Below are 449638 nucleotides of genomic sequence, written 5' to 3'. Positions count from 1 at the left end.
CCCTGAAGCCCGAGCGGGACGGAAGCGGCATACCGGTCCCGCGAGGTGGGCACGTGCTGTCGGATACCACGGCCGCGCGTCCCAGCCCGGGCACCGGCGGCCCGGTGTCCCGGGTGACGGCCGTCCTGCTGGCCGCCGCCACGATCAGCCTCGGCCCGTCGGCCGCGCAGGCCACCCCGGACGGGCCCCCGACGGGCCAGGTGCGCCACGAGCCGACCGGCACCGCGCAGCCTTACCCCATGGACGCGTCGGGAGGAGGGAGGACGACGACGTCGGTCTCCACCGCGAACCCGCCTCTCAGCGCGGATTCGGAGGCCGCCGGAGCAGACGCGGAGGCGGCCGGACCAGACGCGGAGGCCGCCGTACCAGACGCGGAGGAGGGCGTGCCAGACGTGGCGGCGGTGCCCGTCCCGGGGTGGACCCCGACCCCGGAGCCGTCCAGGACCAACGGCGGCTCGGGCGCGGGCTCCGCCAGCGTGGACCTTGTCACGACGTCTCCGGCGCGCACCGCTGCCGCTCCCGGCCCGGGCCGGGAGCAGGTGGTGGTCCACCGGGGCGACTCGCTCTGGTCGATCGCCGCCCGCCATCTGGGGGTGCACGCCACCGACGCCGACGTCGCCGAGGCGTGGCCACGCTGGTACGACACCAACCGCGAGGTGGTCGGGGACGACCCGGACCACCTGCTCCCCGGCCAGGTCCTGGTCGTTCCGGCAGGGGCCGGTCGATGAGCGCCGCGGCCGCCCGGTCCGCCGCCGCCGCCAGGACGCAGGCGCCCAGGGTGCTGCGGGTACTGCCGGCGCCGTCCATCGAGCCCGCCGCGGACGGACAGGACTGGGACAGCCCTCCGGAACCGGCCTCCGCGCCCCGCTACGTGCAGGGCTGCCTGGCCGTGGACCTGCGCCATCAGCACGACGACAGCTTCTTCGGTCCCCAGGCGACCTCGACCCCGGACCTGCCCGAGGCGGGTCAGTGGGCCGGGCGGATGATCAGGGCGGTGCTGGAGGCCTACGAGGGCAGCCGCTCCCCCGACCAGCTGAGCAGATGGGTTGTGCCGGAGATCCGGGAGCGGGCCCAGCGGCGGGGGCTGCTAGCGCGACGGCGCGGCCGACGCACCGGTCGGCCTCCGGTCGTCCGCACCCTGCGGACGAGCTTTCCGGCGGACGGCGTCTGCGAGGTGGCGGCGGTCGTGCAGGCCGACGGCAGGGTCCGCGCGCTGGCGATGCGGATGAGCGGTGTCGACGGCCGGTGGCTGATCACCGCCTGGGAACTGGGCTGATCAGCCGCACCCACCCCCACCGGCTGGTCAGCGGGCGCGCTGGGCCCGACGACGCTGGGCGCGGTTGCTCCCGCCCTGATCGGCGTCCCCGGCCGCGGCCGGCTGCGCCGGCGCGCCATCGGGGTGGCTGCCGTCGGGACGCACCCGCCGGGCCTCGGCCGACCCGTCCTCGGTCGGAGCGACGAAGGTCAGCTGCTCCTGCGGCCGGGGTGCCACGGGCTCGGTGGGCTTGACCTCGGCGTGGAAGAGGAAGCGGACGGCCTCCTCCTTGATCGCCTCCATCATCGCCTGGAAGAGCTGGTACCCCTCGCGCTGGTACTCCACCAGGGGCTCGCGCTGAGCCATAGCCCGCAGACCGATTCCCTCCTTGAGGTAGTCCATCTCGTAGAGGTGCTCGCGCCACTTGCGGTCCAGCACCTGCAGCAGGACCCGCCGCTCGACATCACGCATCAGCTCGGGTCCGACCGCGTCCTCGCGCTGGTCGTAGGCGTGCTGCGCGTCCGAGGTGAGCTGCTCGACCAGCAGGTCGGCGCTCACGGCGTTGCGTCCGCCGGCGGCCGCGACGACCTCGTCCACGGTGATCTGGACCGGGTAGAGCCGCCCGAGGTCCTCCCACAGGGACTCGAGGTCGATGCCGTCGGCCAGACCCAGACCGGCCGCGGAGCGCACGTAGTCGGCGACGACGTCGTTGACGAAGTGACGCACCTGCTCGTGCAGGTCCTGCCCCTCCAGCACGCTGCGGCGCTCGGCGTAGATGACCTCGCGCTGCCGGTTGAGGACGTCGTCGTACTTCAGGACGTTCTTGCGGGTCTCGAAGTGCTGGGCCTCGACCTGCGACTGGGCGCTGGCGATGGAGCGGGAGACCAGCTTGGACTCGATGGGGACGTCGTCGGACACCCCCGTGCTGGACATGACGCGGTCGACCATGCCCGCGTTGAACATGCGCATGAGGTCGTCCTGCAGGGACAGGTAGAACCGGCTCTCACCGGGGTCGCCCTGGCGTCCCGCACGGCCGCGCAGCTGGTTGTCGATCCGCCGGGACTCGTGCCGCTCGGTGCCGAGCACGTACAGGCCGCCGAGGTCGGTCACCTCATCGTGCTCGCTGGCGACGGCGGCCTCGGCCTCGGCGAGGGTCTTGTCCCACGCCGCCTCGTACTCCTCGGGCGTCTCGTGCGGGTCCAGCCCCCGCGCAGACAGCGCGGACACGGCCCGGAACTCGGGGTTGCCGCCCAGCATGATGTCCGTGCCTCGGCCGGCCATGTTGGTGGACACGGTCACCGCCGCCTTGCGCCCGGCCTCGGCGACGATGGAGGCCTCCCGCTCGTGATGCTTGGCGTTCAGCACCTCGTGCCGCACCCCCTGGCGGCGCAGCTGCTCGGAGAGGTACTCCGACTTGGCGACCGAGGTCGTGCCGACGAGGACCGGCTGGCCACGGCGGTGCCGCTCCACGATGTCGTCGACGACGGCCTTGAACTTGGCCTCCTCGGTCCGGTAGACCAGGTCGGGCTGGTCCTTGCGGATCATCGGGCGGTTGGTGGGGATGGACAGGACCCCCACCTTGTAGATCGAGTGCAGCTCGGCCGCCTCGGTCTGGGCGGTGCCCGTCATGCCCGAGATCTTGTCGTACATCCGGAAGTAGTTCTGCAGCGTCACCGTGGCCAGTGTCTGGTTCTCGTTCTTGATGTCCACCCCCTCCTTGGCCTCGATCGCCTGGTGCATCCCCTCGTTGTAGCGGCGGCCGGGAAGGATGCGGCCGGTGTGCTCGTCGACGATCATGACCTGGCCGTCCATGACGACGTAGTCCTTGTCGCGCGAGAACAGCTCCTTGGCCTTGATCGCGTTGTTCAGGTAGCCGATCAACGGCGTGTTGGCCGACTCGTAGAGGTTGTCGATGCCCAGGTAGTCCTCGACCTTGGCGATCCCCTGCTCCAGGACGCCGACGGTCTTCTTCTTCTCATCGACCTCGTAGTCGCCCCAGGCCTCGATCCCGCGCATCTGGTCACCGGCCTCGCCCCGCTCGAGCCGGCCGACGAGCTTGGAGAACTCCGTGTACCACTTGGTCGCGGCGTCGGCCGGACCGGAGATGATGAGCGGGGTCCTCGCCTCGTCGATGAGGATCGAGTCGACCTCGTCGACGATCGCGTAGTGGTGCTCGCGCTGCACCAGGTCGGCCAGCGACCACGCCATGTTGTCGCGCAGGTAGTCGAAGCCGAACTCGTTGTTGGTGCCGTAGGTGATGTCCATCGCGTACTGCTCCCGGCGTTGCGCCGGGGTCATCGAGGACAGGATGCAGCCGGTCTCCAGGCCGAGGGCACGGTGGACGCGGCCCATCAGCTCGGACTGGTACTGCGCCAGGTAGTCGTTGGTCGTGATGACGTGCACGCCCTTGCCGGTCAGGGCGTTGAGGTAGCAGGGCAGAGTCGCCACCAGCGTCTTGCCCTCACCGGTGCGCATCTCGGCGACGTTGCCCTGGTGCAGGGCGGCCCCACCCATGATCTGCACGTCGAAGTGCCGCTTGCCGATGGTGCGCTTGGACGCCTCCCGGACGGCGGCGAACGCCTCGGGCAGTAGCCGGTCCAGGGACTCCCCGTCGGCCAGCCGCGCCTTGAACTTGTCGGTCTCCTCGCGCAGCTCGGCGTCGGTCAGTCCCTCGAAGTCCTCCTCGAGCGCGTTGACCTGCTTGGCGATGGTCTCCAGCCGGCGCAACGCGGTCTTCTCACCGGCGCGCAGCATCTTCTCGAACAGTTTCGGCACCTCCCTAGGCTAACCGCCCGGACAGCGGACGGGGTGCAGGGAACCGTGGTCCCCTGCACCCCGTGCGAGATGCCTACCGTTCAGCGGTCAGGCTCAGCGCCCTCCGGGCTTGCCCGGCTTGCCGGGTTTGCCGGGCCTGTCCTTGTCGAGCCCATTGCCCTTGCCCGGCTTGGCCACCTCGACCGTGACGCTGGTCGTCGTCGAGTTGCCGGCCGCGTCGGTCGCCTCGTAGGTCAGGGTGTAGGTCGCCCCGAGCACCGCCTGGACGCGGAACTTGTGGTCGTCCACCACCTTGATCTTGCCGCCGTCGGCCTCGGCACCAACCAGGGAGACCGTGGGCTCCTGACCGGAGTCGTCGGTCGCCATCACCACGGTGGTGAGGTTGCGCCACTTGTTGTTGGGCGGCCAGACGTGCGGCGGCTCGACGACCACCTCGAGCTCGGGCGCCACCGTGTCGGGGTCCTCGACCGTGAGGTCCAGGCCGACGATCACCGGGTCGTGGTCGCTCGAGCGGTAGGGGTTCTTCTCGAAGAACTCTGACTGCGGCGCCTTCTTGAAGTCCAGGTCGTAATCGAGGACATCCGGCTCGTCGGCATTGATCGCCCAGGTGGTGGCGTCGACGACATGCCCCGCCAGGGCCTCGTTGGCCAGGGCGTAGTCGAGGTAGCCGAGCATCCCGTCGAAGACGTAGGTGTAGGCGTACTCGCCCTCCTCCTGCAGCAGCAGGTCGGTGTACCCGGCCTCCCGCAGCACGTCGATCGGGTCCTCCTTGTCGTAGGAGTTCAGGTCGCCGATGATCAGCACGTTCTCGGTACCAGTCATCGTCGGGTCGCCCGCGGCCCACTCGGCGAGCGCTTCGGCGGCCGCCGTGCGGACACCGTTGCAGTTGCCCTGCCCGTCCGGGTCGGTGGGGTCACCGTCGGCCTCGCAGCTGGAACCCTTGGACTTGAGGTGGTTGTTGATGACCGTGACCGAACCACCGGTCGCCAGGTCCTCGAAGGTCTGCGCCAGCGCGGGGCGGTTGTACTCGTCCGCGAACCGCTCGTCGACGCCCGAGTGCAACAGGGCGAAGTTGCCCACCGGCGCGACCTCGCCGACCTGGTAGATGAACGCTGTCGTGATCTCGTCGGACCCGACGACACCTGTCTCGACCTCTGCCCACCGGGTCTCACCGGCCCCCTCGTTCAGGGCCTCGACCAGGGTGGTGAGCGCAACACCGTTGTTCTCGATCTCGATGAGCCCGACGACGTCGGTGTCGAGCTCGTTGATGGCGGCCACGATCTTGGCCTCCTGACGCTCGAACTCCTCGGGCGTGTCAGCACCGCGGCTGCCGAGCGTCGTGAAGTAGTTGAGCACGTTGAACGCGGCCACCGTCGTGGTGCCACCGAGCTCGGGGGCGTCCGGGCGGGGGTTGGTGACCGTGTGGTCGGCAGGTGCCGTCGGCTGCACCCTCCACTGGCTGAAGCGGTAGTCCAGCACTCCGGTCACATCGGTCACGACGTCACCGCCGCGGAAACGGTTCGCCAGGGTGAAGGCCTCACCGTTCGGGTGACGCAGGACCGTCGGGTTCTGTACGTTCAGGCCGTCGTCGAGCGTGATCCGGTGCGTCGTGTTGTGCTCGGCGAGAGCGACTGCGTCCGACGAGCCCGGCTCGAACACCGCAGTCGGCTGGAACTGGCGGAGGGACGCTTCACCGACACCGAGCACCATCTCACCGAAACGGTCGTAGTTGAAGTACTCGAGGATGAAGAGGTCATCGGGATAGGTGACCAGCATGCTCTCGTAGGCCTCATGGTCGTCGGTCGGTAGAGACACTTCGACCGGGTCGGGGATCTCGCCGTCGGACGAGCACACCTCAGTGGTGACTCCGGTGAGCTGGGTCTGGCCCCGGAACTCCCCCGCCGTACCGTGGAGGGCCACCACGTCTCCGACAACGACGTCCGCGCCACCCGGAGCGTGGACGAAGATGCCGTCAGAGGTCGCCCGGTCGCGATCACCGGAGTCCTGGACGAAGAAGCCGTCGAAGGCGTCGAGGTACTCCCCGACGACCGTCCCGCGGACGGTCACGTTCTGGCCGGCCAGCGGCGTTGCCTCACCGGAGCCCTGCACCTCGCCGATCGGGGTCGAGATCACCTCGCAGACGTCGACCGGATCACCCGGGCCACCCGGGCCACCAGCGCCGCACGACGTGGTGTGCGCACCCAGCCCGTCGAAGGTGTCCGTGTCGAAGCCGTCCCACTCCAGGACGGGGTCGAAGACATCGCCAGGATTGGTGTCGCCGGCGCACACGTCCGCCTTGCGGCGCAGCGTGTTGTCGGCGGTGGACACCAGACCGTCGCCCCACTGGGATCCCGGGTCGACGCCGACCTGACCGATCGCGTCGACGACCACTCCCGCCCTCGCCAGGGTGAGGGCGTCGTCGCCATTGAACAGGCCGGCACCGCTCGTCAGATCTGCCTGAGCCAGAATCGCGGGATCTGCGCTGCTGTGTGCCAGTACGTACACGTCCCCGGGCGCGAGGGCGCCCTGCAGAGCAAACGTCAGTCCAGCGTCAACGCTGCCGTTGCTGAACTGTTGGACGGCGTAGTCCGCCAGGTCGATCGTGGCAGAGGTGCCGTTGTAGATCTCCAGGGCCTTGTTGAAGCTCGACCCTTCGACGTACTCGCTGATGATGAGGTCGTCCAGGGTCGTCGGGTCGTCGTCCGCGGTGGCTGCTGCGGGAACCAGGAGGCTGGCCAGGAGCGCCGTCGCTCCGGTCGCCGCCACGGCCCGCCGTCGACGGGGGAGTTGCGTCATCGCAGGGTCCTTCGTGTCTCAGGGGGTGGGCTGGGTGCTAGGGGGGTGCACCGTCTCGGACCCTAGGACGGTTCGGCGCCGAGCGGGTGTCGAAACGACGACCTCGAGGAGGACGGTCGGTCACGATTGGGCAAAGTCGACCCGGTCAGGTCGAGCCAGCCCGCCATCCGCGTCAGCTCCTCCTCCAGGGCCCGCCCGGCGGCGACCGGGTCCACCCCCGGCTCCCAGTGGACCGAACGGACGAGGAGGCGTCCGCTGGCCCGGTCGGCCTTGAGGTCGACCCGACCCACGAGCTGCTCGTCGAGCAGGAAGGGCAGCACGTAGTAGCCGTGCACCCGCAGGTGCGCCGGCACGTAGATCTCCAGCCGGTAGCGCATCCCCCACAGCGCCTCCGTGCGCTCCCGCTGCCAGACCAGGGAGTCGAACGGGCTCAGCAACGCGGCCCCGGGGACGCGGCGCGGCGCGCGCGCCGACGGGTCACGCCATACCGCCTGGTCCCAGCCGCGCACCTGCACCCGCTCGACCAGGCCCCGGCCCTCCAGGAGCGCGAGCCCGGCGTCCACCCGCGGCCCCCGCAGCCGGACGTAGTCGGCCAGGCAGCGCCGGCTGCCGAGCCCGTGGGCCCGCAGGGACAGGTGCAGCAGCTCGGCGAACGCCTCCTGGGGGTCCTGCTCGGCCAGCTCGTCGCGGCGTCGCACGAGGTCCGGTCCGAGCACGTCGACCGGGTCGGCGTACCGGCGCTCGAACGAGGAGGTCCGCCCGGCGGAGGTGATGCGTCCGGACCAGAACAGCAGCTCCAGGGCCTTCTTCACGGCCGACCAGTTCCACCCCCAGCCCTCCCCCGTGCGGGCGGCGCCGTGCGGCAGGTGCGCCTCGACCTCTCGCGAGGTCAGCGGACCCTGCTCCCGCACCGTCTCCAGGACGGCCTCGACCAGACCGGGGTGGCTCGCGGCGATCGAGCGGCTCCAGGCGCGCTCCTCCGCCTCGGCCATCCGGAAGGCCAGCAGCGGCCACGTGGGCAGCGGCACGAGCGAGGCCTCGTGCGCCCAGTACTCCACCAGCCGGGGAGGGCGGCTCCCCGGCCCGCCGTCACGGGCCCGGTCGAGCAGACCCCGGTCGTAGGGCCCGAGCCGCGAGAAGAACGGCAGGTACTGGCTGCGCACCAGCACGTTGACGCTGTCGATCTGGACGAGCCCCACCCGGTCGACCACCCGCTGCACGTGCCGCATCGTCGTCCGTGCCGGCCGGGGGTCGGCGAAGCCCTGCGCCGCCAGCGCGGTGCGGCGCGCCTGTTCGCGGCTGATCGTGGGGACCCGGCTCATCCCGCCCACTGTGCCAGAACCGGCGGACAGACCCGTCGGGTCCGGGAGCGACGTCGAGGACGGCCGCGGGACCCGACGGACACCCGGTGCGGGGCCCGCCACCGGTGGTGGCGGGCTCCGCAGGGTTGCAGGCCCGGCCTGCGGACGTGTCGGTCAGGACGCCACGGCGTCGGCCTCGGGGGCCAGCTCCTCGTCGGGGTCCTCGTGGTCGGAGGGTGCGGTCCCGTTCAGGTCGAGCCGCAGCACGCCGTAGGACCAGCCGCGACGGCGGTAGACCACGCTCGGCTGGTCGGAGTCGACGTCGTGGTAGAGGAAGAAGTCGTGCCCGATGAGCTCCATGTGGGACAGCGCCTGCCCGACGGTCATCGGCGTGGAGGGGTGGACCTTCTCGCGGACCTCGATGGGGCTGTTGCCCTGCGTCTGCAGGTCCTCGTCGAGCGCGTCCTCGGTGCTCTGGGCGTGCGACCGCTCGTCCGTCGACCCGGCGAGGGGGCCGGTGGGCAGCCCGTAGGTCGCCTCGGCCACGGAGGGGAGCCGGTGCTTGCCGGTGTGGCTGATGCGGCGCTTGTCGTTCATGCGACGCAGCCGCTCGGTCAGCTTGGACAGGGCCAGGTCGACGGCGGCGTACTCATCGTCGGCCGCCGCCTCGGCGCGGACGACCTGCCGGTTGACGAGGCAGGTGATCTCGCAGCGTTCGGACTCCTTGGCCTGTCGCGGGTTGGCCTCGTGGGTCAGGACGACCTCGGTGCGGCGCACGCGGGGGGCCAGCTGGGGGATCTTGTCGAGCTTCTCCTCGAGGTGACGGCGGAAACGTTCGGAGACGTCTCTCTTGCGACCGGTCACGGTGAGTTCCATGAGTCCTCCATGCAGAAAGTGGGTGGTGCTGTGCGTTCTGGCGTCGTCTGTGGCGCCCTGAGTCCAGCGGCCTCACCCCCTTGCCCGTGCGAGGAGTGCTTCCATGGACCCACACTAGTCCCGACCCGACGGTTCGGACAGTGGACCCCTCACCGTCGACGACGGAGCCCGCGGCGGGCGCCGGTGCGTGGCGGCGAGGGTGACCGCGACCACGGGACCGGCACCCGCCGTGACCAGCGCCCGGGCACACTCGACCAGGGTCGCGCCGGTCGTCACCACGTCGTCGACGACGATGCAGGGAGCCCCTTCCACCCGGGCCACGGCCGTGGGCCGGACCACCACCGCGCCGGCCAGGTTGCGCCGCCGCTGCCCGGCGTCCAGCCCCGCCTGGTCCGCCACCCGCCGGCCCAGGCGGAGACCGTCGACGACCGGCAGCACGGACCGTCGGCCCCGCAGTGCCGTCCGCGCCAGCGCCTCCACGCGGTGCTCCCCCCGTGCCCGCGTGCTGGCCCGCGCGGACGGCGCCGGCAGGACGGGGACGGGGCCTCCGCCCCCCAGGGCCGCGAGGTGCTCGGGTGAGCCGTCGAGCGCCGCTGCCAGCACGGCCCGCAGCGGCACGGCCAGGGCTGGGGTGAGGTCGGCCCGGCCTCCGTCCTTCCAGCCCACCACGGCGGAGCGGGCCAGGTCGCGGTATGCCGTGCCCGTCCACGTGGGAGGAAAGCCCGGCGGGCACGGGGTCGGCGTCCACCGTCGCGGTCCTCCGTCGGCCAGCGCGTCCGCGCAGGCCGGGCACCACCGCGTGCCCGCCTCGCCGCAGCCGCCGCACGCCGCGGGCGCGGCGAGCTCCAGGAGGTCGAGCAGGTCCTGCCCGGGGCGCCACGGCATACCTCCAGCATGTCCCGCCCCACGACGGGACCGGGGCGTGCGTCCACACCCCCGGTCCGCCGACCCGGTCAGGTGCCGGGGATGATCAGCTCGTCGCCGTTGCGGGCGCCGAACCAGCCCGAGGCGCCCTCGCGGGTGTGCATGCGTCCGTCCTCGGTCCGCACGACCGGGACGAAGCTGACGCCGGTGGGAACGGCCTGCACGTCCACCAGGCCCGCCTGCTCCCCCAGCTCGTCCAGCCACCCGCCCAGCGGCACGCTGTAGGCACCGATCCGCTGGTCCTGGTTGCGCCGGGCGGCCACGACGATCTCCGTGGTGGAGCCCCAGCGGGCCGAGTCGACCTCCACGAGGGTGGGGGCGGCCAGCCAGGGCTCGGCCAGGGCGGTGGCCCGCCCCTGGGAGTCGCGCACGATCCCGGACACGACCACGCGCTCCCTGGCGGAGCCGCGCTCGGCCTGCACCACGAGGAGGGCCCGGGTCCCCTCGGGCGAGATCCGCAGGGTGTCCACCCGTTCTCCGTCGGCCAGCCAGGGGACGTCGACCGGACGGGCCAGGTTGGAGACGTCGGCCCCCTCCAGGACCCACCCCGGGGGGTCTGCGACCCGCGGGCGGTCCCGGCGACCCACAGGTCGCCGTGGGGGTCGAAGCTGGGGTCGGTGAGGGCGTCGCCGATGCCCGGGTGCACCTCGCTCTGCCCTCCCCGCCACCGCCACAGCTCGGAGCGGTCGTTGGAGACGGCCGCCAGCTCGCGCAGGTCCGCCGAGGCGGCCACCCCCGTCCAGGACATCCCGACCGGGGGCAGGTCGACGTCGGGGGCACTGGCCGCGGGGACGTTGCGCAGGTCGTAGCGGGTCGGGTCGACGAGGTTGAGCTCCTCACCGATCCGCAGGAGCGCCACGTCCGTGTCCCGCATCACCTCCTCGTAGCCCAGGTCGCTGCCGAGGTTGACGGCTCCGTCCTCCAGGAGGGAGCGGCCACCCACCTGCAGGTCGACCGCGCTGACCCCCCGCAGGCCGAGCAGCGCGTGTCCCAGCTGGGCGCGCAGGTCGGTGGCCCGCTCCGGGTCGTCGGACAGGCCGGAGCCCTGCAGGTTGACGGTGGCCATCTGCGTCGTGGGGTCCACCGGCACCGCCCCCACGGCCAGACGCAGGTCGGGTCCGCCGCCGGAGCGCACGGCGCCCTCGAGGTGCGCGGGGACCGGAGCCAGCTGCGTGCGGGCCAGGGAGGTGGTCAGGCCGTCGCCGAGCGCGAGCCAGCGCACGTCCGGGACGAAGAGGTCCAGGTGCGGGTTGAGGTAGTAGACGGTCGAGGGACGGAACGCGCGGTCGAGGTCGGCGGCCGAGAGCCACAGCCCGAACCCCTCCGGGAAGTCGCTGATGCGCCACTCGCCGTCGACCCGCTGCAGCTCGAAGGTCCGGCTGACCGGGGTCGTGGGCTGCTCCACGAGCCTGCCCTGGTCGTCGATCCGGCCGCGGACAGGGGTGGTGACCGTGACCTGTCCCGGCACCTCCTCGGTGATCGTGGGACCGCCCTCCAGGACCAGGACGTCCCGCGTCGGCACCCACTCCCCGGCGAGCGTGGAGGTGAGGTACTCCCGGGCCACGTCGTCGTCGTCGGCGAAGCCGACGTTGGCCCGCAGGAACCCCTGGACGATCTCGGCGGGGCTGGCTCCGGGCTGCGGAGAGGGCAGGAAGCGCTGGACGTCCTGGCGGGGCTGGACCTCCACCGACAGCCCCGGCTGGGGCACCGGGTCGGTCGGCAGCGCCGAGGCGCAGCCGCCGAGGGCGAGCGCGGCGACGAGCGCGGCGGCAGCACGACGGCCAGTCCTCACGACTCCTCCTCCGGGCGGGCCGCGAGGGCCAGCACGACGGTGGGCACCCGGGCGTCGAGGGCGGCCTCCCCGGGGCCGGGCACGGGCGGAGGCGCCTCCGCCACGACGTAGCGGTCCTGCCGCGGCAGGACGAGGCGGAAGCAGGCTCCACGGCCCGGCTCGCTGCCCACCTGCAGCCAGCCGCCGTGCACGCGGGCGTCCTCCTGGGCGATGGCCAGCCCGAGCCCGGTCCCGCCGGTCGTCCGGTCCCGGGAGGGGTCGGCCCGCCAGAAGCGGTCGAAGACGTGGGCCGCCTGCTGCTCGCTGAGCCCGATCCCGTGGTCGCGCACGCTCACCGTGACCACGTGGTCGGTCGCGGCCACCGTGACGTCGACCGGTCGCCCCTCACCGTGCTCGACCGCGTTGGACAGCAGGTTGCGCAGCACCCGCGCGATCCGGCGGCCGTCCATGCGGACCAGGACCGGTGCGGTGGCCGCGTGGACGCGCACCGGGGTGCCCAGCCGCTCGGCGAGCGTGGCCACCCCGTCGACCGCGGCCCCGACGAGGCCGACCATGTCCTCGTCGTGCCGCTCCAGGATCGTCGCACCCGAGTCGTAGCGACTGATCTCGAGCAGCTCGTTGAGCAGGTCCTCGAAGCGGTCGAGCTCCTGCTGCAGCAGCTCGGCCGACCGGGCCACCGGCTCGGGGAAGTCGTCCCGGGACATGTGCAGCATCTCGCCTGCCATCCGGATCGTGGTCAGCGGCGTGCGCACTCGTGGGAGACGTCGGAGACGAAGCGCTGCTGCAGCTGGGACAACGAGCGCAGCTCGCGGATCTGCAGCTGGATCGAGTCCGCCATGGTGTTGAACGACGTGGCCAGCAGGGCCAGCTCGTCCGCGCCGCGGACCGGCAGCCGCTCGCCCAGCCGGCCCTCGGCCAGCTGCTGGGCCACCACGGCCGCCTCCTCGACCGGTCCGGTCACCAGCCGGGTGGCCAGCCAGCCGACGGCCGCCACCAGCAGCGACAGGGCCAGCCCGCCGGCGTAGAAGAGCTGGCGCAGCAGGTCGAGGGTCTCCTGCTCGCGCACGAGCGGGTAGACGAGGAACAGGTCGTACTCCCCCGCCCTCGGCAGGCTGACCCGCGAGCCGACGACCACCGAGGTCACCTGTTCGCTGGCCCCCGCGAGGTTCATCGGCACGACCACCACCTGCTGGTTGGTGGGGTCAGCGGCGAGCGCCGTCTGCAGGGCCTCCGGCAGGTCCTCGGCGTTGACGCCCACCCCGGTGGTGGGGACGACGGCGCCCCGGGAGTTGTCCAGCCCCGGCATCAGCAGCACCCGCCGGCCCTCGTCGGGGCTGTTGCCGGCCATCGACTGGACCTGGTCGTCGGCGGTCTGGGTGAGCCCGGAGTCGTCCTGCCGGTCGGTGGAGTCGAAGGCCTCCTGCGCCAGGGCCACCTGCTGGGAGGCGTCCCGCTCGGCACCGGCCACCGCCTGGGCCACCAGCCCCTGCGCCACCTGCTGGTACAGGACGGTGCCCAGGAGCGCGGAGAGGAAGACACCGACCAGGACGGTGGTCGTGATGACCCGGGCGCGCAGGGAACGGCCCCACCACGCCGACCACCAGGGGTCCGCCGGCCCGTCCGCAGCCTGCGACCGGTCCCGGGCCGGCCGGCGCAAGGCCTGGGGAGGCGTGCTTCCGCTGTCCCCACCGTTCGCGCCGCGTCCGCCGTCCGGTCCGCCCCCACCGCCGTCCGGTCCGCCGCCACCGCTGCCGGGGCGACCCTCCGCGGAGGGACGGTCACCGGTGCCCCCGGCCCCGCTCCCTGCTGACCCACCGGGCGCCGAGGAGCCCGCCGACGTCGTGGCGTCGGCGTGCCCGACCCTCAGGTCAGGGATGTCCGGCCTTGTACCCGACACCACGGACGGTCACCACGATCTGGGGATTCTCCGGATCCTTCTCGATCTTCGAGCGCAGGCGCTGCACGTGCACGTTGACCAGCCGGGTGTCCCCGGCGTGGCGGTAGCCCCACACCTGCTCCAGCAGCGACTCCCGGTCGAAGACCTGGGTGGGCTTGCTGGCCAGCGCGGCCAGCAGGTCGAACTCCAGCGGGGTCAGCGGGATGGTCTCCCCGCCCCGGGTCACCTCGTGGCCGGCGACGTCGATGACGACGTCGCCCACGACCAGGCGGCCGTCGTCCCCGGTGTCCACCCGCCGCAGCCGGGCCCGGATGCGGGCGAGCAGCTCCTGGGGCTTGAACGGCTTGACGACGTAGTCGTCGGCCCCCGCCTCCAGCCCCGCCACCACGTCCTTGGTGTCGGTGCGGGCCGTGAGCATGACGATCGGCACCCCGGACTCCAGCCGCAGCTGCCGGGCCACCTCGATGCCGTCCTGGGTGGGCAGCATGACGTCCAGCAGGACCAGGTCGGGGCGCAGCTCGCGGAACATCGCCACGGCGCGGCCCCCGTCGCCGCACGTGGCGACGTCGTAGCCCTCCTTGCGCAGGACGATGCCGAGCATCTCGGCGAGGGCCTGGTCGTCGTCGACGACGAGAACGCTGGCGGTCACGTGGGTCCCCTGCTCAGTAGCGGTAGTGGTCGGACTTGTACGGGCCGGCGACGTCCACCCCGAGGTAGGACGCCTGCTCCTTGGTCAGCTCGGTCAGGTCGGCCCCCACCGACTCCAGGTGGAACCGGGCCACCTCCTCGTCCAGCGCCTTGGGCAGCGTGTGCACACCGAGGGGGTAGTCCTCGGGCCGGACGAAGAGCTCCAGCTGCGCCAGCACCTGGTTGGCGAAGCTGGTCGACATCACGAAGCTGGGGTGCCCGGTCGCGTTGCCGAGGTTCAGCAGGCGGCCCTCGGACAGCACGATGACGGAGCGCTCCGGGCGCTCCGTCCCGTCGACCTCCTCCGCCGGGAGGGTCCACTCGTGCACCTGGGGCTTGATCTCGGTGCGCTGGACCCCCGGGATCCGCGCCACCCCGGCCATGTCGATCTCGTTGTCGAAGTGGCCGATGTTGCCCACGACCGCCTTGTCCTTCATCGACCGCACGTGGTCGGCGGTGACGACGTCGCGGCATCCGGTGGCCGTGACGACGAAGTCCGCCAGGCCCACGACCTCCTCCAGCCGGGCCACCTGGTAGCCCTCCATCGTGGCCTGCAGCGCGCAGATCGGGTCGATCTCGGTGACGATCACCCGGGCTCCCTGGCCGCGCAGCGCCTCGGCGCAGCCCTTGCCGACGTCGCCGAAGCCGCAGACGACCGCGACCTTGACCTTGCCGCCGATGAGGACGTCGGTGGCCCGGTTGATGCCGTCGACGAGGCTGTGCCGGACGCCGTAGACGTTGTCGAACTTGGACTTGGTCACCGAGTCGTTGACGTTGATCGCGGGGAAGAGCAGCTCGCCGGCCTCGTGCAGCTGGTAGAGCCGGTGGACCCCGGTCGTGGTCTCCTCGGTGACGCCCCGGACCCCCTCGGCCACCCGGGTCCACCGCTGCGGGTCCTCGGCCAGGCCGGCGCGCACGGTCTCGAGGATGACCCGCCACTCCTCGGGGTCCTCCTCCTCGGCCGTGGGCACCGCCCCGCGGGCCTCCCACTCCCTGCCCTTGTGGACGAGCAGCGTCGCGTCACCGCCGTCGTCCAGGATCATGTTGGGCCCCTGGCCGTCCGGCCAGAGCATGATCTGGGTGGTGCACCACCAGTACTCCTCCAGCGTCTCGCCCTTCCAGGCGAAGACCGGGACCCCCTGCGGGTCCTCCGGGGTGCCGTCCCGGCCCACGACGACGGCCGCGGCCGCCTCGTCCTGGGTGGAGAAGATGTTGCACGAGGCCCAGCGCACCTCGGCGCCGAGCTCCACCAGGGTCTCGATGAGCACCGCCGTCTGCACCGTCATGTGGAGCGAGCCGGCGATCCGGGCGCCGGCCAGGGGCGCCTGCCCCTCGTAGCGGCGGCGCAGCGCGGTCAGGCCCGGCATCTCGTGCTCGGCCAGGCGGATCTGGTGGCGGCCCGCGGGGGCCAGGGACAGGTCCCGGACGCGGTGCTGCAGGGACGTCGTCGTGCTCGGCATGGAGGCCATGCTACGGGTCGGTACCGACAGGTCCCTGATCCCCGGCGCCGCTACGCGTCCACGTCCTCCCCCAGCGGGTCGTAGTCGGCCGTGACGTCCTCGTAGGGCGCGACCTCCAGCCCCAGCAGCGCGTTCTCGAGCACCTCGGCCAGGGCCGGGTGGATCCAGTACTGCCCGCGGGCCAGCTGGAGGGCGGTCAGCGGCCCCGTGGGTCCGCCGAGGCTGAGGGCCTGGATGACCGGCTGGATGAGGCTGCTGGCGTGCGGGCCCATGGCGTGCGCCCCGAGCAGGTGTCCCGTGCGACGGTCGGCGACCAGCTTGAACAGGCTGGTCGTGTCCTCCATCGCCCAGCCGTAGGCGGTGTCGCCGTACGCCTGGGTCTTGCACGTCACGGCATACCCCTGCTCCCGTGCCTGCGCCTCGGTGAGGCCCACCGTGGCCACCTGGGGGTTGCTGAACACCCCGGCCGGCACGAAGCGGTGGTCGAAGGACCACAGGTCCTGCGGGTGGACCAGGTTGTGGGCGACGACGCGGGCCTCGTGGTTGGCCACGTGCTTGAGCTGGTAGGGCGAGCTGACGTCGCCGAGCGCCCAGATCCCCGGGGCCGTCGTGCGACCGTGCTGGTCCACCTGCACCCGTCCGTCCGGCCGCACCTGCACCCCCGCGACGTCCAGCCCCATGTCGTCGCTGTTGGGCATCCGCCCGGTGGCCACGAGCAGGGCCTCTCCCGTGACGGTGGTGCCGTCGGCCAGCTCGAGCTCGACGCCGGCCCCTGCCCGCCGCGCGGCCACCGGGGCGGCGCGCAGGTGCAGGTGCCAGCGGTCCCGGGCCAGCTCGGTGAACGCGGAGGAGATCTCCTGGTCGACCTGGCTCAGCAGCCGCTCACCCCGGCTGACGACGGTGACCTCGACCCCCAGGGCGGAGAAGACGTGGGCGAACTCGGCGGCGATGACGCCTCCGCCGACGATCACCATGCTGGCGGGCAGCTCGTCCATCCGCATGACCGTGTCCGAGGTGTGGTACGGCACCCCCGCGCCGGCGACCACCGCGGGGATGTGCGGCCGGCTGCCGGCCGCGACCACGACCTGGTCGCCCCGGATGCGGTGCACGCTGCCGACCTCGTGCGCCCCGCCCGGGTGGGCGATGCGCACCTCGAGCTCGCGGTCGCCGACGAAGCGGGCGTGCCCCAGGTAAGCCTCGGTGTGGGAGGCGTCCCGCCGGTAGTCCCGGCCCCCCTCGCTGATCGGGTCGATCCGTCCGAAGATCCGGTCGCGCACGTCGTCCCAACGGACCTGGTCGAGGGTGGCGTCGACGCCGAAGCGGGCGGCGTCGCGGACCGTGCGGGCCACCTCCGCGGTGTGCACGAACATCTTGGTGGGGATGCAGCCCACGTTGAGGCAGGTGCCGCCGAAGATGCCTCGGTCCACCACCGCGGTCCGCCGGTCCTCGAAGTCGGGGGTGACCAGGGAGTTGCCCGACCCGCTGCCGATGACGACGAGGTCGAAGCGGGTGGGTCCAGGATCGCTGCCGGTGGTCTCGCTCACCCGGACAGGGTAGTCGCCGCCCCGAGCTCCTCCCGGACCGCCGCCAGACCGTCCCACAGCTCGACGAACCGGGTCGACAGGGGCGCGGGTCCCAGCCGCAGCCCGTCGGGGGAACGGAAGTCGGGTATGACGCCGCGCGCCCACAGTCGCGGGTTCACCTCCGCGAAGGCGGGGTGGCGCAGGGTCACGTGCCCGCCGCGGCGGGCGTGCTCCCGCGGGCTGGCGACCACGACCCCGAGCTCGCCCGGCCAGGAGTCCACCACGTCCAGCACCAGGTCGGTCAGCAGCAGGGACTTGGCCCGCACCCGCTCGATCCCGGCCCGCTCCAGCATCCCGGCACCGCGGGCGACGGGCACCATGCCCACGACCGGCGGGGTGCCGCTGACCAGGCTGCGCACCCCGGGGGCCGGCACGTAGCCCTGCTCCATGAGGAAGGGGTCGCGCCGGCCCATCCAGCCCTGCACGGGCTGGCTCAGGGTCGGCAGGTCGTGCAGGCGGGCAGCCAGGTAGGCGTGCGCCGGCGCCCCCGGCCCGCCGTTGAGGTACTTGTAGTCGCAGCCCACGGCCGCGTCCCAGCCCTCCTCGTCGGCGTGCACCGGCACCGACCCGGCGGAGTGGCAGGTGTCCCACAGCACCAGGGCCCCGGCCTCGTGCACGAGCCGGGTGATCTCCTGCGCGTCGGCGACCCAGCCGGACCGGTAGGCCACGTGCGAGAGCAGCACGACCCCCGTGGCGGGACCGACGGCGTCGGCCACCTGCTGCGGGGTGACCCCGGCCGACGGGTCGACGTCGATCCACACCAGCCGCAGCCCCCGCTCGGCGGCGATCCCCTCGGCGACGTAGCGGTCGGTCGGGAAGTTGTCGGTGTCCAGGACCAGCTCGGCCCGGGCCGGGTCGAGCGCCAGCTGGTGGTCCACGAGGGCCCGCAGCACCTTGTAGAGCAGCACGGTCGTGGAGTCGGCCACGACCGTCTGGCCGGGCGCCGCGCCCAGCGCGGCGCGGCCCACCAGGTCCCCGACCCGCTCGGGCCAGCCCATCCACCCCTCGTCCCAGGACCGGATGAGCCGGGTGCCCCAGTCCTGCCGGACGAACCGCGCCAGCTCCTCGGCGGTGCCGGCGACGGGTCGTCCCAGCGAGTTGCCGTCGAGGTAGGCCACCACCCCGGGCGCCGGCTCGAACTCGTCGGCGAAGGCGGCCAACGGGTCCGCGGCGTCGAGGGCGAGCGCCTGCTCGCGGGACGGTGACTCACTCATGGCCGTCGCCCCCGTGGTAGCCGCCGGGCGTCACGTCCTGGATGCGGCTGCGCACGTCGTACAGCTCGGGGAAGAAGGTCAGGTCCAGGGCCCGGCGCAGGAAGGGAACGCCCGAGGACCCACCGGTGCCGGGCTTGGAGCCGATGATGCGCTCCACCGTCTTGAGGTGACGGAAGCGCCATACCTGGAAGTTGTCCTCGACGTCGACCAGGTCCTCGGCGACGTGGTACTCGACCCAGTGCCGGGCGGGGTCGGCGTAGACGGTGGCGAACAGGTCGACCACCCCCGGCGAGGCCTCGTAGGGCTGGGTCACGTCGCGCTCCAGCACCTCCTGCGGGACGGGGTGACCGGCCCGGGCGAGCCAGCGCAGCACCTCGTCGTAGAGGCTCGGCGCGTGCAGCAGCGCCTCCAGCTCGGCGTGCACCTCGGGCAGGTGCTCGAAGACGCGCAGCATGGAGGGGTTCTTGTTGCCCAGGGAGAACTCCACGGCGCGGTACTGCCAGGACTGGAAGCCCGAGCCGGTCGCCAGGAAGGAGCGGAACAGGGCGTACTCGCTGGGGGTGAGCGTGGCCAGGACGGACCACTGCTCGGTGAGGGTGTGCTGGATGTGCTTGACCCGCGCGATCCGCTTCAGCGCCGGCTGCAGGTCGTCGGCGGCGACGAGCTCCCGGGCGGAGGTGAGCTCGTGCAGCATGAGCTTGAGCCACAGCTCAGAGGTCTGGTGCTGGACGATGAACAGCAGCTCGTCGTGCTGCGGCGGCACCGCCCGCGGGTGCTGGGCCGACAGGACCCGCTCCAGGTCGAGGTACTCCCCGTAGGAGAGGTTGCTGGAGAAGTCCTGCTCGATCCCCTCCTCCAGGTCCCGGACGGAGCGGGTATGGCGTGTCACGGGGTCGTCAGCGCGGTCACGGGCGGCGTTGCTCACGGATCGAGTCTGGCACACGTGCGTATTTGCGCAGGTCAGCGGGTTTGTCGGTGCTCGCCCCTAGCGTGCCGGTACGGGCACCTCGGGAGGAGAGGTGCACCCGACGGAGGGGTGAGGGTATGGACGGAGGGGATGAGGACGTGCCGGTCGCGACGGATGGTGGTCCTCCGCGAGGGGCGCCGGTCTCGGTGCTGCGCAGGCACGGGCTGGAGCTGGCCAGTTCGACACCAGCGGTCCTGGTGCGGGTCCGGGAGGTCTCGGACCTGCTGGCGGGGCCCGGAGAGCCGTTGACGCAGCAGGAGCGGGCGGCGACGCTCGCCGAGCTGGAGCGGCTCAAGAACGTGTGCGCCGCCGCGCAGGCGGCGATCACGGTGGACCTGCACGAGCAGGCGGCGCTGGACCGGCAGGCCACGGAGGGCGAGCTGGGTCACCGCCGCAGGGAGCGGGAGGGGGTGACCCTGGAGGTGTCCCTCGCCCGGAGGGTCTCACCCCAGCGGTCACGGTCGCTGATCGCGATGGCCCGGGCCCTGCACGCCCGGTTGCCGCAGACCCTGGCGGCCTTCCGCGAGGGGCGGATCTCGGAGTGGGCGGCCTCGCTCGTCGAGAAGGAGACCAGGGACCTGACCGAGGAGCAGGCCCGGGAGGTGGACGCCCGGCTGGCACCCACGCTCGGCACCTGTTCGGAGGGCAGGCTGTCGAGGCGAGCGGCATCGCTGGCCTACGAGGCGGACAAGCGCGGTTTCCTGCAGCGCCATGCCAGGGCGGTCGAGGACCGCTACGTCTCGATCCGACCCGCGGCCGACGGGATGGTTCGGCTGAGCGGTCTGCTGCCGCTGGTCGAGGGTGTCGCCCTGCACAGGTCGCTCGAGGAGCACGCCCGGTCGGCCCGGCTCGCCGGGTCGGCCGGTGCCTCCACGGACGGGGACGGCAGCAGCGCCCAGGACGGTGTCCCGACCGTCGCGCAGCTGCGGGCCGACGAGCTGGTCCGCCGCGTCACGGGCGTCGATCCCTCCCGCGAGGGCATGCCCGTGGAGATCGGCCTGGTGATGACGGACCGGGCCCTGTTCGACGAGGGAGGGGACCCGGCCCGCGCTCCCGGCTACGGGCCGGTGCCGGCTGCGCTGGCACGGATGATCGCCGCGTCGGGCAGCACCCGCGGCGTGGACGTCGCGTCGGCCACCGCCTGGCTCCGTCGGCTCCTGCTCGACCCGGTCGACTCCACCCTCGCCGAGACGGACGGGCGGCGACGCCTCTTCTCCGGTCCGTTGCGCAGGTTCGTGGTCGCCCGCGACCAGGAGTGCGCGATGCCCTACTGCCACGCACCCGTCCAGGACGTCGACCACGTCACCCGGGCCAGGGACGGCGGTGCCACCACCGCCGCCAACGGCCAGGGGCTCTGCCGGGCCTGCAACCTCGACAAGGAGGCAGAGGGCCTGCGGACGGAGGTGGTGACCGCGGCCGACGGCACCCGGGCGGTACGGGTCCGGACCCGCTACGGCCAGACCCACCACTCGCAACCACCACCGGTGCTCGACACGCTCGAGGACCTGGCCGCCCGATGGCACGGCCAGCGCCCACCCTGGTGGTCGGACCGCTCTGGCCACGACGCGGAGCACCTGGTCGAGGAGTGGGACGAGCTCGAAGGGTTCGAGCACGACGACGGGAACCCTGGGCACGACGACGGGAACCCTGGGCACGACGGGGCCGACCTCGAGCACGACGGAGCCGACGTCGAGCACGACCAAGACTTCCTGGACGACGACGAGGAGGGCATGGACCTCCCGGCCTGACCCTGCCGGGCACGGACCGGAGACGCGTCGGGGAGGTGTCGGGCAGCACCGGGCACCCGCCGGTCATGCAACGGGAGTGCGCCGGGCGTAGACCGGGCGGTTGCCGGGCCTACGCCCGGGGCGCACGACGAGGCGGCGCGCTGCGTCAGCCGACCCGGTCGCGGACGTCCGCCCGCTCAGCCACGGGTCCGGTCCCGCAGGTCGGCCACGTGCGGGCTGACGGAGGGGTCCAGCCCCAGCCCGAGCGCCATGTAGGTCGCGGTGAAGTCGACCATCGCGACGTGGTCGGCGAGGCGCACGACCGGGTCGCCCTGTGCGGCGCGCACCTCCATCACCCGCACGCCGGCCTCCTGGGCGGTGCTCAGCACGGCCTCGGTCAGGGCGTCTGCCTGCACCGAGTCGCGGGTGGGCGGGTCGACCGGGGCGTCGCGGAGCATCAGCAGCCCCAGGGGCGGCAGCGTGGGACCGTCGAGGTAGGGATCGGAGAAGATGTCCCGCCCGCCCTGGGGGCTGCGCCGGCGCTCCATGAGCTCACCCTCGGGCTCGTCGAAGTGGTGCGGCTCCCAGGAGCTGGTGTCGATGTCGCCCAGCCGGATCCGCCGCTCGTCGTAGGTGCCGGGCCGCGGCCCGCCCCGCGAGGTGTAGGGCCCGTCGAAGCAGGCGACGATCCCGCTGGCCGCGTCGGGCAGCTCGCCGAAGGGGGCGGGCATCCGGGCGGTGCGGGCCAGCATGGAGGAGGCGCGGGCGGCCGCGACCCCGCCCAGCGGCCCGTCGCCGAGCACCACGGGGACGGTCTCGGCGAGCTGCAGGGCGAGGAGCTTGGCCGGGTTGACGAACGACTCGGAGGTGGGGCGCAGCTCCTCGGCCCGCTCGTCGAGCCGGTCGGCGACCCGGTGCAGCACGCCCTCCGGGGCGTCGAGCAGCCCGAGCCGGTCGGCCCCCACGAGCACCGGGGTCAGCAGGGTCCACAGGGCCGTCCGGGAGCTGGTGCGCTGCCGACCGGTCCCCACGTGGATCCCCCGGGCGCGCCGGGTGACCTCCGCAAGGGGCGAGTCGTCCGCTCCCACCGTGAGCAGCGAGGCACCTCGGCGCGCGGCCTCGGCGGCGACCGCCAGCGGACCCGGCGCCCGGCCCGACAGGGACACCGCGACGACGAGGTCCATCGGACCGACCCAGCCGGGCAGCGGCAGGTTGCGCCGGGCCTGGACGGGGACCGGCGACCCCGGCTCGGCCAGCAGCTCCAGCACCTCGGCCACGATCGAAGAGCCACCGATCGCCGCGACGAGCACCGACCGGGGGCGCTCCTGCGCCGCCAGCCGGTCGATCCCGGCCTCGGCGCCCAGGTGCAGCGCCTCGCGGACCTGTGCCCCGGCCGTCGCCAGCGCCCGCAGGGTGGCCCGGGAATCCTTGCGCTGCAGCTCGTCCGGATCGTCCAGGAGCGCCTCGTCCAGGTGGGGGGCCACCGGTCAGTCCCCGTCCTCGACCGTCACGACGGTCGCGTCGTCGACGAGCAGCACCGGGATACCCTCGACCACCGGATAGCGGCGGCGACGACCGGGGCCGTCGCAGTCCTGGGCGCACTGCAGCGCCGGCAGGCCGTCCTCGTCGAGGACGTCGACGAGCTCGTGCCGTCCGACGGGGCAGCGCAGGATCTCCCGCACCCAGGGTTCGTACTGCGGCCTAGCCATCTGCGTCCTCCTGTCGTACCAGCTCCAGGACGGCGTCCCGGACCTGCTCCATGGTCGTGGTGTCGGCCGCCTCGACGTTGAGACGCAGCAGCGGCTCGGTGTTGCTGGCCCGCAGGGAGAACCACCACAGGGGGGCCTCCTCCCGCGTCATCACGAGCCCGTCGAGGGTGTCGGCGGTCGCACCCCGGGCCGCGGCCCAGTCGCGGGCCCGCCCCACGGCGGACGGCACGTCGGCCACGCGCGAGTTGATCTCCCCGGACGCGGCATACCGCTCGTAGCGGGCAACCAGCGCCGACAGGGGCCCGTCCTGCTCGCCGAGGGCCGCCAGCACGTGCAGCGCGGCGAGCATCCCGGTGTCGGCGTACCAGAAGTCGCGGAAGTAGTAGTGGGCCGAGTGCTCGCCGCCGAAGACCGCCTCGTGCTCGGCCATCTGCGCCTTGACGAAGCTGTGCCCGACCCGCGTGCGCACCGGCCGGGCGCCCAGCGCAGAGACGGTCTCGGGCACGGCCCGCGAGCAGATGACGTTGTGCACGACGGCGACCGAGGATGCCTCGACGCCGCGGGCGACCTCCTTGGCGATCTCCCGGGCGGCCACGAGCGCGGTGATCGCGCTGGGCGAGACCGCCCGCCCGGCCTCGTCGACGACGAAGCAGCGGTCGGCGTCCCCGTCGAAGGCCAGGCCAAGGTCCGCCCCGTGCTCGCATACCGCGGCCTGCAGGTCGCGCAGGTTCTCCGGCACCAGCGGGTTGGCCTCGTGGTGGGGGAAGGTGCCGTCCAGCTCGAAGTACAGCGGCACCACCCGCACCGGCACGTCGGCCTGGTCCAGGACCGCGGGCACGGTGTGCCCCGCCATGCCGTTGCCCGCGTCGACGACGACCGTCAGGGGCCGGCCGCCGCGCAGGTCCACCAGGGAGCGCAGGTATGCCGCGTAGTCACCGAGCACGTCGGTGGCGTAGAGCGTCCCGGCCCGGTCGGCGGTGTGCAGGTCGTGCAGCCCGCCCCGGTCGAGCAGCCACTGCGCCAGGTCGCGGACCTCCGCGAGCCCGGAGTCCTGGCCCACGGGCCGGGCTCCCCGCCGGCACAGCTTGATGCCGTTGTAACCGGCCGGGTTGTGGCTCGCGGTGAACATCGCCCCCGCGCGGTCCATCGACCCGCTCGCGTAGTAGAGCTGGTCGGTGGAGGCCAGGCCGATCATCGTCACGTCGACGCCGTGCGCGGCCACCCCGTCCGCGAACGCCTGCGCGAGCTCCGGGGAGGAGGCGCGCATGTCGTGCCCCACGACGAGACCCTGCTCACCCTCGGGCAGCACCACGACCTGGGCGAAGGCCGAGCCCAGGACGCGGCATACCCCCGCGTCCAGCTGCTCGGGCACCAGGCCGCGCACGTCGTAGGCCTTGACGACGTCGGCCAGTCTCACGGAGGTCACAGCAGGCAAGGGTACCGACGCCCGCCGGGGCCGGTGCGGGTGCTCAGCGGTCGCGCAGCATGCGCAGGTGGCCGCGCCGGGCGATCTCGGTCACGGTGGCCCCGCCGCCGCTGTCGTTGCCGCCACGACCGTCGACGTGGACGACCGTCCCGCGGTGCTCGCGCACCGCGTCGGCGAGCGCGGCCAGGTCGTCCACCGGGGGGCGCGGCTCACCTTCGGGCAGCTCGATCCGCACGACGTCCCAGCCGCGCGGTGCGGTGAGGCGACCGGCGTGCTCCTCGCACAGGTCGTAGGAGTGCGGCTCGGCGTAGGTCGCCAGCGGTCCCAGCACCGCCGTCTGCTCGGCGTAGACGTACGTCAGCGTCGACGACGCCGGGCGGACGCACGCTGTCTTGGAGCACTGGCGGGAGACGGTCACAACACCCCACTGTAGGTGCCCGGGCCGACATTCCCGTGGAGGCACCCCGACCACCCCCGGCCCAGGGGTTACTGTCGGGGCGTGAGCAGGCGTCGGGACCGGCACGGCCGGGGCATGCGGGGGCCGCTGGCGTGGCCCCGCGTCCCCGTCATGACCACGGCGGCGGCCCGCTTCGACGAGATGGTCCTCGACGCGGCCGAGACCCTCGAGCGGCGGCTGGGTCACGAGCTGGGGGTGGAGCTGGCGGTGGAGGACGTGCCTCCCTCCGACCCCGCCCCGTGGGAGGACGGCGTGCCCCTGGGCCGGCTCTTCCCCGCCGAACGCAACCTGGCCGCACGGCTCGTCGTCTACCGGCGGCCGGTGACCCACCGTGCCCACGACGAGCCCGAGCTCGCCGCGCTCGTCCACGAGGTGATGGCCGAGCAGCTGGCGCGGATGTACGGGCGGGACCCCGAGGACCTGCTCTAGCTGTACTGACCTCTAGCCGTCCGAACGGGCGGGACCCCGAGAACCTGCTCCAGCCGTCTCGTCGGCCTCCGTGCTCCAGGCCTCTCGAAGCGGACCGCCCTGCGACCGGCCGTTCTGCTGTCCGGAACCTCCTGGGCCTTCTGTGCAGGGTGTGCGCTCAGGGCACCGCCGGACGCACCGTCGTGACCGTCGTGGTCCAGGGGACGGCGGGCAGGGTGGCGGCCGCGAGGAACGGACCGCGCCCGTCGGCCCCGGAGACGTGGACGGCGGCGACCACCCCGGCGCCGGGTGCCGCACCCCTCGGGTCGGTCGTCGTGATCCAGACGGCCCGCGTGCCTGCGGGCACGTCCAGAAGGCGTCCGGTGTCGTTGGCGAGCTCCACGTCCTCGGTGACGGAGCCGCCGTCCTGGTCCAGCCAGTGCACGGTGGCGGTCGTCGCGTCCACGGCGCTGAGCACGAGCCGGGCCGCCCCGCCCGGCACGGCGGCAGGGTCGGGCAGCGCCGTCCCGACGGGGTCCGCGGTGGGCACGGTGGCCGACACCCACGCCAGCTCGCCCGCCGTCCGGACGAGCGGTTCGGCGACGGACCCTTGCGGTGGACTGGCGGTGGCCCCGGCCGTGTCGGTCCCGGGCGCTGTCGTGACCGCGGCACCGTCGGCCGGGGCGTCGGTCACGACCGCCTCGTCGCGAGACGGTTCCGTGGCGACGGCCTCGTCGTCGGGGGCGTCGGTGGCGGCGGACCCGTCAGCAGCGGCATCGGTGGCGGCCGCGTCGTCGACGGACGCCTCCTGCGGCTCCGACTCCTGCGGGTCGACCTCCAGACCCACGGCGGCCACGACGGGTGCGTCCGACCGCAGCCGCAGCCCGGTGGTCCCCGCAGGCAGGTCCCCGAGGTCGACCTCGAGGATGCGTCCGGAGGCGAGGCGGGTGACCAGGTCGGGCAGCCGCACGGCGCCGTCCTCGGTCAGCGCTGTGACGTCGACGACCGCCTCTTCCTCGCCGGGGGCGAGCAGGCGCAGGGTGGTGCGGTGAGAGCTCCCGTCGGGCGCGGACGGCAGGGCCGGGAGCGCGATGTCCTTCGCCGGTGCGACCGTCCCGGCCGGCGCCACCGTCCCCGCGCCCAGGTCCGTCGTCCCGTCCCGGACCAGGAGGTTCAGGTGGGCGGCCACCGGCCCGCCGGTGGCCGAGACCGCCACGACAGGGGCCTCGACCCCGGGGGCCAGGGCGGCCAGCTGGTGGTCGGCCCGTCCCCCCGGGGGGACGACCAGCCCGGTGGCACCGGTCGTGGCCACCTCCCCGTCGACCCCCCATACCCGGACGGTGACCGTGACCGGGTCAGGGCCCGGGTTGGTCAGGACGAGCAGCTCGGTCGCCCCCGCCCCCGCCGCCGCCGCCGACGAGCCACTGCTCCTCGGCCGCCCGGACGCAGGGGGCCAGGGCGGCCCCGCGGACGCCGGCACCGGTGCCCACGGCCAGCTGGGCACCGACCAGACCCGGTGCGGCGTCGCCCTCCCCCACCACGAACGCGGCGGAGCCGCCCGGCAGGTCGAGGATGCTCGGTCCGGGGGGCCGCAGAGCCTGGCCGTCGTCAGCGTCGCCGGAGAGGACGAGTCGTGCACCCTCGTCGTTCTCGCCAGCCTCCTCGTCCTCGGGCCCGTCCTCGTCCTCGCGGCCGTCCTCGTCCTCGCGGCCGTCCTCGTCCTCGGGCGCGGGCGCAGCACCAGGGACGGCCTGCGGGCTCGACCCCGAGCTCTGCCGTGACCCCGGCGCCGTACCGACGCTGGACACCGACTGCGGAGCCTGGGCGGCGACGACCTCCACGGTGGCATCCTCCGCCTCGGAACCCCCGGGGCAGGCGAGCGCCGCCGAGCCGACGGGCACGACCTCACCCGGGGCCGACGTCATGGCGGCGTCGTCCGTTCCCGGACGTTCCTCCGGGCCGACGAGGGTGCCGCCGTCGACGGCGGTCGCCGCGCCCACGAGCCCGGCCAGGGCGAGCGCGGCGAGCCCCGTGCGCCACCACCGGGACCTCCCCGCCGCCCAGGAGCGGGGCGGTGCGACGGTCGCACCCGCAGGACCTCCTCCGTCGGGCGACGTGCCACGGTCCTCCGGCGAGCTGCCGTCGTCGTCCGGTGCCAGGTCGGAGGTGGTCATCGGTCCTCCTCGGGGGTCTCGGGCTCGGGTCGTCCGAACGGCAGGGCCAGGAACGCGGTGACGGCGGCCAGCAGGAGCGCGACGAGGTGCCAGGGCAGCGCGGGCCGAGCGAGCCACAGGTCCAGGTCGTGGCTGCCCGCCGGCAGCGCCACGATCCCGTCGTCCCCGACCGGCACGTCCGCCCCGTCGACCGAGACCCGGGCCGCCTGCGTCCACCCCGGCCCCTCGGCCACGTCCAGGACTGATCCCTCGGGCAGGTCCTCGACCCGGTCGGTGGCAGTGCCGTGGGGGCCGGTGCTGTCCACCCTGGTGACCAGCTCACCCGTGGCGTCGAGCACACGCACCCGGGAGGCCACGTTGTCGGCCATCCGCCAGAGCACCTGACCCGGCGGTCCTCCCACCCGGGTCAGGCCGGGCAGCGCGTCCACCCGGGTCACCAGCGGGTCGTCGTCGTCTGCGGTCACCAGGACGTAACCGACCGCCAGCCCGTGCAGCCGGGCGAGCGTCTCCTCCCCGCCGCCGCCCACCACGGCCGCGGCCACCTCCTCGACCGGTCCGGGCGGTCGCACCCCGACGGCCAGCTCGGCGGTGCGGTCCCGGAGCACCCTGGCCGGTTCGATCTCGCGTCCCACCAGGTCGACGACGACCTCCGGGCCCGCGGGCGAGAGCACCAGCGTGCGCGGGGCCGACGGGCCGTCCGCCTGGGCCGCGGCCACCGGGGGCAGGACCGGTGCCGCCTGCTCGAGGCCCGAGGGCGCGGGACGCCACACGGCCACGGCCGCGGGCACGAGGGCGGCCAGCACCACGAGGACCGCCGCGACCGCCGTGGCCAGCGCGCGGGGACGGCGGACGGCGGAACGCAACGGCTCGCCACGGCGGGGTCCGTGCGAGCGCCACGACCGGTCCACGAGCAGGGCGGTCGCGAGCAGCAGCGACGCGCCGGTCAGGGAGAGCATGGTCCCGGGCCACGCGCCGACGTCCAGTCCCGCCTCCGCGTGCCCGGCCGGCAGCACGCCCAGCCCGGCCCTTCCGGCGGTCAGGGCCGGGAGGAGGGTCAGGAGGGCGCCACCCACGAGGACGGCCGCACGGCGGCCGGCCCGTCCCGGCAGAGCGGTCCCCGCCAGGGCCGCCAGCCACCAGACCAGGGCGGCCCAGAGCGGAAGCGCCTGCAGACCCGCCGGGTCGACGGGACCACCCGCCGCAAGGAGGGTGGTCTGCCACGCCGGCACGTCGGTGGTGCCACCGGGCAGGACCGCGGTCGCCCCCGCCCCGCCCACCAGGCGGACCGGGTCGGTGGCCATCGCGGGCACCCAGGGGAGCAGCAGGGCCCACGGCAGCAGCGCCAGCACAGCACCGCGCCACCGGACGCCGCGGCCGAGGGCCAGCAGGAGGATCCCGGCCACGGTGGCCGGGAGGAGCACCGCCGGGACCCACTGGGCGGTCAGCGCCACCGCCAGCGCGGTGGCGAAGACGGCGGCGGTGCGCCGGACGCCACCGCCCCTGGTCGCGGCGACGGCGAACCCGGCCGCCAGCAGCGGTGCCATGAGGTGCACCACGACGGGACCCACGCGCCCCTCCCCCACGGCGGCGACGAGCGGGGTGGCCGCCGACCAGCCCAGGGCCAGCACCGCCCGCAACCACCGCCGTCGGGTCACCCGCCGCAGGGCCACGTAGGCGGTGAGCAGCGCCACCGGCGCGGATGCCAGCAGGATCCAGCCGAGGGCGACACCGGCGGCGTTCGGCGCGCCCCCGGCCCCGGCCACCGCCTCGACCACCCTGGTGAGACCGGCCCAGGGCAGCAGCCACGGCTCCGGCGGGTGGTCGTGTCCCAGCCCCCCGCCCCGCCACCCGTCGAGGGCCGAGCGCCACAGGTCGCCCGACCCGGCGGCCGCCGCCCCGAGCTCCCCACCGGCCGGCCCAGCACCACCCGGGCGCAGGTCGCCGAGACGCTCGCGCCAGGTCCACGCCGTGGCGACCAGGACGGCGAGCAGGGCCAGCGCGAGCGGCCAGCTGGTCCACGGGGTACGGCGGTCCTCGCCCGTGAGCTCGGCCAGCTCGTCGGAGACCGGCCCGGTCTCGGGCACGGCCCGGCCGCCGGCCGCCGGACCGGTCCGTCGTCCCGGTCGTCGGGTCCGGGGGTCCAGGGCGTCCCCGACCGTGTCCAGGGTGGAGCGCCAGCCGGCGGTGGTCGGAAGGAAGAGGGCGTGCAGGTCCCCGGGCCGCACCGTTCGTCGGCTCCGGAACCGCCACCGGGCCCGCATGCCGCGCGCCGGGGACAGCACCGCCCGCACGTCCGCCCACTCGTCGGCGGCCTCGGCCGGCCGCTTGACGAGCAGCAGCAGGAGCGCCGCGAGGGTGCTGGTGAGCAGGACGCCGAGGGCCCGCCACGGAGAGGTCCAGGCCGACCCTCGGGCGAGGGCGAGCTGACGCTGGCGGATCCGGGTCCGGCGGGGATCGCGCACGCCGAGCCCTTCGTCTCCCGTGCGGACGACGGCGTCGGGCGCGACGACGACGCGGTGGCCGGTCAGGTGGGCCCGCCAGCCCAGGTCCAGGCCGTCGACGCCGTCGTCCCCGAACTCGGCAGAGAGACCCCCGGCGCCCTCGAGGGCGTCGCTGCGGACGAGGGAACCGACCAGCGGCACACCCAGCACGTCCTGACGCAGGTCGAGCTGGCCCTGGTCGACCAGGGCGGCCGACCGCCCGTCGGCCTGTCGTCCGGCGGGGGTGAGGTGGTGCCCCACCGCGACGAGCAGACGGGGGTCGTCGGCCCGCACCAGCTTGGGGCCCACCATCCCCACGCGGCTGTTGCGGCGCACGGCCGCGACCAGGCCGGACAGTGCGGACGGCTCGGGCAGGCTGTCGTCCGGCAGCAGCCAGACCCAGTGGTCAGGGTGCATCGGCAGGATCGCCCGGGCGTCCTCGACGGCCCGCCACCGGGGCGGCGCATGCGGTGCGGGGATCCCCTCGGGGGTCGCGACCCGCGCGTCGGGCGGCGCGGTCCCCACGTCGGACGTCGGAATCCCGGCGTCGGACGCCGCGGTCCCCACGTCGGACGTCGTAATCCCGGCGTCGGACGCCGGGGTCCGCACGTGGGGGGTCTCGCCGCCGACCTCGGACGCCGGGGGCTCCGCAGCGGTCGACGGGCGGTCCCCCTCGGGCGCGGGACCCCGCGACGCGCCACCGGGGGCGTCAGGACCGGCAGCGGCGTCCGCGGGGACGGGCCGGACGAGCAACGGGACGCGCTGCTCGCGCACGAGTGGGTGGTTCCGGGCCGCAGGGACCCGGGGGTCGTCGGGGGAGGTCCCGGTGAGGACGAGCCGCTGGGGCCGGCGGGACTGGGCGGCGAGGGCGTCGAGGAGGCCGTCCAGGAGCGGGCCGTCGGGGCGGGTCAGGACGACGACGGTGACGTCGTCCACCCGGACCCGACCGGCGGGGGTCGTCACGGGGTCGGAGCGGGGCGGAGCAGGGCGGGGCCCGTCGGTCACACGGCGCGCTTCTTGAGCTTGCGCCGCTCACGCTCGGACAGACCGCCCCAGATGCCGAAGCGCTCGTCGTTGGCCAGGGCGTACTCCAGGCACTCGGCGCGGACCTCGCAGCCCACGCACACCTTCTTGGCCTCGCGGGTCGACCCGCCCTTCTCCGGGAAGAAGGCCTCCGGGTCGGTCTGCGCGCACAGGGCACGCTCCTGCCACGAGGCCTCGTCGACCTCGTCGGCCCCGCTCAGCAGGCTCAGCATCTCCATCTCGTGCATGGCTCCTCCTCGACCTTTCGCCAACACGTGCACCGCGTCCCAGCCTCCGAGCTGCCTTCGGACGAACAGACCGCGATGGGTGAATTACACGCGTGTCATCCGCCGTAGTCAACCCCAGATCTGCTAGGAGTCCCCCGGCGTGCACCCCGCTGCCGACGTCCCCGCCCCCGCCCGAGTGCCGTCGTGGAGCGTCCCGTCGCAGGTGGGCGGGGGTGGCGACCCCGCCCGGGTGCGGACGGGACGCGGCCCGCCCGCACAATGGAGAGTATGCAGATCACCGCACTGTCCGGCGGCGTCGGCGGGGCCAGGTTCGTCCGCGGCCTGGTCCACGAGCTGTCCCGGCGGTCCCCCGGGGAGCAGGTCGAGGTCACCGTCGTCGGCAACACGGGGGACGACATCACCCTCTTCGGGCTACGGGTGTGCCCCGACCTGGACTCCGTCCTGTACACCCTGGGAGGAGGGGTCGAGGAGGAACAGGGCTGGGGCCGGGAGGGTGACAAGCACGAGGTGATGGGCGAGCTGGCGGCGCTGGGCGTCCAACCGCAGTGGTTCGGCCTCGGCGACCGGGACCTGGGCACCCACCTGGCCCGCAGCCTGTGGCTGCGGCGGGGGGCCACGCTCTCGGAGGTCACCGCCCGTCTGGCCGCCCGGTGGGGCCTGCCCGAGCAGGGCGTGCGGCTGCTGCCGGTCACCGACACCCCGATCGAGACCCACGTGGTGGTCCGGGACGACGGACCGGGCGGGGGCGCTCCCGGGGACGACGGTGCCGGCTCCGGCGAGGCTGCCCCCTCCGGCGAGGCTGCGGCCGCTTCCGACGAGGCTGGCTCCGACGGGGCTGCGCCCTCCGGCGAAGGTGCGGCCTCCTCCGGCGCGGGTGCCGCCGGACCCTCCGAGCGCGCCATCCACTTCCAGGAGTGGTGGGTGCGTCACCGGGCCGCGATCCCCGCGCAGCGCTTCACCGTCGCCGGGCTGTCCGCCGCCACCCCCGCTCCCGGTGTCCTGGAGGCGATCCGGGGGGCCGACGTGGTGCTGCTCCCGCCGAGCAACCCGGTGGTCTCCATCGGCATCATCCTGGGCGTCCCCGGGGTCCGGGACGCCCTGCGCGGCACCCGGGCCCCCGTCGTGGGCGTCAGCCCCCTCGTCGGCGGCCGCCCGGTCCGCGGCCATGCCGACGCGTGCCTGGCCCCCCTCGGGGTGGAGGTCAGCGCCGCCGGCGTGGCCGGTCTGTACGCCGACCTGCTCGACGGCTGGCTGGTGGACACCGCCGACGAGGGCGCGAGCTATCCGGCACGGGTGCAGGTGCGCGCCCTCGACCTGCTGATGCGCGACGTCGCCGGGGCCGCCCGGATCGCCGGGGCCGCCCTCGACCTGGCCGACGAGCTGCGGTGAGCGACCCGGTCGACGGGCTGGTGGTCCTGCCCCTGCGCGGGATCCCCGAGCTGGGCGCGGACGACGACCTCGCCGCTCACCTGCTCGGCGCTGTCCGTGCCCACGGTGGACTGCGGGACGGCGACGTCCTGGTCGTCTCCAGCAAGGTCGTCTCCAAGACGGCGGGGCTGCGGGTCGGGAGGGACGACCGCCGTGGCCGCGAGGGCGAGGTCCTGCGTCGCAGCCGGCGCGTGGTCGCCGAGCGCGCCACCCCGGCCGGCACCACCCGGGTGGTGGAGTCCGAGGCCGGTCCGGTCATGGCCGCGGCCGGGATCGACGCCTCCAACACCGGCCCCGAGGGTGGCCTCCTCCTGCTGCCCGCGGACCCGGACGCGGCGGCTGCCGCGCTGCACCGGGCCCTGGCCCGAGACCTGCCACCGGGCACCCGGTTCGGCGTCCTCCTCACCGACACCGCCGGCCGGCCCTGGCGCGCGGGGCAGACCGACCTCGCGCTCGGGGCCCACGGCCTCGCCGTCGTCGACGACCTGCGCGGTGGGACCGATCACGACGGTCGCCCCCTGGCGGTGACGACCCGGGCCGTCGGCGACGAGCTGGCCGCGGCGGCCGACCTCGTCAAGGGCAAGGCCGACGGCGTGCCTGCGGCGCTGCTGCGCGGACCGGCGGTGACCGCGCTGGTGGAGGGGACGGACACCGGCCGGCCAGGCCCTCCCGGCGGCGCTTCCGGGCTGGTGCGGACCGGTCCGGGCGACTGGTTCGCGCTGGGCCACCGGGAGGCGGTTCGCGCCGCCCTCGGGGTACGGCCGGGCACCCCCCTGGCCGACGAGGTGGGCATCGCCTCCGTCGCGCCCGAGGAGGATGAGGCCCGTGGGGCCCGGGCCGTGCGGGTCGCGCTCGTCGGGCACGCCGGTGCCACGATCGACGGCTCCGCCGCCCAGGGGTTTGCCGTGTCCGCGCCCGACCCGGTGCTGGCCGGCCGGGTGGCGGCCCGCCTCGAGGTGGCGCTCGCCGGGGAGGACCTGGCCAGCGACGTGCACGTCCGGAAGGGGCACGTGGTGGCGGACGCCCCCGCAGGACCGACCGGCGCCGACGGGCGACCTGACCAGGAGGACCCGACCTTCCCCGCCGGGGCGACCTGACCAGGAGGGCCCGACCTGCCCCGCCGGGGCGACCCGCCGGGCTGGACCCGACCGACGGACCCCTCCTCCCTCAGCCCGTGGGCAGGTGCCGGCGGGGCGCCATCCTCGGACCCCGCCGGGGCCGGACCGCCCCGGAGAGCTCGAGCAGCCGCTGGACCCGGTAGCGCTGCCCGGCGTAGGGCCGCAGCAGCTCCACGAGCGCCTGGTCGTCCACCGGACGGCCGGTCAGGGCCCAGCCGATGTTGGCCGCCACGTGGTAGTCGCCGAAGCTCACCGCGTCGGGGTCGCCGAGCGCCCGGTGCGCCGTCTCGGCCGCCGTCCACACCCCCACCCCCGGGATGCTCACCAGGCGGCGACGGGCCGCCACGAGGTCCAGCTCCGGAAGCTCCTCGAGCCGGCCGGCGACCCGGGCGACCCGCACGACCGTGGCCGAGCGCTGCGGGCTGACGCCCGCGCGCAGCCACTCCCAGCTCGGGATCTGCGCGAGCACCGCCGGCGGGGGCGGCACCCGCAGCCCCAGCGCACCACCGGGCCCCGGTGCGGGCTCGCCGAAGCGCTGCACGATGCGGCGCCAGCCCGAGAACGCCTCCTGACCGGTGACCTTCTGCTCGATGACCGCGGGGACGAGCGACTCCAGGACCAGCCCGGTCCGGGGCACCCGCCACCCCGGGTGCAGCCGCAGGGCCCGGGCGACGAGGTCGTGGTGGGCCACGAACCTCTCGGCCCCGTCGTCCTCCTCGCCCAGCATCGTCGGCAGCCGCTCGAGCACCCAGCGGGCTCCCGGGCCCCAGGCCTCGCCCAGCACCGCCGCCTCGGCCGGCCGGGTCGTCGTCCGCAGCGTCACCGGCCCCTCGGGCGTGCTGGTCGCCCGCCACAGGGCACCGGCCACCATTCGCCAGGCCGGGTCCCCCGCGCCCCGTCTCAGCACCCCCCAGGTGGCGCGGACGTCGACCGGCCAGGCAGCACGCCATACCCTCCGGACCGGGCGGGCACCGCCCGACCCGGTCGGGGGCGCACCGCAGGGGACGGCACCCAGGCCCGTGGCTGTCACCGGGACACTGTGCCCCTCCCGGGCGGGGCGGCGCAAGGTGCGCCCAGCGGCTAGCGTGTAGCCCGTGCAGTTCCCTCCCCAGGTGCTCGCCGACGCCGTCGGCGCCGACGCCACCCGTCCGGCGATCACCTTCTACGACGACTCCCCCGAGGCCGCCGGCGAGCGGATCGAGATCTCCCGCCGGGTGCTGGCCACCTGGGTGGCCAAGGCCGCACGCCCTGCAGGAGTCCTTCGACGCCCAGCCCGGGACGGTCGTCCTCGTCGACCTGCCCAGCCCCCACTGGCGGCTCGTCTACTGGGCGCTGGCCGCCTGGTCGGTGGGCGCGACGCTGACCGTGGACGCCCACGAGGGCGCCGACGTGCTCGTCACCACCGACCCCGACAGCGCCCTCGCGGACGACTGCGACGAGGTCGTCGCCGTGGCCCTGCCGGCCCTGGCGCGGGCCTACGGCGAGGAGCTGCGCTCCGGCGTCATGGACGAGGCGGCCGAGCTGGCCGGGTTCGCGGACGACTTCAGCGCCTGGGACGAGGCGGAGGAGGAGGACACCGCGCTGGTCCACCACGGCGAGCGCCTCAGCTACGCCGAGCTGCTGGACGACCTGACCGAGGTTCCGCGCGGCGCCCGGGCCCTGGTGACGACCACGGACCCCGGTCTGACGGTGCGCCAGGTCCTGCAGGTCCTGGCCGCCGACGGCTCCGTGGTGCTGGTGCGCGCGGCTCCGCGGGCGGCCCGGCTGAGCGGCTGGACGCCGAGGGCGTCACGCACCGCTGCCCCGGCAGCCTGACGGGCTGAGCAGGCGGGTAGCCTCGCCCGCATGGACAAAGTCGTTTCCTCCGCCGCGGAGGCCCTGGAGGGCCTCGACGACGGCATGACCGTGACCGTGGGCGGCTTCGGCCTCGCCGGCATCCCGACCGTGCTCATCAGGGAGGTGCTGGCCAAGGGGACCACCGACCTGCAGGTCGTGTCCAACAACCTGGGCATCGACGGCGCGGGGCTGGGGCTGCTCCTGGCCGAGCACCGCATCCGCCGGGTCATCGCCTCCTACGTGGGCGAGAACAAGGAGTTCGCCCGCCAGTACCTCGCCGGCGAGCTCGAGGTCGAGCTCACCCCGCAGGGCACCCTCGCGGAGAAGATGCGCTCCGCCGGCGCGGGGATCCCCGCGTTCTGGACGCCCACTGGCGTCGGGTCCCAGGTCTCGGAGGGGGGCATGCCGTGGCGCTACGACGCGGAGGGGACCGTGGTCAAGGAGTCGCCGCCCAAGGAGAAGCGCGAGTACACCGTGCGCGGTGTGACCCGCGACTACGTGCTCGAGGACTCGATCTTCGCCGACTTCGGCCTGGTCCGGGCGGCGAAGGGCGACCGGCACGGCAACCTCGTCTTCAACCGCTCGGCCCGCAACTTCAACCCGCTGTGCGCGATGGCCGCCCTGGTCTCCGTGGCCGAGGTCGAGGAGCTCGTCGAGCCCGGTGAGCTGGACCCCGACGAGATCCACCTGCCCGGCATCTACGTCCAGCGGGTGCTGGCCCTGACGCCCGAGCAGGCCGCCGACAAGGACATCGAGAAGCGGACCACCCGGCCCCGTCCGGACGCGTCCCCCGACCAGACCCAGGAGGCCTGAGCCATGGCCCTGTCCCGCGAGGAGATGGCGGCCCGCGCGGCCGCCGAGCTCAAGGACGGCGACTACGTCAACCTCGGGATCGGCATGCCGACCCTGGTGCCCAACTACGTGCCCGACGACGTCGAGCTGGTGCTGCAGTCCGAGAACGGCATCCTCGGCGTGGGCCCCTACCCCTACGAGGGCGAGGAGCACCCGGACCTCATCAACGCCGGGAAGGAGACCGTGACGCTGCGCCCCGGCGCCTCGATCTTCGACTCCGCCACCAGCTTCGGGATGATCCGCGGCGGCAAGGTCGACGCCGCGATCCTGGGGGCCATGCAGGTCTCGGCCGCCGGCGACATCGCCAACTGGATGATCCCCGGCAAGATGGTCAAGGGCATGGGCGGCGCGATGGACCTGGTCATGGGGGCCAAGAAGGTCATCGTGCTCATGGACCACGTGGCCAAGGACGGCACCCACAAGATCGTCCAGGAGTGCTCCCTGCCGATCACCGGGCTGAAGGTCGTGCAGCGGATCATCACCGACCTGGCCGTCATCGACGTCACGCCCGACGGACTGGTTCTGCGCGAGGTGGCCCACGGCGTCACCGTGGAGGAGGTCGTGGAGAAGACCGGACCACAGCTGCAGGTCGCGCTCGACGAGCCCACCCCGGAGCCGACGCCACCGACCCAGGGCTGAGGTCTACCGCTCCGGCGAGGGGGCGTCGGGTCCGCGGAGGAACCCGGCGCCCCACGTCAGGTGCATGACGGCCAGCACGCCCGGCATCCGGGCGACCACCCCGGGGGCCTGGTCTCGCGCGATCCACGCCCCGCCGAGGGTGACGGCGGCGGCATACCCCAGCGGCAGCGCCCACAGCGGCCGCCAGGCCAGCCCTCCGAGCGCGCCCACGGCGACGAGGCCCACCGCGGTGGGCGGCGCCAGGTAGCGCAGGTTGACGCTGCCGGGGTGGTGCCGCACGACCTGCCGGCGCCACTGCCCCGTGGTGTAGAACTGCCGGACCAGGTCGCGCCAGGTCGACCGCGGCCGGTAGCTGACGGTCAGCTCGGGGCTGAACCAGACCGTCCCCCCCGCCTCGCGGATGCGGTGGTTGAGCTCTCCCAGTCCTGGGCCCGCACGAACGTCGGGTCGTAGCCGCCGACCCGCTCGAGCCACGCGCGCCGGAACACGCCCAGGTAGACGGTCTCGGCCGGGCCCGCGGCGCCGCCGACGTGGAAGCGGGCCGCGCCGATCCCCAGCGGCGAGCGCATGGCCACGGCCACCGCCTGCTGCAGCGTGCCCGTCCCCTCGGCCAGCATCACCCCGCCGACATTGGCCGCCCCGGTCTCCTCGAGCAGCTCGACCGCCCGCCGGACGTAGCCCGGCGAGAGCTCCCCGTGCCCGTCCATCCGCACGACCACGTCCTCGTGGGAGGCCGCCACGGCCGCGTTGAGGCCGTCGGGAGTCCGTCCGGAGGGGTTGTCGACGACGACGATCCGGGGGTCGCGCTCCGCGAGTCCGTCGGCGACCTCCCGGGTGCGGTCCGAGCTCGGCCCCACGGCCAGGACAATCTCGAGGCCTCCCGGGTAGTCCTGCGCCAGCACCGAGGCCACCGCGTCGCCAGGTCGTGCTCCTCGTTGCGCACGGGCATGATCACGGACACGGGGGGGTATGCGGTGGGCCGGGCGGGGGTGCTCACCCCGGAGAGGCTACCGGCGGGCCGGGCGGGGAATCGCCGGGGCGCGCGGGTTCCCAGCCCTCGGACAGGGCGCTGGCCTAGTCTGTGTCGTCGTGCCCCACCGCCCCGAGGATGACTGGACCCGTCCCGTGCCGCGCAGACCGCGGCCCGGACGGCGGCCCGGCGACCGCGCCGGGTGGGACGGGACCGACGGGGGCTACGACGACGGGTACCGGGGGCACGACGACGGGTACCGGGGCTACGAGGACGGGAACCAGGGGGGTGACCAGGGGTACGACGACGTCGGGGACGACCGGACCCGTCCGGTGCCCCGCCAGGACCCGCCGCGCGGTCACTACGACGAGAACGGCGACTGGGTCCCCCGCCCCCGCCCCCGGGACGACGACCGGCAGTTCGGCCGCCGGGAGGGGCGGGAGCGCCCGCTCCCGGCCGCGGCACCCTCGGGTCCTGCGGGCCGGGGACCCGGGCGACCGGCGGCCGGACCGCCCCCTCCGCCCCCTCCGCGCCCTCCCCGGCGGCGTCGTGGACCGCGCTACGGCCTGCGCCGTCTGGGGGTCATCCTGACCCTGGCCGTCGCGGCGTACGTCGTCTCGATGGTGGCCGTGCTCGCCCTGCTCTGGAACGGTCTGGTGCGCGTCGACGCCACCCCCGACACGGACCGGCCGACCACCTCCCCGGGGGCCACCTACCTGCTCGTCGGCACCGACAGCCGCGAGCAGCTGAGCGACGAGCAGCGCGGCGAGTTCGGCACCGGCTCGGCCGAGGGGTCGCGCGCCGACACCGTCATGCTCCTGCACGTGCCGACGATGGGTGAGCCCACGCTCGTGAGCCTGCCCCGGGACTCCTTCGTCACCATCCGCGACCACGGTCTGGACAAGCTCAACGCGGCCCACGCCCGCGGTGGTGCCGAGCTGCTCGTCGACACGGTCGAGCAGGCCACCGGCCTGCGGCTCGACGGCTACCTGGAGATCGGCTTCGGGGGCTTCGTCGGGGTGGTCGAGGAGGTCGGGGGTGTGCGGATGTGCCTGGACGCTCCGATCCAGGACGAGAGGGCGCACATCGACCTGGCCGCCGGCTGCCAGGAGCTCACCGGCCCGGAGGCCCTGGGCTACGTCCGGATGCGCTACAGCGACCCGCGCGGCGACATCGGCCGGGTGGAGCGCCAGCGGGAGTTCCTGGCGGCCCTGGTCTCGCGGATGGCCTCGCCGGCCACCGTGCTCAACCCCGTGCGGCTCTTCGACGTGGGCAGCGCCACCGGCGACGCGGTGGCCGTCGGGGAGGACACCAACGTCGTCGAGGCGGCCCGGATGGCCCTGGCGATGCGCCAGATCGCCTCCGGCGGCGGCGTCTCGGTGACCGTGCCGGTCGCCGACGCCAACTACCAGACGACGGTCGGCAGCGCCGTCCTGTGGGACGAGCAGCGCGCCGACGAGCTCTTCGCCGCCCTGCGGCGCGGCGAGTCTGTCAGCATCGAACCCTGACCGGGCGGAACCGGCCGGACGGCCACGAACGGAGGTGAGCGGGCGTGCCTGAGCAGCGCGACGGCGACGGCGAGGACCTGGAGACCACCCGGCAGACCCCGGTGGACGCACGACCCGACGTGGTCGCGGGGCGCTACCGCATCCTGGGCACCCTCGGCCGGGGCGGTGGCGGCACCGTCTGGCACGCCCGCGACGAGCACCTGGGGCGCGAGGTCGCCCTCAAGCGGGTCGGCGGGGAGGCCGACGCCGAGGTGCTGCTGTCGCGCGGCATGCGGGAGGCGCGGACCAGCGCCGCCCTCGCCCACGACAACGTCGTGCGGGTCTACGACGCCTTCGAGCACGACGGGGCGCCGTGGATCGTCATGGAGCTCGTCCCCGGCCCCTCGCTGGCCTCGCTGCTGGAGGACGGCGGCACGCTGCCGGTCCGCCAGGTGGCGCGGATCGGGGCCCAGGTGGCCACCGCGCTGGCGGCCGCGCACGGTGCCGGCGTCGTGCACCGGGACGTCAAGCCGGGCAACGTGCTGCTCACCGACGCGAGCGGCCGCGACGCCAAGCTCACCGACTTCGGCATCGCCCGGGCCGAGGAGGACCACCAGCTGACCAGGACCGGGATGGTCTCCGGCACGGCGGCCTACTTCTCCCCCGAGGTCGCCGCCGGTGACGACCCCTCGGCAGCGGCGGACGTGTGGGCGCTGGGCGCCACGCTCTACACCGCCGTCGAGGGTCGCCGGCCCTATCCGGACGCCGCCAACCCGGTGGCCCAGCTCCACACGATCGTGCGTGACCGTCCCCGCCCGCCCGAGCGGGCGGGTGCGCTCACCCCGGTGCTGGCGGGCATGCTCGACCCCGATCCGCGGACGCGCTGGACCGCCGCACGGGCGGCCGAGGGCCTCTCGGCGGTGGCCCGCGGCGAGCACCCGGGAGGACCGGGAGCCGCGGGAGCGGGCGGCGCAGCGGGCGCGGCCGGAGCAGCGGGTGCGGCCGGTGCCGGGGCCGCGGCGATCGCGGCCGCGGCCGCCGCCCGCGCGCAGGAGGCGGCCGTGACCGAGCAGGTCCGGCACTCCCCCCACGGTGGAGACACCCGGGTCGTGCCGCACGGCGGTCCCGCCTCCGGGTCGGCCCCGCCCGGCCAGGAGGACGGCCGGTTCACGTCGTCCGCCGCCGCCGGACGCGCCGGTCCGGGCCGAGGTCCTTCCCACCTCGCCCCCGGCCCAGCCGGTCGCGGCCCGACCAGTGACGGCCCGACCGGCCCCGGCCCGACCAGTGACGGCCCGACCGGCGCCGGTCCCGGCGGCCCCCGCACCCGGGGCCGCAGCCGGGCGGGTCGTCTGCTGGCCTGGCTGGTGGCCGTCCCCCTCGTCCTGCTCCTGGGCTGGCTCGTCTGGACGATCGCCACCACGGGCGGCCTGGGCGGGACCCCCGACCGCCCCACGGCCACCGCCGGCCAGCCGGTGACCGTGGCCGAGGCCGAGGAGACCGCCCGGGAGTTCTACCGGCGGCTGCAGGAGGACGGTCTCGCCGGCGCCAGGGAGGTGACCGTCCCGGGCATCTCGATCGACGAGCGGATCGCCGAGGGGCTCCAGCAGGTCGACGTGCAGGACGTCGTCGGCACCGAACGCCCCGATGGCGGGGTGGACCTGGTGACGACCGTCGCCTACGACTACGGCGGACCCGTGCCCGTCGTGCAGCAGGAGAACCTGCAGGTCGCCCGCCCGGAGCTGGAGCCGCTCGTCGTGCTGCGCAGCACGACGACGATCTCCGGCCTGCCCGACCCGGCCGGCACGCCGGACCCGGGGACGGAGCCGGCGCCCGAGCCTGCCGACGACGGGGCGGAGGACCCTGCGCAAGAGAACCCTCCGGAGGAGGACCCTGCGGACCCGGACCCGGACGCGGAGGGCGGCGAGCAGGACGTCCCGCAGGAGGGCGCCCAGCCCGGCGACGGCGAGGGTGCCACGGGCGAGGCTCCCTGAGCGGGCCGGTCCTGCCCCGGGCTCAGCGCCCCAGCACCGCGCCCACGAGCGACCTCGTCAGGTCGGGAAGCCCCGGGACCGCCTCCTCGTCCACGTTGGCCAGGACCACCAGGGTGGTGCCGTCCGCCGGACGGCGGAGCGCGACGGCGAACACCCCGGGGTCCCCGCCGTCCTTGCCGAAGACGCCGTCGTCGCGGATCTCGACGCCGTAGCCGACCGACCACGCTCCCCCGGCCCGCACGCGCGGGGTGAGCAGGTCCGCGGGGGCGACCCCGCGCCATACCCCTCCCTGCTGCACCGCGCGCAGGAACCGTTCGACGTCCCGGGCGGTGACCACCGCTCCCCCGTCGCCGCCACCGACGGGGTGGACGGAGTAGATGTTCGTGCGCCACGGGCGGCCCGGGCCCAGCGGCGGCAGGTGACCGGTCGCCACGTCCGGGTGGACCTCGTCGAAGGCGGGTAGCCGCTGTCCGTCATCCCGGCGGGCTCCAGCACCCCCTCGTCGTCACGGCCTCGACGAAGGGCATCCCCGAGACGTGCGACAGCAGGATCCCCAGCAGCACGTAGCCCGCGTTGCTGTAGTGGTAGGCGGTGCCCGGCGGGCACACCGGGGGCAGGTCCGCGAAGAGCGGCAGGAGCGCCGCGTAGTCGCGGACCCGGTAGTTGGGGACCCGGTCCCAGATGTCGCCGTAGTCCTCCCGGTACCCCGGCAGGTCCTCGTCCTCCTCGAAGTAGTCGGCGATGCCGGAGGTGTGCGAGAGCAGGTGGTGGACCGTGACGTCCGGGCTCAGGGTGCCGGGGCGCAGCTCCGGGGGCAGGACGTCGACCAGGCGGTCGTGCACCCCCATCTCCTCCCGCCCCGCGGCGTCGAGGACCCCGACCGCGGTGAACATCTTGCTGAGGGAGGCGGTGGCGAACCGGGTGCCGGGATGCACGGGTATGCCGCCCGCCCGGTCGGCGAGGCCCAGGCAGGACTCCAGCAGCACCTCCTCGTCGCGGGAGACCCGCAGGATCCCGGAGAGGCCGTCCTCGACCTCGAGGCGGCGCGCCTCGTCCAGGACGTCCTGCCAGGGGTGCGCACTCATGGGCCCAGTCTGCCGAGCCCCACGCCGGGCGGCCAGGGGTTTTCGGGACGGGCGGGCAGGGACTACCCCTTGAGCAGCTGGCGCGCCATGACGACCCGCTGGATCTGGTTGGTCCCCTCGTAGATCTGGGTGATCTTGGCGTCGCGCATCATCCGCTCGACCGGGAAGTCCCTGGTGTAGCCGTAGCCGCCGAAGAGCTGCACCGCGTCGGTGGTGACCTCCATCGCCACGTCGGAGGCGAAGCACTTGGCCGCGGCCCCGAAGAAGGTCAGGTCGTCGTCGCCGCGCTCGGACTTGGCCGCCGCCACGTAGACCATCTGGCGGGCCGCCTCGAGCTTCATCCCCATGTCGGCGAGCATGAACTGCACGCCCTGGAACTCCGCGACCGCCTTGCCGAACTGCTGGCGCTCCTTGACGTAGGCCAGGGCGGCGTCCAGGGCGCCCTGCGCGATGCCCACCGCCTGGGCGCCGATCGTGACCCGGGTGTGGTCGAGGGTGCGCAGAGCGATCTTCAGGCCCTCACCGGGCCCGCCGACCATCCGGTCGGCGGGGATGCGGCAGTCGTCGAAGTGCAGCTCCCGCGTGGGGCTGCCCTTGATCCCCATCTTCTTCTCCGGGGCGCCGAAGGTGAAGCCCGCGTCGTCCTTCTCCACGACGAACGCGCTGACGTTGCGCCCCCTGGGGCCGTCGGGGTCGGTGACGGCCATGACCGTGTAGAACTGCGACTCGCCAGCGTTGGTGATCCAGGACTTCTGCCCGTTGAGGACGTAGTGGTCGCCGTCGGGGGTCGCGATCGCCTTGCACGTCATCCCGGCGGTGTCGGACCCGGCGCCCGCCTCGGACAGGCCGTAGGAGAACATCGCCTCGCCGCGGGCGACCGGCGGCAGGTACTTCTGCTTGATCTCCTCGCTCGCCGCCAGGAGCAGCGGCACCGTGCCGAGCTTGTTGACCGCGGGGATGAGCGAGGAGCTGGCGCAGCCGCGGGCGACCTCCTCGATGACGATGCAGGTGGCCAGGGCGTCGGCACCGACCCCGTCGTACTCCTCCGGGACGTGCGGAGCGTGGAAGTCGGTCGCCACGAGCGCCTTGAGCGCCTCGACGGGGAAGCGGCCCTCCTCGTCGACGGAGGCGGCGTGCGGGGTGATCTGCGCCGCCGTGACCTCGCGCACCGCCTCGCGCAGCGCCTCGTGGTCCTCGTTGATCCGGAACAGGTCGAAGTCGCTCATGGGCCGCAGCCTACTCGCGGGTCAGCGGGGCGGACCGCCCGGTCCGGTCTGCCCAGGGCGGACCCGGCCCTGGGGCACGAAGGGTCCGAAGCCCACGGCGCCAGACCCAGCCCCGGGGCGGCGCGGCCGCCCCGGGGGGCGGTCAGCGGTGCCGCTCCCGCAGTCGCACGCCCTTGGCGTGCGCCTGGTCGCGCAGGTCGTCGGCGAACCGGGCCAGCTGCTCCCGCCAGGCCGCCGCCCGTCCCCCCTCACCCGCGGCGAGCACGCGGACCGCCAGCAGGCCGGCGTTGCGGGCCCCGGCGACGGAGACGGTGGCCACCGGGATGCCCGCCGGCATCTGGACGATGGACAGCAGGGAGTCCATGCCGTCGAGGTGCTTGAGCGGCACGGGCACGCCGATCACGGGCAGCACGGTCACCGAGGCGAGCATGCCGGGCAGGTGGGCGGCACCGCCGGCACCGGCGACGATCACCCGCAGGCCGCGGTCGGCGGCCGAGCGGCCGTACTCGATCATCTCCGTCGGCATCCGGTGCGCGGAGACGACGTCGGCCTCGTAGGGGACGCCGAACTCCTCGAGCACCGAGGCGGCGGCCTCCATCACTGGCCAGTCGCTGTCGCTGCCCATCACCAGGCCGACGAGCGGCGCGGGCGCCTGGGTGGGGGGCGCGGAGGTGGGGACCACCCCGGGGGTCTCGTCGGTGCTCACTCGGTCACCACTCCTTGGAGGTAGTCGGCGGCGTGCCGGGCACGCTCCCGGAGGGCGGGGAGGAAGCCGGCGTCGAGGTCGTCCCCGAACACCGTCACGTGGCCCAGCTTGCGTCCCGGACGCACACCCTTGCCGTAGAGGTGGATCTTCAGCCCCGGGTCGCGCGCCATGAGGTGGCGGTAGGTCGGGTACAGGTCGGGGTGCTCGCCGCCCAGCACGTTCGCCATCACCGTCCACCCGGAGCGGGCCGAGGGGTCGCCCAGCGGCAGGTCCAGGACCGCGCGCAGGTGCTGCTCGAACTGGCTGGTGACCGCCCCCTCGATCGTCCAGTGGCCGCTGTTGTGGGGGCGCATCGCCAGCTCGTTGACCAGGTAGCCCGGCGCCCCGTCGGGCCCCCGCACCTCGAACATCTCCACGGCCAGCACGCCGGTCACCTCCAGCTCGCCCACGATCCGCAGGGCGCCCTCCGTGGCCGCGCTGGCCAGCTCCTCGTCCAGCTCCGGGGCCGGGGCCAGCACCTCGGTGCAGATGCCGTCGGTCTGGACCGTCTCCACCACCGGCCAGGCCGCGGCCTGGCCCGAGGGGCTGCGGGCCACGAGCACGGCCAGCTCGCGGGTGAAGTCCACGGCCTCCTCCAGGAGGATCCCGTCGGCCAGCGCACCCGGCTCGCCCACCTGCCCGAGCCAGTCGTCCAGGTCGGCCGCGCCGCGGCATACCCGCACCCCCTTGCCGTCGTAGCCCCCGCGCGGGGTCTTGGCCACGACGGGCCAGCCCGCCCGGGCGGCGAAGTCCTCCACGTCCTGGGCGCTGCGGGCGCAGGTCCAGGCGGGGCACGGGATGCCGAGGTCGGTCAGCCGACGGCGCATGGCCAGCTTGTCCTGCGCGTGGACCAGCGCCTCCGGCGAGGGGTGCACCGGCACCCCCGCGCGGACCAGCTCGTCGAGCACCTCGGCCGGCACGTGCTCGTGGTCGAAGGTCACCACGTCGCAGTGCCGGGCCCACTCCAGGACGGCGGCGGCGTCGGTGTGCGCCCCGACCGGGCTGTGCGGCACGACAAGCGCGGCGCTGGCGTCCTCGGACTCGGCCAGCACGGACAGCGTCAGCGACAGGCCGACCGCGGGCGGCTGGCACATCCGGGCCAGCTGCCCGCCGCCGACGATGCCGACGACCGGGAACCCGCCCTCGGCACGAAGGGGCGGGGAGGGGGACGGGGTGGGTGCGGTGCTCACGGAGGCCGAGCCTATCCAGTTCGGTTGCGTAGACTCCCGCGGTGCCCTCCGCCCGACCCTCCGTGGCCGCCCGCCTGCGCGCGGCGTGGCGGTCCCTCGTGGCCGAGGTCGCCAAGTTCGGCACCGTGGGCGCGGTCGCGTTCGTGCTGGACACGACGCTGTACAACCTGCTGGTGTTCGGGCTGCCGGGCCTGACGGAGGGACCGCTGGCTGGCCGCGCCCCGCTGCTGGGCAAGGTCCTGTCCACGAGCGTGGCGACGATGTTCTCCTGGATGGGCAACCGGTGGTGGACCTTCCGGCGGCGGCGCAGCGAGGCGATGGGCCGCGAGCTGGTCCTGTTCGTCCTCTTCAACGCCGTCGGCCTGGGCATCGCGCTGGCCTGCCTGGCGATCTCCCGCTACGTGCTGGGGCTGGACAGCCAGCTGGCCGACAACGTGGCCGCCAACGGCATCGGGCTCGCGCTGGGCACGCTGTTCCGGTTCTGGGCCTACCGCACGTTCGTCTTCCGCGAGGAGCTCGCCGAGGAGGAGCGCGAGGCCCGCCGGGCGGCGGCTCAGGGCATCTCGGCCAGGGTCAGGTAGAGGGAGAACATCGGCGGAGCCAGCCGGGTGAGCTCCAGCCGTCCGCCGAGCGACTCGGCCGTCTCGCGGGCGACGGCCAGGCCCAGGCCGGTGCCGCCGCCGGTGGTCACCGCCCGGTCGAAGACCGAGCGGGACATCTCCAGCGCGATGCCCGCCCCCTCGTCGGCGACGGTGAAGACCGCGGAGGGTCCGGAGCGGCCGGCGTGCACGTGGACCGTGCCGGCCCCGTGCAGGAGCGAGTTCTCGACCAGGGTGTTGAGCACCTGCGACAGGGAGGACGCGCTCGCCTCGACGATCATGCCGCGCTCGCTGGTGAGGACGATCTCGCGGCCCTCCTCCTCCAGGGCCGGCGTCCACTCGGCGTCCAGGCCGGCGAGCACCTGGTCCACGGAGGAGAGCCCGCCCCCCGAGGCGTGCCCCACGCGGGTGCGGCGCAGCAGCTCGTCCACCACCCCGGTCAGCCGTTCGACCTGGCTGATGGCGATGTCCGCCTCGTGCCTGGCGACCGCGGCGTCATCGGCCTGGGCGATCTCCTCCAGCCGCAGGAGGAGCGCGGCCAGGGGGGTGCGCAGCTGGTGGGAGGCGTCGGCGGCGAAGGAGCGCTCGGACACCAGTGCCCGGGCGAAGGTGGTGTGGTGGCGGTCCACCTCCCGCACGATCGCGTCGATCTCGGGGACGCTCTGGGGCCACGGGCCCGGCTCCACGAACCGGCCCGGCCGGGCCTCGGGGTCCAGGGCGAACCCTCCGGAGGCCATCTCGTCGGCCCGGTGGGCCAGCCGGCGCAGGGGGTCGATCACCGTCTCGCCGACGTGGTCGGCCTGGTGGCGGGCCAGGGGGAAGCTGATGCCGACGACCGCGAGCGCACCGGACACGGTGGCGATGAGCAGGCCCCACCAGGGCAGCCCGCCGGGCTCACCCCCGGTCGCGCTCTGGACCTGCGCCAGGATCCAGCCGATCGCGACCAAGACCCCGGAGACGACCCCCAGCACGGACAGGGCGACCCGTCGGGCGAGCTCGCGGAAGACCGCCCGCACGGCGCGGCCTCAGTCCTGGGGGTCGTTCTGGAAGCGGAAGCCCACCCCGCGGACGGTGACGATGTAGCGCGGGTCGTGGGCGTCGTCGCCGATCTTGCGGCGCAGCACCGAGACGTGCATGTCCAGGGTCTTGGTCGAGCCGTACCAGCTGTCCCACACCTCGCGCATGAGCACCTCGCGGGGGACGACACGGCCCTCCTCGCGCATGAGGACGCGGAGCAGGTCGAACTCCTTGGTCGTCAGGCGGACCTCCTCGTCGTGGAGGAACACCCGCCGGGCGTCGACGTCGATGCGCAGCGACCCCGGCGAGGGGCGCGTCGGCGGTTCCGGGCCGCGCCGCAGCAGCGCCCGGACGCGGGCGAGCAGCTCGCCGAGCCGGAACGGCTTGCTCACGTAGTCGTCGGCTCCGGCGTCCAGCCCCACGACGGTGTCGATCTCCTCGGTGCGGGCGGTCAGCATCAGCACGGGGATCCCGATGCCGGCGTCCCGCAGCCCGCGGCAGACGGCCAGGCCGTCGAGCCGGGGCAGCCCCAGGTCGAGCACGAGCAGGTCGTAGACGCCGGTGCGCGAGCCCTCGGTCAGGGCGGCGCGGCCGTCCTCGGCGACGGTGACCTCGTACCCCTCGCGTCGCAGGGCCCGCGCCAGCGGTTCCGAGATCGTGGGGTCGTCCTCGGCCAGCAGCACCTTGGTGCTCACGTCGTCCTCCTCCCGTCGGTCCGGCGCCCGACGGGCACCCGGACAGAACAGTATGCGCTGGGTCGGGGGCTCAGCGCCCCGGCCACCGGGGGGTGCGCTTCTCGGCGAAGGCGGCCACGCCCTCCGCACGGTCGCCGCTGAAGGCCGTGGCGCGCCAGGCCCCGTCCTCGATCTCCAGCCCGGCGGCGAGGTCGGCCCCCATGCCCAGGCGCATCGCGCGCTTGGCGTTGCGCACGGCCACGGGGGAGTTGCCGGCGATCAGCGTCGCCAGCTCCAGGGCGCGGTCGCGCGCGGTGCCGGCGGTCACGAGCTCGTCCAGGACGCCGAGCTCGTGACCCTCCCGGGCCGTCATCCGTCGACCGGTGAAGATCATCGACGCGGCCCGGGACCACCCCACCCTGCGGGTGACCAGCTGGGTGCCCCCGCCGCCGGGCACCACCCCGACGCCGACCTCGGGCAGGCCGACGGTCGCCTCCTCGCCGGCCACGACGAGGTCGCAGCTGAGCGCGATCTCCAGCCCGCCCCCGAGGGCATAACCCTCGACCGCCGCGACGGCCGGCACGGGCAGGTCGAGCACGGCCCGGTAGGCCTTCCGGGTGACCAGCCGGTGGTCCATCATCTGGGCGTCCGTGAAGCCGTTGCGCTCCTTGAGGTCGGCACCGACGCAGAAGGCCCGGGGGGAGGTGCTGGTGACGACCACGGCGCGCACGCCGTCGTCGGCTGCGAGCCCGGTCATCGTCGCGGTGATCTCGCGGGAGAGGTCGGTGCTGATCGCGTTCATCGCGGCGGGCCGGTCGAGGGCCACCTCGACCACGTGACCGTCCTCCCCGTGCCGGGTGACCTGCAGCATCGTGGGTGCGTCCATGGCTGGCAGGGTAGCGTCCGGCGCCGCCCCGACCGCGGGTGACCCGCTGGCTCACCCCGGCCGGACGTGCTCCACGTCGCCGGCGTGGTGCACGCTGCGGCCCTCCGGTCCCTCGACCACGAGGGCTCCGTCGGGATCGACGCTCACGGCGGTCCCCCGGGTGCGGCCTCCGTCGGGCCGGTGCACCAGCACCGGGCGCCCGACCGTGAGGCAGTGCTCGAGGTATGCCGTGCGCACGGCCCCCACTCCCGCGACGTCCCCCTCGGCGAGCCGCCCGTGCAGGTCGGCCAGGTGGTGCAGGTAGTGCTCGAGCAGGTCCGTCCGGGCATCCTCGGGCAGCGGGGCGCCGCCGCGGGCCAGCCGCCACGAGGTGGCCGTGGGGACGGGCAGCTCGTCCGACGCGTGGTCGACGTTCAGGCCCGTGCCGACGACGACGGCGCGGGCAGGGGCGTCCGCCACCTGGGTCAGGATCCCGGCGACCTTGCCCCACGCCCGGCCGTCGTCGGTGGTGCGGACGGGCTGCTGGGAAGGGTCCGGGGTGCGCGATACGTCCGGGCCGCGCAGGAGCGCCAGCACGTCGTTGGGCCACTTGAGGGCCGCCGGTACCGGCCACCGGCTCTCGGTCAGCGCCCGCACGAGCGCCAGGCCGGCGACGAGGGGGAGCCAGCCCATCGACCCGGGGGGCACGGGCGGGACCACGGCGCTGATCGCCATACCCCTCCCGGGCGGGGAGTCCCAGCGCCGTCCTCGCCGCCCCCGGCCCTCGCTCTGGTGGTCGGCGACGACGACCCGGCCGGGCCGTGGAGCCGCCAGGGCCTCGGTGTTGGTGGAGCCGATCGACTCGTGCCGCTCGGGTGCGGCCCATCGCACGACGCTCATGCGGTCAAGGGTAGGTTCGGACCCATGAGTGAGACCGTCAGCGCCGACCCGACCGGCGAGAGCAGCAGCGAGGGGCCCGACCTGCGCACGACCGCCGGCCGGCTCGCCGACCTGCGCGCCCGGGTCGACGACGCCGTGCACGCCGGATCCGCCAAGGCCGTGGAGAAGCAGCACGCCCGGGGCAAGAAGACCGCCCGCGAGCGGGTCGAGGCCCTGCTGGACGATGGGAGCTTCACCGAGCTGGACGCCCTGGCGCGGCACCGCTCGACCGCGTTCGGGCAGGAGCGGAACCGGCCCTACGGGGACGGGGTCATCACCGGGTACGGGACGATCGACGGCCGGCCGGTCGCGGTCTTCTCCCAGGACTTCACCGTCTTCGGGGGGTCGCTGGGCGAGGTCTTCGGCGAGAAGATCGTCAAGGTCATGGACCTGGCGATGAAGATCGGCTGCCCGGTCGTGGGGATCAACGACTCCGGCGGGGCCCGCATCCAGGAGGGCGTGGTCGCCCTGGGCCTGTACGCCGAGATCTTCCGCCGCAACGTCGACGCCTCCGGGGTCATCCCCCAGATCTCGCTCGTTCTGGGTCCGTGCGCGGGCGGCGCGGTCTACTCCCCGGCGATCACCGACTTCGTCGTCATGGTCGACCAGACCTCGCACATGTTCATCACCGGGCCGGACGTCATCAAGACGGTCACCGGGGAGGACGTGACCTTCGAGGAGCTGGGCGGGGCCCGCACGCACAACTCGACCTCCGGCGTGGCGCACTACATGGCCAGCGACGAGGACGACGCGCTCGACTACGTCAAGGAGCTGCTCGGCTTCCTGCCGCAGAACAACCTCGAGGACCCGCCGGCCTTCGACGCCGAGGTGGACGAGGAGGTCGACGCCGAGGACGAGGCCCTGGACACCCTCGTGCCGGACTCCCCCAACGTGCCCTACGACATCAAGACCGCGATCAGGACCGTGGTCGACGACGGCGACTTCCTGGAGGTCCAGGAGCTGTTCGCGCCCAACATCGTGGTCGGGTTCGGCCGGGTCGAGGGCCGGTCGGTGGGCATCGTGGCCAACCAGCCGATGCAGCTGGCCGGGACCCTGGACATCGACGCCTCGGAGAAGGCCGCCCGGTTCGTGCGCACGTGCGACGCGTTCAACCTGCCGATCCTCACCTTCGTCGACGTGCCCGGGTTCCTGCCCGGCACCGACCAGGAGTTCGGCGGCATCATCCGGCGCGGGGCCAAGCTGCTCTACGCCTACGCCGAGGCGACGGTGCCGCTCGTCACGGTCATCACGCGCAAGGCCTACGGCGGCGCCTACGACGTCATGGGATCCAAGCACCTGGGGGCCGACGTCAACCTGGCCTGGCCGACGGCGCAGATCGCGGTCATGGGGGCCCAGGGGGCCGCGAACATCCTCTACCGGCGCGAGCTGGCCACGGTCGCCGCCGAGGGCGGGGACGTCGAGGCCGAGCGTCAGCGCCGGATCCAGGAGTACGAGGACACCCTGGCCAACCCCTACGTGGCGGCCGAGCGCGGGTACGTCGACGCGGTCATCGAGCCGTCCCAGACCCGGGTGCAGGTGGCCAGGGCGCTGCGCCACCTGCGCTCCAAGCGGTCCAACCGGGCACCGCGCAAGCACGGGAACATCCCCCTGTGAGCGGCGGGCCGACCGCGGGTGAGGACCGGACCGCGGGGGACGACGCGACCGCGGGCGAGGGCGTGCCGGCCGGGACCGGGGTCATCCGGGTCGAGCGCGGCAACCCCACCCCCGAGCAGGTGGCGGCCCTGGCCGTGGTGCTTGCTGCTGCCGGCTCGGGCGACGGGGGGTCCGGCGACGGCCCCCACCGCCGGACCCTCTGGACCGCGCGGTCCCGCTTCGCCCGACCCCGTCCGGCCGTCGGTCCCGACGGCTGGCGGGCCTCGGCCCTGCCGCGCTGAGCGGACGGCTGGCGGGCCTTCGCCCTGCCGCGCTGAGCGGACGGCTGGCGGGCCTTCGCCCTGCCGCGCCGACCCGCCGTATGGCGCGCCTCCTCAGCCCTTCGCGCGGACGCGGGCGGCGAGCCTCTCGTGGTACATCGCCGGCAGGCAGGACGCGGCGAGCACCTTGACGGCCGCCGCGTCGTCCCCCATCGCCGCCGCGAACGCCACCCGCATGTCGATGTCGTGGTCCGGCGGTGCGAGCACCTCGATCTCGTCGCCGGCCCGCACCGTCCCCGGGACGACGACCCGCAGGTAGACGCCGCACCGGCCACGCTCGGTGAACCGTCGCACCCAGCCCCGCTCACCGAGATGCCCGGCGAACGTGGAGCACGGCGAGCGCGCCACCGACACCTCCAGCACGACCTCCTCGCCCACCCGCAGCCGCTGGTTGAGCAGGAGGCTCTCCAGGTCGACGCCCTCGGTGGTGAGGTTCTCCCCGAAGGTGCCGTCCGAGAGCCCGCGGGCCAGCTCACCCTCCCAGTGGTCCAGCTCCTCCCGGGCGTAGGCGTAGACCGCCTTGTGGGCGCCGCCGTGGTGGCGCTCGTCCCCCACGTGGTCCCCGACGACCCCCGAGCCGTCGCCGTAGCTCGGCCCGGGACGCGCGACCTCGATCGCCGGGACGGGGCGCTTGTCGATCCCGGTCGCGTAGGGCTTGCCTCCCGGTTCCGGCTTGGGGTGGGCCACGTTGGTGGAGCGGACGCGCGCAGTCATGGACGACACGGTATGCGCCCGGGCACGCCGCGAGGTCCGCGCCGCAGACCTCCTGCCGTCCCCACGACCCCTGGGGGTAGCGTCGGCCCCGTGAACGAGACCTCGCAGAATCGCCCACAGACCGACATCGACCGCCTGGCCGAGGCCCACCTCGACGCGGCGGTGGCCCTCAGCCCGATGGAGGCGACCTACCTGGGGGTGCCCGGCGCCGACGACCGGATCGACGACCTCTCGATCGAGGGGCTGCGCGCCCGGCGGGACCTGTGCACCACCACCCTGGAGCAGCTCGACCGGCTCGAGCCCCAGGACGACACCGACAGGGTGACGGTCTCCGCGCTCCGCGAGCGGCTCGGCCTGGAGGTCGAGGAGCTCGACCTCGTCCTGGGTGGTCGCGCTCCGGTGGACCTCAACGTCATCGCGTCCGCGCCCCAGGACGTCCGCGACATCTTCGACCTCATGGGCAAGGAGACCGAGGAGCACTGGCGCACCGTCGCCGCGCGGCTCGACAACGTCCCCCGGGCCCTGGAGCAGTTCGCCTCCGCCCTGACCTGGTCGGCCGAGCAGGGCCAGGTCGCGCCACGTCGCCAGGTGGTCAGGGTCGCGGAGCAGTGCCGGGACCAGGCCGAGGAGGGCACTAGCACCTACGACGCCCTCCTGGAGGAGGCGGCCGAGCAGCCGGAGGAGGTGCGTGGCCTCCTGGCGGCGGCGGCCGGCTCGGCCAAGGCCGCCTTCGGCGCCCTGGCCACGTTCCTGGACGAGCTGGCTCCCCAGGCTCCCGAGTCCGACGCCTGCGGAAGGGAGCTGTACTCCCTGCGCTCCCGCAGCTTCCTCGGGGCGGTCATCGACCTGGAGGAGACCTACGTCTGGGGCCAGGAGGAGCTGGCCCGCATCACCCGGATGATGGAGGAGACGGCCGAGCAGATCCGCCCCGGCGCCACCGTCAAGGAGGCGGTGCAGATCCTCGACGACGACGACCCGGCATACCAGCTCGAGGGCACCGAGGCGCTGCGCGGGTGGATGCAGGTCAAGGCCGACGAGGCGGTTGCCAACCTGGCCGGCAGCCACTTCGACGTCCCCGGGCCCGTGCGCCGGATCGAGTGCATGATCGCCCCCAGCCAGACGGGCGGGATCTACTACACCGGCCCCTCGGAGGACTTCTCCCGGCCCGGGCGGATGTGGTGGTCGGTGCCCCAGGGGGTCACCCGGTTCTCCACCTGGCGCGAGCTGACGACCGTCTACCACGAGGGCGTCCCGGGCCACCACCTGCAGATCGGGCAGACCGTCTACCGCTCCGAGCTGCTCAACCGCTGGCGCCGGCTCGCCTCCGGGACGTCCGGGCACGCCGAGGGCTGGGCGCTCTACAGCGAGTGGCTGATGGCCGACCTGGGCTACATGGACGACCCGGGCGACCGGCTGGGGCTGCTGGACGGCCAGTCCCTGCGGGCCGCCCGCGTCGTGCTCGACATCGGCGTGCACTGCGGCTTCGAGGCGCCGAAGGAGGTCGGCGGCGGTGCGTGGACCTACGACAAGGCCTGGGAGTTCCTCAACAACCACGTCAACATGGACGAGGGGTTCGTCCGCTTCGAGCTCGACCGGTACCTGGGCTGGCCCGGGCAGGCCCCGTCCTACAAGGTGGGCGAACGGCTGTGGCTGGAGCTGCGCGACGGGGCCAGGCGCCGCGAGGGGGCGGACTTCGACCTCAAGGCCTTCCACCGGCGGGCCCTCGACATCGGCGGCGTCGGGCTGGACACCCTGCGGGCGGCCGTCCTGGGCGAGCTGTGAGCCTCTCCGTCCCGCTCGTGCTGGCCTCCGCCTCCCCCGCGCGCCGGGCCAGCCTGGCGAGCGCGGGCGTGGAACCGGAGGTGGTGGTCTCGGGGGTGGACGAGGACGCCGCCCTCGCCCGGGCGCAGGAGAGGTATGGCGTGCTCCCGCCCGCCGACGTGGCGCTCACCCTCGCGCGGGCCAAGTGCGAGGCGGTCGTGGGACAGCAGGACCCCGACGCCCTCGTCCTGGGTTGCGACTCCGTGCTCGAGCTGGACGGGGAGACCTACGGCAAGCCCGCCGACGCTCCCACGGCCACCGAGCGGTGGCGCCGCATGCGGGGCCGGTCCGGCACGCTGCACACCGGCCACTGGGTCGTCGACAACCGCGAGGGCGGGACAGGGGCCACCCTGGGTGCGACCGCGTCCACCGTCGTCCACTTCGCCGACCTCGACGACGAGGAGGTCGACGCCTACGTCGCCACGGGCGAGCCCCTGCACGTGGCCGGGGCGTTCACCGTCGACGGGCTGGGCGGGCCCTACGTGCGCGGCATCGAGGGCGACTACCACGCCGTCGTCGGGGTGAGCCTGCCGCTGCTGCGCGAGCTGCTCGGCGAGATCGGGGTGGCCTGGCACGCGCTGCGCGGCTGAGCGCCGGTTCCCCGACCGACCGGCCGGGTCCCCGCACCGGCTCCGGACCCGGCTCGGGGTCCGTCACGGCCGGGTGCCACGATGGGGCGACGAAGGGTCGACGAGGAGGTCGGATGTCGGGCACGCGAAGGGTCGCCGTCGTCGGCGCCGGGATGGTCGGGCTGGCGACGGCCTGGCACCTGCAGGCGCACGGGGTCGAGGTCACCGTCCTGGACCGCGAGGGGGTCGCCGCCGGTGCCTCCTGGGGCAACGCGGGCTGGCTCACCCCGGCGATGGCCACCCCCCTGCCCGAGCCGGCCGTGCTGCGCTACGGCGTCCGGGCCCTGGTGAACCCGGGGTCACCGGTCTACCTCCCGCCCCGGGCCGATCCGCAGCTGCTCCGGTTCGTCGGCGGGTTCGTGCGGCACAGCACCATGGGCCGCTGGGAGAGGGCCATGCGGTCCCTGCTCCCCCTCAACGACCGCGCGCTGGACGCGTTCGACCACCTCGTCGAGCACGGCGTCGACGGCACGGTGCGGGACGCCGACCCGCTGATGGCCTGCTACACCGACGTGCGGCACGTCAAGGTGCTGCTGGACGAGTTCCGGCACATCGCCCGTGCCGGCGGGCACGTCGACCATGAGCTGATCTCCGGCCAGGAGGCCCGCCGGCGCGAGCCGGCCGTGTCCGAGGCGGTCGAGGCCGCCGTGCTCATCCGGGGTCAGCGCTTCCTCGACCCGGTCCGGTTCGTGGCGGCCCTCGCGGACTCCGTGCGGCACCGGGGCGGCTCCCTGCTGACGCGGGCCGAGGTGACCGGGCTGGTGGACCGGGGCGACCACGTCGAGCTGCGGACCCGGAGGGGTGAGCAGGCAGGTGGCGGGCACGACGGTGACAGCCGGGGCACGGGAGACGGTGGCAGCCGGGGCACGGACGACCGTGGCAGCCGGGGCACGGACGACGGGGGCGCCGGCCGCTACGACGCCGTCGTCGTCGCCACGGGCGCCTGGTTGGGCGACCTCGTCGCACCGTTCGGGGTCCGGCACGTCGTGCAGGCCGGCCGGGGCTACTCCTTCAGCGTCGAACCCGAGCGGGTGCCCGCGGGTCCGCTCTACCTGCCCGAGGCCCGGGTCGCGGTGACGCCGCTGGGCGACCGGGTCCGGGTGGCCGGGATGATGGAGTTCCGCCGGCCCGACGAGCCGCTGGACCCCCGGCGGATCCGGGCCATCGTCGACTCCGTCCGGCCGATGCTGGCGGGGATCCCCCTGGACGACCGTCAGGACGAGTGGGTCGGGTCGCGGCCCGTCACCGCCGACGGGCTGCCGCTCGTCGGACGGACCACCTCCGAGCGCGTCTTCGTCGCGGGCGGGCACGGCATGTGGGGCATCACCCTGGGGCCGGTCACCGGACACCTGCTCGCGGAGCAGATCGTCACCGGCCGGGTGCCGCCCGAGCTGCGTCCGCTGGACCCGCTCCGCCGGATCGCGTGGGCACCGTCCCGGGCGGGACGGCGGCCCGTCCCGGGGGCGGGCAGCGCCTCCCTCCCGGGTGCCTGAGACGGGTCCGTCCCCGCCCGGACGTCGGGACCGTTCTCAGGCGTCGTAGTCGATCGTCACGGTGTCCGAGACCGGGTGCGACTGGCACATGAGGCGGTAGCCCCGCTCGACCTCGTCGGGCTCGAGGGCGTAGTTGCGGTCCATCCGGACCTCCCCGTCGAGCACCTTGGCGCGGCAGGTGCCGCAGACGCCGCCGGTGCAGGAGAAGGGCGCGTCCGGGCGCTCGCGCAGGGTGGCGTCGAGGATCGACTCGGCCCGCGTGGACATGGGCACCGTGGTCGTGCGCCCGTCCAGCGTCACGCTGACGACGGCCTCCGGCGGCGCACCGGGGTCGACCGGCTCGACGACGGGTGGCGGCGCGATGCCGCCGCTGTCGTCGACGTGGAAGATCTCGTGGTGCACGTGCTCGGGGTCCACCCCCCGCTCGGCCAGGACGGCCCGGGTGCTCTCGACCATGCCGAACGGACCGCACAGGTACCACTCGTCGACCTCGTCCTCGGGCACGAACGTGGCCAGCAGCTCCTCGAACTTCTCGCGGTCGATCCGCCCGGTGAACAGCTCCAGGTCCTGCCGCTCCCGGGAGAGCACGGTGAAGAGGGTGAACCGCCCCGGGAAGCGGTTCTTCAGGTCCATCAGCTCCTCGAGGAACATGATCGAGTCCGTGCGCCGGTTGCCGAAGACCAGCGTGGCCCGCGAGTCCGGCTCCTCCTCCAGCGCCGTGGTCAGCAGCGACAGCACCGGGGTGATGCCCGAGCCGGCGGCGACGGCGACGTGGTGCCGGGCGGTCGCGGGGTCGGTGGGGCACACGAACGAGCCGAGGGGGCTCATCACCTGCAGGGTGTCCCCGGGCCGGACGTGCTCGTTGAGCCAGGTGGACATCACCCCGCCGGGCACGCGGGCCGAGGCGACCCGGACCTCGCCCCGACGACGGGACTCGGCCCGGGAGATGCAGCAGGAGTAGGACCGGCGCACGTCCTGACCGTCGACGGTGGCCCGCACGGTCAGGTGCTGCCCGGGCCGGAAGTCGAACTCCTCGCGCAGCTCCTCCGGCACGGCGAAGCTGATGGCCACCGCGTCGTCGGTGAGCCGGTCGACGCGGGTGACGGTCAGGTCGTGGAAGGCGGCACGCCGACGGGTCGGCTGCTGGATCAGGGCCAACGGGCTCTCCTTGTGGGGGCTGGACCGGGGTATGGCGTGTCGGTCGGTGCGGGGGCACGGGGGGGACCCTCCGTGCGTGCGTCTAGATCGTCTTGAACTCGTCGAACGGCTCGCGGCAGGACAGGCACCGCCGCAGCGCCTTGCAGGCGGTGGAGCCGAACCGGGCCAGCTCCTCGGTCTCGGTCGACCCGCACCGGGGGCAGGCCACCTGTCGCACGGACAGCCCCACCGGGACCGGCCCGTGGGCCCGCTGACCGGTGGGCGGGGCGATGCCGAAGCGCAGCAGCTGCTCACGCCCCTGCTCGCTCATCCAGTCGGTGGTCCAGGCCGGCGCGAGCCGGGTGACCACCTCGACCGGCACGCCGGGCGCGGGCGCCCGCGGCGACCACGTCCTCCTCCATGACCCGCATCGCGGGGCACCCGGAGTAGGTCGGGGTGATCGTCACCCGCAGCCCCGGACCCTGCGGGGTGTCGACCCGCTCGACCTCCCGGACGACGCCCAGGTCGTCGATGCTGATGACCGGGATCTCGGGGTCGGGCACGGCACGGACGGCCCGTTCGACCTCGTCGAGGTCCGGGCGGGCGGTGCCGGTGCCGGTGCGTGACGTCATACCCGCGGCACCTCCCCTCACCAGGTGGCGCCGGGGTGGCTGCGCGCGATGTGCTGCATCTCGGCCAGCAGGAAACCCATGGCCTCGGAGTGCAGGCCCTCCCGTCCGCCGCGGGCGTGCCAGCGGGGGGCGTCGGGCACGGTGAGCGTGGCCCGCCCGAGGACCTCGTGCACCGCCGTGGTCACCGGCTCCGCGAGGCTGGACGGCAGGACGCCGATCCCCTGGTCCGCGGCCCAGCGGGCGGCGTCGTGGTCCTCGCCCAGCTCGGCGACGTAGGGCTGGACCGCCTCGAGGGCGGCCTGCATGCGGGCGTGGCTCTCGTCGGTGCCGTCGCCCAGCCGCAGCACCCACTGGGTGGCGTGGTCGCGGTGGTAGTCGACCTCCTTGACCGCCTTGCGGGCCACCCCGGCCAGCGTCTCGTCGGCGGAGTCGACCAGCCGCGCGTAGAGCTCGCACTGGTAGCTGGAGAACCACAGCATCCGCGCCATCTCGGAGGCGAAGTCGCCCCGGGGCTGCTCGACGAGCTGGACGTTGCGGAACTCCCGCTCGTCGCGCAGCATCGCCAGGTCGTCCTCGTCGCGGGGCGGGTCCGCGCCCTCGACCTCGCCGGCGCGGGTCAGCAGCGCCCGCGCCTGGCCGAGCAGGTCCAGCCCCACGTTGCCCAGCGCCATGTCCTCCTCGATCTGGGGGGCGTGGGTGAGCCACTCCCCCAGCCGCTGGGCGTAGATCAGCGCGTCGTCGCCCAGGCCGAGGAGGGTAGGCGGTGTGCAGGCCGCTCACAGGTACTCCACGTCCTCGGGGACGTCGTAGAACGTCGGGTGCCGGTAGACCTTGTCCGCGGCCGGGTCGAAGAAGCTGTCCCGCTCGTCGGGGCTGGAGGCGGTGATGTCCTCCGAGGCCACGACCCAGATGGAGACGCCCTCCTGCCGACGGGTGTAGAGGTCCCGGGCGTTGCGCAGGGCCATCTCGGCGTCGGGGGCGTGCAACGAGCCCACGTGCGCGTGCGACAGGCCCCGGCGGGCGCGGACGAAGACCTCCCACAGCGGCCAGGTCGAGCTCATGCCACCGCTCCCTGCTCCGCCCGGGCGGCGACCTTCCCGGCGTGGACGGCGGCCGCCTCGCGGACCCAGGCGCCGTCCTCGTGGGCGGCCACGCGGGTGGCGATGCGCTGTTCGTTGCAGGGACCGTCGCCCTTGAGCACGCGCCAGAACTCGTCCCAGTCGATGTCGCCGAAGTCCCAGTGCCCGCGCTCCTCGTTCCAGCGCAGGTCGGCATCGGGCAGGACGATGCCCAGCTTGTGGGCCTGCGGCACCGTCATGTCGACGAACCGCTGGCGCAGGTCGTCGTTGGTGAACCGCTTGATGCCCCACGCCATCGACTGCGCCGTGTGGCCCTGGGTGGCCTTCTCGCCCGAGTCGGGGGGGCCGAACATCATCAGGGCGGGCCACCACCAGCGGTCGGCCGCGTCCTGCAGCATCGCCCGCTGGGCCTCGGTGCCCTTCGACAGCGTCCAGAGGATCTCGAACCCCTGGCGCTGATGGAAGGACTCCTCCTTGCACACGCGCACCATCGCCCGGGCGTAGGGGCCGTAGGAGCAGCGGCACAGCGGCACCTGGTTCATGATCGCGGCGCCGTCGACCAACCAGCCGATCGCCCCCACGTCGGCCCACGTCAGGGTCGGGTAGTTGAAGATCGAGGAGTACTTCTGCTGCCCCGAGTGCAGCTTGTCGAGCAGCTCCGACCGGTCCACGCCGAGCGTCTCGGCGGCGGAGTAGAGGTAGAGCCCGTGCCCGGCCTCGTCCTGCACCTTGGCCATGAGGATCGCCTTGCGGCGCAGGCTGGGGGCCCGGGAGATCCAGTTGCCCTCCGGCTGCATGCCGATGATCTCCGAGTGCGCGTGCTGGGCGATCTGCCGGATCAGGGTCTTGCGGTAGGCCTCCGGCATCGCGTCGCGCGGCTCGATCCGCTGGTCGTCGGCGACCAGCCGGTCGAAGTAGGCCATGTGCTCGGCCAGCGCCTGCTGGTAGTCCTCGGTCTCGGTGGCGTTGAGCGGCGTCTGCTGGTCGGCGCCCTCGCCGAAGTCGTTGCCGTACATGTCTCCAGTGTGCCAGAGACCACCCGGTGCCCTGTGACAGAAGTTTCGTCGTCCGTCGATCCGATGTCATACCGGGCGGTCCCGCCGGCCGGTGCCGACGGGGTGGGAGACTGGACCCGATGAGCACCGACCACCCCGACCCCGCCCCCGACCACCCGTCCACCGCCGACCACCCGCACGGGCACGACCACGGCCACGGCCACGACCACGGACATGGGCATGACCACGACCACGGCGCCGCTGCCCCCGGTCCGCTCGCGGACGCCGCCGTGCGGACCGCACGCCCCAGCGACGCCCCCGCCGTGGGCCTGGTCCAGGCCTTCGTCTGGCAGCACGAGCTGCGGGACCTGCTCTCCTCCGACCTGCTCGACGCCCTCACCGGGCCGCGCTTCGCGGCCGTGTGGCGCCGGTCCCTGGAGTCTCCGCCGACACCGCGCCACCGCCTGCTCGTCGCCACCGCCGGCCCGCAGGTCGTCGGGTACGTCGCCGTGGGGCCGGCGGAGGAGGAGCCCGGCCTGGTGACCGGGCGCACGGGAGTGCTCCTCGAGGGCGGCGTCCACCCGGAGGCCCGTCGGGCGGGGCACGGCTCCCGCCTGCTCAACGCCGCGGTGGACACGCTGCGCGCCGGCTCGGACGACCTCGACGCCGTGATCACCTGGGTGCTGGCCGACGCGGAGGGCACCCGCGCCTTCCTGCAGAGCGCCGGGTTCGCCCCCGACGGCGCCTGGCGGGACCGGGTGGTCGACGACGACGGACGGACGGCCCGCGAGGTGCGCCTGGTGGCAGGACTGTGAGCACCGGCCCCACGGCATACCCGCTCCCCTGGTGGCGCACGCCCGCCGCCCGGCAGGGGCTGGCCGTGGGGCTGGTCGGTCTCTACGGCGTCAGCGCCGGCGCCCTGGGCGTCGCCGCCGGGCTCAGCGTCTGGCAGACCGTGCTGACCTCGCTGCTCATCTTCAGCGGCGGCTCGCAGTTCGCCCTGTACGGCGTGCTCGGCTCCGGCGGAGGAGCGGCGGCGGCCGTGGCGACCTCCACGCTGCTGGGCCTGCGCAACGGGTTCTACGGGCTCGAGCTGTCCCGGATCCTGCGGCCCGGCCCGCTCCTGCGTCCGCTCACCGCCCACCTGACGATCGACGAGTCGACCGCGGTTGCCCTTGCCCAGGACACGCGCGAGCAGGCCCGGGTCGGCTTCTTCACGACCGGCGTGACCCTGTTCGTCGTCTGGCAGAGCACGACCCTGCTGGGGGCGCTGGCGGGCGAGGCGATGGGCGACCCCCGGGACTACGGCCTGGACGCCGCCGCCGCCGCGGCCTTCGTCGCTCTCGTCTGGCCGCGGCTGGTCGGCCGCGGACCCGGCGGGCGCACCGGGCCGCTGGCCACGGCGGTCCTGGCGATGGTCCTGACCCTGGTCAGCGCCCCGTTCGTGCCGACCGGCGTGGAGGTGCTCGTGGGGGCCACGGCCGCCCTCGTCGTCGGCCTGCCGGCCCGCCGCGGACGCGACGGCGACCCCGGCCCGCCGCTGCCGGTGACCCGGGACGCCACGCCGGGCCGGCACGGTGGACCCCACGGCGGGCACGTGCAGGAGGGGGTCCGGTGACGCTGTGGATCGCCGTGCTCGGTGCCGGCGCGCTGGCCTACGGGCTCAAGCTCGGCGGCTACCTGGTGCCCGAACGGATCCTCGAGGTGCCGTGGATCGACCGGGTCGTGCCCCTGCTGACCGTGGCCCTGCTCAGCGCGCTCATCATCACCCAGGGCTTCCTGGCCGACGGGGTCCCCACGCTCGACGCCCGGGCCGCCGGCGTCGGCGTCGCCGTGGTGCTGCTGGTCCTGCGGGCCCCCTTCCTCGTCGTCGTGGCGCTCGCCGCGCTCACCGCCGCGCTGGTCCGACTGTGGGCCTGACGCCCGAGCACGCGACGGCCACGACCGCCCGGGCGTCGGGGCGGGTGGTCGCCGTCGACGTCGCCCGCGCGCTGGCGCTGCTCGGCATGTTCGCCGCCCACCTGGTCCCGGCCCGCGACGCGGACGCGGCCCGCGGCGTGGACCCGCTCTTCGAGCTGGTCGCCGGCCGCTCCTCGGCCCTGTTCGCCGTGCTCGCCGGCGTGAGCATCGCCCTGCTGACCAGGGACGTCCGATCGGGCGGGACCGGACACCGGCGGCGGCTGCTCGTCCGTGCGCTCCTGGTCGCCGTCCTGGGCCTGTGGCTGGGCCTGCTCGGATCGGGGCTGGCCGTGATCCTCACCTTCTACGGCGTGCTCTTCTGCTGCGCCCTGCCGGTGCTGGGCTGGGGCCCCGGCCGTCTGGCCGCGCTGGCGGTGGGCTGGGGGCTGCTCTCCCCCGTCGTCAGCCTGCTGCTGCGCCGGGAGCTGGGACCGCCCCAGCCCGTCGTCCCCTCGCTGGTCTCGCTGGCCGAGCCGCTCGAGCTGGCCCGGGAGCTGCTGCTCACCGGGTACTACCCGGTGCTCACCTGGGCCACCTACCTCTTCGTCGGCATGGCGGTGGGCCGGCTCGACCTGCGCCGCGCCGTCTGGGGGCCGCGGCTGGCGCTCGTGGGTGCCTGGACGGCCGCGCTCGCCCTGGCCGTCTCGGCCGGCGTCACGCGCTCGGCCGGTCCCCGGGCCGAGCTGCAGGAGACGTGGTGGCGCCCCGGGACCCCCTGGGCCGAGCTCGTCGTCGAGCTGCGCCGCGGCCTGTACGGCGTGCACCCGGCCGGGTCGCCCTGGTGGCTGGGCGTGTGGTCCCCGCACAGCGGCAGCATCGCCGACCTGGCGCACACGAGCGGGTGCGCGCTGCTGGTCCTGGGGCTGCTCCTGCTGGCCGTCCGGGTGCTGCCGGGGGTGCCGTGGTGGCTGCTCGCCGGGGCCGGGTCGATGACGCTGACGCTCTACACCACCCACGTCGTCGTCATGGCCAGCGCCCTGGGGGTCGGGGGGCATGCCGCGCTCCTCGCCCACGCGGGCGCGGCCGTGCTGGTGGGGTCCTTGTTCGTCCGGTCCGGGGTCAAGGGACCGCTGGAGGCTGGGGTGGCGGCGGTCACCCGCCAGGTGGGGCCGCCCTGAGCAGGCAGGATGACATGCTGGGCCGATGAGCCTGACCGTCGACCCGGGCGCGACGACCCCCGTCTTCCAGCAGATCTGCGACCAGGTGGTCGCCTCCGTGAGGGAGGGGCGGCTGGCCGCGGGTGCCCGGCTCCCGACCGTGCGGCAGCTCGCGTCCGACCTGGGTGTGGCGACGAACACGGTGGCCAAGGCCTACCGCCAGCTCGAGTCGGAGGGGCACGTCCAGACCCGCGGCCGGCACGGCACCGTCGTGCTGCCCCCTCCCGGCAGCGGCGCCGGGGGCCGCGCGCTCGGCACCGCCGACGCCTTCGTCGCCGAGGCCCGGCGCAGCGGGCTGAGCCTCGAGGAGGCCGTCGGCCTGCTGCGCTCGCGGTGGTGACCGGCCCGTTCATCTGACGTTCATCTTCTGCAGGTGCGGTGCACGACGCTCACCTGCGAAAACACGCCGGTCGACATCCGTTGTCTATCTTTCGTTCACGCTTTCATGTACGGTAGGTGAACAGAAGATGAACGAGGCCAGGTCGGAACGACGACCGGCAAGGAGGTGGACACCATGACCCAGGTCCGAGAACTGCGCAGGACGCCGCGCCCCAGCGTGATGTCGTGGGTCCCCGTGACCGACGCCCACGGGCGCACGCGGATGGAGATGCGCTGGAACGTCGCCGAGGACGTCCGGCCGGCGCGCGCCGCCCGGACGGCCGCCTGAAGGCACCGACCACGCACGACGACCCACGCACGACGAAAGGGCGGGCCCGGACGCGAAGTCCGGGCCCGCCCTTGGTCGTGCGGGCGGGGAGGATCAGCCCTCGGAGGAGCCGCCCTCGGCGTCGCCGCCACCCTCACCGGTGCCGCTGCCGCCGCGTCCGCGGCCGCCCCGACGCCGACGCTGACGACGGGGGCGGTCGCCACCCTCGGGATCGGCGTCGGACCCGTCGTTCGCGTCGCTCGCGCCGGACCCGTCGTTCGCGTCGTCCGACCCGGCGGCGTCATCGGCCTGCTCGGCCGGGGCGTCCGCCACGGGGACCTGGGTCTCGGCACCCGGCAGCTGCGGGGCCTCGGCCGCGGCGGCCGCCGTCTGCACCTCGGACTGCTCGGCACCCTGGCCTGCGTCGTCCGACGACGACCCGTCCGAGCTCCCGTCCTCGGAGCCCTCGGCCACGACGGCCGCGAGCGACAGCTTGCCGCGCGGGTCGATCTCCTTGAGCTCGACCTGGACCTTCTGGCCCACCGAGAGCACGTCCTCGACCGCGTCGATGCGACGGCCGCCGACGAGCTTGCGGATCTCGGAGATGTGCAGCAGACCGTCCTTGCCCGGGAGCAGGGAGATGAACGCCCCGAAGGTCGTGGTCTTGACCACGGTCCCCAGGAAGCGCTCGCCCACCTCGGGCATCTGCGGGTTGGCGATCGCGTTGACGGCCGCGCGGGCGGCCTCGGCCGAGGGGCCGTCGGTCGCGCCGATGTAGACCGTGCCGTCGTCCTCGATCGAGATGTCGGCGCCGGTGTCCTCCTGGATCTGGTTGATCATCTTGCCCTTCGGGCCGATGACCTCGCCGATCTTGTCGACCGGCACCTTCACCGTGATGACGCGCGGGGCGTAGGGGCTCATCTCGTCGGGGACGTCGATGGCCTCGTTCATCACGTCGAGGATGTGCAGCCGGGCCTCGCGGGCCTGGGTCAGCGCGCTCCCGAGGACCTCGGCGGGGATGCCGTCGAGCTTGGTGTCCAGCTGGATCGCGGTGACGAACTCCTTGGTGCCGGCGACCTTGAAGTCCATGTCGCCGAAGGCGTCCTCGGCACCGAGGATGTCGGTGAGGGCGGCGTACTGCGTCTTGCCGTCGACCTCCGCCGAGACCAGGCCCATCGCGATGCCGGCGACCGGGGCACGCAGAGGCACACCGGCGTTGAGCAGCGACATCGTGGACGCGCAGACCGAGCCCATCGAGGTCGAACCGTTGGAGCCAAGCGCCTCGGACACCTGGCGGATGGCGTAGGGGAACTCCTCGCGGGTCGGCAGGACCGGCATGAGGGCACGCTCGGCGAGCGCGCCGTGCCCGATCTCGCGACGCTTGGGCGAGCCCACGCGGCCGGTCTCACCCGTGCTGTAGGGCGGGAAGTTGTAGTTGTGCATGTAGCGCTTGCGGCTCACCGGCGAGAGGGTGTCCAGCTGCTGCTCCATCCGGAGCATGTTGAGCGTGGTGACACCCATGATCTGGGTCTCGCCGCGCTCGAAGATCGCCGAGCCGTGCGCCCGCGGGATGACCTCGACCTCGGCGCTGAGCGCGCGGATGTCGCGCAGTCCACGGCCGTCGATGCGGACCTCGTCGCGCAGGATGCGCTCGCGGATCAGCTTCTTCTGCACGGCGCGGTAGGCGGCGTTCAGTTCCTTGTCCCGGCCGGCGAAGGGCGCGTCCTCGGTGACGTCCGAGTCACCGGCGGCGTCCCAGTGCAGGCCGAGCAGCTTGCCCTTCATCGCGATCTTGATCTCGTCGATCCGGTGCTCGCGCTCCTGCTTGCCGGAGATCTGCAGCGCCTCGGCGAGGTCGGCCGAGGTGGCCTCCTCCACGGCGGCGTAGGCGTCGTCCTCGTAGTCGAGGAAGCGCGGGAACTCCTGGACCTCCTTGGCGGAGCCGGCGGCCAGCTGGGCCTGGGCCTCGCACAGAGCCTTGATGAACGTCTTGGAGGCCTCCAGACCCTCGGCGACGACCTCCTCGGTCGGGGCCTGCTTGCCCTCGTTCTTCACCAGGTCCCAGGTGGCGTCGGTGGACTCGGCCTCGACCATCATGATCGCGACGTCGTCCCCCACGACCCGGCCGGCGACGACCATGTCGAAGGTCGACCGCTCGCTGTCGGAGAAGTTGGGGAAGGCGACCCACTGACCGTCGATCAGGGAGACGCGGGTGGCACCGATGGGGCCGCTGAAGGGCAGCCCCGAGATCTGCGTCGACGCGCTCGCCGCGTTGATCGCCAGCACGTCGTACTGGTGGTCGGGGTTGAGCGAGAGGACGGTGATGACGACCTGGACCTCGTTGCGCAGGCCCTTGGCGAAGGTCGGGCGCAGCGGTCGGTCGATGAGCCGGCAGGTGAGGATGGCGTCGGTCGACGGCCGGCCCTCACGCCGGAAGAAGCTGCCGGGGATCTTGCCCGCGGCATACATGCGCTCCTCGACGTCCACCGTCAGCGGGAAGAAGTCGAAGTGGTCCTTGGGGTGCTTGCCCGCCGTCGTGGTCGACAGCAGCATGGTGTCGTCGTCGAGGTAGGCGGTGACGGAGCCGCCGGCCTGCCTGGCCAGGCGTCCGGTCTCGAACCGGACGGTGCGGGTGCCGAAGCTGCCGTTGTCGATCTGGGCTTCGGCGAACGTGATCTCTGGACCCTCCATGGGCCCTCCTTTGCATCTCTTCCTCAGCTCGGGGCATCGTCGTTGTGCCCGGCTGTGTCCTTCTGGTGGGCACGCGTCTCGCGTCCCCTGGGTCAGGCTAGCGAGAGCCCGGCCCTACGCAGAAGGAGCGGTCCCCGATCCTTCGGGAACCGCTCCCCCTGCGACGTTCAGCGGCGCAGGCCGAGACGCTTGATCAGCGACCGGTAGCGCTCGATGTCGACCTGCTCGAGGTAGCGCAGCAGACGCTTGCGCTTGCCGACGAGCAGCAGCAGACCACGACGGGAGTGGTGGTCGTGCTTGTGCTCGCGCGAGTGCTCGGTGAGCTCCTTGATGCGGTGCGTCAGCAGCGCGACCTGCACCTCGGGCGAGCCGGTGTCGCCCTCGGTCGTGGCGTACTCCTTGATGATCTCCTGCTTGGCGGCAGTCTCGTTCGCCATGGGCGACTCCTTCGTGTCGTTGCGCGGCGCAACCCGGGCCTGTCCACCGGGGCACTCTGGATCCGCGGCCGTCATGACGGCATCGATCAGATTATCAGCGCGCCCCGACGGTGCCCTAATCGTCCTAGGCTGGCTGTATGACGCTCCTCCCCTTCCCGACGGACTGGCGGTCCGCGCTCGTCGTGGTCGCCCACCCCGACGACATCGAGTACGGCACCGCCGCGGCGGTCGCCGCGTGGACGGCTGCGGGCAAGGAGGTCACCTACCTGCTCGTGACCCGCGGCGAGGCCGGCATCGACACCATGCCGCCGGAGGAGGCCGCCGATGTCCGCGAGCAGGAGGAGCGCGACGGGGCGCGGGAGGTGGGCGTGGAGGACGTGCGCTTCCTCGAGGGCTTCCCCGACGGCACGCTCGTGGGCGGGCTGGAGCTGCGGCGGGCGCTGGCGCGCGAGATCCGTCGGGTGCGTCCCGACGTGGTTCTCACGCAGACCTACGCCGAGCGCTTCGCCGGCGGCATGCTCAACCAGGCCGACCACCGGGTGGTGGGCCTGGAGGTCCTCGACGCGGTCGCCGCTGCCGGCAACCGCTGGATCTTCCGCGACCTGCTCCACGAGGGGCTGGACCCGTGGGCGGGGGTGCGCTGGCTCGGCTGGGTCGGCGCGGAGGCCACCCACGAGCTGGACGTCACCGAGCACTTCGAGGCCGCCGTCCGTTCCCTGGAGGCGCACCGGGCCTACAACGAGGCCCTGCCCGACGACTTCCCCTCGCCCCGCCAGCTGCTGACGCAGATCCTCGCGGTCGACCAGGGCGGCGAGGGAGCCCCTGACGGCGCAGGCACCCCGGTCAGCCCAGGCACCCCGGACACCCCAGGCACCCCGACCGACCGGCCCGTCCGTTACCGCTGGACCGTCGACCTCGTCGAGCGCTGAGCTCGCCCGGTTCACCTGCTCCCTTTTCCACACGAGGAATCTCTGTCAGTGCAGGGGAAACATCCCCTGGATCCGCCCCCCGATCCCGACGAGTTTCGTTGCTCGACGCGACCCACCGGGTGGACGACGGGGACATGCAGCCGTTGCGGTGGCCCGAGGACGGCGACGTGGCCGGGACACAGCGAACGAGCGGAGCACTCCCGCAACGGCGTCCGCCGCAGCCCCGGCACTCAGGTGCGTCGCTGGCAGTTGCCGCACCAGAACAGGTTCCGACCGGCCACCACCTTGTGGCGCACGGTGGACCCGCACCGCAGGCACGGCATACCGGTGCGCTGGTAGACGGCGAACTCGCGCGGCACGACCGGGTCTCGCCCCGCTCCAGCGCCGCGACGGTGTCCTCGAGGACGTCGTCGAGGGTGATGATCGTCCCGGTCCGCACGCCCCAGGGCATCAGCCGGACGAGGTCGTCCCAGACGAGCTGCCACGACGCGCGTTTGAGCGAGCGCCCCGGGCGGAGCGGGTGCAGCCGGTGGCGCCAGAGCACCTCGCACCGGTAGATGTTCCCCACCCCCGCCACCACGGTCTGGTCCATGAGGAGCTCGGCGAGGGTCTTGCCCGAGCGGGAGATCCTCCGGTATGCCGTGTCCGCGGCGGTCCCGTCGTCGGGCTGGAGGGGATCCGGGCCCTGGCGGGCCACGAGGCGGTCGACCTCCTGCTCGTCGACGACCTCGCAGGCCATCGGTCCCCGCAGGTCGGCGACGTGGAGGCCGTCCTCGATGCGCAGACGCACCTCGCCGACGACCGGGGGTCCGCTCTCGCGGTGGTCCTCGGCGACGGGCAGGACGAACCACTTGCCGATGAGGCCGAGGTGCACGTAGAGGGTGCGCCCCTCGGCGAAGTCGACGAAGAGCAGCTTGCCGTGCGCCCAGGACCGCTCCAGCACGCTGCCGTCCAGCTGCGCCGCGCCGTCGACGAACCGGCCCTGGGGGCTGCTGACGTGCGGGAGGGTGCCGGCGAAGGCGGTGTCGATCGCACCGGCGAGCCGGTGCAGCGTGTGTCCTTCGGGCATGGGCCCCATCCTCGCAGGACGGGCACCGTCCCGAGGTCAGCCCTCGGAGGAGACGACCTCGCCGGTGGTGGTGCCGACCTTCACGTCGACCTCGTTCCCGTTGTCGGTGTCGTCGAGGGAGACGTCCCAGACCCAGGTGCCGTCCTCGTCGTCCAGCTCGACGTCGTCCAGCCCGCCGCCGACCTCGGCGACGGCCGTCCCCACGGCCTCGGCGAGGGTCACCACGGCCGCCTCGAGCGCGGCCCGGTCCTCCTCGTCGAGGTCGTCGTCCTCGGTCTCCACCACGGTGCCGTCGGACCGACGGTCACCTCCACGGAGCGGCCGTCGACGGCGACGTCCACCTCCCAGCCACCGTCACCGTCCTCGTCGTCCAGCGCGTACGCGGTCCCGCCCGCCTCGGCCTCGGCGGTCTCGACGGCCGCGAGCCCGGATGCGGTGGGGTCGAAGGATCCGGCGTCACCAGAGGCTGAGGCGGTGCCGTCGTCGGTGCCGGTGGCGTCGTCGGTGCCGCTCGCGTCCTCGGAGCCCGTGCTGTCGTCGTCGGTCCCCTCGTCGTCCTCCGGCGCGGGCGCGGGCACGGCGCTGGGGGTGGCGTCGGCGGTGGGCGTGGCTCCCGGGTCCTCGTCGCCGCCGCAGGCGGTGAGGGTCAGCCCGAGGGCGAGGGTCATGGCCAGGGTGGTCGTCCGTGAGGTCCTCATGTCACCAGGATGCCCCTCCGGCATGAGACGTGCTCTCATGAGACGCCTCTCATTGCTCCGGTCCCGTCCGCCGCACCGGCCGGACTCCCGTCGACGACGGCGTGGCTCCCTCAGCCGGTGTCGCGCGCTCCGGCGGCCACCCCGTCGACGGTGGCACGCCCGTCAGCCGGTGTTGCGCAGACCGGCGGCCACCCCGTTGACGGTGGCCAGGAGCACCCGCTGCAGCTGCTGGGTCTCCTCCTCGGCGACCTCGTCCTCGCCGTCCTCCCGCAGCCGTCGCAGCAGCTCGACCTGCAGGTAGGAGATGGGGTCCAGGTAGTTGTCCCGCACGGCCAGCGTGCGCTTGAGGACGGGCTGGTCGTCGAGCAGGTCCTCCTCGCCCGTCAGCGCCTTGAGCTCGGAGACGGTGAGCTCGAACTCGGTCCGGATGTCGTCGAAGACGTGCCGCAGCTCCGCAGGGACGAGCGTCTCGACGTAGTGCGCCGCGATGTCCAGGTCGGTCTTGGCGACCGTCATCTCCACGTTCGACAGCACAGCGGCGAAGAAGTGCCAGCGCTCCAGCATCTCGCTGAGGGTCTCGCCGTGACCCGCCTCCCGCGCCGCCTTGAGCCCCGACCCGACCCCGTACCACCCCGGCACGATCTGCCGCGTCTGCGTCCAGCCGAAGACCCACGGGATGGCCCGCAGCCCCTCCAGCCCGGCCCCGGTGTCGGGCCGCTTGGACGGGCGCGAGCCGATGTTGAGCGCGCCCAGCTGGTCCACGGGCGTGGCGGCGACGAAGTAGGCCGGCAGGTCGGGGTCCTCGATGAGGCGGCGGTAGGCGGTGAACGCGGCGTCGCTGGCCACGTCCATCACCGCTCCGTAGCGCTCCCGCTCCGCGGCCGTCGTCCGGGGGTCGCGGTGCAGGGCGGACGCGCGCAGGACGGCCGCCAGCGACAGCTCGAGGTTCTCCTTGGCCAGCGCGGGCAGGGAGTACTTGTCGGAGATGACCTCCCCCTGCTCGGTGAACTTGATCTCGCCCTCGAGCACCCCGTTGGGCTGGGCCAGGATCGCGTCGTAGGTGGGGCCGCCGCCGCGACCGACCGACCCTCCGCGCCCGTGGAAGAGCCGCAGCCGGACCCCGTGCCGGGCCGCGACGTCGCGCAGCGCGCGCTGGGCCTGGTGGATCGCCCACTGGCTGGTCAGCACACCCGCCTGCTTGTTGGAGTCGGAGTAGCCGAGCATGACCTCCTGCACGTCGCCGCGCAGCCGCACCACCTCGCGGTAGGACGGGGTGGACAGCAGCGTGTCCACCAGCTCGGCCGCGCCACGGAGCTCGTCGATCGTCTCCAGGAGGGGGGCGAAGCCGACCCGGGCGAAGGCCCCCTGACCGGCGGCGTCCCCGCGCAGGTCGACCAGCCCGGCCTCCCGGGCGAGCACCGCGGGCGCCAGCACGTCGTCGGGCCCCTGCGTCATCGAGACGATGTAGGTCTCCACGACCGCCTCGCCGTAGGTCTGCACCGCGTGCCGGATCTCGTCGAAGATCGCCAGCACCGGGCCACGGGCGGCGGCGCGGGTCAGCAGGGGGCGGCGGGAGCCGAGCTCCTCGGCCAGCACACGGGTGCGCCCGGGCCGATCGAGCGCGGCATACCCCTCCGCACCCGCGGCGCCGACGGCGTCGAGCATCGGCCCGAGCTCGGCGTGGTGCTTCTCGGCGTGCTCGCGCACGTCGAGGGTGGCCAGGTGCAGGCCGGTGCCGGCGAGGGTCTGGGCCGCGCGCGCGACCCGGCCGTCGGCGACCAGCCCGCCCCCGTGCTCGCGCAGGGAGTCGGCCACCACCTGCAGGTCGGCCACGATCTCGTGACCGTCGGCGTAGTCGCGGCCCGGTTCGTGCTCGCTCAACCGGTCCAGGCGGGTCGCCGTGTTGAGCAGCTTGGCCCGCACGCAGGTGAGCTTGAGCCGGTAGGGCTCCTGGGCGTTCAGCTCGAGCACCCGCGGGTCAAGGCCGGGCAGGTGGCGCAGGTCCTCCTCGAGCGAGGCGCGCAGCTGCGGGGCCACGTCGACGATCTCGGTGGAGGAGGACAGCTGGGAGATGAGCACGTCCACCAGCGCCAGGGCGACGGTGACGGCGTGTCGGCCCTGCAGCTGCAGGATCTCGCGGGTCACCTCCGGCGTGACGAACGGGTTGCCGTCCCGGTCGCCCCCGATCCAGGAGCCGAACCGCAGCGGCGGGCGGGTGACGTCGACGGCCACGCCGTGCACGGCCAGCAGGTCGCCCAGGTCCCCCAGCAGGTCGGGCATCGTCTCGGTCAGCACCTCGTCGAGGTAGTACATCGCGTTGCGCGCCTCGTCCATGGGGGTCGGACGGGTCTGGCGCAGCTCGTCGGTCTGCCAGACGAGGTCGACCAGCTCGGCCAGGTCCCGGTCCTGCCGGCGGCGGGCGACGGTGTCCGGCTCGGTCGGCACGGCCAGCACGTCCGCCAGGTGGCGGATCTTGGTGAGCACGCTGCGGCGCGACGCCTCGGTCGGGTGGGCGGTGAAGACGGGCCGCACGTCCAGCTCGGCGACGGTGCTGGCCAGCAGCTCCGCACCGCCGGCCTCGACCACGTCGCGCACCGCCGAGGTGAGCCAGCCGTCCGCCTCGGCGCGGGAGGTCAGCGTGCGCACGCGGTGCACCTGCTCGGCGGCGTTGGCGAGGTGGAAGTATGCCGCGAACGCGCGGACGAGGGCGCTCGCGCGCTCCGGCGGCAGGTCGGCCAGGACGGCCCGGACCTCCTCGGCCGCGCCGGCGTCACCCTCCTTGCTGGCCTTGGTGGTCAGCCGGACCTGCTCCACGGCGTCCAGCAGCTCCTGCCCGTGGTGGCGCACCAGAGCCTGGCCCAGCAGGGTGGAGACCCGCCGGACGTCGGCGCGCAGCTCGGGGCTGATCGGGTCGTGCAGGTCGGGCTGGTCTGGCTCGTCGGTCACGCGGCGAGCCTATCGGTCGGCCCCTCAGGTCCCGGCCGTCGCCGCCGGCCGCTCGCCCAGCCAGCGGCGCACGGGGCAGGACGGGGTCGCGAACCAGCACACCACGGCGGCCAGCGCGGCCAGAGCGGCCGCCGCGCCCAGCCACAGGCCGTAGGGCGAGGGCAGCTCCTGGGCCAGGATGAAGAAGGCCATGGCCAGCACGAAGACGCCGAAACCCTTGCGCAGCACCAGCTCGGGGATGACGCCCGCGAGCCGGGCCCCGGCGAAGGAGCCGACCACCGCGGCGGCCGTCACCCCCAGCACGAGCGGCCAGTCGAGCTGGACGCTGGTCAGGTAGCCCGCCAGCCCGGCGAAGGACTTCATCGCGATGACGAGCAGCGAGGTGGCCACGGCCACCGGCATCGGCAGCCCGCCGAGCAGGGCCAGCGCCGGGACGACGAGGAACCCTCCCCCGGCCCCGACGATGCCGGTGACCAGGCCCACGACCAGGCCCTCGACGACGACCTTGCCCACGGGCAGCTCACCGGTCGTCGGCCCGCCCCCGCCTGCTCGCTGCGGCCGCGGATCATCGCCACGGCCGTCGCCAGCATCATCAGCGCGAACGCGATCATGAGGACCTGACCGGGGACGTAGCCGCCCAGGACCCCGCCGGCGAACGCGCCCGCCATCCCCGCGGCGCCGAAGACCAGGCCCGTGCGCCACCGCACCCGCCCCTTCCGGGCGTGGCTGACCACGCTCACCGCCGAGGTGACCCCGACGACGAACAACGACGCCGCGATCGCCTCCTTGGCCTCCATCCCGGCCACGTAAGCCAGGATCGGCACGGTCAGGATCGAGCCGCCCCCGCCGAGCAGGCCGAGCGAGATGCCGATGACGACGGACAGCAGCAGCGTGATCGCGAGGATGGCGGACACGAGTTCCTCCTGGTGGACGGGCGGGTGGACGTCAGTCGACGGTGGGCAGCTGCCCGATGGCCTCGTGGGCCTGCGGGTCCTGGGCGCCGCGGTTCCACGGCATCCTCGCCAGGGCCGAGCCCATCGCGCAGGTGTTGCTGGCGGCCGAGAAGGCCAGACCGGCGCCCACGGCCCCGGCGACGAGGCGCAGCTTGGGCGAGACCAGCTCACCGGCGAGCCAGACCGGTCGTCACCAGGAGCAGACAGACCGGTCGTCACCAGGGTGCCGGCGACCATGCGGACCTGGCGGTCCATGGCCCAGCGCTGCTCGCCGCGCACGACGTCGCCGCCCGCGGCGGCGAAGGCGGGGGCACCGCCGTCGAGGACGAGGGCGGAGTCCATGCCGACCTCGTGCAGGCGCACGCGGGCCTGCTCGGCCCGGACGCCGGAGTGGCAGACGAGGACGACGCGGCGGCCGACCCGCTGGGCGACGTCCTGGGTGTGTTCGGCCAGCAGCGGCAGCGGGACGTTGTAGGAGCCGCGGATGTGCAGGGACTCGAACTCGGCCGCCGAGCGCACGTCGATGACGACGACGTCGTCGTGCCGCTCGATCCACGCCTTGAGGGTGTCGGCGTCGATGACGGTCGTGGGGGTGTCCAGGGTGGTGCTCACGAAGATCCTTCCGTCGGCCCGGCAGCGGCGCCGCCCGGGTCGGGGTGTTCTGGGCGTCGTCCCGACGTGCCGGACCCGGCCGGGAGGGTTCTCCCGGCCGGGTCGGCGGCCGGCGGGACGGGTCGAGGGGCGTGCGGTCAGAAGGGGGGCCGGGTCAGCCGCCCACCGGGGCGCGGCGGGACTGCTCCTGCAGCCACCCGGCGTAGCTGCCCTCCAGCTCGACCACGTCGAACCCGGCGCGGCGCAGGGCGGAGGCGGCGACGCTGTTGCGCAGGCCGGACTGGCAGAAGGTCACGATGCGGCCCTCGCCGGGCAGCCGGTCGGTGTGCCAGAGCACCCGGCCGGCGGAGAGCTGCTCGGCGCCGGGGATCGTGCCCTCGCTGTGCTCGGTCCGGTTGCGCACGTCGAGCAGGAGCGCGTACGGCATACCGTCCAGGTCCGCCGGGGCGACCGTCGCGGGCTTCTCGAGCGGGAGGCCGTCCAGGGAGGTGACGTAGCCGGTCACGTCGTCGACACCGACCCGCACCAGGTGGTCCCAGACGTCCTGGGCGGTCTCCTGGTCGGGGGCCAGCAGCACGAGCGGACGGGAGTCCTTCTCCGGGTCGTAGGCCCAGCCGCCGTAGGTGGCGGCCTTGTCGGGCGCCGGGATGGACAGCGAGCCGGGCACGGCGCCGCCGTGGACCTCCTCGACGGGGCGGGTGTCCACGAGGGTGATCGTGTCTCCCTCGAGGCCGGCGCGGACGGCGTCGGTGGTCAGCTCGGCGAGCGGGGCGCGCTCGCCCATCACGGCCGGGCCCAGCTTGTTCTCCCGCTTCATCCGCCCGAAGTAGGCGTGGGCGTCGGGCTGCCCGTCGAGCAGCTCGTCGACGAATCCCTGCTCGTCGTCCGTCGCCAGGTAGGGGGCCCACCAGGCGTAGAGCCGCTCGTAGCCGACCGTGGTCGACGGCAGCGCGCCCAGCGCCTTGCCGCAGGCCGAGCCGGCACCGTGCGCCGGGTAGACCTGGACGTGGTCGGGCAGGGTGAGGAAGGAGTCCTTGAGCGAGCCGAAGAGCTGCTTGGCCCCGACGAACCGGGTGTCGACGCCGCCGGCGGCCTCGTCGAGCAGGTCGGGACGGCCGAGGTCCCCGGAGAAGACGAAGTCGCCGGAGAGCAGGTAGCCGGGCTGGTCGGTGAAGGCGCCGTCGGTCACGAGGAACACCAGGTGCTCCGGGGTGTGACCGGGGGTGTGGAGGGCCTTGACGGTGATGTTGCCGAGGGTGATGGTGTCGCCGTGGTGCAGGCGGGTGCCCTCGAAGCCGTACTGCCAGTCCTCGCCACCCTCGCCGGAGACGTAGATCTGGGCTCCGGTGGCCGCGGCCAGCTCGCGGGTGCCGGACAGGTAGTCGGCGTGGATGTGGGTCTCGGTGACCGCCACGATCTTCATGCCGTTCTTGGCGGCGAGGTCGAGGTAGACCTGGATGTCGCGACGGGCGTCGACGACGACCGCCTCGCCCTTGGCCTGGCAGCCGATGACGTAGCTGGCCTGGGAGAGGTCCTCGTCGTAGATGCGCTCGAGCAGCATGCGTTCACTCCTTGTGAGGGGGGTGGGTGTGCGATGTCACAAATATACCCCCAGGGGTATGCGTCCTGCAACTTGGGGGACGCGTCACCCGTCCTCGCGCAGGCGCAGGGTCTCCCAGATCCGGCGGGCCGCCGGGGCTGCGGCGTCACCGCCGAGCCCGCCCTCCTCGACGAGCACGACGACGACGTACCGGGGGTCCTGGACGGGGCCGTAGGAGGCGAACCAGCTCGTGGCCGTCTGCCCGAGAACCTCGGCCGACCCGGTCTTACCCGCCACCGGCAGGTCCTCGTGCGGCCAGCCGCGGAAGGCCTGGGCTGCGGTGCCGCGCACGGTCACGCCGGCCAGCCCGGCACGGACCACGGCGAGGTCCTCGGCGGGGACGGAGACGGCGCCGACCTGCTCGGGGTCGATCTCGCGGAGCACCTCGCCGTCGGTCGCGGAGACGGACGCGGCCACCCGCGGGGCGACGAGCCGGCCGCCGTTGGCCACGGCCGCGTAGCCGACCGCCAGCTGGAGGGGGGTGACCGAGACGTCACCCTGCCCGATGGACAGGTTGACCGCGTCCCCCGGGCGCCACTGCCAGCCGTCGGCGCAGCTCTCGACCGCCAGCTGCTCGAGGAACTCCCGGCGTTCGCGGTCGGCGACCTCCGGGTAGCCGTCCTCGGCGCGACGGCACGACTCCTCCCGGGTGGCCTCCCAGTACTCCCGCTTCCAGGCCCGGGAGGGCAGCGTCCCGGGAGCCTCCCCCGGCAGGTCGACGCCGGTGGGCCGGCCCAGGCCGAACCCGCGGGCCACGGCCAGGAACCTGTCCTCCGCGTCGGCGACGGCCTCACCGTCGCCCCCCGGCGCGGGTCCGAGCCCGCCGAGCTGCTGCCAGTGCTCGTAGGCCCACCGGTAGAAGGTCGTGTCGCAGGAGACCTCGAGCACCTCGGGCAGGGTCAGGCGGCCGAACTCCTCGGACTCGTAGTTGGTGAACCGCTGCCCGGCGATGGTCACCGCCCCGGGGCAGGCGTGCCGCGCCCCGGGGTCGACACCCGTCTGCAGGGCCGCGAGGAGGGTGAAGGCCTTGAACGTCGAGGCCGGAGGGAAGGTGCGGGCCAGCACGCGGTCGACGAGGGGGGCGCCCTGCTCGGGGTCCACGAGCGCCTGGTAGTCGGCCGTGGACAGGTCGCCGGTCCACACCGAGGGGTCGTAGGTCGGCCAGCTCGCGGCGGCCAGCACCGCCCCGTCCCGGGGATCCATGACGACCGCCGCCGCCGACCGGGCGGGGGCGCCGTCGTCGCGGGCCTGCTCGACCGTGTCCGCGAGCGCCTGCTCGGCGGCGGCCTGCACGGCCGTGTCCAGGTGCGTGCGCAGGTCGGACCCCGGCGACGGATCGGTGCGGGCCAGCTGGCCGGTGACCACGCCCCGGGCGTCGACGGCCACGGTGGTGCGCCCCGGGGTGCCGCGCAGGACGTCGTCGTAGGCGGCCTCCAGGCCGGCCCGGCCGACGCGGTCGTCGGCCCCGACGCCGCCGTCGGAGGCCTCGACCTCCTCCTGCGTCGGGCGGCCGAGGTAGCCCAGGACGTGCGCGGCCGAGATCCCCTCCGGGGCGGGGTGGTCGCGCACCGGCACGGTCCGCACGTCGATGCCGGGGAAGTCCTCGGGCCGTTCCAGGAGCGCCAGCGCCGCAACCGGGTCGACGTCGTGGGCGAGGGGCACGGGCTGGTAGGGCGACCCGGAGAAGCAGGCCGGGACCGGGGGGGCGTCGGCGGTGCCGCACAGGCGCGTGCGTCCCCACAGCTGGTCGGCGGGCAGGTCCAGCGCCCGTGCGACGTCGAGGACGAGCGCGCGGCCCTCGTCCTCGGCCTCCAGGAGCCGGGCGGGGTCCACGGTGACGACGGTCGACGGGGCGTTGCCGACGAGCGGGGTGCCGTCGGCCGCGAGGATCCGGCCGCGCACCGCCGGGACGTGCAGCTCCCGGGTGCTGACCGCCGCGGCCTCGGCCGCCTCCTGCGGGGCGGCGAGCTGCAGCTGGGCCAGCCGCAGCAGGAGCACCACCCCCAGGAGGACCACGACGAGGGCGAGCACCCAGACGCCGACGGTCGTCGGCGGGCGCCGGACCCGGGGGGTGCTGACCTGCGGCCGGGGCACGGGGACGAGCGGCCGGTGGCGACGGAGGCCCTCGGCCGGGCGGTCCCCCGTGCTCACCGGCGCCCCCCGGCACGCCCGGGTCCCAGGCGTCGCTCGAGCGCCAGCAGCGCGGGGACCAGCCCCAGGGCCAGGACGGCGGTCCAGCCCCAGGACGCCAGCAGGTCACCGACCCGGACGGTGCCCCACCCGGCCGCGGCGGCCACCCAGCGGACCGCCGGTGGCACGGCCGCGGCGAGCACCGCGAGCACCCACGGGACCACCGGGGACAGGGCGGCCGCGGGCCGGGCCAGGCCCGAGAGGGCACCCACGGAGGCGAGCACGAGGGCGGTGCCGCCGGCCGGTGCGGCGCCGGGCGGCACGAGGTCGACAAGCCAACCGCCGGCGAGCCCGACGAGGACCCCGGTGGCGGGGCCGCGGGCCAGCGCCGCGGCGACGACCACGAGCACCACCAGGTCGGGCCGTGGCCCGCCGGACGGCCAGGTCGAGGACAGCAGGGCCGCTGCCACGAGCAGCGCCGCGCGCACGGGCACGACCAGCCCGCGAGGTGCGGCGCGGTCGCTCCCCGACCGGCCACGGGCACCGCCCGCGCTCCTCACGGCGCCTGCCCCTCCCCCTCGGGCAGGACGACCGCGACGAGGTCGAGGGTGTCCGTGTCCACGTGGGGACGCACGACCGCCGTGCTGCCCAGCTGTCCGCGGTCGGGGTCGGGCGCGCGGACGACCCCGAGCGCGACGCCGGCGACGTACGGCCGGTCGTCCGGGCTGCCCAGCGTGGTCACCTCGTCGCCGACCCGGGGCACGGTGTCCCCCAGCGCGGTGAGCGTGAGCTCGCCCTGCCCCCGGGGCGGCAGGCCGGGCGGTGGCTCGGCGGCGACGCTGCCCAGGGCACCGTCGGTGCCGTAGCGCACCCCGACGACGACGCCGGCGTCCCCGACCAGGAGCACGTCCGCCGAGCTGCCGGCGACCCGCAGCACCCGCCCCACCAGCCCGTCGGCCGCGACGACCGTCAGGTCCGGCGACACCCCGTCGTCGGCGCCGACGTCGATGGTCACGGTCCGGCCGGCGACCGGGGAGGTGCCCGGGGAGAACCCGACGACCCGGGCCGGCAGGAGCCGGTGCCCGTCGTCGACGACCCGGTCGTCCAGGGCGCCCAGCTGCTCGTGGCGGCGGACCTGCTCACGCAGCCGGGCGACCTCGGCGGCGAGGGCGTCCCGCTCGGCGGTGAGCGCGCGCACCCGGCCCTCGTCCCAGCCGGTCAGCGCCTGCCGCACCGGTGCGGTGACGTCGGCGACGACGCCCCGGGCGGGGTCGAGCACCTGCGGACGGGCCACGTCGACGACGACCGCGCCGGCGGTGAGCAGGGCGGCGACGAGCGCGGTGACGTACAGGGGGCGCCGGCGGGACCGCATACCTCGGCTCATGCCCCGGGGGCCCTGGCCAGCACCCGGCGCAGGACGGCCAGGTCGTCGACGCAGGCCCCGGCGCCGCGCACGACGGCGTGCCGGGGCTCCTCGGCGACCCGGACGGGGACGCCGAGCTCGTGGCGGAGGCGTTCGGCCCAGCCCCGCAGCAGGGCACCACCACCGGTGAGGACGACGCCGGAGGACAGCAGGTCGCCGGCGAGCTCTGGAGGGCACACGTCGAGCACCTGCCGGACCACCTCGACGACCTGCACGGTGACCGGTTCGATCATCCGTCGCACCTGGGTGCTGCCCAGCTCCACGGTGCGGGGCAGGCCGGTGCCCAGGTCCCGCCCCCGCACCCGGGTGGTCAGCTCGGTGGCGGGCGGCCACACGGAGCCCACCCGGTGGACGACGTCGGTGGCGGTGCGCTCACCCAGGAGCAGGTCGTAGGTCTGGCGGACGCCGCGGACGACCGCCTCCTCGACCTCGTCCCCTCCGATCCGTGCGCTGCGGGCGTTGACCACGCCGCCGAGGCTGAGCACGGCCACGTCGGTGGTGCCGCCGCCGATGTCGACGACCATCGAGGCACGCGCCTCCTGCACCGGCAGCCCCGCCCCGATCGCGGCGGCGACGACCTCCTCGATCACGTGCACCGAGCGGGCCCCGCAGCGCAGCGCCGCGTCCTCCAGCGCCCGGCGCTCAACCCCGGTGACGGCGGAGGGGACGCAGACGACGACCCGGGGGCGGACCAGCCGACCCGGGCGGGCCCGGTCGACGAAGTGGCGCAGCATCTGCTCGGCGACCTCGGCGTCGGCGATGACCCCGTCGGAGAGCGGCCGCACGGTGAGCACGCCCTGGGGGGTGCGTCCGTGCATCCGCAGGGCGTCCTCGCCGGCGGCGACCAGCCGTCCGGTCGTGCCGTCCACCGCCACGACGGTGGGCTCGTCCAGCACGACGCCGCGCCCGCGCACGTGCACCTGCGTCGTGGCGGTGCCCAGGTCGACCGCCAGGTCGCGACCGGGCGCCCAGCGCCGCCGCGTGCGGGGCGTCGGGTCGGCGGCGGTGCTCACCGTTGGATCGTAGACAGCGCGGCCGCCGGTCCGGTCAGCCGGCGTCGGGGCGGTCGAGGACGCGCACCGGGCCGGGTACGGGGACCTGGGACACCTTGGCCACCCCGGACCGGCAGGTCAGCTGGGCGGCGGGACGGCGGTGCTCGCCGACGTCGACCTGCACCCGGCGCCCGTCGGGCAGGCGCAGCGTCACCCGGTGGGCCTCGACGTCGTCACCGACCGGCTCCACGGGCAGGCTCCCCTCCACCTCGACGGTGCCCCACGGCAGCGGGCCGAGCTGCTCGTGCACGGCGACGAGCGCCGCCTGGACCGGGCGGGGCTGACCGGTGACCCCGCGCAGGTGGGCGGTCTGCGGACGACCCTCCAGGTGGGCCTGCACGACGTCGGCGGCCGTGGGGGTGTCCAGCCCGCCGTAGGTGGCGCCGTCGGGCAGCAGCACCACGTTGGCGGCGAAGCGGTCTCCGCCGGTGTGCGTGCACTCCCAGACCTGCTCGGGCCAGCGGCGCGCCAGGTCGAGGGCCACCGGGCGGCCGCGCAGCGCGCAGCAGACGTCCTTGCGGCCGTGGGTGCAGACGAGCACCAGCGGCTCCTCGTCGTCGGTGTCCTTGTCGTCGTCCTCCTCCACGGGCGAGGGGGTGGTGGCAGGCGTGGTGGAGGTGGCAGGCGTGGTGGAGGTGGGAGCGGCGGTGGCGGTGGGCGAGGAGGTCACCGTGGCGGTGGAGGTCGCCGTGGCGTCCTCGGCGGCGGCGTGCAGCTCCTCCACCCGCTCGACCGCCGCGAGCAGCTCGGCCGGGTAGGCCCACGTCCCCCAGGTCACCCGGTGACCCCTGCGCGCCGAGGGGTCGACGACGCACCAGGCGCGCGACAGGCACACCGCCGAGCTGTGCCGACCGGGACGGCGGATGAGCATGATCCGTGCCCCCGCCGCCTCCGCGCGCCGGATCACCTCCGCCTTCACGTCCTCCTGCAGGCTCAGCGCGGGGAACCCCTCGAAGGCCCAGCCGCCCTCCTGCTCCACGAGCAGGAACCGTCGCTGCGGCGGTGCCGTGCCCAGCATCGGGTCCTGCCGCTCCCGCGCTGCGTCGCTGCACCGGGCACCGGAGAGGTCGAGGTCGGCCAGCGTCTCGGACGACGACTCGGAGGAGGGGGCGGACACGTCGCTCAGACCGGCTCGGGGAACCAGATGCCGATCTCGCGGGCGGCCGACTCCGGGGAGTCCGAGCCGTGCACGATGTTCTGCTGGACCTTGACGCCCCAGTCGCGTCCCAGGTCCCCGCGGATCGTGCCGGGCGCGGCGGCGGTCGGGTCGGTCGCGCCGGCGAGCGAGCGGAACCCGGCGATGCACCCGTGCCCCTCGACGACGACCGCGGTCACCGGGCCCGAGGACATGAACTCCAGCAGCGGCTCGTAGAACGGCTTGCCCTCGTGCTCGGCGTAGTGGGCGGCCAGCTGCTCCTGCGTGGCAGTCAGCACGGCGAGCGCCGCCAGCCTGTAGCCCTTGGCCTCGATCCGGCGCAGCACCTCCCCGGTGAGGCCGCGACGGTAGCCGTCGGGCTTGACGAGGACGAGGGAGCGTTCGGTCTGGGGAGTCTGGGTCACGGGGCCAGCCTAACGTCGGCCCGCCGCGGCCCCGGCCCCCGTCAGGGCTCCAGGACGCCCGTGCCCAGGAGGGCGAAGAGCACGAGCGCCAGCACGATCCGGTAGACCATGAACGGGGTGAAGGTGTGCGTGGTGATGTACCGCATGAACCAGGCGATCACGGCATACCCCACGCCGAAGGCGATGAGCGTGGCGACGACGATCGGCCCCCAGGCGGTGCCGGAGCCGACGGCGTCGCCGGTGAACACCTTGACCAGCTGCAGGCCGCCGGAGGCGAGCACGGCCGGGATCGCGAGCAGGAAGGAGTAGCGGGCGGCGGCCTCGCGCGTGTAGCCCATGAACAGCCCGCCGGCGATCGTGCCGCCGCTGCGGGAGACGCCGGGCACGAGCGCCAGCGCCTGCCAGAAGCCGAACGCCAGGCCGTGGCGCCAGGTGAGCTCGTGCAGCTCGCGCCGCTGACGTCCCACCCGTTCGGCGGCCAGGATGACGAAGGCGAAGACGAGCAGCATGGTCGCGGTGATCCACAGGCTGCGCAGGTCGGTCTCGATCCGCTCCTGGAACAGCAGCCCCAGGACGCCGATGGGGATCGTGCCGAGGATGACCCACCAGCCCAGGAGCGCGTCGGGGTCGTTGCGGGGCACCCGTCCCAGCAGGGAGGCCGTCCAGCGCCGCAGGATCCGGGCGATGTCGCGGCGGAAGTAGATGAGGACCGCCGCCTCGGTGCCCAGCTGGCTGATCGCGGTGAACGCGGCTCCGGGGTCGTCCACGCCCAGGAACCGCCCGGCGATCGAGATGTGCGCGCTGGAGGAGATCGGGAGGAACTCGGTCAGCCCCTGGACCAGGCCCAGGACGATCGCGGTCAGCAGGTCCACAGGTGCTCCTGGCGCGTGCGGGGGTGGGTGCTCGGGGACGTCGGGGTATGCGGTGCCCGCGGCGGTCGCGCGGGGACCGGGCTCGTCGGGCTCGTCGGGCTAACCGGGCTCGTCGGGCTCGTCGGGCTCGTCGGGCTCGTCGGCGGGATCATCCGTCGAGACCCTCGGCCTCGGCGGCCCAGCGGGCCCGGTCGGCGTCGATCCGCTGGCCCTGGGTCAGGCACAGCCACCACAACCCTCCGAAGAGGACGGCCACGACGGCCATCGCGGGCAGCACGAGGGCGCTGGCCAGGGTGAGCAGCTGGCAGAGCCAACCCAGCCAGACGCCCGCCCGGGAGCGCAGCGCGCCGGACGCCAGCAGGCACAGCAGGGCCAGCGCGATCCCGCCCACGAGGAGCACGACCGGGTCGGCGAAGGCGTCCCCGCCGGTGACCCGCGCGAGCTGCCAGACCACCAGGGCGCCGAAGAAGACCGACACCGACTGCGCCACGAGGGCGGCCCCGCAGAGACGGCGGGTCATCGGGCCGGGCACGGGCGGGCGCAGCAGGCTGGGTCGGGGGGAGGTCACCGGGAGATTGTCCCAGAGGTGGACGACCGCACCGTGCAGGCCGTTGTCAGTCGGACCACCTACCCTGGGAGCCGACAGAGTGACAGCCAGACAGCGGACAGCCCGACGACCGCACAGCCGACCCGACAGCCCGACCCGCGCCGAGCAGGAGCGACCACCGTGCCCCGACCCGACCGCAGCACCTCCCCTGACCGCGCCACGAAGGTGGCCAAGATCCAGAAGGCCACCGCCTCGGCCGAGCGTCGCCGCGGCGCGATCATCTGGGGCTCTGCGGCCCTGGTGGTCGCTCTCATCGTCGGCGCCGTGACCTGGGCCATCGTCGGAGACCGGCTGCCGGTGCAGTCCTACGACTACCAGGCCGCCGACCACACCAACGAGCCGGTGGAGTACGAGGAGTCGCCCCCGGTCGGCGGTCCGCACCACCCGGCGTGGTGGGACTGCGGCGTCTACCCCGACCCGGTGCCCGCCGAGCACGCGGTGCACTCCTTGGAGCACGGTGCGGTGTGGCTGACCTACTCCCCCGACCTGCCGGCCGACCAGGTCGAGGTGCTCACCGACCTGGGCGGGCAGGACTACATGCTCGTCTCGCCCGACCCGGAGCAGGACGCCCCGGTCGTGGCGACGGCCTGGGGGCACCAGATGACGCTGGAGGAGGCCGACCGCGCGGACCTGACCCGCTTCATCGGCGAGTACAAGCAGGGGCCGCAGACCCCCGAGCCCGGGGCCGCCTGCACCGGAGGCACCACCGAGAACCTGGTGGCCGGCTCGTGAGCACCCCCGTCGGCCCGGACGACCAGGGCGGGCGTGCGGGCGCAGACGGCCGTGCGGCGGTGGGTGGAGGCGTGGCCGCCCCCGCACCCGCGGACGGCCGCGCGGCCGCCCGCGAGCGCTGGCGCACGTTCGGAGCACCGGCGCTGGCCGCCGTGACGGTGGCCGCCCTGTGCCTGGGCGTGCTGCTGGGCTGGCTGGCCTTCGGCGCGGGTCGTCCCGGCGAGGGGAGCGCCGACGCCGGGTTCGCCCGGGACATGAGCGAGCACCACGCCCAGGCCGTGCAGATGTCGCAGCTGGTGATGCAGCGCACCGACGACGAGGACGTGCGACGACTGGCCGTGGACATCGACAACAACCAGAACTTCGAGCGCGGGCAGATGGCGTCGTGGCTGGCCGACTGGGACCTGCCGCGCGCCCGTACCGACGAGCGGATGGCCTGGATGCGCGACCACGGGGAGGGTCACGACACCGCAGATCTGCCCGCCGGGGTCCCGATGCCGGGGATGGCCTCCCCCAGCGAGATCGAGGCGCTCACCGCCGCCGAGGGGCGCGAGGCGGAGGTGCTCTACCTCCAGCTGATGACCACCCACCACATCGCCGGGGTGGAGATGGCGCAGGCGGCCCTCGACCTGGCCTCGGACGAGGACGTGCGCGCCGCCGCCCAGCGCATGGTCGACGCCCAGTCGGGCGAGATCGCCCTGATGACGGACATGCTGTCGGAGCGGGACGCCGAGCCGCGCGAGGACGTCTCCGCGTGGCTGGGGGAGGCCGCCGGCGGTGGGACGGGGCGCGATGCAGCCACCGACGACGCGGACCACGGCGAGGACCACTGACGCAGAGCCGAGAGGCTGGGAGCCCGGCCCGGGCCGTCCCCGGGCTGCCCGGGCCGTCCCCGGCCGCGCCCGGGGCGGCGGCCCGGCTCAGGTGCTGGTGACCCCCAGCAGCATGCGCACCTCGGCGGCCGTGGTCACCGAGCCGGTGGCCAGCACCGCGCCACCCACGCCGCCGTCGTCGGACAGGCCGGCCGCCACGTCCAGCGCCTCGGGCAGCTCCTCGACGACGGTGACCCGGTTCTCCCCGAAGTACTCGGCGACCATGGCGCCGAGCCGGGTCGGACGGATCGCCCGCGGCGAGGAGGTCCGGGTGACGACGACGTGGTCGAGGACCGGCTCCAGGGTCCGGATCATCGCCTCGGCGTCCTTGTCCTCCAGGACCGCCAGCAGCCCGACGAGGCGGGTGAAGGTGAAGGACTCCCGCAGCGCCTCCGCCAGGGCCTCGGCCCCCGCCGGGTTGTGGGCCGCGTCGACGACGACCGTGGGTGAGCGGCGGACGATCTCCAGGCGACCCGGGGACGTCACCCCGGCCAGCCCGCCCCGCAGCACCTCGTCGGTCAGGTGCTGCTCCCCGCCGCCGACGAAGGCCTCGACGGCCGCCACCGCGATCGCGGCGTTGTGGGCCTGGTGCGCCCCGAAGAGCGGCAGGAACAGGTCGGAGTAGTCACCGGCCAGGCCGCGCAGGGACACCTGCTGACCGCCGACGCCCACCTCGCGCGCGAGGACGCCGAAGCTGGTCCCCTCGGTCCGCAGGTCCGCGCCCACCTCCTCGGCCCGGTCGGTGAGGATGGTCATCACCTCCGGCTCCTGGACGCCGACGACGGCGATGGAGCCGGCCTTGACGATGCCCGCCTTCTCCGTGGCGATCTGCTCGACCGAGGATCCGAGCAGACGGGTGTGGTCCAGCGAGATCGGGGTCACGACCGCCACGGTGCCGTCGGCCACCGAGGTCGCGTCCCAGACGCCGCCGAGACCCACCTCGACGACGGCCACGTCGACCGGGGAGTCGGCGAAGGCGACGAACGCCAGGCACACCACGACCTCGAAGTAGGTCATCCGCACCTGCCGCCGCGGGTCCTCGTCGGCCATCGACTCGGCGTCGACCATCTCCAGGAGGGGCCGTACCTCGTCGTAGGTCTCCAGGAAGGCCTCGATCCCGATCGGCTCTCCGTCCAGGCTGATCCGCTCGCGCATGTCGTGCAGGTGCGGGCTGGTGAACCGTCCTGTGCGCAGACCCATCTCCCGCAGGATGCGCTCGACGATCCGGGTCGTGGAGGTCTTCCCGTTCGTCCCGGTGAGGTGGATCATCGGGTAGGCCCGCTGCGGGTCGCCCATGAGCTCCATCACCCGGGCGACCCGGTGCAGGGTCGGCTCGGGCATGTGCTCGGGAGTGCGGGCCAGGATCTCCTCGACCACCTCCGCGTAGCGCGCCGCGAGCCCGGGGTCGACCTGCTCGACGCCACGCCGCCGTCGTGCCGGAACCTCGGGCACGGCGGCACCGGGGTCGAGCGGCAGCTCGTTGCCGTCGAAGAACTGGTCGGTCATCGCGCCTCCACCTTGGTGATGAGCAGCTCCACGGTCCGGTCGCCGTCGAGGGTGGCCGAGGCCGTGTGCGAACGGATCCGCGGCTGGGTGCCCCCGTCGGGGTCGCTGCCCCCGCCGAGGCCGTGCCTGGGCGGCGGCGGGAGCGGGGTCCCGGCCCCCGCCGCCCCGAACTGCACCGCGAGGGTCTCGTCCATGACGAGGCGCTGGTGCTCGGTCGCGGCGGCCCAGACGTCGTCGTCGCCGACGACGGTGAGGCTGATCCGGTCGGTGATGTCCAGCCCGGCGTCCTTGCGGGCGCCCTGGACCGCCCGGACCAGGTCGCGGGCCAGGCCCTCGCGGGCCAGGTCCTCGGTGACCCCGGTGTCGAGCACGACGAACCCGCCGCCGTGGCCGCGCAGCATGGCCGTCGCCCGCGAACCTCCGTCGACGGCCTCGCCGACGACGGTCTCCAGGGTGTACTCACCCTCCACGAGCGACAGCCCGCCCGCGGTGACCGTGCCGTCCTCGGCGACCGACCAGTCGCCGGACTTGGACCCCTTGATGGCGGTCTGCACGTCGCGACCCAGGCGGGGACCGGCGGCGCGGGCGTTGACGGTCAGGCGCTGTTCGACGCCGAAGTCCGCGGCCGAGGCCTGGTCCAGGTCCAGCACCTGCACCTCGCGCACGTTGACCTCGTCCCGCACGATGCCGGCCAGGTCGCGCAGACCCTCGGCGTGCGCGGTCGCCACGGTCAGCGAGGCCAGCGGGAGGCGAACCCGCAGCTGCTCGGCCTTGCGCAGCGACAGGGTCGCCGAGCACACCTCGCGGACCGTGTCCATCGACTGCACCAGCTCGGAGTCCTCGGGCAGGTCCGCCGCGGTCGGCCAGTCGGTGAGGTGCACGGACTCACCCCCGGTGAGGCCGCGCCATACCTCCTCGGTGGTGAGCGGGAGCAGCGGCGCGGCGACGCGGCACAGGACCTCGAGCACGGTGTAGAGCGTATCCAGGGCAGTGCGCAGGCCTTCCTCACCGGCGGAGCCGGTACCCCAGAAGCGGTCGCGGGAGCGGCGGATGTACCAGTTGGTCAATACGTCGACGAAGGTCCGGACGGCGTCGGCGGCACCGGCGATGTCGAACCGGTCCTGGGCCTCCTCGACCTGGACCACCAGGTCGCGGGTCTTGGCCAGGACGTAGCGGTCCATCGGGTCGGTGGACTCCGTGGACCACCGCGCCTCGTAGCCGGCGGCGTTGGCGTAGAGGCCGAAGAAGTACCACGCGTTCCACAGCGGGATGAGCACCTGGCGCACCCCGTCGCGGATTCCGTCCTCGGTGACGACGAGGTTGCCGCCGCGCAGGATCGGGGAGGACATGAGGAACCAGCGCATCGCGTCGGCGCCGTCGCGGTTGAACACGTCGCGCACGTCGGGGTAGTTCTTCAGCGACTTGGACATCTTCTGCCCGTCGTTGCCCAGGACGATCCCGTGGCTGATGCAGGCGGAGAACGCGGGGCGGTCGAACAGCGCCGTCGCCAGGATGTGCAGGGTGTAGAACCACCCGCGAGTCTGGCCGATGTACTCCACGATGAAGTCGGCCGGGAAGTGGTGCTCGAACCAGTCGGCGTTCTCGAACGGGTGGTGCACCTGGGCGTAGGACATCGAGCCGGAGTCGAACCACACGTCGAGCACGTCCTCGACCCGGCGCATCGTGCTGGCGCCGGTCGGGTCGTCGGGGTTGGGCCGGGTCAGCTCGTCGATGAACGGCCGGTGCAGGTCGACCTCGCCCTCGCGGTTGCGCGGCAGCCGGCCGAAGTCGGCCTCCAGCTCGGCGAGCGATCCGTAGACGTCGATCCGGGGGTGGGCGGGGTCGTCGGAGACCCAGACCGGGATGGGGCTGCCCCAGAACCGGTTGCGCGAGATCGACCAGTCGCGGGCGTTCTCCAGCCACTTGCCGAACTGGCCGTGCTTGACGTGCTCGGGCACCCAGGTGATCTGCTCGTTGGTGCGCAGCATGTCGTCCTTGAACTTGGTCACCTCCACGAACCAGGAGGAGACGCCCTTGTAGATCAGGGGCTCGCGGCAGCGCCAGCAGTGCGGGTAGGAGTGGTCGTAGGCCTCGCGGCGCAGCAGGACGGTGCCCTCGGTGACCGCTCCCCGGTCGTGCTGCTCGGCCCCCGGCGCCTGGTTGCGGGTGGCCGCCTTGAGGTGGTCGATGATCGGGGCGTTGGCGTCGAAGACCAGCATCCCGGCGTACTCGTCCACCGGGGCGGTGAAGCACCCGTCGGCGCCGACGGGCATGACCGCCTCGATGTCCTCGCGGTCGGTGACCACCTTGTCGTCCTCGCCGAAGGCGCCGGCGGTGTGCACCAGTCCGGAGCCGTCGGTGGTGGTGACGAACTCCGCGGTGACGAGACGGTGGGCGTTCTCCCCCCCCTGGTAGTAGGAGAACGGCGGGACGTAGGAGCGCCCGGCCAGCTCGGCGCCGGTCATCCGGGCCAGGACCGTCGGCTCCTCCCCCAGCTCGCGGGCGTATGCCGCCAGCCTCGCCTCGGCGAGGACGTAGCGCTCCGGCCGCCCGGTGAGGTCCGACTCGACGACGACGTAGTCGATGTCCTCGCCGACCATGATCGCCAGGTTGGACGGCAGGGTCCACGGGGTCGTCGTCCAGACCAGGGCCAGGGCCCCGGCGAGCACGTCGTCGGCGGGGCTGTCGGAGGCGGCGGGGGTGTCGGAGGCGGAGGCGGTGTCGGAGGCGCCGTCCGCGTCACCGCCCGGGCCCGCGCGGGCGCGGCATACCCCTCCTGCGGCAGGATCCGCAGGCCCACGGTGACGGCCGGGTCCCGACGGACCTGGTAGACCTCCTCGTCCATCCGCAGCTCGTGGTTGGACAGCGGCGTCTGGTCGTTCCAGCAGTACGGCAGCACGCGGAAGCCCTCGTAGACCAGGCCCTTGTCGTGCAGGCTCTTGAACGCCCACAGCACCGACTCCATGTAGTCGACGTTGAGCGTCTTGTAGTCGTTGTCGAAGTCGACCCAGCGGGCCTGGCGGGTGACGTAGTCCTGCCAGTCCTGGGTGTACTTCAGCACCGACTCGCGGCACTTGTCGTTGAACGTCTCGATGCCCAGCTCGAGGATCTCGTCCTTGGTCTTGATGCCCAGCTGGCTCATCGCCTCCAGCTCGGCCGGCAGCCCGTGGGTGTCCCAGCCGAAGCGGCGCTCGACCCGGCGGCCCCGCATCGTCTGGTAGCGGGGGACGACGTCCTTGACGTAGCCGGTGAGCAGGTGGCCGTAGTGGGGCAGGCCGTTGGCGAAGGGCGGGCCGTCGTAGAAGACGAACTCGTTGGCGCCGTCCTCCCCCGCGTCGCGCTGCTCGACGCTGCGGACGAAGGTGTCGTGCTCGCGCCAGTAGGCCAGGACGGCCTGCTCGATCTCCGGAAAGCTCGGCGAGCTGGTCAGCGCGGCTCCGGAGGTGCTGGTGAGCGGGTAGGCCATGGGTCGTGGCTCCTCGTGGTGCGGGTCGTCGTGGGTCGTGTCCAACCACGAGGACGACACCCGCCGGGGATGAGCCGGTCGGCACCGCGGTACCACCTCGCTTGCGCACCCGCCCGGTCCTGCCGGGTCGTGGCGCGCCGCTCCGTGACGGCTGTGACGGGCCTACCCGTCCGGGTCTACTGGGCTCCCGGCCGGGGTGCCGGGGCTGTTCTGCCGGAGGCTCGCCGCTGATGACGGCTCGGACGCCTGTGCGCTCCATGGTAGCGGCTCGGGCGGGGTGGACCGGCCTCGTAGGCGTCTCGACGTCATGACCTCCCACCCCGAGGCCCTCCACGACCTCCTGGGCGACCGCGTGGTGACCGACCCGCAGATCGCGGCCGGGTTCGCCGCGGACGCCTCCCCGCAGGCGGACCCGCTGCCCGGCGACCGGTTCACCGTGGTGCGGGCCCGTTCCCGGGACGACGTGGTGACCACCCTGCGGTATGCCGCGCAGCACCGGGTCCCGGTCGTCCCCCAGGGCGCGCGCACCGCCACGACCGGGGCCGCGGAGGCGCTGGCCGGCGGCATCGTGCTCTCGACCGCGGCGATGACCGACCTGCTGGTCGACCCGGTGGAGCGGATCGCCGTCGTCGGCCCGGGCGTGGTCAACGCCGACCTGAAGCTGGCGGCGGCCGAGCACGGGCTGGCCTACCCGCCGGACCCGGCGAGCGCCTCGATGTGCAGCATCGGCGGCAACGTGGCCACCAACGCCGGTGGCCTGTGCTGCGTCAAGTACGGCGTGACGGCCGACTACGTGCGCGGCCTGGAGGTCGTGCTGGCCGGGGGCGAGGTGCTGCGCACCGGGCGGCGGACGGCCAAGGGGGTCGCCGGCTACGACCTCACCGGGGTGTTCGTCGGGTCGGAGGGGACGCTCGGCGTGGTCACCGAGGCGGTGCTGCGGCTGGTCCCGCTGGGCGACCCGGCGCTGACGGTGCTGGCTGTCTTCCCCACCCTGGAACGCACGGTGGCGGGCATCACCGCCCTGCGGGAGCAGCGGCACACCCCCAGCCTGGTGGAGCTTCTGGACGGGCCCAGCATCGCCGCGGTCCAGGCGTACGGCGACTACGGCCTGCCCACGGACGCCGCCGGGCTGCTGCTGGTCCAGTCCGACCGGCCCGGGCACGCCGACGAGGACGTGCAGGCGTATGCCGCCGCGCTCGCGGCGGCGGGTGCCACCGAGGTGGCGGCCGCCGAGGACCGTGCCGAGGCCGACCTGCTGCTGGAGGGACGGCGCGTGCTCAACCCGGCGCTGAAGCGCCGCGGTGACCGGATCATCGAGGACGTCTGCGTGCCCGTCGGACGACTGGGCGAGCTGGTGGCCGCGGTGCACCGGATCGGCGAGCGGCACGGCGTCGAGGCGACCTGCGCCGGGCACGCGGGCGACGGCAACCTGCACCCGTGCTTCTTCTACGACCGGACGGACCCGGCGAGCCGGGCGGCCGCCGAGCGGGCCTTCGACGACCTCGTCCGGACGGCGTGGGAGCTGGGCGGGACGCTGACCGGGGAGCACGGCGTGGGCTCGCTCAAGGTGCCGTGGCTCGCCGAGGAGCTGGGCCCCGCGGAGGTCGCGCGCCAGCGGGCGGTCAAGGCGCTGTTCGACCCGCTGGGGATCATGAACCCCGGGCGCGGGATCGCCTGAGGGGATGCCCCGGGGCGGTCTCCGGGGAGCGCTCACGGGGCGGCGCTCAGGGAGGCGACCGGGCCCGCCGCAGACCAGCCGGGTCGGGAGGCGACCGGGCCCGTCGCGCGGCCGGGTCGGGACACGCCCGGGCCGACCGACCTCACGGGTTCACGTGCACCCTCGAGGTCGAGGCGGGCGGGCGTGTCGCCGGCCTCGGGCACCGGGCTGTGGACGGCGGGCGCCGTCGACCGGCGCGACGCAGCACGATCGACGACATGAGGACGTCCGAGCCGAGCAGGTCCGACCGCCCACGCCCCGCCCAGGGTCCGGCCGACGAGCACGGACCCGTCCCCGACGAGCACCCGAGCCCCCGGGCGGAGTCCGTCGAACCCGCGGACCTGGACCGGCCGTTCCTGCGCGGCGAGGGGATCCGCCACGGGCTTACCCGTCACCGCGTCGACGGGCCGGCCTACCACCGCCTCTTCGGCACGGTGCGGGCTCCCTCCTCGGTCGAGCTCTCGCCGAGCACGCTCCTGGAGGCCGCCAGGCTGGTCGTTCCCGAGGCAGTGGCGAGCCACCACACCGCCGCCCGCCTCTGGGGAGGTCTCGTTCCGGACACCGCCGAGGTGCACGTCACGGTCCCAGCTTCCAAGGCACGGCGGCGGCGGCCTGGCCTGCGGTGCCACGTGCGCGGTCCGGAGTTCACGCGGACCACCACACTCCCGGGCGGCCAGGTCCCGTTGACGAGCCCGGAGCAGACCTTCGTCGACCTCGCGGCAGACCTGTCCCTCGTCGACCTCGTGGTGCTCGGCGACTCCTTGGTGCACCGGGGCGTGACGACCCCGGACCGGCTGTCGGGCGCGGCCGCACGGGCGACCGGTCGCGGCGCGGCGGCCGCCAAGGAGGGAGCGGGGCTGGTCCGCGACGGGGCGGAGTCGGGCATGGAGTCCCGCAGCCGGTTGCTCCTCGTCCTGGGCGGCCTGCCGGAGCCCCAGGTGAACCGGTGGGTCCTGGACGAGACGGGTCGAGGACGCTACCGGCTCGACCTCCCCTACCCGGAGCTGCAGCTGGCCTTCGAGTACGACGGCCGGCAGCACGCCGAGGACGCCCGCCAGTGGGGCTGGGACCTCGCCCGCCGGGGAGTGGCTCGACGGCCAGGGGTGGAGGCTGGTGGTCCTGCGGGCCGAGGACGTCTACATCACCCCGTGGGCGACGGTGCGACGAGCCCGGGACGCGCTCGCCGCTCGCGGGTTCGACGTGGACCTTCCCGTGGAGGCGCCCCTGGAGTTCCGCCACCACTTCCCCGGCCGACCCTGGCGCGCCGCGAGGAGCTGATCGCCGCACGAGGCCCGTGGGGCCCGTCGCGGACGGCCGGGTCGGGACACGCCCGGGCCGACCGACCTCACGGGTTCACGTGCACCCTCCAGGTCGAGGCGGGCGGGCGTGTCGCCGGGCTCGGGCACCGGGCGTCTCGGCGAGGGGCAGGAGACCCTGCGACCGGGCGTGTCACCGGCCCCGGGCACCGGGTGACGCGACGAGGGGCCGGGAGCGTGTGCTCCCGGCCCCTCGCCGGTGGTGCGGGTGGTCCCGCGCGGTGACTCGCGTCAGGTGCGCGGGTTGCCGTCGTGGTCGGGGTCGACGTCGGGCCCACCGTCCGCCTCGTGCCGTCCGCGCGGCTGGTGGTGCGGCGGGTCGGTCGGGGTGGTCGCCCCGCCACGGCCGAAGCCGTTGTCGTCCGGGTCCGGCGCGGCCTCGTGCCGGCCCTTGCGACGCGCGCCCCTGTCCTTGGGATGGGGGTTCATCGGTCCGTAGGGCTCGGTGGCGCTGCCCCGGCCGAAGCCGTCGTCGTCGGGATCGGCCCAACCCTTGCCGCCCTCCTCGACGATCTTCTTCCCTGTGCTGGCCCGCAGGTCGTCGGCGGCGACGCCGGCGGCGACCCGGTTGCGCCCGGAGGCGTCGACGATCTGGTTCTCACCGGCAAGCTCGGCGATGGGCCGGGTCTTCTCTGCGTCCGGCAACCCCAGCTCGGCGAGCAGGCCGCTCTCGCGGTCGGCGAGGTACTCGTTCATCTCGCGCTTGATGACCGGCAGCAGCATGTAGACGCCGAGCAGGTTGACGAAGGCGCAGACGAACAGGAAGTTGTCGGCGAACGCCAGCACCTGGCCGAAGGTCAGCAGCGTGCCGGCCACGGTGAAGAACAGGAACACGAAGCGGTAGATCGTCGTCGAGGTGCGGGTGTCCCCGAACAGGTAGTTCCACGCCTTCTGGCCGTAGTAGGACCAGGTGATCAGCGTGGAGATCGCGAACAGCGCCACCGCCACGGCCAGCACGGCCGGGAACCAGCTGATCTGCTCGCCGAAGGCGCTCGAGGTGACCTCGACGCCGGAGAGTCCGTAGTCGGGGTCGTAGCGGTCGCCGTCCTCGAAGGTGAACTCGCGGGCGTCGTTGTAGAAGGTGGTGTCCGCGATGACGATCGTCAGCGCGGTCATGGTGCAGATGAGGACGGTGTCGATGAACGGCTCGAACATCGCCACGAAGCCCTCGGAGACGGGGCGACGGGTCTTGACCGTGGAGTGCGCGATCGGGGCCGAGCCCAGGCCGGCCTCGTTGGAGAAGGCCGAGCGGGTCAGGCCGACGACCAGCGCGCCGACGAAGCCGCCGGTGACGCCCTGGGGGGTGAAGGCGCCCGAGAGGATCTCGCCGAAGGCGGGGATCACGTTGGGCAGGTTGGTGAGGATGACGATGAGGCAGGCCAGGATGTAGATGCCACCCATGAGGGGCACCAGGGTCGAGGTCACCCGGCCGATCGACTTCATGCCGCCGATGATGACGGCGCCGATGATGGCGGCCAGGATGAGGCCGAAGACCAGCGAGCCGGTCGTCGAGGCCAGCCATCCGGTGCCGTCGGGGTCGAGGACCGTCACGGCCTGGGAGTAGGTCTGGTTGGCCTGGAACATGTTTCCGCCGCCGACGCCGAAGAAGAGGATGGCGAAGGCGAACAGGCCGGTCAGCCCGACCGACAGGAACTTGGGCAGCTTGTCGAAGGCGACGGGCAGGTACTTGAACGGACCGCCGGAGACGGTGCCGTCCTCACGGATCTCGCGGTACTTCACGCCCAGGGTGCACTCGGCGAACTTGGTCGCCATGCCGAACAGGCCGGCCAGGATCATCCAGAAGGTCGCACCGGGACCACCGAGGGTGACGGCCGCGCCGACACCGGCGATGTTGCCCAGGCCGACGGTGCCGGAGACGGCCGAGGTCAGCGCCTGGTAGTGCGGGATCTCACCGGGGTCGTCCGCGCTGGAGTACCGGCCGCGGATGGTCTCGTAGGCCGTCTTCAGGCCACGGAACTGGATGAAGCCGAGGTAGATGGTGATGATGAACGCTGCGGCGACGAGCCACATCACCACGAACGGCATCTGCGGGATGCCGGGGAGGGTGAAGAAGATGATCTCACCGGACCAGAAGGTGACGCTGGTGAAGGCGCTGTCGACCGTGGTCTCGATGTCGGTCACCCACTGGGGGTCCTCGACGGGTGCCATGGGCACGGCTCTGTTGGCGAACATGGGGATTACAGTCCACGTCAGGACATGTCACGGTCAACGACATCGACTGATCTTGACCAAACCGTGACCTGCGTCACGGAACACCGCTAGACCCCCCCGTCGTTGTCCCACCCTTGGCCTCTCGACCCCGGAGCACCACCGCACGTCTGGGACAATGGCCGCCATGACGACACCTGAGCGCACCGATCCTCCGCGCCCGGCCGAGCTGCCGGAGCGTCCGTCCGTCGACGGGCTGGAGGAGACGTGGGTCCGGGTATGGCGTGAGCGTGGGGCCAACGTGTTCGACCGCGACGCCGCGCTGGCCGCGGACCGCAGCCAGATCTTCGCGATCGACACCCCTCCCCCGACCGCCTCTGGCAGCCTGCACATCGGGCACGTCTTCGGCTACACCCAGGCCGACTGCCTGGCGCGCTACCACCGGATGACGGGCAAGCACGTCTTCTACCCGATCGGCTGGGACGACAACGGCCTGCCGACCGAGCGCCGCGTGCAGAACTACTACGGCGTCCGCGGGGACGCGACGCTGCCCCACGACCCGGACTTCACCCCGCCGCAGCAGGGCGGGGACGGGCGCAGCACGAAGGCCGCCGACCAGGTGCCGGTCGGACGGGCCAACTTCATCGAGCTCTGCGAGGAGCTCACGGTCATCGACGAGAAGGCGTTCGAGGACACCTTCCGCCGGCTGGGCCTGTCCCTCGACTGGACCGTGCAGTACCGCACCATCGACGACCGCTCCCGTGCGGTGGCCCAGCAGGCCTTCCTGCGCAACCTGGCGCGCGGGGAGGCCTACACCGCCGAAGCGCCGGGCCTGTGGGACGTGACCTTCCAGACGGCCGTGGCCCAGGCCGAGCTCGAGGCCCGCGACTACCCCGGCGCCTACCACCGGGTGGCCTTCCACCCCGCCGGCGGCCCGCAGGACGGGGGCGCACCCGTCCACATCGAGACCACCCGCCCCGAGCTCATCCCCTCCGTGGTGGCGCTGATCGCCCACCCGGAGGACGAGCGCTACCAGCACCTCTTCGGCACCTCGGTGACCTCGCCGCTCTTTGGGGTCGAGGTGCCGGTGCTGGCGCACGAGGCCGCCGAGAAGGACAAGGGCGCCGGCATCGCCATGTGCTGCACCTTCGGCGACATGACCGACGTGCAGTGGTGGCGCGAGCTGTCGCTGCCGACGCGCTCGGTCATCACCCGCTCCGGCCGGCTGCAGTCCGAGGTCCCCGCGTGGGTCGCGGGCGGCCCCGGGGAGACCCTCTACGCCGAGGGCCTGGCCGGGCGGACCACGTTCGCCGCGCGCGAGGCCGTGGTCGCCGCGCTCCGGGAGAGCGGTGACCTGGACGGGGAGCCGCAGAAGACCCAGCGCAAGGCCAACTTCTTCGAGAAGGGCGACAAGCCCCTGGAGATCGTCACCTCGCGGCAGTGGTTCATCCGCAACGGGGGCCGCGACAACGGCGACGACCTGCGGGCCCAGCTCCTCCAGCGCGGCGAGGAGCTGCGCTTCCACCCCGACTTCATGCGCAACCGCTACCGCAACTGGGTGGGCGGCCTCAACGGCGACTGGCTGATCAGCCGGCAGCGCTTCTTCGGCGTGCAGATCCCGGTCTGGTATGCCGTGGACGCGGACGGGGAGGTCGACCACGAGACCGTCATCGTCCCGTCCGAGGACCGGCTGCCGGTCGACCCGATGTCGGACGTGCCGGAGGGCTGGACGGCCGACCAGCGCGACCAGCCGGGCGGCTTCACCGGCGACCCCGACATCATGGACACCTGGGCGACCAGCTCGCTGACCCCCCAGATCGCGGCGGGCTGGCCGACCAACGGAGGTCGGGGACCCGGTTCGGACCCCGAGCTGTTCACCAAGATCTTCCCCTTCGACATGCGGCCGCAGGGGCACGACATCATCCGCACCTGGCTGTTCGCCTCGGTGGTGCGGGCGCACCACGAGCACGGCACGCTGCCCTGGACGGACGCCTCGATCAACGGCTGGATCCTGGACCCGGACCGCAAGAAGATGTCCAAGTCCAAGGGAAACGCGACGACGCCGCTCGGCATGCTCGAGCAGCACGGCACGGACGCGGTGCGCTACTGGGCCGCCGCAGCCCGGCCCGGCGTGGACACCATCGACGACCCCGGCCAGGTCAAGGTCGGCCGGCGGCTGGCGATCAAGCTGCTCAACGCCAGCCGCTTCGCCCTGTCCTTCGGCGAGCTGCCCGAGGGCGCCGACGGGACGCCGGCCGACGCCGTCGCGCTGGTCACCGAGCCGCTGGACCGCTCGATGCTCACCGGCCTCGCCGAGGTGGTCCGGCGGGCCACCGCCTCCTACGAGGACTGGGACTACTCGACCGCGCTGGACGTCACCGAGAGCTTCTTCTGGACCTTCTGCGACGACTACCTCGAGCTCGTCAAGGAGCGGGCCTACGGATCGGCGGACGAGGGTGGGCCCTCCCCCGCGACGCTGTCCGCCCGCGCGGCCCTGCGCCTGGCGCTGTCGGTGCAGCTGCGACTGCTCGCGCCGGTGCTGTGCTTCGCGACCGAGGAGGTCTGGTCCTGGTGGCACGAGGCGGGGTCCTCGGTGCACGTCCAGCCCTGGCCGACGGTCGAGGAGCTCGGCGGGGCCGCGGGCGGCGACGTCGGTCTCCTGGGGGTCGTCGGGCAGGCTCTCAGCGGTCTGCGCCGGGCCAAGTCGGAGGCCAAGGTCAAGATGCGGACCGAGATCTCGGCCGCCAGGCTCACCGCCCCGGCCGCCGACCTCGAGCGGGTCCGGGCCGCCACGGGCGACCTGCGGGCGGCCGGCAAGGTCACCGGCGAGCTGGAGCTGGCCGAGGCCGACGAGCTGGCGGTGCACGACGTGGCCCTGGTGACCGAGGACAGCACCGTCTGAGGCACGGCCCGTCCGAGGCGGCACGCGCGAAGGCACGACCCACCTGAGGCACGGCGCGCGCTGCTGAGGCAGGCACGTTCGGAAGGCACGACCCACCCACCCGTGGCACGGGCACGGTGTGTGGCACACCGGCTCCGGCCTGCGGCCGGCGGGCCGGCCCTTCGGCGGCACCGATTAGGGTGACCGGATGCGCAGGGGCAGCACGGCGACCGTGGTGGCGGTGCTGCTGACCGTGGTCGGCCTCGGGCTCCTGCTGTGGGGCTCGGGCCAGGGTTCACCGCTCGTCGCCGAGCCGCAGGGCACCTGGGGACCGCCCCCGATCAGGCTGCCCGAGCTGCCCGAGCCGGTGCCCGTCGAGCAGACAGGTGAGGAGGAGGGGAGCCAGACTCCTCCTCCGGAGGGCGCCGAGCGCGTGATCGACCTGGCCCTGCTGCTCTACGCCGCCGTCATCCTGACGGGCGTGCTCCTGATCCTGCGCGCCCTGCTGCGCCGCGGCCGGCGCGAGCGCGACCCCGTCGAGGAGCCGGACGAGGAACTGCTGGCCCTGCTGGACGCCAGCGGGGAGGAGGTCCGCTACCGCGCCCTCACGGAGGGCGACCCGCGCAACGCCGTCGTGGCGTGCTGGGTCGCCCTGGAGGACGCGGTCGACCGGTCCGGCCTCGCCACCGACCCCTCCGAGACCGCCGCCGAGCTGACCGCGCGGGTGCTCGGCCGGTGGCAGGTCGACCCCTCGGCGATCACGGACCTGTCCGAGGCCTACCGGGAGGCCCGCTTCTCCCGCCACCCGGTCACCGAGGAGCAGCGGCGGTCCGCCGTCGAGGCGCTCCGCCGCATCCACGAGGACCTCCACCGCCGGGTGCGCGCCGAGCAGGAGGCGGCCGAGGCGGCGCGGGACGCCGCCGCGGGCGAGGCCGCCGCGCGTGAGGCCCCCGCCGCGGGCGAGACCGCCGCAGCTGGCGAGGACGAGGGCGAGGCCGACGGTGTCACGTCCGACGCCGACGACGCCGAGGCCGACGGTGCCAAGGCCCGGGGGGACGGCCCGCGCGGGGCCTCCGGCACGACGGGGACCGACCGGTGAGGGACCGGACCCGGCTGCGCCGCACGCTCCTCGGGGCCCTCGCCGCCACCCTCGTCGTGGGAAGCCTGCTCTACCTCGTCGGCGCGCTGCCGCACAGCCTTCCGGAGGTGCTCGCTGTCGTGCTGCTCGCCGGCACCGTGCTCGGGCTCCTGCTGGCCGCGCTCCGGCGCACGGGGGACGGCGTGGAGCCCGCGTGGTGGGCCTCCACCCCGCGCGAGGAGGCCATCGCCCCGGCGGCGATGGACTACCGGCTCGTGCGGCTGCGGCGCGACCTGCGCGACGCGCTGGAGCGGGACGACCGCCCCGACACCGTCCACGCGGTGCTGCACGACCTGGCCGCCGAGCGCCTCCGGGCGCTGCACGGCGTCGACCTCGCCGCGCAGCCGGACGAGGCCCGGGCGCTGACGGGCCCCGAGCTGTGGCACTACCTCACCCACCCTCCGACCGGGACCCGCCGCAGCAGCCGGGGTGCCGTCCAGACCGCCATCGAAGGGATCGAGAAGCTGTGACCGACCACCAGCCGACCGCCGCCGCACCGGACCTGCCTCCACGGTCCACCGCCTCCCCTCCCCTGGACGTCCCCACCGTGTCGCGCCGGGCCCAGGAGGTGCTCGACCGCGTCGGCCAGGCCGTCGTCGGCAAGCGGGAGGCGCTCACGCTGGTGCTCACCGCCGTGCTCGCCCGCGGCCACGTCCTCCTCGAGGACTACCCGGGGCTGGGCAAGACCCTCGCGGCCCGCTCGTTCGCCCAGACGCTCGGGCTGGACTTCACCCGCGCCCAGTTCACCCCCGACCTGCTGCCGTCGGACCTGACCGGCTCCTTCGTCTACGACCAGCGGGCCGCGGAGTTCGCCTTCCGACCCGGGCCGCTGTTCACCGGCCTGCTCCTGGCGGACGAGATCAACCGCACCCCGCCGAAGACGCAGTCGGCCCTGCTCGAGGCGATGCAGGAGCACCAGGTCACCGTCGAGGGGCAGACCTTCGCCCTGCCGCAGCCCTTCCACGTGCTGGCCACCGCCAACCCGGTCGAGTACGAGGGCACCTACCCCCTCCCGGAGGCCCAGCTGGACCGCTTCCTCATGCGCGTCTCCTTCGGCTACCCCAGCCCTCAGGAGGAGTGGGACGTGCTGCGTCGTCGGGTCGCCCGTCGGCAGGAGGACCAGCACCTGGCGGCGGTGACCGACGCCGACGGGCTGGCCGCGATGCAGGCCGCGATCGAGACCGTGCCGGTGGAGGACGACGTGTCGCGCTACTGCGTGGAACTGGCCGCCGCGACCCGGCGGCACCGGGCGGTGCTCGTCGGCGCCTCCCCCCGCGGGTCGCTGGCGCTGATGCTCACCGCGCGGGCGTATGCGGTGGTGCACGGGCGCGACTACGTCGCCCCCGAGGACGTCAAGGCCGTCGCCCACGCGGTGCTGGACCACCGCATCTCCATCAAGCCCGAGCTGTGGATGTCCGACACGGGCGGAGCCGCCGTCGTGGAGGCCGCCCTGGCTCAGGTGCCCGTCCCCGGGTCGCGCACCGGCGCCTCGACCGCCGACCCGGGCTGACCACCGTGGCCTCCCCCGCCCGCCGCGACCGCTGGGCGCCCACGCACGCGCTGCTGCGCTGCCTGGCGGTCGTCGTGCTCACCGCACCGGTCGCCCTGCTGTGGCGCCGCCCCGACCTGGTCGTGCTGGTCACCCCCTGCGCGGTCGTGCTGGCCTGGAGCCTGGTCGCACGGCCCCACCGTTCCCCTGCCCGGGCCCTGACGCTCTCCCACGGCCAGGTGCGGGAGGGGGAGCAGGTGCTCGCCGTGGCGGAGGTGGAACCGGTCGAGGGGGCCGAGGTGCTCTGCGCTGCGCTGGCTCCCACCCCCTACGTCCTGGGCGTGGGACCGGGCGCCTCCCACCGCGGTGGCGGGCACGGTCGCCCGGGCGCGCGGCCCCCCGGCGCCGCGGGGCGGGGAGTGAGCAGCGTGGTGGACGCGGCCGGACCCACCGTGTCCGGACGCCGCCGCCTCGTGCTGGGCCTGCGCCCCACCCGCTGGGGCCGCCGCCGGATCGGACCCGTCCAGGTCGGCGCGGTCGGCGCCTGGGGGTCCTACCGCTGGGGCCCCGTGTCGCTGGACCCCCTGGCCCTGCCCGTCCTGCCCCAGCCGGCCGCCTTCGACAGCTCGGCCCCGGCCCCGCACCCGCGCGGGCTCGTGGGCGCGCACCGCTCCACCCGCCCCGGGGAGGGCAGCGAGTTCGCCTCGCTGCGTCCCTTCCAGGTGGGCGACCGGCTGCGACGGATCCACTGGCCACGGTCCACCCGCACAGGGGTGCTGCACGTCACCGCCAGCTACGCCGACCAGGACACCCACGTCGCCGTGCTCGTCGACGCCCACCACGACCTCGGCGCCTCCGGCGGCACGGACGGGACCGCCAGCTCGCTCGACCGCTCGGTGCGCGCGGCCGCCGCGGTGGCCGAGCACTTCCTGCAGCAGGGCGACCGGGTCAGCCTGCGGGTGCTCTCGGCGCGCACCCCGCTCACCGTCCCGACCGGCACCGGGCGACGGCACGGGGTGCGGATCCTGGACACCCTCAGCAGGGTCGTGCCCGCCGCAGCCGAGGAGACCGACCCCCGTCGGGTCCACCTGGGCGTCTCCGAGGGAACGCTGGTGGTGATGATCTCCGCGCTCGTCTCCCCCGACGCGCTGACCCAGGCCGCCACCCTCGCCGCGCGCGGGCTGGCGGTCGTCGTCGTCGACGCGCTCGTGGATCCCCGGCAGGGAACGGTCGTCCCCAGCGGCGAGCGGGACCCGCTCGCCCGGACCGCCTGGCGCATCCGCATGCTGGAACGCGACCGGGAGATCCGGGCGATCCGCGCCCAGGGCGTGGCCGTCGTGCCCTGGCTGGGCCCCGGCAGCCTGGACGTCGTGCTGCGCGAGCTGGCCCACCGCGGTCGACGGGTGGGGGTCTGAGATGGCCGAGCTGCTCGCCCACTGGGCCGACCTGCGGTCGGCGCACCCCTCCCACCTGCGGGTGCGCCTGGTGGCCCTGCTCGGCGCGGCCCTCTTCGCTCTCTCCCTGGCGCTGGCAGGCGGAGGCGGCCCGGTGGCCTGGGCGGGCATCCTGGTCCTGGGGGCGCTGGTGGTCTACCAGCCGACGACCCTGATGCCGGTGGTGCTCATCGTCTTCGGCGTCGCGTCCTGGTGGGCGGGGGTGGCCGGTCCGTGGCACTGGGCCCTGCTGCCGGCGGCCTGGGGGCTGCTGCTCGTGCACGCCGCCTCCGCGCTCGCCGCCTCCGTGCCCAGCCAGGCGCCGCTACCGTCGACGGTCCTGCGGGTGTATGCCGTGCGCACGGCCGTCGTGGGCGCCGTCACCGTGCTCGTGTGGGGGCTGGCGGGACTCGTCGTGCACGGCCCGCAGGCCGAGGGGCTGGGGGTCCTGCCGGGGATCGTCGGGCTGGCCGCCGTCGCGGGCGGGCTGACGGTCTACCTGCGCCGGACGGCGCGGGGCTGACCTCAGGCGCTCTCCTTGCGCTGCTGACGCTTGCGCGTCACCTCGCGCCGCACGATCGTGGGGTTGACGTTCTCCAGGACGACCTCGCGGGTGATGACGACCTTGGCGATCTCCTCGTCGGAGGGCACGTCGAACATCACCGGCAGCAGCACCTCCTCGAGGATGGCCCGCAGGCCACGTGCACCGGTGCCGCGCAGCAGCGCCTGGTCGGCGATCGCGTCGAGCGCCTCGTCGCTGAACTCCAGCTCGACGCCGTCGATCTCGAACATCTTCTGGTACTGCTTGACCAGCGCGTTCCGCGGCTCGGTGAGGATGTTGACCAGGGCGTCGCGGTCCAGCGGGGAGACCGTGGTGATGACGGGGAGACGGCCGATGAACTCGGGGATCAGCCCGAACTTCATCAGGTCCTCCGGCAGCACGTCCCCGAAGTGCTCCCCCACGTCCTTGGCGGACTTCAGCTCGGCGCCGAAACCCAGCCCCTGCTTGCCGGTGCGGGCCTCGATGAGCTTCTCCATCCCGGCGAAGGCCCCGCCCACGATGAAGAGCACGTTGCCGGTGTCGATCTGGATGAACTCCTGGTGGGGGTGCTTGCGCCCGCCCTGCGGGGGCACCGAGGCCACCGTGCCCTCGAGGATCTTCAGCAGCGCCTGCTGCACGCCCTCGCCGGAGACGTCGCGGGTGATCGAGGGGTTCTCGCTCTTGCGGGCGATCTTGTCGATCTCGTCGATGTAGATGATCCCGGTCTCGGCCTTCTTGACGTCGAAGTCCGCGGCCTGGATGAGCTTGAGCAGGATGTTCTCGACGTCCTCACCGACGTAGCCCGCCTCGGTGAGCGCGGTCGCGTCGGCGATGGCGAACGGCACGTTGAGCATCTTGGCCAGGGTCTGGGCCAGGTAGGTCTTGCCGCAGCCCGTCGGGCCGATCAGCAGGATGTTGGACTTGGCGATCTCCACCGAGTCGTCGCCGCGGGCCCCCTCGCCGGCCTGGATCCGCTTGTAGTGGTTGTAGACCGCCACGGCCAGGGCCCGCTTGGCGGGGTCCTGCCCCACGACGTACTCCTCGAGGAAGTCGAAGATCTCGCGCGGCTTGGGCAGCTGGCCCAGCCCCAGGTCGCTGGACTCGGCCAGCTCCTCCTCGATGATCTCGTTGCACAGGTCGATGCACTCGTCGCAGATGTAGACACCAGGGCCCGCGATCAGCTTCTTGACCTGCTTCTGACTCTTTCCGCAGAAAGAGCACTTCAGCAGGTCGCTGCTCTCGCCCATGCGTGCCATGTCCCCGACGCTACCTTGCCGGACCCGTGTCGCACAGCCTCATTCTGCTGACGGCATACGCGTGTTGCCGACTGTCCGCTGTCAGCGCAACGGTCCGCGCACGACGGAGCCCGTCACCCCCGCAGGGGTGACGGGCTCCATACCCGGGGGTGGTCTCAGTCCTCCAGCGACGCCTTGCGCGAGCGCAGGACCTCGTCGACGAGGCCGTACTCCTTGGCCTCGGCGGCCGTGAGGATCTTGTCCCGCTCGATGTCCTTCTGGACCTGCTCCACGGACTTGCCGGAGTGCTTGGCCCAGGTCTCCTCCAGCCAGGTGCGCATCCGCAGCACCTCGTTGGCCTGGATCTCGATGTCGGAGGCCTGTCCGTAGTCCCCGCCGGCCAGCGCCGGCTGGTGGATCAGCACGCGGGCGTTGGGCAGGGCGTAACGCTTGCCCTTGGCACCCGCGGCCAGCAGCACGGCCGCGGCGGAGGCCGCCTGGCCGACGACGAACGTCTGCACGTCCGGCTTGATGTACTGCATCGTGTCGTAGATCGCCGTGAGCGCGGTGAACGAGCCGCCGGGGCTGTTGATGTACATGAGGATGTCCCGGTCGGGGTCCTGGGACTCCAGCACGATCAGCTGGGCGATGATGTCGTCGGCCGAGGCGTCGTCCACCTGCACCCCGAGGAAGATGATCCGGTCCTCGAAGAGCTTGGTGTAGGGGTCCTGCCGCTTGGTGCCGTAGGAGGTGCGCTCCTCGAACTGGGGCAGGATGTAGCGGCTGCCGGGAGCCAGGGGCGCGCGGCCGCCGGGCTGCGCGGCACCGGTCCAGGCGCCGCCGGCGTAGGGGCTGTGGGGCTGGGTCATGTCAGCTCTTTCCTTGTGCTCGTCGACCGGTCAGGACTGCGGCTTGTCGCTCGGCGCGTCCTCGGACCGCTCGTAGACGTGGTCCACGAAGCCGTACTCCTTGGCCTCGGCGGCGGTGAACCAGCGGTCGCGGTCGGAGTCCCGCTCGATCTGGTCGACGTCCTGCCCGGTGTGCTCGGCGATCAGTTCGGCCATCTGCTTCTTGATGTGCAGCATCTGCTCGGCCTGGATCTTGATGTCGGAGGCGGTGCCGCCGATCCCGCCGGAGGGCTGGTGCATCATGACGCGGGCGTGCGGGGTGGCGTAGCGCTTGCCCCGCGTGCCGGCCGAGAGGAGGAACTGGCCCATCGAGGCGGCCAGGCCCATCGCCACGGTCGCCACGTCGTTGGGGATCCACTTCATCGTGTCGTAGATCGCCATCCCGGCGGTGACCGAGCCGCCCGGGGAGTTGATGTAGAGCCAGATGTCGGTCTCGGGGTCCTCGGCCGAGAGCAGCAGCAGCTGGGCGCAGATCGCGTTGGCGTTGTCGTCGCGCACGTCGGAGCCGAGGAAGATGATCCGCTCCTTGAGGAGGCGGTTGTAGATCTGGTCGTCCAGGCCGGGAGCCGGGCGCTCGGCCATGCTGGTCTCCTGGGTCATGTGTTCCCTCGCTTCGTCGGGGTATGCCGTCGGGCGGCCGTCCTCTTGTCAGTGACCCTAACGCCCGGCGTCGCCCAGGCACTCCCGCGGGTCCGCCGTGTTCGCCCTGAGCGCACAAGGCCCCGCCGGGCGTGGCAGGGTGGCTCCGTGAGCGCACCCCCGGCCCGTGGCGACCGCACCTGGCTCGTCGCCGTGGCCGCCTCGCTGTGGGGTCTGTCGGCCCTGTGGCGAGGGCCCCTGGCGAGGGAGCACCCCGCCCTGACCGTGGTGCTGTGGGAGCACCTGCTGCTCACGCTCGTGCTCCTCCCGTGGCTGGTGCCCGCGGTCCGCCGGCTGCTCGCGGCGAGCCTGCGCACCCGGGTCGCGGTCGGGGTGGTGGGGGTCGGCAGCTCGGCCCTGGCCACCGTGATGTTCACCGCGGCGTTCGCGGTCGGCGACCCGATCACCCCGCAGGTGCTGCAGAAGCTGCAGCCGCTGGTCGCGGTCGGTCTGGCCGCGCTGCTGCTCGGCGAGCGGCTGCGCCGGGGGTACCTGTTCTTCCTCGTGCCCGCCCTCGCAGGGGCATGGCTGCTGTCCTTCCCCGACCCGCTGTCCGTGCGCCCGGACTCGGCCCGGGCGGCCCTGCTGGCGACGGGGGCCGCCTGCCTGTGGGCGGCCGGGACCGTCCTGGGCCGGGCGGCGAGCCGTGAGCTGCGCTTCCTGGACCTGACCACGCTGCGGTTCTCGATCGGCCTGCTCACCCTGCTCGTCGTCGCGGGGGCGACCGGCACGCCGCTGGCGGTGGGGCGGGAGGCGCTCCCCGACCTCCTGCTCCTGGCCCTGGTCCCCGGCCTGGCGGCGATGGTCCTCTACTACCAGGCGCTGGGCCGCACCCCCGCCTCGCGGGCGACCCTGGCCGAGCTGGCCTTTCCCCTGACGGCTGCGCTCGTCGGCGTGGTCGTCTTCGGAACCCGTCCCGAGCCGTCCCAGTGGTTCGGCATCGTGCTGGTGCTGGGCAGCGTGGTGGCCCTCTCCTGGCACGAGCGTCGCGGCCGGCGGCCGGCGGTCACCGTGGCGGAGGACGCCTCCCTCGCACCCGGTTCGAGCCGGTCTCGCTAGTCGCGCTGGTCGCGCCGGTCGCGCCGGTCGAGGCCCGGGTGCGACGAGGGCCCCCGACCGTCCGGTCGGGGGCCCTCGTCGCGGGTCCAGCAGGTCAGGCCTTCGCAGCCTCGTCGGCGTCGCCCTCGGGCGTCTCGTCGGCGTCGCCCTCGGGCTCCACGTCGGACTCCTCCGCCTGCTCCTCGGCGTCCTCCAGGTCCTCGAGGTCGTCCAGGTCGTCGACGTCCTCGTCCTCGTCCTCGTCGTCCCCGGAGGGGTCGATCGCGTCCAGGTCGACGACGTTGCCCTCGGTGTCGGTGACCGTCGCTGCCTCGAGCACGGAGGCGAGCGCCTTGCGGCGGCCGACCTCGGCCACCATCGCGGGCACCTGGCCCTGCTGGTCGATCTGCTGGGCGAACTGCTGGGGGTTCATGCCGTACTGCTGGGCGGTCATCATGATGTACTCGATGAGCTCGCCCTGGTCCACGTCGACCTCGTCGCGCTCGACCATCTTGTCGAGCAGGAACTGGGTGCGCATGGCCTTGGTCGTGGACTCGGTGACCTCGGCGCGGTGGGTGTCGTCGTCCAGGCGGTTCTCGCCCTCGAGGTGACGGTGCACCTCGGCCTCGACCAGCGAGTCCGGCACGGCGATGTCGACCATGGACAGCATCTGGTCCAGGACCTTGTCGCGGGCCGCGACGCCCTGCTCGAAGCGGGCGGCCTGCTCGGCCTGCGCGCGCAGGTCGGCCTGCAGCTCCTCCATCGTGTCGTGCGGGCTGGCCAGCTGGGCGAACTCGTCGTCCAGCTCCGGGAGCTCGCGCTCCTTGGCCGCGGTCACGGTCACGGCCACGTCGGCCACCTCACCCGCACGGTCGCCACCGGCGAGCGGCGAGGTGAACTCGACGGTGTCACCGGTCTTGGTGCCGCGCAGCGCCTTGTCCAGGCCCTCGAGCATGGTGCCGGTGCCGATCTCGTAGGAGACGCCCGTGACCGAGTCGACCTCCTCGCCCTCGATCGTCGCCGACAGGTCGATGGTCAGGTGGTCACCGGTCTTGGCCTTGCGCTTGATCGGCTTGAGCGTGCCGAACCGGGCGCGCAGCGCGTCCATCCGGGTCTGCACGTCCTCCTCGTCGACCGTCGCCGGGTCCACCTGGACCTCGATGCCGGAGAAGTCCGGCAGGTCGAAGGCGGGGACGACGTCGACCTCGGCCTCGAACTTCAGGTCCTGCCCGTCCTGCAGCGGCAGCTCGGTGAGGTTGACCTCCGGCTGGCCCAGCGGGGTGATGTCGTGCTCGGCCAGGGCCTGGCCGTAGAACTCCGGCAGCGCCTCGTTGACGGCCTCCTGGACCACCGTGCCGCGCCCGAAGCGCTGGTCGATGATCCGCTGGGGCACCTTGCCCTTGCGGAAGCCCGGCACCTGGACCTGGGCCCCGATGGTGGCGTACGCCGCGTCAAGGCGGGGCTTGAGGTCCGCGGCGGCGACCTCGACGGTCAGCTTCACCCGGGTCGGGGACAGGTTCTCGACAGCGCTCTTCACTGCTGGTGCTCCAGAGGGTTGGGGGTATGCGGTGCGCGGGCACCGCGGAACGGTTCACCTCATGCTAGGTGGTCGGGGTAGCCGGATTCGAACCGGCGGCCTTCCGCTCCCAAAGCGGACGCGCTACCAAGCTGCGCCATACCCCGCGGTCCCGGTGCACGGGGCACGGTGGACAGAGGGCTAGACTATCTGCTCGGCCCACCCCGTCCGTCCACGCGGACGCCGCCCGGCAGGGCCACGCGGGTGTAGCTCAATGGTAGAGCCCCAGTCTTCCAAACTGGCTACGCGGGTTCGATTCCCGTCACCCGCTCGCACGCGCCCCGTCCCGGTCCGCCGGGGCGGGGCGCCGCTGGTTCCCGGTGCGCCGGCCGCAGCGAGTCCTCGAGGTGCCGGACGTGCGCGGCGACCGCCCGCCCCACAGCGCGACGACCGGGTGCCGCACACGGGCGGAGAGCGACGCCCCGCGCGTACATTGTCCGCATGGCAGCCACCGACGACGACCGGGTCGAGGTGACCGGCACGGGGCGTGCCTCCGGCCGGCCGGACACCCTCGTGCTCGACCTGCGGCTGCAGGCCCACGGAGCCACGGTCGGCGAGGCGCTCACGTCCCTGACCCGCGCCTCTCACGCCTGCCACGACGCCCTGCCCGGGCTGCCGGTGCGCACGCACGGCCTGGGCGTGCACCCGCGCCACGAGCAGGGCCACCAGCGGGGGCACACGGCCCACCAGTCGCTCCAGGTGCGCACCGACGACCCCTCGCTGGCCGGCGACCTCGTGCAGCGCCTCGTGGACGTCGTCGGCGACGCGCTGGGCGTGGACGGGCTGCGGCACGAGCTCGCCGACACCGCGGCGCTGGCGCGCCGGGCGCGGGAGCAGGCCTTCGCCGACGCGGCGGTCCGGGCCCAGCAGTACGCCGCGCTGAGCGGCCGCACCCTCGGCGCGGTCCGCCGGGTGCGCGAGCCGGGGGGCTCCGGCCCCTCCCCGATGGCGGCCGAGCTGGCCCGCACGGCCCTGTCCGCCGGCCCGGTGGTCCAGGCGGAGGACCTGGAGGTCGTGGCCGCGGTCGAGGTGGTCTGGGAGCTGGTCGGCTGAGTGCGGCGTCCCGTTCTCGGGTCGACACCACCCCGCGGGGTGTGCTTTGGTGGAGGCCCTCGGGCCGCTGCGGCGGCCGTCCCGATCCGGAAGGACACAGCATGGGATTCATGGACAAGGCCAAGGACGCGTACAACAAGCACGACGACAAGGTGGCCGACGCCGTCGACCAGCACGGCGACAAGATCGACCAGGGCGTCGACCGCGGCACCGAGTTCGCCGACGAGCGCACGGGGGGCAAGTACGGCGAGCAGATCGACCAGGGCGGCGAGCGCCTGCGTGACGGTATCGACTCCGTCGGCGGCGGCGACGCGGCCGACGGCGAGGCCGCGTCGGAGGCGGACAAGAAGTAGGACGTCGACGACCCGCTCGTCCAGGGCGCTCCCGCCGCCAGACGGGCACGAAGGCCCCCGCACCGGTTTCGGTGCGGGGGCCTCGTCGTCGGCGAAGAGGGGCCCGTAGAGGTCGGGCGGGGCAGGCCCAGGGCCGACCACGGGTCAGGACAGGACAGGGCGCCAGGGGTCAGGGGTCAGGGCAGCGGCGGTAGCGTCCCGTCCGCCTCGTAGGCGGTCATCATGTCGATCCGCCGCTGGTGGCGCTCCTCGCCGGAGAACGCGGTCGCCAGGAACGCCCCGACGATCGCGCGGCCCTCCTCCAGCGAGTGCATCCGGGCGCCGACGGAGACGACCCGGGCGTCGTTGTGCTTCCGCGACAGCGCCGCCAGCTCCGGGGACCAGGCCAGCGCGGCCCGGATCCCCCGCACCTTGTTCGCGGCCATCTGCTCACCGTTGCCGGAGCCTCCCAGCACCACGCCCAAGGACGACGGGTCCGCGGCCACCGCCTCGGCGGCGCGCAGCACGAAGACGGGGTAGTCGTCGAGCTCGTCGTAACCGGCCGGTCCGTGGTCGACGACCTCGTGGCCCTCCTCGGTCAGCCAGGCGACGAGGTCGCGCTGCATCTCGTACGCGGCGTGGTCGCCGCCGATGTGGACTCGCACGGGAGCTCCTCGGGTCTCGGGGTGGGGAGGGGTAGGGGTGGGGGGTGGAGGTGGGCGTGCCGCGGGTCAGCCGAAGTCGGGACCCTGGGTCCGGGTGCGCTTGAGCTCGTAGAAGCCGGGGGTGCCGGCCACCAGGACGCAGCCGTCCCAGAGCCGGCCGGCGGCCTCGCCCCGGGGTGCGGGCGTGACGACCGGACCGAAGAAGGCCACCCCCTCCACGCCGACGACGGGCGTGCCGACCTCGTCGCCGACGAGGTCCATCGCCCGCTGGTGGCTGGCCCGCAGGTCCTCGTCGACGGCGTCGGTGCTCCCGACCCCGGCCAGCGCGGCGTCCAGGCCCAGCTCGGCGAGGACCTCCTCCGTCACGGCCCCGAGGTCGTCGGTGCCCCGTCCGTCGAGGTGGATGCGCTGCCCGTAGGCGTCGTACATCGCCTTGCGCAGCGCGTTGGCCTCGTCGGCGGGCAGGTCCTTGGTCGCGGCGACGACCGTCCGCACCGGGACCCAGCTCCGCTCGAGCATCGCGGCGTAGTCGGCATCCAGGTCCCGGCCCTCGTTGAGCACCGACAGGCTCATCACCGACCAGGTGACGTCGAGGTCGCGCACCTCGGCCGCCTCCGTGATCCACCGGGAGGTCATCCACGCCCACGGGCAGACCGGGTCGAAGAACATCTCGGCGCTGGTGCGGCTGGGTACGGCGTCGGTCGTCATGGCACCATCGTCTCAGTTCTCCGCGGCGCCGCGGGCACCCGCCCCCGGTGGCACGGCATACCTGCGCGTGCCCGGTGCAGCGCCGCGGAACCCGACGGACGACCCCAGGAGGTCCCTGCATGCCCGGCACCAACCTGACCCGCGACGAGGCGAGCGCCCGGTCCCTGCTCGTGTCGACCGGGTCCTACGACGTGGCGCTCGACCTCACCGCCGGCCCGGAGACCTTCCGGACCACGACGACGGTGCGCTTCGCCTGCACCGAGCCCGGCGCCCAGACCTGGATCGACCTGGTCGCGGCGTCGGTGGAGACGGCGGTGCTCAACGGCCGCACGCTGGACCCGGCGACCCACTGGGCCGACGGCCGGCTGACGCTGCCCGACCTGCAGGCCGAGAACGAGCTGACCGTCGACGCGACGGGCCGCTACATGAACACCGGGGAGGGCCTGCACCGCTTCGTCGACCCCGTCGACGGGGAGGTCTACCTCTACACCCAGTTCGAGGTGCCGGACAGCCGCCGGATGTATGCCGTGTTCGAGCAGCCCGACCTCAAGGCCGCCTTCCGCTTCACCGTGACCGCGCCGGCGCACTGGCAGGTCGTCTCCAACGAGCCGACCCCCGAGCCCGGCCCCGCCCCGGACGCCGCGAACGTCGACGGCGTCGAGGTCGCCCGCTGGGAGTTCCCCCCGACCCCGCGCATCTCCTCCTACATCACCGCGCTCGTCGCCGGTCCCTACGACGTCGTGCGCGACTCGGTCAGCACCCGCGCCGGGGAGGTCCCCCTGGGGGTGTTCTGCCGGCGCAGCCTGACGCCCCACCTGGACGCCGACAACATCCTGGACGTCACCAAGAGGGGATTCGCCTTCTTCGAGGAGGAGTTCGACCAGCCCTACCCGTTCAGCAAGTACGACCAGATCTTCACGCCGGAGTACAACATGGGCGCGATGGAGAACGCCGGTGCGTGACCATCGTCGAGCAGTACGTCTTCCGGTCCCGGGTCACCGAGGCCATCGTCGAGCGCCGGGCGCTGACGATCCTGCACGAGCTGGCCCACATGTGGTTCGGCGACCTGGTGACGATGAGGTGGTGGGACGACCTGTGGCTGAACGAGAGCTTCGCCGAGTGGGCCTCCACCACCTGCCAGGCCGAGGCGACGGAGTGGACGGACGCGTGGACCACCTTCGGCACCGCGGAGAAGGCCTGGGCGTACAAGCAGGACCAGCTCTCCTCCACCCACCCGGTGGCCGCCGACATGGTCGACCTGGCCGCGGTCGAGGTGAACTTCGACGGCATCACCTACGCCAAGGGCGCCTCGGTGCTCAAGCAGCTCGTCGCCTACGTCGGGCGCGAGCCCTTCCGGGACGGCCTGCGCGCCTACTTCGCCCGGCACGCGTGGGGCAACACCACGCTGGCCGACCTGCTGGCCGAGCTGGAGGCCACCAGCGGCCGTGACCTGAAGGAGTGGAGCCGGCTGTGGCTGGAGACGGCCGGGGTGAACACGCTGACGCCCCACGTCGAGGTCGACGAGGACGGGACGATGACCTCGGTGGTCATCGAGCAGACCTCCCCCGAGGAGCACCCGACGCTGCGCCCCCACCGCCTGGCGGTCGGCTGCTACGAGCTCGTGGAGGGTGAGCTCGTGCGCACCGCCCGGGTCGAGCTGGACGTCGACGGGGAGCGCACGGCCGTGGAGGAGCTCGTCGGACGACCCCGCCCGGCGCTGCTGCTCGTCAACGACGACGACCTGGCCTACGCCAAGATCCGGCTCGACGCGGTCTCGCTGAGGACGGCGCTGGAGCACGTCCGGGACTTCGCGCAGTCGCTCCCCCGTGCCCTCGTGCCGGGCGCCGCGTGGGACATGACCCGCGACGGCGAGATGCCGGCGACCGACTACGTGCGCCTGGTCCTGCGGGCCCTGCCCGGGGAGACCGGCTCGACCCTGCTGCGGGTGCTGGTGCAGCAGGTCACCACGGCCGCCAAGACCTACACGGCCGAGCCCCACCGCCAGGACGTGCTCGACGAGCTCACCGCCGGCCTGCGCGAGGTCTCCGGCTCCGCCGAGCCCGGCAGCGACGCCCAGCTGCAGCTCGTGACCGCCTGGGCTGCCCTGGCCCGCTCCGAGGAGGACGTCGCCCGGGTCGACGCCCTGCTGTCGGGCGAGCAGGAGCTGACCGGCCTGGTCCTGGACCAGGACATGCGGTGGACGCTGCTCACCTCCCTGGCGGCCGCCGGGGCCGCCGGCGAGGACCGGATCGCCGCCGAGCAGGAGCGCGACAACACCGCGACCGGACGGGAGAAGGCGGCCCGGGCCCGCGCGGCCGTACCGACCGCCGAGGCCAAGGAGGCCGCCTGGGTGGCCGCCGTCGAGCAGGACGGCCTGTCCAACTCGGTGCTGGCCTCGACCGCGCTGGGCTGGGGCTGGGTGCACGACGCGTCCCTGCTCGAGCCGTACGTGGACCGGTACCACCAGGTCGTGGAGACGGTGTGGTCCGGGCGCACCCACCACATCGCCGAGTCGCTGGCGACCGGGTTCTACCCCCTGGCCGTGGCGACCCCGGCGCTGCGGGACGCGACCGAGGAGTGGCTGCGCGACCACCCCGACGTGTCGAACGCCCTGCGGCGCACGGTCGCCGAGAACCGGGACGCGGTGGCGCGGGCCCTGCGGGCGCAGGCGGTCGACGCGGCCCGCTGAGGCCGTAACGCCGGAGGGCCTGCGGGGATCGTCCCCGCGGGCCCTCCGTCGTCGGTGCGGTCGGGACGACCCTCGTCCCAGTGCCGCTGGTCGACCGTGCGGGCTCAGTGCCGCTGGTCGACCGTGCGGGCCAGCCGACGCGCCGAGCGCCAGGTGAACAGCTCCTCCAGCCTGACCGCGTGGCCCTCCGGCCCGGCGAGCGGGACCCGCCAGTTGGGGTACTCCTCGTCGGTGCCGGGCTGGTTGATGACGCGCTTGTCCCCCGCGAGGTCGCTGACGCTCACCCCGACCAGCTTGGCCGGAGTGCGCGTCAGGAAGGCGTGGAGCGCCTCGACCTGCTCGGGCACGCCTGCACCCTCGCGCAGCAGCCCGCGCCGCCGCAGGTCCGCGAGCACCTCGTCCCGGGAGGTGGCGTCGGCGGCCTGCTCCTCCTCCAGGGACCGGTCCAGCAGGCCCAGCCGGTGCCGCAGCTCGACGTGCACCCCCTCCAGGTACCCGGCGGTCGGGGGCAGGTCGTGCGTGGTGACCGTGGCCAGGCACAGCTCCCGCCACTCCTCGGGGTCGAGCAGGCCGCCGTCGCCCTCCCAGTCCCGCTCGAACCACAGGATGGAGGTGCCCATGACGCCACGCTCGCGCAGGTAGTCGCGCACCCAGGGCTGGACCGTGCCCAGGTCCTCGCCGATGACGACGGCGCCGGCGCGGTGGGCCTCGAGCAGCAGGATCCCGATCGTGGCCTCGTGGTCGTAGCTCACGTACGTGCCCCTCGAACGGCTTGCGCCCCTGCGGGATCCACCACAGCCGGAACAGCCCGATGACGTGGTCGACCCGCAGCCCGCCGCTGTCCCGCAGCGCCGCGCGCACCATGTCGCGGTAGGGGGCGTAGCCCAGCTCGGCGAGCTTGTCGGGACGCCACGGCGGCTGGCTCCAGTCCTGGCCGATCTGGTTGTACTGGTCGGCGGGGGCCCCGACGGTGACGCCCCGCGCCAGGGCGTCACCCAGCCCCCAGGCGTCCGCCCCGTCGGGGTGGACGCCCACGGCGAGGTCGGAGACCAGCCCGAGGGACATCCCGGTGTCGACGAGGTCGCGCTGCACCCGGGCGAGCTGGTCGTCGAGGATCCACTGCAGCCAGCAGTGGAACTCCACCTCCTCGGCGTTCTTCTCGCGGAAGGCCTCCACCGCGGCGCCGCGGGGATCCTGCAGCTCCTCGGGCCAGCTGCGCCACCAGGTGCCGTGCACCTGGGACAGGGCGCACCAGGTGGCGTAGTCGACCAGCCCCTGGCCCTCGCGCTCGACGAAGGCGTTGAAGGCCCGGGCCCGGCGCAGGGACCGGCGCTGCTTGAAGATCATCCGCAGGGCGGCCTCCTTGGCCATCCACACCGCGTCGCGCTCGATGAGGTCCAGGTCGAGGTAGCGACGGGCGTCGTCGGCGTGCCACTCCACGAGCTGGCGTTCGGCGGCGGAGAGGTAGGCGACCTCGGGGACGTCCTCGACCCGGATGTAGAGAGGGTTGACGAAGCGGCGGCTCGTCGGCAGGTAGGGCGAGGGCTCGATCGGCGGGACCGGCTCGGCCGCGTGGAGGGGGTTGACCAGGACGAAGTCCGCACCGAGTCCGGCGGCCCACGCACCGGCGTCACCGAGGTCGGCGAGGTCGCCGATCCCCCAGGACTCGTCCGAGCGCATGGCGTAGAGCTGGGTCATCAGGCCCCAGGTCTGCGAGCCCTCCTCCGCCAGCGACTCCGGCAGCTCCAGCCGGGCAGGGGTGACGACGAGGGGCATCCGGCGCACGCTGCGGCCCGCGGCGACCTCCACCGTGTGCCAGCCCAGCGGCAGGTCCTCCCCCAGGTCGAGGGCGGCACGGACGACGGTCGTGCCGTCGAGCTCGCGGGTCGCCGGGTCGGTCTCCTCCAGGACGCCGACCTCGTGGACCCCGCCGTCCTCCAGGACGATCCGCGCCTCGAAGCGGATCCCCCGGGCCACGTGCACCGGGACGTGGGGCCGGCGGCCCCGGACGGCGACGACCACCGGGGGCAGCACTCGGGTCCAGGGGCGGCGCTCGACCTCGGCGAGGGCCGCCTCGACGTCGGCGTCGCCGTCGACGTGGACGCCCAGCGCCCCGAGGGCGGCGGTGACGGTCTCGACGGACACCTGCACGTGCCGTCCCTGCCAGTCCCAGAACTCGGTCGCCACGCCGTAGGCCTCGGCGAGCGCGGACAGACGGGGGGACAGCTCGGTCACGAGGACGACCTTTCGACGAACGCGGCGTGATGCGCACGCCTCGGGGCGCCCGGGTCCCCGGGCGCGGCGTGCGGGACACAGTTTGTCAGGCCGGGGGGCGTGCACCGAAACGGTCGGCGGGCGCACCCCCGGTGCGGGCGGGGAAACGCCGCTGCCGGCGGGGAGAACGCCCACTGCCGGCGGGGAGAACGCCCGCTGCCGGCGGGGAGAACGCCGGCACCGGCGGGCCGAACCTCTTTAATGGGGGCATGCGGACGACTGCGGCCACACGGACCACCCCGGGCGGGCGACCCCCGGTCCCGGCGCCGACGGCGGGCGACCGGTGACCTGGCCCGGGTGGGCCGAGGTCGGCACCTGGCTGCTGGGGGCGCCGTTGCGGATCGTCGGCGTGCTCGTGGCCGCGGTCGTGCTGCGCTGGATCGTGCACCGGGCCATCCGCTCCCTGGTCGACTCCGCCGTCGCGCGGGCGGACGACCACGAGCGCAGCAGCATCGAGCGTCTGGTCGGCGGCCCGGCCCCGGCCGACCGCGGCGAACGCCGTCGTCAGCGCGCCCTGACGATGGGGTCCCTGCTGCGCAGCGCCTCGACGTTCGTCATCGCCACGATCGCCGTGCTCACGGTCATGGCCGACCTGGGCCTCCCGCTCGCCCCCCTGCTGACCTCGGCCGGCATCGGCGGCGTCGCCCTGGGCTTCGGCGCCCAGTCGCTCGTCAAGGACTTCCTCTCGGGCGTCTTCATGATCATCGAGGACCAGTACGGCGTCGGCGACGTCGTGGACACAGGGGAGGCGGTGGGCACCGTGGAGGAGGTCACCCTGCGGGTGACCCGGCTGCGCGACGCCAGCGGGGTCGTCTGGTTCATCCGCAACGGGGAGATCGTGCGGATCGGCAACAAGAGCCAGGGCTGGGCCGTGGCCACGATCGACGTCCCGGTCGCCTACGACGAGGACCCGCACCGGGTCACCGAGCTGCTGCGCCGGGTCGTGGAGGAGACCGCCGCCGACCCGGCGTGGATCGACCGGCTGCTGGAGACCCCGGCGGTCGCCGGGGTGGAGTCGGTCTCCGGGGGGACGATGACCCTGCGGATCTTCGCCAAGACACGTCCCGGCGAACAGTTCGCCATCCCCCGGGAGATCCTCGAGCGGGCCAAGCGCGCCTTCGACGAGGCCGGGGTGCGCGGTCCGACCATCTCCCCGTGGGGCGGCCCGCAGGCCTGACCCGACGGCGCGCGTCGTCCGGGTGCGGCCCCTGTACGGGCTCTCCCCCGGGTGGGACGATGAGGAATGGCCGGGAACGCCCGGACGGCGGTGCTCGAGGAGGCTGTCCGCCGCCACGCCCCGTCCCTGCGTCGCAGGGCGGTGATGCTCACCGGGGACCCTGCGGCCGCCGACCAGCTGGTGGTCCAGGCCTTCCGACGTCTGTCGCCCCGGGTGCGCGGGCCCGTGCGGACGCCGGGCCTGCTCGGTCCGCCCGAGGCGCTGACGACCGAGCTGGTCCGGGTCTACCTGCGCCGGTCCCCGCGACAGGGTGACCGCGTCGATGCCCTCGGGACCACGACCGACGCCGGTGACGCCCTGACGTCCGCGTCACCGCGGCAGCGCGCGGCCGCGGTGCTCACCCTCGTGGAGGGCTGGACGCCGCGACGCGCCGGGCGGGCGCTGCGCACCCACACGGCACGTGTGGTCCGGCTCGTACCCAGGACCGACGGGCTGGGCGCTGCGCTCCGGTCGGTCGCGGACCAGCACGAACGCCCCGCGGACGAGGTGGTCGCCGCGGTCGTCGCCTCGTTGGCCCACGGGGACACCGGCATCCGGGAACCGACCCGGACCGCCAGCACCACCACCCGCGGCAGACCCGGAGGCAGGCGTGCCGTCGTCGTCGCGACCGTGGCCGCGGTCAGCGTCGGCGGCGCGGTGGTGTCGCTCGGCGGTCGGGACGAGGCGCCCGACGACCTCGGCGGCGGATCCGGACCTGTGGCGTCCGGCGCGTGGAGCAGCACCGACCTGACCCTGCGCGGATGGGTCCTCGACGCCGAGGGCGACCCGCCGTCCAGCCTGGAGGGTCTGCGCCTGATCGGGTCCACCCCGGTCGACTACGCACGGACCACCCGTCCCCTCTCCATCGACACCCGACCCCGGTCGGGCAGCGCCGTCTTCGCCGTCCTCTGGTGCGACCTCCCCGTGCTCGATCCCCGGCTCGCCGTGCCCGTGGCCCACCTGAGCACCTCCGGCGTCACCGCCACCGTGAGGTGCGCGGGGCGGGACGGCGACCCGGCGGTCCAGCGGCCGGTCCCCCTCCCGCCCCCGGGAGACGACACGGAGCACCTCTTCGAGCTGAGGTGGACCGGTGACCTGCCGGCACGCGGCACGGCCGTCCTCGCCACCTACACCGAGACCGCCCACCGACGCCCCCGCACGCAGGAGCCGGTCTCCGACCCGCCACCACCGATGGCCCGGGGCGCGCTCGTGCTGGACGACAGCAACGGGGTCGCCGGCTCTGCGCAGGGGCCACCGTGGTCCTCCGGGACCGGTTCGTCCCGGTCCTACCGGGTGCGCGTGGCCGCGGACACGCGCCTGGGCGCGTGGCTCGGGCAGAGCGGCGTCATCGGTCTCGCCGTGGACGGGATCGAGGTCACCGACGACGGTGACCGGTGGCACGAGCAGGACCACGAGCTGCGGGACGGGGGCTGGATGGTGCACGCGGCGGGGAGCCGGCGTGAGTTCGCCCTGCCCGACGCGGTCCGCCCCGCCGCGGGACAGGAGCGCGACGTCACGCTGCAGGTCTCGCCCCAGGGGGTCGACCCGGGCCGGTGGCAGGTCCAGGTCACCGAGGCCGAGGTGGTGCACGTCGACAGCACGCCCGTGCCCGTCGGCCCGACGGACGCCCCCGAGCACCTGGCCGGGCATCGCGTCGCGGCCGCGTGGCAGGTCCCCGCCGACGGCCTTCCCCACCAGCTCCAGGTGCCCACGCCGCTGTCACCGCGGACCGTCTTCCTCGCGGTCCTGCCGGCACCGCCCGCCGGCAGCGACCGGGCGTGGCAGGAGGTGGCCGGCGTCGTCACCACCGAGCTCGGTCCCGCTCCCCTGCCGGCCGCCACCGACGCCGCGGGTGCCACGTCCTGGGCCCAGGGCCCGACGAGCAGGCTGACGGGTCGGGTTCCGAGGACCGGACGGACGGAGTCCGCCCTGCGGGAGGTCCGGGTCTCCGTGCTGGCACCGGCGGCCTCGGACAGCACCGCCACGGTCCTCGCGTACGAGCCCGTCCCCTACGAGCAGTTCGACTTCGACTCGGCGCCGATGCTGCCCACGTCCGTCCCCGCCGACCGGTCCGGCGAGCCGGACGCGTCCGTGCGGGCGGGTGAGGTCCTGGGGCGCTGGGACCGCGCCGACCTGGAGGACGGCCGCCTGGTCCTGGAGGACGGCCGCCTGGTCCTGGAGGACCTGCCCGAGGGTGCCTCCGTCGTGCTGACGACGGCCGGCCGCGGGCGGGTGCGCGTCCTCGACGGCGGACACCCCGTCTGGTGGCTGCCGGACGGGTGGTGGAGCTCCTGGACGAGCAGGGCGGTCGTGACCGAGCTGCTGCTGTCGGACCCGCACGACCTGGCGCGCACCGACGTGGTCACGCTGGCCGTCCAGGGCTACGTGGAGCGCTTCGAGGTGGAGCTGCGCTCCCCCGCGAGGGCGGGATGACGGGACCCCCGGGCCCGCCTGAGACACTGGGCGGGTGAGCCAGCAGCACCAGACCGCCCCCGCCGACCGTCTCGTTCCCCAGGAGACCTTCTACGACCGGGTCGGTGGCCACGACACCTTCCGTCGTCTCGTCGCCGAGTTCTACCGTGGCGTCGCGCACGACCCGCCGCTGCGGGACCTCTACCCCGAGGAGGACCTGGGCCCGGCCGAGGACCGGCTGCGGATGTTCCTCGAGCAGTACTGGGGCGGGCCGACCACCTACTCCGAGCGCCGGGGACACCCCCGCCTGCGGATGCGGCACGTGCACTTCGCCGTCACGCCGGCCCAGCGGGACCGCTGGCTGCGCCACATGAACGCCGCGATCGACACGATCACCGACCGCCTCTCCCCCCTCGACGAGCAGCAGATGCGCGGCTACATGGCCCACGCCGCGCAGGCGATGGTGAACTCCCTCCAGGAGGAGGAGCCCGGCACCCCCGGGAGCGCGCAGGAGTAGGAGCGCCCTGCTCCAGCACCTACGCTGGTGGCCCGTGACCGCCGACCTGCCCTCCTCCTCCGGCCCCCACGTCCCCGCGCACGACCTGCCCGTCCCGCCGCCCTCCCCCCGCGCCGCGCAGGCCCGGGCGGGCGGCCCGGAGGACCCGCACCTGCCCATCCCCCACTCGGCCCCCTGGTGGCGGCACGCGGTGATCTACCAGGTCTACCCGCGCAGCTTCGCCGACTCCGACGGGGACGGGGTGGGCGACCTGCCCGGCATCACCTCCCGGCTGCCCCACCTCGCCGGGCTCGGCGTGGACGCGGTCTGGCTCAGCCCCTTCTACGTCTCCCCGATGGCCGACGCCGGGTACGACGTCGCCGACTACCGCGACGTCGACCCCCTGTTCGGGACCCTGGCCGACGCCGACGCGCTGCTGGCACGGGCGCACGAGCTCGGCCTGCGGGTGATCGTCGACCTCGTGCCGAACCACACGAGCGACGAGCACGTGTGGTTCCAGGAGGCGCTGGTCGCCGGACCCGGATCGCCGGAGCGGGCCCGCTACGTCTTCCGGGAGGGAGGCGGACCGGACGGTGCCGAGCCTCCGAACAACTGGAAGTCCGTCTTCGGCGGGCTGGCGTGGACCCGGGTGCAGGAGGCGGACGGGACGCCCGGGCAGTGGTACCTGCACCTGTTCGACGACAAGCAGCCCGACCTGGACTGGCGCAACCCCGAGGTCGTGGAGGAGTTCCACGACGTGCTGCGCTTCTGGCTGGACCGGGGCGTCGACGGATTCCGGGTGGACGTGGCCCACTCCCTCGTCAAGGCCGAGGGCCTGCCGGACTGGACCGTGCGCACCGGGATGCTCGGCGACCTCGATGAGGAGCCGCCGGCCACCACCGACCCCCGGACCAAGGAGCTGGGCCCGATGTGGGACCAGGAGGAGGTCCACGAGATCTACCGCGGGTGGCGGCGGGTGCTGGAGGAGTACAACCCCTCCGGCGACCCAGACCAGGACCGGATCCTGTGCGCCGAGGCCTGGTTGCCCAGCCAGGAGCGCACCATGCGCTACGTGCGGCCCGACGAGATGCACCAGGCGTTCAACTTCCAGTTCCTGGAGATGTCCTGGCGCGCCGAGGACGTCCGTGAGGTCGTGGACACCTCGTTGCGCGCCGCCGACGAGGTGGGTGCCCCGACGACCTGGGTGCTGTCCAACCACGACGTCGTGCGGCACGCCTCGAGGATGGGTCTGCCGGTGGGTTCGCCCCGCCCCAACGGGATCGGGACCGCCTCCGAGCAGCCCAACCCGGTGCTCGGCCTGCGCCGGGCGCGGGCCGCGACCACGCTGATGATGGCCCTGCCCGGGTCGGCCTACGTCTACAACGGCGAGGAGCTGGGCCTGCCCGACCACACCGCGCTGCCGGACCGGCTCCGTCAGGACCCTGCCTTCCACCGCACGGCGGGCGTCGAGCTGGGCCGGGACGGTTGCCGGGTCCCGCTGCCGTGGGTGGCCGAGGAGCCCTCCTACGGCTTCGGCCCGGGTTCGCGCAGCTGGCTCCCCCAGCCGCTCCTCTACGGGCCGCTGGCCGTGGACCGGCAGGAGGGGGTCTCCTCGTCCACGCTGGAGCTGTACCGCACGCTCCTGCGGCTGCGTCGCCAGCACGACCTCGGCGTCGGCGGGCTGCACTGGGAGTCCGGCTGGGGACCGGACGTGCTGGCCTTCCGCAACGCGCGGGAGGACGGCCGGCCGGTCACCGTCGTGGCCAACCTCGGTGAGGACCTGTTGGAGCTGCCGGCGGACCTGGAGGTCCTGGTCGCCAGCGGTCGGCTCGAGGACGGCCGGCTCCCCCAGGACACGACGGTCTGGCTGGCCTGAGGCGGGCCCGTTCCCGAGCCGGTCAGCGGTCCCCCGACCCGGCGGCGGCCCCGCCGGGTCCGCCCCCGTCCTCCTCCCCGGAGGTGCGCTCCACCTCCACCTCGCGGATCCGCATACCCTCCATCCGCGTCACCCGCAGCAGGAGCGGGCCCGTGCCGACCTCGTCCCCCACCTCGGCCACCCGGCCCAGCAGGGCCAGGACGAGGCCGGCGACGGTCTCGTAGCCGCCCCGCGGCAGCTGCACGTGGAGCGCGGTCTCCAGCTCCTCGACGATGAGCCCCCCGGAGACTCGGACGGTCCCGTCCGCGCGCACGAGGGAGTCCTCGGGGTCGGGCTCGGTGTCGTACTCGTCGTAGATCTCCCCGACCAGCTCCTCGACGAGGTCCTCGACCGTGACGATCCCCTCGGTCCCGCCGTGCTCGTCCACGACCAGCGCCAGGTGCTGCTGGGTCTCCTGCAGCAGGTGCAGGCTGGCCAGCACCGGCTTGCTGACCGGCAGCGCGGTGATCTCCCGGACGAGGTCGCCCACCTGCACCCCCGCGCGCCGGTCGTCGTCGATGGTGAGCAGGTCGCGGATGTGCACGAAGCCGAGCACGTCGTCGGCCGACTCCCCCGTCACCGGGAACCGGCTGTGGCTGGAGAGCCGGACCAGGTCCTCCACCTGCTCGACCGACCGGTCGGCGCGCAGGAACTCCACGTCGGGACGCGGCCGCAGCACGTCCCCCAGCGTGCGCTCACCGGCCCGGAAGACGTCCCGCAGGATCTGCCGGCTGTAGGGCCGCAGGTCCCGGTTGTCCTCGACCACGCGGCGCAGCTCCTCGATGGACATCTGCTCGTTGGTCGCCTCCGGGTTCCCGCCGAGCAGCCGCACCACGAGGTTGGTCGAGACCGACAGCAGCCAGATCACCGGCCGCAGGAGGGTGGCGAAGACGCCGAGCGGAGGGGCGAGCACGCGGGTGAACCCCGCCGAGCGCTGCATCGCCAGCCGCTTGGGGACCAGCTCGCCGAGCACCAGCGACAGGTAGGCGATGACCAGCGTCATGAGGACCAGGGACAGGGGATCCGCGAGCGCCTCGGCCAGCCCCAGCCGCTGCAGCTGGACCGACACCGTCGGTGAGATGGTGGCGCCGCCGAACGCCGAGGAGAAGAACCCGGCCACGGTGACGCCCACCTGGACGGCCGAGAGGAAGGTGTTGGGGTCGCGCACCAGCAGGGCGGTGCGCCGACCGCGCTCCCCCGAGCGCTCGATGTCGTCGACCTGGGAGGGGCGCAGGGACACGATCGCCATCTCGGTGGCCGCGAACACCCCGCCGATGAGCACGAAGAGCAGCACGAGCAGCACGTTGGTGAGCAGGGCGGTGTCCATGACCCGAGGGTATGGCGTGGGTCAGGGGCGCAGGGTCGGCGCGGCGTCGTCGGCGAGGGCGTCGAGCTCGCGCGGGAGGGTGCGCATGCCCAGGAGCGGGGAGAGCAGCACCGGCAGGGCGGCCAGGACGGCGAGGCCGGAGAAGATCCAGAGGGTGGGCACCACGCCGAGCTCACGTCCCAGGAGCCCGCCGAGGAGGGCACCGACCGGCATCGGCCCCCAGACGAGGAAGCGGATGGAGGCGTTCATCCGCCCCAGCAGGGGCCGCGGGCACAGCCGCTGCCGGAAGCTGACCTGGGCGATGTTGTAGACCACGACCGCCCATGAGACGAGGAAGCCGCCGACGAGGAGGGTGGGCACGGCGGGCAGGACGCTGGCCAGGGGGGTGGTGAGCATGGCCAGGCCGCTGACCACCGCGGCCACCGGGATCGCGCGGCCCTCCCCCACGAGCCGGCCGAAGCGTCCCGAGCTGACCGCCCCCAGCAGGCCACCGACCGCGCCCACCGACAGCACCAGCCCCAGGGTGGTCTCGGCCAGTCCGAGGGTGCGGACCGCGTAGAGGACGAAGAGCCCGAAGACGGCCGAAGAGGCGAGGTTGGACAGCCCTGTGCAGGCCACGATGCGGCGCAGCAGCGGGTGGGCCAGGACGAAGGCCATCCCCTCCCGCACCTCGGTGACGAGCGGACGCCGGGCGGCCGGGTCGGCGCTCTCCTCCCGGTGGCGGATGCGGCTGACGAAGAGCGAGGAGAGCGCCATGCACACCGCGGTGACGGCGATCGTCAGCGGGGAGCCGACGAGCCGGACGAGGGCGGCGGCCGCGGCCGGCCCGACGACGCCGGCGGTCTGCTGGCTGGCCTGCAGCTTGCCGTTGCCCTCGGCGATCTGCTCGCCCCCGACGATCTCGGGCAGGTAGGACTGGTTGGCCACGTCGAAGAAGACGGTGGTGCAGCCCACGGCGAAGGCCACCACGTACAGCTGCTCCATCGTGAGCACGCCGGCCAGCCAGGCGACCGGCAGGGTGAGCAGCAGCGCGGCCCGCAGCAGGTCGCCCAGCACGAGGACGACCTTCTTGCGCCACCGGTCCACCCAGGCGCCGGCGGGCAGGCTGATGAGCAGGAAGGCCAGCGACTCCAGGGCCGCGAGCAGCCCCATCTGGAAGGCGTCCGCGCCCAGGAGCTGGACCGCCATGAGAGGCATCGCGAAGCCGACGAACTGGGCGCCGAACACCGAGACGGTGTCCCCCATCCACAGCTGGCGGAAGTCGTGGTGGTGCCACAGGCTGCGCTGCGGGACGCCCGCGGAGGTGCTCACCGGACGATGGTGCGCCAGTGATTGAGGTTTGTCAATCACTCGTGCGACACTGCCGGTATGGCGTCGCCCTCCTCCTCCGCGGACCGTGCACCCGACCCTGCCGGGCCGGGGCGGACCGCCGCGCGCCGCGACGCCACCGAGGCGGAGGCGCGGGCGCTGGCGTCCACGGTCCGGCTGCGGATCCTGCGGATCACGCTGGACGAGCCGCTGTCCAACCGGGAGATCGCCGAGGCCCTCGACCTGAACCCGGCGACGGCGCTGCACCACGTCCGCACCCTGGTCGACACCGGCTTCCTCGAGGCGCTCCCCGTCCGCCGGGGGCGGCGCGGGGCGCGCGAGATCCCCTACCGCGCGACGGGCCGCTCCTGGCACGTGCGCACCCCCGTCGGCACCTCCCCGCTCCTGGAGACCTTCCTGGCCGAGGTCCGGGCCGTGCCGGAGGACGAGCACGACCTCACCCGGCTGGGCCTGCGGCTGCCGCCGGAGGAGCTGGAGGAGTTCCGCGCCCGCCTGCACGGGCTGCTCCAGGAGTTCCACGACCGCCCGCGGGACCCCGCCGCCCGGCCGTGGTCCCTGTTCGTCGCCCTCCACCCCGAGCCCGGACGGTCGGGCGGCCCGCCCGCGGCGGCCGCACCGGGCCCGTCCCCGTCGGCTGCACCGGACCCCCCGTCCGCGGCGGCCGCACCAGGCCCGTCCCCTGCGCCGTCCCCCGGGCAGGGATGACGGTCACCGGGTCGACCGGCCACCGCCGCTCTCAGCGGCAGAGGACGTGCCCGGCCGGCACGCTGACGCGGGTCCACGGTCCGCTGCGGTGCACGGTCGCCTCGTCGTCGCGGTCCCGGGCGAAGCCCAGCGACAGGACGGCCAGCCCCGCACCGGCAGGCACGCCGGAGGTCAGCTCACGGCTCCACACCCGCGCCCTCAGGGCGGCCACCGCGGCGGAGCCGGCTCCCTCGGGCGTGCCCCGGGCCACCTCGGCCACCCCGGCCCGCGCGGCGACCAGCAGGTCGGCGACCGGGATGCGGCCCACCGGCTCCCAGCCCGCCCGCGGCGGGGTCAGTGCGGTCCACGGCGGGGACACGGTCGTCGGCGGGACGGTGAGCTCGGTCCCGGCGTCACCGGTGGCCGAGCGGCGGGCGAAGCGGTCGGTGAGCCCGCGCAGCGGCACCGCCACGTCCAGGTCGTGCCCGTCGGCCAGCGGCATCGTGCGCAGACCCAGGACCGTGCCCGCCCGGGTCAGCCCCTGTCCGGGGAGCACGCAGACCCAGGCGGCGAGCACGTCCCCCCGGGCTGCAGCCGCACCGCGCCCTCCGTCCAGGGTCAGCGCCCGCCCGGCGTAGGTGGCCAGGTCGGCGACGGTCTCGCCGTCGGCGAAGCGCAGGACGGCGCTCTCTCCTCCGGAGGCGCTCACGCGCGCCGCCCCCGCCGGCGGTCGCCGCGCAGGACCGGGGCGTCCCCGGCGACCTGCGCGAGCGCGGCCCGCTCCGGTTCGCCGAGCCGACGGGGACGCTGCCCCGCCAGGTCGTAGGCGACCAGCGTGACCCGGCCCCGCGCGTAGACGGTGTCGTCCCCGTCGGGGCCACCCACGGCATACCCCAGCTCGAAGGAGGCGGCGCCCACGTCGCTGCACCAGACCGCGACCCGGGCCGGCGCGTAGGCGTAGCCCATCGGCAGCAGGTGGTCGATGGCCTGGGTGACGACCAGCATCCCCTCGTCGATGAGGTCGCGGTCGGCCCCGAACCAGTCCTTGAACGCCAGCACCCGGGCCTCCTCGAAGAGGCGGAGGTACTGCACGTTGTTGATGTGACCGTAGGCGTCCATGTCCGACCACCGGACGGGGACGGGGTAGACCCGGGCCGCCGGCGGGACTTCGGGCAGGGGGACGGTGGAGGCGGGCTCGGATCCGGGACTCATGGGGCCATTGTGGCCGCCGGCCCCTGCAACCGGCGCCACGCGGTCCGCACGTGCGCCTCGACCAGCTCCTCGGCCGCGGCCGGGTCGCCGGAGGCGACCGCGTCGTAGATGGCCTCGTGCTCGCGCATGAGGTCTGCGACCAGGTCGACGTAGGGCCTCTCCTCCAGCCGGCTGAACAGCTCCATGAGGGGTCGGCGCAGCGCCTCGCGGATGGCCTCGGTCGTGTCGGCCGCCAGCCCGTTGCCCGCGGCGCGGGCGAGCGCGACGTGGAAGGCGGTGTCGCCGTCGTTGAACCCCTCCCGGTCGGTGGCGGTGCGCATCTCCTCCAGGTGGGTGCGCAGGCGCTCCAGGTCCCCGGCCGTGGCGTGGGTGGCCGCCAGGCGGGCGCTGAGCCGCTCCAGGGCCGTCCGGACCTCGACGACCTCGTCCAGCGGGAAGTGCGCCAGCGCCACGTGCAGCCGCAGCAGCCGGGTCAACGCGCCGGAGGGCAGCGCGCTGACCCGGGTGCCGCCGGCGCGACCGGCGCCCACCGACGGCGTCAGCACCCCCTGCGCCTCCAGGCTGCGCACGGCCTCCCGCACGACGCTGCGGCTCACCCCCAGCCGGGCCGACAGCTCGCGCTCCGCGGGCACCTGGTCCCCGACGTGGAGGCGTCCGTCGAGGATGCGCTCCTCGACCCAGGCGACGACCGTCTCGTAGGCACGGGGCGCGACGGGAGGATCCGGGACCCCTGCCTGACCGTCCACCGTCACCTCCCTGGGCGCGAAGCCTTGACGACCCGGGAGTCTAGCCATAGCCTCGGTCCCATCCAATGGTCGGACCATTCTTGGGAGACTCGATGACGAGCCAGGGCCCCACCGTGGCGATCTTCGCCACCTGCTTCAACGACACCATGTGGCCCGAGGCCCCTCGGGCCACCGTCACGCTGCTGGAGCGCCTGGGCTGCACGGTGGTCTTCCCGCGCGAGCAGACCTGCTGCGGGCAGATGTTCACCAACACCGGGTACGCCGACGAGGCGGTCCCGCTCGTGCGCAAGTTCGTGGACGTCTTCGAGCGGTACGACCACGTGGTCGCCCCCTCCGGCTCGTGCGTCGGGTCGGTCCGCGACCAGCACGAGATGCTGGCCCGCCGCGCCGGCGACACCGGTCTGGCCACGGCCGTCGGGACGCTGGCGCCGCGGGTGCTGGAGCTGTCCGAGTTCGTCGTGGACGTGCTGGGGCGCACCGACGTCGGGGCCTACTTCCCCCACCGGGTGACCTACCACCCCACCTGCCACTCGCTGCGGATGCTGCACGTGGGCGAACGGCCCCTGCGGCTGCTGCGCGAGGTGCGCGGGATCGACCTGGTCGACCTGCCGGCGGCCACCGAGTGCTGCGGCTTCGGCGGCACGTTCGCGGTAAAGAACGCCGACACCTCGATCGCGATGGGGTCGGACAAGGCCCGGCACGTCCGGGAGACCGGGGCCGAGGTCGTCGTGGCCGGGGACAACTCCTGCCTGTCCCACATCGGCGGCATCCTGCAGCGTCAGCGCTCCGGGGTGCGCACCCTGCACCTGGCCCAGATCCTGGCCTCGACCGAGGAGGACCCGGCATGAGCACCGACCACGCCGAGCACGGCCCGGTCCCGACGGGCGACGTCGGGGACGGCCCCACGGCATACCCCGACGGCTCCGGCCCTCTGCAGAAGACGTCCGAGACCTTCCTGGGGATGCCCTCCTTCCAGACGGCGGCCCGCAGCGCGCTGGCCAACACCCAGCAGCGGCGCAACCTCGCCCACGCGACCGCCACCATCCGCGGCAAGCGTGCCGCGGTGGTCGGGGAGGTCGAGGCGTGGGAGGAGCTGCGCGTGGCCGGGGCCGCGGCCAAGGACGAGGCGCTGCACCACCTGCCGCACTACCTGGAGCAGCTGGAGGGCAACCTGCAGGCCCGCGGCGCCACCGTGCACTGGGCGCGGGACGCCGAGGAGGCCAACCGCATCGTCGTCGACCTCGTCAAGGAGCGCGGCACCGACGAGGTCGTCAAGGTCAAGTCGATGGCCACCCAGGAGATCGAGCTGAACGAGGCCCTCGAGGCCGCCGGCATCAGCGCCTGGGAGACCGACCTGGCCGAGCTCATCGTGCAGCTGGGCCACGACCGGCCCAGCCACATCCTCGTGCCGGCCATCCACCGCAACCGAGCCGAGATCCGTGAGATCTTCCTGCGCGAGATGGGGTCGGTGGGGCGCCCCGCCCCGGACGACCTCAGCGACGAGCCGGCCAGGCTGGCCGAGGCGGCCCGGCTGCACCTGCGCGAGAAGTTCCTGCGCGCGAAGGTGGCCGTCTCCGGCGCCAACTTCGCCATCGCCGACACCGGCACCCTCGTCGTCGTGGAGTCCGAGGGCAACGGCCGCATGTGCCTCACCTCCCGGAGACCCTCATCTCGGTCGTGGGCGTGGAGAAGGTGCTGCCGACCTTCGCCGACCTGGGCACGATGATGCAGCTGCTGCCGCGCTCCAGCACCGGGGAGCGGATGAACCCCTACACCTCGATGTGGACGGGGGTGCACGAGGGCGACGGGCCCCAGGACGTGCACGTGGTGCTCGTGGACAACGGCCGCAGCCACGTGCTGTCGGACCCGGTGGGCCGCGACGCGCTGCGCTGCATCCGCTGCTCGGCCTGCCTGAACGTCTGCCCCGTCTACGAACGGGCCGGCGGGCACGCCTACGGCTCTGTCTACCCCGGCCCGATCGGCGCGGTGCTCAACCCGCAGCTGCGCGGGACGGGGTCCACCGTCGACAAGTCGCTGCCGTTCGCCTCCAGCCTGTGCGGCGCCTGCTTCGAGGCCTGCCCGGTGCGGATCGACATCCCCGCGCTGCTGGTCCACCTGCGCACCCAGGTGGTCGACGAGGCCTCCGGCCGGTCGGTCGAGGCGCTGGGCATGAAGGCCGCCGCCTGGACCTTCGGCGACCACCGACGGCTCGAGGCGGCCCAGCGGGCCGCCACCCTGGGCGGCCGGCTCGTCGGGGGCCGCACCATCCGCACCGTGCCCGGGCTGGGTGCCTGGTCCCAGGCCCGCGACGTGCCGACGCCGCCGAAGGAGACCTTCCGGCAGTGGTGGGCCCGCACGCACGGGGACGACGGAGGGGCCGACGACGGCCGACGGAGCAGCGACGACGGGAGGACGGCATGAGCACCGCGCGAGAGGAGATCCTGTCCAGGCTGCGGCACGCGACCGCGGACGTGGGCACCCCCGTGGGGCACCGTGGCGAGGTCCCGCTCATCCAGGAGGTGGGTGAGAGCCCGGAGGCCACCGTCGAGCTGTTCGTGGAGAACGTCGCGGACTACCGCGCGGAGGTGGTCCGCTGCACCCCCGAGGAGGTCGCCGGCACGATCGCCGAGCGTCTGCGCGCGCGGGGCTCGCGCTCGGTCGTGGTGCCCTCGGGGCTGGACGCCTCGTGGGTCGCCGGGCTCGCCGACGACGGCGTCGAGCTCCTTCCGGACGAGCAGCTCTCGGCCGACCAGCTCGACGCGGTCGGCGCGGTGATCACGGCCTGCCGGGTCGGGATCGCCACGACCGGCACGATCATCCTGGACCACACCGACGACCAGGGCCGTCGGGCGCTGTCGCTGGTGCCCGACCACCACGTGTGCGTGGTGCACGTCGACCAGGTCGTCCACGACGTGCCCGCCTCGCTCGACCGGCTCGACCCCACCCGGGCGATGACCTGGATCAGCGGGCCGAGCGCGACGAGCGACATCGAGCTGGACCGGGTCGAGGGCGTGCACGGCCCGCGCAACCTGGACGTGCTCGTCGTGGGGTGAGCGGCCCGGGCGACCCCGTGGCGCGGGTCCGCCGGGCCCGGCGACCGTTAGGCTCCTGCCCGTGACCGACGCACCCCTGCACGACCCGATCGACGCCCTGCTCGACGTCCTGGACCTGACCTGGGAGGGCTCGACGACCATCCGGGCCGCGGCATCCGAGGGGCTGGCCGTGGACCTGGGCGCCTCCGAGGGGGACATCTTCCTGGGGCAGAGCCAGCGCCAGGCGCACGGACGCGTCTTCGGCGGCCAGGTGCTCGCGCAGGCCGTGATCGCGGCGGGGCGCACCGTCGGCACGGCCCAGGACGGGACGGACGCCACCGCGCAGGAGCGGCACATCCACAGCCTGCACGCCTACTTCCTGCGCCCCGGCGACGACCGGCGTCCCATCCAGTTCGTCGTGGAGCGCATGCGCGACGGACGCAGCTTCTCCGCCCGCCGCGTGCACGCCCTGCAGGAGGGACGGATCCTGCTGTCCCTGACGGCCTCCTTCCAGGAGCCGGCCGGGGGCATGGAGCACCACCTGCCGATGCCGGAGGTCCCCGGGCCCGAGGGGTTGCGCTCGGACCGGGACATCCTGGGACGGATCGACCACCCCGGTGGCCCGGCACAACGCCCGCACCCGCGCGCTGGACCTGCGTCACGTGGAGCCGCTGCTGCTCGGCCCGGCCGAGCCCGGCCCCGGTGAGCAGTCTGTCTGGATGCGGGTGGAGCGCCAGCTCTCCGACGACCCGCTGCTGCACGCGGCCGTGCTGGCCTACGCCTCGGACTACGTCCTGCTCGAGCCCGTGCTGCGCCGGCACGGCGTCGGCTGGGGAGACCCGCGGCTGCGGCCGGCGAGCCTGGACCACGCGATGTGGTTCCACCGCCCGGCCCGGGTGGACGGGTGGATGCTCTACACCCAGTCCTCCCCCTCGGCGCAGTCCGGCCGCGGGCTGGGGCTCGGGCACATGTATGCCGCCGACGGCACGCTGCTGGCGACCGTCGCCCAGGAGGGCATGGTCCGGCTCAAGGAGTGAGCCCGGCCTGCGGCCTGCAGGACGATGTTCTCCAGGCCCATCCCGCCGACGGCACCGGCGATCAGGTCAGGTCGTCGTGGTCGCCTCGGACCCACGCGGCATACCGCTGCGCCGACCGGTCCACCACGCTCCTGGCGTCCGCGGGCACCTGCATCCCGAAGTTGTCGTAGAGCCGGTCGAACGAAAGCCCCGCGAGGGTGTCCGCCACCCGGGTGACGACCGCGGCGGACAGGGGAAGGAGGTTGGGGAAGGACCGCATGAAGCTCACCCACCCGGCGTCCGGGACCGCCTTGCAGGTGTCGCCGGAGAGCAGGACCCCCCGGCCCTCCGCGCCCGCCGCCCACACGGCGACGCTGCTGCCGGGGAAGTGGCCCCCGGGCTGGAGCACCCGGATGCCCGGGAGCACGTCGAACGGCTCGGACCACGTGACGATCTCACCGTGGTCGCCCCACCGCCGCACCCAGTCCCGGTCGGCCTCGGCCACGTGGACGGTCGCGCCGAAGGCGCGGGCCCACTCCAGCTGGCAGCCGTACATGTGCGGGTGGCTGGCCATCACCGCCGCCACCCCGCCGAGGTCGCGACCGCCCGGACGGCGGCCTCGTCGACGTAGCCGGGCACCTCCCACAGCAGGTTGCCGTGCGGGGTGCGCACCAGCGTCGCGCTCTGCCCGACGTCAGCCCGCGGCACGGCGTGCAGGGCGTAGCAGTCGCGCTCCACCTCGGTGATCTCGACGCGGAACCCCTCGGCGGCACGCCGCGCGAGGGTGGTCCAGCGCTGACCGCCGGCGGGGACGTACTGCCGCTCGTCGGCGCAGATCGCGCAGGTCTGCTCGTCGAGGTCGTTCTCCACCCCGCAGGTCTCGCACAGCCTCCAGGCCTCGGCAGCGCTCACGTGTGCCACTCTAGGCGTGGGACCGGGTGCCCGGCCGAGATCCAGGGAGGCGACGGCGATGTGGTGGCAGGACCTGCTGTGGGGCATCTGGAACGGCATCACCGCGTGGGTGGTGCTGATCGCGCACGTCTTCGGGGCCTGGGACCGGTTCCCCGTCTACGACCCGGAGCGGGCGGGCAACTGGTACGACTTCGGCTTCCTGCTGGGTGCCGGGTCACCGGTGCTGGGGATGCTGGGCGGGCGCCGAGCCTCCCGGTCGGCCCGCTAGGAGCTCAGGCGGGCCGCAGCGGCAGCTCCCGTGCGGAGGTGACGCACCGCGCGGCCCCGCTCACAGGGTCGGTGAACCGCACCTCCCGGGCCAGCAGCTGCAGGGGGGAGGAGAAGTCGTCCGCGGGCACGTCCCGGACCGATGGGTAGAGCGGGTCGCCCAGGATCGGGACGCCCAGCCCGGCGAGGTGGACGCGCAGCTGGTGGGTCCGGCCGGTCCTCGGCGTGAGCCGGTAGCGGCCGGTGCCGGGTCCGTGCACCCCGTCGAGCTCCACGAGGGTCTCGGCGTTGGGCTCGCCCGGCTCGACCTGCGCCTGGAGCTCACCGCGGCGCTTGACGAGCCGGTTGCGCACGACGGTCGGCAGCTCGAGGTGCTCCGCCAGCGGTGCCAGCGCCACGTAGGTCTTGGCGAGCCCACCTCCCTGCACCATGCGTTGGTAGGCGCTGCGGACGTCCCGACGGGTCGTCAGCAGCAGGACCCCGCTCGTCAGCCGGTCCAGGCGGTGCACCGGTGAGAGCTCCGGCAGGCCGAGGCGGCGACGCAGCAGCACCACCGCCGTCTGGGCCACGTGCGAGCCGCGCGGCATCGTCGCCAGGAAGGGGGGCTTGTCCACGGCGAGCAGCCCGGTGCGGTCGTCGCGCAGCAGGACCGTCAGCTCCCCGGGCACGACGACCTCCTCGGGCAGGTCCCGGTAGAGGTATGCCGTGCCACCGGGCCGGTAGGGCGTGCCCGGCCCGACCCGGGTGCCGTCGCCCAGCACGACCTCCCCCGCCCGGACGCGGCGCCATACCCCGTCCTCGTCGCCCGTCACGGCGACGAGGAACTCCACGACCGTGCGGGGGTGCTCAACGGAGCGGTCCCGGGGGTGCCCCGCGGAGCCGTCGCGGGGGTGCTCGGCGGAGTCGTCCCCGGGGTGCCCCAGGGAGCCATCGCGGAGGCGCTCCGCAGAGCAGTCCGCCGGCAGGACCGGCATCCGCACGCGCGCAGGCCCCAGCCCGTCCCGGGGCGGGAGCGGGGGCTGGGGCCTGCGTCGGCGTGCCATCGAGGGCGGTGCGGTGGTGGTCGGGCGGGCACGTGCCTCCCCGACCGGCTCGACCGCGGTGGTCAGTCGCGGGTGAGCTTGCGGTAGGTCACCCGGTGCGGGCGGGCGGCCTCGGCCCCCAGCCGCTCGATCTTGTTCTCCTCGTAGGCGCCGTAGTTGCCCTCGAACCAGTACCAGGCCGCGGGGTCCTCCTCGGTGCCCTCGTAGGACAGGATGTGGGTCGCGACCCGGTCGAGGAACCACCGGTCGTGGCTGATGACCACGGCGCAGCCGGGGAAGGCCTCCAGGGCGTTCTCCAGCGAGCCGAGGGTCTCGACGTCCAGGTCGTTGGTGGGCTCGTCGAGGAGCAGCAGGTTGCCGCCCTGCTTGAGGGTCAGGGCCAGGTTGAGCCGGTTGCGCTCCCCGCCGGAGAGAACCCCCGCCTTCTTCTGCTGGTCCGGGCCCTTGAAGCCGAACTGGCTGACGTAGGCCCGCGAGGGGATCTCCACGTTGCCGACCTGGATGAAGTCCAGGCCGTCGGAGACGACCTCCCACAGCGACTTCTGCGGGTCCAGGCCCTCGCGGGACTGGTCGACGTAGCTGATGTTGACGGTGTCCCCCACCTTGACCGAGCCGTCGTCGGGCTCCTCGAGGCCGACGATCGTCTTGAACAGGGTGGTCTTGCCGACGCCGTTCGGCCCGATGACGCCCACGATCCCGTTGCGCGGCAGCGTGAACGACAGACCGTCGATGAGGACCCGCTCGCCGAACCCCTTGCGCAGGTCCTTGACCTCGATGACCTGGCTGCCGAGACGGGGCCCCGGCGGGATCTGGATCTCCTCGAAGTCCATCTTGCGGGTCTTCTCGGCCTCGGAGGCCATCTCCTCGTAGCGGGCCAGGGGGCCTTGCTCTTGGTCTGCTTGGCCTTGGGGTTGGAGCGGACCCACTCCAGCTCCTTCTCCAGCCGCTTGGCCAGCTTGGCGTCCTTCTTGCCCGCGATCGCCAGCCGCTCGCGCTTCTTCTCCAGGTAGGTGGAGTAGTTGCCCTCGTAGGGGTAGAGCCGGCCGCGGTCGACCTCGGCGATCCACTGGGCGACGTTGTCGAGGAAGTACCGGTCGTGCGTCACGGCCAGGACGGCGCCGGGGTAGGCGGCCAGGTGCTGCTCGAGCCACTGGACCGACTCGGCGTCCAGGTGGTTGGTGGGCTCGTCGAGGAGCAGCAGGTCGGGCTTGCTCAGGAGCAGCTTGCACAGCGCCACCCGACGGCGCTCACCGCCGGAGAGGACGGTGACGTCGGCGTCCGGCGGAGGGCAGCGGAGCGCGTCCATGGCCTGCTCCAGCTGGGCGTCCAGGTCCCAGGCGTCCGCGTGGTCGATCTCCTCCTGGAGCTGCCCCATCTCGGCCATCAGGGCCTCGAAGTCCGCGTCCGGGTCGGCCATCTGCTCGGAGATCGCGTTGTACCGGTCCAGCTTGGCCTTGACCTCGCCCACGCCCTCCTCGACGTTGCCGAGGACGGTCTTCTCCTCGTTCAGCGGCGGCTCCTGCAGGAGGATGCCCACCGAGTAGCCGGGGCTGAGACGGGCCTCGCCGTTGGAGGGCTGGTCCATCCCGGCCATGATCTTGAGGATGGTCGACTTGCCGGCGCCGTTGGGGCCCACGACGCCGATCTTGGCGCCGGGGTAGAAGGACATCGTGACGTCGTCCAGGATCAGCTTGTCGCCGACCGCCTTGCGGGCACGCGTCATGGTGTAGATAAATTCGGCCATGCCGCTCAGGGTATCCGTCGGCCCCGACGGCCTCCGAATCCTCCGGGGCCGCCGGGACCGGCGCGCTCACGCCGACCGGGCCAGCACCTCCTCGGCGGCCTCGTCGTCGAGGACCCCGTCCGGGTCGGCCAGGGTCCCCGAGGTCGTCGTCCTCGTGCCCGGGTGCGTCCGGACGCCCTTCCACCGGTCGGGCGTCCTCCGGCTCGCCCGGGTTGTACTCCTCGACGCGCTCCAGCCCGTAGCTCGCACTGCCCCTCGTGAACGGGGCCGTGCCGAAGGTCAGGTCCGGACCGATCGAGTCGACGTCGATGGTCGCGTTGACCCCGCTGCCGTTCTCGCTGGTCCACTCGTTGAGCCGGAAGCGACCGTGCACGACGACCGGGTCCCCCTTGTGCAGGCTCGCCAGCACGTTGGCGCCCGTGCGCCCCCAGCAGAGCAGGTCGAAGTAGGTCGTGCCGGTCACCACCCACTGATTGTTCTCCCGGTCGAAGCGTCGGCTGTTGACCGCGATCGCCGAGACCGCGAACGGTTCACCGGTCCGGCTGCCGATCCTGCGCTGCGGGTCGCGGGTCAGGTTCCCGCTGAGCGTCATCCTGCTGTCCACCACCATGGTGCGACTCCCCTCCGTGTCGGGCCCGCCGACCGGCGGGCTGAGGTTCCATCGTCGGGGGGTGCCGGCGGGGCGGGTAGGCCACGCGCCTTCCCTGTGGACGGGGCCGGTCGGCGGTCAGGGGATGTGGGGCGAGCACCCCTCGACGCGGGCCGGACACCCCCCCGGTGCCGCCGTCCGGCGTGGGAGGATCGCGCCATGGAGCTGCGCAACGTGCTCGGCGGACCGCTGCAGGAGTGCGGGCTGGACCCGGTGACGGGGTTCACCCGGTCGGGGCGTTGCGAGGTGACGCCGCCGGACGTGGGCCTGCACGGGGTGTGCGCGGTGATGACCGCCGACTTCCTGGCCCACCAGCAGGAGCTGGGCAACGACCTGGTCACGGCGCGGCCCGAGTGGCGGTTTCCCGGCCTGGTCCCCGGGGACCGCTGGTGCGTGGTGGCCGTCCGGTGGCTGCAGTCCGCCCGCGAGGGCCGTGCCGCCCCGGTCGTCCTGGCCAGCACCCACGAGTCGGTGCTGCAGGTGGTCCCCTCGGAGCTGCTGCACCAGCACGCCGTGGACGTGCCCGACGACCCCTCGGCCCTGCTCTGAGGGCCGGCCCTCAGGCGGCGGCCCGCTCCAGCAGCTGACGGGTCTTCTCGTGCCGGTCCAGCACCGCCATGACCGGTCGCCTGACGTGCTGGAAGGCCACCTCGTCGATCGCCTCGTCGAGCCGCTCCTCCACCTGGGCCCGCCGACGCCGGGCGCCGACCCCGGCGGCCAGCCGCGCGAGCAGAGCCAGGAGCCAGCCGACCAGCACCCCTCCCAGGAGGAGCGCCAAGGGGATCGGCACCGGACCCCAGGAGAAGGCGAGCGGGTCCACCGGCATCTGCAGGAAGCCCAGGACGGCCAGCAGCACCAGCCAGCCCAGTCCCACCACGGCGACGAGGGCGGCCACCAGCTGCAGGGCGCCGACGACGCTCCACCATGCCGGGTTGCGCGACCGCAGGGGCGTCCCGACGACGGCCTGGTCCAGCGCGTCCGCGAGGGTGTCCTGCTGGGGGCCGGCCGCCTCCACGACCGCGTCGGCCCACCGCACCGGCAACCCGGCGCCGGCGTCCTCGCCGACCTGGCGCGTGGCCAGCTGGACGTTGGCCCGCGCGGCGGGCGTGGGTGAGGGCAGCGAGGACCGGCCCAGGACGGCCCGCACGTCGGAGGGGGCGATCCCGGTGGGACCGGCCGTGTCATCACCCAGGCGCAGCCGCTTGAGCGGGTCGGGACGCAGCGATGAGACCCACCGGGTGAACGGCCACCCGGTCCGCGCCCGCGCCTGCCGCCGGTAGTCCCGCTCGACCGCGTCGAGCACGACCGGGACGCCCGAGGCGTCCCGCAGGGCCCGGTGCAACCTGGCGTCGGTCTCCTCGGTGAAGCTCGGGGTCTGCTCGGCCACCCCTCCGCCGACGTCCTCGGCGCTCGTGCGCACGTCGGCGACCAGGCGGGCCTCGGCCGCGTTGCGGGCCGCCACGACCTCGCCGAGACGGAGACGGGCGCGCAGCTCCTCCACGCCCTGACCCGTCCGGGCCGAGGTCCCCCAGACGTCGTGGTCGCCCGCCCCGTCGTCGCGGACCAGCCGGCGCAGGTCCTCCCGGACCCGCTCGACGTCCTCCTCCGACCGCAGTCGGTCGACCTGGTTGAGGACCACGAGCATCACCGTGTCGTGGTGGCGCAACGGTCGCAGGTAGTCGTCATGGAGCCGCGCGTCGGCATACTTCTGCGGGTCGGCGACCCAGACGAAGACGTCGGCACGCTCCAGGATCCGGTCCGCCTCCACGCGGTGGCGCAGCTCGCGGGAGTCGAAGTCGGGCAGGTCCACCAGCACGAGGCCGTCGAGCCCGACGTTGTCCGCGGTGGTCGTCACCTGGTGGCGGTTGTGGATGCCGAGCCAGTCCAGCAGCTCCCCGGCCGGCTCGTCGCCCCACACCGCGGCTCCCGCCTCGGCGGTGGTCGGACGGCGCGGGCTGATGACCGAGACGTCCTCCCCGACCAGTGCGTTGAACAGGCTCGACTTTCCCGACCCGGTGGCGCCCGCGAGCGCCACGACGGTCCGCCCGCCCTTGAGCGCCCAGCGCTCCTGCACGCGCTGGACCACCCCCCGGGCCTGCTCGGACGCCGTGGGGTCGAGCTGGTGTCCGCCCACGTCGACGGCGGAGCCGAGCAGGTCGGCCCGGTCGGTGAGAGCCAGCTCCGTCTGCTCCTTCGAGCGCCGACGCCCGATCATCGGGCCGCCTCCACGTCGGACGCGGCGGACCGCAGCTCCTGCACGCTCTCCTCGGTCACGGGTACCTCCTGCAGGACCGCGTCGTAGCGGCCCCGCTCCTGCTCGAAGAGCTGCTCGACCCGCGCGACGAGCGCCTTGCGGGCCTTGATGGACATCGACCGCACGGCCTGGTCGCCGAAGACGGCCTCGAGGAGGCGCTGGGCCAGCACCGCCGAACCGCCGGCGACGGCGACCTCTGCCCCGGTGGGGATCGCCGCGGTCGAGGCGAACACGACGATCATCAGCAGCACCCCCAGGCCGTTGACGCCGAAGGCCAGGAACCGGGCGGTGGACCGGCGCGACCCGGCCTCCTCGCGGACCATCTCCAGGATCTCGCCCTGCCAGTCGCGGATGAGCCGTTCGACCCGCTCGGGGAAGTCCGGCGAGGCCTTGGACAACCCCGGGTTGCGGTCGACCAGCTCCACGCCCCCGGGGGCGTTCTTCCAGGCCCGGGCCGCCGTGCTGGCGGCCACCTGCCCGTGGGAGGTGATGAGCGCGGCGGCACCGGACTGCAGGGCATCACCCAGCGGCTCGGCCGAGACCGGCTTTCCGGAGAACCACGAGGACACCCGGTCGCGGAACCGGCCGATGCCCTCCTCGACGGAGCGCAGGAACTCTCCGGTCCCGACCAGCTCCTGCCACCGGGCCAGGACCTCGCCGCGCAGCAGCGAGCCGTCCTGCACCCCCTCCTCGACACCGGCGAGGGCGTCCGCGTAGGCCGCGCGCGGCGCGCCTGGGCGAGCCGGTCCCGGGCGGCCATCTGCGCGTGCCCCGCCTCGGCGAGGGTGCCGGCGCGGCCGGCGAGGGAGCCGACGGTGCCGCTGAGCGTGCGGCGGATCACCATCGACCGGGCGCGGGCGTCACCGGCCAGCGAGTGCAGCCAGCCACGAAGACGTTCGACGTCCTTCCCGGGGATCATCCCGTCCTCGAGGTCGACCTCGACGACCGGGAAGATCGGCGACTGCCCCAGGCCCTGGTCGCGCAGCATGGAGGCCAGGTGCAGGCGCACGGTCTGCAGGGCCTCCGGGGGCACCCGGTTGAGGACGATCGCGACCGAGGTCCCCCGCTCGGCCGCCTCGCGCAGCAGGTCCCAGGGGACCGCGTCGGCGTAGCGGGCGGCCGTCGTGACGAACAGCCACAGGTCGGCGGCCGAGAGCAGCTGCTTGGACAGCTCCCGGTTGGCCTTGACCACCGAGTCGATGTCCGGGGCGTCGAGCAGGGCGAGACCGGCGGGCAGGGCGCCGGAGGTGACCAGCCGCACGGACGTGGGGTCGTCGGTGCCGGCGGACCCGTCCCCGTCCCCCGCGACCCGGGACAGCCCGGGCAGCACCCGCTTGTCGGTGAACCAGCGGGTGTCCTGCTCGTGGTGGACGAGCACCGAGGCCCGGGTCGTGGGGCGGATGACCCCCGTGGCCGTCACGTGCTCGCCGACGACCGAGTTGACCAGCGTGGACTTGCCGGCCCCGGTGGAGCCGCCGACCACCGCGAGCAGCGGCGCGTCCAGGGAGCGCAGGCGCGGAAGCACGTAGTCGTCGAGCTGGTCGACCAGCTCGGTCCGGGCCGTGCGGGCACCACCGACGTCGTCCAGCTCCAGCGGGAGGGTCAGGGCGTCCGCGCTGCCGCGGAGCCGTTCGACGGCAGCAAGCAGCACGGAAGGGTCCTTGTCGGTCACCCGCCCAGTTTCCCCCGCCCGGGGCGTGCGACCAAAGCGAACCGCCGGAACCTGCCGGAACGCCTCCTCCCCAGCCCCTCAGCGGGTGGAGTCCGCGTGCGCCAGCAGGGTCCTGGACTCGGTGAGGAAGCGCTCCGCGTGCCCGCCGAACCACGCGCCGATCTCGGCGAAGCGGGCCACGAACTCCTCGCGCTCCCCCCGGCGCAGCAGGTCCAGGCACTCGTCGAACCGGTCGTGGTAACGCTCGAGCAGCGCCACCGACCGCGGGGAGGCGGTGATGATGTCGTAGTAAAGGTCGGCGTCCTGGGCGAAGAGCCGGCCGACCATCACCAGCTCGAGACGGTAGATCGGGGAGGACAGGGCCAGCAGCTCGGTCAGGTCGTGGTCCTCGTGGGCCAGGTGCCAGCCGTAGGCGAACGTCGAGAAGTGCCGCTGCGCCTGGATCAGGCCCATGAGCGCGTCGTGGTCCTCGGCGCCGATCTCGTGCACCCGTGCGCCCCACAGGCGGATCTGGTCCAGCAGCCAGGCGGAGGCCTGCGGGTCCCGCCCGGGAACGGCCGCGACGACCTGCTTGGCCAGGCTGTCCACGTCGGGGCCGAACATGGGGTGCAGCCCCAGCACCGGGCCCGGGTGGGCGGCGAGCATGGCCGCCATCACCTCGGTCTTGGTCGAGGTCAGGTCGACGAGCAGGCAGTCCGGGGGCAGCTGCGGCAGCGAGCGCACGACGTCGACGGTGTCGTGGATCGGCACCGAGACGAGGACCATGCCCGCCCCGGCCAGCGTCTCGGCCACCTGCTGAGGGGCGTCCTCGCGCTCGACCACGCGCACCTCGTACCCCGACAGGGTGAGCATCCGCGAGAAGAGCGCCCCCATCCGCCCTCCGCCACCGACCACGACCACCGGTCCGAGGTCGGGCTGCTGACGGGTGAAGCCCATGCTCTTCTCGTGGGTGTAGGCGGCGCGCATGCAGCGGCGCAGGACGTCCTCCACGAGGTCGGCCGGCACGCCGCGCTCCTGCGCCATCGCCCGTTTGGCCTCGATCATCGCGCGTTCGCGGTCCGGTGCGTAGATGGGCAGCCCGTGGCGCCCCTTGACCTCGCCCACCTGACCCACCAGCTCCAACCGGCGCGCCAGCAGGTCGATCAGCTGGGCGTCGACCTCGTCGATCTGTGCGCGCAGGCCGGCGAGCGGCTCGGTGACCGGGTCCTGGCTCATGCCCGGATCCTAGTGGGCGGGCGCGGGGGGCCACCTACACTGGTGCGGCTTGCCCCCGTAGCTCAATGGACAGAGCACCGGCCTTCTAATCCGTAGGTTGCAGGTTCGAATCCTGCCGGGGGCGCGTGGGGCCTCAGGACCCGACGAACACGCGGCGGTGCTCGGCGACCGTGGCCAGCAGGACCCGCTCACGGCGCAGCCGCTCGGGGTCCGGCCCGACCGCGTTGAGGTGCTTGCGCACCATCGCCAGCTCGCCGCTCTCGTCCTGGAAGGCCGTCATGGCCCGTTCGGCCCGGCGCCCGCCCACCTGCCGGGCCCACCGGCGCGCCCGTCGGCGTTCGCCGCCGCCGTCGGCCAGCATCGCGACCTCGGCGGGCGTGAACCAGCCGTTGACGCCGTAGCCGGTCAGGTGGTCCCGCACCAGCCGGGCCTCACGACGACGAGCCCACCGCAGCAGCAGCAGGAAGGCCACGAACAGCGGCACCTGCACCAGCCCGAAGAGCAGCAGGTAGGCGTCGGCGGCGGCGACCGCGCTGTAGTTGAACAGGGCGTGCAGGAACACCGCGGCCGCGAGGCCGACGAGGACGGCCCAGGCGGAGGACCACCGGCGTCGGTGGGCGATCAGCCCGAAGGCCAGCCCGACGCAGACGGTGAACATGGGGTGTGCGAACGGGCTCACCAGGCCGCGCACGATGAACAGCCCGACCAGCCCGGCCGGTCCGGCCTCGGCGTAGGCGGTCCCCAGGTAGAGGATGTTCTCGACGAAGGCGAAGCCGGCGGCGACCAGCCCGGCGTAGACGATCCCGTCCACCACCCCGTCGAACTCGCGGCGCGCACGCCAGAAGATCAGCCCCACCCCCAGGCCCTTGAGCAGCTCCTCGGTGACCGGCGCCACGACGACCGCCCCGACGACGAGGGGGTCCTCGTGCAGCCCGGCGACGAACTGCATCCCGGTCGCGCTGAGCAGCAGAGCTCCCAGCGTGGAGATCAGCGCGCCCCACAGGAAGGCGAACCACAGCAGCCGCGCCGGCTCCCCCTCCAGCCGGTCCACCCACAGGAAGGTGGGCACGACGATGCCGATGGCCAGCGACGCGGTGAGCATGGCCAGCGCGGCGGTGGTCAGCCCCAGGCTGTCCACGACGATCGCCCCCATGACGAGCGCGGCCAGACCGAAGATGGTGACGACGACGCCGGTCAGCAGGACGCGCCGCAGGACCGGGCGGTGGGTCGCGTTGCCCGGCACCTCGCCGTGCGGGTGGAAACCGGTCATCACCCCGTGCCAGTCGCCGGAGACCTGGGGCGGGGTCTGGGGAGGGGTAGGGAGCGGGTGCGGCATGGGCGCGAATCTACCGGCGGGGACGGGGTGGTTAGGCTCTGGTCCGTGACTGGTGACCGGATCGTGTGGATCGACTGCGAGATGACCGGGCTGGACATGACGGCCGACGCCCTCGTGGAGGTGGCCTGCCTGGTCACCGACGCCGAGCTGAACGTCCTCGGCGAGGGGGTGGACCTGGTGGTCCGCCCGCCGCAGGAGGCCCTGGACCAGATGGGTGACTTCGTCCGGGACATGCACACGCGGTCGGGGCTGCTGCCCCTGCTGGCCGACGGGACCACCCTGCAGGACGCCCAGGCCCAGGTGATGGCCTACGTCCGCGAGCACGTCCCCGAGGGGCGCAAGGCGCCGCTGGGCGGCAACACCGTCAGCACCGACCGGGCGTTCCTGGCCCGGGACATGCCGGAGCTGGAGGCGCACCTGCACTACCGGATCGTGGACGTCTCCTCCATCAAGGAGCTGGCGCGCCGGTGGTTCCCCCGCGCCTACTTCGCCGCCCCGCCGAAGACCGGTGGCCACCGCGCGCTGGGAGACATCCTGGACAGCATCGCCGAGCTGCGCTACTACCGGGAGGCCGTCTTCACCCCCGCGCCCGGCCTGGACACCGCCACCCTGAAGCAGATCGCGGCCCGGCACACGCGCCAGACCTGAGTCCGCGGCGCGGTTCGGAGCAGACCGGGCGAGGCTGTAGGATGGTCCGCGTTGTCCACGGACCCTGCGTCCCGGACAGCCCTTGGTGGGTGTAGCTCAGCAGGTAGAGCACCTGGTTGTGGTCCAGGTGGCCGCGGGTTCAAGTCCCGTCACTCACCCGTAGTGCGTTGATGTGATGTGCATCACCGCAGGTGAGGCCCCGGATTCCGCGTCACGGCGCGGAATCCGGGGTCTTTCGCGTTGAGCAGGTGTGAGCAGGTGTGTGTAGGCGCGTGACAGCAGAATTTCTGTCACACTGCTGTCACAGCTTCGAGCCGGAGCACCACACGGAACCCCCTCATGCCTGGAGGAACTCATGTCCGCGCCCTCGAAGCTGCCTCGGGGCATCTCGCTCTACCGAGGCCGCTACCGGGTTCGCATGAATCACGAGGGGCGAACAGTTCCCCTCGGCATGTTCGACACCCTTATGGACGCCAGGGCAGCGCTCAGCATAGCCAGGGCTGACGCCGCACGCGGGATCTTCGTCCCGCCCGCTCAGCACCGGGCCGCCCGCGAGGCTGAGGCCGAACGAGCCGTCGCCGAGGGCATGACGCTGCGGGAGTGGTCCGAGAAGTGGTTAGCCACGCTGGAGGCCAACCCCGACAGATCGAAGGGGACGATCGTCGCGTACCGCTCCGTGCTCAAGAACCACGTCCTCCCCCAGCTCGGAGACGTGCGGCTCATCGACCTGACCACCGATCTCGTGGCCGAACACCTGGCCGCGCTGGCCCGCCTGCCGAGCAAGCGGCACGCGGGTGCCCGCAGGAACGGCATCGCCCCCAACAGCGCGATCGTGCTCCGGTCCTGCATCAACGCTGCCGTGAAGGCACGCGCCGGCGGCCTCCAGACGTTCTCTTTCCCGGAAGTACCCAAGCATCGTCGCGTCCGGCCCGAAGATGCGCAGGGCGACGTGGCGACCCCTGACGAGGTGCGCGCGCTGACTGAGGCCATGTCGGAGCATCTGCGCATCGCGGTTCCACTGGCCGCGTGGTGCGCGCTACGGATGGGTGAGGTGCTTGGCCTCCAACGCCGCGACCTCGAGCACCTCGAGGACCCCGACCGGGCCACCCTGCACGTCCGCCGACAATGGAACAGCCAGGCGGGGGCCCTGACCCCACCCAAGGCAGACAGCGCACGAAGCATCGCCATTCCTGCTGCGCTGCTACCGGACCTGGCCCGCCACCTCGACACCTTCACGGGTCCCCAGGCCGCAGACCCCGTCGTATGCGGAGCGGCACATGCGCGTACGAGCCGGGTGCGTCCAGTCCCGCATGGTCCACGGGACGCAATATAGAGGCTGCTGGCTTGCGGACCCCGACCCGCGGCCAGACAAGCTATCCGTGAGTCCGCCAGATGGAGACCCTGCCGGGTCGGCCCTCGCTCTTGGGACCCTGAGAAAGCGTCACCTCACAGACCCGTCCGCAGCCCGTCGGCGCCAGTTCGAATCCCCTCAGACGCACCGGGCTGAGTATGCGCGCGCTGGGCCGCAGGATCGCGCAGGCCTGCCCGCATCCCGAAGAGCCCCTCGGATTCTCCGCGTGGATGCCGGAGGACTGTCGATCGACTGAGGATCCGCGTCTCGACCGCCTAAGCCTGGTGCTGCAAGAGAAACCCATGTCACGGCGGCTGAAGAGTGACCGGGTTCCGACGACCAGACGCAAGCGGTGGGTGCAACACCCGCTTGTGGATCCGGTCGTAGGTGGTCGCTCAGAGCCTCTGCAGGGTCCTCCACCCGAGGGTCTTTCGCCTGGGGCAGCAGTCCACACCCTCGTCGGCAGACCGTTGCGCCGCCACACTGCCAGGGTCCCCCGGGAGATCCCCAGATCGGCCGCGATCGCGCGCGACGTGGCCCGGGCGTGTGCCTCGCATAGGCCACCACCTCACCGCAGAACTCCCACGCAGCGCTTCGTTGACGTGAGGGCGATCATCTCGCTTCCTCCACCTCCTGCTGAATTCGGCGTGTCCACCCCAAGGGGCCAGGACCCAAACCCGACGCGGTCAGCCGATCCGGCCGTACCAGATGCCGCCGTAAACGGGAGCCCCATAGGTAACGTCGGTACTCGGGTTGAGGGCCTCGACAACCAGGCCATTTCCGGCATAGATGCCCACGTGGTAGAAGTCCTCGGTGAACACCAAGTCACCGGGCTGGGGGTCGGACACCGGGGTGACCGCGGCCTTTTGACCGGAAACGGTGCGGGGGATGTCGATCCCAGCCTGCTGGAAGACCCACCAGGTGAAGCTGGAGCAGTCGAAGCTGTAGGGCGGCGTGCCGCCCAGGACGTAGGGGTATCCGACGTACTGGCGGGCGATGGCGACCACGCCTCCGCCGACGGGGGCTGGGGCGGCCTGCTGGACCGGAGAGGCCTGCTGGACCGGCGTGACCGACTGGCGCACGGGGGCCTCGTCCAGCTGGGCCGGCGTACCCGACTCCTGCACGGGGGCCTCGTCCTGCTGGACCGGGGCAGCGGCGCGTTCAGTGGAGCGGCTGGCAGTGGTCGACTCCCGCTCCCCGAGCGCGTCCGCAGCCGTCTCGGGCGCCTCGGGCGCTCGCGCAACCTCAGTGGCCGCGGTGAACCCCGCGGTGCCGAACTCGACTGAGGCGTCGGTGGGCGCCTTCGCCGCGGCTGCAGGACGCTCGGCGGCGACGGTCTCCTTGACGTCAAGCAGCGCCTGCAGCGCGCGGGCCGGTCCATCAGCCTCGTCGTTGCGCAACGGGTCGGCGGGGACGGCGACGGACGCGCCCACGATCAGACCGGTTGAGGTGGCCGCGACAGCAGCGGCCCGAGTCAGGGCGCTACTAGCCGAGCCGAGAGGACCCGGCCTACGGTGCCGGGCGGAGTGGCGGTGCGTCACGAGATGTTCCTCCAGGGTGCATGCGGGTTCAACTGCCGGGCTGGGACGGGATATCCCTCATCCGGGTTGGGCGGACGGCTAGTCCCAAGGAGCCATGGGGCCCCAATCACGTGGGTCCCCCGCTCCAGTCGCGCGGTACCTCGTTCGGGTCCCCGCGCGCAGGCAGGACTAGACATGACGCGCCGGGTACCTCCTCCAGGGGAGAGGAGAGGTCGCCACCGTACACACACCGGGCATCTAAGGTCACGTTCCGATAACGGACCCGTGGACGTCATCCCGGCCCGTGCGCTGCTTACAGGCCCCCCACCTGCGACGACAGCACCTGGATGGGGCACTCACGGGATCGGGCGTGACCCACGTCACGCGATTCCCAGGCTCAAACATCACCACCTGCCCACCCGAGCTGCCCCGTCACGGCCAGGTCGAGGACCGTACCGGAAGCCCCCCATGCCCTGCCACCTGCCCGTTGCACCGGGGGTTCTCACGCGGGCCGGCTTCCCTCACGCGGGCCGGCTTCTGTGGAAGTCCCCGGTGGCGTCACGAAGGTCGAGTGCATCCGACGGCAGGAGCAGCGCAACTCGCGGCCGCGGGCCATCGGGTACCGCCCACCAACTCCAGGATCGAGGACCCGGCCAGGCACGACAGACCCTCTCGTGCGGCACGGGGGCGCGCCGCACGCACACAGTCGACCTCCGAAAGCCCCCGAGCCCAGTCGACAGCGGTTCATGGCGACCACCGAGCTCCGTCAAGCGGTCGACGATCACACCGGGCGGGCGGCCCACCGGACACGCTGCCTGTCCATGACGGGTGAGCAAGACGGGGGTGCGGGCGCTGAGTGCGGCTCGCCTCCAGACGCTCGCCGCGGTGAGCGGAGCCCATCCCGGAAGCGGGTCATTGCGAGGGGGGTTCCTGCAGGGGGTTGAGGATGCGGTCGAGGAAGCGTCGGGTGCGTTCGTGCTGCGGTCGGGTGAACATCTCCTCGGGGGTGGCCCGTTCGACGATGACTCCTTCGTCCATGAAGAGCACCTCGTCGGCGGCGGCACGGGCGAAACTGACCTCGTGGGTGACGACGACCATCGTCCAGCCCTCGTCGGCGAGCTCCTTGATCACCGCCAGCACCTCTCCCACGAGCTCGGGGTCAAGGGCCGAGGTGGGCTCGTCGAAGAGGAGCAGGCTGGGGCGCAGCGCCAGGGCGCGGACGATGCCGACCCGCTGCTGCTGCCCCCCGGAGAGCTGGAAGGGGTAGACGTCGCGCTTGTCGCGCAGCCCGACACGGTCCAGCAGCTGCTCGGCCGCAGCGACGGCCTCGGACCTGGGGATGCCCTGGACGTGCACCGGTCCCTCGATGACGTTCTCCAGCACGGTGCGGTGGGGAAAGAGGTTGTGCTGCTGGAAGACCATGGCGGAACGGTCGCGCAGGGCCATCCGGTCCTTCTTCGGCACCGGGCGGGTGAAGTCCAGCGTCGGACCGCCGGCGAAGGTCAGCGTGCCACCGTCGGGTGTCTCCAGCCCGTTGAGGGATCGCAGCACCGTGGTCTTGCCCGACCCGCTGGGGCCGATCAGGACCACGACCTCGCCCTTGGTCACGGTGAGGTCGATGGAGCGCAGCACGGAGAGCTCCCCGAAGCTCTTGCTCAGGCCTTGTACGCGCAACAGCACGTCATCACCACCACCGGGCGGGGGACCGGGGGGAGGGGTCTCAGTGGGCGACATAGCGGTCCAACCTCTTCTCCAGCGCATTCTGGCCCGTCGACAGGACGAGGCAGAAGACCCAGTAGACCAGCGCGGCCTGCATGTAGAGCAGCATGAACTCCTGGCTGAAGGCGGCCACCTTCTGCGCCTCGCGGAACAGCTCGGTCACCAGGATCAACGAGGCCAACGACGTGTCCTTCACCAGCGAGATGAACGTGTTGGACAGCGGCGGCACGGACACCCTGGCCGCCTGCGGCAGGATGACCCGACGCAGGGTGAGCCGGTGCGACATGCCGGCCATGTACGCCGCCTCCCACTGCCCGCGGGGGACAGACAGGATGGCGGCCCTGATCACCTCGGCGGCATACCCGCCCACGTTGAGCGAGAAGGCGATGACCGCGCTGGGCCACGGGTCGATGAGCAGCCCCAGAGACGGCAGACCGTAGAAGATGACGAACAGCTGCACGAGCAACGGGGTGCCACGGATGACCGAGATGTAGGCCCGCGCCAGGCCCGAGAGCACCCGGCTGCGGGACATCCTCATCAGCGCCACGCCCAGCGCGAGCACCAGGCCGACGACGAAGGACACCACGGCCAGCGGGATCGTTCCGAGCAGACCCCCGCGCACGATCGGCCACAGCGAGTCGACGAAGAGCGTCCACTCCTGGCTCATGGCCGCCTCAGCCCGAGACGTCTTGCCCGAAGTACTTCTCACCCAGCTCGGCCAGGGTGCCGTCGGCCTCCAGCTCGGCCAACGCCTCGTCGACGGCGGAGACCAGCTCCTCCTTGCCCTGGGCGAAGGCGAACGCGTTCAGGGAGGCGTCCTCGGTCTCCACCGCGATCTTGATCGGGCTGTCCGGCCGCTCGTTGGTGTAGTCCAGGAAGGTGAGCTTGTCGTTGACGGTCGCATCGACCCGGCCCTGCTCGAGGAGAGCGACGGCCTGGGCCCAGCCTTCCACGGCCTCGACCTGGGCGCCGTTGCTCTCCGCGACCTCGTACCAGTTGCTGGTCAGCGACTGCGCGGCGATCATGCCTTCCAGGTCGGCCAGGCTGGTGATGTCGTCGGTGTCCTCGCTGGTCACGACCACGCCAGGGGAGACGGTGTAGGGCGTGCTGAAGAGGTAGGCCTCCTCGCGCTCGGGGTTGATCGAGACCTGGTTGGCGATCACGTCGAAGCGGCCGGCCTCCAGGCCGGCGAAGATCGCGTCCCACTGCGTCTCCTGGAACTGGACCTCCAGGTCGAGACGCTCCGCGACAGCTTCCACCACCTCGACGTCGTACCCGACCAGGTCGCCGCTGCCGTCCTCGTGGTAGCTGAACGGCCGGTAGGTGCCCTCGGTCCCGACGACCAGCACCCCCTCCTGCGCCAGACCCAACCCGGACCCCGCCTCGGCAGTGGCGTCGCTCTCACCGCCCTGACCGCACGCGGTGAGCGTCAGGGAAGCGGCAGCGGCAAGGGCGATGAGTGTCTTCATACTCACGATGGAGGTCCTTTGTGCGAGTTCGACGCGCCGGGAACCGGCGTGTGGCGGGGTGGGGTCTCAGCAAGTCGTTGCTGACGGCAGGTGGAACCATACGGTGGCAGCATCTATTGCCATACCTGCTGTTATGTGAGGTACCTCACCAACCCCCTGATCCGCACCCGCCGTGCCCGCACCGGCCGGTTGACGTTGCACGGGTATGACCCGGGGGACTCAGCCAGGACGGGGCGAACAGCGGAGGGCCGTCAGGCCCAGGGACCCGCTCGGTCGCCCACGACGGTGGCCGCTGTCGATCCCGAGGGGCCCTAGGGGGAAGGGGCCTCCGGTGCCGGCTCCTGGGGAACATCGGCCGGTGGCGCCTGCTCCTGCGGCGCCTCCTCGGCCGGAGCTTCCTCCTGCGGAGCATCCCCGGGCGCCTGCTCCTGCGGGACGTCGCCGTCCCGGACGTCCCCCGGCACCGGCACGTCGAGCTCCGCGTCCAGCGACTCCTGCCCCGTGCCGCTCCAGCCCGGGACCGAGGTACCGACGTTGGTGTTGCTGGTCCCACCCGTGTACGTGGACACCGCACGCCCGGTCGAGAGCTCGAAGGCCACGATGAGGGCCATCGCGATCCCGAAGAGTGCTGCGCTGACGGCGACGATCCGCTTCCAGGGCAGGCCCCGCACCAGCTGGCCCCCGGAGCTTTCCTCGTCCGGTACCTCGGTGTGGCCCAGGTCCCCGGCGCGCCGAGGAACCTCGGGCTGCCTGACCGCCTCTGCCGGGACCAGCTCGCGCACCCGGCCGGAGCGCCGAGCCGCGCGGGCCTGCGCCGAGACGCGCTCCTTGGTCATGGGTCAGGTAGTGGGAGTAGACGGCGCCTCCCACCGTGATGCACAAGCTGCCCAGCGCGGCGCCCACCAGGGTGCCGGCCGCACCGAGGCTGGACAGGAGCACGGCCGACGACACGGCGCCCAGGGCGCCACCTGCAGAAGTGACCCAGTTGATCTGAAGACGGTTCGGCTCACTCACCGGATCCACTATCCAGCCCTGCGCGCTGGCCACCCAAATCGCCGCGCCCACGACACGCCCCGAGGTGCCCCTCCCCGCACCGTGGCGGTCCTCTGGACGGCTCGTCAGCGCCGGGTCCCTGTCCATGCTTTGTACCGGCAGGGGTGGTGGGGCGCCACCAGTGCCATCCCTGGAACACGCCCCCGGAGTCGGAGGTGGAAGGCTGCTAGGCACTCGGCGCACGCTTGGCGTCGCCAATCTGATGTCCGCGACCCCGATGTCCTCCTGGCCCTGGGTCGAGCCGTTGGGGGTGCTGCGTCCGCAGCACCGCCCGACGGGCTGCACGAGCGCCCTATCCGCCTGTCTGATCACCAAGAAACGACCGGGTACGACAGTCCCTAGCTGCGCACGAGCCGGGCGATCGCTCGTGCGGCATCCTGGACCCGCTCCTCACGAACCCGGTGGTCGTCCCCGGGCTGGTGGAGGCACTGGTGGAGGTGGTCGTCGAGCAGGAGCAGGGCGACGGACTGCAGCGCCCTGGTCGCTGCCGCGACCTGGGTGAGGATGTCGATGCAGGCTGCATCCTCCTCGATCATGCGGCTGATGCCGCGGACCTGTCCCTCGACCCGGTGCAGGCGCACCTGGATGGCGGCGGGGCTGGTCCGACTGCCGGGGACCATCGCACTTCTCCTGTCCGTCCGGGGGTAGAGGGGTCTCGGTCAGGGTGTCGGGCTTGGGTGCTTGAACCTTTCGGGGTGGGCGTCGAAGGTGGCCGAGCAGTGCTTGGAGCAGAAGTGGAACGTCGCCCCGTCGTGCTCGCGGGTGGTGGCCGCGGTGGTGGGGTCGATGCTCATGCCGCACACCGGGTCGGTCACGGTCGCGCCGTCCTGGTGCGCTGCGTGGTCATGGTGGGTCATGTCGGTCTCCTCCTGGGCTGGTTCGTGTCCGAGCTCGACCACCGGCTCCGTAACCGGGACCACGCCGGCTGCGGGAAGGGGTGCCGGTGTGAATCCCCGCAGGCGGTTGGCGTTCGTGACCACGGACAACGAAGACAGGGCCATGGCGGCAGCGGCGATGATCGGGCTGAGCATCAGACCGAAGGCGGGGTAGAGGACCCCGGCGGCGATGGGGATGCCGATGGCGTTGTAGCCAAAGGCGAAGACGAGGTTCTGGCGGATGTTGCGCATCGTTGCCTGGGACAGGTCGACCGCGGTGACCAGGCCCGAGAGGTTCCCGGAGATCAGGGTGATGTCTGAGGACTCGATGGCGACGTCGGTGCCGGTGCCGATGGCCGACCCCACGTCGGCCTGGGCGAGCGCAGGGGCGTCGTTGATGCCGTCGCCGACCATTCCGACGATCCGCCCCTCGGCCTGCAGCCGCTTGACCTCGGTGGCCTTGTGCTCGGGCATGACCTCGGCCAGGACCCGGGTGATGCCGACCTGGCGGGCGATGGCTGCGGCGGTGTCGCGGTTGTCACCGGTCATCATGACCACGTCCAGACCGCGGGCCCTCAGTGCGGCGATGGCCTCTACGGAACCCTCCTTGACGGTGTCGGCGACGCCGATGACACCTCCGGGGCGTCCGTCGATCGCCACGAGCATCGGAGTTTTCCCGTCCTGGGCGAGGCGTTCGAGGTCACCGAGGAGGATCGTGGGGTCGATGCCGGCGCCGGTGAGCAGGCGCTGGTTGCCGATGAGCACCTGCCGCCCTCCTACGAGCGCGCGCACGCCCTGACCGGTGACCGAGTCGAACTCCTGCGCCGGGGCGGAGTCGATCCCCCGGTCGTGGGCACCGGTCACGATGGCTGCGGCCAGCGGGTGCTCGGAGCTGCGTTCGGCGGCGGCGACGAGGCTCAGCAGCTCGGTCTCCTCGACCCCGTCGGCGGGCAGGACGTCGGTCAGGGACGGGGCGCCCTTGGTGATGGTGCCGGTCTTGTCGAGCACGACGGTGGTCAGCTTGTGCGCGGTCTCCAGTGCCTCGGCGGAGCGGATGAGGATGCCATGGGTCGCTCCCTTTCCGGTACCGACCGTGATCGAGAGCGGGGTGGCCAGCCCCAACGCGCAGGGGCAGGCGATGATCAGGACCGACACCGCGGCGACGAGGGCGAAGACCAGGGCAGGCGGGGGTCCGAACACGGACCAGGCCGCGAAGGTCCAGACCGCGATCAGGATGACCGCGGGCACGAAGTAGCTGGAGACCATGTCCACGAGCCGCTGGATCGGGGCCTTGGACCCCTGCGCCTCGCGGACCAGCCGGATGATCTGGGCCAGCATGGTGTCCGAGCCGACCTTGGTGGCCACGTACCGGAACGCCCCGGTCTGGTTGATCGTGGCCCCGATCACGTTGTCACCGACGCCCTTGGTGACCGGGATCGGTTCGCCGGTGACCATCGACTCGTCCACTGCGGAGGTGCCCTCGCTGACCTCACCGTCCACGGGCAGCTTCTGCCCCGGGCGGATGACGATCACGTCGCCCTGCTGGACGTCCTCGACCGGGACCTCGACCTCATCCCCGCCGCGCACGACGTTGGCGGTACGCGGCTGCAGGCCGATGAGCGTCCGGATCGCCTCACCCGTGCCGGCCTTGGCCTGGGTCTCCAGCAGCCGGCCGAGCAGGATCAGGGTCAGGATCACCCCGACCGCCTCGTAGTACACCTCCCGGGCGTCGGCCGGCAGCAGGCCCGGGGCGAAGGTCGCGACCAGGCTGAACCCGAACGCCGCGATCGTGCCGAGGGTGATGAGCGAGTTCATCTCGGCCGTGCGGTGGGACAGCGCCAACCACCCGGTGCGGTGGATCGGCCACCCGGTGTACAGCATGACCGGTGCGATCAGGACCAGCTGGACCAGCGGTTCCAGCAGCAGACCCGGCACCCAGGTGACATTGAACAGTTCGTGCGCCATGACCGCTACGAGGACAGGAAGGGTGAGCACCGCCCCCACCACCACCCTGCGGCGCAGGTCGGCGATCTCGGCGGCCCGCTCGGCCGCCTCCGGGTCGGCCGGGTCGTCACCGGCACCGTTCACCGGGCGTGACTCCTGGGACGCCGTGGTGGCCACCGGCCCCGGAGCGTCGTCGAGACCCCGGTCGGCCAAGGGTCCTGACCCGGTGACGAGCGTGTCGGCAGCGCCTCCGGCACCTGGCGCACCGGTCGTCTCGTCTGCCACCACCCGGACCTTCCCGTGGAGCATGTTCATCCCGCACGCGAAGCCGAACTCCCCGACGTCCTGGGGCGTAAAGTCGACCGCGGTGCTCGCGTACGCCGGCAGTGCCTCGTTCACCCGGAAGTGGGGGAAGACCACCCGGGAGGAGCAGTCCCCGGACTCCTGGCGGTCGAAGACGATCCGCACAGGCACGCCCTGGACGACCTCGAGGAGGTCGGGGCTGTAACCGCCCTTGACGGTCACGCGAACGACCTGGCGGCCGTGCTCGACCTGGGCACGGCGGGAGGCCTTGGGGCCGAAGAAGTACCAGCCCGTCAGGGCGGTCAGCACGAGCGCGACGGCGAGTGTCACGACGATGTCCATGATCTGTTCCTCTCGAACCTGGTCGGGTATTGCCCCGTGTGTTACCCCGTGGGGGTATCTTCAGCGTAGGTGTCGAGGTGGCGGGTCGGGGGGCGGGACGATGGAGATCTGATGGAGAATGTCGGTCGATGCGGATAGCCCGGGTGACCTCATCGGTGCCCGGAGCCGCCCGTCCCGTGGTTCATCCAGCCCATCATGACGGCCATCATGCCCAGGCAGGCCAGGGCGTAGACCAGCGCGCCGGTACCCAGCGTCCCGGTGGCGATCAGGACACCCACGAGTGTGAGCATCGGCAGGCACATCAGCCACATCAGCACACCGTGACCGTGGCGCGGCCGCTCGGGTGACCTCTGGTCCGCCGGCAGCTGCCCCGGGACAGGCAGAGATGGTGGCTGCGCGACCGGTGCTGATGCGGTCCGGAACGTCGGGCGCTCACGGTTGTTCATGGCGTCTTCTCCTCTTGCCGTGGTTGCGTCACTGCACGAGAACCTTGATCGTCCTGCCCTGGTCCAAGGTGGCCACGACGGTGTCCTCGATCACGGTGATGACCTCGAGGGCACCCTCGGGGGTGCGACCCGCAGACAGCGACGTGACCTCCCCGAGGGCCGTGGCCCCCAGCGTCCAGGACTCACCGGAGTCGGTGCTGGTGGCGATGGTGCCCTCAGCGGTCACGGCGACCACCGTGGACTGATCGGCCCAGGCGACAAGAACTACAGGACGGGGCGGGGTCAGGGTCGCCCAGGTGGCCCCGTCGTCCTGACTGCGCAGCAACCCGGCCGCCGTGGTCGCAGCAGCGTCCCGTCCGGGGAGGCGGCCAGGACGCGCGGGGGCGAGGGTATGGGGCGCTCCTGCCAGGTCGTGCGGTCCCGGGTCGAGCGCAGCGTCCCGTCGAACCCGGTCAGCGTGGCGCCGGAGGAGGTGAGGGAGTGGAAGTCGGACTGCCCGCCCCGGGAGGCCACCGTCCACGTGGCCCCCCGGTCCTCGGAGGTGATCAGGCCCAGAGGTTCGGGCAGGTCGCTCTGCGGCCCGGGATGGCCCGAGGCGAGGTAGGTGCCGTCGCTGTCGATGGTGAAACCCATCAGGTCCATCACCGGCCCGACGGGACGCAGCGCACCGTCGTCCAGCCGGAACAGGCCCTGGTGGGTGGCCAGGAGCAGATCACCGCTGCCGGGGTCGCGCTGGGCGGCGTGGATGTGGGTGATCGCGACGTCCTGACCGGCGGACGTGCTGCTGGGGACCGAGCAGCCGGTCAGGACCAGACCCGCCACGCCCACCACCGCGGCAGGGGGGTGCCACCGACGCCGTCGCCACGGGGTGCTCATGCGTACCTCAGGTCGACCATCGTCGCGGCCTCGGTGCGGACGGGTGTAGACGTCGACGAGCCAGTCACCCGGAGCTGCCGTGTCCATGCCGCCTGCACGGGCGCCAGCATACGGTGCTCCCTGCGCCCGAACCGTCGATCGGCGACCTGCGCCGGGATGGTCTGGTCACGGCTTCCTCGAAAGGGGGCGGGACGCTGCGTCAACCGGGGTCCCCCTCCCGCGGGGCGTGTCCGCTCCGGGCAGGAGCTGGCGGACCAGGAGGAAGACCACGGCCCACAGGGCCGCGGTGCTCAGGCCCATCAGCACCAACATCGCCCAACCCATGGTGCCTAACCACATCACCAGACCTCACTCCCTGAACGGATCGTTCGTCGGTGGTCCTCATCCTTCGGTGCCTACGTCGGGGTGCCCCGCGAGATCGATGGAGATTCGGTGGAGATGTCACCGCAGGCCCAGGCCCGGACGCCGGGGCGTCTCGGGTGGGGGACTATGGGCCCATGCCCCCAGCAACCTCCACCGCACAAGCAGCCCGTGTCCTGGTCGTCGAGGACGAACGAGCATTGGCCGGGATGGTGGCCGCCTACCTGTCCCGGGCCGGGTACGAGACGACGGTGGTCCACACGGGCCCGGCGGCCGTGGAGTCCGTGCGGAAGCAGGCCCCGGACGTCGTCGTCCTGGACCTTGGACTCCCGGGCCTGGATGGTGTCGAGGTCTGTCGCACGATCCGCACCTTCACCGACTGCTACATCATCGTCGTCACGGCCCGCACCGATGAGGTGGACAGGTTGATCGGACTCTCCGTCGGCGCGGACGACTACGTCACCAAGCCGTTCAGCGTGCGCGAGCTCGTCGCCCGCGTCCAGGCCGTGCTTCGCCGCCCGCGGACCGGTTCGGCCGCCCGGGCCTTCGAGCAGGAACCCGTATGGGTCTTCGGCGACCTGCGCGTCGACTCGGTGGGGCTGGAGGTGCACCTGGACGGGCAGCGGGTGGACCTGACGCCCACCGAGCGGGACCTGCTCATCACCCTGGCCTCCCGGCCCAGGACCGCCTTCTCCCGTGGCCAGCTCATCGAGGAGGTCTGGGGCGGCGGATGGGTGGGTGACGAGCACCTGGTGGACAGCCATATCGCCCACCTGCGCAGGAAGCTCGGCGACGACCCGGAGACAGCGCGCTACGTCACTACCGTGCGCGGGGTCGGCTACCGCATGGGACCGGGATGACATCCCCACGCCGCGCGAGGCGACGTGCTCTGGCGACCCGCCTGCTTGCCGGACAGGCGGTGGTGCTGGTCGCGGGCGCCCTGACCGTGGGACTGGTCGCCGCCCTGGTGGGTCCACCGATCTTCCACGAGCACCTGTTGCAGGCCGGTCACCCGCCCGACTCCCCCGAGCTGGACCACATCGAGCTGGCCTACCGCGACGCCTCCCTCGTCTCCCTCAGCCTGGGTCTTGCCATCTCCCTGCTCGCCGCCGGCGCCGTGTCATGGTTCCTGGCACGGCTGCTGCGCCGCCCGCTCGCACAGCTCAGCGACGCCGCGCGTGAGCTTGCCCGCGGCCACTACGCCACCCGGGTCCCCGATGTCGGATCGGGCACCGAGCTGGACACCCTGGCCGAGTCGTTCAACCTGATGGCCTCCCGCCTCGAAGGGGTCGAAGACACGCGCCGGCAGCTGCTCTCAGACCTGGCGCACGAACTGCGGACACCCATCGCGACCTTGTCCGCCTACCACGAGGGGCTCGGCGACGGCGTCATCACCCTGACCCCCGAGACGGCGACGGTCCTGGCGCAGCAGACCGAGCGGCTGGCCAGGCTCGCCGCCGACATCGACGAGGTGTCCCGGGCCGAGGAGGGGCGGCTGGCCCTGACCCGCTCCCCGGTCAATGTGCTCGACCTCCTGCGCGCCGCTGCGGACACCGTGCACGATCCCTATCTCAGCCAGGGCGTGGACCTGCGCATCGATCCCGGCCAGGCGACGGAGCTCGTCGCGGACGTGGACCCGACCCGGGTCGGACAGGTCCTGACGAACGTGCTCAGCAACGCGTTGCGACACACGGGCCCCCACGGCACCGTGACGATGACCGCACACCGGGAGGGGCCCGAGGTCGTCCTGCAGGTCCGGGACGACGGCGAGGGGATCGCCGCCAGCCAGCTGCCCCACATCTTTGAGCGCTTCTACCGCGGGGACGGCGCCCGCGGTCGGGACCGCTCCGGCTCCGGGATCGGGCTGACGATCAGCAAGGCCATCGTCGACGCGCACGGCGGGACCATCAGCGCCACCAGCGACGGCCCGGGCACGGGTACGACCTTCCAGATCGCTCTCCCCGCGCCACAACCACAGCAGCATGAGGTGCACACACGGTCCGAGGGCCCCGCGTCTCCATCGACCCCCCACAAGAGCTAGCCCCTCCACGCCGCCCGACATGGCCAGTATGGTCTGGCCCCCGGGGCTCTCCCGGGCCGTCCGGTGCCACGCAGCACCTGGCCCCCACCGGCCCCGACGCGACGGGGGGGCACGCTCGCACACCTCCGACGTCCCACCGGGGCTCCCGTCCGCCGCGGCCGCCCGTCCTGGGCCCGGAGAGTGCCGCTGCGGGTCGACCCGGTCCGCCGGGGGCCGTGGGGGCAGCCTCGTCGACCCGGTCAGTGAGGCGATACGACGTCGCGACCCTTGAGGCGTCCCGCCCCGGCGTGCCGCCCCTGGACCTTCAGCGTCCGCATGAGCATCAGGACCACCGCGGCGCCCAGGAGCAGCAGCCAGATCACGGCGATGGCGAGGCTGGCCGTCTCGTCGAAGCCGGCGGTCAGTCCACCGTCGATGAGCACACGCATGCCGCCGTACCCAGGCATCCACCGCGACCACCGGGTGGGCTCACCACCGAGCATCGGGCTCTGTCCTAGTCCGAGGTCGACGAATGGGAGGAGGAAGGCCAGGAAGACACCGGACACCCGGCCCAGAACCGGACCCAGCAGCATGCCGACGAGGCCGTAGGTGAGGGCCAGGACCACTCCCCCGAGCCCGTAGACGAGCCACTGGTCGGCGGTGAAGACCGTTGCCGTCACCGCCAGAGAGGCCAGGCTCACCAGGACGGCCGCGAGCATGACCAGGATCATCCTGCTGGCCACGGCGACGAGAACACGTTGTCCTGCCAGCACCAGCCGCCGGTCCCCAGCCCGAGCGTCCAGGACGACGAACACGCCCACCAGCGCAGCCAGGGAGGCGATCGCTTCCGGGGCCATCGTCCCGGAGTGGATGACCGCGGGATCCATCACCTGGGTGACCTGAAGACCGTTCTCCCGCACGAGGACGGGCGTGCTTCCGGGAGGGGTGATGACGTCCGCCAGAAGGATGAACACTGCAGGCACGGCCGCCAGCAACAGCCACAGCAGCGGGGTCCGTCGCCAGTCCTTCAGTCCCATAAGCACCGCGACCTGCAGCTGGTCGGGACGGTCCGTGTCCGCCCTGGACCGGTGCGGTGCCGAGCCGACAGTAACGATCACGTATGCGATGGCCAGCGCGGCGGCCACCCAGGCGACGGACCACGCGAGTGCTCCGGGTCCACCATGGCCCGGTGGCCGGTCCACGATCCACAGCGAGATGAAGTGCGTGGGCAGCAGACGCAGCACCGCGGAGGTGGAACCGCTCACCGCCGGACCGAAGAAGACGTCCAGGATCCAGACGAACAGGAGCAGGACCGTGCCGTTGACCGGTGTGGGGACCAGCGCCCCGACCGCCGCGCCGATCGCGAGGTACACGACCGCGAACATGGCGGTGCCGATGATGGTCGGGACCGGTCGGTCCAGCCCCTGACGCAGCCCCAGAGCTGCCACGGCTGCACCGGTCGCCAGGGCAGCCAGTGCTGCCCCGGCAAGGAGGCGGGCCCCGGCCAGTCGTGCCCGGGACTGGCCCGCCACCACCAGTCGCCGGTCACCGGCCCGGGAGGACGCAACCTGGAAGTACATGGCGATCCCGGTCAGGAAGCCGGCCGCCCAGCCGGCGGTGACGGTCTCGACGCCAGGCCCGGCCTGCGCTGCCCCCATGAGCGCCGCGTAGCCGGCGAGACGGGGAGCGGCGAGGAGGACGAACGTCACCGGGACGATCGCCAGCAGCAGCAGGTTGGTGCCGTTGCGGGCATAGTCCGTCAGGAACCTGCGCTCCAGCAGGAGCGGGGTCACGTGGACCACGCCCTGCCGTCCCGGAGGGTGACGACCCGGTCGAAGCGCTGCTGGTCGGCGATGAAGTGGCTGATGATGAGCACCCCGCACCCGCGGAGGCGGCGCGCTGCGACCAGACCCCAGAACTTCTGGTAGGTGTCCCAGTCGAAGCCGGCGTAGGGCTCGTCCAGCAGGAGCACCTTCGGGTCGGGCAGCAGCGCCAGCGCGAGATTCAGCTTGGCGAGCGTGCCGCCGGAGAGCTGATCGGCACGGGCCGAGGCGAATCGGGAGAACCCCAGCTCCTCGTACAGCAGGCGCCGGGCGTCAGCCTGTGCCGGGGGGGCCATGCGGTAGGCGGAGCCGAAGAGCTCGAAGTGCTCGTCGCAGGTGAGCCTGGGGTAGACCACCGGTTGCTGCGGGCAGTAGCCCAACGAGCCGGACAGGTCCACGGTGCCCTCGTCCGGGGCCAGGTCGCCGACGAGGATGCGCATCAGCGTCGACTTTCCTGACCCGTTCTCCCCCACCAGCCCGACGACCTCTCCGCCGCGCAGGGTCAGATCCACACCCGTCAGGACGCGCACCGACCGCCGCCCCGTGAGCCCCCAGCGTCCGTATGCTTTGGCCACGTCCCGGGTCACGAGGAGCGGCTGCGACCGTTGCAGCTCGGTGCTCCGTGCAGGGCCAGCGCCAGCCTCTTCGCGGACAGACACGGCTCGCTCACCTCCATCATCTGCAAGGGGTCCGCTGCCTCTTCAGCTCCCACCGATGGGGTTCGCTGCCTGTTCAGCCCCCACCGAAGGGCTTCGCTGCCTGTTCAGCTCCCACCCTGTGCTTGCTCCATGGAGATCACGTTCAGGACTGCTGTCGTTTCCGTGTTGTCGACCGTCGGGCGATCGCGATCCCTGCGACGGGACGGAGAGGCTGGTATCCGATTCTGCCCCAACCCACGATGTCAAGCGTCAGCTGCCGGTCCCCGGTCTTGGCCAGGTGAAGGTCCCCCGTCCTCTGCGGCATTGATCAGGGGTCAGGCTGCATCATCTGCCGGCCCCGCGCTCGTGCGATCCCGCGGTGGGGGGTTGTATCGGCTGGCACACGCCCGGCGAGGTCGACCTGCAGGGCTTTCCTCGCCGGCGGCCAGATCGACCGTGTCCGCACCTGAGGGCTGCTCGGCTCTGCCGGACAGTCACCCTGGTGGTCCGCAGGAACAGGGTCACAGCCACCGACGCCAGCCTTCGTAGCGGCCGGAGCTGCTTCGGGGACGTCGAGCAGTGGATGTCGACCTCCGCCATCTAGACTGTGGTGGACCTCCGGCAGGGGGAGTAAAATCCGTCATGGAGCGCGGAGGTGGGGTGTGGGTTTCCGACGGGACGCTACCGGGAGATCGTCGAGACGTTGTCGGTCCACGGTTTCGGGTTCGCCGTGGGAGTGGCGGGGTTGCAGGGACGCATCCCGTTCCGCCGTGGGCTGCCGGGGCAGAGCGGGGCCGTCGGTACAGTCAGCCGGAGCACCTGCGGCTGGCTCTGGAAGAGCTCGGTCCGACGTTCGTCAAGCTCGGCCAGATCCTGTCGACCCGTTCGGACCTTCTGCCGCTGGCCTACACCGCCGAGCTGGCCAAGCTGCAGGACGCGGCAGTGCCGGTACCCACCGACGTCATCATGCAAACGCTGGCGGAGGAGCTCGGAGGTGCAGGGGCGTTCGATCGCTTCGACGGTCGACCACTGGCCAGCGCCTCGATCGGGCAGGTGCACACGGCCAGGATCGGGGACGACGAGGTCGTGGTGAAGGTGCGCCGACCGGCGGCGGTGGAGACGGTGAGCAGGGACCTGGAGATCCTGCAGAGCCTCGCCGCCACCGCGAGCCGGCACTCCGAGCTCGCACGCGGCTACGACCTGGTGGGCATCGTCCAGGACTTCTCCCGGACCCTGCGTGCCGAGCTAGACTACCTCACGGAGGCGGCCAACGCCGAACGGTTCGCACGCTCGTTCGCCGGTGACCCGCAGGTGCACATCCCGGTGGTGTACCGCACCACGACCACGCCACGGGTCCTGACCCTCGAACGCGTCCACGGCATGAAGATCGACGACCTCCAGGCCCTCGATGCCGCCGGCATCGACCGACGGGAGCTGGCTGTGCGCGCCACCGGCGTCCTGTGCCAGATGGTTTTCGAGGACGGCCTCTTCCATGCTGACCCGCACCCCGGCAACTTCTTCGTCGCCCCCGACGGCAGCCTGGCCGTCATCGACTTCGGCATGGTTGGCGAGCTGACCGAGCCTTCGTGAGCAGCTGGTCGAGCTGCTCATCAACCTGCTTCGCGGGGACCTGGGAGGGACCTCCGACGCCCTGCTGAGCCTGGTCGGCCACCCTCCCGACGTCGACCGCGGGGCCTTGGAGGTCGACCTGGGGCCGGTCGTGGAACGGTTCGGCGGGGTGCCCCTGGCAGAGCTCGCGCTGACCGGATTGATCACCGAGGTCCTGGGGGTCGCCCGGCGGCGCCAGCTGACGCTGCCCCACGACCTTGCGCTGCTGTTCAAGATGCTGCTCATGGCCGAGGGGCTGGGGCGTCGCCTCGACCCGGACTTCGAGCTGGCCACGGTGCTGGCCCCCTACGCCGAGCGTCTCGCGCTGCGGCGCCACTCCCCCGACGCCGTGGCCGAGCGGATCATTCACGTGGCACGTGAACTGCTTGCGGCGAGCTCCCACGCGCCGCAGGGCCTGCGCGACCTGGCGCAGGTGCTGGAACGGGGCGGCTTCGACGTTCACCTCAGTGCCGACGAGCTGCAGGAGATCGTCCGGGAGATCCACCGCATCGGCAACCGGATCGTCGCCGGCGTGATCGCAGCCTCACTAATCGACGCCGTGGGACGCGGAGTAGGTGGCGAGGGCGGAGGGTGGAAGGCGTGGCGGGGTCCGCTCGTGGCCGCCGGTGCGGGGAGTCTGGGCGTTCTGGCCGCCTCCCTGGTCAGGGACTCCCTGCGCGACCGCCCGGCGCACCGCCGCTCGCCGCCCCTCCCCCGTCCGGAATCGCCGGTAGAGCACCCCAGGCCGTGACCGAGGCGGCCGCTCAGGCACGACCACCAGGACCAGGAGGGGCCTTGTCCGGACCCGACCGGGCCTGAGCAGCTCCGGCCCCGGGGCGTGACGGCAGCGGCGGCGTCCGGGTGTGGTCGCGCACCCGCAGGAGGACGAGCGCCAACAGCCTCACCGGTGATGGTGACCGTGCCGGCAGCGCGGGGCCTGGCGGATGGGTGTCTGCCGGCCGAACCACGTCTGCCGCAACATGTTGACGACGAGGGCCCCCACAGGCAGAACCCAGGGACCGGTCCGTGCGGCCGGCGTCACCTCGGTGCGCCCAGGCAGCTGCCCGAGCAGGGTGGCGTGGGTGAAGAGGGCGGTGCGCTCTTACACGACGCCCTCTAGGCCCGAGACGCCCACGTTGCTGACGTGCGCTACCGCCCGGCCGTACTCGACGGCCCTGACCCGGCGCCGGTGACCAGTGCCACCCGGTTGGGATTGTCGGGAGCCCGATGAACCCCTGTCGGGCGGGCTGCGGACCGCATCAGCGATCCCCTTGACGTTCGAGCCGGGACCATCGACGGGGACGTTCGAGCCGGGACCATCGACGGGGACGCTCGCGTCGCCACCCCTCCTCGTGCCTTGGTCTACGACGGCACCGGCCCTTCCAACGACGCCCACGCAGCTGCTCCCGGGAGGGGCCGGGGAGGCCCTGGGCCATCGTGCTCCGCCGTTGGCCTCAACCCTTCGTCCAGTCGCCGGCTCCCGTACTCCCTGGCCGGCGGCGTCGGGGAACACGATCGTGACGGGACTGCCAGCGGCCTAGAACGGCTGACCGCTCGCCGACACGGTGCTGGTGGGACCACCTTCCTCGTGCTGGACCCCTCCGATCTCGACCAGGGCGAACCCGACCCGCTCCACCGCTGCACGGACGGTCGCGGTGGGAAGTACCGTCCCGGCGGTGATGACGAGTCGAGACCCACCACCCCGGACAAGGTCAACTGCCGCCGACCGGACTCCGGACAGGCTTCGAACCCCGTCCAGGACCAGCGCCAGGCAGGCACCGCAGGTCAGTCCCCAGACCTGATAGCTCCGAGTCACCATCATTGTCCACCTCCACCTACCCCCAAGGGAGCACTAGGCCTCCGACCAAACCAGAGAGAGGTATGGGTCCTCCACGCAGACGGTGAAGATTCGATGGAGCCGTCCGCCCTGGTCTTGACCTCGGGGCCTCTTCGTCAAACCGAGACCGAACGCCAACCCGCCCTTCGCCTTCACCCATGAGGATGGCGTGGTCGCCTCGCCGGCCGCCTCGGTCGACGGACGGCTTTTAAGTTCGGTCCACGACGGGAGACACTGTGAGTCCGGTGCTGTTCACCATCCTCGGGTTCGACGTACAGACCTACGGCCTGAGCAAGGCGGCAGCTGCGCTGGTCGCGGCGTGGTTGCTGGGCCGGGCCTTCGAACGACGGGGCCTGAGCAAGGACTCCGCGCATGCTCTGGTCTTATGGTCCACCGTCTGGGGATTCTTCGGCGCGAAGATCTACTACCTGCTCGAGCAGCTCCCGTCGATCAGCCTGCACGACCTGGGCGGCATGGGCTTCACCTGGTACGGCGGGCTGGTCGGCGGCACCGTGGCCGCCCTCGTCGTCGTCCGACGCCACAGGCTGCCGGGCGGGGTTGTCGCCGGGGCCGTCGCGGTCCCCCTCACCCTCGCGTACGCCATCGGGCGCCTGGGATGCCTCCTGTCGGGGGACGGGACGTACGGCCGCCCCACGGACCTGCCGTGGGGAATGGCGTTTCCCAACGGGGTCGTGCCCACCGACGTCCCCGTGCACCCAACCCCCCTCTACGAGGTCGCCGCCGCCGTGCTGATCGTCGCGGTCCTGGTCCACATCGGCCCGCGTTGGGCCCCCGTCCCCGTGTTCGGCGCCTACCTCGTGCTGTCGGGCATGGCGCGGTTCTCGGTCGAGTTCGTCCGGATCAACGACCCGGTCCTGGCGGGGCTCACCCAACCCCAGCTCTGGGCGCTGGTCAGCGTTCTGGTCGGCGGGGCGCTCGTGCTGAGCGGCCGGTTCGCCCAGGCTCCGGGTCTGATGGAGAAGAGCCTGGCTGCGCCCACGACGTGATCACGCCGGGGCGGGGCGTGGGTCCCCTGCGTGCCGTCGCCCCGCGAGGGCGAGGGTCGCACCGGGCGGGGGTCGCTCCCGGGCCTGCTGCTGGCTCTCCTCGCACGGCAGGATGCCGTTCGCGGGGACTAGCGCATCCTGGAACTGCGGTGCGGACGGCGACGGCACGAGCAGGATCGGTTACCCCGTGGAGGCTCGCGGATAGGCGGCCAACTGGACGCCCACCCGAGGCGTGGCCCAGCCGTGGGAGGGGCAGATCGACGGGGACGCTTCTGGTTGACACCACGAGGGACGTTCGCGGAACGCTCAGTGTGGGCCCGGTACGAACGGGAATGGCGGGGGGCCACCCCCGCAAACAGGAAGCCTGTTCGTCAAGGAAGTCTGCTCGTCGAGGGCCAGCCAGCATCGGAGCCGATCGGTGAGGTCCTCCCCCCAGACGGACGCCCAGATCCGGTGTCAAGCGGGTGCGTCCCCCTGTCACAGGACCCCGGGGAAGACACCAAGCCCACGGAACCACGCTGGACCGGCACGGGTACGGCTGCTGCACCGGCCTGCGGCGTCCCCAGCATGGGCGTATACCTCCTTCTCAGTCCCGACCCTGGGATCTTCATCGAACCTCCATCGAATCGGACCTGATGCTCTTCGCAGGTGAGCGTTGTCGGCGCCACCGTCAACGCCGGAGGCCGGCTCGTGGCCCGGGCGAGCCGCGTCGGTGCCGACACCCAGCTGGCGCAGATGGCCCGCCCTGGTTGAGGACGCGCAGAACGGCAAGGCCGAGGTCCAGCGACTGGCCGACCGGATCTCGGCGGTGTTCGTCCCCCTCATCCTGCTCTCCCTGGGCACCTGGCTGCTGCTGGGCGCCTCGACCACCGCGGCGTTCACCGCAGCCACGGCCGTGCTCATCATCCCCTGCCCCCCTGCCCCCCTGCGCCCTCGGCCCGGCGACCCCCGCCCCACTGCTCGTAGGCACCGGCCGCGGGGCCCCGCTGAGCATCGTCATCGGGAGCCCGGAGATCCTGGAGTCCACCGGCGCGTGGACACCGTCGTCCTGGACAAGACCGGCACCGTCACCGCCGGCCGGGTGGGCGTCACCACCGTGCACGCCGCCGAGGGTGAGTCTCCTCGAGCAGGTCTTTGCCGTGGACGGTGCGCTGGAGGACGCCTCCGAACACCCGATCGGCCGCGCCGTCGCCAGGCACGCCCGCGCCAGGGGTCGGCTGACTCAGGTCCACTACTTCGCCGCGGACGGCGGCAACGGCGTCTCCTGAGTCGTCGGGGGCCGTGCTGCCCCTTTCCGGACGACGTTCCGGGCTCGCCGCAGACTGGGCCCTGAGCGGCACTCACGCGTTCCCACCACTCCCGGGAGGTCGCATGCGGGCATCGGACACCGCCTCGCTGTCGGGGGACGGCAACCCGCCGCCCGGGTCGAGGGGTGGTTCTTCCAACATTGGTGGGTGGTTGTCTGGGCTGGGTGGGCGCGTGTCGGATCGACAGGTCCGCGACGGCAGTGCAGGATCTTTGGTGCCGAGAGGAGGCTCATGTACGTGGGTGTGGCCGTGATGGCCGTGGCCGCGGTCGTGCCCGTCCTCGTGCTGTACGGGCTCCACCGGAGGACGGCGGTGACGCCGGATCCCCTGGAGGTGCTTCCGTTCGAGTCGGGCTGGACCCCGCACCAGCACGCGCTGTCCCGCTACCACGTGCGGTGGTACCTGGCGACCTTGCTCTTCCTGGCCTTCGACGTCGAGATGCTCTTCATGTATCCATGGGCCGTGGTGGTGGCCGAGATCGGAGCCACGGCGGTCGTCGAGATGTTCCTCTTCCTCGCTGCCTTGTTCGTCGCCGTCCTGTGGGCGTGGCGGGAAGGTGCCCTGCGATGGGTCTGAGCACGGCGACCTCGAGGCTCGCCGCACGGCATGCGCACGCCCTCGTGGTCGAGGTCCCCGGATGGGGGCGCACGCGGATGCACGTCGAGCGCGCCGTGCTCGCGCGGGGATGGCAGCTGGCCCAGTCCCCGGCAGACGCCGACGTTCTCATCGTGTGCGGCGTACCCGGGTCGCGGCTCACACAGGCCGTCGACCTCGTGTGGCACCAGATGCCAGGGCCACGGGTGCGGGTCGAGGTACTCAAGCACAGCGACACCGTGGGCGTTCTCGACGACGCGCCGCCCGCCTCCTCGAGCTCGCTCACCACCAGCGTGACGCGCTCCACCGGCCCGGAGCCGACGATCTGCTGGCCCACCAGCCTCACGACGCCGAGGCCGGGGGCGACCACGAAGACCACGAAGACCACGAAGACCACGCCGACCCCGCCGCCCACGCAGAACGTGCCGCGGAGGGAACAGAGTCTCTGCCAGGGGAACAGGCGGAGGTGAGCCACACCGAGGCCGGACAGGACCACCCGGGACACGGTGGTCACCGGGAGGCCCCCGACGCACAGCACGGTGCCCATACCCAGGGTCGGCACCGCCGGCCAGAGGATCAGGGTCGGCACGAGGATCCCGGTGGTCATGGCGATCACGGCGATGGCGATGGGCACCAGGACCCCGGCGGAGGTCAGGGCCAGGGCAACCATGAGGGACATGGCGGGCATGAAGGCCACGAGGGTCACGGCGGCCACGAAGGCCACGAGAGTCACAGCGGCCACGAAGGCCACGGGGGCCATGAGAGTCACGGCGGCCACGAAGGCCACGAGGGTCATGAGAGTCACGGCGGCCACGAAGGCCACGAGGGTCACGGGGGCCACGAAGGACATGGCGGGCACGAGGGCCACGCGGGTCACGGCGGGCACGGGGGTATGGACATGGCTCCGGGCGGGATCCCCCTGGCCGAGGGTGGTGCGGACCGGGACGGGCTGGAGATGGACGTCCTGAGGGTCCGGCTGGGCCCGGTGCTGCCTCACTGGCCTGCGGGCCTGGTGCTGCACTGCTCGCTGCAGGGGGACCTCCTGACCCAGGCCCGTGCCGAGGTGTTCGGGGCCGGAGACGATGGCGGGGACGAAGCCGACGCGCGGGCACGCGGGCTCGACAATCTCGTCTCCGTGCTCGCGCTGGCCGGGTGGGACGATGCTGCGGCCCAGGCCCGACGGATCCGGGACGCGGCACTGGAGACTGGCGGCGGGCCTTCGGACCCGGGCGTCGAACGGCTCCGGCGCAGGCTGCGTCGTTCGTGGGCGCTGCGCTGGTCGTTGCGGGGGCTGTGCCCGCTGACCGAGGAGGAGGTCCGCCACCACGGGCTGCCCGTGGACGTCGTGGGTGACACCTACGACCGGTTGCTCCGCATGGTGGACCGCGCGACCTCTTCCGGCGGCGGGGAAGGGCGGCACGACGTCCGCCCAGCTGTCTGGGCCGACCACCTGGCGCAGCTGGTTGTCGGGCTGGATCTGGCAGCGGCGCGTCTGGTCCTGGCCAGCCTCGACGTGCACGGGCTGCGGGTCGGCCAGGCCGAGCACGAGGTGTCCCATGGTTGACCCGATGGCGATGCCGAACGTCGCAGGGTCGGACTCGCCGGTCGTCACGGTGGCGCCGGGCTGGGCGTTCGCCGCGGTCACCGTTCTCGGGGGCCTCGTCGTGGTCGCCGCGATGCTCGACGGTGCCCTCTCCGCACGTTCCAGCGGCGGGCCGGGGGGTGCACCCGGCGGAGCTGCCCGGCCCTTCGGCGAGGCTGCCCGGCTGATGCGGCAACGGCGTCGCACCACGGTGCAGGCCGACAGCCTGCTCTGGCGCATCGGTGGTGCGGGGCTGCTCGTCGCGGCCGCGCTGATGGTGGCGGTCGTGCCGCTGGGCCGGTGGACGATCTTCGACCTGGACGTGGGCGTCATGTGGTTCAACGCCATGGACGTCATGGTCTGGGCCCTGGTGTGGTTGACCGGGTGGGGCGCCAACTCGGCGCACTCGCTGGTCGGGGGCTACCGGTTCCTGGCCCACGGTCTGGGCTACGAGCTGCCGCTGATGTTCGCCCTGGTCGCCCCGGCGATCGCCGCGGAGAGCCTGAACGTGGGCAGGGTCGCCGCGGCCCAGGACGGGCTGTGGTTCGTGGTGTGGATGCCGGTGGCCTTTCTGGTCTACCTGCTCGGGGTCGCGGCCTTCTCGGTGTGGGGGCCCTTCGCCCCGGCGCTGGGCAGCGACGTCGCCGGTGGCGTGCGGGCAGAGCTGTCCGGTGTGGACCGGCTGGTGTTCGAGACGGGACGCTACGCCCTGCTGGCGGCCGGTGCGGCGTTCGCGGTCCCGATGTTTCTCGGCGGAGGTGCCGGTCCGCTGCTGCCGGACTGGGCCTGGGTGCTGGTCAAGACGGTGGCCGTGCTCTCGCTGCTGGTCTGGCTGCGTCGGCGGTTGCCGGCCTTCCGGCCGGACACGTTCATGGAGGTGGGGTGGCTGGTGCTGCTTCCGGCCGTGCTGGCCCAAGACCTGCTTGTCGCCGTCGTCGCCGTGTGGAGGTCCTGACCATGGTCGCCGACATCGCCTTCTGGGGCCTCGGGCTGGTCGCGGTCCTCAGCGGCGCCGCGGTCTTCTACGTCGACTCGATGGCCCGGGCCACGTACGCCCTGGCGCTGTCCTTCGTCGCGGTGGGCCTGCAGGTGCTGTTCCTGCAGCAGAACTACGTGGGCGTGGTGACGATCCTGATGATGGTCATGGAGATGGCGGTCATGGCCGTCTACATGGTCATGTTCATGGGGATGAACCCCGCCCTGATGCCGATGAGCATGGTGCACAGCAACAGGACCGCCGCCGCCGCGGCGGTGGTCACGTTCATGGTGCTGGCGGCGGGCATCCTGCTGGTGGACTGGCCCACCCGTCGGGGGAGCCCACCGCCGGACGTCACGGTGGCCCTCGGCGAGGCGCTGATGGGCCCGAAGATGCTCGTGATGGCCGTGATCAGCCCGGTCATGGTGGCCACCATCGTGGCCGGGGTCGTGCTGGCGGCTCACCGCACCCGGTACGACCGGTTCGGCGAGGACCTGAAGCGGCGCACCCCCGACGACCCCCAGACCGGAGGTGTGGGCCGATGACCCTGGAGGCGACCCTGCTCATTGCCGCGGCGATCTTCTCCGTCGGTCTGTACGGCGCGATCTCCCAGCAGGTCGTCGTCATGGTGATGATGGGCCTGGAGCTGATGATCAACGCGGTCATCCTGGCCGCCGCCGGGTTCTGGTGGTTCCTGGCTCCGGCCCCCACCGGGCAGGTCCTGCTCCTGGTGATCATCGCCGCGATGACCCTGGAGATGGCGATGGGCTTCGCGGTCGCCACCCTGCTGCACCGGGAACGGCAGGCCGACATGACCGACATGGCCACGGACCTGTCCCGATGAACCAGGCCACGGCCCAGGTCGCGCTGTGGCTGCTCGTGCTGCTGCCCGCGGTCGTCGGCGGCGCGCTGGCTCTCTCACGCCTCGAGCGTGTGGTGGTGCCCATCTCACTGGCCACGGCCTGCCTCGCCGCCGTCTTGTCGGTGCTCGTGGCCGTGGCCCGGCCGCAGGTGTCGGTGCCGTTCATGGCCGGCAGCGACCTGGCCCTGGGCGTGGACGCCCTGTCGGCCCTGGTCGTGCCGACCGTGGCGGTCGTCACCCTGCTGGTGCTGCTGTTCTCCGCCGGTGAGATCCGGCGGTCGCGGGCACGGTTCCACGGGCTCATGCTGCTCTTCGCCTCCAGCGCGCTCATGACCGCGACCGCGCAGACCCTGCCCGCTCTGCTGTTCGCCTGGGAGGTCATGGGTGCGACGTCGTTCGCGCTGATCGGGTTCTGGTGGCGCGAGCAGCACCGGGTCTCCGCCGGCATCACCGCGTTCGTGACCACCCGCGGAGCCGACGTCGGCCTCTACCTCGCGGCCGGGGCCGCCCTCGCCGGTGGCGGCGGGCTGGCGCTGGCCGACCTGTCGGCCAGCGGCGAGGGGTGGCGGCACGTGGTGGCGGCCGGTGTCCTGGTCGCGGCGCTGGGCAAGGCGGCCCAGCTGCCGTTCTCGTTCTGGCTGTCTCGGGCGATGGAGGGCCCGAGCCCGGTCAGTGCGCTGCTGCACTCGGCCGCGATGGTCGCCATGGGCGGCTACCTGCTGCTGCGGACCGAACCGTTGCTCACCTCCACGGGCTGGGCCGCGCCGACCGCGGCCTGGATCGGCGCGCTGACCGCGTTGCTGCTCGGTGCCGTGGCCCTGGCCCAGCAGGACCTCAAGCAGCTGCTCGCCGCCTCCACCTCGGCCCAGCTGGGGTTCGTGGTGATGGGTGCCGGGCTGGCCTCGGTCGGCGCAGGCGCGGCACACCTGGTGGCGCACGCCGCGACCAAGGCGCTGCTGTTCCTGGCCGCCGGGGCCTGGCTCACCGCGCTGGGCACCAAGGACCTGAGCGGCCTGCGCGGGGTCGCCCGGCGCTGGCCGCTGGTGGGTTGGGCCAGCACGCTCGGCGTGCTGTCGCTGGCCGGGGTCGCGCCCCTGGCCCTGTGGGCGACCAAGGACGCGGTCCTGGCCGCGGCTCTGGCGCAGTCGCCGTGGTTGTATGCGGTCGGCCTGGCCGCCGCCGCCCTGTCGGCGGCCTACGCGGGCAAGATCTTGGTCGCGGTGTGGCGGAGAGTCCCTGCTGCGGAGCGCGCCCTGGTCGAGGGGCACCTGGATGAGGAGGAGCCGGGCACCGGCCATGTCGGAGCGCTCGAACGCGCGCCGATGGTCCTGCTCGCCCTGGGTGCGCTGGTGCTGGGCCTGCTCGCGCTGCCGCCGGTGGGCGGCACGCTCTCCCGCGCTCTCGGGGAGGAACCGCTGCACCCCACCCTCCTGGAGATGCTGGCCTCGGCGGGGATCGCTCTCGCCGTGCTCGCGCTCCTGTGGTGGCGGCCTGCGCCGCAGCCCCGGTGGGCGCGCGGCTGGCTCGGTCTGGAACCGGCGACGCGGACCGTCGTCGTCCTGCCGACCCTGGCGCTGGCCCAGGTGCTGGCCCGCTTCGACGACCGGGTCCTGGACCGGGTCGTGACCGGGGCTGCGTCGGGCACCCTGGGCCTGGCGCGCCGGGCGGCGAGGTTCGACGACCGGGTGCTCGACGGTGCGGTCGAGTTCAGTTCCCGGGCGACCGTGAAGGCTGCGCAGCGGGCCGGGCGGGCGGACGACCGCTGGTTCGACGGCGCCACGGAGGAGCTCGCGGCAGGGGTGCGCCAGCTCGGTCGCATGGCACGTCGCCCGCAGAGCGGGCAGCTGCACCACTACTACGTCCAGGCCGTCGCGGTCCTCGCGGTCGGCGTCCTGCTCCTGCTCACGGTGAGGTGAACGTGCTCAGTCTGATCGTCTTCCTGCCCATGGCCGCCGCGCTGGCCCTGATGGCCCTGTCACGCCTGGGCGACGGCGCTGCACGGTGGGTCTGGGTGGTCGTCGCCGCCGGCGACCTGGCGCTCGTCGCTGCGCTGTGGCTGACCTACGAGCCACCGGGGGCGGGTCGGCTTGCGTTCGAGGAGCGGGCCGAGTGGATCCCCGGGGTGAACAGCAGCTACCACGTCGGGGTGGACGGGCTGTCCCTGCCTCTGGTGGCGATGACGGCGGTGATCTTCCTGGCCTGCTCGGTCTTCTCACTCCGCAGCAGCGACCGGCCCCGGACCCAGGCGGCGCTGTTCCTGTTCCTGCAGAGCGTGAGCCTGGGGCTCTTCGTCGCCGCCGACCTGATCCTGTTCTTCCTCTTCTTCGACCTGTCCATCGTCGGCATGTACTTCGTGATCGCCGGGTGGGGCCACGGCGAGGCCGGCCGGTCGGCGATGAAGTTCTTCCTCTACACCTTCCTGGGCTCCCTGGCCCTGCTCGCCGGTTTCATCGGGCTCTACATCGCCGCCGACCCGCACACGTTCGACATGGTGGAGCTGGCCGAGCAGACCCCGCTGGAGGGGTCGTCGCTGGCCGGGGGGCTGGTCCTGGCCGCGATCCTGGTCGGGCTGGCCGTCAAGACACCCACGGTGCCGTTCCACACCTGGCTGCCCCCGGCGCACACCGACGCACCGGCCATCGGCTCGGCCGTCCTGGCCGGCGTCCTGCTGAAGATGGGCACCTACGGATTCGTGCGGATCGCGATGCCGATGCTGCCCGAGGCCTGGCGGGCCTGGGCCTGGGCGGTCGTCGTGGTCGGGATCGTGTCGGTCGTGTACGGCGCCCTGGTGGCGCTGGCCCAGACGGACTTCAAGCGCATGGTCGCCTACACCTCGGTCAACCACATGGGCTACGTCGTCCTGGCCGTCGGCGCCGCCGGGATCGTCGCCGACGACACCACGCAGGCGCGGTCCGTGGCGGTCACCGGCGCCGTCACCCAGATGGTCAGCCACGGCCTGATCACCGCTGCCCTGTTCCTCCTCGCGGGGGTGATGTGGGACCGGGCCGGCACCTACGACATGGCCTCCTACGGAGGTCTGGCCGGTCCTGCCCCCAGGCTCGCGACCCTGTTCGCCGTCGGTGCGTTCGCCTCGCTCGGCCTGCCCGGCCTGTCGGGCTTCATCGCCGAGTTCCAGATCTTCACCGGCAGCATCGCCGCGGCACCGGTCACCGCGGTCGCGCTGGTGGGCATCCTCATCACCGCCGCGCTGTTCCTGCGGGCTCTGCAGCGCATCTTCACCGGTCCGACGAGGGGCGCCTCCGCCGGCTTCGGCGACCTGCGCCCCGCCGAGCTGTGGGGCATCGCTCCGCTGCTGGCACTCTCGCTGCTCATCGGTGTCCTCCCCCGCCCGCTGCTCGAGGTGATCGAGCCCGCGGCGCAGGTCCTCGTCCAGCTCGTCGGGAGGTAGGCCGCGGTGGAGTCCATGGCCATGCGGCCTGCCCTGCTCGCACCGGAGATCGTGCTGTTCCTCGGCGGGCTCGCGGTGCTGATGGGCGGGTCCTTCCTGCCGCGGACACGACAGTGGCTCACCCGTGCCGTCGCCGCGGCCGTCCTGCTGGTGGCGGCCGCCCTGGCCGCCCTCGACCTGCCCGGTCCGGCGCAGGTGGCGATGGAAGGCACCTTCACGGTCGACACCACCACCGGGGTCGCCCGGATCGTCGCCGCGCTCGGCACCCTCGTCGTGCTGGCGCTGGCCTCCGACGAGATCGCCGACACACCCCGGGAGAGCGAGACCTACGCGCTGCTGCTGTTCTCGACCACCGGCACCCTGATCCTGGCCGGGGCGGACGACCTGCTCGTCGTGACCGTCGGGTTCCTGCTGGCCAGCGTCCCCCTCTACGGCCTGATCGGGATCGCGCGCACGCCCCTGGGCGCCGAGGCGGCGATGAAGACCTACCTGCTGGGTGCCCTGTTCGGCATTCTCCTGCTGGCCGGGGTCACGCTGCTCTACGGCGTGTCAGCCACCACGTCCTACGCCGAGCTGAGCGACCGGCTCGCTGACGCGCCGGCAGGGGTGGTCGCCGCCGGCGTCGTGGCGGTGCTGGGCGGGTTGCTGTTCAAGGCCGGAGGTGTCCCAGGGCACTTCTGGGTCCCCGACGCGGCGCAGGGTGCCGGCGGAGCAGTCGCGGCATTCCTCACCACCGTGCCCAAGATCGGGGCGGTGATCGCCGCCTACCGGCTCGTCGCGATGCTTCCCGACACCCTCGCCTGGCCGTTGCTGGTCGCGCTGCTGGCCGGCATCAGCATGACGCTGGGAAACCTCGCCGCCTACTGGCAGACCGACCCCCGGCGACTGCTGGGCTGGTCCACCGTCAGCCAGGTGGGCTACCTGTTCGTGCCGGTCGCGGTCGCCGGACGCAGCGACCTCGCGCTGCCCTCGCTGCTGCTCTACCTGACCGGCTACACCGTCACCAACCTCTCCGCGTTCGCCGTCACCACCGCCCTCCCCCGACGGCGCGAGCTGCGCTCCTACCGGGGCATGGGAAGATCCCATCCGTGGCTCGGCGCAGCCCTGGTCGTGGCGCTCCTCGGACTCGTCGGCACCCCGCCCACCGTGGTCTTCGTCGGCAAGCTGACCACCACCGCCGCGGCCTGGGACGCCGGGTACGCCTGGCTTGCCGTGCTCGTCCTCGTCAACACCGTCGTCAGCCTCTTCTACTACCTGCGCTGGATCGCGCCCCTCTACGCCCGCCCCGAAACACCGGAGCAGCACCAGGACGACGCCGGCACACCCGGCCACTGGTCGCGCACCACCGCGATCGCGACCGCAGCCCTGAGTCTCCTTCTCGGCATCGGGTCCGGAGCCCTCTGGGCCTCCTTCTCCCCGTGAGCCTCCCCCTGCGCACCTCGAGTCCGGCAGCCGTGAAACCGGACGGTGCGAGGCCGACGGCTCGACGAGCAGATCCCACGGCCCCCTCGCCCCGCACGGGCCGGTTCCGGTCGCGACCTCCTAGCCCCGGGCCTACCGTCGGACGTGGCCGGCTCCCAGGCCGGCCCTGCACCAGATCCAGACACCGGCACCGACGCCGGACACGACGCAAGGGAGCAACACGATGACCCACCACGTGACCACGATGCTGCAGACCTACCCCAAGGACCTGGGGTCGGTCGACCAGCAGAAGCTCGCCGAGTGCATCGAGGCGTGCTTCGAGTGCGCCCAGACCTGCACCGCCTGCGCGGACGCCTGCCTGGCCGAGGACATGGTGGCCGACCTGGTCACCTGCATCCGCAAGAACCTCGACTGCGCCGACGTGTGCGCCGCCACCGGCAACGTCCTGTCACGGCAGACCGGGAACACCGTGGAGACGACCCGGGCCGCGCTGGAGGCCTGCCGCACCGCCTGCACGGTATGCGGCGAGGAGTGCGAGCAGCACGCCCAGATGCACGAGCACTGCCGGGTCTGCGCCGAGGCCTGCCGCCGCTGCGAGCAGGCGTGCGCCGACCTGCTCACCACCCTGAGCTGAACAGGGCTACGGGCGATCGTGCCGGCGCCCCGGGGCCCGCTCCCGTGGGGGTTGCTCCCACGGGAGCGGTACGGACTCAGGCGCGCGGTTCCTGGCCATGGTCGGCCGCGTAGGCGGCGAACACCTTCTCGGGGTCGCCCCCGGTGTGCAAGAAGTTGTCGTCGAGCTCCGAGCTGAGCTCCTCGATGGCCAGTGACAGCTGACGCCCGCTGCGTCGCACCACCGTCTGCGACGAGGCCAGGGCAACGTCGCGCAGCTGAAGCGCGTAGGGCAGCTGACGTGCCAGGGCGAAGTCGGGCTCGCGTTCCTGGAAGTAGAAGCCCTCACTGTGCTGGGCGAAGTCGATGCGCACCTTAAGCATTTCGGCTGCGAGAGTGTCGAGCACCCGGCTCAGCACCGCCGGGTCCTCCGCGTCCACGCTCTGCGCCCAGTCGCTGTCGGCCAGGCCCTTGAGCTCCAGGGCAAGGGAGCGGCGACGGGAGAGGGGCGGGTAGATCTGGGTGAACCACGTCAGGGCGGCGGTGAGCAGGGCGAACCCGGTGAGGGCCTGCAGGGGTGCAGCCGTCCGGATCCACAGGTCGGTCGCCACCATGTCCCCGTAGCCCAGGGTGGACAGCGTGACCGCCGAGAGGTACACGGCCTCCAGGACGTCCGGGTAGTCCGAGGGATCCACCCCGGAGGAGTACATGAACCCCTCGGGGACGTGCGGCAGATAAATCAATGCCCACCCGAGCAGCTGCAGCAGCACCCACAGCAGGATGACCACGACCATCGCCAGGGGCCCCACGGTCGAGCCCAGGCGGTGCCCGGTCGCCCTGGAGATCCGCCACGCCCCGACCAGCACCAAGCGGCTCAGACGCCCCTGCCCGGTCGGGTGCAGCAGGGTGTGGAACATGTCGTGGAGACCGATCACGATCACCACGATCCCGGCGACGGTCGCCACCACCTCCATCACCAGGCGCCTCCCCCGGTGGTAGGCCCCCCGGTCTGTCGTCGGCAGGGGCGGAGGAAGGGCACATCCCCTGTCCCGCGGGAGCTGAACCTCACGGGTTGGTCCCGAGCTCCGGTACCGGCCGCTGCTCGGCCTCCTCGGTGGTGGTGACCGCGCCGTTCTGCTCGATGTCCTCCACGAGCCACTTCATCTCGGCGATCTCCTTGCGCTGGGCCTCGATGATCTCGTCGGCCAGCTCGCGCACGCGCACATCGTCGATGTCAGCACGCTCGCTGGTGAGGATGGCGATCGAGTGGTGCGGGATCATCCCGTTCATGTACGCCTGGTCCTCCACGAAGGTCTGCGAGCGGGAGAGCCACAGCGCGGTCAGGCCCAGGACGAGCGCGCCGGCGATGATCGCCAGGTTGACCGTGACGTTCTTGTACATCATCCCCCACATGAAGGCGAGCATGATGATGGCCATGGCCGAGCCCATCAGCAGGGCCATGTAGACCCGCTCCTCGCTGAACGTCATGTGCCCCCAGGTCCAGGCGTTGGTGTAGGTCAGCAGGAACATCGTCACCGTCGAGGTGGTGATCATCGCGGCGAAGATCAGGTACATCTTCCGCTCGTGCTTCCTGTGCTGCTGGTGATCCTGCTCGGACTGCCCGGAGGACTCGTGCTGGTCGTGCTGCTCGTGCGGGCTGGACATCATCGGTTCCTTCCTGATCGGTCAGGGGTGGTTCGGTCAGGGTGTGCGGTCAGGGGGGGACGGCGCGAGGGCAGGGTGGCAGGTGGTCTCAGCCGTCCGGCTCGTTGAGGCGTCGGCGCCGTTCCTGGTAGTCCTGCTCGTCGATCTCCCCACGGGCATACCTCTCGTCGAGGATCCGCCGCGCCGCGGACCTGCCGCCGGACGTGCTCGCCTCGTCGGCCTCGTGCGCGGGTGGCTGCGGGTGTGGCTGGTCGACCGGCCCGCGCGTGCGGGCCCGGTCGCCGCCGGAGCGGACCAGCAGCGCCACGAGGGCGACGACGGCGATGATGACCAGGAGCCACACGAGCCACATCCAGCCCATGCCCATACCCATGCCCCATCCGTTGCCGTACATGATTTCTCCTTCCGGTGGTGGTCGGGTCAGCTGTCGATCGGTGGGATCACTCGACGAGGATCGTCCCCATCATGCCGAGGTCCTCGTGGTCGAGGATGTGGCAGTGGTACACGGTCCGCCCGCCGAAGTCGGCGAACCTGATCCGCACGGTCACGCTGCCCTCGGCGGGGACGTTCACCACGTCCAGCCACAGCGGGTCCTGGGGGCGGCGTCCGTCCACGTCCATGACCTGCATCGGCCACACGTGCAGGTGGAACGGGTGGTCCAGGGGACCGACGTTGCCGATCGTCCACTCCTCCACGGTGCCCAGCCGCACCTGCTGGTCGACGCGGTCGACGTCGAAGGACCGCCCGTCGATGGTGAAGTCCATCATCTTGCCGCCTCCACCGCCGCCCATCATCCCGCCCATGGACATCTCCATGGTCAGCTCCCGTCGCCGGTCGACGCGGGCCTCGCGCAGGTCCGCCAGCGGTCCGTCGGGACCAGGAGCCCCACCGGCGGTGCCGTCGCCGGAGCCACCGGCGCTCGACCCGCCTCCCCGCCCGACCTCCAGCCGCGCCAGGACCCGCTCGGCGTCCTCCGGGCCGACGTCGTCGCCCATCATCCCGCCCATCATCTGACCGCGGTCCACGGGCACGGCGACCAGCTCGCTCCCGCCCTCGGCCAGGTCGACCAGCAGGTCCAGCCGGTTGCCGGGGGCCAGCACCACCTGGTCCAGGTCGACCGGCCGGGCAAGGCGGCCCACGTCACGGCCAAGGACCTGCACGTCGGTGCCCTCACCCGCCAGACGCAGCGACAGGTAGCGCGAGGAGCAGGCGTTGACGACCCGCCAGCGCTCCCGCTCACCCGCCCGGCCGCGCAGCAGGGGCTCGACCTGGCCGTCGACCAGGACCAGCTCGCCCTCGCGGCCCATCATCCGCTCCGGCATCGAGGGAGCTTCGACGGACCCGTCCCCGGTCAGGGTGATGTCCGAGACGACCAGGACTCGCTCGCGGTCGAGGGCCGGAGGATCGTCCTCCTCCACGACGATGGCCCCGTAGAGCCCGGCGAACAGCTGGTCGGCCACGGTGCCGTGATGGTGCGGGTGGTACCAGTAGACGCCCGGCGGATGGTCCTCGGGCAGCCGGTACTCGTACTGGCGGCTCTCCCCGGGCCCGATCTCGAGGAAGACGTTGTCACCGTTCCCCTCGGGGGTGACGTGCAGCCCGTGCACGTGCAGGTTGGTGACGTGGTCCAGCTGATTCTCCAGCGCGATCCGCAGCAGGTCCCCGGGCCGCAGCCGCAGCGTCGGGCCCGGCACGCCCCCGTTGTAACCCATCGTCCTGGCCGACCGTCCGGCGACCTCGTGCGTGCCGAACCGGGCCTGGAGCTGCACCTCGAGCCGCCCGTCGCTGCTGCTGAGCACCTCGGGCTCAACGAGCTCGTCGTCCCCGCCTTCGTCGCCCCGACCCCCGAAGGCCCCGTCGGCGTCGGGGGCGGACAGCTCGCGCCACAAACCCGTCCCACCGACGAGCGTCCCCGCCAGTCCCACGCCACCCATCGTCAGCGCGGTGCGACGGCTGACCGGCCTCACGACCCGTCCTCGCCCCGGGCCAGCACGCCCCGCCGGTGCTCGTACTCCTGCGTGCTCAGCACCCCGGCCGAGTAACGCTCGTCCAGGACCTGCTGCGCCCGCGGCCAGCTGGAAGGAGCCCGCAGGTCCGCGCCGCCGGAACCGTCTGCCAGGCCACCGAGCAGCACCCGCACCACCGTGTACCCCAACAGCACCAGACCCACGACCAGCAGCATGAGCCAGATCCAGGTCACCGGGTCAGGCTCCGCCGTCGCCGAAGTGCTCCACAATGCATGTCAGGTCCTTTCACAGGTCCTCCAGCATCTGTTCCATCACATCGATCTCGGCCTCCTGGTCGGCCACCACCTGCTGCGCCAGCTCCTGAGCCTGCGGGTCCTGTCCCTCGGTCAGAGCCCCCTCGGCCATCAGGATGGCTCCACGGTGGTGCTCGATCATCAGCTCCAGGAACCGGCGGTCGAACTCCTGCCCGGAGTGCGACTCCAGCTCGGCCATCGCTTCCTGCTGGGTCATCCCCTCCATCTGCATCGTCGTGCCCATGTCTCCGTGGCCCATGTCGGCCATGTCGTCCTCGGGCATGGAAGGCTCACCCCATGCCTGCAGCCAGGTGTGCATAAGCTCGATCTCGGGGTCCTGAGCCGCCTCGATCTGCCCGGCCAGGTCCTGCACCTGAGGAGTGATGGCGCGTTCCTGGGCCAGCTGGGCCATCTCGACGGCGCCCTCGTGGTGCACGATCATCTGCTGGGCGAACTGGGTGTCCATCGAGTTGTGCGAGGTCTGCGCCGCCGTCGCTCCTGCCGGATCTTCTGCGGTGGTGCCCTCGAGATCCCTCGTCGGGCTCGAGGTCGTGGGGCTCGCCGGCGGTTCGGACACCGGCTCGGTGCTGGTGCTGCAGGCACCGAGCGCCAGGGTCAGCGCGAGGGCGGCGGTCAGGACTGGTCGCGGTGCTGAGAAGGTCACGAGGGTCCACCCTGCACCGCTCACCTGCCGAAGAGCATCAGGTTCGATGGAGATTCGATGGAGATCCCAGGGTCGGGACAAGCGCGAGGCGCGCCTCATCCTCCGTGCCTTGCCCGCGCCTCCGCGCATGCCGACGCCCCTCAGTGATGCTCCTCGTGGTCGGCCGGCTTCGTCACCGACGGCGAGGGGGCGGAGGGTGTCTGCTCCAATGATCCGATGTTGCCGATCCTTGGACCGATGACGAAAGCCGACAGCGCGAAGAGAGCAGTGAAGACCGCGACCCCGGTCGCGGGTGCCCAGCGGCTGTGGAACCTCAACCGCAGCCGTCGAAGGAGCGGGATGCTCAACAGCAGGCCAACGAGGAAGAGGACCCCGTTGCCGAACGCTCCGGTCAGGAGGGCGGCTCCGGCGACCAGACCGACGTGGTGCAGGAGGTGAGGCAGGATCCCCAGTGCGACACCGAAGCCCGCACGGATCGTGGCCCAGAGGTTGCGACGTCCGCCATGGGGTTGCACCGACAGGGAGGCCGCTGGTGCTGACATGGCACCAGTGTGCGGGACACACACGGTGTCGGTATGGCGCTTCTGTGGCGTTTGCCTGGAGAATCCGGCCATTCGAGCGTCCGGGGTGCCGGGCCTGCACCGCCCCGGGTGAGGGCGGTGCAGGGTGCGCGGGCAGGGTCAGGGCATCATCGGGTGCGTGTGGGGCTCCCAGCCCGACTTGCCCTGGTGCATACCTGGATTGTGCGAGCCGTCGAACCCCATGTCGCCCTTGGCGTGCATCTGCACGTGCTGGCCGAATGCGGAATTGTCGCCGTCCGCCTGGGCGGGTCCGGCGAGGAGCAGCCCGGGGACGGCCAGTGCGGAGACAGCCATGAGCTTGACGAGCTTGTGCATCGGTTCCCTTTCCATGAATGGGTGGCAGACGATCCGCCGCCACCACCCGATCGTGACATCCCCGGCGGTGTTAGGTGGGCCGTGGACAGGTTTCTCCATCAAACCTTCGTGATCGGGTTCAAGGACGCTTTCCGCGTCCCCGTCCGGCCCCGCCCAGGGTGATGGTCGACGCGCCGCGGGAAGCTCCGGTCGCCGTCCGGCCGCTGCACGAGGAGCTACGGTCAGCCACGAATGCAGCCGACTGCCTATCTCGGACTTCCCACTCGTCTGGCAGCCGTAGGCGGTGCCGGCGCCGGTAGCGGTGCTGTGACTTTGTGGAGGTCGGTTGGAGGCACCTGCGGACCGCACATCAATTCTCCATGGGATCGCCGCAGATCCGCTGCCTCGGCACGTGAGGCTGGTCCGTGTCCAGCCTGAGGCGCAGAGGCGCAGAGAGGAACACGCGTGACGACCACCAGTACATCCCGACCCGTGCAGATCGAGGTCGTGGACAGCCCTGGATGCCACTCGTGCGACGAGACGCACCGCGTGCTGGCCGCGCTCGAGGAGGACGGGTACCTCATCGAGGTCAGGTCCTTCGACGCGCGCACCCCGCAGGGGCAGGACCTCATGCAGGAGCACCGGGCCGGGCTCACCCCGCTGGTGCTCGTCGACGGGGCCTTCTTCAGCCAGGGCGGGGTCTCGCGCCGCGAGCTGATCACCCTGCTGGAGAGCTGAGATGGGCGAGCTGCTCACCACCGGCTCGGTGCTGGCCGCGTTCCTGGCAGGAGGGGTGGCCCTGTTCGCCCCCTGCTGCATCGTGTTCCTGGCCCCCAGCTACCTCGCCGCGGCCGTCAAGAACCGGCGGTGGCGGCTGCTGCCCCTCACCTTCCTGTTCGCAGCCGGCCTGGGCCTGGTCATGGTGCCGATCACCCTGGGCATCGGCCTGGTCGCCTCCGCGGTCGCGAACTACCACACCCCGCTGTATTACGCCGGCGGCGCGCTCATGCTGGCACTCGCCGCAATCAGCATCTCCGGGCGCATGCTCACCCTCCCCGCATCACTGCGCGCCCCCGACACCCGAAGTGGCGACGGGCTCAGCTTCTTCAGCCTCGGCGTGTTCTCCGGCATCGCCAGCAGCTGCTGCGCCCCCGTCCTGGCCGGGGTCATGACCCTCTCGGCTCTCTCCGGATCCGCCGTCGGAGGTTTCGCCCTCGGTCTTGCCTACACCTTCGGGATGGTCTCCCCCCTGTTCGTCATGGCCCTGTTCTGGGACCGCTTCCGCCTGGGGGAGCGACGCTTCCTACAGGCACGCCCCGTCCGGCTGCAGCTCGGCGGCCGGGTCCTGTTCACCAACTCGATCAACATCGTGGTGGCGGCCACCTTCACCGCGATGGGCGTCTTCGTGATCTACCTCGCCGGCACCGGGACGATGACCAGCGGCCCGCAGTTCCAGGTCGAGATCGGCCAGGGTCTCGCCGGTCTGTTCGACCGCTTCGAGCAGTGGGTCTCCCCGCTGCCGGAGCCCCTGCTGGGCATGGGCGTGATGGTGCTGGCGGCCGTCTTCGTCGTCGCCACCCTGCGAGACCGCCGCCGCCCCCAGGGTCCCCCCGGTCCCGACGACCACACCACCGGATTCGGCGCCGCCGCCGACACCTGCCACCACGCGCCGGCGCTGCGTACCGGTGCCGTCCCCGACGACGCAGAGCACCGCTGAGGAGAAGACATGTCCACCCGAGCAGCCCGCGAGTCCCGTCTCGCCAGGATCGAGGCGCAGGAGCAAGAGGCCGAGAAGCGCCGACGACGCCGCAGGTTCACCGTCGTCAGCGTCGCGCTCCTGGCACTGGTCACCGTGGTCTCGGCCATGCTGCTGACCTCACGCCCAGCCTCCGACGCCCAGACCCGCCCGGCGCCCACCTTCGCCCTGACCGACACCGACGGCCAGGTGGTCAGCCTGGAGCAGTTCCGCGGGAGCAACGTTCTCCTCTACTTCAACGAGGGGGCAGGTTGCCAGTCCTGCCTGGTTCAGATGGCCGAGATCGAGAAGGACGAGGACCTGTTCGCGGACCTGGACCTCACCGTCCTGCCCATCGTCATGAACACCCGCGACCAGATCACCCGCGACATGCAGCGCAACGGGGTGCGCACACCGTTCCTCCTCGACGACGGCACCGTGTCCGACGCCTACGGCACCCTGGGCAAGGGCATGCACGCCGGCCTGCCCGGCCACAGCTTCGTCCTCATCGACCGTGACGGCCAGCAGCGCTGGTACGGGGAGTACCCCTCCATGTGGCTGTCACCGACCGACCTGCTCGTGCAGGTCCAGGAGCACCTGCCCGCCTGACCCAGGGAATGGCTGTGCAAAGTCCATCGTGGCCACCATTTGGCCAACACAGCATGGCCCCCTCCGACACTGGTTGCGCCAAAAGCCGCCGATTACGCCGATCTAAGCGTGGCCTGGGACGCTAGCACTCTCGTCCACGTCATGGATTTGAGGTCCTGACGGCCGGCGGAGGCGCTGGGTTTGCGCCAAGACGGTACGCAACCTGGTCGGCTGCAGGGGCCAGTGTGACCGGGCCACCGACGGGAAGCGCAGGGCATCGGCTCCTGGTCGAGGGTGGCTCTTGATCCTGCTGGCCCGAAAGCGGGCACGCCGTGCGCTGTGACAGTCACCATGGCGACGGGCGTCAGTAGCAGTCTCAACTGTCACACTGCTGGCACACTCGGAGCGTTTCGCCTATATTCACAGGTCAGGCGACTGCGGGTTATACTCCCGTCACTCACCCCGAGGTCCTCGACGAGGACACGCAAGGACCCCCGAGCCCTCCGGCCCGGGGGTCCTTCTCGTGGTGCGCGCTCCGTCGTCGTCAGGCCTTGGGGTCGCGTCCCCGTCCCGGGAGGCCGGACTTCTTGCCCGAGTCCCGCAGCCCCCGGGCGGCCTTCATCCGCAGCTCGCGGGCCTCCCGCACCAGCTTGGCCGACTTCTCCGCCTTCTTCTCGGTGCCCTTGCTGTCACGCGGGGGCAGCAGGATCGTCTCCTCCGCGGCCATCCCGGCGGCCAGCTCCCGGCCGCGCTCCAGCTCGGAGTCCAGCTCGGCGCCGAGGACCAGGACGTTGTTGATGATGAAGATCAGCAGCAGCAGGACGATGACACCACCGATGGCGCCGTAGGTCTCGTTGTAGCTGCCGAAGTTGGCCACGTAGAAGCCGAAGCCGGCCGCCGCCAGGATCGACACGACCACGGCCAGACCCGCACCCGGGCTGAGCCAGCGGAACTTGGGCTGCTTGATGTTGGGGGTGCCCCAGTAGAGCAGCGCCACGATGACGACGAGGATGAGCAGGATCACCGGCCACTTGGCGATGTTCCACACCGTGGTGGCGGTCCCGGAGAGACCGATCGCCCCGAACACCAGCTCCGAGACGGTCCCGGAGGGGTCACCGACAGCACGATGGTGATGAGCAGCAGGAGGATCACCACGGTCAGCCCCACGAGCCAGGGACGCAGCTTCCAGACCGGCCGGCCCTCCTCGACCTCGTAGACGTTGTTCATCATCCGGCTGAACGCGTTGACGTAGTTGGACGCCGACCAGAGGGCACCGAGCAGACCGACGACCAGCAGGATCCCGGCGCCACCGGCCTCCCCCATGCTGTTGAGGTAGCTCACGACCGTGTCGACCGTGCCGGCCTGCAGCCCCAGCTCGGCACCCAGGTCCTCGATGGCGGTCTGGGTCGCCTCGCTCTGACCGAGGAAGCCCAGCGCCGTGGACAGGGCCAGCAGCATCGGCGCCAGCGACATGATCGCAAAATAGGTCAGCGCGGCGGCCAGGTCCGGCCCGCCGTCCTCGCCGAACTCGGCGAAGACGCGTTTGGCCACCGCCTTCCAGTCCGGCTTGTCCAGCTCGGTGGGGCTGTCGGGTCCCTGCTCGCCGGCCTGCTCGAACTCCCCCTCCTGTTGGTCGCGCTCGATCGTCTTCCGGTGCTGCGTCTCACTCACGCGCCCAGTGTGGCACGCGGGTCCGACCCCGGCAGGTCGGTCCGCCCCGCCCTCGGGTATGCCGAAGGGCCAGGTCCGGTGCGGACCTGGCCCTTCTCGCGGTGCGCCCACAGGGACTCGAACCCCGAACCCGCTGATTAAGAGTCAGCTGCTCTGCCAATTGAGCTATAGGCGCGACAGCCGACGACTTTAGCACCGGGGGCAGCCCCTGCTCAAAACGGCCGAGGGCGCACCCGCACCCGCGCGCGGAACGGCATACGCAAGGATGGGCGCATGCGCGCCCTGGTCAAGCCCCGTCCCGGTCCCGGTCTGGAGCTGGTGGAGGTGCCCGAGCCCTCCCCCGGGCTGGGCGAGGTGAAGATCCGGGTGCTGCGGGCCGGGTTGTGCGGCACCGACCTGCACATCGAGAGCTGGGACGAGTGGGCGGCCTCGATGCTGCGCCCGCCCCTGGTCGTGGGGCACGAGTTCTACGGTGAGGTCGTCGAGGTCGGCGAGGGGGTGCCGGCGGACGAGCGGTACGGGCTGCGGCCCGGTCAGCGGGTCTCGGTGGAGGGGCACGTGGTGTGCGGGCACTGCCGCAACTGCCGGGCGGGGCGGCGGCACATGTGCGTCAACACCTCCAACCTAGGGGTCAACCGGGACGGGTGCTTCGCCGACTTCGTCGTGGTGCCGCACTCCAACGTGTGGGTGCAGCCGGACCTCATCGACCCCGACCTGGGTGCGGTGTTCGACCCGCTGGGCAACGCGGTGCACACGGCCCTGTCCTTCCCGCTGGAGGGTGAGGACGTGCTCATCACCGGGGCCGGCCCGATCGGGGTGATGGCCGCGGCGGTCGTGCGGCACGCCGGAGCCCGGCACGTGGTCGTCACCGACGTCTCCGCCCCCCGGCTGGAGCTGGCCGCCGCGGCGGGCGCGGACCTGGTCCTGGACGTGTCGCGGGAACGGATCGCCGAGGCCCAGGAGCGGCTGGGGATGACCGAGGGCTTCGACGTGGTGCTGGAGATGTCCGGCAACCCGCAGGCGATGGCCGAGCTGATCGACAACTGCACCCACGGGGCCCGGGTGGCGATGCTGGGCCTGCCCTCGGAGCCCTACGCGATCGACTGGGGCAAGGTGATCACGCACATGATCACGCTCAAGGGCATCTACGGCCGGGAGATGTACGAGACCTGGTACAAGATGACCGCCATGCTGCAGACCTCGCAGGTGCTGCGGGACCGGGTCCGCTCGGTCATCACCCACCGTTTTCCGGCCGAGCAGTGGCAGGACGCCTTCGACGCGGCCCGCTCCGGCGAGGTCGGCAAGGTCATTCTGGACTGGAGCTGAAGGAGAACCCATGTACGCCGTCAAGGACCAGCTGCGCGCCGAGCTCGAAGCGATCGAGGCCGACGGGCTCACCAAGCACGAGCGGCTGATCACCACGCCGCAGTCCGCCCCACATCGGCACGACCCAGGGCGAGGCGCTGAACTTCTGCGCCAACAACTACCTGGGCCTGGCCGACCACCCGCAGATCGTGGACGCGGCCCGGGCCGCCCTGGACGACTGGGGCTTCGGGATGGCCTCGGTGCGCTTCATCTGCGGCACCCAGACCCAGCACCGCGAGCTGGAGAGCGAGATCGCCGACTTCCTCGGCACGCAGGACTCGATCCTGTTCCCCTCCTGCTTCGACGCCAACGGCGGCATCTTCGAGGTGCTGCTCGGGGCCGAGGACGCGGTGATCTCCGACGAGCTCAACCACGCCTCGATCATCGACGGGGTGCGGTTGTGCAAGGCCAGCCGCTACCGCTACAAGAACCGGGACATGGACGACCTGCGCGCCCAGCTGCAGGCCGCCACCGACCAGGGAGCCCGACGGACCCTGGTCGTCACCGACGGCGCGTTCTCGATGGACGGCTACCTCGCGCCGCTGCCGCAGATCTGCGACCTGGCCGAGGAGTTCGGCGCCCTGGTCATGGTCGACGACTCCCACGCCACCGGCTTCATCGGCGCCGGCGGCCGCGGCACGCCCGAGCACTTCGACGTCATGGACCGCGTCGACGTCGTCACCGGAACCCTGGGCAAGGCGCTCGGCGGTGGTTCCGGCGGCTTCGTCGCGGCCCCCACCGAGATCGTGGAGCTGCTCAAGCAGCGCGCCCGGCCCTACCTGTTCTCCAACGCGGTCGCCCCCTCGGTCGTCGCCGGCTCACTGGCCGCGCTGCGGCTGGCCCGCGACTCCGACGAGCCGCGCAGGGACCTGCGCCGCAACGCCGAGCTCTTCCGCACGCTCATGAGCGAGGAGGGCTTCGAGCTGCTGCCCGGAGAGCACCCCATCGTCCCGGTCATGTTCCCCGGCGAGGACGGCGCCCGCCGCGCCAGCCAGGTGGCCGACGCCATGCTCGCCGAGGGCGTCTACGTCATCGCCTTCTCCTACCCCGTCGTCCCCCGGGGCAGGCCCGCATCCGGGTCCAGCTCTCCGCCGCCCACTCCGAGGAGGACGTGCGCGCCTGCGTGGCCGCGTTCGTCTCGGCGCGAGAGAAGGTCGGCTGACCTCAGGCCCCGCAGCCACCCGCCCCGCAGGCGCAGCCGCCGAGGGCCCCGTTCCCACCGCCCCCGCAGCCGTCGGTGTCGACGGCGGCCGAGGCCGCCCGCAGCTCCTGGTCCGTCAGTGGCCGGGCACCCAGCCACTCCCCCAGCCGGGCGAACACCTCGACCAGCCGGCGCACGTGCCACTGGTGCTCGTCCAGCTCGTGCCGGTGCACCTGGGCCCGGGTGAACCGGTCGGCCAGCCAGGCGGCGTGGCCGGCGGGGCTCACGGCGGAGTCGGTGCCCCACCACACGTCGACGGGGCCGCGCACCTCGGCGGGGTCGACGCCCCACGGCTCCTGCGCCTGGGCCAGGTCCAGCACAACCCCCTCGGCACCGGCGTAGGCACCCAGTCCCAGCTCGAGCTGGTCGCGCAGGAAGACCGGGTCCTGCAGCGCCAGCGAGTGCAGCATCCGTTGCTGCTCGTCCATGTCGCGCAGCCACTCGTGCTGCTCCATCGCCGGGCTGCCCGCGTCCGCGGCGACCGGGGCCTGCGGCCACACCAGGGTCAGGGCGCCCACCCTCTGCGGGTGCAGCGCCGCCAGCGCCACGGCGGCGGGGGTGGCGCCGCCGGCGGCGAGCAGACCGACCGGCCCGTCCACACCGGCGTGCGCCAGCACGTCGAGCACGTCCTGGGCCAGCTCCCTGGCCGGGCGGGCCTCGCCGCCGGGCGTGTCGCCATACCCCGGCCTGTCGAGGGTGAGCACCCGCAGTCCCAGCGCGTGCAGGGCGTCCCGGGCCGGGGTCGCGCTGAAGCGGGAACCGGGGGTGCCGTGCAGCGCCACGACGGGGATGCCGTCCGGCGCGCCCTGCACGCGGTAGGCGATCCCGCTCGCGGTGGTCGGCGTGCTGTCCGTGCTGGTGGTCACGGGACCCAGTGTCTCAGAGCCAGCCGGACCGCTTGAAGGACCGGCGCAGCAGCAGCACGGCCGTGGCCATGAGCACCACGGCCAGGGGGTACCCGAGCACCCAGTGCAGCTCGGGCATGTGGTCGAAGTTCATGCCGTAGATCCCGGCGATGAGGGTGGGGACGGCGATCATCGCGGCCCACGCCGAGATCTGGCGCATGTCGGCGTTCTGCTGCACCCCGATCTGGGACAGGTGCGCCGAGAGCACGTCGGACAGGAGCGCGTCGTAGCTGTCGATGCTGGCGAGGGTGGTGTCGAGGTGGTCGGCCACGTCCCGGAAGTGCAGCTGAAGCTCGGAGGAGCGCACGGGCCCGTCCGGCTCGCTCAGCATCGCGAGGGGGACCCGCAGCGGCAGCGCGGCGCGCCGGAACTCCAGCACCTCGCGCTTGAGGCGGTAGATCGTGCTGGAGTGCGTGCGGTTGCCCCCGCCGAAGACGTCGCGCTCGATCTCCTCCAGGTCCTGGCTGACCTCCACGTCGATCTCGCGGTAGGTGTCGACCACCTTGTCGAGCAGGGCGTGGAGGACGGCCAGGGGCCCCTCCCGCAGCAGCTGCTGCTCGTGCCGCTCGAGCCGGGCTCGCACGCTGTGCAGCGGGGCAGCGTCCCCGTGGCGCAGCGTGACGACGAAGTGGTCGCCGATGACGGCCATGACCTCGCCGGTCTCGATGTCGGAGGTGGCCTCGACGTAGCGCAGGGTCTTCACGACCGCGAAGACGGTGCCGTCGTAGCTCTCCACCTTCGCGCGCTGGTCGCCATGGAGCACGTCCTCCACCGCCAGCGGGTGGAGCTGCAGCTCCTGCCGGACCACGTCGAACTCCTCGGCGGTGGGGTCCTTCAGACCCACCCAGAGGAAGTCGGTGTCGGGCCGGTGCTCCTGGCGCAGGGCCGCCAGCTCCTCGCTGAGATCACCGCAGGGGTGCCGGTCCCCCGACCGGTAGACCGCCTGGTCGACGATCACCGCACGCCCCCGCCGACGGCAGGCCGGCCCACCCGATGCTCAGCCCTTGTTGAAGGTGCGGCGCAGCACGCCCAGGAGCAGTGCGCTGCCCGAGACGCCGCCGAGGGTGATCGCGAGGCGGTCGTAGCGGGGGGTGCCGTCGGCCTGGAAGGCCGCGTCGTTCGCCCTGCCCTTGAGGGAGGCGACCGCGTTGGCCTTGAGGGTCTGAGGATTCACCCGGTAGGTGAGCTCGTCGACGGTGCGGGACATCCGGCTGCGGGTCGCCGCGATGTCGGCCTCGATCTCCTTGGGGGAGCGCGCGGACTTCTTGTCGGCCATGTGCGTCGTCCTCATCCTGGTGTGGGTGGGCATGCTGATCACCTGAGACGATAACTCAGAACCCCTGTTCCCGAATCTCGGAGGTGCACGTCATGACCCGTCTCGACGCCGGCCGGCCGGCTCCCGCCTGGACCCTCCCCACCGCCGACGGCGGACAGCTGAGCCTCTCCGACCTCGCCGGTCGCAAGGTGGTGCTCTACGTCTACCCCGCGGCGATGACCCCGGGGTGCACCACCCAGGCGTGCGACTTCCGGGACAACCTCGGCGTGTTCGAGAAGGCCGGGTACGCCGTCGTCGGGATCTCGCCGGACTCCCCCGACAAGCTTGCGCGGTTCGCCGAGCAGGAGGGGCTGACCTTCCCGCTCGTCGCCGACGAGTCCAAGGAGGTGCTCACCGCCTACGGTGCCTACGGGGAGAAGCAGAACTACGGCCGCACCGTCATGGGTGTCATCCGCTCCACGTTCGTGATCGACGAGGAGGGCCGGATCGAGCTGGCCCGCTACAACGTCAAGGCCAAGGGGCACGTCGCCATGCTGGCCAGGCAGCTGGGGGTCGAGCTGGGCTGACCCCCCCGCGCACCGGCCCCGGCCCCTGGCCGGGGCCCCACCGTTAGGCTGTCCCCGCGCGCTCGTGGTGGAACTGGTAGACACGCAGGATTTAGGTTCCTGTGCTCCGGCGTGCGGGTTCGAGTCCCGCCGGGCGCACCGACGCGAGAGGGGTGCGGCGAAGCTCAGCCGGGCAGCCGGACCGTGCCGGAGACGGTCGTGACCGTGTCGCCACCGACCCAGACCTGCCCGTCGCGCCGCTCGACGTGCACCCGGCCGTCACGGTGGCGCCGCACTCCCTGACCGGCCACGTAGCGGTCCGGCAGCCGGCCCGAGCCGACGAGCCACTGGGCCAGCCCCGCGTTGAGGCTCCCGGTCACGGGGTCCTCCCCGAAGTCCGTGCCGTCGCCGTAGAAGGCCCGGACCTCCACGTCCTTCCCGGCCGTGCCGGGGTCCGCCCACCGCCCGACCAGCCCGACCTTGAGCAGGCCGGCGAGCGCCGGGACCGGCTCGACCGCGAGCACCTCCTCCGCCGACGCCAGCTCGAGGCCGATCCAGCCCGGGCCGTTGTCGATCCACGCCATCCCACGCACCCGGGCGGGGTCGAGGTCCAGTGCGGCCAGGATCTCCCGGGCCCGGGCGGGCTCGACGTCCCCAGCCCTGATCAGGGGCGGGGCGGCGAACGCCAGCCGCTCCCCCCGACGGACCGTCACCAGACCGAGGCCGCACTCCTGCACGACCACGTCCGGTCGGCCTGGGGTGCCACCGGCCTCGAGCCACGCGTGCGCGCTGCCGAGCGTGGGATGCCCGGCGAAGGGCAGCTCGCCCCCGGTCGTGAAGATGCGCACGCGGTAGTCGGCCGCCGGGTCCGTCGGCGGCAGCAGGAAGGTGGTCTCGGACAGGTTGGTCCACCGGGCGAACTGCGCCAGGGTCTCCTCGTCCAGCCCGTCTGCGTCGTGCACGACGGCCAACGGGTTGCCCCGCAGCCCGTGGGCACTGAAGACGTCGACCTGGCTGAACCGGCGCTGGCCGGCCCCGGTCCGCGGACCCGTCACCACCGGGCTCCCTCCCGGTCCGTGTCCGCTCCGGCGCCGGGCGGGTCGACGACGGTCAGGCCGTGCCTGGCCACGCCGGGCGTGCGCACCTTCCATCCCCGGCCCCACGAGCGCGCCTCGGCCACGACCACGTCGACCAGGTCGGTCGTGGTCAGGCACAGCACCGTCGGTCCCGCACCGGAGACGACGGCGGCGTGCCCCTGCGAGCGCAGCGTGTCGACGGCCGCCATCGTCACCGGGTAGACGTCCCGTCGCTGCTCCTGGTGCAGCCAGTCCTGCGTCGCGTCGAGGAGCACCGACGGGTCAGCGGTCAGCGCGTGCACGAGCAGCGCGGCCCGCCCGGCCTGCCGCACGGCGTCCGGGCGAGGGACCTGGGGCCCCAGCACCGCGCGGGCCGTGGCGGTGTCCACCCGGGTGTCCCGGGGGACGAGCACGACGGGCACCAGGTCCGGGTGGGGCACCGGTCGCGCGGTCCGCACGACCGCGGCGCTCGGCATCCACGAGACCGTCAATCCCCCGTAGACCGAGGCCGAGGAGTTGTCCGGGTGCCCCTCGGCGATCCCGGCGTGCGTGTTCACCAGCGCCAGGTCGGCCTCGGTGAGCTCACCGCCCCTGGCCAGCGCGAACCCCAGCCCCAGGCCGCCCACGATGGCCGTGGCCGACGACCCCAGGCCGGCGGACATGGGGATCCGGTTGCGGCAGGTCAGCCGCAGCCCGTACCCCTCCAGCCACCCGTGCCCGCTGGTCTCCACGGCCTCCCGCAGGTGGCGGGCGACCAGGTGACGCCCGTCGGCGGGCAGGTCCTGGGCACCCTCCCCCTCGAGCACCACCTCCAGGCCCGCGCCCGCGGGCAGCACCTGCACGGCATACCCGTCGCGGATCCCCAGCCCCAGACCGACGGCGTCGAACCCGGGACCGAGGTTGGCGGTGCTCGCGGGGACCGAGACGCGCACCGTCGACCCCGGGGTCAGCGCGCCCATCACTCCAGCTCGAGCGCGCGGGCGGCGCTCACCACGTCGACCGGAACCCGCACCGGGTCGACGTCGGAACCGTCGGCCCCCTTGAGGGCCCACTGCGGGTCCTTCAGCCCGTGGCCGGTCACCGTGCACACGACGGTGGACCCGGCCGGCACGAGCCCGGCCGCGTGCGCCTTGAGCAGCCCGGCGACGGACGCCGCCGAGGCGGGCTCCACGAAGATCCCCTCCCGCGCGGACAGCAGGCGGTGCGCGGCGAGGATCTCCTCGTCGGTGACGCTGTCGATGAGCCCTCCGGACTCGTCCCGCGCCGCCTCGGCCTGCGCCCAGGACGCGGGGTTGCCGATCCGGATCGCGGTGGCGATGGTCTCGGGGTGGTCGACCGGGTGGCCCAGCACGATCGGGGCGGACCCGGCGGCCTGGAAACCGAACATCCGCGGCCTCCGGGTGGCCGGCGCGGTGCCGTCAGCACCAGGGGCGGTGGGGTCGGCGTACTCGGTGTAGCCCCGCCAGTAGGCGGTGATGTTGCCGGCGTTGCCGACGGGCAGGCAGTGGATCTCGGGGGCGTCCCCCAGGGCGTCGACGACCTCGAAGGCGGCGGTCTTCTGCCCCTCGATCCGGGCGGGGTTGACGCTGTTGACCAGCTCGACCGGGTAGGCCTCGGCGAGCTTGCGGGCCACGGTCAGGCAGTCGTCGAAGTTGCCGTCGACCTGGATCAGGGTGGCGCCGTGCGCGATCGCCTGGGAGAGCTTGCCCATCGCGATCTTGCCCTCGGGGACCAGCACGCCGCAGGTCATCCCGGCCTTGGTCGCGTAGGCCGCCGCACTGGCGGAGGTGTTGCCGGTCGAGGCGCAGATGACCGCCCTGGCCCCCTGGCGTGCGGCGTCGCTGATCGCCGCGGTCATGCCCCGGTCCTTGAAGGAGCCCGTGGGGTTGAGCCCCTCGTACTTCACGTGCACCTGCGCTCCCACCAGCTCGGAGAGGTGCTCGGCGGGGATGAGCGGGGTGCCGCCCTCGCGCAGGGTGACGACGGTCTCGGTGACCGTCGCGGGGAGTCGGTCGGCGTACTCGGCGATCACGCCGCGCCACTGGTGCGCCATGGGCTGTCCTCGAGGGTCCTGGGGAGGGGGCAGCACAAGGGTATGCCGTGCGCGGGCGTGGTCCGGACGAGGGCCGGGCGGGCCCATGCGCCCGTCCGGCCCCTCCCGGCTCGCGTGCTCGGTCCCTCAGTCGCACCACCCGTCCTGACGGTCCTCCGGGATCGTGGGCGGCACCCCGGCGGGCACGTCGTAGAAGGTCGCGTACAGCACGATGTCGGTGCTGCCCGCGTTCCACGCCGTGTGCACGATGTTGCCGGGGTCCACGAACGCCTCGTCGGCGTCGTAGAGCCGTTCGACGCAGTCGGTGCTCTGCTGGTACGTCAGCTGCCCCTGCGCGACGGAGACGACGACCGGTCCCGGGTGGGTGTGCCACGGGAAGGCTGCCCCCGGGGCCAGGTCGACCCGGGCCACGATGATGTCCCCCGGGTCCTTGAGGTTGAGCACCTCGGTGGGCCCTCCGTCCAGCGAGCGCTTGATCCTGACGTCGATGTCGTCGGGGAAGTCCGCCCGCCCCCGCCAGGACCGTGACCTCCGGCCCCGTGCTGACGGCCGAGGCCCCCGGGTCGTCGGCCGACGCCCCGGCGGCGCCCAGGGAGGCCAGACCCGCGGAGGCGGCCAGGGCCACGGCGGCGACGCCGGCGGTGCGCCGACGACCGGTCTGCTGGGTGGTCTGCATGGTCGATCCTTCCTTCGTGCTGCTCCGGCCCGGTCCCGGGCCGTCCGGGCTCCTGCCCCTGCGGCAGGAGCTGCCCCGTCACCGGGACGTCTCCCCCGTCGCCGGGGGGATGTTCTGGTTGACCCGGAAGACGTTCTCCGGGTCGTAGCGCGCCTTGACACGCGCGAGGCGGTCGTAGTTGCTGCGGTAGGCGGCCCGGACCCGGTCATCCCCCTCCTCCATGAGGAAGTTGACGTAGGCACCGCCGGCCGCCGAGGGGCGCAGCGCCTCCCAGTAGTCCCGGCTCCACCGGGTGATCAGCTCCCGGTTGGCGGGGTCGGGGTCGATCCCCACGATCACGCCGGCCCAGCCGCCGGAGCGGTGGGGAAAGGCGGTGGCGTCCTCGGCCACCCTCGTGACGGCACCGTCGACGGGGTAGAGGTGCATGGTCGACAGGGCGGTGGGGGGACGGCTGCCGTGCTGCCGGTGCGTCTCGACCGCCTCGTCCGTGATCCGGTCGTAGAAGTCGGCCTTCCAGTACCACTGGTAGCCCGGCGGGTAGAGGCCGTCGAAGGCGCTCTGCAGCTGGCTGAACGGCATCTCGTGCAGGCCGACGAGGAGCGGCTCCCCGAAGGTGGCCAGCTCGTCGAGCACCTCCTGGCCCCGGTCGTGCGCCCCCGTCCAGCACCAGACGATGCCGCAGACGGGACGGTCCCAGAGCCCCTCGGGGAACGGTGGTCCCGGGGGGACCCGCAGCATCCCCAGCCAGCCGCTGATCTCCTCGGGAAGGGCGGGGAGCACCTCGCGGTACCACCGCATCACCGCGCCGGCGTCCGCCGAGTCGTAGAGCACCGGGCCGCCGAGGATCACGCCGTCCTCCCCCACGGGGTGGGACCGGAAGCGGAAGCTGGTGACCACACCGAAGTTGCCGCCACCGCCGCGCAGCGCCCAGAACAGGTCGGGGTGCTCCTCCTCGGAGGTGGTGACCAGCGACCCGTCGGCCAGCACGACCTGGGCCTGGAGGAGGTTGTCGACCGTCAGACCGTAGCGGCGGGAGAGATAGCCGATGCCGCCCCCGAGCGTCAGGCCGCCGACCCCCGTGGTGCTCACCAGCCCCGACGGAACGGCCCGACCGGCCGGAACGGTCACGTGGTCCACGTCGCCCCAGGTGGCACCGCCCTGCACGAGGACGGTGCCGTCAGTCCGGTCCAGGTGGACGCCACGCAGGCCGGACAGGTCGACGACGAGCGCGTCGTCCCAGACGCCCAGCCCGCCCGCGTTGTGCCCGCCCCCACGGACGGCGACCGGAAGCGCGTGCTCCCGGGCGAAGAGGACCGCCCGGCCGACGTCGACCTCGTCGACGCACCGGGCGATCACCGCGGGGTGACGGTCGATCATGCCGTTGTGCACGGCCCGGGCAGCGTCGTACTCCGCGTCCGCGGGGAGGACCACCGTGCCGCGCAGCAGCGGGGCGAGGGTGTGCAGCGGAACGGCGGTCTGGGTCGCGGTCATGGTGTCCTCCCGGACGGGTCGGGGGCCGACCGGGTCGGTCGGACGTGCCCACGTGCGACGCTAGGGAGGGCAGCGTTCGCCCAGCGTTCGTCCGACGTCCCTCAGTCGCCGGGCAGTGCTGACAGCGACCGTCGGCAGCGCTCGACGAGCAGGGAGCTCTCCTGATCGAGCGCCTGGTCGAGGGCGGTCTCGAGGTGGGGGCGGCGCTCCCCCTCCGGCCGGAGCAGCGCGCGCCGCCGCTCGATCTCCGGCAACCACCACAGGTCCTCCTGGGCCCGGGCGGTCGCGGCGGCCGCGTCGAGCACGGCACGCGCCTCCGGGGGGTCCTCGAGCGCGTCGGCCAGCAGGCACAGGAAGTAGCTCGACCGGGCACCCGCTCCCGTGGCCCGCAGCTCGCTGATGGCCCGGCGGACCTGGACGGCTCCGTCCGGGCCGCCCTCCAGCCAGCCGTGCAGCGCCTCCCCCCAGCTGCCGTAGTAGCCCAGCTCGTACCGCGCGCACTGGTGCGCGAGCTCGTCCACCAACGACCCGAGTCCGTCGCGGTCGCCCAGGAGGTGGGCGGTGACGGCCGCGTAGGCGAGCGCCAGCGCCCGGTCGTAGGGGTGGGTCCCTGCCCGCTCGAGCGCCTCCCCGCTCAGTGACCCAGCGCTCGCGGAATCGGCGATCAGGGCGTGGGCGTGCGCGGCCCAGGCACGGGCGTGCACCTCGGGCCGGGAGCCGATCGCCAGCCGGAGGGCGGACATGTCGACCGCGATCGCCCCCTCCAGCTCGGCCAGACCCTCCCGCGGGCGCCCCATCTGCAGCAGGGTCGCGCCGACCGCGAACCGCCCCACGGCCGCCCGGGCCCGGTCGCCGGTGCGCAGCGCGGCGGTCTGCGCCGCCCGTGCCGCCGCCAGGGCCGCCCTGTTGGCCCCGCCGACGTACTCGGTGCCCCACAGGCTGGTCAGCACGTCGGCCAGCGCCGGGTCGTCGTGCAGGCGCTCTGCCAGTTCTTGCGCGCGCTCCAGGGTGGAGCGCAACGAGGGCGCGGTCCAGCCGTCGCGGGCGTTGAGCACCGCGGCCAGGTCGTGCAGGCACTCCAGCTCCTCGGCGTCGCGCGCCGGGCCGGGGGGCAGGGACCGCAGCTGGGCCACGGCGGCCCGGAGCAGCTCGATGCACCGGTCGGCGGCGAACACGCGCTGGGCCCCACGGGCAGCCGACCGCAGGTGGCCGACCGCCCGTTCGGGCAGGCCCGCCCGGGAGAACTGCTCACCCAGCAGGGCCGAGACGTCGTCCAGGTGCGCGCCGTGCAGCTCCTCGAGCGCTTCGCCCACGCGCAGGTGCAGCAGCGCGCGCAGGGCGGGCGGCTGCAGCTCGTAGGCGGCATCCCGCACCAGGTCGTGGACGAAGTCGTACCCCCCGCTGCGCTCGGCCAGCACGGCCGCCCGGCACAGCTCGTCGACGGCCCGCACCGTGGCCGTGTCCTCCAGGCCGCCGGCCAGACGCAGCAGCGCCAGCGGGGCCGACCGGCCCACGGCTGCCGCGACACCGGCGAGCTGCTGAGCTGCTTCACTGAGTGAGGTGAGGCGCGAGGCGAGCACTCCGCTCAGACCCCCGGGCGGCAGGTGTGTCGAGGGGTGTGCGCCGATCCGCTCGTGCCGGGCCACGAGCCGGGCCACCTCGGTCAGGTGCAGGGGGAAACCGCCGGTGGCGGAGTGCAGGTCCGAGCAGCGTCCGTCGTCCCACCCCGGGTCACCGTGGCGGCGCAGCAGGACGGCTCCGTCGCCCAGGGACAGGGGCCCGGTCCGGACGCTGCTGACGGGAGCCTGCAGGCCCGTCACCCACCGGCTCAGGTCGGTCCGCTCTTCGAGGGCGCTCGAGCGTGCCGTGACCACGAGGAGGAGCGGCGCCTCCGCCTCCCAACGGGCGAGCGCGGAGACCAGGTCCAGGGTGTCGTGATCGACCCACTGGACGTCCTCCAGGACCAGCATCCCGGGAGCGATCGTCGCGACCTGGTGCGCGAGGTCGCGGACAAACATGAGCCGACCCCAGGCACGGGCCTGATCCCTTTCCTCGGAGTCCTCCCGGACCCCGAACCCGTCCCCACCCAGCCAGTCGAGGACCGGGGCGAGCGCGACGGCGCCGGCCATCTCGTGGCCGCCCCCGACCGCCGTGCGCAGGCCGCGGTCGTGAGCCCACCCGAGCAGCTCCTCCACCATCCGGCTCTTCCCCGACCCGGCCTCACCGTGGACGACGGCAACTCTGAGCCCACCGGCCAGGGCGGCGTCCAGCTCGGCGCTGAGCACCGCCAGCTCCTGCCGCCGCCCCACCATGGGGTCCGGATCCTCCCAACTCTCCGCACATGCCGTCCCGGAGGTGCGGCCCTGCATCGCGCGACGGTCCGGTCGGCGGTCGGCAGCACCGCTTCCGCCGGCGGCCTCGTCCTGGTCGAGCAGCTCCTCCAGCAGAGCCCTGGTGGGCGGTGCCGGATCCACCCCCAGCTCCTCCCGCAGCACCCGGACGCACCGGTGGTACGCCTCCAGCGCCCCGGGCAGGTCGCCGCGGCGGCGCAGCAGGTCGATCAGCGCGAGATGGCCGCGCTCCTCGAGCGGACGCAGCCCCACGCGCCGTCGCGCCGCGTCCAGCGCCGGCGCCTGCAGGGGCGAGGAAGGGGACGACACGGCTCCCGCCGCGACCAAGGCGTCACACGCGTCGACGAACTCCCGTTCCACCTGCTCCCGCAGGTCGACCGCCCACGACTGGTCCACCCCAGGCAGCAGCTCCCCCCGGTAGAGGGACAGCAGCGCGCGGCCGTGCGCGGCAAGAGCCTCCTCCGAGGTGCTGGAGTCGTCCCCCGCGAGCACCAGCACCCGGCGGGTCCGACGCAGCTCGACCAGGTCCACCGGGCATCCCGGGCTGTCGTGCCAGGTGAGGTGGGTCGAGCCCACCTCCAGGCAAGCGTTCTCAGCCAGGTGGCGACGCAGGTGGTGCAGCTCGCGACGCAGATTGGTCAGTGCCTGGGCGCTCGGGGTGTCCGGCCACAGGGCGGCCGCCACCGCCGCCCTGTGCTGCGGGATCTCGGCGTGCGCCGCCAGGTAGGCGATGAGCGAGACGGCCCGCAGCGAGGTCACCGGGTCACCGTCCTCGGGGACGACGGCCCGCTCCCCCAGGAGCAGGACACGCATACCACCCCACCCTGCCACGCCGCGGCCGAACCCGACAGACCCCCGCTGCGGCGGCCGGGCTATGCCAGGAGGGTCTCGACGTCCTGAGCCAGGGCCCGGAAGGCCTCGCCCCGGTGACTGACGGCGTTCTTCTCCTGCGCCGAGTGCTCGGCGAGCGTGCGACCGTCGGGGGCACCAGCAGAGGATCGTAGCCGAAACCGTTGTCCCCCACCGGCTCCCGGCCCAGGACACCGCGGCAGTGACCCTCCCTCACCACGTGGTGACCGCTCGTGCCCGAGCGCTCCCCGGGGAGCACCAACGCGGCGGCGCACACGAACCCCGCCGCCCGGTGCTCGTCGGGCACGTCGGCCAGCTGCGCGAGCAGGAGGAGCTGGTTGTTGGCCTCGTCGACCGGGATGCCGGCAGAGCGGGCCAGCGGCCCGGCCCAGCGCGCGGAGAACACGCCAGGGGACCCGCCCAGGACGTCCACGGCCAGCCCGGAGTCGTCGGCGAGCGCCGGGAGCCCGGTGGCGGAGGCGGCATACCGGGCCTTCAGCAGGGCGTTCTCCGCGAACGTGACCCCCGACTCGACGACGTCGGCCAGCCCCTCGAAGGCGTCCAGCCCGACCAGTTCCAGGCCGGTCCGGTCCAGGGCGTCGCGCAGGATCTCGCGCAGCTCGACGACCTTGTGCCCGTTGCGGGTCGCCAGGACGAGGCGACGCTCCGGACCGCTCACCAGGTCGGAGGGCCCTGGTCGACGTCGGCCCCGGCCTCGTGGGAGTCCGACCCGCCCATGTCGTCGGCCCCGAACGCCGCCTGCTGCCGGGCCGTCAGCTCGGCGCAGCCCTCGGCGGCGACGTCCAGCAGCGCGTCGAGCAGCTCGCGGTCGAAGGGGACCCCCTCAGCGGTGCCCTGGACCTCGACGTAGCGGCCGTCGCCGGTCATCACGACGTTCATGTCGGTGTCTGCGGTCGCGTCCTCCTCGTAGTCCAGGTCCAGGACGGGTTCACCGTCCACCACGCCGACGCTGACCGCGCAGATGGACCCCACGACCGGCTCGGCCGTGGCCTTGATGAGGCCCTGGCTGCGGGCCGACTCGACGGCGTCCACGAGCGCCACGAAGGCACCCGTGATGGCCGCGGTGCGGGTCCCGCCGTCGGCCTGCAGGACGTCGCAGTCGATCTGGATCGTGTTCTCACCCAGGGCGCCGAGGTCGACCACCGCGCGCAGGGAGCGCCCGATCAACCTGCTGATCTCGTGCGTGCGGCCCCCGATCCGGCCCTTGACCGACTCACGGTCGGAGCGGGTGTGCGTGGCCCGCGGCAGCATGGCGTACTCCGCCGTGGTCCAGCCCTTGCCGCTGCCCTTGCGCCAGCGCGGGACGCCCTGGGTGAACGACGCGGCGCACAGCACGCGGGTCTTTCCGAACTCCACGAGCACGCTGCCCTCGGCGTGGTCGAGCCAGTTGCGGGTGATCCTGATCTCCCGCAGCTCGTCGGGGGCGCGGCCGTCGTGGCGGGTTCCGGTGGTCATGGAGCCAGCGTAGGCCGTCGCGGGAACGACCGGGGGCGCAGGCCCCACCCGCTCAGGAACGGCGGGTCCCGCTCAGGAGCGGCTCGTCCCGCTCAGGAGCGGCTCGTCCCGCCCTGCGGGCGGGTCAGCATGAGGCCGACCGCGGCCGCTCCTGCCGCCAGCGCTCACACGAGGATGCTGACGACCTTCTCCGGCGACCAGAGCGGGTCGTACATCGAGGGGATCGGGCCGATGGCCGGCACGTCGACGAAGTGGTAGAGCAGCACCGGTCCCAGCGCCGACAGCGCGACCAGGAGAGCGACCGCGTAGGCCCACCACCGGCCGGTGACCAGCACCAGCACCGCGACCACGGCAGCCGCGGCACCCTGGGCACGGAAGAGGTTGCCGCCGCCGATCCCGCCCGGCGCGGCGATGTCCATCACCGGGGCCATCCGCAGGTGGACGAAGGCGTCCACCGCCAGCCCGAGGACGACCAGCGCCCGCACGACGAGCTCGGTGCGGCGGGTCGTGCCCGGGGTCTCGGTGCGTCCCGGCGACCGGGCGAGCGTGCGCATCCTGCTCACCCCTCCACGACGAGCGTGTCGGTCATGTTCGGGTGCGGCGTGCAGTGGAAGGGGTACTCCCCCGCCTCGTCCGGCACGGTGAAGGTGACCTCCTCGCCCGGCCCGACCACCACGTCGAAGGCGTCCCCCTCGTCGGCGGTGACGGTGTGGCCCACGCCGTCCTCGTTGCGGACGGTGATCTCGGCCCCGGGCATCACCGAGTCGGGCACCTCGTACTCGAAGTCCTCGATGACGATGATGAGGTCGTCGTCGTCGTCATCATCGTCGTCGTCGCTGGTCGCTGCCGCGCCCTGCGTGGACTCCTCGGTGGTCTCCTCGGCGCTGGAGTCCTCCGTCATCGACTCCTCGCCCGTCTCCTCGGCGGTCGTGTCCTCGGTGGCCGCGGGGGTGGAGGCCGACGGGGTGTCCTCCTCGGCGGTGGGGGTGGAGGAGTCACCGCCGCACGCGGTGAGCAGGCCGAGCGCGAGCGCGAACGCGCCGGCACGGACGGGGAGGCGGGGAAGGCTGCGGACCTGGGGCTGGGCGTTGGCGTTCATGGGGGTGGTACGTCCCACGCCTCAGTCGGGATTGCGCCCGACGTCGGCGGTCGCCCAGACCCGGCCGGACTCGGCGACGAGCTCGACCGCGACCGGCTCGGTGCCGGCGACCGGGACGACCCAGCTGTTGGCGTGGTCGGCCGACAGGCTCCACTCGGCGACGTCCTCGACGGACCCGTCGGCGAGGAGCAGGCGGCAGGTGTAGCGCCGTCCCACCGGGCCGTCCTCGACCTCCACGACGAGCACGTCCCCCGTGCTGTCGTAGCTCTGGGAGACCCTGCCCACCCGGACCCCCTCCCCCGTGACCAGTGCGGCGGACCACGGGGTGTCGGCCGGCTCCTCGTCCGGCCGCACCAGGGCGGCCGTGACGCCTGCTCCCGCCACCAGGCCGATCAGACCGGCCGCCGCCAGCTGCAGGACCGCGCGGCGGCCGGGTCGGGGGGCCGCACCTGCGCCGACCTGCTCCGCCGCGTCCACCGCGTCCACCGTCACCGGGTGGCGCAGAGCGTCGAGCCGGGCCAGCACCCTGGACTCGAAGGTGGGGGGCGGAGCCAGCCGGGGGACCGCGGGCAGCACCAGCTCGACGGCCCCGGCGAGGTCGTCGTAGTCGCGGCGGCAGGAGCGGCACACGCCCAGGTGCCGCACCACCTCGTCGCGGGCGGCGTGATCGGCCTGTCCCAGCACGACCGCGACGAGGAGGTCCTCCTCGGGGTGCAGGTCCTGACCGACGGACGGCTCAGTCATGCTCCATCTCCTTGGCGGCGCGCAGGCGGCGCAACCCGGTGCGGATGCGGGTCTTGGCGGTCCCCAGCGGGATGCCCTCCCGCTCCCCCACCTCGGCCGCGGTGCAGCCCCCGAGCACGGCCAGCACGACGGCCCGGGCCTGCTCCGGGGCCACCCGGTGCAGCTGACGGACCGCCTGCTCGGCCTCGATCCGGTGCAGGGCGCCCTCCTGCAGGTCCGGGGAGGAGCGCAGCGAGTCCTGCAGCAGCTGGTTGAGGATCTCGTCGTCGGTGGGGCTGCTGCGGCGCGCACGCACGGCGTCGATGGCCGCGTTGCGGGTGATCGTCAGCAGCCACGTGAGCACCGAGGCCCGTCGGGGGTCGTAGCCGGCGGCCGCGCCCCAGGCCCGTACGAAGACCTCCTGGCAGACGTCCTCGGCCAGCGCGGGGTCGTGGGTGATCCCCACCGCCATGCCGAAGACGGGCGCCTGGAAGCGCCGGACGAAGGCGGCGGACACCGCCGGGTCGTCCAGTGCGAGCCCGGCCAGCAGCGCGCCGTCGTCGGCGCGGTCCGCCCGGGAGACGGCGGCCATGTCTGAGAGTACGTCCGGGGGGACCTCCATGGATTGCCGCCGCTCAGAGGAGGGTCGTGCCCAGGAAGACCAGGTATGCCGCGAGCGCCGCCCAGGCGGCCCCGGCGACGGCCGCGGAGGGGGCGCGCACGGCATACAGGACCCCGCTGACCGCGAGCAGGAGCCAGCACAGCGGATGCCCCCAGCGCACGGCCAGGGCCTGGAGGCCGGCGGCGGTGTCCGCCCGGTCGGGCACGACCACCGTCCAGATCCCGGCGAGGGTCAGCGCCGCGGCGGCCCCGCCCAGCCCGACCACCCGGCGGTGCCCCTCCAGCCACGGTCCCGGCCCCTCCACCTCCGTCACCGCCCGGCGCGCGGGGTGCCGGCGACCGGGACCGTGGCGTCGGGCACGGCCAGCTCGACCTCCCCCGGCCACACCCGTGCTGCCTCGGCACGCGCCTCCTGGGGGTCGGTCCAGGGCGGCAGGTGGGTGAGCATCAACCGGCGGGCGCCGGCGTCGCGCGCGGCCTGCGCGGCCCGGTGGGCGGTCAGGTGGACTCCACGTCCGGGATCGCGGCCCTCCAGGTAGGACGCCTCCGCCAGCACCAGGTCGGCACCGGCCATGATCGGCTCCAGGCCGGGGCAGGTGTCGGTGTCCCCGGTGTAGGCGAGGACGAGGCCGTCGGCCTCGACCCGCAGGCCGTAGGCGGGGACGGGGTGCAGGACGGCGTAGGGGGTGACGGTGAACGGGCCGACGGCGAACGGCCGGCCGTCGACCAGGTCGACGAAGTCCATCCCCGTGACCGGCTCGGGTCCGGCGACCCCGTAGGCCCGGGCCATCCGCTCCGCGGCACCGGCCGGCGCGTGCACGGGCAGGTCCTGGGTGGCCGGGGAGGGCCCGTAGGAGCGGAGCACCCGGAGCCCGGTCAGGTCGAGGCAGTGGTCGGGGTGCAGGTGCGACAGGACGACGGCGTCCAGCCCCAACGGGTCGATGTGCCGCTGCAGCGCGCCGAGGGCCCCGGGTCCCAGGTCGAGCAGCAGCCGCCAGACCCTCCCCTCCGCCCGGGTGCTCACCAGGTAGCAGCTGGCCGGCGAGGAGGGTCCCGGCAGGGAGCCGGAGCAGCCGACGATGGTCAGGTCCATGGGGCCATCGTGCCCGTCGGGGGGCCGTCGTGTCCCGTGCCGGACGTCACGTGTCGGCGGGCGACCGGGGCGCGGGCAGCACCCGGTGGAGGATGTCCGCCACGCTGACCAGCCCGACGACACGGTTCCCGTCGGCGACGACCGCGAGCTGCTCGGCGCTGTCCCTCATGCGACCGAGCGCCTCGTAGACCGGGACGTCCCCGGCCAGCACGAACGCCGGCCGGGCCGTCGGGCGGACCGGCTGTCCGGGGTCCTGGGTCAGGGTGTCGCGCACGTGCACCACACCCGGGAGCCCACCGTCCGCGGTCGACAGCAGGATGCGCATGTGCCCGCTGGTGGCCGCGGCCACCTGGACCTCGTCCACGGTGGCGTCGACCCCGACGGTCACGGGTTCCTGGCCCTCGGGCACCAGGTCGCCCACCGTGAGCCGCTCCAGCTCGAGGACGTCGGAGATCTGGGTCTGGAAGGACTCGTCGAGCGCGCCCTTGGCCGCCGACTGCTCGACGAGGTGACGGATCGTCTCCGCGTCCTGACCGCCGACGGCGGCACGGTCCACCGGAGTGACCCCGCTGGCCCGCACGAGCCGGTTGGCCAGGTTGTTCACTCCCACGAGCAGAGGCCGACGACCCAGATGAAGGCGCGGCCGGGAATGGCGACCAGCTTGGCCGCCCTCTCCGGGTGGGCGATCGCCCAGGACTTGGGGGCCATCTCGCCGACGACCAGGTGCAGGAAGGTCACCAGCAGCAGGGAGAGGGCGAACGAGGTCCCGCCAGCCAGCCAGCCGGGGACCCCCAGGGTCTGCAGGGCGGGGCCGAGCCACCGGTCCACGGCCGGCTTGGTGATCGCCCCGAGCGCGAAGGTGGCCGCGGTGATCCCGAGCTGGGCGCCGGCGAGCATGAGGGTGAGCTCGTTGACGCCCTTGAGCGCTGCCCTCGCGGACCGGGAGGTGGCGGCCTCGGCCTCGAGCCGGTGGCGGCGGGCGCCGAGCAGGGCGAACTCGATGATGACGAAGAAGGCGCTGAGGACGATCAGCAGCGCGGTGACGAGGAGGACGACCAGGGGGTCGCTCATCGGGTCTCCTCCCTCGGGTCGTCCTGCCCGGGACGGTCCGCTCCGGCGCGGTCGCCGGGCGGGTCGTCGTCGAGCGAGCGGGTGATCAGCCGGACCCTGACCTCGCTGGGCACGTGCCGCGCCACCTCGAGCACCTCGATCTCCAGCATCCTGGTGACCGGCTCGTCGGACACCACCTCCGAGGGGTCGGCCGGCAGCCCCACCGTCACCACCCGCCCCGCCTCCGGCAGCTCCCCCGTCTCGGCAATGACCAGTCCCGCGACCGTCTCGAAGTCCCCGTCCGGCAGGCGGTGCCCGACGGCCCGCTCCACCTCGTCGAGGTGGACGTCGCCGTCCATGCGCCACTCGTCGTCCTCGTGGTCGATGATGAGCTCGGGGGTCTGCTCGTCGTGCTCGTCGGTGATCTCGCCGACGAGCTCCTCGGCCAGGTCCTCCAGGGTGAGGATCCCGGCGAAGCCGCCGTACTCGTCGATGACGCAGGCCATCTGCTGACCGGCGGAACCCAGCTCGTCGACGGCCGCGGGAAGGGGCATGAGGGTGGGGACGACGATCGGGGGGCGCATGACCTCCCGGACGAGGGTCCCGGGCTCCGGGCGTCCCCGCAGCACGTCGACCAGCTGCACGACCCCGACCGGCTCGCCCTGCTCGTCGACGACCGGGTAGCGCGTGTGCGCCCGGGCCATCAGGCCGCGCACCTCGCCCACGGTCGTGTCGGGGGTGATGGTGTCCACCCGGGCCCGCGGGATCATCGCGTGCTCGACGTCCTGGTCCGGGAAGTCCAGGATGCGGTCCAGCAGCATCGACAGCTCCTCCGGCAGGTCGCCGCTGTCGCGGGAGTCGGAGACGATCCGCCCCAGGTCCTCGGCGGTCGCGGTCGTGTCCAGGTCGTGGATCGGCTCGATCCCCACCGTCCGCAGGAGGAGGTTGGCCGACTTGTCGAAGAAGCTGATGAGCCAGCCGAAGACGGCCAGGTAGATCAGCGTCGAGCGGGCCAGCCACCGGGCCATCGGGCCGGCGTTGGCAATCGCCAGGTTCTTGGGGTACAGCTCACCGAAGAGCATCTGCACGACGGTCGCGACCGCGAGCGCGGCCACGGTCCCCACCGAGATGCTGACTGCCGGCGAGACGCCGACTCCGCCGAGCAGCGTCCCCAGTGCCTGCCCCACGAGCGGTTCGGCGACGTAGCCGATGAGCAGGCCGGTCACGGTGATCCCCAGCTGGGCGCCGGACAGCATGAACGAGGTCCGCCCGGTGACCTTCAGGGCCCGCTCGGCCGCCGCGTCGCCGGACCTGGCCTGGGCCGCGAGCCGGTTGCGGTCGACCGACATGTAGGCGAACTCCTGGGCCACGAAGTACCCGTTCGCCGCGATGATGAGCAGGATCGCGAGGATGCCGACGAGCAGGAGCAGGATCGCGCCGGTCACGGGCGAAGGCTCCGACGACAGCCGGCGGTCAGGTCGTGCGGTGTCACAGCGATCTCTCCCCAGGGTCGGGCCGCCGTTCCTGGCCCGGTCGGCGGTGGGCTCAGGCTACCCGGCCAGGATCGACCGGAGGAACGAGGTGGTGCGGGTCGTGGAGCGGCTCCGCGCGATGGGGTCTCCTCGCCGACGGCATCGCGTCGATGAGCTCAGGAGGGCTTGTCGTTGAGATAGGCGGTGCTGCTCGCCCATCGTTCGTAATGGTCGAGCACGTCATGACAGACCTGCTCACCCTCGTAGCTGATGAGGTCGTCACCACCCCCGGTCGGGAGCGCCACCGACAGCGTCGTCGTGAGGTCGTCAGCCTCCCGGACCCGCGCTCCGAAGCTGGGCGCGGGAACCCGTCGCACCTGGACCTCGTACCGGAAGCCGCCCCCTTCCCCTGGCACGGTCAGGGTCGCCGTGCGCAGCAGGCGTCCGGTCGCCGACGGCTCGCTGACCGCGACGTCCGCGGCCAACCCTCGCTCTCGCAGGGCCCCTTCGACCTCATGCAGGGCAGGGACGACGACTTCCTCGAAACGGTGGTTCGCCTGACGTACGGAGACAGTGCCCAGGGCCTGGGCCAGCCTTCTCCGCCAAGAGCCTGGAGACCCCGCCGGCTCACGACCGACGATCGACGAGGTGATCGAGGCGCGCGCGGCCGCGTCCGACGCCTTCTCATCCTCGAGCGCGCGGTGCAGCCCGAACATCGTCAGGATCATCACCAGCGCGAACGGCAGACCCATGATGATGGTGGCGCTCTGCAGCGCCGGGATTCCACCGACGAGCAGCATCGCCACGGTGAGCACACCGGTGGCCACGGCCCAGCCGATTCTGAGGGAAGGGTGGGCATCCACCTCCGTGTCCGGCAGCTCCGACGACAGGTTGGCCATGACGAGGGCTCCGGAGTCGGCCGAGGTCACGTAGAACAGGAGCCCCACGAAGGTGGCCAGGGCGACCAGCAGTATCGGGAGCGGGTAGTCCTGCAACAGGGTGAAGAACCCGACCTCCGGAGTGTTCATCGCGGCCTCGCCGAAGGCCTCGTCCCCGCTGCGAATACGGTCGACGGCGCTGTTGCCGAAGATGGTCACCCACATGACGATGTAGCTGAAGGGGATCGTCAGGGTGCCGACCACGAACTGACCGATGGTTCGTCCCTTGGAGATGCGGGCGAGGAACATGCCCACGAAACTCGCCCACGCGATCCACCAGGCCCAGAAGAACAAGGTCCACCACCCCATCCACTCGGCGGGATAGTCGTAGGCCATCGTGTCGAGCGTCATGCCCGGGAACATCGACAAGAAGTCACCGATGTTCATCATGGCGGCACGAAGCAGGAAGGCCGTGCTACCCGTCACGAGGACCCAGGCCGCGAGGACGATGGCAAGAAGGACGTTGAGCTGACTCAGGACACGAATTCCTCGGTCGATCCCGGTGGTGGCCGACACCGTTGCCACGACCACGGCGAGCACCACGAGCCCGATCTGGGCGGGCACACCTTGAGGCACTCCCACCAGGATGTCCAGCCCCACGTTCAGCATCACGACACCGATGCCCAACGAGGTGGCGACGCCGAAGATCGTGCCCAGGACGGTCGCGATGTCCACCGCGTCTCCGATCGGACCACTGATCCGTCTTCCCAATACGGGGTACAACGCAGACCGGACCGCGAGCGGGAGTCCCTTGCGGTGGGCGAAGTAGCCGAGCGCGATGCCCATGAGTGCGTACATGGCCCACCCGGTGATCCCGTAGTGGAACAGGGTCCAGACCGTCGCCTCGCGGGCAGCCTCCAGCGTGCCGCCCTCACCCTGGGGGGGCGCCAGATACTGCGACGCGGGTTCTGCCACGGCGAAGAACATCAGGTCCGTGCCGATCCCTGCGGCGAAGAGCATCGAGGCCCACGTGATGGTGGAGAACTCCGGGCGGTCGTCCTCCCGCCCCAGCCGCACCCTGCTGTGGCGGATCCCGACGTAGACCACGAAGACCAGGATCGCGGTGGCGAGGGCGATGTAGAACCACCCGAACCACTCCGAGATCCACCCCACGGCCACCCCGAGGATCTCCTGGGCGTTCGCGGGGGCCACCAGGGCCCAGCCGGCGACCAGCGCGATGATCGTTCCGGACACGCCGATCACACCCCACCTGGCCCGGGGCCGTCCTGGAGGGGCGACAGGGTCCCCCGGCGCCGGCGTGGTGGATCGCATCGATGGCCTTCCTGGAACTGGTGCCACTAGGTGCAAGGCGGGTCAGGGAAGCGCTGACCTTAGCGCACCGGGCCCTCGTCCTCACGGCCCACGAACGCCCGGTGCACCTGATCGACCTCGGGCCCCAGGAAGCGCCGGGCCAGGAAGGTGAACCCGTGCGGGTCGCCGGTCGTCAGCCACTGGTGCTGCGGTTCGTTGCCCGCCGGGGCGAGCAGGTCGCCGTCGGTGAGCACGCGGAACAGGTCGGCCGCCGTCGCTGCGGCCGAGGAGACGAGGGTGACCTCCTCGCCGAGGACGTACTGCAGGGCCGAGGTGAGCAACGGGTAGTGCGTGCACCCCAGGATGAGGGTGTCCACCCCCTTCTCCTGCAGCGGCCCCAGGTAGCCGCGCGCCGTCTCGATGACCTCGGGGCCGCTGGTGATCCCGGCCTCGACGAGCTCGACGAACCGCGGACACGGCTGGGAGGTCACGTCGACCTCCGGGGGGGCGGCGACGAAGGCGTCCAGGTACGCGCGCGACTGGTGGGTGGCCCGGGTGGAGATCACCCCGATCCGGCCCGAGCGGGTCACCGCCATGGCCCGCCGGACGGCGGGCCGGATCACCTCGACGACGGGCACGTCATACCTCTCCCTGGCGTCCGCCAGGACGGCCGCGGAGGCGCTGTTGCAGGCGATGACGAGGGCCTTGACCCCGTGGTCGACCAGTCGGTCGAGGCACTCCAGGGCGAACTGCCGCACCTCGGCGATCGGCCGCGGGCCGTAGGGGGTGCGCGCGGTGTCGCCGAGGTAGAGGATCGACTCCCGGGGCAGCTGGTCGAGAATCTCCCGCGCGACGGTGAGCCCGCCGAACCCGGAGTCGAAGACCCCGATCGGGGCGTCGGTCATGCGCGGGTCAGTCCTGCTCGTCGGCCGGCTCGGCGGCGACGAACGGGTTGGCCAGGGAGCCGATGCCCTCGATGGTCACCTCGCACCGCTGGCCGGGGCCGACCGGCCCCACCCCCGCGGGCGTGCCGGTGAGCAGCACGTCCCCCGGGAGCAGGGTGAAGGCCGCGGAGGCGTGCGCGATGAGCTCGCCCACGCCGAAGTGCAGGTCGGCGGTCGTGCCGTCCTGCCGCACCTCGCCGTCGACGGTCGTGACGATGCGCAGGTCCGAGACGTCCAGGTCGGTCTCGATCCACGGCCCGAGCGGCGTGAAGGTGTCCATGCCCTTGGCGCGGGCCCACTGGTGGTCGCCGCGCTGCAGGTCACGGGCGGTGACGTCGTTGGCGACCGTGTAGCCGAAGACGACCGAGGCGGCGTCCTTCGCCGCCACGTCCTTGCACAGCCGGCCCACGACCACGGCGAGCTCGCCCTCGTAGGAGATCTCGTGGGCGAACGGGGGGATCACCACCGGGTCCCCGGGCCCGCACACGGAGGTGTTGGGGATGAAGAACATCATCGGTTCCTCGGGCAGCTCGGTGCCCATCTCCCGGGCGTGGTCGGCGTAGTTGCGACCGATCGCCACGACCTTGCTCCGCGGGATGACCGGGGCCAGCAGCCGGACGTCCGCCACCAGGTGGGTCTCTCCGGTGAGCTCGATCCGGGTGTAGAGCGGGTCGCCGGAGATCTCGGCGATCTTCTCGCCCGCCCCGTCCACGAGGCCGAAGCGGGGGTCGTCACCGTCGGTGAATCGGCAGATGCGCATGGGTCACCAGGGTAGGGGGTCGGCACGCGCCACCTACCGGTGAAGGAAGACCCTGGACGACGGGCTCGTGCAGGAGGAAAGTAGGTGATCCAGATCACACACTCGGGAGGACATCGTGAGGATCAGGTATGCAGTCGCGGCCCTGGGCGGTCTCGGGCTCATGACCACCGGGCTGACGACGGTGGCTCAGGCCGACGCCGACGGTGACCGCACCACCTACATCGTCGTCAGCAACGGCGGGTCGCTGCCCGCCCGCTTCGAGCAGCAGGTCCAGCGGGCCGGTGGCACGGTCACCACCGCCCACCCCTTCGGCGTGGCCGTCGTCGAGGCCGGCCCCTCGTTCAGGGGCGTCGCCGGGACGAGCACGGTGGTCGACTCCGGCTTCGACGTCGATCTGGGCCCGCGCGTCGCTCTCGAGGCCCGGCCCGAGAACCTGCCCCCCGCGTCGGGGAACGACGACACGCTCTTCGACCTGCAGTGGGGTCACGTCCCCGTCGGGGCGGTCGAGGCCTGGGAGGCGGGGGTCCGCGGAGCCGGCGTCCGCGTCGCCGTGCTCGACACGGGGTTCGACCTCGACCATCCCGACCTCGCGCCCAACATCGACCTCGCCCTCAGCCGGGACTTCACCGACGAGGGGTTGCAGTACACCCTTGCTGACCCCTTCAGCCACGGCACCCACGTCGCCGGCACGATCGCGGCGGCGGACAACGGCATCGGGGTCATCGGAGTAGCCCCCGAGGCGGAACTCGTGCTCGTCAAGGTGCTCGAGGACGAGGGGTCCGGTGCCTTCGAGGACATCTTCGCCGGCATCCGGCACGCGACCGAGGTCGACGCCGACGTCATCAACATGTCGCTGGGAACCGTGATCCCCCGCAACGCGGCCGGCAACGAGGTCACCCAGCTGGCCAACGCGATGAACCGGGCGATCACCTACGCCCACCAGCAGGGGACGACGGTCGTCGTGTCCGCCGGCAACGAGGCCCAAGACCTGGACGGCGACGGCAACCTCGTCCGGTTCATGACCTCCTCCCCCCACGCCATCGGCATCTCCGCCTACGCCCCCGTGGGCTGGCTCAGCGACTTCTGGGACGGCACCTTCCTGGTGCCGACGACCTACACCAACTACGGCACCTCCATGGTCGACTTCTCCGGGCCGGGCGGGGACACCGCCTACCCGGGCGAGGAGAACTGCACCGTGGCCGGCCTGACCCGGCCGTGCTGGGTCTTCGACCTCGTCTTCAGCACCGGGAGCAGCCTGGACCCGACCGTCGCGTCCTACTACTGGTCCGGCGGGACCTCGATGGCCGCCCCGCACGCCGCGGGGGTCGCCGCGCTGATCATCAGCGAGCACGGTGGCGACATGAAGCCCGCCCAGGTGGAGCGCGAGATGCGACTGCGCGCCATCGACGCAGGCAAGCCGGGCACCGACGACTTCCACGGTCGCGGCGCGGTCCACACCGGCTACTGACCCACCCCTGACGGCGGCCGCTCCCGGACCTCCCGGGGGCGGCCGTCCGTCCGCGGCGGCGGCCGGGACGGCCTACCCTGGATCACCGTGCAGGTGCTTCCTGAGCAGGTATGGCGTGAGCGCGCCGCGGTGCACGCGGTCGCGGTCGCGCAGCTGTCGACCGACCGGCTCGCCCGCCGCGTGGAGGGGCGCCGTCACCCGGTGGACGACTTCCTGTGGGAGTACTACGCCTTCCGCCCCGCCCAGCTGGCCCGCTGGCACCCGGGTCCGGGGGTGGCGCTGGAGCAGGGCGAGGAGCTCGCCGACCGGGCGTACTACGCGCTCGCCGACGGCACGGCATACCTCGACGTCCCTGCCTTCCTGGACCGACGGGGCGCCGCCGTGGAGTTCGTCCGCGACCTTCTGACGTCGACGCTGTCGCGGCCGGGTCGGTTCGGCTGCTTCGGCCTGCACGAGTGGGCGATGGTCTACCGGGCCGGCGAGGAGACGCTGCGGCACCAGGGGTGGCCGCTGCGGCTGGGGCGGGAGGGCACGGATGCCGTCGTCGAGTCGCACACGGTCGCCTGCACCCACGTCGACGCGTTCCGCTTCTTCACCCCCGAGGCCTCACCGCGGAACGCGCTCACCCCCACCCGGGACCGCCAGCGCGAGCTGGAGCAGCCAGGATGCCTGCACGCCGCGATGGACCTCTACAAGTGGTGCTTCAAGCTGGCGCCGGCAGTGCCCAGCGACCTGACGCTGGAGGCCTTCCGCCTCGCCCGGGACGTGCGCGAGCTCGACATGCGCGCGGCGCCCTACGACCTGCGGGAGCTGGGCTACGCGCCGGTGCGGATCGAGACGGCTGAGGGCAAGGCGGAGTACGTCGCGGCCCAGCGGGGGTTCACGCAGCGGTCCAACGCCCTGCGCCGGCGCCTGCTGGAGGTGCTGGACGCGCTCGACTCGCCCGGCTGACCGCCCGCGGTCAGACCAGCTGGTAGAGCCAGCCGTGCCGGTCCTCGGCGCGGCCGTACTGGATGTCCAGCAGCTCCTGCCGCAGCGAGAGGCTGACCTCGTGGGTGTCGGGCATGGTGAGCTCGCCGCCGTTCCAGGCCAGCCGCCCCACGGGCGTGATGACCGCCGCGGTGCCGCAGGCGAAGACCTCGGTGATCTGCCCGGAGGCGACCCCGTCGCGCCACTCGTCGATGGTGAAGCGGCGCTCCTCCACGGTCAGCCCCCGCTCGCGGGCGAGCTCTCGATCAGCGAGGACCGGGTCACCCCCGGCAGGATCGTGCCGGTCAGCTCGGGGGTGACGATGCGCCCGTCGGCGTAGACGAAGAAGAGGTTCATCCCGCCCAGCTCCTCCACGGCCAGGTGCTCCTGGGCGTCGAGGAAGACGACCTGGTCGCAGCCGTGCTCGATGCCCTCGGCCTGGGACGCCAGGGAGGCGGCGTAGTTGCCTCCGCACTTGGCGGCCCCGGTCCCGCCGGGCGCGGCCCGGACGTACTTCTCGCTGACCCACAGGCTCACCGGCTTCAGGCCACCGGCGAAGTAGGCCCCGGCCGGGGAGCAGATGACGCTGAAGAGCGCCCGGTTGCTCGGACGCACCCCCAAGGCCTCCTCGGTGGCGATCATGAAGGGCCGGATGTAGAGCGAGGTCTCCCCCGACCCGGCCGGCGGGACCCACCCCTGGTCGAGCCGGACGACCTCCTTGATCGCGTCGAGGAACATCGTCGGCGGCAGCTCGGGCAGCGCGAGCCGGCGGGCGGAGGCGTTGAGCCGCTCCGCGTTGCGCTCGGGCCGGAAGGTCCACACCGTCCCGTCCTCGTGCCGGTAGGCCTTGAGCCCCTCGAAGATCTCCTGGCCGTAGTGGAAGACGGCCGCCGAGGGGTCCAGCGGGATGGGACCGTAGGGCACCACCCGGGCGTCGTGCCACCCCTGGTCCTTGTCCCACCCGATCATCGCCATGTGGTCGGTGAACACGTTGCCGAAGCCGGGGTTCTCCAGGACCGCGGCGATCTCCTCCGGGGAGCGGCGCTGCTCGCGCTCGGTGACGGTGAAGGCCGTGGACGTCGTCGTCGTGGTCATGGGACGCAGCGTAGTCGGCGACCCTGACGACGCCTCGCTGCCCTGCCCGGTATGCCGCGTTGTGGGCCCGGAGGGGGACGCGAGCCCGGAGGGGACGCGAGCCCGGAGGGGACGCGAGCCTGAAGCGGGACTAGCGGATCCAGCTCATCATCGCGCGGACCCGCCGCCGACGTGCTCGATCGGGTGGGCCGCACGGGCCGCCGCACGGCGGCTGGTCGCCCCGGCGGCCGGACCGGTCCCGGGACGTCCGTCCGGCCCGTGCTGGGTGGCGAAGCCGGCCTGGGTGATCTGCTCCACCCGGGTGCGGAGCTCGTGGACGACCGCGAGGTAGGCGACCTCCTCCTCCACCCCCCGCCGCACCAGCTCCTCGAACGCGTCCTCGACCGCCCGCTGGAGGGGCGCGTGGACCTGCTCCTCGGCATACCTCCACGCGGTGGCCTGGTGCTCCAGGGTGGTGACGATCGCGCCGGAGCGCAGCGACCCCATCGCGGCGGCGTAGGCGGTGAGCGTGGCCCAGGCGGCGCCGCTCTCGTCCCGGGCGACGGCGACCAGGGCCGGGCAGCCACGGCCGTCGAGGTACTCCTCCCGCACCCGGTCCCCGTCGCCGACCGCACGGAGCATCCCGAGGTCGACGCCCTCGGGCACGGTGAGCTCCCCGGCGACGACCGCTCCGCGGAGGTCACCACGACGAGGTCGCCCGGCTCCGTCCCGCCCGTGAGCAGACGTTGCACCGTGGAGGGGTCGGCCTCGCCGGAGTCGCTCCCCGTGGGGACGAGGACGATGTCGCAGCGGGCGACCGCCTCCTCCGCCGTGGTCACCGCCAGCCCCTCCGTCTCCGCGCGCGCCGCCCCCCGGCTGTCCGGCACGGTCCCGACCCACACGTCGACCCCGCTGTCGCGCAGGTTCAGGGCGTGGGCGGCAGCCACGGCGTCGAACCCCAGGACCGCCACCTGCCGGTCCTGCAGGAGCGTCAGATCGGCGGAGTCGGGGTCGAGCACGGAGGTCATGCACCCAGCCTAGTGAGGGACGGCGACCGCCTTCCCGTCGACCTCAGCGCAGGAAGAGCGCCCGCAGGCGCACGGTCGCCAACCACAGCCCGGCGGCGGTCATCACCAGGAAGTAGCCCACGTGCACGAGCGTCACCAGCCCGAGATGGCCCACCGACAGCTGCCGCATCAGCTCCACGGCGTGCCACAGCGGCATCGCCATCACGAACCACTGCACCGTCTCGGGGTAGACGGTGATCGGGTAGAGCGTCGCCGAGAACAGGAACATCGGCAGCATCGCAAAGTTGATCAGGTCCATCTGCTGGAAGGTCTTCAGGTAGCTGGTGATCCCCATCCCCAGCGCGGCGAACCCGAGGGCGACGAGGACGGCCACCGGCACCATGAGCAGGGCCCACCAGCTGGTCACCAGACCCATGAGGGCGAGGACGCCGAGGAAGCCCACCGCGTAGACGAACCCGCGGAACAGGGCCATGAGGATCTCGCCCGCCGCCACGTCCAGCGGGCCGAGGCTGGTCTGCAGCATGGCCTGGTAGAGCTTGGCGAACCGCAGCTTGAAGAAGACGTTCCAGGTGGAGTCGTAGATCGCCCCGTTCATCGCCGAGGTGGCCAGCAGGGCGGGCGCGATGTAGGCGGCGTAGGAGATCGGCTCCCCTCCCGGTCCGGTCACCTCGCCGACCAGTCCGCCCATCCCCACGCCCATGGCCAGCAGGTAGAGGACCGGCTCGACGAACCCCGACACCAGGACCATCCAGTTCTGGTTGCGGATGACGGTGAACCCCCGCTCCAGGACCGCCCCCACGTTGCCGGACGAGAGGGAGCGGAACGGGCGGACCCCGGGATCCACGCCAGGACGTGCCGGGACCCCGTCGGGCGAGGACGCGGGGGTATGCCGTGCCGCCGGGTCCGGGGACGTGCTCACGTGTGCAGCCTCCGGGTGTAGACGCGGACGGCGGCCAGCACGCCGCCGACGGTCAGCGCGAGCAGGAAGCCCAGGTGGACCACGAGCATCACCGGCGACAGCGGGGCTCCGTAGCTGGCGAGCCGGGCCAGCTCGGTGCCGTGCCACACCGGGGAGATCCAGCCGATCCACTGCAGGTAGCCCGGCAGCACCGAGAGCGGGAAAAAGGTGCCGGCGAAGAGGAACATCGGCATGACGACGAAGCGCTGGATGAAGGCGAACTGCAGGCCCTCGTCCCGCAGCGTGGCGGCGTAGGCCTGCAGCGGGGCGCCGAAGGCGGTCGCGGTGAGCACCCCCACGGGCACCACGAGCAACGACTGCGCCCAGCCGCTCGGTGCCGCACCGAAGGCCAGCATGACCAGCCAGAAGACCAGGGACTGCAGGACGAGGCGGATGACCACGGCCACGAGGTGTCCCATCGCCACCTGACCCGGCTCGAGCGGACTGGCCGCCGGCGCGTGGTAGAGCCGCTGCCACTTGAACCCGGCCATGACCGGGTAGGTCATCTCGGCCGTGACGGACATGACGACCGTCGACACGAGCAGCGCGGGCGCGACGAAGGTCAGGTAGTCGACGCCGTCGACGGCTCCGGCTCCCTGCTGGACGAGCGTGCCGAGCCCGATGCCCAGGGCGACCATGTAGACGAGCGGCTGGCCCACCGAGTAGATCAGGATCGGCCAGAAGTAGGCCCGCATGCCGCGCAGCACCGTCTCGGCGTAGTACCAGACCCCGCGGGCCCTGGCCCGCCGCGCCATGACACCGTGGGCCGGCGCCCGGCCCGGGAAGGCGAGCAGGTCCGTGCCGGCGTCCGCGAGGGCCGGCCCCGCGGTGACCGGCTGCTCCTCCGCCGGCTGGCCCTCAGTCAACGAGCGTCCTTCCCGTGAGGCGGAGGAAGACGTCCTCCAGGGAGGACCGGCGCACCAGGGAGGTCACCGGGTGCAGGCCCCGGCGTGCGATCTCCTCCAGGGCCGCCTCGCCGTCGTCGGTGTAGACCAGGATCCGGTCGGGCAGGACCTCGTTGCGCGTCCCGACCCCCTCGAGGTCGGCGACCACCTGGGCGTTGCGCTGCGACCCGAAGCGGACCTCGACGACCTCGCGCGTGGAGTGCTCACGGATGAGCTGGCGGGGCGACCCCTGCGCCATGATCCGGCCGTGGTCGACGACGATGAGGCGGTCGCACAGCTGCTCGGCCTCGTCCATGAAGTGGGTGGTGACCACCAGCGTGGTGCCGGACTCCTTGAGCCGGAAGAGCCGGTCCCACAGGACGTGGCGGGCCTGCGGGTCCAGCCCGGTCGTCGGCTCGTCGAGCAGCAGGATGCGCGGCTCGTTGACCAGGCCCCGCGCGATGGTGAGCCGGCGCTTCATGCCCCCGGAGAGGTTGACCACCTTCTCCGTGGCCTTGGCCTCCAGCTGGGCGAAGGCCAGCAGCTCGTCGGCCTTCGGGCCGAGGAAGGACCGGGGCAGCCCGAAGTACCGCCCGTACATGACGATGTTCTCCCGGACCCGCAGCTCGTCGTCGAGGTTGTCCTGCTGGGGGACGACGCCGAGATGGGCCCGGACCTCCGGACCCTGACGGCCGGGATCCATCCCGAGCACCTGCAGCGTCCCCCCGGTGCGGTCCAGCGTGCCGCCGATCATCCGCATCGTGGTCGACTTGCCGGCCCCGTTGGGCCCGAGCAGCCCGAAGCTCTCCCCGCGGTGGACCTCGAAGTCGATCCCGTCGACGGCCGCGAAGTCGCCGTACTCCTTGCGCAGTCCCCGCGCGCTGATCACCGGCTCGGTCACGTCGCAGGATGCTACGTCGCCCGGCCGAGGAGGACCCAACGGGGTCTCGCCGGAGACGACCCCGCGGCCCGCGGGATCAGACCTTCGCCAGCTCCTGCTGCATCCACAGCGCCTCGGCGCGGTGCTGGGACGCCCCGCCGGGCGTCTCGCTGACGACCGGCGCGCCCGCCTCGCGGACGACGCCGACCAGCTCGTCGGGGTCGATCCGTCCCGACCCCAGGGCGGCGTGCCGGTCGGCGCCGGAGTCGAAGTCGTCCCGGCTGTCGTTGAGGTGGACCAGGTCGATGCGCCCCGTGATCTCCCGCACCCGGGCGACCACGTCGGTCAGCGGGACGCCCCCCGCCCACGCGTGGCAGGTGTCCAGGCAGAAGCCGACGTCCTCGGCCCCCTCGGCCTCCTGCACCGCCGCCCAGAGCAGGGCGATCCGGTCCAGCCGGCGGGCCATCGCGTTGCCGCCGCCGGCGGTGTTCTCGATGAGCAGGGGCACCTTGATGTCGGTGGCCTCCACCGCCTTGCGCCAGTTGTCGAAGCCCGTGGCCGGGTCGTCAGCGTTCCCGACGTGGCCCCCGTGGACGATCAGCCCCCTGGCGCCGATCTCGGCGGCGGCGTCCATGTGCTGCTGGAGCAGCTTGCGGCTCGGGATGCGGATCCGGTTGTTCGTGGAGGCCACGTTGATCATGTAGGGCGCGTGCACGTAGAGGTCCACCCCCGCCTCCTCCGCCGCCGCGCGCAGCGCCCCGGCCCCGCCGGGGTAGAGCACCTGCGGCCCCTTGTAGCTCTGCGGGTCGCCGAGGAAGTGCTGCACGAGCGTGGTGCCGCGGGCCTGCGCCTCGGCCACCGGGTCGGCCTGGTCGACGTGCGCACCGATCCTGATCGTCATGCCCCTCAGCCTAGGTTCCGGGCGCGCAGGGCCACGAGCCGCGCCCCTTCCGGCCCGAGCTGCGACCACGACCCGACGCCGGTGCGCAGCACCGCGGCGGCCGACGTGGGCAGGCCCGAGCCGACCGCCTCCAGCAGCGCGCGGTCGCTGCGGGCCGGGTCGGCCAGGTCGAGGACGAGGCTGCCGACGACCGGCTGGTGGCCGACCAGCCACACGGTCGCGGCGTCGTCGTCGGCCTCCTGGACCGTCTCGAGGGTGGCGTCGACCCCGCCGTCGTAGATGCTGCGCGACGGCCACCGCGGCACGTCCGCGGCGTCGAGTCCGGCGCCCTGCAGCACCAGCTCGGCCGTCTGCCGCGTACGGGCGGCGGTCGAGACGAGCACGAGGTCCGGCAGCAGCCCCTCGTCCGCGAGCCACCGGCCCAGGGCCGCGGAGTCCTCGACGCCGCGCGGCGCGAGCACGCGCTCGTGGTCACCGCCGGGGCTGTTCCCCTCGGCCTTGGCGTGCCGGACGACGACGAGGGTGCGGGTCATGACAGGACCGTACCGAACGCTCAGCCGTCGGCGCCCCCGGTCGCCACCACGTGCTCCAGCCGCCCCCGGTCCCGGTATGCCGTGAGCTGACGGTGCAGGTAGCTCCCCATCCGCGGGAAGGACGCGGGCGAGAGGCCCCACCCACGTGCGGGACGACGAGGACGCCGGGGGTCGACCACAGGGGGTGCCCGTCCGGCAGCGGTTCGGGCTCGGTCACGTCGAGGGCGGCCCGGAGGCGGCCGGCGGCGCACTCGGCCATCAGGGCTTCGGTGTCCACCACCCCCGCCGCGGGCCACGTTGACGACGAGCGCGTCGTCGGGCAGGGCCGCCAGCACCTGCGCGTCGACGAGGCCCGTGGTCGCGCCGGTCAGCGGCACGCAGACCGCCAGCACGTCCGCCCGGGGCAGCAGCTCGGGGAGCCGGTCGCTCCCGTGCACCCGGTCGACGAGGTCGTCACCGGCCCGGTCGGCGCTCGCCACCGCCAGCACCTCGCACTCGGCCGCGACCAGCCGGCGCGCCAGCGCCCTGCCGATGCCGCCGTAGCCCAGCACCAGCACGGTCGAGTCGGCCAACGAGCGCCACGGCTGCCCCTCCGGGGCCGACCGGTCCCACGTCGCGGCGGCCTGGGAGAGGACGTGCTTGGGCAGGTGCCGCTGCGCCGCCAGCATGAGGGTCAGTGCCATCTCGGCGGTCGCGGTGTCGTGCACGCCGACGGCGTTGGCCATCTCCACCCCGTCCGGCAGGTGCGGCAGGGCGTGCTCGTACCCGGCGGACGCGAGCACCACGCCCTGCAGGCCCGGCACCTCGTCCATCCGCCGCAGCCACGGGCCGGCGACCATGGGCAGGGCGAGCACGTGGACGTCCCGCCCGCCACCGGGCACGTGCTCACGGTCCTGCGGGTCGTAGACCTCCACGTCGACCCCGGTGACCGGGCCGAGGAAGGGAGCCAGGTCGGACGGGACGGCGGCGACGACCGGTGCGCCCACCCTCAGCCCTCGACGCCCAGCGTGGTCAGGATCAGCTCACGGGCCTTGGCCGCGTCGGCCTGGCCCCGCATCTCCTTCATCACCTGGCCGATGAGGGCACCGGCAGCCTGCACCTTGCCGCCGCGGATCTTCTCCGCGACGTCGGGGTTGGCCGCGACGACCTTGTCGACGGCGGCCTGCAGCGCACCGTCGTCCTGGACCAGCTCCAGCCCGCGAGCGTCGGCGACCTCGGTCGGGGTGCCCTCGCCGGCGACGACGCCCTCGAGCACCTGCCGGGCCATCGAGTCGTTGAGCCGCCCGGAGGCCACCAGCCCGTCGAGCTCGGCGACGTGGGCGGGGGTCACGCCCAGGTCGGTGACGGCGACGCCGTCGGTGTTGGCCTGGCGCGCCAGCACCCCCGTCCACCACTTGCGCGCCGCGGCCGGGGACGCCCCGGCGGCCACGGTCTCCTCGATGACCTCGACCGCGCCGGCGTTGACGACGTCGCGCATCTCCAGGTCGGAGTAGCCCCAGTCGCCCTGCAGCCGGCGACGACGGTCGGCCGGGTTCTCCGGCAGGGTGGCCCGCAGCCGCTCGACGTCCTCGCGCGAGGGGGCCACCGGCACCAGGTCCGGCTCGGGGAAGTAGCGGTAGTCGTCGGCGTCGGACTTGGGGCGTCCGGCCGTCGTGATGCCGGTGTCCTCGTGCCAGTGGCGGGTCTCCTGGAAGACCGCCTCCCCGGCGTCCAGCACCGCGGCGTGCCGCGTCATCTCGTAGCGCACCGCCCGCTCGACCGACCGCAGCGAGTTGACGTTCTTGGTCTCGGTACGGGTGCCCAGCGTGCTGGACCCCGTCGGCATGAGCGAGACGTTGGCGTCGCAGCGCATGGAGCCCTGCTCCATCTTGACGTCGGAGACGTCGAGGGCCCGCATGAGGTCCCGCAGCGCCGACACGTAGGCCCGGGCCACCTCCGGCGCGCGCTCCCCGGCACCGGTGATCGGCCGGGTGACGATCTCGATGAGCGGGATCCCGGCGCGGTTGTAGTCGACGACGGAGTAGTCGGCCCCGTGGATGCGCCCGGTGGACCCGCCGACGTGGGTGGACTTGCCGGTGTCCTCCTCCATGTGGGCCCGCTCGATCTCCACCCTGAAGACCTCGGACGTCTCACCGCTGCCGTCCGCGGCCGGCACCTCGACGTCGATCCACCCGTCGAAGGCGATCGGCTCGTCGTACTGGCTGGTCTGGAAGTTCTTCGGCATGTCCGGGTAGAAGTAGTTCTTCCGCGCGAAGCGGCACCACTCGGCGATCCGGCAGTTCAGCGCCAGACCGATCCGCACGGCCGACTCCACCGCGGTCGCGTTGACCACCGGCAGCGCACCGGGCATGCCCAGGCAGACCGGGCAGGTCTGGGTGTTGGGCTCGGCACCGAACCCGGTGGCGCACCCGCAGAACATCTTGGTGGCGGTCGACAGCTCGACGTGCACCTCCAGGCCGACGACCGGCTCGTACCGGGTCAGCAGCTCCTCGTAGGGCACGGTGGGGCCGGCCCGGCGGTGGCTCTCGTCGTGGCGCTCACGCGCGCACCTCCTCGGTCTGGGGCCCGGCGGCGCCGGGGGTATGACGTGCTCCCGCCCTCGCGGTCCCAGGCACCTCGGGGGCGGTGGTGGGCACCTCGGGCAGCCGCTCGATCACCGGCCCGCCCTGGGCCCGGGCGAGCCGGGCCTCCAGGGCCGCGCCCACGGCATACAACCGCTGGTCCTGCATGGCGGGGGCGAGCAGCTGGATGCCCACGGGCAGACCGTCCTCGGGGGCCAGCCCCGAGGGGATGGACATCCCGGGGATGCCGGCGAGGTTGGCCGGGATGGTGGCGATGTCGTTCAGGTACATCGACATCGGGTCCTCCATCTTGTCGCCGATCCGGAAGGCGGTGGTCGGCGCGGTCGGGCTGACCAGCACGTCGGCCTGCTCGAACGCCGCCTCCAGGTCGCGCGCGATGAGGGTGCGGACCTTCTGCGCCTGGCCGTAGTAGGCGTCGTAGTAGCCGCTGGACAGGGCGTAGGTGCCCAGGATGATGCGGCGCTTGACCTCGTCACCGAAGGCCCCGTCGCGGCTGGCGGCCATCACCTGCTCGGCGCTGGGGCGGTCCTCCGGCGTCGTCCGGTGGCCGTAGCGCATGGCGTCGTAACGGGCCAGGTTGCTGCTCGCCTCGGAGGGGAGGATCAGGTAGTAGGCGGCCATCGCGTAGGTGAAGTGCGGGCAGGAGACCTCGACGATCTCGGCACCCAGTGCGCGGAGCTCGTCCAGCGCCTCGTCGAAGCGCTGCTGGACGCCGGCCTGGAAACCCTTCCCACCGATCTCACGGACGACGCCGACCCTCAGTCCGGCGAGCGAACCGTCCTCGGCGGACGCGGCGGCGGCGGAGTCGACGACCGGCGGCACGGGGGCGTCGATGCTCGTGGAGTCCATCGGGTCGTGCCCGCCGAGCACCTCGTGCAGCAGGGCGGCGTCGGCGACCGTGCGGGCGCACGGGCCGATCTGGTCCAGGCTGGAGGCCAGCGCGATGATCCCGTAGCGGCTGACCCCGCCGTAGGTGGGCTTGACGCCGACGGTGCCGGTGACGGCGGCCGGCTGGCGGATCGAGCCCCCGGTGTCCGACCCGATGGCCAGCGGCGCGAGGTAGGCCGCCACCGCGGCACTGGAACCGCCGCCGGAACCGCCGGGGATGCGCTCCAGGTCCCAGGGGTTGCGGGTGGGGCCGAAGGCGGAGTGCTCGGTGGAGGAGCCCATGGCGAACTCGTCCATGTTGGTCTTGCCGAGAATAGGCATGCCGGCGTTCCGAAGCTTGGTGACGATCGTGGCGTCGTAGGGCGGCACGAAGTGCTCCAGCATGCGGGAGCCGGCTGTCGTGGTCAGTCCCTGCGTGCAGGCGATGTCCTTGACGGCGACGGGGACGCCGGCGAGCCGGGGCAGCTCCTCCCCCGCCGCGCGGGCGGCATCGACCTCGCGGGCGGTGGCCAGGGCACCCTCGGCGTCGATCAGGAGGAAGGCGTTGAGCGCCGGGTTCAACCGTTCGATGCGGTCCAGGTGGGCCCGGACGAGCTCCTCGGAGGTGGTCCTTCCGGCGGCCATGGCGTCGGCCATCTGGACGGCGCTGAGCCGGGTCAGGTCGGTGCCGTCCCCGGCCGCGGGGGCGCCTGCGGTGGTGGTGTCGCTCACGGGTGTCCTCACTCCTCGTCGAGGATGCGGGGCACGCCGAAGCGGCCGTCCTCGGGGTCGGGGGCGTTGGCCAGGGCCTGCTCGGCCGTCAGGCTGGGACGCACCTCGTCGGGACGGGTGACGTTGACCAGCGGCAGGGGGTGGGACATCGGGGGCACGTCGTCGGCGGCGACCTCGTTGACCTGGCCGACCCAGTCGACGATCTGGTCGAGCTGGCCGGCGAGGCGGTCGAGCTCGTGGTCCTCGAGCTGGATGCGCGCCAGCATGGCGACGTGCGCGACGTCGTCGCGCGAGAGGTTGGACATGGCCGACAGTGTAGGTCGCCGGTGTTGCGTCGTCGTTTCCCCCGGCGGCGGGGCTCAGATGATCCCCAGGTCCCGTCCCCGGACCACCGCCTCCCGACGGGACGTCGTCCCCAGCTTGCGGTGGATGTGCTTCATGTGGGTGCGCAGGGTGTTGGCAGAGATGAACATCCTGGCGGCGACCTCCTCGTTCGTCGCCCAGCCCTGGACGGCGCGCAGGACCTCGCGCTCCCGGGGGGTCAGGGGTTCGAACTGCCAGCTCAGCGGGCCGCCCGGCCGCTCGGGGTGGAGCCGGTCCAGGACCGCGGTGAGCAGCTCGTCGTGCATGGTGCCGCGATCCAGGAGGCGGAGCAGGAGCGGCCGGACGTCCCGGCCCAGGCGCAGGTAGGGGTAGATGAGGGACTCGGAGCTCGAGACGACCAGCGCCCGGTCCAGCTCGTCGAGCGCCTCCTCACTGCAGCCGAGGGCGTCCTCGACGAGGGCGAAGCTCACCTGGGCGAACAGCATGGCCGGTGACCGTCCCCCCGTCCGCAGGACACCCCGCAGCAGGGAGCGGGCCTCCTCCGGACGTCCGGCGCGCCGGAGCACGTCGCCCTGCCACGTGGCACGGATCACCTGGTCGCCGGGGTCGGGCGGGCCGTGCTCCAACCGGAGCTGGTCGAGCGCGTCGCCGTGGTGCCCCTCGGCCACCATCTGGTCGACCTGTAGGACGCGGAGCATGGCCCGGCCCCACGCGGGTGGCTCCCGGTCGGCGACCAGGTCCTCGAGGGTGTCGAGCTGGCTGCGGGCCGATGAGACCCGGTCCAGCGTCAGCAGGGTGGAGTGGGTGAGCACCAGGACGCGGAGGTGGTTGACCCGGTCGGCGGGCTCGAGGTCGTCCAGCGCCTGCGAGAGGTGCTGGAGGGCGCCGGCCAGCTGTCCCTGGAGCAGCTCGACCCCACCGAGCGCGGCGTGCGCGGCCGTCGTGGCGTGCGGCCCGGGCCCGCGGCCCTCCCGCTCCGCGGTGACGACCTCGGAGGCCCACCTCCGGGCCGCGTGCAGCCGGCCGGCGGCCAGCTCCGCCAGGGCCAGCTGCGCGCGCGTGCGCAGGACCAGCTCCGGCGTGCCGAGGTCCTGCGCGTAGTCCAGCGCCCGCTCGAGCCGTTCCCGGGGGTCCCCGAGCAGGTGGACCCCCTCGTACGCCCCGAGGTGGTGGAGCAGGAGGGCCAGCAGCTCCCGCTCCCGGCGGGGCAGGTAGCCACCCCGGCCACCGAGGCGGTCGATCTGCTCCAGCGCACCGCTGCGGAGGTCCCCGTCGACGAGCTCTCCTGTGAGGGTGGCCACGTGCAGGCGGATGACCGTGCTCATCGCCCGCACGGTGTCCTGCCGGCGGCCGGGCGGCAGCCGGTGCGACAGGGAGGCGGCGGTGGTGGCGCAGCGAGCGGCGTCCTCGAGGTCGCGGTCGCGCAGCCGCAGGAAGCTGCAGACGACCGCCAGCTCCGGCTGGGTGGAGCGCAGGTCCTCGTCGAAGAGGTGCAGCAGGGACCGGACGAGGGCTGACTCGCCGGCGACCGCCAGCTCCACCCAGGACTCTCCGAGCAGCGCGGCAGCCCACCCCGGGTCACCGCCGGCGAGCGCGTGGCGCACGGCCTCGACCGCTGATCCGGCCTCGCGGTGCCACCGGGCGGCGAGGAGGTGCCGGCGCGCCGTGGCGGCCGGCTCGGTCTGCAGGGCCCGGGCCTGCAGCGCCGCCCGGAACAGCGGGTGCCAGTGGTACCAGGTCCTCTCGTCCTCCCGGTCGTCGAGGCGACCCAGGAAGAGGTGGTCGTGGTGGAGACGGGCGAGGGTGCGGCCCCCGTCCGGACCCCCGCCAAGGGCGTCGACGAGGTCGCCGCAGACGGGATCGGCGGTGGCGGCCCGGATGAGGACGGTCTGGACGTCCGGAGGTTGGGCCGCGAGGACCTCGTCCAGGAGGTAGTCGGTCGCGAGCGAGACCCCCTCGTGGACGCCCTCCGGCAGGGCACGATGGTGCAGGGCGGCCGCGACGATCCCGATCCCGGCCGCCCACCCGACGGTCCGCTCGAGAAGTTCGGCCGTCTGCGGCGTGGGCAGCGGCCGCCCCCGCAGCACCAGCAGCTGGGTGAGCTCCTCGTGGGTGAACGCCAGGTCCGTCTCGTCGAGCTCGCGGACGTAGCCGAGCAGCCGGAGCCGCGACTGGCCAAGGCCGGGCTCCACCCGGCCGAGCACCACGAGACGCACCTGCTGGGGCGGGTACCGCAGGACCTTGGCGAGCAGCTCCTCCGCCGCCGACCCGACGACGGCGTCGAAGTCGTCCAGCACCAGGACGACGTCGTCCTGGAGGCGTGCCATCGCGGTCGAGACCTGGACGAGGAGCGCCTCGTCGACCGACGTCGTCCCGGGAGCGACGGACAGGGCCCCGAGGGCCTGCCCGCCCGGCGGGGTGCCGGCCATCGCAGCCACGAGGTAGCGCAGGAGCCGGACCGGGTCGCGGTCCCCCTCGTCCAGGGTGAGCCAGGCGACCGCGCGGGGGCTGCGCTGCCGCCTCGTCCAGGCGAGGACGGCCTGGGTCTTGCCGGCACCCGCCGGTGCGGACACGATCAGCGAGCCGGCGTCGACGGCGTCGTCGATCAGGGCGTCCAGGCGCGGACGGTCGAGCAGGCCGGGCACGGGGGGCGGCCGGAGGAGCTTTCCGAGGAAGAGGCCGCGGTGCAGGACGGGCACTCCCGGGACGGCGCTCCAGGGAGGGTTGGGCGTGACCCGCAGCGACATACCTCCTCCGACCTCTTCGCGTCCACTGTAGGACGACGGGGTCCGGTGCTGCCGAGGGAGATCATCGGAGGAGCGGGAGACCTGGGGCACACGTGCCGGGGGCCGGGTCGGAGGTCCGACCCGGCCCCGCCTCACGGGTGGCCACACTCACCCGGTGAGCACCGTGGGCGAAGATCCGTCACGGGGTAGGACGCCCACCACCACCGCCGCCCTTGCCGCCGCCGGCCTTGACGGCCACGGATACCTGGAGCGTGACGGTGTCGACGTCGAGCACCTGTCCGGCGTCCGCCCCGATGAGGTCCACGTTGGGCGCGGTGAAGGTCACCGTGTAGGTGCCCGGAAGAGGCTTCTGCCAGTTGTACCCGTAGACGACCCGTCCGGTGGAGTTGATCTCAGCCGTCGCGGGACCGTTGACGACGAGAAGGCCGTCGATGCGCTCGATCTTCAACCAGGCGTCGGCGTCCCAGGCCCGGACCTCAGGGTAGGGGGTGACCGCAACTCCGAGGGTGCCGTAGGTGGCGTAGCGGTCGAGCTCATCGGTGAGCTTGACGACCTCGAAGCCGGTGAAGGTGTAGCCGGCGGTCGTCAGGCCCATCTCGACCCGGATCGGGGTGTTCGCCTTCAGCGGGGCATTCGTGAGGTTGTCGCCCCACTCGGCGGTGACCGCGACGGTGTCCACATCAGCGGTGGCACAGCTGGCCTGCCAGGTGTCCTCACCCTGCAGGTAGTAGCCGGCGAAGATCTCGCTCGGCAGCTGACCCAGGACCTCGTCGGGGGCGACAGGAAGCCCGCACGGGAAGTTGAGCGTCATGCCTACCGCGGGTACGAACACGGCCGGGACGGACAGGTTGTTGCCGGCCTCCTCCTCGGCCTCCCCACCGACGGGCGGGCCACCCTTGGCCAGCGAGGCCGGCACCCCGACCATCGTCAGCCCGACCAGCGCCGCCACCGCTGCCGTCGTCATCCTGGTGCGTGTCCTCATGGTCGGACCTCCTCGTCCTCCTGGAGGGTCGGACCGACATGGTCCGCTGCCGGTGCTCCCGGTCCCTCCACCTCCAGGGTCCTGCCCGGGCAACCCCTCGTCGTCACCCCTCGGGGGTGATCCTCATGCCCGTGGACGAGCAGCTCCGCGGCACCGGGAGCCGGTCCGGACCGGACGACGTCACAGAGCCATGCATCTGGTGCCGCGTCGTGCCGTGCCCACGTCGATCCTCGTGGCCGTCCTCCTCGCAGGGTGCACCGGCGCCGACCTGCCCTCGGCGTCGGGACAGCCGCTGGCGGAGCTGAGGGAGTGGGGCGGGATGTGCGTGGACGGAGAGTGCGGCGGCACCCTGACCGTCGGCGACGACGGACGGTGGACCTTCGTGCCCGCCTCCTCCACCCGGGTCACGGATGAGGGCCAGCTGTCGCAGCGGCAGCTCCACCAACTGCGGGGGGCGGTCGGGCGCACCAGGCTGGACGTCGAGCCCTCGAACGCCCCGGCCGGCCGACCCGACTGCGCCGCGGACCACGACGGCCGGTCGGTGAGCTACGGGTGGGCCGACCCGCAGGCCGGGTGGACCGAGGTGTCCTCGTGCGAGCAGCACCTCCGGGACCGCGACCCCCTGGCCCGGCTGCTGGAGCAGCTGGCGGAGCGGCTGGTCCCCTCCGGGCCGCGCTGACCGCACCGTTCCCGACCGTGGCCGAAGCTCCCGTCCTGCGACGGCTCGTGCACGACGACGAAGGACCGCCCGGTCCGTGCTGACCGGGACGGTCCTGGGATGTGTCCGCTCTACGCGGATCGGTGGTGGCTCACCTGGCCGTGCTGCCCGTGAGGTGCAGGTGCACGACGGCTTCGTGCCACCGCTGCTCGAGGAGGGCCGGGATGCCGGCCTCCTGGGAGGCGGCCCCCCGTCGGTGCTCGACCAGTCGTTGGTCGATGGCGAGGAGCACGTCCCTGTCCCGCTCGCGGCTGAGGCTCTGGGCGAGGAAGACATCCTGCTGGCTCATGGATTGATACCTCCTTCCCACATCGCATGGTGGATCTGGACGTCGGGGCCGGAGCTCCGGTCCTTCTACCTCAACCGTGCACCCGACGACGCAGGCGCGCGTCACCCCGCAGGGGTGATTCCTGGGGCTGCTCCGTCACCGAACTGGCCCGTCACCGAGCTGCTGTGGGACCGCGGCGGCTGCGTCACCGGTCCTGGCGCTGCTTCAACCGCTCGATGACCAGCTTGGGCGAGGGGTTGGTGTGCGGCACGCCGTCGATGACGACGGTGGGAACCGTCTCGTTGCCGCCGTTGACCTCCCGGACGAAGGCGGCACCCTGCTCGTCCTCCCAGATGTTGATCCAGGTGGCGCGGTCGCGCAGGGAGCCGAGCCGCGCCTTGAGCATCGCGCAGAAACCGCATCCGGGCCGCCAGTAGATGACGACGGGGGGTGGAGCGTCGGTGCCGGTCATGGTGAGGACCTCCTCGTGGGTCGGGCCGCCGCGTCCGCGCCACGGCGAGGTCCACCAGGCGACGGCGAGCGCCACGACACCGTAACCGACCGCGGATGCCGGACGCCCGTCCGAGACGGCGTCCAGCACGACCAGACCGAGCAGGACGACCAGCAGCGCCCAGACCCAGGGGGACCTCACCGGTGCGCCTCGGACCGCAGCACGTCGGCGGTCACCTCGAGCTGGCCCCGGTGCTGGCACAGCTCCTCCAGCACGTGGATCAGCGCGCCGCCCTGCGTCCGTCCGACCGGCAGCGCGTGCGTCTCGGGGCGGTCCTGCCCCCTGCACGGGGCGTTCCAGTCGACGCCCGTGAGGACCTCCGCGAAGCCTCGCCGACCCGAGGCCACCTGCGCCTCGAGGTCCGCCAGGGTCCCGGCGGCCCGGAACTCGGCCTCCCGGTCGCGGTGGTTCGGCCTTCCGCCGACCTTGTGCCCCGCCCAGAAGTCCATGACGCCCAGGCAGTGGACGACGACGGCGTAGGGGCTGTTACTCCCCTCGACCGCCAGTCGCGCGTTCACCAGCTCCTCGCCGAGCTCACGGCAGGCGTCGAGCATCCCGTCCAGCGCTCGGTCCACGAACCACAGCAGGTCGTCGGTGGCCGGCTCGCCGGTCACGCCCCCGCCCCCGCCCCGTCGTCGGGAACGTCCTCCCCCGCCGCGTCGGACGTGACCGGTGGTGGACCGGCCGCCAGCAGCCGGACGAAACCCTCCTCGTCGAGGACGGGCACCCCGAGCTCCTCGGCCTTCGCGGCCTTCGACCCGGCGTTGGCCCCCACCACGACGAAGTCCGTCTTCTTCGACACCGACCCGGACGCCTTGCCGCCCCGCCTGACGATCGCCTCCTTGGACTCGTCCCGGCTGAAGCCCTCCAGGGACCCGGTGACCACCACGGTCAGCCCCTCCAGGGTGCGCTCCACCGACTCGTCCCGCTCGTCGGCCATCCGCACCCCGTCGGCCGCCCACCGCTCCACGATCTCGCGGTGCCAGTCCACCGCGAACCACTCCTTCACCGACTCCGCGATGACCGGCCCGACCCCCTCGACCGCTGCGAGCTCCTCGGTGCTCGCCGCGCGGATCGCCTCCATCGACCCCAGCTGGGTCGCCAGGGCCCGGGCCGCGGTCGGCCCGACGTGCCGGATCGAGAGCGCGACCAGCACCCGCCACAGGGGCTGGCCCTTGGCCTGCTTCAGGTTGTCGACCAGCTTCTGACCGTTGGCCGACAGCACCCGCCCGTCGACCACCGTGTCCTGCGGGTCGGTCCTCTTCGCGGTCCGGGTGAACAGAGGAACCCGCGCGACGTCCTCGACGGTCAACGAGAACAGCGTCGCCTCGTTGGCCAGCACCCCGGCGTCGAGCAGCGCGTTGACGCCCTCGGCACCGAGCGCCTCGATGTCGAAGGCGCCACGGCTGGCCACGGAGTAGAGCCGCTCCCGCAGCTGGGCGGGGCAGGCGCGGGAGTTGGGGCAGCGGATGTCCTTGTCCCCCTCCTTCTCGGGCCGCAGCTCGGTGCCGCACGAGGGGCAGTGCGTCGGCATGACGAACGCGTGCTCGGTGCCCTCGCGCAGGTCGACGACCGGCCCGAGGATCTCCGGGATCACGTCACCGGCCTTGCGCAGCACGACGGTGTCGCCGATGAGCACGCCCTTGCGCTCGACCTCGTGCTGGTTGTGCAGCGTCGCCCGCTCGACCGTGGACCCGGCGACCTGCACCGGCTCCATCAGCCCCCACGGCGTGACCCGGCCGGTCCGGCCGACGTCGACCCGGATGTCGAGCAGCTTCGTGGTGACCTCCTCGGGCGGGTACTTGTAGGCGATCGCCCACCGCGGCGCCCGCGACGTCGACCCGAGACGTCGCTGAACGTCGACCTCGTCGACCTTGACGACCACCCCGTCGATCTCGTGCTCCACGGCGTGCCGCTGCTCGCCCCACCCCGTGACGAAGTCGCACACCTCCTCGATGGTGCCGAGCACCCGCGTGCGCCCCGACACCGGCAGCCCCCAGGCCGCCAGCAGCTCGTAGGCCTGTGACTGGCGCACCACGTCGAAACCCTCCCGGGCCCCGATCCCGTGCACGATCATCCGCAGGTCCCGCGAGGCGGTGACCCGCGGATCCTTCTGGCGCAGCGACCCGGCCGCGGTGTTGCGCGGGTTGGCGAACGGCGCCTTCCCCGCCGCCACCAGGCCCGCGTTGAGCTCCTCGAAGGAGGACACCGGGAAGTAGACCTCCCCCCGCACCTCCACCAGGCGCGGCACCGGCACCGGCCCGGTGCTGCCCGGCCCCTCCTCGACGACGGCACCCTCCACCGGGTGCGCTCCTCCGTCGGCGCCGCCCACCGCCTCGGCCTCCTGCTCCTCCGGGGCCCGCAGCCGCAGGGGCACGCCCTCGATCGTGCGCACGTTCAGCGTGACGTCCTCACCGGTCCGCCCGTCCCCACGGGTCAGGGCCCGCACGAGGCGGCCGTCCTCGTAGAGCAGGTTGACCGCCAGCCCGTCGATCTTCAGCTCGCACAGGTAGCTGACCCGCGATCCGCCGACGTCGCGCTCCACCCGTTCGGCCCACGCGACGAGCTCCTCCACCGAGAACGCGTTGTCCAGGCTGAGCATCCGCTCGAGGTGGTCGACCGCGGTGAACTCGGTCGAGAAGGTCCCCCCGACCACCTGGGTCGGACTGTCGGGCACCCGCAGCCCCGGGTGCTCCTTCTCCAGCTCCTCGAGCTCGCGCACCAGCGCGTCGAACTCCCCGTCGCTGACGACCGGCGCGTCCTTGACGTAGTAGGCGAACTGGTGACCGCGAATCTCCTCGGCCAGCTCGACCCACCGGTGGCGGGCAGCCTCGGGCACGTCGTCGACGAGGTCGGGTGGGGTGCTCGCGTTCACCCGCCCATCTTGGCAGGGTCCACCGACACCCCGGAGGTATGCCGCTCCCTCCCGGCCACGCGCGGACCGCGCCCGGCCCGGCCCCGCGCACCCCGCCCGGAACCGACGAGCAGGGACCCCGCCAGGACGACGCCGGCCCCCAGGAGGACGAGCGGACCGACGCTCTCCCCCAGCAGGACCACCCCCAGGACCACGGACACGACGACGATCGGGTAGGTCACGCTCGTGGCGACGGTCGGACCGGCGGCCCGCACCACGGCATACTGCATCGCCTGCGCGAGCCCGGTGCCGACCACGCCGAGCGCGGCCACCGCGAGGAGGGGACCCCACAGGGACCATCCGTCCCCGGACGCCGACGGACCGGCGGGTGCCAACGGGCCTTCGGAGGGCAGGCCCCGCCGCAGCCACCAGTCGACGACCAGGAGCACGGGCACCTGGGCCAGCGCCACGAACACCTGGGCGGCCGGCATCGACAGCCCGCCGGGGTCGACCCCGTGCAGGAAGCGGCGTACGTAGGTCCACCCGATCCCGTAGCTGGCCGAGGCGACCAGCACCATGGCCAGGCCCACGGGGTCGGGCCCCCGGTCCAGCGACCAGGGCTGGGCGATGAGGACGACCCCCAGGAAACCGACGGCCACCCCGACCTGCCGGCGCCGTCCCACCGGTTGCCCCGGCAGCATCAGCGCGGTCGCCACGACGGCGGCGACCGGGGTGGTGGCGTTCGCGATCCCGGCCACGGCGGAGGTCACCCGCTGCTCGCCGAGGGCGAAGAGGGTCCACGGCAGGGAGCACAGGAGGGTGCCGGTGACGAGCAGGTGCCCCCAGGTGCGCCGGCCACGCGGCAGGCGGGTGCGGGTCAGCGCGACGAGGGTGAGCAGCACCACCGCCCCGAGCACGATCCGCAGGGCGGTCACCTGCACCCCGCTGAGGGCCTCCAGCCCGACCTTGATGAGCAGGTAGCTCGAGCCCCAGACGACGGCGAGGGTGAGGTACCAGACCTGCCAGGGCACCGGCCCCCTCCGTCCCCCGGGTGGGCCGGCGAGGGTCATCCGGCGGCGGCCTCGGCGACCAGCGCCGCCGCCCGCACCGTGCCCGCCGTCGCGGCCCGGGCCTCCTCCGGCGTGGCCGCGGCCAGCCCGCACGTGGGAGTGAGGGTGAGACCGAGGAGGTCGGCGGCGGGCAGGCCCAGCTCGCGCCAGCGCAGCAGAAGCCCTTCCACGTGGTCGCGGGAGCCCGTGCCTCCGGACACGCCGGACGCGCTGGGCAGCACGCCGGCCCACAGCCGGACCCCCGTGTCGAGCAGGCCGGCGACACCCTCCCAGCCCGGTCGCCGCAGCAGGCCGACGTCCAGGCTCACAGCGCCCACCCCTGCCCGCCGCAGCAGGTCGAGGGGCACGTCCTGGGCGCAGGAGTGGATCGCGACCTGCACGGCCCCGGCGCCCCGGGCGGCCTCGACCACCTCGCGCAGACCACCGACCAGCTCGGCCTCCTCGGGCGTGCGCAGCACCGAGTAGCCCGAGGCCGACCGGACCCGCCCCGAGGCGACCGTCGTCAGCGACGGCTCGTCGAGCTGCAGCACGACCTCCGCGGCCGGCACCAGCCTCCGGACGGTCGCGACGTGCCCGGCCACACCCTCGGCGAGGGAGCCCACCAGGTCCCGGGTGGCCCCCCGGTCCGAGAGCACCCGGTCACCGAGCGGGAGCCAGAGCTCGGAGGCCAGGGTCCACGGTCCCGCGACCTGGACCTTCAGCGGCCCGGACCAGCCGTCGAAGGCCTCGGCCAGCTCGTCGAGGTCCTGGCCCCACCACGCGCCCGCGCGGTCGTGGTCGCGGCCGGGCCGGTCGACGAGCCGCCAGCCCTGGGGCGCCAGGTCCACAGGCAGGTCGACGAGCAGGTGGGAGGTCCGACCGACCATGTCGGCACCGGGGCCGCGGTCGGGCAGCTCGGGCAGGTACGGGACACCCTGCACCCCCTCGGGCACCGCGCCGGTGAGCTCGCCGCGCACGACGCGCAGCGCCTCGCGCACGTCCGTACCTGGCCACGAACCGATCCCGGTGGCGCGCACCGCGGGCGTGCCCTGGCTCCCGCTCACCCCGCCACCCGGCCGGCCGCGGCGATCGTGCCCGAACCCACCACGCGGGTGCCGTCGTAGAGCACGACCGACTGTCCGGGGGCGACGCCCCGCGTCCGTGCGTCCAGCTGCACGATGAGCCGCTCGGGTGTGCCGCCGGCCCGCTCGACGTGCGCCGTCGCCGGGTGCTCCTCGCCGTGGGCGCGCAGCTGCGCGCCGACGCGGACCGCGCCGGCGGGGGGCGGACCGCCGCACCACCGGACGTGGTCGGCCGTGATCCGGTCGACCCCGAGCAGCTCCTCCGGGCCCACGACCACGGTGTTGGTCCGGGTGTCGGTGGAGACGACGTAGCGCGGGCTTCCGTCCGCCGTCGGCACCTTCAGCCCCAGCCCCCTCCGCTGGCCGACGGTGTACCCGTGGGCACCACCGTGCTCCCCCAGCACGGTGCCCTCGTCGTCGACGATGGGTCCCGGCCGCTCGCCGAGCCGCCGGGCGAGCCAGCCCCGGGTGTCCCCGTCGGCGATGAAGCAGATGTCGTGGCTGTCGGGCTTGCGCGCCACCGAGAACCCGCGGGCGGCGGCCTCCGCGCGGATGTCGGCCTTGACCGTGTCGCCGAGGGGGAAGAAGCTGCGGGCGAGCTGGTCGGCGTCGAGCACCCCCAGGACGTAGGACTGGTCCTTGGCCGGGTCGACCGCACGGTGCAGCTCGCGTCGAACCCCGTGCGGCGCAGCAGGATCGGGCTCCTCGACGACCTGTGCGTAGTGACCGGTCGCCACGGCGTCGAAGCCGAGCGCCAGGGCCTTGTCGAGCAGCGCGGCGAACTTGATCTTCTCGTTGCACCGCAGGCACGGGTTGGGCGTGCGGCCGGCGGCGTACTCGGCGACGAAGTCCTCGACGACGTCCTCGCGGAAGCGCTCGGCCATGTCCCAGACGTAGAAGGGGATGCCGAGCCGGTCGGCCACCCGGCGGGCGTCCCCGGCGTCCTCGAGGGTGCAGCACCCGCGCGCGCTCTCGCGCAGCGTCGCGGCGGACTGGGCGAGCGCCAGGTGCACGCCGACCACGTCGTGGCCGGCCTCGATCATCCGAGCCGCGGCGACCGCCGAGTCCACCCCGCCGCTCATGGCGGCCACGATCCTCATGCCCGGCTCCTGGAGGCTGCGTGCGCCCGACGGGCCCGTTCGAGCGCCGGCGGAAGGGCGCTCAGCACGGCGTCGACGTCCGCCTGCTCGGACCCGTGGCCCAGGGTGAACCGCAGCGCGCCTCTGGCCTCCTCCTCGGGGACGCCCATGGCCAGGAGCACGTGGCTGGGTCGCGGGACGCCCGCCTGGCAGGCGGACCCGGTCGAGCAGGCGATCCCGGCGGCGTCCAGCAGGTAGAGCAGTGAGTCGCCCTCGGCGTCGGCCACCCGCAGGTGCACGTTGCCGGGCAGGCGGTCGGTCACGTCGCCCGGGGTCCAGGTGCCGCTGACCGTGATGCCGTCGTCCAGGGCGAGGGCGCCCTCGATGAGCCGGTCGCGCAGCGCCGCGAGGTGGTGGGCGTGGCTCGCCTGCTGCTCGGCCGCGTGCACGACGGCCTCGGCCAGGCCGGCGATGCCCGGTGTGTCGAGGGTGCCGGAGCGCAGCTTGCGCTCCTGCCCACCCCCGTGGGTCAGGGGGACCGGCGACTGGTCCCGACCCGCGACGAGGACACCGACCCCCAGGGGGCCACCGGTCTTGTGGCCGGTCACCACGCCCAGGTCGACGAGGGACAGGTCCAGCGGAACCTGCCCGAGGGCCTGCACGGCGTCGCTGTGGAACGGTATGCCGTGCTCACGGGCCAGCTCCGCCAGGTCCCGGACCGGCTGGACCGTCCCGACCTCGTTGTTCGCCCACATGACGCTGACCAGCGCCACCGTCCCCGGTCCGCCGTCGGCGTCCAGGGCGTCGCGCAGCGCCTGCGGGTGGATCCGTCCCTGACCGTCGGGTTCGACGAAGGTCACCCGCGCCCCGGCCGTCCCGACGAGGTGCTCCACCGGGTCGAGGACGGCGTGGTGCTCGATGCCGCTGACGAGGAGGCGGTCGCGCCGCGGGTCGGCCGTGCGGCGGGCCTGGAAGGTGCCCTTGACCGCGATGTTGTCCGACTCGGTGCCCCCCGAGGTGAAGAGCACCTCCGAGGGTCGGACGCCGAGCGCCTCGGCGATCCGCTCCCTCGACTCCTCCACGACGCGGCGGGCTGCGCGTCCCGGGGTGTGCAGCGAGCTGGCGTTCCCGACCTGCCGCATGGTGCGGGCGACCACGTCGACCACCTCGTCCAGCACCGGCGTGGTCGCGGCGTGGTCGAGGTAGACGAGACGGTCGGGAAGAGGCACCGCAGAAGTCTACGTCCGCTGTCACGACCGACCGTCCCGATGACCCTGGGTGGCCCCGCGGTCCCTTCCCCCACGGTCACCGGTGCCTCCATGGACCTCGGCAGAGTGCGTGGTCGGCCTGCGCGGGTGTGGACGTGGCCCTCCGTCGGGGATGCGACTGGGCATGGGTGTGGCCCGGCCGGTGGGCCGGGTGCGGGGCGGGGGTCATCTCAGGTGCCAGGTGGTGCCGTGGGCGGTGATGGTCGCGGTGAGCCCTTTGTCGTGGACCCAGGTGTGGTGGCGTGGGCAGAGCAGGGCGTAGTTGGACAGGTCCGAACGGCCGCCGTGGGCCCAGTGGACGACGTGGTGGGCGTCGCACCAGGTCGCCGGGACGGTGCACCCGGGGATGGTGCAGCCGCGGTCGCGCACGGCCAGGCGCAGGCGCTGCCCGGGGGTGACCAGGCGCGTGCGGCGGCCCTGGTCCAGCACCTCACCGTCGCTGCCCAGGACCAGCGGGACCAGGTCGGCCTCGCACGCCAGCCGGCGGACCGACTCCGCGGCGACCAGGTCCCCCTCCAGGGTGGCGCCGCACCCGGGCACGAGCCCACCGGTGCCGGCCAGGTCGACGCGCAGGGTGTCCAGGTCCATGGTCACCACCAGGGTCGCCTTGGGCGTCGTCGGCTGACCCTTGGTGCCGGCCACGCCGCGGCGCAGCACCGTCATCAACGCGTCGTACCGCCGCTGCCCTGGGGTGCGGGTGTCCTGCTCACCGGTCGCCTCGACCTCCGCGGCCGTCGCCGGTGCCGCCAGGGGTGACCTCAGGATCGCCTGTACGGCCTGGTAGTCCGCCTCCTCACCGAAGGTCATGATGATCCGCTGCACGGACCCGTCGGCCAGGGACGACTCGTGCACGTCCCGCAGCTCGTGCTGGGCCCGGCGCCGCTCCTCGTGATCCTTCTCCGGCAGGCACGCGGCCAACAACCGGCCGCTCACCCGGGCGATGTCCGCCTCCTCGAACACTGGGTTGCACCCGGCGTCGGCCAGCAGGCCCACCGCCTGCTCGTAGTCCCCCGGGGACAGCGCCCCCCGGATCCGGGCCAGCGCCCGGTGCAACCCCGCAGCCCGGGCCAGCGGCATGCCACCGGACAGCACCCCCTCCAGCAGCGGCGCGTGCACGGCCTCCTGCCCGGCCCGGGCGACCCGGACCAGGTCGTGCAGCACACCGCGGGGCAGCTCCGGGCAGCGCAGGCCCAACCAGTCGGCCAACGACATCCCCGCGGCGGTGTGCAGCCCCCGCCCGGCGGCCTCCACCGCCAGCCGCACCCGCGCCCGCTCCACCGCCCCCGCCACCACCGACACCGCACCCAGGGCCGCCTCCAGCTCACCGTCCTGCACCAGCGCCACCTCACCAGCGGCCAGGTCGGCGAAGGTGGCCTCCCGGCCCGCCTCCCGCAGACAGCCCACCACCCGCTCCCCCGGCAACCGCGCCGCCGGCCACGAAACCCTCCCCGACCAGCACCCCCGCCGAGGTCCGCAGCACCTCCCCACCCCAGGACTCCCTCATAGGACAAACGTACGAGAAGGGCCCGACAGACCCTGGCCGTCGGCCTGTCATCCCCCGGGTGCGGGTGCGCCCTCCCCTCGTCCGCGGTGCTGACGTCCCCCGCCCAGGCACCACAGACCCGCCCACGCGAGAAGGCCCCGCCCGCTCGATGGCGGTCGGGGCCTCTCGGCAGCAGCGACGGGGTGACGGGCGCGTCGTCAGTCTCGCGCCCCCCGGCTCAGCCCTTGCGGGCCTGGACCTCCTGGGTGGCCTGGGGCAGGACCGTGAACAGGTCGCCGACCACGCCGTAGTCGACCAGCTCGAAGATCGGGGCCTCCGCGTCCTTGTTCACCGCCACGATCGTCTTGGACGTCTGCATGCCCGCCCGGTGCTGGATCGCCCCGGAGATGCCCGCGGCCACGTACAGCTGCGGCGAGACGGACACACCGGTCTGCCCGACCTGGGCCGAGTGCGGGTACCAGCCCGCGTCGACCGCCGCCCGGGACGCGCCCACGGCCGCGCCCAGGGAGTCGGCGAACTCCTCCACCGGGCCGAAGTCGCCACCGGTGCCGCGCCCGCCGGAGACCACGATCGCGGCCTCGGTCAGAGACGGACGGCCAGAGGCCGCCTTCTGGGTGCGCTCGGTGATCCGCACGGCGGTGGCGGCCTCGGACAACGACACCGAGACCTCCTCCACGACCGGTGACGCCGGCGCCTCCTGCGCCGGCACCGAGTTCGGCTTCAGCGTGACGATCGGCGTCCCCGTGGTCACCGTCGAGGTCACCGTGTAGGAACCGGCGAAGACGGACTGCACCGTCGACACCCCGCCGCCCCCGGCCGGCTGCACGTCGACCGCGTCGGTGATCAGGCCAGAGGAGGTCTTGATCGCCAGCCGGGCGGCGATCTCCTTGCCGTCGTTGGACGAGGGCAGGATCACCGCCGCCGGGGACACCTTGCCGACCAGGTCGGCCAGCAGCTCGGCCACCGGGGCCACCAGGTGCTCGGTCAGCGCCGGGTCGGTCGCGGCATACACCTTGGTCGCGCCGAACCGGCCCAGCGCCTCCGCCGCCGCCTGGGCGTCCCCGCCGACCATCACTGCGGCCGGCTCACCCAGCCGCGCCGCGGCGGTCAGCGCCTCGGAGGTGGACTTGCGGACCTGTCCGTCGACGTGGTCGACCAGGACGAGAACTTCAGCCATCAGATGTGCTCCTTCATCAATCTCGGGTCGACCGGCTCAGACGAACTTGCGCGAGGTCAGGAAGTCGGCCAGGGCCTTGCCGCCCTCGCCCTCGTCGGCGACGACCTCGCCCGCCGAGCGCGGCGGACGGGCCTCCACCTGCTCCACCCTGCTCCAGGCCGCGTCCAGACCCACCTGCGAGGCGTCCACGCCCAGGTCGGCCAGCGACCACGTGGTCACCGGCTTCTTCTTCGCCGCCATGATCCCCTTGAACGAGGGGTAGCGCGGCTCGTTGATCTGGTCGGTCACCGACACCACCGCCGGCAACCTCGACTCCACCGTCATGGACGACGACTCGTCGTCGCGGCGGATCCGCACGCTCGACCCCTCCACGGTCAGCTCCGAGGCGAAGGTCACCTGCGGCAGGCCCAGCCGCTCGGCCAGCATCGCCGGCACCACCGACATCACCCCGTCCGTGGACGCCAGGCCGGTCAGCACCAGGTCCACCGGCGACTCCTGCCCCAGCTTGCGGACCGCCTCGGCCAGCACCAGCGACGTCGCGACCGAGTCCGACCCGGCCAGCGCCTCGTCCAGCACGTGCACACCCCGGTGCGCACCCATCTGCAGGCTCTTCTTCACCGCCGCGACCGCGTCGTCCGGGCCCATGGTCAGCACCGTGACCTCGCCCTCGCCCGCCTCGACGATCTTCAGCGCCTCCTCCACGGCATACTCGTCCAGCTCCGAGAGCAGTCCGTCCACCGACTCGCGGTCGGTGGTGCGGTCCTCCTCGAAACCCCGGTCGCCCTGGGCGTCCGGAACGTACTTCACACAGACGACGATGTTCACGTCTCACGTCCTCGTTGATCGGGGGCAGTCGGACCCATCTTGTCATCTCGACCTGGGTCCGACGCCACGTGGCTACTCATGGGTAACACAGGATCCTGGGGGCACCCCGAGGGTGCACCGCGGGTATGCCGCCGCCTCAGCGACCCTCGAAGCTCGCCTTCCCGGGGCCATCCTTGACGAAGGAGGTCATCCCGATCTCCCGGTCCTTGGTGGCGAAGACCCCGGCGAACTGCATGGCCTCGATGGCCAGGCCCGTCTCCAGGTCGGTGTCCAGCCCCCGGTCGATGGCCTCCTTGGCCGCCCGCAGCGCGAACGCGGGGCCGTGGACGTAGCGCTGGACCATCTCCCGGGCGCGCGCGTAGGCCTGGCCGGGCGGGACGACCTCGTCGACCATGCCCATCACCTTGGCCTCGGCGGCGTCGATCTGCCGTCCGGTGAAGACCAGGTCCTTGGCCCGCGAGGGTCCCACGAGGCGGGCCAGCCGCTGGGTGCCACCGGCTCCCGGGATCACGCCGAGCAGGATCTCGGGCTGGCCGAGCTTCGCGTCCTGGGCGGCGACGCGGAAGTCGGCGCACAGCGCCAGCTCGTTGCCGGCGCCCAGGGCGTAGCCCTCGATCGCGGCCACGACCGGCTTGGGGATGCGCGCCACGGCGCTGAAGCACTCCTGGATGACGGCGGCCCGCTGCACCATGTCGGTGTAGCTCATCCGCTGCATCTCCTTGATGTCCGCCCCGGCGGCGAAGACCTTCTCACCGCCGTAGAGGACGACCGCGGCCACCTCGTCGTCGGCGGACACGAGGCGGGCCGCCTCTCCGAGGGCGTCCTGCACCTCGATCGAGAGCGGGTTCATCTTCGGCCGGTCGATCCGGACCGTGGCGATGCCGGCATCGATCTCGATGCGGACGAAGTCGCTGGCCGTGGGGACGGTCCGGCTCACGCGCCGCCCTCCTGACGGTCGGGGCCGGTGCCGTCCTGGCCCCCGTCGCCCTGGCCCACGTCACCCTGGCCCACGTCACCCTGACCCGAGTCACCCTGACCCGAGTCACCCTGGTCGGGAGCCGCCTGCCCGCCGCGGGTACCGATCGACAGCCACGGGCCGACCTCGGTCCCCTCGGGGGCACCCTCGGGCAGCTGCGGGTCGAGGCCCTGCTCGGCCCGCGACTTGGCCAGCACGTTGCGGTGCCACAGGGACAGTGCCTGCAGGATCAGGCCGACGCCGATCTGCAGCTTGGCCTTGGGCTGCTCCTGCCGGGTGACGATCTGCTCCACGGCCAGCACGAGGTGGCCGGAGGCGATGCCGGCCTTGACGAGGTTCACCCCGAGGGTGATGTCGTTGCAGCCGTCAAGCCGGACGCGCATGTCGTCGGGCACGGAGTCGGAGACCTGCCACTGGCCGAAGACCCGCATGATGTCGAACTGCTCACCCTGGACGACCTTGACGAACAGCTTCTGGTCGCGCGCCTCGAAGGCGACGTCACCCTCCTTGTCGAGGTTCGGGCTCATCTGCAGGTCCTGCAGGGCGTCGAGCACCCGGCCGCTCAGCGGGCGGTCCTGGGGCGGCGGGGGGAAGTTGGGCAGCGAGGTGGGATCCGTCATGTCCCCCAACGTACCTGCCGCCCGCACCGCTCCCTGCGGTGTGGGTGCACGGGCAGCGGCGCCCGCGCACCTACCCTTGGCGACCATGGCCCCGCCGATCCGCCCCCGACGCAGCACGGACACCCCTCCCCCTCCCGGGGTGACCACGACGGAGGCCGGCACGGAGGTGGCGGTCGTCGCGGCGCACGCGACCGCGGTGGAGCTCTGCGTCTTCGACGCGGAGGGCGAGCACCGCACCCCCCTGCGGCACCGGGCGCACGACACGTGGTGGGACACCGTGCCCGGGCTCACCCCCGGCACCCGCTACGGATTCCGCGTCGAGGGCCCCTGGGATCCCGACGACGGGCACCGCCACAACCCGGCCAAGCTTCTCCTGGACCCCTACGGGCACGCAGTCGACGGCTGGGTGCACTGGGCCCCGGAGGTCTACGGCCACGTCGTGGACGAGTCGGGGCACGCCTCGCCGCAGAGCCGTGACCCCCGCGACTCAGCCCCCTTCGTCCCCCGGTCGGTCGTCATCGACCACGCCTTCGACTGGGGCGACGACGCGCTCCCCGCCGTGCCGTGGTCGGAGACGGTGGTCTACGAGGCGCACGTGCGCGGGCTGACCATGCGGCACCCCGAGGTGCCCGCCCACCTGCAGGGGACGTATGCCGCCCTGGGACACCCCGCGGTCGTGCAGCACCTGCGCTTCTTGGGGGTGACCACCCTGGAGCTCCTCCCCGTGCACGCCTTCACCTCCGAGCCGGCCCTGGTCCGCCAGGGGCTGCACAACTACTGGGGCTACAACACGCTGGGGTTCTTCGCCCCCCACGCCGGCTACGCAGCCGCCAACGACCCGCAGGGCGTGGCGGACGAGCTGCGGACGGCGGTCCGGACGCTGCACGCGGCCGGGATCGAGGTCATCCTCGACGTGGTCTACAACCACACCGCCGAGCAGGCCTCCGCCTCGGGCCCGACGCTGTCCTGGCGTGGCCTGGACAACCGCAGCTACTACCGGCTGGACGGCCGGGGCAGGGACATCGACGTCACCGGCACCGGCAACACGCTGGACGTGCGCGAACCGGCGGTCGTCCGGATGATCCTGGACTCCCTGCGCCACTGGGTTGAGCACTACCACGTCGACGGTTTCCGCTTCGACCTCGGACCGGCGCTGGCCCGCGGACGCGACGACGGCTACGACCGCGACCACCCCTTCCTCGTCGCCCTGCGCACCGACCCGCTGCTCTCGCGGGTCAAGCTGATCGCCGAGCCGTGGGACGTGGGGGTGCACGGGTGGCGGACCGGCCAGTTCCCGCCCCCGTTCGCCGAGTGGAACGACCGCTACCGGGACACCGTCCGCAGCTTCTGGCTCGCCGACGTCCGGCGTGGTCTGCACGGGGAGCCCGGCCACGGCATCCGGGAGCTGGCGACCCGGATCGCGGGGTCGGCGGACATGTTCGCCGCCGGCGACCGCGGCCCGGTGGCCTCGGTCAACCTCGTCGCCGCCCACGACGGCTTCACCGTCGCCGACCTGACCGCCTACGACCAGAAGCACAACTACGCCAACGGCGAGGACAACCGGGACGGCCACCACGACAACCGCTCGTGGAACCACGGCGTCGAGGGCTCCACGACCGACGGCGCGGTGCTCGCCGCGCGCAACCGCTCGATCCGCAACCTGCTGGCCACGCTGCTGCTCAGCGCCGGGGTGCCGATGCTGGTGGCCGGGGACGAGATGGGGCGCACCCAGGAGGGCAACAACAACGCCTACAACCAGGACAACCAGATCTCCTGGCTGCGGTGGAACCTGCGTCCCTGGCAGCAGGAGCTGCTGGCCGACACCCGCGAGCTGCTGGCGCTGCGGCGCGAGCTGGCGCCGGTGCGCACCGCCCGGTTCCCCACCCACGAGGCCGTCCCCGGACGGACGCGGCTGCGCTGGTACACCGAGACCGGGCACGTCGTCGACGACGCGCGCTGGGCCGACCCGTGGCAGCGCACGGTCGTGGCGCTGCTGGACACGCTGCACGACACCGACCAGCAGCGGCGCCAGGCCTTCGCCCTCGTCCTGCACGGCGGTCCCGACCGGGTCGAGGCCGTGGGTCCGACCGTCGACGGGGTGGGCGGGTGGCGCCGACGCTGGAGCAGCGAGGCCGAGCCCGTGGGACCCGAGGAGGTGGCTCCGGGCGAGGTGATGTCGGTGGGCGCCACCAGCGTCACCGTGCTGGAGGGGCTCGTGCTGCTCGCGGGGCTCCCGGAGGCGCCCCGCGAGCAGCACGTCACGGCAGGGTGACCAGGCCCAGCTCGGCGGGGCTGGACAGCTGCTCGTGGCGCGGCAGCACGCGCACCGTCCAGCCCAGCGCCCCCGTGCGCGCCAGCCGCATGCGTCCGTCGAAACGGTGCCGGCCCTCGTCGTAGGACTGGGTCGGCTCCAGGTCGACGTACTCCAGGTCGGTCAGCGTGTCCTCGGCGTTGGCGCGGCCGTAGGCCATCTGCACACGCACCTGGTCGGGGTCGAGGTCACCCAGGCCCACGAAGGCGTGGACGGCGATCTCGTCCCCGATCTGGGGGGCGTCGGACAGCCCGTCGGCGTCGACGTGGTCGATCCGCACCTGCGGCCAGCTGGCGTGCACCTGCCCGACGTAGGAGGCCAGGTCGCGGGCACCGGCGAAGTCCTCGGCCGCCGCCGACCACGCCGCATGGGCCGAGGGCCAGTAGTACTTCTCGGTGTAGTCCCGCACCATCCGGTCCGCCAGCACCTTGGGGCCCAGCGTCGACAGGGTGTGGCTGACCATCTCCAGCCAGCGCTGGGGCAGGCCGTCCTCGTCGCGGTCGTAGTAGGTGGGCACCACGGTCTTCTCGAGCAGCTCGTAGAGCGCGGCGGACTCGAGGTCGTCGCGGCGCTCGGGGTCCTCGACGCCGTCCGCGGTCGGGATCGCCCAGCCGTTCTGGCCGTCGTACCACTCGTCCCACCAGCCGTCCAGGATGGAGAGGTTGAGCGCGCCGTTCAGCGCGGCCTTCATCCCGGAGGTGCCGCAGGCCTCGAACGGGCGCAGCGGGTTGTTCAGCCAGACGTCGCAGCCCGGGTAGAGCTGCTGGGCCATCGCGATGTCGTAGTTGGGCAGGTAGAGGATCTTCCCGCGCACGTCGGGGTCGTCGGTGAAGCGCACCATCTGCTGGATGAGCGCCTTGCCCGTGTCGTCGGCCGGGTGCGACTTGCCCGCGATGAGCAGCTGGACCGGCCGGTCCGGGTCGTTGAGCAGCTTCTTCAACCGCTCGGGGTCGCGCAGCATGAGGGTGAGCCGCTTGTAGGTCGCCCCGCGGCGGGCGAAGCCGATCGTCAGCGTGTCCGGGTCCAGGACGCTCTCGGTCCAGCCCAGCTCGGCCTCGGTGGCGCCCCGGTCGCGGAGGGAGGTCTGCAGCCGTTCCCGCGCGTCGGCGATCAGCTGGGCGCGCAGCTCGCGCTTGGTGCGCCAGAACGCGTCGATCGGCACCTCGTGGATGCGGGTGAACACCGACCGTGCGGCGGTCTCGGGGCCCAGGTGAGCCTTGGCCAGGTCGTAGAGCTTGCGGTCGACCCAGGTCCCCGCGTGCACGCCGTTGGTCACCGAACCGATCGGCACCTCGTCGAGGTCGAAGCCCGGCCACAGACCGGAGAACATCTCCCGGCTCACCGCGCCGTGCAGCTCGGAGACGCCGTTGACCCGCTGCCCGAGACGCATGCCCATGACCGCCATGTTGAACCGGGACCGGTCTCCGCCCTCGTAGTCCTCCGCGCCCAGGGCCAGCAGCCGGTCCAGCGGGATGCCGTCGAGGGTGCACCCGGGGTCGCCGAAGTGCGCGCGGATGGCGTCGATGACGAACCGGTCGATGCCGGCCGGGACCGGGGTGTGCGTGGTGAAGACGGTCCCTCCGCGCACGGCGCGCAGGGCCTCGTCGAAGGTGAGGCCGTGGCGGGTGACGAGCTCGCTGATCCGCTCCACGCCCTGGAAGCCGGCGTGCCCCTCGTTGGTGTGGTAGACGGTCGGCTCCGGGGCTCCGGTGATCCGCGAGTAGGCCCGCAGGGCGCGCACGCCCCCGATGCCCAGCAGCATCTCCTGCTCCAGCCGCTGGTCGCCGCCGCCACCGTAGAGCCGGTTGGTCACCTCGCGCCGGGCGGCGTCGTTGGTCTCCACGTCCGAGTCGAGCAGCAGCAGCGGCACGCGTCCGACCTGGGCGCGCCACACCCGGGCGTCCAGGTGGCCGCCCTGCGGCATCGCCAGGCGGATGACGACCGGGGAGCCGTCGTCCTCGCGCAACAGCGACAGCGGGAGGTCGTCCGGGTCGAGCACGGGGTAGGACTCCTGCTGCCAGCCCTCGGAGTTGAACCGCTGGGCGAAGTAGCCCGAGGTGTAGAACAGGCCGACGCCGACGATCGGGATGCCCTGGTCGCTGGCCGCCTTGAGGTGGTCGCCCGCGAGGATGCCCAGGCCGCCGGAGTACTGGGGCAGGACGGAGGTGATGCCGAACTCGGGCGAGAAGTAGGCGATGGCCTTCAGCTCGCGGTCACCGTGCTCGTCGGTCCGGCCGGCACCGTTCTCCTGGTACCAGCGGGGCTTGGTCAGGTAGCGCTCCAGGTCGGCGGCCGCCTCGTGCACCCGGGCCACGAACGACCCGTCCGCCGCGAGCCGCTCCATGTCGGCGGTCCTCAGCGAGGAGAGCACCGCGACCGGGTCCTGCCCGCTCGAGCGCCACAACCCGGGGTCGATGCTGGCGAAGATGTCCCGGGTCGGGGGGTGCCAGGACCAGCGCAGGTTGAGCGCCAGGTCGTGGAGCGGGGACAGGGTCTGCGGGAGGACGGTGCGTACGTGCAGCCGACGGATAGCCTTCACACCGGTCGAGGATAGGGGACGCACCTGCAACTTCTTGCACGCTGCAGGTGGGGGGGTCGGTCGGGTGGCGGGCGCACGGGCGGGGGGTCGCCGACCTCGGCGTGACCGGCCCGCCCGTTCGCCGGTAGCGTGGGGCGCGTGACCGAGGACTCGACCACGCCCCCCGCCCAGCCCGACGCCGCGATCGACCGTTCCGTCCTGGCCCTCTTCGGCCAGCAGCCGGTCGGCCGCATCCCCGTCCTGGACGTCGAACCGGTGGTCGACGCCGGCCGTCGACCCACGCGTTCGGTGGTGGGTGAGCTGTTCACCCTCTCGGCCACCGTCCTGCGGGAGGGGCACGACGCGGTCAACGCCACGGCCGTGCTGGTCGACCCCGACGACGGCGAGCACCACGTGCCGATGGTGCAGACCAATCCCGGCCTGTCGCACTGGGAGACCGTGGTGCACGCCGACCGGGAGGGGGTGTGGAGCTTCCGGGTGGAGGGGTGGTCGGACCCCTACGGCACGTGGGTCCACGACGGCACCATCAAGGTCGAGGCCGGGGTCGACGTCGAGCTCATGCTCGAGGAGGGCGCCCGGGTGCTCGAGCGGGCCCTGGACGAGGTCGATCGCCCGCAGGAGCACATCGACGTCCTGGACCGCGCCATCGTCACCCTGCGCTCCAGTTCGCTGGACCCGCTGCAGCGCCTCGCCGCCGGCATCGACGAGCAGGTGCGCCGGGTCCTGGAGGCCGCGCCGCTGCGCGACCATGTCAGCCCCGGACCGACCTACACGTGGTGGGTCGAGCGGCCCCTGGCCCTCACCGGCGCCTGGTACGAGATCTTCCCCCGCTCCGAGGGCGCCCGCCAGGACCCGCAGACCGGACTGTGGACCACCGGCACGTTCGCCACCGCGGCACAGCGGCTTCCGGCGATCGCCCGGATGGGCTTCGACGTCGTCTACCTCACCCCGGTGCACCCCATCGGGACGACCAACCGCAAGGGTCGCAACAACAGCCTCACCGTCGAGGAGCACGACCCGGGCTCGCCCTACGCCATCGGTTCCCCCGAGGGCGGGCACGACGCCCTGCACCCCGACCTGGGCGACTTCGAGGACTTCGACGCCTTCGTCGACGCCGCCTCCGAGCAGGGGCTGCAGGTCGCCCTCGACCTGGCCCTGCAGGCCTCCCCGGACCACCCCTGGGCCACCGAGCACCAGGACTTCTTCACCACCCGCGCCGACGGCACCATCGCCTACGCCGAGAACCCCCCGAAGAAGTACCAGGACATCTACCCGCTGAACTTCGACAACGCACCGGCCACGATCTACGCCGAGGTCCGTCGCGTCGTCCAGGTCTGGATCGACCACGGGGTCAAGATCTTCCGGGTGGACAACCCGCACACCAAGCCGGTCGAGTTCTGGCAGTGGCTGATCGCCGACGTCGCCGTCGACCATCCGGACGTCATCTGGCTCGCCGAGGCGTTCACGAAGCCGATGATGATGCGCGCACCCTGGCCAAGGTCGGCTTCCAGCAGTCCTACACCTACTACGCGTGGCGCAACACCGCCGCCGAGCTGCGGGAGTACGTCAGCGAGCTGGCCACCGAGACCGCTCCCTACATGCGCCCCTCCTTCTGGCCCACGACGCACGACATCCTCACCCCCTACATGCAGACCGGGGGCGCGACCGCCCACCTTGTGCGCTCCGCGCTGGCCGCCACCCTCGTACCGACCTACGGCATCTACGCCGGTTTCGAGCACGTCGAGGACCGGCCGCGGCCCGGTGCCGAGGAGCACCTGGACAACGAGAAGTACGAGTTCAAGGACCGCCGCTGGGACGAGGAGGTCCCGGGCCGCACCGACCTGACCGGGTGGCTGACCACGCTCAACCGGATCCGGCGCGAGCACCCCTCGCTCCACTGGCTGCGCAACGTCACCTTCCACGAGGCCGACGACCAGAACGTGCTCGCCTTCTCCAAGCACGGAGGGGGCGCCGACGACGGGTCGGCGCAGGACACGGTGCTGGTCGTGGCGAACCTGGACCCGCACAACGTCCGCGGCACCCGGCTGCACCTGGACCTGCCGGCCCTGGGCCTGGGGCTGGACTGGGGGCGCACGTTCACTGCCCGCGACCTGGTCACCGACCAGCGATGGACCTGGGACCACCAGCCCTGGGTGGTCCTGGGGCCGGGGTACGGCCACGAGCCGGTGCACATCATCCACGTGACGACGGACTGAGGAAAGATGCGCGGACTCAACCTGCACCAGCCAGGGCTGCGGAACGACCCCGACTGGTTCCGCAAGGCGGTGTTCTACGAGGTGCTCGTGCGCGCCTTCGACGACTCCACCGGCTCCGGTTCCGGCGACTTCACCGGCCTGATCAACCGGCTGGACTACCTGCAGTGGCTGGGCGTGGACTGCCTGTGGATCCCGCCGTTCTACGCCTCCCCGCTGCGCGACGGCGGCTACGACGTGGCCGACTACACCGCGGTCCTGCCGGAGTTCGGCACGCTGCCGGACTTCCGTGAGCTGATCTCCCAGGCGCACGCCCGGGGCATCCGGATCATCACCGACCTGGTCATGAACCACACCAGCGACCAGCACCCGTGGTTCCAGGCCTCGCGATCGGACCCGGAGGGCCCCTACGGGGACTTCTACGTCTGGTCCGACACGGACGAGAAGTACAGCGACGCGCGGATCATCTTCGTCGACACCGAGACCTCCAACTGGACCTTCGACGCGGTCCGGCGCCAGTTCTTCTGGCACCGCTTCTTCTCCCACCAGCCCGACCTCAACTTCGAGAACCCGGCGGTGCAGGAGGCGATGTTCGACGTCGTCCGGTTCTGGATGGACATGGGCATCGACGGGTTCCGGCTGGACGCCGTGCCCTACCTGTTCGAGGAGGAGGGCACCAACTGCGAGAACCTCCCCCGGACCCACGAGTTCCTCGCCGCGCTGCGCGCGATGGTCGACGCTGAGTACCCCGGCCGGGTCCTGCTGGCGGAGGCCAACCAGATGCCCGCCGAGGTGGTCGACTACTACGGCACCGAGGAGGCTCCCGAGTGCCACATGTGCTTCCACTTCCCGGTGATGCCGCGGCTGTACTACGCCCTGCGTGAGGAGAAGGCCGAACCCGTCGCCCGCGTGATGGAGGAGACCCCCGACATCCCCGCGGGCACCCAGTGGGGCACCTTCCTGCGCAACCACGACGAGCTGACGCTGGAGATGGTCACCGCCGAGGAGCGCTCGGCGATGTACGGCTGGTACGCCCCCGACCCGCGGATGCGGGCCAACATCGGCATCCGCCGGCGTCTGGCCCCGCTGCTCGACAACTCTCGCAGCGAGGTGGAGCTCATCAACGCCCTGCTGCTGTCCCTGCCCGGCTCACCGTGCCTGTACTACGGCGACGAGATCGGCATGGGCGACAACATCTGGCTCAACGACCGTGACGCCGTCCGCACCCCGATGCAGTGGACCCCGGACCGCAACGCGGGCTTCTCCACGGCCGACCCCGGCAAGCTCTACCTGCCGGTGATCAGCTCGCTCGTCTACCACTACAACAGCGTCAACGTCGAGGCCCAGATGGCCAGCAGCTCCTCGCTGCTGCACTGGACCCGGGGGATGCTGCAGGTGCGGGCCGCCCACGAGGTGTTCGGCGTCGGCCGGTTCGAGCTGTGCGAGGCCGACAACGACGCCGTCCTGTCCTTCGTGCGCGCCCTGCCCGCCGACGACGACGTCGAGCGGGACGGGCACCCGGCCGTCCTGTGCGTCAACAACCTCTCCTCCCGCCCGCAGGCCGCCCGGATCACCCTTCCCGACGAGCTGCACGGCGCCCTGGTCACCGACCTTTTCGGCGGCCACGGCTTCCCCGACGTCGAGGACGACGGGACGATCGTCCTCACCATGGGTTCGCGCGACTTCTTCTGGCTGGGTCTGCAGCCGGTCGAGCCCGCCGTCCCCGCTCCCCCTGCGCCGTCCACCCACTCCGAGGAGGGCTCCTGATGGCCACCCTGACCCCCGATTTCGACGACTTCCTGCCCGGCTGGATCGCCACCCAGCGCTGGTACCGCGGCACCGGGCGCACGCCCCAGCTGCGCCGCATCGGCGGCATCCGCTGGGAGGACCCCCTGGGTGAGGTCGGCCTCGAGGACCACCTGCTCGTGGACGAGTCCGGCACCGAGCCGGTCGTCTACCAGGTCCCGCTGTCCTACCGCGCCGAGCCGGTCGCCTTTCTGGCGCACGCCCTCGTGGCCACGGCCGAGCACGACGAGCTGGGCACCCGCTACGTCTACGACGCCGCCCACGACCCGGTCTTCGTGCAGACGCTGCTCCAGCACGTCTGGTCCGAGCACGACGTCCCCTCCGCCCGGGCCCGACGGCTCGTCGCCGGCGGGACGGCCCCGGCGCTGCGCGGCAGCCGCGTGCTGACCGGTGAGCAGTCCAACACCTCGGTGGTCGTCGAGGCCCACGAGAGCCGGGCGCCCGTGCTCGTCAAGCTCTTCCGCGTCCTGCAGTCCGGAGAGAACCCGGACGTGACGGTGTGCGCCGCGATCGCGCGCACGGGGAACCGCACCGTGCCCGGCCCCCTGGGCTACGTCGAGGGGCGCTGGAACGACGCCGACGACCAGGAGGTCAGCGGCCACCTGGCCGTGGCCCAGGAGTTCGTTGCCGGTGGCCGTGACGGCTGGGAGCTCGCGCTGGCCGCGGCCGGGACGGGCGAGGACCTCACCGGACCCGCCCGCGAGCTCGGGGAGGCGACCGCGCAGGTGCACACCTCCCTGGCCGCGGCGTTCGGCACGGAGGACGCCGAGACGCAGCGGACGACCCTCGTGGACCGGCTGCGCCAGCGCGCCGGCGCAGCCTTCGCCGAGGTCGACGAGCTCTCCGTCCACCGCAAGGACGTGGAGCGGACCTACGACGCGCTGGCCGACGTGCCGCTGCCGCCCCTGCAGCGCATCCACGGCGACCTCCACCTGGGTCAGGTGCTGCACGTGCCGGGCCGCGGCTGGGTGCTGCTCGACTTCGAGGGGGAGCCCCTGCGCCCGATGGCCGAGCGCACCGCCCCCGACCTGGCCCTGAGGGACGTGGCCGGCATGCTGCGCAGCATCGACTACGCCGCCGCCACCGTCGCCCAGGACGGGATCGACGCCACCGACTGGGCCCGCTCAGCGCGGGCCGCCTACCTCGAGGGGTATGCGGCGGCCGCGGGCGTGGAGCTCGACGACGAGCGGGTGCGCCCGCTGCTGGACGCCCTGGAGCTGGACAAGGCCCTCTACGAGGTCGTCTACGAGGCTCGCAACCGCCCCACCTGGGTGCCCATCCCCGTCGCCGCGGTGCAGCGTCTGGTCGCGGGCGGTCGCGGCGGCCGGCACGAGGCGCCCAGCCTCTCCGGCGGCAGCGGGGACGACCGACCGGGTCGTCACCGCGGCGAGGAGGGCCCGAGCGCCGCCGACTTCGGGGTGAGCGGCGCGGGGGCCGCCGTTGGTGCCGACTCCCTGACCAAGGACTCCGGCGAGGTGCGCTCCAGCGCCCTGCCCGAGGAGTATGCCGCCACCCCCGGCCCGGGCGACCTCGGCCCGGCGGCCCGGGGCGGGTCCGCAGACGACGACCAGCCCGTGGCCGAGGACGAGGACCTGTCCGCCGTCTACGCGGGGTCCGGCACCGGGGTGCCCGGTGGCGACGCCGACGAGCACGACGGTGCGGGCACCGAGCAGCACGACGGTGCGGGCACCGAGCAGCACGACGGTGCGGGCACCGAGCAGCACGACGGCGGGGACACCGACGAGCAGCCGGGCGGGACCGACGATCGGCCGGACGCGGACGAGGCCAGCACCCCCGCGACGGCGCACGTGCCGGCCAGCGGCGGGTTGCCGCACGCCCCCGTCCCGCCGCCGGAGGAGATGGTGGACGCCTTCCGCCCGACGCCGGCAGGGTCCCGGCCGGCGAGCGGCGGGCTGCCGCACGCCCCGGTGCCGCCGCCGGCCGGGATGCAGATCAGCGCCGACGCCCAGCCCGCCGCCTCCGGGCGGGGCCGAGCCGCACGCGTCCGTGGACGTCGCCAGGCCGGTGGCGGCGCGGGAGTACCCGCCCGCCAGCGGCACCGCACCGCGCTCCCCCGAGGGGGTCCTGCTGGACCCGGTCGAGCGGCAGCGTCAGGCGTGGGAGGAGGCGAGCAGCTCTCCGGCGGTCGTCACCGGGCGCGTCGTGCGCGACGGTGACGGCGACGGCGGCGAGGGCACCGGCGGGTCGGCCGGGTCCGAGCAGGCCTCCGGTCCCCGGACGGTGCGGCGCACCCCGCTGCCCGCGCCGCAGGAGCCGGCGGCACCGCATACCCGTCCCCTGGACCTGGACGAGGCCACCGACGTCGTGCACGGCCTGCACCGCAGCCCGCACCACGTCCTCGGTCCCCACTCGCACGAGGGCCACGTGACCGTGCGCACCCTGCGCCCCGGGGCGCAGTCCGTCTCGATGCTCCTGGCCGACGGCCGCGAGCTGCCGATGACGCACGAGACCGGAGGGATCTGGGCCGCGGTCGTCCAGCAGGAGCAGGTCCCCACCTACCGCCTGGCCGTGACCCGCGAGGGTGAGCGGCGGGTCGTGGACGAGTCCTACCGGCACGAACCGCTGCTCGGCGAGACCGACCTGCACCTGCTGGGCGAGGGCCGGCACGAGGAGCTGTGGCGGGTGCTGGGCTCGCACGTCCTCACCCGGCGCGACGAGATGGGGGAGGTCAGGGGCACCCACTTCGCCGTCTGGGCCCCCAACGCCCTGGCCGTCCACGTGATCGGCGACTTCAACGGCTGGGACGGCAGCACCCACGCCCTGCGCGTCCACGAGGACGTCGGCGTCTGGGAGATCTTCGTCCCGGGGGTGGGTGCTGGTGCCCACTACAAGTACGACATCACCGGGCCCGACGGGACCCGGCGGGCCAAGGCCGACCCGATGGCCCGCGCGACCGAGGTGCCACCGTTCAACAACTCGGTGGTCACCGTCTCCACGCACCGGTGGAACGACGACGCGTGGATGGAGCGGCGCCGCCGCGAGGACATCCACCACGGCCCGATGAGCGTCTACGAGGTGCACCTGGGCTCCTGGCGCGAGGGGCTGGACTACGAGCAGCTGGCCGACCAGCTCGTCAGCTACGTCAGCGAGATGGGCTTCACCCACGTCGAGCTCATGCCGGTGATGCAGCACCCCTACGGCCCCTCGTGGGGCTACCACGTCACCGGCTACTTCTCCGCGGACAGCCGCTTCGGCCACGAGGACGGCCTGCGCCACCTCATCGACCGCCTCCACCAGGTGGGGGTCGGTGTCATCCTCGACTGGGTGCCCGGCCACTTCGCCACGGACCCGTGGGCACTGGCCCGCTTCGACGGCACCCCGATCTACGAGCACCCGGACCCGCGCAAGGGCTGGCACCCGGAGTGGGGTTCCTACATCTTCGACTACGGCCGGCCGCAGGTGCGCAACTTCCTCGTCGCGAACGCCTGCTACTGGCTGGAGGAGTTCCACGCCGACGGGCTGCGGGTCGACGGCGTCGCCTCCATGCTCTACCTCGACTACTCGCGCGAGGGCGACCAGTGGATCCCGAACCGCTACGGCGGCCGGGAGAACCTGGAGGCCGTGGAGCTGCTGCAGGAGACCAACGCGACCGCCTACCGGCGCAACCCCGGCGTGGTGATGATCGCCGAGGAGTCGACCTCCTGGCCCGGCGTCACCGACTCGACCGAGGAGGGCGGGCTGGGCTTCGGCTTCAAGTGGAACATGGGGTGGATGCACGACACCCTCGACTACCTGGCGCAGACCCCCTACGCCCGGGCGCACCACCACCACGCGCTGACGTTCTCCCTGGTCTACGCGTTCAGCGAGAAGTACATCCTGCCGATCAGCCACGACGAGGTCGTGCACGGCAAGGGGTCGCTGCTGCGCAAGATGGCGGGCGACAGCTGGCAGAAGTTCGCCACCACCCGCGCCTTCCTGGCCTACCAGTGGAGCCACCCGGGCAAGCAGCTGCTCTTCATGGGCACCGAGTTCGCCCAGGACCGGGAGTGGGCCGACGGCGGCACGCTGTCGTGGGAGCTCACCGAGCAGCCCGCGCACGGCGGGGTCCAGCGGTTGGTCCGCGACCTGAACCACCTCTACGACGAGCTGCCGGCCCTGTGGCAGATCGACCACCACGAGGACGGTTTCGCCTGGCTGGACGCCAACGACGCCTCCCGAAACCTCTACTCCTACCTGCGGTGGGGCAACGAGGGCCCGGACGGGCTGCGACCGGTGGTGGCCGTGCTGGTCAACTTCAGCGGCGTGGCCCACCACCAGGTGCACGTCGGTCTGCCCTACGGCGGCCGGTGGCGCGAGGTGCTGAACACCGACGCCGAGGTCTACGGCGGGTCCGGCCAGGGCAACATGGGCACGGTCCAGGCCTACGACGTGGCGCACCAGCGGCAGCCGTGGTCGGCCCTGGTGACCGTCCCGCCGATGGGTGCCGTCTGGCTGGTGCCCGATCCCGAGGACGAGCCCGAGGGGCTGGACCGGGCCGCCGAGGACGAGGCGGACGTGTCGACCGGCACGGCCGGGGCGGCAGGAGCGGACGGAGCAGACGTGGCGGCAGGAGCGGACGAAGCGGCAGGAGCGGACGGGACGGACGACACGTCGTCGTCCGAGGCCGACGGCGGGGCCCACCGCGAGGTCGGCACCGAGGCCGTCAGGGGCACCGCTTCCGCGACCGACACGGACGTCGATGCGGACGCCGCGAGCGTCGGCGCTCCCGGCGCGGTGACCGACACCGGTGAGACGGTCGAGGGTGCGACCGGCCAGGTGGACAGGGGCGAAGGCATGGACGTGGGCGTGGACGCCGAGGACGTGGACGCCGAGGACGCCGAGGACGCTCCTGTCCTTCCGGCCCCCGGCTACCCCGGGGAGGTCACCACCGACCCGGACACCTCTTCCGCAGCCGTGACCACCGCACACCCCGACCCCCAGCAGAGCTGAGGAGCTCACGATGGCACGGCACGAGCGCGCCGGACAGCCGGCCCGGACCGAGGACCTGGTGGACGTCGCCCACCTGGTGACCAGCTACTACACCGGGGTCCCCGACCCGGAGGACGTGGACCAGCAGGTGGCGTTCGGCACCTCGGGTCACCGGGGCAGCGCGCTGGACACCGCCTTCAACGAGGGCCACATCCTGGCCACGACCCAGGCGATCTGCGAATACCGCCGGGAGCAGGGAACGACCGGGCCGCTGTTCCTGGGTCGGGACACGCACGCGCTGTCCGAGCCTGCCTGGGCCAGCGCCCTGGAGGTGCTCGTCGCCAACGACGTCACGGTGCTCGTGGACGCCGACGACCGCTACACGCCCACCCCCGCCGTGTCCCGCGCGATCCTCGCGCACAACCGCGAGCGGTCCGGGGGCGGAGGTGAGGCCGACGGCATCGTCGTCACCCCCTCGCACAACCCCCCGCGGGACGGAGGCTTCAAGTACAACCCGCCCCACGGCGGCCCCGCGGACACCGACGCGACCGGGTGGATAGCGGACCGGGCCAACGACCTGCTCCGCGCCGGGCTGGACGGTGTCCGGCGGGTGCCGTTCACCCGCGCCCGGGCGACCGCGGACACCTACGACTTCCTCGGGGAGTACGTCCGCGCGCTGCCGCGGGTGCTCGACCTGGACGCGGTCCGGGACGCCGGCGTGCGCATCGGCGCCGACCCGCTGGGCGGCGCCGCCGTGGACTACTGGGGCGCGATCGCCGAGGAGCACCGGCTCGACCTCACGGTGGTCAACCCGCTCGTCGACCCGACCTGGCGCTTCATGACCCTGGACTGGGACGGCAAGATCCGGATGGACTGCTCCTCCCCCGACGCGATGGCCTCGCTCATCGCCGCCCGGGACACCTACGACATCGCCACGGGCAACGACGCCGACGCCGACCGGCACGGGATCGTCACGCCGGACGGTGGCCTGATGAACCCCAACCACTACCTGGCGGTCGCGATCGACCACCTCTACGGCGGTGCGCGCCCCGACTGGCCCCAGGACGCCGCCATCGGCAAGACCCTGGTCTCCTCCTCGATGATCGACCGGGTCGCCGCCGCCCTCGGGCGTCGTCTCGTGGAGGTGCCGGTCGGCTTCAAGTGGTTCGTGCCCGGCCTGCTGGACGGGTCGGTCGCCTTCGGCGGCGAGGAGTCGGCCGGCGCGTCGTTCCTGTGCCGGGACGGCTCGACCTGGTCGACCGACAAGGACGGGATCATCCTGGCCCTGCTGGGGAGCGAGATCATCGCCCGCACGGGGCGGACCCCGTCCGAGCGGTATGCCGAGCTCGTCGGCTCGCTCGGGGGCGGGGCCGAGATCGCCTACGCCCGGATCGACGCCCCGGCGGACCGGGAGGCCAAGGCCCGGCTCAAGGCCCTCTCCCCCTCCGACGTGTCGGCAGACAGCCTCGGGGGCGAGCCGATCACCGCCGTGCTCACCGAGGCGCCGGGCAACGGGGCAGCCATCGGCGGGCTGAAGGTCACCACCGAGAACGCGTGGTTCGCCGCCCGCCCGTCGGGCACCGAGGACGTCTACAAGATCTACGCCGAGTCCTTCCGGGGCCCGGAGCACCTCGCGCAGGTGCAGCAGGAGGCCCAGCAGGTCGTGGACGCGGCCCTGCGCGGCTGAGCGGGAGCGGCGCCGCCGCGCCGCGGCCCGTGCCGGACCCGCCAGGTCCGTCGCGGCGGATCAGACTGAGCGGCAGCGGCGCCGCCGCGCCGCGGCCCGTGCCGGACCCGGCAGGCCCGTCGCGGCGGGATCAGAACAGGGCGCTCATCAGGGCGCTCCGCGCCTTGCCCACGCGGGGGTCGTGGGGCCCGACGACGTCGAAGAGACCCAGCAGGTGGGTCCGTGCCCGGTCGCGGTCCTCTCCGTTCGTGGCTCGCACCAGGTCCACGAGGCGGACGAACGCGTCCTCCACGTGACCGCCGACCACGTCCAGGTCGGCGGCGTCCAGCTGGGCCTGGACGTCGGTGGGGGGCGCTCGGCCGCCGCCCGCCGCACGGCGGTGAGGTCCATCCGGCTCGTGCGCTCCAGCAGGCGGACCTGGCCCAGCCCGAGCCGGGCCTGCTCGTCCGCCGGGTCCTCCTGCAGGGCCTGTTCGTACGCCTGCTCGGCCGCGGTCCAGTCGCCGCGCTCGATCGCCTCGTACGCGGCCTGGTGCAGGGGCGGCAGCTCGGGCTCGGCGTCCTCGGCCGGCTCGTCGGCCGGAGCCTCCCCGCCGTCGAGCTCCACCCGCCCGGTGACCGCGTTGGTCACGGCCGCCTGGAGGAACTGGTCGAGCAGCTGGTCGACCTGGGTCATCTCCTGCACGCCGAGGTAGAACGGCATCGGCTGCCCACCCACCAGGCCCAGGACCACGGGCAGGGCGGTCACCTGGCCGAACGTCTGCTGCAGCACCGGGGTCAGCGCCTGCATGACGCCGGGGGCCGCGGCCAGGTCGATGCCGACGACCTGGAAGCGGCCCTCCTTCTCGCGCGCCGCCTGGGCGAGCTCCTTGAGGTGCTGCAGGGACTCCGGCACCTGCGGGGTCCACAGCACGAGCACCAGCGGGGTGGTCAGGGAGGCGTTGACGACCGCCTCGAAGCTGGCGTCGTCCGCGTGGACCAGCGCGCCGCTGCGTCCCGGGACGCCCCCCTGGGCACCCGCACCGCCCCCCGGCGCCGCGGCCGGTCCTGCGGTCGGACCCGGGGCCGCGCCCGCGGACCCGGGCGCTCCCGGCGCGGGCCGGCCGTTGCCGCCCCCCAACCGGGACAGGTCGACGGCGCCCCTCAGGGCGGCGGCGGAGAAGGGCTGCTGGGACATGGGAGCTCCTCGGACGACGGGCGGTGCGGGTCGGTGCTGGCTTCCCAGGGTATGCGGTGCGCGCGGAGGTTCAGGACCCCCAGGCCTCCACCAGCTGCTCGCGGACGGCGATCATCTCCGGCGTGAACTCCACGCCCTCGGCCGGGACCCGCACACCCATGAACACCATGGTGCGCAGCACGGCCTCCTCGTTCACCTGCTCGAGGCCGGCCAGGGTGGTGAACGCCTCGGGCGGGGTCAGCACGACGTCGGGCTCGACGGTGAAGGTGGTGTCGCGCAGCAGCGTGCCGAGGACGAACGCGGAGCCGTCCTCGAACAGCAGCGTCTTGGTGTCGTCGGAGATCAGCCAGTTCTTCTCCTGCAGGGTGGCCCGACCCTCCACGGCGGCGGCCTGCTCCTCGGCGGCGTCCCGGACCGCAGGGCTGTAACCGTGCGTGCGGTACTCCGGGATCTCCTCCGGCTGGGGCCAGCTGGTGTAGGCGGCGATCTCCTTGAGGGTGTCCCGCGGGGCCATGAGCAGGTCGCCCCTACCCTCGCGCAGCACCGGAGTGCCGTCCGACCGCGGGTCGAAGGTGGGCACGGACGTGCCGGGCAGCATCGGCGCCTCCCAGATGATGCGGAAGTCCTCCTGCTCCCCGGTCCGGCTCTCCATCAGGTGCAGCAGCGGGACGCCGTCCTCAGGGACGGTCTGGACGAACAGGAACTGGGGCAGCTCACCGTCCTCACGGCTGATGGCCAGCACGTTCGGCTCCGCCGGTGCCTCCATCTCGGCCTCCGCGGGCTCGCCCGTGACGGCCTCCAGCGCGTCCGCCGCCTCGAAGGCGTCACGTGCCGACCCCATCACGGACTTGCGGTGGTCGTCGACCACGTCGTCGCCGTCCCCCTGGAGAGCAGCGTGCCGACGCTCCAGGATGGTCGTCGCGACCTCCTCGGCGTCTTCCACACTCATCACCGCGGTCGCCTCGTCGGTGCTCATGGCCACCGTCGAGTCGTCGTCGTCGGCACCGGCGGTGGCCGCGTCCGAGGTCGTGGACGCGTCGTCGCCGCCCGAGGTCGCGGCGGCGTCGTCAGCGGTCGTCGCTGCTGCGGTGCCTGCGTCCCCGTCCGGCCCCGCGGTGGTCACCGGGCCGTCCGTGGCCGTGGCACCGCCCACGCCGTCGGCGGAGGAGGCGCGGAGGCGTCGTCGCCACCCGTGCAGGCGGAGAGCGCAAGCGCCGAGGTCAGGGCGACCGTGGCGGTCAGACGGGGAAGTTTCATAACGAAACGGTAAACACGGCGTGCCCCCCGTGCCAAATCAGCCTTCTCCCAGGTCCTGCACGCGCACGCCCCGCCGGTCGGTCGGACCGCTCAGCAGACGCTCCAGGAGCTGGTAGCCGCCGTAGAGCACGAGCAGGACGGCGGTCACGTGCAGGAGCAGGGCGAGGGCCACCCCGGCGATGACCCCGGCCTGCCAGTAGCGCCCCCACGACAGGGCCAGCACCGTGGGCACCACGACCGCGAAGAGGGCGCCCAGGGCCAGCTCCTGGGGCCAGGGCCGCTTCCCCATCCAGGGCAGGACGTCGAGGACGTCGAAGAAGTCGAAGGTCGCCAGCACCCCCATGACCGCCACCAGGCCCAGCACCGTCACCAGTCGCGTGCGGTGCCAGGGGTCCCGGCCCACCCACAGCGTGCCCAGCGTCGCGGCGGCCCACATCAACCAGGCCCGCACCCGGCCGGTGCCCAGCCCGATCATCGCCGTCCGGAAGATGCGGTCGGCCTCGTGCCGGTCCACGGCCGGTCCCTCGTGGGCCCCGGCGCGCACCAGGGCGTCGTGCAGGACCGCGGCGGGCAGGAACTCCCCGCTCACCGGCACCAGCCAGGTGAACAGGTGCGGCACCGAGGCCAGGTCGGTGGTGAAGGTGTCGAGGTCCGCCGGGACCACGAAGGGTGCGGGGTGGTCCGGGGAGCGGTAGCCGAACCGGCGCAGCAGGCTGAAGTCGCGCCCGTCGACGCTGCGCAGCTCCAGCCGCAGCACGCCTCCCGTCGCCACGTCGTAGAACCGTGCCCCGGCCACCCCGGTCACCCGTCCGCGAACCGGTCCGTGGTCCGCACCAGGACGTCCAGGGTCCCCGGCTCGGAGAAGGCGTGCCCGGCGTCGGGCACCACGACGAACTCGGCGTCCGGGAGCCGGGCCCAGGTCGGTCGAAGGCCGTCCGTGCCGGGGTGCACATGTCCAGCCGGCCCTGGACGATCACCGTGGGCACCCGGGGCAGCCGGTCGGCCTCCGCGAGGAGCTGTCCCTCACGCATGAACCCGCCGGAGGTGAAGTAGTGGTTCTCGATCCGGGCGAACGCGAGCGCCTGGGCGGCCGCGGTCGCGTCGTCGTAGGCCTCCTCGTCGGGCAGGACCGTGATGATGCGCGACTCCCACCCGCTCCAGGCCACGGCGGCGGGGAGGTGGACCTGGGGGTCGGGGTCGAAGAGGAGCTCGTGGTAGGCCTCCATCATCGCGTGCCGACGGTCCGGCGCCACGGGGGCGACGTAGGCGGCCCAGTGGTCGGGGTAGACGTGCTCGAGGTGGCCCCGTTCGTACATCCAGGCCAGCTCCGCCCGTCGCAGGGTGAAGATGCCGCGCAGCACCAGCCCGGTCACCCGCTCCGGGTGCCGCTCGGCGTAGGCCAGGGACAGCGTGGAGCCCCACGACCCGCCGAACACCTGCCACCGGTCGATCCCCAGGTGCTCACGCACCCGCTCCAGGTCGGCCACGAGGTGCCAGGTGGTGTTGGTCGACCAGACCTGCGGGTCCACGGTCGTCGAGGCGTGCGGCCGGGACCTGCCGGCCATGCGTTGATCGACGAGCACGATCCGGTAGCGCTCCGGGTCGAACACCCGCCGCTGCCGCGGCGAGGTTCCGCTGCCGGGCCCGCCGTGCACGAAGACCACGGGGCGGCCGTCGGGATCGCCGGACTGCTCCACGTAGATCTCGTGGCCGTCCCCCACGTCCAGGTGCTCCACAGCATACGGCTCGATCGGCGGGTAGAAGGTGCGTCGCTCGTCCACGGTCCCTGCCTACCACGCGACGCCGACGGCCCGCACGACTAGTCTCTCTGCGCATGTCGACCACCGCGTACTCCCGGACCGACCGCTCGTGGAGCTCCCGGTTCGCCGCCCTGGGCCCCGGGCTGCTGGCCGCCTCGCCCGCGATCGGCGCCTCCCACCTGGTCTCCTCCACCCAGGCAGGGGCCCTCTTCGGCTGGCAGCTGGGGATCGTCATCGTGCTCGCGCTCGTGCTGAAGTACCCCTTCTTCCGCTTCGGCCCCGAGTACACCGCCGAGACCGGGCTCAGCCTCGTCGAGGGCTACGCCCGCAAGGGCCGCGGCTACCTGCTCGTCTTCTTCGCGCTGGCGACCGTCTCCTCGGTCATCTCCACGGCCGGGGTGACCCTGCTCGGCACGGTCATCCTGGCCTGGTTGCTGCCGGCCTCCTGGGGAGTGGGCGTCCCCGTGCTGGCCGCCGTGCTGATGCTCCTCACCTGGCTCCTGCTCGTGGGCGGGCACTACAAGGCACTCGACGGGGTGACGAAGGTCATCGTCGTCACCCTGGCGGTGGGGACCGTGGTCGCGGTGGTGATGGCCGCCGGGCGGTCCCCGGTGCGGGAGGCCGGGTTCGTCGACCCCTCCCCGTGGACCCTGGCCACCCTGCCCCTCCTGGTCGCCCTGGTCGGCTGGATGCCCGCGCCGGTCGAGATCAGCGCGCTCAACTCGCTGTGGGTCAAGGCCAAGGCCCAGGACCGACGGCTCTCCCGCGACGGCATCCTGTTCGACTTCACGACCGGCTACGTCGTCTCGGGCGTCCTGGCGCTGTTCTTCCTCGCCCTGGGCGTCTTCGTCCAGTACGGCAGCGGCCGGGAGCTGGAGGTCGCCGGGGGCGCCTACATCCCGCAGCTGCTGAACATGTACGGCGAGGCCATCGGCCGGTGGGCGGTGCCGCTCATGGCCGTCGTGGCCTTCTTCACGATGTTCGGCACGATCATCAGCGTCGTCGACGGCTACGCCCGCGCGTGCGCGGAGTCCCAGCGGCTCCTGCGCGGCCAGGCGGAGATGAGCCGGCGGACCAAGGACGTGTGGATCACCGGCATCGCGGTGGTCGGGCTGGTCATCGTGGTCTTCATGAGCGCCCAGCTGGCGGGGATGCTGCGGTTCGCGATGATCAGCGCCTTTCTCACCGCGCCGGTGTTCGCCTGGCTGAACTTCTCCCTGGTCCGCCACGAGCACCAGCTCTCGCCCACCCTGCGGGCGCTCACGTGGGCGGGCCTGGTGTTCCTGGCCGGGTTCGCCGTGCTCTTCCTGCTGAGCCTGACCGGCGTGCTCGGCTGAGCCCGCTCCCCGCGGTCGACCGCGCGCCGTCCCGTCGTGGGGTCACCCGGGGCGCAGCATCCGCACCTCGCGGACCCCGGCGTGCCCGTCCGGCGACACGGTTCCGTCGAGGGCGAATCCGTGCCGCTCGTAGAACCGCACCGCCCGCTCGTTGCCCTCGGCCACCCACAGGTAGGCCGGCCCCGCTCCCAGGACCTCGGCCAGCAGCCGCGCCCCCAGGCCTCTGCCCTGGTGCTCGGGCGCCACGTTCAGGGCCCAGAGCTGCTCGGGCGTGGGCGCGTCCTCGTCCCGGGCCGGTCCGCACATGAGCCACCCCGCCGGCCCGCCCTCGAGGACCGCCACCCGGATGCGCCGACCGTCGGCCGGCACGGTGTCGCGCGCGTAGGCCTGCGCCACCGAGTACCACAGCGGCCGGAAGGTCTCGACCGACAGCCCGTCGACGACCTCGTCGTCCATCAGGCCGCGGTAGGTGTGCCGCCACACCCGCGCGTGGAGCTCGGCGAACGGCTCCACGTCCTCCATGAGCGGGATCCGGAGGAGGTATGCCGCAGCACCGGGATCCGGCGCAGCGCTCACCGGGGGTCCTCCCCCAGCCGGTCCCGGACCCGCTCCACCTTGGTGCGCAGCTGGTCCTCGTGCCCCGGCCGCAGGTCGGCCTTGAGGACGAGCGAGACGCGGGGGCCGTGGGCCGCGGCGGCGTCGCACGCCGCCCGGACGACCGGAAGCACCTCGTCCCACTCCCCCTCGATCGTGGTGAACATCGAGGTGAGCTCGTAGGGGAGCCCGGAGTCGCGGACCACCCGCACGGCGTCGGCGACGGCCTCGCTGACCGAGCCGGAGCCGTCGGCGGCCACGGACGGAGCGACGGAGAACGCGAAGAGAGCCATGCCCGCCAGCCTAGCGAGCGCCCTCGCCGGCCCCGGAGAGCTCCGAGGTGAGCAGGGCGATCAGCTCGCGGGTGGAGGCTCCGCTGCGCCGGCGGTTCCGGGCGACAGGGTGCTGACGGTCGTGGCCGACAGGCACAGGACCTCCCCCGCTGTCGAGATCCTGCGGGTCCGGTCCACCCCAGGCGCCGCCGGGTCAGGACAGCGCGTCGACCACCCGGTCCGCGGCGGAGTACGGGTCGAGCCGGCCGGCGAGGACCTCACCGACCGCCTCGGCGAGGAGGCCGTCGCCGTGCTCGTCACCCAGGCGCTCGCGCAACCGTCCCAGGGCCAGCGTCTCGACCTCGCGGGCGGCCCGTCCCCGTCGGCGCCGGTCCAGCTCGCCGTGCTCGGCCAGCCACCCCCAGTGCTTGTCCAGGGCCTCCAGAAGCTCCTCGACGCCCTCTCCCCGGTCGGCCACCGTCCGCAGGACCGGGGGGCGCCACCGGTGCGGCTCCGTCCGGTCGCCCAGGGAGATCATGTGGCGCAGCTCGCGGACGGTGGCGTCGGCTCCCTCGCGGTCGGCCTTGTTGACGACGAAGACGTCGCCGATCTCCAGGATGCCTGCCTTGGCGGCCTGGACGCCGTCCCCCATCCCCGGGGCGAGCAGCACGAGCGTGGTGTCGGCCAGACCGGCGACCTCCACCTCGCTCTGTCCCACCCCCACGGTCTCCACGAGCACCACGTCGTGGCCGGCGGCGTCCAGCACCCGCAGCGCCTGCGGCGTGGCCCGGGCCAGACCGCCGAGGTGGCCGCGCGAGGCCATCGACCGGATGTAGACCCCCTCATCGAGCGCGTGGTCCACCAGCCGGATGCGGTCCCCGAGGAGGGCGCCGCCGGAGAACGGGCTGGAGGGGTCGACCGCCAGGACGGCCACCCGCAGACCTCGTCCGCGGAGGGCCCGGACGAGCATGGCGGTGGAGGTCGACTTGCCCACCCCCGGGCTGCCGGTCAGCCCGATCGTGCGGACGCCGGTGGCGTGCGGGGCCAGCGCGGCCATGACCTCGCGCAGGGCGGGGTCGTCGTTCTCGACGAGGGTGAGCAACCGGCCGAGGGCACGGGGGCTGCCCGCCCTGGCCTGCTCGACCAGCGTGGGGACGTCGACCTCGCGGCGGGTGCGCATGGGGCCAGCCTCGCAGAAGGTATGCGGTGCGCCCCGGCCCGGGTGCACCGCATACCCCGGGCGTCGTCAGCCCTGCGGAGCCGGCACCCGGACGATCAGGGCGTCGCCCTGTCCTCCGCCGCCGCAGAGCGCCGCCGCACCCACGCCGCCTCCGCGCCGCCGCAGCTCGAGCGCGAGGTGGAGCAGGATGCGTGCTCCGGACATGCCGATGGGGTGGCCCAGGGCGATCGCCCCGCCGTTGACGTTGACCCGTTCCGGGTCCAGGCCCAGCTCCTTGGTGGCGGCGAGCCCGACGGCGGCGAAGGCCTCGTTGATCTCGACCAGGTCGAGGTCGGTGGGCTCGACGCCCTCCTTCTTGCACGCCAGGGCGATCGCGCGCGACGGCTGGCTCTGCAGGGTGGAGTCGGGGCCGGCGACCATGCCGTGCGCACCGATCTCCGCGATCCAGGACAGGCCCAGCTCCTCGGCCTTCTCCCTGCTCATCACCACCACCGCGGCGGCGCCGTCGGAGATCTGCGAGGCCGAACCGGCCGTGATCGTGCCGTCCTTGCTGAAGGCCGGCCGCAGCCGGCCGAGGGACTCGACCGTCGTGTCGGCCCGGATGCCCTCGTCGGCCTTGAACGGCACCGGGTCGCCCTTGCGCTGAGGCACGTCGACGGCCACGACCTCCTCGTCGAAGAGGCCCTTCTCCCAGGCGGCGGCCGCCAGCTGGTGGCTGCGGGCGGCGAAGGCGTCCTGCTCCTCGCGGGTGAACTCGCGGTCCGCGGTGTTGGCGTCCTCGGTCAGGTTGCCCATCGCCTGGTCGGTGAAGGCGTCCCAGAGCCCGTCGAAGGCCATGTGGTCCCGCACGGTGACGTCGCCGTACTTGTAGCCGCTGCGCGACTTCTCCAGCAGGTGGGGAGCGTTGGACATCGACTCCTGGCCGCCGGCCACGACCACGTCGACCTCTCCGGCCCGGATCAGCTGGTCGGCCAGCGCGATCGCGTCGATCCCCGAGAGGCAGACCTTGTTGATGGTCAGGGCGGGCACGTCCATGGGGATGCCGGCCCGCACCGCCGCCTGGCGGGCCGGGATCTGGCCGGCGCCGGCGGTGAGCACCTGGCCCATGATCACGTAGTCCACCTGGTCCCCGGTGATGCCCGCCTTCTCCAGCGCCCCGGCGATCGCGACCCCGCCGAGGTCGGCGCCGCTGAAGCCCGAGAGCGAGCCGAGGAGACGGCCCATCGGGGTGCGCGCCCCGGCGACCAGGACGGACGTGGGAGTGGTGCTCGTGCTCATGGACATGACCTCCAGCATCGGTGGTGGGAGCGGTTCTGCGGCCCACTGTAGTGCGCCGGGGAGGGCCGTCCGACGGCCGGTCGGAGGGCCCCGAGGACCGCCCGACCCGTGCCGCTCAGCCCCCGTGGGCCAGCATCCCGGCCACGACGGTGGCCGAGACCCGGGTGTCCCGCAGCCGTCGGGCCTGCTCGCCCGAGGACGCCCCCGCCGGTCCGAGGGGGTCCTCCTCCAGAAGCACCAGGTCGCCGGGGGACCCGGTGCGCACGCGGCGACCGTCGACGGAGGCGGCCAGGGCCTCGGTCGGGGTCAGGGCCTGCTCGGGGTGCCAGGGCGGCTCGTCGACCGGGCCGCGGTGCACGGCGGCCGCCGCGGCGAGCCACGGGTCGAGGGGGGAGACCGGCGCGTCCGAGCCGAGGACCACCGGGATCCCGTGGTCCAGGAAGCTGCGCAGCGTGAACGTGCGGTCGGTGCGGTCGGGCCAGCACTGCTCGGCGACCACCCGGTCGTCGAGCAGGTGGGCCGGCTGCACGCTCGCCCGCACCGGCAGCCGGCGCCAGAGGTCCAGGTCCTCGGTCGCGACGAGCTGGGCGTGCTCGATCCCCCCGGTCGCCCCCGTCCGCTCGAACGCCCGCAGGGCCTGGTGCACCGCGGCGTCGCCGATGGCGTGCAGGGCCACGTCGAGTCCGGCCCGCGTCGCCGTGGCGAGCAGCTCGACGAGCTCCTCCCCCGAGAGGTTGGCGGCTCCGCAGGGGTCGACCAGCCGGTCGGCGTCGGCGTAGGGCTGGCAGCACCACGCGGTCCTGGTGTTGAGCGACCCGTCGCTGATGATCTTCAGCGGCCCCATGGTCACCAGTCCGTCCGTGGCCCGCACCGACCCACCGGTGCGCACCCCCGCCGCCGCCAGGACCTCGTCCAGCCCCTCGGGGTAGACGCCCACCCGGGCCCGGACCGGCGGCAGGTGCTCGGCGACCCGGTCGCGCCAGTGCGCCCACGGCGGCCGAACTCCAGGTCGGTGATCCCCACCACGCCCCGCGCGAGGGCGTCCGCCAGGGCGAGCGCCACCCCCGCCTCGGCCTCCTCGTGCGCCCCCGGCAGCGCGCTGAGCCGTTCGTAGACGGCGAACCACTCCCCCTCGGCCACGACCCCGGCGCGACGGGGGGCGCCGAGCAGGTCGAGCGCCGGGGTGTTCAGCCATCCGTGGTGGCCGTCCCCGCTGATGAGGACGACCGGCACCTGCGTGGTGACGCCGTCCAGGTCGGCCACGGTGGGGTCCTGGGCCCACGTCGCCGGGCGGTGCCCCCACCCGGTGATCACGCCGCTGCTCGGCAGGCCGCCCTCCGCGAGCCGTCGGCGCACCCGCTCCAGCGCCTCGGCGACGCCGCCGGTGCCCTGCAGGTCCAGCCTGCTGCGCACCAGCCCCCACTGCCGGACGTGCACGTGGTGGTCCCACAGCCCGGGCAGGACCCAGCGGTCCCCGCCGTCGAGCTCGGCCACCCCCCGGTGGTCGGGCCAGGCCGGGGCCGACGGCGGTCACGAGCCCGTCCTCGACGAGGACGTCGACCGGCAGGTCCGTGCGGACGGACGGGTCGGGCACCGCCCCGTCCAGCGGCACGACGCGGACACCGCGCACCAGGAGAGAGTCCATAGGGAGGGAGTATGCCGCCCGCGCCGTCCTCCGTCGGTGCCCGGGCCTAGTCTGGATCCCATGAGCGCAACCCCCGGTCCGCAGGACCCCACGGCGCGCAGCGCGCTCGGGCCCCTCCTCCTGGCGATCGACCACGTCGGCATCGCGGTGCCCGACCTGGACGCCGCCATCGCCTTCCACCAGGACGTGCTGGGCAACCGGGTCGTCCACGAGGAGACCAACGCCGAGCAGGGCGTGCGCGAGGCGATGGTCGCGGTCGGTCGGGCCGACACCGGTGGTGGTGCTCCGGCCGCGATGCTGCAGCTGCTGGCCCCCACCGGGCCGGAGTCGACCATCGCCAGGTTCCTGGACCGCTCGGGGCCGGGGCTGCAGCAGCTGGCCTACCGGGTCTCCGACCTCGACGCCGCGTGCGCGGTGCTGCGCGGGCGGGGCCTGCGGCTGCTCTACGACGAGCCGCGGCGGGGGACGGCGGGGTCGCGGATCAACTTCATCCACCCCAGGGACGCCGGTGGGGTGCTCGTCGAGCTCGTGGAGCCTGCCGGGTGAGCCGCACGCGTACGCGGATCCGCCGGGGACGCAGGGTGCTGCGCAGGCTGCGGCCCCACCACGTCCCCAGGGCGGGGCGGGTGGCCGTCCGCCGCTGGCAGGACTACCGGGAACGCCAGCTGGCCCTGCTGGCCGAGAGCAACCGCCTGCAGCAGGAGCTGCGCGACCAGGTGGTCGCGCCGCTGGCGGCGGTGCGGGGCGCGGACCTGCCCGCCCGGGGAGGCGCGGTGCCCCCCGAGGAGGGCGGGACCCCCGAGGCAGATTCCAGGGCGGGACGAAGCTGGGCGGTCGCCTCACCGTTCTACGTCGGTTTCACCTTCGCGCTGGGGGCGCTGCTGGCCTGGCTGCTCGTGCAGAACCTGACCCGGCTGACCTCGGTCTTCACCTTCCTGCTCGTCGCGCTCTTCGTCACGCTGGCGCTCGACCCGGTCGTGCAGTGGCTCACCCGGCGGGGGTTCGGCCGGGGGCCCGCGGTCCTCGTCGTCTTCCTGGGGCTGGTCGCGCTCGTCACCGTCGTCGGGCTCCTGGTCGTCCCGCCGATCGTCGCGCAGGCCGGTGCCCTGGTCGAGAAGTTCCCGTCCTACCTGCAGAACCTGGGCAGCCAGCCGTGGCTGGCCGATCTGGACTCCCGCTACGACCTCTCCGGGCGCCTCACCGAGGAGGCCGACCGCCTGGCCACGGACGGGCGCACCATCTCCACCGTCTTCGGCGGTGTCCTGGGCGCTGCCGGCTGGGTCGCCGGAAGCCTGGTGGGGATCCTCACCTCCGTCATCCTCACCCTCTACCTGCTGGCGACCCTCCCGACGGTCAAGGACGCGGCCTTCCTGCTCGTCCCCAGCAGCCGGAGGACCCGGGTCGTCGGCCTGGCCGAGGAGATCATGCGCCGGGTCGGCGGCTACGCGCTCGGGCAGAGCGCGGTCGCCACGATCAACGCCGCGTGCTCCTGGATCATGATGCAGATCATGGGCATCCCCTACCCGGCCGTGCTCGCGGTGCTCGTCGGGCTCCTGGGACTGATCCCGATGATCGGCGCCACCCTGGGCGCGATCATCGTCGGACTGGTCGCGCTGACCGTCTCCCCCACCGTCGTGCTGGTCGTCATCGTCTACTACGTGGTCTACCAGCAGGTCGAGAACTACGTCATCGTCCCCAACATCATGCGCCGCACCGTCTCCGTCCCCGGCGCGGTCACGGTGGTCGCGGTCCTCGTCGGCGGCACCCTGCTGGGCGTCCTGGGCGCGCTCATCGCCATCCCTGTGGCCGCGGGCCTGCTGCTGCTCTACCACGAGGTGCTCGTCCCCCGGCAGCAGCGGGCGTAGGGCCAGGGGCTCCACCGTCGGTCGCGTCGTCGGACGTGACGTCAGACGCGGCGGCGGCCCAGGCTCCGGGTCCGTGCCAGCGGCTCCGGGCTCCAGGCCCAGTGCTAGGCGAAGGACCCGCCCGGACGCCGGCGGTCGCGCGCCGACCAGCAGACGGTGTGCCAGTGGCGCCGGTTCTCCACCTGCTGCATCCCGTCCACCGGCCAGACCACGGTGTGAGCCACGTCCGCACCCACCTCGTGCTGGCAGCCCGGGCACCGGTAGGCCCGGCCGCCGGCGTTGGGCGCGACCTGGCGGACGGCCCAGACCTGTCCGGCCCAGGGCACCTCGAGCACCGAGGGACCGCGCGGGAAGGGCGCCGGCCCGTTGGGGCCACGCCCGTCCCGCACCGGCCGGCCCCGGCGGCGCGGGCGGTTGGACCGGGGCGACACGGCCGTGTCAGCCGGTGAAAGGACGGTCCAGCAGGACGTGCTCCAGCAGCAGCGGGGACGGCTGCACGGACTCCGGCGGCAGGCCCGCACCGCCGGCCGCGAGCTCCTCGCAGACGGCCAGCACCTCGTCGGCGCCGATCTGGTCGATCATCGCGAACGGACCCACCGGGTACCCCAGGCCGTGCTGGAGGGCGGTGTCGATGTCCTCGACACCGGCGTACCCCTCGTCGAGCATCCGGACCGCGTCGTTGAGGTGCGGCACGAGCAGGGCGTCGACGACCATCCCCGGGCGGTCCCGGCAGACCACCGGCTCGGCCCCGATCCGACCGACCACCTCGCGCAGCAGGTCCACGGTCGTCCGGTCGGTCGCGGAGGAGCGGCCGATCTCCACGACCTGGCCGTTGCCGGTCGGGGCGTGCACCTGCAGCACGGCCGCCCGCTCGGGCCGGCCGGAGAGGGCGCCCACGGCCACCGCGGCCTCGGGGTTGACGGTGGTCAGCACCGTGTCGGGTCCGACGACCTCGGCGAGCGCCTGCCACAGCTCCTCACCGCCCGCCTCGAGCCAGGCGTCGCCGTCCGGCAGCTCCTCGTCCGTGGGAGACGGGGCGGGGGCCGAGGCCTCCACCACGAGTCCGACGTCGGCCAGCCGGGCCAGCTCGACACGGTCACCCGGGTCCTGCACGCGGGTGACGGCATACCCTCCGTCCTGGAGGCGGGAGGCCAGCTCGTCGGCCAGCTCCCCCGCGCCGACGACCCCGACGGCCGTCAGGCCGGAGGCCGGAGGCGGGGACGGCGTCCGCTCGTCCTCGACGACCTGGCCACGGCCGGGAGCGGCGTAGGTGTAGAACCCGCGGCCGCTCTTGCGGCCCAGCAGACCGGCGGTGACCATCCGCTCGAGCATCGGGCTGGGAGCGTGCATCGGGCTGCGGCTGTGGGCGTAGATCACGTCGCCGATGTGGTGGCACACGTCCAGGCCGACGAGGTCCATGAGCGTGCACGGGCCCATCGGCAGACCCGCTCCCACGCGCATCGCGGTGTCCAGGTCCTCCCGGCTCACGTGCCCCTGCTCGAGCATGCGCAGGGCCGAGACGAAGTAGCCGAAGAGCAGGTAGTTGGCCACGAAGCCGGCGCGGTCGCCGACGACGACCGGCTTCTTGCCGATCCGCTCCGAGAGGTCCACCACCGCGCGCGTGACCTCCTCGTCCGTCCGCAGGGTGGTGATGACCTCCACCAGCTTCAGGACGGGGGCCGGGTTGAAGAAGTGCAGGCCCACGACCCGCCCGGGGTGCCGGGTGCCCGCGGCGATCGAGGTGATCGAGAGGCTGGAGGTGTTGGAGGCCAGCACCGCGTCCTCGGCGACGATGTCGTCGAGCTGGCCGAAGACCCGGTGCTTGAGGTCGAGGACCTCCGGCACGGCCTCGACCACGAGGTCGGCGTCGGCGAGCCTGGCCATCTCGGTGGTGATCGTGACCCGGTCCAGGATCCGGGCCTGGCCGTCCTGGTCCAGCCTGCCCTTCTGCACCGCGCGGTCGGTCGAGGACCGCAGGATCGCCCGCCCCCGGTCGGCGTACTCCTGCGTCGTCTCGACCCCGACGACCGTCAACCCTCCCCGGGCGAAGACCTCGACGATGCCGGCACCCATGGTGCCCAGTCCGATGACCCCGACGGTGGTGATCTCACGCATGCGCCGATCCTCTCAGACGGTGGGGGCGCCCACGGGTCGGGGTGGGAGCGCGGCCGCGGGTTAGGGTGGCCGGCGTGCGTGTCGTGATCGCCCGGTGCTCCGTCGACTACCACGGCGCCCTCGAGGCCCACCTGCCGCTGGCGACCCGCCTGCTCATGGTCAAGGCCGACGGGTCGGTCCTGGTCCACTCCGACGGTGGGTCCTACAAGCCCCTGAACTGGATGGCTCCGCCCTGCTCGATGGCCCAGGTCGAGCCGGACGAGCTCGAGCGCGAGGAGGGCGTGCAGCAGGTCTGGCTCGTCTCGCACGCCAAGCGCGAGGACACCCTGCGGGTGCGGCTGCACGAGATCCACGCGGACAGCTCTCACGAGCTCGGCATCGACCCCGGGCTGGTCAAGGACGGCGTCGAGGCCCAGCTCCAGGCGCTCCTGGCGGAGCACATCGTCACCCTCGGGGAGGGCTGGACCCTGCTGCGCCGCGAGTACCCCACCGCGATCGGGCCGGTGGACATCCTGTGCCGGGACGCCGACGGCGCCACCGTGGCGGTGGAGATCAAGCGGCGCGGCGACATCGACGGGGTGGAGCAGCTGACCCGCTACCTCGAGCTGCTCAACCGCGACCCCCACCTGGCACCCGTCCAGGGCGTCTTCGCAGCCCAGCAGATCCGGCCCCAGGCCAGGGTGCTGGCCACGGACCGCGGCATCCGCTGCGTCACGCTCGACTACGAGGCCCTGCGCGGTCGGGACGACGCCGCCGCCCGGCTGTTCTAGCGCCCGTGCCCGGCTGCGGCAGAATCGGGGCATGAGCCCCCGCGCCGCGATCGCCGCCCCCAACGCCCACGCCACCCGTGCGGCGCAGCACGCGCTGGACGAGGGCGGGACCGCGGTGGACGCCGCCATCGCCGGGATGCTGGCCGCCACGGTCACCGAGCCGGGCGTGATCTCGCCCCTCGGCGGGTGCTACGTCACGGTGTGGCCCGCCGGGGGCGAGCCGGTCGTCGTCGACGGCAACGTCGAGATGCCCGGGCGCGACCAGCCCCCGGAGCGGCTGGGCTCGGGCCTCATCGAGGCGGCGTCCGCCTACGGCGGGGGGATGGTGACCTACGTGGGGCCCGGCTCGGTGGCCACGCCCGGGATGTTCGCGGCGATGGGGTGGGCGCACGACCGGTTCGGGCGCGCCCCCTGGAGCGAGCTCGTCCAGCCGGCCGCCGACGTCGCCCGGTCCGGCTACCCGCTCGGGCGGATCGCCCAGTCCTACCTCGTCCTCGTCACGGAGACCATCCTGGCCTGGGACCCCGCCACCCGGGCCCTGCTGACCGTCGACGGCGCACCTCCGCCCGTGGGCCACCCGGTGATCGACCCGGTCCTGGCCGCCACCTGGAGCAGATCGGGGCCGAGGGCCCCGACACCGTCTACCGGGGGGAGCTGGCCAGGACCATCGCCCAGGACGTGCAGGACCGGGGCGGGCTGCTGGGCCTGGCGGACCTCGCCGCCTACCGGGCGGTGCCCCGCCCGGCGCTGCGCAGCCGCCTCGGCGACTGGGACCTCGCCTGCAACCCGCCACCTTCGATCGGCGGTCCGGTCCTCACGGCCCTGCTCCGTCTGCTCGGAGCCACCGGCGGCGACATCGGACCGGCCGGGGCGGCCGCGGTCATGACCGAGGTGCTCGACATCCGCCTCGACCGCATCGACACCGCCGCCGACCTCGCGGCCGCAGGGGCCGAGCTGCTGGAGACGCTCCACGAGATCGGGTCCGCCGGACTGCCCACGTCGCCGTCCACGGCGCACGTGTCCGTGGTCGACGCCAGGGGCACCGCCTGCGCCCTCACGGCCTCGGCCGGCTACGGCTCCGGCATGACGATCACCGGGACCGGCCTGGTGGCCAACAACGCTCTGGGTGAGCTGGAGCTGAACCGGCTCGGGCTGCACGCCCTTCCCCCGGGGACCCGGCTGGCCTCGAACATGGCCCCGACCGTGGCCCGGCGCGACGACGGCTCGGTGCTGGCGATCGGCACCCCGGGTGCGGACCGGATCACCACCGCCCTGGCGCAGGTGCTCCTGCACCTGGCCCGGCACGGCGAGGACCTGCAGACGGCGGTGGACCGTCCACGGATGCACCCCCGTCGGCTGGACGACGGATCGACCCGCGTCGAGCACGAGCAGGACGCCACGATCGCAGCCAGCCTCGACGACGCCGGGCTGGCCCGCAACGAGCACCCGCTCCACGTCATGTACTTCGGCGGCGTCGGCGCCGCCCTGCGCACCGGGGACGGCGAGCTGCAGGCCGCGGCCGACCCCCGGCGGGAGGCGGCCACGCTCATCACCTGAGGGGTGCGCCCACCTCGGACCGTCCGCGCATGGGACGATGCCCGCATGGTCAACCTCACCCGGATCTACACCCGCACCGGCGACGACGGCACGACCGCGCTCGGGGACCTCGGACGCACCGGCAAGAACGACCCGCGCCTCGTCGCCTACGCCGACACCGACGAGACCAACTCCCTCATCGGGGTGGCGCTGGCGGGGGCGAGCCTGCCCGTGGACGTCCAGCACACGCTCACCCGGGTGCAGAACGACCTCTTCGACGTCGGGGCCGACCTGGCCATGCCCCTGCGGGCCAGCTACGACTGGGAGCCGCTGCGCGTCCAGGCGGAGTGGATCGAGGAGCTGGAGGCCGACTGCGACCGCCACAACGAGGAGCTGGAGCCCCTCCGGTCCTTCATCCTCCCCGGCGGCACGCCCGGCTCGGCCCACCTGCACGTGGCCCGCACGGTGGCCCGCAGGGCCGAGCGGTCGGCCTGGGCGGCCATGGACGTCCACGGGGACGCACCGGCGCCGGAGGGTGCGGACAAGGGGGTCGGCGGGATCAACCCGTTGGCGCCGAAGTACCTCAACCGCCTCTCCGACCTGCTCTTCATCCTCGCGCGGGTCGCCAACCGCTCGCAGGGCGACGTGCTGTGGCGGCCGGGTGGCGGCCGCGTCGAGGTTCCGGAGCGCCGGCGGCGAAAGGGTGCTCAGGCCACCCGCGACTGACGGTAGCCCGGGGGGACGGCCTCGACCCACGCCCGCAGGGCCGTGTAGTGCTGCTCGTCGAGAGCCAGGTCGAAGGTCACCGTCCCGTAGCGCACGGGCACCTGGATGAGATCGGGGCGGCCCAGCTGCCCGGCCTCCTGCGCCGTCACGGCCGAGGCCATGCCCAGGTCGAGGTCCGCCCGCATCCACGGGCCGTCGGCAAGACCGCCCGGCCCACGGACGGCCAGACCGTCCTCGGTGAAGCGCAGCGTGCCCCGACGCCAGTCCGTGGTGCCGCGCCGGTAGGCGGCGGGCATCGGCGGACAGATGACGTCCTGGTCGGCGAAGCGCTGGAAGAGCACCAGCCCCAGGCCCAGGATCACCAGCGCGCCGACGGCCGCGAGGAGCACCAGGACGAGGCTCTCCGGCATGGTGTCAGGCGGTGGTCGGGCTGGACAGGCTGCCGGCGTCCACGCTGTCGGCGACGATGACGACGCGGTCGTGGTCGACCGACAGGAACCCACCGTCGATCGTCACGGTCTCCGTCGAACCCCCCGGCGCGACGATCCGCACGTCCCCGGTGACGAGCACCCCCAGGAGCGGGGTGTGACCCGGCAGGATCCCGAGCTCGCCGTCGGTGCTGCGCGCGCTGACGCTCGCGGCCTCGCCCTCCCAGACCTTGCGGTCCGCGGCGACCAGCTGGACCTTGAGTTCACTCACGGGTTCTTGTCCTCTCGGGTACGGCGGCGGTCCCGAGCAGTCTACCGGTCGCCCGGGCCCTGCCGGGACGACTCCCGGGAGGCCAGACCCAGGTGGTGGGCCTCCTCCCACAGCTCGGCGCGCACCCGCGGGTGCGCCGCCCGCTCGATGAGGTGACGGGCCTGGTCCTTCTCGCTGTGCCCGAACAGCGGCGCCACCCCCTGCTCGGTGACGATCGCGGAGGCCTGGAAGGAGGTGACCGGCTCGTCCACCATCGGCACGATCGTGGACACGTCGGCCTTGGGGTGCCACGAGCGCAGCGCCATGATCGCCTGCCCGCCCTGCGAGTGCAGCGCCCCCACGATGAAGTCCGTCTGGCCGCCGAAGCCGCTGTGGATCCGGGTATCGATCCGCGAGGCGTTGGCCTGGCCGAAGAGGTCGACCTCCAGGGCGGTGTTGATCGAGGTCATGGACCGCTGCCGGGCGATCAGGGCCGGGTCGTTGGTGCGTTCGGTCCGCAGCAGGTGCACCCGCCGGTTGCCGTCGAGCCAGGCGTAGAGCTCCGGCGAGCCGAAGAGGAAGGACGTGGTCAACGGGTGCTCGTCGTCGAGCGCTCCGGCGGCGTCGAGGGCCAGCACCCCGTCGGAGAACATCTCGGTCCACACCGCAGTCCCCGGTGCCCCGTCAGCGCCGCCAGCACGGCGTCGGGCACCGTCCCGATGCCCATCTGGAGGGTGGCTCCGTCGGGCACCATCGCGGCCACCCGTTCCCCGATCACCCGGGCGTCCTCACCCAGCGGGACGCCCGTCGGCGGCGAGGGCAGCTCGCTGCTCGTGGCCACGGCCAGGTCGACGTGCTCCACGGGCACGAGGGCGTCTCCGTGCGTGAAGGGCATCCGGTCGTTGATCTGCGCCACCACGAGGCCGCCGCGCTCCCGGCAGGCCTCGATCGCGGCGGGGAGCACGTTGACCTCGATCCCGAGGGAGACCACCCCGTCGCGGGGCGGGGAGCAGTGCAGCAGGACCGCGTCCACCGGCAGCGCGCGGCGGAAGAGCACCGGGACCAGGGAGAGCCGGGAGGGGACGTAGCGCAGTCCGGGGTGGCGCCGCTGGCCCGCGCCCACGAAGCTGGTCTCGGCGACGACCCCCTCGCGCTCCGGCAGGCCGGGCGGGCCGTTGAGGGTGTTGAGCACGTAGCTCGGCACGTGCTCGTCGAGGATCCGGACCAGCTCCCAGGGCACGCTCGAGTTGCCGGACACCACGACCCGGGGGTCGGCGGGCAGGGCGCGCAGCGCGGCGGCCAGGGCCGGCGTGTCGACGGTGATCACGTGCCCATTGTGTCCTCGGCGCGACCAGGACCGGCCGGGGGTCTCCTCCCCCGTGCCCGTCGTCCGCCATCCCCCCGCGCCCGGCGTCCGCCCGGCCTTCCCTCCGGCCCCCACCCGGCACCCCGTGCGGGGGCCGGTGCGCCGGGCGTGTCGGGCGTGCCGGCGGGGCCGGGAGTACGAGGGGCCGGTGCGGGCCGGGAGCACGAGGGGCCGGTGCGGATCGCTCCGCACCGGCCCCTGCGCGCACACCCCGAGGAGTGCGGGGTCAGCTCAGCTGTTCTTCTCCAGCTCGGCGGCCTGGCGCTCGACGTCGTCGAGCCCACCGCACATGAAGAAGGCCTGCTCGGGGACGTGGTCGTACTCGCCGTCGGCGACCTTGGTGAAGGCCTCGATGGTGTCGGCCAGCGGGACCGTCGAGCCCTCGATGCCGGTGAACTGCTTGGCCACGTAGGTGTTCTGCGACAGGAACCGCTGGATCCGCCGGGCCCGGCCGACCAGGATCTTGTCCTCCTCGGAGAGCTCGTCGATGCCGAGGATGGCGATGATGTCCTGCAGCTCCTTGTAGCGCTGCAGGATCGACTTCACCCGCACGGCCGTGTCGTAGTGCTCGCGGGTGATGTAGCGCGGGTCCAGGATCCGGCTGGTGGAGGTCAACGGGTCCACGGCCGGGTAGATGCCCATCGAGGCGATCGGGCGGGAGAGCTCGGTGGTCGCGTCGAGGTGGGCGAAGGTGGTCGCCGGCGCCGGGTCGGTGTAGTCGTCGGCCGGGACGTAGATCGCCTGCATCGAGGTGATCGAGTGCCCGCGGGTGGAGGTGATCCGCTCCTGCAGGGTGCCCATCTCGTCGGCCAGGTTGGGCTGGTAGCCCACGGCCGAGGGCATGCGGCCCAGCAGGGTCGAGACCTCCGAGCCGGCCTGGGTGAACCGGAAGATGTTGTCGATGAACAGCAGCACGTCCTGCTTGGCCACGTCGCGGAAGTACTCCGCCATCGTCAGCGCGGACAGGGCCACCCGCAGGCGCGTGCCCGGCGGCTCGTCCATCTGGCCGAAGACGAGGGCGGTCTGGCCGAGGACCCCGGCCTCCTCCATCTCCACGATGAGGTCGTTGCCCTCACGGGTCCTCTCGCCGACCCCGGCGAACACCGAGACACCACCGTGGTCCCGGGCGACCCGGGCGATCATCTCCTGGATCAGCACGGTCTTGCCGACACCGGCACCACCGAACAGACCGATCTTGCCGCCGAGGACGTAGGGCGTCATGAGGTCGATGACCTTGATGCCGGTCTCGAACATCTGGGTCTTGGACTCCAGCTGGTCGAACGCCGGCGCCTGGCGGTGGATCCCCCAGCGCTCGGTGATGTCCAGCGTCTCGCCCTCCTCGAGGTCGAGCACGTCGCCCGTGGCGTTGAACACGTGACCCAGGGTCACGTCGCCGACGGGCACGGTGATCGGACCACCGGTGTCCTGCACCGCGGCGCCGCGGACGAGTCCGTCGGTGGGCTGCAGCGAGATCGCGCGGACCATGTTGTCGCCGATGTCCTGGGCGACCTCGAGGTTGATCGTCTTGGTCTCCCCGCCGAGCGTGACCTCGGTCTTGAGGAGGTTGTAGAGGGAGGGCATCTGCCCGGGCGGGAACTCGACGTCGACGACCGGGCCGATGATCCGGGACAGACGACCGACGCCGCCCTGCGACTGCTCCTGTGCCGGAGCCTCAGTGGTAGCCATGCTCATGGTTTGCGTTCCTTCTCACTTGGCGTCGGCGAGGGCGCTCGCGCCGCCCACGATTTCGCTGATCTCTTGGGTGATCTCGGCCTGGCGGGCCTGGTTCGCCAGCGGGTGTAGGTCTTGATGAGCTCCTCGGCGTTGTCCGTCGCCGACTTCATGGCCCGCTGGCGGGCCGCCAGCTCGGACGCGGACGCCTGCAGCAGCGCGTTCCAGATCCGGGAGGTGACGTACTTGGGCAGGAGCGCGTCGAGCACCTCCCGGCCGTCGGGCTCGAACTCGTAGAGGGGGTAGATGTCCTCCTCCGTCGCCGGGGTGTCGTCCTCGACGACCTCCAGGGGCAGGAGCCGCACGACGTGGACCTCCTGGGTCACCATCGAGACGAACCGGGTGGAGACGATGTGCAGCTCGTCCACCCCGCCGTCCTCCGACCCCGTGACGAAGTCCTGGGTCAGTCGCGTCGCGATCTCCTTGGCCACCTCGAAGGTGGGCGCGTCGGAGAAGCCCGACCACGACTGCTCGAAGGAGCGGCCCCGGAACTTGTAGAAGCCCTCGGCCTTGCGGCCAGCCAGGTAGGGCACGAACTCCTTGCCCTCGTCGTCGGCCAGCAGCTCGCGCAGCTGTTCGCTGCGCTTGAGGACGTTGCCCGCGTAGGCACCGGCGAGCCCACGGTCGCTGGTGACGATGAGCACCCCCGCACGCCGCACGGTCTCCCGCTCGGTGGTCAGCGGGTGGTCGACGTCGGAGTAGCTGGCGACGGCGGACACGGCGCGGGTGATCGCGTTCGCGTACGGCGTCGTCTCGGCCACGCGCTGCCGCGCCTTGACCACGCGCGAGGCGGCGATGAGCTCCATCGCCCGGGTGATCTTCTTGGTCGACTGGACGGACCGGCTGCGCTGGCGGTACTCCCGCTGCTGCGCTCCCATATCTCGCCTCTCTCGTGTGTCTCTAGCGTCTGCGGTCGGTTCGTGCCTGCCGGCCGGGTGCGGGTATGCCGTGGGGCGCGCCCCACGGCATACCCGACGGGGTCAGCGGCGACGGACCTTGATCTGCTCCTGGTCCACGTCCTCGTCCTCGAGGGCGTCGACGTTGTCGAAGTCCTCGTCCGAGCCCACGCGGACCTCCTGGCTGTCGTCCGGGCGGAACTCCTGCTTGAAGGCCTTCATGGCCTCGACCAGGGTGGCCTCGGTGTCGTCACCCATCTTGCCGGTCTCGCGGATGCCGTCCAGCAGGCCGCGCTCGTTGCGCCGCAGGTAGTCGACCCACTCGCCCTCGAACCGGCGCACGTCGGAGACGGGGACGTCGTCGATGTGGCCGTTGGTGCCGGCCCAGATGATCGCGACCTGCTCCTCGACCGCGACCGGGGAGGCCTGCGGCTGCTTGAGGATCTCCACCATGCGCGCACCGCGCTCCAGCTGCGCCTTGGACGCCGCGTCGAGGTCGGAGGCGAACATCGCGAACGCCTCCATCTCGCGGAACTGCGCCAGGTCCACCTTGAGGCGGCCCGAGACCGACTTCATGGCCTTGATCTGCGCGGCACCGCCGACGCGGGAGACCGAGACACCCACGTCGATCGCGGGGCGGACGTTGGAGTTGAACAGGTCGGCCTGCAGGTAGATCTGGCCGTCGGTGATGGAGATGACGTTCGTCGGGATGTACGCCGAGACGTCACCGGCCTTGGTCTCGATGATCGGCAGACCGGTCATCGAGCCGGCGCCCAGCTCGTCGGAGAGCTTGGCGCAGCGCTCGAGCAGCCGGCTGTGCAGGTAGAAGACGTCGCCGGGGTAGGCCTCACGGCCCGGCGGGCGACGCAGCAGCAGCGACACCGCGCGGTAGGCCTCGGCCTGCTTGGACAGGTCGTCGAAGACGATGAGGACGTGCTTGCCCTGGTACATCCAGTGCTGGCCGATGGCCGAGCCGGTGTAGGGGGCCAGGTACTTGAAGCCCGCCGCGTCGGAGGCCGGGGCCGCGACGATGGTGGTGTACTCCAGCGCGCCGTTCTCCTCGAGCGTGCCCCGCACGCCGGCGATCGTCGAGCCCTTCTGGCCGATGGCGACGTAGATGCAGCGGACCTGCTTCTCCGGGTCGCCGGACTCCCAGTTGGCCTTCTGGTTGAGGATCGTGTCGATCGCCACCGCGGTCTTGCCGGTCTGGCGGTCGCCGATGATCAGCTGACGCTGACCGCGGCCGATCGGGATCATCGAGTCGATGGCCTTGATGCCGGTCTGCATCGGCTCGTGCACCGACTTGCGCATCATCACGCCGGGAGCCTGCAGCTCCAGCGCGCGGCGTCCCTCGTCCTCGATGTCGCCCAGGCCGTCGATCGGCACGCCCAGGGGGTTGACGACCCGGCCCAGGTAGTCGTCCCCGACGGGGACCGAGAGGACCTCGCCGGTGCGGCGCACCGGCTGACCCTCCTCCAGGCCCGAGAAGTCGCCCAGGACGATGACACCGATCTCGTGGACGTCCAGGTTCAGCGCCAGGCCGAGGGTGCCGTCCTCGAACTCCAGCAGCTCGTTGGTCATCACCGAGGGCAGGCCCTCGACGTGGGCGATGCCGTCGCCGGCGTCGACCACGCGCCCGACCTCCTCGCGGGAGGCGGCGTTCGGCTCGTAGGACTGGACGAACTGGTCCAGGGCGTCCCGGATCTCCTCCGGACGGATCGAAAGCTCCGTCATGTCTCTTCTCCTCGTCGTCGGTCCGCTCGTGCGGCCCGGGTGTCTGTCGTGGCGGGTGTGCGGTGGACTCAGCCGGTCATCTGCCGACGGGCGTCGGCCAGCCGCTGGCTGACCGTGCCGTCGATGACCTCGTCGCCGATCTCCACCCGGATGCCACCGACGACGTCCTCGTCGATGACCACGTTCGTGTGGACCTGGCGGCCGTACTGGGTGCTCAGGGCGGCCGTGAGGCGGTCGAGCTGCTCCTGGGAGAGCGGCACGGCGCTGGTGACGGTCGCGGTGACCTGGTCCTGACGGTCTGCGGCCTGCTCCAGGAAGGAGGCGACGGCCATGTCGAACCGGCGGCCCCGGGTGCCGGCCACCGCCTGGCGGGCCAGGCGGACGGTCTCCGGGGCGGTGCGCACCGACAGCAGCCGGTCGACCAGGGAGACCTTGGCCTGCAGGTCGGCGCGGCGGTCCGCCAGGGCGGCCTGCAGGTCCGGGGTGCCGTCGACGATCCGGGAGAACCGGAACAGCTCGTCCTCGACCTGCCCCAGCCGGCCGTGCCGCTGGGCCTGAGCGAGCATCGCCTCGACCCCGAGGCGCTCCAGCGCGGTCACCAGGTCGCCCTGACGGGGCCAGCGCTGGGCCACCGTCGTCCGGACGACCGCCAGCGCGTCCGCGCCGACCTTGCCCCCCAGGAGCCGTTCGGCCAGCGCGGCCTTGTCGGCCCCCTCACGGGAGGGGTCGGCCAGGTTGCGGCGCAGGGTCGGGTTGGCGTCCACGACGCGGGCGACGGCCCACAGGTCGTCGGCCACCGCGGCGGGGTCACCCTCCAGCGTCTGCTGCAGGGCCTGGTCGGCCTCGTGGTAGGACCGGCGGAAGGCGCTCTCCATCAGCGTCCCTGCTCCGACCCGAGACGCGACGGGCTGATGGCGCCCGACTCCAGCTCGCCGAGGAAGCGGTCCACGATGCCGCGCTGGCGCGCCTCGTCGTCCAGCGACTCGCCGACGATCTTGCTGGCCAGGGCGGTCGAGATCGCTCCGACCTCCCCGCGCAGCTGGACCATCGCCTGCTGGCGCTCGGCCTCGATCTGCTTGTGCGCGGTCTCGGTGATCCGGGCGGCCTCGGTCTGCGCCTGCTGGCGCAGCTCGGCGATGATCTGGGCGCCCTGCTCCTTGGCCTGCTCGCGGATGCGGGCGGCCTCGGCGCGGGCCTCACCGAGCTGGTCCTCGTACTGCTTCTTCGCCGCGGCGGCCTCGGCCTGGGCCTGCTCGGCCGCCTGCATCCCGCCCTCGATCGCGGCCGTACGCTCGGCGTAGACCTTCTCGAGGGTGGGGACGATCTTCTTGGCGACGAAGAAGTAGAAGAGGCCGAAGACGATCAGCCCGAAGATGAGCTCGGGCATGTAGGGAAGGATCGGGACGGCATCCTCCCCGGCGCCGATCGGCTGGCGGCAGCCCTCAGGACGCCCGTCGCGATCGTGGTGTGCTCCACGAGCGGCTCCTCACGTGTGCGTGTCCCTCAGCGCCTCTCGGGCACCGGCGGGACGGGTCTGGACGGGACGGGGTCGGTCAGCCGACGAAGAAGGCGATGAAGAACAGCACCAGACCGAAGATGGCCAGCGCCTCCGCCAGCGCGAAGCCCAGGATGGCGATCGGCTGCAGCTTGCCCTGCGCCTCGGGCTGGCGGGCCACCCCGTTGATGTAGGCGGCGAAGATCAGACCCACGGCGATGGCCGGGCCGATGGTGGACAGGCCGTAGCCGAGCAGAGTGATGTCACCAGTCACGTCGTATCTCTTTCTGTGTGATGTCTTGACGGGGCGGCGCCCCGTCGAAGGCCTTGGAACTATTCAGTTGTGCGGATGGTGGTCGAGGGCTGCCGGCGGTCGCTGACGTCGGGGACGTCAGTGCTCGTCGGCCAGGGCGCCACCGATGTAGGAGGCGGCCAGGAGGGTGAAGACGTAGGCCTGGAGGAACTGGACCAGGGCCTCGAAGGCGGTCAGTGCCACGCCGAGGATCCAGGCGGGGATCGCGACCAGCATGAGGCCGGGCTCGTAGGTCTTGAAGAGGTACCAGCCGCCGACGATGAAGACGACGAGAAGCATGTGGCCGGCGAACATGTTGCCGAAGAGTCGCAGGGCGAGCGTCAGCGGCCGGGTGATGAAGAAGGTGATGAGCTCCAGCAGGAGGATGAACGGCTTGATCCACCCCGGCAGGCCGCTGGGCAGCATGCCGCCCAGGTAGGCGCCCAGGCTGCCCCTCTTGCGCAGGCCGACCCAGTGGTAGACCACGTAGACGAGGAGCGTCAGCCCGATCGGGAAGGCGACCCGGGCCATCGTGGGGTTCTGGAAGGGCGGGACGATGCCCATGAGGTTGTTCAGCAGGATGAAGACGAACAGCGAGAACAGGAACGGCACGAACGGCATGAACTCCTTGCTGCCGATCATGTCGCGGGCGATGCCGTTGCGGCCGAAGTTGTAGACCTGCTCGGTCAGCCACTGGCCCTTGCCCGGGACCAGCGCCGCCCGGCGGGTCGTCATCCACAGCCACACCATGAGGATGACGGTGGCGATGGCCATGAGCATCATCGGCCGGGTGAAGTAGTACTCCGTGCCCGGGATCGCGAACAGGGGCTGCCAGAAGTCGCCCGGCGTGGGCGGGAAGTGGCTGTCCTCGCCTGCAGCCATGGGCAGCACCAGCCCAGCGGCCATCATGGTCGCACTCACGCGTTCTCCTCCACAGGGTGTTCGACGGGTGTCGGGGCTGGCTCCCGGACAGGGGGCGACGCCGTAGGGTCGCGGTGGGACACCGACGTCATGACCTACCGTACCTGAGCCAGATCACGTACATGGACAGCACCATCCCGCCGATCACCCCGACCGGCAGCAGGAACCAGGTGCCCAGGAGCAGGTCCAGCAGCCAGCCGAGCGCGCCGAAGCCCACCGGGCCGGCGAGCAGGTAGGCCAGCACGGCGTTGCCCAGGTCCGTCTGCCGGGCCATGCCGACGACCTCCGGCTCGGTGCCGCCGTGCGGCGACGGGATGCGGGGTCGGGGCGGGACGTCAGGACGGTCGGGACCGGGGTCGGGACCCGAGGCCCGGGCGTTCACCGGCCCTCTCCCGGCAGCGTCACGTCCAGCGTGGGACGGGAGCGCAGGTATCCCACGACGAGGCCGGCCTGGAAGACCAGGCCGGTGAGCACGAAGGCGACGACCAGCGGCAGGACCTGCAGCCAGGTCGTCTGCGCGAGCGCCCAGATCGTGACGGCCAGCACCGCCATCTGGAGGACGAAGACACCGAACGCCCCCGCCATCGTCGTGGTGGTCGGGCCGGCCAGCACGCCGCGGATGCCCACCACCCCCAGGACGAAGACGGCCGCGGAGACGACCACGCCGAGCAGGGCCGAGACGGCGGCCCAGCCACCGGCTGCCGCCCAGGTCAGCAGCGGCACGAGCACGAGCAGCGGGGCGACGGGAAGGAGTCCGCCGAGCAGCATCGACCGCACCGGCGTGCGCGCGGAACGGCGCGTCGCGGAGGCGGCGGTCATGACTCTCCCGGGGGTCGGCGGACTTTGTGAAAGTTATCACAAGGCCCCTCCGACGGGAGAAGTCCGCAGGTCGGGCGGCGCCGCACTGCGCGGCTCCGGTCAGGCGGCACGGCTGGGCACGCCCTCGGGGCGACGGGTCAGGCCGATGGCCAGGCCCAGGAGCAGCAGGATGCCCAGCACCGAGACCCACACCGGCAGGTAGGCGAAGGACACCGCGCCGACGGCGATGAGGCCCGACCAGAGGTAGAGCACGACGACCGCCCGCCGGTGGCTGTGCCCGATGTCGAGCAACCGGTGGTGCAGGTGGCCGCGGTCCGGCTTCCAGGGCAGCTGCCCCGCCCGCGTGCGCCGCAGCACCGCCAGCACGATGTCGAGGAAGGGCAGCGCCATGATCGCCACCGGGATGAGCAGCGGCAGCAGGATCGCCGTGACCGCCGACGCCGTCGCCACCGAGGAGCTGGGGTCGACCGACCCGGTCATCGAGATCGTGGCGGCCGCGAGCAGCAGCCCGAGCAGCAGCGCCCCGGCGTCGCCCATGAAGAGCCTGGCGGGGTGGAAGTTGTGCGGCAGGAAGCCCAGGCAGACCCCCATCAGCGCGGCGCTGATGAAGGTTGCGGTCGAGAACACGTTGGGCGGGTCGAAGTTGGTGCTCACCAGGTAGGACCACCCGAAGAACGCCGACGCGGCGATCAGCACGACCCCGGCCGCCAGCCCGTCCAGGCCGTCGATGAAGTTCACGGCGTTCGTCGAGACGACGACCACGAGCACGGTGAGGGTCACCATGACCGGCTCGGGCAGCACGGTCACCCCCGCGATCGGCAGCGAGAGCAGCTGGACGCCGAAGAAGGCCATCACCGCACCCGCGACCACCTGACCGGCCAGCTTCGTCGCCCAGTCCAGGTCGCGCACGTCGTCGAGCGCTCCCAGCAGCGTGATGAGCGCGGCCGCGGCCAGCACCCCGTAGAGCTGGGGTGAGGAGTCGAAGAGCTGACCGTGGTAGGGCAGCTGCGAACCCAGCACCACCGCGGCGGCGAAGCCGACCAGCATGGCCACGCCGCCCAGGCGGGGCACAGGGGTGGCGTGCACGTCACGGTCGCGCACCGGGGTGATGGCCCCCACGACCAGCGCGAGCCGGCGCACCAGCGGCGTCGCCAGGTAGGTGACGACCGCTGCGGTCAGCAGCACCATGAGGAACTCGCGCACGGAAGGTCACCTCCCCCGACGGTCCCCGGTCCCCGCCGGTGCGGGCGGGGTGCGGGGTGCGGTCCCGGGGACGGGTCGGGTCGGTCGGTCGATGTCCGGCTCAGCCGGCCTTGGGCTCCGGGTAGGCCGGGTAGGAGGTGAGCAGCTCTCCCACCTCGGCCCGGATCTCCCGGGCGACCGCGTGGTCCGGGTCACCGTCGGTCTGCGTCACGGCCCGGTGGATCAGCTCCGCGACGGTCTCCATCTGCTCGGTCCCCATCCCCTGGGTCGTGACCGACGGGCTCCCCACCCGGATGCCCGAGGCCACGTTGGGCTTCTCCGGGTCGAAGGGGATGGCGTTCTTGTTGAGCACGATGCCCGCAGCGTCGCAGCGGGCCTCCGCGTCGACCCCCGTCACCCCGACGCCGCGCAGGTCGTGCAACGAGAGGTGGGTGTCGGTGCCGCCGGTGATCGGACGGATGCCACGGCTGTCCAGCCCGCCGGCCAGGGCCCGGGCGTTGTCGAGCACCTGCTGGGCGTAGGACTGGTAGGCGGGGGTCGCGCACTCGGCGAAGTTGACCGCCTTGCCGGCCACCGCGTGCATGAGCGGACCGCCCTGCATCATGGGGAACACCGCGCGGTCGATCTTCTTGGCGTGTTCCTCGGTGCAGACGATCGCGCCGCCGCGCGGGCCGCGGAGCACCTTGTGGGTGGTGAAGGAGACCACGTCGGCGTGCGGGACCGGGGACGGGATGACCTTGCCGGCCACCAGGCCGATGAAGTGCGCCGCGTCCACCCAGAAGATGGCGCCGACCTCGTCCGCGATCGCCCGGAAGCGCGCGAAGTCGATGAGGCGGGGGATCGCCGAGCCGCCGGCCACGATGATCTTCGGCCGGTGCTCCTTGGCGAGCGCCTCGACCTGGTCGTAGTCGATGTCCTCGGTCTCGGGGTGGACGCCGTAGTGCACGGCGTTGAACCACTTGCCCGAGAAGGACACCTTGAAGCCGTGCGTGAGGTGGCCCCCGTGGTCCAGGGACATGGCCAGGATCGTGTCGCCGGGCTTGGCGAAGGCTCCGTAGACGGCCTGGTTGGCACTGGCCCCCGAGTGCGCCTGGACGTTGGCGTGGTCGGCGCCGAAGAGCTGCTTGGCCCGCTCGATCGCCAGCTTCTCGACCTTGTCGACCTCGGCGCAGCCGCCGTAGTAGCGCGCGTCCGGGTAGCCCTCGGCGTACTTGTTCGACAGCGTCGAACCCAGCGCCGCCAGGACGGCGGGGCTGGTCTGGTTCTCGCTGGCGATCAGCTGCAGCCCGCTGCGCTGGCGGTCCAGCTCGGCGACGAGGAGCTCGGCGATCTGCGGATCCTGCTCGAGCAGTTTCGGAAAGCTGGGGCCGTAGTACGTCTCGGGGGTGACTGCGGTGCTCATGGCCCCACTGTAGGGGTCGTCGACGTCCGGCGGGGGGCAGACCCGTGGCCGGGGCGGGCGAGCCATCAGGGGCCGAGGATGCGCAGGGCTCCGGCGGGGACGGTCACCCCGCTGGGGCTCACGCTCCCGACGAGGTCGGCCGTCGGCGTCCCCCTGGTCTCGTCCCCGGCGGCCTCCTCCGCGTCGTTCCTCTGCGCGCCGGTCTCCTCCGCGCCGGTCGTCCCCGCGACGGTCTCCGCCCCGGCGCGTGTGCTCTGCGTCGCGGTCGTCTCCCCGGTGGACGGTTCCGGTCCTTCGTCCCCGTCCGCGGGCGCCCGCAGACGCGTCGTCCCCAGCACGGCGCGAACGTCCTCGACCCGCAGCGCACCGGCCCGCAGGACGACGGGCTCCTCCCCCGTGCAGTCGAGGATGGTGGAGGCCAGGCCGCCCGTGCGGGGGCCGTCGTCCAGGTAGACCGCCACGGCCCCCCCGAGCTGGTCCAGGGCCTCCTGGCCCGTCGTGGCCGCCGGCCGACCGGTGAGGTTGGCGCTCGTCACGGCCATCGGTCCGACCTCCGCCAGCAGCGACAGGGCGACCTCGTCGTCCGGCATCCGCAGCGCGACCGTGCCGTTCGTCTCCCCGAGGTCCCACTGCAACGAGGGCTGGGACCGCAGGACGAGGGTCAACGGCCCTGGCCAGAACTGGCGCATGAGGATGCGGGCGTACATCGGCACGTCCACGGCCAGACCGTCCACCGTGCGGGGGTTGGGCACGAGCACCGGCGGCGGCATCTCGCGGCCCCGGTGCTTGGCGGCCAGCATGGCCACCGCGACCACGTCGAACGCGTCGGCACCCACGCCGTAGACGGTGTCGGTGGGCAGGACGACCACCCGACCCGCGCGCACCGCGTCGGCGGCGCGGTCCAGCGACTCCTGCCGGGTCTGCGGGTCGGCACAGTCGAGCAACCGTTCCGGCAGGGGCGGGCCAACGGGCATCGGGATCTCCTCCGGCGCATGGGGGGCGGGGGCGGGTCGGTCGGGCGGGAACCAGTCTCTCACCGCGGGCACCGTGCGTCCCGGTCGTGGGCACCGTACCTCCCGGCCGCGGGCGTCGCTCAACCCGGGTGCAGGTGCCGCGGCGCACCGTGCGTCCCGGCCCTGGGTCGCCTCGGCACACCGCAGGCAGGGCCCCGGGTGTCGCGGTCCTTCGACACCCTGGTGTCACCTAGAGTTGCGACCGTCCGCCCGCTCGTCGAGAGTGGGGGGCGACGACCTGGGCGCACCCCGTGCCCGGGCCACCGAAGGAGAGTGAGAATCATGCGCGGAAGCGGCCTGATCTGGACGATCGTGGGCATCCTGCTCATCATTGCCCTGCTGATCTGGATCTTCTGATCACGACCCCCTCCACTCACGGCCCGCCCCGGGTCCGCGTTCGTCGCGGGACCGGGGCGGTGTCGTGTCAGCGGTCTGCGCGCACGGCCCGGGCGACCCTGGGCAGTCCCGCGAGGTCGACGTGGTCGTCCACCTGCGACCACGTCCCCTGGGCGGCCAGCGCCTCCGGCAGGCTGCGCCCCTGCGCCGCGGCGTGCTCCATGAGGAGCACCCCGCCCGGCCGCAGCAGCCGCGCCGCCCGGGCCGCGACCTCCAGCGGCACCTGCAGCCCGTCGACCCCTCCCCCGTAGAGCGCCAGCTCCGGGTCGTGCTCCCTGACCTCGACGTCGACCGGGACGGCGTCCGGCGGGATGTACGGCGGGTTGCTCGTGACCACGTCCACGACGCCCAGCAGGTCCTCGAAGGCGTCCTGGGCCCTTCCCAGCCGCAGGGTCCACCGGCAGCCCGCTCCGCTCCACGTTCGTCACCGCGTAACGGTGCGCGTCCTCGGACAGCTCGACGGCCCCGACCCGCGCGTGCGGACGGGCCCGGGCCAGCGCGAGGGCGACCGCCCCGCTGCCGGTGCACAGGTCGACCACGGTCGGGACGGCCACGCCGCTCGAGGGGTCGAGGGCCTCAGGGTCACGGGCGCCGCGCGCGTCGAGGGCGGCGAGGGCGTCGAGAGCCTCGAGGGCGAGCCCGACGAGCACCTCCGTCTCGGGCCGGGGCACGAACACCCCGGGCCCCACGACGAGGTCGACCCCGCCCAGGTGGGCCCGTCCGGTGAGGTGCTGCAGCGGCACCCTGCGGGCGCGCCGCTCCACGAGCTCCAGGTATGCCGTCCGCGTCGGCGCGGGTACCTCCGCCCCCATGATCCGTGCCCGTCGCAGCTCGCCGAGCTCGTGCCCGGAGACGTGCGCCAGCAGCACCTCCGCGTCGACGGCCGGGCTGGGGACGCCTGCGCCGGTGAGCACGCCGGGTCGCAGCCCGCAGGACCCGGTCGACGTTCACCGCGTCGTCCCGGCGCGGGCCAGGCGCTCGGCCTCGTCGGCGTCGACGGCGGACTGCACGACCGGGTCGAGGTCGCCGTCGACCACCTGGTCGAGGTTGTAGGCCTTGTAGCCGGTGCGGTGGTCGGCGATGCGGTTCTCCGGGAAGTTGTAGGTGCGGATGCGTTCACTGCGGTCGACCGTGCGCACCTGGCTGCGGCGCTGCTCGTTGGCGGCCGCCTCGGCCTGGTCGACGGCGATCTGGCGCAGGCGGGCCCGCAGCACGCGCAGGGCCGACTCCTTGTTCTGGAGCTGGGACTTCTCGTTCTGGCAGGAGACCACCAGCCCGGAGGGCAGATGGGTCACACGGACCGCCGAGTCGGTCGTGTTGACCGACTGCCCGCCCGGCCCCGAGGAGCGGAACACGTCGATCTTCAGGTCCGCGGGGTCCAGGACGACCTCCGCGCCGGCGTCGTCGTCCAGGTCGGGCATCACGAGGACCCCGGCCGCCGAGGTGTGGACACGCCCCTGGCTCTCGGTGACGGGCACCCGCTGGACCCGGTGCACACCGCCCTCGTACTTCAGGCGGGCCCAGGGCGCCTCGCCGGGTCCCGGAACACCGGTCGCCCGGACCGCGACGCGCGCGTCCTTGTACCCTCCGAGGTCGGACGGCGTCGCGTCGAGCAGCACGGTCCGCCAGCCGCGCCGCTCGGCGTAGCGCAGGTACATCCGCAGAAGGTCCCCGGCGAAGAGTGCCGACTCCTCCCCGCCCTCGCCGGCCTTGACCTCCAGGATCACGTCCCGGTCGTCGTCGGGGTCGCGGGGGACGAGCATCCGGTGCAGCAGCTCGGCGGCGCGGTCCACCTCGACCTGCAGACCGGGGACCTCGGCCGCGAACCCGGGATCGTCGCCGGCCAGCTCCTGGGCCGCGCCCAGGTCGCCCGCCGCGCGCTCCCACTCGCGGTACGCAGCCACGACGGGCCCCAGCGCGGCATACCGGGTGTTGAGCCGACGCAGGGCCGGCGGGTCGCCGTGCACGGCAGGATCGGCCAGCCGTTGCTCGATCTCGGCGTGCTCGGCCAGGAGCGGGAGGGCGGAGCCGAAGTCGTGGGTGGTCATCCGGGACCTCTCAGGGTGGGGTGACGAGGACGCCGGTCCCGGACGGCCCGGGCCGGGAACGGCAGACGCCGGCCCCGCGAGCAGCTCGCGGGACCGGCGTCGGAGGGCCTACTTGGCGTCGGCCTTCTTGCCGTAGCGCTCCTGGAAGCGGGCCACGCGGCCACCGGTGTCCAGGATCTTCTGCTTGCCGGTGTAGAACGGGTGGCAGCTGGAGCACACGTCGGCGCTGATCCGGCCGGACGTGGCGGTGCTGCGGGTGGTGAACGACGCCCCGCAGGTGCAGGTCACCTGGGTCTCGACGTACTCCGGGTGGATGTCCTTCTTCATGGTCTCTCCTCACGGGTGGCGGGTTCCCCGGGTCGGCGGCGCGGCAGCGCCCCCGTGAACCGGTGGGCCAACGGGCCATTCTGCCAGAGCGGGACGGTCCGGGTCCATTCGGCCGGGGTCCGGCTCGTGCCGGGACCCGCCTCGTCCGGACGACGGTCAGCCTTCGGCCGAGGACCCACGGGCCCGACGGCCGAGGACGCACGACGGGCCCGGCAGGAGTCTTCTCCCGCCGGGCCCGTCGCTGCGGGTGGTCGGCCCGGTCAGTCCTCGTCGTTCAGCCTCACCGAGGAGGTCTGCTGGACCTGGGTGAGGAACTCGTAGTTGTGCTTGGTCTTGCGCAGCCGGTCGAGCAGGAGCTCGATGCCCTGCTGCTGGTCGAGCGCGGAGAGCACCCGACGAAGCTTCCACATGATCTTCAGCTCGTCGCCGCTCATGAGGATCTCCTCACGGCGGGTGCCGGAGGCGTTGACGTCGACGGCCGGGAAGGTGCGGCGGTCCGCCAGGTGGCGGGACGGCGCAGCTCCATGTTGCCGGTGCCCTTGAACTCCTCGAAGATCACCTCGTCCATCTTCGACCCGGTCTCCACCAGTGCGGTGGCGAGGATGGTCAGCGACCCACCGTTCTCGATGTTGCGCGCGGCGCCGAAGAACTTTTTCGGCGGGTACAGCGCCGAGGAGTCGACCCCGCCGGAGAGGATCCGGCCCGAGGCGGGGGCCGAGAGGTTGTAGGCCCGGCCCAGTCGGGTGATGCCGTCGAGGAGGACGACGACGTCCTGGCCCAGCTCGACGAGCCGCTTGGCGCGCTCGATGGCCAGCTCGGCGACCGTCGTGTGGTCGACCGCGGGGCGGTCGAAGGTCGAGGCGATGACCTCGCCCTGCACGGTGCGCTCGAAGTCGGTGACCTCCTCCGGACGCTCGTCGACGAGGACGATCATCAGGTGGACCTCGGGGTTGTTCTGGGAGATCGCGTTGGCGATGGCCTGCATGATCATCGTCTTGCCGGCCTTCGGCGGGGGACACGATGAGTCCGCGCTGACCCTTGCCGATGGGAGCGACCAGGTCGATGACCCTCGTCGTGAGGTTCTTCTGCTCGGTCTCCAGGCGCAGGCGCTCCTGGGGGTAGAGCGGGGTCAGCCGGGAGAAGTCGGGACGCTGGCGCGCCTGCTCCGGGGTCTGGCCGTTGATCGAGTCCAGCCGGACCAGCGCGCTGAACTTGCCGCGGTCGCGCTTGTTCCCGGTCGAGGAGACGGTGTGCGTGTGGTCCTGACCGTCCTGGGGAGCCTTGATGGCCCCGGTGACCGCGTCACCCTTGCGGAGGCCGAACTTGCGGACCATGCCCAGCGGGACGTAGATGTCGGTCGGCCCGGGCAGGTAGCCCGTCGTGCGGATGAAGGCGTAGCTATCCAGCAGGTCCAGGACGCCACCGACGGGGACGAGCACGTCCTCGTCGGAGTAGCTCTCCTCGTCCTCCCGCTGGCCGCCGGGCTGCTGCCCGCCCTGCCGCTGGTCGGTCGGTACCACCCGGGCCACGCCCACGCTTGCGGTCCCGGCTGCGCTGGCGGTTGCGCCGGCGACGGCCGCGGCCGTCCCCGTCGTCGTCGAAGTCGTCGTCCTGCCCGCCCTTGTCGTCCTGCCGCTGGTCGGGTCGGCGGTCCTGCTGGTCGGGTCGGCGGTCCTGCTGGTCGGAGCGGCGGTCCTGGCGCTGCTGCCCGCCGGAGCGGTCGTCGTCGCCCTGGTTGCGGTCGTTGCCGCCCTGGTTGCGGTCGTTGCCGCCCTGGTTGCGGTCGTTGCCGCCCTGGTTGCGGTCGGCACCGCCCTGGTTGCGGTCGTCGCCGCGCTGGTCGGAGCCGCGGCCCTGGCTGTTCTCACCGGCCTGCGACTGTCCGCCCTGCCGCTCGCCGTCCCCACCGCTCCGCCCGCGCTGCCCGTCGCGACGGTCCTGGTCCTGACCCTGCCGGTCCTGCTCCTGACCGTCGGCGGACCCCTGCCGATCGTCGACGCGCGGGGCACCGGCGGACGAGCCGGCTCGCCTGGTGCGCCGGGTGCGTCCCCCCTCCCGCTGCGCCTGCGCGCGGTCGAGCACGGCGTCCAGGTCGACCCCCTGCGCCCCCTGGTCAGACGTGGTGCCGGTGGTCCCCTGGTCGGGCGTGGACCGCTCCGCGGAGCCGTCCTCCCCACGGGCGGCGTCGCCACCCTGGCGGTCCTCGCCCCGGTGGTTGCGCCCGCCCCCGCGGTCGCTGCGGGACGGCTGGCCGCTCCCGTCGGCACCTCGGTCCGCGTCGGCGGCGGAGCGTCCGGCCCCCTCGGCGGCGCGGACGTCCCCGCCCCCACGGCGCTCGCGGATGGCGGACACGAGGTCGGCCTTGCGCATCCTGGCGTCGACGGAGATGCCCATGCTCGAGGCGAGCTGCTGCAGCTCGGCCAGTCGGAGGGTGCTCAGCGCACCGGTCCTGGTCGTGGCTGCCTGACTGATGTCGGTCACGTACTGTCCTTCCCCCTCGGCCCGGACTCCGCCGGACGTGGGGTCCTGGGGTGTGGTCCACCGCGCGGACGGCGCTGGACGGGAACGTGCCACGGACGCGACCCGGATCGGCGGTCGTGGAGACCTGACGCCGAGGGGCGTCGGTCCGTGGATGGATGTCCCGGAGCTCGACCTGTCTCGGCCGGACCGCTCACGGAATGGCCCCAACATAACACGCTGTCACACCCGTCGCGCCACGGACCGGCAGCGGGTCCGGCGGGGTCAGCCGCGACGGACCACGCGGACGATGTCCCCCAGCACGGCCGACGCCGTCGCGTCCCCGCCGGCACCGGCGCCCTGCAGCCGGAGCGTGCCTGCGCTCTCGGCCTCGATGATGATGACGTTCGCGCTCTCGCGGGCCTGCGCCAGCGGGTCCTCCTGCGGCAGAGCCACCGGCCGCACCGCCACCTGCACGCGCTGCTGACCGACGGGGCCGGAGCTCCAGGCCGAGGCGACGAGCTTGATGACGTTGCCCGCCCCAGCGGCCTGGCGGAAGTCCTCGTCCGTCAGACCGGTGATGCCCCGTCGCTGGACGTCGTCGAGGGTCACCGGCACGTTCCACGCCGCCCGGGCCAGGATGACGATCTTGGCCGCGGCGTCCAGCCCCTCCAGGTCCTCGGTCGGGTCCGCCTCGAGGTAGCCCAGCTCCCCCGCCTGCCGGACCGCGTCGTCGTAGGGCACGCCCCGGCGGGCGACGAGGTCCAGCACGTAGTTGGTGGACCCGTTGACGACACCGGAGATCGCCGTGATGACGTCGCCGGCGAGCGCCTCCCGGACGACCGACAGGACGGGGACGGCGGCCACCACCGCACCCTCGTACTCCAGGGAGGTGCCCTGCTCCTCCGCGAGGGCGTGCAGCTGCGGCCCGTGCTGCGCGACGAGCTGCTTGTTGGCCGTGACGACGGGCACCCCCCGGCCCAGCGACCTGGCCACGAGGGACCGGGCCGGCTCGATCCCGCCCATGACCTCCACCACGACGTCGGCGCGGTCGACCAGCTCCTCGGCGTCGCCGGTGATGAGCGAGGGGTCGATGCCCTCCCTCGGACGGGACGTGTCCCGGACGGCCACGCCGACCAGCTCGAGCGGCCGGCCGAGCCGGGCGGCATACAGCTCGGCCCGCCCGACGAGCCGGTGGGCGACGGCGGTGCCGACGGTCCCGGCTCCGAGCAGGGCGATCCGGACGGGGGGCTCAGTCATGCTTCTCACATTCGTTCGGGGGCGGAGACGCCGAGCAGCGCCAGCCCGTTGGCGAGCACCTGGCGGGTGGCGTCGTTGAGCCACAGCCGGCTCCGGTGCAGGTCGGTGATCTTCTCGTCGGCGTCCACCGGCCGCACGCGGCACTCGTCGTACCACTTGTGGAACCGCCCGGCCAGCTCCTCCAGGTAGCGCGCCACCCGGTGCGGCTCCCGCAGCTGGGCCGCCTGCGCCACGACGCGGGGGTAGTCACCCAGCACCGCGAGCAGCGCCGCCTCGGTGTCGTCGGTCAGCAGCGAGGGGTCGAACCCCTCCTCCCGGTGCACCCCGTCCAGGGCGGCCAGACGAGCGACGTTGCAGGTGCGGGCGTGGGCGTACTGGACGTAGAACACCGGGTTCTCGGTGGACCGGCGGGTGAGCAGGTCCAGGTCGATGTCGATGTTGCTGTCGGCCGAGGACCGGGTCAGGGCGTAGCGGGCCGCGTCGACGCCGACGGCGGAGACGAGGTCCTCCAGCACGACCACGGTCCCGGCGCGCTTGGACATCCGGACGGGCTGCCCGGCCTTGACGAGGTTGACCATCTGGCCGATGAGGATCTCCAGGTTGACCCCCGGCTCGTCCCCGAACGCCGCACACATCGCCATCATCCGGCTGACGTAGCCGTGGTGGTCCGCGCCGAGCATGATGATCGCCCGGTCGAAGCCGCGCTCGCGCTTGTCGAGGTAGTAGGCCAGGTCGCCGGCGATGTAGGCCGGCTGCCCGTCGCTCTTGATGACGACCCGGTCCTTGTCGTCCCCGTAGTCGGTCGTGCGCAGCCAGAGCGCGTCGTCCTTCTCGTACATCACGCCCAGCTCGGTGAGCCGGGCGACCGCCCGCTGGACCGCTCCGGAGTCGTGGACGGAGTTCTCGTGGAAGAAGACGTCGAAGTCGACCCCGAACTCGTGCAGGGAGGCCTTGATCTCCTCGAACATCAGCGCCACCCCGACGGCCCGGAACCTCTCCTGCGCCTGCTCCTCGGGCAGGCCGAGCACGTCCGGCTCGACCTCGATCACCCGACGGGCGATGTCGGCGATGTAGTCGCCGGCGTACCCGTCCTCGGGAGCCGGCCTTCCCTGCGCCGCGGCCAGCAGCGACCGGGCGAAACGGTCGATCTGGGCGCCGTGGTCGTTGAAGTAGTACTCCCGCACGACGTCGGCGCCGGACGCCTGCAGCACCCTGGCCAGGGCGTCGCCGACGGCGGCCCAGCGCGTACCGCCCAGATGGATGGGACCGGTGGGGTTGGCCGAGACGAACTCGAGGTTGACCCGTTCACCGGCGAGCGCGTCGCCCTGCCCGTAGCCGGGACCGGCCTCGACGATCGTGCGCGCCAGCTCCCCGGCGCTGGCGGCGTCGACGGTGATGTTGAGGAAGCCCGGACCGGCGACGTCCACGCGGGCCACGCCGGACACCTCCTCCAGGGCCGAGGCCAGCTGCTCGGCCAGCAGGCGGGGCGCCATCCCCGCCCGCTTGGCGAGCTGAAGAGCCACGTTCGAGGCCCAGTCCCCGTGCTCGCGGGTGCGCGGCCGCTCGACCCGGACGTCCTCGCGCGCGGGCACGGCCACGGTCAGGTCCCCGCGGTCGACGGCCTGGGTCAGGACGGCGTGGATGGCGTCGGCGAGCTGCTCTGGGGTCACGCCGGCAAGTCTAGTGGCGCGGGCCGGACCCTCCGGACGGCCACCGCCGCCCCGCCCGCCGCACGCGACGACCCGCCCCGCTACCGGGGGGCGGGTCACCGCGCCGTTCGGAGACGACCCTGCGTGCCTGCTACAGTTGCGCGTCGTTGCCCCCGTAGCTCAGGGGATAGAGCACCGCCCTCCGGAGGCGGTGGCGCAGGTTCGAATCCTGCCGGGGGCGCAACGGTAAAGGCCGCTGACCTGCGTAGACAGGTCGGCGGCCTTTCTTGCGTGCGGTGCACGTGCGATTGGGTCCCGGCATAGAAACGGCCCGCGGGCGGTGGTCTAGACCGCCCCACGGGCCTCGACAGGCAAAGCGGGTGCCCATCGTGGAGACAACTCTACCCATCGTCACCGACCTACTAGCGGCGTGGCGTTCCCTCTCTTTCCTGGCGTCGTTCGGCCTCGCGGTCGGCGGCGCTCTCGTCATGCTCGCGGGCGGTGGACGATGACCACCAGGACCAACACGCACACGACAGCAGCCGGCACGGTCGGCCCGGTGTGCGAGGACTGCGGCCGGCGCGGTCGTGCCGTGCACACCGACGACGGACGGCTGACGCTCTGGGACCTCGCCCGCGGGTGGTCCACGGCTCCCTACCCGGTGGGGTACGTGCACCCGGACGGCTCGACCGGCTCGCGGTTCACCTGCCCCGATTGCAACGGCACACGAGGGGGCCACCGATGACCACCAGGACGACGAGGGGCACCACGGACGCCTCCCTACGGCCCGCACACACCCCGAACGGCCAGCAGCGCACCAGGGCAGCCCACGCGGCCCTCGTGGCCCTCTGGGACGCGCTCGACGGCCTGGGCGAGGACGAGGCGGCCGCGTTCCTCAACGGCCCCGGGCGGGCGTTCCTGCTCGGCCTCGACGTGCCCGCCGTGCTCGACGCGCTCACCCGCGACCGGGCGCGGCGGCAGGCGAGGGGCGACAGGTGATCCGGGTACACGCTACCGACGCGCTCCCCGAGGACGTGGCGGCGGTGGGCATCCCCGGTGCCTCCGAGGTGCTCGTCCTCATCTCCACCCGGGCCACCCCGCAGGACATAGCGGCAGCCCTTGACGACGTGCTCGGGCGCACGTTGGGCACGTCATGGCTCTACGTCGGTCCCGTGGGCGGGGGTGGTGCCTAGCGACCCTCCACGCGGCCTCTGTGCCGCCCGTAGCCGTCCTGGGCGGGTGTCCACCCCCCTCGCCCGTCCAGGGCGGCCACGGGCAGCAGCAGCAGCCCTAGCGGTGCCTCACGCGGCCCGCGACGACGACGACGAAAGGACAACGCGCCATGACCGGCCAGACCAGCTACGCACGGCCGCCCAAGGACGTAGGCATTACCTATCTCCTGTGGCTCCTGCTCGGGGTGCTCGGTGCTCACAAGTTCTACCTAGGCCGGCCCGGTATGGGCGTGCTCTACCTGCTCACGCTCGGCCTCGTCGGCGTCGGCCTGCTCTGGGACCTGTTCACCATCCCGCGCCAGGTCCGGGCCTACAACGGGCACCCGTTGACCTGACGCACCCCCCGCCCGGCCTCTGTGCCGTGTGGCGGCGGGTCGGACGCCTCCCCTCGCCCGACCCGCTCCCAGACGGCATACGCGGCCCACGGCGCGTCTGTGGCGCTCTGAGCCGTGCCGGTGTCCTCGACCCCACCGGCACGGCCCACGGCCTCACAGCCGACCCGCGGCGCTCATCCGACCGGTCAGCCGCACACCAACACGACCGGCACCCCGGAGACGCAACCGACACCCGCAGCCGGGGACGGGTGGCCTGGGCGAGGTAGTGCACGCCTCTCCCAGGTTCGACGGCCTAGACCGTTGGCAGCACGAACGCCAGCGGTCCTAGAGCCGTGCCTGGGCCGACGAGGTGTTGCGGTTCTTTGGGGGGGTTGGCCCAGCACTCTGTCCCCCGCAGGGGGTCCGCATCCTGTCTAGGGTTCGTCCAGCGTCCCCACAACGTCCCCACCCGCTCACCTGCCACCCCCTGACCTCCACGGCGGCCAGGGTGTGCGGGTGTGCGGGTGTCAGCTCCCCGGCATCGTGCGCGGGGTGGTGCGGCTCGCAGGGGCCTGGGGCATCGTCCGCGGGGTCACCATCCGACCGCCCGACTCGATCGCGTCCAGCTGGGCATCCATCGCCCGGAACTGCCGGTTTGCCTCGGCCAGTTGGCCGTTCACCCGTGCACCTCCGAAGAACTGAGCGGCCATACCTGCCGCGCCAGCGTGAAACCGTGCGTTGAGGGCGTACGCCTCACCGCTGTACTGGCTCAGACTTCCTAGTCCCATGATGTTGTCCTCCTGTTGGGTGTTGCTCGTCGCCGGGCGGGTGCTCGGCGGCGTCCGTGGGGGCACGTTCGCGCCCGGGTCGGTCCGTGGGTCATGGCTTCCACTCGTGCTCGCACCGGGCGAGGTTGTCGGCCAGGGTCCGCAGTGCCCTGGGCGCGCCCATCAGCGGGACTATCCCGCGCTCCACGTGGTCTGCCGACTCGCGCAGCAGGGCCACGACGTCGGGCAGGGCGGCGTACATGATCCCGTCAGCCTCGGCCAGACGTACCTGTGTCTCAGCGGGCAGCATCGTGCGTCACCGTCCCGCGAACATCCCAGCTCGGCAGTCCTCGCACGTCTGCCGCCACGACGCACCAGGCAGCCGCTGACGGCCGCACCGGACACAAAGCCTCGCCACCCTGGGACGGTCCACCACCACGAGGGCACCGGACGGGCGCACCCGCGGGAGACGACGTGCCCTAGCCATGCTTGGCCCACCGGGTGCGGGCAGCGTGCCGGGCCTTCGCGCTCGGGTCGGTCATGGCCTCCGGGCCGGTGTGCTCGTCCTCATCGGGCAGGGCAAGGGCCTTGACGAGGCGCTCGAACGTGACGCGCTGTTGCCTCGCCTCACCGATCGCCGGGTGCAGGATCGTCTGCCCCGTGCTCCCCTCGATCGTCGCTCCCTGCTCGGTCACGAGGGCGTCCAGCGAATCGAGACGGTCCAGGGTGCGGCACGCCTCCTGCAGGATCTGCAACTCTGCGTCGGTCAGCTCGAAACGGGCCACCGTCTCGCGCCAGAAACGGCGGCCACGGGCGGCGAGGCCGGCCGGTGCTCTCTGCGGTGCCTTGTCGGTCATCGTCTGCCCCTCTCACGGGCGTTTGTGGTCAGTATGGGCCAAAATCGGGCCTGGCGTGCTCGCGCACTCCGAAGACCTCCCAGCGGTCCTTCGGCTGGGTCGGTTGGGGGTTTCCCCCTACCCCGCTCGACGTGCGACCCGAGCACGGCCACGGCTCGACGGTCGCGGCCGCGCTCGGGGTTGCGTTCGTCGTTCGTCGTTCGTCGCTCGTCAGCGGTTCGCGGTTTCGGCCAGGTGACGATCAACGATCTTGCGGGCCTCGTCGCTCGTCGGGTTCGGTCGGCGCTCGACCTCGGCGGGCTTCTGCGTCCTCGTCTCGTGCGCGTGCTCGACGGCCTCGACGCGGGCGGCGAGGTGGTCGGCGTCCCGGGCGAGGGCGAGGGTGCACCCGGGGTAGGCACCCCGCGCCACCCCCACGAGGGTCCCCCGGGGGTCGGTGGCGTATCCCTCCAGCAGCGACCGGGCGACCTTTGCGCGGTTCGCGGCGGCTTCGTCTGCGGGCTTTCGTGTCGCGGCGAGGATGACAACGGGCGCGAGGTTCGCGGGCGGCTCCACGACGGCGAGGGCGGCGGTGCCGCGCAGACCACCGGGGGCGATGTTGTGCACGGCCCCGAGGGTGGCGAGGGTGTCCAGGGCGACGAGGGCGGCGCGGTGGTGCCCCTCGACCTGGGCGCGCAGCACGGCGGCGGGGTCGGCCCATGCGTCCCCGGCGGGCAGGTGCGGTGCGGCGTCGGTGAGGGCCTGGGCGGCCTCGGCGAACACGGGCGCGACCCGCTCCACGAGGGTGGGCAGGAACTCCCGCAGCGCGGCCCCGTGGGCCTGCTCGAGGAGGTGCCCGGCCCCGCCACGGATCGCGGCCTCTGCGGCCTGCCTGCGGTTCAGCTCGGCGGCGACGGCGGCGAGGGCGTCTTCGAAGTCTCCCGCGCCGGGGTCGGTGACCATCTGGGCGAGGCCGGCGGTGCCGGTCGGCACGGCCCACAGGTCACGCCTCAGCCCGGCGATGCGGTCCAGCTCGGCGGGCAGGCGGCGGTCCTTGGCGTCGGGCATCAGGGCGAGGGCGGCGCGGTATGCGTCGGTGCGCTGGTTCAGGTTCATGCGGTGGTGTCCTTTCATCGGCCCCGGCTCGGTGCCGGGGTGGTATGGGGGGTGGTGACGGGTCGGTCCAGGCACTCTGCGAACACGACGGCGAGGGCGGTCGCGGCGAGGGTGTCGGTGCCGGTGGGCAGCCGGTCCAGCAGCAGGGCGGACACGGCGCGTTCGTCGCCGGCGACCTGGGCCAGGTCGGCCACCAGATCGCGGGCGTCGTCGGCGGGGGTGCTCATGCGGTGCCCCTGGGTCGGGCCGGTGGCACGGGTCCGAGCACGCGGGGCGATGCGAGGCCGCGGGCGACGAGGGACTGTGCCATGCCCTCGGGCGAGAGGGCGCGGTCCTCGGTCTCCCACGGTGGCGGCGTGCGGGTCGGTAGGTGTCGCTTGGCCTTGTGGGTGGGCCAGGTCGGGCGGTTGCGTCGTGACCTCATGCGGTCTTCCTCTCGGTGTTGGGCGGTCGTCCTGCCTTGGGGGTGCGGTCGATCCCGCCGAACACTCCCCACGGCTCATGGGTGCTCTCGGCGGCCTCGTGGCACAGCTCGGCCAGGGGGCAGGCTCGGCAGGCGAGGGCGGCGGCACGGCGCGGCCCGGGGTCCTCGTGGGTCCACGCCTCCCCACCCCGGCAGGGCGTCGTCCCGTGCTCGGCCAGGGCGACGGCGAACGCCTCCCACTCGGCGGTTTCGGGCCTCAGCGACGGCCACGGGCGACTAGCCACGGGCACCCCTCCCGGCGTCGTCCCCGGGCGTCCCCGGGCCGAGTGCACTAGGTGTGTCCCTCCAGCGGTTCACGCGGGCCAGGACGACGAACGCTCGACAGCTCGTGCAGGTGAGCACGCGGCGTCGGGGTGTCTCGTGCTCGGTGATCCGTGGCGCGGTGCACGTCGGCTCGTGCTCGACGGTGCCCGAGGCGGGCGGGTGCGTGTCGGCCTCGGTCGTGCAGCCTGAGCACAGTCCGATGCGTCGGGACCGGACGGCCACGAGAGGCGACCCGCACGCTGGGCAGTCCTGCAGGCGGGCGGTCACGATGCCTGCCCCTCGCACTCGACGCACGCTGTCTTGCCGTAGGCGGTCCTCATGTCCGAGATGGGTTCGCCACAGCCGCAGACCGTGGGGGACGTGGAAACGGCCTCGACGGGACCGGACTCACCCCATCCCGCCCCGAGTGTGTCCCCACCGTGTCCCGAGTGTGTCCCGGACACGGTTGAGTGTGTGTGTCCCGTGTCCCGCTGTAAGGACACGGACACACTCACACTGTCTTGGGGCGGTTGAGTGTGTCCCGGCCCTGCGTAGAGGTCGGACAGCGGGTCCGCGCTCTGGGCGTAGGGCTTGACCAGGGCGTGCAGGTGTGCGTTACGGGGTCCGTCCGTGACCACGACGTGCCCCTCGTCCACGAGGACACGTAGCGCGGCCCGCTTGTGGTCGGCCTTCGCCTTCACCCGGTCGTCAATGCCACGGAAGGACAGCGGCTCCGGGGCGTCGGCGAGGGCCTGGGCGATGCGTTCCATGAGGGCGGTCGGGCGCCAGGTGCCGCCTTCCCGCTGGGTGTCCACGGGTGCCCGCAGCTCGACGGCCACCCCCTCGCCGGACGGCTCGACGTGCAGCTCGGCCACCTTCTGCCCCGGCCGGTAGTTGCCGTGCCGGTCCTTGGCACACACCAGCTTGGCCGCGCCGGCTGTGTCCCTGTCGAACGGCCGCACGGTCGTCTGCATGTACTGGGCACCGGAGATCGCGGCCCGCTTCCGCTGCGAACCGATGGGCCACAGTCCACCGTCGTCGGCCTTCACCACGTGGTCTAGGACCAGGACGGCCGGCCCGAGAGCGGCGAGGGCGGTCGGCAGCTTGCGGAACCAGCGTGCCGTGTCGTCGTCGTCGTTCGGCTTCGCACCCTCCGTGCCATGCTCTCGCCCGTGGAGTCGATGACGACCAGCGAGGGGCGGTGCCGGTCCAGCACGGCCCACAGACGTTCGGCCCCGAGCAGCCCGAGCGCTTCACCGGGGCGCACGTAGTGAAACCGTGCGGCGATGACGTCGGGCGCGGTGCCCATGTCGAGCAGCCGCGCCACGACTCCCACGGCGTCGTCCTCCAGGTCGATGTACACCACGTGTGGACCGGCGTTCATCTCCTGGGCGCACGCGGCGAGGGCGGTCCACGTCTTGCCCGAGCCGGACGAACCGGCTATGCCGTTGACCTTGCCGGCGTAGATCAGACATGCCCCGTCGTCCCTTGCGCCGATCGTGGGCGCGTGACGTTCGAGCGTGCCGTCGACCAGTCCGGCGATGACGGCGGCCAGGTCGACCGGCTCCCAGCTCGTGCCGGCGGTGCTGCCGTCGTCCGGCTCGGGGGCCACGTCGTCCCACGGCGACGGCTCCCCGAACGGGGGCAGCCCATCGGGCGGGAAGTAGTCCGCGGTCATGCCGACCACCCCCCATCCACGAGGGCCTGGGCCAGGTTGTCATCTGCGGCGGGGCAGTCGTCCTCGTGCAGGACCGCCCGGCGCAGCACCACGCCGGCACGGTTCGCCCGGCGACGCTCGGCCCGGCTCGGCAGCGTGGCGACCGCCCCGCACGGGCACGGCCTGCCGCTGTTGGTGATAGCCCGGCGCGCCAGACCTTCACGCACGGCCAGGGGCGCATCCTCGGGGACCTCCCAGCCCACGACGAGGGCGCGGGTGCCGTCCTGCAGCGTCTCGACGGTGTAGGACTGCCGTAGTTGCTTCACGCGGCGACCCCCCTCGACCTGGGGCGGCTCGCGGCCGGCGTACCGATGTCCTGGGCAGCGGCCCGCACCACGTCGGCGGCACGTGCGTGCAGCTCGGCGGCCTGGGCCTCGACCTCGGCCACCCGGCGGGCGTCCCGTAGCCCGTGGGCGTAGCCGTGGGCGTAGGCGGTGCACGCGGCGTCAGTCAGCTCGTGCCAGGTCGGACGGCTACTCATCCCGACCACCCCGCAGGGTGAGGGCCACCCGCTCGACCTCGTGCCGGGCGCAGACCGGGCCGATGCCTCGACGGACAGACGCCTCAGCGGTCAACGGGTGCCCGCAGACGCGACACGACGGGGTGTGCTCGGCCTCGGCGGACGGTAGACTGGGTGTCAGCTTGTCAGCGGTGGTAAGCATTCGGGATGGGGCCTCTAGGCGGGGGCCCCGTTCCTCTGTCTGGGGGTCGGTCACGCCTGACCACCCCCGGCGAGGATGGGACGGGCGAGGGCGTCCACGTCGTCGGCGTCCACGCGGATAGCTCGCGTGCCGATACGCACGGCGGGCAGCGACCCGTCAGCGATGCGACGGCGGATCGTGTAGGTACTCACTCCCAGCCGCTCGGCGGCCTGGGCGATGGTGAGGGGGGCGGTTCGTGTGGCGGTCGTGCTCACGGGCGAGGCTCCTTGACGGAACACGAGAGCCGAGCATGGGAGACACGTCTCTGTCAGTGTCTCGTCTGCTCGGCTCGCCTCGCGCTCACCGCCGGCCCGCCCGGCATCGCGCCGGATCGTGCGGCCATCCCCTCCGCCTGACGGTCTACCTACGGCATCGCGCCTCGGGCATCGCGCCCGGGTAGTGCCCTGCGTGGGAACGCATACTCAGCCCTCTATGGGCTAGCGGTTGACACTCTAGCCGATGCCCGCTCACTACGGCTAGCACCCGCCACCCCCGGGCGTGTCGTGCTACCCCTCGCGGCCGGTCATGCGCGACAGGGCGGCGGCGATCTGGGCATCCCGGCCGCGGGCGGCGTGCTGATAGCGCAGCGACGCGGCAGGCGTGGAATGGCCTACGCGGGCCATCAGCTCGGCCGACGTTGCACCCGCCTGGGCGGCCCACGTCGCCCCGGTGTGGCGCAGGTCGTGCAGGCGCAGGTCCGGCCGTCCCACGGCCTCGCGGGCGGGGATCCACGCGGCCTTGTAGAGGTTGCCGTGCGTCCACGGCTTGTCCGTGCCCGGGTGGTGCGGGAACAGCAGCGACCGGCCGGCGCGTCCCACGTGCTCGGCCAGGTGCTCGGCCAGCACGGGCACGAGGTGGGGCGGCAGGGCCACGTCCCGCGCTCCCGCGTCGCTCTTGGTCGGCCCGATGACGTCCTCCCGGCCGATGCGCACCAGGGCGCGGCGCACGTGCAGCACCCCGCGGTCTAGGTCCACGTCCTGCCGGCGCAGCACGGCGACCTCCCCGAACCTCAGTGAGCACCAGGCAGACAGCAGCACGAGGGCGGCGAGGCGGTCGGGCATGGCGCGTGCCAGGGCCTCGACCTCGGCCACGGTGGCGACCTCGATACCCCGGGCGCGACGTGTGGCACCCGCTCCCCGAACCGTGCACGGGTTCGCGCTCACCCCCGTTCGGCCGCGCTCGGCGGGCGAGGCGGTGGCGTCGTTGAACAGCGACCGCAGCAGCGCGTATGCGTGGGCGCGTTGGGTCGGCTTGCCGGGGTCCAGCTCGTCATACCAGGCGGCCACATCCTCGGGCGTGATCGTCCGCATGGGCACGTCTCCGAACGTGGGCAGTATGGCGCGCTCGAGCAGCCCGGCGTACAGCTCCAGCGTGCGAGGGCGCAACGGTGCCCCACGTACCCGACGACGGGCCAGCGCGCCGGGCGCGTAGTGGGCAAGGGTGATCCCCTCGCCCCTCGACGCCTGCCGGGCGGCGTGACGGGCCTTGGGCGGGGTCCAGTCCTCGCCCGTGGTGAGTAGCCGGCGCTCGGTCACCAGCCACGCCTCCGCGTCTAGGGACGCTTCGAACGTGTAGGGGGCGGTATGGCGGGCCAGGTCGGGGCCGACGTAGGACGCCTGCCAGCGGCCCGAGGGCAGCCGGCGCACGTGGCCGAAACCTCGACGGGTGCGGCGCTTCTGTCGTGCCACTTTGGCCTCCCGGCGTGCGTTTGGTGTGCTATCCGGGTGCACGTTCGTGACTACTTGCGCACCCTCGTGCAACTAGGGTAGCGTACCTAACAGCGCAGGTGAGGGGCCTAGATCGCAGGTCACGAACCTACAGCCCGACGGTAGGCGCACAGTTTCGAATCCTGCCGGGGGCGCAACACCACAAGGCCGCTGACCTGGCTCGACGGGTCGGCGGCCTTGCGCGTCGCCCCGGCGGGCGACGACGGACCGTACGGTGGCGGCGTGGACACCGCATACCCCTTCGTCGACGGCGCCGAGCTGCGCACGGACGCCACCTACGACAACCTCGACCCCGCGACCGGCCGTCCTCTGGGCCGTGTGGGCCGGGCCGGCGCGGACGAGGTCGACGCTGCCGCACGGGCCGCGGCGGCGGCCCAGCCCGGCTGGGCCCGCGCCACCCCGGAGCAGCGGGGGCGCGTGCTGACCCGGGTCGGTGACCTCGTCGACCGGGACCGGGAGGTGCTGGCCCGGCTGGAGTCGCAGGACACCGGCAAGCCGTTGTCGCAAGCACGCACGGACGCGACCGTGGCCGCGCGGTACTTCCGCTTCTACGGGCACGTGGTCGACGCCTACCACGGCAGCCAGATCCCGCTCGGGCCCGACGTGCACGCCTACACCGTGCGTGAGCCCTACGGCGTGGTCGGCAGCATCGTGGCCTGGAACTACCCGCTCCAGCTGGCGTCCCGCGCCGTGGCCGCCGCCACCGCGGTCGGCAACGCGGTGGTGCTCAAGCCGGCCGACGAGACCCCCCGCACGGCGCTCGCGCTGGCCCGGCTGTGCGCGGAGGCGGGGATGCCCCCGGGCGTGGTCGGGGTGGTGACCGGACTGGGGACCGAGGCGGGGGCCGCGCTCACCGCCCACCCGCTGGTGACCCACCTGGGGTTCGTGGGGTCCACCGACACCGGCCGGCTGGTGGCCCACGCCGCCGCGGAGCGGGTGGTGCCGACCGTGCTGGAGCTGGGCGGCAAGTCCGCCCACGTGGTGCTGGCCGACGCCGACCTGGACCGGGCCGCCGGGGTGATCACCCGGTCCCTCCTCCAGAACGCCGGGCAGACGTGCTCGGCCGGTTCGCGGCTCGTCGTCGACGAGCGCGTCCGGGCGGGCCTCGTGGACCGCCTCGTGGCCCGGTTCCGCGACACGACGCTAGGCCCCGGGATCGAGGACCCCGACCTGGGACCGCTCGTCTCGCCGAGGCAGCAGGAACGGGTGCGCGGGTATGTGGAGGGCGCGGGCTCGGGCGTCCTCCGCGTGGGCGGCGCACCGCCGCAGGAGGACCGGCTCGGCGCGGGGTCCTACTGGCTGCCGACCCTGCTCGACGGGGTCGACCCCTCCGACCCGGTCGCCCGGGAGGAGGTGTTCGGCCCGGTGCTCGTCACGCACGGCTTCACGGACGAGGACGAGGCCGTGGCGCTGGCCAACGGCACGGACTACGGGCTGCTCGCGGCGGTGTGGACGCGGGACGTGGGGCGTGCCCACCGGATGGCGTCGGTGCTCGAGGCGGGGCAGGTCTTCGTCAACGGCTACGGCGCCGGCGGCGGGGTGGAGCTGCCCTTCGGCGGGGTGGGCCGTTCCGGGTACGGCCGGGAGAAGGGGCTGGCGGCCCTGGACGCCCTCACGAGGGTCAAGACCGTCGTCGTGCGGCTGGACTGACCCGCTCCCCCGCACGGGGGAGGACGCACCGGTGCCCTCCCCCGGCTCCTCCGCCCACGGGTGGACCGCCGGTCCGACCCACGGCCGATGTGCCGGGCGGGGGCGGGTGCTTGACTGGGCCGCATGACGACCGCTGCGCCCGACCGCCCGGGCACGGGGATCACGATCCGGGGGCTGACCAAGACCTTCGGCGAGCTCCGTGCCGTCGACGACCTCACCTTCGACGTCCGGCCGGGGCGGGTCACCGGCTTCCTGGGCCCCAACGGCGCCGGCAAGACCACCACCCTGCGGATGCTGCTGGGGCTGGTCCGCCCGACGGCGGGCGAGGCGCTCATCGGCGGTCGCCACTACGTCGCCCTGCCCGAGCCGCTGACCACCGTGGGGGCGGCCCTGGAGGCGACCGGCTTCCACCCGGGCCGCTCGGGCCGGGACCACCTGCGCGCGCTGGCCGCCACCCACCGGATCCCCGACTCCCGCGCCGACGAGCTGCTCGAGCTGGTGGGCATCCCGGCCGCCGCCCGCAAGCGGGCGGGCGGCTACTCGATGGGCATGCGCCAGCGGCTGCAGCTGGCCGCCGCGCTCCTGGGCGACCCGCAGGTGCTGCTGCTCGACGAGCCGGCCAACGGGCTCGACCCCGAGGGGATCCGCTGGATGCGCGGCTTCCTGCGCCACCTGGCCAACGACCAGGGCAAGACGGTCCTCATCAGCTCCCACCTGCTGGCCGAGGTCGAGCAGACCGTCGAGGACGTCGTCATCATCGCCAACGGCCACCTCGTCCGGGAGGGAACCATGGACGCCCTGCACGGCGAGCCCGCGGCGCTGGTGCGCTCCCCCGAGCCGGCCCAGCTGGCCCGGGCGCTGGAGCGGGCCGGCCTCGCGGCGACCCTGCTCCCGGAGCAGGGTCCCGACGCCCTGCGGGTCTCCACCCCCGAGCTGGCCCGGGTCGGTGAGGTCGCGCTGGCGGCCGGTCGCCCGGTGCACGAGCTACGCGGGCTGCGCACGGACCTGGAGCGGCTCTTCCTCGACCTCACCGACGCCCCGGAGCACCGCAACCGCAACCTCGGGGTGCCGGTCGACGGGGCTGCTTCCCCCGCCGGCCCGACCACCGGGCCGGCACCGGACGACCCGGCGCGCGCACCGCATACCCCCGACCCGACGAACCCCGAGGAGGCCTCCCGGTGACCGGTCTCGTGCGCTCCGAGCTCATCAAGGCCTTCAGCACCCGGACGGCCTGGGCCATGCCGTTGGCGATGTTCCTCGTCACGGCCGCGTTCACCGCGATCGGGGCGTTCTTCCTCGTCTACGCGGAGCTGCCGGTCGGGGACACCACGATCCGGGCCCGCGAGACGATGGACGAGACGGTCCTCGTGCGGATGGTCTACACCGGGGCGGTGCAGATGGGCTACCTGCTCACGCTGGTGCTGGGCATCCTGACGATGGGCGCGGAGTACCGCCACCGCACCCTGACCGCGACCCTCCAGGCCGTACCCCGACGGGGGCGGATGATCCTCGCCAAGGTGCTGGGCCTGGTGGTCGTGGTGCTCGTCAACGGGCTGGCCCACCTCGCCGGTGCCCTCCTGGCCGGCGGCGCGGTGCTGCTCTCCGCGGACCTCTCCCTGGCCCCGGACCCCGGCGACCTCATCGCGACCATGCTGCGGCTGCTGCTGGTCCTCGTGCTCTGGGGTCTCATCGGCTTCGGCCTCGGGGTCCTGATCCCCAACCAGGTCGTCGCGCTGTTCGTCGGGGTCGCCGTGGCCTTCATCGTCGAACCGTTGCTGGGCTTCGGCATCACCTTCTGGGACGCGGTGGCCGACGCGGCCCGCTTCTTCCCCAGCCAGCTGACCATGAGCACCCTCAACATCTTCGACGGCGCCGACGCGGCGACGACCCAGGCGCTGGGCGGCGCCGAGAACCCGCTGGCGTGGTGGGTGGCCGGCCTCGTGCTCCTGGCCTACGCGGGCGTGATGACGCTCCTGGGGTGGGTCCTCACCTCCCGGCGCGACGTGGGGTGAGCCCCTCCGGGGCGCGGGAGGGCACGGCACCCCGGAGGGCGTCACCGGGGGTGCACGGGCTAGGCTGTACGACGACGTGCACTGTTTCGCACACGCGTTGCACCCCCGGATGTGAGAAGAGGCGCAAACCCCGTGGCCAACCCCCCGAGCAGCGACACCACCCTCGCCGACTTCGGAGCCAACGAGTGGCTCGTCGAGGAGAAGCGCGAGCAGTTCGACCAGGATCCAGGGTCCGTCGACCCGGCCTGGCGCCGATACTTCGAGGGGACTGACGACCGGCGCAACGGTGCGGCCGACACCGCGGCGAAGGGGTCCGACGACGGCGGTGCCGCCGACACCGCACGCCCCGCACCCTCCTCGACCGGTGCGGGTGCGCCGGCACCGGGCGCGGGGCAGGCGAAGGTGGGCAAGGCACCGCCCCGCACGTCCTCCACGGACACCGACGCGGCGCCCCAGGGCGGGGACACGAAGGGCGGCGACGGGGAGAGGAACGAGCCGAAGGACGCGAAGGGCGGGGACACGAAGGGCGGGGACACGAAGGCCGCGCCCAAGGACTCGCAGGGCACCTCCGGGAAGAAGGCGGAGGACACGAAGGCCGCGCCCAAGGACGCGCAGGGCACCTCCGGGAAGAAGGCCGGGGACACGAAGGCCGCGCCCGAGGGGGCGAAGGACGACTCCGGGTCCAAGGACACCGGCGAGAAGGGTCAGACGCCCCGCGGGACCGCGGGGACGAGGGCGGCGGAGAAGTCCGTCGGCACCCCCTCCCGGTCGGGCGGCTCCGAGCCGCGCGTGTCGCGCGACGCCCCCGCCCCGACGAAGAAGGGGCCCCAGAGCGACGTGACGATGACCCCGCTGCGGGGAGCCGTCGCCCGCGTGGTCACCAACATGGAGAGCTCGCTGGAGGTGCCCACCGCTACCAGCGCGCGCAACCTGCCGGCCAAGCTGCTCATCGACAACCGCATCGTCATCAACAACCACCTGGCCCGCTCCCGCGGCGGCAAGGTCTCCTTCACCCACCTCATCGGCTACGCCATGGTCAAGGCGCTCAAGGCGATGCCGGAGATGAACAACGGCTTCGCCACCCAGGACGGCAAGCCCGTGCTGCTCGAGCCGGCCCACATCAACCTGGGCCTGGCCATCGACGTCCCCAAGCCGGACGGCAGCCGCCAGCTCCTCGTGCCCAACATCAAGAGCGCCGAGGAGATGACCTTCTACGAGTTCTGGACGGCCTACGAGCGGATCGTGCGCAAGGCGCGGGACAACAAGCTGACGGTCGCGGACTTCCAGGGCACCACGATCAGCCTGACCAACCCCGGCGGCATCGGCACGCTGCACTCGGTGCCGCGGCTGATGAAGGGTCAGGGCGCCATCATCGGCGTCGGCTCCCTGGACTACCCGGCCGAGTGGCAGGGCGCCGCCCCCGAGCGGATCGCGACCAACGCGGTCAGCAAGATCCTCACCCTGACCTCGACCTACGACCACCGCATCATCCAGGGTGCGCAGTCGGGGGAGTTCCTCAAGATCATGCACCAGCTGCTGCTGGGCGAGGAGGACTTCTTCGACGAGATCTTCACCTCCCTGCGCATCCCCTACGAGCCGATCCGGTGGGCCCCGGACATCGCCGCGACCCACGACGACGACATCTCCAAGGCCAGCCGCATCCAGGAGCTCATCCACGCCTACCGCGTCCGCGGCCACCTCATGGCGGACACGGATCCCCTGGAGTACGTCCAGCGCCGCCACCCGGACCTGACGATCGAGAACCACGGCCTGACGCTGTGGGACCTGGACCGCGACGTGCCCACAGGCGGCTTCGGCGGCAAGCCGCGGCTGACGCTGCGCAAGATCCTCGGCATCCTGCGAGACTCCTACTGCCGCACCGTCGGCGTGGAGTACATGCACATCCAGGACCCCGAGGAGCGGGACTGGTTCCAGGAGAAGCTCGAGGTGCCGTTCCGCAAGCCAGCACCCGCCGAGCAGCTGCGGATCCTGCGTCGCCTCAACGCGGCGGAGGCCTTCGAGACCTTCCTGCAGACCAAGTTCGTCGGGCAGAAGCGCTTCAGCCTCGAGGGTGGCGAGGCCGTCATCGCCCTCATGGACAAGGTGCTCAGCCGCGCCGCCCAGGACGGGCTGGCCGAGGTGACGATGGGTATGCCGCACCGCGGCCGGCTCAACGTGCTCGCCAACCTCGCGGGCAAGTCCTACGGTCAGATCTTCCGCGAGTTCGAGGGCAAGTCGGCCCCCGGGTCGGTCCAGGGCTCCGGCGACGTCAAGTACCACCTCGGGACCGAGGGTGAGTTCCACGACGAGCAGGGCAACTCCACCCGGGTCTACCTCGCCGCCAACCCCTCCCACCTGGAGGCCGTCAACCCCGTGCTCGAGGGGATCACCCGGGCCAAGCAGGACCGCCTCGAGCTGGAGACCGGCACCGAGGACTACGGGGTCCTGCCGGTCCTGCTCCACGGCGACGCGGCCTTCGCGGGCCAGGGCGTGGTCCTGGAGACCCTGCAGATGTCGCAGCTGCCCGGCTACCGCACCGGCGGCACCATCCACGTGGTCATCAACAACCAGGTCGGCTTCACCACCGCGCCGCACCACTCCCGTTCAGCGGTCTACTGCACCGACGTCGCGCGGACCGTGCAGGCCCCGATCTTCCACGTCAACGGCGACGACCCCGAGGCCGTCGTGCGGGTGGCCGAGCTGGCCTACGAGTACCGCCAGAAGTTCCACAAGGACGTGGCCATCGACATGGTCTGCTACCGGCGGCGCGGACACAACGAGGGCGACGACCCCTCGATGACCCAGCCGCTGATGTACGACCTCATCGAGGCCAAGCGCTCGGTCCGCAAGCTCTACACCGAGTCCCTCATCGGTCGTGGCGACATCAGCGTCGAGGACGCCGAGGAGGCGCTGCGCGACTACCAGAAGCAGCTGGAGCAGGTCTTCGTGGAGACCCGCGCGGCGCTGAAGGGCGAGGGTGACGGCACCCGCGGCCTGGAGCGCCCGCAGGCCCAGGACGAGGGCGACATGGCCACCCGGCAGCGGCCGACCGCCATCAGCGAGGAGATGCTGCGGACCATCGGCGAGGCGTTCGCCGACGTGCCCGAGGGATTCACCGTCCACCCCAAGCTGGCCAAGCTGCTCACCACCCGGCGGGACATGGTCCGCGAGGGCGGCATCGACTGGGGCATGGGCGAGCTGATCGCCTTCGGCTCCCTCGTCATGGAGGGGACGCCGGTCCGTCTCTCCGGCCAGGACTCCCGCCGCGGGACCTTCGTCCAGCGGCACGCGGTGCTCACGGACAACGAGACGGCGGCCAGCTGGACCCCGCTGCACCACCTGTCCGAGGACCAGGCCAGCTTCGAGGTCTACGACTCGCTGCTCTCGGAGTACGCGGTGATGGGCTTCGAGTACGGCTACTCGGTCGAGCGGACGAACGCGCTGGTGCTCTGGGAGGCCCAGTTCGGCGACTTCGCCAACGGCGCCCAGACGATCGTGGACGAGTTCATCTCCTCCTCCGAGCAGAAGTGGGACCAGCGCTCCAGCGTCGTGCTACTGCTCCCCCACGGCTACGAGGGACAGGGGCCGGACCACTCCTCCGCGCGCATCGAGCGCTACCTGCAGATGTGCGCCGAGGACAACATGGTGGTGGCCTACCCCTCCAGCCCGGCGTCGTACTTCCACCTGCTGCGGGCCCACGCGACGGCGCGTCCGCGCAAGCCGCTCATCGTCTTCACCCCCAAGGCGATGCTGCGGCTCAAGGCAGCGGCGAGCAGCCCGGAGGAGTTTACGCACGGCACCTTCGAGCCGGTGCTCGCCGACGCGGCCGACCTCGACCGCGAGGCGGCGACCGGGTGCTCATCGCCTCCAGCAAGCTCGTGCACGACCTGGAGGACGAGCGCACCAAGCGGGAGGACACGCGCACCGCGATCCTGCGGATGGAGCAGCTCTACCCCCTCCCCGGAGCGCAGCTGGCGAGCCTCACCGCGACGTACCCCAACGCCGAGCTGGTGTGGGTGCAGAACGAGCCGAAGAACCAGGGAGCCTGGCCGTTCATGGCGCTCAACCTGTCCGAGGCCCTCACCCACCACGGTGAGGAGCGGCCCATCCGGGTCGCCGCCCGGCCCGCGTCGGCCTCGCCGTCCACCGGGTCGGCCAAGGTGCACGCTGTCGAGCAGGCCACCCTGCACGAGGAGGCCTTCGGCCGCCGCTGACGGACGGGGCCGGCCACGGCCCGCGCGAGGGGTCCTCCCACCCGGGAGGGCCCCTCGCGCACGTCCGGGTGCCGCCCGCCCCGGGGTGGGCGGGCCGCGGCGGCCGGCGCCACGGCATACGGAAGAATGGTGCCCATGACCGCCGACGCAGCCGGACCGACGCTTCCCCCCGGACACACCGCCTACCCCCCCGGCCCCGAGGACGTGGACGACCTCGTGCGCCTCCTGCGCCGTCACGAGCGCGAGGGGCGCGGCTGGCCGGGGGCGGACAGCCAGGCCGTCGCGGCCGAGGTCGCGGGTCGGGGCGCGGACACGCACCTGCACGAGGTCGTGCGCGACGACGGCGGGACGGTCCGAGCGTGGATCAACTGCCACGACCGGGCTGCGGGCCGGGTGCTGGTGGGCGTGACCGTCGACCCCGACCTGCCCGACGAGGCGGCCGATCCGCTGGCCAGGTTCGCCTTCGGCCGGGTGGAGGAGCTCGGGCAGGAGGTGCTGCAGCGTCGGGGGCTGCAGCAGACCCAGCTCGACTCGGGGGCGTTCGCCGACGACCCGCGCCAGCAGCGCTGGCTCACGGAGGCGGGCTACGAGCACGTGCGCGACTGGTGGCAGATGAGCCGCCCCGTGGATCCGGGGTCCGACCTGCAGCAGCCCGGACCGCGGGAGGGCGTGGAGATCCGGCGGGTGCGGCGCGACGACGGGGTCGGGATGCCGCAGGAGGAGGACCTGCGGGCGGTGCACCTCGTGCTGGAGCACTCCTTCGCCGACCACTTCAACTCCTACCGGGAGACCTTCGAGGAGTTCGTCTCGCGCCTGCGCGAGGACCCGGGACACCGGTGGGACCACTGGTGGCTGGCCACCGTGGACGGGAAACCGGCCGGGGCGCTCGTCGCCACGACCGTCGTCGGCGGGGTCGGTCCGGACGGCACCGCCCGGCCGGACTCCTCCTACGTCGAGTACATCGGGGTGCACCGCCGCGCGCGGGGACGGGGGGTGGCCAAGGGGCTGCTCCGGGCCGTCGTGGCCGACGCCGCCGCCCGCCGACGCAGCTCCGTCGGGCTGGAGGTCGACGCCGACTCCCCCACCCGCGCGGACGGCCTGTACCTGTCGATGGGGTGGCGCACGCGCTACTCCACCCAGTCCTGGCACCGCACCCTGTCGCTGCCGGGATCGGCGGCGGCGGCGGGATAGCCTGCGAGGGTGTACTTCACCGACCGCGGGATCGAGGAGCTGGCCCAGCGCCGGGGCGCGGAGGACGTGACCCTCGGCTGGCTGGCCGAGCAGCTGCGCACGTTCGTGGACCTGCACCCCGAGTTCGAGGTGCCGGTGGACCGCCTGGCCACCTGGCTGGCCCGCGAGGACGACGACGAGTGAGACGAGAGGCGACGACGTGACGAGCCAGGGACGACCGGGCCCGACCGACATCGAGTACACCCCCAGCGCGGAGTTCTCCGTGCACGAGGGGCCGCGGGACATCGGCCTGTGCTTCGTCGGCGACGGGTTCGTGGCGGGTTACGGGGACCCCAAGGCCCTGGGCTGGGTCAGCCGCGTGGTCGGTCGCACGCCCGCCCAGGAGGTCGCCCTGACCTCCTACAACCTGGGGGTACGCGGCAGCAGCTCGGCCGACGTCATGGCCCGGTGGCGGGCCGAGTGCCCTCCGCGCTGGGAGGGCCGCTCCGAGCGCCGGCTGGTCGTGGGCGTGGGGGCCGAGGACGTCGAGCAGGGGGTCACCACCGCCCGGTCCCGGCTCAACCTGGCCAACGTGCTCGACGAGGCCAGCTCGACCGGTATCGGCACCTTCGTCGTCGGGCCGACTCCCACGCTGGACGCCGAGGTCAACGCCCGGCTCCAGGTGCTCGCGGAGGCGCAGGCCGACGTGTGCCACCGCCGCGGGGTCCCGTTCGTCGACTGCTTCACCCCCCTGCAGGGCCACGACCAGTGGCAGTCCGACCTGGCGGCCGGCGATACCGTGCACCCGGGGCAGGCCGGCTACGGCCTCGTCGCCTGGCTCGTGCTCAACGGGGGCTGGTACCGCTGGCTCCAGCTGGAGGACTGAGCCGCTCGACCCAGGCGCGCGCCTCCGCGTAGGACTGCTCGTCGGCGTGCTCGGGCACCTGTGCCGGGCGCCGGTCGGCCCGCGGGTAGGACCCCATGAAGTGCACCTCGCGACAGGTCCGGCGCAGACCGACCAGCGCCTCGCGCAGCCGGGCCTCGCTCACGTGGGCGTCCGCGTCGATCCAGAAGCAGTACTCCCCGAGCCCCTCCCCCGTGGGGCGCGACTCGAGCCGGCTGAGGTCGATGCCCCGCACGGCGAACTGCTCCAGCAGCTCCAGCAGGGCTCCGGGCCGGTTCATCCAGATGAGGGCCACCAGCGTGGTCCGGTCGCTGCCCGTCGGAGCGGGCACGTCCACGCCCGCCCGCAGGACGACGAACCGGGTGACGGCGCCGTCCCGGTCGGCGATGTGCTCGGCCACCGGCACCAGGCCGTAGGCGGCCGCGGCGCCGGGTGCCGCGACGGCTGCGTCGTAACCGCCCTCGGAGACGGCCTGGGCGGCGCGCGCGGTCGAGGTCTCGGGGACCAGGGCCGCGTCGGGCAGGTTGCGGGCGAGCCAGTCCCTCGTCTGGGCCATCGCGTGCGGGTGGGTGGCGACCGTCCCGACCTGGGCCAGCGTGGTTCCGGGGCGGACCAGCAGGGAGAACTGGACCTCGACGTGGACCTCGGCGACGATGTGCACCCCGTCCGCGCCCGCGTCCTGCAGCGCCTGGAGGGTGGCCGGGACGGACCCCTCGACGGAGTTCTCGAAGGGCACGACCGCCGCGTCCACCTCGCCGTGCCGCAGGGCCTCGATCGCCACCGGGACCGTGGGAGCCGGCCAGGCCTGCCCGGCTCCCCGGGGGTCCCACTGGCGCACGGCCTGCTCGGTGAACGTGCCGGCCGGGCCGAGATAGGCGATCTTCACACCGGAACGATATCGCCGGTGGCCTCCCGCCTCAGTAGGCGCCGTGCTCGTCGGGCCTGAGCACGACCTGGACGGTGCGCCACAGGATCATCAGGTCCAGCACCGGGGTCCAGTTCTCGACGTAGTAGAGGTCGAGGCGGACCGACTCCTGCCAGGAGAGGTTGCTGCGCCCGCTGATCTGCCACAGGCCGGTCATGCCCGGCTTGACGAGCAACCGGCGGCGGGCGTCCAGGGCGTAGGTGGCGACCTCCCGCGGCAGCGGCGGGCGCGGCCCGACCAGGCTCATGTCGCCGCGCAGCACGTTGATCAGCTGGGGCAGCTCGTCCAGGGAGTGGCGCCGGATGAAGGCTCCCACCCGCGTCACCCGCGGGTCCTCGGGCACCTTGAACATCGGCCCGGCCCCCTGGTCCACCGCCCGCAGCGTGGGCAGCATCTCCTCGGCCGCCACCACCATGCTGCGGAACTTCAGCATCGCGAACGTGCGTCCGTCACGGCCCACCCGCTCCTGCCGGAAGAGCACCGGACCGCCGTCCTCGCCCCGCACCGCCAGCGCCACCAGGCCCATCACCGGAGCCATGACCACCAGCACCGCCACCGCCGCCATCCGGTCCACCACGTTCTTGGCCACCAGCTGCGGACCGGCGAACCGCGGCGACTCCACGTGGATCAGCGGCAGGCCCTGAACCGGACGGGTCAGCACCCGCGGCCCGGCCACGTCCATGATCCCCGGCGCGACGACCAGGTCGATGTCGGTCCCCTCCAACGCCCACCCCAGCCGGCGCAACCCCTCCTGGCCCAGCCCCGCGGAGGAGGACACCGCCACCACGTCCACGTCCATCTCCAGCGCCTTGACCAGCACGTCGGACTCCGGCCCCAGGACCGGGACCCCGGCGACCCGGCCCTCGCTGGCACCGTCCACGCAGGCCCCCAGCACCTGGTAGCCCGCGTCCGGCGCCCGCCCCAGCGCCACCACCAGGCTGGCCACGTGGTCCCGGTCCCCCACGAGCAGCACCCGGTCCGAGAGCGCACCCTCCCGACGCCGGCGCACCAGCCATCGGCGCGCACTCCAGCGGGCCACCAGCAGCAGCACCGTCCCCAGCGGGAAGGCCAGCACGACATACCCCCGGGCGAAGTCCGCCTTCAGCGCCAGCGCGACGATCGCCACGATCGCGAACAGCCAGGTCGAGGCCTGGAAGACCTGCTTGTACTCCTGCACGCCGTGCCCCACCAGGCGCCCGTCGTAGGAGTTCTGCAGGTGCAGCGAGACCATCCACCCGGCCATCAGCGCCAGCGAGACGGTCGTGTAGCTCACCGCCCCGAGCGCGCTCTGCAGCTCGCGCCCGTCTGTCCCGAACCGGAACAGCTGCGCCGCCACGACGGCCACTGCCACCACGAGCAGGTCGGCCATCCGCACCACCGACAGGTAACCCGTCAGGTACCTGCGGGCCTGGGGCAGCCCCCTCCGTCGCCCGCCCTGCAGTCCGTCGGGCACGACGAAGAGCGGCGTCGGGGCGGACCCGACGCCGAGACCGTCGCGAGCCCCCTGCGGCTCACGCGGGATCTCCACCGAAGAAGTCAAGCGATTCCCATCTACCCGGCCGGGCGCCAGGCGGTCACCCAACCGCCGGGCACTTTACCCGTTCTTTACCAAGGGTAGTTAACCAGCCGGTAGCCACCCCGTCCACCCCTGCGGGGGGTCCGGACGAACCCTGGGGGGTATGGCGCCCGCCACCCTCGGCGGTCCCGCTCAGCCGCGGCGGGGGGCCAGGGCGCGGAAGAGGTGCGGCACCGCCGCCGTGACCTGCTCCTGCATCGTCACGTAGACCTCGTCGGCCCGGCGGTAGGGGTCGACGACGTCGTGGTCCTCCGGCCGTCCGGGGCGGCGACGGCCACGGTGCCGGGTGGCCACGTCGGCGAGCTCGCGCAGCCGGGCGGCCGGGTCGGCCGAGGACGGCAGGTCCTCGTCGGGCAGGCCCTCGACGATCGCCGCGAGCTCGCGCACGGTGAACACCCGCTTCATCGCCCGGGGGGTCGTCCGGACCACGGCCGCCCGGTGGTCGCGGGTCGCGGTGAGGACGAGGTCGGCCGTCTCGACCATCGGGGCCGCCAGCCGGCGGGCCGAGAAACCGTCGGAGCTGCCGCCCAGGCCACGGAGCACCGCGGCCGCGCGCTCGTCCATCGGGTGGTCGACCAGCGCGCCGGTGCCCGCCGACGCGACCTCGAAGTGGCCGGGCCCCCAGCGCTGGTCCAGCCCCTGCTGCAGCAGCCGCTCGACCAGCGGCGACCGGCACACGTTGCCCGTGCACACGACGAGGATGCGGCCCGTTGCCATGCCGGTCAGACTACGCGGGTCCGGGCAGGTCGACCCCGGCCCACCGCGGGCCGTGCCCCAGGAGGGTGGCCGTGCGGGTCTGCTGGTCGGCCTCGCCGCTGCCGGAACGCTCCAGGACCACCTCCAGCCGGTCGTCGGCCAGGTGCTCGGCCAGGCCGTGCCCCCACTCGACCACGGTGACCGACTCCTCGAGCGACTCGTCCAGGTCCAGGTCGTCCAGCTCGGCCTCCCCGCCGAGGCGGTAGGCGTCGGCGTGCACGAGCGCCGGACCCCCGACGAGCGAGGGGTGCACCCGGGCGATGACGAAGGTCGGCGAGGTGATCGGCCCCCGGACCCCCAGCCCGTGCGCGAGCCCCTGGGTCAGCGTCGTCTTGCCCGCCCCGAGGTCGCCGGTGAGCACCACCAGGTCCCCGGCCCGCAGCACCCGGCCGAGCGTCTCCCCGAGCGCACGGGTGTCCTCGTCGGTCGGCAGCACCAGTAGGCGGCCGGTCACGACGGCCCGCCCACGTGGCGCCGCGGGACCCGCGGCCCGAAGCGGGTGACGATCTCGTAGGAGATCGTCCCCGCGGCCTCGGCCCAGTCCTGGGCGGTGGGCTCCCCGCCGTCGCCGGCCCCGAAGAGGACGACCTCCTCGCCCGCCGCCACGTCGAGGTCACCGACGTCGACGACGAACTGGTCCATGCACACCCGCCCCGAGACCCGGAATCGCTGTCCGCGCACCTGGACGGGAGCCTGGTTCGACCCGTGCCGCGGAACACCGTCGGCATACCCGAGGGGGACGTCGACGAGGGTGGTCTCGCGCGACGTGGTGTAGGTGTGCCCGTAGGAGACGCCCTGACCGGCCGGGACCCGCTTGGCCACGGCGACCCGCGCGCTCACCCGCATCGCGGGGCGCAGCCCCAGCTCCGCCGCGGACGCCAGGTCGGGCACGGGCGAGAGGCCGTACACCGCCAGGCCTGGGCGGACCATGTCCCAGGAGGCCTCGGGAGTGGTCAGGGTGGCGGCGGAGTTGGACATGTGCCGCACCTCGGGCCGCAGGCCGGCGCGCTCCGCGACCGCCACCGCGTCGGCGAAGGCCTCCTGCTGGGCCCGGACGGTCGGGTGCGCGGGGGCGTCGGCGTAGGCGAAGTGGGTGAACAGGCCGCGGACCCGCAGCACCCCCTCGGCCTCCAGGCGCGCGGCCTCCTCGACCAGGTCGGTCCAGTCCGTGCGCGGGTCCCCCGCCCGCAGGGGTATGCCGTAGGCACCGTTGCGGGCCAGGCCGGTGTCCACCTTGAGCTGGGTCGTCGCCGGGCGGCCGGTGGCGCGGGCAGCGTCGGCCAGGGCCCGCAGACCCCAGGGGGCGACGGCCGCGACCTCGACGTCGGCCTCCACCAGGGGGCGCAGGTCCAGGTCGGGCGTGGTGAGCCAGGTGAGGACCGGGGCCTCGATCCCGGCGGCCCGCAGGGCCAGGGCCTCGGTGGCCTGGGCGACCCCCAGGGCGCAGGCACCACCGGCGAGCGCGGCTCGGGCCGACGGCACGAGGCCGTGCCCGTAGGCGTCGGCCTTGACGACGGCCATCAGCTCGGTGCCGCCCACCCGCTCGCGCAGGGTCCGCACGTTGTCGCTGACGGCGTCCAGGTCGACGAGCACCTCGGCCGGCCAGAGGGTGGTGCTGCCGCGGCCGCCCGGCCCCGCCGGTGGTCCGCCCGCCGCGGGGCCCGCGGGGGCCGGCGTCACGCCCGGCCGTCCTGGGCCCGCTGCGCGGCGACCGCCGCGAGCTGGGCCATGAGGCTGTCCGGCACGGGCGGGGTGGCCTCGTCGGCCACCGCCGCGGCGATGCGCTCGCCCAGCTCCTGGGTGCTGGCGCCCATCGCCTCCCCGGCGAGCGCCGGCAGGCCCCGGAGCACCAGGGCGGTGGCGGCCTCGACCGCGGACGCCGCCTCCCCCTCGCCCAGGTGGCCCAGCAGCATCGCCAGGGACAGGCAGGCCCCGGCCGGGTTCGCCCAGCCCCGGCCGGCGATGTCCGGGGCGGAGCCGTGGATCGGCTCGAACATGCTCGGGTGGGCCCCGTCGAGGTTGAGGTTGCCGCTGGCGGCCACGCCCAGCCCGCCCTGGAGGACCGCGCCGAGGTCGGTGACGATGTCGCCGAAGAGGTTGTCGGTGACGACCACGTCGAAGCGTTCGGGGCTGACCGGAAGGTGCATGCACAGGGCGTCGACGTGGACGTAGTCGGTCTCCACGTCGGGGTAGCGGGTGCCGACCTCGGTCATGACGTCGGTCCACAGCGCGCCCGCCTCGACGAGGACGTTGGTCTTGTGGCACAGGGTCAGCCGGCCGCGGCGCTGCCGGGCCAGCCGGTAGGCGAAGTCCACGGCGCGCTCCACGGCATACCAGGTGTTGACCGACTCCTGGACGGCGACGCGGGCGGGGGTGCCGCGGTGCACGGTGCTCCCCTGCGCGACGTAGGCGCCCTCGGTGTTCTCGCGGACGACGACCAGGTCGCAGCGCTCCGGGGTCAGGCCCGAGATGGGGGTGGGGACGCCGTCGTAGAGGCGCACCGGTCGCAGGTTGATGGCCTGCTGCATCCGGCGGCGCAGCTCCAGGATGATGCCGCGCTCGAGGATCCCGGGAGTGACCTTCGGGCTGCCGATGGCGCCGAAGAGGATCGCGTCGTGCCGGTCCAGCTCGGCGGTGGCCCCGTCCGTGAGCAGCTCGCCGGTCGCCAGGTGGTGGTCGGCCCCGAGGGGCACGTCCGTGCGGGAGGTGGTGAAGCCGAACCGGGACTCGGCCGCGTCGAGCACCGAGAGGGCGGCGCGGGTGACCTCGGGACCGACCCCGTCACCGGGCAGGACGGCGGCAAGGGTGTGGCTGCGCATGGCGGACCTCGCGTGCGGTAGGCGTTGACGTCGCGTCAGCGACGGAGGGTTATGGTGGCTGCATTCTTGCAGCACCCGCCGCACGGCCGTCCGGCGCCCGCGGCTCCCCGAGGTGAAGGAGGTTGCCCGTGCCCGGCCTGACGCTGGCTGAGAAGCTCTGGCAGCAGCACGTCGTCCGCTCCGCCGAGGGCGAGCCCGACCTCCTCTACATCGACCTGCACCTCGTGCACGAGGTGACCAGCCCGCAGGCCTTCGACGGGCTGCGTCAGGCCGGGCGCGGGGTGCGCCGGCCGGACCTGACGGTGGCGACCGAGGACCACAACGTGCCCACGACGCTGGGGCCGGTGACCGACCCCGTCTCGCGCACGCAGCTGGAGGCGTTGAAGGCCAACTGCGAGCAGTTCGGGATCGTGCACCACGAGCGGGGGCGCCGCGGCCAGGGCATCGTGCACGTGATCGGGCCGGAGCTGGGGCTGACCCAGCCGGGGATGACGATCGTGTGCGGGGACTCCCACACCTCCACGCACGGGGCGTTCGGTGCGCTGGCGTTCGGGATCGGCACCTCCGAGGTGGAGCACGTGCTGGCCACCCAGACCCTGTCGCTGCGGCCGCTGAGGACGATGGCGGTCACCGTGGACGGCGAGCTGCCGGCGGGGGTGGGCGCCAAGGACATCATCCTGGCGGTGATCAACCGGATCGGCACCGGCGGCGGTCAGGGCTACATGCTGGAGTACCGCGGCAGCGCGATCGAGTCGCTGTCGATGGAGGGCCGGATGACGATCTGCAACATGTCGATCGAGGCCGGGGCCCGGGCCGGGATGGTCGCCCCGGACGAGAAGACGTTCGCCTACCTGCAGGGTCGCCCGCACGCGCCGCAGGGCGCCGACTGGGACGCGGCCGTGGAGGCGTGGCGGGGCCTGCGCACCGACGACGACGCGGTCTTCGACGCCGAGGTGTTCCTCGACGCCGCCGAGCTGAGCCCCCTACGTGACCTGGGGGACCAACCCGGCGCAGTCGGTCCAGCTGGGCGAGGCGGTGCCGGACCCGGAGAGCTTCGGGCACGACGACGCGAAGGAGACCGCGCGGCGGGCGCTGGACTACATGGGCCTGCAGGCCGGGACCCCGATGCGCGAGGTCGGCGTCGACGCGGTCTTCCTCGGCTCGTGCACCAACGGGCGGATCGAGGACCTGCGGGTGGCCGCCGACGTCCTGCGCGGCCGGCACGTCGCCGAGGGTGTCCGCCTGCTCGTCGTGCCCGGCTCGCACGCGGTCCGGCAGCAGGCCGAGGAGGAGGGCCTGGACACGGTCTTCACCGACGCCGGCGGCGAGTGGCGCCTGGCCGGGTGCTCGATGTGCCTGGGGATGAACCCCGACCAGCTGGCCCCGCAGGAGCGCTGCGCCTCCACGTCCAACCGCAACTTCGAGGGACGCCAGGGCGCCCGCGGCCGCACCCACCTGGTCTCCCCGGCCGTGGCCGCCGCGACCGCCGTGCGCGGCACCCTCTCCTCCCCGGCCGACCTGGTCGACGTCCGCGAGCAGGAGACGGTCTGATGGAGAAGTTCACCACGCACACCGGGATCGGCGTGCCGCTGCGCCGTTCCGACGTCGACACCGACCAGATCATCCCGGCGGAATACCTCAAGCGGGTCGCACGCACCGGCTTCGAGGACGGCCTGTTCGCCCGGTGGCGCGAGGACCCGGGCTTCGTGCTCAACCAGCCGGCCTACGCCGGCGGCTCGGTGCTGGTGGCCGGGCCCGACTTCGGCACCGGGTCCAGCCGCGAGCACGCCGTGTGGGCGCTGCAGCAGTACGGCTTCCGCGCCGTCCTCTCCAGCAGGTTCGCCGACATCTTCCGCGGCAACTCCGGCAAGGGCGGCCTGCTCACCGCCCAGCTGGACCAGGGCGACGTCGAGCTCATCTGGAAGCAGATCGAGGCCGAGCCGGGCACGAGCATCACCGTCGACCTGCCCGCCCGGCAGGTGACCTGCGGCGACGTCGTGGCCCCCTTCCAGGTCGACGACTACGTCGCCTGGCGCCTGGAGAACGGCCTGGACGACATCTCCCTGACCCTGCAGCACGAGGACGACATCACCGCCTACGAGGCCGCCCGGCCCTCCTGGAAGCCGGTCGTCACCACCGCCGTCGGGTAGGGCTGCCCGACCCCCCGGCCGTGGGAGAGGGTTGACGCCAGGCTGGTCGTGCACCAAGGTCGGGTCCCTGCGACAGACATCGCCCGCTACGCCGAGGTCGGTCGCTACAACCTCACCTCACCGGCTCTACGACCCGACCTCACCGCCAGCACGGACCGGTCCGACCGTCACCACCTGTGGACGACCGCAGCGGTCGTGCCCTGAGGTGCGGCAGTGTCCCGTCATGAGCTCGAGGACAAGCCAGTTCGCTCCCAGCCCGCTACCCGCGCACCTGGCCGAAGGACGTCCTGGTGAGCCACACCAGTGCCGCCCTGATGCACGGGCTGCCGTTGACGGTGCGGCCGGACCGCGTCCACGGCTGTCGCAGGTCGACCGGCCAGCACCGACGCACCCGGGCTTCCACCATCCACGGCGGATATCGGGACGCGAGGTCCTCGACCATCCGCGGGGTCGACGTCCTGGAGCCGCGGTTCGTCGTCCTGGGTGTCGCCGAGCTGCACGGCCGCGACGAGGCCGTGGTGGTCGGGGACGCGGCCCTGCACCGCGGTGACGTCGATCTCGCCGACCTGAAGGCGGCCGCAGATGCTCGCCGGCACCACCCGGCCCATGGCACCTTCACGTCCGCCGTCCAGGTGATGGACCCCGCCGCCGAGTCGCCGGGGGAGAGCCGTTCACGCTTGCTGCTCCTCAACCTGGGCTACGACCCCCGGAGTCAGGTGGTCATCCGTGACCCGGCCGGCCACGTCATCGCTCGGGTCGACTTCCTCTTGAGAGGAACCCGCGTCGTCGTGGAGTTCGACGGGTTGTCCAAGTACGCCTCGGCCGAGGAGCTCGCCGCAGAGAAGCGTCGAGAGCTGCGACTGCGGGCCGCCGGCTACACCGTGGTCCGCCTCCTGTGGTCCGACCTCGACCGACCGGCGAAGGTGCGCGCCCTCGTCGACGCCGCTCTCCAGGCCGACCTGTCCGCCGGCTGATCGGGGACCAACCGCCGACCGATGCTGATCGCCGTGGCCGACCAGCGGCCCAGTTCAGGGTGAGGTCGGCTCCCTCGGACCTCCATCGGTCTACAAGGCGATGGTGGTCCCGACGATCCGACCTCGCACAGCCGCCAGGACGGTGACTGCACTTCCGGGCGGCGGCACGCGCGTCGCCTCGGCCCTCCCCCTGTCCCCTGCCGACTCGGCCCTCCCCCTGACCCCCCTGTGACGAGCGCCACGTTGACCCGACGTCACCATCGTGGGCTAGAGTGCTCGGCAATGACTGCTCTGCTCCTCCTTCCGCGCCGCAGCGAGACCTCCTAGGTCCGGCCCTCGCTGCGGAGCTGCGCTGTCCACGGACCGACAGCAACCCACCCCCAGCGAGAGCGAGCCAGACCCCATGAGCATCCAGACCCCTGCCGCCCCTGCGACCGGCACCCACGTCGTCGAGCGCAACCCCCAGCAGCCGAGCGGCATGCCCGTGGAGCGCTACACCGCATACTCCCCGGTGGACCTGCCCGACCGCACCTGGCCGGGGCGCACGATCACGAAGGCCCCCCGCTGGTGCGCGGTCGACCTGCGCGACGGCAACCAGGCGCTGATCGACCCGATGACCCCCGACCGCAAGCGCCGGATGTTCGAGCTGCTGGTGCGGATGGGCTACAAGGAGATCGAGGTCGGCTTCCCCGCCGCCAGCCAGACCGACTTCGACTTCGTGCGGATGCTCATCGAGGAGGACCTGATCCCCGACGACGTGGTCATCCAGGTCCTGACCCAGGCCCGCGAGCACCTCATCGAGCGCACCTACGAGTCGATCGCCGGCGCGAGGCAGGCCATCGTGCACCTGTACAACTCCACGTCCACGCTGCAGCGCCGGGTGGTCTTCCGGGCGAGCGAGGACGAGATCGTCGACATCGCCGTCCAGGGCGCACGCACCTGCAAGAAGTACGAGGAGCAGATGCCCCCGGGGACGCAGATCACCTACCAGTACTCCCCCGAGTCCTACACCGGCACCGAGCTGGAGTATGCGGTGCGCGTGTGCAACGCGGTCATGGAGGAGTTCGTCCCCACCCCGGAGCGGCCGGTCATCATCAACCTGCCGGCCACCGTGGAGATGGCCACCCCCAACGTCTACGCCGACTCCATCGAGTGGATGAGCCGGCACCTGAACCACCGTGAGAACGTCATCCTCTCGCTGCACCCGCACAACGACCGCGGGACCGGCGTGGCGGCGGCCGAGCTGGGCTACCTGGCCGGCGCCGACCGGATCGAGGGCTGCCTGTTCGGCAACGGCGAGCGCACGGGCAACGTCTGCCTGGTCACGCTGGGGATGAACATGTTCAGCCAGGGCGTGGACCCGCAGATCGACTTCTCCGACATCGACGAGGTCCGGCGCACGGTCGAGCACTGCAACCAGCTGCCGGTGCCCGAGCGCCACCCCTACGGCGGCGACCTGGTCTTCACCGCCTTCTCCGGCAGCCACCAGGACGCGATCAAGAAGGGCCTGGAGGCGCTGGAGCAGGAGGCCGCCGAGGTGGGGGTACCGGTCGGGCAGCACCGGTGGGAGGTGCCCTACCTGCCAGTCGACCCCAAGGACATCGGCCGCAGCTACGAGGCCGTCATCCGGGTCAACAGCCAGTCCGGCAAGGGTGGCGTGGCCTACGTGATGAAGTCCGAGCACCGGATGGACCTGCCGCGGCGGCTGCAGATCGAGTTCAGCGGCGCGGTGCAGCGGCACACCGACACCGAGGGCGGGGAGATGAGCCCGGCCCAGATCTGGGAGGCGTTCCAGCACGAGTACCTCGAGCAGGCGGGCCCGCTGGTCGGCACCGACTACACCGTGACGCACGACGACGACGAGGCGGGGGCACGACCGGATCGAGGCCACCGTCGAGGTCGACGGGGTCCAGCAGCAGATCACCGGCACGGGCAACGGCCCGATCGCCGCCTACACCGACGCGCTGTCCACGATCGGCATCGACGTGCGGGTGCTGGACTACCACGAGCACGCCCTCAGCGCGGGCGCCGACGCGTATGCCGCCGCCTACGTCGAGTGCGCCATCGACGGGGAGGTGCGCTGGGGCGTCGGTGTGCACCCCAGCACCGTCACCGCGGCGCTGCGCGCCGTGGCCAGCGCCGTCAACCGGCCGGGTCGTTGACCGCGGGGGCCGGCGTCGACCGGCCGGGTCGCTGACGGCGGCGGTCAGCGCCCTCGACCGGCCGCGTCGCTGACGGGCGGGGCTGGGCGTCAGCCCCGGCCGTCGCCCAGCAGCGTCGCCCCGTCGTCGGAGAAGGACCAGTAGGGGTTGTAGGCGATCTCCCACACGTGCCCGTCGGGGTCGGTAAAGACACCGGAGTAGTAGCCGCCCCAGAACCGGCTGCACGGCTGGCGCAGCGCCTCGGCCCCGGCGGCCACGGCGGAGGCGAACTGCTCGTCGACGTCGGCGGCGCTGCCCACGTTGAGCCCCAGCACCTTGCCTCCCCACCCGTCACCGCTGCCGGGAGTCTCCTCGGTGTCGTCCTCGATGTCGATCCCGGAGTCGACCGCCAGCGCCTGCCGGTCCCACAGCGCCACCACCATCCCCCCGGTCTGGAAGAAGACGATGTGCTCCGGCGAGGGCCCCGGCTGCCAGCCGAGCGCGGTGTAGAAGTCGCGGGCGCGGTCCATGTCGGACACGCCGAGGGTCACCAGGGAGAGACGCTGATCCATGCCGTCAACCTAGCAACCCCGCTCCGGCGACCCTCGGGGGTGCCGGAGCAGGTCCCGCCAGGAGGGCGGCCACGGTGCCGGGTATGGCGCGCGCGACGGCGAGCGCGCGCACCGGCCCCCCGGGGTTGGCCCGGTGGGCGGCGGCACCGTGGACGAGGGCGGCGACCGGGCCGGCCTCCAGCGGGGTCAGGCCCGCGGCCATCAGCACACCGGCGAGGCCGGCGAGGACGTCGCCCGAACCCGCGGTGGCCAGCCACGGCGGCGCGTCCGCCTGGCTGCGGACCGGGATCGTGGGGTCCGGGTCGACGACGAGCGTCGTCGACCCCTTGAGCAGGACGGTGCACCCGGTCAGCGCCGCAGCGCGCCGGGCGTGGGCCAGCGGCTGGGCGAGGACCTCCTCCCGCGTCGTCTCCCGGGCCCCGCCCTCCCGCTGGAGGACGGTCAGCATCCGCGCCAGCTCGCCGGCGTGCGGGGTCAGCAGGGTCGGTGCCGGCCGGCGCCCTCCTCCGGCGACCCACCGGGCGAGCAGCTCGAGCGCACCGGCGTCCACCACGAGCGGGACGTCCTCGGCGAGGGCCTCGCGCACGGTGTCGGCCTGGTGGTCCTCGCAGTCGGGGTGGTCGCACCCCAGCGGGTCGATGCCCGGGCCGACGACCCGCGCCTGGACCCTTCCCGGGCCCGGGACGACCTCGGGACAGGCTGCCAGCACGAGCCCGGTGGCGCGAGGCGGCCCCAGGTAGCGCACCATCCCGGCGCCGGCCTCCACCGCGGTCGTGGTGCACAGGACGGCGGCGCCCGGATAGGCGTCGCTGCCCGCCACGATCCCCACGACGCCCCGGGTGTACTTGTGGTCCTCCCGCCCGGGGACCGGCCACCGGGCCGCGGCGTCCCGCTGCTCGAGCCGCTCCACGACCGCAGACTCGTGCCGCAGCTCCTCGTCGAGCCCGATGTCGACGAGGCTGAGCCGCCCCACGCACCCCGAGGTGGCCGGCAGCAGGTGGACCGGCTTGGCGACGCCGAAGGTCACCGTCTCGTCGGCACCCAGGACGGGACCCGTCAGATCCTCACCCTCGGGGTCGGCGCCGCTGGGCAGGTCCACGGCCAGCACGAAGGGTCCGTCGTGGCGGTCCTCGAGCACGGCGGCCACCCGTGCCATCGCTCCGCGCAGGCCCGGCCGCCCGCCGATCCCCAGCAGTCCGTCCACGACGAGGTCGGCCGACCTGAGCCGCTCGACCACCGCGCGGGGTCGAGCACCTCCGCGGCGGGGTCGACGAGGAGCACGGGGCACCCGGCCTCCCGCGCGGCCGCCAAGCCGTCCTCGCGCAGCCGTGCGGCGATCCCGACGACCGAGACCTGCGCGCCCGCCCCGTCCCGTCGCCGCTCGTCCGCGCGTCGCCGCTCGTCCCCGTCCCCTCGCCGGTCGTCCCGGCCCCCTCGCCGGTCGTCCCGGCCCCCTCGCCGGTCGTCCCCGCCCCCTCGCCGGTCGTCCCCGCCCCCTCGCCGGTCGTCCCCGCCCCGTCGCCGCTCGTCCCCGTCCGGTCGCCCGTCGTCATCACCCCGTCGCCCGTCGGACGCGAGGAAGGAGGCCGCCCACAGCGCGTCGCCACCGTTGTCCCCCGGGCCGGCGAGCACGACGACCGACCGCGCCCCCAGCTCCTCCACGCGGTCGCGCACGACCTGGGCCAGACCGCGGGCGGCACGCTGCATCAGGGCCCCGTCCGGCAGACCGGCGCGCACCCGGTCCTCGACGGCGCGGACGGTGGCGACGTCATACCCCTGGATCATCGGTGCCTCCTGGTGAGGTGGGTGGACGGCGCCGGCTGCGCCGCACCGTTCAGCCCGTGCCCTCCGCGATCACGACGGCCGAGGCGACCCCCGCGTCGTGGGAGAGGGAGACGTGCAGGTGTGCCACGCCCAGCTCGTCGGCCCGGGCCCGCACGGTGCCCTGGGTGCGCAGGTGGGGCCGCCCGGTGCTGTCCCGGACGACCCACGCGTCGGTCCAGCGCAGGCCGACCGGCGCCCCGAGGGCCTTGGCGAGCGCCTCCTTGGCCGCGAACCGGGCGGCCAGGGACTCGGCCCGCAGCCCCAGCTCCTCCTCGGTGAACAGCCGGGGCCCCAGCCGGGGCGTGTCCTGCAGCCGGCGGGCGAAGCGGTCGATGTCGACCACGTCGATGCCGACCCCGACGATCATCGCGCCGGGCTCACTCGACGGTGACGGACTTGGCCAGGTTGCGCGGCTGGTCGACGTCCAGACCCTTGGCGGTCGAGAGCTGCAGCGCGAAGACCTGCAGCGGGACCACCGTCAGCAGCGGCGCGAGGAGCGGGGAGGTACGGGGCACCCGGATGACCTCGTCGGCGAACGGCACCACGTCCTCGTCCCCCTCCTCGGCGATGACGAGCGTCCGGGCGCCCCGGGCTCGGATCTCCTGGATGTTGGAGACGACCTTGCCGTGCAGCCCGTGCTCGCTGCTCGGCGAGGGGACGATGACGAAGACCGGCTGGCCCGGCTCGATCAGGGCGATGGGGCCGTGCTTGAGCTCGCCGGCGGCGAACCCCTCGGCGTGGATGTAGGCCAGCTCCTTGAGCTTCAGCGCCCCCTCCATCGCGACCGGGAAGCCGACGTGCCGGCCGAGGAAGAGGACCGAGCGGGAGTCGGCCATGAAGTAGGCGATCTCCTTGACCCGGTCCATGCTCGTGAGCAGCTGCTCGATCTTCGCCGGCACGCCCTGCAGCTCGGCCATGATCTCGGCGGCGTCCCGGCCGTAGCTCTCGCCGCGCAGGGAGGCCAGGTAGAGGCCGAGGATGTAGCTGGCCGTGATCTGGGCCAGGAAGGCCTTGGTGGAGGCGACGGCGATCTCGGGGCCGGCGTGCGTGTAGAGCACCGCGTCGGACTCGCGGGGGATGGTCGACCCGTGGGTGTTGCAGATGGAGACGGTCTTGGCACCGAGCTCCTTGGCGTGGCGCACGGCCATGAGCGTGTCCATGGTCTCGCCGGACTGGGAGATCGACACCACGAGGGTGTGCCCGTCGATCACCGGGTCGCGGTAGCGGAACTCGTGGGCCAGCTCGACCTCCACCGGGATCCGGGTCCAGCGCTCGATGGCGTACTTGGCCACCATGCCGGCGTAGGCCGCCGTCCCGCAGGCCACGATGACGATCTTGGTGACCGCCCGCAGCTCGTCCTCCTCGATGTGCAGCTCGTCGAGGCGCAGGTTCCCCTCCGCGTCCGTTCGACCCAGGAGGGTGTCGGCGACGGCGTGCGGCTGGTCGTTGATCTCCTTCTCCATGAAGGTGTCGTACCCGCCCTTCTCGGCGGCCGCGGCGTCCCAGGTGACCTCGTAGGCCTTGCCGTCGGAGGGGGTGCCGTCGAAGTTGGTCACCACGCAGGTGTCCGTGGTGATGGTCACGATCTGGTCCTGGCCCAGCTCCAGCGCGTGGCGGGTGTAGCCGATGAAGGCCGCGACGTCCGAACCGAGGTAGTTCTCCCCCTCCCCGAGCCCGACGACCAGAGGGGAGTTGCGCCGTGCACCCACGACGGTGTGCGGCTGGTCGGCGTGCACGACGAGCAGGGTGAAGGCGCCCTCGAGCCGGGCGACGACGTCCCGCATCGCCGCCGTCAGGTCGCCGGTGCGGGCGAACGCCTCGTCGAGCAGGTGGGCGACGACCTCGGTGTCGGTCTCGGAGGTGAACTCCACCCCCTGCTCGAGCAGAGCGGTCTTGAGCGCGTGGAAGTTCTCGATGATGCCGTTGTGGACGAGCGCCAGCTTGCCGTCCCGGCCCCCGCGGTGGGGGTGGGCGTTCTCGTCGGTCGGTCCACCGTGGGTGGCCCAGCGGGTGTGCCCGATCGCGGTGGCGGTGACCGGCACCGGCGCGTCGACGAGGGCGGACCGCAGGTTGGCGAGCTTGCCCGACCGCTTGCGGGTCGCGATGACGCCGTCGCCCACGACGGCCACCCCGGCCGAGTCGTAGCCGCGGTACTCCAGGCGGCCCAGGCCCTCCATCACGACGTCCAGCGCCGTGCCGTCCGCACGGGGGCCCACGTATCCCACGATTCCACACATGGGCCCAAGCCTACGTCCTGCCGGGACACGTCCCGCTGCGACCGTGCGCGTGCCGCACCACGCCATACCCCGGTGGAGGACCGGCCGCAGGCACGCCGGGTGCGAGAATGCCGCCCATGGCCTCCTCCCCCACCGGCCCTCCCATCCCGTCCCCCTACGTCGAGCTCGACCGTGGCGACTGGGCGCGCTTGCGGGAGGAGCACCCGATGCACCTGGACGCCGCGGAGATCGAACGCCTGAGGGGCCTGGGCGAGCGGCTGGACATGGCGGAGGTCGAGCAGGTCTACCTGCCGATCAGCCGGCTGCTGTCCTTCTACGAGGGGGCGACCGCGCGGCTGCACCAGGTCACCACCGACTTCCTCGACGAGCGGGCCGCCCGGACCCCCTTCCTCATCGGGGTGGCGGGGTCGGTGGCCGTGGGGAAGTCGACCACCGCCCGCATCCTGGCCGAGCTCATCCGCCGCTGGGACACGCGCCCCTCCGTGGAGCTGGTGACCACGGACGGCTTCCTCTACCCGAACGCGGTCCTGGAGCGGCGCAGCCTCATGGGACGCAAGGGCTTCCCGGAGTCCTACGACCGGCGGGCGCTGCTGCGCTTCGTCAGCGAGGTCAAGTCCGGTCGGACCGAGGTGCGGGCGCCGGTCTACAGCCACCTCGTCTACGACATCGTCCCCGGCGAGCAGATCGTCGTCCGTCGGCCGGACGTCCTCATCGTGGAGGGGCTCAACGTGCTCCAGCCCCCGCGGCCCCACCCCAACGGACGCAGCCCGGGGCTGGCGATCAGCGACTTCTTCGACTTCTCGGTGTACGTCGACGCGCACTTCGGCGACATCAAGCGCTGGTACGTCGAGCGCTTCCTGTCCCTGCGGGAGACCGCCTTCGTCGACCCGGAGTCCCACTTCCACCGCTACGCCTCGCTCAGCGACGAGGCCGCGGTGGACGTGGCGGTGGACATCTGGGACTCGATCAACGCCCCGAACCTCGTCGAGAACATCCTGCCGACCCGCAGCCGGGCCACGCTGGTCCTGCTCAAGGGGGCCGACCACACGGTCGACCGGGTGCGGCTGCGGCGGCTCTGAGGCCCCGCCCGGTCACCGCGACCCGGGACGGTGGGCGGACCCGTCGTCAGAGGTCGGCGTACCGGGCACGCAGGAGGCTGTAGACACCGTAGAGGACCAGGCCGAGGGCCACGGCCAGCAGCAGTGCGGTGCCGAGGGGCTGCGCGGCCACCATCTTCAGCGCACCGTCCAGACCGGAGGACTCGTCCGGGTCGGCCTGCAGGGCCGCCAGCCCGAACAGGCCGCCGACGATCGTCAGCGCCACCCCCTTGGCGGCGTAGCCGACCGTCCCGGTGAGCTCCACCGCCCGGTCCAGGGCGTCGTGCCCGGTGGGGTGCAGGTCCTCCAGGAACGTCTTCCGCAGCCCCTTGTACACGTGATAGACCCCCGCGGCCACGACCGCGAGGCCGACCAGGCCGACCAGGACCCGCCCCAGGGGGACCTGCAGCAGCGCCGCCGTGAACCCGGTGCTGGCCTCCTCGCCACCTCCGCCCCCGCCACCGGCGGCGAACGGGAAGGTGGTCCCCCCCAGCGCGCCGTAGAGCAGGCCACGCCCCACCGCCCGGGCGCGGTCGGAGAGGTCACCTCCGCCGAAGGCCGCGTCGAGCACCTGCCAGAGCGCCAGCGCCAGGAAGCCCACCACGCAGGCCCACAGCAGGACCGACCCCGCAGGGGCGGACCGCAGCGCGGCCAGCGCGCCGTCCTGGTCCGCCTCACCGCCGCCACCGAGCGCCACGCGCCCGGCGATCCAGCCGATCATCAGGTGGATCAGGCCGCTGGCGGCGAAACCGGCGCGGGCGAGCCGCCGCAACCACGGGTGGTCGGCGAGCCGGCGGGCCGTCCGACCTGCGGCGCCGGGCGCCGGGACGTCGTTCACCCCGCAACGATGACACGGACCCCTGCTCGCCGTGCGAGCAGGGGTCCGTGGGGGGGGTTGCGGGGCCGGTCGTCGGCTCAGTACCAGTTGACGGCCTGGGAGTGGGCCCAGGCGTTGCACGGCGATCCGTAGCGGTCGGAGATGTAGCCCAGGCCCCAGGAGATCTGGGTGGCCGGGTTGGTCTGCCAGTCGGCACCGGCCGTGGCCATCTTGTTGCCGGGAAGGGACTGCGGGATGCCGTAGGCGCCGGAGGAGGGGTTCATCGCGGTGTGGTTCCACCCCGACTCCTTCATCCACAGCGAGTCCAGGCAGCCCCACTGGTCGTCGCCCCAGCCGTGGCTGGCGAGCATCGACCGGGCGATCGAGCGGGCGTCACCGCTGGCGACGGGCTGCGGCGCCGGCTGCTGCGCCGGCTGGGGGGCGGGCTGCCGGGTCGGCTGCGCGGGCTCGGGGGCGGGCTCACGGGCGGCGGACCGCGAGGCGGCCTGCGGCTCGGTGCGGGTCGCCGCCCGCGCCTGGTCGGCCGCGGCCTGCTCGGCGGCGGCCTGGTCGGCGGCGGCCCGCTCCTCAGCAGCGGCCTGCTCGGCGGCGGCCTGCTCTTCGGCGGCGGCGGCCTGCTCGGCGGCCCGCTCCTCCGCGGCCCGGCGCTCGGCGGGCGGCCTCGGCGGCCTCGCGCTCGGCGGCGCGCTCCTCCGCCTTGCGCTCGGAGATGCGCTCGGCGGCCTGACGGGCGGCCTCGACGCCCTCGCCGGTCAGACCGGAGGACAGGTCGAGGGCTGCGGAACCCTTCTCGAGCCGCTCGGCGGCGGCGAGGGCACCCAGGTCCTGCCCGGCGTCGGCCGACAGCCCGGTCACGGTGCCGTCGACGGCCGGCTCGGACTCACCCACGGCGGTCGAGGTGGAGGAGCTGGCCGGGACCGTGGCCGTGGTGGCGTAGGCCGCCAGAGCCAGCGACCCCGCGGCGATGCCGGCGGTGACCGCGGCGGCGGGACCGCTCAGGCGACGGGGGCGGTGGCTGCCGTGGGCGCGCTCGGAGAGCAGGGGGGACTTCTTCACAGGGGGGGACCTTTCGCGGACCGGTTCGCCGCCGCCGGACGGGACGCGGGGACGCGTTCGACACGGGACCGGATGGGACTGGCGGCGTTACCAAATCGTGATCTAACTGCTCTACCGTGCCTGCCGGCCCCGCGACGCGTCAAACTGAGCGCACCGTCAGTGACGAACGTCACACCCGTCCGCGCCGCCCGCGACACCGGCGCCCGCCGACGTCGTCGCAGGTCAGCAACGGGTGGTGGCGGCCCCGCTCAGCCCAGCGGATGCCCCTCCAGCATCTCCGTGACGAGGGCCGCGATCGGTGACCGCTCGCTGCGGGTGAGGGTCACGTGGGCGAAGAGCGGGTGGCCCTTGAGCGCCTCGATGACGGCGGCGACACCGTCGTGCCGACCGACGCGCAGGTTGTCCCGCTGGGCGACGTCGTGCGTGAGCACCACGCGCGAGCCCTGCCCGATCCGGGAGAGCACCGTCAGCAGCACGTTGCGCTCCAGGCTCTGCGCCTCGTCGACGATCACGAAGGCGTCGTGGAGCGAGCGCCCACGGATGTGCGTCAGGGGCAGCACCTCGAGCATGTCCCTGGCCAGCACCTCCTCGACGACCTCGGAGGAGACGACCGCACCCAGGGTGTCGAAGACCGCCTGGGCCCAGGGGCCCATCTTGTCGTTCTCGCTCCCGGGCAGGTAGCCCAGCTCCTGCCCGCCCACGGCGTAGAGAGGACGGAAGACGACGACGCGCCGGTGCTGGCGCCGCTCCATGACCGCCTCCAGCCCGGCGCACAGGGCCAGGGCCGACTTGCCCGTCCCGGCCCGCCCACCGAGGCTGACGATGCCCACGTCGGGGTCGAGCAGCAGGTCCAGCGCGATCCGCTGCTCGGCGCTGCGGCCGTGGAGACCGAACGCGTCGCGGTCCCCCCGGACCAGACGCACGGCCCGGTCGGCGCCGACGCGCCCCAGCGCGCTGCCGGACGGACCCAGGACGGTCAGGCCCGTGTGGACGGGCAGCTCGGCCGCCTCGGGCAGCTCGAGCCGGCCGTGCTCGTACAGGTCGTGCATCTGCGCGTCGTCGACCTCCAGCTCCCCCATCCCGGTCCAGCCGCTGTCCACCGCCAGCTCGGCGCGGTACTCCTGCGCGTCCAGACCCACCGCCGAGGCCTTCACCCGCATCGGCAGGTCCTTGGAGACCACGGTCACGTCGTGGCCCTCGGCGGCCAGGTTGGCGGCGACCGCCAGGATGCGGGTGTCGTTGTCCCCCAGCCGGAAACCCAGCGGCAGCGCGGCGGTGTCGCTGTGGTTCAGCTCGACGTGCAGGGTCCCGCCGGCCGCACCCACGGGCACCGGCTCGCTGAGGGTGCCGTGGGTGGTCCGCATCTCGTCCAGGGTGCGCAGCGCCTGGCGCGCGAAGTACCCGAGCTCCGGGTGGTGCCGCTTGGCCTCGAGCTCGGTGATGACGACGACCGGGAGCACGACCGCGTGCTCGGCGAAGCGGACCAGCGCCCCGGGGTCGGAGAGCAGGACGGAGGTGTCCAGGACGTAGGTCTTGCGCCCGGTCTCGGGAAAGGCGTCGACCGGGGGCGGGACGGCGGCGGGCGGGCGCGTCGGGGCTGCGGTGCGGGACGTGATGGTCATGGCTGGCTCCCTGCGGACGCGCGCCGGGTGCTACGCGTCTCGTCGGTGGTCGGACCGGGACCGGGCCCCTCCGCGGACGGTGGACCGGTGCCGACCCTCCGCCGTGAGCTGAGCTCCATGGATGGGCCTCCCGAGAGGCGGGACGGGTGTCCCGCATCTGCTCCCGACGGTATGCGGTGTGACGCGGACCACGTCGAACGCAGGGCGGCGTGTCGACGAGGAGGAGATGAACAGCCGGCGACCGCCGGAGGACCCTGGACGGGTCGGAGGACCCGTGCCGGTCGGGGGACCCTGGACAGGTCAGAGGACCCCGGACAGGTCAGAGGACCTTCGACAGGAAGGACCTGGTGCGTTCGTGCTGGGGGTCGGCCAGCACCTCCACCGGGTCGCCCTCCTCCACGATGACGCCGTCGTCCATGAACACCAGCTTGTCGCCGACCTCCCGGGCGAACCCCATCTCGTGGGTCACGACCATCATGGTCATCCCCTCCGAGGCCAACGTCTTCATGACCTCCAGCACGTCGCCCACCAGCTCGGGGTCGAGGGCGGAGGTGGGCTCGTCGAAGAGCATCATGTCCGGCTCCATGGACAGGGCGCGGGCGATGGCCACCCGCTGCTGCTGCCCGCCGGAGAGGTGGGCGGGGTAGGCGTCCTCCCGGTCCGCCAGGCCGACCTTGGCCAGGTTGGCGCGGGCGATCTGCTCGGCCTCCCCGCGCCCCCGCTTGAGCGACCGCTGCTGGGCGATGGTGAGGTTGCGCAGCACGGTCATGTGCGGAAAGAGGTTGAACTGCTGGAAGACCATCCCGATGCGCGCCCGGACGGCGTCCAGGTCGGTCTCCGGGTCGGTGATGTCGATGCCCTCCACGAGGATCTTCCCCGAGGACGGCTCCTCCAGCCGGTTGACGCAGCGCAGCAGGGTGGACTTGCCCGAGCCGGACGGTCCGATGACGCAGACGACCTGACCGTGGTCGACGGAGAAGTCGATCCCCTTGAGCACCTCGTTGGCCCCGAAGGACTTGTGCAGGTCACGGACGGCGATCGCGGGCGCGTCGGGATCCGGCACGCGGGCGGAGTCACCAGGACGGTCGTCCCCGGGGACGTGGGCGACGTCGTGGATGTCGGGCATCAGCGGGACCTGTTCTGTCGGGTCTCCATCCACGCCACCAGGCGTGTGAGCGGGAGGGTGATCGCCAGGTAGAGGAGCGCGGCCAGGGTCAGGCTCGTGGCGGTGCCGGCGGTCGGGCCGCTGGTCATCAGGTCCCGACCCAGGGTGGTCAGCTCGCGCTGGCTGGCCGCCAGCCCGATGACGAACAGCAGCGCCGTGTCCTTGATGAGGAGCACGAACTCGTTCGTGAGCGGGGGCACGACGATGCGCAGGGCCTGGGGCATGACGACCGAGGTCATCGTCCACCCCGAGGACATGCCCAGGGAACGGGCGGCCTCGGCCTGCCCCTTGGGGACCGCCTGGATCCCGGCCCGCAGGGTCTCGGCGATGTAGGCGCTGGCCACGAAGACCAGCCCCAGCAGGCCGGCGCCCACCGGCCCGCCCGGCGGCGGCGTCCAGCCGGTGGCGATCGGGACGCCGAAGGCCATTCCGAGGATGACGATGAGCGAGGGAACGCCGCGGAAGAACTCCACCCACACCGTGGCCAGCCACCGGTAGGGCAGCACCGGGGACAGCTTCATCAGCGCCAGGGCGAAGGCGAGCACCAGCCCTCCGCCGAAGGCCACGACCGTGTAGCCCAGGGTGTTGCGCACCCCGGTGAGGATGAGCGCGCTGAGGTTGTCCCCCAGCCCGTTGAGGTTGAGGAAGTTCTCCTGCAGGCGTCCCCAGTCCAGGAGGAGCGCGACCGCGACCGCGAGCACCAGCAGGACGGCGTACAGCACCAGGTGGGTCAGGCGGCGCTTGGTGGTCCTCTTCACGGGAGGGACCCCCTTCGTTGTGTCGGGGTCGCTCAGCCCTCGCTGAAGTAGGTGTCGTAGAGCTCGTCGTAGGTGCCCTCGTCGCGCAGCGTCTGCAGCTGCTCGTCGACCGCCTCGACCAGGGCCGTGTTGCCCTTCTTCACCGCGAAGCCGTACTGCTCGTCCGTGGAGTACTCCTCCACGATGGTGAAGTCGCCGTCCCGGGTGTGCTCGAGGTTGACCGGGAGGTCCTGCAGCAGGGCGTCCACCTGGCCGGCCTGCATCGCCTGCCACATCTCGGCGTCGCCGGGGAAGGTGGTGATGTCGGCCTCGGGGGCGTTCTCCTCGGTGTAGGCCTTGCCGGTGGTGCCCTGCTGGACCCCCACGGAGCGGCCCGTCAGGTCCTCGATGGAGGCGATGTCCGAGTCCTCCGCCACGAGGAGGGACTGCTTGGAGTCGTAGTAGCCCTCGGTGAAGTCGAGGTTCTCCTTGCGGTCCTCGGTGATGGTCATGGCGCTGGCCACCAGGTCGCACTGTCCCGCGTTGAGGGCCAGACCGGACTGCAGCGCGTCGAAGGAGGAGTCCTTGACCTCCAGCTCCAGCTCGAGCCCGTCGGCGATGGCCTGGACGAGATCCATGTCGAAACCGGTGTAGCCGGACTCGGTGCTCTCGTCGAAGTCCTCGAAGGGCGGGTAGGGCACGTCCGAGCAGACCGTGAGCGTGCCGTCGGTCACCAGGTCCAGATCCTCGCCGGCAGCGGTGCTCTCACCACCCTCGCCCCCGGACCCACCACCGTCGTCGGACCCGCAGGCGGACAGGGTGAGGGCCAGGCCGGCGGCGGCCGCGGCCGCGCTCAGGGATCGCATGTTCATTCCCGCACTGTAAGCCACGGGTAGCCCCACCCACCACAGGCCCACCGACGTCCCCCTCCGCCGCGCCGGGCCCGCCCCGGCCGGCAGTGCCGACAGGGACGGCGGCACGCAGAGGACGCCAGGGACGGCGGGGTCCTCAGGTGCCGAAACGGCGCTCCCGCTCGGCGTACACGCGCAGGGCGCGAAGGAAGTCCACCTTGCGGAAGTCCGGCCAGTAGGCCTCGCAGAAGTAGAACTCGCTGTGCGCGCTCTGCCACAGCAGGAAGCCGCCCAGCCGCTGTTCGCCGGAGGTGCGGATGACCAGGTCCGGGTCGGGCTGGCCCTTGGTGTAGAGGTGCTCGGCGATGTCCTCGACGGTGACCTGGTCCGCGAGCTCGGCCAGGGTCAGCCCCCGGTCGGCCGCCGACCGCAGCAGGGAGCGGACCGCGTCCGCGATCTCCCGCCGCCCGCCGTACCCGATCGCGACGTTGACGAGGAGGCCGTCGACGGCGGCGGTGCGCTCCGCCGCCTCGGTGAGGGCCCGCACGGTGCGGTCGGGCAGCAGGTCGAGCGCACCGACGAGGTGGACGCGCCACCGGTCGGCGGCGGCCAGCTCCTCGACCACGCCCTCGATGATCGCCAGGAGCGGCTCCAGCTCCTCCTCGGGCCGGTTGAGGTTGTCCGTGGACAGCAGCCACAGGGTCACCACCTCCACCCCGGCCTCCTCGCACCAGCCGAGGAAGGGGGCGATGTTGTCCGCCCCGGCCCGGTGGCCCTCGGCCGAACCGGCACCCCGCTGTCGCGCCCACCGGCGGTTGCCGTCGAGCATGACCCCGATGTGCCGGGGCAGCCGCTGGAGCGGAAGCTGCCGTCGCAAGGACGAGGTGTAGGCCTTGTAGACCAGGTCCCGCGGCGTGTGCATGGGGCAAACCTACTCGGCACGCCTGGGGCCGGCGTGGACGAGCACGAACCTACGCCTACGTAACCTACGGTTGCGTAGGTTAGGCTGGAGGAATGACGCGCGAACCACGGGCCGCCCGGCACACGGCGCACGACGTCGCCCAGCAGGCGCACGAGGCGGTGGACGCCGCCGGCGAACGGGTCGAGCAGCTCGTCGACCAGCTCAAGCCGCACCTGCGGGGGTGGCTACACCTGGGCATGGTGCCGGTCAGCGTCGCGGCGGCCCTCGTCCTCGTCCTGCTCGCCCGCACCCCGGCCGAGCGGGCGGCCACGGCCGCCTTCGGCATCACCGCGGTGCTGCTGTTCGCGACGTCGGCCACCTACCACCGGGGGCGCTGGTCCCCCCGCACGGCCATCGTCCTGAAGCGGCTGGACCACGCCAACATCTTCCTCATCATCGCCGGCACCCACACGCCCTTCGCCGTGATGCTGCTCCCGCCGGGCCAGGCCCGCACCCTCCTGATCGTCGTCTGGAGCGGCGCCGTGGCAGGGGTGCTCTTCCGGGTGTTCTGGACCGGCGCCCCCCGCTGGCTCTACACCCTGGTCTACGTCGCCCTGGGGTGGGTAGCCGTCTTCTTCCTCGTCCCCTTCTGGCGCACCGGCGGACCGGTGATCGTCGGCCTCATCGCCGCCGGCGGGCTCCTCTACACGGTGGGGGCCGTGGTGTACGCCGCCAAGCGCCCCGACCCCTCACCGCGGTGGTTCGGATTCCACGAGGTCTTCCACGCCTTCACGGTCGCGGCCTTCTCCTCGCACTGGGTCGCCGCCCTGCTGGCGGTGCTGGGCGTCCGCGCGTCCGCGGCCTGAGGGATCCGGCGGCCGGGGCCGTCCGACGGCCCCGCCCACGGTGCCCGGAGGGCTCAGGCGAGCGGGTCGCGCTCCGCGCCGCCCACCGGGCTCCCGGTGCCGGCAGGACCGGTGGGACCGGTGGGCCTGGGTCCCTCCGGCCGCCTCGCCCCCTCGGGTGCCTCGGCCGCCTCGGCCCGCTCGCGCAGGACCGCTGCGACCCGCTCCTCCTCGCGCAGCCGCATCCGGCGCAGCCGCCGGGTGAGGTCGCGTCCGAGCAGCCAGATCGCGATCATCAGGCCGAAGAGGACGAGGAAGCCGCCCATCCCGGCGGTGATCTCCACCGACGTCGTGTTCATCCGGCGTGTCCCTCCTCGCTGCGCATGTCGTCCTGGCCGTCCCCGTCCGCGTCCTGCGGGGCGGTGGAGCGGGCGTCCACGTCCGGCCGGTCCCCGTCGGCCGGCAGCGGCGGCTGCCCGGTGTAGGCGAGCAGCACCAGCTCGCCGTCCGCGTCGCGCCCGGGGGCACGACGGCATACCTCGTCGGGGTCCGGCAGCTCGCGGACGCCGGCGAACAGGTCCGCCTCGGGGATCTCGACCGGCACGAGCGAGCGGGCCAGCTCGAACTCCTCGGTCGGCCAGACCCGCTGCTGGACCTCCAGCGGCACGACGAACCAGTGACCGTCGGGATCGACCTGGGTGGCGTGCGCGCGCAGGGCGTCGTCCCGCTGGGAGAAGTGGTCGGCGCAGTCGATCCGCGTCGTCAGCACGCGGCGCGGCCGGCGTCGGATGTTGGCCAGCCAGTCGGCGAAGGGCGCCTCGTGCCCGGCCTCGACCATGGCCTCGTCCAGCCGTTCCATCCGCTCGGGGGACCAGCCGTTGTAGTAGACCTTCAGCGGCTGCCACGGCTCACCCGCGTGGGGGTATGCCGCGGGGTCGCCGGCGGCGCGGAAGGCCGCCATCGTCACCACGTGGGTCTGGACGTGGTCGGGGTGCGGATAGCCACCGTTCTCGTCGTAGGTCGTCAGCACGTGGGGGCGGAACTCCCGGATCACCCGCACGAGCGCCTCGGTCGTCGCGTCCAGCGGCTCGAGGGCGAAGCAGCCCTCCGGCAGCGGCGGCAGCGGGTCGCCCTCGGGCAGGCCCGAGTCGACGAAGCCGAGCCAGGTGTGGCTCACCCCGAGCACCTCGGCCGCCCGGGCCATCTCCCGCCGGCGGACCCGGGAGATGTCCCGCAGGATGTCGGCGTCGTCCTTGAGCTTCTCGTTGAGGATGTCGCCCCGCTCGCCCCCGGTGCACGAGACCACGCGCACCTGCACCCCCTCGGCGGCGTAGCGGGCCGAGGTCGCCGCCCCCTTGGACGACTCGTCGTCGGGGTGGGCGTGCACGGCCATCAGGCGCAGTCCCTGCGGCGTGGTCATCAGGCTCCTTCGCGGTGGTCGGGCCGGGCGGCACCCGGTCGACGTCATGACGGACAATGGGCTGGTGCCGGGCGCCGCCGGGCGCACCGGCTCGCCTCCATCCTCTCACCCGCGCACGGCAGGACCGACCCACGTGACCAGCAGCAGCCCGTCCCCCGGCCGTCCCCGTCGCGCTCCCGCGGGGCCGGTCGGACCCTCCGAGGAGGAGCTGGACGGCCTGCCGCCCCGGTCCACGCAGGCGCAGCGCCGTCGGTGGTGGATCGTCGGTGGCACCGCCGTCACGGTCATGGTCGGGCTCGCCGTCTGGTTCGGGCTGTCCGCGACCGTGGGCCGGGTGCACTGGGTCAGCACGGGGCACGAGGTCGTCTCCGAGGCCCAGGTCGACGTCCGCTTCGACCTGCGCCGCGACCCCTCCCGCGAGGTGGTCTGCGAGCTGGAGGCGCAGGACGCCAGCCACGCGGTCGTCGGCCGCACCCAGGTCATGGTCGGCCCGTCGCCGCAGTCCCCCAGCCGTCACGTCGAGGCGGTCCGGACCGCCTCCCCGGCGATCACCGGGTACGTGGAGCGGTGCTGGTACGCCGACGAGGCGCCGCCCCGCCGCGGATGACTCCGGGCACGGGGCGACGCCTCGTGGTGGCCCGGCACGCCGGGCGGGTGGTCCTCAGGCCTGGTACGGCTTGGCCTCGACGACCTTGACCTCGATGGTCTTGCCGTTCGGTGCGTCGTAGCTCACGGTGTCCCCCGGCTTGGCGCCCATGAGGGCCGCGCCCAGCGGCGACTTCTCGCTGTAGACGTCCAGGTCCTCGCCCTCGTCGATGATCTCGCGGGAGCCGAGCAGGAAGGTCTCGGTGTCGCCGAACATCTCGACGGTCACGACCATGCCGGGCTCGACGATCCCGTCGTCGGCGGGCGAGGTGCCCACGACCGCGTTCTGCAGGAGGTGCTCGAGCTGGCGGATGCGGGCCTCCATCTTGCCCTGCTCCTCCTTGGCGGCGTGGTAGCCGCCGTTCTCCTTGAGGTCGCCCTCCTCGCGGGCCGCCTCGATCCGGCTGGCGATGTCCGAGCGGCCCTCGCCGGTGAGCTGGGACAGCTCGGCGCGCAGGCGGTCGTAGGCCTCCTGCGTCAGGTAGCTGGCGTCCTTGGCGATGTCGGTCACGTCTCTTCCACTCCTCGTCTGGTGGGCCACGTCCCTCGGGGAGCGGCCCAAACGCAAGGTCCGGGCACGTTCTGCCCGGACCGTGGTCAACCTCCTACTGTAGTCGCCGATCGGCTGCTGGTCGAGACGGGCCGTCCAGGAACCCTCCCGCAGCCTCCCCGGGACGGGTGCCCGCCGGTTCCCCGGCCCTGGACGGGAGGCGGCTCCCGGGGGACGGGTTCGCCGCGGCGCTCAGCCGGGGTCGACGCTGTAGCCGCGGTCGAGCAGCGCCTGCCGGACCTGGGCCGAGTGCTCGTGCCCGCGCGTCTCGAGGGTGAGCGAGATGGCCACCTCGTCGATCTTCAGCAGCGGGTCCCGGCGGTGGTGCTGCACCTCGAGCACGTTGCAGGTCATCTCGGCCAGGGTGGCGAGCACCCCGGCGAGCGCGCCTGGACGGTCCGGCACGCGCACCCGCAGCTGCAGGTAGCGACCGGCCACCGTCAGACCCTGCCGCAGGATGCGCAGCAGCAGGACGGGGTCGATGTTGCCGCCGGAGAGCAGCGCCACCACCGGGCCCTCGTAGCGCCGGGCCGCCTCCTGGCCCAGCTCCATGAGGTGGGCCGTGGCGGCGGCGCCCGCGGGCTCGACGACCATCTTGGCCCGCTCGGCCAGGAGCAGGACGGCGCGGGCCAGCGCGCTCTCGCTGACCGTCTCGATCCCGTCGACGAGCTCGGAGACGAGGTGGAAGGGCACGTCGCCCGGGCGGCCGACGGCGATGCCGTCGGCCATCGTGGTCATCCGCTCGACGGCCACGGGGTGCCCGGCCGCGAGGGACCCGGGCCAGGCGGCGGCCTCCTCGGCCTGGACCCCGACCACCCGCACGTCGGGCCGCCGGGCCTTGACGGCGCGTGCGATGCCCGCCAGCAGCCCTCCACCACCGGTGCACACCAGCACCGTCCGCACGTCGGGCACCTGCTCGAGGATCTCCAGACCGCACGTCCCCTGGCCGGCGACGATGTCGGGATGGTCGAAGGGCGGGATGAACACGGCGCCGTGCTCCTGCTCGTGCCGGCGCGCGGACTCGATGCAGTCGTCGATCGTGGTGCCGACCTGGTGGACGGCGGCGCCGTAGCCCTTGGTGGCCGCCAGCTTGGGCATCGAGGCCCCGTGCGGCATGTAGACGGTCGCCTCGATGCCGAGCAGCCGGGCGGCCAGGGCCACGCCCTGGGCGTGGTTGCCCGCGCTGGCCGCCACGACGCCCCGCGCCTTCTCCTCCTCGGTGAGGCGCGCCATCCTCGTGTAGGCGCCCCGCATCTTGAACGAGCCCGCCCGCTGCAGGTTCTCGCACTTCAGGTGCACCGGCACCCCGGTGCGGTCGGTCAGCGCCTGGCTGAACTCCATCGGGGTGGGCGTCAGCACGTCGGCGAGGACCTCGCGGGCGGCGAGCACGTCCTCCAGGGTCACGTCGATGTGGTCCGGCACCCCGCCAGCGTAGCGACCCCGGAGCAGGCGCGCCTCACCCCCGGGCGAGGCTTCCGGCGAGCGCCCGCGCCAGGTCGGGGCGCACGTCGGCCAGCAGGCCGACCGCGAAGAGCAGGTATGCCGTGTCCACCCGCGCCTGCGCGCCCGGCGGAGGGGTCCAGCCACCCCCGTGGTCGTCCAGCACTGCACCCAGGACGGACGCGGCGTCCCCGGCCGCCGCGTGCCGCAGCACACCGCCCGAGCCGAGGAGCAGACGGACCTCCCTGAGGGGGCGAGGGACCTCACCGGCAGCTCCGGGCCGGCCGTGGCGGCGCGCCGCGAGGACGGCGGCCAGCGCCGCCAGCCGCAGGTCGTGGCGGCGCTCCCGGCCGTCGGCCGGCAGCACCGAGGGGTCGGCGTGGACCCGGTCCACCCACGCGAGGAGGTCCGGGTCGTCAGGACCGGCCAGCCCCTCCGCCGCCGCGGCAGCCAGCACCCCGGGAGCCCCCCAGCGCATCCCCAGGTCACCCTCGACGGTCCGGGCGTGCCACAGCGTGGCGACGACCTGCTTGCGCAGCGTGGCGTCCTCCCCGAGCGGCGTGATGACCGAGTAGACGTCGGTCGTCGCCCCGCCGACGTCCACGACCATGACGTCCTCCTCCAGGACCCGGGCCAGCACCTCCACCCCCGCGAGCACCGCGTCCGGGGTGGCCGCGCGCACGAGCCGGGCGAAGCGGGGACCGGGCGAGAGGCCCTTGCCACCGATGACGTGCCGCAGGAAGACCTCGCGGATCGCCCGCCGCGCGGGGCCGGGGTGGACCACCCCGATGCGGGGCAGCACGTTCTCGGTGGCCGTGACCCTCCGGCCCGTCGCCGACAACTCGTGGACCGCCTCCTCACGGGCGTCGGCGTTGCCCGCCACCACGACCGGGGCCGCGACCCGGGCCCGGGCCAGCCGCCGCGCGTTGTGCAGGAGGACCTCGGCGTTGCCGCCGTCGGTCCCGCCGACGAGCAGGACGACGTCCGGCCGGTCCGCCCGCAGCGCCGCGACGCCGGCCGTGCGCAGCGGGCCGGCCGACACGTGCACCACCCGCCCGCCGGCGGAGAGGGCGACCCGGTGGCCCGCCTCGGCGGTGACCGCCCGCTCGTAGCCCACGACGGCCAGCCGCAGACCTCCGCCCGCGCTCGAGCAGACCAGGACCCGTCCGTCCCTGCCCGCCCCGGGGGCGGACGGGTCCGGCACCGGCCGGCCGGACCGGTCGGTCAGGCAGCGGTGGGCGGCGGCGACCCCGTCGAGGACGTCGCGGCCGGGGCCTGCCGTGGTCGGCACGGACACGCGGTCGAGCAGGCCGCCTCCGTCGTCGACCAGGGCGGCCTTGGTGAACGTGGACCCGACGTCGACGAGAAGGGTGGTCCCGGTCCTCACAGGAGCGCGGTCAGGAGCGCGACGAGCAGCCACACGACGGCGACGCCGACGAGCAGGCCGCCCCACAGGACCGTGCGCCGGGCGGACAGCTCGGCGGCCCGGTCCCCCTCCGCGCCGAAGCCGTCCTCGGTCCCCACGTCGCTGGACCCGGGCGGCCCGCCGAAACCGGCCCGGACCTGGCGGGCGTCCGCGAGCGCCGACCGGCCCCGCAGGAGCAGCAGGACGCCGACGACCAGCAGGGCGAGCGGCACGCCGACACGCAGCAGCCAGTCGCCGGTGGCCCAGGTCCCGGGGGCCATGAGGGGCAGGGGCGCGGCGAGGAGCGGCATGGGAGGCAAGGTGCCACACCCGGTCCCCGGGCGCCACCCGTGGGAGACTGGGGTATGCAGTTCACGCGCACCCTCCGCCCGCTTGCCGGCCGTTCCCACCCGCTGCCCGGCATCCCCGCCACCCACGAGGTCCTCGGCACGCCGCTGCAGGGCCCCTGGCCCGAGGGCACCGAGGTGCTCACCGTGGCCATGGGCTGCTTCTGGGGTGCCGAGCGCATCTTCTGGCAGCTGCCCGGCGTCGTGACGACGGCGGCCGGCTACCAGGGCGGCAGCACCCCGAACCCCACCTACGAGGAGGTCTGCTCGGGCCGCACCGGGCACACCGAGGCCGTCCTCGTCGCCTACGACCCGACCGCGACCGATCCCGAGCGGCTGCTCAAGGCGTTCTGGGAGAACCACGACCCCACCACCAAGGACCGTCAGGGCAACGACGTCGGCACGCAGTACCGGTCGGCGGTCTACTGGACCACGTCCGGGCAGGAGGCGGCCGCACGAGCCACCGCGGACGCGTTCGGGCAGGTCCTCGCCGGCGCCGGGCACGGACCCGTCGTCACCGAGCTTCGGCCGGCCCAGGAGGCGGGACCGTTCTACTACGCCGAGGCCTACCACCAGCAGTACCTGCACAAGAACCCGGGCGGGTACTGCAACCACGGGCCCAACGGCTACACCTGCCCGGTCGGGCTGCTGCGCCAGGACGAGGTCCCCGCGCAGCAGGACGTGCTCCCGCCCCGCTGACCGCCCCTGGCCGGCGCAGGTCGACCTCGTCGGTCCCGGGGCGCTGCCCCCGAGCCCTCGCCCGGGGGCTGCGCAGCCCTCAGCCCCCGGAGGTGCCCGTCGGCATCGGCTGCACGTCCTCCTCGGCGGGCGCCTCGATGTCCATCTCCTCGCCCCAGCGGTCGACGGTCATCTCGGTGACCGAGCCGGCCGTGGCGAAGGAGATGCGCCGCAGGAGGTCCTCCTCGTCGACCCAGACGTCGTAGGTGATCTCCTCGCCCATCATCGCCGAGGCCTCGGCCGCGTCCGGTCCCGTCTGACCGCTGGCGTCGAGGGCGGCGTCGGTGTCCACGACGACCTCGTAGCGCCTCAGGTCCGTCCCGTCGACGTCCTCCGTCCCCACGAACACGACCCGGCCGGCACCCTCGTCCCAGGCGTCCCAGGTCGAGGAGATGTCGATGTCCTCCAGTCCGGCACCCGTCTCGGCCAGCTGGTCCTGCGGGACCTCCACGAAGGTCCCCTCCTCGGTCACCCCGGGCATCGAGACGAACGCCGACCCGTCGACGACGATCATCCGGGTGGCTCCCAGGCCCGGCATGGTCAGCTCCGCGTCCAGCGCGGGCTGCTCCCCGCCCAGGTCGACCTCGCCCGCCATCTCCATCGTCTGGCTGCCCGTCGTCACGACCATCTGCAGCTCGTAGGTCGACATGACCTCCTCGCCGGGGGAGCGCAGCATGGCCAGGAACTCCTCGACCGGCACCTCCTCCCCCTCCGCGTGCTCCCCGTCGCCGCCATCCGCGGCCGGCGCACTGGTCTGCGCGTCGTCGCTCCCGCCGGTGGGCGCGGCGGTGTCCGCCGAGGCGTCCTCGGTGCCCGCGGCCGGCGCGGTGGTGCCCTCGTCGGCGGCGTCGTCGCCCGCGTCCCCGCCGGCACAGGCCACCAGGGAGAAGGACAGGGCCCCGGCGCTCAGCAGCGCGGCCCAACGGGTGCGGGTGGTGGTCCTCATGGTGGTCCTCATTCTCCCTCGAGGGCCGGCGCCGGACTGGCCCGACCGGTGGTCGGACCATCGTGGCACAGGGTCCTGGGACGACGGTCAGTTCTGCACAGGGCCCTGTGCTGTGCTCCAATGACATGCTCCCTGCCCTCACTCCCAGCAAGGTTCCCCACGTTGAACGGCAACGCGCACTTCCGGCACCACGACACCGTCGTCCTGTCCGTCACGGCCGTCGACGCGCCGGTGGTCAAGACGTCCGCGGACTTCGACGCCGTCATCGGCGACTCCTACCGGCGCAACGGCCTGCGCCCGGGGATGCTCGCCTCCCTCGCCGGCATCCAGGAGCGTCGCTGGTGGGGTGAGGACCAGCACTTCGTCGACGGCGCCACCGAGGCGGGCCGCCTCGCGCTGGAGCAGGCCGGCATCGACCCCGCCCGGGTCGGGCTGCTCATCAACACGTCCGTGAGCCGCAGCCACCTCGAGCCCTCGATCGCGGTCAAGGTGCACGCCGACCTGGGGCTGCCCACGCACTGCCTCAACTTCGACCTCACCAACGCCTGCCTCGGGTTCGTCAACGGCATGCAGATGGCGGCGACGATGATCGACGCCGGCCAGATCGACTACGCGCTGATCGTCGACGGCGAGGGGTCGCGCGAGCCCCAGGAGAACACCCTCGGCCGACTGTCGGGCCCCGACGCCACCGCCGAGGACATCCTGTCCCAGTTCGCCACCCTGACCCTGGGGTCCGGCGCGGCCGCGATGGTGCTCGGCCGCGCCTCCGAGCACCCCGACGGCCACCGGGTCGTGGGGGGCGCCACCCGGGCGGCCACCGAGCACCACGACCTGTGCGTGGGTGACTTCACCGAGATGCGCACCGACACCCAGGGACTGCTGGAGGGCGGGATGGGCCTGGCCACCGCCCTGTGGGAGGGCGCGCGGGAGGAGTTCGACTGGGACGACATGGACCGCTACGTGGTCCACCAGGTCTCCAAGGTGCACACCGGGCGCACGGCCGAGGCCCTGGGGCTGGACCAGTCCCGGATCCCCCTGACCTTCCCCATGCTGGGCAACGTCGGACCGGCCGCGGTGGCCATCACGCTGGCCAAGGAGGTCGACTCGCTCCGGCCGGGCGACCGGGTGCTGATGATGGGCATCGGGTCCGGTCTGAACATGACCTGCCTCGAGCTCACCTGGTGAGCCGTGGGCGCCACGGAGGACCCGTCGGGGCGAGGCCGGTGAGCGGCCGCACCAGGGGTGCCCTGCCCCAGCGCGTCCACGGTCCCGCGGGCCGGGCGGTCCAGGACCCCGCCGGTCCCGGCGGACGGGACCTGCCGGGCGTCGACCCGGCGTGGTCGCGTGTCGTCGTCGCCCCCGACGCCGAGGGGACCCCCCGCCGCTGGCACCTGCTCGACACCCACCCGGACGACGCCGTGACCGCCCGCCCCACCCTGCTGTGCGTCCACGGCAACCCGACCTGGTCCTACCTGTGGCGCCGCGTCCTCGAGCAGGCACCGGCCGGGTGGCGGGTGGTCGCCGTGGACCAGCTGGGGATGGGCTGGTCGGAGCGGCCCGACAGGCCACGCACCCTGCCCCAGCGCATCGAGGACCTCTCCCGCCTCACCGTGACGCTGGGGCTCACCGGACCGGTCGCGGTGGCGGTGCACGACTGGGGCGGGCCGGTCGGGCTGGGCTGGGCCCTGCGCCACCGGGCGCAGCTGGCCGGCCTCGTCGTGACGAACACCGCCGTCCACCAGCCCACGACCTCGGCCCCGCCGGCCGTCATCCGGCTCGCCCGGGCCCCGGGGGTCCTGGCGCAGGTGTGCCGGAGGACCCCGCTGTTCGTGCGGGCCACGACCGCCCTGTCGCTGCCGCCGCTGCCGGCGGACGTCCGCAGGGCCTTCGCCGCGCCCTACGCGACCCCGGGACGCCGGGCCGCGGTGGCCGACTTCGTCGCGGACATCCCCTTCGAGACCGACCATCCCAGCCGGCCCACCCTCGACGCGGTGGCCGCGGAGCTGGGCACGCTGGCGGACGTCCCGGCACTGATGGTGTGGGGGCCGCGCGACCCGGTCTTCGGCCAGCGCTACCTCGACGACCTGCTGACCCGCCTGCCCCACGCCGACGTGCAGCGCTGGGCCGGCGCCTCCCACCTGGTCCTGGAGGACAGGCCCCGGAGCGTGCCCCTGATCTGGGAGTGGCTGACCGAGCGGGTCGGACCGGGCACGCCAGGCGCACCGGGCGATGATGGCCCCTCCTCGCCGGGTGGGCCCGTCCACGGCCGGACCGGCCACGGCCCGGTGGACGACCCGGCGGCCGCGGTCGCCCGCGTCCCGGTGCGCGTGGACGACGCCCGTCCGGAGGCCACCGCGGTCGCCGAGCTGGGCGGAGCCGGGCGGCGGATCACGTTCGGTCAGCTGGCCGCACGGGTGGAGGAGGTGGCGGCCGGGTTCGCCGCCGGCGGGGTCCGTCCCGGGGACCGGGTCGCCGTCCTCGTTCCCCCGGGCATCGACCTCACCACCGTCGTGTACGCCCTGTGGCGCGTGGGTGCCGTCGTGGTCGTGGCCGACGCCGGGCTGGGGCTGGCCCGGCTCGGGGCCGCCCTGAGGTCGGCCGGACCCCGGCACGTCGTCGGGATCGGCCGGGCGCTCGCACTGACGGCCGTGACCCGGGTCCCCGGACGACGGTGGCGCGTGGAACCCGGTGGGGCCGGACTGGACGAGCTCGCGGCACGCGGCCGGGACGCGGGCCCGGAGGCGCGTCGGCACGCGGAGCCGGGCGGGGACCAGGACGGGGCCGTGCTCTTCACCTCCGGCGCCACGGGCCCGCCCAAGGGGGTGGTCTACACCCGCGACCAGCTCGGTGCGCAGGTGGCCCTGCTGCGGGACACCTTCGACCTCCTCCCGGGCCAGAGCCTGGTGGCCGCGTTCGCGCCGTTCGCGCTGTACGGACCGGCCCTCGGGCTGAGCAGCGCGGTGCCCGACATGGACGTCACCGCACCGCACACCCTGACCGCCCCGGCCCTGGCCGAGGCCGTCGCCGCCGTGGGTGCCGACGCCGTCTTCGCCTCGCCGGCCGCCCTGCGCAACGTGGTGGCCACCGCCGACCGGTTGGACGCCGCGCAGCGACGTGCCCTGGCCGGCCCGCGCCTGCTGATGTCCGCGGGCGCACCCGTGCCCGTCGAGCTGCTGCACCGGGTGCGTGAGGTGCTGCCGTCCGCCGCCACCCACACGCCCTACGGGATGACCGAGGTCCTCCCCGTCGCGACGCACGACCCGACCACGACGACCACCTCCACCGCCCCCTCCCCCGGTGCGGGGGTCTGCGTCGGGACGCCGGTGCCCGGGGTCGACGTGGCGCTCGCCCCGCTGCAGCACGACGGCACGCCCGCGGACGGTCTCGTCACCGGCCCCGGGGTGGTCGGGGAGATCGTCGTCCGCGGCCCGCACGTCAAGGACCGCTACGACCGGCTCTGGGCGACGCAACGGGCCAGCGCCCGGCCGGCCGGGTGGCACCGGACCGGTGACGTGGGGCACCTGGACGAGGAGGGTCGGCTCTGGGTGGAGGGACGGCTCGCCCACGTCGTCCGCACCGCCGACGGACCCGTGACGCCCTACCCGGTCGAGAACCGGGTCCGGGAGGTCCCGGGCGTGCACGACGTCGCCGTGGTGGGGGTCGGTCCCGCCGGCACCCAGCAGGTCGTGGTCGTCGTCGTGCCCCCGGGTCGGGCAGGGCCGCGCGCCCGCTGGTCTGGGGCTCCCGGCGGCGCCCGGCGGATCGCCCCGCCCGCGGTGGCGGCCGTGGTCCGGGAGCGCGCCGGGGTCCCCGTCGCGGCCGTGCTCGTCCGGGACTGGCTCCCGGTCGACGTGCGGCACGCCAGCAAGATCGACCGGACCGCCGTGGCGAGCTGGGCCGAGGGGACGCTCCACGCCTCGCCCGGGCCGGCCGCGGCCGTGGCGGCCCTGCGGTCCGCCCTGCGTCCGCGCGCCCCGCGGAGGAGGAGCCGGTGATGGCAGCCGGCCGGGTCCTGGTGACCGGGGCCAGCGGGATGCTGGGGCGGGCCGTCGCCGACCTGGCCGCGGCCCGCGGGTGGGACGTGACCGTGATGCAGCGGCGCCCGTCCGGATCGGACCATCGCGAGGTCCTCGGCGACGTCCGCGACAGGGAGGCGGTCGGACGGGCCGTGGCCGGGCACGACGCGGTGATCCACCTGGCGGCCAAGGTCGACGTCGTGGGCCCCTGGATGGACTTCGTGCGGACCAACGTGACCGGCACCCGCAACGTCGTGGAGGCGGCCCGGACGCACGGGGCCGGGCGGCTGGTGCAGGTGTCCTCCCCCTCGGTCGAGCACACGGGCCGCTCCCTGGCGGGCGCACCCGCCGGACCGGCCAGCCCGATGCGGGCCCGCGGCCACTACGCCCGCACGAAGGCGGCCGCCGAGCTGTTCGCCCTCGGCGCCGACGGTCCCGACCTGGCCGTGGTCGCCGTCCGGCCGCACCTGGTCTGGGGCCCCGGTGACACCCAGCTGGTGGGACGCATCGCCGAGCGGGCCCGGCAGGGCCGCGTGGCGCTCGTCGGGCCGGGGACGGCCCTCGTCGACACCACCTACGTCGACAACGCCGCCGAGGCGCTGGTCGCCGCCCTGGAGCACGCGGAGGACGTGCACGGGGAGGCCCTGGTGGTGACCAACGGCGAGCCGCGCCCCGTCGTCGAGCTCGTCGCCGGGATCTGCCGCGCCGTCGGCGCCCCTCCGCCGCGCCTGCACGTGCCCTTCCCGATCGCGTGGGGCGTGGGAGCCGTCGTCGAGGGTGCGGTCGTGGTCTCCGAGCGGGTCCCGGCGCTGCCGACGATCACCCAGCCGCCGCTGACCCGCTTCCTGGCCGAGCAGCTGAGCACGGCGCACTGGTTCGACCAGCGCCGCACCCGCGAGGCGCTCCGGTGGCGTCCCGCGGTGAGCGTGGACGAGGGCCTGGCGCGGTTGGCCGAGGCCTCCGCCACGGGGACGGTCCGCGCGACCTAGACTTTCCGCATACCCCCCGACCGCGTCAAGGAGGACTCCCATGTCGACGCCCCAGGCCGTCATCGTCGCCGCCGCCCGCACCCCGATCGGCCGCGCGTTCAAGGGCTCGCTCGCCGGCGTGCGCCCTGACGACCTGGCCGCGGGGGTGATCCGTGCGGCCCTGGACCAGGTGCCCGGCCTGGACCCCACCACCATCGACGACCTCTACCTCGGGTGCGCCGAGCCGTCGGCCGAGCACGGCTTCAACATGGCGCGCGTCGTCAGCGTGCTCCTGGGGCTCGACGGGCTGCCGGGCGCCACCGTCAACCGCTTCTGCGCCTCGTCGGTGCAGACCACCCGGCAGGCCTTCCACGCGATCCGGGCCGGGGAGGGCGACGTCTTCATCAGCGCCGGCGTCGAGGCGGTCTCGCGCTACCAGAACTTCGCCGGGGCCGGCGGCGGGGACACGAGCGTGAAGAACCCCCGCTTCGCCGAGGCGATGGCCCGCACCGAGGAGACGGCCCGCACCAACCAGACCTGGACCGACCCCCGCGAGGAGGGCCTGCTGCCCGACGTCTACATCTCGATGGGTCAGACGGCCGAGAACGTGGCCACCTCCCTGGGCATCTCCCGGCAGCGCCAGGACGAGTGGGGGGTGACGTCCCAGAACCGCGCCGAGGCGGCGATCGGGGCTGGCGTCTTCGAGCGCGAGATCGCCCCGGTCGCCCTCGCCGACGGGACCGTCGTGAGCACCGACGACGGCCCGCGGGCCGGGGTCACCCTGGAGAAGGTCTCCCAGCTCCAGCCGGTCTTCCGCGAGGACGGCACCGTCACCGCCGGCAACTGCTGCCCGCTCAACGACGGCGCCGCCGCCCTCGTCGTGATGAGCGACACCAGGGCCCGCGAGCTCGGTCTGACGCCGCTCGCCCGGGTCGTCTCCACCGGGGTCTCCGCCCTCTCCCCCGAGATCATGGGGCTGGGGCCCATCGAGGCGTCCCGGCAGGCCCTGGCCCGGGCCGGGATGACCATCGAGGACATGGACCTCTACGAGATCAACGAGGCCTTCGCCGTCCAGGTGCTGGGCTCCGCCGACGCCCTCGGCATGGACCACGACCGGCTCAACGTGCACGGCGGCGCGATCGCGCTCGGGCACCCGTTCGGCTCGACCGGGGCCCGCATCTCCGCCACGCTCATCAACGCGCTGCAGACCCACGACAAGCAGTTCGGGCTGGAGACGATGTGCGTCGGCGGTGGCCAGGGGATGGCGATCGTCCTCGAGCGTCTGAGCTGACTCGCCCGTCGGGGTGGCGCCCGCCCGTCGATGCGGCGCAGGTCCGCGACCGGGGGTAGCCTGACGCCCGATCCGTTCCCTTCCCCGGTGAGGTGCCCCCATGGCTGCTGGTCTGGCCGCCCTGCTCGACGACATCGCCGCGATCGCCCGGGTGGCCGCCGCATCCGTGGACGACATCAGCGCCGCCGCCGGACGGGCCAGCATGAAGGCGGCGGGCGTCGTGGTCGACGACGCAGCCGTGACCCCTCGCTACGTCACCGGCTTCGACCCGAGCCGCGAACTGCCGATCATCAAGAAGATCGGGTTCGGCTCCCTGCGCAACAAGCTGCTGTTCATCGTGCCCACGGCGCTGCTGCTGAGCCAGTTCGCCCCCTGGGTGCTCACCCCGCTCCTCATGCTCGGCGGGACCTACCTGTCCTACGAGGGCGCCCACAAGGTGCTCGAGTGGCTGGGGGTGGGCGGCCACCACGACGGAGCCAAGGACGAGCCGGTCGTGGAGCAGGGTCCCGAGGAGGAGAAGAAGATGGTCTCCGGGGCGATCCGCACCGACTTCATCCTCTCCTCCGAGATCATGGTCATCGCCCTCAACGAGGTGACCGACGAACCCTTCCTCAACCGGGCGCTCATCCTCGTCGTGGTCGCCATCGGCATCACCCTGCTCATCTACGGCGTGGTCGCGCTCATCGTCAAGATGGACGACGTCGGCCTGAACCTGGCACGGCGGGAGCAGGAGTGGGCCCAGCGGGTCGGCCGGTCGCTCGTCAAGGCCATGCCGGTGGTCCTCAAGACCCTCTCCATCGTGGGCGTGGTGGCGATGCTGTGGGTGGGTGGGCACATCCTGCTCGTCGGGACCGACGACCTGGGCTTCCACCCGCTCTACTCCTTCGTGCACGACATGGAGGAGGTCGTCGCCGGCTGGGTGCCCGGTGCCGCGGGCTTCGTCGCGTGGTTGACCAACACCTTCTTCTCGGCCATCCTCGGCCTGGTCGTGGGTGTCGTCGTCGTCTGGATCATCAAGATCCTGCCGTTCGGGTCCAAGGACGAGCACGCCTCGACCGACCACGCCGAGGCCCAGCACTGAGTCCTCGCGCCGCCCGCTCCAACCCGCGGGCGGCTACGGGCCGGGCGGTCCCCGGAGCGGCTGCTACGGCAGCGTGCGCCGCAGGGCGGTGAGCCGCCTGCCCAGGTCCTGCGGGGACAGGCCCGCCCCCTGCCAGTCGTGGACCATCACCCGCAGCTGGTCCATGAGCACCGCCGGGCCCAGGTCCGGCACGGTCGCCCGCGGCGTCCCGGTCGCGTCGGACACCCCGTCGGCGAGGTCCTGGACCAGCGCCGAGACCCCCGGGACAGCAGGAAGCGCGCGGCCCAGCGGCAGCTGCTGCCACCGCCGGACCACGCGCTCCAGCTCGGTCTGGACCTCGTCGTCGACATCGTCGACGTCGGCGTCCATCTCGGGGGTCGTTCAGTCGCGCTGCAGGATCGAGAAGAGCCGCAGGAACTCGATGTACAGCCACACCAGGCTGGCGACCAGGCCGTGGCCCAGCAGCCAGGAGTACTTCTCCGGGGCCCCGCCGCTCACGGCGCGGTCCACCGAGTCGAAGTCGACCGCCAGGCTGTAGGAGGCCATCCCCACCCCGAAGAGCGAGATGAGGATGCCGAGCGGGCCGCCGTAGACGCCCCAGCCGTCGCCGAAGCCCAGGAAGCCGGCGCCGATGTTCACGAGCAGGAAGACCAGGTAGCCCATCGCCATCATCCCGAAGACGCGGCGGGACTTGCTGGTGACCTTGATGAAGCCGGCCTTCCAGCCGACGAACATGCCGACGAAGGTCGCCAGCGTCGCGACGACGGCCGTGGTGACGACGCCGGGGTAGGCGTCGTTGAACGTCACGCTGACCGCCCCCAGGAACAGACCCTGCAGTCCGGCGTGGACGAGGATCAGCGGGACGTTGACCTTCTTGCTGAAGCCGATCGCGAAGGAGAGCGCGAGCGAGCCGAACATGCCGAGCAGCCACACCGGCATCGCGATCTCGGGCCGCGGGCCGATGTAGAACCACGTGCCGAGGGTGACCGTGAGCGTCAGGGCGAACAGCAGCATCGTCTTGACGACGACGTCGTCCAGCGTCAGCCGGCCGGTCTGCGCGGGGCCGGCGGGGGCCTGCCCGTACATGTCGCGCAGCTGCTGGTCGGTCAGCGTCTCGCTCGGCCCGGGCTGGTAGCCGGTCGGGCCGGGGATGGTGGGGGCGCCCTGAGAGGCGGAGTAGCCGCCCGGCTGCGACCCGAAACCGGCGTAGCCGCCCTGGGAAGCCTCCTTGTCGATGCGGTTGAAGACCGGGTTGACGGCCATGGAACCTCCGTTGTCGTGCGGCACGTCAGGAAAGTCCCCCGACGTGTCTCGTCCCAGTTTAGAACGTCGGCGGCGGCCCCCACCATTCCAGCGGCACGTGGCGGGCGGCCGCCGTCCACAGCACCTGTTCCTGACGCGGCGTCCGGCGTTAGGCTGGGAGTTCGGCCCGCTCCCGTGACGCGGCGCCGCGACGAGCCGCGAGCCCCCTCGCGGTCCCCGGACCACGACGGAGGAGGTCGGTATGCAGTTCCGCCGCCCGTCCGCTCCGCGCCCCCTGGCGGTCGTCCTGGCCGTCGCCGTCCTCACGGCCACCCCCGCCGCGCTCCCCGCCCTCCCGACCGGCCCCGCGGTCCCGGCCGCGGCGACGGGCCCGGCCGGGCTGCCCACGGTGGGGACCCACCCGCACGCGCCCGCGACGGCATACCCCCTGGGGTCCCTGCTCCCCGAACCGCCGGTGGACCCCGAGGACGCCTCCCTGCGCCTCGGCCTGACCGCCCACCACGACGTGGCCCGCGAGCTGAACGGCCTGATCGCCACGTCCGACCGGGTCTCGGCGCAGGTGGTCGGCTCCAGCGTCGGCGGTCGGGACCTGGTCCTGGTCACCCTCACCGCGTCGGAGAGCGCCGAGGAGGGGCGGGAGCAGGAACGGATGCGCGAGCGCATCCTGGAGGACCCCGTCCGGGCGGCCCGGGACCGCGAGCTGCTGGCCGACTACAAGGTGCCCGTGCTGGTCAACGCCAACATCCACGGGAACGAGTGGGAGGGCACGGACGCGGCCCTGCGGCTGGTGCGGGAGTGGGCCACGAGCGAGGACCCGGCCGTGCTGCGGACCCTGGAGACCACCCGCCTGCACCTCATGGTCTCGGCCAACCCCGACGGCCGCGTCACCAACGCCCGGCACAACGCCGCCGGCTTCGACCTCAACCGCGACCTGCTCACGGTCTCCCAGCCCGAGACCAGGGCACTGCGGGACGTGGTGGTCCAGACCCAGCCGGCGATGGTGCTGGACGTGCACGGCTACGTCAACGGCACCCTCGTCGAACCGACCACACCGCCCCACGGGGAGAACTACGAGTACGACCTCTTCCTGGAGCACGCGTGGCCCAACGCGCTCGGCATAGAGGAGGCGGTCCTGGAGCTGGGGCTCGACGAGGACGACGGGGTGCGACCGCCCCAGGTCCCGCTGCGCGACTGGGACGAGGGCTGGGACGACTGGCCGCCGATCTTCGTCCCGCAGTACGCCGCGCTCCACGGAGCGGTCGCCCACACGGTCGAGGTGCCGCTGAGGGTCAACAACGCCAGCTACGACCTGCCCGAGACCGAGCTGCGCAGGCGCGCCTCGATCAACGTCGAGGTCGCGCACGCGGCGATGACCGCGACGCTGGACTACGTGCGCGAGCACCGTGAGGAGCTGCTCGCGGACCAGGTGGAGATCTTCCGACGGGGCCTGGCCGGCGAGGAGCAGCGGCCCGTCGCCGAGGGCCTGCACGGCGTCGTCGGCCCCGAGGACGTGTCCCTGACCGACTACCCGCGCGCCTACGTCGTCCCGGCGGGGGACGGGCAGCGGTCGGCGCCTGCGGCCGCCCGGCTCGTGCGCCACCTGGTCGAGCACGGCGTGCAGGTGCAGCGGGCGGAGTCGCCGGTCACGGTCGACGGCACGACCCATCCGGAAGGCAGCTGGGTGGTCGACCTGCACCAGCCGCGACGGGGGGTCGCGCACGCGCTGCTCGGCCCGGGCTCGGACCTCTCGGACCGGGTCGAGGCGATGTACGACATCTCCGGCTGGAGCCTGGGACTGCTCTGGGGCGCCGACGTCTCGACCGTGCCGTCCGGGTCGGGGCAGGTCGACCGGTGGGACCTCTCCGACGACCCGGTCGTCCCGGTCGACCCGGGGGTGGAGGTCACCCCCTCGGGCACCGGTTGGGTGCTTGCGCTCGCCGACCCGGCCGACGTGCGGGCCCTGGGCGACCTGCTCGCCCTCGGTGTCGGGGTCACCGTCCTGCGGGACGGCCGGGTGCACGTCCCCGTCTCGGCCGGCTGGGCGGTGGACCAGGTCGCCGACGACCACGGCGTCGCCCTCGACCCGGCCTCCCCGGCGCAGGTGCGGGAGGCCGAGCAGGACGCCGGGGCCCGGGTGACGACCCCGCCCGTCGTGGGGGTGGCGGCCACGGCCGAGGAGCTCTGGGCCCTGACGGACATGGGGCTGACCGTGCGGCCCGTCGACACGGCCGCCCTGAACGAGGGCCTGGACCTGTCGGACCTGGACACCCTGTACGTCTCGACCGGGCTGGCGGTGGACCAGCTCGACCCAGAGGCCCGCGACGAGGTCCGCGCCTTCCTCGCCGACGGGGGCGGGCTCGTGGCCCGGGGAACGGCCGCGGCGGCCCACCTCGACGACGCCCTCGACCTGCTCGACGTGCAGGTCCGGACGGGTCCGGGGGACGCGAACGGCGTCGTGGCCGTGGTGGACGAGGATGGCCCCGTGGCCGGCGGGTCCCCCGAGCACACCTTCGTCTACGGTCCCCGGTGGTTCACCGACCTGGGCGACGGCGTGCAGGTGGAGCAGCGGTACGCGGCCGACCCGCTCGTCGCCGGCCACTGGCGGTCGGGCGGCGCAGCGGGCGGACCGGAGGACGCGGCCGGGCAGGCCGTGGTGGTGCGGGGTCGCACCGACGCCGGTGCCCGGGTGGTGCTGATGGGGACCGACCCGCTGTTCCGCGCACATCCGCAGGGTCAGCACGCCGTGGTGGCCCGTGCCCTCCTGTGGACGACGGGTTCCTGAGGCCGGCGCGACCCCTCTCTGCCACCATGAGGCTCGTGAACCCGAGCACACCACGAGCCCTGGACGCCGCCGTCACCGCGATGCAGGAGGCCGGCGTCGCCGACGTCGCCGTCGCCGTCTTCCGCCGCGCCTGGACCGACCTGGCCGAGGGACGGACCGGCACCGTCCCGGAGGAGGACATCGACCCGGTCAGCGAGCTCGACCGGCTGGCCGACCTGCAGGCCGACGCCGACCCCCGGGCGCTCGGGCTCACCGCGGTCGTCAAGCTCAACGGGGGGCTCGGCACCTCGATGGGCATGGACCGCGCCAAGTCCCTCGTGCCGGTCCGCGAGGGGCACACCTTCCTGGAGCTGTCGATCGAGCAGGTCCGCCAGGCACGCCGGCGCTCGCAGGCCCGTCTGCCGCTCGTGCTGATGAACTCCTTCCGCACCCGGGCGGACAGCCTCGAGGTCCTGCGCCGCCACCCGGACCTGGCCGTCGAGGGCATCGACCCCGACTTCCTGCAGAGCCAGGAGCCCAAGCTGCTCGTGGAGGACCTCTCCCCCGTGTCCTGGCCCGCCGACCCCGGGCTGGAGTGGTGCCCTCCCGGCCACGGCGACCTGTACCCCCGCCCTGCTGTCGTCCGGGATGCTCGACCAGCTGCGGTCGGCGGGCCTGCGCTACGCGATGGTCAGCAACTCCGACAACGTCGGAGCCGCTCCCTCGGCCGCCGTCGCCGACTGGTTCGCGCGCAGCGGCGCCCCGCTGGCCATGGAGGTGTGCCGTCGCACGGCCGCCGACCGCAAGGGCGGCCACCTCGCGGTGCGGCGTGCGGACGGCCGGCTCATCCTGCGGGAGAAGGCCCAGACGGCCCCGGAGGACGCGGGGAGCTTCGGGGACGTCGACCTTCACCGCTTCTTCAACACCAACACGCTGTGGCTCGACCTGGACCAGCTCGACGAGGTGCTCGGGCGCACGGGCGGGGTCCTCGGTCTGCCGATCATCCGCAACGAGAAGCACGTGGATCCCACGGACACCGGCTCGCCGCGGGTCGTCCAGATCGAGACCGCGATGGGGTCGGCGATCGAGGTCTTCGACGGTGCCACCGCGATCGAGGTGCCACGCAGCAGCCGTTTCCGTCCGGTGAAGACCACCGACGACCTGCTGCTGCTGCGTTCGGACGCCTTCGAGCTCACGGAGCAGGCCGAGCTGCGCCCGACGGTGGACCCGCTACCCCTGGTGACGCTGGGCGAGCACTACACCACCCTCGCGTCGTTCGAGTCGCGCTTCCCGCACGGGGCGCCCTCCCTGCGGGGGGCCTCCTCGCTCACGGTCGAGGGGGACTGGACCTTCGGCCGGGACGTCCGGGTCGTTGAGGACGCCGTGCTGCCGCCGACACCGGGTGCCCGCCCGGTGCCCGACGGCGCCACCGTCGGTCCGGACGGCGTCGACGCGGGGGTGGACCCGTCCATTGCGGGGTCCGCGGCGGCCGGCGCGGCGTCGGACTGACGCAGCCGACGGATCAGCCAGAGGGCGGCCACGACCGCTGCGAGGCCCGTGTAGACCCAGGCCGGGACCGCCGCGAGCGCGCCGGTGATGCGCTCCTGGAGGGTGAACTCCAGCTCGATGGTGTCCCCCATGCCGAGCACCCCGGTGATCCCGGCGGTGCCGTCGAAGCGCAGGAAGAGCAGCCCGATGACGACGAGCAGCAGGCCGGAGACCAGGGTGGTCGAGTGCACCGTCAGCGGGCCCACGGTGAGCATCCGGCCGCGCAGCCACCGCCGCCCACCGAGGTCGAACCGGTCCCAGGCCAGGGCCAGCAGGAAGAGGGGCAGCGCCATCCCGAAGGCGTAGGCGGCGAGCAGCACGCCGCCGGCGACGGGCGTCTCCCGGGTCGCGGCCATCGTGAGGATCGCCCCCAGCACCGGGCCGGAGCAGAACCCGGCCAGTCCGTAGACCGCGCCGAGCAGCACCGTCGAGAACAGGCCCGCCCCGGGGCTGGTCCGTCGGGCCGCGAGGTTCTGCAGGCGTCCCGCGAAGGGGATGCTCAGCCCGCGGCCCAGGATCATCAGGACCCCCATCGCCACCACGAGCCAGCCGGCCGTGGTCACCAGCAGCTCGCGGTGGCCGTAGAAGAGGCGGGACGCCGCGGCGGCCCCCACCCCCAGCGGCACCAGCGTGACGAGCAGGCCGAGGTAGAAGGCGGTCGTGCGCACGAGCTGGGCGGCCGGCGAGGCGAAGGCGTAGGCGAAGAAGGACGGCAGCAGCAGGGCGCTGCACGGGGAGAGCAGGCTGAGCACCCCCGCGACGACAGCCGCGAGCAGCCCGACTTCCATCACCGCCCGGCCTCCGCCTCCGCGAGGGCCTCCTCGACGACCTGGACGAAGACGTCGGTCGGCTGGGCCCCCATGACGGGACGGCCGTTGATGAGGAAGGCCGGGGTCCCGGTCACGCCGATGGACTGACCCTCCTGGAAGTCGCGGTCGACCGCGGCGGCCACCTCCTCCGACTCCAGGTCGGCGAGGAACTGCTGCCGGTCCAGCCCGACGCCCTCGGCCACGTCGGCCAGGAAGTCGGGGGTGACCCGGCCGCTGTTGGGCGGCTGCTGGTTCTCGAACATGGCCTCCTCGAACGCCCAGAAGGCGTCCTGCGCGGCGGCCGCCCGCCCGGCGAGCGCAGCCGTGCGGGACTCCTCGCCCAGGTAGGGGAAGTCGCGCCACTCGATCCTCAGGGAGCCGTCCTCGACGAACTCCTCGACGAGCACCGGTTCGGTCTCGCGGGCGAAGCGGCCGCAGAACGGGCACTGGAACTCCGAGTAGGCGATCATCACGACCGGGGCGTCGACCTCGCCCAGTGCCGTCGGGTCGCCCTCCTCCCTGCGGGCGAGCCCGTCCAGGGCCGAGACGATCTCCTCCTCGGAGGCGTCCGCGGCGGGCATGTCGACGGCACCGGCCTGGTCGTCGGGGCCCGCCCCGGCCGTCGGCTCGGACCCGCTGCCCTCCCGGTCCCCGCCACCGTCCTGTCCACCGAGGAGCAGGAAGGCGGTCACCCCCAGGAGGGCGACCAGGACCAGCACGGGCACCAGCAGCCGCCGCACGCGGGAGGGTGGCGCCGGTCGAGACGACGTGGGTCCTGACGTCGTGGGACGGCGCGAGGTGGTGGTCGGGCCGGAGGTGGTGGTGCGCTCAGGCACGAAGGGTCCTCTCCGAGGTGGTGGGAACGGCGCAGGCGAGCTCTCCGCGCAGACGCTGCACGAGGGCCAGGGCCAGCAGTGCCACGGCGAGCACCTGCAGGACGGGCTGGACGGGCTGGAACCAGGTCATCGCCCCGGCGTAGCCGAGGGCCAGCAGGACGAGCTTGTTGCACACCGGACAGCCGACGGCGAAGAAGGTGAGCAGGCCGCCGGCCAGGCCGCGGCGCCGGGAGCGCTCGGCCTCCGGCGCGTCGGGGGCGACCGGGGACCGGACGTAGGTGGCGGTGAGCAGGCCGGCCAGGACGGAGGAGACGACCAGCGACGGCCAGGCCCACCAGGTGACCGGGACGTCTCGGCCGAAGACCGGGTTGGGGACGAGGTCGGTCGGGACGCCGATGAAGACGGCGGTGGCCACAGCCGTGGCCACCGCCACGGACCAGCGGCGGGCGCTCCACCCGCGCAGGGTGCCGAGGGCGGTGAGCGTCCCCACCTCAGACTCCCGCCTCGACAGGCAGCCCGGCCTGCCGCCACTCCAGCATCCCGCCCTCGAGCCGCCGGGCCGACCGGCCGGAGGCCCGCACGAGCCGGACCGCGTCGGAGGCCATGACGCACCAGGCGCCACGGCAGTAGGCCACGATCTCCCGGTCCGGTCCCACGTCCGCCAGGATGGCCTCGACCTGGTCGAACGGGACCGATCGGGCTCCCTCGATGTGACCGGCGCGGAACTCCTCCGCCGGCCGCACGTCGAGCAGGACCACCTGGTCGGCCGCGAGCCGCCGCAGCAGCTCGTCCCGGTCCACCTCGTCGACGTCACCCTGCACGTCGTCGCCCAGGTAGGCGGACAGGGCCCGGTCGACGTCGGCCGAGTGTTCCTGGGCCACCGCCCGCAGCGAGGCGTAGAGGTCGAGCACGTCGTCGCCGGCCAGGGCTGTAGTGGACGCGGGGCCCGTCGCGACGGGTGCGCACGAGGCTGGAGAGCTTGAGCACCTGGAGGTGCGCCGAGGCGGTGCTCATCCCCAGGCCGGCCTCCCGGGCCAGGGCCTCCACGGTGCGCTCCCCCTGCGAGAGCAGGTCGACCAGCTCGAGCCGCTTGGCGTTGCCGAACGCCTTGCCCACGACGGCCAGGCGGTCGAACAGGTCGTGCTTCTTCTCATCCATCTCATCCTCCAAAGATCTTTGGAAGACCGTACCAACGAGCCTCCGGTCTGCCCAATCTGGGAGGACGGTGGGAGAGGGCCTCGGCGGTGCGTCGAGGCCTGGGCGGCCTGGGCGGTGGTGTGGGCGGGCGGTGGTGGTACCCCCGACGGGACTCGAACCCGCACTGTGCCCATTTTAAGTGGGCTGCCTCTGCCGGTTGGGCTACGGGGGCGCCGTCAGGATAGCCCCGCCGCGTGGCGGACCCGGGTCAGGACCGCGTCCAGCATCTCTCCGTCAGCGTTCCGGTGAAGGTGTTCTGCTGGCTGACGTGGTAGCTCCCGAACAGGCGGACCTCCCGTCCCTGCGGCGTGTGCAGCAGCGCCTCGGCCCCGTGCCCGAACCGCGGCCGGGGGCGCGGCACCTGCCACCCCGTGTCGCGGGCCGACCGCAGGAAGGCGTCCCAGCCGATGGCTCCCAGCGCCATCACGGCGCGCACGGTCGGCCCGGCCAGCTGCAGCTCGCGCTCGAGCCAGGCCGCGCAGGTCGCCCTCTCCTGCGGGGTCGGGGCGTTCCCCGGCGGAGCGCAGTGCACCGCCGCCACCATCCGCAGGTCGGTGAGCCGCAGCCCGTCCCCGGCGTGCAGGCTGGAGGGCTGCGAGGCGAACCCCGCGCGGTGCAGGGCGGCGAAGATCCAGTCCCCGGAGCGGTCCCCGGTGAACATCCGGCCGGTCCGGTTGGCCCCGTGGGCCGCCGGTGCCAGCCCCACGACGAGCACCGGGGCACCGGCGGCCGAGACCCGGGGCGGGACGTCCCCAGTAGGGCTGGTCGGCGAACGAGGCCCGGCGGCCGGTGGTGGCCACCTCCTCGCGCCAGTCCACCAGCCGGGGGCAGGCACGGCAGACCGAGACCCGGGCGTCCAGCTCGGCCACGTCGCGCGCGCCCGCGGCAGCCCGGCGGACGCCGGCCACCGTGCGGGCGGACCGGGTCGCCGACGTGGACGGGTCCTCGGGCCAGCCCGTGCCCGGCGGGACGGGCGAGTCGAACGGCTGCCCGGTGACGGGGTGCGGGCGGGGGCCGGAGCGCGGGGCCACGGGGCGGCTCAGGCCTGGGACAGCGCGATGCCGTCGAGGATGTCGGTCTCGGAGGCTCGCACGGTGGCCAGGCCGGCGTCGTGCGCGACCCGCTGCACCACGGTCCTCCAGACGAGCGCCCCCGCACCGATGACGTCGACGCGGCCCTCGTGCATGTACGGCAGGGCCCGTCGACGCTCCCGCGACATCAGGAGCAGGTCCGTGCAGGCGTCGACGACCTTCTCCACCGGCAGCTCGGCCCCGTGGATCCGGTCGTGCTGGTAGCCGGGCAGGTCCAGGGCGTGGGCGGTCACGGTCGTCACCGAGCCCGCCAGCCCGACCAGCGTGGCGACCCCTTCGAGCTCGACGTCCTGCGCCGCGTCCTGGACGGCCCGGACGATGTCGGACAGGGCCGCCCAGACCTGGTCCTCCGTCGGCGGGTCGTCGTCGTGCAGGTGCCGCTCGGTCATCCGCACGCAGCCGACGTCCACCGAGCGGGCGGCCTCGACGGTGGTCGTGCCCCGGACCAGCTCGGTCGAGCCCCCTCCGACGTCGACGACGAGGTAGGGCCCCTCCACCCCCCGGGTGCGCAGGTCCCCGGTCGCCCCGGCGAAGGAGAGGGCCGCCTCCTCCTGCCCGCTGACCACCTCCGGCACCACCCGCAGGTCGCCGAACGCCTCCCGGACGCCGTCGACGAACTCGGTCGCGTTCTCGGCGTCCCGGGAGGCGGACGTGGCCACGAAGCGCACGCTCTCGCACCCGGCGTCCCGGCAGAGGGCGGCATACCCCTCGGCCGCCGCCAGGGTGCGCCCCATGGCCCCTGCGGAGATCCGCCCGGTCGCGTCCAGGCCCTCCCCGAGGCGCACGACCTGCAGCTGGCGGGTGATCTCGTGCAACCCGGACGTCCCGTCGTCCCGGTCGTGCAGGTCCGCCACCAGGAGCCTGATCGAGTTGGTGCCGCAGTCGACGGCACCGACCCGTCTCACCGCAGGTCCTCCTCGGCCGGCAGGTGCGGGACCGACGGCTCGGTCCCGTCCGCCCCGTCCGCCTCCTCCGGCCGGTCCCTGCGGGCCTCGTCCGACCGAGGCGCTCGCCGGCCACCGTGCCCGTCGGCGTGCTCACCCTCGTGCTCGCCGTCGGCGTGGTCGAGCGGGTGGTGACGCCGGCACGTGTCCTCCACCCCGGCCCGCTTCTCGTCGCTCTCCTCATCGCCGGTCAGGGCGCCGCAGCAGCCGTCGAGCCACCACTCGGGCAGAGCCTCGATGGCCTCGTCCCCGAAGGGGTTGACCCCCGGGCCGGCGGCCAGCGCGTGCGCCACCAGGACGTGCAGGCACTTGACCCGGTTGGGCATGCCGCCGGCGCTGATCCCGGCGATCTCCGGGACGTCGGCCAGGTCCTCGCGACGGCGCAGGTAGTCGTCGTGCGCCTGGGCGTAGGCCCAGCGCAGCGACTCGTCCTCCTGCAGACGCTGCGACATCTCCCGCATGAGGCCGCTGCTCTCCAGCGTGGAGATCGCGCCCGTCAGGCAGGGGCAGGTGGCGTAGAAGCTGGTGGGGAAGGGCGTGCCGTCGGGCAGGCGCGGCTCGGTGCGGATGACCGTGGGACAGCCGCAGGGGCACCGGTGGGCGATCGAGACCACCCCTCGGGGCGGACGTCCGAGCTGACGCTCGATGACGCGCAGGTCCTCCTCCGTGGGGGTCTCGTCGACGGTCGTACGGTCGGGGTTGCTCATGGCTCCTTGGTCTCCGGAAGGCCCTCGTTGGCGGTCCGCACCGACTCCCACACCTGGCCGTACCAGGGGCTGTCGGCGAGGACCTCGTCGCTGACCGGTGCCATGCCGGGCAGGGCCTCGGTGTAGTCGGTGCCGGTGTCGTCGACGACGGTGAAGGCGGTCTCGCCCTCCTTGACGAAGCGCAGCCGCTGACGGGCCTGCTGCTCCACGTGGTCCTCGTCCTCCCAGAGGGCCAGCTCCTGCTCGAGGGCGGCGATCTCCTGCCGCTCGGCGTCCAGCTGCTGCTGCGCAGCGGTGATCTCGGCCCGCTGCCGCAGGTATCCGGACAGGACGGGGGCGACGACGAGACCCATCAGCACGACCAGCACGACGAGGGTCAGCAGGCGACGGACGTGGGCGGGGGCGTGGCGGTAGGAGGTCGCCGCCGAGGTCCCGGCCCCGGCGACGGCCCGTGCCCCCGGGCGGTGGCCGGGGCGCCGCGGCGCCGGGGCCCGCCCGGGGCGGGGGGCCGGTGAGCGCCGGTCCCGCGGACCGCGCGCGCTGCTCATGGCGGAGGTTCTCCTCGTCGTGGTGGTTCGTCGTCGTCCAGCGTATGCCGTGCACGTCCCGATCGGGGGCAGGCCGGGCGTCCGGTGCGCCCCGGGCGCGCCGAGGGGCCCCGACCCCCGGCGGCCCGACGCCGGGACGACGTCGGGCCTGCCTGGTCGGGCCCCTGGCGGCCCCGACGACGACGTGGCGGGGGCCGGTGCTGGTCAGCCCTGGGGCCGGAACCGGGGGAAGGCGCCCGCGCCGGCGTAGATGGCGGCCTCGTCGAGCTCCTCCTCGATGCGCAGCAGCTGGTTGTACTTGGCGACCCGCTCGGACCGGGCCGGCGCGCCCGTCTTGATCTGTCCGCAGTTGGTGGCCACGGCCAGGTCGGCGATCGTCACGTCCTCGGTCTCACCGGAACGGTGGCTCATCATGCACCGGAAGCCGTTGGCGTGCGCCAGCGCGACCGCGTCGAGCGTCTCGGTGAGCGAACCGATCTGGTTGACCTTGACCAGGAGGGCGTTGGCGGCCTTCTCGTCGATCCCGCGCTGCAGCCGGGTGGGGTTGGTCACGAACAGGTCGTCACCCACGAGCTGGACCCGGTCGCCGAGCCGCTCGGTGATCTGCTGCCAGCCCTCCCAGTCGTCCTCGTCCAGCGGGTCCTCGATGGAGACCAGCGGGTAGGCGTCGACGAGCTCGGCGTAGTACTCGGTCATCTCCGCCGCCGTCCTGCTCGACCCCTCGAAGGCGTAGGACCCTGCGTCGTGGAACTCCGAGGCGGCCACGTCGAGGGCCAGGGCGATGTCGGAACCGATCTCGTAGCCGGCCTTCCCGACGGCCTCGACGATGAGGTCCAGGGCCGCGCGGTTGGACTCCAGGTTCGGCGCGAAGCCACCCTCGTCACCCAGCCCGGTCGCCAGCCCGCGCTCCTTCAGGACCGCCTTGAGCGCGTGGTACACCTCGGCGCCCCAGCGCAGCGCCTCCCGGAAGGACCCCGCCCCGATCGGGGCGATCATGAACTCCTGGATGTCCACGTTGGAGTCCGCGTGCGAGCCGCCGTTGAGGATGTTCATCATCGGCACCGGCAGCACGTGCGCGTTGGGGCCGCCGACGTAGCGGAACAGCGGCAGCCCGGCGGAGTCGGCCGCGGCCTTGGCCACGGCGAGGGAGACGCCCAGGATGGCGTTGGCACCGATCTCGCCCTTGTTGTCCGTGCCGTCGGCGGCCATCATCTCCGCGTCGACGAGACGCTGCTCGGAGGCGTCGAAGCCCAGCAGCCGCGGCTCCAGGTCGTCCATGACGGCCTGCACCGCACCCTCGACGCCCTTGCCCAGGTAGCGGCTGTCGTCACCGTCCCGGCGCTCGACGGCCTCGAAGGCCCCGGTCGAGGCGCCGGAGGGAACGGCGGCGCGGGCGACCGTCCCGTCGTCCAGGCCGACCTCGACCTCGACGGTCGGGTTGCCGCGGGAGTCGAGGATCTCGCGGGCGATGATGGCGTCGATGACGGCCATGGAGCTCTCCTTGCTTCGTCGAACCAGCGGTCGTGGGGGCCACCGCCGACGTGGTCGGGCGGCCGGGCGGTGGTCCCGCCTGAGAGCCTATCCCCGGTCGGGCCGGGCGGGCGTCTCGGCTCCCAGGTCGGTGAGGGTGCGACGCAGCGCGGCGGCCGCGTCGACGTCGACGTCGTGCAGGCCCAGCACGACGTCCAGGAGCAGGGCCCCCGGGTCACGCTGCTCCAGCCGGGCGGCGGTCCAGGCGCGCAGCCAGGGGGCCTGCCCCGCCCGCCGCAGGCGGGAGGCGACCTTGGCCGCCCGGGCAAGCTCCGGCATACCCGTGGGGATCCCGTCCAGCACGTGCTCGCGCTCCCCCTTCTCCCGCGCCTTGAGCTGCTCCCACCGGGACTCGACCTGCTCGGCGTCGAGCACCTCCTCGGCACCGGGGGCGAAGACGTGCGGGTGGCGGTGCACCAGCTTCTCCACCAGCCCCGCGGCCACGTCGTCGACGTCGAACGGCTCCTGCGCGTGCTCGGCCGCGACGCGGGCGTGGAAGAGCACCTGCAGCAGGACGTCGCCGAGCTCCTCCTGCGCGTGCCCCCGGTCGGCCCCCTCCTCGTCCAGCCGGTCCAGGGCCTCGACGGCCTCGAAGGTCTCCTCCACGAGGTATGGCGTGAGGCTCGCGTGGGTCTGGCGGGCGTCCCACGGGCACCCGCCCGGGGAGCGCAGCCGGTCCATCACGGCCACCGCGTCGAGCAGGCGCGACCCCGGGACGTCCCAGGAGCCGACGAGCAGCTCCAGGGCGGGGGGGTCGTCCTCGGGCAGGCTCACCGCGAGCGCCTCCGGCAGGCCGGGGTCACCGTCGGCGGAGCCGATCCACAGCACGGACCCGTGCTCGTCGACGAGGTCGAGGAGCCGCCGGGCGAGCTCCGCGGGGGTGCCGGTGGCCCCGGGGGCGGGGCCGACGGGCACGACGTCGATGCCGGAGGCGGCGACCGCGGCCGGGTGCGGGTCCGCGGGATCGGCCGCCACCACGCGGGAGGCCGCGCGCAGGGCGCCCCAGGCGTCCGCCGAGAGCAGCCCCGGGGCGACCCGGGGGCTGGCCAGCAGCAGGGTCAGCCGGCGGTGTCGAACCGGATCCACTCGGGCACCTCGGGCACGACGCCGCCGTTGTCCACGTCCCACGCGCCGTAGCGGGGGTTGACCTCGACGTCGACGGCCGCCAGGTCCTCCTGGGTGACCTCCTGGGCCCGCTGGACGACCTCGGCCATCTCGGGGTCCTGCATGATCGCCGGGTCACCCAGGCGCAGCTGGTACTGCCGCGAGGTGGCGGCGGCCAGGGTCGCGGGGCCGGGGTCCGCGACCCCGCTGGCCGAGAGGACCTCGCGCACCTGGTTCTCGGACACGACGGCCGGCGACCCGGCGAAGACCTCCTCCAGGAGGGGCAGCAGCGCCAGTCGGCGACGACCTGCTGGGGCCCGCTCGGCTGGCTGGCCGCCTCGTTGAGCTGGGCGGTGGCCTCCTGCAGCTCGGCCACGCTGAACTCCTGGCCGTTGACGCTGACCCCCGGGTCGGAACCGACGCCGGAGCAGCCGGTCAGGGCGAGGGCAGCGGTCAGGGCCAGGGCGGGGAGGACACGCGAACGCTTCACGCGCGCCATCATCGCACGACCCCGACGCCGGGACGCAGGCCCCGCGGCCCTCCCCGAGGGGGCGCCACGGCGGGGGCCGACCCGTGGCCGTGCGCTCAGCCGCCCTGGCGCGCCGCGGCGGCGACGTCGTCCAGGAGGACCGCCCGGATCAGCTGGCTGGCCCACTCCAGGACCTCCCGGTCGCGCAGTGGCTTGCCGCCGACCCTGGCCGTCGTCGGTGCGGGGACGAGGATCTGGCGCAGCGCCGGCTTGATGATCGTCCCGGGGTAGAGGCGGTTGAGCCGCAGCTGCTGGCTCTCTCGCAGGGACTCGACCGGTGCCAGGCGGACCATCTTGCCCTGGACACCGACGTCGCTGACCCCCGCGGCCCGGGCGACGGTGCGCAGCCGGGCGACCTCCAGCAGGGTCTGCACCGGGGCGGGCGGTTCGCCGTAGCGGTCGAGGAGCTCGGCCCGGATCTCCGCGAGCTCGGTCTCGTCCTTGACCTGGGCCAGCTTGCGGTAGGCCTCCAGCCGCAGGCGCTCCCCCGGCACGTAGTCGTGCGGGAGGTGGGCGTCCACGGGCAGCTCGATCTTGACCTCGGCCGGGGACTCGTCGGCCTCCCCCTTGAAGGAGGCCACGGCCTCCCCGACCATCCGCACGTACAGGTCGAAGCCCACCCCCTCGATGTGGCCGGACTGCTCACCGCCGAGCAGGTTGCCCGCGCCGCGGATCTCCAGGTCCTTCATCGCCACGGCGATGCCCGAACCCAGGTCGGTGTTGGCCGCGATCGTCTGCAGCCGGTCGACGGCCGTCTCGGTGAGGGGCTTCTCCGGGGGGTAGAGGAAGTAGGCGTACGCGCGTTCGCGACCCCGTCCGACCCGTCCCCGCAGCTGGTGCAGCTGGGACAGGCCGAGCAGGTCGGCCCGCTCCACGATGAGGGTGTTCGCGTTGGAGATGTCCAGCCCCGTCTCCACGATCGTGGTGCAGACGAGCACGTCGAAGCGGCGCTCCCAGAAGTCGACGACGACCTTCTCCAGCTTGTGCTCGCCCATCTGGCCGTGGGCCGTCTCGATCCGCGCCTCGGGCACCAGGTCGCGCAGCCGGGCCGCGGCCTTCTCGATGGAGCCGACCTTGTTGTGGATGTAGAAGACCTGGCCCTCGCGCAGCAGCTCGCGCCGCACCGCCGCGCCGATCTGCTTCTCGTCGTAGCCGCCGACGAAGGTGAGCACCGGGTGGCGCTCCTCGGGCGGGGTGGCCAGCGTCGACATCTCGCGGATGCCGGTGACGGCCATCTCCAGGGTGCGCGGGATCGGCGTGGCCGACATGGCCAGCACGTCGACGTCGGTGCGCAGCGCCTTGAGCTGCTCCTTGTGCTCGACGCCGAAGCGCTGCTCCTCGTCGACCACGACCAGACCCAGGTCCTTGAACCGCACGGAGGAACCGAGCAGCCGGTGGGTGCCGATGACCAGGTCCACCGACCCCTCGGCCACCCCGGCGATGGTCTCCTTGGCATCCTTGTCCGACTGGAAGCGGGACAGGGCCCGGACGGTCACCGGGAACTGCGCGTACCGCTCGGCGAAGGTCTCGTAGTGCTGCTGGACCAGCAGCGTGGTGGGTACCAGCACCGCCACCTGCTTGCCGTCCTGGATCGCCTTGAACGCCGCGCGCACCGCGATCTCGGTCTTGCCGTAGCCCACGTCCCCGCAGATGAGCCGGTCCATCGGCACCGACTTCTCCATGTCGGCCTTGACCTCCTCGATCGAGGAGAGCTGGTCGGGGGTCTCGGTGAAGGCGAAGGCGTCCTCCAGCTCGCGCTGCCACGGGGTGTCCGGGGCGAAGGCGTGGCCGACGGTGGCCTGCCGGGCCGAGTAGAGGCGGATCAGCTCCGAGGCGATCTGGCGGACGTGCTTGCGGGCGCGGGCCTTGGTCTTCTGCCAGTCCGACCCGCCGAGCCGGTTGAGCGACGGGGCCTCCCCCCCGACGTACTTCGTCAGCTGGTCCAGCTGGTCGGTCGGCAGGAACAGACGGTCCGGCTGGCCGTGCCCGCGGGGCTTGGAGGAGGCGTACTCCAGCACGACGTACTCGCGGGTGGCCCCCTGGACCGTCCGCTGAGCCATCTCCACGAAGCGCCCCACACCGTGCTGCTCGTGCACCACGAAGTCCCCGGTGCGCAGGGCCAGCGGGTCGACCTGCTGTCGCCGCTTCGAGGGCATCCGGCGCATGTCCCGCGTGGACCCCCCGGTCGAGGCCTGACCCGTGAGGTCGGCCTCCCCGACCACGACGGCACCGCTGTCCGGGAGGGCGAAGCCGCGGCCGACCCAGCCGCAGGTGACGGTGACCACGTCCGGCACCACGGCGTCCTCGTGGTCGCGGGGCAGCTCCAGCACCAGCCGGTGGGGGACGTCCTGCTCCCCGAGCACCTCGGCGACGCGGCGCGCCATGCCGGCACCGTCGAGGCTCAGCAGGACGCGCCGGCCCTGCTCGAGCCAGGAGCGCAGGTCCCGGCCGACCGCCTCCCGGTCGCCCCGGTAGGCCTCCACGGGCGTGCTGGGGACCACGAGCGTGCGCACGTCCTCGTCCTCGGTGCCGGCCAGCTCGGCCAGCTCGGCGTCGGCGACGAACGCGGTCAGCGACCACCAGGGGTGACCGGTGGACAGGGTGTGGCCCCGCATGTCGGCGAGCGACCACGAGGAGGCCGTGCCGAGCGCCTGCTGCAGGTCGATCGGCGCCGCGCCGTCGGCGGTGGCCGCCGCGGCCCAGCTGGCCTGCAGGAACTCCTCGCTCGTGGCCACGAGGTCGTGGGCACGCGTGCGCACCCGTTCGGGGCCGAGCACCACGACGCGGGCCCCGGTGGGCAGCACGTCGACGAGGGTCTCCATCCCGTCGACCAGGACGGGGGCGAGGGACTCCATGCCCTCCGCGGCGATCCCCTCGGCCACCTTGGCGAGCAGGTCCGCGGCCCCGGGCAGGCTGCCCACCAGCGAGGCCGCCCGCTCGCGGACCGCGTCGGTGATGAGCACCTCCCGGCACGGGGGGGCGTAGAGGCCGTGTTGGGCGATCTCCAGGGAGCGCTGGTCGGCCACCTTGAACCAGCGGACCTCCTCGACGGTGTCGCCCCAGAACTCCACGCGGACGGGGTGCTCCTCGGTGGGGGGGAAGACGTCCAGGATGCCGCCGCGGACGGCGAACTCGCCGCGCCGCTCGACCATGTCGGTGCGGGTGTAGGCGGCGCCGGCGAGCGCCTCGACCACCTCGGCGAGCGGCCGCTCCTGCCCGGCCTGCAGGCGCACGGGCGTCAGCTCCCCCAGGCCCCTGACGATCGGTTGCAGGAGCGCCCGGACGGAGGCGACGACGACCCGGACCGGACCGGCCTGGGGGTCGACGGGGTCGGGGTGGGCCAGCCGCCGCAGGGTGGCCAGCCGGCGCCCCACGGTGTCCGACCGGGGGCTGAGCCGTTCGTGGGGCAGCGTCTCCCAGCTCGGGAACCCGACCACCGAGGTGGTCCCGTCCGGCAGGAGCTCACCGAGGGCGGTGACCAGGTCGTCGGCCTCGCGCCCGGTGGCCGTCACCGCCAGGACCGGCGTCTCGTCCGTGCGGGCCAGCGCCGCCACCAGCGCGGGGTGGGCGCCGGCCGCCAGGGACACGTCGACGGCCGGGACGCCCTCACGGGCGGCCTGCAGGACCGGGCCGGTCGCCGGGTCGGCGCACAGCAGGTCGACGACGGGTGAGAGGTGCATGGTGGGTCCTTCGCCGGGTGCGCGCGGTGGTGCCGGGAGGACGACCCGGCGGTCGTCCAGTCTAGGCGTCCTTGGCAGACCGGCCTGCTCCGTCCCGGGCGACCGGCCGTGAGGTCGTCGGGAGGACCGCCCGGTGTGCCCGGTGGCCCGTCGGCGCCGCGTGCCATGCTGGGGCCGGACCCCGGGGCGTCTGCGGTGGACGCCGGGAACGGGGGTCAGGGAGGATCTTCGACGTGATGACCCGTCTCGTGCCCACCTCGTGGGGCACCCGTTGGTATGCCGTGCTCGCGGCCCTCGTCCTCGTCCTGGGGGTGCTGGGAGCCGCACCAGCACGTGCCGAGGACCCGGTGAACCTGCCCGGTCCCGTGCACGACCCGGCGGACGCGCTCTCGCCGGCGCAGGAGGAGGCGGCGGCCGAGGAGGTCGCCGCGCTGCGCGAGGACACGGGCCTGCAGCTGTTCGTCGTCTTCGTCGACCGGTTCACCGACGGCGGACAGGAGGTGGACGGTCCCACGTGGGCCGAGCTGACCTCGGCGGAGTCCGGGATGGGCACCGGCGACCTCGTCCTGGCCGTCGCCGTCGACCAGCGGCAGTACGCCGTGGGCGACGTGGGGGCGACGCTGCCGCCGGAGACCGTGCAGGCCGTGCAGCTGCAGGACATCGAGCCGCGGCTCGCCCAGGACGACTGGGCCGGGGCCGTGAGCGCAGCGGTCGACGGCTTCTCCCGGGAGTCCACGGGCGGCTCGGACGGAGGTGGCGGTGTGGTCGTGCCCGACGACGAGCCGGTCCACCAGCCCACGTCCGGAGGCCTGGGCAGCGGTGTCGGCACGTTGTTCTTCGCCGCGCCCGTGCTGCTCGTGGCCGGCGCCGGCGTGGTCTCGCGGATGGGCCGGCGCAAGCGCCGCCCGGCGCAGGGCGTGCCCGTCCCGCCCACGGCCCAGGGCGTGTCCCTCTCCGACCTGCAGCGCCAGGCCGCCGAGGCCCTCGTCTCCACGGACAACGCCGTGCGCTCGGCCGAGGAGGAGCTGGCCTTCGCCGAGGCGCAGTTCGGCGCCCAGCGCACCCAGCAGTTCCGCGACGTCCTCGACCAGGCCCGCGCCTCGGCGAAGGAGGCGTTCTCCCTGCGGCAGCAGCTGGACGACGACCAGAAGGAGCCCGAGGACGTCGAGCGCAGCATGCTGGCCCGGATCATCGACCTGACCGGGACGGCCCGGCGGACGCTGGACGAGCACACCCAGGAGTTCGCCACCCTCCGCTCGCTGCAGGACCGCGCCCCGCAGTTCCTGGAGGAGCTGGCCGGACGGCTGCAGGAGACCCGCGGGCGCCTCCCGGTCGCCGACCAGGAGATCCGGGGCCTGGCCGCACGCCACCCCGCCCGGGCCCTGTCCACCGTGCAGGAGCACCGCCAGCAGGCCGGTCGGCTGCTCGAGTCCGCGGACGGCTTCATCGGCTCGGGGCGCCAGTCGCTGGACCGGGACGACCGGGCCTCCGCCGTCGCGGCGGCCCGGGCCGCCGAGGAGTCCATCGGTCAGGCGTCGGTGCTCCTGGACCAGGTCTCCCGGGCCGACGCGGAGCTGGCCAGCTCGGGCGAGGAGCTCTCCCGCCGGATCGCCTCCATCACCGCCGACCTGCAGGACGTCGCCCGTCTGGCTCCGCGCGACCCCATGGTCGCCCAGGCCGCCCAGCGCGCCAGGTCCGCCGTGGAGAAGGGCCAGGAGGCCCGCACGTCCGGTGACCCGCTGCGTGCCCTGGCCGAGCTGGACGCCGCCGAGAACGACCTGGACACCCTCCTTGCCCCGCTGCGGGACGCCGAGGCCCACACCAGCCGGATGCGGGAGAACTTCACCCAACGGGTCGCCCGCGTCGGCGCCCGGCTGCGCAGCATCGACGAGACCATCTCCACCCGGCGCGGGGCCGTCAACAGCGGCGCACGCACCCGCATCTCGGAGGCCCTGCGGGTCTTCGACGAGGCCCAGCGGGTCGCCGGGAACGACCCGGCCACCGCCATGGGGCTGCTCACCCGGGCCGAGCAGCTGGGCGAGCAGGCCCTCACCGAGGCCCGCAACGACCTCGACAGCTGGGGCGGCTCGGGCGGCGTCGGGGGCCCGGGCACGCGCCGGGGCGGGATCGACCCGTTGTCCGTCATCCTCGGCGGCATCCTGCTCGGCGGGGGCGGCGGCCACCGGCACAGCGGCGGCTGGGGCGGCGGCGGCTTCTCCGGCGGGGGCGGCGGCTTCGGCGGCGGCAGCTTCGGCGGGGGCGGGTTCGGCGGAGGAGGCACCTTCAGCGGCGGCCGCTTCTGATCCTCCCTGACCTGCCCCCGCCCCCCGGGCCGCGGCGGACGCGCCCACCGCCGCCGCCACGACGAGGACCGACGCCCACCGACCAGCACACCACGACCGCACCGATCCACACAGATGACCAGCACAGCACGACCAGTCACCACGACCGCCTGCACGGCGGAGAGGAAAGGAAGTCGAGCATGACGCAGAAGCAGACCATCCTGGGACGGATCAGCCAGATGGCCCGGGCCAACATCAACTCCCTCCTGGACCGGGCCGAGGACCCGGAGAAGATGCTGGACCAGCTCATCCGCGACTACACCAACAGCATCGCCGAGGCCGAGGAGGCGGTCGCCCAGACCATCGCCAACGTCCGGATGGCCGAGTCCGACCTGCAGACCGACCGTGAGGCGGCCGCCGAGTGGGGCCGCAAGGCGGCCGCGGCCGCGGCCAAGGCCGAGCAGATGCGCTCGTCGGGAGACCCCGACGGGGCGTTCAAGTTCGACAACCTGGCACGGGTCGCCCTCGGCCGGCAGATCCAGCACGAGAACGACGTCAAGAGCGCCGAGCCGACCATCGCCCAGCAGAACTCCACCGTCGAGCAGCTCAAGGAGGGCCTGCGGACGATGAAGACCAAGCTGGAGGACCTCAAGGGACGGCGCAGCACGCTCGTCGCGCGGGCCCGCAGCGTGGAGGCGCAGGGCAAGGTGCAGGACGCGATGTCCTCCATCGACGTGCTGGACCCCTCCAGCGACCTCGCCCGCTGGGAGGACAGCATCCGCCGCGAGGAGGCGCTGGTCCAGGGACGGGCCGAGGCGCAGTCCACCCGGCTGGAGGACCAGTTCGCCGAGCTGGAGGACCACGGTGCCGACGCCGAGATCGAGGCTCGGCTGCAGGCGTTGAAGAACCAGCAGGGCTGAGACCGGCCACCAGGACCCGAGGGACCCCGCAGGCCGTCGGCCCGCGGGGTCCCTCACCGTTCTGGGGCGGGGCTCGACGCCTCAGCGGGCGTGGTGGCGCTGCTGGGCCGCCTCCAGCCCCAGGTGGACCAGGTCGTGCACCGCGTCCTCCCCGTCCCCCACGAGCAGCTGGACCTCCTCGCGGTCGCGGGCCGGGAAGTCGGACAGGACGTAGTCGGCCGGGTCCTGGCGCCCGGGCGGGCGGCCGATGCCCAGGCGCACCCGCAGGTAGTCCCTGCTGCCCAGGGAGCCGCTCACCGAGCGCAGCCCGTTGTGCCCACCCTCGCCGCCACCGCGCTTGAGCCGGACCACCCCGAAGTCGAGGTCCAGCTCGTCGTGGACCACGACGACCTGCTCGAGGGGGACCTTGTAGAAGGTGCGCAGGCCCGCCACCGGCCCGCCCGAGAGGTTCATGTAGGTGGTGGGCCGGGCGAGCACCACCCGGGGGCCGGGCAGCCCACCGGGAAGGGTGCCGAGCCGGACCTCGGCGACGCCCGCGCCCGGCACCTTGTGGGCCCGCAGCGACCCGCCCGCCTGCTCAGCGAGCCGGTCCACCACCAGGGCACCGACGTTGTGGCGGTTCGCGGCATACCTCGGGCCGGGGTTGCCCAGGCCGACGACCAACCAGGGTGCGTCCATCGGGGCATCGTTCCTCTCGTGCGTGACGGTGCGGGGCGGCGCGGGGGCCGGACGACGGGGCGGGGACGGGCCGGGCGGACCGGCCGCGACCCTGGGGCGCGGCCCCGACAGCGCCATGGCCACGCCCCGCGGTCGGCGGGCGCGTGGCCATGGTCGCGGTGCTGGACCGCCCGGGTCAGTCCTGGGTGGCCGAGTCCTCGGCGTCCGCCGAGCCCTCGGCCGGGGCCTCGGCACCGTCGGCGGCGGCCTCGTCCTCGGGCTCGTCCTGCTCGATGCCGGCCTCGGACTCCGCCTCGGCCAGCTCGGCCTCCAGGGCCTCCTCGGACATGGCCTGCGAGATGTTGACCACCAGCGCCTCGGGGTCGGACACCAGGGTGACGCCCTCGGGCAGCTCGACCTCGCCGGCGTGGATCTGGGTGCCGGCCTCCAGGCCCTCCACCGAGACGACGAACCACTCGGGGATGTGGGTCGCCTCGGTCTCGACGGTGAGCTCGCCGTGGTCGGTGGTGACGATCGTCTCGGGGGCGGCCTGGCCCTCGACGTGCACGGTCACGTCGACGGTGACCTTCTCGCCCTTGCGGACGATGACGAGGTCGACGTGCTCGATGAAGCGCTTGACCGGGTCGCGCTGCACGTCCTTGGCCAGGGCCAGCTGGGTCTGGCCCTCGATGTCGAGGCTGAGCACGGCGTTGCTGTACTTGAGCGCCATCATCGTGTCGTGGCCCGGCAGCGTCAGGTGGACCGGGTCGGTGCCGTGCCCGTAGAGGACGGCGGGCACCTTGTCGGCCCGACGGATGCGGCGCGCCGCGCCCTTGCCGAACTCGGAGCGCTTCTCGGCGGTGATGCGGATCTGGTCAGCCATGCGTCGGAACTTCTTCCATGAGGGGGACGGTCTGGGTCGGCCTCGACGCGGGACACGGCACGGGCATCGCGGAGGCGCCGGCACCGGGCACGGACGGCCGGTGCGACACGCTTCGTCGAATCACGGCCACCGCAGACCGTGCGGTGTCCCTCGCCGAGGCAACTCGTAGAAGTCTAGCCCCTGCACGCAGAGCGGTGAAATCCCCGGACGGCGCCGGGGCTCAGGCCTGACCGTCGAACATGGACGTGACCGACCCGTCCTCGAAGACCTCGCGGATGGCCCGCCCGACCAGCGGGGCGATCGACAGCTCGGTGACCTTGTCCAGGGCGCGCGCCTCGTCCGACAGCGGCAGCGTGTCGGTGACGATCACCTCCGTGACCACCGAGTCCCGCAGTCGCTGGACGGCCGGGTCGGAGAAGATCGCGTGCGTGGCCGCGACCACGACCCCCTTGGCGCCGTCGGCCATGAGCGCGTCGGCGGCCTGGGTGATGGTGCCGCCGCTGTCGATCATGTCGTCCACCAGGATGCACATCCGGCCGGCGACCTCGCCGACGACCCGCTTGGCCACCGACTGGTTGGGGCGGGTGATGTCGCGGGTCTTGTGGATGAAGGCCAGCGGCACCCCGCCCAGGCGGTTTGACCAGTACTCCGCCACCTTGATCCGGCCGGCGTCCGGCGAGACGACGGCGAGGTCCTGCCCGGCGTACTTCTTCTTGACGTGGTCCGCCAGGATCGGCAGGGCCATGAGGTGGTCGACGGGCCCGTCGAAGAACCCCTGGATCTGGGCGGTGTGCAGGTCCACGGCCATCAGCCGGTCCGCGCCGGCGGTCTTGAACAGGTCGGCCATGAGGCGGGCCGAGATGGGCTCGCGGCCCCTGTGCTTCTTGTCCTGGCGGGCGTAGCCGTAGAAGGGCAGCACCACGGTGATCCGCTTGGCCGACGCGCGCTTGAGCGCGTCGACCATGATCAGGTGCTCCATGATCCACTCGTTGACCGGGGCGGTGTGGCTCTGGATGACGAAGGCGTCGCACCCGCGGACCGACTCGTCGAAGCGCACGTAGATCTCGCTGTTGGCGAAGGCGTAGGCCTGGGTCGGCACCAGCGAGGTGTCCAGCTCCTCGGCGATCGCCTCCGCCAGCGCGCGGTGGGCCCGCCCGGTGAAGACCATGAGGTTCTTCTCGGGCGTGCGGTGGATGCCGGTCATCAGCTCTCCTGGGTGGGGGTCGAGGCGTCGTCGGGACGGGTATGGGGTGCGCCGGCGTCCCGGGCGGGCTCGTCCCCGGCCGTCCGCTCCTTCGCCAGCGCGTCCTCGGCCGCCCGGGCCGTGGGGGTGCCCGCGCGGCGACGGGCGACCCACCCGTCGACGTTGCGCTGCCGGCCGCGGGCGACCGCGATCTGCCCCGGGCCGACCCGCCCCTCGATGGCCGAGCCGGCCGCGACGTAGGCACCGTCGGCGATGTCGACGGGGGCGATGAGGACCGAGTCGGAGCCCACGAAGCTGTGCCGGCCCACGGTGGTGCGGTGCTTGGCCACCCCGTCGTAGTTCGCGAAGATCGTGCCCGCCCCGATGTTGGCCCCCTCGCCGATCGTGGCGTCGCCGCAGTAGGTCAGGTGCGGCACCTTGGCGCCCGGGCCGATCCGGGCGTTCTTGGTCTCCACGAACCCGCCGATCTTGCCCCCTGCGCCCAGCTCGGTCCCTGGCCGCAGGTAGGAGAACGGCCCGACGCCGGCGTCCTCGCCGACCACGGCCAGCTCGGCCTGGGTCCGGACGACGCTGGCCCGGTCCCCCACGACGGTGTCGGTCAGCGTCGTGTCCGGGCCGACCACGGCGTCGCTGCCGACTGGTGGTCGCTCCGAGCAGCTGGACGTTGGGCCGCAGCACCGTGTCCCGCCCGATCGTCACGTCGGCGTCGATCCACGTCGTCGCCGGGTCCACGACGGTGACCCCCTCGCGCATCCAGTGCTGGACCACCCGCCGGTTGAGCTCGCGACCCAGGTCGGCCAGCTGGACCCGGTCGTTGACGCCCTCCGTCTGCCACGGGTCGTCCACGAGGTGGGCGACGACCCGCCGTCCCTCCTCCCGGGCGATCGAGACGACGTCGGTGAGGTACTTCTCACCCTGGGCGTTGTCGGTGCCGACCCGGCCCAGCGCCGAGCGCAGCAGGGCCGCGTCGAAGGCGTAGATGCCGGAGTTGATCTCGCGCACGTCGACGACGTGGGCCCACTCGTCACCGGCCTCGCGGTGCCGCAGCGCGTCCTTGAACTCCATGATGGCCACGACGTCGCCAGCCTCGTCGCGCACCACCCGACCGTAGGACTTCGCGTCCGGCAGCTCGGCGCTGATGACCGTCACCGCTGCGCCGCTGCGCTCGTGCCGCTCGGTGAGGTCGCGGAGCGTGGCGCCGGTGAGCAGGGGGACGTCGCCCATCGTCACCAGTACGGTCCCCTCCAGGTCCGCCGGGAGGACGTCCAGCCCGCACTCGCAGGCCCGGCCCGTGCCCTTGACCTCGTCCTGGTCGGCGACCAGGGCGTCCGCGTCGGTCTCCTCCACGTGGGCGGCGACCAGGTCCCGCTCGTGGCGCACGACGACCGCGAGGTGGCGCGGTGCGGCCTGGCGGGCGGCGTGCAGCGCGTGGCCCAGGAGCGTGCGTCCACCGATGCGGTGGAGGACCTTGGGGGTGGCTGACTTCATCCGTGTGCCTTCACCGGCGGCCAGGATGATCACGGCGGCGGGGTCGTATGACGTCACGGGCACGACTGTACCCGTGCCCCGGGAGGGCCCGGCCCGGCCCCGGACCCGGCCCGGCCGGGGCCGCGGTCCGGGCCCTGGGCGACGGAATCCCCCCGGCCGGGCAGACGCGCCGGGGGTGGCCGACGCAGCTGTTGGCATGATGGCCGGGTGACCTCCCCCGCTCCCAAGAACGCCGCCCGCAACCGGATGACGGGGCCGCAGCGCCGTCAGCAGCTCATCGAGGTGGGGCGGCGACTGTTCGCCGAGCGGGGCTTCGAGGGGACCACGGTGGAGGAGATCGCCGCGACCGCCGGGGTCTCCAAGCCGGTCCTCTACGAGCACTTCGGCGGCAAGGAGGGGCTCTACGCGGTCGTCGTCGACCGGGAGATCCAGGCCCTGCTGGGCCAGATGACGGCCGCCCTGACCCAGGAGGGCGCCCACGCGCGCAGCCTGCTGGAGGCGGCCGCGATGGCGCTGCTGGACTACATCGAGAACTCCACCGACGGCTTCCGCATCCTCGTGCGCGACAGCCCGCCGGGACAGTCGACCGGCTCCTTCGCCAGCCTCATCAGCGACATCGCCAGCCAGGTCGAGCACATCCTGGCCGCCGAGTTCAAGCGTCGGCAGCTCGACCCGAAGACGGCACCGCTCTACGCGCAGATGCTGGTGGGCATGGTCGCCATCCCCGGTGGGTGGTGGCTGGACTCGCGGCGGATGAAGAAGGAGGACGTGGCCGCCCACCTGGTCAACCTGGCCTGGAACGGGCTGTCCGGCATGGAGGCCAGGCCCACCCTGCGGACGGTCAAGGACCGCACGGCCTGAGCCCGGCCCCCCGGTGTCCTACGCTGGTGCGGTCCTCACGCGACCTTCCCCGGTTGCTCTGCTGGCAGGGGCCGCCTGACTTTGAATCAGGACTAGCGACGTAGGTTCGATTCCTACCCGGGGAGCCGAGCAGGCCCCGCACTACAGTGGCGGCATGGGTGAGCCGGAGCCGCACGGGCCCGACCAGGACGAGGTCGACCGCATCGTCGCTGCCTGGCGCCGTGAACGGCCCGACCTGGACGTCAACCCTCTCGAGGTGCTCTCCCGCGTCTCCCGGCTGGCCCGCCACCTGGACCTCGCACGTCGGGAGGCGTTCGCGGGTCGCGGGCTGGAGTCCTGGGAGTTCGACGTCCTCTCGGCCCTGCGCCGGGCCGGGGAGCCCTACCGCCTCACCCCCACCCAGCTGGTGCGCCAGACCCTCGTGACGAGCGGGACGATGACCAACCGGATCACCCGGCTGGTGGAGCGCGGACTTGTCGAGCGCACCACCTCCGACTCCGACCTGCGGTCGGTCCTGGTGCGGCTCACCCCGGCCGGCCGCGACGTCGTGGACGGCGCCCTGGAGGAGCTGGTGACCGGGGAGCGGGCGATCCTGGCAGCCCTCACCCCCGCGGAGCAGGCGGACGTGGCCGCCGTGCTCAAGCGGCTGCTCCGGCCGTTCGACGACCGCTGAGCCACCCGGCCCAGCCCGTGCGGCCGGCCCCGTGCGCCCGGGTCCCTACGGCCGGGTCCCTACGGCCGGGTCCCTACGGCCGGGTCCCTACGGCCGGGACGGGTGACACCACGACGACGCCTAGGACCCCTTGCGGCTGAACGTTCGTTCAGCCTATGCTGACTGTGTGTTCAGTCAGGACGACTCACCCACCGCCCGCGACCGCATCCTCACCGTGGCCGTGGAGCTCTTCGGCACCCAGGGCGTACGGGGCACCAGCCTGAAGGCGATCGCCGCGCGGGCCGAGGTGTCCCCGGCGCTGGTCCTGCACCACTACGGCACCAAAGAGGGCCTGCGGGAGGCCTGCGACCAGCGGGTCGTGCGGACCATCAGGGAGACCAAGAGCCGCGCCATGGCCGAGGGGCCGGGCGCCGACCTGGTCGCGATGGTCTCCCGGATGGACGAGGGACGCTCCGTCCTGCGCTACCTGGCCCGGGTCCTCGTCGAGGGCAGCCCGCACCTGGACGCGCTCATGGACGACCTGGTCGACAGCGCGCTGCAGTACACCGCCGAGGCCGAGCGCGCCGGCATGGTCCGCCCCACCGCCGACCCCCGCGCCCGGATGGTCGTGCTGACCCTCTGGTCGATGGGGGTCCTCGTCCTGCACGAGCAGCTGCACCGCATGCTCGGTGCCGACGTCCTCGGGGAGGGCGGCGACGTGCTGCCCTACCTCCTCCCGGCCTCGGAGATCCTCACCCAGGGGGTGCTGACCGAGGAGGCGATCGCCGCCCGCACCGGCGGCGGCCCCGACCCGCAGCCACGACCCTCCGGCACGCCTCCCGACGACCCCGACGACGCGCAAGACCCCGACGACCCGCAAGACCCCGACGATCCCGACGAGAAGGACCCACGATGAGCACCGCACCCGTCATCTCCACCGAGGGACTGGTCAAGACCTTCGGCTCCACCCGCGCCCTCGACGGGCTCGACCTGCGCGTCGAACCGGGCGAGGTGCACGGGTTCCTCGGACCCAACGGGGCCGGGAAGTCCACGACGATCCGGGTGCTCCTCGGTCTGCTCCGGGCCGACGGGGGCACGGCCCGGCTCTTCGGCGAGGACCCCTGGGAGGAGGCCGTCGGCCTGCACCGCCGGCTGGCCTACGTGCCCGGCGACGTCGAGCTGTGGCCCAACCTCACCGGCGGCGAGGCCATCGACCTCTTCGCCCGGCTGCGCGGCACCCTCGACCGGGCCCGCCGCGACGAGCTGGTCGAGCGCTTCGACCTCGACCCGGGCAAGAAGGCGCGCACCTACTCCAAGGGCAACCGGCAGAAGGTGGCCCTCGTCGCCGCCCTCGCCTCCCCGGTGGACCTGCTCCTCCTCGACGAGCCCACCGCCGGGCTCGACCCGCTGATGGAGGTCGTCTTCCAGGAGTGCATCCGGGAGGCGCGCGCCCAGGGCACCACCGTCCTCCTCTCGAGCCACGTCCTGGCGCAGGTGGAGGTGCTGGCCGACCGGGTCTCCATCATCCGGGCCGGTCGCGTCGCCGAGAGCGGGACCCTGCAGGACCTGCGGCACATGTCCCGCACCACCGTCGTGGCCTCCCTGCGACGGCCGGCCGACGGGCTCGCCGACCTGCCCGGTGTGCACGCGCTCGAGCGCTCGGGGGACCAGGTCCGGCTGGACGTCGACGGCGACCGGGTCGAACCGGTCCTGCAGACGCTCGCCGGGCTGGGCGTCACCTCGATCGTGGCGCACCCGCCGACCCTGGAACAGCTGCTCATGCGGCACTACGGCGACGAGCTGCGCCCGCGCGAGGACGCGGAGGTGCTCTGAGATGGTGACGACGACGACCCGCCCCCGGCGGACCCGGGCCACCGCCCCGGACCCCGACGACCGGCCGACCGGGCCCACCACGGGCACCGGAACCCTCGTCCGGCTGATGCTCAGGCGTGACCGGATCAAGCTGCCCGCCTGGGTCGGCGGACTGGGCCTGTTCATGGTCTACCTGGGGGCGGCGCTGCCCCAGCTGGCCCCGACGGAGGCCGACCTGGCCGCCGTGACCCCGATGGTGCAGCAACCCGTCGGCCGCCTCTTCACCGGCCCCGCCTACGGGATGGAGGACCCCACCCACGCCAGCTTCTTCGCCGCCGGCTACCTCCTCTACCTGCTGCTGCTGGCCGCGCTGATGAACATCATGCTCGTCACCCGGCACACGCGCCTGGAGGAGCAGAGCGGTCGCTCGGAGCTGGTGCGGGCCGACGTGGTCGGACGGCAGGCGCCGCTCACCGCGGCCCTCGTCGTGGCCGTGGTCACGAACGTCCTGGCCGCCCTGGTGGTCGGGCTGCTGGCCCTCGCCAACGGTTATCCGGCACCCGGCTCGGCGGTCGTCGCCGCGTCCGTCGGCCTCGTCGGCCTCGCCTTCGCCGGGATCACCGCCGCCACGGCCCAGCTGAGCGCCCACTCGCGGGGCGCCGCCGGCCTGGCGGGTCTGGTGCTCGGTGCCGCCTTCGCGCTCCGGGCGCTGGGCGACATGGTCGCGCCCGGCGGCAGCGCCCTGTCCTGGGTCTCGCCGCTGGGCTGGGGCGCGCAGGCGGCACCGTACGTGCTCGACCGGTGGTGGCCCCTGCTGCTCCTGCTCGTCCTCGCGGGAGGCACGGTCGCCCTCGCCTACGTGCTCCAGGGCCGTCGCGACCTCGGGGCGGGACTGCTGCCGGCCCGTCGTGGTCACGAGCGGGGTGGTGCCTCCCTGGGCTCGCCCTGGGGCCTGGCGCTCCGCCTCCAGCGGGGGCCGCTGCTCGCCTGGGGCGCGGCCGTCCTCTTCCTGGGGGTGATCGACGGCGCCTTCACCCAGGTGATGCTCGACTCCGCCGACGCCCTTCCGCCCGAGATGCAGGCCATGTTCGGGGCCGAGCAGATGACGCTGGGCTACGTCGCCTTCCTCTCGGTCTTCAGCGCCATGCTGACCTGCGCCTACGTGGTGTATGCCGTGCAGTCGCTGCGCGCGGAGGAGGCCGCCGGTCGCGCGGAGCTGGTGCTGGCCACGCCCACCAGCAGGGCCGCCTGGGCCGGGTCCCACCTGGCGGTGGTGGCCCTGGGGGCGACGCTGATCATGGTGGTGACCGGGGTGCTCACCGGGGCGGCGGCCACTGCCGTGACCGGGGACCCGTCGCTCACGGGCGACAGCACCGCGGCGCACCTCAACCTCGTCCCGGCGGTGCTCGCCGTGCTCGGTCTGGCCGCCCTCCTGCACGGCTGGCTCCCGGGTCTGCTGGCACCGGTCGGCTGGGCGGTGGTGGGCCTGATCGTCTTCACGGGCACCTTCGCCACGCTGCTCGACGTGCCGCAGGCGGTCGTGGACCTGTCCCCGCTGAGCCACCCGGCCCAGGTCCCGGTCCAGGACGTGGCGCTCACCCCGCTGCTGCTGCTGGCGGGTCTGACGGTCGTGGGGGTCTCCCTCGGTCTCCTGGGGCTGCGCCGCCGTCAGGTCGCCGGGCGGTCCTGACCCTCAGGCGTCCTGCACCACCTCGGAGACCTCCATCCACTCCTCCTCGAGCCGGGCCTCCTGGTCGGTGAGGGCGGCCAGCTCGGCGGTGAGCGCGGTGAGCCGGTCGGGATCGGTGGCGGCCTGCGCCATCTGCTCGTGCAGCCGGGCCTCCTGGGCGTGCAGCCGGTCGAGGGACCGCTCCACCCGCGCCAGGGTCTTGCGGGCCTCCCGCACCGCGGCCGCGTCGGCACGCGCGCCCACCCGGGACGCGGCTGCGGCACCGCCGTCCGCCGGGGTCGCCGTCGCCGGGACCACGCCCGGGCGGGCGGAGCCGCGGTCGGGCATCCGTCGACGCAGCCGCAGGTACTCCTCCACCCCTCCCGGCAGGTCGCGCAGCGAGCCGTCCCCGAGCAGGGCCGTCTGCCGGTCGGTCATCCGCTCCAGCAGGTAGCGGTCGTGCGAGACCACGATCAGGGTGCCGGCCCAGCCGTCGAGCACGTCCTCCATGGCCGTCAGCGTGTCGATGTCCAGGTCGTTCGTCGGCTCGTCGAGCAGGAGCACGTTGGGCTCGTCCATGAGGAGCCGCACGAACTGCAGCCGCCGCCGTTCCCCCCCGGAGAGGTCCCCCACCCGGGACTGCTGACGACCGCCGCTGAAGCCCAGCCGCTTGGCCAGGGAGCTGGCCGAGACCTCCTTGCCGCCGATAACGGTGAAGGAGCGCACCTCGGTGATCGAGTCGATCACGCTCCGGCCGGCCACCCGGTCCAGCTCGCGCAGCTCCTGGGTCAGGGCGGCCATGCGCACGGTCTTGCCGACCTTCAGCCTCCCCTCCGCCAGCGGGTGCTGACCCTGCAGCACCCGCAGCAGGGTCGACTTGCCGGCCCCGTTGACCCCGACGAGCCCGTAGCGGTCCCCGGGTCCGATGCGCCAGGTGACGTCCTCCAGCAGCGTGCGGTCGCCGACGGACACGGTGGCGTCGACCAGGTCGAGCACGTCCTTGCCGAGCCGGGTGGTGGCGAACCGGACGAGCTCGACGGTGTCGCGCGGCGGCGGTTCCCCCTCGATGAGGGCGGTCGCCGCGTCGATCCGGAACTGCGGCTTGCTCGTCCGCGCGGGGGCCCCGCGCCGCAGCCAGGCCAGCTCCTTGCGCGCCAGTTGGCGCGGCGGTCCTCGGTGACCCTGGCCACCCGCTGGCGCTCGACCTTGGCGAGCACGTACGCCGCATACCCGCCCTCGTAGGTGTGCACCCGCCCGTCCTCGACCTCCCAGGTCCGGGTGCTCACCTCGTCCAGGAACCACCGGTCGTGCGTGACGACGACGAGGGCGTTGCCGGAGCGGGGACGCCGCTGCGAGAGGTATGCCGCCAGCCAGGCCACGCCCTCCACGTCCAGGTGGTTGGTGGGCTCGTCGAGGACGAGCACGTCGGGGTCGCTCACGAGCAGGGCCGCGAGGGCGAGCCGGCGGCGCTCGCCGCCGGACATCGGACCGACGACCGCGTCCCAGCCACCGACGGCCGACGCCCCGGTGCCGCCGAGCAGACCCTCCAGGACCTCCCGGACACGGGCGTCCCCGGCCCACACGTGCTCGGCCAGGTCACCCAGGACCACCTCGCGCACGGTGGCGTCGGGAGGCAGCAGGTCGGTCTGCGCGAGCATGCCGGAGGTGACGTCCCCGGTGCGCAGCACCCGACCCTCGTCGAGCTCGCGTCCTCCCGTGAGCACGCCGAGCAGGCTCGTCTTGCCACCGCCGTTGCGACCGACGACGCCGATGCGGTCCCCGTCCGCCACGCCCACGGACACCTCGTCGAGGAGCACGCTGGTGCCCAGGACGAGGCGGGCCCGGTCGAGGGCCACCAGGCTGGCGGGTGGTGGCGCCATCAGCCCTGCACCGGGCCCAGCGGCCCGCCGCGCACGGGTCCGGGCGGAGGTGGTGAGGGCGTGCGGTGGTGGTGCACCACCTGCGCGCCGGGCACCGGCCCGACGACCCGGGTGATGTCCCCCGTCGGACCGTTGGCGGCCAGCCCCACGGACAGGTCGATCGCCTCCGCCTGGGACCCGACGAGGAAGGCCACGGTGGGACCGGAGCCGGACACGATCCCCGCCCGTGCGCCCAGCTCCAGCCCGGACTCGAGGACCTCCCCCAGCAGGGGCTCGAGTGAGACCGCCGCGGCCTGCAGGTCGTTGCGCAGCGCGGCGGCCACCTCGTCGGTCTCCATCCGGCGAAGCGCCGTCATCAGGGCACCGGACGGCTGGGGGACGGGGACGTCCTGCCCGGCCTCGGCGCGGAGGCGGTCGCACTCGGCATACACCTCGGGGGTGGACAGCCCCAGGCCCTCGCCGACCCACAGCACCCAGTGCAGCTCCCCGCGGGCCAGCACGGGGGTGATCTGCTCGCCGCGGCCGGACCCGATGGCCGTCCCCCCGTGCAGGAGGAAGGGCACGTCGGAGCCCAGGCCCGAGGCGATGAGCTCGAGCATCTCCTGGTCGACGTGGTCCATGGCCCACAGCTCGCGGCAGGCGACGAGGGTGGCGGCCGCGTCGGCGCTGCCCCCGGCCATGCCCCCGGCGACCGGGATCTGCTTGTCGATGTCGATCCGCACCGGGCCCGACCCCGCCCGGCGGCCCCGCCGGCGGACCAGCGCGCGGGCGGCCTTGAGCGCGAGGTTCTCCTGTCCGGTCGGGACCCGGTCGGCGAACGGGCCGGTGATGTGCACCGACCACCGGGAGGCGGGCTGCACGGTGACCCGGTCATAGACGCTGACGGCGTGGAAGACGGTGGACAGCTCGTGGTAGCCGTCCTCGCGCAGGGGTCCCACGGCGAGCTCCAGGTTGATCTTTCCGGGCACCCGGACGGTGACGGCCTCGGTGCTCCCGCCTGGACTCATGGCATCACCCTATGGGGTCGGCCGACGATCCTCCTGGCCACCCGCGAGGCCACCGTCGCCACCCGTCCCCGCGTCGCCCGCGCGGTCCGCAGCCCCCTCCGCCCCGTCGCCGGACGCTGCGCCCCCGAAGCCGTCGGCGTCGTCCCTGGCGGCGTCCGCGATCCGGGCGAAGTCCTCCACGGTGAGCACCTCGCCGCGCGCCCGCGGGTCGACCCCGGCCGCCCGCAGCACCCGCTCGGCCCGCTCCGCGCCGCCGGCCCAGCCCGCCAGTGCGGCCCGCAGGGTCTTGCGCCGCTGCGCGAACGCGGCGTCGACGACGGCGAACACCTCCTGCCGGGCGGCACGGGCGGCCGGAGGGTCCCGGCGCACCATCCGGACCAGTCCGGAGTCCACGTTGGGTGCCGGCCAGAACACGGTGCGCCCGATCCGCCCGGCCCCCGTCACCTCGGCGTACCAGCCGGCCTTGACGCTGGGCACCCCGTAGACCTTGCTCCCCGGCCCGGCCGCGAGCCGCTCGGCCACCTCGAGCTGGACCATGACGAGCACCCGTTCGAGGGTCGGCACGGTGGCCAGCAGGTGCAGCACCACCGGGACCGCGACGTTGTAGGGCAGGTTGGCCACCAGCGCTGTCGGTCGGGGGTCGGGCAGCTCCTGCAGCCGCAGGGCGTCGGCGGGCACGACCGTCAGCCGGTCCGCCAGGTGCGGGGCGAGGTCGGCGACCGTGCGCGGGAGCTGCTCCGCCAGGGTCGGGTCGATCTCCACCGCGGTCACGTGGGCGACCTCCGGCAGAAGAGCGAGCGTCAGGGAGCCCAGGCCGGGCCCGACCTCGAGGACCACGTCCTGCGGCCCGACCCCGGCCGCCCGCACGATCCGCCGGACGGTGCCCTTGTCGATGACGAAGTTCTGCCCCCACGACTTGGTCGGGCGGATCCCGAGGCGGTGGGCCAGCTCACGGACCTGCGCCGGTCCGAGCAGGCTCTCCTCGTGCTCCACGCCGGTCATCCTCGCACGGTGGGCCGCTCCGTCCGGGAGGTGAGTCAGGAGGCAGGGACGCTCAGGGCAGGTAGTAGGTCAGCAGATCGGCGCGCACCGGGGGGAACAACGCCTCCATCAGGTCGACGTGCGGACCGGGGTAGACGTCGGGGTGGCGCCGCGACAGCCCGGCCATCCCGAGCGGGCCGAGCAGCAGCGGGCCCAGCAGGTCGGGAGCCGCGCCCGCCCCGCCGTGCGCGCCCGGTGACTGCAGGGTGCCGCCCACGACGGGCTCCCGAACGAACCGCCCGTCCACCACGGGCAGGCGCAGCTGCTGGCGGAACGTGCCGAGCAGCACCTCGTCCGGGGGCTCGATCCCCGAGCGGGCCAGGCGGGCGTCCAGCACGGGCCGCATCCGGTCCAGCAGCGCGGCCGCGTCGGGCACGCGCACGTAGTACTGCTCCGCCTCGGCGGGCGCGGGGCCGCAGACCTCGTCCACGACCGCGCCGCCGACCGTGCCGGGGCGGTCCCACACAGTGACGGGCTCGGGCTCGTCCACCGACCGGGCGAGCGCGTCGGCGGCGGCGACCATGGCCCTGGCGGCGGGGGGGGTCGGACGCGGCGAGCTCGGCGAGCACGACCCCGTCCTCGGGCGGCGTGGTGCGGCCGGTCGCCACGACCTCGGCGCCCCGCTCCACGACCCAGGTGGTCGAACCGTCCCGGTCGAGCAGCCAGCCCCAGCGGGGCGGCGAGTGCGGCATGCGCAGGTCCGACGCCGCCTGCGCAGCGTCCTGCAGGCGGCGGGACGACGGGCAGGTCGGCCCGCGTCGCCGGGCGCACGACGTGCCCGTCGGGCATCGCCGGGGGCGTGACCAGCGGGCGGTGGCCGGGGATGTCGACGGCGTAGGAGTAGCCGAACGTCCGGTAGAAGTAGGGGATCCCGATCATCACCTGGAGCACGTGCCCGCGGGCCGCCGAGAGCTCGTGCGCCCACCCCATGAGGGCCCGCACCAGCCCCCGCCCCTCGTGGTCGGGGACGGTGGCGACCAGCTCGACCTGCCCCGCCGGGAGCCGGACGGTCACGTCCGATCCCGGCACCGCCAGCTGCAGCTCCTCGTTGAGCAGGGTCGCGGTGGAGACGACCCGGTCGTCGTCGACGACGACGGCGCAGGTCTCCCAGCCCGCCGCCGGATCCTGCACCACCAGCCGGTGGTCGACGGCGTCCGCCGGCTCGCCGCGGTCGGTCAGCAGCTCGCCGACCTGGGACAGGTCGGCGGGCGTGGCGGTGCACAGCACCAGCCCGTCGGGCAGGGGCGCGGGGGTCGCGTCGGTGCGCCTCACCAGGGCCCGTAGACCGTCTCGCTCGTGGCGGACAGGGCGTCGCACAGCTGGGGGACGCTCGTGCTCAGCGTCTCCGCCATGGCGCGCACGGTCAGCGGCAGCAGGTATGGCGCGTTCGCCCGGCCCCGGTGGGGGGTCGGGGTGAGGTAGGGCGCGTCGGTCTCCACGAGCAGGTGCTCCACCGGGGTGACGGCGACCGCGTTGCGCAGGTCCTTGGCGCTGCGGAAGGTCACCGTCCCGGCGAAGGAGAGGTAGTAGCCGCGCCGGACGCACTCCCGGGCCATCTCCATGTCGCCGGAGTAGCAGTGCATCACCGTGCGCTCGGGGGCGCCCTCCTCGGCCAGGATCCGCAGGACGTCCTCGTGGGCGTCGCGGTCGTGGATCTGCAGGACGAGGTCGAGCTCCTTGGCCAGCGCGATGTGCCGACGGAAGGACTCCTGCTGCGCGGCCACGCCTTCGGGTCCGGTGCGGTAGTAGTCCAGACCGGTCTCTCCGATCACCCGGATCCGCGGATGTGCTGCGAGAGTGGCGATCTCGTCGATCACGGCATCCAGGTCGCCGGCCCGCTCGTGCTTCGGAGCCTCGTTGGGGTGGATGGCGATGCCGCCGAGCAGGGCCCGGTGCTCGTCGACGATGCCGTGGGTCCACCGCGCCGACCCGATGTCGCAGCCGATCTGCACGAGCCGGTCGACCCCGACCGCCGCCGCCTCGTCGAGGACGTCCTGCAGGGCGACGAAGGGGGCGTCGTCCCGCTGGATGTCGAGGTGGCAGTGGTTGTCGACGACCGCGATCGGGAGCCGGTCCGGAGCCGGCGGACGCTCAGCGGCCCGGCCGTCCGTCATACCCCCGCCTCGTCAACGAGCCCGAGCCGCGCCCGCTCCTCGTCGACGACCGAGGGGTCCAGCTTGGTGAAGATCGGCGTCGGCCTGGCCACGGGGGCACCCACGGGCAGGGGACGGTGCTCCCAACGGGGAGCGGCGGAGTACTCCCCGGTGATGACCGGGTAGGCCGGACGGTCGGGGTCGTCGAGGTCCGGCACGTCCTGGACCACGGGCATGGGCTGGAAGACGCCCTCCCCCCCGAGCGCCCGGTGGACCGCGGTCGAGCTGTGCGGCAGGTAGGGGGAGAGCATCGTGTTGAGGTCGACGACGGCCTGGGCGAGCACGTGCAGCACGGTCGCCAGACGTTCACGCTGGTCCTCACCCTTGAGCTTGAACGGCTCGGTGGCGGAGACGTAGGCGTTCGCCTCCCCGACGAGGCGCATCGCCTCGGCCAGACCGGCCTTCTGCTTGTGCGTGCCGATGAGCCGTCCGACGGTGCCGAACCCGGCGGCGACCTGGTCGAGCAGGGCCCGGTCGACCTCCTCCAGCGCACCCGCGGCCGGGATCTCGCCGAAGTTCTTGGCGATCATCGAGGCGGTCCGGTTCACCAGGTTCCCCCAGCCGGCGACGAGCTCGTTGTTGGTGCGCTTGACGAACTCCGGCCAGGAGAAGTCGGAGTCGGACGTCTCCGGCGCGGCGGCGGAGAGGAAGTAGCGCAGCGCGTCGGGCTGGTAGCGCTCGAGCACGTCCCGCACGTAGATGACGACGTTGCGCGAGGTGGAGAACTGCTTGCCCTCCATCGTGAGGAACTCGCTGGAGACCACCTCGGTGGGCAGGTTGAGCTCGCCGAAGGGCCCGACCTGCCCACCGCGGCTCCCCCGCCCGTTGTGCGCCAGCATCTCGGCCGGCCAGATCTGGGAGTGGAAGGTGATGTTGTCCTTGCCCATGAAGTAGTAGGACAGGGAGTCGGTGTCGTTCCACCACTCGCGCCAGCGGGCCTCGTGGCCGTCACCGAGCCGCCGCGCCCACTCCACCGAGGCCGACAGGTAGCCGATGACGGCGTCGAACCAGACGTAGAGCTTCTTGGTCGGGTCCTCCGACCACCCCTCGAGCGGCACGGTGATGCCCCAGTCGATGTCCCGGGTCATCGCCCGGGGGCGGATCTCCTCGAGGATGTTCTGGGAGAACTTGATGACGTTGGGGCGCCACAGCCCGCTGTCCTCGCGTCCGTCGAGCCACTCCCCGAGCGCCTCGGCCAGGGCGGGCAGGTCGAGGAAGAAGTGCTGGGTCTCGGTGAACTCCGGCGTCTCCCCGTTGATCTTGCTGCGGGGGTCGAGCAGGTCCGCCGGGTCGAGCTGGTTGCCGCAGCTGTCGCACTGGTCGCCGCGCGCCTCGGTGTACCCGCAGATCGGGCAGGTGCCCTCGATGTAGCGGTCCGGGAGCGTCCGGCCGGTCGAGGGGCTGATGGCGACCTGCTGGGTCTGCTCGACCATGTAGCCGTTGGCGTGGCAGGCCAGGAACATGTCCTGCACGACCTGGTGGTGGTTGGCGGTGGTCGTGCGGGTGTACAGGTCGTAGGAGACCCCCAGCGCCACGAGGTCCTCGGCGATGGCCCGGTGGTTGACGTCGATGAACTCCTGCGGGCTCATCCCCGCCTTGTCCGCCTGCACGAGGATGGGGGTGCCGTGCTCGTCCGAGCCGCTCACCATGAGCACGTCGTGGCCCGCCATCCGCAGGTAGCGGCTGAAGACGTCGGAGGGGACGCCGAAGCCGGCGACGTGGCCGATGTGACGCGGGCCGTTGGCATACGGCCAGGCGACCGCGGTGAGGACGTGGGTCATGGTGTCCCAGTCTAGGTGGGGGCACCCGACCAGATGCTCGGAGACCGGAGCGCGATCAGGCGGGGGCCCTGGCGGGGGGTCAGGAACCCGCGGGTACGGCCACCACGCTCACCATGCCCGCCGGTCCGGAGATGCGCACGACCGGACCGGCACCGTCGCCCGGGACGGCCGGCGGCTGCGGACCGACGGCGAAGTGCACCTGGTTGCGGGCCGACCAGGGCCACCAGTGCTCCCTCCACAGAACTGCTCCCCCGTCGGACGGGCCGGACTCGTCGGACACCGTGAGCAGGTCCTGCCCTCGACGTCGACCAGGCGTGGCCAGCCGTGCTGGTCGGTGGCCACCCGGTAGGTCTCGCCGAGGAGCGTCACCTCGCCTCCGGGCGGGACCGCACCGTCGGTCCCGGCCGACGCCTCCGCCGGGGCGGTGGGAACGGTCGGTGCCGACGGCCGGGGGTGCCACGTCTCACCGTCCGTCGACCACTCGATGTCGTACGACAGGTCGTCCTCAGAGGCGTCTCCATCCGCCCGGTCGTCGGCGAACAGGACCATGGACCAGGGACCGACGAGCGCGGTCGCCCGCGGTGGGGACACCCGGACCGGGTCGGCACCGACCTCCTGCCGCAGCACCTCCCGGGCGAAGACCGCCTCGCGGGGCAGGCGCGCCACCGAGGCGACGACGTCACCCCCGCCCCGCCACCAGGGCCTGTCCAGGCCGGCGACGGTGAGCGTGTCCACCTCGGAGAACGAGCCACGGTCCAGGTAGCCGGCGAGCCCGGCCTCCTCGAGGGACACCGCCGTCAGAACCACGCCGTCGTCGGCCAGCTCGGCCGTGTCGGCGACGGCTCCGCCGGCCGTCCACATGTCGTCGTCGTCGTGGAGGACGAGATGTGCCGGCGCGTAGCCGGGCCTGTCGGTCGTCCAGTAGACGAGCTCCTCACCTGCGACCGTCACCACCGCCGACCCACCTGCGTCCTGGGGGTCCGGGAGGACGAGCTCGCCCGAGACACCAGGCGGCCGGGCCCACACCACCACGGTCGCCCCGGTGCCGGCATACACCTCGACGCCGCCCGCCAGGCTCCGGCCCTCCACCGTCTCCTCGACGCCGTCCGCGACGAACGTGGCGGAGGACGAGTCCGCGGTCCGGCCCAACGTCAGCGGCTGCACGTTCCCGACGCCCTGCAGACCCTCCGGAAGGACGACCGGCGACGCCTCCTCCACCTCCCACGCCACGCCCGCCGGCGTGACCTCCCGGGTTCCCGACAGACCGCCACCGGCCCCACCCGTGCCGAGCCAGAGGGCCCCCGCCAGGGCGAGGGTGCCGATCGTCAGACCCGCCCCGCCCGCGCGGCGGCGGCGCACGATCTGCTCACCGCGACGCACGACGTCCGTGCGGGCCAGGTGCAGCGGCGGGGAGTGGACGGCGGCCCGGTCGAGCAGCGCCAGCACGTCACGGTCCGAGGTGTGGCTGTCAGACATGGGTCTGCTCTCCCTCCAGCAGCTGGGCGCGCAGGCCGCGCAGCCCGTGCATCGTGTAGCTCTTGACGGTGCCCACTCCGATGCCGAGCGTCTCGGCGGTCTGGCGCTCGGACAGGTCGAGGTAGTGCCGCAGCACGACGCACTCGCGTTCGCGCGGACTGAGGGTCCGCAGCGCCCGGACGAGGTCGACGGTCCGGGGATCGGAGACGTGCCCCGTGTCCGGCGCGTCGTCGGTGAGCACCTCCCGCCGCTGCCTGCGCCAGCGGTCGGTGTGCAGGTTGGCCATCACCCGACGGGCGAAGGCGAGGGGGTTGCCGCCCCGCACCCTCGACCAGCGGGCGTAGGTCCGAGAGAGCGCCTCCTGCGCCAGGTCCTCGGCGGCGTGCTGCTGACCGGTGAGGAGCCAGGCGGCGGCGAGCAGACGGGGCGAGGCGTCGTCGAAGAAGGCCGCGAACTCCTCCTCGTGCGTAGACCGCATACCGCCTCCTCGCGTGGACCCTCTCACCTGGACAACGTGCGGGGCCGACGAAAGGTGGGGGACACTGCCCGCATCGTGACGTACGAGGAGCCTCCGTCCCCTCCGCCCCGCCGACGCACCGGGCGGGTCCCCGAGGACGTGCTCGTCCACCTGCGCCGGGCCCGCGACCACGTCGACCGGCACTTCCACGAGCCGCTCGACCTGGAGACGCTGGCCGGGGTCGCCGGGCTGAGCAAGTTCCACTTCCTGCGGCTCTTCAGCCGCACCTACGGCCGCACCCCCGGGGTCAACCTCTCCGAGCGTCGGGTCGAGCGGGCCCAGGACCTGCTGCGCGGCGCCAACCTCACGGTCACGGAGGTGTGCCACGCGGTCGGCTTCAGCAGCCTCGGCTCGTTCAGCTCCCGCTTCCGGGACATCACGGGGGAGAGCCCGAGCCAGTTCCAGCGCAGGTATGCCGCGCTCGGGGCTCCGCGCATCCCCGGCTGCTACGTGTTCATGCGGGGGCTGGCCGAGCGCCGCCGCCCGTCCGGGACCGGCGGGAACACCGCAACCGGGGAGAAGCCGGGAGCACCCGGCCCCGGCTAGCGTCGTGCCCATGATCACCAACGTCTCCCTCGTCAGCGTCTGGGTCACCGACCTGGACGACTCTCTCGCCTTCTACACCGACGTCCTCGGGTTCGAGAAGGGCGACGACGTGCAGCTGGGCCCCGACTTCCGCTGGCTGACCGTCGTGCACCCGCAGCAGCCCGAGCTCCACCTGCACCTGACCACCCCCGGCGAGCCGCTCTCCCCCGAGCTGGTCGAGGCGATGCGCCGGGCCCAGGCCGAGGGTGGGTGCCGGGAGTGGGCCTGACCGTCGACGACTGCCGCCGGACCCACGCCGAGCTGGTCGCCAAGGGCGTGGAGTTCCTCCAGGAGCCCACCGAGCGCCCCTACGGGGTCGAGGCCCTCATGCGGGACAACTCCGGCAACTGGATGGTTTTGGTGGAGCGCCGGGACTTCGACCCGTCCACGATGACCGAGGCCGACCTCGCCTGAGGGTCACCGCCCCGGCAGGGTGGAGTCCGCCTCAGCTCGAGCCGAACTCCACCAGGGCGGGAGGCTCCCACGCCTCGACCCGGTCGCCCACCTGACGCCCGACCGCCACGACCACCTCGGTGTCGGTGCCGTCGACGACGAGCGCGGTGACCAGGGTGCCGTCGCCGAGCACCAGCTGGGCCACGTCCCGGGGCTCGACCCACTCCGGCCCGTCCTCGCCGGAGACCTGGACGCGCGCGTCGGACAGCACGGTCGCGCCGGGCTCCCAGCCGGTGGCGAGCACGACGACCGAGCCGTCGACCGACGTCGTCGCCAGACCCCGGCCCAGCTGCTCGGCCGCCACGCGCCCGACCTCCTCCCCGTCCTCCTGCGACGTGAGCACCAGCGTCCCCGGGTCGGCCGGGTCCGGGTCCACCGACATCGTCCCGGCCGCGCCGTCGAGCGCGAAGAGGTCCTGCGCGTGCAGGTCGAGATCGGTCCTGACCCCGCCGAGGGTGAAGGTCACCTGCACCCCGCTCGCGTCCTCAGCCTCCCCGGGCGGACCGGTGACGGCCAGGACGACGGGGCGACCGGCCAGGGCGACCGTCCCGGCGTCCACGGTCGCGTCCTGCGGACCGGTGGCGCCCGCCCTCGTGACCGTGACCTCCTGCGCGCCCTCGGGAAGCACGGCGAGCAGGCGCTGCCCCTCCTCGTCGGCCAGGCCGGACGAACCGGTCACCGCAGGCGCCCCGCCGAGCTGGTCCAGCCCGACCACCTGGCTCCCGGGCCGGTCGTCGTCCAGGGCGTAGCCCCACACCCCCCGGGACTCGTCGACGAAGGCGACCGCCCGCTCGCCACCGGCGCGAAGCACCTCCGCGCCGACCGGTGCGCCGGAGAGCGCCACGACCTCCTCCTTCCCGACGAGGTAGACGTCCAGGACCTCCTCCGGGAGGGGCTGCAGGTCCGAGAGCCAGGAGGCCCAGGCGAACGTCTCACCGTCCAGCTCGGCGTACTGCACCCCCGACGGCCCGCCCGGGTCGTGCGGTCCGACCAGCGGGACCGAGGTGAGCACGCCCTCGGGCTCGCGCCACACGGCCACGGTCATCCGCTCCCCGGCGAACACCTCCAGGCCCGGCCTCACTGTCTGTGCCGGCACCGACTCGACCTGCCGTCCCAGGTCGGAGAGCTCGAGGACCACCGGTCCGTCCGGAACGGGCCGCGCGAGCTCGGCCCGGTAGTCGTGCTCGACCCGGTCCTCGTCGTAGACCGTCACACCGGTGAACAGCACCCCGTCGACCGGCTCACCCTGCTCCCAGACGTGGCCCGCCGGGACGATCTCGGTCGTCCCGGTCAGCACCCCTCCTCCGGGGCCGGCGAGCCAGAGCGCGCCGACGAGGGCCAGACTCCCGACACCCAGGGTTCCTGCAGCCGCCCGGCGGCGCCGGACGCGGCGGCTCCCGGTGGCCAGGACGGCCTTCATCGGCACGTCCATCGGCGGCGTGTGCGCGGCGGCCCGGTCGAGCAGCGTGGTCAGCTCACGGTCGGACATGGCGGTCCTCCTGGTCCTGCATCAGCGGCCGCAGTGCGGCCAGCCCCCTGCTCGTGTAACCCTTGACGGCCCCGACGCTGACGCCGAGCGCCTCGGCGGTCTGCCTCTCGGACAGGTCGAGGTAGTGCCGCAGCACGACGCACTCCCGCTCCCGTGGAGCCAGCTGCTGAAGGGCGCGCAGCAGGTCGACCGTCTGCGGATCGGCACCGCGTCCGCCACCCTCCGGCAGGTCGCCGGTGAGCACCTCCCGGCGCGCGCTGCGCCACCGGTCCGTGTGCAGGTTGGCCAGCACCCTCCTCGCGTAGGCCGCGGGCTGGCCGGAGCGCAGACGGGGCCAGCGCACGTAGAGGCGCACCAGCGTCTCCTGGACGAGGTCCTCGGCCGCGTGCGGGTCGGCGGTCAGCATCCATGCCGAGGTCAGCAACCAGGGCTTGGCCCCGGTCGCGAACTCGACGAACGCCTCCTCGTCGGTGCGGCGCACCTGCTCACCTGCTCCCGTGTCGGTAGGGACGATCGTCCCCTGCACCCGTCCTCAACGGCGCACGGGGTCGGAAGGTTGTGCCGGCGTCCCGGACGGCGGCGGCCGGTGGCCCGGCCGCGGCGGGAAGAGGAACGACATACCCCGTGGTTGTATGGGGCGAGCGTGGCCCCGCCCGGGGCCCGCCCCAGCAAGGAGGCCACCACGTGCTCGCCGCCCTCACCGGCGCCGGCCTGTCCGCAGCGGCCGGGCTGAACGCCTACATCCCGTTCCTGATCGTCGCGCGCGTGGCCCGGTTCACCGAGGTCATCAACCTGCCCCACCAGTACGTCTGGATCGAGTCGTGGTGGGCGATCGGCATCGCCGGCGCGCTCCTGCTCTCCGAGGTCGTGCTGGACAAGATCGCCGTCGTCGACCACATCAACGACGCGGTGGGCACGTTCGTGCGTCCGGCCACCGGTGGGTTGATCTTCGCCGCGACCACGGCTGCCGAGGACTTCGAGCAGGGCTCGAATTTCATGGCCGACAACCCCTGGGTGGGGGTGCTGCTCGGCATCGTCACCGCCGGGATCGTGCACACCGGCAAGGCCGTCACCCGCCCGGCCGTCAACGTCGGGACGGGAGGGTTGGGCACCCCGGTGGTGTCCGCGGCCGAGGACGGGGCGGCCATCACCCTGTCCCTCGTGGCGGTCTTCCTGCCCGTGCTCGTGGTCTTCCTGCTGCTCCTGCTGCTGTGGGGGGGCTGTGGACGCTGTGGCGCCGGGCCTCAGGACGACGACGGCGGACCGACCAGCTCATGGCCGACGCCGGCTACTGACCCCCGTCCTGCAGCGGCCAGCAGATCTGGGTCCGCAGGGTGGCGGGGTCCACGCCCGGCCCGGGCTCGGTGAGGTAGACCTCCCACATCGAGGACGAGGGGGTCCGGCCCCGCTCGCCGATCCACCGGGCCAGCTCGGCGTAGGACCCGCCCAGTCCGTCGTAGGCGCCGACGTGGGTGGCGGTCACGACCTCGCCCCCGGGCAGCTCCGAGGGTCGCACCTCCCCGGCCGCCGTGACCGGCCCCGAGGTCGGGACGCCGACCTCGACGTCGACCGTGTCGGTGGGCTCGCCGCGGTAGCGGGCGTAGGGCGCGCCCGTGGGCTCCACCTGCTGCTCGCGCAGCGTGGCGAAGAGCAGGCCGAAGGAGTCGTCGAAGAAGCTGCGCAGCGCCTCCATCGGCACCGTCGCGCGGACGGCCGCCGTCGGCACGGGCTCGAGGGTGGTGATCACGATGTCCTGCAGGCTGGGGTGGGTGCTCATGGGTCCTCCTCGTCGTGCTCCGGGTCCGGCCCGACGCTACTCCTGGTCGGGCGGACGGGGAACGGCCCGCCGCGGCCGACCGTTGGGTGGGTGGACGCGGACGAAGGAGACGGTATGCAGCGCAGGACCCCCCGACCAGAACGACCCGGGCCCGGTCAGGAGTCGGTGTGGGACTACCCCCGACCTCCACGGGTCGACCCCAGCAGCTCGCTCGTCGAGGTGGAGCTGGGCGGGCGGACGATCGCCCGGACGACGCGGGCCCTGCGGGTCCTGGAGACCAGCCACCCGCCGACCTACTACCTGCCCCGCACCGCCTTCGCCCCCGGCGTCCTCCAGCCGGCGGCCGGCAGCTCCTTCTGCGAGTGGAAGGGGGACGCGGCATACCTCGACCTGGTGGCGGGCGACCGGACCGCCGGGCGTGCCGCCTGGACCTACCCGGACCCCTCGCCCGGTTTCGAGCCGCTGCGCGACCACGTCGCGCTCTACCCCGGCCTCGTGGACCGGTGTCTGGTGGACGGGGAGGTGGTGCTTCCCCAGCCGGGAGGCTTCTACGGCGGCTGGATCACCTCGTCGGTGGTCGGACCGTTCAAGGGGGACCCGGGCACCTGGGGCTGGTGAGGCGGGGGCTGGGGGGGGCCGGGCCGGTGAGGCGGAGCTCCGGGCCGGCGCTCGGCGTGTCGGGCCGGACGCGCCGGGCCGGACGTGCCGGTGCCCCCGCCCAGGGGCGGGGGCACCGGTCAGGACAGGCTCAGCGTGCGAGCGCGTCCCAGAGGGAGACGAGGACGTCGTCGGAGATGACGCCCGGGCCGGCCCACGCGGCGGCGGGGCCGCTGGCCAGCGCGTCCGGGAAGTTCAGGCCCGAGGCCACCAGGACGGTGTGCGGGGCTCCGATCTTCCCGGCCACGGCGACGGCAGTCTCGTAGCGGTTCGCACCCGCGATCCGCTCCACGACGTAGCCTCTGGACTCCAGGGTGGCCTGCACCGACGGGGCGATCGACAGCTCGCCACCGATGATGAGGACGGTGCCGCCGACCGGCAGCACGCGGTCGATCTCGTCACCGACGCGAGGGTCGAGCAGGACCTTCGTGAGCAGCATCGGGGCGTTCACCCTCTTGGTGAGGGGGACGGCCGCCAGGGCGTCCCCGAAGTCGTCCGACCGTGCCAGCACGACGGCGCCGGCCTGGTCGTCCGCGAACCGCTCCTGCGAGAGCAGGACCGCGGTGTCGACGCGGTCCACGCCGCCGACCTGGGTCACCGCGGACGGCTCGAGGAGCGCCAGCTCCTGGTCGGCCGTGGTGTCCGCACCGATGACGTCGAAGTAGAAGCCCTCGATGACCTCGTTCTCGTGGTAGTAGACGATCGTGCTGCGCACGTCGTCGACCCACTGCGCGTAGCCCAGCACACCGGTCAGCTCGGTGTCGTCGACCGCCTCGTCCGGCAGCGCCGTGAGGTTGGTGTAGTCGACCACGTCGAGGATCCGGTCCACGTGCCACGTCAACGACGGGACGTGCAGCCAGGTGGCGCTGCCCGTGAAGTACTCGGACCGGGTGTAGCGGAAGCTGGAGTAGTCGATGAACTGCTCGTCGGGCACCGCGACGCCGTCGGTCGGGTCCGGGTCCGCGGACCGGTTGAACTCGACGTTCCAGCCCTCGGGGGCCACCCAGCCCGGCTCGGGCGGGAAGGGGATGATCCGGTTGTAGTACAGCACCGCGTCGATGGACAGCGGCACGTACTTGCCTGCGGCGGACCCGGTCGAGGCGCCGGCCAGCATCCAGGCGTCCAGCGGCGCGATGTAGGCCGGCGGGCCGGCCGTCACCTCGTCGTGGACCTCGAGCCCGGGCAAGGTCCCCGTCTCCAGGATCGTCGTGTACATCGCCGCGTGCTCCGGGGAGGCGTCGATGGGGATGCCGTCGGTGGTGATGCGCCCGGCGCCGTCCAGCGTGATGTCGGTGGCGGCGAGCAGCCGCTCCTCGACGACGTCGATCTTCGACTGGAGGACGTCGTCGGTGGTCCGGATGAGGTTGAGCCTCTCCAGCTCGACCTCGCTCGCGTAGTCGGTGAACCCGGCCTGCACGTCGCAGGCTCCGACCTCCTCCTCCCCCTCGACCGGGTCAGGGATGGCCTCGCCGACCAGCGGGACCAGCCAGACCGTGCGCCCGTCGACCGGGTTCACGGTCGGTGCCAGGCCCGGGATCTCGGTGTAGGAGATCGGCTGGACGCAGTACTCGACCGTCGTGACATCCTCGACGGTGACCGTGTAGTCCGTCAGTACCGGGGTGCCGTCCTCCGCCCGGAGGATGACGAGCAGGTCCGAGTACAGGTCCCCCGTACCTCCTCCGCCTCCGCCCCCGCCGCCGCCTCCGTCCCCCGGGGCGTCCGTCATGGCGAGGGCCCCCTGCGGGGCGACCAGGGCCCCCAGGAGAAGGGCCGAGACGAATGCTCCTCGTCGTGTTCGAGCATTCATGGCATGCTCCGTTCCCGCGTCCGTGGACGCATTCCCAGGAGCGGGGACTGGGCGGTCTCGTCGTCGAGATCATGCCCGGGATGCGGTCCCCGTTCACCTCTCACCGTGCCCCTGGGAGCGGCCGGGGAACAGGCTCTGGCCGGGTGATCTGCCGCACATCACGCCCTGCGGAGCGTGAGATCGGACACACCCTGGCGGGCGAGCGCGACCGCGACCGGTCAGGCGGCGTCGGGATCGGGTTGGTGCAGCCCGAACGTGTTGCCCTCGGTGTCGAGGTAGTAGCCCTGCCACGCCATGCCGGGGAGGGCGTACTTCGGCAGGGCGACCTGGCCGCCGGCCGCCAGGATCTTCGCCTCGGTGGCGTCGTAGTCCTCGATCCCCACCGTGCAGACGAAGGCGTTCGTCCCCTGCTGGGGCGCGGGCGCGGGTGCCGGGCGGACCAGCAGCCCACCGTTGATGCCGGGCTCGTCGTCGGGCCCGGTCACCACCCCCCAGTAGGGGGCGTCGACGAAGGAGCTGTAGTCCTCGAACGTCCAGCCGAAGACCTCGGCGTAGAACGCCCGCGCGCGGTCGACGTCGTCGGCCTGGATCTCGAAGTGGACGGGGCGGGCCATGGCGACCTCCTGGGGTCCGGCGGCGGGTGCTGACCCCGGTCAACCTACTCCCGATGACCGACGGCGGTGTCGTAGAGCATCTTCGCGGACAGACCGGTGCGGCTCGCCACGTCCCGGCAGACGGTCTTGAGCCGTTCCCCGTCGGCGACTCTCGCCAGCACCTGCCCCACGGCCTCCTCGACGCCGACGGCCGACGCCGCCGGGTCCGCCCCGGCCACGACCACGGTGATCTCCCCGCGGACGCCGTCGGCGGCCCAGCCGGCCAGCTCCGCCAGCCCGCCCCGACGGACCTCCTCGTAGGTCTTGGTCAGCTCCCGGCAGACGGCACCCGGGCGGTCCGCCCCGAGGACGTCGGCCATGGCGGTCAGGGTGGACGCGAGCCGGTGGGGCGCCTCGAAGAAGACCATGGTCCGCGGCTCGGCCACCAGGGCCTGCAGCGCGCGGGTCCGCTCCCCCGGTCTGCGCGGCAGGAACCCCTCGAAGCAGAACCGGTCCACCGGCAGCCCCGACACGGCCAGCGACATCAGCACCGCCGACGGCCCCGGCACGCAGGTCACCGGCAGGGCCGCCTCGACGCAGGCCGCCACCAGCCGGAACCCCGGGTCCGAGACCGAGGGCATGCCGGCGTCGGTGACCATCACGACCCTGGCCCCGCCCGCGATCCGGTCCACGAGCTCGGGGGTCCTGGAGGCCTCGTTGTGCTCGTGGTAGCTGAGCACCTGGCCGCCGACCGTGACCCCCAGCCGGTCGGTCAGCCGCCTCAGCCGACGGGTGTCCTCGGCGGCGACGACGTCGGCCCCCGCGAGCTCCTCGAGCAAGCGGGGGCTGGCGTCCCGGGCGTCCCCGATCGGGGTGGCGGCCAGGACCAGGGCGGCGGACGTCATACCCGGAGCGTATGCGGTGCCGCCACTGGGGGTGCGCGTCAGCGGCCGTAGCCGGCGTGCCTCAGGTCGGCGTTCATCTGGGAGATCACGTTGAGCGGGATCCCCTTGGGGCAGGCCCGGGTGCACTCGCCGAGGTTGGTGCAGCCGCCGAAGCCCTCGGCGTCGTGCTGCGCGGTCATCGAGGCCACCCGGGCCTCACGCTCGGGCTGGCCCTGGGGGAGTTCGCCCAGGTGCGTGATCTTGGCGCCCATGAAGAGCATGCCGGAGGCGTTGGGGCAGGCCGCCACGCACGCGCCGCAGCCGATGCACTCGGCGGCCATGAACGCCCGGTCGGCGTGCTCCTTGGGCACCGGCGTCGCGTGCGCGTCCGGGGCCGAGCCGGTGTTGGCCGAGATGAAGCCCCCGGCCTGGATGATCCGGTCGAAGGCCGCACGGTCGACGACGAGGTCCTTCAGGACCGGGAAGGGGTCGGCCCGCCACGGCTCGACGACGATCTCGTCGCCGTCCTTGAAGGAGCGCATGTGCAGCTGGCAGGTGGTGGTCCGCTCAGGGCCGTGCGCCTCGCCGTTGATGACGACGCCGCACTGTCCGCAGATGCCTTCACGGCAGTCGGAGTCGAAGGCGACCGGTTCCTCGCCCTTGGCGATCAGCTGCTCGTTGAGCAGGTCCAGCATCTCCAGGAAGGAGCTGTCCTCCGAGACCCCGTCGATGTCGTAGCGGACCATCTGGCCCTTGACCTGCGGGCGGTCCTGCCGCCAGATCTTCAGCGCGAGCCTCACTTGTAGCTCCTCTGCTTGAGCTCGATGAATTCGTAGACGAGGTCCTCCTTGTGCAGCACGGGAGGCTGGTCGTCACCGCCCCACTCCCAGGCCGCCACGTAGGCGTACTCGTCGTCGTGGCGCAGCGCCTCGCCGTCCTCGGTCTGCGACTCGGCCCGGAAGTGACCGCCGCAGGACTCGCGCCGGTGGAGGGCGTCGATGCACATCAGCTCGCCCAGCTCGATGAAGTCGGCCACCCGGCCGGCCTTCCAGGGACTGGTTGAGCGTGTCGGCCGACCCGAGGACGCGCACGTCGCGCCAGAACTCCTCGCGCAGCGCACGGATGTCCGCGATCGCCTCGCGCAGGCCCTCCTCGGTGCGTTCCATGCCGCACTTCTCCCACATGATCTTGCCCAGCTCCTTGTGGAAGGAGTCGACCGTGCGACTGCCGTCGATCGACAGGAGCCGCTCGACCCGGTCGGCCACCTGCTGGTGCGCCTCGGCCACGGAGGGGTGGTCCTCGCCGATGGCCTCGAAGGGGCCCTTGGCGAGGTAGTCGCGGATGGTGTTCGGCAGCACGAAGTAGCCGTCGGCCAGCCCCTGCATGAGAGCCGATGCGCCCAGCCGGTTGGCGCCGTGGTCGGAGAAGTTGGCCTCGCCCGTGACGAACAGCCCGGGGATGGTCGACTGCAGGTCGTAGTCCACCCACAGGCCGCCCATCGTGTAGTGCACGGCCGGGTAGATGCGCATCGGCACCTCGTAGGGGTTTCCCCGGTGATGCGCTCGTACATGTCGAAGAGGTTGCCGTACTTGGAGCGCACCGCGTCCTCGCCCAGGCGGCCGACCGCGTCGGCGAAGTCCAGGTAGACGCCGCGCCGAACCCCGTCGACCTTGGGGCCCACGCCGCGACCCTCGTCGCACATGTTCTTGGCCTGCCGTGAGGCGATGTCGCGCGGGACCAGGTTGCCGAAGCCGGGGTAGATCCGCTCCAGGTAGTAGTCGCGGTCCTCCTCGGAGATCTCCCGCGGGTCCTTCTCGCAGTCCTCGGCCCGCCTGGGCACCCAGATCCGACCGTCGTTGCGCAACGACTCGCTCATCAGGGTCAGCTTGGACTGGTGCTCCCCGCTCTGCGGGATGCAGGTCGGGTGGATCTGCGTGTAGCAGGGGTTGGCGAAGTGGGCGCCCTTGCGGTGCGCCCGCCAGTTGGCGGTGACGTTGGAGCCCATCGCGTTGGTCGAGAGGAAGAACACGTTGCCGTAGCCGCCGGAGGCCAGCACCACCGCGTCCGCCAGGTGGGTCTCGATCTCCCCGGTGACCAGGTCGCGGGCGATGATGCCGCGGGCCCGCGGCCCCGCGCCGTCGTCGACGACGATGAGCTCCAGCATCTCGTGCCGGGCGAACATCTCCACGGTGCCGGCGGCGATCTGCCGTTCCAGCGCCTGGTAGGCGCCGATGAGCAGCTGCTGCCCCGTCTGACCGCGGGCGTAGAACGTGCGGGAGACCTGCACGCCGCCGAAGGAGCGGTTGTCCAGCAGTCCGCCGTACTCCCGGGCGAAGGGCACCCCCTGCGCCACGCACTGGTCGATGATGTCGGCGCTGACCTCGGCCAGGCGGTAGACGTTGGTCTCCCGCGACCGGTAGTCGCCCCCCTTGACGGTGTCGTAGAAGAGCCGGTGCACCGAGTCGCCGTCGCCCTTGTAGTTCTTGGCCGCGTTGATGCCGCCCTGGGCGGCGATGGAGTGCGCGCGCCGCGGGCTGTCCTGGTAGCAGAAGGACTTGACGTTGTAGCCCGCCTCGCCCAGGGTCGCACCGGCCGCCGCGCCCGCCAGCCCGGTGCCGACGATGATCACCGAGAGCTTGCGCCGGTTGGCCGGGTTGACCAGGGCCGCCTCGAACTGGCGGGTGGTCCACTTCTGGGAGATGTCACCGGCCGGGGCCTTGGTGTCGGCGATCGGCTCACCCTCGCGGTAGAGGCCGTCGATCAGCATGTCAGTCATAGGTCAGCAGTCCTCAGTCGACGAGCCCGAACAGGATGGCGAACGGCGGGACCATGAAGCCCACGACGATCAGCGTGGTCACGAGGATGGAGATGAACCGGATCTGCTCGGCCCGCTTCAGCGAGGTGTTCAGACCCATCGTCATCGCCGCGCCCCAGAACCCGTGCAGCAGGTGCAGCCCCAGGAACACCATCGCGACCAGGTAGATGAGCACGCCCCACCAGTGGCCGAAGGTGTCCAGCACCCGCGCCGCCGGCGACGCGTGTGGGCCTCCCCGATCGTCACGGTCTGCGTCGTGAAGTGCAGCAGGTGGAAGATGATGAAGGCCAGGATCGCCAGCCCGCCCCAGCGCATCGCCTTGGCGTAGAAGTTCCCGTAGCCCTGACGCTTCATGACGTAGCGCTGGCTGCGCGCGCCCGCGGCCCGTCGCCACAGCGACGCGGCGGCCCACACGTGCAGCACCAGCGCCGCCAGGAGGGCGACCCGGATGATCCACAGCAGGCCCTTCTCCGGCAGCATCGGCTCCCCGAAGGTCCGGATGTGGTGGGCGTACTCGTCGAACGCCTCGGGCCCCACGAGGATCATGAGGTTGCCGTACATGTGGATGAGCAGGTAACCGATGCCGACCAGGCCGGTCACGGCCATCACGGTCTTCAGCAGGATGCTGGGGGGTCCGCTGCGGACCTCGCGCGCAGGAGCGGTTGTCGTGGCCACGAGGGCAGGTTACTACCCCGGCCTGCGGCTCCGGCGCAGACCCACCCACCACCTACGATGCCCGGTATGGAGTCGTTGCGGGCCAGGCTGCTCGGGCCCGCCCCTCCGCCACGGGGCCGGCAGGACCGGCTGGCGTGGGCGGGGATCCTGCTGGTGACCCTCGTCGGCGGGATCCTGCGCTTCGTCCGCCTCGACGAGCCCGGCCGGCTCGTCTTCGACGAGACCTACTACGTCAAGCAGGCATGGTCCCTCCTGAGCTACGGCCACGAGCGGGAGATCCGCGAGGGGCTGGAGGATCCGGACGCCCGGTGGAACGCCGGCGACCCCGACGTCTTCGGTTCCCTGCCCGACCTCGTGGTCCACCCTCCCGTCGGCAAGTGGATGATCGCCCTGGGGCAGCTGCTGCTGGGTCCGGAGGACCCCACCGGCTGGCGCCTGGCGTCGGCCGTCGTGGGGACCCTCTCGATCCTGGTGCTGGGCCGGGTGGCGTGGCACCTGTGGCACCACGCGCTGCTGGCCGTGGCCGCCTCGACGCTGCTCGCGGTGGACGGCCACCACTTCGCCCAGTCCCGGATCGGGCTGCTCGACGTCTTCGTCATGTGGTGGGCCCTGCTGGCCTTCCTCCTGCTCCTCCTCGACCGCGAGCAGGCGCGGCGTCGGCTGGCGGACCGCTGGCCCGCCTGGGAGCGCGGCCGGGACGATCCGGTCCCCCGCCGACCGTGGCGGCGCTGGGCGCGGTGGTGGGGGCCGCCGCTGGGGGTCCGCTGGTGGCGCGTCGCCGCGGGGGTCAGCCTGGGCCTGTGCGTCGGCACCAAGTGGTCGGGCCTGTTCTTCCTCGCCGTCTTCGGCCTGATGACCGTGTGGTGGGACCTGGGTGCGCGCCGCGCCGCCGGGGCTCCCGGATGGTTCGTCGGCACCGTGGTGCGCGACGGCATACCCGCGTTCGTGTCCATGGTCCCCGTCGCCCTGGCGACCTACGTGGCGACCTGGGCCGGCTGGTTCGCCACCGAGGGCGGGTGGAAGCGGCAGTGGGCGGCCCAGAACCCCCTGGCCGACGGCAGCCCCGCGGCACTGGTCCCCGACGCCGTGCGGTCGTTGTGGGCCTACCACGCCGAGATGATGTCCTTCCACGTCGGGCTGCAGAACGAGCACCGGTGGAGCTCCAACCCCTGGGGCTGGACGGTGCAGTGGCGACCCACCCTCTTCTACGCCGAGTGGCCGACCCGCGGGGAGTCCGGCTGCGAGGCGGCCGAGTGCGTCAGCTACGTCGCCTCGCTGGGCAACGTCCTCCTCTGGTGGGGCGCCACGGCCGGGCTGGTCGTCGTGGCCTTCCTGTGGCTGCTCGGCCGGGACTGGCGGGCAGGAGCGGCCCTCTCGGGGGTGGTCGCCGGCTGGCTGCCGTGGTTCCTCTACCAGACCCGGACGATCTACAGCTTCTACGCGGTGGCCTTCCTCCCCTGGCTCGTGCTCGTCGTGGTGGCCTGCCTGGGCCTCGTCCTGGGTCCGGCGACCGCGTCCCCCCGGCGGCGCCGGTGGGGGGCGGTGCTCGTGGTCGGCTACCTCGTTCTCGCCGCCGCCTGGTTCGTCTGGTACTACCCGGTCCACACCGCGGTCGTGCTGCCGCGCGAGCAGTGGCGCTGGCGGATGTTCTTCGACTTCTGGAACTAGGCCGCCGGGACTTCTGGAACTAGGCCGCCGGCGGTCGGCGCGGCCGGCTCAGGCCTGCAGCCCCATCGCCTCGGCGATCTTCAGGTGGGGTGCGCCCTCCTCGGCGCGCCCGGCCCGTTGCAGGGTGCGGGCGAGCAGGAGGTGCGCGTAGGCGTCCGTGGGCCAGCGCTCGAGCAGACCCCGCAGGACCTCCTCCGCCCGGCCCAGCGACGCCGAGTGGTAGTGGGCACGGGCCAGCAGCAGCCGGATCTCGGCGTTGCCGGGCTCGGCGTCCACGAGCGGCACGAGGAGCTCGACCGCTCGGGAGTAGGACCGGCTCTGGAACAGGAACGTCGCCCGGTCGTAGCGGGCGTGGTCGTCCAGCTCGTCGTCGCCCGGAAGCTGGATCGGCGGCAGCGCGGGGCCCGGGTCGCCCGGGTCGGCGGGTACGGCCGGGTCGGCGGGTACGGCCGGGTCGGCGGGTGCGGCCGGGTCGACGACGGTGCCCGGGTCGGCGGGTGCGGCCGGGTCGACGACGCCCGGCACGTCCTCGTCCCGGTCCTCGCCGTCCCCTCCTCCGGCCCCCAGCCCGCGCAGCATCCGCTCCATGTCGTCCATGGCAGGAACTACGCCAGGACGTCCTCCAGCATTCCCGGCGTGGCCCGGAGCGCCAGGTCCACCGCCACCGCCAGGGGCACGTCAGGGACCACGACCTGCTCCGAGCCCGCCGCGGTCGTCGCGGTCAGGTGGCACAGGCCCAGACGACGCTGGAAGAAGCTCTGGTGGACCACCCAGCCGATGACCCCCGCCCGCTCCAGCACCTCCCGCGTCCGCACGACCGCGCCCGTCTGGACGACGACGTGGTCCCCGGTCAGGCCATGCCCCAGGTTGCGCCAGGACGCCTCGGCCAGCACACCGTTGAACAGGCCCACACCCAGGAGCACCGCGAGCGGGATCCACCCGGGCCACCCCACGAACCACCACCGGTCGAGCCACACCGGAACGGCTGCGAGGGCGGCCAGGAAGAGGGAGCCCCACTGGGCGCGGACGTGGATGCGGCGACGGGCCAGGGGTCCGTGCCCGACGAGCGACATCGTCAGCGGCCCCTCCTCCTCGAGCAGCTCGTGCCCTACCCGGGTCACCACGGTCCGGGGCGCCGGCGGCAGCACCCTGGTGGTCCCCCCGGTGCCGATGCCGGTGGCGATCGCGGTCAGCTCGGCCCCGCGGACGAACCGCAGCAGGAACGGCTCGCCCATGCGCACGCCGCGGACCTTCTCCCGCTCGATCGTCTGGCTGTGGGTGGTCAGCAGCCCACGGGTCACGCGCAGGTTGCCCCCCGGCTCGCGGACCACGCGCAGGTTCCACCAGGTCAGGACGTAGCTCAGCGTCGAGAGCACCACCCAGCCCACGACGACCCCCACGACGGCCGCCGTGACGAGGACGGCCACCGCCTGTGCCACCACCCAGGCCCAGGCGTCCTGGACCACCGCGACCTCGTCCACCGGCACGTCGTCGCCGAACTGGGCCAGCACACCGGCCACACCGGCCACGACCACCAGGCTGGAGAGGCTGAACGGCGCGTAGCGCAGCCAGCCCCAGTCGATCCGCGCCAGCTCGACCTCGTCGGCGGGCAGGCGGGCCTGCGCGGCACCGGCGGCGGTCGTCCCCGGCGCCGGCGGGGGGTGTGCCGTGCCCGCGCCGGACGGGACCTGTCCGGGTGCGACCGACCCGGGCGCGCCCGACCCGTGTGCACCAGACCGGGACAGCAGGAAGGTGCGCATCCGCGCCGCCTGGTCCCGACCCAGGCCGTCGAGCTCGATCCGGCTGCTGTCGACCCCCGTGCCGACCTTGACCGTGGTCAGCCCCAGGACGCGGTGCACCGGGGTGGACTCGATGTCCACGCTGCGGACCCGGTCGAGCGGGGCGGTCAGCACCCGCCTGTTCAGCAGCCCCGTCCGCAGCTGGAGCTGGGCGTCGGTCACCCGGTAGCGGGTGATGAACCAGGAGACCATGCCGGCCAGGAGGGCGATCGCACCACCCACGACGGCGACCCAGATCCACCACGCCCCGCCGTCACCCCGGCCGATGAAGAAGGCGAGGAGCAGGGGGACGGCCATCGAGCCCAGGCCGCGCACCGGATGCACGAGGAGCATCCGGGGGCTGAGCCGCTGCCACTCCTCCCCGGCGCCGGCGGGCACCGGACCCGGGGCCGGCGCGCGCGTCGGCCCGGTCGCGTGGCCAGGACCCGTCGGCCCGGTCGCGGGGCCAGGACCCGGCACCACCGGGTCCCCGGTCGGCGGTGGCAGGTCGGACAGGCTCACGTGGCGTCGCCCCGGGTCTGCCCCGTGATCCGGGCGAGGTCCGCCGTGACCCGGTCGGCCACGTCGCTGTCCAGGCAGGGCAGGGTGATGGGACCGGCCGCCGAGGCGGTCGTCACCGTGACGTTGGCCAGGCCGTAGAGCCGCATGATCGCGCCCCGGTGGGTGTCGACCGTCTGCACCCGCGAGAGCGGCGCGATCCGCTGGTCGCGGGAGAGCCAGCCGGTCTGGGCGAAGACCTTCTCGCCGGTGACCTCCCACCGGGTGCGGCGGTACCGCACGATCGGCTCGAGGGTCACGTCGGCGAGGTTGAGGACCATGACGACGACGAACAGCGGTCCCAGCCACCGGCCCCAGGAGTCCGGGAGGAACCAGTAGATCGTGAAGAGGACCAGCCAGGTGATGATCCCGCCGACCAGCCCGTTGACGACCCAGTAGGTCACCGCCCGCGGGCTGACCCGGTGGGCGGGCTCGCGGAGCATTGCTCCGGCCACCTCGGGCGCCCCGTTCACGCGAGGGTGGCGACCATGAGCGCCTTGATCGTGTGCAGACGGTTCTCGGCCTGGTCGAAGACGATGCTCGCCGCGGCGGCTCGAACACCTCGTCGGTCACCTCCAGCCCGCCGGCGAGCTCGGGGTGGCGCCCCATGAGCTCGCGACCCACGTCGGTGTCGGTGTCGTGGAAGGCCGGCAGGCAGTGCATGAACCGCGCCCTCGGGTTGCCGGTCGCGGCCATGAGGTCCGCGTTGACCTGGTAGGGCAGCAGCCCCTCGATCCGATCCTCCCACGCCTCCACCGGCTCGCCCATGGAGACCCAGACGTCCGTGTGCACGAAGTCGACCCCACGGACGGCCGCGACCGGGTCGTCGGTGATCGTGATCCGGGCCCCGGTCTCCTCGGCGATCCCGCGGCACAGGTCGACGACCCCGCCATCGGGCTGCAGGCCGGCGGGGGCACCGATGCGCACGTCCATCCCCAGCTTGACGCCCAGCAGCAGCAGGCTGTGGCCCATGTTGTTGCGGGCGTCCCCCAGGTAGGCGAAGGCGGTCTCGTGCCGGTGCTTGTGGGTGTGCTCGGTCATCGTCAGCGCGTCGGCGAGCATCTGCGTGGGGTGCCACTCGTCGGTGAGCCCGTTGTAGACCGGCACCCCGGCGTGGTCGGCCAGCTCCTGGACCTTCGCCTGGCTCGACCCGCGGTACTGGATCGCGTCGAACATCCGGCCCAGGACCCGGGCGGTGTCCTTGATCGACTCCTTGTGGCCGATCTGGGTGCTGCGCGGGTCCAGGTAGGTCGTGGACGCTCCCTGGTCGGCCGCGGCCACCTCGAACGCGCACCGGGTGCGGGTGGAGGTCTTCTCGAAGATGAGGGCCACCGAGCGCCCGCGGAGCAGCTGGCGCTCCTGCCCCGAGGCCTTGGCCCGCTTGAGGTCGTGGGCCAGGTCGACGAGGTGCTTGATCTCGGCCGGACTGTCCTCGACCAAGGACAGCAGGCTGCGTCCGCGCAGGTTGACCGCCATGTGTACAACTCCTCGATCGTGCTCGGCAGGGGGGTCGACCCGGCCCGTGGGACGGGTGCAGGGCCCGCTCGAGCCTCACCCCGGCACGGCGAAGGGTCCGGCCCCTCGGCGGAGGGACCGGACCCTGTCCGGTGGAGCTGAGGGGATTCGAACCCCTGGCCTTCTCATTGCGAACGAGACGCGCTACCAACTGCGCCACAGCCCCTCGTGCGGCTCCATACTCTAGCACCGCCGTCGACGGCCGCCCAATCAGCGACGAGCCGGGCCTACCCCACCCGGTCGACGTGGGGAAGGTCCTCGAACTCCTCCTCGAGGGCCATCACGGTGCCGTCCTCGGGCAGCTGTCCGGTGCCTTCGGGCACCCCGCGGGAGGCCCGTGCCTTGAGGGCGTAGGTGGGCGGCGGAACGGGGACCGGGTCCCACGTGCCCCCGGCGGCACCGTCCCGGGCAGAGGGCGTCGCCACGGCCGGGGAGGTGGCGCCCGACGGGTCCCCGCCGGTCGGTCCGGCGCCGGACACGGCGGACCGCCGGTCCAGGCCTGCCTCGACGGCGGCCACGTCGTAGAGCGCGGGTGCCGGCCGGTCGGCGGCCACCACGGTGCGCCGCGCGCCGGACCGGCGAGACCCGGGACGGGTCGTCACGGCGAGCGACTGGGCGGCGAGCGCGTGGTCGGCGGTCCGTCCCGCGGGGCGCTGCCCCGGACGGTCCGCGTGCTCGGGGGTCGGGGCGCGGTGCGGGGCGCGCCGCCCGGCCGGCCGGGCGGCCGTCGTCACCACGCGCGGAGCGCGGACCGGGCGACGACGTGCGGCCCTCTCCTGGGCCGCCGACCAGCGCACGACGCCGACGGTGAGGCCGAGGAAGGCGACGGCGGCAAGGGCCGACCAGCGGGGCAGGGTGCCGGCCATGGCCAGACCGCTGGCCGCGACGAGGACGACGGAGGAGACGAGCAGGGCCGCCCCCCGGAGGCGGTTGGCGACCTGGGCCCGGCGCACGGCGGGCGGCGGGGCCACGGCGCGCGCACCGTGGGCGGCCCGGGCGAGGCCGGCCGGGGCGTCGTGGCGCTTGACGACGACCTCCGGACGGGCCGGTCGCAGCGGTGAGGTGTCGTAGGGGCGCGGTGCCACCTCGGCCGTCTCGGGACGGGGCAGGGCGCGCCTGCGCTCCAGCACGCGCATCGCCTCGGAGAACCGGTCGACCGACCGTGCGGTGGCCAGGTGGTCGCGCCGACGGACCCAGTGCTGGACCAGGTAGACAGCCCACACCGCCAGGATGACGACGAAGATCAGACTGCTCACGCTGGGCACGTGCGCCACGCTAGGGGGCCGTCGCCGGAGCGTGCGTCAGGCGCTCGGAGTGTCGCGCAAGTTTCTGGTGTGACGTGCGGGAGCCTCGTCGTCCCGTGTCGACGACGGCGTCCCGGGTGTCCCGGGGTCCGCGCCCCGGTCGCGCCGGAGCAGCGCGACCAGCCCGCCGTCGGCATACCCCCCGGGCCGCAGGTCCTCGGCCAGGACCGCGAAGCAGCGGTGGTCGGCCCAGCCACCGTCGACGTGCATGAAGCCGCGGCGCATCCCCTCCTCGGGAGCCGCAGCCGCTCCGCCACCCCCAGGCTGGCGGTGTTCTCCGGGCGGATGGCGACCTCGACCCGGTGCAGACCGACGGGTCCCAGCGCGTGGTCGACCAGCCGGGCCACCGCCCAGGTGGCGTAGCCGTGCCCGGTGGCGTCCTCGTCGAGCCAGTACCCCACCAGCCCGCTGGACCGGGCGCCACCGAGGACGTCGAAGAGCTGCACCTGGCCGACGAGGCGACCGCCGACCTCCAGGACCAGGGGCAGCAGGTACCCGTCGCGGGCGGCCCGGTCCAGACCGCGGCGGAGACGGTGGAAGGAGGTCCGGCCGGGAGGTCGCCCCGGCACGGTCGACTCCCACGGGGCCAGCCAGCGAGCGTTGCGGCCGCGCACCTCCTCCCAGGCCTCGCGGTCTGACCGGACGAGCGGGCGCAGGACCAGGGTCGAGCCGTCGGGCAGGCCGGTGCGCAGGACGACCGGCCAGACCCAGCTCACCGCGGCCGGACCCAGTCACCGGAGCGGCCGCCGGACTTGGCCGTGACCCGCACGTCGGTGACCACGGCCAGCCGGTCGACCGCCTTGACCATGTCGACCAGGGCCAGGGCCGCGACGCTGACGCAGGTGAGCGCCTCCATCTCCACCCCGGTGCGGTCGGCCGTGCGCACCGTGGCCGTGATCGCCACTCCCTCGTCGTCCACGACCAGATCGACCTCGACGCCGTGGACGGCGACGGGGTGGCACAGGGGGACCAGGTCCGGCGTCCGTTTGGCCGCCTGGATGCCGGCGATGCGGGCCACACCGAGGGCGTCGCCCTTGGGCACCGTCCCCGAGCGCAGCGCCCGGACGGCGTCGCCGGACAGCTCGACCCGTCCCGCCGCGCTGGCGCTGCGCGCGGTGACCGCCTTGTCGGTGACGTCGACCATGTGCGCCGTGCCGTCGGCGCGCAGGTGGGTCAGCCCGTCCGCGGTCACGCCCCGTCCTTGTCGTCGGTGCGGCCGTCCCCGTCCTGGGGGCCGTCCGGGTCGGTGGGACCGTCCCCGTCCCGGTCGGACCCGTCGTCCTCCTGCGCCGAGAGCCGGCCGTCGATGTCCCGGCGGGGACGCAGCAGGAGCAGCTCCACCTGCGAACCCACCGCGACCTCCTCCTCGTCCGCCCCGCCGACCGCCAGCGCGTCGGCCATCGCCAGCCCCGCCACGAGGTGCGAGCCGGACCCGCCGACCGGCTCCACCGCATACTCCCCGGTGACGTCGCGCGTGAGGCGTACCCGGGTGTAGGTGGTGCGCTCCTTGGCGGTGCTCCAGCCCGTGGTCACCAGGCCCGTCGTGCTGCTGTCGCTGACCCGGCGGCCCGCCCGGCGCTCCAGCGCCGGTCGCACGAACACCTCGAAGCTGACGAGCGCGCTGACCGGGTTGCCCGGAAGCATGAAGACGGGCACCTTGCGGCGGCCGAGCACCCCGAACCCCTGCGGCTTGCCGGGCTGCATCGCCACCTCGACGAACTCCGTCGTCCCCTCGCCGCTGAGCACCTTCTTGACGATGTCGTAGGCCCCCTTGCTCACCCCGCCGGTGGTGATGATCGCGTCGGCGTGGTCCAGGTGGTGCTTGATCTCCTTCTTCGTCGCCGACTCGTCGTCGGGCAGGTGGCCCACGTGCACGGGGAAGAACCCGGCCTCGCGGACGAGCGCCTCGAGCATCGGCCCGTTGGAGTCCACGATCTGGCCCGGCCCGACCGCGTCGCCGACCGGCACGAGCTCGTCCCCGGTGGAGAGCACGACCACGCGGACCGGGCCGACCACCTCGACCTGCTCCACGCCTGCCGAGACCAGGGCCGCCAGCTGGGGTGCGCCGATCGGGGTGCCGGCGGGCAGGACCACCTCCCCGCTGCGCACGTCCTCGCCCGCACGCCGGATGTTGGACCCCTCCTCGGGCTGGACCCGGAACTGGGCCTCGCGCACGTGCCCGTCGGTGTCCTCCACCCGGACGACCGCGTCGGCCCCCACGGGGATCGGCGCGCCGGTCATGATGCGCCAGGCCTGCCCGGGCACGTGCTCACGGGGGAGCTGGTCGCCCGCGGCCACGTCCCCCGAGACCGGGAGCAGCACCGGGTTCTCCGCGGAGGCCCCCTCCAGGTCCTGCCGCCGGACGGCATACCCGTCCATCGAGGAGTTGTCGAAGCGGGGCAGGTCCGCCCGGCTGCGGACCTCGGCCGTGGTCACCAGACCGTGCGCCCGCGGCACCGGGACGGACTGGGTCTCCACCGGCCGGATCTGCTCCAGGATGCGCGCGAGGTGCTCCTCGACGGGGATCATGTCCTCACCTTTCTGATCGGGGTCTGCGCCCAGCGTAGTCAGACGGGACACAATGGCCCGGTGAACATCCCACCCAGCTCCCCCTCGCTGCCCACCGTCGTCGCCGACGGCGACGTGGTCGCCGAGAAGGCCCGCTGGCGTGCCCTCGTGCGGGCCGCGCGGCGCGAGCTGGTGGACGCCTGGGGCGCGACGGGCGCGAGGAGGCCGCGGAGGCGCTGGCCGCCACCGGCCTGGAGCTGGTCGGCGCGGGCACCACGGTGACCCTCTTCGAGCCGATGCGCACCGAACCCCCCGTGGACCGGCTGGTCCGGGAGCTGATCGGGGCGGGGGTGCGGGTGCTGGTCCCGATCACCCTGGCCCGGCCCCGGCTGGACTGGGCCGACGTGGCCGACCCGGACCGCACGCCCCTGGGCGAGGAGGCGCTCGCCCAGGTCGACCTGGCCCTGGTCCCGGCGCTGGCCGTGGGGGCCGACGGGGTCCGGCTGGGGCAGGGCGGCGGCTACTACGACACCACCCTGCCCCTCCTGCGGGAGCGGTCGCCCGGGGCTGCGGTAGTCGCCGTGCTGCACGACCACGAGCTGGTGCCGGCCGTGCCCGCCGACCCTCACGACGCCCGGGTGGACGCCGTGCTCCGCCCCGGCAGCGGGGTGACCCGGCTCCCGCTCAGCCCGGCGGAGCGGGCGTGAGCGTCATCGTCTGGTGGGCGCGCTCCAGCACCGCCTCCCGCCCCGAGACCATCGGATAGGTCCCGCCCTCGATCCAGGTTCTGGTCTGGTCGGTGTGGTTGGGGTGGAACGGGTGGGCCGAGTTGCCGGTCTGGTTGACCCAGCGGGAGGCGTCCAGGTCCGCGAGGTCGACGACCATGCGCATGGACGGTGCCGAGGTGACCTCGAAGCTGCCCGTCGAGGCGTCCCAGTTCATCGCGTTGACCACGGCGCTGGTGCCCGAGGCCGGCCGTGGCGGCTGGCCGAAGATCCCCCTGACCAGCGCCGGCACGTCCTCCCCGGAGAGCACCTCGTGCTCCAGGCGGACCTGGTGCAGCTGTCCCCACGTCCAGTCCTCGACGTCCTTGGAGATGTCCCGGGTCAGGTCCAGCCGCGCCTGCAGCATGGCGGTGCGCACGACCTCGTCGCGCGACTCCACGACCCCGGGCGTGCGCCGGTCGTCCCACCAGCGGCTGTCGGGGCGGGCCAGCAGCTCGTCCAGCAGGAGCATCGAGCGGGAGTTGCCGGTCGCAGCCAGGTCCGGCGGCAGCTCGTCGTCGAAGACGGTCTCCAGCAGGTTGGCGTAGACCGCGTAGAAGTAGGCGGCTGCGGCCGACTGCTCCCCCTCTGCGGGGGCCGTGAGGTCCCAGTCGCGCAGCAGGTCCTGGGCCTCGGCGTAGAAGTCGTGCCCCAGGTCCAGGTCCACCAGAAGGGGCACGAGCACCTCCGCGAAGGCGTTCCGGTCGTCGAGCTGGACCTGCGTCATGTCTTCGACGGTGAGCGGTCCCTCCTCGGTGCGGGCCGAGAGCAGCTCGAGGATGCGGGTGGAGCGGTAGCCCTTGTCCCACTCGCTGGTGAGGAAGGGGGTGCTCCCGCGCACCACGGCCTGGTTGGCCGCGACGATCACCCCGTCCTCGGGGTTGAGCGCGTACGGCATCTCCTCGAAGTCCACCCAGCCCGACCAGGCGTAGGCCTCGTCCCACCCGGGTGCGGGATAGAACCCGGGCGGTGTCCCGTGCGTGGCCGAGCGGCGCACCGGGACCAGCCCGGGGGCCTGGTAGCCGATGTTGCCCTCGGTGTCGGCGTAGAGCAGGTTCTGGGCAGGGACCTCGAACAACCGGGCCGCGTCCCTGAAGTCCTCCCACCCGCTCGCCCGGTTCATCGCGAAGATCGCCTCGGCCGTGCGACCGGGCTCCAGCGCCGTCCACGCCAGCGCCACCTCGTAGTCGTCGGAGGTCTCGACCCCGCCGAGGGGGGCGTCCGTGCCGAGGTCGGCCACCGGGTCCAGCACGTCGGAGACCACGGGACCGTGGGAGGACTCGCGCACCGTGATCTCCACGTCCTCGCCGCCGGCCACCTTGATCGTCTCGGTGCGCACGGTCAGCGGCACGTAGCTGTCCCCGCGCAGCACGCGGTCGCCCTCGACGTCCTCGAGGTAGAAGTCGGTGACGTCCGGGTCCAGGTTGGTGATCCCCCAGGCGATGTCCTGGTTGTGGCCGATCACCACCCCCGGCAGACCGGCGAAGGTGAAGCCGGTGACGTCGAAGGGGCAGGCCTCGGACACCACGCGGCAGTGCAGGCCAGCCTGGAGCCAGATGCCGGGCTGCCCGACCGCCAGGTGCGGGTCGTTGGCCAGGAGAGGGGCACCGCTGGCCGTGTGCTCACCGGAGACGACCCAGGAGTTGGAGCCGATGCCCTCCCCGGTGCCCATGAGCGCGGGGACGGCGTCCAGGGCGCTCCCGGCCGCGGCGAGCGCCTCGTCCACCCCGCCGTCAGCCAGCCATTGACGGGTCGTCCCCTCGGTGGGTCCGGGCGGGGCGACGGGCTCCCCCAGCCGGCCCTGCTCGGCCGGGTCGAGGGCATCGCCCGGAGCCGGTGCGCGCACCGCGCCGGAGGTCCCGCCGCGGGCGTCGGCGTCCGGCACGCGCGGTCGCTCCTCGGGCGACCACTCCCCGGGGGAGAGGATCGGCGGGTGCTCCGAGACCGGGTAGTCGGGGTACAGCTCGCCCAGCTGCGGCAGCGGCACCTGTCCGACGAGGCGCCCGCGGGCCAGCTCGTCGGCGTAGTTGCCGCGCAGGTCCCAGGCCATCGCCTTCAGCCAGGCGAGCGAGTCGACCGGGTCCCAGCGACGCACCTCGTAGCCGGGGGCCGAGCGGGCCAGGACGACGTACTCCAGACCCATGCGCGAGGGTGAGGCCTGCTGGTCGATGTAGGCGTTCACCCCGTTGGTGTAGGCCTGCAGGTAGCCACGGACCGTGGGGTCCAGCAGGGCCAGCTCCTGCTCCGCCACCCGGCGCCAGCCGAGGGTGCGGATGACCTTGTCGGTCTCCAGGCCGCCCTCGCCGACGAGCTCGGACAACCGGCCGCTGACCACGTGCCGGCGCAGGTCCATCTGGAAGAAGCGGTCCTGGGCGGCGGTGAAACCCTGGGCGGCGAAGAGGTCGGCCGCGGTGTCCGCGTAGAGGTGGGTCACGCCCAGCTCGTCCCGGACGACCTCGACGGACCCGGCCAGCCCGGGGACCTCCAGCTCCCCCGTGGTCTGCGGGAACGCCCGCCGGGTCAGGCCGACGCCCAGCACGGCCGTGGCCACGACGACGACCACCAGGATCGCCACCACCGGCACGGCCACGCGCTGCCACACGGGTCGGGACACGCGCTCCAGACTAGGTCACGCGGACGAGAGGCCGCGGGAGGCCACGTAGGATCTCCCTCCGTGCCCACCTATTCGTACGCGTGCAAGGACTGCGGACACGCCTTCGACATCCAGCAGGCGTTCAGCGACGACGCCCTGACCGAGTGCCCCAGCTGCGGCGGCTCCCTGCGCAAGATCTTCAGCGCTGTCGGGGTCGTCTTCAAGGGGTCGGGGTTCTACCGCACGGACTCCCGCTCCGGCGCGGGCGGCTCGAAGGGTTCGTCCTCGGGCTCGTCCGGCTCCGGCTCCGGCTCCGGCTCCGACGGGGCGGGCTCCGGCTCCGACGGGGCGGGCACGTCGTCGGCGGACCGGGGGTCGAAGACGCACTCCCAGGGGTCGGCCGGCTCCGGGGGGAGCTCGGCGTCCTCGACGGGGAGCACGTCGTCCACATCCTCCTCGGCGGGCGGCGGCTCCTCCACCGGCGGCGGCTGACCCCTTCCGGGGGTATGCGGTCGCGCACCTACTCTCGGCGCGTGCCGCGCTCCCCAGCTGACGACCCCGCGACCGGGCGGCCCTCTCACGGGGGGCCGCCCCTCCGCCCCGTTCGCGGGGCAGGCCCGGGCCGCGCCGACGGAACCGCCCGCGCCGACGGAACCGCCCGGACCGACGGAACCGCCCGGACCGGCCGAGCCGCCCGTGCCACCCAGGGTCCTCCTGGCGCGAGGTCGGCCCGACGGGCCGACCGGCCGCGCAGGTGGGGCGGCCCCCGGTTGCGCCGGTGGGTCTCGGCCGTGCTGGCCGCCCTGGCCGTGGGCCTGGTGGCCCAGCTGGCGGTCACCCGGCCCGTGCCCGACGGGGTGCCCGCGGTCGTGGCCGTCCGCGAGGTGGCCGCGGGGACCGAGCTGACCGAGGACGCGCTCGCCCTGCGGGTGCTGCCACGGACCGCCCTGCCCGACGGGGCGCTGCTCGAGCCCGGCGCGGCCCTCGGGAGACCCGCCTCCTCGGTGCTCGCGGCCGGTGAGGTGCTGACCCGTTCCGACGTGCGCACCGCCGAGATGGTCGCGGGGCTGGGTCCGGGGACCGTCGCCGTGTGGGTCCCGGTGCTCGAGCCCGCCGTGACGGCGTCCCTCGGTGCTGGTGACCGGGTCGACCTGCGGTCGCCGTCCGACGGGTCGTTCCTGGCCCGGGAGGTCCTGGTCCTCGCCGTGGGGTCGGCGGAGCAGGGCGGCGCCTGGGTCGCCGTCGACGACGGTCAGGCTGCCGCCCTGGCGGCCCGGGGCGGTGACCCCCTGGGCGGTGCGGTGCACGTGGCCCTGCGCGGACCCTGACCCCACCCGTACGGGTGTGGCGGCGGACGCGACTCGACTCTGGTACCCTCGTCGGTGGACCGAGGCGCGAGGGCTGCGCCCGCCACCACCCCACCATCATCCGGACGTCATGGCTGCTGCCCTGCGCCCGGGACGAAAGGACAGCAATGCTCAAGGGCTTCAAGGAATTCATCATGCGGGGCAACGTCATCGACCTCGCCGTCGCCGTCGTCATCGGCGCCGCGTTCGCCGCCGTCGTCGAGCAGGTCGTGTCCAGCCTGGTCACCCCGCTGCTCAACGCCATGGGAGGCGCCGAGGCCGAGGGGCTCGGCTTCGAGATCATCGACGGCAACCCCTCGACCTACATGGACTTCGCGGCGATCATCAACGCCCTGATCGTCTTCCTGCTCACCGCGCTCGTCGTGTACTTCGTGCTCGTCGTGCCGATGAACAAGTTCAACGAGCTGCGCATGCGCGGCAAGGAGGAGCCGGAGGAGATCTCCGAGGAGATCGCCACCCTGCGCGAGATCCGCGACCTGCTGGCCGCTCGCCGCACCGACGACGGCACCCTCTGACACCACCGGGACGCTCCGGTCCCCGCGGGGACGACCCCGGCCCCACCACCACGCCTCCGGCCCCCGGCCGGGGGCGTCGTGCGTGCACGCGCAGGACGACGGGACGACGTGGGTGCACGCGCAGGACGACCGAGGACGTGCGGTGTACGCACGCGCAGGACGACCGAGGACGTGCGGTGCACGCACGCGCAGGACGACCGAGGACGTGCGGTGCACGCACGCGCAGGACGACCGAGGACGTGCGGTGCATGCACGCGGGGGCGACGGACACCGACGACGGACGGGGGACGAAAGGAGATGCGCGACCGGCGTTTCAGTCCCAGTGGGGCGGGCGCTGCGCCGCGATCCACGCGTCGCGTGCGGCGTCGGCGCCGCCCCGGTCCCCGGACCGGTCGACAGCAGGTCGACCCACCCGGCCGGCCGGTGCCTCAGGACGTGCCCCCGCGCCGCCACCTGTCTCCGGGCTGCTCACGGGCAGGTCCTCGGAGACGTCTGCGTCCGGACGGGTGGGGGCCGCGTCCACCCGTCGGTGCCGCCGCCGGCGGACCGGGGCCTCCCCGTCGTCGGTGCCGGTCACGGCATGGCCGGCCCCTGGGCGGAGACGGTCGCTTCCCCGGCGCGGCGCTGCGCCCCGCGGACGGCCTCCAGCACCCTGGCCACCTCCCGGGCCGGGTCGGTGAAGACGTCCGTGCCCCGCACCCGCAGCGGGACCCACCCCATGCGGGTGAGCTGCTCGTGGCGAAGCCGCACGTCGTCGCGGCCGGGCTCGGTCCGCGCCGCGTCCGGCGAGACGTCGCTGTCGACGGCCACGCTCATCAGCACCGGTTTTTGGCCCCTCCCCTGCTCGACGACGGCCAGGTCGAGGGCGTGCGGACCGTGCCCCATCCCCTCCACGACCTCCAGCCCCTCGTCCCGCAGCCGTCGGGTCAGCTCGGCGAGCACGGCGGACCGGTGACCCCGGTCGGTCAGGTCGGCCGACCCGACGGCCTGCCGCACCACGTCCGTCCCCGGGCCGGCCGGCCAGCGGTCGACCGGCACCGGCGTGACGACCTCGACCGCCGCGCGGGCGGCCGCCAGGACCGCGCCGACACGTCGACCGTCGTGGGCCGACTGCGGCCCGGTCACCCACAGCACGCGGTCGCGGACCTCCCCTCCCACCCGGTGCACGGGCCGGACCAGGCACGGCTCGGACCGCTCGTCCAGGTCGCCCAGCACGCCGGCGAGGACCGGGTCGGGTGGACCCCCTGCCTCCGCGGCCGACGCGGCCAGCGCACCCCGCAGGGCGATCGCGACGTCCTCGGCGGTCGCCTCGTCGTCGGTGACGACGAGCAGGCTCCCGTCGGGATCCTGCCGGGCCAGCTGCAGGGCGAGCTCGACGGCGCATGAGACCTGGGCCGAGACCCCTCCCTCCGCGACGACGCTGCGGGCCGCGGCCCCACGCCATACCCCGGGGAAGCTGTGCACGGGCTGGGGCATGAACGGAGCCAGCGGCGCGACGAGCCCCTGGTGCAGGGCGCGGTACTGGGTCTGCAGGTGACGCACCGGCAGCACGTCCGCTGCGTCCTCGAGCAGGGACCGGGACGGTTGCCCCCGGTCCGCCTCCCCCTCGGCACGAGGGTCGGCCACGACGGAGAACGGGGCCGGCCCCAGGCCGCCGCCGTCACCCACGACCAGCACCTGCCGGCCCCGTGCCAGGGCGGGGACCGACCGGGCGCTCGTGGTGCGCCCGGCCCGCTCCAGGACGACGAGGTCGAAGGTGGTGTCCGGCGGCAGCACCGCGGGGACCACGAGGGGCGAGGCGAGCACGACGGGCTGGGCGGCACGGACCACGTCGGGGGCCCGGCTGATGAGGTCGCGCAGGTCGATCGCCCCGACGGCGGCCTCGTCGACGGCCCGCTCCCAGGCGGCCAGCTGGGAGGCGTGGGCCTCCCGCGTCCGCAGCAGCCGACGGTGGACGGCCAGGCGCGCCCGGGCGGCGTTGCGCCGCAGGTGCGCCCGGTCCGCACGGCGGAAGGCGCGCTCGGCCTCGCGGACCGTGTCGGCCGGGAGCTGCTGGGGCACGGCGTCGGAGCGCAGGTGCAGCAGCACCGAGGAGCGGTGCACGAACCGCACCTCCGCGGCGACCCGCTCCGGCGCGACCCCGCGGCGGGCCAGGTCGTCGACGAGCTCGCCCAGGCCGCGCTTCCGCACCGGGGCGAGCAGCGGGTGGGCTACCGCGGCGACCGGTGCCCGGTCGGCCCGGGCGTCGAGGCCGACGAGGCGTTCCAGGACCGTGTCGAGGTGGACCGTTCTCAGGTCCTGGCCGACGGGGGTGCCGACGAACACCTGGGCCAGCCAGGCCAGGTCCTCACCCACCGGCGCGTGCGCGGCCAGCGCCTCCTCCCAGCCCTCCGGGGCGGCGGGGCGCGCGGCCCGGCCGGCCACCTCCTCCCACTCCGCCCGCTCGTCCCGGGCACGACGCACGCGCTGCGGCAGGTCCGCGGGAGGCGTGCCGGGTCGCAGCAGCGAGCGCACCTGCCGGCGCAGCCGGGCTCGCGTCACGGCTCCGGGCCGGCCGGAGACCTCGTCCCGCGCGGCCGTGGCCGCCACCATCTCCTCCAGCGGAGCGTCGTAGACCTGGGGCGAGAAGACGTCGAGCGTCTCGCTGGCCCGGGCGACGAGGGTCAACCGGTGGGACCACTGCTCGAGGGTGACCGGGACGGGCATCCCCGCCGCCCGGCACACCCGCTCGGCCTGCTCCCGGGCGGCACCGAAGGCTCCGGTGACCATCCGGGCGACGATCTCCTGGGCCCGGGACGCCTCGTCGGTGCCGGAGAGCCGGGCGCCGTACCAGGGGTCGTCCCCCCGCCCCCGGGTCCAGGCACCGGCGTCGGCGGCCTCGACGAGGGCGTCCGCGACGGCCGACAGCTCCTCCTCGCCGAGGGTGGCCAGCACCTCGTCCACCAACCGCACGCGTGAGCACGGCGGAGCCTCCAGGGCGGCCAGGGCCGCCAGGTCGTCCTCCACCCGGGCCAGCGAGAGGCCCCACGGGGCGTGCCGGTGGTGCAGGACCTCGTGCTCGCGGCGCAGCACCGACAGCGCGTCCGCGCGGGCGGGCAGCGGGTCGGGGCCCAGCTCCGGTTCGACCTCCCGGGGCAGGTGCTCCAGGGCGTGCCGCACGGAGGCCAGGCCGACCCGCATGGACTCGGGGTCCTCGGCCAGGTGCAGGCACAGGTCGCCGAGGCCGACGTGCGCCAGCCGGCGCCGCAGGGACTCCAGGGCGGAGCGCTCCTCGGAGCACACCAGCACGCTGCGTCCCTCCGACAGCGCCGCGACGACCACGTTGGCCACGGTCTGCGTGGCGCCGGTGCCTGCCGGAGTGTCGAGGACGAGGTCGGCCCCGCGGGAGGCCTCGTCCACGACGAGCCGCTGCGCCCGGTCGGCGTCGAGGGCGGACAGCTCCTGGGCGGGGTCGTCCGCGCGCACGGGGTCCGGGCCGTCCCCGGGGAAGGAGACGTCGACACCGGCCAGCGCCGCGGCCACGTCGTGGCCGGCGAGCGCGTGCGCGTCCCCCGTGTAGCTGGTGACCAGCGGAAGCTTGGCCCAGGGGAAGGTGCCCAGCACCATCTGCGGACCGATCGCGAAGCCGGTCATCTCCCTGCACAGGTCCTCCAGCGCCTGGTAGGTCAGCCGCGGGTCGAAGCCGTGGTGCTGGGCCGACAGCCCCGCCAGCCCCACCGGGTCCAGGTCCAGGTGGATCTCGCTGCGGAGGTAGTGCTCGAGGACGGGGTTGAAGACGACGTCCTCGTGCAGCTGCAGCACGTGGTCGGAGTGGGCGGCGTCCACCGGCCGGATCCGGCAGCTGCGCAGCAGCACCGGCGCGCGGGGAGGGACGGGGACCCGGTGCAGGGTCCACGTCGCCAGCCCGATCGCCAGGAACCCGGTCTCCATGCCGTGCTCGCGCCGCAGCTCGTTGGTCTTGTCGCGGATGGCGCCGATCCGGCGGGGAGGCGTCGAGGAAGGCCACGTGCTCGCGCACCAGCTCCGAGAGCAGGGTGGGCCGGCCCGAGAGCAGCTTGGCCACGCCGCCCGGGTGGGCCAGGTTGAGGTCGAAGGTGCCCGTCAGCGAGGTCCGGTGCCACAGCAGGGTGTTGGGACCGCCGAGCTCGGCGACCTCGCGCCGCCACCGGCCGCGGGCGCGCTGGACGACCTCCACCCGGGCAGGGTCGAGGGCGTGGGAGGGATGGGCCGGGGTCACCCTCCCAGGCTAACGACTCGGCGGCGGGCCACCGTGAAGGCGCCCAGGGCGAGTGCGGCCGCCGCGGCCGCCGCGCGTTGAGCACGCCGTAGCCCCACACGTCCATGACGACGCCCGCCACCGCCCCGCCCACGGCCGCGGACAGGCCCATGACGAGGTCGGCGGCGCCCTGGACGGCGGCGCGCTCCGCGACCGGGACGGCCCCGGCGATGGTGCCGGAGCCGGCCACCATGGTGCAGGACCACCCCAGGCCGAGCAGGAACAGCCCGGCCGTGAGCCCGGCCGACCAGCCGACGGCCGACAGCCCGGCCAGCACGGTGGCCGTCAGCAGGATCGCCACGCCCAGCAGGACGACCCGGGCGGCCCCGAGGCGGTCGGTCAGCTGGCCCGCGACCGGCGCCAGTCCGTACATGCCGAGGATGTGCAGGGAGATCACGAACCCGATGATCTCGATCTGGGCGTCCCCGTGCCGCATGTGCAGGGGCGTCATGACCATGACCGCGACCATGACGACGTGCCCGACGGTGAGCGCGACCGTGCCCCACAGCGCCACCGGCGTGGCCGCGATCAGCCGCAGGCCGGTGGCCACGCTCCCCCGCCGGGCGGACGCCGGCACCGTCTCCTCGACCGCCGGGGCCGCCCGGGCCGCGAGCTCGCGGGAGAGGCGGAGCGGGTCCGGCCTCAGCAGGAGCTGCAACAGCAGCGCCGCGAGCGCGAACCCGGCCATCGACAGCACCCAGGCACCGGCCAGCGGCGGCAGGCCGAGCTGTCCGGCGATCCAGCGGCCCGGCCCGATGAGGTTGGGCCCCAGGACCGACCCGATGGTCGTGGCCCACACGACCCAGCTGAGCTGGCGCCCGCGGCGCTCGGGGGTGGCCAGGTCCGTGGCGGCATACCGGGCCTGGTTGTTCGCGGTGGTGGAGGCCCCGAAGAGGGTGGTCCCCAGCAGCAGCAGCCAGAACGTCCCGGTCGCGGTGGCGGTGATGGCCAGGAAGGCTCCCACGGCACCGAGCAGGTATGCCATGACCAGGCCGGGGCGCCGGCCGTGCCGGGCCATGACCGCCGCCACGGGGATGGTGAACAGCGCGCCGCCGAGGACCTGGGTCGTGGTCGCCAGGCCGGACAGCGCGTCGCTCCCGCTGACCTCGGCCGCCACGATCGCGGCCACCGCGATGCCGCTGGCGACCCCGATGCCGCCCAGGGTCTGACTGCCCATGAGGGTCAGCACGGTGCGCGACTGGACGTGCGCGCGCGCCTGCGGGTCGGCCAGGGAGGTGGGCGTCACCGGGGCAGTCTCGCAGAGCGGGGCGCCCGGTCGCGCACTAGTGCCCGTCGCCCAGCTGACCGGTCAGCTGCCCGTGCCGGGCGGCCGAGGACCAGTTGAGGCCGACGATCTCGACCTCCTTGCCGAGGCGTTCGTACTTGGTCTGGACCGCGTCGAGGGCGGCGACGGTGGAGGCGTCCCAGATGTGGCTCGCGGACAGGTCGATGACCACCGTGTGCGGGTCACCGGCGTAGTCGAACTGGTAGACGAGGTCGTTGCTGGTGGCGAAGAACAGCTCGCCCGACACCTTGTAGGTGCGCACGTCCGGCTGGCCGTCCCCGTCGACGTCGGTCTCGATCACCTGGTCGACGGAGGCGAAGTGGGCCACCCGACGGGCGAAGAGGATGATCGCCGCGTTGACCCCGACGATGACGCCGTAGGCCAGGTTGTGCGTGAGGACAGTGACGGCCACGGTCAGCATCATGACCAGGTTCTCGCTGTACGGCATCCGGCGCAGGGTGGAGGGGTGGATGCTGTGCCAGTCGAACGTCGCCACGGAGACCATAATCATCACGGCGACCAGGACCGCCATCGGGATCATGCCCACGGCCGGCCCGGCCCCCACGACGAGCGCGAGCAGGAAGACGCCGGCGAGGAAGGTCGAGATCCGCGTGCGGGCGCCGGAGACCTTGACGTTGATCATCGTCTGGCCGATCATCGCGCAGCCGCCCATGCCGCCGAAGAAGCCGGAGGCCAGGTTGGCCACGCCCTGGCCCCAGCTCTCCCGGGTCTTGTCGGAGTGGGTGTCGGTGATGCCGTCCACGAGCTTGGCCGTCATCAGCGACTCCAGCAGCCCGACCAGCGCCATCGCGAGGGCGTAGGGGCCGATGATCTGCAGGGTCTCCAGCGTCAGCGGCACGTCCGGCAGGAGCAGCTCGGGCAGCGACCGGGGCAGCTCGCCCTGGTCGGAGACGTCCGGGAGCTGCCAGCCGGCCGCCCAGACCAGCGTGGTGACGACCACGATCGCGACGAGGGGGGCAGGCACGGCCGTCGTGAGGCGCGGCAGCAGGACCATGATGAGCAGCCCCAGGGCCACCATCGGGTAGACCAGCCAGGGCACGCCCACCAGGTAGGGGACCTGCGCCATGAAGATGAGGATGGCCAGGGCGTTGACGAACCCCACCATGACCATCCGCGGGATGAACCGCATGAGCTTGGCCACCCCCAGGAGGGCGAGCACGATCTGCAGCACCCCGGCGAGGATGACGGTCGCCAGGAAGTAGTCGAGGCCGTACTCGCGGGCGACGGGCGCGATGACCAGCGCGATCGCCCCCGTCGCCGCCGTGATCATCGCCGGACGTCCGCCGACGAAGGCGATCGTGATGGCCATGACGAAGCTGGAGAACAGCCCGACGCGGGGGTCCACCCCGGCGATGATGGAGAAGGAGATCGCCTCGGGGATGAGGGCCAGCGCCACGACGAGACCGGCGAGCACCTCCGTGCGCAGCCGGCGGGGGTTGCGCAGGGCGGCGCGGGTGGAGGTCTCGCGCTCCCCGGCCTCGGGGACGACGGGGGTGCGCGGCTCCTTCGGAAGGGTGGTCGTGGTGGCTGTCGACTCGGCCATGGGGCTCCTCGGGCGCGGCGGGACGGGGCAAGGTGTGTGGGGTATCGGCGGCGACGCCGACAGGCAGGGAGACGTGTGCCGGCAGAAGGCCGCGGACACAGAAGAGCGACGGCGGCCCGCCGTCGCTGCACCGGACAACCCTACCGCAACGTTAGAGTGGTGCGCATGCCCACCCCCTTCCGCGCCGCGTGCCCGTCGTGCCGCAGCGACGAGCGGCATACCCTCACCCGCCTGGCCGACCACTGGTCGGAGCAGGGCTGGACCACCACCGACCCTGGCCGCCGCCGTGCGGCCGCAGGAGGACGCATGACCCCACGCAGCACCATCTCGACGCAGGTCCACCGGTGAGCCGCGACGTCGCGACCGAGACGGCCCGGCGCCGTACGTTCGCCGTGATCTCCCACCCCGACGCCGGCAAGTCGACGCTGACCGAGGCCCTGGCCCTGCACGCGCACGCGATCGCCGAGGCGGGTGCGGTGCACGGGAAGGGGTCCCGGCGCGGGGTGGTGTCCGACTGGCTGGACATGGAGCAGGCCCGAGGCATCTCGATCACCTCGGCGGCGCTGCAGTTCACCGTCGGGGACGTCGTGCTCAACCTGCTGGACACCCCGGGGCACGCCGACTTCTCCGAGGACACCTACCGGGTGCTGGCCGCCGTCGACTGCGCGGTCATGCTGCTGGACGCGGCCAAGGGCCTGGAGCCGCAGACCCTCAAGCTGTTCGAGGCCTGCCGGGTCCGCGGCACCCCCGTCATCACGGTGATCAACAAGTGGGACCGCCCCGGGCAGGAGCCGCTGGCGCTGCTCGACGAGATCGAGGAGCGGCTCGGCATCGTCCCCACCCCCCTCAACTGGCCGGTCGGGATCGCCGGCGACTTCCGCGGTGTGCTCGACCCCTCCACCGGCGGGATGACCCAGTTCACGCGGACCCCCGGCGGCGCGACGCTGGCCGGCCGGGAGTCGCTGGAGGCGGACGAGGCGGCGCGCCGCCACGACGTCGCCTGGACCCAGGCGGTGGAGGAGTTCGAGCTGCTCACCTCCTCGGGCCAGTCGCACGACCAGGCGAGCTTCCTGGCGGCCCGGACCACACCGGTGCTGTTCGCGGCGGCCGTCCTGAACTTCGGGGTCGCCGAGCTGCTGGAGGCGGTCACCGAGATGGCGCCGCCGCCCGGGCCGTGGGCCGACGTCGCAGGTCGACCGCGGGCGGTCGACGGGCCGTTCTCCGGATTCGTCTTCAAGGTGCAGACCGGGATGGACCGGGCCCACCGCGACCGGCTCGCGTTCATGCGGGTCTGCTCCGGGACGTTCGAGCGCGGTTCCGTCCTGACCCACGCCGGCAGCGGCAGGCCGTTCCAGACCAAGTACGCCCAGTCCGTCTTCGGCCGCGAGCGCGAGACCATCGACGAGGCCTTCCCCGGCGACGTCGTGGGCCTGGTCAACGCCCAGTCGCTGAACGTGGGTGACACCCTCTACGCCGAGGAACCCGTCACCTTCCCCCCGCTGCCACGGTTCGCCCCCGAGCACTTCGCCGTGGTCCGCCCCCGGGACACCGGCCGGTCCAAGCAGTTCCGCCGCGGCATCCAGCTGCTGGACCAGGAGGGCGTGGTGCAGGTGCTCGTGTCCGACCGCCGCGGCGCCCAGTCCCCCGTGCTGGCCGCCGTGGGCCCGATGCAGTTCGAGGTCGCCACCCACCGGCTCGAGCACGAGTTCGGCGCCCAGAGCGTGCTCGAGCCGCTCGGGTACGCCGAGGCCCGTCGCACGAGGCGGGAGGCGGTCGCCACGATCGACGCCAAGCACGGGGCGGAGGTCCTCGAGCGCACCGACGGCACCCTGGTCGCCCTCTTCTCCGACCGGTGGCGGATGGGCACCATCGCGGCGGACCTGCCGGAGGGCAGCCTGCTCCCCCTCTTCGGGGTCGACGACGGAGACCCGTCGTGACCGCGGAGCACGAGGGCCTGGTGCACATCGGAGAGGTCGTCGAACGCACCGGGCTGTCCCACCGCACCGTCCGCTACTACGAGGAGATGGGGCTGGTCGCCCCGGCGGGGCGGACCGAGGGAGGGTTCCGGCTGTACGACCGGGCCGGGATCGACCGGCTCCTGCTCATCACCCCGATGAAACCGCTGGGCTTCTCGATCGAGGAGATCGGCGAGCTGCTGGCGGCGCTGGACACGGCGACCGACCCCGAGGCCGACCTGGCGAGCCGGAAGCAGGCCCGGGAGCTCCTGGACGACGCGCACGCCGGCGTGCAGGAACGCATCCGCGAGCTGGGGGCCGCCCTGTCCCGGGCCGAGGCGTTCGCCGAGCGGCTGCGGCAGGAGTCACCGACGGCGGTGGGTACCCCCTGACGCCGCCGCCGGTGGGTGACCCGACCGGCCGGCGTCGCCGGTCCCCGCCAGCCCGGTACCGGACCGGGCACAATGGTCGGCATGTCCGGTCCCCTGCTCCTCGGACCGCTGCTGCGGCACGTCGACGAGGAGTCCGCCGCCGTATGGGTCGAGACGGACCGGGCCGCCACGGTCACGGTGCGGCTGGCCGACCATCCGGACGGCCGGCTCGAGTGGAACGTCCCCACGTTCGCCGTGCACGGCCACCACTACGCCCTGGTCGAGGTGGTCGGCCTCACCCCCGGGTGGCGCACGGCATACCAGGTGCTCGTGGACGACGAGGTGCACTGGCCGGAGCCGGACAGCCCCTTTCCTCCCAGCGTGCTGACCGCGGCGTCGGACGAGGGTCGGGTGCGGCTGGCGTTCGGTTCCTGCCGCACCAGCGTCCCCCACGACGCGCTGCACCACCTCAGCCACGGTGTCGACGCGCTGCGCACCTTCGCGCTCGACGTCGCCGGCGGGGGTAGCGGACCGTTCGAGGAGGACCGGACCTGCTGCTCCTGCTCGGCGACCAGGTGTACGCGGACTCGACCAGCGCCGCCATGCGCGACTTCATCGCCTCGCGGCGGGATCTGGACGTCGACCCCGGTCCCGAGCTGGCGGACTTCGAGGAGTACGCCCACCTGTACGCCCTCGCCTGGGGCGAGCCGGCGCTGCGCTGGCTGCTGTCGTGGCTGCCGTCCCTGATGATCTTCGACGACCACGACGTGCGCGACGACTGGAACACCTCCGTGCGGTGGCGCGAGCAGATGGAGGCGACCTCGTGGTGGCGGGGACGCATCGTGGCCGCCCTCGGGTCCTACTGGGTCTACCAGCACCTGGGGAACCTCTCCCCCGCAGCCCGGGCCGCCGACCCGCTGTGGCAGGAGCTCGGCCGGCGCAGGGACGGGCGCCCCGGCCACGAGGCCGACCTCACCGACGCCCTCGACAGCTTCGCGGCGCACGTCGACGCCCACCCGACCGCGTACCGATGGAGCTACACCCCACCCGCTCGGCGGGTCGCACCTGGTGGTCGTGGACTCCCGTGCCGCGCGCGACCTGACGCCGGGCCGGCGGTCCGTCCTGGACGACGCGGAGATGGCGTGGCTCGACGAGCAGCTCTCCGGTGGCCACGAGCACCTCGTCGTCGCCACGTCCCTGCCCTTCCTCCTGCCGCGGGGACTGCACCACCTCGAGTCCTGGAACGAGGCGCTCGTCGACGGAGGGTGGGGCCGGCGGGTCGCCGGTCTCGGCGAGCGCCTGCGGCAGGGCCTCGACCTGGAGCACTGGGGCGCCTTCAGCGACTCCTTCGACCGGGTCACGCGCATGGTGGACGAGGTGGCCGACGGACGGAGGGGAGCGGCCCCCTCCTCGGTGATCTTCCTGTCCGGCGACGTGCACCACTCCTACGTCACCGAGGTCGAGCGCCTGACGGGTTCACGCATCCTGCAGCTGGTCTGCTCCCCGATCCGCAACCCGCTCCCGCGGGCGATGCGGGCCCTCGTGTCGGGGATGTCGCACGCCGCCCGACCGCTGGGGCGGCTGCTGGCCAGCTCCGCCAAGGTGCCGGACCCGCGGTGGCGCTGGCACGGGGTCGCCGGTCCGTGGTTCGACAACAACCTGGCCGTGCTGGAGGTCGCCGACGGACACCTCAGGGCTGCGTGGGTCGCAGGCCGGGTGCTCGGTGGCGAGGAGGGCCACCCCCGGCTGACGACCGTGGCAGACCTCGATCTCGACGTGCCTCCCGCGGGGTCGGAGCACCGACCTGCGGTCGCGCACGTGCACCCCGGTGTCGTCGGGGGTGCCCGCGGTCGGCTGCTCCGGCTGCTCGAGCGTCGCCGCGACAGGGGTTGAGGTGCGGCGGGCTCCCCGTGCCCCCGCGCGTCCGGGGGGGGCACCCCCGTCGGCGTGCGGTCCGTCCCTGGCAGGGCGTCGGCGCTGCCTCGGTGGTCGCGGCTGCCTTAGGCTGCGCCGCATGACCGCACCGGCGCCGTACGTGTTCCCTTCCCGGCACCGCCCGGGAGGCCCTCGCCTTCTACGCCGACGTCTTCGGCTGCTCCGCCGAGGTTCACACGCTGGAGGACTTCGGCAGGACGGACGGTCCGCCGGATGCGGTCGCCCACGGACGTCTCTCAGGCGGACCGGTCGCCCTGTTCGCTGCCGACGCGTCCGCCGACCAGGCACCGTTCCGGAGCGAGGGCATGATGCTGTCGCTCCTCGGGGCAGCCCCTGCTGCCACCCTGACGGAGTGGTTCCGCAAGCTGGCCCGGGGCGGGCAGGTCGTCGACGACCTGCAGAGCCGTCCGTGGGGAGCCACCGACGGACAGGTCGTCGACCGTCATGGGCTGCACTGGCTCATCGGGTACGAGGAGGACGACTCCGCCTGAGCGTCCACACCGCTCGTCAAAGACCTGGCGCACAGCCGGCGACCGTCGGGCGCCCACAGCGGTGAGTCGGGATGCTGGGGACGCGGCGAGCCCCCGCCCGACACGGGGCTTGGTGGGTCGGGTGCCCTGTCGGAGCGCGCACAGGCTGCCAAACCTGACAAGTTCACTTGACAGGCCCAGATCCTGTCACGTACGCATGACACATGAGGACATCGCACATGTGGTGGGTGGCGGGGCCCCTTGCGCTCGGGGGCCTCGTCCTGCAGGGCTTCGGGAACGCCGAGGCCGACAACCCGTTCCAGGATCCGCTGGGTCTCCTCGGGATGCTGCTGGTGATCCTGCCGCTGACCCTGGCGCTGAACGTCACGATGCGCCGACGCCGGGACGTCTCGGGCGAGAGCTCGCCGGACAGCGTGGAGTTCCGCGCCGCGCAGCAGGCCCGCAGCAAGGCCTACGGTGATGCCGTCATCCTCGGAGCGGTTCTCTTCCTCCTCCTGACGATCGTTGCGGACACGGTCGCGGCCCTCACGGCCATGGCCTTCATGACGCTCGCGGTCGGAGCCTTCTGGATCCGCTACCGCCTGGCCCTGCGAGCCATGGGTGCCTGAGACGGTCAGCGTGCTTCGAGAGCTGAGGGAGTCCCGCGGCTGGAGCCAAGGACGGCTGGCCACGGAGCTGCGCGTCTCCCGCCAGACGATCAACGCCATCGAGACCGGTCGTTTCGACCCCAGCCTCCCGCTGGCCATGCGGTTGGCGCTGACTTTCGGGCGTCCGGTCGAGGACATCTTCATCCTCAAGCAGGACTGACCACAGCCCGGGTGGGGGTCGGCCGCACCTGGAACTCCCCCGCCCACGCCCATCGACGCTGGGGAGCGACCCGCGGTGGACAGGACCTGGTGGCGCCCGGGGAAGCTGCGAATCGGGAGGTCGGGCACGGTTCACCTCCGCAGAGGACCTCGTTCTGCTCGATGAGCAGGCCCGTGGGCGCCAGACTGGGCCACCCGCATCTGGCTTGGTCGCCGGCATGGCTGTCGCGTACCTGACGCTGATCACGTGCCTGTCGCGCGTGCCATTCCCAGGGAAGGGCGCGACGTCCGAGCGAACCGGACCCTAGTGCCCCTGCCGGTCGAAGCGGGGGTGGTCCTCGGGGATGAGCGACCCGGTGACCTGGTGGTGGGGCCAGGCGAGGGTATGCGGTGCGCTGAGGGTCACGTAGTTCGGTTGCTCCTTCGCGTGCACCGTGTCGGGATGGACGGGCACGTGCGCGGCGGGCGGGTTGGCGGTCCAGGCGGCGACGAAGAGCAGCCAGCGCAGGGCGAGGTTAAGCGTGAGCATGAGGGTCGCCACGGCGGCAAAGGTGGAGAACAACGGGCCGGCCGAGATGGCGCCGACGACAGAGGCGCCGCCCACCCGGAGCAGGCCGAAGCCGACCGCACCGAGCACCATGCCCTGACGCATGTCCGCCCACGGGATCCGGATCTTGCTGATGACGCGCAGGACCAGCCACACCAGCAGCCCGTCCAGGACCGCGATGAGCAGCAGGGCGGCACCAGCGAGCAGCCAGCCGGCGACAGAGCTGCGCAGCCCGATCCAGACCATGAGGTTCTCACCGAGCAGAGTCATCGCCGAGACGGCGGCCGAGGAGGCGAAGAAGGTGAGGGCGAGGAGGATGAAGCCCCACAGGTCGATGATCTTGCCCCGGACGAAGCGCAGCGGCGCCCCACCGAGACCGAACATCTGCCGCACCGTGCGACGCAGTCCCGTCATCATCGTGAGAGCGGTCCACACGATGACCACCGTCGAGACGGCGGTCGTCCACCCCCAGGTGCCGTCCCGGAGAAGATCCTCGGCCCCGATCAACCCGTCGTTGCTCCCGTCGTCGATGATGCCCGGCACCACGGAGTTCACGATGTCGATGGCTCCGGCGACCAGCTCGGGCCGGCCGCCGAGGAAGGCGCGGGCGGTGTTGACGATGATCGTCAGCGCCGCCGTCAGCGAGAGCAGCGCCGTGAAGGTCACCCCGCCGGACCCGAGGTTGCCCCAGGCCACGACGTAACGCAGCCCGGCGCGGACGAGGCGCGGCTGACGCCCCATGTCGAGCAGGTCGTACCACCACCAGTCCCTGCAGCCGGCCCGACCGGTGCGCCTCACGGACCCGGTCGCGCGCCGCCGCGGCCCGCTCGCGGTGCCCGCGCGGATCCTGGGTGAGGGGTGACATGGGCCCCATCCTGCCGCGAGCCTTGGGGGCGGCTGAGGGCACCCGTCAGCGGGACTCGTAGGCGGCGATCTCCTGCAGGTCGACGCCCTCGCTCCTGGCGGGGTCGCGCGGCAGGTCCAGCCAGAGGTCGACGAGCGCAGCGGTCGCAGCTGGGCGATGACGTTCTGGCCAGTGCGCACACCGAGGAGAGGACCCGCACATCATCGCTCAACCGCCACGAGGGTCCCGACCCAGGCAGCCGCTCGAACGAACTCACCCGTGACAGGTACAGGCATCTGATGTGCCACCGGTGCCGAGCGGGTAGCCGTCGAGAGGGCCGACCAGGCCTTGAAGGTCCCAAAGGTCCCATTGACGTCTCAAGATCGGCATGCAGGCACCCGCCAGCCTTCAGCGAGCCATCTGCTGCTGCACACACACGAGGTGCCCCCGGCAGGACTCGAGCCCGCGACACCCGCTCCAGGAGAGCGACCTCAGCCCGGATGCGACGACCACCACGTCGAGTCCTGCCTGCTCAGAGGCTTAGAGCACGCGCCAACGATGAGAAGTAGGGGGCCCATCGAGGCAGTCGCGTCCCACCGACGTCCCACTGGGCGGCTTACAGGCGCGACGCGTTCGACCGCCGATATCAGAGGAGGTGGACCATGCCGGACATCCTGATTCGAAACGTCCCGGGCGAGGACCTCGCTCTGCTCGATGAGCAGGCCAGGCGCGCTGGACCGTCCCGCGCCGAGTACCTGCGCAGGCGACTGCATGAGCAGGCGCACCGTGACCAGGCCCCGGTGATTGCTGTCGACCTGGATGCGCTCGCCGAGCTTCTCCCCGACCTGGGCGACTCCGAGGTCATGCGCGACGCCTGGTCATGACCACCTGGCCTATCGACAAGTCGGCCCTGGTCCGCCTGGGCGCCAGTCGCCGGGCGCAAGACTGGGCCACCCGGATCGAACGTGGTTTGGTGGCCATCTCGACCGATGACCCGGCTCGAGGTCGGCTACCGGCACGGTCAGCAGGCCACTTCGTGCCCGTCCTGGACCTGCCTCCGATCGCCTCCATGCGTGTGGAGCATCTGACGCCAGCACTGGAGGACCGGGGGCACTCCAGGTGCAGCGCCTACTCGCGCAACGTGGGCGCCACCGCGCCGTCGATCCCCGACCTGCTCAACGCCGCCACCGCCGAGCTCAGCGGCCCCACCGTGCTGCATCTGGACGAGGACTTCGACCTCCTCGCCGCACTGACCCAGCAACCGACCGAGCGACTCGACAACTGAGGCGCCTGCTGCTGAACCAGCGCTGACAACCGCTCCGCGGCTACGTTTCATTGACGGCAGGATCGGGCCCGGAACAGGAGTTCGGCGACAACCCTCGAGGGGGCCCGCGCCGGTACGGTCGCGCCTGACCACTTTGACACCCTCGCGGAACGGAAGTTGCGGCCATGACTGACTACGACGGCTTTGCCAGTGCTTACTCCCACGCGAACGAGGCGAATTTGCTGAACGCCTGGTACGAGCGACCGGCGATGGTCCAGTTGGCCGGTGAGGTGCAGGGGCGCCGCGTTCTGACGCTGGCTGCGGCTCGGGCCCCTTGGCCGCCGAGCTGCGGGACCGGGGCGCCCTCGTGAGCGGTTTCGACGTGAGTACCGCCATGGTCGACCTGGCTCGCGAGCGGCTGGGTGAGCAGACAGACCTCAGAGTTGCCGACCTGGGTGAGCCCCTGCCCTACGACGACAACGCTTTCGACGTCGTCGTGTGCTCGCTGGCGCTGCACTACCTGCAGGACTGGAGCGCTGCGCTGACCGAACTGCGGCGCGTCCTGCGGCCCGGCGGGCGGCTGGTCGCCTCGGTACCTCACCCGTTCGTGTACCTGTTCAACTACCAGGACCAAGACTACTTCTCCCTCACACAGTACTCCGAAGATTTCGAGTTCGCGGATGAGAGCGCCGTTCTGACCTACTGGCACCGGCCACTGCATGCCATGACCGACGCCTTCACCGAGGCAGGGTTCAGCATCGCGGCAGTCAGCGAACCACCGTGGTCACCGGATACACCAAACGAGCTCCTGCCAGCCAACGCGGGCGAGCGGACCGCCTTCGTGTGCTTCCTCTTCTTCACTCTCCAAGCGCCATGACCAGGCCCGCACCACCAACCCCGACCTGCCCGGCGACAGCGGACAACGACCCGCCATGCACAGACGGAGCGCGGCAGAGTACGACGCCCGACCTCCGCGCTGTCGTCGTTCGGTGAAAAGGGTGTGTCTCGGGTGAAGCTGCCCGGCCGCCGTCGTGAAATGCCTTCCTGGAAAACGCTGGCACAGCCCCGCCCTGCTCTCACGGTGAGCCGTGACACCCTCGCTGCGAACGGTCCGAGCCGGCCCGGCGCTCAGGCCGAACGATCGGTCTGGGGTTGGAGGCGCTCGGCCATCGCAGCATTTGCCCGGCTCCACGCATCGACCATCTGCGGGCCGCCGTGACCTTCTTGCTCGACGATGACCAGCTCGCTGGCCGGCCATCGTCGGTGCAGCAGCCAGGGAGTGACGGCGGGGCCGCTCACGTCCTTGCGTCCGTGGATGAGGACGGACGGGACGTCCCGCAGCAGGTTCATCCGGTCGAGGATCGGCGGCTCGAGAAAGGCATGGTGGCTCCAGTAGTGCGTCACCAGCGTCGCGAACGGCACCGCCACATCGGGCTCGGTCGTCTCGAGTTCGGCTGCGTAGCCCGAGCCGATCGACGTGTGCCAGTCCTCCCATCGCCCCCAGGCCCGTGCCGCCTCGATCTGCTGCTCACGGTCGCTGGAGCGCATCACCTCGGCCATCACGGCGACGAGCGGAGCCTTCCCCCGCAGGTATCCCGGGTGGTGCTGCTCGGCCCACGTGGCGAGCTCGTCCCACGCCTCGGGGTAGAGCATCTGGCACCCCTCCGTGATCCAGTGGACCTCCTCGGCGCTCGTCGTGGTCACCGCCATGAGCACGATGCCGGCCACCCGGTCGCGGTGCGCCTGCGCGTAGGCGAGCGTGAGCGTGGCTCCCCACGAGACGCCGTTGAGCAGCCACCGCTCGATCCCCAGGTGCCCGCGCAGCGCCTCGATGTCGGCGATCAAACGCTGCGTCGTGTTCGCTCCGAGGTCATGGCCCGGCTCACCGGCCAGCGGCACGGACCGGCCGGCCCCGCGCTGCTGCATCCCCACCACCCTGAAGCGGTCGAGGTCGAACCGCTGGCGATAGCCGGACCGAAGCACGGACCCGGGGCCGCCGTGGAGGTAGAGCGCCGGGACGCCCTCGGGGTTGCCCCACTCCTCCCAGTAGACAGACTGGCCATCGAGGTCCAGCAGGCCTGAAGAGGTTGGTGCGTCCATCCTTCCAACATAAGGACCATGCGACTGGCGTCGCCACTGGACGCAGTCCGACGGTTACGACGTGGCGGGTGAGCTCATCGCTCAGCACCCGCACCTCGTTCTGGACACGGACGAGGTACCGCCGGCAGAGTCGGCCGCACGAATAATTGAGTGGGTCGACACCCTCACCACTGACCACATCGACCGAGTCCGCGAACTCGACGACGGGGGTGGTTGCTGGACCGTGAGTGACTGGAATCGGCCGACGTGGCGCAGCCAGGGCACCCTGAAACTCGGCGGATCAGCGGCAGTCTCGCGACTTGCGGCAGATACGGCTGATCCCACTGCCGGTGCGGGGGATGAACCGGGACGTGGTCCCACCCGTCCGGGGAGTCACTCCCAGGGCATGTTTCGCAGGATGTCCTGCGGGCGGGCCAGCACGGTGTAGAAGAACCACGACGCCGCGGCGCAGACGACCATGATGGCCGCCATCGGCACCGCCGAGTCGACCCCGAACAGCCCGCTGACCGGGGAGATGAGCGCGCCGAAGACGAAGTTCGCCGCCCCGAGCAGGGCGGCAGCCGCTCCGGCCCGCTCCCCGTGGTCGGCCAGCGCGATGCTCGGGCTGTTCGGCATGACGAAGCCCACCGAGCCCATCAGCAGCAGGACGATGCCGCCGACGATGGCCCACACGCCTACGTCCACCAGCGCGGCGGTGAGCAGGGCCAGGGCGATGGCCAGCATCGAGGGCAGCGCCACCCGCAGCACCGCGGCCGGGTGCACCGTGCGCACCAGAGACCCGTTGACCTGGCTGGTGACGGTCAGAGCTCCTGCGCCGGCGGCGAAGACCAGGGCGTACTGCTGGGTGGTCATCCCGTACAGCCCCTGGAAGACGAAGGTCGCGCTGGATATGTAGGCGAACAGGCAGCCCATCGCGGTGCACGCGGTCAGGACCAGGCCGACGTAGCGTCGGTCCGAGAGCAGCACCCGGTAGCTGGTCCACAGGGTCCGCGGACCGAAGTGGCGCCGTCGCTCCGGGGGCAGGGTCTCCTTGACGAAGACCAGCGCCAGCACGGCCAGCAGCAGCCCGAAGGCTCCCAGCGCCCAGAAGATGGTCCGCCAGCTGCCGAAGATCAGGAACTGGGCGCCCAGCGTCGGCGCCAGGATCGGGGCCACGCCGACCACCAGGAAGAGCCGGGAGATGAAGGTCGCCATCCGGGAACCGCTGTAGAGGTCGCGGACCATGGCCTGGGACAGCACCATCCCGGCCGCACCGGCCAGGCCTTGCACGAAGCGCAGCAGCAGCAGCACCTCGATCGAGGAGGAGACCGCGATCGCCGCCGAGACCAAGACGTAGAGGATCAGCGAAGCGATCAACGGTCGGCGCCGGCCGAAGGAGTCCGACAACGCCCCTATCAGGAGCTGGCCGGTGGCGAGCCCGACCAGGGTCGCGGTCAGGGTCAGCTGCACCGTGGCCTCGGTCGTGGACAGGTCGTCCACGACGGCCGGGAAGGCGGCGAGGTACATGTCGATCGTCAGCGGGCCGATCGCGACGAGCGCCCCGAACAGCAGCAGCCGACCAGCGGGGAGGGTTCGGTGCGGGGCCGGAGGGATGCGGGGGGTGCTGCGACGGGAGCTGAACTCACCACGGGACCAAGGTGGATGCCATCCGGGATATTCCCGGCAGCGGGCGCGGGTCGGGTGGGCCGCCAGGCCGTCCCTCCTCGCCGGCCCCGCCCGCGTCTTCGGTGACCTGGCCCTGGCCGAGATGGTCACCTGGGCCGCGCTGCTGGCCGCGATGGCCGGTGTCTACCTGCTGGAGGGCCCACGGCTGGTGAACCGCGTCTCCGGCGGCGTGCACGAGTTCGTCTTCCTGACCTACGCCTTGGTCACGGCGCTGGTCGCGGTGGGCCGGCGGCCTCGAACGCCTCGCGGCAGTAGCGGCGCGCCGGCTGGCCGACCAGTCAGACTGGGCGAATGGACCTTCTCGCGGCCTCCGCGGTCACCAAGGACGTACCGGAAGACTCGGTCGTCGTTCGTCGTGGGCTCACCCGCACGATGCTTCGCTCCCTCATCACATGAAGCACAGTGGCTCGCGCCGACCCACCTTGGCGCTTCTGGGCGTCGCCCTGCTAGGGGTGCTTGTGCTGCTCCTCGGGCCGGGTTTGCTCAGGAGCCTGTCCGCAGAGAACTCGTTCTCGCTGGGGTGGGGTCCAGAGTGCGCGGTGCAGACCGCGGACGGCGAGATCGAGCTCGACCGGGACGAAGCGAAGCTGGCGACGACGGCGGTGGTGCGCCTGGCCCGCGGCATGGAGCCACCGGATACCTCGGGCCTCGACGAGGCGGTGCTGCAGCGGCTCGCCAACGGGCCGCCCGGGGATGCTGGCCCGAGCATGACCTGCCAAGGCTCAGCCGCACGCGACCTGGACGAGCAGCAGCTGACTGCCACCGGCCTGACACCCCGCGCTGAGCGGCTGCGCGAGGCGATGACTCAAGACTTTGGAGACCAGAGCCTGGGCGGATTCGCACCAGGCGGCATCGACCAGGGACACGGGGCGGAGTCGACCCACTACGACGGCCGTGCCATCGACATCTTCTTCCGCCCCGTGACCGAAGAGAACCGGCGGCAGGGATGGCTGCTGGCCCACTGGCTGGTCGCGCACGCCGAGGGCCTGGATATCCAGTACGTCATCTTCGATGACCGGTACTGGAGCGCACACAACTCACGAGGCCATTGGCAGGCCTACGACGGACCCGACCCGGACAACGAAATCCTGCGCCACCTCGACCACGTGCACGTGGACGTCCTGGGCGGGACGCGGCTAGGCGGATGATGGACTCGCGGTTCGGGAAAGAGCCGATGACGTTCGGTGCGGTCTACTGCGGAGAGGCGTGAACGCGGCAAAGTAGTGCGCTGGACCAGGGCGACGTCGCGTCTGTCTCGGTAGGGTTCCGTCATGAGGCCGTCTCCGCAAGAAGTCGTGTCCCAGCTCACGACCATTCTCCGATCGCCTTGGCCAGAAGGCGTCGACGATGGACTTCCATGGCTGCGCTCCAAGGGCATCGCGACTGAGACTGCAGAAGAGACACCCGCAGAGGGCAATGGTCGATCCTGGCATAGGGCCTCGATGCCCATTTGGGGCACGGCTCGGGCAGGGTGGAGCACGTACCGTGAGCGGTTCGCGGACGTCTTCTGGTTCCTGTGGGACGACCACGGCTTGGACGACGTCCGCGACGCTGCGGCTGAGTTGGCCCAGCAGATCGCCGACGTTCACGGAGCGCCCGAGGAGACCACCGAGGAAACGGTGGGCCACGGACCGAGCTGGTGGTGGCGTCTGGATGACCACAGCATCGAGATCTATGCCCACAACGGTGCGGTCCGGCCAGAAGGCTTCCCGGCCGGACCATCGGTCGTGCAACTGCATGTCGACCTACGCGCAGTCGCAGACCCTCGTGAGGCCGAGGCGCGTGAAAGGAACGCCCTCCGGGGCGCTGACTGATTCCAGTCAGGCGGCTCCAGGTTCCAGTCGCAGCGCGGCAGATGCGCGCCTCTGGCGGCCTTTCACAGTGGCCTCAATCTGCGCTCGACCCCGTGGGGGAACACACCCGTGTGGTGGCCTGCCAGTCGCAGGGACGCGTCGCCCCACTACCCGGACGCGCAGCCGGGCGGTGTTGCTTGCTGGCGCTGCACACGCTTGCACCCGTGTCGTCGATTTCTCTGCTGTCGCTCCACGGTGTTCGGGTACTCGGTCACGCCACAGCCCGGCAGGTCGGGGAACTGTACGGGCTTGACCCTGGGGAGGTCCAGGAGAACCTTCTGGATGCCGAGGCGCGCGGTTTGGCCCGTCGCCCCGCCTATACCGACGGCAGCGGCTGGTCGATGACGGATCTGGGGCGGCGGCAGGGCGAGCAGATGTTGAGCGATGACCTCGATGCTCACGGCACACGGCAGAACGTGGTGGATGGGCACGGGCGCTTTCTGCCACTGAATGAACGTCTTGGCCCCCTCATGACGCGCTGGCAGCTCAGGCCTACAGAGGATGATCCGCTCGTGTTCAACGACCACTTGGATGCCGGATACGACCGGGCGATTCTTCGCGAGCTGGACCGTCTCGTGGCCGAGCTGCGGAACGTTATGGCGGTGCTTGCCGCCGAGGTGCCCCGGTTCGGGGTTCACCAACCGCGCATGGACGCAGCCCTGGCACAAGCCTGGGATGGAGACCACCGATGGGTCGACTCACCAGAGGTGGCTGCGGTGAATCTTGTCTGGATACAGCTGCACGAGGACTTCCTGGCCACCCTCGGCATCACGAGGGGGACAGAGTTCTAAGGGCACGAGCGAGCCGTCAAGACGAAGCAATCAGACTGCGCAGGTCGCGGCATGATCGGACGAGCGTAGCCGTCCTCAGCGCGGCATGATCGGACGAGCGTAGCCGTCCTCAGCGCGGCATGATCGGACGAGCGTAGCCGTCCTCAGCGCGGCATGAGCGGTACTGCATCCGATCCTGACGTGGTCGTCCGGAGCCCCAACCTCAGCATCTGGGGCACCATGGCGTGGTGCTCGAATCCACCGAACTGCGCTCGTGGACATGGCCGACGCCTGAGAACCTGGCGCCCGTGGTCGTGTTGCACGGCAGCGGACAGGACGAGAACACGCTTCTGAGCTTCGCCCGGGCCGCCTGCCCTGGCCACACCATCATTTCTGTGCGGGGGCGCATCGCCTGGGAGGAGGGGTTCGCCTTCTTCCGCCGCAACCCCGACCGCACTCTCGATAAGACGGACCTCGAGCACGGAGCTGCGGCCATCCAACACCTCCTTGAAGGTCTACAAGACGCGTACTCCGAGTCGCCGATCTTGCTCGGGTTCTCGAACGGGGCCATCGCAGCGGCGGCCGCCATCGTGTGCGCCCCGAATCTGTCCGCGGGTGCGATTCTGCTGCGGCCGTTGTCCCCGTTTCCCGAAAGGGTCTTCCCGCCTCTGAGCGGCTATCCGGTCCTCCTCGTGAGTGGAGAAGGCGATGCACGGCGCCACCCATCTGATGGACCCGCGCTCGCGCGTCAGTTCGAGTCCGCGGGCGCAGACACGTCGCTGGTCGTGCTGCCCGGCGGCCACGGACTGACGACCGCAGATGAGGACGCGGTGACGAGGTGGCTACCCAAAGTTGGGCGCCCACGTGAAGCGCGCTGAATGTCCTTCACTCGCGCTGTCGTCTGAAGGGAGGCCACCAGTACAAGATGCCGGCCTCACGGCAAGCGTTGCCTGGCCGACGAGATCCCCACTCGCGGCAGAGTCGGACGAGCGCAGCCGTCCTCCACAGCGGCAGAACAGTGCGCTTCGCACGGTCGCCCTGGCAGCGGGCGGGGCTCCATTGCGGACGCTGCGGCGGTCGGCACGCCCTCCTTCGGGTACCGGTAGCCGTAATCTCTTGACGCCCCGGCCCCCCGGCCTTATCGTTCCTCAATGCATCGAAGTTCGATAAGGGGAGCGTGAGCAGTGAAGCAAACGACGACGAAAGTGCGACCCTCACGGGCGGGCTTGACGACTAGGGTTCTGGACCTGCTCATCTGGGGCGCCCTCGCGGTGTGTCTTGTGCGCCTGTTTTCCATCTTGACCGGAATAGTCCCCATGTGGTGGTGGGACGACGCGTGGGTTCCTGCGACAGCGCTGCCGCAGGTGCTGCAACTCGACTACAAGGTCACAGAGGATGACTCTGCGCCGGGAGACATCCGCCTGCTACCGCTATGGTTGCGGGCGCTCGGCTCGGTCTCCATCGTCCTGTTCACCGTCATGTTCGTCATGGTGCTGCGGGGGGCACGCCTGGTGGCGCAGCGCGCGATGCAGGGTGCCCCCTTTGCCCCTGATATCGCCGGCCGCCTCCGCACGATCGCTGTTGTCGTCCTCTCCCTGGCCCTCCTGCGCGTTCTCGTCGACGTGGGGACCATCTCTGGCGTCATGACCTGGGAACCTCCGGACGAGCGATGGCACTCACTCGCAGTTGGCACGAACATCCCATCCATCTCGCTCAGCCTGGTCATCGCGGCCATCGTTGCCGGATCGCTGGCCTCAGCGTTCGACGAGGCGCCCGACTGGAGAAGGAGACGGATGGGCTCGTCTGAGGACCACCGCATCGTCTCCCGACTCGGCGAAGTTCTCATCGATCGGGACATGACGCTGACCCAGCTCTCGCACGCGACCGGCATCACCCTGGCCAACCTCTCCATCCTTAAGAACGGCAGAGCCAAGGCGGTGCGGTTCAGCAGCCTCACCCTCATCTGTGACGCACTGCACTGCACACCCGCGGACCTGCTGGACATCACCCCCAAGCAGTGAGCGCACCTCCGCGGCCCTCAGGCCATCCAACGGCACGCGGCATGAGCGTTAGATACCAGAGTGATACCATGCCTGGATGGCGATGACTCTGCGACTTTCTCCGGAGGACGAGCGAGCCCTGGCGGCCCTGGCCGAGGCCGAGGGTGTGAGCAAGCAGGAGGCGACGGTGCGGGCGATCCGGGAGGCGGCCGCGCGCCGCGGGCATGAGGAGCGGGTCCGGGAACTGTCCGCACGCGGACGAGAGAGCGGTACGCCGACCTGCTCGAGCGTCTCGGACGCTGACCCTTGGAGTACCTGACCACCGAGGACCCGCTCACCCTGGCAGCGGACCTGGGCGTCAGTCCGGTCCAGGACCTTGGCCTGCTGGACTCCGCGGCCCACCGCCCCAGCGCCAGCGTCTTCGGACGTGACGCCTACCCCGACATCGATGCCAAGGCCGGCGCACTGCTGGAGTCCATCGTCGTCAACCACCCGCTCGTCGATGGCAACAAGCGCCTGGGATGGCTCGCGGTGGTCGTGTTCTACGGCCTCAACGACATCGACCTCCAAGCACCCGACGACGACGCCTACGACCTGGTCATCGCCGTCGCCAGCGGCACGGCCGACCACCAGGTGGCAGCCCGCCACCTGGCCCAGTGGCACTAGCTCAAGCCAACGGCTCGCGGCATGTGCGTACGTAGTCGTCTGTAATACACTTGGCATATGAGCGGACCGTTCGACCTGGAAGGGCTCGATGACATCGAGCCCTTCGAGGTCGACAAGCAAGCCGATCACCTGTTCAAGCATCCGCACCTGGGGATGGGCGACGTGCTCGATGCGTGGAGCAGCGACCCGCTGTTCTACCCGGGCCAGGCCGCCAGCTCACTGGCTGATGCTCGCGGAAGTCAGTGGGCGAGTACTCATCGTGCCGCTGGCTCCATCTCGATCGGGCGATCCGAGCAAGTGCCGACCGATCGGCTGCTACGAGGCATCTTCGGGCCTCGCCGCTACGTACCGGAGGGACCGTGATGAGCACTGACGACAGCCGGCCGATGACGCCGGAGCAGGAGTACGAGTTCTACGCCGACCCGCGCAACCAGGAGCCCCAGGGACCTGCGCGTCGTCGCAAGCGACCACTGAGCACACCCGTGCCGGTGCGCTTCCCAGCGGATCTGCTCGAGGAAGTGAAGCGCGCCGCAGAAGCTGACGACCGTTCAGTCTCAGCCTGGATCCGCCGAGCCGTCGAGCACGAGCTGTCCCCCGCCCGCCTGACCCCCCTGAGTCCAGCACGCGGCCAGCGGCATGTCAGCGGGAACGTGAGAGGGGCTTGACGACTTCGATGGGGCACGTCGGGCCTGGGGCTCGAGCGATGCGCCGATCTCCGGTGAGGAGTGTTGCCTGAATTGCCTCGGCCAGTGCGACGTAGGAGGCGTCGTAGACGGTGAGGTTCTCCCGCAGCTCCCAGCAGCGCATGACCAGCGCCCCGTGATCGACCCGTTGCAGCGGCAGGGCGCGCAGGTCGTCCAGAGCGAAGGCGACGCGCCGAGGGTCCAGCTGGCCGCCGCGCGCCAGACCGCGCCACACCGACACGACCTCCAGGTCGACAAGGCTGGGCGCCGCCAGGTCCTCACCGCGCAGCCGCGCGCGGAGGTGGTCTCCGTCCGGCCCGTCGTCGAGCAGGGCGACGGCCAGGACGCTGGCATCAACGACGAGCACGCTCGAACCGCAGCGCGCTCACCGCGTCCGCCAGGGGGAGCGTGCCGCCGGCTCGGCTACCGGCCCGCTCGAGCACCTCGTCCAGTGTCGGTTGCTGGGCGTCCCGGATGAGCCGGGCGCGCAGGTACTCCTGGAGCGACTGGTGGGCTGCCGCCGCACGCTCCCGCAAGACGGCGTGCGTCTCCTCAGGGACATCCTTGATCTGAATGTTGGGCATGGCGCCATTATGGCTCCAGACGAGCCAATAGGGAACCTCGCGCTCATCGGCGTGACAGCGATGTATCGACCGCGGGCTTCCGCATCCCTGTGAGCGACGTGCGGTCATCGCCAAGGACCAGACGGCTGGCGGGTAGCACCGTCATGGAGTCGTTGGCGCTCCGCCTGTCGTTGACCGCCTCGAAGCCTGTCGGGCGCGGCGTCTGCCGTGAGCGTGGAGGAAACCGGTGACGGCACCGCCAGCCGGTGGATAAGGCGGCTCTGGTGCCTGGCTGCCTCGGGTTCCTTGATCGGCGGACCCGCCAGGCCCTGATCGGTGGAGGGGAGGTCATGCCGCACGCCAGACGGCGAGGTCGCTGAGCAGATGGTCGTCCACGTCCGGGGCCAGGATCGGATACGCGGGCCTGCTGGGCCTCGTCGGTGACACGCTCGGCCAGCTGCCCGACCCGGTGGGCGAGCGGTCGAGGTGGTCGCTCGCCTCCGCGTCCTGCCGCGGACGGTGGGACGTAGGGCAGCCAAGGCAGGGTCGCTTCCCGGTGCGACGGTGGGATGGTGCCGCTGATGCGCCAGACGAGGGCCGCGGGGTCGAGCCCGGTTGAGTGGTGTACGAGGGTATCCCTCATTGAGGGGTTAGGCGGTCAGGGCGGGGACGAGGGTGCGGCTTACCTCCTGGGTGGTTTGGCCGGCGCGGTCGCGGTGGTGAGGGCGGTCCGGCAGCGGACCAGTGCGTCGAGGCCGATGTAGCGGCGTCGCTCGGCCCAGCCGTCGTGCTGCTGGGCCAGGACCGGCAGGGCGTCCTGGTAGGCCAGCACCGCCTGCCGCAGCAGCTCGGCAGCGTCACCGCGCTCCTCCGTTGGCCGACAGTTCCCGGCCGTCGCGGGCGAGGATGTCGATCAGCACCTGCCGCGGATCGAGCACCGTGTCTTGCACCTCGGGGCCGACACCGTCCAGCGAGGCGGTGGGCGTACCGAGGTAGAGGTGGTTGGTCTGCCGGCCGCGGGAGAGGGCGACGTACAGGCCCTGGCGGGGCTCGGTGCCGTTCAGGACGGTGTGCGTGGTGTCCACGGTGGCGCCCTGGGCGCCGTGGATGGTGCTGGCGTACCCCAGCTGCACGTGCTCGGCCACGTAGGTGGCCGGCAGGGTGACATGAACCGGCTTGCTCCGGGGTCTGTGGGCCTGGCGTTCTACCGAGGCGGACCCGTCGGGGTGGACGGCCAGGAGGTGCCACCGGTCGCCGTTCTTGACCCAGGACCCGTCCCCGGCCCGCAGCCGCCGGTCGTTGCGGCGGGTGATCACGGTGTCACCGGCACTCTCGCGCGGGTGCCGTCGGCCAGGGTCACCGCGGGTCCAGGCTGGTGTCCGGTGGTGTCGAGGCGGTCGGTCCGGGCGCGCTGGTTCAGCTCACGCACGGTGTCCCGGGTCGCCGCCAGCAGCAGGCTCGACAAGCCGGCCTTCTGGTCGGCGGACCAGGCGGAGTGCGCCGCCTCGTCCACGTCCCCGGTGTCCACGGCGTGGACCCGGCCGAGGTCGAAACTGGCGCCGCGACGTGCACTGGAACGCGACGGCAGGCGGTCGACGTCCGCACGAACTGCGGCGCACCGGTGCGAGTGGGTGGATCGCGGCCGGCGTGGGCAGTCTCTCGGCGTCAGCTCCTCATTGACCTGCACAGATGTGACGTGCCCCCGGCAGGATTCGAACCTGCGACACCCGCTTTAGGAGAGCGGTGCTCTATCCCCTGAGCTACGAGGGCAGACCGGCCGTGCGGCCGGGCGCGGGGTCGATCTTCTCATGACGTGCCCTCAGGAGGCGACGGCCGCCGCCAGACGGTTGAGGCTCTCCTCCAGCTGGTCCTCGGAGACCAACGGAAAGCTCAACTTCTGCAGGAGGGCCTCGTCGGTGACGTTGCTCCAGTCGTAGGTATGGCGCACCTCGGTGCTCTCGGGCCCGTGCGGCACGAGCTCCCACACCCACTGCCATCCCTTGGGCTCGGTTCCCGCCGGGGCGGTCTGCCACGCCAGCAGCTTGCCCTCGTCGTAACCGGTCACGTGGTTGTCGGTCTGGTAGTCGCCGCCCATGTGCTCGCCGGACATGTTCATCGTGAAGGTCTGGCCGGTCCCGGTGATCCGGTCGCCGTGGTCGACGGAGCGCACGAAGCCCGCCCCGTCGAGCTCGACGTGGTGCGCGGGCAGGGACAGGACGTCGAAGATGTCCTTGGCGGAGGCGTCGATGGTCCGGGTGACGGTGATGCTCTTCTGGTCGCTCATCCCTCGACGCTAACGGTGGGGCCAGGAACGCGCGACCGGGGCGCCACGCAACCGGGGCCGGCCGCGCCTCTCCGGTCCGACGGGTCGACGCCTCTTACGCGCTCCGCTCCACGGGTGCACCGTGCCGTTCGGTCCGGGCCGTGCGACCTCCCCCCGAGGCTGCCTCCTCCGGCTCCAGACGGACCGTGCGCGCCCCGGGCACCGCGTCGTACCTCCCCGGGGTGCAGGTGAGCAGGATCACCTGCAGCTGGTCGTCGGGTCCGGCGGCCGCCC

415 protein-coding genes, 11 tRNA genes and 39 pseudogenes (2 of these 465 running past the window's edge) are annotated in these 449638 nt (G+C 73.1%); 163 read left to right on the top strand and 302 right to left on the bottom strand.

Translation table 11 applies throughout. From position 1 onward, the window contains the following. Positions 1-728: the 3' portion of a LysM peptidoglycan-binding domain-containing protein gene (locus ACQ95T_RS05215; RefSeq protein WP_425939931.1), read on the top strand. The gene continues 223 nt to the left of window position 1, outside the view; 728 of the gene's 951 nt are visible here — the last part of the coding sequence; the start codon falls outside the window, past its left edge; its stop codon occupies positions 726-728. Next, positions 725-1276, top strand: coding sequence for an Rv3235 family protein (locus ACQ95T_RS05210; RefSeq protein ID WP_425939929.1), 552 nt, complete (start codon positions 725-727; stop codon positions 1274-1276). Before ACQ95T_RS05215 ends, ACQ95T_RS05210 begins: the two co-directional genes overlap by 4 nt. A gap of 27 nt (positions 1277-1303) precedes the next feature. Here ACQ95T_RS05210 and secA read toward each other — a convergent pair whose 3' ends face one another. From secA to kynA, 14 genes and pseudogenes are all read right to left on the bottom strand, one after another. Beyond that, positions 1304-4030, bottom strand: a complete 2727-nt coding sequence (secA, locus tag ACQ95T_RS05205) for a preprotein translocase subunit SecA (RefSeq protein WP_425939928.1) — start codon at positions 4028-4030, stop codon at positions 1304-1306. Positions 4031-4123: 93 nt separating this feature from the next. Continuing rightward, on the bottom strand, positions 4124-6826 hold the full coding sequence (locus ACQ95T_RS05200; protein ID WP_425939926.1) for an ExeM/NucH family extracellular endonuclease: 2703 nt from the start codon (positions 6824-6826) through the stop codon (positions 4124-4126). Between the two features lie 62 nt (positions 6827-6888). Further along, positions 6889-8148, bottom strand: a complete 1260-nt coding sequence (locus ACQ95T_RS05195; protein WP_431473602.1) for a winged helix-turn-helix domain-containing protein — start codon at positions 8146-8148, stop codon at positions 6889-6891. A gap of 153 nt (positions 8149-8301) precedes the next feature. After that, entirely contained in the window at positions 8302-9003 is a 702-nt protein-coding gene (hpf, locus tag ACQ95T_RS05190; RefSeq protein WP_425939923.1) for a ribosome hibernation-promoting factor, HPF/YfiA family, read from the bottom strand. Between the two features lie 114 nt (positions 9004-9117). After that, complete coding sequence (locus ACQ95T_RS05185; RefSeq protein WP_425939921.1) at positions 9118-9888, bottom strand: ComF family protein; 771 nt, start codon at positions 9886-9888, stop codon at positions 9118-9120. Positions 9889-9956: 68 nt separating this feature from the next. Further along, on the bottom strand, positions 9957-10397 hold the full coding sequence (locus tag ACQ95T_RS05180; RefSeq protein WP_431473910.1) for an LpqB family beta-propeller domain-containing protein: 441 nt from the start codon (positions 10395-10397) through the stop codon (positions 9957-9959). Between the two features lie 152 nt (positions 10398-10549). Next, positions 10550-10675: pseudogene (locus ACQ95T_RS05175) on the bottom strand (hypothetical protein); the annotation flags it as partial. 1040 nt (positions 10676-11715) lie between these two features. Next, a complete protein-coding gene (locus ACQ95T_RS05170; protein ID WP_431473601.1) occupies positions 11716-12444 on the bottom strand; it encodes an ATP-binding protein in 729 nt (242 codons plus the stop codon). 11 nt (positions 12445-12455) lie between these two features. Beyond that, a complete protein-coding gene (locus tag ACQ95T_RS05165) occupies positions 12456-13376 on the bottom strand; it encodes a HAMP domain-containing protein (RefSeq protein ID WP_431473600.1) in 921 nt (306 codons plus the stop codon). Between the two features lie 211 nt (positions 13377-13587). Continuing rightward, complete coding sequence (mtrA, locus tag ACQ95T_RS05160; RefSeq protein ID WP_075958789.1) at positions 13588-14265, bottom strand: MtrAB system response regulator MtrA; 678 nt, start codon at positions 14263-14265, stop codon at positions 13588-13590. A gap of 13 nt (positions 14266-14278) precedes the next feature. Then, positions 14279-15763: an adenosylhomocysteinase gene (gene ahcY / locus ACQ95T_RS05155; protein WP_431473599.1), complete on the bottom strand. Its 1485-nt coding sequence runs from the start codon at positions 15761-15763 to the stop codon at positions 14279-14281. 50 nt (positions 15764-15813) lie between these two features. Beyond that, positions 15814-17307 carry a mycothione reductase gene (locus ACQ95T_RS05150; protein WP_425939914.1) on the bottom strand — a complete coding sequence of 498 codons (1494 nt, stop codon included), beginning with the start codon at positions 17305-17307 and terminating at the stop codon, positions 15814-15816. Continuing rightward, complete coding sequence (locus ACQ95T_RS05145; RefSeq protein WP_425939912.1) at positions 17304-18560, bottom strand: kynureninase; 1257 nt, start codon at positions 18558-18560, stop codon at positions 17304-17306. Before ACQ95T_RS05145 ends, ACQ95T_RS05150 begins: the two co-directional genes overlap by 4 nt. After that, entirely contained in the window at positions 18553-19485 is a 933-nt protein-coding gene (kynA, locus tag ACQ95T_RS05140) for a tryptophan 2,3-dioxygenase (RefSeq protein WP_425939910.1), read from the bottom strand. The genes ACQ95T_RS05145 and kynA overlap by 8 nt, the downstream gene beginning before the upstream one ends. A gap of 119 nt (positions 19486-19604) precedes the next feature. On the opposite strand from kynA, the gene ACQ95T_RS05135 reads away from it, so the two are divergent. Further along, the gene (locus ACQ95T_RS05135) at positions 19605-21275 is read left to right on the top strand and encodes a DUF222 domain-containing protein (protein ID WP_425939909.1); all 1671 of its coding nucleotides are present in this window, start codon (positions 19605-19607) and stop codon (positions 21273-21275) included. Positions 21276-21451: 176 nt separating this feature from the next. Here ACQ95T_RS05135 and ACQ95T_RS05130 read toward each other — a convergent pair whose 3' ends face one another. From ACQ95T_RS05130 to ACQ95T_RS05115, 4 genes are read right to left on the bottom strand one after another with little or no spacing between them, the layout of a single operon-like run. Continuing rightward, positions 21452-22738, bottom strand: a complete 1287-nt coding sequence (locus tag ACQ95T_RS05130) for an SIS domain-containing protein (protein WP_425939907.1) — start codon at positions 22736-22738, stop codon at positions 21452-21454. A gap of 3 nt (positions 22739-22741) precedes the next feature. After that, entirely contained in the window at positions 22742-22963 is a 222-nt protein-coding gene (locus tag ACQ95T_RS05125; protein ID WP_425939905.1) for a Trm112 family protein, read from the bottom strand. After that, positions 22956-24389: a phosphomannomutase/phosphoglucomutase gene (locus tag ACQ95T_RS05120; RefSeq protein ID WP_425939904.1), complete on the bottom strand. Its 1434-nt coding sequence runs from the start codon at positions 24387-24389 to the stop codon at positions 22956-22958. Before ACQ95T_RS05120 ends, ACQ95T_RS05125 begins: the two co-directional genes overlap by 8 nt. 43 nt (positions 24390-24432) lie before the next feature. Next, positions 24433-24807 carry a DUF3499 domain-containing protein gene (locus ACQ95T_RS05115; RefSeq protein WP_425939902.1) on the bottom strand — a complete coding sequence of 125 codons (375 nt, stop codon included), beginning with the start codon at positions 24805-24807 and terminating at the stop codon, positions 24433-24435. An 81-nt stretch (positions 24808-24888) separates the two neighbouring features. Between ACQ95T_RS05115 and ACQ95T_RS05110 the strand changes: the two genes are divergently transcribed. Next, on the top strand, positions 24889-25275 hold the full coding sequence (locus ACQ95T_RS05110) for a metallopeptidase family protein (protein WP_425939900.1): 387 nt from the start codon (positions 24889-24891) through the stop codon (positions 25273-25275). Positions 25276-25432: 157 nt separating this feature from the next. On the opposite strand, the gene ACQ95T_RS05105 is transcribed toward ACQ95T_RS05110, so the two are convergent. Genes ACQ95T_RS05105 through ACQ95T_RS05090 form a run of 4 tightly spaced genes read right to left on the bottom strand, consistent with a single transcriptional unit; the run spans position 25433 to position 31179 of the window. Then, positions 25433-26629 carry a DUF5719 family protein gene (locus tag ACQ95T_RS05105; RefSeq protein ID WP_431473909.1) on the bottom strand — a complete coding sequence of 399 codons (1197 nt, stop codon included), beginning with the start codon at positions 26627-26629 and terminating at the stop codon, positions 25433-25435. After that, entirely contained in the window at positions 26610-27428 is an 819-nt protein-coding gene (locus ACQ95T_RS05100; RefSeq protein WP_431473598.1) for a hypothetical protein, read from the bottom strand. The genes ACQ95T_RS05105 and ACQ95T_RS05100 overlap by 20 nt, the downstream gene beginning before the upstream one ends. Beyond that, entirely contained in the window at positions 27425-30913 is a 3489-nt protein-coding gene (locus ACQ95T_RS05095) for a glycosyltransferase (protein WP_431473597.1), read from the bottom strand. Before ACQ95T_RS05095 ends, ACQ95T_RS05100 begins: the two co-directional genes overlap by 4 nt. Continuing rightward, positions 30910-31179, bottom strand: a complete 270-nt coding sequence (locus ACQ95T_RS05090; protein ID WP_075958776.1) for a WhiB family transcriptional regulator — start codon at positions 31177-31179, stop codon at positions 30910-30912. Before ACQ95T_RS05090 ends, ACQ95T_RS05095 begins: the two co-directional genes overlap by 4 nt. A gap of 267 nt (positions 31180-31446) precedes the next feature. On the opposite strand from ACQ95T_RS05090, the gene ACQ95T_RS05085 reads away from it, so the two are divergent. Both ACQ95T_RS05085 and ACQ95T_RS05080 read left to right on the top strand, forming a co-directional pair. Beyond that, positions 31447-32568 (top strand): 2-phospho-L-lactate transferase CofD family protein, encoded by a 1122-nt coding sequence (locus ACQ95T_RS05085; protein ID WP_425939894.1) that lies wholly within the window; start codon positions 31447-31449, stop codon positions 32566-32568. Next, on the top strand, positions 32565-33704 hold the full coding sequence (locus tag ACQ95T_RS05080; RefSeq protein ID WP_425939892.1) for a coenzyme F420-0:L-glutamate ligase: 1140 nt from the start codon (positions 32565-32567) through the stop codon (positions 33702-33704). Before ACQ95T_RS05085 ends, ACQ95T_RS05080 begins: the two co-directional genes overlap by 4 nt. A 70-nt stretch (positions 33705-33774) precedes the next feature. On the opposite strand, the gene ACQ95T_RS05075 is transcribed toward ACQ95T_RS05080, so the two are convergent. Then, the gene (locus ACQ95T_RS05075; RefSeq protein ID WP_425939890.1) at positions 33775-34755 is read right to left on the bottom strand and encodes a DNA-3-methyladenine glycosylase family protein; all 981 of its coding nucleotides are present in this window, start codon (positions 34753-34755) and stop codon (positions 33775-33777) included. Here ACQ95T_RS05075 and ACQ95T_RS05070 point away from each other — a divergent pair. The 3 genes from ACQ95T_RS05070 to ACQ95T_RS05060 are packed head-to-tail and all read left to right on the top strand — an operon-like array spanning position 34674 to position 37052. Next, a complete protein-coding gene (locus tag ACQ95T_RS05070; protein WP_431473908.1) occupies positions 34674-35540 on the top strand; it encodes a TIGR03089 family protein in 867 nt (288 codons plus the stop codon). The genes ACQ95T_RS05075 and ACQ95T_RS05070 overlap by 82 nt on opposite strands. Positions 35541-35570: 30 nt before the next feature. Then, entirely contained in the window at positions 35571-36374 is an 804-nt protein-coding gene (locus ACQ95T_RS05065; RefSeq protein WP_425939887.1) for a CoA transferase subunit A, read from the top strand. Between the two features lie 3 nt (positions 36375-36377). Further along, the gene (locus ACQ95T_RS05060) at positions 36378-37052 is read left to right on the top strand and encodes a 3-oxoacid CoA-transferase subunit B (protein ID WP_425939885.1); all 675 of its coding nucleotides are present in this window, start codon (positions 36378-36380) and stop codon (positions 37050-37052) included. Positions 37053-37055: 3 nt separating this feature from the next. Here the strand turns inward: ACQ95T_RS05060 and ACQ95T_RS05055 are convergent, their stop codons facing one another. Continuing rightward, a complete protein-coding gene (locus ACQ95T_RS05055) occupies positions 37056-37331 on the bottom strand; it encodes a hypothetical protein (protein ID WP_431473596.1) in 276 nt (91 codons plus the stop codon). Positions 37332-37411: 80 nt separating this feature from the next. Beyond that, on the bottom strand, positions 37412-37954 hold the full coding sequence (locus ACQ95T_RS05050; protein ID WP_431473595.1) for a glycosyltransferase: 543 nt from the start codon (positions 37952-37954) through the stop codon (positions 37412-37414). A gap of 187 nt (positions 37955-38141) precedes the next feature. Here ACQ95T_RS05050 and ACQ95T_RS05045 point away from each other — a divergent pair, with 187 nt between their 5' ends. Together ACQ95T_RS05045 and ACQ95T_RS05040 are read left to right on the top strand one after the other, a co-directional pair. Then, positions 38142-39530, top strand: a complete 1389-nt coding sequence (locus ACQ95T_RS05045; protein ID WP_425939881.1) for an LCP family protein — start codon at positions 38142-38144, stop codon at positions 39528-39530. Between the two features lie 44 nt (positions 39531-39574). After that, positions 39575-41500 carry a protein kinase domain-containing protein gene (locus ACQ95T_RS05040; RefSeq protein ID WP_425939879.1) on the top strand — a complete coding sequence of 642 codons (1926 nt, stop codon included), beginning with the start codon at positions 39575-39577 and terminating at the stop codon, positions 41498-41500. A 22-nt stretch (positions 41501-41522) separates the two neighbouring features. Here ACQ95T_RS05040 and ACQ95T_RS05035 read toward each other — a convergent pair whose 3' ends face one another. The 5 genes from ACQ95T_RS05035 to ACQ95T_RS05015 form a co-directional block, all read right to left on the bottom strand. Further along, on the bottom strand, positions 41523-41933 hold the full coding sequence (locus tag ACQ95T_RS05035; protein WP_431473594.1) for a serine hydrolase: 411 nt from the start codon (positions 41931-41933) through the stop codon (positions 41523-41525). A gap of 40 nt (positions 41934-41973) precedes the next feature. Continuing rightward, positions 41974-42585: a serine hydrolase domain-containing protein gene (locus ACQ95T_RS05030; RefSeq protein WP_431473593.1), complete on the bottom strand. Its 612-nt coding sequence runs from the start codon at positions 42583-42585 to the stop codon at positions 41974-41976. 62 nt (positions 42586-42647) lie between these two features. Beyond that, on the bottom strand, positions 42648-43811 hold the full coding sequence (locus ACQ95T_RS05025) for an acyl-CoA dehydrogenase family protein (RefSeq protein ID WP_425939875.1): 1164 nt from the start codon (positions 43809-43811) through the stop codon (positions 42648-42650). A gap of 142 nt (positions 43812-43953) precedes the next feature. Next, positions 43954-44436, bottom strand: coding sequence for a 5-(carboxyamino)imidazole ribonucleotide mutase (gene purE / locus ACQ95T_RS05020; protein ID WP_425940044.1), 483 nt, complete (start codon positions 44434-44436; stop codon positions 43954-43956). A 77-nt stretch (positions 44437-44513) separates the two neighbouring features. Next, positions 44514-45746: a 5-(carboxyamino)imidazole ribonucleotide synthase gene (locus tag ACQ95T_RS05015; protein ID WP_425939873.1), complete on the bottom strand. Its 1233-nt coding sequence runs from the start codon at positions 45744-45746 to the stop codon at positions 44514-44516. A 41-nt stretch (positions 45747-45787) separates the two neighbouring features. Between ACQ95T_RS05015 and ACQ95T_RS05010 the strand changes: the two genes are divergently transcribed. Then, on the top strand, positions 45788-46327 hold the full coding sequence (locus ACQ95T_RS05010) for a GtrA family protein (protein ID WP_431473592.1): 540 nt from the start codon (positions 45788-45790) through the stop codon (positions 46325-46327). On the opposite strand, the gene ACQ95T_RS05005 is transcribed toward ACQ95T_RS05010, so the two are convergent. The 4 genes from ACQ95T_RS05005 to ACQ95T_RS04990 form a co-directional block, all read right to left on the bottom strand. Next, positions 46300-47361 carry a sensor histidine kinase gene (locus tag ACQ95T_RS05005; protein ID WP_425939870.1) on the bottom strand — a complete coding sequence of 354 codons (1062 nt, stop codon included), beginning with the start codon at positions 47359-47361 and terminating at the stop codon, positions 46300-46302. The two genes, ACQ95T_RS05010 and ACQ95T_RS05005, sit on opposite strands and share 28 nt — an antisense overlap. 9 nt (positions 47362-47370) lie before the next feature. Continuing rightward, complete coding sequence (locus ACQ95T_RS05000; RefSeq protein ID WP_425939868.1) at positions 47371-48057, bottom strand: response regulator transcription factor; 687 nt, start codon at positions 48055-48057, stop codon at positions 47371-47373. 70 nt (positions 48058-48127) lie between these two features. Beyond that, complete coding sequence (locus tag ACQ95T_RS04995) at positions 48128-48922, bottom strand: enoyl-CoA hydratase/isomerase family protein (protein WP_425939866.1); 795 nt, start codon at positions 48920-48922, stop codon at positions 48128-48130. Positions 48923-48973: 51 nt separating this feature from the next. Continuing rightward, complete coding sequence (locus ACQ95T_RS04990) at positions 48974-49801, bottom strand: biotin--[acetyl-CoA-carboxylase] ligase (protein WP_425939864.1); 828 nt, start codon at positions 49799-49801, stop codon at positions 48974-48976. A gap of 24 nt (positions 49802-49825) precedes the next feature. Between ACQ95T_RS04990 and ACQ95T_RS04985 the strand changes: the two genes are divergently transcribed. Then, the gene (locus ACQ95T_RS04985) at positions 49826-51454 is read left to right on the top strand and encodes an acyl-CoA carboxylase subunit beta (protein WP_425939862.1); all 1629 of its coding nucleotides are present in this window, start codon (positions 49826-49828) and stop codon (positions 51452-51454) included. Beyond that, positions 51451-51735, top strand: coding sequence for an acyl-CoA carboxylase epsilon subunit (locus tag ACQ95T_RS04980; RefSeq protein ID WP_425939860.1), 285 nt, complete (start codon positions 51451-51453; stop codon positions 51733-51735). Before ACQ95T_RS04985 ends, ACQ95T_RS04980 begins: the two co-directional genes overlap by 4 nt. A 93-nt stretch (positions 51736-51828) precedes the next feature. On the opposite strand, the gene ACQ95T_RS04975 is transcribed toward ACQ95T_RS04980, so the two are convergent. After that, on the bottom strand, positions 51829-52488 hold the full coding sequence (locus ACQ95T_RS04975; RefSeq protein ID WP_425939858.1) for an MOSC domain-containing protein: 660 nt from the start codon (positions 52486-52488) through the stop codon (positions 51829-51831). 90 nt (positions 52489-52578) lie between these two features. On the opposite strand from ACQ95T_RS04975, the gene ACQ95T_RS04970 reads away from it, so the two are divergent. The 3 genes from ACQ95T_RS04970 (at position 52579) to ACQ95T_RS04960 (ending at position 56431) form a co-directional block, all read left to right on the top strand. Next, on the top strand, positions 52579-54270 hold the full coding sequence (locus ACQ95T_RS04970; protein ID WP_431473591.1) for a DUF885 domain-containing protein: 1692 nt from the start codon (positions 52579-52581) through the stop codon (positions 54268-54270). After that, complete coding sequence (locus ACQ95T_RS04965; RefSeq protein WP_425939854.1) at positions 54267-54899, top strand: Maf family protein; 633 nt, start codon at positions 54267-54269, stop codon at positions 54897-54899. Before ACQ95T_RS04970 ends, ACQ95T_RS04965 begins: the two co-directional genes overlap by 4 nt. A 113-nt stretch (positions 54900-55012) precedes the next feature. After that, a complete protein-coding gene (locus ACQ95T_RS04960) occupies positions 55013-56431 on the top strand; it encodes an NAD(P)/FAD-dependent oxidoreductase (protein WP_425939852.1) in 1419 nt (472 codons plus the stop codon). A 36-nt stretch (positions 56432-56467) separates the two neighbouring features. Here ACQ95T_RS04960 and paaE read toward each other — a convergent pair whose 3' ends face one another. The 5 genes and pseudogenes from paaE to paaA form a co-directional block, all read right to left on the bottom strand. After that, positions 56468-57589, bottom strand: coding sequence for a 1,2-phenylacetyl-CoA epoxidase subunit PaaE (gene paaE, locus ACQ95T_RS04955; protein ID WP_425939851.1), 1122 nt, complete (start codon positions 57587-57589; stop codon positions 56468-56470). Between the two features lie 82 nt (positions 57590-57671). Continuing rightward, positions 57672-58200: pseudogene (gene paaD, locus ACQ95T_RS04950) on the bottom strand (1,2-phenylacetyl-CoA epoxidase subunit PaaD). A gap of 17 nt (positions 58201-58217) precedes the next feature. Beyond that, a complete protein-coding gene (gene paaC / locus ACQ95T_RS04945) occupies positions 58218-58928 on the bottom strand; it encodes a 1,2-phenylacetyl-CoA epoxidase subunit PaaC (RefSeq protein ID WP_431473907.1) in 711 nt (236 codons plus the stop codon). 48 nt (positions 58929-58976) lie between these two features. Beyond that, the gene (gene paaB / locus ACQ95T_RS04940) at positions 58977-59261 is read right to left on the bottom strand and encodes a 1,2-phenylacetyl-CoA epoxidase subunit PaaB (RefSeq protein ID WP_425939845.1); all 285 of its coding nucleotides are present in this window, start codon (positions 59259-59261) and stop codon (positions 58977-58979) included. Continuing rightward, on the bottom strand, positions 59258-60295 hold the full coding sequence (gene paaA / locus ACQ95T_RS04935; RefSeq protein ID WP_425939843.1) for a 1,2-phenylacetyl-CoA epoxidase subunit PaaA: 1038 nt from the start codon (positions 60293-60295) through the stop codon (positions 59258-59260). The genes paaB and paaA overlap by 4 nt, the downstream gene beginning before the upstream one ends. A 119-nt stretch (positions 60296-60414) precedes the next feature. On the opposite strand from paaA, the gene ACQ95T_RS04930 reads away from it, so the two are divergent. From ACQ95T_RS04930 to ACQ95T_RS04905, 6 genes are all read left to right on the top strand, one after another. Then, positions 60415-61089, top strand: a complete 675-nt coding sequence (locus ACQ95T_RS04930) for a GNAT family N-acetyltransferase (RefSeq protein ID WP_425939841.1) — start codon at positions 60415-60417, stop codon at positions 61087-61089. Then, positions 61086-61892, top strand: a complete 807-nt coding sequence (locus ACQ95T_RS04925) for an AzlC family ABC transporter permease (RefSeq protein ID WP_425939839.1) — start codon at positions 61086-61088, stop codon at positions 61890-61892. The genes ACQ95T_RS04930 and ACQ95T_RS04925 overlap by 4 nt, the downstream gene beginning before the upstream one ends. After that, entirely contained in the window at positions 61889-62194 is a 306-nt protein-coding gene (locus ACQ95T_RS04920) for an AzlD domain-containing protein (RefSeq protein WP_425939837.1), read from the top strand. Before ACQ95T_RS04925 ends, ACQ95T_RS04920 begins: the two co-directional genes overlap by 4 nt. Next, positions 62185-63351: a heparan-alpha-glucosaminide N-acetyltransferase domain-containing protein gene (locus ACQ95T_RS04915; protein WP_425939835.1), complete on the top strand. Its 1167-nt coding sequence runs from the start codon at positions 62185-62187 to the stop codon at positions 63349-63351. The genes ACQ95T_RS04920 and ACQ95T_RS04915 overlap by 10 nt, the downstream gene beginning before the upstream one ends. Positions 63352-63376: 25 nt before the next feature. Beyond that, entirely contained in the window at positions 63377-63730 is a 354-nt protein-coding gene (locus tag ACQ95T_RS04910; protein WP_425939833.1) for a GntR family transcriptional regulator, read from the top strand. A 165-nt stretch (positions 63731-63895) separates the two neighbouring features. Next, on the top strand, positions 63896-64057 hold the full coding sequence (locus ACQ95T_RS04905; protein ID WP_431473590.1) for a hypothetical protein: 162 nt from the start codon (positions 63896-63898) through the stop codon (positions 64055-64057). Positions 64058-64150: 93 nt separating this feature from the next. Here the strand turns inward: ACQ95T_RS04905 and ACQ95T_RS04900 are convergent, their stop codons facing one another. Together ACQ95T_RS04900 and rpsO are read right to left on the bottom strand one after the other, a co-directional pair. Continuing rightward, a complete protein-coding gene (locus ACQ95T_RS04900; protein ID WP_425939829.1) occupies positions 64151-66727 on the bottom strand; it encodes a polyribonucleotide nucleotidyltransferase in 2577 nt (858 codons plus the stop codon). A gap of 167 nt (positions 66728-66894) precedes the next feature. Further along, complete coding sequence (gene rpsO / locus ACQ95T_RS04895) at positions 66895-67164, bottom strand: 30S ribosomal protein S15 (RefSeq protein ID WP_425939827.1); 270 nt, start codon at positions 67162-67164, stop codon at positions 66895-66897. A gap of 137 nt (positions 67165-67301) precedes the next feature. On the opposite strand from rpsO, the gene ACQ95T_RS04890 reads away from it, so the two are divergent. After that, positions 67302-68093, top strand: coding sequence for a PIG-L deacetylase family protein (locus ACQ95T_RS04890; protein ID WP_425939826.1), 792 nt, complete (start codon positions 67302-67304; stop codon positions 68091-68093). A 230-nt stretch (positions 68094-68323) separates the two neighbouring features. On the opposite strand, the gene ACQ95T_RS04885 is transcribed toward ACQ95T_RS04890, so the two are convergent. From ACQ95T_RS04885 to ACQ95T_RS04810, 16 genes and pseudogenes are all read right to left on the bottom strand, one after another. After that, the gene (locus ACQ95T_RS04885; RefSeq protein ID WP_431473906.1) at positions 68324-68416 is read right to left on the bottom strand and encodes a zinc finger domain-containing protein; all 93 of its coding nucleotides are present in this window, start codon (positions 68414-68416) and stop codon (positions 68324-68326) included. A gap of 155 nt (positions 68417-68571) precedes the next feature. Further along, positions 68572-69162, bottom strand: a pseudogene (locus tag ACQ95T_RS04880) (Fpg/Nei family DNA glycosylase); the annotation flags it as partial. A 36-nt stretch (positions 69163-69198) separates the two neighbouring features. Beyond that, positions 69199-69444: a PepSY domain-containing protein gene (locus ACQ95T_RS04875; RefSeq protein WP_431473589.1), complete on the bottom strand. Its 246-nt coding sequence runs from the start codon at positions 69442-69444 to the stop codon at positions 69199-69201. Continuing rightward, positions 69381-69860: a hypothetical protein gene (locus tag ACQ95T_RS04870; protein ID WP_431473588.1), complete on the bottom strand. Its 480-nt coding sequence runs from the start codon at positions 69858-69860 to the stop codon at positions 69381-69383. Before ACQ95T_RS04870 ends, ACQ95T_RS04875 begins: the two co-directional genes overlap by 64 nt. A gap of 162 nt (positions 69861-70022) precedes the next feature. After that, the gene (ppc, locus tag ACQ95T_RS04865; protein WP_425939820.1) at positions 70023-72806 is read right to left on the bottom strand and encodes a phosphoenolpyruvate carboxylase; all 2784 of its coding nucleotides are present in this window, start codon (positions 72804-72806) and stop codon (positions 70023-70025) included. Between the two features lie 24 nt (positions 72807-72830). Then, positions 72831-73720, bottom strand: a pseudogene (locus tag ACQ95T_RS04860) (sulfite exporter TauE/SafE family protein). A 31-nt stretch (positions 73721-73751) separates the two neighbouring features. Further along, positions 73752-74371: pseudogene (locus tag ACQ95T_RS04855) on the bottom strand (rhodanese-like domain-containing protein). A gap of 154 nt (positions 74372-74525) precedes the next feature. Next, on the bottom strand, positions 74526-75932 hold the full coding sequence (locus tag ACQ95T_RS04850; RefSeq protein ID WP_425939814.1) for an MBL fold metallo-hydrolase: 1407 nt from the start codon (positions 75930-75932) through the stop codon (positions 74526-74528). Positions 75933-76016: 84 nt separating this feature from the next. Beyond that, positions 76017-78122: a penicillin-binding protein 2 gene (gene mrdA, locus ACQ95T_RS04845; protein ID WP_425939812.1), complete on the bottom strand. Its 2106-nt coding sequence runs from the start codon at positions 78120-78122 to the stop codon at positions 76017-76019. After that, positions 78119-78661, bottom strand: a complete 543-nt coding sequence (locus ACQ95T_RS04840) for a rod shape-determining protein MreD (RefSeq protein WP_425939810.1) — start codon at positions 78659-78661, stop codon at positions 78119-78121. The genes mrdA and ACQ95T_RS04840 overlap by 4 nt, the downstream gene beginning before the upstream one ends. Next, complete coding sequence (gene mreC / locus ACQ95T_RS04835) at positions 78658-79473, bottom strand: rod shape-determining protein MreC (protein ID WP_425939809.1); 816 nt, start codon at positions 79471-79473, stop codon at positions 78658-78660. Before mreC ends, ACQ95T_RS04840 begins: the two co-directional genes overlap by 4 nt. Positions 79474-79481: 8 nt before the next feature. Next, the gene (locus ACQ95T_RS04830) at positions 79482-80537 is read right to left on the bottom strand and encodes a rod shape-determining protein (RefSeq protein WP_425939807.1); all 1056 of its coding nucleotides are present in this window, start codon (positions 80535-80537) and stop codon (positions 79482-79484) included. A gap of 34 nt (positions 80538-80571) precedes the next feature. Next, positions 80572-81693, bottom strand: coding sequence for a sucrase ferredoxin (locus tag ACQ95T_RS04825; protein WP_425939805.1), 1122 nt, complete (start codon positions 81691-81693; stop codon positions 80572-80574). A gap of 5 nt (positions 81694-81698) precedes the next feature. Then, positions 81699-82136: a nucleoside-diphosphate kinase gene (gene ndk, locus ACQ95T_RS04820; protein WP_425939803.1), complete on the bottom strand. Its 438-nt coding sequence runs from the start codon at positions 82134-82136 to the stop codon at positions 81699-81701. A 41-nt stretch (positions 82137-82177) separates the two neighbouring features. Next, positions 82178-83008, bottom strand: coding sequence for an undecaprenyl-diphosphate phosphatase (locus ACQ95T_RS04815; RefSeq protein ID WP_425939801.1), 831 nt, complete (start codon positions 83006-83008; stop codon positions 82178-82180). 148 nt (positions 83009-83156) lie between these two features. After that, positions 83157-83576, bottom strand: coding sequence for a DUF4233 domain-containing protein (locus ACQ95T_RS04810; RefSeq protein ID WP_425939799.1), 420 nt, complete (start codon positions 83574-83576; stop codon positions 83157-83159). Positions 83577-83735: 159 nt separating this feature from the next. Between ACQ95T_RS04810 and ACQ95T_RS04805 the strand changes: the two genes are divergently transcribed. Beyond that, positions 83736-84347: a DUF3105 domain-containing protein gene (locus ACQ95T_RS04805; RefSeq protein WP_425939798.1), complete on the top strand. Its 612-nt coding sequence runs from the start codon at positions 83736-83738 to the stop codon at positions 84345-84347. Further along, positions 84344-85180 carry a DUF305 domain-containing protein gene (locus ACQ95T_RS04800; RefSeq protein WP_425939796.1) on the top strand — a complete coding sequence of 279 codons (837 nt, stop codon included), beginning with the start codon at positions 84344-84346 and terminating at the stop codon, positions 85178-85180. Before ACQ95T_RS04805 ends, ACQ95T_RS04800 begins: the two co-directional genes overlap by 4 nt. 87 nt (positions 85181-85267) lie before the next feature. Here the strand turns inward: ACQ95T_RS04800 and ACQ95T_RS04795 are convergent, their stop codons facing one another. After that, on the bottom strand, positions 85268-86725 hold the full coding sequence (locus ACQ95T_RS04795; RefSeq protein WP_425939794.1) for a bifunctional folylpolyglutamate synthase/dihydrofolate synthase: 1458 nt from the start codon (positions 86723-86725) through the stop codon (positions 85268-85270). Next, a pseudogene (gene ileS / locus ACQ95T_RS04790) lies at positions 86722-90191 on the bottom strand (isoleucine--tRNA ligase). Before ileS ends, ACQ95T_RS04795 begins: the two are co-directional and overlap by 4 nt. Before the next feature lie 307 nt (positions 90192-90498). Here ileS and ACQ95T_RS04785 point away from each other — a divergent pair. After that, positions 90499-91869 (top strand): FAD-binding oxidoreductase, encoded by a 1371-nt coding sequence (locus ACQ95T_RS04785; protein WP_425939791.1) that lies wholly within the window; start codon positions 90499-90501, stop codon positions 91867-91869. 257 nt (positions 91870-92126) lie between these two features. Then, entirely contained in the window at positions 92127-93449 is a 1323-nt protein-coding gene (locus tag ACQ95T_RS04780; RefSeq protein WP_431473587.1) for a hypothetical protein, read from the top strand. 6 nt (positions 93450-93455) lie between these two features. On the opposite strand, the gene ACQ95T_RS04775 is transcribed toward ACQ95T_RS04780, so the two are convergent. Continuing rightward, complete coding sequence (locus tag ACQ95T_RS04775) at positions 93456-95417, bottom strand: alanine/glycine:cation symporter family protein (protein ID WP_425939787.1); 1962 nt, start codon at positions 95415-95417, stop codon at positions 93456-93458. 154 nt (positions 95418-95571) lie between these two features. Between ACQ95T_RS04775 and valS the strand changes: the two genes are divergently transcribed. The 6 genes from valS to ACQ95T_RS04745 all read left to right on the top strand — a co-directional run bounded on the left by valS (position 95572) and on the right by ACQ95T_RS04745 (position 102857). Beyond that, on the top strand, positions 95572-98295 hold the full coding sequence (gene valS, locus ACQ95T_RS04770; protein WP_425939785.1) for a valine--tRNA ligase: 2724 nt from the start codon (positions 95572-95574) through the stop codon (positions 98293-98295). A gap of 187 nt (positions 98296-98482) precedes the next feature. After that, complete coding sequence (locus ACQ95T_RS04765) at positions 98483-99373, top strand: DUF4129 domain-containing protein (protein WP_425939784.1); 891 nt, start codon at positions 98483-98485, stop codon at positions 99371-99373. Then, the gene (locus tag ACQ95T_RS04760) at positions 99370-99882 is read left to right on the top strand and encodes a hypothetical protein (protein WP_425939782.1); all 513 of its coding nucleotides are present in this window, start codon (positions 99370-99372) and stop codon (positions 99880-99882) included. Before ACQ95T_RS04765 ends, ACQ95T_RS04760 begins: the two co-directional genes overlap by 4 nt. 62 nt (positions 99883-99944) lie before the next feature. Continuing rightward, on the top strand, positions 99945-100922 hold the full coding sequence (locus ACQ95T_RS04755; protein ID WP_425940042.1) for an AAA family ATPase: 978 nt from the start codon (positions 99945-99947) through the stop codon (positions 100920-100922). A gap of 5 nt (positions 100923-100927) precedes the next feature. Further along, positions 100928-102316, top strand: coding sequence for a DUF58 domain-containing protein (locus ACQ95T_RS04750; protein ID WP_425939780.1), 1389 nt, complete (start codon positions 100928-100930; stop codon positions 102314-102316). A gap of 1 nt (position 102317) precedes the next feature. Then, positions 102318-102857 carry a hypothetical protein gene (locus ACQ95T_RS04745; RefSeq protein WP_425939778.1) on the top strand — a complete coding sequence of 180 codons (540 nt, stop codon included), beginning with the start codon at positions 102318-102320 and terminating at the stop codon, positions 102855-102857. A gap of 2 nt (positions 102858-102859) precedes the next feature. On the opposite strand, the gene clpX is transcribed toward ACQ95T_RS04745, so the two are convergent. The 3 genes from clpX to ACQ95T_RS04730 all read right to left on the bottom strand — a co-directional run bounded on the left by clpX (position 102860) and on the right by ACQ95T_RS04730 (position 105618). Continuing rightward, complete coding sequence (gene clpX / locus ACQ95T_RS04740) at positions 102860-104131, bottom strand: ATP-dependent Clp protease ATP-binding subunit ClpX (protein ID WP_425939776.1); 1272 nt, start codon at positions 104129-104131, stop codon at positions 102860-102862. 155 nt (positions 104132-104286) lie between these two features. After that, on the bottom strand, positions 104287-104979 hold the full coding sequence (locus ACQ95T_RS04735; protein WP_425939774.1) for an ATP-dependent Clp protease proteolytic subunit: 693 nt from the start codon (positions 104977-104979) through the stop codon (positions 104287-104289). A 30-nt stretch (positions 104980-105009) separates the two neighbouring features. Beyond that, positions 105010-105618: an ATP-dependent Clp protease proteolytic subunit gene (locus tag ACQ95T_RS04730; RefSeq protein ID WP_425939772.1), complete on the bottom strand. Its 609-nt coding sequence runs from the start codon at positions 105616-105618 to the stop codon at positions 105010-105012. 147 nt (positions 105619-105765) lie between these two features. Here ACQ95T_RS04730 and ACQ95T_RS04725 point away from each other — a divergent pair, with 147 nt between their 5' ends. Continuing rightward, positions 105766-106716, top strand: coding sequence for a DMT family transporter (locus tag ACQ95T_RS04725; protein ID WP_425939770.1), 951 nt, complete (start codon positions 105766-105768; stop codon positions 106714-106716). Positions 106717-106810: 94 nt separating this feature from the next. Here the strand turns inward: ACQ95T_RS04725 and tig are convergent, their stop codons facing one another. Then, positions 106811-108232 (bottom strand): trigger factor, encoded by a 1422-nt coding sequence (gene tig, locus ACQ95T_RS04720; protein ID WP_425939768.1) that lies wholly within the window; start codon positions 108230-108232, stop codon positions 106811-106813. 69 nt (positions 108233-108301) lie between these two features. Next, a tRNA-Pro gene (locus ACQ95T_RS04715) sits at positions 108302-108378 on the bottom strand. A gap of 93 nt (positions 108379-108471) precedes the next feature. On the opposite strand from ACQ95T_RS04715, the gene ACQ95T_RS04710 reads away from it, so the two are divergent. The 3 genes from ACQ95T_RS04710 to ACQ95T_RS04700 all read left to right on the top strand — a co-directional run bounded on the left by ACQ95T_RS04710 (position 108472) and on the right by ACQ95T_RS04700 (position 109677). Then, a tRNA-Gly gene (locus ACQ95T_RS04710) sits at positions 108472-108542 on the top strand. A 170-nt stretch (positions 108543-108712) separates the two neighbouring features. Then, positions 108713-109324, top strand: coding sequence for an SIMPL domain-containing protein (locus ACQ95T_RS04705; protein ID WP_425939766.1), 612 nt, complete (start codon positions 108713-108715; stop codon positions 109322-109324). A gap of 101 nt (positions 109325-109425) precedes the next feature. After that, positions 109426-109677 (top strand): antitoxin, encoded by a 252-nt coding sequence (locus ACQ95T_RS04700; protein ID WP_425939764.1) that lies wholly within the window; start codon positions 109426-109428, stop codon positions 109675-109677. A 176-nt stretch (positions 109678-109853) separates the two neighbouring features. On the opposite strand, the gene ACQ95T_RS04695 is transcribed toward ACQ95T_RS04700, so the two are convergent. Both ACQ95T_RS04695 and ACQ95T_RS04690 read right to left on the bottom strand, forming a co-directional pair. Then, entirely contained in the window at positions 109854-110321 is a 468-nt protein-coding gene (locus ACQ95T_RS04695; RefSeq protein WP_425939762.1) for a ribose-5-phosphate isomerase, read from the bottom strand. Positions 110322-110387: 66 nt separating this feature from the next. Continuing rightward, positions 110388-111029, bottom strand: a complete 642-nt coding sequence (locus ACQ95T_RS04690; RefSeq protein WP_425939760.1) for a disulfide bond formation protein DsbA — start codon at positions 111027-111029, stop codon at positions 110388-110390. A gap of 119 nt (positions 111030-111148) precedes the next feature. On the opposite strand from ACQ95T_RS04690, the pseudogene pepN reads away from it, so the two are divergent. After that, positions 111149-113718: pseudogene (gene pepN / locus ACQ95T_RS04685) on the top strand (aminopeptidase N). A gap of 104 nt (positions 113719-113822) precedes the next feature. On the opposite strand, the gene ACQ95T_RS04680 reads toward pepN, so the two are convergent. Together ACQ95T_RS04680 and ACQ95T_RS04675 are read right to left on the bottom strand one after the other, a co-directional pair. Then, positions 113823-114470, bottom strand: coding sequence for a 4-alpha-glucanotransferase (locus ACQ95T_RS04680; protein WP_431473586.1), 648 nt, complete (start codon positions 114468-114470; stop codon positions 113823-113825). Between the two features lie 67 nt (positions 114471-114537). After that, a pseudogene (locus ACQ95T_RS04675) lies at positions 114538-115695 on the bottom strand (4-alpha-glucanotransferase); the annotation flags it as partial. A gap of 580 nt (positions 115696-116275) precedes the next feature. On the opposite strand from ACQ95T_RS04675, the gene ACQ95T_RS04670 reads away from it, so the two are divergent. The 4 genes from ACQ95T_RS04670 to ACQ95T_RS04655 all read left to right on the top strand — a co-directional run bounded on the left by ACQ95T_RS04670 (position 116276) and on the right by ACQ95T_RS04655 (position 121992). After that, complete coding sequence (locus ACQ95T_RS04670) at positions 116276-117169, top strand: mechanosensitive ion channel family protein (protein ID WP_425939754.1); 894 nt, start codon at positions 116276-116278, stop codon at positions 117167-117169. Between the two features lie 66 nt (positions 117170-117235). After that, positions 117236-119641 (top strand): hypothetical protein, encoded by a 2406-nt coding sequence (locus tag ACQ95T_RS04665; RefSeq protein WP_425939752.1) that lies wholly within the window; start codon positions 117236-117238, stop codon positions 119639-119641. A 34-nt stretch (positions 119642-119675) separates the two neighbouring features. Further along, positions 119676-120137, top strand: a complete 462-nt coding sequence (locus tag ACQ95T_RS04660; protein ID WP_425939751.1) for a globin — start codon at positions 119676-119678, stop codon at positions 120135-120137. Positions 120138-120288: 151 nt separating this feature from the next. Then, a complete protein-coding gene (locus ACQ95T_RS04655) occupies positions 120289-121992 on the top strand; it encodes a glycoside hydrolase family 13 protein (RefSeq protein ID WP_425940041.1) in 1704 nt (567 codons plus the stop codon). Positions 121993-122014: 22 nt separating this feature from the next. Here ACQ95T_RS04655 and ACQ95T_RS04650 read toward each other — a convergent pair whose 3' ends face one another. Both ACQ95T_RS04650 and ACQ95T_RS04645 read right to left on the bottom strand, forming a co-directional pair. Then, entirely contained in the window at positions 122015-123358 is a 1344-nt protein-coding gene (locus ACQ95T_RS04650) for a hemolysin family protein (RefSeq protein WP_425939750.1), read from the bottom strand. 21 nt (positions 123359-123379) lie between these two features. After that, the gene (locus ACQ95T_RS04645) at positions 123380-124669 is read right to left on the bottom strand and encodes an MFS transporter (protein WP_425939748.1); all 1290 of its coding nucleotides are present in this window, start codon (positions 124667-124669) and stop codon (positions 123380-123382) included. A gap of 57 nt (positions 124670-124726) precedes the next feature. On the opposite strand from ACQ95T_RS04645, the gene ACQ95T_RS04640 reads away from it, so the two are divergent. After that, positions 124727-125392 carry a helix-turn-helix domain-containing protein gene (locus ACQ95T_RS04640; protein WP_425939746.1) on the top strand — a complete coding sequence of 222 codons (666 nt, stop codon included), beginning with the start codon at positions 124727-124729 and terminating at the stop codon, positions 125390-125392. A 31-nt stretch (positions 125393-125423) separates the two neighbouring features. On the opposite strand, the gene ACQ95T_RS04635 is transcribed toward ACQ95T_RS04640, so the two are convergent. The 3 genes from ACQ95T_RS04635 to ACQ95T_RS04625 are packed head-to-tail and all read right to left on the bottom strand — an operon-like array spanning position 125424 to position 127329. Next, positions 125424-126080: a hypothetical protein gene (locus tag ACQ95T_RS04635; protein ID WP_431473585.1), complete on the bottom strand. Its 657-nt coding sequence runs from the start codon at positions 126078-126080 to the stop codon at positions 125424-125426. Next, entirely contained in the window at positions 126077-126583 is a 507-nt protein-coding gene (locus tag ACQ95T_RS04630) for an acyl-CoA thioesterase (protein ID WP_425939742.1), read from the bottom strand. The genes ACQ95T_RS04635 and ACQ95T_RS04630 overlap by 4 nt, the downstream gene beginning before the upstream one ends. Next, positions 126580-127329, bottom strand: coding sequence for a FadR/GntR family transcriptional regulator (locus ACQ95T_RS04625; protein WP_425939740.1), 750 nt, complete (start codon positions 127327-127329; stop codon positions 126580-126582). Before ACQ95T_RS04625 ends, ACQ95T_RS04630 begins: the two co-directional genes overlap by 4 nt. A gap of 92 nt (positions 127330-127421) precedes the next feature. On the opposite strand from ACQ95T_RS04625, the gene ACQ95T_RS04620 reads away from it, so the two are divergent. The 5 genes and pseudogenes from ACQ95T_RS04620 (at position 127422) to ACQ95T_RS04600 (ending at position 131398) form a co-directional block, all read left to right on the top strand. Further along, positions 127422-128177 carry a (Fe-S)-binding protein gene (locus ACQ95T_RS04620; RefSeq protein ID WP_425939738.1) on the top strand — a complete coding sequence of 252 codons (756 nt, stop codon included), beginning with the start codon at positions 127422-127424 and terminating at the stop codon, positions 128175-128177. A gap of 113 nt (positions 128178-128290) precedes the next feature. After that, a pseudogene (locus ACQ95T_RS04615) lies at positions 128291-129750 on the top strand (LutB/LldF family L-lactate oxidation iron-sulfur protein). Then, entirely contained in the window at positions 129747-130382 is a 636-nt protein-coding gene (locus ACQ95T_RS04610) for a LutC/YkgG family protein (protein ID WP_425939736.1), read from the top strand. The pseudogene ACQ95T_RS04615 and the gene ACQ95T_RS04610 overlap by 4 nt, the downstream one beginning before the upstream one ends. A gap of 61 nt (positions 130383-130443) precedes the next feature. After that, positions 130444-131067 (top strand): acyl-CoA thioesterase, encoded by a 624-nt coding sequence (locus ACQ95T_RS04605; protein WP_431473584.1) that lies wholly within the window; start codon positions 130444-130446, stop codon positions 131065-131067. Continuing rightward, complete coding sequence (locus ACQ95T_RS04600) at positions 131024-131398, top strand: acyl-CoA thioesterase (protein WP_431473583.1); 375 nt, start codon at positions 131024-131026, stop codon at positions 131396-131398. Before ACQ95T_RS04605 ends, ACQ95T_RS04600 begins: the two co-directional genes overlap by 44 nt. Positions 131399-131459: 61 nt before the next feature. Here the strand turns inward: ACQ95T_RS04600 and ACQ95T_RS04595 are convergent, their stop codons facing one another. Next, complete coding sequence (locus tag ACQ95T_RS04595; RefSeq protein WP_431473582.1) at positions 131460-131954, bottom strand: hypothetical protein; 495 nt, start codon at positions 131952-131954, stop codon at positions 131460-131462. After that, positions 131951-132289 (bottom strand): hypothetical protein, encoded by a 339-nt coding sequence (locus ACQ95T_RS04590; protein ID WP_431473581.1) that lies wholly within the window; start codon positions 132287-132289, stop codon positions 131951-131953. Before ACQ95T_RS04590 ends, ACQ95T_RS04595 begins: the two co-directional genes overlap by 4 nt. Positions 132290-132347: 58 nt before the next feature. Between ACQ95T_RS04590 and ACQ95T_RS04585 the strand changes: the two genes are divergently transcribed. Beyond that, positions 132348-132557: a hypothetical protein gene (locus tag ACQ95T_RS04585; protein ID WP_425939730.1), complete on the top strand. Its 210-nt coding sequence runs from the start codon at positions 132348-132350 to the stop codon at positions 132555-132557. A 4-nt stretch (positions 132558-132561) separates the two neighbouring features. On the opposite strand, the gene ACQ95T_RS04580 is transcribed toward ACQ95T_RS04585, so the two are convergent. The 4 genes and pseudogenes from ACQ95T_RS04580 to ACQ95T_RS04565 all read right to left on the bottom strand — a co-directional run. Further along, positions 132562-133530 (bottom strand): pseudouridine synthase, encoded by a 969-nt coding sequence (locus ACQ95T_RS04580; protein ID WP_425940037.1) that lies wholly within the window; start codon positions 133528-133530, stop codon positions 132562-132564. Between the two features lie 131 nt (positions 133531-133661). Next, a pseudogene (ettA, locus tag ACQ95T_RS04575) lies at positions 133662-135343 on the bottom strand (energy-dependent translational throttle protein EttA). Between the two features lie 66 nt (positions 135344-135409). Then, on the bottom strand, positions 135410-135592 hold the full coding sequence (locus ACQ95T_RS04570; protein WP_431473580.1) for a hypothetical protein: 183 nt from the start codon (positions 135590-135592) through the stop codon (positions 135410-135412). A gap of 109 nt (positions 135593-135701) precedes the next feature. Continuing rightward, positions 135702-135935 (bottom strand): annotated as a pseudogene (locus tag ACQ95T_RS04565) (single-stranded DNA-binding protein); the annotation flags it as partial. A gap of 216 nt (positions 135936-136151) precedes the next feature. On the opposite strand from ACQ95T_RS04565, the gene ACQ95T_RS04560 reads away from it, so the two are divergent. After that, complete coding sequence (locus tag ACQ95T_RS04560) at positions 136152-136541, top strand: DUF2237 family protein (protein WP_425939725.1); 390 nt, start codon at positions 136152-136154, stop codon at positions 136539-136541. A gap of 10 nt (positions 136542-136551) precedes the next feature. Here ACQ95T_RS04560 and ACQ95T_RS04555 read toward each other — a convergent pair whose 3' ends face one another. From ACQ95T_RS04555 to tyrA, 4 genes are all read right to left on the bottom strand, one after another. Beyond that, complete coding sequence (locus tag ACQ95T_RS04555) at positions 136552-138207, bottom strand: YfjP family GTPase (protein WP_431473579.1); 1656 nt, start codon at positions 138205-138207, stop codon at positions 136552-136554. After that, positions 138204-138569, bottom strand: coding sequence for a hypothetical protein (locus ACQ95T_RS04550; RefSeq protein WP_431473578.1), 366 nt, complete (start codon positions 138567-138569; stop codon positions 138204-138206). The genes ACQ95T_RS04555 and ACQ95T_RS04550 overlap by 4 nt, the downstream gene beginning before the upstream one ends. After that, positions 138488-139897 carry a dynamin family protein gene (locus ACQ95T_RS04545; RefSeq protein WP_431473577.1) on the bottom strand — a complete coding sequence of 470 codons (1410 nt, stop codon included), beginning with the start codon at positions 139895-139897 and terminating at the stop codon, positions 138488-138490. The genes ACQ95T_RS04550 and ACQ95T_RS04545 overlap by 82 nt, the downstream gene beginning before the upstream one ends. 99 nt (positions 139898-139996) lie before the next feature. Then, positions 139997-141133, bottom strand: a complete 1137-nt coding sequence (tyrA, locus tag ACQ95T_RS04540) for a bifunctional chorismate mutase/prephenate dehydrogenase (RefSeq protein ID WP_425939720.1) — start codon at positions 141131-141133, stop codon at positions 139997-139999. 51 nt (positions 141134-141184) lie between these two features. On the opposite strand from tyrA, the gene ACQ95T_RS04535 reads away from it, so the two are divergent. After that, a tRNA-Arg gene (locus tag ACQ95T_RS04535) sits at positions 141185-141257 on the top strand. Positions 141258-141266: 9 nt separating this feature from the next. Here the strand turns inward: ACQ95T_RS04535 and ACQ95T_RS04530 are convergent. Beyond that, positions 141267-142469, bottom strand: a complete 1203-nt coding sequence (locus ACQ95T_RS04530) for a PrsW family intramembrane metalloprotease (RefSeq protein WP_431473576.1) — start codon at positions 142467-142469, stop codon at positions 141267-141269. A gap of 81 nt (positions 142470-142550) precedes the next feature. Here ACQ95T_RS04530 and orn point away from each other — a divergent pair, with 81 nt between their 5' ends. From orn to ACQ95T_RS04515, 3 genes are all read left to right on the top strand, one after another. Continuing rightward, a complete protein-coding gene (gene orn / locus ACQ95T_RS04525) occupies positions 142551-143117 on the top strand; it encodes an oligoribonuclease (RefSeq protein ID WP_431473905.1) in 567 nt (188 codons plus the stop codon). 85 nt (positions 143118-143202) lie between these two features. Continuing rightward, positions 143203-143275, top strand: a tRNA-His gene (locus ACQ95T_RS04520). A gap of 293 nt (positions 143276-143568) precedes the next feature. Next, complete coding sequence (locus tag ACQ95T_RS04515; RefSeq protein WP_425939715.1) at positions 143569-144450, top strand: tyrosine-type recombinase/integrase; 882 nt, start codon at positions 143569-143571, stop codon at positions 144448-144450. Positions 144451-145154: 704 nt separating this feature from the next. Here ACQ95T_RS04515 and ACQ95T_RS04510 read toward each other — a convergent pair. The 10 genes from ACQ95T_RS04510 to ACQ95T_RS04465 form a co-directional block, all read right to left on the bottom strand. After that, entirely contained in the window at positions 145155-145868 is a 714-nt protein-coding gene (locus ACQ95T_RS04510) for a C40 family peptidase (protein WP_431473575.1), read from the bottom strand. Between the two features lie 1032 nt (positions 145869-146900). After that, a complete protein-coding gene (locus tag ACQ95T_RS04505; protein ID WP_425939711.1) occupies positions 146901-147722 on the bottom strand; it encodes an amino acid ABC transporter ATP-binding protein in 822 nt (273 codons plus the stop codon). Continuing rightward, complete coding sequence (locus tag ACQ95T_RS04500; protein WP_425939709.1) at positions 147709-148374, bottom strand: amino acid ABC transporter permease; 666 nt, start codon at positions 148372-148374, stop codon at positions 147709-147711. The genes ACQ95T_RS04505 and ACQ95T_RS04500 overlap by 14 nt, the downstream gene beginning before the upstream one ends. Positions 148375-148381: 7 nt before the next feature. After that, a complete protein-coding gene (locus ACQ95T_RS04495; protein WP_425940035.1) occupies positions 148382-149176 on the bottom strand; it encodes an amino acid ABC transporter substrate-binding protein in 795 nt (264 codons plus the stop codon). A 311-nt stretch (positions 149177-149487) separates the two neighbouring features. Beyond that, positions 149488-150012, bottom strand: coding sequence for a hypothetical protein (locus tag ACQ95T_RS04490; RefSeq protein WP_425939708.1), 525 nt, complete (start codon positions 150010-150012; stop codon positions 149488-149490). A 555-nt stretch (positions 150013-150567) separates the two neighbouring features. Beyond that, on the bottom strand, positions 150568-150849 hold the full coding sequence (locus tag ACQ95T_RS04485) for a metal-sensitive transcriptional regulator (RefSeq protein WP_425939706.1): 282 nt from the start codon (positions 150847-150849) through the stop codon (positions 150568-150570). 39 nt (positions 150850-150888) lie between these two features. After that, a complete protein-coding gene (locus ACQ95T_RS04480; protein ID WP_425939704.1) occupies positions 150889-153693 on the bottom strand; it encodes a heavy metal translocating P-type ATPase in 2805 nt (934 codons plus the stop codon). A 149-nt stretch (positions 153694-153842) separates the two neighbouring features. Beyond that, on the bottom strand, positions 153843-154010 hold the full coding sequence (locus ACQ95T_RS04475; RefSeq protein WP_425939702.1) for a hypothetical protein: 168 nt from the start codon (positions 154008-154010) through the stop codon (positions 153843-153845). 157 nt (positions 154011-154167) lie between these two features. Continuing rightward, positions 154168-154365 (bottom strand): hypothetical protein, encoded by a 198-nt coding sequence (locus ACQ95T_RS04470; RefSeq protein WP_431473574.1) that lies wholly within the window; start codon positions 154363-154365, stop codon positions 154168-154170. Between the two features lie 56 nt (positions 154366-154421). Then, a complete protein-coding gene (locus ACQ95T_RS04465) occupies positions 154422-155015 on the bottom strand; it encodes a hypothetical protein (protein WP_431473573.1) in 594 nt (197 codons plus the stop codon). A 497-nt stretch (positions 155016-155512) separates the two neighbouring features. Here ACQ95T_RS04465 and ACQ95T_RS04460 point away from each other — a divergent pair, with 497 nt between their 5' ends. Both ACQ95T_RS04460 and ACQ95T_RS04455 read left to right on the top strand, forming a co-directional pair. After that, the gene (locus ACQ95T_RS04460) at positions 155513-156235 is read left to right on the top strand and encodes a response regulator (protein WP_425939698.1); all 723 of its coding nucleotides are present in this window, start codon (positions 155513-155515) and stop codon (positions 156233-156235) included. Then, on the top strand, positions 156232-157416 hold the full coding sequence (locus tag ACQ95T_RS04455; RefSeq protein WP_425939697.1) for a sensor histidine kinase: 1185 nt from the start codon (positions 156232-156234) through the stop codon (positions 157414-157416). Before ACQ95T_RS04460 ends, ACQ95T_RS04455 begins: the two co-directional genes overlap by 4 nt. Positions 157417-157655: 239 nt before the next feature. On the opposite strand, the gene ACQ95T_RS04450 is transcribed toward ACQ95T_RS04455, so the two are convergent. Beyond that, the gene (locus ACQ95T_RS04450) at positions 157656-159188 is read right to left on the bottom strand and encodes an ABC transporter permease (protein WP_425939695.1); all 1533 of its coding nucleotides are present in this window, start codon (positions 159186-159188) and stop codon (positions 157656-157658) included. Continuing rightward, positions 159185-159730: an ATP-binding cassette domain-containing protein gene (locus ACQ95T_RS04445; RefSeq protein ID WP_425939693.1), complete on the bottom strand. Its 546-nt coding sequence runs from the start codon at positions 159728-159730 to the stop codon at positions 159185-159187. The genes ACQ95T_RS04450 and ACQ95T_RS04445 overlap by 4 nt, the downstream gene beginning before the upstream one ends. A gap of 1092 nt (positions 159731-160822) precedes the next feature. Between ACQ95T_RS04445 and ACQ95T_RS04440 the strand changes: the two genes are divergently transcribed. The 14 genes and pseudogenes from ACQ95T_RS04440 to ACQ95T_RS04375 all read left to right on the top strand — a co-directional run bounded on the left by ACQ95T_RS04440 (position 160823) and on the right by ACQ95T_RS04375 (position 175094). After that, positions 160823-161446, top strand: a complete 624-nt coding sequence (locus tag ACQ95T_RS04440; RefSeq protein ID WP_431473572.1) for an ABC1 kinase family protein — start codon at positions 160823-160825, stop codon at positions 161444-161446. Positions 161447-161552: 106 nt separating this feature from the next. Then, the gene (locus ACQ95T_RS04435) at positions 161553-162215 is read left to right on the top strand and encodes a hypothetical protein (RefSeq protein ID WP_425939692.1); all 663 of its coding nucleotides are present in this window, start codon (positions 161553-161555) and stop codon (positions 162213-162215) included. Between the two features lie 1331 nt (positions 162216-163546). Continuing rightward, entirely contained in the window at positions 163547-164308 is a 762-nt protein-coding gene (locus ACQ95T_RS04430; RefSeq protein ID WP_425939690.1) for a prolipoprotein diacylglyceryl transferase, read from the top strand. 651 nt (positions 164309-164959) lie between these two features. Next, a pseudogene (locus ACQ95T_RS04425) lies at positions 164960-165570 on the top strand (heavy metal translocating P-type ATPase); the annotation flags it as partial. 276 nt (positions 165571-165846) lie between these two features. Beyond that, complete coding sequence (locus tag ACQ95T_RS04420) at positions 165847-166191, top strand: NADH-quinone oxidoreductase subunit A (RefSeq protein WP_425939688.1); 345 nt, start codon at positions 165847-165849, stop codon at positions 166189-166191. After that, entirely contained in the window at positions 166182-166679 is a 498-nt protein-coding gene (locus tag ACQ95T_RS04415) for a hypothetical protein (protein ID WP_431473571.1), read from the top strand. The genes ACQ95T_RS04420 and ACQ95T_RS04415 overlap by 10 nt, the downstream gene beginning before the upstream one ends. A gap of 422 nt (positions 166680-167101) precedes the next feature. Further along, entirely contained in the window at positions 167102-167773 is a 672-nt protein-coding gene (locus ACQ95T_RS04410) for a hypothetical protein (protein ID WP_425939686.1), read from the top strand. Positions 167774-167777: 4 nt separating this feature from the next. Beyond that, a complete protein-coding gene (locus ACQ95T_RS04405; RefSeq protein WP_431473570.1) occupies positions 167778-168746 on the top strand; it encodes a complex I subunit 1 family protein in 969 nt (322 codons plus the stop codon). Positions 168747-168748: 2 nt separating this feature from the next. Next, on the top strand, positions 168749-169312 hold the full coding sequence (locus ACQ95T_RS04400) for an NADH-quinone oxidoreductase subunit J (protein WP_431473569.1): 564 nt from the start codon (positions 168749-168751) through the stop codon (positions 169310-169312). Continuing rightward, a complete protein-coding gene (locus ACQ95T_RS04395) occupies positions 169309-169611 on the top strand; it encodes an NADH-quinone oxidoreductase subunit NuoK (protein WP_075957358.1) in 303 nt (100 codons plus the stop codon). Before ACQ95T_RS04400 ends, ACQ95T_RS04395 begins: the two co-directional genes overlap by 4 nt. After that, entirely contained in the window at positions 169608-171545 is a 1938-nt protein-coding gene (locus tag ACQ95T_RS04390; protein WP_425939680.1) for a proton-conducting transporter membrane subunit, read from the top strand. The genes ACQ95T_RS04395 and ACQ95T_RS04390 overlap by 4 nt, the downstream gene beginning before the upstream one ends. A gap of 2 nt (positions 171546-171547) precedes the next feature. Next, a complete protein-coding gene (locus tag ACQ95T_RS04385) occupies positions 171548-173038 on the top strand; it encodes a complex I subunit 4 family protein (protein ID WP_425939678.1) in 1491 nt (496 codons plus the stop codon). 15 nt (positions 173039-173053) lie between these two features. Beyond that, complete coding sequence (locus ACQ95T_RS04380) at positions 173054-174460, top strand: NADH-quinone oxidoreductase subunit N (RefSeq protein WP_425940031.1); 1407 nt, start codon at positions 173054-173056, stop codon at positions 174458-174460. 223 nt (positions 174461-174683) lie between these two features. After that, positions 174684-175094, top strand: coding sequence for a four-helix bundle copper-binding protein (locus ACQ95T_RS04375; RefSeq protein ID WP_134772573.1), 411 nt, complete (start codon positions 174684-174686; stop codon positions 175092-175094). A gap of 76 nt (positions 175095-175170) precedes the next feature. On the opposite strand, the gene ACQ95T_RS04370 is transcribed toward ACQ95T_RS04375, so the two are convergent. The 8 genes from ACQ95T_RS04370 to ACQ95T_RS04335 all read right to left on the bottom strand — a co-directional run bounded on the left by ACQ95T_RS04370 (position 175171) and on the right by ACQ95T_RS04335 (position 180572). After that, a complete protein-coding gene (locus ACQ95T_RS04370; RefSeq protein WP_134774733.1) occupies positions 175171-176046 on the bottom strand; it encodes a potassium channel family protein in 876 nt (291 codons plus the stop codon). Positions 176047-176137: 91 nt separating this feature from the next. Continuing rightward, positions 176138-176740 (bottom strand): DUF305 domain-containing protein, encoded by a 603-nt coding sequence (locus tag ACQ95T_RS04365; protein ID WP_425939676.1) that lies wholly within the window; start codon positions 176738-176740, stop codon positions 176138-176140. An 85-nt stretch (positions 176741-176825) separates the two neighbouring features. Next, positions 176826-177131, bottom strand: coding sequence for an SHOCT domain-containing protein (locus ACQ95T_RS04360; protein ID WP_134772572.1), 306 nt, complete (start codon positions 177129-177131; stop codon positions 176826-176828). Positions 177132-177177: 46 nt separating this feature from the next. After that, positions 177178-178704 (bottom strand): multicopper oxidase family protein, encoded by a 1527-nt coding sequence (locus tag ACQ95T_RS04355; RefSeq protein WP_134772571.1) that lies wholly within the window; start codon positions 178702-178704, stop codon positions 177178-177180. Continuing rightward, the gene (locus ACQ95T_RS04350) at positions 178701-178937 is read right to left on the bottom strand and encodes a hypothetical protein (protein WP_425939673.1); all 237 of its coding nucleotides are present in this window, start codon (positions 178935-178937) and stop codon (positions 178701-178703) included. The genes ACQ95T_RS04355 and ACQ95T_RS04350 overlap by 4 nt, the downstream gene beginning before the upstream one ends. Positions 178938-178989: 52 nt before the next feature. Then, positions 178990-179661: a DUF305 domain-containing protein gene (locus tag ACQ95T_RS04345; RefSeq protein ID WP_134772570.1), complete on the bottom strand. Its 672-nt coding sequence runs from the start codon at positions 179659-179661 to the stop codon at positions 178990-178992. A 140-nt stretch (positions 179662-179801) separates the two neighbouring features. Further along, positions 179802-180203 (bottom strand): hypothetical protein, encoded by a 402-nt coding sequence (locus ACQ95T_RS04340; RefSeq protein WP_238695340.1) that lies wholly within the window; start codon positions 180201-180203, stop codon positions 179802-179804. 138 nt (positions 180204-180341) lie between these two features. After that, complete coding sequence (locus tag ACQ95T_RS04335) at positions 180342-180572, bottom strand: hypothetical protein (protein WP_425939671.1); 231 nt, start codon at positions 180570-180572, stop codon at positions 180342-180344. A gap of 456 nt (positions 180573-181028) precedes the next feature. Between ACQ95T_RS04335 and ACQ95T_RS04330 the strand changes: the two genes are divergently transcribed. The 3 genes from ACQ95T_RS04330 to ACQ95T_RS04320 are packed head-to-tail and all read left to right on the top strand — an operon-like array spanning position 181029 to position 182880. Next, positions 181029-181274: a thioredoxin family protein gene (locus tag ACQ95T_RS04330; protein ID WP_134772567.1), complete on the top strand. Its 246-nt coding sequence runs from the start codon at positions 181029-181031 to the stop codon at positions 181272-181274. Position 181275: 1 nt separating this feature from the next. Next, positions 181276-182253: a cytochrome c biogenesis CcdA family protein gene (locus ACQ95T_RS04325; protein ID WP_425939668.1), complete on the top strand. Its 978-nt coding sequence runs from the start codon at positions 181276-181278 to the stop codon at positions 182251-182253. Between the two features lie 9 nt (positions 182254-182262). After that, the gene (locus ACQ95T_RS04320) at positions 182263-182880 is read left to right on the top strand and encodes a peroxiredoxin family protein (RefSeq protein ID WP_425939666.1); all 618 of its coding nucleotides are present in this window, start codon (positions 182263-182265) and stop codon (positions 182878-182880) included. 523 nt (positions 182881-183403) lie between these two features. Here the strand turns inward: ACQ95T_RS04320 and ACQ95T_RS04315 are convergent. From ACQ95T_RS04315 to ACQ95T_RS04305, 3 genes are all read right to left on the bottom strand, one after another. Next, complete coding sequence (locus ACQ95T_RS04315; RefSeq protein WP_431473568.1) at positions 183404-183907, bottom strand: YihY/virulence factor BrkB family protein; 504 nt, start codon at positions 183905-183907, stop codon at positions 183404-183406. Beyond that, on the bottom strand, positions 183880-184530 hold the full coding sequence (locus ACQ95T_RS04310; protein ID WP_431473567.1) for a YihY/virulence factor BrkB family protein: 651 nt from the start codon (positions 184528-184530) through the stop codon (positions 183880-183882). The genes ACQ95T_RS04315 and ACQ95T_RS04310 overlap by 28 nt, the downstream gene beginning before the upstream one ends. 102 nt (positions 184531-184632) lie before the next feature. Then, a tRNA-Lys gene (locus ACQ95T_RS04305) sits at positions 184633-184705 on the bottom strand. A gap of 98 nt (positions 184706-184803) precedes the next feature. Between ACQ95T_RS04305 and tdh the strand changes: the two genes are divergently transcribed. Both tdh and ACQ95T_RS04295 read left to right on the top strand, forming a co-directional pair. Further along, complete coding sequence (tdh, locus tag ACQ95T_RS04300; RefSeq protein WP_425939662.1) at positions 184804-185856, top strand: L-threonine 3-dehydrogenase; 1053 nt, start codon at positions 184804-184806, stop codon at positions 185854-185856. A gap of 10 nt (positions 185857-185866) precedes the next feature. After that, positions 185867-187057, top strand: a pseudogene (locus tag ACQ95T_RS04295) (glycine C-acetyltransferase). A 2-nt stretch (positions 187058-187059) separates the two neighbouring features. On the opposite strand, the gene ACQ95T_RS04290 reads toward ACQ95T_RS04295, so the two are convergent. From ACQ95T_RS04290 to ACQ95T_RS04280, 3 genes are read right to left on the bottom strand one after another with little or no spacing between them, the layout of a single operon-like run. Further along, on the bottom strand, positions 187060-187962 hold the full coding sequence (locus ACQ95T_RS04290; RefSeq protein WP_425939658.1) for an alpha/beta fold hydrolase: 903 nt from the start codon (positions 187960-187962) through the stop codon (positions 187060-187062). A gap of 13 nt (positions 187963-187975) precedes the next feature. Continuing rightward, positions 187976-188959, bottom strand: coding sequence for a magnesium/cobalt transporter CorA (gene corA, locus ACQ95T_RS04285; protein ID WP_425939656.1), 984 nt, complete (start codon positions 188957-188959; stop codon positions 187976-187978). Positions 188960-188998: 39 nt separating this feature from the next. Beyond that, positions 188999-189292, bottom strand: coding sequence for a DUF3618 domain-containing protein (locus ACQ95T_RS04280; RefSeq protein WP_425939654.1), 294 nt, complete (start codon positions 189290-189292; stop codon positions 188999-189001). 77 nt (positions 189293-189369) lie between these two features. Here ACQ95T_RS04280 and bcp point away from each other — a divergent pair, with 77 nt between their 5' ends. After that, the gene (gene bcp, locus ACQ95T_RS04275) at positions 189370-189843 is read left to right on the top strand and encodes a thioredoxin-dependent thiol peroxidase (RefSeq protein WP_425939652.1); all 474 of its coding nucleotides are present in this window, start codon (positions 189370-189372) and stop codon (positions 189841-189843) included. A 58-nt stretch (positions 189844-189901) separates the two neighbouring features. Continuing rightward, a tRNA-Leu gene (locus ACQ95T_RS04270) sits at positions 189902-189981 on the top strand. Between the two features lie 26 nt (positions 189982-190007). On the opposite strand, the gene ACQ95T_RS04265 is transcribed toward ACQ95T_RS04270, so the two are convergent. The 20 genes and pseudogenes from ACQ95T_RS04265 to ACQ95T_RS04170 all read right to left on the bottom strand — a co-directional run bounded on the left by ACQ95T_RS04265 (position 190008) and on the right by ACQ95T_RS04170 (position 209745). Beyond that, positions 190008-190877 (bottom strand): PhzF family phenazine biosynthesis protein, encoded by an 870-nt coding sequence (locus ACQ95T_RS04265; protein ID WP_425939651.1) that lies wholly within the window; start codon positions 190875-190877, stop codon positions 190008-190010. After that, positions 190874-191857: a homoserine kinase gene (locus ACQ95T_RS04260; protein WP_425939649.1), complete on the bottom strand. Its 984-nt coding sequence runs from the start codon at positions 191855-191857 to the stop codon at positions 190874-190876. The genes ACQ95T_RS04265 and ACQ95T_RS04260 overlap by 4 nt, the downstream gene beginning before the upstream one ends. After that, the gene (gene thrC, locus ACQ95T_RS04255) at positions 191857-192951 is read right to left on the bottom strand and encodes a threonine synthase (RefSeq protein ID WP_425939647.1); all 1095 of its coding nucleotides are present in this window, start codon (positions 192949-192951) and stop codon (positions 191857-191859) included. The genes ACQ95T_RS04260 and thrC overlap by 1 nt, the downstream gene beginning before the upstream one ends. A 126-nt stretch (positions 192952-193077) precedes the next feature. Next, on the bottom strand, positions 193078-193395 hold the full coding sequence (locus ACQ95T_RS04250; protein ID WP_431473566.1) for a cupin domain-containing protein: 318 nt from the start codon (positions 193393-193395) through the stop codon (positions 193078-193080). 310 nt (positions 193396-193705) lie between these two features. Further along, entirely contained in the window at positions 193706-195118 is a 1413-nt protein-coding gene (locus tag ACQ95T_RS04245; RefSeq protein ID WP_425939643.1) for an FAD-binding oxidoreductase, read from the bottom strand. A 101-nt stretch (positions 195119-195219) separates the two neighbouring features. Continuing rightward, a complete protein-coding gene (locus ACQ95T_RS04240) occupies positions 195220-198282 on the bottom strand; it encodes an ATP-binding protein (RefSeq protein WP_425939641.1) in 3063 nt (1020 codons plus the stop codon). A gap of 59 nt (positions 198283-198341) precedes the next feature. Next, positions 198342-199000 (bottom strand): annotated as a pseudogene (locus ACQ95T_RS04235) (non-canonical purine NTP pyrophosphatase). Then, on the bottom strand, positions 198994-199794 hold the full coding sequence (gene rph, locus ACQ95T_RS04230) for a ribonuclease PH (protein WP_425939640.1): 801 nt from the start codon (positions 199792-199794) through the stop codon (positions 198994-198996). The pseudogene ACQ95T_RS04235 and the gene rph overlap by 7 nt, the downstream one beginning before the upstream one ends. 164 nt (positions 199795-199958) lie before the next feature. After that, positions 199959-200348 (bottom strand): hypothetical protein, encoded by a 390-nt coding sequence (locus ACQ95T_RS04225; RefSeq protein ID WP_431473565.1) that lies wholly within the window; start codon positions 200346-200348, stop codon positions 199959-199961. A gap of 5 nt (positions 200349-200353) precedes the next feature. Next, positions 200354-200893: a cupredoxin domain-containing protein gene (locus ACQ95T_RS04220; RefSeq protein WP_425939636.1), complete on the bottom strand. Its 540-nt coding sequence runs from the start codon at positions 200891-200893 to the stop codon at positions 200354-200356. A gap of 21 nt (positions 200894-200914) precedes the next feature. Beyond that, positions 200915-201637, bottom strand: a complete 723-nt coding sequence (locus ACQ95T_RS04215) for a hypothetical protein (RefSeq protein ID WP_425939634.1) — start codon at positions 201635-201637, stop codon at positions 200915-200917. After that, on the bottom strand, positions 201630-202208 hold the full coding sequence (locus ACQ95T_RS04210) for an RNA polymerase sigma factor (RefSeq protein WP_425939632.1): 579 nt from the start codon (positions 202206-202208) through the stop codon (positions 201630-201632). The genes ACQ95T_RS04215 and ACQ95T_RS04210 overlap by 8 nt, the downstream gene beginning before the upstream one ends. Positions 202209-202251: 43 nt before the next feature. Continuing rightward, a complete protein-coding gene (locus ACQ95T_RS04205) occupies positions 202252-202542 on the bottom strand; it encodes a hypothetical protein (protein ID WP_431473564.1) in 291 nt (96 codons plus the stop codon). A 5-nt stretch (positions 202543-202547) separates the two neighbouring features. Further along, positions 202548-203330 carry an MBL fold metallo-hydrolase gene (locus ACQ95T_RS04200; protein WP_425939629.1) on the bottom strand — a complete coding sequence of 261 codons (783 nt, stop codon included), beginning with the start codon at positions 203328-203330 and terminating at the stop codon, positions 202548-202550. A gap of 46 nt (positions 203331-203376) precedes the next feature. After that, positions 203377-203940 carry a CBS domain-containing protein gene (locus tag ACQ95T_RS04195; protein ID WP_431473563.1) on the bottom strand — a complete coding sequence of 188 codons (564 nt, stop codon included), beginning with the start codon at positions 203938-203940 and terminating at the stop codon, positions 203377-203379. After that, on the bottom strand, positions 203931-204401 hold the full coding sequence (locus ACQ95T_RS04190; protein WP_431473562.1) for a CNNM domain-containing protein: 471 nt from the start codon (positions 204399-204401) through the stop codon (positions 203931-203933). The genes ACQ95T_RS04195 and ACQ95T_RS04190 overlap by 10 nt, the downstream gene beginning before the upstream one ends. Beyond that, entirely contained in the window at positions 204398-205825 is a 1428-nt protein-coding gene (locus ACQ95T_RS04185; protein ID WP_425939625.1) for a hemolysin family protein, read from the bottom strand. Before ACQ95T_RS04185 ends, ACQ95T_RS04190 begins: the two co-directional genes overlap by 4 nt. Before the next feature lie 203 nt (positions 205826-206028). Next, on the bottom strand, positions 206029-207984 hold the full coding sequence (betT, locus tag ACQ95T_RS04180; protein WP_431473561.1) for a choline BCCT transporter BetT: 1956 nt from the start codon (positions 207982-207984) through the stop codon (positions 206029-206031). Between the two features lie 137 nt (positions 207985-208121). Continuing rightward, the gene (gene murI, locus ACQ95T_RS04175; RefSeq protein WP_425939621.1) at positions 208122-208946 is read right to left on the bottom strand and encodes a glutamate racemase; all 825 of its coding nucleotides are present in this window, start codon (positions 208944-208946) and stop codon (positions 208122-208124) included. Between the two features lie 7 nt (positions 208947-208953). Continuing rightward, the gene (locus ACQ95T_RS04170) at positions 208954-209745 is read right to left on the bottom strand and encodes a fumarylacetoacetate hydrolase family protein (RefSeq protein WP_425939620.1); all 792 of its coding nucleotides are present in this window, start codon (positions 209743-209745) and stop codon (positions 208954-208956) included. A gap of 115 nt (positions 209746-209860) precedes the next feature. Here ACQ95T_RS04170 and ACQ95T_RS04165 point away from each other — a divergent pair, with 115 nt between their 5' ends. Both ACQ95T_RS04165 and ACQ95T_RS04160 read left to right on the top strand, forming a co-directional pair. After that, on the top strand, positions 209861-211213 hold the full coding sequence (locus ACQ95T_RS04165) for a S8 family serine peptidase (RefSeq protein ID WP_425939618.1): 1353 nt from the start codon (positions 209861-209863) through the stop codon (positions 211211-211213). A gap of 87 nt (positions 211214-211300) precedes the next feature. Beyond that, positions 211301-212164, top strand: a complete 864-nt coding sequence (locus ACQ95T_RS04160; RefSeq protein WP_425939616.1) for a 3-methyladenine DNA glycosylase — start codon at positions 211301-211303, stop codon at positions 212162-212164. Positions 212165-212174: 10 nt separating this feature from the next. Here the strand turns inward: ACQ95T_RS04160 and ACQ95T_RS04155 are convergent. The 15 genes and pseudogenes from ACQ95T_RS04155 to ACQ95T_RS04085 all read right to left on the bottom strand — a co-directional run bounded on the left by ACQ95T_RS04155 (position 212175) and on the right by ACQ95T_RS04085 (position 226674). After that, positions 212175-213277 (bottom strand): annotated as a pseudogene (locus ACQ95T_RS04155) (branched-chain amino acid aminotransferase). Between the two features lie 147 nt (positions 213278-213424). Beyond that, positions 213425-213922, bottom strand: coding sequence for a hypothetical protein (locus ACQ95T_RS04150; RefSeq protein WP_431473560.1), 498 nt, complete (start codon positions 213920-213922; stop codon positions 213425-213427). 185 nt (positions 213923-214107) lie between these two features. Further along, positions 214108-214284: pseudogene (locus tag ACQ95T_RS04145) on the bottom strand (ketol-acid reductoisomerase); the annotation flags it as partial. Positions 214285-214327: 43 nt separating this feature from the next. Then, positions 214328-215128, bottom strand: coding sequence for an ABC transporter permease (locus ACQ95T_RS04140; protein ID WP_425940027.1), 801 nt, complete (start codon positions 215126-215128; stop codon positions 214328-214330). A 71-nt stretch (positions 215129-215199) separates the two neighbouring features. Continuing rightward, complete coding sequence (locus tag ACQ95T_RS04135) at positions 215200-216108, bottom strand: ABC transporter permease (protein ID WP_425939610.1); 909 nt, start codon at positions 216106-216108, stop codon at positions 215200-215202. Continuing rightward, positions 216101-217027: an ABC transporter ATP-binding protein gene (locus ACQ95T_RS04130; protein WP_425939608.1), complete on the bottom strand. Its 927-nt coding sequence runs from the start codon at positions 217025-217027 to the stop codon at positions 216101-216103. Before ACQ95T_RS04130 ends, ACQ95T_RS04135 begins: the two co-directional genes overlap by 8 nt. A 76-nt stretch (positions 217028-217103) precedes the next feature. Beyond that, positions 217104-217907 (bottom strand): deoxyribonuclease IV, encoded by an 804-nt coding sequence (locus ACQ95T_RS04125; protein WP_425939606.1) that lies wholly within the window; start codon positions 217905-217907, stop codon positions 217104-217106. Between the two features lie 5 nt (positions 217908-217912). Continuing rightward, the gene (locus tag ACQ95T_RS04120) at positions 217913-218440 is read right to left on the bottom strand and encodes a SixA phosphatase family protein (protein ID WP_425939604.1); all 528 of its coding nucleotides are present in this window, start codon (positions 218438-218440) and stop codon (positions 217913-217915) included. Next, positions 218379-218699 carry an NAD(P)-dependent oxidoreductase gene (locus ACQ95T_RS04115; protein ID WP_431473904.1) on the bottom strand — a complete coding sequence of 107 codons (321 nt, stop codon included), beginning with the start codon at positions 218697-218699 and terminating at the stop codon, positions 218379-218381. Before ACQ95T_RS04115 ends, ACQ95T_RS04120 begins: the two co-directional genes overlap by 62 nt. A gap of 85 nt (positions 218700-218784) precedes the next feature. After that, positions 218785-219108 (bottom strand): annotated as a pseudogene (locus ACQ95T_RS04110) (NAD(P)-dependent oxidoreductase); the annotation flags it as partial. 320 nt (positions 219109-219428) lie between these two features. Next, entirely contained in the window at positions 219429-220940 is a 1512-nt protein-coding gene (gatB, locus tag ACQ95T_RS04105; RefSeq protein ID WP_425940025.1) for an Asp-tRNA(Asn)/Glu-tRNA(Gln) amidotransferase subunit GatB, read from the bottom strand. Positions 220941-220977: 37 nt separating this feature from the next. Further along, entirely contained in the window at positions 220978-222546 is a 1569-nt protein-coding gene (gatA, locus tag ACQ95T_RS04100; RefSeq protein ID WP_425940023.1) for an Asp-tRNA(Asn)/Glu-tRNA(Gln) amidotransferase subunit GatA, read from the bottom strand. A gap of 83 nt (positions 222547-222629) precedes the next feature. After that, positions 222630-222926 carry an Asp-tRNA(Asn)/Glu-tRNA(Gln) amidotransferase subunit GatC gene (gatC, locus tag ACQ95T_RS04095; protein ID WP_425939601.1) on the bottom strand — a complete coding sequence of 99 codons (297 nt, stop codon included), beginning with the start codon at positions 222924-222926 and terminating at the stop codon, positions 222630-222632. Between the two features lie 54 nt (positions 222927-222980). Continuing rightward, on the bottom strand, positions 222981-225692 hold the full coding sequence (locus tag ACQ95T_RS04090; RefSeq protein ID WP_425939599.1) for a LuxR C-terminal-related transcriptional regulator: 2712 nt from the start codon (positions 225690-225692) through the stop codon (positions 222981-222983). A gap of 178 nt (positions 225693-225870) precedes the next feature. Next, positions 225871-226674, bottom strand: a complete 804-nt coding sequence (locus ACQ95T_RS04085; protein ID WP_425939597.1) for a hypothetical protein — start codon at positions 226672-226674, stop codon at positions 225871-225873. Positions 226675-226864: 190 nt separating this feature from the next. Here ACQ95T_RS04085 and ACQ95T_RS04080 point away from each other — a divergent pair, with 190 nt between their 5' ends. Next, the gene (locus ACQ95T_RS04080) at positions 226865-227353 is read left to right on the top strand and encodes a hypothetical protein (protein ID WP_425939595.1); all 489 of its coding nucleotides are present in this window, start codon (positions 226865-226867) and stop codon (positions 227351-227353) included. A gap of 130 nt (positions 227354-227483) precedes the next feature. On the opposite strand, the gene ACQ95T_RS04075 is transcribed toward ACQ95T_RS04080, so the two are convergent. From ACQ95T_RS04075 to ACQ95T_RS04015, 13 genes are all read right to left on the bottom strand, one after another. Then, a complete protein-coding gene (locus tag ACQ95T_RS04075) occupies positions 227484-227681 on the bottom strand; it encodes a hypothetical protein (protein ID WP_425939594.1) in 198 nt (65 codons plus the stop codon). A gap of 184 nt (positions 227682-227865) precedes the next feature. Beyond that, positions 227866-228312: a glutaredoxin domain-containing protein gene (locus ACQ95T_RS04070; RefSeq protein ID WP_425939592.1), complete on the bottom strand. Its 447-nt coding sequence runs from the start codon at positions 228310-228312 to the stop codon at positions 227866-227868. Then, positions 228309-228785 (bottom strand): DUF664 domain-containing protein, encoded by a 477-nt coding sequence (locus ACQ95T_RS04065; RefSeq protein ID WP_425939590.1) that lies wholly within the window; start codon positions 228783-228785, stop codon positions 228309-228311. Before ACQ95T_RS04065 ends, ACQ95T_RS04070 begins: the two co-directional genes overlap by 4 nt. Further along, entirely contained in the window at positions 228782-231046 is a 2265-nt protein-coding gene (gene ligA, locus ACQ95T_RS04060) for an NAD-dependent DNA ligase LigA (RefSeq protein WP_425939588.1), read from the bottom strand. The genes ACQ95T_RS04065 and ligA overlap by 4 nt, the downstream gene beginning before the upstream one ends. Beyond that, positions 231043-232056: a DMT family transporter gene (locus tag ACQ95T_RS04055; RefSeq protein WP_431473559.1), complete on the bottom strand. Its 1014-nt coding sequence runs from the start codon at positions 232054-232056 to the stop codon at positions 231043-231045. The genes ligA and ACQ95T_RS04055 overlap by 4 nt, the downstream gene beginning before the upstream one ends. Positions 232057-232091: 35 nt before the next feature. Then, entirely contained in the window at positions 232092-233138 is a 1047-nt protein-coding gene (locus ACQ95T_RS04050) for a methionine synthase (RefSeq protein WP_425939584.1), read from the bottom strand. Continuing rightward, a complete protein-coding gene (gene mnmA, locus ACQ95T_RS04045) occupies positions 233135-234256 on the bottom strand; it encodes a tRNA 2-thiouridine(34) synthase MnmA (protein ID WP_425939582.1) in 1122 nt (373 codons plus the stop codon). Before mnmA ends, ACQ95T_RS04050 begins: the two co-directional genes overlap by 4 nt. Continuing rightward, positions 234253-235464 carry a cysteine desulfurase family protein gene (locus ACQ95T_RS04040; protein ID WP_425939580.1) on the bottom strand — a complete coding sequence of 404 codons (1212 nt, stop codon included), beginning with the start codon at positions 235462-235464 and terminating at the stop codon, positions 234253-234255. Before ACQ95T_RS04040 ends, mnmA begins: the two co-directional genes overlap by 4 nt. A gap of 204 nt (positions 235465-235668) precedes the next feature. Further along, complete coding sequence (locus ACQ95T_RS04035) at positions 235669-236907, bottom strand: DUF222 domain-containing protein (protein ID WP_431473558.1); 1239 nt, start codon at positions 236905-236907, stop codon at positions 235669-235671. A gap of 317 nt (positions 236908-237224) precedes the next feature. Further along, positions 237225-238184, bottom strand: a complete 960-nt coding sequence (locus tag ACQ95T_RS04030; protein WP_425939576.1) for an electron transfer flavoprotein subunit alpha/FixB family protein — start codon at positions 238182-238184, stop codon at positions 237225-237227. A gap of 36 nt (positions 238185-238220) precedes the next feature. Continuing rightward, on the bottom strand, positions 238221-239009 hold the full coding sequence (locus tag ACQ95T_RS04025) for an electron transfer flavoprotein subunit beta/FixA family protein (RefSeq protein WP_425939575.1): 789 nt from the start codon (positions 239007-239009) through the stop codon (positions 238221-238223). Positions 239010-239145: 136 nt separating this feature from the next. After that, positions 239146-239946, bottom strand: coding sequence for an enoyl-CoA hydratase/isomerase family protein (locus ACQ95T_RS04020; protein WP_425939573.1), 801 nt, complete (start codon positions 239944-239946; stop codon positions 239146-239148). Beyond that, positions 239943-240605 carry a hypothetical protein gene (locus tag ACQ95T_RS04015; RefSeq protein WP_425939571.1) on the bottom strand — a complete coding sequence of 221 codons (663 nt, stop codon included), beginning with the start codon at positions 240603-240605 and terminating at the stop codon, positions 239943-239945. The genes ACQ95T_RS04020 and ACQ95T_RS04015 overlap by 4 nt, the downstream gene beginning before the upstream one ends. 85 nt (positions 240606-240690) lie before the next feature. On the opposite strand from ACQ95T_RS04015, the gene glgX reads away from it, so the two are divergent. Continuing rightward, entirely contained in the window at positions 240691-242877 is a 2187-nt protein-coding gene (gene glgX / locus ACQ95T_RS04010) for a glycogen debranching protein GlgX (RefSeq protein WP_425939569.1), read from the top strand. Here the strand turns inward: glgX and glgP are convergent. Further along, on the bottom strand, positions 242864-245455 hold the full coding sequence (gene glgP, locus ACQ95T_RS04005; RefSeq protein ID WP_425939567.1) for an alpha-glucan family phosphorylase: 2592 nt from the start codon (positions 245453-245455) through the stop codon (positions 242864-242866). The genes glgX and glgP overlap by 14 nt on opposite strands. Positions 245456-245593: 138 nt before the next feature. Here glgP and ACQ95T_RS04000 point away from each other — a divergent pair. The 5 genes and pseudogenes from ACQ95T_RS04000 to pgm all read left to right on the top strand — a co-directional run bounded on the left by ACQ95T_RS04000 (position 245594) and on the right by pgm (position 256090). Further along, positions 245594-247671, top strand: a pseudogene (locus ACQ95T_RS04000) (maltotransferase domain-containing protein). Positions 247672-247677: 6 nt separating this feature from the next. Then, a complete protein-coding gene (gene treS, locus ACQ95T_RS03995) occupies positions 247678-249435 on the top strand; it encodes a maltose alpha-D-glucosyltransferase (RefSeq protein ID WP_425939564.1) in 1758 nt (585 codons plus the stop codon). Then, positions 249435-249680 (top strand): annotated as a pseudogene (locus ACQ95T_RS03990) (maltokinase N-terminal cap-like domain-containing protein); the annotation flags it as partial. The gene treS and the pseudogene ACQ95T_RS03990, both read left to right, overlap by 1 nt. Before the next feature lie 1801 nt (positions 249681-251481). After that, entirely contained in the window at positions 251482-254424 is a 2943-nt protein-coding gene (gene glgB / locus ACQ95T_RS03985; RefSeq protein ID WP_431473557.1) for a 1,4-alpha-glucan branching protein GlgB, read from the top strand. Between the two features lie 10 nt (positions 254425-254434). Beyond that, complete coding sequence (gene pgm / locus ACQ95T_RS03980; protein WP_425939560.1) at positions 254435-256090, top strand: phosphoglucomutase (alpha-D-glucose-1,6-bisphosphate-dependent); 1656 nt, start codon at positions 254435-254437, stop codon at positions 256088-256090. 130 nt (positions 256091-256220) lie between these two features. Here pgm and ACQ95T_RS03975 read toward each other — a convergent pair whose 3' ends face one another. The 6 genes and pseudogenes from ACQ95T_RS03975 to pip all read right to left on the bottom strand — a co-directional run. Then, entirely contained in the window at positions 256221-256397 is a 177-nt protein-coding gene (locus tag ACQ95T_RS03975) for a tetratricopeptide repeat protein (protein ID WP_431473556.1), read from the bottom strand. A gap of 155 nt (positions 256398-256552) precedes the next feature. Continuing rightward, positions 256553-256765, bottom strand: a pseudogene (locus ACQ95T_RS03970) (co-chaperone YbbN); the annotation flags it as partial. 571 nt (positions 256766-257336) lie between these two features. Beyond that, on the bottom strand, positions 257337-258389 hold the full coding sequence (locus tag ACQ95T_RS03965) for a hypothetical protein (protein ID WP_431473555.1): 1053 nt from the start codon (positions 258387-258389) through the stop codon (positions 257337-257339). A 171-nt stretch (positions 258390-258560) separates the two neighbouring features. After that, positions 258561-259319, bottom strand: coding sequence for a DUF1353 domain-containing protein (locus ACQ95T_RS03960; RefSeq protein ID WP_425939554.1), 759 nt, complete (start codon positions 259317-259319; stop codon positions 258561-258563). A gap of 5 nt (positions 259320-259324) precedes the next feature. Further along, positions 259325-259474: a hypothetical protein gene (locus tag ACQ95T_RS03955; RefSeq protein ID WP_431473554.1), complete on the bottom strand. Its 150-nt coding sequence runs from the start codon at positions 259472-259474 to the stop codon at positions 259325-259327. A gap of 32 nt (positions 259475-259506) precedes the next feature. After that, a pseudogene (gene pip, locus ACQ95T_RS03950) lies at positions 259507-260220 on the bottom strand (prolyl aminopeptidase); the annotation flags it as partial. Between the two features lie 137 nt (positions 260221-260357). On the opposite strand from pip, the gene ACQ95T_RS03945 reads away from it, so the two are divergent. Continuing rightward, positions 260358-261620 (top strand): NRAMP family divalent metal transporter, encoded by a 1263-nt coding sequence (locus ACQ95T_RS03945; RefSeq protein WP_431473553.1) that lies wholly within the window; start codon positions 260358-260360, stop codon positions 261618-261620. Positions 261621-261662: 42 nt separating this feature from the next. Here the strand turns inward: ACQ95T_RS03945 and ACQ95T_RS03940 are convergent, their stop codons facing one another. From ACQ95T_RS03940 to ACQ95T_RS03910, 7 genes are all read right to left on the bottom strand, one after another. Then, positions 261663-262196: a GNAT family N-acetyltransferase gene (locus tag ACQ95T_RS03940; protein ID WP_425939548.1), complete on the bottom strand. Its 534-nt coding sequence runs from the start codon at positions 262194-262196 to the stop codon at positions 261663-261665. Continuing rightward, positions 262193-262507: a thiamine-binding protein gene (locus ACQ95T_RS03935; RefSeq protein ID WP_425939546.1), complete on the bottom strand. Its 315-nt coding sequence runs from the start codon at positions 262505-262507 to the stop codon at positions 262193-262195. The genes ACQ95T_RS03940 and ACQ95T_RS03935 overlap by 4 nt, the downstream gene beginning before the upstream one ends. Positions 262508-262517: 10 nt before the next feature. Further along, positions 262518-262643 carry a hypothetical protein gene (locus tag ACQ95T_RS03930; protein WP_431473552.1) on the bottom strand — a complete coding sequence of 42 codons (126 nt, stop codon included), beginning with the start codon at positions 262641-262643 and terminating at the stop codon, positions 262518-262520. Positions 262644-262700: 57 nt separating this feature from the next. After that, the gene (meaB, locus tag ACQ95T_RS03925) at positions 262701-263666 is read right to left on the bottom strand and encodes a methylmalonyl Co-A mutase-associated GTPase MeaB (RefSeq protein ID WP_425939544.1); all 966 of its coding nucleotides are present in this window, start codon (positions 263664-263666) and stop codon (positions 262701-262703) included. Between the two features lie 66 nt (positions 263667-263732). Then, complete coding sequence (locus ACQ95T_RS03920; protein WP_425939543.1) at positions 263733-264944, bottom strand: acetyl-CoA C-acetyltransferase; 1212 nt, start codon at positions 264942-264944, stop codon at positions 263733-263735. A 115-nt stretch (positions 264945-265059) separates the two neighbouring features. Next, positions 265060-265881, bottom strand: a complete 822-nt coding sequence (locus ACQ95T_RS03915; protein ID WP_431473551.1) for an amidohydrolase family protein — start codon at positions 265879-265881, stop codon at positions 265060-265062. Then, positions 265791-266438: an amidohydrolase family protein gene (locus ACQ95T_RS03910; RefSeq protein WP_431473550.1), complete on the bottom strand. Its 648-nt coding sequence runs from the start codon at positions 266436-266438 to the stop codon at positions 265791-265793. Before ACQ95T_RS03910 ends, ACQ95T_RS03915 begins: the two co-directional genes overlap by 91 nt. 211 nt (positions 266439-266649) lie before the next feature. On the opposite strand from ACQ95T_RS03910, the gene mce reads away from it, so the two are divergent. Beyond that, positions 266650-267135 (top strand): methylmalonyl-CoA epimerase, encoded by a 486-nt coding sequence (gene mce / locus ACQ95T_RS03905; protein ID WP_425939539.1) that lies wholly within the window; start codon positions 266650-266652, stop codon positions 267133-267135. Further along, entirely contained in the window at positions 267132-268454 is a 1323-nt protein-coding gene (locus ACQ95T_RS03900; protein ID WP_425939537.1) for an AI-2E family transporter, read from the top strand. Before mce ends, ACQ95T_RS03900 begins: the two co-directional genes overlap by 4 nt. 104 nt (positions 268455-268558) lie before the next feature. On the opposite strand, the gene ACQ95T_RS03895 is transcribed toward ACQ95T_RS03900, so the two are convergent. Together ACQ95T_RS03895 and ACQ95T_RS03890 are read right to left on the bottom strand one after the other, a co-directional pair. Next, a complete protein-coding gene (locus ACQ95T_RS03895) occupies positions 268559-268789 on the bottom strand; it encodes a hypothetical protein (RefSeq protein WP_425939535.1) in 231 nt (76 codons plus the stop codon). Positions 268790-268892: 103 nt separating this feature from the next. After that, complete coding sequence (locus ACQ95T_RS03890) at positions 268893-270569, bottom strand: 3-hydroxyacyl-CoA dehydrogenase family protein (protein ID WP_425939533.1); 1677 nt, start codon at positions 270567-270569, stop codon at positions 268893-268895. A gap of 74 nt (positions 270570-270643) precedes the next feature. Here ACQ95T_RS03890 and nucS point away from each other — a divergent pair, with 74 nt between their 5' ends. The 4 genes and pseudogenes from nucS (at position 270644) to ACQ95T_RS03870 (ending at position 273601) form a co-directional block, all read left to right on the top strand. Beyond that, on the top strand, positions 270644-271339 hold the full coding sequence (gene nucS, locus ACQ95T_RS03885; protein ID WP_425939531.1) for an endonuclease NucS: 696 nt from the start codon (positions 270644-270646) through the stop codon (positions 271337-271339). A gap of 31 nt (positions 271340-271370) precedes the next feature. Beyond that, positions 271371-272122: pseudogene (locus ACQ95T_RS03880) on the top strand (gamma-glutamyltransferase); the annotation flags it as partial. A 99-nt stretch (positions 272123-272221) separates the two neighbouring features. Next, positions 272222-272896, top strand: coding sequence for a gamma-glutamyltransferase (locus tag ACQ95T_RS03875; protein WP_431473903.1), 675 nt, complete (start codon positions 272222-272224; stop codon positions 272894-272896). Positions 272897-272941: 45 nt separating this feature from the next. After that, positions 272942-273601, top strand: coding sequence for a cob(I)yrinic acid a,c-diamide adenosyltransferase (locus tag ACQ95T_RS03870; RefSeq protein WP_425939529.1), 660 nt, complete (start codon positions 272942-272944; stop codon positions 273599-273601). Here the strand turns inward: ACQ95T_RS03870 and ACQ95T_RS03865 are convergent. From ACQ95T_RS03865 to argS, 23 genes and pseudogenes are all read right to left on the bottom strand, one after another. Then, on the bottom strand, positions 273583-274011 hold the full coding sequence (locus ACQ95T_RS03865; RefSeq protein WP_425939528.1) for a DUF2550 family protein: 429 nt from the start codon (positions 274009-274011) through the stop codon (positions 273583-273585). The genes ACQ95T_RS03870 and ACQ95T_RS03865 overlap by 19 nt on opposite strands. A gap of 4 nt (positions 274012-274015) precedes the next feature. Further along, on the bottom strand, positions 274016-274300 hold the full coding sequence (locus tag ACQ95T_RS03860) for a F0F1 ATP synthase subunit epsilon (RefSeq protein ID WP_425939526.1): 285 nt from the start codon (positions 274298-274300) through the stop codon (positions 274016-274018). Between the two features lie 41 nt (positions 274301-274341). Next, entirely contained in the window at positions 274342-274932 is a 591-nt protein-coding gene (locus ACQ95T_RS03855; RefSeq protein ID WP_431473549.1) for an acetyl-CoA hydrolase/transferase C-terminal domain-containing protein, read from the bottom strand. Further along, entirely contained in the window at positions 274869-275606 is a 738-nt protein-coding gene (locus ACQ95T_RS03850; RefSeq protein WP_431473548.1) for a hypothetical protein, read from the bottom strand. The genes ACQ95T_RS03855 and ACQ95T_RS03850 overlap by 64 nt, the downstream gene beginning before the upstream one ends. 270 nt (positions 275607-275876) lie before the next feature. After that, positions 275877-277331 (bottom strand): F0F1 ATP synthase subunit beta, encoded by a 1455-nt coding sequence (gene atpD, locus ACQ95T_RS03845; RefSeq protein ID WP_431473547.1) that lies wholly within the window; start codon positions 277329-277331, stop codon positions 275877-275879. Between the two features lie 21 nt (positions 277332-277352). Next, positions 277353-278254, bottom strand: a pseudogene (locus ACQ95T_RS03840) (F0F1 ATP synthase subunit gamma). Positions 278255-278356: 102 nt separating this feature from the next. Further along, a complete protein-coding gene (gene atpA, locus ACQ95T_RS03835; RefSeq protein WP_425939519.1) occupies positions 278357-280006 on the bottom strand; it encodes a F0F1 ATP synthase subunit alpha in 1650 nt (549 codons plus the stop codon). 68 nt (positions 280007-280074) lie between these two features. After that, positions 280075-280881, bottom strand: coding sequence for a F0F1 ATP synthase subunit delta (locus ACQ95T_RS03830; RefSeq protein ID WP_425939517.1), 807 nt, complete (start codon positions 280879-280881; stop codon positions 280075-280077). Next, the gene (locus ACQ95T_RS03825; RefSeq protein ID WP_431473546.1) at positions 280881-281393 is read right to left on the bottom strand and encodes a F0F1 ATP synthase subunit B; all 513 of its coding nucleotides are present in this window, start codon (positions 281391-281393) and stop codon (positions 280881-280883) included. Before ACQ95T_RS03825 ends, ACQ95T_RS03830 begins: the two co-directional genes overlap by 1 nt. A 166-nt stretch (positions 281394-281559) precedes the next feature. Next, positions 281560-281775, bottom strand: coding sequence for an ATP synthase F0 subunit C (locus ACQ95T_RS03820; protein ID WP_075957433.1), 216 nt, complete (start codon positions 281773-281775; stop codon positions 281560-281562). Positions 281776-281892: 117 nt separating this feature from the next. Further along, complete coding sequence (gene atpB / locus ACQ95T_RS03815) at positions 281893-282714, bottom strand: F0F1 ATP synthase subunit A (protein ID WP_425939513.1); 822 nt, start codon at positions 282712-282714, stop codon at positions 281893-281895. Positions 282715-282802: 88 nt separating this feature from the next. Then, entirely contained in the window at positions 282803-282988 is a 186-nt protein-coding gene (locus ACQ95T_RS03810; RefSeq protein WP_426947496.1) for a hypothetical protein, read from the bottom strand. A gap of 104 nt (positions 282989-283092) precedes the next feature. Continuing rightward, positions 283093-283533, bottom strand: coding sequence for a hypothetical protein (locus ACQ95T_RS03805; protein ID WP_425939511.1), 441 nt, complete (start codon positions 283531-283533; stop codon positions 283093-283095). 99 nt (positions 283534-283632) lie between these two features. Then, on the bottom strand, positions 283633-284736 hold the full coding sequence (locus ACQ95T_RS03800; protein WP_425939509.1) for a glycosyltransferase family 4 protein: 1104 nt from the start codon (positions 284734-284736) through the stop codon (positions 283633-283635). 100 nt (positions 284737-284836) lie between these two features. Beyond that, positions 284837-286138: a serine hydroxymethyltransferase gene (glyA, locus tag ACQ95T_RS03795; RefSeq protein WP_425939507.1), complete on the bottom strand. Its 1302-nt coding sequence runs from the start codon at positions 286136-286138 to the stop codon at positions 284837-284839. Positions 286139-286203: 65 nt separating this feature from the next. After that, positions 286204-287112 (bottom strand): L-threonylcarbamoyladenylate synthase, encoded by a 909-nt coding sequence (locus ACQ95T_RS03790; protein ID WP_431473545.1) that lies wholly within the window; start codon positions 287110-287112, stop codon positions 286204-286206. A 463-nt stretch (positions 287113-287575) separates the two neighbouring features. Next, positions 287576-287890 (bottom strand): hypothetical protein, encoded by a 315-nt coding sequence (locus ACQ95T_RS03785; protein WP_431473935.1) that lies wholly within the window; start codon positions 287888-287890, stop codon positions 287576-287578. Between the two features lie 436 nt (positions 287891-288326). Further along, a pseudogene (locus tag ACQ95T_RS03780) lies at positions 288327-288416 on the bottom strand (hypothetical protein); the annotation flags it as partial. A gap of 78 nt (positions 288417-288494) precedes the next feature. Next, entirely contained in the window at positions 288495-289595 is a 1101-nt protein-coding gene (gene prfA, locus ACQ95T_RS03775; RefSeq protein ID WP_425939502.1) for a peptide chain release factor 1, read from the bottom strand. Between the two features lie 108 nt (positions 289596-289703). After that, positions 289704-289922 (bottom strand): 50S ribosomal protein L31, encoded by a 219-nt coding sequence (gene rpmE, locus ACQ95T_RS03770; protein WP_075957440.1) that lies wholly within the window; start codon positions 289920-289922, stop codon positions 289704-289706. 260 nt (positions 289923-290182) lie between these two features. After that, positions 290183-292316: pseudogene (gene rho / locus ACQ95T_RS03765) on the bottom strand (transcription termination factor Rho). A 348-nt stretch (positions 292317-292664) separates the two neighbouring features. Further along, positions 292665-293639 carry a homoserine dehydrogenase gene (locus ACQ95T_RS03760; protein WP_425939498.1) on the bottom strand — a complete coding sequence of 325 codons (975 nt, stop codon included), beginning with the start codon at positions 293637-293639 and terminating at the stop codon, positions 292665-292667. 5 nt (positions 293640-293644) lie between these two features. Further along, on the bottom strand, positions 293645-295309 hold the full coding sequence (gene argS, locus ACQ95T_RS03755; RefSeq protein ID WP_425939496.1) for an arginine--tRNA ligase: 1665 nt from the start codon (positions 295307-295309) through the stop codon (positions 293645-293647). A gap of 148 nt (positions 295310-295457) precedes the next feature. On the opposite strand from argS, the gene ACQ95T_RS03750 reads away from it, so the two are divergent. The 5 genes from ACQ95T_RS03750 to ACQ95T_RS03730 all read left to right on the top strand — a co-directional run bounded on the left by ACQ95T_RS03750 (position 295458) and on the right by ACQ95T_RS03730 (position 296855). Continuing rightward, positions 295458-295529: transfer RNA gene (locus ACQ95T_RS03750), tRNA-Arg, on the top strand. Positions 295530-295796: 267 nt separating this feature from the next. Continuing rightward, on the top strand, positions 295797-296033 hold the full coding sequence (locus tag ACQ95T_RS03745) for a hypothetical protein (protein ID WP_425939494.1): 237 nt from the start codon (positions 295797-295799) through the stop codon (positions 296031-296033). Further along, entirely contained in the window at positions 296030-296287 is a 258-nt protein-coding gene (locus ACQ95T_RS03740; protein ID WP_425939492.1) for a hypothetical protein, read from the top strand. Before ACQ95T_RS03745 ends, ACQ95T_RS03740 begins: the two co-directional genes overlap by 4 nt. Further along, complete coding sequence (locus tag ACQ95T_RS03735) at positions 296284-296481, top strand: hypothetical protein (RefSeq protein WP_425939491.1); 198 nt, start codon at positions 296284-296286, stop codon at positions 296479-296481. Before ACQ95T_RS03740 ends, ACQ95T_RS03735 begins: the two co-directional genes overlap by 4 nt. Before the next feature lie 149 nt (positions 296482-296630). Next, on the top strand, positions 296631-296855 hold the full coding sequence (locus tag ACQ95T_RS03730) for an NINE protein (RefSeq protein ID WP_425939489.1): 225 nt from the start codon (positions 296631-296633) through the stop codon (positions 296853-296855). A gap of 506 nt (positions 296856-297361) precedes the next feature. On the opposite strand, the gene ACQ95T_RS03725 is transcribed toward ACQ95T_RS03730, so the two are convergent. The 13 genes from ACQ95T_RS03725 to ACQ95T_RS03665 form a co-directional block, all read right to left on the bottom strand. Further along, on the bottom strand, positions 297362-297514 hold the full coding sequence (locus tag ACQ95T_RS03725) for a hypothetical protein (RefSeq protein ID WP_425939487.1): 153 nt from the start codon (positions 297512-297514) through the stop codon (positions 297362-297364). Positions 297515-297713: 199 nt separating this feature from the next. Further along, positions 297714-297911, bottom strand: coding sequence for a hypothetical protein (locus ACQ95T_RS03720; RefSeq protein WP_425939485.1), 198 nt, complete (start codon positions 297909-297911; stop codon positions 297714-297716). A 169-nt stretch (positions 297912-298080) separates the two neighbouring features. Next, positions 298081-298458 (bottom strand): P27 family phage terminase small subunit, encoded by a 378-nt coding sequence (locus ACQ95T_RS03715; protein WP_425939483.1) that lies wholly within the window; start codon positions 298456-298458, stop codon positions 298081-298083. 210 nt (positions 298459-298668) lie between these two features. Then, positions 298669-299553: a hypothetical protein gene (locus ACQ95T_RS03710; protein WP_425939481.1), complete on the bottom strand. Its 885-nt coding sequence runs from the start codon at positions 299551-299553 to the stop codon at positions 298669-298671. 14 nt (positions 299554-299567) lie between these two features. Beyond that, complete coding sequence (locus tag ACQ95T_RS03705; protein ID WP_425939479.1) at positions 299568-299780, bottom strand: hypothetical protein; 213 nt, start codon at positions 299778-299780, stop codon at positions 299568-299570. A 193-nt stretch (positions 299781-299973) separates the two neighbouring features. Continuing rightward, entirely contained in the window at positions 299974-300261 is a 288-nt protein-coding gene (locus ACQ95T_RS03700) for a WhiB family transcriptional regulator (RefSeq protein WP_425939477.1), read from the bottom strand. A gap of 303 nt (positions 300262-300564) precedes the next feature. Further along, the gene (locus ACQ95T_RS03695; RefSeq protein WP_431473544.1) at positions 300565-301332 is read right to left on the bottom strand and encodes a hypothetical protein; all 768 of its coding nucleotides are present in this window, start codon (positions 301330-301332) and stop codon (positions 300565-300567) included. Between the two features lie 5 nt (positions 301333-301337). Further along, complete coding sequence (locus ACQ95T_RS03690; protein WP_431473543.1) at positions 301338-301958, bottom strand: AAA family ATPase; 621 nt, start codon at positions 301956-301958, stop codon at positions 301338-301340. Then, positions 301955-302263, bottom strand: coding sequence for a hypothetical protein (locus ACQ95T_RS03685; protein ID WP_425939475.1), 309 nt, complete (start codon positions 302261-302263; stop codon positions 301955-301957). The genes ACQ95T_RS03690 and ACQ95T_RS03685 overlap by 4 nt, the downstream gene beginning before the upstream one ends. Further along, positions 302260-302478 carry a hypothetical protein gene (locus ACQ95T_RS03680; protein ID WP_425939473.1) on the bottom strand — a complete coding sequence of 73 codons (219 nt, stop codon included), beginning with the start codon at positions 302476-302478 and terminating at the stop codon, positions 302260-302262. Before ACQ95T_RS03680 ends, ACQ95T_RS03685 begins: the two co-directional genes overlap by 4 nt. Continuing rightward, positions 302471-302659 carry a DUF6011 domain-containing protein gene (locus ACQ95T_RS03675; protein WP_425939471.1) on the bottom strand — a complete coding sequence of 63 codons (189 nt, stop codon included), beginning with the start codon at positions 302657-302659 and terminating at the stop codon, positions 302471-302473. The genes ACQ95T_RS03680 and ACQ95T_RS03675 overlap by 8 nt, the downstream gene beginning before the upstream one ends. A 50-nt stretch (positions 302660-302709) precedes the next feature. Next, positions 302710-302913 (bottom strand): helix-turn-helix transcriptional regulator, encoded by a 204-nt coding sequence (locus ACQ95T_RS03670; protein ID WP_425939469.1) that lies wholly within the window; start codon positions 302911-302913, stop codon positions 302710-302712. Positions 302914-303204: 291 nt separating this feature from the next. Further along, a complete protein-coding gene (locus tag ACQ95T_RS03665; RefSeq protein WP_425939467.1) occupies positions 303205-304386 on the bottom strand; it encodes a tyrosine-type recombinase/integrase in 1182 nt (393 codons plus the stop codon). Positions 304387-304647: 261 nt separating this feature from the next. Between ACQ95T_RS03665 and ACQ95T_RS03660 the strand changes: the two genes are divergently transcribed. The 7 genes and pseudogenes from ACQ95T_RS03660 (at position 304648) to ACQ95T_RS03630 (ending at position 314357) form a co-directional block, all read left to right on the top strand. Beyond that, positions 304648-306075, top strand: a complete 1428-nt coding sequence (locus ACQ95T_RS03660) for an aldehyde dehydrogenase family protein (RefSeq protein WP_425939465.1) — start codon at positions 304648-304650, stop codon at positions 306073-306075. A gap of 123 nt (positions 306076-306198) precedes the next feature. Continuing rightward, a complete protein-coding gene (locus tag ACQ95T_RS03655) occupies positions 306199-307257 on the top strand; it encodes an ABC transporter ATP-binding protein (protein ID WP_425939463.1) in 1059 nt (352 codons plus the stop codon). Then, complete coding sequence (locus ACQ95T_RS03650) at positions 307254-308087, top strand: ABC transporter permease (RefSeq protein WP_425939461.1); 834 nt, start codon at positions 307254-307256, stop codon at positions 308085-308087. Before ACQ95T_RS03655 ends, ACQ95T_RS03650 begins: the two co-directional genes overlap by 4 nt. Before the next feature lie 132 nt (positions 308088-308219). After that, positions 308220-312301, top strand: a pseudogene (locus ACQ95T_RS03645) (multifunctional oxoglutarate decarboxylase/oxoglutarate dehydrogenase thiamine pyrophosphate-binding subunit/dihydrolipoyllysine-residue succinyltransferase subunit). 135 nt (positions 312302-312436) lie between these two features. After that, on the top strand, positions 312437-313492 hold the full coding sequence (locus ACQ95T_RS03640) for a GNAT family N-acetyltransferase (protein WP_425939457.1): 1056 nt from the start codon (positions 312437-312439) through the stop codon (positions 313490-313492). A 9-nt stretch (positions 313493-313501) separates the two neighbouring features. Beyond that, positions 313502-313675, top strand: coding sequence for a DUF6104 family protein (locus ACQ95T_RS03635; RefSeq protein WP_425939455.1), 174 nt, complete (start codon positions 313502-313504; stop codon positions 313673-313675). A gap of 16 nt (positions 313676-313691) precedes the next feature. Then, positions 313692-314357, top strand: coding sequence for a GDSL-type esterase/lipase family protein (locus ACQ95T_RS03630; RefSeq protein ID WP_425939454.1), 666 nt, complete (start codon positions 313692-313694; stop codon positions 314355-314357). Here ACQ95T_RS03630 and pheA read toward each other — a convergent pair. The 6 genes from pheA to ACQ95T_RS03600 all read right to left on the bottom strand — a co-directional run bounded on the left by pheA (position 314317) and on the right by ACQ95T_RS03600 (position 320451). Further along, entirely contained in the window at positions 314317-315261 is a 945-nt protein-coding gene (pheA, locus tag ACQ95T_RS03625) for a prephenate dehydratase (RefSeq protein ID WP_425939452.1), read from the bottom strand. The genes ACQ95T_RS03630 and pheA overlap by 41 nt on opposite strands. Before the next feature lie 31 nt (positions 315262-315292). Further along, on the bottom strand, positions 315293-316828 hold the full coding sequence (locus ACQ95T_RS03620) for a sugar transferase (protein WP_425939451.1): 1536 nt from the start codon (positions 316826-316828) through the stop codon (positions 315293-315295). A 180-nt stretch (positions 316829-317008) separates the two neighbouring features. Then, the gene (locus tag ACQ95T_RS03615) at positions 317009-317593 is read right to left on the bottom strand and encodes a low molecular weight phosphatase family protein (RefSeq protein ID WP_425939449.1); all 585 of its coding nucleotides are present in this window, start codon (positions 317591-317593) and stop codon (positions 317009-317011) included. A gap of 10 nt (positions 317594-317603) precedes the next feature. Further along, positions 317604-318086: a tRNA (adenosine(37)-N6)-threonylcarbamoyltransferase complex ATPase subunit type 1 TsaE gene (gene tsaE / locus ACQ95T_RS03610; RefSeq protein ID WP_425939447.1), complete on the bottom strand. Its 483-nt coding sequence runs from the start codon at positions 318084-318086 to the stop codon at positions 317604-317606. Continuing rightward, on the bottom strand, positions 318083-319312 hold the full coding sequence (gene alr, locus ACQ95T_RS03605) for an alanine racemase (protein WP_425939445.1): 1230 nt from the start codon (positions 319310-319312) through the stop codon (positions 318083-318085). Before alr ends, tsaE begins: the two co-directional genes overlap by 4 nt. Next, on the bottom strand, positions 319309-320451 hold the full coding sequence (locus ACQ95T_RS03600) for a 3-isopropylmalate dehydrogenase (RefSeq protein ID WP_431473542.1): 1143 nt from the start codon (positions 320449-320451) through the stop codon (positions 319309-319311). Before ACQ95T_RS03600 ends, alr begins: the two co-directional genes overlap by 4 nt. A gap of 122 nt (positions 320452-320573) precedes the next feature. On the opposite strand from ACQ95T_RS03600, the pseudogene leuC reads away from it, so the two are divergent. The 5 genes and pseudogenes from leuC (at position 320574) to leuA (ending at position 325737) form a co-directional block, all read left to right on the top strand. Continuing rightward, positions 320574-322002: pseudogene (gene leuC, locus ACQ95T_RS03595) on the top strand (3-isopropylmalate dehydratase large subunit). Next, a complete protein-coding gene (leuD, locus tag ACQ95T_RS03590; RefSeq protein ID WP_425939439.1) occupies positions 322002-322601 on the top strand; it encodes a 3-isopropylmalate dehydratase small subunit in 600 nt (199 codons plus the stop codon). The pseudogene leuC and the gene leuD overlap by 1 nt, the downstream one beginning before the upstream one ends. 48 nt (positions 322602-322649) lie before the next feature. Next, positions 322650-322805 (top strand): hypothetical protein, encoded by a 156-nt coding sequence (locus ACQ95T_RS03585; RefSeq protein ID WP_425939437.1) that lies wholly within the window; start codon positions 322650-322652, stop codon positions 322803-322805. An 86-nt stretch (positions 322806-322891) separates the two neighbouring features. Next, on the top strand, positions 322892-323575 hold the full coding sequence (locus ACQ95T_RS03580) for a DUF559 domain-containing protein (protein WP_425939436.1): 684 nt from the start codon (positions 322892-322894) through the stop codon (positions 323573-323575). Positions 323576-323978: 403 nt separating this feature from the next. Then, positions 323979-325737: pseudogene (gene leuA / locus ACQ95T_RS03575) on the top strand (2-isopropylmalate synthase). A gap of 89 nt (positions 325738-325826) precedes the next feature. Here the strand turns inward: leuA and ACQ95T_RS03570 are convergent. Genes ACQ95T_RS03570 through glmS form a run of 5 tightly spaced genes read right to left on the bottom strand, consistent with a single transcriptional unit; the run spans position 325827 to position 330349 of the window. Beyond that, the gene (locus ACQ95T_RS03570) at positions 325827-326288 is read right to left on the bottom strand and encodes a VOC family protein (protein WP_431473541.1); all 462 of its coding nucleotides are present in this window, start codon (positions 326286-326288) and stop codon (positions 325827-325829) included. A gap of 4 nt (positions 326289-326292) precedes the next feature. Continuing rightward, positions 326293-327456 (bottom strand): bifunctional ADP-dependent NAD(P)H-hydrate dehydratase/NAD(P)H-hydrate epimerase, encoded by a 1164-nt coding sequence (locus ACQ95T_RS03565; protein WP_431473902.1) that lies wholly within the window; start codon positions 327454-327456, stop codon positions 326293-326295. Next, complete coding sequence (locus tag ACQ95T_RS03560) at positions 327345-328073, bottom strand: NAD(P)H-hydrate epimerase (protein ID WP_431473540.1); 729 nt, start codon at positions 328071-328073, stop codon at positions 327345-327347. Before ACQ95T_RS03560 ends, ACQ95T_RS03565 begins: the two co-directional genes overlap by 112 nt. A 49-nt stretch (positions 328074-328122) precedes the next feature. Further along, positions 328123-328479, bottom strand: coding sequence for a holo-ACP synthase (locus ACQ95T_RS03555; protein WP_425939429.1), 357 nt, complete (start codon positions 328477-328479; stop codon positions 328123-328125). Between the two features lie 10 nt (positions 328480-328489). Then, a complete protein-coding gene (gene glmS, locus ACQ95T_RS03550) occupies positions 328490-330349 on the bottom strand; it encodes a glutamine--fructose-6-phosphate transaminase (isomerizing) (RefSeq protein WP_425939427.1) in 1860 nt (619 codons plus the stop codon). A 107-nt stretch (positions 330350-330456) separates the two neighbouring features. Here glmS and coaA point away from each other — a divergent pair, with 107 nt between their 5' ends. After that, entirely contained in the window at positions 330457-331428 is a 972-nt protein-coding gene (gene coaA / locus ACQ95T_RS03545; protein ID WP_425939425.1) for a type I pantothenate kinase, read from the top strand. A gap of 46 nt (positions 331429-331474) precedes the next feature. On the opposite strand, the gene ACQ95T_RS03540 is transcribed toward coaA, so the two are convergent. The 8 genes from ACQ95T_RS03540 to ACQ95T_RS03505 all read right to left on the bottom strand — a co-directional run bounded on the left by ACQ95T_RS03540 (position 331475) and on the right by ACQ95T_RS03505 (position 338637). Further along, positions 331475-332284 carry a DUF1206 domain-containing protein gene (locus ACQ95T_RS03540; protein WP_425939423.1) on the bottom strand — a complete coding sequence of 270 codons (810 nt, stop codon included), beginning with the start codon at positions 332282-332284 and terminating at the stop codon, positions 331475-331477. Positions 332285-332361: 77 nt separating this feature from the next. Beyond that, entirely contained in the window at positions 332362-332634 is a 273-nt protein-coding gene (locus ACQ95T_RS03535; protein ID WP_431473539.1) for a transglycosylase SLT domain-containing protein, read from the bottom strand. A 217-nt stretch (positions 332635-332851) separates the two neighbouring features. Further along, entirely contained in the window at positions 332852-333340 is a 489-nt protein-coding gene (locus ACQ95T_RS03530) for a hypothetical protein (protein ID WP_431473538.1), read from the bottom strand. 248 nt (positions 333341-333588) lie between these two features. Further along, complete coding sequence (locus tag ACQ95T_RS03525; protein ID WP_431473537.1) at positions 333589-334962, bottom strand: PhoH family protein; 1374 nt, start codon at positions 334960-334962, stop codon at positions 333589-333591. Between the two features lie 319 nt (positions 334963-335281). Next, positions 335282-336088, bottom strand: coding sequence for an amino acid ABC transporter ATP-binding protein (locus tag ACQ95T_RS03520; protein WP_425939418.1), 807 nt, complete (start codon positions 336086-336088; stop codon positions 335282-335284). Beyond that, positions 336088-336885, bottom strand: coding sequence for an amino acid ABC transporter permease (locus tag ACQ95T_RS03515; RefSeq protein WP_431473536.1), 798 nt, complete (start codon positions 336883-336885; stop codon positions 336088-336090). Before ACQ95T_RS03515 ends, ACQ95T_RS03520 begins: the two co-directional genes overlap by 1 nt. Positions 336886-336917: 32 nt before the next feature. Continuing rightward, positions 336918-337736 carry a transporter substrate-binding domain-containing protein gene (locus ACQ95T_RS03510; RefSeq protein WP_425939414.1) on the bottom strand — a complete coding sequence of 273 codons (819 nt, stop codon included), beginning with the start codon at positions 337734-337736 and terminating at the stop codon, positions 336918-336920. A 136-nt stretch (positions 337737-337872) separates the two neighbouring features. Then, a complete protein-coding gene (locus ACQ95T_RS03505; protein WP_425939412.1) occupies positions 337873-338637 on the bottom strand; it encodes an isoprenyl transferase in 765 nt (254 codons plus the stop codon). 92 nt (positions 338638-338729) lie between these two features. Between ACQ95T_RS03505 and trhA the strand changes: the two genes are divergently transcribed. Continuing rightward, on the top strand, positions 338730-339482 hold the full coding sequence (trhA, locus tag ACQ95T_RS03500) for a PAQR family membrane homeostasis protein TrhA (protein WP_425939410.1): 753 nt from the start codon (positions 338730-338732) through the stop codon (positions 339480-339482). Positions 339483-339535: 53 nt separating this feature from the next. Here trhA and ACQ95T_RS03495 read toward each other — a convergent pair whose 3' ends face one another. Then, positions 339536-339820 carry a hypothetical protein gene (locus ACQ95T_RS03495; protein ID WP_425939409.1) on the bottom strand — a complete coding sequence of 95 codons (285 nt, stop codon included), beginning with the start codon at positions 339818-339820 and terminating at the stop codon, positions 339536-339538. Then, positions 339817-340881, bottom strand: a complete 1065-nt coding sequence (gene mca, locus ACQ95T_RS03490) for a mycothiol conjugate amidase Mca (RefSeq protein WP_431473535.1) — start codon at positions 340879-340881, stop codon at positions 339817-339819. Before mca ends, ACQ95T_RS03495 begins: the two co-directional genes overlap by 4 nt. Before the next feature lie 133 nt (positions 340882-341014). On the opposite strand from mca, the gene ACQ95T_RS03485 reads away from it, so the two are divergent. Next, positions 341015-341488: a DUF4307 domain-containing protein gene (locus ACQ95T_RS03485; RefSeq protein WP_425939406.1), complete on the top strand. Its 474-nt coding sequence runs from the start codon at positions 341015-341017 to the stop codon at positions 341486-341488. A gap of 54 nt (positions 341489-341542) precedes the next feature. Here the strand turns inward: ACQ95T_RS03485 and greA are convergent, their stop codons facing one another. The 4 genes from greA to ACQ95T_RS03465 all read right to left on the bottom strand — a co-directional run bounded on the left by greA (position 341543) and on the right by ACQ95T_RS03465 (position 345232). Continuing rightward, positions 341543-342037 carry a transcription elongation factor GreA gene (greA, locus tag ACQ95T_RS03480; RefSeq protein ID WP_425939404.1) on the bottom strand — a complete coding sequence of 165 codons (495 nt, stop codon included), beginning with the start codon at positions 342035-342037 and terminating at the stop codon, positions 341543-341545. A gap of 231 nt (positions 342038-342268) precedes the next feature. Beyond that, positions 342269-343498 carry a threonine ammonia-lyase gene (gene ilvA, locus ACQ95T_RS03475; RefSeq protein ID WP_425939402.1) on the bottom strand — a complete coding sequence of 410 codons (1230 nt, stop codon included), beginning with the start codon at positions 343496-343498 and terminating at the stop codon, positions 342269-342271. 34 nt (positions 343499-343532) lie between these two features. Then, a complete protein-coding gene (locus ACQ95T_RS03470; protein ID WP_425939400.1) occupies positions 343533-344903 on the bottom strand; it encodes a glutamate mutase L in 1371 nt (456 codons plus the stop codon). Then, entirely contained in the window at positions 344900-345232 is a 333-nt protein-coding gene (locus ACQ95T_RS03465) for a hypothetical protein (RefSeq protein WP_425939398.1), read from the bottom strand. Before ACQ95T_RS03465 ends, ACQ95T_RS03470 begins: the two co-directional genes overlap by 4 nt. A gap of 54 nt (positions 345233-345286) precedes the next feature. Here ACQ95T_RS03465 and msrA point away from each other — a divergent pair, with 54 nt between their 5' ends. Continuing rightward, a complete protein-coding gene (msrA, locus tag ACQ95T_RS03460) occupies positions 345287-345967 on the top strand; it encodes a peptide-methionine (S)-S-oxide reductase MsrA (protein WP_425939396.1) in 681 nt (226 codons plus the stop codon). 79 nt (positions 345968-346046) lie between these two features. On the opposite strand, the gene ACQ95T_RS03455 is transcribed toward msrA, so the two are convergent. Further along, positions 346047-346952, bottom strand: a complete 906-nt coding sequence (locus ACQ95T_RS03455) for a hypothetical protein (protein ID WP_425939394.1) — start codon at positions 346950-346952, stop codon at positions 346047-346049. Between the two features lie 162 nt (positions 346953-347114). Between ACQ95T_RS03455 and ACQ95T_RS03450 the strand changes: the two genes are divergently transcribed. From ACQ95T_RS03450 to ACQ95T_RS03430, 5 genes are all read left to right on the top strand, one after another. Then, positions 347115-348137, top strand: a complete 1023-nt coding sequence (locus ACQ95T_RS03450) for a 3-oxoacyl-ACP synthase III (RefSeq protein WP_425939392.1) — start codon at positions 347115-347117, stop codon at positions 348135-348137. 38 nt (positions 348138-348175) lie between these two features. Continuing rightward, the gene (locus ACQ95T_RS03445) at positions 348176-350947 is read left to right on the top strand and encodes an alpha/beta fold hydrolase (protein WP_425939390.1); all 2772 of its coding nucleotides are present in this window, start codon (positions 348176-348178) and stop codon (positions 350945-350947) included. Beyond that, positions 350947-351957: an NAD-dependent epimerase/dehydratase family protein gene (locus ACQ95T_RS03440; protein ID WP_425939388.1), complete on the top strand. Its 1011-nt coding sequence runs from the start codon at positions 350947-350949 to the stop codon at positions 351955-351957. Before ACQ95T_RS03445 ends, ACQ95T_RS03440 begins: the two co-directional genes overlap by 1 nt. A gap of 40 nt (positions 351958-351997) precedes the next feature. Beyond that, complete coding sequence (locus ACQ95T_RS03435; protein WP_425939386.1) at positions 351998-353227, top strand: acetyl-CoA C-acetyltransferase; 1230 nt, start codon at positions 351998-352000, stop codon at positions 353225-353227. Positions 353228-353327: 100 nt separating this feature from the next. After that, positions 353328-354308, top strand: a complete 981-nt coding sequence (locus ACQ95T_RS03430) for a DUF808 domain-containing protein (RefSeq protein WP_425939384.1) — start codon at positions 353328-353330, stop codon at positions 354306-354308. A 63-nt stretch (positions 354309-354371) separates the two neighbouring features. On the opposite strand, the gene ACQ95T_RS03425 is transcribed toward ACQ95T_RS03430, so the two are convergent. Then, positions 354372-354677 (bottom strand): hypothetical protein, encoded by a 306-nt coding sequence (locus tag ACQ95T_RS03425; RefSeq protein ID WP_425939383.1) that lies wholly within the window; start codon positions 354675-354677, stop codon positions 354372-354374. A 12-nt stretch (positions 354678-354689) separates the two neighbouring features. Next, a complete protein-coding gene (locus tag ACQ95T_RS03420) occupies positions 354690-355571 on the bottom strand; it encodes a Bax inhibitor-1/YccA family protein (protein ID WP_425939381.1) in 882 nt (293 codons plus the stop codon). Between the two features lie 241 nt (positions 355572-355812). Between ACQ95T_RS03420 and ACQ95T_RS03415 the strand changes: the two genes are divergently transcribed. The 3 genes and pseudogenes from ACQ95T_RS03415 (at position 355813) to ACQ95T_RS03405 (ending at position 359841) form a co-directional block, all read left to right on the top strand. Continuing rightward, a complete protein-coding gene (locus tag ACQ95T_RS03415) occupies positions 355813-358353 on the top strand; it encodes a M14 family zinc carboxypeptidase (protein WP_431473534.1) in 2541 nt (846 codons plus the stop codon). A gap of 26 nt (positions 358354-358379) precedes the next feature. Then, positions 358380-358898, top strand: a pseudogene (locus tag ACQ95T_RS03410) (UTP--glucose-1-phosphate uridylyltransferase); the annotation flags it as partial. Between the two features lie 82 nt (positions 358899-358980). After that, positions 358981-359841, top strand: coding sequence for a UTP--glucose-1-phosphate uridylyltransferase (locus tag ACQ95T_RS03405; RefSeq protein WP_431473533.1), 861 nt, complete (start codon positions 358981-358983; stop codon positions 359839-359841). Between the two features lie 230 nt (positions 359842-360071). Here ACQ95T_RS03405 and ACQ95T_RS03400 read toward each other — a convergent pair. The 14 genes and pseudogenes from ACQ95T_RS03400 to mfd form a co-directional block, all read right to left on the bottom strand. Next, positions 360072-360668, bottom strand: a pseudogene (locus tag ACQ95T_RS03400) (cytochrome c biogenesis CcdA family protein); the annotation flags it as partial. After that, on the bottom strand, positions 360668-361525 hold the full coding sequence (locus ACQ95T_RS03395) for a DsbA family protein (RefSeq protein ID WP_425939376.1): 858 nt from the start codon (positions 361523-361525) through the stop codon (positions 360668-360670). The pseudogene ACQ95T_RS03400 and the gene ACQ95T_RS03395, both read right to left, overlap by 1 nt. Continuing rightward, positions 361518-362015, bottom strand: coding sequence for a hypothetical protein (locus tag ACQ95T_RS03390; RefSeq protein WP_425939374.1), 498 nt, complete (start codon positions 362013-362015; stop codon positions 361518-361520). Before ACQ95T_RS03390 ends, ACQ95T_RS03395 begins: the two co-directional genes overlap by 8 nt. A 1-nt stretch (position 362016) precedes the next feature. Then, a complete protein-coding gene (locus ACQ95T_RS03385; protein WP_431473532.1) occupies positions 362017-362406 on the bottom strand; it encodes a rhodanese-like domain-containing protein in 390 nt (129 codons plus the stop codon). Beyond that, a complete protein-coding gene (locus ACQ95T_RS03380; RefSeq protein ID WP_431473531.1) occupies positions 362336-362683 on the bottom strand; it encodes an ArsR/SmtB family transcription factor in 348 nt (115 codons plus the stop codon). Before ACQ95T_RS03380 ends, ACQ95T_RS03385 begins: the two co-directional genes overlap by 71 nt. Before the next feature lie 134 nt (positions 362684-362817). Then, a tRNA-Leu gene (locus ACQ95T_RS03375) sits at positions 362818-362894 on the bottom strand. 4 nt (positions 362895-362898) lie between these two features. Continuing rightward, positions 362899-363753, bottom strand: a pseudogene (locus tag ACQ95T_RS03370) (uracil-DNA glycosylase). Positions 363754-363761: 8 nt separating this feature from the next. Beyond that, on the bottom strand, positions 363762-364718 hold the full coding sequence (locus tag ACQ95T_RS03365; protein WP_431473530.1) for an exopolyphosphatase: 957 nt from the start codon (positions 364716-364718) through the stop codon (positions 363762-363764). After that, entirely contained in the window at positions 364715-365464 is a 750-nt protein-coding gene (locus ACQ95T_RS03360) for a DUF501 domain-containing protein (protein WP_425939366.1), read from the bottom strand. The genes ACQ95T_RS03365 and ACQ95T_RS03360 overlap by 4 nt, the downstream gene beginning before the upstream one ends. Beyond that, positions 365461-366012, bottom strand: a complete 552-nt coding sequence (locus ACQ95T_RS03355; RefSeq protein ID WP_425939364.1) for an FtsB family cell division protein — start codon at positions 366010-366012, stop codon at positions 365461-365463. The genes ACQ95T_RS03360 and ACQ95T_RS03355 overlap by 4 nt, the downstream gene beginning before the upstream one ends. A 204-nt stretch (positions 366013-366216) precedes the next feature. Continuing rightward, entirely contained in the window at positions 366217-367503 is a 1287-nt protein-coding gene (gene eno, locus ACQ95T_RS03350) for a phosphopyruvate hydratase (protein ID WP_425939362.1), read from the bottom strand. A gap of 87 nt (positions 367504-367590) precedes the next feature. Further along, positions 367591-368628, bottom strand: coding sequence for a MazG family protein (locus ACQ95T_RS03345; RefSeq protein ID WP_425939361.1), 1038 nt, complete (start codon positions 368626-368628; stop codon positions 367591-367593). Beyond that, positions 368601-368891: a hypothetical protein gene (locus ACQ95T_RS03340; protein ID WP_431473529.1), complete on the bottom strand. Its 291-nt coding sequence runs from the start codon at positions 368889-368891 to the stop codon at positions 368601-368603. The genes ACQ95T_RS03345 and ACQ95T_RS03340 overlap by 28 nt, the downstream gene beginning before the upstream one ends. A 340-nt stretch (positions 368892-369231) precedes the next feature. Further along, positions 369232-372855, bottom strand: coding sequence for a transcription-repair coupling factor (mfd, locus tag ACQ95T_RS03335; RefSeq protein WP_425939357.1), 3624 nt, complete (start codon positions 372853-372855; stop codon positions 369232-369234). Positions 372856-373091: 236 nt separating this feature from the next. On the opposite strand from mfd, the gene ACQ95T_RS03330 reads away from it, so the two are divergent. Continuing rightward, positions 373092-375158: a TPM domain-containing protein gene (locus ACQ95T_RS03330; protein ID WP_425940019.1), complete on the top strand. Its 2067-nt coding sequence runs from the start codon at positions 373092-373094 to the stop codon at positions 375156-375158. Positions 375159-375337: 179 nt separating this feature from the next. Continuing rightward, positions 375338-376057: a PspA/IM30 family protein gene (locus ACQ95T_RS03325; protein WP_425939355.1), complete on the top strand. Its 720-nt coding sequence runs from the start codon at positions 375338-375340 to the stop codon at positions 376055-376057. An 81-nt stretch (positions 376058-376138) separates the two neighbouring features. Here the strand turns inward: ACQ95T_RS03325 and pth are convergent, their stop codons facing one another. The 4 genes and pseudogenes from pth to glmU form a co-directional block, all read right to left on the bottom strand. Continuing rightward, complete coding sequence (gene pth / locus ACQ95T_RS03320) at positions 376139-376735, bottom strand: aminoacyl-tRNA hydrolase (RefSeq protein WP_425939353.1); 597 nt, start codon at positions 376733-376735, stop codon at positions 376139-376141. A 175-nt stretch (positions 376736-376910) separates the two neighbouring features. Further along, positions 376911-377597 carry a 50S ribosomal protein L25/general stress protein Ctc gene (locus ACQ95T_RS03315; RefSeq protein WP_425939351.1) on the bottom strand — a complete coding sequence of 229 codons (687 nt, stop codon included), beginning with the start codon at positions 377595-377597 and terminating at the stop codon, positions 376911-376913. Positions 377598-377817: 220 nt separating this feature from the next. Then, positions 377818-378801 carry a ribose-phosphate diphosphokinase gene (locus tag ACQ95T_RS03310; protein WP_425939349.1) on the bottom strand — a complete coding sequence of 328 codons (984 nt, stop codon included), beginning with the start codon at positions 378799-378801 and terminating at the stop codon, positions 377818-377820. Continuing rightward, positions 378801-380346 (bottom strand): annotated as a pseudogene (gene glmU, locus ACQ95T_RS03305) (bifunctional UDP-N-acetylglucosamine diphosphorylase/glucosamine-1-phosphate N-acetyltransferase GlmU). Before glmU ends, ACQ95T_RS03310 begins: the two are co-directional and overlap by 1 nt. Positions 380347-380535: 189 nt before the next feature. Between glmU and ACQ95T_RS03300 the strand changes: the two are divergent. From ACQ95T_RS03300 to ACQ95T_RS03275, 6 genes are all read left to right on the top strand, one after another. After that, positions 380536-381150, top strand: a complete 615-nt coding sequence (locus ACQ95T_RS03300; protein WP_425940017.1) for a TetR family transcriptional regulator — start codon at positions 380536-380538, stop codon at positions 381148-381150. Positions 381151-381196: 46 nt separating this feature from the next. After that, positions 381197-381275: transfer RNA gene (locus tag ACQ95T_RS03295), tRNA-Gln, on the top strand. 29 nt (positions 381276-381304) lie between these two features. Next, positions 381305-381823 carry a MarR family winged helix-turn-helix transcriptional regulator gene (locus ACQ95T_RS03290; protein ID WP_425939346.1) on the top strand — a complete coding sequence of 173 codons (519 nt, stop codon included), beginning with the start codon at positions 381305-381307 and terminating at the stop codon, positions 381821-381823. Positions 381824-381989: 166 nt separating this feature from the next. Continuing rightward, positions 381990-382718, top strand: coding sequence for a TetR/AcrR family transcriptional regulator (locus tag ACQ95T_RS03285; protein WP_425939344.1), 729 nt, complete (start codon positions 381990-381992; stop codon positions 382716-382718). After that, positions 382715-383635: an ABC transporter ATP-binding protein gene (locus tag ACQ95T_RS03280; protein ID WP_425939342.1), complete on the top strand. Its 921-nt coding sequence runs from the start codon at positions 382715-382717 to the stop codon at positions 383633-383635. The genes ACQ95T_RS03285 and ACQ95T_RS03280 overlap by 4 nt, the downstream gene beginning before the upstream one ends. A 1-nt stretch (position 383636) precedes the next feature. Next, positions 383637-385304 (top strand): ABC transporter permease, encoded by a 1668-nt coding sequence (locus tag ACQ95T_RS03275; RefSeq protein ID WP_425939341.1) that lies wholly within the window; start codon positions 383637-383639, stop codon positions 385302-385304. A 3-nt stretch (positions 385305-385307) separates the two neighbouring features. Here the strand turns inward: ACQ95T_RS03275 and ACQ95T_RS03270 are convergent. The 9 genes and pseudogenes from ACQ95T_RS03270 to ACQ95T_RS03230 all read right to left on the bottom strand — a co-directional run bounded on the left by ACQ95T_RS03270 (position 385308) and on the right by ACQ95T_RS03230 (position 395099). Next, a pseudogene (locus tag ACQ95T_RS03270) lies at positions 385308-387163 on the bottom strand (ABC-F family ATP-binding cassette domain-containing protein). Then, on the bottom strand, positions 387163-388170 hold the full coding sequence (locus ACQ95T_RS03265) for a 4-(cytidine 5'-diphospho)-2-C-methyl-D-erythritol kinase (RefSeq protein WP_425939338.1): 1008 nt from the start codon (positions 388168-388170) through the stop codon (positions 387163-387165). Before ACQ95T_RS03265 ends, ACQ95T_RS03270 begins: the two are co-directional and overlap by 1 nt. A 9-nt stretch (positions 388171-388179) precedes the next feature. After that, the gene (gene rsmA, locus ACQ95T_RS03260) at positions 388180-389172 is read right to left on the bottom strand and encodes a 16S rRNA (adenine(1518)-N(6)/adenine(1519)-N(6))-dimethyltransferase RsmA (RefSeq protein ID WP_425939336.1); all 993 of its coding nucleotides are present in this window, start codon (positions 389170-389172) and stop codon (positions 388180-388182) included. 52 nt (positions 389173-389224) lie between these two features. Then, positions 389225-389734, bottom strand: coding sequence for a hypothetical protein (locus ACQ95T_RS03255; protein WP_431473934.1), 510 nt, complete (start codon positions 389732-389734; stop codon positions 389225-389227). A gap of 368 nt (positions 389735-390102) precedes the next feature. Beyond that, positions 390103-390342, bottom strand: a pseudogene (locus ACQ95T_RS03250) (GNAT family N-acetyltransferase); the annotation flags it as partial. 137 nt (positions 390343-390479) lie between these two features. Then, positions 390480-391325, bottom strand: a complete 846-nt coding sequence (locus ACQ95T_RS03245) for a TatD family hydrolase (protein WP_425939334.1) — start codon at positions 391323-391325, stop codon at positions 390480-390482. After that, positions 391322-393145: a methionine--tRNA ligase gene (metG, locus tag ACQ95T_RS03240; protein ID WP_425939333.1), complete on the bottom strand. Its 1824-nt coding sequence runs from the start codon at positions 393143-393145 to the stop codon at positions 391322-391324. Before metG ends, ACQ95T_RS03245 begins: the two co-directional genes overlap by 4 nt. 108 nt (positions 393146-393253) lie before the next feature. After that, positions 393254-394621 carry a hypothetical protein gene (locus ACQ95T_RS03235; protein WP_431473528.1) on the bottom strand — a complete coding sequence of 456 codons (1368 nt, stop codon included), beginning with the start codon at positions 394619-394621 and terminating at the stop codon, positions 393254-393256. Beyond that, positions 394614-395099: a SigE family RNA polymerase sigma factor gene (locus tag ACQ95T_RS03230; protein WP_425939329.1), complete on the bottom strand. Its 486-nt coding sequence runs from the start codon at positions 395097-395099 to the stop codon at positions 394614-394616. The genes ACQ95T_RS03235 and ACQ95T_RS03230 overlap by 8 nt, the downstream gene beginning before the upstream one ends. 75 nt (positions 395100-395174) lie before the next feature. Between ACQ95T_RS03230 and ACQ95T_RS03225 the strand changes: the two genes are divergently transcribed. Continuing rightward, positions 395175-395684 (top strand): helix-turn-helix domain-containing protein, encoded by a 510-nt coding sequence (locus ACQ95T_RS03225; RefSeq protein WP_425939327.1) that lies wholly within the window; start codon positions 395175-395177, stop codon positions 395682-395684. Positions 395685-395694: 10 nt separating this feature from the next. Next, positions 395695-396137: pseudogene (locus ACQ95T_RS03220) on the top strand (VOC family protein). Positions 396138-396168: 31 nt separating this feature from the next. Here ACQ95T_RS03220 and ACQ95T_RS03215 read toward each other — a convergent pair. Continuing rightward, positions 396169-397665, bottom strand: coding sequence for a hypothetical protein (locus ACQ95T_RS03215; RefSeq protein ID WP_425939324.1), 1497 nt, complete (start codon positions 397663-397665; stop codon positions 396169-396171). Beyond that, positions 397652-398146: a SigE family RNA polymerase sigma factor gene (locus ACQ95T_RS03210; protein ID WP_425939322.1), complete on the bottom strand. Its 495-nt coding sequence runs from the start codon at positions 398144-398146 to the stop codon at positions 397652-397654. Before ACQ95T_RS03210 ends, ACQ95T_RS03215 begins: the two co-directional genes overlap by 14 nt. Positions 398147-398349: 203 nt before the next feature. Here ACQ95T_RS03210 and ACQ95T_RS03205 point away from each other — a divergent pair, with 203 nt between their 5' ends. After that, on the top strand, positions 398350-399033 hold the full coding sequence (locus ACQ95T_RS03205) for a DUF4126 domain-containing protein (RefSeq protein ID WP_431473527.1): 684 nt from the start codon (positions 398350-398352) through the stop codon (positions 399031-399033). Here ACQ95T_RS03205 and ACQ95T_RS03200 read toward each other — a convergent pair. Further along, the gene (locus ACQ95T_RS03200) at positions 398954-399442 is read right to left on the bottom strand and encodes a GyrI-like domain-containing protein (RefSeq protein WP_425939318.1); all 489 of its coding nucleotides are present in this window, start codon (positions 399440-399442) and stop codon (positions 398954-398956) included. The two genes, ACQ95T_RS03205 and ACQ95T_RS03200, sit on opposite strands and share 80 nt — an antisense overlap. Before the next feature lie 114 nt (positions 399443-399556). Between ACQ95T_RS03200 and ACQ95T_RS03195 the strand changes: the two genes are divergently transcribed. Next, positions 399557-400060 carry a DUF427 domain-containing protein gene (locus ACQ95T_RS03195; protein WP_425939316.1) on the top strand — a complete coding sequence of 168 codons (504 nt, stop codon included), beginning with the start codon at positions 399557-399559 and terminating at the stop codon, positions 400058-400060. 130 nt (positions 400061-400190) lie between these two features. Here ACQ95T_RS03195 and ACQ95T_RS03190 read toward each other — a convergent pair whose 3' ends face one another. From ACQ95T_RS03190 to ACQ95T_RS03160, 7 genes and pseudogenes are all read right to left on the bottom strand, one after another. Then, complete coding sequence (locus tag ACQ95T_RS03190) at positions 400191-401906, bottom strand: cell wall-binding repeat-containing protein (protein WP_425939314.1); 1716 nt, start codon at positions 401904-401906, stop codon at positions 400191-400193. Positions 401907-402124: 218 nt separating this feature from the next. After that, positions 402125-402520: a VOC family protein gene (locus ACQ95T_RS03185; protein WP_425939312.1), complete on the bottom strand. Its 396-nt coding sequence runs from the start codon at positions 402518-402520 to the stop codon at positions 402125-402127. Positions 402521-402564: 44 nt separating this feature from the next. Further along, positions 402565-403404: a 16S rRNA (cytidine(1402)-2'-O)-methyltransferase gene (rsmI, locus tag ACQ95T_RS03180; protein ID WP_425939311.1), complete on the bottom strand. Its 840-nt coding sequence runs from the start codon at positions 403402-403404 to the stop codon at positions 402565-402567. 38 nt (positions 403405-403442) lie between these two features. Continuing rightward, the gene (locus tag ACQ95T_RS03175; protein WP_425939309.1) at positions 403443-404183 is read right to left on the bottom strand and encodes a succinate dehydrogenase/fumarate reductase iron-sulfur subunit; all 741 of its coding nucleotides are present in this window, start codon (positions 404181-404183) and stop codon (positions 403443-403445) included. Then, positions 404180-406159, bottom strand: a pseudogene (locus ACQ95T_RS03170) (fumarate reductase/succinate dehydrogenase flavoprotein subunit). Before ACQ95T_RS03170 ends, ACQ95T_RS03175 begins: the two are co-directional and overlap by 4 nt. Before the next feature lie 13 nt (positions 406160-406172). Further along, a complete protein-coding gene (locus ACQ95T_RS03165; protein WP_431473526.1) occupies positions 406173-406304 on the bottom strand; it encodes a hypothetical protein in 132 nt (43 codons plus the stop codon). Further along, a complete protein-coding gene (locus tag ACQ95T_RS03160; protein WP_431473525.1) occupies positions 406301-406873 on the bottom strand; it encodes a succinate dehydrogenase cytochrome b subunit in 573 nt (190 codons plus the stop codon). Before ACQ95T_RS03160 ends, ACQ95T_RS03165 begins: the two co-directional genes overlap by 4 nt. A 66-nt stretch (positions 406874-406939) precedes the next feature. On the opposite strand from ACQ95T_RS03160, the gene ACQ95T_RS03155 reads away from it, so the two are divergent. After that, positions 406940-408541: a dolichyl-phosphate-mannose--protein mannosyltransferase gene (locus tag ACQ95T_RS03155; RefSeq protein ID WP_425939303.1), complete on the top strand. Its 1602-nt coding sequence runs from the start codon at positions 406940-406942 to the stop codon at positions 408539-408541. Between the two features lie 48 nt (positions 408542-408589). On the opposite strand, the gene ACQ95T_RS03150 is transcribed toward ACQ95T_RS03155, so the two are convergent. The 9 genes and pseudogenes from ACQ95T_RS03150 to ACQ95T_RS03110 form a co-directional block, all read right to left on the bottom strand. Beyond that, on the bottom strand, positions 408590-409138 hold the full coding sequence (locus ACQ95T_RS03150) for a tetratricopeptide repeat protein (RefSeq protein ID WP_425939301.1): 549 nt from the start codon (positions 409136-409138) through the stop codon (positions 408590-408592). 8 nt (positions 409139-409146) lie between these two features. Next, the gene (locus ACQ95T_RS03145; protein WP_425939300.1) at positions 409147-410841 is read right to left on the bottom strand and encodes a PH domain-containing protein; all 1695 of its coding nucleotides are present in this window, start codon (positions 410839-410841) and stop codon (positions 409147-409149) included. Further along, positions 410838-411320: a PH domain-containing protein gene (locus ACQ95T_RS03140; RefSeq protein WP_425939298.1), complete on the bottom strand. Its 483-nt coding sequence runs from the start codon at positions 411318-411320 to the stop codon at positions 410838-410840. Before ACQ95T_RS03140 ends, ACQ95T_RS03145 begins: the two co-directional genes overlap by 4 nt. A gap of 157 nt (positions 411321-411477) precedes the next feature. Next, positions 411478-412353: pseudogene (gene argF / locus ACQ95T_RS03135) on the bottom strand (ornithine carbamoyltransferase); the annotation flags it as partial. 132 nt (positions 412354-412485) lie between these two features. Further along, positions 412486-412558 (bottom strand) — tRNA-Ala (locus ACQ95T_RS03130). Between the two features lie 61 nt (positions 412559-412619). Then, positions 412620-413648 carry a hypothetical protein gene (locus ACQ95T_RS03125; protein ID WP_425939296.1) on the bottom strand — a complete coding sequence of 343 codons (1029 nt, stop codon included), beginning with the start codon at positions 413646-413648 and terminating at the stop codon, positions 412620-412622. Beyond that, positions 413645-414412: a GNAT family N-acetyltransferase gene (locus ACQ95T_RS03120; RefSeq protein ID WP_431473524.1), complete on the bottom strand. Its 768-nt coding sequence runs from the start codon at positions 414410-414412 to the stop codon at positions 413645-413647. The genes ACQ95T_RS03125 and ACQ95T_RS03120 overlap by 4 nt, the downstream gene beginning before the upstream one ends. After that, complete coding sequence (gene moaC, locus ACQ95T_RS03115) at positions 414409-414840, bottom strand: cyclic pyranopterin monophosphate synthase MoaC (protein WP_431473901.1); 432 nt, start codon at positions 414838-414840, stop codon at positions 414409-414411. The genes ACQ95T_RS03120 and moaC overlap by 4 nt, the downstream gene beginning before the upstream one ends. 44 nt (positions 414841-414884) lie before the next feature. Further along, positions 414885-416225: a molybdopterin-binding protein gene (locus ACQ95T_RS03110; RefSeq protein WP_425939290.1), complete on the bottom strand. Its 1341-nt coding sequence runs from the start codon at positions 416223-416225 to the stop codon at positions 414885-414887. 60 nt (positions 416226-416285) lie between these two features. Between ACQ95T_RS03110 and ACQ95T_RS03105 the strand changes: the two genes are divergently transcribed. Both ACQ95T_RS03105 and ACQ95T_RS03100 read left to right on the top strand, forming a co-directional pair. Continuing rightward, positions 416286-416486, top strand: coding sequence for a hypothetical protein (locus ACQ95T_RS03105; RefSeq protein ID WP_431473523.1), 201 nt, complete (start codon positions 416286-416288; stop codon positions 416484-416486). Positions 416487-416500: 14 nt separating this feature from the next. Next, on the top strand, positions 416501-416911 hold the full coding sequence (locus tag ACQ95T_RS03100) for a 5-formyltetrahydrofolate cyclo-ligase (protein ID WP_431473522.1): 411 nt from the start codon (positions 416501-416503) through the stop codon (positions 416909-416911). Here the strand turns inward: ACQ95T_RS03100 and ACQ95T_RS03095 are convergent. After that, a complete protein-coding gene (locus ACQ95T_RS03095; RefSeq protein WP_425939287.1) occupies positions 416889-419582 on the bottom strand; it encodes a penicillin acylase family protein in 2694 nt (897 codons plus the stop codon). The two genes, ACQ95T_RS03100 and ACQ95T_RS03095, sit on opposite strands and share 23 nt — an antisense overlap. A 60-nt stretch (positions 419583-419642) precedes the next feature. Here ACQ95T_RS03095 and ACQ95T_RS03090 point away from each other — a divergent pair, with 60 nt between their 5' ends. The 3 genes from ACQ95T_RS03090 to mscL all read left to right on the top strand — a co-directional run bounded on the left by ACQ95T_RS03090 (position 419643) and on the right by mscL (position 421443). Continuing rightward, a complete protein-coding gene (locus tag ACQ95T_RS03090; RefSeq protein ID WP_425939285.1) occupies positions 419643-420053 on the top strand; it encodes an FmdB family zinc ribbon protein in 411 nt (136 codons plus the stop codon). A gap of 278 nt (positions 420054-420331) precedes the next feature. Further along, the gene (locus tag ACQ95T_RS03085; RefSeq protein WP_425939283.1) at positions 420332-420889 is read left to right on the top strand and encodes an SAF domain-containing protein; all 558 of its coding nucleotides are present in this window, start codon (positions 420332-420334) and stop codon (positions 420887-420889) included. Positions 420890-421035: 146 nt separating this feature from the next. Further along, entirely contained in the window at positions 421036-421443 is a 408-nt protein-coding gene (gene mscL / locus ACQ95T_RS03080) for a large conductance mechanosensitive channel protein MscL (RefSeq protein ID WP_431473521.1), read from the top strand. Between the two features lie 573 nt (positions 421444-422016). On the opposite strand, the gene ACQ95T_RS03075 is transcribed toward mscL, so the two are convergent. From ACQ95T_RS03075 to ACQ95T_RS03065, 3 genes are all read right to left on the bottom strand, one after another. Continuing rightward, on the bottom strand, positions 422017-422328 hold the full coding sequence (locus tag ACQ95T_RS03075; protein ID WP_431473900.1) for a hypothetical protein: 312 nt from the start codon (positions 422326-422328) through the stop codon (positions 422017-422019). A 2780-nt stretch (positions 422329-425108) separates the two neighbouring features. Continuing rightward, positions 425109-426965, bottom strand: a complete 1857-nt coding sequence (locus ACQ95T_RS03070; RefSeq protein ID WP_431473520.1) for an MFS transporter — start codon at positions 426963-426965, stop codon at positions 425109-425111. 37 nt (positions 426966-427002) lie between these two features. Beyond that, positions 427003-428568, bottom strand: a complete 1566-nt coding sequence (locus tag ACQ95T_RS03065; protein WP_425939273.1) for a SulP family inorganic anion transporter — start codon at positions 428566-428568, stop codon at positions 427003-427005. Between the two features lie 165 nt (positions 428569-428733). Here ACQ95T_RS03065 and ACQ95T_RS03060 point away from each other — a divergent pair, with 165 nt between their 5' ends. The 8 genes and pseudogenes from ACQ95T_RS03060 to ACQ95T_RS03025 all read left to right on the top strand — a co-directional run bounded on the left by ACQ95T_RS03060 (position 428734) and on the right by ACQ95T_RS03025 (position 434127). Further along, complete coding sequence (locus ACQ95T_RS03060; protein ID WP_425939271.1) at positions 428734-428916, top strand: hypothetical protein; 183 nt, start codon at positions 428734-428736, stop codon at positions 428914-428916. Further along, the gene (locus ACQ95T_RS03055; protein WP_425939269.1) at positions 428913-430505 is read left to right on the top strand and encodes a peptide chain release factor 3; all 1593 of its coding nucleotides are present in this window, start codon (positions 428913-428915) and stop codon (positions 430503-430505) included. Before ACQ95T_RS03060 ends, ACQ95T_RS03055 begins: the two co-directional genes overlap by 4 nt. Continuing rightward, positions 430502-430915, top strand: coding sequence for a MerR family transcriptional regulator (locus ACQ95T_RS03050; protein WP_425939267.1), 414 nt, complete (start codon positions 430502-430504; stop codon positions 430913-430915). The genes ACQ95T_RS03055 and ACQ95T_RS03050 overlap by 4 nt, the downstream gene beginning before the upstream one ends. Before the next feature lie 554 nt (positions 430916-431469). Further along, a pseudogene (locus ACQ95T_RS03045) lies at positions 431470-431709 on the top strand (alkaline phosphatase D family protein); the annotation flags it as partial. A 259-nt stretch (positions 431710-431968) separates the two neighbouring features. Next, the gene (locus ACQ95T_RS03040; protein WP_431473519.1) at positions 431969-432787 is read left to right on the top strand and encodes a hypothetical protein; all 819 of its coding nucleotides are present in this window, start codon (positions 431969-431971) and stop codon (positions 432785-432787) included. Between the two features lie 221 nt (positions 432788-433008). After that, on the top strand, positions 433009-433320 hold the full coding sequence (locus tag ACQ95T_RS03035; protein WP_431473899.1) for a VOC family protein: 312 nt from the start codon (positions 433009-433011) through the stop codon (positions 433318-433320). A gap of 203 nt (positions 433321-433523) precedes the next feature. Continuing rightward, positions 433524-433928 (top strand): hypothetical protein, encoded by a 405-nt coding sequence (locus ACQ95T_RS03030; RefSeq protein ID WP_425939261.1) that lies wholly within the window; start codon positions 433524-433526, stop codon positions 433926-433928. Beyond that, positions 433921-434127, top strand: coding sequence for a helix-turn-helix transcriptional regulator (locus ACQ95T_RS03025; RefSeq protein ID WP_425939260.1), 207 nt, complete (start codon positions 433921-433923; stop codon positions 434125-434127). Before ACQ95T_RS03030 ends, ACQ95T_RS03025 begins: the two co-directional genes overlap by 8 nt. Before the next feature lie 303 nt (positions 434128-434430). On the opposite strand, the gene ACQ95T_RS03020 is transcribed toward ACQ95T_RS03025, so the two are convergent. Beyond that, the gene (locus ACQ95T_RS03020) at positions 434431-435471 is read right to left on the bottom strand and encodes a YihY/virulence factor BrkB family protein (RefSeq protein ID WP_431473518.1); all 1041 of its coding nucleotides are present in this window, start codon (positions 435469-435471) and stop codon (positions 434431-434433) included. 112 nt (positions 435472-435583) lie between these two features. Continuing rightward, a complete protein-coding gene (locus ACQ95T_RS03015) occupies positions 435584-435742 on the bottom strand; it encodes a hypothetical protein (RefSeq protein WP_431473517.1) in 159 nt (52 codons plus the stop codon). Between the two features lie 437 nt (positions 435743-436179). Between ACQ95T_RS03015 and vapB the strand changes: the two genes are divergently transcribed. The 4 genes from vapB (at position 436180) to ACQ95T_RS02995 (ending at position 437658) form a co-directional block, all read left to right on the top strand. Beyond that, positions 436180-436401, top strand: coding sequence for a type II toxin-antitoxin system VapB family antitoxin (gene vapB / locus ACQ95T_RS03010; RefSeq protein WP_425939257.1), 222 nt, complete (start codon positions 436180-436182; stop codon positions 436399-436401). Positions 436402-436586: 185 nt separating this feature from the next. Then, positions 436587-436802, top strand: coding sequence for a hypothetical protein (locus ACQ95T_RS03005; protein ID WP_425939255.1), 216 nt, complete (start codon positions 436587-436589; stop codon positions 436800-436802). Between the two features lie 164 nt (positions 436803-436966). Further along, positions 436967-437152 carry a hypothetical protein gene (locus ACQ95T_RS03000; RefSeq protein ID WP_431473516.1) on the top strand — a complete coding sequence of 62 codons (186 nt, stop codon included), beginning with the start codon at positions 436967-436969 and terminating at the stop codon, positions 437150-437152. Beyond that, positions 437149-437658 carry a class I SAM-dependent methyltransferase gene (locus ACQ95T_RS02995; RefSeq protein ID WP_431473515.1) on the top strand — a complete coding sequence of 170 codons (510 nt, stop codon included), beginning with the start codon at positions 437149-437151 and terminating at the stop codon, positions 437656-437658. The genes ACQ95T_RS03000 and ACQ95T_RS02995 overlap by 4 nt, the downstream gene beginning before the upstream one ends. Positions 437659-437909: 251 nt before the next feature. On the opposite strand, the gene ACQ95T_RS02990 is transcribed toward ACQ95T_RS02995, so the two are convergent. After that, positions 437910-438881 (bottom strand): alpha/beta fold hydrolase, encoded by a 972-nt coding sequence (locus ACQ95T_RS02990; protein ID WP_425939251.1) that lies wholly within the window; start codon positions 438879-438881, stop codon positions 437910-437912. Between the two features lie 372 nt (positions 438882-439253). Continuing rightward, positions 439254-440387, bottom strand: coding sequence for a multidrug effflux MFS transporter (locus ACQ95T_RS02985; RefSeq protein ID WP_431473514.1), 1134 nt, complete (start codon positions 440385-440387; stop codon positions 439254-439256). On the opposite strand from ACQ95T_RS02985, the pseudogene ACQ95T_RS02980 reads away from it, so the two are divergent. The 10 genes and pseudogenes from ACQ95T_RS02980 to ACQ95T_RS02935 all read left to right on the top strand — a co-directional run. Next, positions 440386-440718: pseudogene (locus ACQ95T_RS02980) on the top strand (hypothetical protein); the annotation flags it as partial. The gene ACQ95T_RS02985 and the pseudogene ACQ95T_RS02980 sit on opposite strands and share 2 nt — an antisense overlap. A 367-nt stretch (positions 440719-441085) precedes the next feature. After that, positions 441086-441694 carry a hypothetical protein gene (locus ACQ95T_RS02975; protein WP_425939247.1) on the top strand — a complete coding sequence of 203 codons (609 nt, stop codon included), beginning with the start codon at positions 441086-441088 and terminating at the stop codon, positions 441692-441694. A gap of 384 nt (positions 441695-442078) precedes the next feature. Beyond that, entirely contained in the window at positions 442079-442360 is a 282-nt protein-coding gene (locus ACQ95T_RS02970; protein WP_431473513.1) for a hypothetical protein, read from the top strand. A gap of 176 nt (positions 442361-442536) precedes the next feature. Continuing rightward, the gene (locus tag ACQ95T_RS02965) at positions 442537-443190 is read left to right on the top strand and encodes a transcriptional regulator (protein ID WP_425939244.1); all 654 of its coding nucleotides are present in this window, start codon (positions 442537-442539) and stop codon (positions 443188-443190) included. A 227-nt stretch (positions 443191-443417) separates the two neighbouring features. After that, positions 443418-444047, top strand: a complete 630-nt coding sequence (locus ACQ95T_RS02960) for an alpha/beta hydrolase (protein WP_425939242.1) — start codon at positions 443418-443420, stop codon at positions 444045-444047. A 438-nt stretch (positions 444048-444485) separates the two neighbouring features. Then, positions 444486-445190, top strand: a complete 705-nt coding sequence (locus tag ACQ95T_RS02955; RefSeq protein WP_431473512.1) for a helix-turn-helix domain-containing protein — start codon at positions 444486-444488, stop codon at positions 445188-445190. 76 nt (positions 445191-445266) lie between these two features. Next, positions 445267-445488 (top strand): CopG family transcriptional regulator, encoded by a 222-nt coding sequence (locus ACQ95T_RS02950; RefSeq protein WP_431473511.1) that lies wholly within the window; start codon positions 445267-445269, stop codon positions 445486-445488. After that, positions 445476-445835, top strand: coding sequence for a type II toxin-antitoxin system death-on-curing family toxin (locus ACQ95T_RS02945; protein ID WP_425939236.1), 360 nt, complete (start codon positions 445476-445478; stop codon positions 445833-445835). The genes ACQ95T_RS02950 and ACQ95T_RS02945 overlap by 13 nt, the downstream gene beginning before the upstream one ends. A gap of 57 nt (positions 445836-445892) precedes the next feature. After that, positions 445893-446198, top strand: a complete 306-nt coding sequence (locus tag ACQ95T_RS02940) for a hypothetical protein (RefSeq protein WP_425939234.1) — start codon at positions 445893-445895, stop codon at positions 446196-446198. Next, on the top strand, positions 446198-446500 hold the full coding sequence (locus ACQ95T_RS02935) for a YlcI/YnfO family protein (protein ID WP_431473510.1): 303 nt from the start codon (positions 446198-446200) through the stop codon (positions 446498-446500). Before ACQ95T_RS02940 ends, ACQ95T_RS02935 begins: the two co-directional genes overlap by 1 nt. Here the strand turns inward: ACQ95T_RS02935 and ACQ95T_RS02930 are convergent. The 8 genes from ACQ95T_RS02930 to ACQ95T_RS02895 form a co-directional block, all read right to left on the bottom strand. Further along, positions 446475-446885: a type II toxin-antitoxin system VapC family toxin gene (locus ACQ95T_RS02930; protein WP_425939231.1), complete on the bottom strand. Its 411-nt coding sequence runs from the start codon at positions 446883-446885 to the stop codon at positions 446475-446477. The two genes, ACQ95T_RS02935 and ACQ95T_RS02930, sit on opposite strands and share 26 nt — an antisense overlap. Further along, entirely contained in the window at positions 446872-447102 is a 231-nt protein-coding gene (locus ACQ95T_RS02925; protein WP_425939229.1) for a FitA-like ribbon-helix-helix domain-containing protein, read from the bottom strand. Before ACQ95T_RS02925 ends, ACQ95T_RS02930 begins: the two co-directional genes overlap by 14 nt. A gap of 661 nt (positions 447103-447763) precedes the next feature. Next, positions 447764-447913, bottom strand: coding sequence for a hypothetical protein (locus ACQ95T_RS02920; RefSeq protein WP_425939227.1), 150 nt, complete (start codon positions 447911-447913; stop codon positions 447764-447766). Between the two features lie 25 nt (positions 447914-447938). Then, complete coding sequence (locus tag ACQ95T_RS02915) at positions 447939-448397, bottom strand: hypothetical protein (protein ID WP_425939225.1); 459 nt, start codon at positions 448395-448397, stop codon at positions 447939-447941. Then, entirely contained in the window at positions 448394-448609 is a 216-nt protein-coding gene (locus tag ACQ95T_RS02910; RefSeq protein ID WP_425939223.1) for a hypothetical protein, read from the bottom strand. Before ACQ95T_RS02910 ends, ACQ95T_RS02915 begins: the two co-directional genes overlap by 4 nt. 169 nt (positions 448610-448778) lie before the next feature. Further along, positions 448779-448851 (bottom strand) — tRNA-Arg (locus ACQ95T_RS02905). A gap of 49 nt (positions 448852-448900) precedes the next feature. Continuing rightward, positions 448901-449365: an SRPBCC family protein gene (locus ACQ95T_RS02900; protein ID WP_425939222.1), complete on the bottom strand. Its 465-nt coding sequence runs from the start codon at positions 449363-449365 to the stop codon at positions 448901-448903. 94 nt (positions 449366-449459) lie between these two features. Further along, positions 449460-449638: the 3' end of a hypothetical protein gene (locus ACQ95T_RS02895; protein WP_431473509.1), read on the bottom strand. Its footprint extends 1726 nt past the window's final position; only the last 179 of its 1905 coding nucleotides appear in the window; its start codon lies beyond the right edge, outside the window; its stop codon occupies positions 449460-449462.

Source organism: Ornithinimicrobium carbonis, from assembly GCF_050703245.1.
Taxonomy (GTDB): Bacteria; Actinomycetota; Actinomycetes; order Actinomycetales; family Dermatophilaceae; genus Ornithinicoccus.
Note: the sequence above shows the minus strand (reverse complement) of the source record. Positions and strands in the feature narration are given on the sequence as shown.

What these genes read in the sequence shown, in the direction of transcription:
- ACQ95T_RS05185 (WP_425939921.1), bottom strand. Translation starts at nt 9,888, where the DNA reads ATGCCGTGGCGCCCCGGGCAGGACCTGCTCGACCTCCTGGAGCTCGCC.
- ACQ95T_RS03745 (WP_425939494.1), top strand. Translation starts at nt 295,797, where the DNA reads ATGACCACCAGGACCAACACGCACACGACAGCAGCCGGCACGGTCGGC.
- ACQ95T_RS04490 (WP_425939708.1), bottom strand. Translation starts at nt 150,012, where the DNA reads ATGACCAAGGAGCGCGTCTCGGCGCAGGCCCGCGCGGCTCGGCGCTCC.
- ACQ95T_RS05100 (WP_431473598.1), bottom strand. Translation starts at nt 27,428, where the DNA reads ATGACCACCTCCGACCTGGCACCGGACGACGACGGCAGCTCGCCGGAG.
- ahcY (WP_431473599.1), bottom strand. Translation starts at nt 15,763, where the DNA reads ATGCCGAGCACGACGACGTCCCTGCAGCACCGCGTCCGGGACCTGTCC.
- ACQ95T_RS03830 (WP_425939517.1), bottom strand. Translation starts at nt 280,881, where the DNA reads ATGGAGAGCGCCTTCCGCCGGTCCTACCACGAGGCCGACCAGGCCCTG.
- ACQ95T_RS03280 (WP_425939342.1), top strand. Translation starts at nt 382,715, where the DNA reads ATGAGCACCGCACCCGTCATCTCCACCGAGGGACTGGTCAAGACCTTC.
- ACQ95T_RS03215 (WP_425939324.1), bottom strand. Translation starts at nt 397,665, where the DNA reads ATGTCCGACCGTGAGCTGACCACGCTGCTCGACCGGGCCGCCGCGCAC.
- ACQ95T_RS03825 (WP_431473546.1), bottom strand. Translation starts at nt 281,393, where the DNA reads ATGCCCGAGCTCATCTTCGGGCTGATCGTCTTCGGCCTCTTCTACTTC.
- ACQ95T_RS04515 (WP_425939715.1), top strand. Translation starts at nt 143,569, where the DNA reads ATGTTCGACACCCTTATGGACGCCAGGGCAGCGCTCAGCATAGCCAGG.
- ACQ95T_RS03570 (WP_431473541.1), bottom strand. Translation starts at nt 326,288, where the DNA reads ATGGATCAGCGTCTCTCCCTGGTGACCCTCGGCGTGTCCGACATGGAC.
- ACQ95T_RS03535 (WP_431473539.1), bottom strand. Translation starts at nt 332,634, where the DNA reads ATGCTCGCCAGCCACGGCTGGGGCGACGACCAGTGGGGCTGCCTGGAC.
- ACQ95T_RS02955 (WP_431473512.1), top strand. Translation starts at nt 444,486, where the DNA reads ATGTGGTGGTGGGACGACGCGTGGGTTCCTGCGACAGCGCTGCCGCAG.
- ACQ95T_RS04785 (WP_425939791.1), top strand. Translation starts at nt 90,499, where the DNA reads ATGACCTCCCACCCCGAGGCCCTCCACGACCTCCTGGGCGACCGCGTG.
- ACQ95T_RS03720 (WP_425939485.1), bottom strand. Translation starts at nt 297,911, where the DNA reads ATGCTGCCCGCTGAGACACAGGTACGTCTGGCCGAGGCTGACGGGATC.
- ACQ95T_RS03185 (WP_425939312.1), bottom strand. Translation starts at nt 402,520, where the DNA reads ATGGCCCGCCCCGTCCACTTCGAGATCCAGGCCGACGACGTCGACCGC.
- ACQ95T_RS04375 (WP_134772573.1), top strand. Translation starts at nt 174,684, where the DNA reads ATGACCCACCACGTGACCACGATGCTGCAGACCTACCCCAAGGACCTG.
- ACQ95T_RS03110 (WP_425939290.1), bottom strand. Translation starts at nt 416,225, where the DNA reads ATGATCCCCGTCGAGGAGCACCTCGCGCGCATCCTGGAGCAGATCCGG.
- ACQ95T_RS05145 (WP_425939912.1), bottom strand. Translation starts at nt 18,560, where the DNA reads ATGAGTGAGTCACCGTCCCGCGAGCAGGCGCTCGCCCTCGACGCCGCG.
- orn (WP_431473905.1), top strand. Translation starts at nt 142,551, where the DNA reads ATGACCGGGCTGGACATGACGGCCGACGCCCTCGTGGAGGTGGCCTGC.
- ACQ95T_RS04125 (WP_425939606.1), bottom strand. Translation starts at nt 217,907, where the DNA reads ATGACGATCAGGATCGGTGCGCACGTCGACCAGGCCGACCCGGTGGCC.
- bcp (WP_425939652.1), top strand. Translation starts at nt 189,370, where the DNA reads ATGACCCGTCTCGACGCCGGCCGGCCGGCTCCCGCCTGGACCCTCCCC.
- ACQ95T_RS02935 (WP_431473510.1), top strand. Translation starts at nt 446,198, where the DNA reads ATGAGCACTGACGACAGCCGGCCGATGACGCCGGAGCAGGAGTACGAG.
- ACQ95T_RS03520 (WP_425939418.1), bottom strand. Translation starts at nt 336,088, where the DNA reads ATGCCCGACATCCACGACGTCGCCCACGTCCCCGGGGACGACCGTCCT.
- glyA (WP_425939507.1), bottom strand. Translation starts at nt 286,138, where the DNA reads ATGAGCACCGCAGTCACCCCCGAGACGTACTACGGCCCCAGCTTTCCG.
- ACQ95T_RS04260 (WP_425939649.1), bottom strand. Translation starts at nt 191,857, where the DNA reads ATGGGCGCGCTGACCCCGGGGTCGACGGTGCGCGTCTCGGTCCCCGCG.
- rsmI (WP_425939311.1), bottom strand. Translation starts at nt 403,404, where the DNA reads ATGACGTCCGCCGCCCTGGTCCTGGCCGCCACCCCGATCGGGGACGCC.
- ACQ95T_RS04870 (WP_431473588.1), bottom strand. Translation starts at nt 69,860, where the DNA reads ATGAGGACCTCACGGACGACCACCCTGGCCATGACCCTCGCCCTCGGG.
- ACQ95T_RS04335 (WP_425939671.1), bottom strand. Translation starts at nt 180,572, where the DNA reads ATGGAAAGGGAACCGATGCACAAGCTCGTCAAGCTCATGGCTGTCTCC.
- glmS (WP_425939427.1), bottom strand. Translation starts at nt 330,349, where the DNA reads ATGTGTGGAATCGTGGGATACGTGGGCCCCCGTGCGGACGGCACGGCG.
- coaA (WP_425939425.1), top strand. Translation starts at nt 330,457, where the DNA reads ATGCCGCCCATGGCCTCCTCCCCCACCGGCCCTCCCATCCCGTCCCCC.
- ACQ95T_RS04420 (WP_425939688.1), top strand. Translation starts at nt 165,847, where the DNA reads ATGTACGTGGGTGTGGCCGTGATGGCCGTGGCCGCGGTCGTGCCCGTC.
- mce (WP_425939539.1), top strand. Translation starts at nt 266,650, where the DNA reads ATGAGCGCAACCCCCGGTCCGCAGGACCCCACGGCGCGCAGCGCGCTC.
- ACQ95T_RS04400 (WP_431473569.1), top strand. Translation starts at nt 168,749, where the DNA reads ATGGTCGCCGACATCGCCTTCTGGGGCCTCGGGCTGGTCGCGGTCCTC.
- ACQ95T_RS03255 (WP_431473934.1), bottom strand. Translation starts at nt 389,734, where the DNA reads ATGGTCGCCGCCGCCGACGCGCTCGCCCGGTCGGTGGACGAGCCCGAG.
- rpsO (WP_425939827.1), bottom strand. Translation starts at nt 67,164, where the DNA reads ATGGCGAACGAGACTGCCGCCAAGCAGGAGATCATCAAGGAGTACGCC.
- ACQ95T_RS04975 (WP_425939858.1), bottom strand. Translation starts at nt 52,488, where the DNA reads ATGACTGCGCGCGTCCGCTCCACCAACGTGGCCCACCCCAAGCCGGAA.
- metG (WP_425939333.1), bottom strand. Translation starts at nt 393,145, where the DNA reads ATGACCCACGTCCTCACCGCGGTCGCCTGGCCGTATGCCAACGGCCCG.
- ACQ95T_RS03140 (WP_425939298.1), bottom strand. Translation starts at nt 411,320, where the DNA reads ATGCTCCGCGAGCCCGCCCACCGGGTCAGCCCGCGGGCGGTGACCTAC.
- trhA (WP_425939410.1), top strand. Translation starts at nt 338,730, where the DNA reads ATGACGCGCGAACCACGGGCCGCCCGGCACACGGCGCACGACGTCGCC.
- ACQ95T_RS03510 (WP_425939414.1), bottom strand. Translation starts at nt 337,736, where the DNA reads ATGAACATGCGATCCCTGAGCGCGGCCGCGGCCGCCGCCGGCCTGGCC.
- msrA (WP_425939396.1), top strand. Translation starts at nt 345,287, where the DNA reads ATGCAGTTCACGCGCACCCTCCGCCCGCTTGCCGGCCGTTCCCACCCG.
- ACQ95T_RS04985 (WP_425939862.1), top strand. Translation starts at nt 49,826, where the DNA reads ATGAGTGAGACCGTCAGCGCCGACCCGACCGGCGAGAGCAGCAGCGAG.
- ACQ95T_RS04225 (WP_431473565.1), bottom strand. Translation starts at nt 200,348, where the DNA reads ATGCGCACGCTCGCCCGGTCGCCGGGACGCACCGAGACCCCGGGCACG.
- ACQ95T_RS04030 (WP_425939576.1), bottom strand. Translation starts at nt 238,184, where the DNA reads ATGGCTGAAGTTCTCGTCCTGGTCGACCACGTCGACGGACAGGTCCGC.
- ACQ95T_RS03165 (WP_431473526.1), bottom strand. Translation starts at nt 406,304, where the DNA reads ATGACGATGGGTCTGAACACCTCGCTGAAGCGGGCCGAGCAGATCCGG.
- ACQ95T_RS03760 (WP_425939498.1), bottom strand. Translation starts at nt 293,639, where the DNA reads ATGACTGAGCCCCCCGTCCGGATCGCCCTGCTCGGAGCCGGGACCGTC.
- eno (WP_425939362.1), bottom strand. Translation starts at nt 367,503, where the DNA reads ATGGCCGTCATCGACGCCATCATCGCCCGCGAGATCCTCGACTCCCGC.
- ACQ95T_RS04745 (WP_425939778.1), top strand. Translation starts at nt 102,318, where the DNA reads ATGGCCGAGCTGCTCGCCCACTGGGCCGACCTGCGGTCGGCGCACCCC.
- ACQ95T_RS04365 (WP_425939676.1), bottom strand. Translation starts at nt 176,740, where the DNA reads ATGATGTCCAGCCCGCACGAGCAGCACGACCAGCACGAGTCCTCCGGG.
- purE (WP_425940044.1), bottom strand. Translation starts at nt 44,436, where the DNA reads ATGGGCAGCGACAGCGACTGGCCAGTGATGGAGGCCGCCGCCTCGGTG.
- ACQ95T_RS03890 (WP_425939533.1), bottom strand. Translation starts at nt 270,569, where the DNA reads ATGCGTGAGATCACCACCGTCGGGGTCATCGGACTGGGCACCATGGGT.
- ACQ95T_RS03415 (WP_431473534.1), top strand. Translation starts at nt 355,813, where the DNA reads ATGCAGTTCCGCCGCCCGTCCGCTCCGCGCCCCCTGGCGGTCGTCCTG.
- glgX (WP_425939569.1), top strand. Translation starts at nt 240,691, where the DNA reads ATGGCCCCGCCGATCCGCCCCCGACGCAGCACGGACACCCCTCCCCCT.
- ACQ95T_RS02985 (WP_431473514.1), bottom strand. Translation starts at nt 440,387, where the DNA reads ATGTACCTCGCCGCCTTCCCGGCCGTCGTGGACGACCTGTCCACGACC.
- ACQ95T_RS04610 (WP_425939736.1), top strand. Translation starts at nt 129,747, where the DNA reads ATGAGCACCGCGCGAGAGGAGATCCTGTCCAGGCTGCGGCACGCGACC.
- ACQ95T_RS03870 (WP_425939529.1), top strand. Translation starts at nt 272,942, where the DNA reads ATGGTCAACCTCACCCGGATCTACACCCGCACCGGCGACGACGGCACG.
- ACQ95T_RS04640 (WP_425939746.1), top strand. Translation starts at nt 124,727, where the DNA reads ATGGCGTCGCCCTCCTCCTCCGCGGACCGTGCACCCGACCCTGCCGGG.
- ACQ95T_RS03495 (WP_425939409.1), bottom strand. Translation starts at nt 339,820, where the DNA reads ATGAACACGACGTCGGTGGAGATCACCGCCGGGATGGGCGGCTTCCTC.
- ACQ95T_RS03360 (WP_425939366.1), bottom strand. Translation starts at nt 365,464, where the DNA reads ATGAGCAACCCCGACCGTACGACCGTCGACGAGACCCCCACGGAGGAG.
- ACQ95T_RS04990 (WP_425939864.1), bottom strand. Translation starts at nt 49,801, where the DNA reads ATGAGCGTCGTGCGATGGGCCGCACCCGAGCGGCACGAGTCGATCGGC.
- ACQ95T_RS04885 (WP_431473906.1), bottom strand. Translation starts at nt 68,416, where the DNA reads ATGCCGTGCCTGCGGTGCGGGTCCACCGTGCGCCACAAGGTGGTGGCC.
- ACQ95T_RS03420 (WP_425939381.1), bottom strand. Translation starts at nt 355,571, where the DNA reads ATGGCCGTCAACCCGGTCTTCAACCGCATCGACAAGGAGGCTTCCCAG.
- ACQ95T_RS04380 (WP_425940031.1), top strand. Translation starts at nt 173,054, where the DNA reads ATGGCCATGCGGCCTGCCCTGCTCGCACCGGAGATCGTGCTGTTCCTC.
- ACQ95T_RS03465 (WP_425939398.1), bottom strand. Translation starts at nt 345,232, where the DNA reads ATGCCGCTCCTCGCCGCGCCCCTGCCCCTCATGGCCCCCGGGACCTGG.
- ACQ95T_RS03325 (WP_425939355.1), top strand. Translation starts at nt 375,338, where the DNA reads ATGACGCAGAAGCAGACCATCCTGGGACGGATCAGCCAGATGGCCCGG.
- ACQ95T_RS03875 (WP_431473903.1), top strand. Translation starts at nt 272,222, where the DNA reads ATGACCGAGGTGCTCGACATCCGCCTCGACCGCATCGACACCGCCGCC.
- ACQ95T_RS03425 (WP_425939383.1), bottom strand. Translation starts at nt 354,677, where the DNA reads ATGGACGCCGACGTCGACGATGTCGACGACGAGGTCCAGACCGAGCTG.
- ACQ95T_RS04390 (WP_425939680.1), top strand. Translation starts at nt 169,608, where the DNA reads ATGAACCAGGCCACGGCCCAGGTCGCGCTGTGGCTGCTCGTGCTGCTG.
- ACQ95T_RS04500 (WP_425939709.1), bottom strand. Translation starts at nt 148,374, where the DNA reads ATGAGCCAGGAGTGGACGCTCTTCGTCGACTCGCTGTGGCCGATCGTG.
- ACQ95T_RS03100 (WP_431473522.1), top strand. Translation starts at nt 416,501, where the DNA reads ATGCGCACCGAACCCCCCGTGGACCGGCTGGTCCGGGAGCTGATCGGG.
- ACQ95T_RS04765 (WP_425939784.1), top strand. Translation starts at nt 98,483, where the DNA reads ATGCGCAGGGGCAGCACGGCGACCGTGGTGGCGGTGCTGCTGACCGTG.
- ACQ95T_RS04665 (WP_425939752.1), top strand. Translation starts at nt 117,236, where the DNA reads ATGGCCGGGAACGCCCGGACGGCGGTGCTCGAGGAGGCTGTCCGCCGC.
- ACQ95T_RS03505 (WP_425939412.1), bottom strand. Translation starts at nt 338,637, where the DNA reads ATGCACACGCCGCGGGACCTGGTCTACAAGGCCTACACCTCGTCCTTG.
- rsmA (WP_425939336.1), bottom strand. Translation starts at nt 389,172, where the DNA reads ATGACCGGCGTGGAGCACGAGGAGAGCCTGCTCGGACCGGCGCAGGTC.
- ACQ95T_RS03710 (WP_425939481.1), bottom strand. Translation starts at nt 299,553, where the DNA reads ATGAACCTGAACCAGCGCACCGACGCATACCGCGCCGCCCTCGCCCTG.
- ACQ95T_RS04560 (WP_425939725.1), top strand. Translation starts at nt 136,152, where the DNA reads ATGGAGCTGCGCAACGTGCTCGGCGGACCGCTGCAGGAGTGCGGGCTG.
- ACQ95T_RS04700 (WP_425939764.1), top strand. Translation starts at nt 109,426, where the DNA reads ATGGGATTCATGGACAAGGCCAAGGACGCGTACAACAAGCACGACGAC.
- ACQ95T_RS05065 (WP_425939887.1), top strand. Translation starts at nt 35,571, where the DNA reads ATGGACAAAGTCGTTTCCTCCGCCGCGGAGGCCCTGGAGGGCCTCGAC.
- ACQ95T_RS04090 (WP_425939599.1), bottom strand. Translation starts at nt 225,692, where the DNA reads ATGTCGCTGCGGGTCACGCCCAACCCTCCCTGGAGCGCCGTCCCGGGA.
- ACQ95T_RS05195 (WP_431473602.1), bottom strand. Translation starts at nt 8,148, where the DNA reads ATGAGCCGGGTCCCCACGATCAGCCGCGAACAGGCGCGCCGCACCGCG.
- ACQ95T_RS04795 (WP_425939794.1), bottom strand. Translation starts at nt 86,725, where the DNA reads ATGACCGACCAGTTCTTCGACGGCAACGAGCTGCCGCTCGACCCCGGT.
- ACQ95T_RS04415 (WP_431473571.1), top strand. Translation starts at nt 166,182, where the DNA reads ATGGGTCTGAGCACGGCGACCTCGAGGCTCGCCGCACGGCATGCGCAC.
- ACQ95T_RS04325 (WP_425939668.1), top strand. Translation starts at nt 181,276, where the DNA reads ATGGGCGAGCTGCTCACCACCGGCTCGGTGCTGGCCGCGTTCCTGGCA.
- ACQ95T_RS03935 (WP_425939546.1), bottom strand. Translation starts at nt 262,507, where the DNA reads ATGGCTCTCTTCGCGTTCTCCGTCGCTCCGTCCGTGGCCGCCGACGGC.
- ACQ95T_RS03790 (WP_431473545.1), bottom strand. Translation starts at nt 287,112, where the DNA reads ATGCCCGTTGGCCCGCCCCTGCCGGAACGGTTGCTCGACTGTGCCGAC.
- tdh (WP_425939662.1), top strand. Translation starts at nt 184,804, where the DNA reads ATGCGCGCCCTGGTCAAGCCCCGTCCCGGTCCCGGTCTGGAGCTGGTG.
- ACQ95T_RS03655 (WP_425939463.1), top strand. Translation starts at nt 306,199, where the DNA reads ATGACGACCGCTGCGCCCGACCGCCCGGGCACGGGGATCACGATCCGG.
- ACQ95T_RS05090 (WP_075958776.1), bottom strand. Translation starts at nt 31,179, where the DNA reads ATGCACGAGATGGAGATGCTGAGCCTGCTGAGCGGGGCCGACGAGGTC.
- ACQ95T_RS03680 (WP_425939473.1), bottom strand. Translation starts at nt 302,478, where the DNA reads ATGAGTAGCCGTCCGACCTGGCACGAGCTGACTGACGCCGCGTGCACC.
- ACQ95T_RS04930 (WP_425939841.1), top strand. Translation starts at nt 60,415, where the DNA reads ATGAGCACCGACCACCCCGACCCCGCCCCCGACCACCCGTCCACCGCC.
- ACQ95T_RS04850 (WP_425939814.1), bottom strand. Translation starts at nt 75,932, where the DNA reads ATGCTGCTCGAGCGCATCTACGACGAGGACCTCTCCCAGGCCAGCTAC.
- pgm (WP_425939560.1), top strand. Translation starts at nt 254,435, where the DNA reads ATGGCACGGCACGAGCGCGCCGGACAGCCGGCCCGGACCGAGGACCTG.
- ACQ95T_RS03705 (WP_425939479.1), bottom strand. Translation starts at nt 299,780, where the DNA reads ATGAGCACCCCCGCCGACGACGCCCGCGATCTGGTGGCCGACCTGGCC.
- ACQ95T_RS04170 (WP_425939620.1), bottom strand. Translation starts at nt 209,745, where the DNA reads ATGCGCATCTGCCGATTCACCGACGGTGACGACCCCCGCTTCGGCCTC.
- ACQ95T_RS04280 (WP_425939654.1), bottom strand. Translation starts at nt 189,292, where the DNA reads ATGAGGACGACGCACATGGCCGACAAGAAGTCCGCGCGCTCCCCCAAG.
- ACQ95T_RS03315 (WP_425939351.1), bottom strand. Translation starts at nt 377,597, where the DNA reads ATGGCTGACCAGATCCGCATCACCGCCGAGAAGCGCTCCGAGTTCGGC.
- clpX (WP_425939776.1), bottom strand. Translation starts at nt 104,131, where the DNA reads ATGGCACGCATGGGCGAGAGCAGCGACCTGCTGAAGTGCTCTTTCTGC.
- ACQ95T_RS03810 (WP_426947496.1), bottom strand. Translation starts at nt 282,988, where the DNA reads ATGGCCCGGCAGACGGACCTGGGCAACGCCGTGCTGGCCTACCTGCTC.
- ACQ95T_RS03690 (WP_431473543.1), bottom strand. Translation starts at nt 301,958, where the DNA reads ATGACCGCGGACTACTTCCCGCCCGATGGGCTGCCCCCGTTCGGGGAG.
- ACQ95T_RS03265 (WP_425939338.1), bottom strand. Translation starts at nt 388,170, where the DNA reads ATGAGTCCAGGCGGGAGCACCGAGGCCGTCACCGTCCGGGTGCCCGGA.
- mfd (WP_425939357.1), bottom strand. Translation starts at nt 372,855, where the DNA reads ATGCACCTCTCACCCGTCGTCGACCTGCTGTGCGCCGACCCGGCGACC.
- ACQ95T_RS03355 (WP_425939364.1), bottom strand. Translation starts at nt 366,012, where the DNA reads ATGAGCAGCGCGCGCGGTCCGCGGGACCGGCGCTCACCGGCCCCCCGC.
- ACQ95T_RS03405 (WP_431473533.1), top strand. Translation starts at nt 358,981, where the DNA reads ATGCTCGACCAGCTGCGGTCGGCGGGCCTGCGCTACGCGATGGTCAGC.
- ACQ95T_RS03380 (WP_431473531.1), bottom strand. Translation starts at nt 362,683, where the DNA reads ATGGATGAGAAGAAGCACGACCTGTTCGACCGCCTGGCCGTCGTGGGC.
- ACQ95T_RS03865 (WP_425939528.1), bottom strand. Translation starts at nt 274,011, where the DNA reads ATGCCGGAGAGCCTCGTCCTGGTGCTCCTCGCGGCCGTCGGCGCGCTG.
- ACQ95T_RS03715 (WP_425939483.1), bottom strand. Translation starts at nt 298,458, where the DNA reads ATGACCGACAAGGCACCGCAGAGAGCACCGGCCGGCCTCGCCGCCCGT.
- treS (WP_425939564.1), top strand. Translation starts at nt 247,678, where the DNA reads ATGCGCGGACTCAACCTGCACCAGCCAGGGCTGCGGAACGACCCCGAC.
- ACQ95T_RS04360 (WP_134772572.1), bottom strand. Translation starts at nt 177,131, where the DNA reads ATGTACGGCAACGGATGGGGCATGGGTATGGGCATGGGCTGGATGTGG.
- ACQ95T_RS02925 (WP_425939229.1), bottom strand. Translation starts at nt 447,102, where the DNA reads ATGCCCAACATTCAGATCAAGGATGTCCCTGAGGAGACGCACGCCGTC.
- ACQ95T_RS04320 (WP_425939666.1), top strand. Translation starts at nt 182,263, where the DNA reads ATGTCCACCCGAGCAGCCCGCGAGTCCCGTCTCGCCAGGATCGAGGCG.
- ACQ95T_RS03640 (WP_425939457.1), top strand. Translation starts at nt 312,437, where the DNA reads ATGACCGCCGACGCAGCCGGACCGACGCTTCCCCCCGGACACACCGCC.
- ACQ95T_RS04120 (WP_425939604.1), bottom strand. Translation starts at nt 218,440, where the DNA reads ATGACCCGCACCCTCGTCGTCGTCCGGCACGCCAAGGCCGAGGGGAAC.
- ACQ95T_RS04485 (WP_425939706.1), bottom strand. Translation starts at nt 150,849, where the DNA reads ATGGTCCCCGGCAGTCGGACCAGCCCCGCCGCCATCCAGGTGCGCCTG.
- atpD (WP_431473547.1), bottom strand. Translation starts at nt 277,331, where the DNA reads ATGGCTACCACTGAGGCTCCGGCACAGGAGCAGTCGCAGGGCGGCGTC.
- gatC (WP_425939601.1), bottom strand. Translation starts at nt 222,926, where the DNA reads ATGTCCAACCTCTCGCGCGACGACGTCGCGCACGTCGCCATGCTGGCG.
- ACQ95T_RS03245 (WP_425939334.1), bottom strand. Translation starts at nt 391,325, where the DNA reads ATGACGGACGGCCGGGCCGCTGAGCGTCCGCCGGCTCCGGACCGGCTC.
- ACQ95T_RS03920 (WP_425939543.1), bottom strand. Translation starts at nt 264,944, where the DNA reads ATGAGCACGAGCACCACTCCCACGTCCGTCCTGGTCGCCGGGGCGCGC.
- ACQ95T_RS05085 (WP_425939894.1), top strand. Translation starts at nt 31,447, where the DNA reads ATGCAGATCACCGCACTGTCCGGCGGCGTCGGCGGGGCCAGGTTCGTC.
- ACQ95T_RS04460 (WP_425939698.1), top strand. Translation starts at nt 155,513, where the DNA reads ATGCCCCCAGCAACCTCCACCGCACAAGCAGCCCGTGTCCTGGTCGTC.
- ACQ95T_RS05200 (WP_425939926.1), bottom strand. Translation starts at nt 6,826, where the DNA reads ATGACGCAACTCCCCCGTCGACGGCGGGCCGTGGCGGCGACCGGAGCG.
- ACQ95T_RS03190 (WP_425939314.1), bottom strand. Translation starts at nt 401,906, where the DNA reads ATGAATGCTCGAACACGACGAGGAGCATTCGTCTCGGCCCTTCTCCTG.
- ACQ95T_RS04015 (WP_425939571.1), bottom strand. Translation starts at nt 240,605, where the DNA reads ATGACGGATCCCACCTCGCTGCCCAACTTCCCCCCGCCGCCCCAGGAC.
- rpmE (WP_075957440.1), bottom strand. Translation starts at nt 289,922, where the DNA reads ATGAAGAAGGACATCCACCCGGAGTACGTCGAGACCCAGGTGACCTGC.
- ACQ95T_RS04440 (WP_431473572.1), top strand. Translation starts at nt 160,823, where the DNA reads ATGCAAACGCTGGCGGAGGAGCTCGGAGGTGCAGGGGCGTTCGATCGC.
- ACQ95T_RS03000 (WP_431473516.1), top strand. Translation starts at nt 436,967, where the DNA reads ATGACTGACTACGACGGCTTTGCCAGTGCTTACTCCCACGCGAACGAG.
- ACQ95T_RS04370 (WP_134774733.1), bottom strand. Translation starts at nt 176,046, where the DNA reads ATGGAGGTGGTGGCGACCGTCGCCGGGATCGTGGTGATCGTGATCGGT.
- ACQ95T_RS03310 (WP_425939349.1), bottom strand. Translation starts at nt 378,801, where the DNA reads ATGACCGGCATCCACCGCACGCCCGAGAAGAACCTCATGGTCTTCACC.
- ACQ95T_RS04080 (WP_425939595.1), top strand. Translation starts at nt 226,865, where the DNA reads ATGCATCTGGTGCCGCGTCGTGCCGTGCCCACGTCGATCCTCGTGGCC.
- ACQ95T_RS02990 (WP_425939251.1), bottom strand. Translation starts at nt 438,881, where the DNA reads ATGGACGCACCAACCTCTTCAGGCCTGCTGGACCTCGATGGCCAGTCT.
- ACQ95T_RS03730 (WP_425939489.1), top strand. Translation starts at nt 296,631, where the DNA reads ATGACCGGCCAGACCAGCTACGCACGGCCGCCCAAGGACGTAGGCATT.
- ACQ95T_RS03675 (WP_425939471.1), bottom strand. Translation starts at nt 302,659, where the DNA reads ATGCTTACCACCGCTGACAAGCTGACACCCAGTCTACCGTCCGCCGAG.
- pth (WP_425939353.1), bottom strand. Translation starts at nt 376,735, where the DNA reads ATGGACGCACCCTGGTTGGTCGTCGGCCTGGGCAACCCCGGCCCGAGG.
- ACQ95T_RS04580 (WP_425940037.1), bottom strand. Translation starts at nt 133,530, where the DNA reads ATGCCGGTCCTGCCGGCGGACTGCTCTGCGGAGCGCCTCCGCGATGGC.
- ACQ95T_RS03435 (WP_425939386.1), top strand. Translation starts at nt 351,998, where the DNA reads ATGTCGACGCCCCAGGCCGTCATCGTCGCCGCCGCCCGCACCCCGATC.
- ACQ95T_RS05060 (WP_425939885.1), top strand. Translation starts at nt 36,378, where the DNA reads ATGGCCCTGTCCCGCGAGGAGATGGCGGCCCGCGCGGCCGCCGAGCTC.
- vapB (WP_425939257.1), top strand. Translation starts at nt 436,180, where the DNA reads ATGCCGGACATCCTGATTCGAAACGTCCCGGGCGAGGACCTCGCTCTG.
- moaC (WP_431473901.1), bottom strand. Translation starts at nt 414,840, where the DNA reads ATGGTCGACGTCACCGACAAGGCGGTCACCGCGCGCAGCGCCAGCGCG.
- ACQ95T_RS03075 (WP_431473900.1), bottom strand. Translation starts at nt 422,328, where the DNA reads ATGGGGCACGGTCCGCACGCCCTCGACCTGGCCGTCGTCGAGCAGGGG.
- ACQ95T_RS04455 (WP_425939697.1), top strand. Translation starts at nt 156,232, where the DNA reads ATGACATCCCCACGCCGCGCGAGGCGACGTGCTCTGGCGACCCGCCTG.
- mscL (WP_431473521.1), top strand. Translation starts at nt 421,036, where the DNA reads ATGCTCAAGGGCTTCAAGGAATTCATCATGCGGGGCAACGTCATCGAC.
- ACQ95T_RS04960 (WP_425939852.1), top strand. Translation starts at nt 55,013, where the DNA reads ATGTCGGGCACGCGAAGGGTCGCCGTCGTCGGCGCCGGGATGGTCGGG.
- ACQ95T_RS04210 (WP_425939632.1), bottom strand. Translation starts at nt 202,208, where the DNA reads ATGGCCGCCGTCTCCCGGGCGGACCGCGCCGACGACGGCGCGCTGCTG.
- thrC (WP_425939647.1), bottom strand. Translation starts at nt 192,951, where the DNA reads ATGGCGCACCAGTGGCGCGGCGTGATCGCCGAGTACGCCGACCGACTC.
- ACQ95T_RS03030 (WP_425939261.1), top strand. Translation starts at nt 433,524, where the DNA reads ATGAGGACATCGCACATGTGGTGGGTGGCGGGGCCCCTTGCGCTCGGG.
- ACQ95T_RS05210 (WP_425939929.1), top strand. Translation starts at nt 725, where the DNA reads ATGAGCGCCGCGGCCGCCCGGTCCGCCGCCGCCGCCAGGACGCAGGCG.
- ACQ95T_RS04910 (WP_425939833.1), top strand. Translation starts at nt 63,377, where the DNA reads ATGAGCCTGACCGTCGACCCGGGCGCGACGACCCCCGTCTTCCAGCAG.
- ACQ95T_RS04735 (WP_425939774.1), bottom strand. Translation starts at nt 104,979, where the DNA reads ATGACCCAGCCCCACAGCCCCTACGCCGGCGGCGCCTGGACCGGTGCC.
- ACQ95T_RS03275 (WP_425939341.1), top strand. Translation starts at nt 383,637, where the DNA reads ATGGTGACGACGACGACCCGCCCCCGGCGGACCCGGGCCACCGCCCCG.
- ACQ95T_RS04890 (WP_425939826.1), top strand. Translation starts at nt 67,302, where the DNA reads ATGACGCTCCTCCCCTTCCCGACGGACTGGCGGTCCGCGCTCGTCGTG.
- ACQ95T_RS03855 (WP_431473549.1), bottom strand. Translation starts at nt 274,932, where the DNA reads ATGTTCTCCGACGGGGTGCTGGCCCTCGACGCCGCCGGAGCGCTCGAC.
- ACQ95T_RS03600 (WP_431473542.1), bottom strand. Translation starts at nt 320,451, where the DNA reads ATGCGCAGCCACACCCTTGCCGCCGTCCTGCCCGGTGACGGGGTCGGT.
- ACQ95T_RS04585 (WP_425939730.1), top strand. Translation starts at nt 132,348, where the DNA reads ATGTGGTGGCAGGACCTGCTGTGGGGCATCTGGAACGGCATCACCGCG.
- ACQ95T_RS03455 (WP_425939394.1), bottom strand. Translation starts at nt 346,952, where the DNA reads ATGAGGACCACCACCCGCACCCGTTGGGCCGCGCTGCTGAGCGCCGGG.
- ACQ95T_RS04505 (WP_425939711.1), bottom strand. Translation starts at nt 147,722, where the DNA reads ATGTCGCCCACTGAGACCCCTCCCCCCGGTCCCCCGCCCGGTGGTGGT.
- ACQ95T_RS04900 (WP_425939829.1), bottom strand. Translation starts at nt 66,727, where the DNA reads ATGGAGGGTCCAGAGATCACGTTCGCCGAAGCCCAGATCGACAACGGC.
- ACQ95T_RS04495 (WP_425940035.1), bottom strand. Translation starts at nt 149,176, where the DNA reads ATGAAGACACTCATCGCCCTTGCCGCTGCCGCTTCCCTGACGCTCACC.
- ACQ95T_RS04085 (WP_425939597.1), bottom strand. Translation starts at nt 226,674, where the DNA reads ATGAGGACACGCACCAGGATGACGACGGCAGCGGTGGCGGCGCTGGTC.
- ACQ95T_RS04395 (WP_075957358.1), top strand. Translation starts at nt 169,309, where the DNA reads ATGACCCTGGAGGCGACCCTGCTCATTGCCGCGGCGATCTTCTCCGTC.
- ACQ95T_RS04240 (WP_425939641.1), bottom strand. Translation starts at nt 198,282, where the DNA reads ATGCGTGTCCTGCTCCTGGGGGAGCGGGCCGTCGTCCCCGAGGACGGT.
- ACQ95T_RS03615 (WP_425939449.1), bottom strand. Translation starts at nt 317,593, where the DNA reads ATGGCAACGGGCCGCATCCTCGTCGTGTGCACGGGCAACGTGTGCCGG.
- ACQ95T_RS05125 (WP_425939905.1), bottom strand. Translation starts at nt 22,963, where the DNA reads ATGGCTAGGCCGCAGTACGAACCCTGGGTGCGGGAGATCCTGCGCTGC.
- ACQ95T_RS05025 (WP_425939875.1), bottom strand. Translation starts at nt 43,811, where the DNA reads ATGAGCGACTTCGACCTGTTCCGGATCAACGAGGACCACGAGGCGCTG.
- ACQ95T_RS04245 (WP_425939643.1), bottom strand. Translation starts at nt 195,118, where the DNA reads ATGACCGCGACCCAGACCGCCGTTCCGCTGCACACCCTCGCCCCGCTG.
- ACQ95T_RS05030 (WP_431473593.1), bottom strand. Translation starts at nt 42,585, where the DNA reads ATGAGTGCGCACCCCTGGCAGGACGTCCTGGACGAGGCGCGCCGCCTC.
- hpf (WP_425939923.1), bottom strand. Translation starts at nt 9,003, where the DNA reads ATGGAACTCACCGTGACCGGTCGCAAGAGAGACGTCTCCGAACGTTTC.
- leuD (WP_425939439.1), top strand. Translation starts at nt 322,002, where the DNA reads ATGGAGAAGTTCACCACGCACACCGGGATCGGCGTGCCGCTGCGCCGT.
- ACQ95T_RS04220 (WP_425939636.1), bottom strand. Translation starts at nt 200,893, where the DNA reads ATGAACGCCAACGCCCAGCCCCAGGTCCGCAGCCTTCCCCGCCTCCCC.
- ACQ95T_RS05170 (WP_431473601.1), bottom strand. Translation starts at nt 12,444, where the DNA reads ATGGCAGGCGAGATGCTGCACATGTCCCGGGACGACTTCCCCGAGCCG.
- ACQ95T_RS03560 (WP_431473540.1), bottom strand. Translation starts at nt 328,073, where the DNA reads ATGATCCAGGGGTATGACGTCGCCACCGTCCGCGCCGTCGAGGACCGG.
- ACQ95T_RS04730 (WP_425939772.1), bottom strand. Translation starts at nt 105,618, where the DNA reads ATGACCCAGGAGACCAGCATGGCCGAGCGCCCGGCTCCCGGCCTGGAC.
- ACQ95T_RS04650 (WP_425939750.1), bottom strand. Translation starts at nt 123,358, where the DNA reads ATGGACACCGCCCTGCTCACCAACGTGCTGCTCGTGCTGCTCTTCGTG.
- mreC (WP_425939809.1), bottom strand. Translation starts at nt 79,473, where the DNA reads ATGCGGTCCCGCCGGCGCCCCCTGTACGTCACCGCGCTCGTCGCCGCC.
- gatA (WP_425940023.1), bottom strand. Translation starts at nt 222,546, where the DNA reads ATGGCCGACGCCATGGCCGCCGGAAGGACCACCTCCGAGGAGCTCGTC.
- ACQ95T_RS03155 (WP_425939303.1), top strand. Translation starts at nt 406,940, where the DNA reads ATGGAGTCGTTGCGGGCCAGGCTGCTCGGGCCCGCCCCTCCGCCACGG.
- ACQ95T_RS03235 (WP_431473528.1), bottom strand. Translation starts at nt 394,621, where the DNA reads ATGTCTGACAGCCACACCTCGGACCGTGACGTGCTGGCGCTGCTCGAC.
- ACQ95T_RS04775 (WP_425939787.1), bottom strand. Translation starts at nt 95,417, where the DNA reads ATGTTCGCCAACAGAGCCGTGCCCATGGCACCCGTCGAGGACCCCCAG.
- ACQ95T_RS03430 (WP_425939384.1), top strand. Translation starts at nt 353,328, where the DNA reads ATGGCTGCTGGTCTGGCCGCCCTGCTCGACGACATCGCCGCGATCGCC.
- ACQ95T_RS04215 (WP_425939634.1), bottom strand. Translation starts at nt 201,637, where the DNA reads ATGACTGAGCCGTCCGTCGGTCAGGACCTGCACCCCGAGGAGGACCTC.
- ACQ95T_RS03290 (WP_425939346.1), top strand. Translation starts at nt 381,305, where the DNA reads ATGGGTGAGCCGGAGCCGCACGGGCCCGACCAGGACGAGGTCGACCGC.
- mca (WP_431473535.1), bottom strand. Translation starts at nt 340,881, where the DNA reads ATGACCACGCCGCAGGGACTGCGCCTGATGGCCGTGCACGCCCACCCC.
- ACQ95T_RS02900 (WP_425939222.1), bottom strand. Translation starts at nt 449,365, where the DNA reads ATGAGCGACCAGAAGAGCATCACCGTCACCCGGACCATCGACGCCTCC.
- rph (WP_425939640.1), bottom strand. Translation starts at nt 199,794, where the DNA reads ATGACCACCGGAACCCGCCACGACGGCCGCGCCCCCGACGAGCTGCGG.
- ACQ95T_RS03005 (WP_425939255.1), top strand. Translation starts at nt 436,587, where the DNA reads ATGCGTGTGGAGCATCTGACGCCAGCACTGGAGGACCGGGGGCACTCC.
- ACQ95T_RS04690 (WP_425939760.1), bottom strand. Translation starts at nt 111,029, where the DNA reads ATGACGACCGACGCCGTACCCAGCCGCACCAGCGCCGAGATGTTCTTC.
- ACQ95T_RS03200 (WP_425939318.1), bottom strand. Translation starts at nt 399,442, where the DNA reads ATGAGCACCCACCCCAGCCTGCAGGACATCGTGATCACCACCCTCGAG.
- prfA (WP_425939502.1), bottom strand. Translation starts at nt 289,595, where the DNA reads ATGACCACCCACGACTTCGGCTCCGCCCTCCCGCTCCTGGCCGAGCAC.
- ACQ95T_RS04465 (WP_431473573.1), bottom strand. Translation starts at nt 155,015, where the DNA reads ATGAGCACCCCGTGGCGACGGCGTCGGTGGCACCCCCCTGCCGCGGTG.
- ACQ95T_RS04115 (WP_431473904.1), bottom strand. Translation starts at nt 218,699, where the DNA reads ATGGCCGAGTGCGCCGCCGGCCGCCTCCGGGCCGCCCTCGACGTGACC.
- ACQ95T_RS04410 (WP_425939686.1), top strand. Translation starts at nt 167,102, where the DNA reads ATGGACATGGCTCCGGGCGGGATCCCCCTGGCCGAGGGTGGTGCGGAC.
- ACQ95T_RS03525 (WP_431473537.1), bottom strand. Translation starts at nt 334,962, where the DNA reads ATGACCATCACGTCCCGCACCGCAGCCCCGACGCGCCCGCCCGCCGCC.
- ACQ95T_RS03300 (WP_425940017.1), top strand. Translation starts at nt 380,536, where the DNA reads ATGACGGGGCCGCAGCGCCGTCAGCAGCTCATCGAGGTGGGGCGGCGA.
- ACQ95T_RS03805 (WP_425939511.1), bottom strand. Translation starts at nt 283,533, where the DNA reads ATGACCGCCGCCTCCGCGACGCGCCGTTCCGCGCGCACGCCGGTGCGG.
- tyrA (WP_425939720.1), bottom strand. Translation starts at nt 141,133, where the DNA reads ATGAGCCAGGACCCGGTCACCGAGCCGCTCGCCGGCCTGCGCGCACAG.
- ACQ95T_RS03740 (WP_425939492.1), top strand. Translation starts at nt 296,030, where the DNA reads ATGACCACCAGGACGACGAGGGGCACCACGGACGCCTCCCTACGGCCC.
- ACQ95T_RS03555 (WP_425939429.1), bottom strand. Translation starts at nt 328,479, where the DNA reads ATGATCGTCGGGGTCGGCATCGACGTGGTCGACATCGACCGCTTCGCC.
- ACQ95T_RS03195 (WP_425939316.1), top strand. Translation starts at nt 399,557, where the DNA reads ATGCAGCGCAGGACCCCCCGACCAGAACGACCCGGGCCCGGTCAGGAG.
- ACQ95T_RS04530 (WP_431473576.1), bottom strand. Translation starts at nt 142,469, where the DNA reads ATGCCGCACCCGCTCCCTACCCCTCCCCAGACCCCGCCCCAGGTCTCC.
- ACQ95T_RS04200 (WP_425939629.1), bottom strand. Translation starts at nt 203,330, where the DNA reads ATGGACCTGACCATCGTCGGCTGCTCCGGCTCCCTGCCGGGACCCTCC.
- ACQ95T_RS04555 (WP_431473579.1), bottom strand. Translation starts at nt 138,207, where the DNA reads ATGATCGGGCGTCGGCGCTCGAAGGAGCAGACGGAGCTGGCTCTCACC.
- ACQ95T_RS04480 (WP_425939704.1), bottom strand. Translation starts at nt 153,693, where the DNA reads ATGGACATCGTCGTGACACTCGCCGTCGCGCTCGTGCTGACCGCCCTG.
- ACQ95T_RS03150 (WP_425939301.1), bottom strand. Translation starts at nt 409,138, where the DNA reads ATGGACGACATGGAGCGGATGCTGCGCGGGCTGGGGGCCGGAGGAGGG.
- atpA (WP_425939519.1), bottom strand. Translation starts at nt 280,006, where the DNA reads ATGACGGAGCTTTCGATCCGTCCGGAGGAGATCCGGGACGCCCTGGAC.
- meaB (WP_425939544.1), bottom strand. Translation starts at nt 263,666, where the DNA reads ATGCGCACCCGCCGCGAGGTCGACGTCCCCACGCTGGTCGAGCAGGCC.
- ACQ95T_RS04405 (WP_431473570.1), top strand. Translation starts at nt 167,778, where the DNA reads ATGGCGATGCCGAACGTCGCAGGGTCGGACTCGCCGGTCGTCACGGTG.
- ACQ95T_RS02950 (WP_431473511.1), top strand. Translation starts at nt 445,267, where the DNA reads ATGGCGATGACTCTGCGACTTTCTCCGGAGGACGAGCGAGCCCTGGCG.
- ACQ95T_RS03065 (WP_425939273.1), bottom strand. Translation starts at nt 428,568, where the DNA reads ATGGCCGAGTCGACAGCCACCACGACCACCCTTCCGAAGGAGCCGCGC.
- murI (WP_425939621.1), bottom strand. Translation starts at nt 208,946, where the DNA reads ATGACCGACGCCCCGATCGGGGTCTTCGACTCCGGGTTCGGCGGGCTC.
- paaB (WP_425939845.1), bottom strand. Translation starts at nt 59,261, where the DNA reads ATGAGCTCGACCTGGCCGCTGTGGGAGGTCTTCGTCCGCGCCCGCCGG.
- ACQ95T_RS03440 (WP_425939388.1), top strand. Translation starts at nt 350,947, where the DNA reads ATGGCAGCCGGCCGGGTCCTGGTGACCGGGGCCAGCGGGATGCTGGGG.
- ACQ95T_RS02940 (WP_425939234.1), top strand. Translation starts at nt 445,893, where the DNA reads ATGAGCGGACCGTTCGACCTGGAAGGGCTCGATGACATCGAGCCCTTC.
- ACQ95T_RS04190 (WP_431473562.1), bottom strand. Translation starts at nt 204,401, where the DNA reads ATGAGCGACCCCCTGGTCGTCCTCCTCGTCACCGCGCTGCTGATCGTC.
- valS (WP_425939785.1), top strand. Translation starts at nt 95,572, where the DNA reads ATGGCCGCCATGACGACACCTGAGCGCACCGATCCTCCGCGCCCGGCC.
- ACQ95T_RS03230 (WP_425939329.1), bottom strand. Translation starts at nt 395,099, where the DNA reads ATGCGGTCTACGCACGAGGAGGAGTTCGCGGCCTTCTTCGACGACGCC.
- ACQ95T_RS04550 (WP_431473578.1), bottom strand. Translation starts at nt 138,569, where the DNA reads ATGGTCCGCGAGGAGGCCGGGTCGCGCCGGTCCACCGCCCGGTTCCTG.
- ACQ95T_RS04705 (WP_425939766.1), top strand. Translation starts at nt 108,713, where the DNA reads ATGGCAGCCACCGACGACGACCGGGTCGAGGTGACCGGCACGGGGCGT.
- ACQ95T_RS03330 (WP_425940019.1), top strand. Translation starts at nt 373,092, where the DNA reads ATGACCCGTCTCGTGCCCACCTCGTGGGGCACCCGTTGGTATGCCGTG.
- ACQ95T_RS05135 (WP_425939909.1), top strand. Translation starts at nt 19,605, where the DNA reads ATGGACGGAGGGGATGAGGACGTGCCGGTCGCGACGGATGGTGGTCCT.
- ACQ95T_RS04995 (WP_425939866.1), bottom strand. Translation starts at nt 48,922, where the DNA reads ATGGACGCACCCACGATGCTGCAGGTCACCCGGCACGGGGAGGACGGT.
- ACQ95T_RS04075 (WP_425939594.1), bottom strand. Translation starts at nt 227,681, where the DNA reads ATGAGCCAGCAGGATGTCTTCCTCGCCCAGAGCCTCAGCCGCGAGCGG.
- ACQ95T_RS04780 (WP_431473587.1), top strand. Translation starts at nt 92,127, where the DNA reads ATGAGGACGTCCGAGCCGAGCAGGTCCGACCGCCCACGCCCCGCCCAG.
- ACQ95T_RS04630 (WP_425939742.1), bottom strand. Translation starts at nt 126,583, where the DNA reads ATGAGTCCCGGATCCGAGCCCGCCTCCACCGTCCCCCTGCCCGAAGTC.
- ACQ95T_RS04340 (WP_238695340.1), bottom strand. Translation starts at nt 180,203, where the DNA reads ATGTCAGCACCAGCGGCCTCCCTGTCGGTGCAACCCCATGGCGGACGT.
- paaA (WP_425939843.1), bottom strand. Translation starts at nt 60,295, where the DNA reads ATGTACGGCAACGACTTCGGCGAGGGCGCCGACCAGCAGACGCCGCTC.
- mnmA (WP_425939582.1), bottom strand. Translation starts at nt 234,256, where the DNA reads ATGAGGATCGTGGCCGCCATGAGCGGCGGGGTGGACTCGGCGGTCGCC.
- ACQ95T_RS03060 (WP_425939271.1), top strand. Translation starts at nt 428,734, where the DNA reads ATGCCCACCCCCTTCCGCGCCGCGTGCCCGTCGTGCCGCAGCGACGAG.
- ACQ95T_RS04620 (WP_425939738.1), top strand. Translation starts at nt 127,422, where the DNA reads ATGACGAGCCAGGGCCCCACCGTGGCGATCTTCGCCACCTGCTTCAAC.
- ACQ95T_RS03945 (WP_431473553.1), top strand. Translation starts at nt 260,358, where the DNA reads ATGTCGACCACCGCGTACTCCCGGACCGACCGCTCGTGGAGCTCCCGG.
- ACQ95T_RS03015 (WP_431473517.1), bottom strand. Translation starts at nt 435,742, where the DNA reads ATGATGTGCGGGTCCTCTCCTCGGTGTGCGCACTGGCCAGAACGTCAT.